The organism is Hydrogenophaga sp. NH-16, assembly GCF_004006415.1.
In the GTDB taxonomy this organism is placed as follows: domain Bacteria; phylum Pseudomonadota; class Gammaproteobacteria; order Burkholderiales; family Burkholderiaceae_C; genus Hydrogenophaga; species Hydrogenophaga pseudoflava.
This window is the reverse complement of sequence record NZ_CP029344.1, coordinates 3981068-4435829: the sequence shown is the minus strand read 5'-3', so window position 1 is coordinate 4435829 and position 454762 is coordinate 3981068. Positions and strand designations below refer to the sequence as shown.

Sequence of the window (454762 nt, the reverse complement as noted above, 5' to 3'; positions counted from 1 at the left end):
TGAGTTGCATGAACACCGTCGCTGACAACCCCCTGCTCGATTTCTCCGCACTGCCCCTGTTCGATGCCATCGCCCCTTCCCACGTAGCGCCCGCCATTGTTGCCCTGTTGAAAGAAGCCGATGCCGCCCTGGAGAACGTCACGGCGCCGGAGTTTCCTGCGGACTGGAGCGCCTTGTCTGCCCGGCTCGACGTGTCCACCGAGCGACTGTCGCGCGCCTGGGGTGCAGTCGGACACCTCAACAGCGTGGCCGACACACCCGAGTTGCGGGCTGCCTACAACGAAGCGCTGCCCCGCGTGACGGAATTCTGGACGCGGCTGGGTGCCGACGAGCGTCTGTATGCCAAGTACAAGGCCATGGACGTCTCCCTGTTGAACCCTGAGCAGGCACAGGCCCACCGCAACGCCATGCGTGGATTCGTTCTGGGCGGTGCCGAGTTGCAAGGAGAGGCCAAGCAGCGGTTCGCCTGGCTGCAGGAACGACAGGCCGAACTCGCCCAGAAGTTCAGCGAAAACGCACTGGACGCCACCGACTCGTTTAGTCTGTACGTGTCACCGGAAGACCTCGAAGGGGTGCCGGCGGATGTGCAGCAGGCCACGCGCGCGGCAGCCCAGGCAGACGGCCAGGCCGGTCACAAACTCACCCTCAAGATGCCCTGCTACCTGCCTGTGATGCAGTTTGCCCGCAGCAGCGCTTTGCGGGAAAAGCTCTACCGCGCCTACGTGACGCGCGCCAGCGATCAGGCCGAGGGCGACGCCACCCGCTTCGACAACACGACCATCATGGCCGAGCTGCTGGCGCTGCGCCACGAGGAGGCCCAGTTGCTGGGACATCGCCACTTCGCCGATGTCTCACTGGTGCCTAAGATGGCGGAATCGCCCGAACAGGTGATCGGTTTCCTGCGCGACCTGGCCCGCAAGGCCCGCCCGTACGCCGAGCAGGATGTGAAGGATTTGCGGGAGTTCGCCGCCCAGGAACTGGGGATCAGCGATCCGCAGCCCTGGGACTGGCCCTACATCGGCGAAAAGCTCAAGGAAGCCCGTTACGCCTTCAGCGACCAGGAGATCAAGCCCTACTTCACCGCGCCCAAGGTGCTGGCGGGCCTTTTCCAGATCGTCGAAACCTTGTTCGAGGTGAGCATCCGCCGGGACATCGCCCCGGTCTGGCACCCGCTGGTGGAGTTCTACCGCATCGAACGCCGGACTGCGACCGGACCCGAACTTGTCGGCCAGTTCTACCTCGACCCCGCGGCCCGCAACGGCAAACGCGGTGGCGCCTGGATGGACGATGTGCGGGCCCGCTGGTTGCGGCCCGACGACGGCAGCGTGCAGACGCCCGTGGCGCACCTGGTCTGCAACTTCGCCGAGGGCGTCGAGGTCAATGGAGTCCGGCAGCCCCCCCTGCTCACGCACGACGACGTGATCACCTTGTTCCACGAGTTCGGTCACGGCCTTCACCACATGCTCACGCGTGTCAACGAACGCGACGTGTCTGGCATCAGCGGTGTCGAATGGGACGCGGTCGAACTGCCCAGCCAGTTCATGGAGAATTTCTGCTGGGAATGGGACGTTCTCAAGCACATGACGTCGCACGTGGACACCGGTGCACCCCTTCCGCGCGAGCTGTTCGACAAGATGCTAGCGGCCAAAAACTTCCAGAGCGGGCTGCAGACGCTGCGCCAAGTCGAGTTCTCCCTGTTCGACATGCTGCTGCACAGCCAGCCTGCCCCCGTGTCAAGCGGCGAGGACATCCTGGCGCTGCTGTCGCAGGTCCGCGATGAGGTCGCGGTGCTGCAGCCACCGCCCTACAGCCGCACGCCGCACACCTTCAGCCACATCTTTGCAGGCGGCTATTCCGCTGGGTACTACAGCTACAAGTGGGCGGAGGTGCTCTCGGCCGACGCCTACGCGGCCTTCGAGGAAGCTGCGCGCGCCAGTGGTCACAGCACGCTGGACGTAGCCACGGGCCGCCGCTACCGTGAAACCATTCTCGAGGCGGGAGGAAGCCGCCCGGCCATGGAGTCGTTCAAGGCCTTCCGCGGCCGCGAACCCGGCCTGGATGCGCTGCTGCGCCACCAGGGCATGGCCTGACCCGCCTTCATCCGATCTCTTCCGAGGACAAACGACATGCGCTCCTTCTGCCGCCACTCGATCTTCTCTGTATCGAAGCTCGCTCCTGCAGTCGCACTCGCAGGCATGCTGGTCGCTCCGCCTGCTTCTGCCCAAGGCGTCTACCGGATCGTGGGGCCTGATGGCAAAGTCACCTATTCCGACCAGCCACCACCGGCTGCGACCAACGCCCGTCCAGTCGACGGGGCCAGCTCAGCGGGATCGGCCGCACCCACGCTGCCGGCTGAGGTTCGTCAGGCAGCGAGCCGCTATCCCGTGACCCTCTACACCGGCGCCGACTGCTCGCCCTGCGACAGTGGCCGCAACTTCCTGAGCACGCGGGGCATTCCCTTTGCTGAAAAAACCGTCAACAGCAGCGACGACGTGGCCGCCTTCAAGCGACTGAGCGGCGCCACCAGCCTGCCGCTGCTGACCGTCGGAGGACAACAGCTCAAGGGCTATTCGGCCACCGAGTGGGGCCAGTACCTGGATGCGGCCGGCTACCCGAAAAAGTCGGTGCTGCCCCCCAGCTACCGTCGCGAAGCAGCCACCCCGCTGGTCGAGGCCAAACCGGCTGCGGCGCCCGCCACCAGAACGCCCGCCGGTCAACCCGCTGCCGATACACCCGCGGAAGTCCCGGTGACGCCTCCAGCCAGCAATCCCAGCGGCATCCGCTTCTGAGAAACCGGGGACAGTCGCCCTCCGGCCCCTCTGATCAGAACGTCAGCGTGCGCACCCCGCCCGGGGTACCGAGCAGGCACACGCTGGCTTTCTGGTGGGCAAACACCCCCACGGTCACGACGCCAGGCCACTGGTTGACCTCGCTCTCGAAAGCCAGCGGATCGCTGATCTTCAAACCGGTGACATCCAGGATGTGCTGACCGTTGTCGGTCACCAGGGGCTGGCCATCCTTGATGCGCAGCCTGGCGGAACCGCCCAGCCCGTCAAACTGGCGAGCCAGACGGGCAGCCGCCATCGGAATCACCTCGACCGGCAGCGGGAAAGCCCCCAGCACCGGCACCATCTTGGACTCGTCGGCGATGCAGACGAAACGCCTGGACATGGCGGCCACGATCTTCTCGCGCGTCAGTGCGGCGCCGCCGCCCTTGACCATGTAGCCTCTTGCATCGATCTCGTCGGCACCATCGATGTAGACCGAAAGCCCCTCGACTGCGGACGCCTCCAGCACAGGAATGCCCAGCGCCTTGAGGCGGGCGGTCGAAGCTTCCGAACTGGACACTGCCCCGGGAATGTTGTCTTTGATGGCGGCCAGGGCATCAATGAACTTATTGACGGTGGAGCCGGTGCCGACACCCACCACTTCGCCCGGGGTCACGTACTGAAGGGCTGCCTGGCCGACCAGGGCTTTGAGTTCGTCTTGGGTCATTTGAGAGAATCAGGGTTTACGCGAATTTGTTGATTATCCGATGTCACTTCTGCCCTACGCGCTCACCCGCCCGCTTCTCTTCGGTCTGGACCCTGAAACTGCGCACGAGTTGACACTCGACAACATCGCGCGCTTCCAGCACTCGCCCCTGAGCTGCCTCTGGAGCGAGTCGCGCATTGACGACCCGGTGATGGTGGCCGGCCTGAGGTTCCCGAACCGTGTGGGTCTGGCCGCCGGGCTGGACAAGAACGCACGCTGCATCGACGGGCTGTCGGCCATGGGCTTCGGCTTTGTGGAGGTCGGCACCGTCACCCCCAAGGGCCAGCCGGGCAACCCCAGGCCGCGCTTGTTCCGCATCCCCGAACGCAACGCGCTGATCAACCGGCTGGGCTTCAACAACGAAGGACTGATTGCCTTTGTGACCAATGTGCAGAAAGCGCGGTTTCGCAGCAAGGGCGGCCCATCGCCCATGCTGCTGGGCCTGAACATTGGCAAGAACGCCGCCACCCCCATCGAGCAGGCCACCAGCGACTACCTGACCTGCCTCGATGGCGTGTACCCGCACGCCGATTACGTGACGGTCAACATCTCCAGCCCCAACACCAAGAACCTGCGCAGCCTGCAAAGCGACGAAGCCCTGGATGCCTTGCTGGGCGCGGTCATGGAACGGCGCGAGCTGCTCGCACAGCGCTACGGCAAACAGGCACCGGTTTTCCTGAAGATTGCGCCCGATCTGGACGAAACGCAGATCGGGGTGATCGCAGCCACCCTTCTGCGCTATGGCAGCGACACCGCAGGTCAGCCCAACCAGCGGCTGGGCGTGATCGCGACCAACACCACGCTCAGCCGCGATGCGGTGGCGGGATTGGCCCATGCCGAAGAGGCTGGCGGGCTCTCGGGAGCGCCGGTGCTGGCGGCCAGCAACAGGGTCATCCGGTTGCTGCGCGGTTCGCTGGGCAAGGGGTTTCCCATCATCGGTGTGGGCGGCGTGCTCAGCGGCGACGATGCCGTCAGCAAGGTGCGGGCGGGCGCGGATCTGGTGCAGATCTACACCGGTCTGATCTACAAGGGGTCTGCCCTGGTGCGCGAGGCCGCGCAAGCCCTCAAGGAAGCCCGCTGATCAGCGCAACAGGCTGACCACCCGCTCGGCAATCGCCAGGCAGCTGGTCAGGCCCGGCGACTCGATACCGAACAGGTTGACCAGGCCGGGCAGGCCATGCACAGCCGACCCGTCGATGCGGAAATCGGCCGCCGGCTCGTCGGGTCCGCTGATCTTGGGGCGCATGCCCGCGTAGCCCGGCTGGAGGACACCGTCCGGCAGTTCGGGCCAGTATTTGCGCACCTCGGCATAAAAGGCATCGCCTCGCGCCGGGTCCACCACCAGATCCTCAGGATCGTCGGTCCACTGAACGTCGGGACCGAACTTCGCCTGCCCGCCCAGGTCGATGGTGAGGTGGACGCCCAGCCCGGCCAGGTGTTGCGCCGGCTCGGGCGCCGGGTAGATCAATCGCTCGAACGGTGAACGCCCGGCCGCGAGCGTGAAGTAGTTGCCTTTGGCGTACCTCGCGCGAGGCACATGCACGCGGTCCAGCCCGGTCGTCCGCGACGCCACGGCACAGGCGTCGAGACCAGCGGCATTCACCACCGTTGTCGCCTGAAGTTCTGTGCCATCGGCGGTCCGGACCACGAACTGCCCACCGGTCGCAGCGACTTCGTCAACGACGCAGTGACAGACCACCATACCACCCGCATTTTCCAGATCGCCTTGCAGCGCGAGCATCAACCCGTGGCTGTCGACAATGCCCGTAGAGGGCGACAGCAAGGCCGCCGCACAGTGCAGGCGACTCTCCAGCGCGCGGGCTTCGTCGGCGCCGAGCAACACAAGATCGTCCACACCGTTGGCGCGCGCCCTGGCCATGATGTCCGGCAAACCGGCGACCTGAGAAGGCGTATGGGCAACGATCAGCTTGCCGCAACGGCGATGGGCAATGCCTCGCTCCAAGCTGTATGCGTACAGCTGCGCACGTCCCCGCACGCACAGTTGCGCCTTGAGCGAGCCTGTCGGGTAGTAGATCCCGGCATGGATGACTTCGCTGTTGCGAGAGCTTGTGCCCATGCCGATACCCGCTTCACGCTCGAGCACCAGCACCTCGCGCCCGGACAGCGCCAGCGCCCGGGCCACCGCCAGCCCAACCACGCCAGCGCCGATCACCAACACATCCACCTGGTCCATGGCCCGTCTCCATCGGCTGCCAAAAAGAAAAAGCCCCGAGCGTTCGCTCGGGGCTTTGACTGGTGGGCGGTGCAGGGTTCGAACCTGCGACCCCTGCCGTGTGAAGGCAGTGCTCTACCACTGAGCTAACCGCCCGAAAATCTTGCCTGACTTGTCATCAGATCCGATTGTTCGGAAGCCTCGCATTATAGCCTGATATTTTCCCTTTTCCGACGACCGCCCAAAATCAGACAGCGGGAGCGAGTTGGCGCCACAGGGTTTTGCCTTTGCAGGCCTTGTCGATATCCGCGAGCACGGCGTCATGGGCAGCCGCTTCCTGCTCGTTGGCGGTCAGCACCGGCAGCTCCAAGCGGCTCAGGTCGACCTGCACCAGCTCTTCCCCAAGGCTCACCTCGGTCGGAATGCCCTCTTCAACAATCAGGGCATCCTGGCCCCGAGTCATGTTGATGTAGACATCGGCCAGCAGTTCGGCATCGAGCAAGGCCCCGTGCAGCGTGCGGCTGGAGTTGTCCACGCCCAGGCGGTCGCACAACGCATCCAGGCCATTGCGCTTGCCCGGAAACATCTCCTTGGCCATCACCAGGGTGTCGATCACCCCGTCGATGTAGGCCTTGATCGGCTTGCGGCCCAGCCGCTCCAGCTCCTTGTTGAGGAAGGAGATGTCGAACGGCGCGTTGTGGATGATCAGCTCGGCGCCAGAGAGGTAGTCCAGGATCTCGTCGGCCAGTTGCGCGAACTTGGGCTTGTCACGCAAAAACTCGTTGCTGATGCCGTGCACCTTGAGCGCGTCCTCGTGGCTGTCGCGCTCGGGGTTGATGTAGTGGTGCAGGTTGTTGCCGGTGAGTTTGCGATTGAGCAGCTCGACACAGCCGATCTCGATGATGCGATCACCGTTCTCCGCCGACAGGCCGGTGGTTTCGGTGTCGAGAACGATCTGTCTCATCAGTGGTTCTCTTTGGCGTGGTTGATCGAGTACTTCGGAATCTCGATCGTCACATCCTGCTGCGCCAGGATGGCCTGGCAGGACAGGCGGGAGTTGGGCTCCAGACCCCAGGCGCGGTCGAGCAGATCTTCTTCGGCTTCATCGAGCTCGCCCAGGCTGTTGAAGCCTTCGCGCACCACCACGTGGCAGGTGGTGCAAGCGCAGCTCATGTCGCAGGCGTGCTCGATCTTGATGTCGTTGTCCAGCAGCGCTTCGCAGATCGACGTGCCGGGGGGCGCGCTGACGCTGGCGCCCTGCGGGCAGTACTCGGGGTGCGGGAGGATCTTGATCGTGGGCATGGGTTCAGACTTCTTCGACTTTGCGGCCGGCCAGCGCTTGCTGGATGCCTCGGTTCATGCGCTGGGCCGCAAAGGCTTCGGTGCCCTTGGCCAGCGCCTGCGTGGCGGCTTCGATGTCGGCGGCGCTGCCGTCGGCCGAAACTGCCGCCAGCGTATTGATCAGGGTGTCGATGGCATCGCGTTCAGCCACGTCCAGCAGGTCGCCATCGGCGGCGAGCGCGCTGCGGGTGGCGGCGATCATGCGGTCGGCATCCACGCGCGCCTCAACCAGCGCCCGCGCAGCCATGTCCTGTTGGGCGGTGTTGAAGCTGTCCTGCAGCATGGCAGCGATCTGTTCGTCCGACAGGCCGTAGGCCGGCTTGACGTCGATCTTCGCCTCGACACCACTGCCCTGCTCTTTCGCACTGACCGACAGCAGGCCATCGGCATCGACGGTGAAGGTCACGCGGATGCGCGCCGCACCGGCCGCCATGGGCGGGATGCCGCGCAGCGTGAAGCGCGCCAGGCTTCGGCAGTCGGCCACCAGATCGCGCTCGCCCTGCACCACGTGCAGCGCCAGCGCGGTCTGACCATCCTGGTAGGTGGTGAAGTCCTGGGCACGGGCGGTGGGAATGGTGCTGTTGCGCGGCACGATGCGTTCGACCAGCCCACCCATGGTCTCGATGCCCAGCGACAGCGGGATCACATCCAGCAGCAGCAGGTCACCGTCCTGGCTGTTGCCGGCCAGCGCGTTGGCCTGGATGGCGGCACCCAGCGCCACCACCTCGTCCGGGTTGAGGTTGGTCAGCGGCTCGCGGCCGAAGAACTCGCCCACAGCGCGGCGGATCACCGGCATGCGGGTCGAGCCGCCGACCATGACCACGCCCTGCACCTCGTCCCGGGTCACGCCCGCGTCGCGAAGCACCTTGCGCACAGCGGTCATGGTGCGGGCCGTCAGCTCTGCGGTGCAGGCTTCGAAATCTTCTTGCCGCACGGCCTGTTCGACAGCGATCCCTTCAATCTCGGCGCGGAAGATCACTTCGGCATGCGCCGAGAGCTGCTCCTTCACGCGCCGAGCCTCGCGATGCAATGCGGCGCGTTCGGCCGCATCCGCCACGGGGCCGAGGCCGGCCTGCTGCAGCACCCAGGAGGCCAGCGCCTGGTCATAGTCGTCACCACCGAGAGCCGAATCACCACCGGTGGCCATGACCTCGAACACGCCGCGTGTCAGTCGCAAGATGGAGATGTCAAAGGTGCCGCCACCCAGGTCGTAGATGGCGTAGACGCCCTCGCTGCCGTTGTCCAGTCCGTAAGCAATGGCGGCAGCGGTCGGTTCGTTGATCAGCCGCAGCACATTGATGCCGGCGAGCTGGGCCGCGTCCTTGGTGGCCTGGCGTTGGGCGTCGTCGAAGTACGCCGGCACGGTGATCACCGCGCCGAACAGTTCGTCGTCGAAGCTGTCCTCGGCGCGGAACCGCAGCGTGGCGAGGATCTCCGCGCTCACCTCCATCGGGGTCTTGCGCCCGGCCACGGTCTCGACCACGGCCATGCCGTTGTCGTCGACCACGGCGTAGGACAGCTTGTCCACGTCGACCACCTGATCGCGGCGACGGCCCATCAGTCGCTTGACCGAACTGACCGTGTTGGCCGGATCACCAATTTGCGCGGCCAGCGCATCAAACCCGATCTGACGCCCTGCACCTCCGGTTTGAGGGTCGAGGTAGCGCACCACGCTGGGCAGGATGACTCGGCCATCCAGCGCGGGCAGGCATTCGGCCACGCCATGCCGGACCGCTGCGACCAGCGAGTGTGTGGTGCCCAGGTCAATGCCCACCGCCACACGTCGCTGGTGCGGGTCGAGGGACTGACCGGGCTCGGAGATCTGCAGGAGTGCCATGGACGGAAGAGAAAAAACGGGAATGAAACCAGCGCAACCCGCTATTGTCCCAGCTGTTCGAGACGGCTCTCGACGTCGCGCGCAAAACGCTCAATGAACATGAGGGCTCTGACCTGCCCGGCCAGTGCGGGCCAGTCGTGCTGCACGTCGGCGGTCTGCTGCAGTTGCGCCAGCATGCGCTTTCGTGCAGAGGCCACCTCATCGGCGAGATCCTCGACCACAGCGGCAGAAGCCGCCTCTTCCAGCGCTTCACGCCATTCCATCTGCTGCATGAGAAAGGCAGGAGGCATGGCGGTGTTGTTCTCCGCCTGGACGGGAGCCCCGTGCAACTCGCACAGGTAGGCCGCGCGCTGCAGCGGGTCCTTCAGGCGCTGGTAAGCCTCGTTGATGCGCACAGACCACTGCATCGCCTGCCGCTGGGTCTGGGCGTCGGCCGCAGCGTGCCGGTCGGGGTGCACCTCGCGCTGCAAGGCCTTCCAGCGTTCGTCCAGAACGGCGCGGTCCAGTGAGTAGGCCGGTGGAAGCTCAAAGAGTTCGAAGTCGTTGGATTGCAGGTTCATTTCCGGGACTAGACCCGGAAACTTTCACCGCAGCCGCAGCGGTCGCGCTCGTTCGGGTTGTGGAACTTGAAGCCTTCGTTCAGGCCCTCGCGCACGAAGTCCAGCTGCGTGCCATCAATGTAAGGCATGCTCTTGGGGTCCACCAGCACCTTGACGCCGTTTTCCTCGAACACCACGTCCTCTGGAGCGATCTCGTCGGCGTACTCCAGCTTGTAGGCCAGGCCAGAACAACCGGTGGTCTTGACGCCCAGGCGCACGCCCACGCCCTTGCCCCGTTTGGCGAGGTAACGGGTGACGTGACGGGCCGCGGCTTCAGAAATCGTGACGGACATGGCGGGACTCAGTTCGCGTGCTTCTTGCGGTAGTCGTCCACCGCGGCCTTGATGGCGTCTTCGGCCAGGATGGAGCAGTGGATCTTGACCGGCGGCAGGGCCAGTTCTTCGGCGATTTCGCTGTTCTTCAGCGCAGCCGCCTCGTCCAGCGTCTTGCCCTTGACCCACTCCGTCACCAGAGAACTCGACGCGATGGCCGAACCGCAGCCGTAGGTCTTGAAGCGTGCGTCTTCGATCACGCCCGTCTGCGGGTTCACCTTGATCTGCAGCTTCATCACGTCGCCGCAGGCAGGTGCGCCCACCATGCCGGTACCGACGGATTCATCACCCTTGTCGAAAGAGCCGACGTTGCGGGGGTTTTCGTAGTGGTCAACGACTTTTTCAGAATAGGCCATGGTTGTTCTCCTTCAGTGCGCTGCCCACTGGATGGTGGACAGATCGACGCCATCCTTGAACATTTCCCAAAGGGGGGAGAGTTCACGGAGCTTGGCGACGTTTTCCTTGATGGTGGCGATCGCGTAGTCGATCTCTTCTTCGGTGGTCCAGCGGCCAATGGTCATGCGCAGGCTGCTGTGGGCCAGCTCGTCGCTGCGGCCCAGGGCCCGCAGCACGTAGCTGGGCTCCAGGCTGGCCGAGGTGCAGGCCGAACCCGACGACACCGCCAGACCCTTGATACCCATGATCAGCGATTCGCCCTCGACGTAGTTGAAGCTCATGTTCAGGTTGTGGGGCACGCGCTGCGTCTCGTGGCCATTGATGAACACCTCCTCGATGTCCTTCAGGCCGGCGACCATGCGGTCGTGCAGCGCGCGGATGCGCACGCTCTCGGCGTGCATCTCTTCTTTGGCAATGCGGTAGGCCTCGCCCATGCCCACGCACTGGTGGGTGGGCAAGGTGCCCGAGCGCATGCCGCGCTCGTGGCCACCACCGTGCATCTGCGCCTCGATGCGGATGCGCGGCTTGCGCCGCACGTACAGCGCGCCAATGCCCTTGGGACCGTAGGTCTTGTGGCTGGTCAGGCTCATCAGGTCCACCGGCAGAGTCTGCAGGTCAATGTCCACCCGGCCGGTGGCCTGCGCCGCGTCCACGTGAAAGATCACGCCCTTCTCGCGGCAGATGGTGCCGATGGCGGCGATGTCCTGGATCACTCCGATTTCGTTGTTCACGAACATGACCGAGGCCAGGATGGTGTCCGGGCGGATTGCGGCCTTGAAGGCCTCCAGGTCCAGCAGGCCATCGGCCTGGACATCCATGTAGGTCACCTCGAAGCCTTGGCGCTCCAGCTCGCGGCAGGTGTCCAGCACGGCCTTGTGCTCGGTTTTGACCGTGATCAGGTGCTTGCCCTTGGTCTTGTAGAAGTGCGCGGCGCCTTTGAGGGCGAGGTTGTTGGACTCGGTGGCGCCCGAAGTCCAGACGATCTCGCGCGGATCGGCGTTGATCAGCGCCGCCACCTGCTCGCGGGCGGTTTCGACAGCCTTTTCGGCTTCCCAGCCCCAGGCGTGGCTGCGTGAGGCCGGGTTGCCGAAGTGCTCGCGCAACCAGGGAATCATCGCGTCCACCACCCGAGGGTCGCAGGGGTTGGTGGCGCTGTAGTCCATGTAGATCGGGAAATGCGGCGTGCTCATGGCGGCAGATTTTCAGTAATTTGGAATTGTGGGACCAGAAGGATGCCCGCCCCGAATGGGTGGGCATGCCAAAGGCGAGGCCGGTGCAAGCACCAGCCGTGCTCGTCATTTGGAGAGTGCGGCGCCTCCGAGCGCGAACACCGAGTTCGGCGCGTTGACGCGAATCGGCTTGACCACCGGGGCGCTGGAAATCGCGCGCTTGATCATGGGGGCATTCTCGACCACCACGCCCTTGGCGATCTGTTCGTCCACAAGCGACTGCAGCGAGACCGAATCGAGGAAGTCGACCATTCTGGCGTTCAGCTGAGCCCACAGCTCGTGCGTCATGCAGCGGTTGCCCTCACCCAGGCAGTTTTCCTTGCCACCGCACTGGGTGGCGTCGATGGGTTCGTCCACCGACACGATGATGTCGGCGACCGTGATCTCTGCTGCCTTCCGGCCCAGCGTGTAGCCGCCGCCAGGGCCGCGGGTGGACTCCACCAGCTCGTGGCGGCGCAGTTTGCCAAACAACTGCTCGAGGTAGGACAGCGAAATCTGCTGGCGCTGGCTGATGGCGGCCAGCGTGACGGGGCCATTGTTCTGGCGCAGGGCCAGGTCGATCATGGCGGTGACCGCGAAGCGGCCTTTGGTCGTGAGGCGCATGGGGTGCTCCTGAATCGTGAGGTTTGGCTGCCGTTGTAGAACCGGGCGGACGTCTTGAGACACCCACTCGACCGCTTCTCCACCCACCCCAGCCACCCGGGGTGGCTGCAACGTCAACTTGGTATCCGACTGTTTTTATCGAGTATACACCAATAGCCAAGTGTTTCTCTCGGGTTACCCGCTGCCCGCCGGGTCGTGCCGCTGCAGAGGGAAGAGGAAGCGCACGCACGTCCCGGGCGCGACCTCCTCAAACGACACCAGCACACCGAGTTCGGCCGCTCGCAGCCGGATGTTGCCCATCCCGCGCCCGCCCCCGCCAGACAAACCGCCGTCAAGGCTGCCCAGTCCAACGCCATCGTCGGACACACACAGCTCGACCTGCCCGCCCAGGTCCCGTGTGCTCACCGTGACCCGCCCGGCCTGCGCGTGCTTGAGCACGTTCGCAAAAACCTCCTGCAGACAACGGAACACATGCAACACGCCCCGGGCCTCCAGCCCTGGAATCGGTGACACCTCCTGCACCTGCCAGACCAACTCCACCCCGGCCGCCACCATCGCCGGCGCAATGCGCTGGCGCAAGGTGCCCAGGATGGTGGGTAGGTCGCCGTCCATGGGTTCGAGGGAATCCAGGGTCATGCGCAGATCTTCCAGCGCATGGTGGAGCATGGCCGCCATCGCCGCGGTGTCGACCTGGGGTCCGCCGCCACGGACCACGTTGAGCGCCTGCACCAGTTGGCTGCCCAGGCCATCGTGCATGTCGCGCGTGAGGCGGCGGCGCTCGGCCTCCAGCACACGCTGGCTCTCCACGTGGCGCAAACGCTCGAACAGCCGCTGCAACTCGACCTCTCTCTCCCCCACCTTGCGCGAGAGTTCGGTGTTGAGCAGCCGAACCTGCTCCATGGCCGCCGACACCCGGCGCACCATCACCCAGCCCAGGGCGTACATCAGCATCAGCGACCCCACCGTCATCCAGCGGATGTCGGCATCGCCAGGAAAACCCATGTTCACAACGGCAAAGTCGCGCACGCCAGTGGCCATGGTGGCAGCACCAAACACGATGGTGAGCCGCTGGTTGGCATCGAGCCCCCAGCGCGCCCGGTGGAACAGCTTCACGAGGGCCACCGCCGAGGTCAGTGTGATCACAGCCATCCAGATCCAGTACATGGCGTAGCTGTCGACGTACACCGTGACCGCCAGCCAGAACGGGCCGAGCCACAACAGTCCATTGACAAAGCTGCGGATCAGCCCCTGCCGGTAGTCGAACAGGTCCCACATGAAGAGATACAAAAACCCGCAGTAGGCCGTGAACGAGAGCTTCTGCACGTAGTACCAGACCTCGAAGGACATCGGCGGCGTTTCCAGCGGCGACAGCCCCAGCCGCACCGCCCATGCGAAGGTGGCCGCCGCCAGCAGGCCAAACAGCCGTTCGCGGGTGTTCAGCCACAGGAGCAGCGCCATCAGGCCGAGCATCAGCGACACGGCGGCCACCATCCAGGTCACGTACACCTGCCACCACATCAGGTCAGCATGGCGCTGGACCAGCGCATCGGCCCGGCCGATCTGCACCTGCGACAGCCCGCTCTTGCGCAGCGGCTGGCCTCGCACCTCGATTTCGATGTGGTTGTCGACGGGTTCGGCCGCCAGCCAGGCGCGCGGCAGATGCACGATCTGGGGCACGAGGGACGTGTCCACAAAACCCTCGTACGACCAGAAACGGTCGGCCACCTCCTGCCCGTTGAGCCAGACCCGGTACCGGGCCCCGACCCGCGGCAGCAGCATGGCCAACGGAGCCTGGTCGCCTCCGCTGTAGGACAAGCCGGCAGGCCACGGCAACCGGTACCGCGCTTCGCCTTCCCAGCGGGGCAACTGGTCATCCCAGACATGGGGCAGCGCCACCTCCGACACCTGCAACACGCCGGCCTGCCGGTGCTCCACCAGGGCCTGCCGGACCACCAGGGCGCCCTCCACCGGGGTGGTGCGCGACACCCAGGCCAGACCGGCAATGCCCACCGCCAGCAGCATGCCCGCCCACCAGTAGGCCGGCGTCGCCAGCAGCCGCCGGGTCAGCGCCCCCGCCCAGCTCACAGCAGACCTCGTTCCTGCGCGGCGCGGACCACCTGGACCCGGCTGTGAACCGCCAGCTTGCGGTAGAGGTTCTTGATGTGCGAGCCCACCGTGGCGGGCGATATGAACAGCCGCTGGGCGATTTCCTTGTTGACGTAGCCCTGTGCGACCAGCCGGAGCACCTCGGTCTCCCGGTCCGAGAGCAGAACTTCCTGCAACTCCTGGGCCGCGGTCGGCATCTCTTGCACCCAGCGGAACTGACGCAGCAGCATGCGCGCCAGCAAGGGCGAGATCGGCGCACCGCCGGCCCGGATCTGTTCGATGGCGGTGACCAGTTCCTCTGGTGTGCAGCCTTTGAGCACATAGCCGGTCGCCCCGGCCTGCAGCGCGGCCACGAGGCGGGACTCATCGCCAAACACGGTGAATACCAGCAGTTCGGCGTCAGGATGTTCGACGGCGAGCCAGTGCAGCAGATCCTCACCCCGCCCATCGGGCAGGCCAAGATCGACCAGAAACACATTGGCGTTGGCATGCAGCGCGTGTTCCAGCGCGTGGCGGCGGCTCACCGACACGCCAACCAGTTGCCACTGTGGCCGGGACAACAAGGCCTGCTGGACGAAGTGCTGGATGGCGGGATCGTCTTCGATCAGGTAAATGCGCGTTTCATCGTCCATCTGTGCGGACTGCTGCGACCCTCGCGATGCGGTGTTCATGCGTGAACGAAAGGTGTTGTTGTGAGCGCCCCCCGGCATCTGCATGCCGCCCCCTTCGCGGCGCCCCGGCCGGTATTGTGCGGCAGCTGCTCAGGCGACCTTGTCCTGTCCGGAAGCGCCGAACAGACGCTCCTTGAGCCGGGTCAACTGGTCTCGCACAGACGCCGCCTTCTCGAACTCCAGGTTGCGCGCGTGCTCCAGCATCTGCTTTTCCAGCCGCTTGATTTCCCGCGCAGCGTCCTTTTCGTCCAGTGCCTCCAGGTCGGCCTTCTGCGCGCTGGCCGCCGCCAGGCGGTCCGCCTCCCGTCCCGCCTTCTCGCTGTAGACGCCGTCGATCAGGTCCTTGATGCGTTTGACCACACCCTTGGGCGTGATGCCGTTCGCCTCGTTGAACGCGATCTGCTTGGCACGCCGCCGCTCGGTCTCGTCCATCGCCCTCTTCATCGAGTCGGTGATGCGGTCGGCATACAGAATGGCCTTGCCGTTGAGGTTGCGTGCCGCGCGGCCGATGGTCTGGATCAGCGAGCGCTCGGCACGCAGGAAGCCTTCCTTGTCGGCATCCAGAATGGCCACCAGCGACACCTCGGGAATGTCCAATCCCTCGCGCAGCAGGTTGATGCCCACCAGCACATCAAAGGCCCCCAGCCGCAGGTCGCGGATGATCTCGACCCGCTCGACCGTGTCCACGTCGCTGTGCAGGTAGCGCACCTTGACCCCGTTTTCGGTCAGGTAGTCGGTCAGTTGCTCGGCCATGCGTTTGGTCAGCGTGGTGATGAGCACCCGCTCACCCTGCTCCACCCGGATGCGGATCTCCTGCAGCACATCGTCCACCTGGTGGGTGGCCGGCCGCACCTCGACCACGGGGTCGACCAGGCCTGTGGGACGCACCACCTGCTCCACCACCTTGCCGGCGTGCGTCTTCTCGTAGTCGGCCGGCGTGGCCGAGACGAAGATGCACTGGCGCATGCGCTGCTCGAACTCCTCGAACTTCAGCGGCCGGTTGTCCAACGCGCTGGGCAGCCGGAACCCGTATTCCACCAGCGTGGTCTTGCGCTGGCGGTCGCCGTTGTACATGGCGTTGAGCTGGCCGATCATCTGGTGGCTCTCGTCCAGGAACATGATGGCGTCGCGCGGCAGGTAGTCGGTCAGCGTGGCTGGCGGGTCGCCCGGCGCACTGCCGGCCAGGTGGCGCGAATAGTTCTCGATGCCCTTGCAGTGGCCGACCTCGCTGAGCATCTCGATGTCGAAGCGCGTGCGCTGCTCCAGCCGCTGGGCTTCGACCAGTTTGCCCATGCCCACCAGCTGCGCCAGCCGCTCGCGCAGCTCTTCCTTGATGGCCTCGACGGCGCTGAGCACCTGCTCGCGCGGCGTCACGTAGTGGCTGCTGGGGTAGACGGTGAAGCGCGGGATCTTCTGCCGCACCTTGCCCGTGAGCGGGTCGAACAGCTGGAGACTCTCGACCTCGTCGTCGAACAGCTCGATGCGGATCGCCATCTCCGAGTGTTCGGCCGGGAACACGTCGATGGTGTCGCCGCGCACGCGAAACTTGCCTCGGGAAAAGTCTTGCTCGTTGCGGCTGTACTGCATGCGCACCAGCTGTGCGATCAGGTCGCGCTGGCCGGCCTTGTCGCCCACGCGCAGCGTCATCACCATCTGGTGGTAGCTCTCGGGCTTGCCAATGCCATAGATGGCCGAGACGGTGGCCACGATCACCACGTCGCGCCGCTCCAGGATGCTCTTGGTGCAACTCAGCCGCATCTGCTCGATGTGCTCGTTGATCGCACTGTCCTTCTCGATGAACAGATCGCGCTGCGGCACATAGGCCTCGGGCTGGTAGTAGTCGTAATAGCTGACGAAGTACTCGACCGCGTTCTTGGGGAAGAACTCGCGGAATTCGGAGTACAGCTGCGCAGCCAGCGTCTTGTTGGGCGCGAACACGATGGCCGGGCGCCCGATGCGGGCGATCACGTTGGCCATGGTGAAGGTCTTGCCCGAGCCGGTCACGCCCAGCAGGGTCTGGAACACCTCGCCGTCCTCGATGCCTTCGACCAGTCCGGCGATCGCTGTGGGCTGGTCGCCGGCCGGCGGGTAAGGCTGGAACAGCTCGAACGGGGAATCGGGGAAGCGGACGAAGGTGCCGTCCTGCTTTTCCGTGATGACTTCAGAGAGATCCGGCATGGGCGCAGTCAACGAGTGGTGGGGAGCGGCCGTTAAAATTGGCCGAACCCGGCACACTACACCACGCCCGGACTCTTCGCTACTGACAACCTTTCAAGGATTTTCATGTCCCTGTTTTCCGCCGTCGAAATGGCCCCCCGCGACCCCATCCTGGGTCTGAACGAACAATTCGCTGCCGACACCAACCCCAGCAAGGTCAACCTGGGCGTGGGCGTGTACTTCGACGACAACGGCAAGCTGCCGCTGCTGCAGTGCGTGCAGGCCGCGGAGAAGGCGATGATGGACAAACCCGCCGCCCGCGGCTACCTGCCCATCGACGGCATCGTTGCCTACGACAACGCCGTCAAGGCCCTGGTGTTCGGCGCCGAATCCGACGTCGTGAAGTCCGGCCGAGTTTCCACCGTGCAGGCCATCGGCGGCACCGGAGGCCTGAAGATCGGCGCCGACTTCCTGAAAAAGGTCAGCCCGGACGCCAAGGTGCTGATTTCCGACCCGAGCTGGGAAAACCACCGCGCCATCTTCCAGAACGCCGGTTTCGAGGTGGGCAGCTACCGCTACTACGACGCCGCCACCCGCTCGGTGAACTTCGAGGGCATGCTGGCCGACCTGAACGCCGCCGCCCCCGGCACCATCGTCGTGCTGCATGCCTGCTGCCACAACCCCACCGGCTACGACATCACCGCAGCCCAATGGGACCAGGTGATCGCCGCCGTCAAGGCCCGTAATCTGACCGCCTTCCTGGACATGGCCTACCAGGGCTTCGGCCACGGCATCGCCGAAGACGGCGCCGTGATCGGCAAGTTCGTGGCCGCCGGCCTGAACATCTTCGTCTCCACCAGCTTCTCCAAGAGCTTCAGCCTGTACGGCGAGCGCGTCGGGGCCCTGTCGGTGGTGGCATCGGACAAGGACGAGGCCGCGCGCGTGCTGAGCCAGCTCAAGATCGTCATCCGCACCAACTACTCCAACCCGCCGACCCACGGTGGCGCGGTGGTAGCCGCGGTGCTGAACAACCCCGAGCTGCGCGCCCTGTGGGAAAAGGAACTGGGTGAAATGCGCGTGCGCATCAAGGAAATGCGCCAGAAACTGGTGGATGGACTGAAGGCCGCGGGCGTGAAGCAGGACATGAGCTTCATCACCACCCAGATCGGCATGTTCAGCTACTCCGGCCTGTCCAAGGACCAGATGGTGCGCCTGCGCAACGAGTTCGGGGTGTATGGCACGGACACCGGCCGCATGTGCGTGGCCGCCCTGAACAGCAAGAACATCGACTACGTCTGTCAGGCCATTGCCAAGGTCGTTTGATTTTTCTCATGCCCGTCTGCCAAAAGCCGCTCACCGAGCGGCTTTTTTTGTGTCCATTCGCGCTGTTTGCCCGATCTGGCCGGTCAAAACCACGTTTTCCCGACGGCTGATTCCTTTCGCCAAGGTGACACTACGGGGCTGCGAATTAGGTGTTTTTCCCCTCTGGACAGGGGTGCCCTGCTGTTATATTGCACTGCAACATAACCTTTTCAACAGCCATGCTCTACCAGATCTACGAAACCCAGCGCTCGATCATGGAACCCTTCGCCGACCTGGCCGAAGTCACCGCGAAGCTGTTCAGCAACCCGATGTCCCCCCTCGGCCAGTTGCCGATGGCACAACGGATCTCTGCGGGCTACGACCTGCTGCACCGGCTTGGAAAGGATTACGAAAAACCCACTTTCGGCATTCCCACGGTGAACGTGGACGGTGTCGAGGTTGCCATCTACGAGCGCGTGGAAATCGACAAGCCGTTCTGTGAGCTGCGCCGCTTCAAGCGTTTCTCCGACGACACCGCCACCCTGGCCAAGCTCAAGTCCCAACCGGTCGTGCTGATCGTGGCGCCGCTCTCGGGCCACTACGCCACGCTGCTGCGCGACACGGTCAAGACCATGCTCAAGGACCACAAGGTCTACATCACCGACTGGAAGAACGCCCGCCTGGTGCCGCTGTCGGAAGGTGAGTTCCACCTGGACGACTACATCAACTACGTGCAGGAATTCATCCGCTACCTGCAGAAGAACTACGGCAACTGCCACGTGATGAGCGTGTGCCAGCCGACCGTGCCGGTGCTGGCCGCCGTGTCGCTGATGGCCTCGCGCGGCGAGACCACGCCGCTGTCGATGACCATGATGGGCGGACCGATCGACGCCACCAAGTCGCCCACCGCGGTGAACAACCTGGCCACTCAGCGCAGCCACAGCTGGTTCGAGAACAACGTCATCTACCGGGTGCCCGACAAGTTTCCGGGCGCCGGCCGTCGCGTGTATCCGGGTTTCCTGCAGCACACCGGTTTTGTGGCCATGAACCCCGACCGCCACGCCAGCAGCCACTACGACTACTTCCGCGACCTGATCAAGGGCGACAACGAAAGTGCCGAAGCACACCGCAAGTTCTACGACGAGTACAACGCCGTGCTCGACATGGATGCAGACTACTACCTGGAAACCATCAACACGGTGTTCCAGGAGTTCAAGCTGGTCAACGGCACCTGGGATGTGAAGGGCGCGAATGGCAAGACCGAACGCGTGAAACCTCAGGACATCAAGACCTCCGGCCTGCTGACTGTCGAGGGCGAGCTCGACGACATCTCCGGCTCGGGCCAGACCGCCGCCGCCCACGAACTGTGCACCGGCATCCCCAAGACCCACCAGATGCACTACGAAGCCAAGGGCGCGGGCCACTACGGCATCTTCAGCGGCCGCCGCTGGCGCGAAATGGTCTACCCGGTGGTCAAGAGCTTCATCCTGGCCCACCAGCCTGCCAAGGCCACCGATGCGGCCACCACCAGCCCGGCGCCGGTCGCCAGCCCCGCAAAGCCGGCCCCTGCCAAAACCGCGCGGGCGAAAAAGGCCGTTCCCGCCCCGGTTGCCGCGGCGCCCGCCGCCAAGCGTCCTGTGGCCAAGAAGGCCGCGCGCAAGACCTCCTGACAGCGCCCCGGGGCCCCGGGGCCCCGGGTGCCCCGGGTACACTCGCGCCCCATGAACGAACTGGCCCGGCGCATCGATGCCGCACTGCCCCAGACGCAGTGCACCCGCTGCGGCTACCCCGACTGCGCGAGCTACGCGCAGGCCGTCGCTGCGGGCGAGGCCGGCATCAACCAGTGCCCCCCGGGTGGGCGCGAGGGCATCGAGCGGCTGGCGGCGATCACCGGACAGACGGCCAGCGACCTCAACCCCGCCAACGGCATCGAAGGACCGCTGACTCTGGCGGTGATCGACGAAGACTGGTGCATCGGCTGCACCCTGTGCATCAAGGCCTGCCCGACCGACGCCATCGTCGGCAGCAACAAGCGCATGCACACCGTCATCGAGCCCTACTGCACGGGCTGTGAACTCTGCATCCCGGTCTGTCCGGTCGACTGCATCTCGCTGGAGGTGGTCAGTGGCGAGCGCACCGGATGGGGCGCCTGGACTCCCGCCCAGGCGGAGCAGGCCCGCGAGCGCTACACCCGGCGCTCGATCCGGCTGGTGCGGGAGAAGCAGGAGCACGAGGCGCGCCTGGAGGCCAAGGCCCGCATGAAGCTGGCCGACCTGTCGGCGCACTCGCAACACACCGATCCGGTCGTGCTCGACAAGAAGCGGGCCGTGATCGAGGCGGCGCTGGCCCGCGCCCGCGAGCGCCGCGGGCAGGGCTGACTCAGGCCGACACCGTCAGCGACTTGTAGACACCACAACCGACGTACAGATCGTCGACCTTGGTGACGTAGGACATCTTGGTCTGCACCACACCGGTCTGCGGGTTGGTGATGTCGTACTCCACCCAGCCCGGTTCCAGTTCGGCCTGTGCCACGATGGCTTCGAACAGCGAAGCGCCGTCCACACCGGGAATGTCCTGCACGCGGCCGCCAACCTTCTCAGGGTGACCGCCAAACGCGCGATAGGCCCCGCTGCTGTCGAGCGCGAAGACGTACATGTCGCGGTCGTGGAAGTTCTGCGCCGGATCGGTGATCTGGTTCAGGAAGCCATCGCGACTGCTGCGGGCACGCAGTTCAAGTGCCCGCTGGACCAGCGCCATCGCCTCCTCGGCCGCACCCTGCTGGAGCTGGAAGGACGACACCGCCTGGGCCAGCGTGGCAGCCCGACCTTCCAGCTGTGTGGCCTGCTGGACCGCGCGCTCGACCATGCGGGCGTTGCGCTGCGTGATTTCATCGAGCTGCCCCACCGCGGACGAGATTTCGCTGAGGCCACCGCTCTGCTCGGCGCTGGCCGCCGAAATCAGTGACATGTTGGCGGCCACGCCGCGCACGCCGTTGACGATCTCGGTCATGCCCGTGCCGGCGGCCCGGATCTGGGCCACGCTGGTGGAGACCTGCTGCCCGGAAGCCTGGATCAGTTCCCGGATCTCCCGCGACGACGCCGCCGAGCGCTGAGCCAGGCTCCGCACCTCGGCCGCCACCACGGCGAAACCACGGCCCTGTTCGCCGGCGCGCGCAGCTTCGACGGCGGCATTCAGCGCCAGGATGTTGGTCTGGAACGCCAGGCTGTCGATCACGCCGATGATCTCGTTCATTTGCTGGGCACTTTTCTGGATGCCCTCGACCGATTCGACCGCACGCACCATGGCCTGTGCGCCGCTCTCGGCGATGTCGCGGACCCGGGAGGCCTGCGCATCCGAGTCGCCCGCAGTCTGGGCATTGCGCTGCACCGTGCTGGAGAGCTCCTGCACGCTGGCGGCGGTCTGTTCCAGGTTGGCCGCCTGCTGCTCGGTGCGGTCGGCCAGTTCGCGGTTGCCGGTGGCCAGGCTCTTGCCGGCATAGGCGACCAGCGCGGAGTTGCTGCGCACCTCGGCCACCATGGCCGACAGGTTGCCGATCATGTCCTGCAGCTGGGACGCCAGATCGGCCAGTTCGTCGGTGCCACGCACCGTCACGCGGGTGCGCAGGTTGCCCTTGGCGGTCTCGGCCATCACATGGCTGACATGCCGGAAGTCGATCACAAAGCTGAAATAAAACGACGTGAGCAGGTAGCCCATGGCCGCCATGCCCAGAACGGCGGCGCCGATCGCCACCCACCGCTGGAGTTCCGCGGCCGCTTTGCGCTCTTCCAGCAGTTGCGTCAGTCGCGCAAGCACGGCGCCTTGGTAGGCCTGTGCCGCGTTGATGGCCGTGGTGCCTGCGGCGAAATACTCCGTGGGCGCCACGCTGCCGGAGCCATTGGCGGCACCCAGCGCAAGCGCCACGAACGATTCCGAGGCCTTGATGGCCTCTTCGGCTGGCAGGCCGGTCTGTCCGTAGCGCTGGGCGAACGCGGTGGCGAAGCGGAAGTCGTCGGTTTCACCTGCCAACAACTGCAGCTGGGAGCGAAGGCCCGCAGCGGCGTCGCCCATGCCTTCAGGCCGGCTGAGCAACCCGGCGCCCTCTCCCCTGAGACGGGCCATGCGCTCGGTCCATGGCACGGTGCGGGAGACCACGATGTCCATGAGGAAGTAGCTCGCAGGATCGGGATCGAACAGCAGGTGCGAGCGTTCGCCGGTGGTGTACATGAGCCGCTTGATGTCGGCGATCAGGGCGGTGTGGGTGTCGAACGCCTGCTCGCGCGATAGCTTTTCGGTGTCTGCCAGCCGCTGCACGCGGGCTTCCAGGTCGCGCCAGACCTGTGTGAGGCCCATTTCTTCGCGCGCCGCAGTCAGCGCCGCGCCTGCGGTGGTCAGTGTGGTGGGCAGGGACTCTCGGGTCTTGTCGAGGGAGGAACGCGCGGCCGCTTCGCCTGCCAGCAGCATGTTTGTCTGCCCCCGGTGGGTCTGCAGGACTGTCACCAGACGGCCCAGGGCAGAGATGCCCTGAACGCCCTGCGCCTCACCTTCCAGGAGGTGGATTTCGTCCGAGATGCGCTGCACCAGCGATACGCAGACCACCAGCATCGGAACAACGATCGCCATCGCGAGAATCCCCAGCTTGACGGGGAGTCTCATTTTGCGCATCAGCCATACGCCGGGCATGAACGGTTGGACTCGTGACATGGCTCATCAGCTCCTTCTCTCTGATCAGACTTCTATCGGCAGTTCGCTGGTCTTGTTGAATTGGGATAGACCCGCAAGCGACGTCTGTCAGTGAAACTGGGGCAGTCCGAGGGCCTTGGTGCCCGCAGTCGTCGCCTTGCGACATCCGGGAAACCCCGTGAGGGGTGGCATGGTTCTGGTTGGGGTGTTCGTGGGTGCCCATGGCGGACTCCTCGGAATGCGGACGGTGAGGTGAGCCCCAGCGTAGGACAAGTGCCTGCCGCGCAATGCGCTGAAGAGCGCCTGTCTTCCATGCCTGTTCCAACCGCAGCCAGGCGACGGCACAATCCGCGCATGACCGCGACCGCCCATCTCCTCAAACTGACCGCGCGCCCCGAGGGCACCCCGTCCGTCGACCACCCGCGCCCGGAGCGGCTGTTGCGCGGAAACCCCATGCGGGAAACCTGGAACCTGGTCGACGAGGGTTTGCCGGCCGGGCAGGTGTATTGCGGCGTCTGGCGCTGCGAGCCGGGGCACTGGCGGATCGCCATGGGGCCGACCGAGCGCGAACTGTTCACCGTGCTCGAAGGCCGCTGCCGGGTGCACGATGCGACGGGCGGCTTCGAGGAGGCCGGACCGGGAGAAGGCATCTACATTCCGCCCGGCTTCGAAGGGGCGTTCGAGGTACTGGAGCCGCTGACCAAGACCTACATGATCTGCGAGTGAACGCTGAATAAAAATGCCCCGCCAGGCGTGCACCCGGCGGGGCTGTCTCCTCGGCTTCTCTGGTTCAACCGGGTTGTTTGTCCAGGGCAGCGAATGCGTTGACCACCTCGGGCGGGGCCTGCACCAGCTCGATCAGCACGCCCTCACCCGCGATCGGGAACTGCTCGTTCGCCTTGGGGTGCAGGAAGGTGATGTCAAAACCCGCCGCGCCCTTGCGGATGCCGCCCGGCGCAAAGCGCACGCCCTGGGCCGTGAGCCACTCCACCGCCACCGGCAGGTTGTCGATCCACAGGCCGATGTGGTTGAGCGGCGTCGTGTGGACCGCCGGCTTCTTCTCCGGGTCCATGGGCTGCATCAGGTCGACCTCGACCTTGAACGGGCCGCTGCCGATGGCGCAGATGTCTTCGTCCACGTTCTCGCGCTCGCTCTGGAAGGTGCCGGTCTTCTCCAGCCCCAGCATGTCCACCCACAGCGTCTGCAGGCGCAGCTTGTCCGGACCGCCGATGGCAATCTGCTGGACACCCAGCACCTTGAAAGGCCTTGGGGTCCCCTTCATTTCTCGAACTCCACGATGGGCTGGTCGACCACCAGGGATTCGCCCTTGGACGCGAGCACCTTGGCCACCACGCCATCGGCCGCGGCGAACAGCACGTTCTCCATCTTCATGGCCTCGATCACGGCCACGCGCTCACCGGCCTGCACCTTCTGGCCGACCTGCACCGCCACATCCACCAGCAGGCCCGGCATGGGCGACAGCACGTATTTGCTCATGTCCGGAGGGGCCTTGAACGGCATGAGCTGGTGCAGCTCGGCCATGCGCGGCGACACCACCATGGTCTCCAGCTTGGTGCCGTTGTGCTGCACCACCAGCGCCAGCGGGTTCTTGGCCGAACCGCGTTCCATCTGCGCGGTGAAAGGCTGACCGTTGCACTCGCCCGTGATGACGATGTCGTTCAGGCGCGAGGGCGAGCTGATCTTGAAGCGCTTCTCGCCCACGGTGACGGAGGCGTAGCCGGTTTCGCCAACGAACTCGTCCACGTGCACCGGGGTGTAGCGGTGCTGACCATCTGCGCCGAGGCTGATGACGGTGTAGTCCTTGCCCACCTTGACGCCATAACCCGGCAGCTGGCCGGAGATGCCGGTGGCACGCTCACGGCTCTTGCGGCGCACGAAGGCGGCCAGCGCCACCAGGAAGTCCGGGTCGTCGTGCGGCACGTCCTCGGCGCGGAAGCCGCTGGCGTAGTGCTGGGCGATGAAGCCGGTATTGAAGTTGCCCGAGACGAAATCCGGGTGGGCCAGCAGTGCCGCCTGGAACGGGATGTTGCTGTTGATGCCGCGAATGACAAATCCGTTGAGCGCCTCGCGCATCTTGGCGATGGCGTCGTTGCGGTCCTTGCCGTGCACGATGAGCTTGGCGATCATCGAGTCGTAGTGCATCGGGATCTCACCGCCCTCGAACACGCCGGTGTCCACCCGCACGCCGTGCTTGTGCGCCGTGTCGGCCTGCCACATGCTTTCCGTCGGCGGCGTGAAACGCACCAGTCGGCCGGTGGACGGCAGGAAGTTGCGGAACGGGTCTTCGGCGTTGATGCGGCACTCCATGGCCCAGCCATCGCGCTTCACATCGGCCTGGGTGAAGGCCAGCTTCTCGCCCGCGGCCACGCGGATCATCTGCTCCACCAGGTCCAGGCCGGTGATGCACTCGGTGACCGGGTGCTCCACCTGCAGCCGGGTGTTCATCTCCAGGAAGTAGAAGTCCTGGTCCTTGCCGACCACGAACTCCACCGTGCCCGCGCTCTGGTACTTCACCGCCTTGGCCAGGGCCACGGCCTGCTCGCCCATGGCCTTGCGCGTGGCGTCGGAAATGAAGGGCGACGGTGCTTCCTCGATCACCTTCTGGTGGCGGCGCTGGATCGAGCACTCGCGCTCGTTGAGATACAGCACGTTGCCGTGGCTGTCGCCCAGGATCTGGATCTCGATGTGGCGCGGCTGCTCGACGAACTTCTCGATGAAGATGCGGTCGTCGCCGAAGCTGTTGCGGGCCTCGTTCTGGCAGGCGGTAAAGCCTTCCAGCGCCTCCTTGTCGTTGAAGGCCACACGCAGGCCCTTGCCACCGCCACCGGCCGAAGCCTTGATCATCACCGGGTAGCCGATGCCGTTGGCGATCTCCACCGCGCGCTCGGCCGACGGAATGGGGTCGTTGTAGCCGGGGATGGTGTTGACCTTGGCCTCGTTGGCCAGCTTCTTGGACGCGATCTTGTCGCCCATGGCCGCAATCGAATGGGCCTTGGGCCCGATGAAGGCGATGCCTTCCTTCTCGCAGCGTTCGGCAAAGGCCTCGTTCTCCGACAGGAAGCCGTAGCCAGGGTGGATGGCCTCGGCGCCGGTCTGCTTGGCGGCGGCAATGATCTTGTCGGCCACCAGGTAGGACTCACGCGAGGGCGCCGGGCCCAGCAGCACGGCCTCGTCGGCCAGGCGCACGTGGCGCGCCTCCTTGTCGGCCTCGGAGTACACGGCCACGGTGGCGATGCCCATCTTGCGGGCGGTGGCGATGACGCGGCAGGCAATCTCGCCGCGGTTGGCAATCAGGATCTTCTTGAACATGTTGTTTTCTCCTCGGGCAATCAGAGGGGGATGTTCCCGTGCTTGCGCCACGGGTTTTCGATCTTCTTGTCCTTCAACATGACAAGGCTGCGGCAGATGCGCTTGCGGGTTTCGGAAGGCAGGATCACGTCGTCGATGAAGCCGCGCGCGCCGGCAACGAAGGGGTTGGCAAAGCGCGCCTTGTATTCGGCCTCGCGCTCGGCCAGCTTGGCCGGGTCCTTCTTCTCTTCGCGGAAGATGATTTCCACCGCGCCCTTGGCGCCCATCACCGCGATCTCGGCATTGGGCCAGGCGAAGTTGACGTCGCCTCGCAGGTGCTTGGAGGCCATCACGTCGTAGGCGCCGCCATAGGCCTTGCGCGTGATGACGGTGATCTTGGGCACGGTGCACTCCGCATACGCGTACAGGAGCTTGGCACCGTGCTTGATGATGCCGCCGTACTCTTGAGAAGTGCCGGGCATGAAGCCGGGCACGTCCACGAAGGTCACGACCGGGATGTTGAAGGCGTCGCAGAAGCGCACGAAGCGCGCCGCCTTGATCGAGCTCTTGATGTCCAGGCAACCGGCCAGCACCAGCGGCTGGTTGGCCACGATGCCCACCGTCTGACCGTCCATGCGGGCGAAGCCGACGATGATGTTCTTGGCGTAGTCGGGCTGGATCTCGAAGAAGTCGCCGTCGTCGACCGTCTTGAGGATCAGCTCCTTCATGTCGTAGGGCTTGTTCGGGTTGTCCGGCACCAGCGTGTCCAGGCTCTTGTCCATGCGGTCGATCGGATCACCGCTGGGGCGCACCGGCGCCTTTTCCCGGTTGTTGAGCGGCAGGTAGTTGTAGAGGCGGCGCAGCATCAACAGCGCTTCCACATCGTTCTCGAACGCGCCGTCGGCTACGCCGCTCTTGGTGTTGTGCGTCACCGCGCCGCCCAGCTCCTCGGCGGTCACTTCCTCGTGCGTCACCGTCTTCACCACCTCGGGGCCGGTCACGAACATGTAGGAGCTGTCCTTGACCATGAAGATGAAGTCGGTCATGGCGGGCGAGTACACGGCGCCACCGGCCGAGGGGCCCATGATCATGCTGATCTGCGGGATCACGCCGCTGGCCATCACGTTGCGCTGGAACACCTCGGCGTAACCGCCAAGCGAGGCCACACCTTCCTGGATACGAGCGCCGCCCGAATCGTTCAGGCCGATCACCGGGGCACCGACCTTCATGGCCTGGTCCATGATCTTGCAGATCTTCTCGGCGTGCGCTTCGGACAGCGCGCCGCCGAACACCGTGAAGTCCTGGCTGAAGACGAACACCAGGCGGCCGTTGATCATGCCGTAGCCGGTCACGACGCCGTCGCCGGGGATCTTCTGGTCCTGCATGCCGAAGTCCACGCAGCGGTGCTCCACGAACATGTCCCACTCTTCGAAGGTGCCTTCGTCGAGCAGCACTTCCAGGCGCTCACGCGCCGTCAGCTTGCCCTTGCTGTGCTGGGCGGCGATGCGCTTCTCGCCGCCGCCCAGGCGCGCCGCGGCGCGCTTCTTTTCCAGTTGGTCCAGGATGTCTTGCATGGTGGTCTCTCCGGTGAAATCGTTGTGATCGGGTGGACGTCAGTCGAACCGTTCGAGCAATTGGCGTGCGGCGGTGGAGGCGGCGAGCTCGCCAGCCTGCACCTGCCGCGTGAAAAGGTCCAGCGCCTCGCGCACCCGCGGGTGCTCACGAAAGCGCTGCTTGAGGCCGGCGTCGATGCGCTCCCACATCCAGGCCGAGGCCTGGTGCTGGCGGCGCGTGGCCAGGCGCCCGTTGGCGGTCTGCAGCCGCTTGAACTCGCTCACGGCGGTCCAGAACGTGTCCACGCCCTGCCCGTGCAGCGCACTGATCTGGATCACCTGCGGGTGCCAGACTTTCTGATCGTGATGGACGTGTTCAGGGTTGCCGTGCAGGCCCAGCAGCCGCAGCGACGAGGTAATCTGCGCGCGGGCGCGGGTGGCGGCATCGGGGTCGATGTCGGCCTTGTTGATGACCACGAGGTCCGCCAGTTCCATCACACCCTTCTTGATCGCCTGCAGGTCGTCGCCCGCGTTGGGCAGCTGCAGCAGGCAGAACATGTCGGTCATGCCGTGCACCGCGGTCTCGCTCTGGCCCACGCCCACGGTCTCGACGATCACCACGTCGTAGCCCGCCGCCTCGCAGACCAGCATGGCCTCGCGCGTCTTCTCGGCCACGCCACCCAGTGTGCCGCTGCTCGGGCTCGGCCGGATGTAGGCCTTCTCGTGGACCGAGAGATGCTCCATGCGCGTCTTGTCGCCCAGGATGGAACCGCCCGAGACCGACGACGAAGGGTCGACCGCCAGCACCGCCACCCGGTGACCGAGACCGATCAGATAGAGCCCAAGCGCCTCGATGAAGGTGCTCTTGCCCACGCCTGGCACGCCGCTGATGCCCAAACGGAACGCGCCGCCAGAGTGCGGCAGCAACCCGGTCAGCAGCTCATCGGCCTGCTGGCGGTGGTCGGCGCGGGTGGACTCCAGCAGCGTGATGGCCTTGGCCATGGCGCGGCGCTGGACGGCCGGCGCACCGCCAACGATGCCCGCCTGGATCTGGTCAGGGGTCACGGATGCGTCCGGACGGTCAGGCTGCGCCCACCGCTTTGCGAATCTGTTCCAGCACGTCCTTCGCACTGGCCGGGATCGGGGTGCCGGGGCCGTAGACGCCCTTGACGCCCGCCTCGTACAGAAAGTCGTAGTCCTGGCGCGGGATCACGCCGCCCACGAACACCACGATGTCGTCGGCGCCCTGGTCTTTCAGGGCCTTGATGATGGCCGGCACCAGGGTCTTGTGGCCGGCGGCCAGGGTTGAGACGCCGACCGCGTGCACGTCGTTCTCGATGGCCTGGCGAGCGCACTCTTCCGGGGTCTGGAACAGCGGGCCCATGTCCACGTCGAAGCCCAGGTCGGCGAACGCAGTGGCGACGACCTTGGCGCCGCGGTCGTGGCCGTCCTGGCCCAGCTTGGCGATCATCACGCGCGGGCGGCGTCCCTGCGCGGTGGCAAAGTCGGCGATTTCGGTCTTGAGCTGTTCCCAGCCCTCGGCAGAGTCGTAAGCAGCGGCGTACACCCCGGTCACCTTCTGTGTGTCGGCGCGGTGGCGCCCGTAGATCTTCTCCAGCGCGTCGGACACTTCGCCGACGGTGGCGCGCAGGCGGATGGCCTTGATCGCCAAGTCCAGCAGATTGCCCTGATCCGACTCGGCGGCGGCGGTGAGCGCGTCCAGCGCGGCCTGCACCGCGGCATTGTCGCGGCTGGCCTTGATGGTCTTCAGGCGGGCGATCTGGCTTTCGCGCACCTTGACGTTGTCCACCTCCAGGATGTCGATGGCGTCTTCCTGCTTGAGCTTGTACTTGTTGACGCCAACGATCACGTCCTTGCCGGAGTCGATGCGCGCCTGCTTCTCGGCCGCGGCGGCCTCGATCTTCAGCTTGGCCCAGCCGCTGTCCACCGCCTTGGTCATGCCGCCCATGGCGTCGACCTCTTCGATGATCTTCCAGGCCTCGTCGGCCATCTGCTGGGTCAGCGACTCCATCATGTAGCTGCCGGCCCAGGGGTCGACCACGTTGGTGATGTGCGTTTCTTCCTGGATGATGAGCTGCGTGTTGCGCGCGATGCGGGCGCTGAACTCGGTCGGCAGCGCGATGGCCTCGTCGAACGAGTTGGTGTGCAGCGACTGGGTGCCACCGAACACGGCCGCCATGGCTTCGATGGTGGTGCGCACCACGTTGTTGTACGGGTCCTGCTCGGTCAGCGACCAGCCCGAGGTCTGGCTGTGCGTGCGCAGCATCAGGCTCTTGGGGTTCTTGGCGTTGAAGCCCTTCATGATGCGGCACCACAGCAGGCGGGCCGCGCGCATCTTGGCAATCTCCAAGTAGAAGTTCATGCCCACCGCCCAGAAGAAGCTCAGGCGGCCGGCGAACTCGTCCACGTCCATGCCCTTGGCGATGGCGGTCTTCACGTACTCCTTGCCGTCGGCCAGGGTGAAGGCCATCTCCAGCGCCTGGTTGGCGCCGGCTTCCTGCATGTGGTAGCCCGAAATCGAGATCGAGTTGAACTTCGGCATGTTCTTGGCCGTGTACTCGATGATGTCGCCGATGATCTTCATCGACGGCTCGGGCGGGTAGATGTACGTGTTGCGGACCATGAACTCCTTGAGGATGTCGTTCTGGATGGTTCCGCTCAGCTTGTCCTGGCTCACGCCCTGCTCTTCCGCCGCCACCACGTAGCCGGCCAGGATGGGCAGCACCGCGCCGTTCATGGTCATCGAGACGCTGACCTTGTCCAGCGGGATCTCGTTGAACAGGATCTTCATGTCCTCGACGGAGTCGATCGCCACCCCGGCCTTGCCGACGTCGCCGGTGACGCGCGGGTGGTCGGAGTCGTAGCCGCGGTGGGTGGCCAGATCAAAGGCCACCGACACGCCCTGCCCGCCGGCGGCCAGCGCCTTGCGGTAGAAGGCGTTGGACTCTTCGGCGGTCGAAAAGCCGGCGTACTGGCGGATGGTCCAGGGGCGCACCGCGTACATGGTGGCCTGCGGGCCGCGGATGTAGGGTTCAAACCCCGGCAGGGTGTTGGTGTACGGCAGGTCCTTGGTGTCTTCAGCCGTGTACAGCGGCTTGACGCTGATGCCGTCGGGCGTGACCCAGTTGAGCGCGTTCACGTCGCCACCGGGTGCGGATTTCTGGGCGGCCTTGGCCCAGGCTTCGAGGTTGGCGGGGGCGAATTCGTTGGGTTTCTGGCTCATGGCAAGGGCTCGCTCTGGCGGACGGACAGCGGTGTGGGATCTGCAACAGATCCGGCTGCGGAGTTTACATCATTCATAATTATTGATGCAAAATATTCCAGCGGGCTTACAATGCCGCCGCTGTCACCCGACCCATCCCTGCATGTCCGCCCTCTCCCTCGCCCCCCGCGCCCTGTACGAAGAAGTCGCCGAGTTGCTGCGCCAGCGCATCTTCAAGCGCGAACTTGAGCCCGGCAGCTGGATCGACGAACTCAAGCTGGCCGAGGAATACGGCATCAGCCGCACCCCGCTGCGCGAGGCGCTGAAGGTGTTGGCGGCCGAGGGCCTGGTGACCATGAAGGTGCGCCGCGGCGCCTACGTGACGGAAGTGTCAGAGAAAGACCTGGCCGACGTCTACCACCTGCTGTCGCTGCTCGAATCCGATGCCGCCGGCGTGGTGGCCGAACGCGCCACCGACGCCCAGCGCACCGAACTGCAGACCCTGCACGCCGAGCTGGAGGCCGCCATCACCAACCGCGACCGCTTCTTCGCCGTCAACGAGCAGTTCCACATGCGTCTGCTGGAGATGGCCGACAACCGCTGGCGCCAGCAAATGGTGGCCGATCTGCGCAAGGTCATGAAGCTCAACCGCCACAGCTCGCTGTTCAAGTCCGGCCGCATCGAGGAATCGCTGGCCGAGCACCGAGCGGTCATGGCCGCCCTGCTCGCGCGCGACGCCGACCTCACCCGACAGCGCATGCAAGAGCACTTCCGAAACGGGCTCGAAGCGGCGACCTGAGCCGATAATCCCGGGCATGCGCATTGCCCACCTCGCCCAACCCGGCATCCTCGAACCCATTCCCGCCCACGGGCGCTACCTCACCTGCCAGCTGCGGGTCGGCGTCGACCCGCGCGTGGTGCTCAAACGGCTGGCCAGCCGGGCCGATGGCCTGGCCACCGTGGTGGGCATCGGCGCCTCGCTGGTGCGCGAACTGGGCACCGAGGTGCCCGGCCTGAAAACCTTCTGCGGCATCGACGGTGCCCGCATCAAGCTGCCCGCAACTCCCACCGATCTGCTGGTCTGGCTGCGCGGCACCGACCGCGGCGACCTGCTGATCCGCAGCCGCCACTTGGAAACCCTGCTGGCCCCCGCCTTCGACGTGACCGGCATCACCGACGCCTTCAACCACAACCACGGCCGGGACCTCACGGGCTACGAGGACGGCACCGAGAACCCCCAGGGAGACGAGGCACTGGCCGTGGCCCTGTTGCCCGAAGAAGCAGGCGATCTGGCCGGCAGCAGTTTTGTGGCGGTGCAGCGCTGGCACCACCACATGAGCCGCTTCGAAGCCATGCCCAAGCACCAGCAGGACCACACCATCGGCCGCGAGCGCGAAAGCAACGAGGAGCTGGAAGACGCGCCCGAGTCGGCCCACGTCAAGCGCACCGCACAGGAGAGCTTCGACCCCGAGGCCTTCGTGCTGCGCCGCTCCATGCCCTGGGCGGAAGGCAACAACGGCGGCCTGGTGTTCGCCGCCTTCGGCCACTCCTTCGACGCTTTCGAAGCCCAGCTGCGGCGCATGTCGGGTGCCGAGGACGGCATCACCGATGCGCTGTTCAGCTTCTCGGAACCCCAGACTGGCGCCTATTTCTGGTGCCCGCCCGTCCGCGACGGGCTGATCGACCTGCGCGCGCTGGGCCTCTGACCGGCCATCGCCGGCCGGGTTTTCCCTCGGTCCGGGCTTGACTTTTCTCAAGTCATATACCCCCAGGGGCATACATGATCAGGTCTTCAAGATCCACCTCTGGAGACCCCCATGGCACGCATCGTCATTCTGGGCGCCGGCATCGGCGGCATGCCCATGGCCTACGAGATGAAGGCCCTCGCCCGCCCGGGCGACACCGTGACCGTCATCAGCGAAGCCCCCAAGTTCCACTTCGTGCCGTCCAACCCCTGGGTGGCCGTCGACTGGCGCCAGCGCAAGGACATTGAGGTGGACATCGCGCCGGCACTCAAGCGCAAGGGCATCGAATCCATCATCCAGCGCGCCAGGCGGGTCCACCCCGAAACCAACCAGGTCGAACTGGACGACGGCGGCCGGGTGGACTACGACTACCTGGTCATCGCCACTGGGCCCAAGCTGGCGTTCGACGAGATCGAAGGTCTGGGTCCGCACGGCGGTCACACGCAGTCGGTCTGCCACGTGAGCCACGCCGAAGCCAGCAAGCTCGCCTGGGACGAGTTCGTGAAGGCCCCCGGCCCCATCGTGGTGGGCGCGGTGCAGGGCGCATCCTGCTTCGGCCCCGCCTACGAGTTCGCGATGATCATGGACACCGACCTGCGCCGCCGCAAGATCCGCGACAAGGTGCCCATGACCTTCGTGACCTCCGAGCCCTACATCGGCCACCTCGGTCTGGGCGGTGTGGGCGACTCCAAGGGCATGCTCGAATCGGCCTTCCGCCAGCGCCACATCAAGTGGATCTGCAACGCCAAGACCACCAAGGTGGAAGCGGGCCAGATGTTCGTGACCGAACACAACGACCAGGGCCAGCCCATCAAGGAGCATGTGCTGCCCTTCCAGCACAGCATGATGCTGCCCGCCTTCAAGGGCGTGGACGCGGTGTTCGGCATCGAGGGGCTGACCAACCCGCGCGGCTTCATCACCATCGACGAGCACCAGCGCAACCCGAAATTCCGGAACATATTCAGCGTCGGTGTCTGCGTGGCCATCCCGCCGGTGGAAGCCACGCCCATCCCTTGCGGCACGCCCAAGACCGGCTACATGATCGAGTCGATGGTCACGGCCACCGCGCACAACATCCGCGAACTGCTGGACGGCCAGGAGCCAACCCACAAGGCCACCTGGAACACCGTCTGTCTGGCCGACTTCGGTCACACCGGCGCCGCCTTCGTGGCCCTGCCACAGATCCCGCCGCGCAACGTGAGCTGGTTCAGCGAGGGCAAATGGGTTCACCTGGCCAAGGTGGCCTTCGAGAAGTACTTCATGCGCAAGATGGAGAAAGGCACGTCCGAGCCGATCTACGAGAAGATCATCATGGACTTCATCGGCATCACCAAACTCAAGGCCAAGCTCACCGGCAAGTGAGCCTGGCGGCCGGCCTCACTTGCCGGCGATGCCCAGCAGTTCCACTTCGAACAGCAGCGTGGCATTGGGCGGGATCACGCCGCCCGCACCACGCTCGCCGTAGGCGATCTGGCTCGGGCAGGTGAGCTTGGCCTTGCCGCCCACCTTCATGCGCTGCACGCCTTCGGTCCAGCAGGGAATCACGCGGCCCAGCGGAAACTCGATCGGCGTGCCGCGCGCGTAGGAGCTGTCGAACTCCTTGCCATCGGGGAAGGTGCCCTTGTAGTGCACCTTGACCGTGTCGGCCGCCGTGGGGCTGGTGCCGCTGCCGTCCTTGAGCGAACGGTAGACCAGGCCGGTCTTGGTGACCACGGCGCCGGCTTCCTTGGCAGCGGCTTCGGTGACGGCGTTCTGGGCCGAGGCGTTCAGGGACAGCAGGCCGGCAGACAGTGCGACGGCGCAGATCAGCAAACGGGACATGGCGGGTGTTCTTTCAGTGGGTGGAGACAGAGGGTTCGAACGGAGTTTCGTCGCGCGGCGCGCCGACATGGGCCTGGGCCATTGCCCAGACCTCGCGCGGCGGCAGGGGTTTGAGGCGGTGGTCGCTCCAGACCTGGCGCCACTTGCGCGCGCCGTGCAGGCCGTGGCGCAGACCGAGCATGTGGCTGGCGATCGAATACCAGTTCACGCCGTCCTGTGCGTGGGCGCGTTCCATGTAATCGATCATGGCCAGCTCGACCGCTTCGCGGGTCGGCACCGGACGTGAGGCATCGCCATAGAAGCGCTCGTCCCAGCCCGCCATCAGCCAGGGGTTGTGGTACGCCTCGCGGCCGACCATGACACCGTCGACATGTTCAAGGTGCGTGGCGATCTGGTCGTCGGTCGTGATGCCGCCGTTGACCGAAATGGTCAGCCCGGGGAAGTCCTGCTTCAGCCGGTAGGCCAGCTCGTAGCGCAGCGGCGGAATCTCGCGGTTTTCCTTGGGCGACAGGCCCTTGAGCCAGGCGTTACGGGCATGGACCAGAAAGACCTGGCAACCGCCCTCGGCCACCGTGCCGACGAAGTCGCGCACGAAGTCGTAGCTCTCGACCTTGTCGATGCCGATGCGGTGCTTGACCGTCACCGGCACGTCCACTACATCGACCATCGCCTTCACGCAGTCGCGCACCAGCGCGGCCTCGCCCATCAGACAGGCTCCGAAGGCGCCGCGCAGCACGCGCTCGCTCGGGCAGCCACAGTTGAGGTTGATCTCGTCGTAGCCGCGGTCCTGCCCCAGCTTCGCGCACACCGCCAGATCGGCCGGTTCGCTGCCACCGAGCTGCAGCGCCACCGGATGCTCCTCTTCATTGAAGAACAGATGCTGGGCGGCATTGCCGTGGATCAGCGCCCCCGTGGTCACCATCTCGGTGTACAGCAGGGTGTGGCGGGTGAGCAGGCGGTGGAAGTATCGGCAGTGGCGGTCGGTCCAGCCCATCATGGGTGCGACCGACAGGCGCCAGGGAGAAACGGAAGCAGACATGGGGCCGGATTATCCCTGTGGGCAACAAAAAACCCGCCGAAGCGGGTTTCATGTTTGTGCCATGGGCACCATCACCCCATATGGAGACCACCATTGACCGAGAAGTCCGCGCCGGTGGCGTAACCGCCCTCTTCGCTGGCCAGCCAGGCGATGATGGACGCGATTTCCGACGGCTCGCCCAGGCGCTTGACCGGCACCGTGGCGACGATCTTCTCCAGCACGTCGGGGCGGATGGCCTTGACCATGTCGGTGCCGATGTAGCCCGGGCTCACGGTGTTGACCGTCACACCCTTGGTCGCCAGCTCCTGCGCCAGCGCCATCGAGAAGCCGTGCATGCCGGCCTTGGCGGCCGAGTAGTTGGTCTGACCAGCCTGGCCCTTCTCACCGTTGACCGACGAGATGTTGATGATGCGGCCCCAGCCCTTTTCCACCATGTCCGGCACGACCTGCTTGGTCACGTTGAACATGGAGTCGAGGTTGGTGTTCATCACCGCGTCCCAGTCCTCCTTGGACATCTTCAGGAACATGCGGTCCTTGGTGATGCCGGCGTTGTTGACCAGCACGTCGATGCTGCCGTGTTCGGCCTTGGCCTTGGTGAAGGCCTCGACGGTGGAATCCCAGTCACCCACGTTGCCGACCGAGGCGTAGAAGGTGTAGCCCAGCGCCTTCTGCTCGTCCAGCCACTTGTTGTAGTCGCGGGTGGGGCCGCAGCCGGCGATGACCTTGAAGCCGTCCTTGTGCAGGCGCTGGCAGATTGCGGTACCGATGCCCCCCATGCCGCCGGTGACGTATGCGACTTTTTGACTCATGTGTGTGCTCCTCTAGGTGGTGCCGTGTGGCGAAAAAGTAGTGGGTATCAGGCGCGTTCAACAGCAAGGGAAACGCCCATGCCGCCGCCGATGCACAGCGCGGCCAGTCCCTTTTTGGCGCCGCTGCGCTGCATCTCGTGCAGCAGCGTCACCAGGATGCGGCAGCCGGACGCACCGATGGGGTGGCCGATCGCGATGGCACCACCGTTGACGTTGACCTTGGCCGGATCGATGTCCAGCGCCTTGTTGACCGCGCAGGCCTGGGCGGCAAAGGCCTCGTTGAGTTCGAACAGGTCCACGTCGGACGCCTTCCAGCCGGCGCGGGCCAGGGCCTTTTGCGAAGCCGGCACCGGTCCCATGCCCATGGTGGCGGGGTCCAGGCCGCTGGTGCCGAAGGCGGCGATGCGCGCCAGCGGCGTCAGGCCCAGGGCGGCGGCCTTTTTGGCGCTCATCACCATCACGGCGGCGGCGCCGTCGTTGATGCCGGAGGCGTTGCCAGCGGTCACCGAGCCCGCCTTGTCGAAGGCAGGGCGCAGACCGGCCAGCGCTTCGGCGTTGGTCTTCTTGTTGATGAACTCGTCGCTGTTGAACACCAGCGGATCGCCCTTGCGCTGCGGGATCAGCACGTCAACGATCTCATCCTTGAACTTGCCGGCGTCCTGCGCGGCGGACGCTTTCTGCTGGCTGCCCAGCGCCAGGGCGTCCTGCATCTCGCGGGTGATGCCGTGGGCCTTGGCCACGTTTTCGGCGGTGATGCCCATGTGGTACTGGTTGTAGACGTCCCACAGGCCGTCGACGATCATGGTGTCGACCATCTTCCAGTCGCCCATGCGCTGGCCGTCGCGGCTGCCATTGAGCACGTGCGGGCTGGCACTCATGTTTTCCTGACCACCGGCGATCACGATCTCGCTGTCGCCCCAGGCCACGGCCTGAGCGGCCAGCATCACGGCCTTCAGGCCCGAGCCGCAGACGGCGTTGATGGTCAGCGCCGGCGTTTCCCTGGCCAGACCGGCCTTCATCATGGCTTGGCGGGCTGGGTTCTGGCCACAGCCAGCGGCCAGCACCTGGCCCATGATGACTTCGCCGATGACATCGGTGGGCAGACCAGTGCGTGCCAGCAGCCCCTTGATGACGATGCTGCCGAGCTCGGTGGCCGGCGTCTTGGCCAGCGATCCGCCGAACTTGCCGACGGCGGTGCGGGCGGCGGAAACGATGACGATGTCTTCCATGTGGTTCTCCTTGAAGGGTGGGTGCAGCAAAGTTGGGGGTTTGCGTTCAGCCATGAACGCAAACGGTCAGGACGTTCAGGCCTTGGCCTTCACATAGCGGCCAGGCGCCGGCTCGATGGCCGCATACGCCTTGCCTCTGCCATAGGTCTTGGGCGCAGCAATTTGCTTGCCAGCCAGGGGTTTGAGCCAGGCGGCCCAGTCGGTCCACCAGCTGCCCTTGTGTTCGGTGGCGCCGTCGATCCACTCGTTCACGTCGGCCGGGAACTGGCCAGCCGGTCCGGTCCAGTGGCTGCGTTTGCCGGCGGCGGGCGGGTTGATCACACCGGCGATGTGACCCGAAGCACCCATGACGAAGCGCTTCTTGCCGGGGAACACCTGGGTGCTGGCATAGGCGCCACCGATCGGAACGATGTGGTCCTCGCGCGAGCCGTAGATGTAGACCGGCAGCTTGACCTTGCGGAAGTCCACCTTCTGCCCGCAGACCGTGGTCTTGCCGGGCTTGACGAGGTTGTTCTCCAGGTACATGTTGCGCAGGTACCAGGCGTAGTACGGGCCGGGCAGGTTGGTCGCGTCGGAGTTCCAGTACAGCAAATCGAACGGCGGCGGCGACTCGCCCTTGAGGTAGTTGCCGACGACGTAGTTCCAGACCAGGTCGTTCGGTCGCAGGAAGCTGAACGTGGTGGCCAGGTCGCGGCCCGGCATCAGCCCACCCTGGGCAAACTGCATCTCGCGCATCTTGACGAACGGCTCGTCGATGAACACGTCCAGGATGCCCGTGTCGGTGAAGTCCACCAGTGTGGTCAGGAAGGTGGCGCTGTGCACCCGCTCCTCGCCGCGCGCAGCCAGAACGGCCAGCGCATTGCTCAGCATGGTGCCGCCCACACAGAAGCCCAAGGCATTGATCTGCTCGGCGCCGGTGATGTCCTGCGTGGTGGTGATCGCCTTGATGACGGCGTCTTCGATGTAGTCGTCCCAGGTCTTGTGGCCGAGCGAGGCGTCCGGGTTGCGCCAGCTCACCACGAAGGTGCGGTTGCCCTGCTCGACGCAGTAGCGGATGAATGAGTTGGTCGGCTGCAGGTCGAGGATGTAGAACTTGTTGATGCAGGGTGGCACCAGCAGGAACGGACGCTCGTAGACCTTGGCCGTCAGCGGCTTGTATTCGATGAGCTGAAACAGCTCGTTCTCGAACACAACGGCGCCTTCGGTGGTGGCGACGTTCTTGCCCACCTCGAACACGCTCTCGTCGGTCATCGACACGTGGCCCTGCTTGATGTCGTGCAGCAGGTTGGCCACGCCCTTGGCAATGCTCTCGCCCTGGGTCTCGATGGCCTTCTTCTGCGCCTCGGCGTTGAAGGCCAGGAAGTTGCTCGGCGCGCTGGCGTCGATCCACTGCTGGACCGCAAAGCGCACCCGCGTGCGGGTCTTGGCATCGCCCTCCACTGCATCGGCCAGGGCCATCAGCGTGCGGGCGTTGAGCAGGTACACAGCTGCCGTGTAGGCAGCCACGGGGTTGCTGCCCCAGGATTCGTCTGCGAAGCGCCGGTCCCCTTTGGGCTGGACCGCCCCTCCCTGGTTCCACAGACCGGCCACGTCCTTGAGGTACTGGTTCTGGATCTCGAGCAGCTTGGCCGGATCAAAACGGACCTGGTGTCCGGTGGCCTGGGCCAGCAGATCACCCATGCCGGGCAACTGCCCCATCTGCGGCATCGGCATGCCAAACGGATGGGCCGCGCCGGTCTGCGGCATGAAGGCCTTGAAGGCTGCCAAGGGATCAGGGGAAGTGGTGGCGCCCTGCGCCGCCCCAGGAAAGGCCTGTGCGGCCTGGGTCCACTGCTGGATGAGCTGATTCTGGAACTGCTCAGCCGCCTGCAGCCAGTCGGGCTGCGGTGTCTTACCAGATGTCATGCAAGTCTCCGATGTTTGTCCTGCGGCTTATTATCAAGCCCTCATGGGCTTGAGGCCGGGTTTTCCCTAGTGTCGGTCTGCTCACTTCCAACAAACTGACAACAAACTTCCCGGTCGCAGGTCGCTATGTATCTGGTTGTGATCGCTTGGCTCTATGTGGTGCTGATGATGTCGGTGGCCGAAGCCACTGGCACCAACGGCTCTTTTCTTGGAGCCATTGTGACCTTTTTTCTTTACGGTTTAGTGCCGCTTTCATTGGTGGTTTACCTGATGCTCACGCCGCAACGGCGCAAGGGCATCCGGGAGCGCGAGGCGGCCGAGGAAGCACGGCGCCAACAGGCGGCTTCAGACCTTCCAGATGCTAGCGGCCATGCGGCCGGTGCTGCCGAGCCGGGCGGCGTCCCGGCGGTGGGAAAAGAACCGTGACGACTGGGTAACGGTGCACCAGGCATCGCCGCCGTCGTTGCCGAACACCTGGGTCACCCCCATCGCGCCCAGACGCAGGCGCGCCAGGGCCGGCAGGTCGGCCAGATACTTGCCTTCGGCGGGCAATGCCTCAAAACACCGCACGGCATCGTGGTCGACCGTCACGAACGCCTCGCGCACCTCTGCACCGACTTCGAAAGCCTTGGGACCAATACAAGGCCCCAGCCACACCAGCGGTGACGCCGTCGTTGCAGACAAGGCCCGCAAGGCCCGAAAAGTGGCCTCCAGAATGCCGTGGCCGTCCTGGCCCGCGAGTCCGCGCCAGCCGGCATGAGACGCGGCCACCGCCGATCCGTCGGGCAGGCACCAGAGCACCGGCAGGCAGTCGGCCACCATCACGGTACAGGCCACGCCAGCGTGTTCGGTCAGGCAGGCATCGGCCTCGGTGCCATCGGGGGTGGTGCCATGGAGCGCGGAGACCTCCACGCCATGGATCTGGGACAGGAAGACGGGGCGCGCTCCCATGGCTTCCCGCAGGCGATGGCGGTTGGTGGCCACCGCCGCCGGGTCGTCCCGCACGTGGTCACCGAGGTTGAAACTGTCGAAGGGCGGTGTCGAAACCCCACCGGCCCGCGTCGTGAACAGCGCGCGGATGCCTGCGGGCGCCGGCCAGTCGGGCACCAGCCATTCGGAAGGCCATTCCATCAGGGTTCGTTGTCCGGGCAGGCCGAAGGCTGGGCCTGCTGGAACGCGGGCAGCGCCATGCAGGCCTCGAACGCCGCCATGGTGCGCGGCAGACCGTCCATGGGCGTGTTGAAACGCTGTCCATTGAAGATCTGCGGCACCAGGCAGCAGTCGGCCAGGGTCGGCGTGTCGCCATAGCAGTAGCGGCCTGCGGGCAGTTGGTTCAGCTGGCGCTCGAAGGCCTCCAGACCGGTGCGCACCCAGTGGCGGTACCAGGTGTTCTTGGCTTCTTCATCGACCTTGAGCGTGCCCGCGAGGTACTTGAGCACACGCAGGTTGTTGATCGGGTGGATCTCGCAGGCGATCGACTGCGCCAGCGCGCGCACCCGGGCGCGACCGATGGCATCGCCGGGCACCAGTGCCGGCTCGGGATGGGTCTCGTCGAGGTACTCGATGATGGCCATGGACTGCGACAGGCGCGTGCCGTCGTCCAGCTCCAGCAGAGGCACCAGACCGTCGGCGGCGATGTCGGCGTACGCAGACTTTTTGTGTTCACCCTTGGCCAGGTGCACCGGCACATAGTCATAGGCAATGCCTTTGAGCGCCAGCGCGATGCGCACGCGGAAGGACGCAGAGGAGCGGAAGTAGTTGTAGAGCTTCATGGTGCAAGCATAAGGGGATGTCAGAGGCCGAGCAGCCGTGCGGCCACGGCCGGAACGATGCTCACGGCGTTGCTGGGATGAGGGATGCAGTCGGTGCTCCAGAGGCGGTCCACGCCTGCTTCCCGGATCAGCGCCACAGCGCCTTCGGCAAACAGCGCGTGCGTCACCGCCACGTCGACCGACGCCGCACCGGCCTCGCGCAGCAGCGCGGCCGCGCGCGCCAGCGTGTGGCCCGAACTGGCCACATCGTCCATCAGCACCACCGCCCTGCCCCGAACCGCCAGCGCGGGCAGCTCGATGTCGACCTCGCGGTCGCCGTGGCGGGTCTTGCGGCACACGCCGTGCTCCCAGCCGTGGCGCCGGGCCGCCTGCGCCACCCATTGCAGCGACTCCTCATCGGGCCCGATCAACAGCACATCGGCGGTGCACTGGGTGGCGATGTGGTCCGACAGCAGCGGCGCACCGTCGAGCACCATGGCGTCCCGCACGGGAATCGCCTCCTGCAGCGTGGCCACACGGTGCAGGTGCGGATCGACCGTGATCACCGCATCGAACAGGTCCGCCAGAAACGCCCCGACGATGCGCTGGCTCACCGCCTCGCCCGGGTTGAATGCGATGTCCTGCCGCATGTACGCCAGATAGGGTGCCACCAGGGTCAGGTGTTGCGCGCCGAGCGTTCGTGCCGCGTGGGCCACCAGCATCAGCTCCACCAGCTTTTCGTTGGGCTGGTGCAGGCCGCGCCAGACCACCACGCGCGGCGGCAGCACCGCGGGCAGACGCACCTTCACCTCGCCATCGGGGAAGCGGTGCCGCACCACGACCGCGAGCGCCAGGCCCGTCTGGTTGGCGCAGGCCTGCGCCACCGTGCGCTCGTCGTCGAAACACAGCAGCACGCCCGACAAAGGAACAGAAGACATCAGGACTCCACAAAAACCTGGGGAATCTGGGCGGCCGTGCCCAGCGAGATACCACAGTGCCGGTCGACCGCGTGGCGTGCGAAGTGCAGGTCGGAAGGGTAGTCGGCGTGGATGCGGTAGAGCACCTGGCCGGCACGCACCGTGTCTCCGAGCCGGCACATCAGGTCCACACCCGCGCCCTTGACCTTGGGCGCGCCGGCGAGTCGCGCGATCTGGGCGATCTGCAGGTTGTCGATGCCGATCACGACGCCGTCGGTGGCCGCGGGCACCTCCAGGGTCAGCGCCCCGAGCGCGGGATGGTGGTGGTCGAAACCGTGCGAGCCCTGCGCCGCGATGATGGCCTGCATGCGGCTGAGCGCCCGGCCCGACTCCAGGATGTCGCGCGCAATCGCATAGCCCTGCCCTCCGCGCACGTCCGGGCTGCATTCGATGAGGCGACCCGCCAGTCGCAGCGACTTCTGCCGCAGGTCGGCGGGCGCCTCGGGGTCGTTTTCGAGCACGCGCATCACGTCCCGCGCCTCCAGCGCCGGCCCGATGCCGCGGCCCACCGGCTGGCGGCCATCGGTGATGACCACATCCAGCGAGAGGTGTAGGCGCTGCGCCACGTACTCGAACAGGCGGCGCAGCTTCTGCGCCTCGGGCATGGAGCGCACCTTGGCGGTGGGCCCGATGGGAATGTCCAGCACCAAGTGCGTCGCACCCGCCGCCATCTTCTTGGACAGGATGGAGGCCACCATCTGCCCGGGCGAATCGAGCGCCAGCGGCCGCTCGACCGAGATCAGCACATCGTCGGCGGGCGACAGGTCGGCCGTGCCGCCCCAGGCCAGACAGCCCCGGTGGTCGCGCACGATGTCGGTCAGCCGGTCGAATGGCAGCTCCACGTTGGCCAGCACCTCCATGGTGTCGGCCGTACCGGCCGGCGAGGTGATGGCGCGCGAGGAGGTCTTGGGAAAAACCAGGCCGTAGGCCGCGACAATAGGCACCACCAACATCGAGGTACGGTTGCCCGGAATGCCGCCGATGCAGTGCTTGTCCACCACCAGCGGCTCGCGCCAGTCCAGCCGCCGGCCACTGGACACCATGGCCTCGGTCAGGAACGAGACCTCCTCCCGGTCCAGCTCGCTGCGGTTGCAGGCCACGACAAAAGCGGTGAGCTCGATCTTGGAATAGCGGTGGCTGGCGATGTCGCCGACGATGGCGTGGAAGTCGTCGCGGCTGAGCCGCTCGCCGTTGATCTTGCGGAACAGCGCCGGAATCGAGGCCGGAGGCTCGGCCTGCGTCACCGACGCCGGATGGCCCTCGGGCACCTCCAGCTGCGCAAATGCGTCCTCGGACACGCCGATCTGCTGGCAGCCCACCAGCGCAGGGTCATCGACCACGTTGAGCGTGGCCAGGATGCTGCGCCCGTTGGCGCGCACCTCGACCTTGGACAGGGCCTGGAAGCCCTCGGCCCGCACCACCGCGCAGTCCCGGTGCAGATAGGCCACGTTTTCGCGCCAGGTGTCAATCGCCACGCGGCGCAGCGTCAGCCCGGCGCCTGCGCCGGGAGTGGTTGTCTCTGGTGTCTCCATGGCTCCACGATACACCGCCCCGGGCCGCTTGCAGGCGACAGAAATCGGTTAATGTTTTGCCACCCCATGCAGGAGACACGCCCATGAAAGCAGAACAGAACCAGCGCCTGACCCAGGTCGGCCCCGGCACCCCCGGTGGCGAACTGTTGCGTCGCTACTGGCAACCCGTGGCCATGCTGGACGAGTTCGATCCTGCGCTGGACCCTCCGATGGCGGTCCGCCCGGTCAAGGCGGTGCGGCTGCTGGGTCAGGACTTCGTGCTGTTCAAGGACGCCCAGGGGCGCTTCGGCATGCTGGACCGCGACTGCCCGCACCGCGGTGCCGACCTGGCCTATGGCCGCAACGAGGGCGATGGCCTGCGCTGCCCCTTCCATGGCTGGAAGTTCGACGTGAGCGGCCAGTGCACCGAAACCCCGGCGGAACCTGCCGGCAGCACGCTCTGCCAGCGCATCCGCCAGCGCAGCTACCCGCTGGTCGAAAAGGCGGGCGCATTGTTTGCCTGGCTCGGCCCGGAGGGTCAGACGCCACCGCCCTTCCCTGCGCTGGACTGCTTCGTCGCCCCTGCTTCGCACAGCTTCGTATTCAAGGGCCTGTGGCACTGCAACTGGCTGCAGGCGTTCGAGGTCGGCATCGACCCGGCCCACGCCTCCTACCTGCACCGCTTCTTCAACGATGCCCCGCTGGAAGGCAGCTACGGCAAGCAGTTCCGCGGCGCCAGCGCGGGCGACATCGGTGGCGAACGCTGGCCGATGACACGCGTCATGCGCGAGTTCGACCAGCCCGAGATTTCGTTCACCCAGCAGCCCTGGGGCTTGCAGCTCACCGCGCTGCGCCGGCTGAATGAGGCGCTGACCCATGTGCGGGTGACCAACGACGTGTTCCCGCAAACCTTCGTGATCCCGCTGTCGGAGACCATGACGATCACGCAGATGCATGTGCCGGTGGACGACACCCGCAACTACTGGTACGCCTTCTTCACCAGCTTCGACGCACCGGTGGACAAGACCACCATGCGCCAGCAGCGGCTGAAAGCAGTGACGCTGCCCGACTACATCCCCAAGGCCGGGCGCTGGAACCAGTGGGGCTTCAACCCCGAGGAGCAAATGACCCGCACCTTCCTGGGCATGGGCGAGGACGACATCAACGTGCACGACCAGTGGGCCTGCGAGAGCATGGGCCCGATCCAGGACCGCACGCGCGAACACCTGGGCACCACCGACAAGGTCATCATGGCCCACCGCCGCCTGCTGCTGCAGGCCATGGACACCGTGGCGCAGGGCGGTACGGCGCCAGGCATCGGCGATGCGGCACAGGCTGCTGGCATCACCGGACCCGACACGGTCGACGGCATCGCACCGGCCCAGGGCTGGCAGGACTGGTGGCAACGCGCGGTGCGCGACAAGCGCGAGGGTGCGCCGTGGTCAAGCGCCACCGAACCGGCACAGACGCTGCTGGCGGCTGCCAAATGACGTCGTTCGCCGAACGCTGCGGCCTGCACGACACCCACCGGGAGGCGGCCTGCCTGCGCGCCGCCGAGCTGATCGAGTCCAGCGGCGTCCAGCGCGTGCGCATGGGCTGGTGCGATGTGCACGGACAGTTGCGCGGCAAGACCCTGATGGCACACGCCGCGGTCAAGGCCTTGCGCGACGGCGTCGGCATGGTCGGCACCATGATGCTCAAGGACACCTCGGACCACACCGCCTGGAAGGTGTTCGAGGCCGGGGGCACCGAAGGCCTGACCGGGTTCGCCGGCGCCTCCAACCTGATGCTGCTGCCCGACCCCGAGAGCTTCACCCTGCTGCCCTGGAGCGCGGGCACGGGCTGGTTGCGCTGCCAGCCCTGGCACAGCAACGGAACGCCGGTGGCGCTGGACAGCCGGCACGTGCTGGAGCAGGCGCTGTCCAGGCTCGCGATGGCGGGCTTCGGCTTCAAGACCGGCCTGGAGGTCGAATTTCACATCTACCGCATCACCGACGAAGCACCTCAGCTCAACCCCGAACTCACAGGCTGGCCGGGATTGCCGCCAGCGGTGCAGATGATCCATCCCGGCTACAACCTGCAGGCCGAGGCCATGATGGACATGGCAGACGAGCCGCTGAGCATCGTGATGCAGACCGCCCAGGCGCTGGGCCTGCCACTGCAGTCGCTGGAGATTGAGCTGGGCCCGAGCCAGGTGGAGGCGGTGTTCGACGCCACCGATGCGCTGACCGCCGCCGACCAGATGGTGCTGTTCCGCAACGGCGTGCGGCAGGCGCTGCGCCGCGCCGGCTACCTGGCCACCTTCATGTGCCGCCCGCCCTTCCCCAACATCATGTCCAGCGGCTGGCACCTGCACCAGTCACTGGTTGAACGCGATGGCGGCCGCAACGGCTGTGCGCGCGCCGCTCCCGCCGAGGACAGCACGGTGCGCGACGCCCGCCACACCCTCTCGGACGCCGGTGCCCACTGGCTGGCCGGCCTGCTGGCGCATGCGCCGGGCATGACCGCGCTGTGTACCCCCACCATCAACGGCTTCGGCCGCTTCCGGCCCAACGCCCTGGCGCCGCAGCACATCATCTGGGGCCAGGACAACCGAGGCGCGATGTTGCGCGTGGTGGGCGCCGCGGGCGACCCCGCCACCCGGATTGAAAACCGCATCGGCGAGCCCGCGGCCAATCCCTACCTCTACATGGCGTCCCAAATCCATGCCGGCCTGGACGGCCTGCTGCGCGGCCTGGAACCTCCGCCCGCCACCGACAATCCCTATGCCACCGGCCACGCTCGCCTGCCGGACAACCTGGGCGATGCCCTGGCCGCCCTGCGGGGCGACGAGGCACTGATGAACGGACTGGGCGCTGCGGTGGTCGAACACTTTTGCCGCATCAAGCAGTCTGAAATCAACCGCCACGCCGACGCCCAGGACAAGGCAGACTTTGAACGGCGCGAATACTTCAGCCGCTACTGATTCACTTCTTTCACATGAGCACCATCCACATCCGTTTCGTCCACGCCGACCAGACCGAAGAAACCATCACCGCCGCCACCGGCCAGAGCCTGATGAAGGCCGCTGTCGACGCCGATATCCATGGCATCGAGGCCGATTGCGGCGGCGTTCTCACCTGCGCCACCTGCCACGTCATGATCGACAGCCCCTGGGCCGAGAAGCTGCCCAAGCCGGTGGCCGACGAAACCGACATGCTCGATTTCGCGGCCAGTCCGGTCGAGGCCGGCAGCCGGCTGAGCTGCCAGGTTCGGCTGACACCCGAGCTCGATGGGCTGGTGGTCCGCCTGCCCGCCTCGCAACACTGACCCACCTCCCCGAGTCCTGAAAGGTCACCGATGAGCTACACCTTCGCCCCGCCCGCCGTCGTCTCCGTGCCCGTGGTGGGGCGCGCCGAACGCTTTCCCGTCCACCGCATCTACTGCGTGGGCCGCAACTACGAAGAACACGCCAAGGAAATGGGCTTCACCGGCCGCGAGCCGCCTTTCTTCTTCCTCAAACCTGCCGACGCCATCGTGGTGGCCGAGGCCGGACAGACCGCCACCATTCCCTACCCGTCGCTCACCGGCAACCTGCACCACGAGATCGAGCTGGTCGTCGCCATCGGCCGGGGTGGACGGAACATCAAGGCAGTCGATGCCGCCAGCCACATCTACGGCTACGCCGTGGGGCTGGACATGACCCGCAGGGATCTCCAGAACGACATGAAAAAACAGGGCCGCCCCTGGTGCATCGGCAAGGCCTTCGACCAGTCGGCGCCCATCGGCCCCATCACACCCGCCGCTGAAGCCGGCGACATCGCCAACGCCGCGATCTGGGTCCAGGTGAACGGCACCGACCGTCAGCGCAGCAATGTCTCGAAGCTCATCTGGAACATCGCCGAAACCATCGAGCACCTGTCGGCGGCCTGGGAACTGCAACCCGGCGACCTCATCTACACCGGCACACCCGAAGGCGTGGCTGCGGTGGTCAGCGGCGACACCATGAGCGGTGGTGTCGACGGACTCACCAGCATTGCTGTGCACGTGGGGTGACCCGGCAAGGGTAAACCCCCAGAGGCCGCTCCCTAGAATGGAACGCCTCTGATCCGCTGTTCCCCTAACTACAGGAGCCATCACATGATCCAGCGCAGAACCCTGCTCCAGTCCGGTGCCGCCGTTGCCTTCGGTGCCCCCGCCCTCGTCGGCCTTGCCCAGCAAAGCGTGACCCTCAAGTTCCACACTTTCATGGCGCCGCAATCCAACGTGTGGCTGAACATGCACAAGGCCTGGATGGACAAAGTCACCAAGGACTCCGAAGGTCGCATCAAGTTCGAGGCCTATCCCGCCATGCAATTGGGCGGCTCGCCCGTGCAGCTGTACGACCAGGCCAAGGACGGTGTGGTCGACATCGTGTGGACCCTGCCGGGCAACACCCCGGGCCGTTTCCCACGCATCGAGGTGTTCGAACTGCCGTTCATGATGAACAACGCCGAAGCGACCTCTCGCGCCTACTGGGAATACGTGCAGACCGCGGCCACGGACGAGTTCAAGGAAGTTCACCCGATCGCGCTGCAGGTGCACGGCCCCGGCATGTTCCACATGCGCGACAAACTGGTGAAGACCGCGGCCGACCTGCAAGGCTCCAAGGTGCGCGGCCCCACCCGGCAGATCACCAAGATGCTGGGCTACCTGGGCGCCACACCGGTCGGCATGCCGCTGCCGCAGATCCCTGACGCACTGTCCAAGGGCGTGATCAACGGCTGCGTGATTCCCTGGGAAGTGGTTCCCTCGGTCAAGGTGCACGAGCTCACCAAGTTCCACAGCGAATTTGACCCTGCTGGCGGCGCGTTGTACACCACCACCTTCATCATGGCGATGAACAAGGCCAAGTACGCCTCGCTGCCGCCCGACCTCAAGGCCATCATCGACAAGAACTCGGGCATCGAAACCTCGGGCTGGCTGGGCAAGGTGCAGCAGGGCGGGGATGTTCCCGGTCGCGAGGCGGCGGTCAAGCAGGGCAACACCATCCACACCATCCCTGCGACCGAAGCCCAGGAGTTCAAGCGCAAGGCGCGACTGGTCGAGGTCGAGTGGATGCAGGACATGGACAAGCGCGGTTTCAACGGCAAGCAACTGCTGGACACCGCCAAGGCGCTGATCGAGAAGCACGGTAAGGTCACCACGAAGAAGGCCTGACAGCCGTCGGCTTCACAAGGGCTCCCAAGCAGTCCGTGTCAGAACACTAACAAGACGCTGAAGAGCTGTGCACAATGCCTCGCAACGTGAGTTGCGGGGCATTGCTTTCTGAAGCAAAAAACGCCTTGGGTTGCACCAAGGCGTCTCTTGTGTGCCCCCGCTCATCCGTTTTGACACGGACTGCTTGCGGCGCCTTTTTGCTGACCTGTCCCCGCTGCGGGTGGCGCGTGATCAACCGCAACAGGTCAGGGACTGCCGACGTCCTGGCCGCTCAGTGGCACCCTGCGCGCGCCATTGAACCGTGTCCGCCAGTAAGCCACACGCATGTCTTCCACGCGCACGGCACCTCCGGCGCGAGGGGCGTGGATGAACTTGCCTTCGCCCAGGTAGATGCCCACATGGCTGAACGCACGTCTCATGGTGTTGAAGAAAACGAGGTCGCCGGGCTTGAGGTCGCTGCGGTCAATGACCTCCGTGGCAGCCGCCTGCTGGTCGGCCCGGCGGGGAAGGATCTTGCCGAAGGATTGTTCATAGACCGCCCGGACAAGGCCGCTGCAGTCAAAGCCGGTGTCCACGCTGTTGCCGCCGTAGCGGTAGGGCACGCCCAGGAACCCCATGGCGCGCACCACCAGATCGGATGCACGTTCTCCCATGTCGCTTCTGGCCTGCTGGAGCTGTGAGCCCAGCCGGGCCATCACTCCGCGTTCCTCCAGCACTCGCACCATCTCGTCGGGCTCCTGGTCGTTGGGGGCGGCCTGGCACAAGGCACATCCCAGAAGAAGAGCGGCGACACAGATAACACGCATCGGGGCAGCTTAAGCGAAGCACTGCTCCGAAGTCAAGCGAGGTTCTGTTGCCAATCCCTTTGATTCTGTTGAAGTTTTCGACGGTCAGGAACCGGGCGTTGTTGGCATTTGGATGGAATGACTCACTTGGTGTTCAACCAGAAAACCAAGGGGAGAACTGCTGGAATGGTTTTGTTCTAACAAATCACCAACAAACAGAAAATCTTGATTTAATTAAATGAACCGCGTTCATATAATCAAACAAGCACCAAGGAAATAGACAATCGAGTCATGTCAGTCAAATTCGATGCCATCACCCCGGTCCTGACGCCGGAACAGCTTCGCCAGCAACAGCAGCGCATGGCCGACCGACAGGCGCGGCAGCAGCGTTTTGGTGACGAGCGGCGGCAACAGCTGCTGGATGTGGCCTGGTCGCTGTGGCAGGAGGCCGGGGGGCAGGGCTTCAACATGCGGCAGCTGGCACAGCGTGCGGGCTACACCGCCGGTGCGCTTTACGCCTACTTCCCGGGGCGGGAGGCGATCCTGTCCGCGTTGCAGCAACGCGTCGTGCAGGAACTGGCCGACCTGGTGTCTGGCATCAGGGCGCCGCGCGGTGACCGCACAGTCCGGCCGCGCAGGGACGGCAGTCCGGTATCTTCTGCGCAGGCGGCGCTGGCGCGAACCTTGTTCATCGAGCGCTCGGTGGCCTGGTGGGCGTGGCTGGCGGGTGACGCCCAGCGGTTGGAGCTGGTCCTGCACGGCGGACACGGTGTGCAGGAGGCTGCTGGCGAGGCGGGTGTATCGGCGTCGGTGCTGCAGGGGCGCCTGGCGGACGCGCTGCAGCCCTGCCTGGAAACCCTCCAGACCTGCGGACTGACGCCGGATGCCGCCCAGCAGTTGCACGACGAGGTGCTGGCCTACGGGCTGGGACTGCTGGTGTTGCAGGGGCCTCAAAGGGGTGAGGGGCGGGCGCTGATGGAATCGCGGTTTGTGCAGAGCCTCCAGCAATGGATGGACCAGGCCCTGGCCGCTACGCAGCAGGACGCCGACGGGGCGGGGCAGGGTGACCTCTTCTCCATGTGATCGCGCTGCACCTGTTTGTCACAATCGCCCCTCGGTTCGTGCAGTCCGCACGAACAGTTTCAGGATTTTTTCATGCTGCTCGAAGCTTCCGACTCCCAACTTGTTCTGGTCGACTATCAAGAGCGCCTGATGGCGGCGCTGCCGGAACGTGAGCCTGTGCTGGCCAACGCGCGCCAGCTGGCCCAGGCGGCCCGTCGCCTGCGCGTGCCGGTGTGGGGAACCGAGCAGAACCCCGCCAAGCTGGGGCCCAACGACCCGGGCCTGCGCGACCTTTGCCAGCGCACGCTCGCCAAGATGCACTTCAGTGCCGTTCCCGATGGCCTGCTGGAATGTCTGCGCCCCGCGACCAAAGGTGGCAACGCCCGCAGCCTGCCCAAACATCTGCAGAAGCCGGCTGCAGCGGCCCATCCGCGGAACACCGTGGTCCTGGCCGGATGTGAGGCGCATGTCTGCCTGCTCCAGACGGCGCTGGATCTGGTGGAGGAGGAAATGGATGTGTGGGTGGTCACCGATGCCTGCGCCTCGCGCACCGAGCGCAACCGGGATGCGGCGTTCGACCGCCTGGCGGGCACGGGATGCGAGTTGGTGACCACCGAGATGGTGTTGTTCGAGTGGCTGCGTTCGGCCGACCACCCGGATTTCCGCGAGATTCACGCGCTGATCAAGTAAGTTCGGAAGGTGGCGGGCGAAGATGTCCTGCCATCGTCGTGTCAGACTCCAGAAAGTCTGGGATTCATAATTATGAATTCAGTTTGATCCACCACCCAGGAGACTTACATGGGCAACCCGCAGGGCTTCGAGGCCTTTCATCAGCGCTCGATCACCGACCGCGACGCTTTCTGGGCCGAGCAGGCGCAGCTGGTGGATTGGCACAGACCGTTTGACCGGGTTTGCAACTACGACAACCCGCCGTTCGCACGCTGGTTCGAGGGCGGTCTGACCAACCTCTGCCACAACGCGGTGGACCGCCACCTCAGGGACCGGCCGGACCAGAATGCACTGATCTTTGTCTCAACCGAAACCGACACCGAGAAGACCTACAGCTTCCGCGAGCTGCACACCGAGGTGCAGCGCATGGCCGCCATCCTGAAGGCGCAGGGCGTGAAGAAGGGTGACCGCGTCCTGATTTACATGCCGATGATTCCCGAGGCGGCGTTTGCCATGTTGGCTTGTGTGCGCATCGGTGCGATCCACTCGGTGGTGTTTGGCGGCTTCGCCAGCCACTCGCTGGCCAGCCGAATCGAGGACGCCTCGCCGGTGGCCATCGTGAGCGCGGACGCCGGCTCGCGCGGCGGCAAGGTGGTCGAGTACAAGCCGCTCCTGGACGAGGCCATCCGGCTGTCGTCGCACAAGCCGGGCAAGGTCGTGATGGTCAACCGGGGTCTTGCCGCATTCACGGCAGTGGAGGGGCGCGATGTCGACTATGCGACCGAGCGCGCCAAGGTGATGGATGTCGTCGTGCCCTGCGAATGGGTCGACGCCACGCACCCGAGCTACACCCTCTACACCAGTGGCACCACCGGCAAGCCCAAGGGCGTGCAGCGCGACACCGGCGGCTACGCCGTGGCCTTGGCCGCATCCATGAAGCACATCTACATGGGCGAGCCCGGCGAGACCTATTTCTCCACCAGCGACATCGGCTGGGTGGTCGGCCACAGCTACATCATCTACGGCCCGCTGATCGGTGGCATGGCGACCATCATGTACGAAGGTCTGCCGATCCGTCCGGACGCCGGTATCTGGTGGAGCCTGGTCGAGAAGTACAAGGTGTCGGTGATGTTCAGCGCACCGACGGCGGTGCGCGTGCTCAAAAAGTACGACTCCTCGTTCATCAAGAAGTACGACCTGTCTTCGCTCAAAGCGCTGTTCCTGGCCGGCGAGCCGCTGGACGAACCGACCGCCAAGTGGATCTCTGACGAGCTGGGCAAGCCCATCGTCGACAACTATTGGCAGACTGAGACCGGGTGGCCGATCCTGGCGATCTGCAACGGGGTGGAAAAGGCGCCGAGCAAGTTCGGCTCGCCTGGCAAGGCGGTTTACGGATACAACGTCAAGTTGCTGGACGACCAGACCGGCGAAGAGCTGCACGGTAGCGACGTCAAAGGCGTGGTCGCAGTCGAAGGCCCGCTGCCGCCCGGCTGCATGCAGACCATCTGGGGCGACGACGCGCGCTTCGTCAAGACCTACTGGTCCAGCGTACCGGGGCGGCAGGTCTACAGCACCTTTGACTGGGGCATCCGCGACAAGGACGGCTACTACTTCATCCTCGGGCGCACCGACGACGTGATCAACGTCGCTGGCCACCGCCTGGGTACCCGCGAAATCGAAGAGAGCATTTCCAGCCACCCAAAGATCGCCGAAGTGGCGGTGGTGGGGGTTGCTGACCAGCTCAAGGGCCAGGTGGCCATGGCGTTCGCCGTGCTCAAGGACACCGCGCTTCTGGGCGACGAGGCGGCACTGCTCAAGCTTGAGGGGGAGGTCATGAAGCTGGTGGACGAGCAGCTCGGGGCGGTGGCGCGCCCGGCCCGTGTGCGCTTCGTGGGTGTGCTGCCCAAGACCCGCAGCGGCAAGCTGCTGCGCCGCGCGATTCAGGCGGTATGCGAGGGGCGCGATCCGGGGGATCTCACCACCATGGATGACCCGGCGGCCCTGCAGCAGATCAGGGACATGCAGTCCTGAGAGCTGCGCGGCTGATCGACGGCGCCTGGGGGCGCCGTTTTTTTTGAACCCCCTGATGTATGAGGGCATTGGGTTTGATGGGTCTTGTCAGTATCATGCATGCTTATATTGACAACCTCGCGGAAAGCCATGGAACAAATGATCGGGACGGATGCCCAAACCGAGAAAGTCCGGGTGTTCGAACTGGCCGCCGAATTGTTCGGTGTGCTGGCCACGCCGATGCGGTTGCGCATCCTCAGCGCGCTGTGCGACAAGGAAAAATCGGTCTCGCAGTTGTTGCAGGAAATCCAGACCACTCAGCCCAACCTGTCCCAGCACCTGAATCTGCTGTACCGCGCCGGCGTCCTGGCCAAGCGCAAGGAGGGCACGCAGGTGATCTACCGGGTTCAGAGCGAGAAGGCGGTGACCCTGTGCCGCACGGTGTGCACCCAGATCGCCATCGAGATGGACGAACCCAGCGCTGTGCCCGCGTCCGAGCGTTTGTCCCCGCGTGTGGGATCCTGAAGCCCGCGTTCACAACAGACGCGCTCTTCGCCGGCAAGCAACACAGCATGCCGTTTTCCTGAGCTGCTGCGAACATCCCCGGCATTCCATTTGCCGGCAGGTGCTCGCGGTGGCACAATCGCAGGCTGCAGTCAGGTCCTTCCAAAGTCACTGTCGCATCCGCCAACCGGTTCAGCCGTGTCGCGGAAGGTTGTTTTAACCAGCTAATGTTTCCCAGAGGGAAACGGAGGTCAGCGGATCAATGAGCGAGACGAACGTCTACGTTGCCTACAAGGGCAACTCGTATCTCTTCGGGGGCAATGCCCCTTACGTCGAAGAGATGTACGAAAAATACCTGGAGAACCCGGGCAGCGTGCCAGACAACTGGCGCGGCTACTTCGATGCCCTGCAGCACGTCCCTGCCGTTGACGGCACCGACGCTCGCGACGTTCCCCACCAGCCCGTCATCAACGCATTTGCCGAGCGCGCCAAGCAGGGCGGAACCAAGGTGGTCATGGCCGCCGGTGCCGACTCCGACCTGGGTCGCAAGCGCGTGGCTGTGCAGCAACTCATTGCCGCCTACCGCAACGTCGGCTGCCGCTGGGCCGACCTTGATCCGCTCAAGCGCACCGAGCGCGAAAACATCCCCGAGCTCGATCCTTCGTTCTACGGTTTCACAGACGCGGATTTCGAGACCGTCTTCAACACCAGTAACACCTATTTCGGCAAGGAAGTCATGTCCTTGCGCGACCTCATCAACGCGCTGCGCGAAACCTACTGCAGCAGCGTCGGTGCGGAATACATGTTCATCAGTGACCAGGCGCAGAAGCGCTGGTGGCAGGAAAAGCTGGAGTCCATCCGCTCCAAGCCGTCCTTCAACGCCGAGAAGAAGAAGCACATCCTCGACCGCCTGACAGCGGCCGAAGGGCTGGAGCGTTTCCTGCACACCAAGTACGTCGGCCAGAAGCGTTTCTCGCTCGAAGGTGGTGAGAGCTTCATCGCCGCCATGGACGAACTGATCCAGCAGGCCGGTGCACAGGGTGTGCAGGAAATCGTGATCGGCATGGCCCACCGCGGTCGCCTGAACGTGCTGGTCAACACCCTGGGCAAGATGCCCAAGGACCTGTTCGCCGAGTTCGACCACACCGCCCCCGAGGACTTGCCCGCTGGCGACGTGAAGTACCACCAGGGCTTCAGCTCCGACGTGACCACCCCCGGCGGTCCGGTCCACCTCTCTCTGGCCTTCAACCCCTCCCATCTGGAAATCGTCAACCCGGTGGTCGAGGGCTCGGTGCGCGCGCGCATGGACCGCCGAGGCGATCCGCTGGGCAAGCAGGTGCTGCCGGTGCTGGTGCACGGCGATGCCGCTTTTGCCGGCCAGGGTGTGAACCAGGAAACCCTGGCGCTGGCCGCGACCCGTGGCTACACCACCGGCGGCACGGTGCACCTGATCATCAACAACCAGATCGGTTTCACCACCTCCGACCCGCGCGACCTGCGCTCCACGCTGTACTGCACCGACATCGTCAAGGGTGTCGAGTCGCCGGTGCTGCACGTCAATGGTGACGATCCGGAAGCTGTCGTGCTGGCTACCCAGCTGGCGCTGGAATACCGCATGACCTTCCGCAAGGATGTGGTGGTGGACATCATCTGCTTCCGCAAGCTGGGTCACAACGAACAGGACACCCCGAGCCTGACCCAGCCGCTGATGTACAAGAAGATCGCTCAGCACCCCGGCACGCGCAAGCTGTACGCCGACAAGCTGGCCGCCCAAGGTCTGGGCGAGGCCCTCGGTGACGACATGGTCAAGGCCTACCGCGCCGCCATGGACGCCGGCAAGCACACGGTCGATCCGGTGCTGACCAACTTCAAGAGCAAGTACTCGGTCGACTGGTCGCCGTTCCTGGGCAAGAAGTGGACCGACCAGGCCGACACTGCGATTCCGCTGGCCGAGTGGAAGCGCCTGGCCGAAAAGATCACGACCATTCCCGCCACGGTGACCCCGCACCAGCTGGTCAAGAAGGTGTACGACGACCGCGCGGCCATGGGCCGTGGCGAAATCAACGTGGACTGGGGCATGGGTGAGCACATGGCCTTTGCATCGCTGGTCGCTTCGGGCTATCCGGTGCGCCTGTCGGGCGAGGACTGCGGTCGCGGCACCTTCACGCACCGCCACGCCGTGATCCACGACCAGAACCGCGAGAAGTGGAACGAAGGCACCTATGTGCCGCTGCAGAACGTGGGTGAGGGCCAGGCCCCGTTCGTTGTCATCGACTCCATCCTCTCTGAAGAGGCTGTGTTGGGCTTCGAGTACGGTTACGCCGGCTCCGACCCGAACACGCTGGTGGTCTGGGAGGCCCAGTTCGGTGACTTTGCCAACGGCGCCCAAGTGGTGATCGACCAGTTCATCGCTTCTGGCGAAGTGAAGTGGGGCCGTGCCAACGGCCTGACGCTGATGCTGCCGCACGGCTACGAAGGCCAGGGACCCGAGCACAGTTCGGCCCGCGTCGAGCGCTTCATGCAACTGGCTGCCGACACCAACATGCAGATTTGCCAGCCCACCACGGCCAGCCAGATCTTCCACCTGCTGCGTCGCCAGATGGTGCGCAACCTGCGCAAGCCGCTGGTGATCTTCACGCCCAAGTCCCTGCTGCGCAACAAGGACGCGACCTCCCCGCTGTCCGAGTTCACCAAGGGTGGTTTCCAGACCGTGATCCCGGAGCAGAACGAGGCGGTGATCAAGAAGGCCGACAAGGTCAAGCGCGTGATCTGCTGCTCGGGCAAGGTCTATTACGACCTGGTCAAGAAGCGCGAGGAGAAGGGTGCAGACGACGTGGCCATCATCCGTGTCGAGCAGCTCTATCCGTTCCCGCACAAGGTCTTCGGCGCCGAACTCAAGCGTTTCCCGAACGCCACCGACATCGTGTGGTGCCAGGACGAGCCGCAGAACCAGGGCGCCTGGTTCTTCGTGCAGCACCAGGTGCACGAGAACATGCTCGAAGGCCAGAAGCTGGGTTACGCTGGCCGTGCGGCCTCGGCCTCGCCGGCAGTGGGGTATGCCCACCTGCACCAGGACCAGCAGAAGGCCCTCATCGAGGCCGCTTTCGCCAAGCTCAAGGGCTTCATCCTCACCAAATAAACGTTCCGGCGTTGTGAGCCTCGCGCCCCGGCCCCGTGCCGGGGCAGCCTCTGGGCCACGCCCCTCGAAACATTCCAGGTAGAACAAACATGGCAATCGTAGAAGTCAAGGTTCCGCAGCTCTCCGAATCCGTGGCCGAAGCCACCCTGCTGCAGTGGAAGAAAAAGGCCGGTGAAGCTGTCGCCGCCGATGAGATATTGATCGAGATCGAGACCGACAAGGTCGTGCTCGAGTGCCCGGCGCCCGCCGGTGGCGTGCTGGTCGAGATCGTGCAAGGCGACGGTGCCACCGTGGCCGCCGACCAGGTCATCGCCAGGATCGACACCGCCGCTGTGGCCGGCGCCGCTGCTCCGGCAGCCGCCCTCGCACCGGCTGCGGCTGCTCCCGCACCAGCCGCCGCGGCCCCTGTGGCCGCTGCTTCTGCCAGCATGGCCGGTGTGGCCATGCCCGCCGCCGCCAAGCTGATGGCCGACAACGGCATGGCCCCTGGCTCCGTGGCCGGCACAGGCAAGGACGGTCGCGTCACCAAGGGCGACGTGCTGGCCGCCGCCAGCGCTCCCAAGGCCGTGGTTGCTGCTCCTGCCGCCATTCCTACCGGCGCGCCCACCAAGGTGCTGCCGCAGGTGGCGGTGGTCGCGCCCGACCTGGGTGACCGTCCGGAAGAGCGCGTGCCGATGACCCGTCTGCGGGCCCGCGTGGCCGAGCGCTTGCTGCAGTCGCAGTCGACCAACGCCATCCTGACCACCTTCAACGAAATCAACATGGCCCCGGTCATGGAGATGCGCAAGAAGTTCCAGGAGAAGTTCGAGAAGGAACACGGCGTCAAGCTCGGCTTCATGAGCTTCTTCGTCAAGGCGGCCGTGCACGCCCTCAAGAAGTTCCCGATCCTCAACGCCTCGGTGGACGGCAACGACATCGTCTACCACGGCTACTTCGATATCGGTATCGCCGTCGGTTCGCCACGCGGTCTGGTGGTGCCCATCCTGCGCAACGCCGACCAGATGAGCTTCGCCGACATCGAGAAGAAGATCGCCGAGTTCGGCCAGAAGGCCAAGGACGGCAAGTTGGGCATCGACGACATGACCGGTGGTACGTTCTCCATTTCCAACGGCGGCACCTTCGGCTCAATGATGTCCACTCCCATCATCAACCCGCCGCAGTCGGCGATCCTGGGCGTGCACGCCACCAAGGACCGCGCCATGGTCGAAAACGGCCAGGTCGTGGTGCGCCCGATGAACTACTTCGCTATGTCCTACGACCACCGCATCATCGACGGCCGCGAAGCCGTGCTGGGTCTGGTGGCCATGAAGGAAGCGCTGGAAGATCCGGCCCGCCTGCTCTTCGACATCTGATCGAACCGTGACTTTGCAGACGCCCCTTCGGGGGCGTTTGTCCAACCCCATTCAGGAACAAACATGTCTCAAGCATTTGACGTCGTCGTGATCGGCGCCGGCCCCGGCGGCTACATCGCGGCCATCCGCGCCGCCCAGCTGGGCTTCAAGGTCGCGTGCATAGACGAGTGGAAAAACGCTGCCGGCGGTCCCGCGCCCGGTGGCACCTGCACCAATGTCGGCTGCATTCCCTCCAAGGCTCTGCTGCAATCTTCCGAGCATTTCGAGCACGCCAACCACCACTTTGCCGACCACGGCATCAGCACCGGCAAGGTGACGATGGACGTGGCGAAGATGGTCGGCCGCAAGGACACGGTCGTGAAGCAGAACAACGACGGCATCCTCTACCTGTTCAAGAAGAACAAGGTCACTTTCTTCCACGGTCGCGGCTCTTTCGTGGCCGCCGCCGATGGTGCCTACCAGATCAAGGTGGCGGGTGCCGCCGAAGAGGTGATCACTGGCAAGCAGGTTGTGGTGGCTACCGGCTCCAACGCCCGTGCCTTGCCAGGCGTGCCGTTCGATGAAGAGCTCATTCTTTCCAACGACGGTGCGCTGCGCATCGGTGCCGTGCCCAAGAAGCTGGCGCTGATCGGCTCCGGCGTGATCGGCCTGGAAATGGGCTCGGTCTGGCGCCGCCTGGGGGCGGAGGTCACCATCCTCGAAGGTTTGCCGACCTTCCTGGGCGCGGTGGACGAGCAGATCGCCAAGGAAGCGAAGAAGGCCTTCGACAAGCAGGGCCTGAAGATCGAACTCGGCGTGAAGGTCGGCGAGATCAAGACCGGCAAGAAGGGCGTGAATGTGGCCTACACCAACGCCAAGGGCGAAGCGGTGTCGCTGGACGCCGACAAGCTCATCGTCTCCATCGGCCGCGTGCCCAACACCATTGGCTTGAACGCTGAAGGAGTGGGCCTGCAGCTGGACGAGCGCGGCGCCATCGTGGTCGACGGCGACTGCAAAACCAACCTGCCGGGCGTCTGGGCGGTGGGCGATGTGGTGCGCGGCCCGATGCTGGCGCACAAGGCGGAAGAAGAGGGCGTGGCGGTGGCCGAGCGCATCGCCGGCCAGCACGGTCACGTCAACTTCAACACCATCCCCTGGGTCATCTACACCAGCCCGGAAATCGCCTGGGTCGGCCGCACAGAGCAGCAGCTCAAGGCCGATGGTGTGGCGTACAAGGCCGGCACGTTCCCGTTCCTGGCCAACGGTCGTGCGCGCGCACTGGGCGACACGACCGGCATGGTCAAGTTCCTGGCCGACGCCAAGACGGATGAAATCCTGGGCGTGCACATCGTGGGCCCGATGGCTTCCGAGCTGATCTCCGAAGCCGTGGTTGCCATGGAGTTCAAGGCCAGCGCCGAAGACATCGCCCGCATCTGCCACGCGCACCCCTCGCTGTCGGAAGCGACCAAGGAAGCGGCTCTGGCTGTGGACAAGCGCACCCTGAACTTCTGACACAGGTTCGCCCTTGTCGGTCCGCGCCACCTACGAAGCCGAGCTGAAGCAGCGCGGCTACACCACCGACCCCGCCCAGCAGCGTGCCATTGACGCGCTGGAGCGGTGTGCCGCCGAATGGACGACGTACAAGCAGCGCCGTTCCAATGCGCTGAAGAAGATGTTCGTCAAACCGGAGATTCCGCGCGGGGTCTACATGTTCGGTGGGGTGGGGCGCGGCAAGAGCTTCCTGATGGACTGCTTTTTCAATGCAGTCCCGATCAGGCGCAAGACGCGGCTGCATTTCCATGAGTTCATGCGGGAAGTGCACCGCGAGCTGCGCGACCTGCAGGGAACGGTCAATCCGTTGGACGAGCTCGGGCGTCGCATCGCCGAGCGCTACAAGCTGATCTGCTTCGACGAGTTCCACGTGGCGGATGTGACCGACGCCATGATCCTGCATCGCCTGCTGGACGCGCTGTTCAAGGCGGGAGTGGGCTTTGTTACCACATCCAACTTCCATCCCGATGGCCTGTACCCCAATGGCCTGCACCGCGACCGCATCCTGCCGGCCATCGAGCTGCTCAAGCAGAAGCTGGAAGTGATCAATGTCGACAACGGAACCGACTACCGCCAGCGCACGCTGACGCATATCGAGCTCTACCACTGCCCACTGGGCGAGGCAGCCGATGCTGCGATGGACAAAACCTTTGGCGAACTGGCCGAGGCGCACGACGAGGACCCGGTGATGCACATCGAGTCGCGCGAGATCCATTCCAGGCGCCGGGCGGGTGGCGTGATCTGGTTCGACTTCCAGACGCTCTGTGGTGGTCCACGTTCGCAGAACGACTACCTGGAAATCGCCTCACAGTTTCATACGCTGCTGCTGTCCAATGTGCCGCAGATGGCGGTGCGCCAAGCATCGGAAGCGCGCCGTTTCACCTGGCTGATCGATGTGCTTTACGACCGCCGTGTCAAGCTGGTGATGTCGGCTGCGGTGTCGCCTGAGCAGCTCTACACCGATGGCCCGATGGCACACGAATTCCCCAGGACAGTTTCGCGCCTGGGAGAGATGCAGTCAGCCGAATATCTGGCGCTGGCGCACCGGACCGTCGATACCGGGCTGACGTGATCAGCCCGTTCAGGCTCCAGGTGTTGCGCCGATCAGGTCAGCGGATCGAGTTTGACGATGGTCAGCGACAGGTTGTCACCAGAGCCCTTGGCCCGGGAGCGGGCTTTCTGGATCAGGAACTCGCAGGCCTCGCGGGGCGAGAGCATGGCCACTGTGCTGGCGAGCTCGTCCGGCGTGAAGTAGTGCCACACGCCGTCGCTGCAGGCCATGATCGCGTCGCCGGGCCCCAGTTGCGGGATCACATGCAGGTCCACAGGGGGATCGCTGTCGGTACCCAGACAACCCATCAGGATGTTGGAGTGCGGATGGTCCAGTGCCTCTTCCTCGGTGATCTCTCCCTGGTTGACCAGCGACTGCACGTAGGAGTGGTCCATGGTGCGGAACACCATCTTGCCGTTGCGGAAGTGGTAGATCCGTGAGTCGCCAGCATGCACCCATTGGCTGCTGCCACCGGGGGTGAGCAGGAACGCGGCAATCGTGCTGTGGGGCTCCTGCTCGGCCGACACGGCGGTGAGCTTGATCACAAGGTGCGATTCTTCAACAACTTGCCGCAGCATGGCCGCAGGATCGTCGGTGTCCGGGTCGTAGCGCTCGAACAGCTGGCGCGAGGTCAGCATCACCTGGTCCGACGCTTTTCTGCCGCCGCTTCGGCCACCCATGCCATCCGCCACCACCGCCAGCAGGCAGCCGCTTTCGCGGGGATGGTGCAGCAGGCAGACCTGATCCTGCTGGTAGTCGCGGTCACCCCGATGGATGCCGGTTGACGCATGGATGCGATAGCCTTTGGTCATGGGAGAACGTCTTTTTGAGCGGGCGGGCTGCCCACACTGGTCCGCATGGTAACCACTAATTTTTCAGCCTACTGCTGCTGGCAGCGTGGCGTCACCAGAGCTTCCACCACGGCTTGCCGCCGATGCTCTGCGTGCGACCGAGGTAGGCGCTGTTCGGGAAGCTGGATTGAAGCACCCGTCTGGCGTCGTCACGCAACTGGGTCATTCCGAGTGCGTCGTAGCTGCTCACGAGAATGGCCAGGGCTTCTTCCAGGGCCGGTGCCTTGGGGTAGTCGGTGATGGCGGTTTGCGCGCGGTTGATGGCCGCGAGGTACGCACCACGGCTCATGTAATAGCGGGCCACATGCACTTCCGACTGTGCCAGCGAGTTGACAATGTGGGTCATGCGCGCTCGGGCATCCGGTGCATAGCGCGAGTCAGGGAAACGGGTGACCACCTCGCGCAGCGCCTCGAACGACTCCTTGGCCGCTTTCTGGTCGCGTTCGGAGAGGTCCTGCTGGACGAGCGAGCCAAGAAGACCGAGGTTTTCGTTGAACGTCACCAAGCCCTTGAGGTAGAGCGCATAGTCCAGCGCAGGGCTGGCCGGATGCAGACGCAGAAAGCGCTCGATGGTGGCCAATGCCTGGGCCTGCTCGCCAGCCTTGTACTGCGTGTAGGCCTTTTCGAGCTGGGCCTGCTGGGCCAGAGGCGTGCCGGCCGCGCGTCCTTCGAGCTTCTCGTACAGGCCGATGGCCTTTTCGTAGTTGCCCGCGTTGCGCTCGTCCATCGCCTCGCTGTGGATCTTGTTGGGGCTCCAGTCCTTGGTCGGGTCCACGGGAGTGGAGCTGCAGCCCGAGAAGCTCAGCGCGGCGGCAACGGCACACAGGGGCACGACCGATAATCTCGAACGAGGAATCACACGCTTACCTTCACAACTGGAACACCGGATTGGCTGCAGAAATTATATCGACGGGGGGGGTGAACGGACCCGGCGCGACCGAGGTTGAAGTCGACGCCGCCGATGTGCTGGCGGACACCGAGGTGCGCGACCTCCCTGTGCCTGCAGACATGCACGGTTGGCGCATCGACAAGGCGCTGGCCACCCTGGTGCCCGAGCTTTCGAGGTCGTACCTCCAGCAGCTGATGGCGGAGGGTGCGGTGTCGCTGGATGGCCGGCTGGCCGCCAAGCCCTCGGCGCGATTGGTGGCTGGCGGTCGGCTCCGGGTCGAATTGCGACCCACGCAGCAGGCCATGGCCTTTGTGGCACAGTCCATGGCGCTGGACATCGTCTACGAGGACGAGGACCTGATGGTGATCTGCAAGCCGGTGGGGCTGGTGGTTCATCCTGCGGCCGGCAACTGGACCGGTACGCTGCTCAACGGGCTGCTGGCCCACCACCCCGGCGCCGCCAGCTTGCCGCGCGCCGGCATCGTGCATCGGCTGGACAAGGACACCTCCGGCCTGATGCTCGTGGGCAAGAGTCGTCGTGCGGTAGATGGTCTGGTGCGGGCGATCGCTGCGCGCGGGGTTCAGCGCGAGTACCTGGCCATCGGTCATGGCCGTTGGCGGCGAGACGAGCTGTGTGAGGTCGACCAGCCGGTAGGGCGCGACCCGGCCAACCGTTTGCGGATGGCCGTTCTGCGCCAAGACAGTACCGCAGGCAAGCCGGCTCGCACGACGTTCAGGGTGATGGATACCGTCGATCAGGCGTGCCTGGTGGCTTGCAAGCTTCACACCGGCCGAACGCACCAGATTCGGGTGCACATGGCCTGGCTTGGTCATCCGCTTGTGGGCGATGCGCTGTATGGTGGTCGCGTGGCGTGGGGCATGCAGCGGCAGGCGTTGCACGCAGCGCGCTTGCGTCTGAGCCATCCGGTGTCGGGTGCCGAGCTGGGCTTTTCCAGCGCAGTACCAGCCGATTTCCGGGCCGCCTTGGACGCCGCGGGGCTCCGTTACAATGAAGGCGATCTGTAGACCCGGTTTCAACAGCCCTCAGGGCCTTTGAAGCGTCGCGTCCATCCCCGATTCCTGTAGCACTCGGTCAGTCCTGCGCGACGCCCGCTGCCGCTGTTGCGGCTTTGTCAGGACCCCCATTATTCATTTTCAGGCACCACCGATGAACACTTCGGATGCCCGGCGCGTCGTCGAGACGGCCCTGATCTGTGCGCCCCAACCCTTGTCCATCAGGGAGCTGGGCGTGCTGTTCGATGGAGAGGTGTCGGCCGACACACTCAAAACCCTGTTGACGGACCTGCAGGCCGAATGGACTGGTCGAGGCGTGGAGTTGGTCCAGGTGGCTTCCGGTTGGCGCTTCCAGAGCCGTCCTGAGTTGCGACCTTTCCTGGACCGGCTGCACCCTGAGAAGCCACCCAAGTACACGCGGGCGGCCATGGAAACACTGGCGATCATTGCCTACCGACAACCCGTGACGCGGGGCGACATGGAGGACATTCGGGGCGTGACCATCAACTCCCTGATCCTCAAGCAGCTGGAAGACCGGGGCTGGATCGAGGTCATCGGCCACCGGGAAACCGTCGGGCGGCCCGCGCTGTTTGCCACGACGCGCCAGTTTCTGGACGACCTCGGCCTGTCGTCGCTTGATCAGCTGCCGCCGCTGGACAGCAGCGAGGTTCAGGAGTCCGCTCTGGGGCGGCTGGACTTTGACGCCTTGGGCGGCAGCACCCCGGAGCAGGCGGGAGAGCCCGTTGAATCCCAGACATCCGAACTTTTTCAGGAACAGCATGAACATGGTGCCCCCCCGACAGCCGAATGAAACCGCTCTGGACGAAGGTCAGGCTGCATCGCCTGCCGGGTCCGTGCCCGCGTCTGCGCCCGCCGCGGCCCCGGTTTCCGGCAGTATGGCCTTTGATGATGTGGTCAGCGGGGCATTTGATGCCGTGCAGGAGCAGGACCTGCCTCTCCCTTCCAAGCGCGTGCTGCAGCCCGAGGCCGACTCCCCCAAGCTCCACAAAGTGCTGGCCCAGGCGGGGCTGGGTTCGCGGCTGGAGATGGAGCAGCTGATTCTGGAGGGGCGCATTTCCGTCAATGGTGAACCGGCGCACATCGGTCAGCGCATCCAGTACGGGGACACCATCAAGGTCAATGGCAAGCCGGTGCGTGTTCGCATCGCGCCACCTCCGCCGCGGGTACTCGCTTATCACAAGCCCGCTGGCGAGGTGGTGACACACGACGACCCGCAGAACCGGCCCACGGTATTCCGCCGCCTGCCCCGTCTGCAGACCGGCAAGTGGCAGTCCGTGGGACGCCTGGACCTCAACACGGAGGGGTTGCTGCTGCTCACGAACTCCGGCGAGCTGGCCAACCGGCTGATGCATCCCCGGTTCGGATTGCAGCGGGAATACGCCGTGCGCGTGCTGGGCGCGTTGTCCTCTGAAGAAAAGCAGCGCCTTCTCGATGGGGTGAGGCTCGATGACGGGATGGCCCAGTTTGCGTCCATCGAGGAGGGGGGCGGTGAAGGGGCCAATTGCTGGTACCGGGTGACCATCGCCGAGGGTCGCAACCGCGAGGTGCGTCGCATGTTCGAGGCGGTGGGTCACGCCGTCAGCCGCCTGATTCGCATCCGCTATGGCGCCATGATGCTTCCGCGGGGGCTCAAACGAGGAGTCTGGCTTGAACTGGATCATCGGGACATTGAGCGACTGACCACCGCGGCCGGTATGCCGCAAAGCGGCGAGGGCCCGGCTTCTGTTCGTGACACCGGTGGGCGTGGCAGGCACTTTGGAAAGGGGCCCCGACCCGACGGGAAAGGCGGCGGAGCGCGCGCCGGAGCGTCCTTTGCCAAGGACGGCAAGCCTGCCGGGGCTGGTGCGAGGGGCTTTGGAAAGAGTCCTGGCAAGGCACCCGCCAAGGGTGCCGGGGCGGGCGGACAGCCGGACCCCATGAAAACCTCGTATGGATACATCGGGCAGGACTCGCTGCAACGGCGCAGGGAGCGCGACGCTGCACGCGACAAGATGCCGCAGAAGGGCCGGAAGCCAGGGCGGTCCGGAGGGCGCTGAGCCCGGCGTGCCCCTGAGGGCATCAGGTGTGTTGACATGGGCGCGATGTAGAATCAAGGGCTTTGCCGCAAGGCGCACGATTTCTATTTCATAACCTGCTCCAAGGACCATCATGGCCATCGAACGCACCCTCTCCATCATCAAGCCCGACGCTGTTGCCAAGAACGTCATCGGCCAGATCTACGCCCGTTTCGAAGCAGCCGGCCTGAAGGTTGTGGCCGCCCGGATGGCCCACCTGTCGCAGCGCGAAGCCGAGCAGTTCTACGCCGTGCACAAGGAGCGTCCGTTCTTCAAGGATCTGGTGAGCTTCATGATCTCCGGCCCCGTGATGATCCAGGTCCTGGAAGGCGAAGGCGCCATTCTCAAGAACCGTGACCTGATGGGCGCCACCGATCCCAAGAAGGCCGCCGCCGGCACCATCCGCGCCGACTTCGCCGACAGCATCGACGCCAACGCCGTGCACGGCTCCGACGCCCCCGAAACCGCTGCCGTGGAAGTGGCTTTCTTCTTCCCCGGCATGAACGTCTACTCGCGCTGATTGCGGGCTGACCATGCCATCATGACGGTCAACCTGCTCGACTTCGATCTCGAGGGCCTGACCGCCTTTTGCGAACAGCTGGGCGAAAAGCGCTTCCGCGCCGTCCAGCTGTTTCGCTGGATTCATCAGAAGGGTGCTTCGCGGTTCGACGAGATGAGTGATCTCGCCAAGAGCCTGCGTGAAAAGCTCCCATCGGTCTGCTCCATCACCGGCCTGCCGGTGCTTTCGCGCCAGGATTCGGCCGACGGCACCATCAAGTGGCTGTTCGATGTGGGCGACGGCAACGCCGTCGAAACCGTGTTCATCCCAGAAGACGACCGTGGCACGCTGTGCGTGTCTTCGCAGGCGGGCTGTGCCGTGGGCTGCCGCTTCTGCTCCACCGGGCATCAGGGCTTCTCCCGCAATCTGACGACCGGAGAAATCCTGGCCCAGCTCTGGCACGCAGAGCACTTCCTGCGCCAGCACCTGAAGTCGTCCGAGCGTGTGGTCACCAACGTTGTGATGATGGGCATGGGTGAGCCCTTGCAGAATTACAGCGCCCTGGTGCCAGCGCTGAGAGTGATGCTGGACGACCATGGCTACGGGCTCTCAAGGCGGCGCGTCACGGTGTCGACCTCGGGCGTGGTGCCCATGATCGACCGCCTCGCCAAGGACTGCCCGGTGGCGCTGGCCGTTTCCCTTCACGCACCCAATGACCAGTTGCGCGATGTTCTGGTGCCCATCAACCGCAAGTACCCGATTGCCGAGCTGTTGGACGCCTGCCTGCGCTATCTGCCGGCCGCGCCGCGCGACTTCATCACGTTCGAGTACTGCATGCTGGACGGGGTCAATGACCAGCCTGAGCACGCCGCGCAGTTGCTGGAGCTGGTGCGGCATCACGATGGTCGGGGTGTTCCGTGCAAATTCAACCTGATACCCTTCAACCCGTTTCCCGACTCCGGCCTGAAGTGTTCGCCGCGTCCTGTGGTGCAGGCGTTCGCCAGGATCCTCAGCGAGGCTGGCATCGTGACCACCGTGCGAAAGACGCGTGGTGACGACATCGATGCAGCCTGCGGCCAACTGGCTGGAGACGTGATGGACCGAACCCAGGTCGCCAGGCGGATCGCTGCGGCCCAACCCATCCGATTTGTGCACCCAGCCAAGGAATGACAGGCATGAACGATTTCAGCGCGCGATCAGAAACTCTGCCCGGATCGGCCCCGCAGGTCGGTCGGTCTGCATGGCTGGTTCGTGCTCTGGGGATGCTGCTGCTGCTGGGGGTCATGTTGGGGCTGGGTGGCTGTGCTGCCACGTCCGTTGGCACCAGTGCCAACGCCAGCGCGGGTACGGGCACGGAGCCCATCACCGAATCGGATGAGCCCGAAGGACGCAAGCGGGCAAGGCTCCGGCTGGAGCTCGCGGCGGGCTACTTCGAGCAGGGACAGACGTCGGTGGCCCTCGATCAGATCAAGCAGTCCCTGGCGGCCGACGCCAGCTTCGGGCCCGCCTATTCGCTGCGTGGACTGGTGTACATGCGGCTGAACGAGCCGGTGCTCGCTGAAGAGAGCTTCCGCCGTGCGCTCCAGATCAATCCCCGCGACGCCGACGCCATGCACAACTACGGCGTGTTTCTCTGTCAGCGGCAGCGGTACGCCGAGGGCGTGGCACTGTTCCGCAGCGCGCTGTCCAATCCCTTGTACGTCAACCAGGCCAAGACCCTGATGATGCTGGGCACCTGCCAGTTGCGCATGGGGCAGGCCGCCGAGGCGGAGGCCAGCTTCGCGCGGTCGTACGAACTCGATCCGGCCAACCCCTTCGTGGGATACAACCTTGCGAATCTGGAATACCTCAGGGGCGAATTCACCAAGGCGCAGTTTGTGATCCGTCGCATCAACAACTCCGAGCAGGCCAACTCCGAGACCCTCTGGCTCGGCATCAAGATCGAGCGCAGGCTCAACAACGTCCAGGTGGTCGAGCAATTGGCCCAGCAACTGCAGCGCCGGTTCCCCCGTTCCAAGGAATGGGCGTCTTACCAGCGGGGGGCTTTCAATGAGTGAGGCGACCATGTCCCAGGATATGGCCTGGATGCGGCCGGTGCTGCTGCAGCAGTCGAGAGAGGCGGCCGGCCTGCACATTGCTGCGCTGGCGGCAGCGCTCAAGGTGCCTGTCAAGAAACTGGAGGCGCTGGAGGCTGGCCGCTATGAGGAGCTGCCCGATCTGACATTTGCCAGGGCGCTTGCCTCCAGCGCCTGCCGGCATCTGAAGATCGACCCGGGGCCCGTGCTGGAGCAGATTCCTTTCGGTCGCACACCCGCGCTGGGCGATACGCCGAACACCATCAACGCACCCTTCAAACCTGCCCAGGAGAGAGCAACCACGTCCGCCGTCGAATGGCTGCGGCGGCCTGCCGTGCTGGCGTCGCTCCTGCTGGTGCTGGCCGCTGCGGGCCTGTTGTTGGCTCCTGACTGGGGGCCAACGATCGACCAGCTCCGGCAAGCGGCACCGTCTGCAGCGGTCGACGCTTCGGAGCGGGTGGAGCCCGGACCAGAGGTGTCGTTGCCCCCTCCCGCGGCAGCGACTGCCGAAACCTCTTCGGGCGAATCGCAGACTGTTGTCACACCGACCGAACCGGCGACAGGAGCAAACCCTGCTGCGGCACCGGCGCCGGCGCCGGTGCCCGCTGCAGCGGCCGCCCCCGCGGATGTTGCAGACGTTGCGCTCTTGCGCATCCAGGCTGTCGGTGCTTCATGGGTCGAGGTGGTGGATGGCAAGGGCGTATCCCAGGTGCAGCGCATGCTCAAACCAGGCGATTCGCTTGACTTTTCCGCTTCACCGCCGTACTCGGTGGTGGTCGGCCGGGCCGACGCGGTCCAGGTGACGGTGCGAGGCCAGAGCTTTGATGTGATGCCGCTCGCACGCAACAGCGTGGCGCGCTTCCAGGTGAAATGACCATGCTCACAGCAACACTTCCTGATCGAGTAAGTCCTGCCGAGCCGCAGCCCATCGCCGTCAGCGCACCGCGTGTGCGGCGCAGCCGTCCCGGCGTGGTGAGGTGGGGTGACCACGAGGTCACCGTTGGCGGCGGTGCACCGGTGCGCGTGCAGTCCATGACCAACACCGACACCGCCGATGCCATCGGGACCGCCATTCAGGTCAAGGAGCTGGCACTGGCCGGTTCCGAGCTGGTGCGGATCACGGTGAACAACGATGAGGCGGCGCAGGCCGTGCCGCACATCCGGGAACAGCTTGACCGGATGGGCATTCATGTGCCGCTGATCGGTGACTTTCATTACAACGGCCACCGCCTGCTGACCGACCACCCCGCCTGCGCCGAGGCGCTGTCCAAATACCGGATCAATCCGGGCAACGTGGGGCGCGGCGACAAGGGCGACCGGCAGTTCGCACAGATGGTCGAGATTGCCGCCCGCCACGACAAGGCGATCCGCATCGGCGTCAACTGGGGCAGCCTGGACCAGGACCTGCTGGCTCGGCTGATGGACGACAACGCCCAGCGGGCCGAACCCTGGGATGCGCGCCAGGTCATGTACGAGGCGCTGATCACTTCGGCACTGGACTCCGCTCGCCGTGCCGAAGAGATCGGCCTGAATCCCGCCAACATCATGCTGTCCTGCAAGGTGTCGGGGGTCCAGGACCTGATCGCGGTCTACCAGGAGCTGGCGCGCCGCACCGACCATGTGCTGCACCTCGGCCTGACCGAGGCGGGCATGGGGGCGAAAGGCACGGTGGCTTCCACCGCGGCGCTGTCGGTGCTGCTGCAGCAGGGCATCGGCGACACCATCCGTGTGTCGCTCACTCCGCAGCCCGGTGAGGCACGGACCCAGGAGGTCGTGGTGGCCTCCGAGATTCTTCAGGCGCTGGGCCTGCGCACGTTCGTGCCCAGTGTCACTGCCTGTCCTGGTTGCGGCCGCACCACCAGCACCACCTTCCAGGAGCTGGCCAAACAGATCGACGATTTCCTGCGGGCTTCGATGCCGGTATGGCGCGCACGTTACCCGGGCGTGGAAAGCATGAAGGTCGCGGTGATGGGCTGCATCGTCAACGGCCCGGGCGAGAGCAAGCACGCCGACATCGGCATCAGCCTGCCGGGAACCGGTGAGGCGCCTGCGGCGCCGGTGTTCATCGACGGCCAGAAGGCGATGACCTTGCGCGGTGAGGCCATCGCCACCGAGTTCCAGCAGATCGTCGAAAACTACATCCAGAAGCGGTTCGGCGCCGCAGCCTGAGCCGACGGCTGCACTTGCCGCCCAACATTGCTGAGAGATTCATGGCAGAGAAACTGAGCGCCGTCAAAGGCATGAACGACATTGCACCTCCCGTGTCCGCGCACTGGGAGTGGCTGGAAGACACGCTGCGGTCGCTGATGCGCCGCTACGGCTACCGCAACGTGCGCACCCCCATCGTGGAACCGACCGCCCTGTTCATCCGGGGTCTGGGGGAAGTGACCGACATCGTCGAGAAGGAGATGTACTCCTTCGAAGACCGCCTCAACGGTGAGCAGCTGACCCTGCGCCCGGAGAACACGGCAGGTGTGGTGCGCGCCGCGGTCGAGCACTCGATGCTCTACGACGGTGGCAAGCGCCTCTACTACATGGGGCCCATGTTCCGCCACGAGCGCCCGCAGCGCGGTCGTTACCGCCAGTTCCACCAGTTTGGCGCCGAAGCGCTCGGGTTTGCCGGGCCCGATGTGGACGTGGAACTGATCGTGATGGCCTGCGACCTGTGGGCTGAGCTGGGCCTGGAGGGCATCGAGCTGGAGATCAACAGCCTCGGGCAGCCGGCCGAACGCCTGGCCCACCGGCAGGCGCTTATCAGCTACCTGGAAGAACACGCCGACCTGCTCGACGAGGATGCGCGCCGCCGCCTGCACAGCAATCCGCTGCGCATCCTGGACACCAAAAACCCGTCCATGCAGGCCATGGTGAACGGGGCTCCGCACCTCATGGCTTTTCTGGGCGCCGAGTCGCTGGAGCATTTCAACCGCCTTCGGGCGCTGCTGGATGCCCAGGGCATCGCCTACCGGATCAACCCGCGCCTGGTGCGCGGCATGGACTACTACAACCTCTCGGTGTTTGAGTTCGTGACCACCCAGCTCGGCTCGCAGGGCACGGTGTGTGCCGGCGGACGCTACGACGGGCTGTTCGAGCAGATAGGTGGCAAACCGGCGCCTGCCGTCGGTTGGGCGCTGGGCATGGAACGCATTCTCGAACTGCTGAAGGAGCAGGGGCGGCTGCCCGAGCCTGTGGCGCCGGATGCCTACGCGGTGATTCCGGATGCTTCTGCCCTGTCGGTCGCGATGCCGCTGCTCCGCCAGCTGCGCGCCCAGGGCGTGTCGGTCGCGATGCACGCCGGTGGCGCCGAGGGCATGGGCAGCATGAAGTCCCAGTTCAAGAAGGCCGATGCGAGCGGCGCGCGCTATGCACTGGTGTTCGGCGCCCAGGAGCTGGAGCAGGGCATGGTGGCGGTCAAACCCCTGCGTGGCGACCGGGCCGCCGACACCGGGCAGCAACTGCAGCCGCTGGCGGAAGTTGCCGCCTGGGGGGTGGGACTGCGCGGCTTCTGACACGCGTCTGGCACGCCACCCCACCACCTACAATCCGACGACTTCAACCAAACAACAGCCATGGCCACTCATTTAGACCTCGAAGAGCAGGAACAGATCGACCAGCTCAAGCACTTCTGGGCGCAGTACGGCAATCTGATCACCTGGGCACTGATCGTGGTGCTCGGCGGGTTCGCTGCCTGGAATGGCTGGAACTGGTGGCAGCGCAGCCAGTCGATCAAGGCGGCGGCGCTGTACGACGAAATTGAACGTGCCGCCGATGCGCGCGACGCCGACAAGATCGAACGTGCGCTCGCGGATATGAAGGACAAGTTCGGCGGAACCAGTTTCGCAGCGCAAGGGGCGATGCTCGCTGCTCAGAGCCTGTTCGAGGCCGGCAAGTCCGACGGGGCGAAAGCGGCGTTGTCCTGGGTCGCCGACAGCGGCTCCGATGATTCCTACAAGGCTGTGGCCCGTTTGCGGCTGGCTGGTGTGCACCTGCAAGCACAGGCCTACGACGAGGCGCTGAAGGTGCTGGAGGCGCCGATGCCCGAGGCCTACGCAGCGCTCGCCGCCGACCGCCGGGGCGATGTGCTGATGGCGCAGGGCAAGGCCGACGAAGCCAAGGCCCAGTACCAGAAGGCGTGGGACACCATGAACGAGCGCACCGAGTATCGGCAGCTGGTGCAGGTCAAGTTGGCGGCGCTGGGCGTGAACGTGGCGCCGTCCCCGACAGGTGGGGTGGCGCAGTGAAGCCGGCGGCCCAGGGTTCTGCCCTCATGGTGAAGCGCTTGGCGGCGGCAGCTGCTGTGGTGGTGCTTGCGGCATGCTCATCGGGGCCGTCCAAGGTCAAGCCTGCGGAGCTGCCGCCACCAGCGAACCGGGCATCGGCACAGCTGATCTGGTCCACCCAGGTCGGTGCATCGGCACTCACGCTGGCGCCGTTCGCCCATCAGGGGCGGGTCTACCTGGCGGGTGGTTCCGGCACGGTGGCGGTGGTCGATGCCACATCCGGTCGGGACGTCTGGAGAGTGAACCTCAACACGCCGTTGTCGACGGGCGCTGGCAGTGATGGGGATGTGGCCGCCGTGGTGACCCAGGGACACCAGCTCGTGGCCATGGCGGAGGGGCGGGAGCTCTGGCGGGCGCAGCTTCCCGCAGCCTCTTACACGTCACCGCTGGTCGCGGGCCAGCGGGTGTTTGTTCTGACGGCCGACCGCAGTGTGCTGGCGTTCGATGGCCGTACCGGTGCGAAGTTGTGGACGCAGACCCGACCAGGCGAGCCTCTGGTGCTGCGGCAGGGCGGGGTCCTGCTGGCTGTCGGAGACACCCTGGTCGCCGGGCTGTCAGGTCGACTGGTGGGTTTGAATCCTGACAACGGGACGCCCCGGTGGGACGTGCCGGTTGCCAACTCCCGCGGTACCAATGAGGTAGAGCGTCTCGTGGACCTCGTCGGACCTGTGAGTCGCCAGGGTGCCAGCGTCTGTGCGCGTGCGTACAACTCGGCGGTGTCCTGCGTGGACACAGACACCGGTCGCTCCGTCTGGAACAAGGCAGCACAAGGTGTAGTGGGCGTGGATGGCGACGCGCAGTGGGTCGCGGGAACCGAAACGGATGATCGGGTGCTGGTCTGGCAACGGGCCAGTGGTGAGAAGGTCTGGGAACTGGACCGACTGAAGTTCCGGGATCTGACGGCCCCGCTGGTTCTGGGCAGGCTGCTGGCGGTGGGAGACCAGTCCGGGCAGGTGCACCTGCTGTCGACGGCGGATGGCAGTGAGCTCACCCGTCTCAGCACCGATGGGTCGGCCGTGCTTGCCCAGCCGGTGCTGTCTGGTCCTGCGCTGGTGGTCCAGACGCGCAACGGCGGCGTGTTTGCCTGGCGCTCGCAGTAAATTTTCCATTCGCCCTCAGGGCGAGCTGATCGAAAGCACCTGTTCGTGAAACCCGTGATCGCCCTGGTGGGGCGGCCCAATGTCGGCAAATCCACCCTGTTCAACCGGTTGACCGGTACCCGCGACGCCATCGTGGCCGACTTTGCGGGGCTGACACGCGACCGCCACTACGGCAACGGGCATCTGGGCAAGCGCGAGTACATCGTGATCGATACCGGAGGTTTCGAGCCCGAAGCCAGCGAGGGCATCTACCGCGAGATGGCCAAGCAGACGCGGCAAGCGGTGGCAGAGTCCGACGTGGTGCTGTTCGTGGTCGACGCGCGCGCCGGACTGAGCGCGCAGGATCATGACATCGCACAGTACCTGCGCCGCCTGGGCAAGCCCACCATTCTGGTGGCAAACAAGGCCGAAGGCATGACGCAGGGCGTGCAGCTGGCCGAGTTCTTCGAGCTCGGGCTGGGTGAGGTGCTGCCAGTTTCGAGTGCTCACGGGCAGGGTGTACGAGGAATGCTGGAAAAGGCGTTGGATGCCATCCAGGGGTTTTCGGAGGACGACGAGGAGGCTGCAGAACCGGTGGAGGGGGTGATCCGGCTTGCGGTGGCCGGGCGGCCCAATGTCGGCAAGTCGACCCTGATCAATGTCTGGCTGGGCGAAGAGCGTCTTGTGGCTTTCGATCTTCCGGGAACCACGCGCGATGCGATTTCCGTTCCGTTCGAGCGCGATGGGAAGAAGTTCGAACTGATCGATACCGCGGGGCTGCGCCGCAAGGGCAAAGTGTTTGAGGCGATCGAGAAGTTCTCCGTCGTCAAGACCTTGCAGGCCATCGAAAGCGCCCATGTGGTGCTGCTGCTTCTAGACGCCACGCAGGGGGTGACCGATCAGGACGCCCACATTGCCGGGTACATCCTCGAAAGCGGGCGTGCGGTGGTGCTCGCGATCAACAAATGGGATGCGGTGGACAGCTACCAGCGCGAACAAATCGAACGGCAAATTGAAACGCGGCTGGCGTTCCTTAAATTTGCGTCTCTGCACCTGATCTCGGCGCGAAAGCGCCAGGGGCTTGGTCCGGTCTGGAAATCCATCGTGCAGGCTCAGGCCTCCGCCATGCGCAAGATGCCAACGCCCATGCTGACCCGCCTGCTGCAGGAGGCGGTTGCCTTTCAGGCGCCTCAGAAGGTAGGCATGTACCGGCCTAAAATGCGCTACGCCCACCAGGGCGGCATGAACCCGCCGGTGATCGTGATCCACGGCAACTCGCTGGAACACGTGCCTGACGCCTACAAGCGTTTTCTGGAAGGCCGTTTCCGCAAGGCGTTCGATCTGGTCGGAACGCCCCTGAGGATCGAGTTCAAGACCTCCGACAATCCCTATAAGGAATAGGTCCGCACGGGCGTCTTCCTGCGCTCGCCATCGGTGTGGTATGGTGCGTTCCCTTATCCACTTCATTTTTGAACACGGAGCATATCGTGAGCAATAACAAAGGCCAGCTCTTGCAAGACCCCTTTCTGAACCAGTTGCGTCGGGAGCATGTGCCCGTTTCCATCTACCTGGTGAACGGGATCAAACTGCAGGGCCAGATTGAATCGTTCGACCAATACGTCGTTCTGCTTCGCAACACTGTGACCCAGATGGTGTACAAGCACGCGATCTCCACCATCGTTCCGGGTCGCCCGGTCCAGTTCTCCGCCGTCGGTGCGGACGAATCTTCCGGCTCTTGATCCCCTCAGGTACCTCCGCACCGGCGCATCCGTCGGTTGTTCTTGTGGGGGTGGACTTCGGTCTACCCCATTTCGATCACTCGCTCGAAGAACTTGGCCTGTTGGCGAAGACGGCCGGTTTTGCTGTGGCTGATCGCGTCACCTGCAAGCGCAAGGCACCCGATCCTGCGTTGTTTGTCGGTTCGGGCAAAGCGGAAGAAATCAGGATGCTGGCGCAGGCCACTGGTGCCAGCGAGGTGCTGTTCGACCAGGCCCTGAGCCCGGCCCAGCAGCGCAACCTCGAGCGTGCGCTGGGTTTACCGGTCAATGACCGGACCCTGCTGATCCTTCAGATTTTTGCGCAGCGCGCCCGCAGCCACGAAGGCAAGCTCCAGGTGGAGTTGGCGCGCCTTCAGTACCTCTCGACACGTCTGGTCCGGCGCTGGACCCACCTGGAACGCCAGAGCGGGGGGATTGGCATGCGCGGTGGTCCGGGTGAGACGCAGATCGAACTGGACCGCCGGATGATCGCCGAGGCCATCAAGCGGACCAAGGACCGGCTGGAGAAAGTCAAGAAGCAGCGCGCGACCCAGCGCCGGCAGCGAGAGCGACGTGATGCGTTTGCGATCTCGCTGGTGGGTTACACCAACGCTGGCAAGTCTTCGCTGTTCAATGCGCTGGTGAAGGCGCGCGCATATGCCGCCGACCAGCTGTTCGCCACGCTGGACACCACCACCCGGCAGCTGTATCTCGGTGAAGCGGGGCGGTCGGTGTCGCTATCGGACACGGTGGGGTTCATTCGCGACCTTCCGCACGGACTGGTGGATGCCTTTGCTGCAACGCTGCAGGAAGCGGCCGACGCCGATCTGTTGCTGCATGTGGTCGATGCATCCAACCCATCGCACCTGGAACAGATCGCGTCGGTGCAGGGTGTCCTGCAGGAGATCGGGGCGAACCAGGTGCCACAGATACTGGTCTTCAACAAGCTTGATGCCATGGATCCAGCCAGTGCACCCCGTGTGCTGCAGGACGCCATGGAACTCGACGGCCAAAGCGTGCCTCGTATCTTCGTGAGTGCGCTGGCGGGCACCGGCCTGCCAGAGTTGAGGGCCTTGCTGGCGTCGATCGTGCTGGAGCGTGTCGCTGGCGGTGAGCCATTTGGGGCAGATGCCCCCTCCGATGATCCGGCGCCCTGATTGGGCACAATGTGGTTTTGATCCGAAACAAGAGTTGACCATCCATGAATGTGAATATGGAATCCCTCTCCGGCGGTCCTGGTGCCGGGGTCCGTCCGGGTTGGCGGGCGAGGCTGCTGGGTGTGTTCAACCTGAACGACCCCCGCTGGGGGAGAGGCGAAGAGCCCCAGCGCGGCGACTCCGACCCCAAACCGGGTGAAAAAGACGACCTTCAGCCCCGGGGGCAGCGTCCCCAAGGCCCCAACCAGGGGCCGCCGGACCTGGACGAACTCTGGCGCGACTTCAACCGCAAGCTGGGTGGTTTGCTGGGTGGAAAAAGCGGCGGGAATCGCGGTGGCAATGGTGGAGGTACACCGGGCTTCAACCCCAGCCCCAAATCGGCGGGTATCGGTGCTGGCCTGATCGGTCTGGTGGCGCTGCTGATATGGCTGGGGACGGGCTTCTTCATCGTGCAGGAAGGCCAACAGGCGGTCATCACGCGTTTCGGCAAGTACAGCAACACGGTGGGGGCAGGTATCAGCTGGCGCATGCCGTACCCGATCGAGCGCCATGAGACTGTGGCGGTGACCCAGTTGCGTTCGGTGGACGTGGGGCGTGACGCCATCGTGCCCGCCACCGGGCTGCGTGAGTCGTCCATGCTGACCGCAGACGAGAACATCGTCGACATCAAGCTGGTCGTGCAGTTCCGCCTCAGCGATGCCCGGGCTTACCTGTTCGAAAGTCGCGATCCTGAGTCTGCTGTGGTGAAGGCTGCCGAAACCGCGGTTCGCGAGGTGGTCGGCAAGATGAAGATGGATGCCGCCCTGGTGGAGGAGCGCGACCAGATCGCTCCGAGGGTGCGGGCGCTGATGCAGACCATCCTGGATCGCTACAAGGTGGGCGTTGTGGTCGAAGGCGTCAACCTGACGCATGTGCGGCCGCCCGAGCAGGTGCAGGCGGCGTTTGACGACGTGCTCAAGGCCAGTCAGGAGCGCGACCGCGCCAAAAACGAGGCCCAGGCCTATGCCAACGACGTGGTGCCGAGGGCGCGCGGCGCGGCCTCTCGCCTGGCTGCCGAGGCGGAGGGTTACCGCGCGCGCATCGTCGGCCAGGCCGATGGTGATGCCCAGCGTTTCCGTGCGGTGCTGACCGAATACCAGAAGGCGCCACAGGTGACCCGCGACCGCATGTACTTGGACGCCATGTCCGACATTTATTCGAACGTCACCAAGGTGATGGTCGACAGCAAGGCTGGCTCGAACCTGTTGTATCTGCCGCTGGACAAGTTGATGCAGCAGGTCACTCAGTCGCCTTCGGCATCTGCTGCGGTGACGCCTCCCGTGACCAGCTCGCAGGTCCCGGCGCCTGCCACCACGAACAGCAGCAATGCCCGCTCGCGCGAGCGTGAGAGCCGCTGAAGCAAGACGTCCGGAGATTTCGAGACATGAACAAGCTTGGATTTATCGTCACCTCTTTCCTGGTGGCTCTGGCGTTTCTCAGCGCCACGTTCTTCGTGGTCGACCAGCGCCAGTTTGGCGTGGTGTTTCAGCTGGGGGAAATCAAGAAGGTCGTGACCGAGCCTGGGCTGGGCTGGAAGATTCCGCTGGTCCAGAATGTGTCCTACATAGACAAGCGGCTGCTGACACTGGAGAGCAGCGATACGGAGCCGACGCTGACGGCGGAAAAGCAGCGCGTGGTGATCGACTGGTATGTGCGCTGGCGCATCAGCGAGCCTCAGCAGTACATCCGCAACGTCGGTCTGAATGAAAGCGCCGGCGCGCTGCAGCTGAACCGGGTGGTGCGCAACTCCTTCCAGCAAGAGGTCAACAAGCGCACGCTCAACGAACTGCTGTCCAGCCGTCGCGAAGAGCTGATGGAGGACGTCAAGCGCGAGGTGCTGCGCGCAGTGGCCGGTGCTGAAAAGCCCTGGGGCATGGATGTGGTCGATGTGCGCATCACGCGCGTGGACTATGCAGAGAGCATCACGGCATCGGTCTATCAGCGCATGGAAACCGAGCGCAAACGGGTGGCCAATGAACTGCGTTCCACCGGCTTTGCCGAGGGAGAGAAGATTCGCGCCGATGCCGACCGCCAGCGCGAGGTGATTCTGGCCGATGCCTATAAGCAGGCGCAGGCGGTGAAAGGTGAGGGCGATGCCAAGGCCGCTGCGCTGTATGGTGAGGCGTTTGGCAAAGACCCGGCGTTCGCTCAGTTCTATCGCAGCCTGGAAGCGTACAAGGCCAGCTTCACCGGTAAGTCGGATGTGATGGTGCTGGACCCGTCTTCGGAGTTCTTCAAGGCCATGCGCGGCGCTCCGGCAGCCCGCTGAGTGACGACTGCGCTTTACGACCTGTTCTGGCCCACGCTGGCGCTGGTCCTCATCTTCGAAGGGCTGATGCCCTTTGTGGCGCCCAGAGTCTGGCGCCGCGTGTTTTCCGAAATGCTGCGCATGCGCGATGGCCAGATCCGTTTTTTCGGTCTGATCTGCCTTCTCTGCGGTCTGACGCTCTGGTGGTGGGTCGCCTGAGCAGCAACAGCCAAACCGAGGCGCAGCTCCCGGTAAAATCACGTTTTTAACAGCCCCCTTCATTTCACATGTCTGCCTGGGTCCTCCCGGATCACATTGCCGATGTCCTGCCGTCCGAGGCACGGCACATCGAAGAGCTTCGCAGGGGTTTGCTGGACACCGCACGCGGCTACGGCTACGAGTTGGTGATGCCGCCGATGGTCGAGCATCTGGACTCGTTGCTCACGGGTACCGGTGAAGCGCTGGACCTGATGACCTTCAAACTGGTTGATCAGCTGTCCGGCCGCTCGCTGGGGCTTCGTGCCGACAGCACGCCGCAAGTCGCGCGAATCGATGCCCATCTGCTCAACCGGCGGGGTGTGGCCCGCCTGAGTTACTGCGGGCCAGTGGTTCACACCCGGGTCGACCGTCCCCTGGCCAGTCGGGAGCCCTTGCAGTTTGGCGCCGAAATCTATGGGCATGCCGGCCTGGAGGCAGATCTGGAGGTGCTGGAGCTGGCTCAGGCCTGTCTTCGTCATGCCGGCGTTAGGCGGCTGCAGCTTGATCTCGCGGATGTGCGTGTGATCGACGCCGTCCTTTCGCCGGTGCCGCTGCCGGCCGACACGGTGCGCGCCATCCATGTTGCTCTCGCAGGCAAGGATGTGCCAGGGCTGTCCGAGCTGACCAAAGGCCTTCCTGACGCGGTGTGCAACGACCTGATGTCGCTACCAGGACTGTTTGGTGACGCCTCTGTTATTTCCAGGGCGCGATCCCTGCTGACCCCTTCCGCTGCTTTGACGCTGGCGCTGGACGACCTCCAATGGTTGGCCGACCACGCTGCGGGTGATGACGTTGTTGTCTCCGTCGACTTGGCGGATCTGCGCGGATACGCCTACTACACCGGCATGCGCTTTGCCGTGTTTGCTCAAGGGCCGCAAGGTGCTGCGATGGAGCTGGCGCGCGGAGGCCGGTACGACGAGGTGGGGGCGGTCTTCGGGCGCAAACGCCCTGCGGTTGGCTTCAGCCTGGACCTCAAGGAACTGGTTGGTGCGGTGGAGCCTCGTCCTCTGGTGGCGGCCATCCGTTCGCCCTGGGGCATGGAGCCTGGCTTGCGAGAAACCGTCGCCGAGCTGCGGGCCCAGGGCCATACCGTCGTCTGTGCCCTGCCGGGTCACGACCATGAAGTCAACGAGTTCCATTGCGACCGCGAACTGGTGCCCGATCCGGCGCGCGCGGGTGCCTGGACAGTGAAATCCCTTTAACCGGAATCAAGCAATGAGCAAGAACAGCAGCGCCGCTTCTGCGGGACGCAACGTGGTGGTCGTGGGTACGCAGTGGGGCGATGAAGGCAAAGGCAAGCTCGTTGACTGGCTGACCGAGTCCGCGCAGGGGGTCGTGCGTTTTCAGGGTGGTCACAACGCTGGACACACGCTGGTGATCAACGGGGTCAAAACTGCTCTGCACCTGATTCCCAGCGGCATCATGCGTCCCGGCGTGAAGTGCTACATCGGCAATGGCGTGGTGCTCTCGGTGGGCAAGCTTTTTGAAGAGATCGTGGGTCTGGAAAAGGCCGGTGTGGAAGTGCGCTCGCGTCTGCGGGTGAGTGAGGGGTGCCCTCTGATCCTGCCGTTCCACGCCGCGATCGACGTTGCCCGCGAGGCCGCCAAGGTCAAGGCCGGCAACGAGAAGATCGGCACCACGGGCCGCGGCATCGGTCCGGCCTATGAGGACAAGATCGCCCGCCGCGCATTGCGCGTGATGGACCTCAAGTATCCCGAGCGCTTCGCGACCAAGCTGCGCGAGTTGCTGGCGCTGCACAACCACGTGCTCAAGACCTTCCTCCACTCCGCCGAACTGGCGTGGGACGAGAAGATCGCGGGTTACATGAAGGACGGCGAGATCCAGTTTGATGCGGTCTATGACGAGGCCATGCACCAGGCCGAACTGATCAAGCCCATGATCGCCGACGTGTCCCGTGAGCTCAACGAGGCCCACAAGGCGGGTGCCAACCTGCTGTTCGAAGGCGCCCAGGGCACGCTGCTGGACATCGACCACGGTACCTACCCGTTCGTGACCTCGAGCAACTGTGTGGCCGGCAATGCAGCCGCCGGGTCCGGCGTCGGGCCGCAGATGCTGCACTACATGCTGGGCATCACCAAGGCCTATTGCACACGGGTGGGTGGCGGTCCCTTCCCGACCGAGCTGGACTGGGAGGTGCCTGGCACACCCGGGTACCACATGAGCACCGTGGGTGCTGAAAAAGGTGTGACCACGGGGCGCTCGCGCCGCTGCGGCTGGTTCGACGCCGCGCTGCTCAAGCGCTCGGCCCAGGTGAATGGGCTCACCGGCCTGTGCATCACCAAGCTCGACGTGCTTGACGGTCTGTCCGAGCTCAAGCTGTGCACCGGCTACGAGCTGGACGGCGAGATCATCGACATACTGCCCGCCGGCGCCGATGAAATCTCTCGCTGCAAGCCGATTTACGAAACACTGCCAGGCTGGACCGAGAGCTCGGTCGGCAAGACGCGTTATGAGGACTTGCCGGTCAACGCGCAGCGCTACCTGGACCGCATCCAGGAGACCACTGGCGTGCCGATCCACGTGGTGTCGACCAGTCCGGACCGCGACCACACCATCCTGCTTCACCATCCGTTCAGTGCCTGAGCCTCGTTGCTCTGGTGCAGAATGAATCCACCCGCGACCACGAACGGAAGACACGCATGCTGACCGAAGACGGCAAACACCTCTACGTCTCGTACGACGAATACCACAACCTGATCGAGAAGCTGGCGCTCAAGGTCTACCAGTCAGGATGGGAGTTCGACACCATTCTGTGCCTTGCGCGCGGTGGCATGCGGCCCGGGGACATCCTGTCGCGCATCTTTGACGTGCCGCTGGCGATCATGTCCACCAGTTCCTACCGCGCCAACGCCGGGACCGAGCAGGGCAACCTCGACATCGCGCGCTACATCACCACGCCCAGAGGCGAGATTGCCGGCAAGGTGCTGCTGGTCGATGACCTAGCCGACTCCGGCCACACGCTCAGGGCCGTGATCGACACCCTCAAGAATCACTACAAGCCGATCAGCGAACTGCGCAGCGCCGTGATCTGGACCAAGGCGGTGTCGGTGTTCACGCCCGACTACTCGGTCGAGTTCCTGCCGACCAACCCCTGGATCCATCAACCCTTCGAGAGCTACGACAGCATGCGACCGGCGCAGTTGCTCGAAAAGTGGAAGCTCTGAACTCAATGTCAGACCTGTCCACCCGACTGATCCATCATCCATACCGCCCTCCCGAGGGCTTTGACGCCGTTGCGCCCGGCGTGCACAAGGCGTCCACCGTCCTGTTCAAGGACGTGCATGCCCTTCGCACGCAGGAGTGGGCCGACAAGAGCGGCTACACCTACGGCCTGCACGGCACGCCGACCACCTTCACGCTGGAAGAGCGTATCGCCACCATTGAGGGCGGCCAGTATTGCGTGCTGGCACCCAGCGGCCTGTCGGCGCTGACCTTGGTCGACATGAGCTTCCTGCGCCAGGGCGATGAGGTGCTGCTGCCCGACAACGCCTATGGTCCGGGCAAGGCGTTCGCAGCTGGTGAGCTCGCGCACTGGGGCATCACCCACCGCTACTACGACCCGCTGGATCCTGCGGATCTGGTCAGCCGTCTGTCACCCGCCACGCGCCTGGTGTGGATCGAGGCACCGGGTTCGATCACGCTGGAGTTTCCGGACATTCCCGCGCTGGTGGCGGCGGTGCGTCAGGCGAACGACGGCAGAGCGCCCGAACGCCGCATCCTGACCGCGCTGGACAACACCTGGGGCGCCGGCATCGCCTTTCGCCCGTTCGACCTGGGGGTCGACATCTCGATGCAGGCGCTGACCAAGTACCCCAGCGGGGGCGCCGATGTGCTGATGGGCTCCGTGGTGACGCGCGACCACGCACTGCACCACCAGCTACTGATGTGTCACATGCGTCTGGGTCTTGGTGTCAGCGGCAACGACACCGAGCTGGTGCTGCGGGGCCTGGCCTCCATGCCCTTGCGCTACCAGACGCAGGATGCGACCACAAGGGCGCTGGCCACCTGGATGCAGGACCAGCCGGGCGTCGTGCGTGTTCTGCATCCGGCGCTGGCGGGCTCTCCGGGGCATGAAGCATGGGCACGCGAAGCGACTGCGGCGGCCTGTCTGTTCAGCGCCGTGTTCGACGAGCGCTTCTCCCAGTCCCAGATCGACGCCTTCTGTGACCGCCTGCGGCTGTTCAGGCCAGGCTGGAGCTGGGCGGGACCGATCAGTCTCTGCGCGCCGTACAACGTGCCGGCGATCCGCACCCGGCCCTGGGCGCACAAAGGTGGGCTGGTGCGGTTTGCCATCGGCCTGGAAAGCGCCGATGATCTCAGGGCCGACCTGGCCCAAGCCCTTGCGGCCCTTCACACCTGACCAATTCACCACATCAACCTCGGAAACACCCCCTTGGCCACACCCAACTACGGATACGAAAAACGCCAACGCGAGCTCGCCAAGAAGCAGAAGAAAGAGGAAAAGCTGCGCAACAAGGCCGAGCGCAAGTCGCACGGAGACGGCAGCCCTGATGAGCAGGACGCCGGCCAAAAGCCGGATGCCGGCGACAGCTCAGACGCGAGCCCCACGTCCGCCGGCTGATTGGCTAACTTTCGTCGGGTAGGAGCTGCGAGCCCGCCGGGCTCAGCAGCGAGCGAGCGGCCACGCGCATCGATTGATCTGAGCCAGAGCCCAGGCTGCAGGGGAGCGCTTGGGCATGGAGCGCAAAGTTGCGCTCTATGGATGCCGCATACGTCGGGTCGTAGTGCTGCCTGAGCAGGTCCAGCACCACTTCCTTGGTGCGGCCGGCGCGCACTTTTTCGATCCACTCGCCCACCACCGCCTTGCCGCGCAACTCGGTCAGCGCTTCCAGCCGCCGACAGAAGTGCTCGCTGTCCTTCACGAAAAAGTCGTAGTCTTCCATCAGCAGGGCCACGCGCTCTTCATCGGGCAGTCGCAGGTCGATGCAGGGGCTGGCGCGCATGGCGTCGATCAGTGCATCGGGCACACGGAGGTTGCCCACCTTCTTGCTCTCGCTTTCGACGAACACAGGGCGCGCCGGGTCGAAGGCCTGCAGGGCCTCCCAAACGAGGCTGTCGAATCGCTTCTGGCTGGGCTGTTCGACCCCAGGGATGTGCCCGAGCACCGAGCTGCGGTGGCGGGCCAGGCCTTCAAGGTCCAGCACCTGAGCGCCCTCGGCCGCCAGCGCGTGCAGCAGGCGTGTCTTGCCGCTGCCGGTGGGGCCGCAGACCACGCGGTAGTGCAGGCGCTGCGCCTGTGCAGACAGGTCGTTCACGAGGGCGGCGCGCCAGGCCTTGTAGCCTCCCTCGATCAGCGTGACCTGGAACCCGATCGCGCCCAGGATGGTGGCCAGTGCACCGCTGCGGTTGCCGCCGCGCCAGCAATAGACCAGCGGTTTCCAGCCTTTGGGCTTGTCCAGCACTTCCCGTTCAATGTGTGCGGCGATGTTGCGCGCGGCCAGCGCTGCGCCGCGCTTCTTGGCCTCGAAGGCGTCGACCTGCTTGTACATGGTGCCGATCAGGATGCGTTCGGCATTGTTCAGGCTGGGCCAGTTCAGCGCACCGGGCACGTGGTCGAGCGCATGTTCGTCTTCGGAACGGGCGTCGATGACGGCGTCAAATTCGCCAAGGCGGTGCAGCACCTCGGTGGCGGGCAGGGTACGGACAGGCATCCGCCGATTATCGTTTCGGCAGCAGGGGCGCGAGCACCGGCCAGACGTTGTTGGCGATCGTGGCCTGGGCGGCCTCGTTGGGGTGGATGCGGTCGTCCTGGAACAGCAGGGTCGGGTCGGGCAGGTCGGCCACGCCCTTGAGCAGGAAGGGCACCAGGGCGGCCTTTTCCGCGCTGGCCACCTGCTGGAAGAGGTCACGGAAGTCTCGGGTGTACTGGCTGCCGTAGTTGGGCGGCACCTGCATACCGACGAGGACCACCTTGGCACCGGCCACCTTCGAGGCCCTCGTCATGGCGGTCAGGTTGTCGCGCGTCATGTTCAGCGGCAGGCCGCGCAGCGCGTCGTTGGCGCCAAGCTCGATGATCACCACCGCCGGCTTGTGCAGCCTGAGCAGCGCCGGAAGGCGGGACCGGCCACCTGAGGTGGTGTCGGCACTGATGCCGGCGTTGACCATGCGCGCCGGAATGCCCTCCTTGATCATGCGTTCCTGCAGGATCTGCACCCAGCCGCTGCCGCGCCGCAGGCCGTATTCGGCACTGAGCGAGTCGCCGACCACCAGCACGTTGGCCGCTGTGGCGGCCGTTTGTGCGAAGACCGGCGCGATTGACCCCGCGCCGGCGGCGGCGCAGAGCAGGGCGTTAAAGTGGCGTCGTTTCAACTGTCGGGCCTTTCAGGGCGGACTACATGGCTCAGGAAATGATTGTGGTGCAGCATGTGTTCAAGTCGGTCACCGACTCCACGGGCACGCTGACGATTTTGCGCGATATCGATTTCTCCCTGTGCCAAGGGGAAACCGCTGCCATCGTCGGTGCCTCGGGTTCGGGCAAGAGCACCTTGCTGTCCATCATCGCCGGGCTGGACACGCCGACCCGCGGCACCGTGTTCATCGATGGCGTGGACCTGTTCGCCCGCGACGAGGACCAGCGCGCGGCGCTGCGTGCCCAGAAGCTCGGCTTCGTGTTCCAGAGCTTCCAGCTGCTGGGCAATCTGACGGCGCTGGAGAACGTGATGCTGCCGCTGGAACTGGCCGGCCGGCGCGATGCCCGCAGCGCCGCCACTGCCATGCTGCAGCGCGTCGGCCTGGGCGAGCGCCTTGGCCACTACCCGAAGGTGCTGTCGGGAGGCGAACAGCAGCGCGTGGCGCTGGCGCGGGCCTTCGTGGTGCAGCCGGCGGTGCTGCTGGCGGACGAACCCACCGGTAGCCTGGACTTTGCGACCGGCGAGAAGGTCATGGAGCTGATGTTCGAGCTCAACCGCGAGCAGGGCACCACCCTGGTGCTGGTGACGCACGACCGGGGCATCGCCCAGCGCTGCGAGCGGCGCATCACCATCGAGGCCGGTCAGGCCAGCGAGCCGGAGGCAGCGGCGGCCTGAACCGATCGGAAGCGGCGCGTGGGGGCTTGATAATCGGGGCATGTCCTCCCCCAAAGTCCTGTTCGGCTTCCACGCCGTGGGCGTGCGCCTGAAAACCGCGCCCCAATCCATCATCGAGATCTACTTCGAGCCGACGCGGCGCGACCAGCGCATGCGGCAGTTCATCGAGCGCGCCAAGGAGGCGGGCGTGCGCCTGATCGAGGCCGATGGCCTGCGCCTGGCCAAACTCGCGGGCAGCCACGGCCACCAGGGCGTCGCGGCCCGGGTCAACGCGCTGGAGCAGGCCCATTCGCTGGACGAACTGCTGGAAAAGCTGGAGGCCGATGGCATCGCGCCGCTGCTTCTGGTGCTCGACGGCGTGACCGACCCCCACAACCTGGGCGCCTGCCTGCGGGTGGCCGACGGCGCGGGTGCCCATGCGGTGATTGCGCCCAAGGACCACGCTGTCGGCATCAATGCCACGGTGGCCAAGGTGGCCAGCGGTGCGGCTGAGACCATGCCGTATTTCATGGTGACCAACCTGGCGCGCACCCTGAACGAACTCAAGGAACGCAACATCTGGGTCATCGGCACCAGCGACGATGCGCCCAAGACGCTGTACCAGGTCGATCTCAAGGGGCCGGTGGCCCTGGTGCTCGGCGCCGAAGGCGACGGCATGCGCCAGCTAACGCGCAAGACCTGCGACGAGCTGGTGGGCATCCCCATGAAGGGCGGCGTCGAAAGCCTGAACGTGTCGGTGGCCAGCGGCGTGTGCCTGTACGAGGCCTTGCGCCAGCGCGGCTGATCTTTTTCAAGGGAGGCTCGCATGAAACCCATGCCGTCTGCATTCGCCTGTGTTCTGGGGTTGGTCTTGCTCGCCGGGTGCACGCAGGAACAGCAGAACAAGATCAGCCGCGACATCCAGAACTGGACCGGCACCAACGGCGTGCTCGAAATCTACGCCGGCGACAAACTGGCCCGGCGCTTTTTGTCCATCGACAAGATGAGCACGGCCCTGGGCACCGACGACGGCAAGCCGCGTGCCTACCGCTACGGGTATGGCGTGCTCGACGAGAACCAGAACATGGTGGCCGACCCGGGCGAAAAGAAGGTCTATTTCGAGATCAGCGACTACACCAACGCGGTGTTCTTCGAAAGCCCACGCTGAAAGGTGGCCCGCTGCGGCGGATGGCGGTATGGTTCGCGCTGCCGGACCGTTTTCTTGTGTCTGCAACCCCGAGGAGGAATTCATGAACCTGGTTGAACGCGTGCAAGCCATTCTGCTCAAGCCCAAGGCCACCTGGCCGATCATCGAGGGCGAGCCGGACGACATTGCCGGTCTCTACAAGAACTACCTGGTCTACCTGGCCGGCGTGTCGTCGTTGGCGGCTTTCATCGGCTTCAGCCTGATCGGCACGGGCATGATGGGCATCCATTTCCGGGTGCCCATCCTGGCGGGGCTGGCCAACATGGTGGTCGGTTTCGTGCTGACCCTGGTGATGATCTATGTGCTGGCCCTGGTGGCCAATGCGCTGGCCCCGAGCTTCGGCGGCCAGAAGGACATGGGCAAGGCCTTCAAGCTGGTCGCCTACGGCGCCACCGCCGGTCTGCTGGGCGGGGTGTTCAACCTGCTGCCGGCGCTGTCCATGCTGGGCCTGCTGGCCGCGCTCTACTCGATCTATCTGCTCTACACCGGTGTGCCGGTGATGATGAAGGTGCCCGAGGGCAAGGCGCTGGGTTTCACCGCCGTGCTGATCGTCTGCGGCATCGTGGCCAGCATCGTGGTGATGACCGTGGGCAGCCTGTTCAGCGGCGGCGCCGGCATGATGATGGGCGGCGCCAGCGCCCCCGCGGGGGACGTGAGCATCAAGGTGCCGGGCTCTGAGGTCACCATCAACACCGCGCAGCTGGAAGAGGCGGCCAAGAAGATGGAAGAGGCCAGCAAGCAGATGGAGGCGGCCCAGGCCAAGGGCGACTCGGAGGCCGCGGGCAAGGCGCTGGGCGAGATGATGGGGGCGGCCATGGGCAGCGGTCAGGGTGGCCAGCCGTTCGCACCCGATGCACTGCAGGCCTATGTGCCGGCCAAGCTCGCCGGCATGGAACGCACCGCCATCGAGGCCCGTTCGGATTCGGCGATGGGGATGACCTTCTCCAGTGTCACCTCAGAGTTCCGCAACGATGCGGGCCGTGTCGAGGTCAAGGTGCAGGACATCGGCGCCATGCCGGCGCTGATGATGGCCATGGGAGCCTGGGCGCAGAGCACGGTCAGTCGCGAGACCCAGGACGAGGTCGAGAAGGTCTACAAGAAAGACGGCGTGGCCTTCAAGGAGGAGTACCGCAAGGACGGTTCGAGCGCCGAGATGTCGATGATGCTGGCCAACGGCGTGCTGATCGAAGTCAGCGGCGACAACGTGAACATCGACGGCGTGCGCGCCGCGATGAACGCGCTGGACGTCAAGGGCCTGTCCGGTCTGCAGCGCCAGAAGTAAGCCGGGTCAGGCCTGTCAGACCCAGCCCAGGGCGCCGGCCAGAGCGCCCGCGCCGATCATCCAGAGCAGGTGCAGCCGGGTGCGCCAGACCAGCAGCGCGGCGCAGACGGTCAGCAGCCACAGGGGCCAGTCGCGTGCCGGGACGTTGTGGGACGCGCTCAGCAGCCAGCCGGTTGCGATCAGCAGGGCGATCACGATGGGGGCCATGCCGGTTTTGAAGGCCCGCACCGCGCGCAGCTCGCGGTTGCGGTGGCCCCACTGGGTGGCGGTGTAGGTGAGGATGGAAGAGGGCAGCATGATGGCCACCAGCGTCACCGCCACGCCCAGCAACGCCAGCGCCCAGGCCAGCCAGCCCGCGGAGGGGCCTCCGCCCGCATTCAGACCCACGTTCCAGCCCAGCAGGGCGACGAACAGCACGTTCGGGCCCGGGGCGGCCTGCGAGAGGGCGATGGACGAGTTGAACTGCGCGTCGCTCAGCCAGTGCTGCTCGCCCACCAGGTAGCGGTGCATGTCGGGCGCGGTGGTGATGGCGCCGCCCACCGCCAGCAGCGACAGCGACGCAAAGTGCAGGAACAGATCCAGCCAGTTGGCAAATGTGGGCGCCATGCTCATGCTTGGGCCTCCTTGCCGGCGCGGCCCAGCACCCGGTAGGCCCAGAGGCAGGCGCCGCCGCCGATGACCAGCAGCACCCAGGCCAGCGGCAGGCGCAGCAGGGCGATGGCGACGAAGGTGAGGGCGGCCAGGCCGATGCAGACCCACAGGCCCATGGCGTTCTTGTCCAGCGCGCCGATCAGCTTGATGCCGGTGGCGGTGATCAGTCCGGCGGCCACGGCGCCCATGCCGCGCAGCGCGCCCTGCGCCGCAGCGCTGTCGGCCACGCTGCCGTACAGCGCGGCCAGCAGCATCACGAGGACCAAGGGTGCCGCGAGCATGCCCGCGAGCGCGGCCAGCGCGCCGGGCAGGCCGAAGTAACGGCCTCCGATCATCAGCGAGAGGTTGACCACGTTGGGGCCGGGCATGATCTGCGCCACGGCCCAGTCCTCGACGAACTGTTCACGGGTCATCCAGCGCTTCTTCTCCACCAGCTCGCGCTGCACCACGGCCAGCACCCCGCCGAAGCCCTGCAGGGCCAGCCAGGTGAAGGACAGAAAGAGGTCGGTGCGCGAGCGCGGGCGGTTGGGGGCGGCGTCGGTGGATGGTGTGTTTTCGGGCATGTCCGGATTATCCCGGGCGCCCGAAGGTCACACCGACATGCCGCCGGAAACCTCGATGACAGCCCCGTTGATGTAGCTGGCCTCGTCGCTGGCCAGGAAGGCGTAGACGTTGGCAATTTCTTCCGGCTGGCCCAGGCGCTTGAGCGGCACGCGGTGCTCCATCTCCTGGATCACCTTGTCGGGGATGGTGCTCAGGATGGGCGTGCTGATGAAGCCGGGGGCGACCGCGTTGACGCGCACGCCCTTGGGGCCGAGTTCGCGGCTCCAGGTCTTGGTGAAACCGATCACGCCGAACTTGGTGGCGGCGTAGTTGGTCTGGCCGAAGTTGCCGTAGATGCCGACCACCGACGAGGCGTTGAGGATCACGCCGCTGCCCTGGGCGGTCATGGTGTCGGCCACGGCCTGCGCGCAGTGGAAGACACCGCGCAGGTTGACATCGATCACCTTGTCGAACTGCTCCAGTGTCATCTTCTGCAGGCGCGCGTCCTGCGTGATGCCGGCGTTGTTCACCAGCACGTCGATGCGGCCGAAGCGCTCCTTCACCTGGGCCACCACGGCGTCGACCATGTCGCGCTGGGTCACGTCCATCACGAAGCCCGTGGCTGTGGCTCCTTCGGCCTGGCATTGCTTCACGGCCTCGTCGACCGCGGCCTGCCTGACGTCGCAGACGACGACGGTGGCGCCTTCGCGGGCGAACTTCAGGGCCGTGGCCAGGCCGATGCCTTGTGCGGCGCCCGTGATGAGGGCGATTTTTCCTTCGAGTCGTTTCATGAATCAGTACTGGGGTTGGTGTTGACGCAGCGCGGCTTTCACCGCGTCCGCGAGTATGAAGCCGCTGCCGTGGCGGGCGGCCAGCTCGGCGCAGCGCCGCTCGAAAGCGTCGACGCCCATGCCGTAGATAAACTGCAGCGCGCCGCCTGTCCAGGCCGGGAAGCCGATGCCGAAGATAGAGCCGATGTTGCCGTCGTGCACACTGGTGAGCACGCCTTCGGCCAGACAGCGCGCGGTTTCCACCGCCTGGCGGTAGAGCAGGCGGTCTTTCACGTCCTGCAGGTTCCAGTCGACGCTCGGCTTTTCGTAGAGCGCCTTGAGCTGCGGCCAGAGGTGCTTCCGGCCGTCCTTTGGGTAGTCGTAGAAGCCACCGCCGGCCGCGCGGCCCGGGCGCTTGTGCTGCTTGACCATCTGCTCGACCAGTGTCTCGCCGGGCGTGGCGACGTATTGCTTGCCTTCCTTCTGGAAGTCGAGGCGGGTCTGTTCCAGCACATGCACCGACAGGCTGAGCGCGGTCTCGTCCAACACGGCCAGCGGGCCGACCGGCATGCCGGCCTGCATGGCGGCGTTTTCGATCACGGGCGCCGGGATGCCTTCGCCCAGCATGGCGGCGCCTTCCATCACGAAGGTGCCGAAGGTGCGGCTGGTGTAGAAGCCGCGCGAATCGTTGACGACGATGGGCAGCTTGCCCAGGGCCTGCACGTAGTCATAGGCGCGCGCGATGGTCTCGTCGTCGGTGTCCTTGCCGCGGATGATCTCGACCAGCTTCATCTTGTCCACCGGGCTGAAGAAGTGGATGCCGACGAACTTGGCCGGCTTCGCACTGGCCTGGGCCAGACCGGAGATGGGCAGGGTGGAGGTGTTGCTGGCGAAGAAACCGCCCTCGGCAAGCATGGGCTCGGCTTCCTTGGTCACCATAGCCTTGAGTTCGCGCTGTTCGAACACGGCCTCGATGATCAGGTCGCAACCCTGAAGGTCGGCGGCGCTGGCGGTGGGCGTGATGAGGTTCAGGATGCCCTGCTGTTTCTCGGCGCTCATCTGGCCTTTGTCGACCCGCTTCTGCGTGAGCTTGGTGGTGTACGACTTGCCTTTCTCGGCGGCTTCGACGCTCACGTCCTTGAGCACGGTGGCGATGCCACGCGTGGCCTGCGCGTAGGCGATGCCCGAACCCATCATGCCGGCGCCCAGCACGCCCACCTTCTTCGGCTGGTAGCGCGGCACGTCCTTCGGCCTCGACTGACCGCTCTTGATCGCGTTCATGTTGAAGAAGAAGGTGTTGATCATGTTGCGCGCCACGCCGCCGGTCATCAGTCCGGCCAGGTAGCGGCTTTCCACGCGCATGGCGGTGTCGAAGTCGACCATCGCGCCTTCGACCATGGCCGCCAGCGCCGCCTCGGGCGCGGGGTAGAGGCCGCGCGTCTTCTGCTTGAGCACGGCCGGCGCCACCGTCAGCATGCCGGCGATCTTGGGGTTGCTAGGCGTGCCGCCGGGCATCCTGTAATCCTTGCGGTCCCAGACGTGGGTGCAGGCCTCGGGCTTGCCCTGCGCCGATTCGATGAAGGCGAGCGCGCGCGGCAGCAGCTCCTCGGGTGTGGCGACCAGTTCGTGCACCACGCCAATCTTCAGCGCCTCCTCGGGGCCGAACAGCTTGCTCTCCAACACGTAGGGCTGCGCGGCCATCAGGCCCAGCAACCGCGTCATCTTGGTGATGCCGCCGCCACCGGGAATCAGGCCCAGCGTGATCTCGGGCAGGCCGAACTGGATCTTGGGGTTGTTGACCGCGATGCGGTGGTGACCGACCAGCGCCACCTCCCAGCCACCGCCGAGCGCCGCACCGTTGAGGCAACTCACCACCGGCACGCCCTGCGTTTCGAGGATGCGGAAGTTCTTCTTGATGCGTTCGATCTCGCGGAACACGCGCGGGCCGTCGGCCTCGGTCGAGCGCATCACGCCCTTGAGATCCGCACCCGCAAAGAAGGTGCTCTTGGCCGAGGCCAGCACGATGCCTTTGAGCTGGGCCTTGTCCTGGGCCACCTGCGCCGCGATGGCGTCCAGGTCGTCCTGCCACTGCAGGCACATGGTGTTGACGGGGGAGCCCTGCTCGTCGAAGGTGATGGTGGCAATGCCGTTGGCGAGTTCGTAGCGGATGGTCTTGGTGATCATGTTCAGGGTCTCCGCTGGTTCAGACGCGTTCAACAATCGTCGCGATGCCCATGCCGCCGCCGACGCAGAGGGTGGCCAAACCGTGGCGTTTTCCGGTCCGGTGCAGCTCGTCGATCAGCGTGTTCAGGATCATCGCGCCGGTGGCGCCCAGGGGGTGGCCCAGGGCGATGGCGCCGCCATTGACGTTGACCTTCTCGTGCGGCACACCCATCTCCTGCATGAACTTCATGGGCACGGCAGCGAAGGCTTCGTTGACCTCGAACAGGTCGATCTGGTCGATGGACAGGCCCGCCTTGGCCAGCGCCTTGCGGGCGGCGGGCATGGGGCCGGTGAGCATGATGGTCGGGTCGGCGCCCGAGAGCGCGACCGAGACGATGCGGGCGCGCGGCGTGAAGCCGTGGGTCTTGCCCGCGGCCTCGCTGCCGATCAGGATGGCCGCGGCGCCGTCCACGATGCCCGAGGAGTTGCCCGCGTGGTGCACGTGGTGGATGCGTTCGACCTGCGGGTAGCGTTGCAGGGCCACGGCGTCGAAGCCCATGGCGCCGAGCTGCTCGAACGCGGGCTTGAGCCCGGCCAGGCCTTCCATCGTCGTGCCCGGCTTGATGAATTCGTCTTTCTCCAGGATGGTCAGCCCCATCTTGTCCTTCACCGGCACGACCGAGCGGTCGAAGTGCCCGGCGGCGCGGGCGGCGGCGGCCCGCTTCTGCGATTCCAGCGCGAAGGCATCCACGTCCTGGCGGGAGAATCCGTTGAGCGTGGCGATCAGGTCGGCGCCGATGCCCTGCGGCACGAACAGGGTGGCGCTGTTGGTCTCGGGGTCCTGCGCCCAGGCGCCGCCGTCGGAGCCGATGGGCACGCGGCTCATGCTTTCCACGCCACCGGCCACCACCAGGTCTTCCCAGCCGCTTTTCACCTTCATCGCGGCCATATTCACCGCCTCCAGTCCCGAGGCGCAGAAGCGGTTGAGCTGAACCCCCGCGCAGCGCCAGTCCCAGCCGGCCTTGAGCGCGGCCACCTTGGGAATCACCGACCCCTGTTCACCGATGGGCGAGACCACGCCCATGACCACATCGTCCACCGCGGTGGTGTCCAGGTCGTTGCGGCGCTGCAGTTCGCTCAGCAGGCCAGCCAGCAGGTTGACCGGCTTGACCTCGTGCAGGCTGCCGTCCTTCTTGCCCTTGCCGCGCGGTGTGCGGATGGCGTCGTAGACGAAGGCTTCGCTCATGGTGTCTCCTGGGGGATGGGTCCGGATAGTCCGGACGATCGGATCAGTATAGACTTTTGCCAAGCAAATGCTTTGTATAAATCAACCCACCTAGTCCGAAAGGTGACAGCCATGATCGACCGCACGCTTTTCAACACCGACCACGAGGCCTTCCGCGACAGCTTCCGCCGCTTCGTCGAGAAGGAAATCACCCCGCTCCACGACAGCTGGGAGGATCAGGGCTACGTGGACCGCGAAGTCTGGCGGGCGGCTGGCGCTAACGGCTTCCTGTGCATGACCATGCCCGAGGAGTACGGCGGTGCGGGCGCCGACCGGCTGTACTCGGTGGCGCAGATGGAGGAGATCGCTCGGGCGGGCGTCAGCGGCATCGGCTTCGGCCTGCACAGCGAGATCGTGGCGCCTTATGTCCTGCACTACGGCACCGAGGCGCAGAAGAAGCACTACCTGCCGTTGCTCGCGACCGGCGAGATGGTGGGTGCCATCGCCATGAGCGAACCCGCCGCTGGCAGCGACCTCCAAGGCGTGAAGACCACGGCCATCAAGAGCGCCGATGGCTCGCACTACCTGCTCAACGGTAGCAAGACCTTCATCACCAACGGCTGGCACGCCGACCTGGTGATCGTGGTCGCCAAGACCGACCCGGCCGCGGGCGCCAAGGGCACCAGCCTGTTCCTGGTCGAACGCGGCATGGAAGGGTTCAGCAAGGGCAAACGCCTGAAGAAACTGGGCATGAAGGCGCAGGACACCTCGGAGCTGTTCTTCGACAACGTGAAGGTGCCGGCGCAGAACCTGCTGGGTGGCGCGGCATTCGAGGGTCGTGGCTTCATCTGCCTGATGGAGCAATTGCCCTGGGAGCGGCTGCAGATCGCGATTGGCGCGGTGGCTTCGGCGCAGGCTGCGATCGACTGGACGGTCGAGTATGTGAAAGACCGCAAGGTCTTCGGCCAGGCGGTGGCCAGCTACCAGAACACCCGCTACACCCTGGCCGAACTTCAGACCGAGGTGCAGGTGGCGCGCGTCTTCGTGGACAAGTGCTGCGAATTGGTGTGCGAGAACAGGCTGGACACCGCGACCGCGAGCATGGCCAAGTACTGGTGCTCCGACCTGCAGTGCAAGGTGATGGACGAGTGCCTGCAGCTGCACGGCGGCTACGGCTACATGTGGGAATACCCCATCACCCGGGCCTATGCCGATGCGCGCGTGCAGCGCATCTACGGCGGCACCAACGAGATCATGAAAGAGGTGATCTCGCGCTCGATGGGGCTGGGCGGGCGCTGACGGGCGCGCCAGGCTTCAGCCCAGATCGATTCGCTGGGCGATGGCCAGGTCGGCGGGCGCCTCGTAGTCCGCCAGCAGCACCAGCCTGTCGGTGGCCTGGGACTGTTCCCGCAGCCAGTCGCTGAGGTAGCGGATCGAGGCCAGGTCCAGCGCCGCGAACGGCTGGTCGAGCAAGGTCAGCGGTGGTTGCAGGGCCATGGCGGCGGCCAGGCCCACCTTGCGGCGCCCGCCGGCCGAGAGCATGTAGAAGCCCTTGTGCAGGTGCTCGCCCAGCGACAGGCCATCGATGTGCTCGTCCAGCCGGTCGCGCGCCGGTCCCTCGGGCACCTGAGTGCGCAGCCAGTCGGCCACCACCACCGTGTCCAGGTCCGGGCGGGTCATGTCGGGCCGCAGGCCCGCCAGCGCGCCGCCGATGTCCTGCCCGGCCAGTTGCATCGCCCCGGCTTGTGGGCGGATCTCGGCGGCCAGCAGCCGCAGCAGGGTGGTCTTGCCACGCTGTTCGTCGCCGCTGAGCAGGGCCAGGCCAGGTGTCAGCGAGGCGTTCAGGTGGGTGAACAGCGGCGCCTGTCCGGGCCAGGCGAAGCCCAGGCCCCGGATCTCCAGGAACGCGTTCACTGGCACTGGTAGTCGACCACGTCCGCACTCTGGCGGAACGGGTCGGTCAGGTCCGAGGAGTACTGGCCCATCAGCAGGCGCTGCTTGGGCAGGAAGTTCTGGCGGAAGTAGCGGCTGGCGGCGGCCAGGCGCTGGCCCTTGTCGGTCAGCTTGACGCAGCCGTTCTGGATCTCGATGGTGCCCGATTCGAGCTGTTCGGTCAGGCGCACATCGACCAGCCGGTGTTCCTTGAGGTATTCCTGCGTGAACACGTCGGCAAAACGGCTCTGCTGGATGCCGCCGCCGCGCTGCTGGATCTTCTCCAGAATGTAGAACGACAGCGAGCGGTCGATGACGGTCGGCACCGAAATGGCGAAGCAGTAGCCCGAGAGCAGCCAGATCACCACCAGTTGCAGCTTCTCGAAGCCGTTGAAGGTGCGGCTGGTCGAGATGATCAGCCCCGTGAGCAGGGCGGCGATCACGCCGTCGGCGATGGCGGCGTAGAACACCACGTTGACCGCAAAGAAACGGATGTGCAGGTAGTAAACCGCCAGCAGCAGGACGACGAACAGGGCGGTGGCAGCGAGCGCGCGAAAGAGCTTCATGAGGGTTTGAACACGAGGAACTTGTTGCCGAGGTAGCTGAGCGAGACCTGCAGGCCGGTGGCCAGCAGGAAGCCGGCGCGGTAGTCCAGGCCGAGGCGGTCGGTCCAGAGCCACAGCACAAGGCCATGCAGCAGCGCGATGGCGCCATAGAGGCCGCTGAATTTCAGCAGCTGGGGCAACCAGGGCTGTTGCGCGGAACGGGCGAACACGTAGAAGCGGCTGCCCAGGAAGGAACTGGTGATGCCGACGACCGCTGCGCACAGGTTGGCCAGCCCGGCGGAACCGAAGCCCAGCACCTGGAGGTTGAAGGTCAGCACCGCGTAGTGGACCGCGGTGGCCACCAGGCCATTGACCACAAACCGGAACAGTTCCTGGCGCGGGTGGGAGGCGGCCACACCGTTCATGGTCGGGTCTCGATGACCTCGGCGATGAACTCGCGGTGGGCAACAGCGGTGACCACGCTGCCGCTGCGCATGACGCCGGTGAGCATGAGGGTCATCAGCGCCAGGGCGCCGGTTTGCAGGAACAGCAGCACGAAGATGCCCAGGACCAGCGAGAACCAGCCGGGGGTGGAATAGCCCAGCAGCTTGAGCACCACCGCGCAGGTCGATCCCACCACCGACATCGCGGCGATCACCGCGCTGAAGATGCCCACCCGCACCAGCACATCCTCGGCGAACACCATCAGGGCTTTGAAGCCGTGCAGCGCCAGACCCACGAAGTTCATCTTGGACTGACCGGCGTAGCGCGGGCCGCGGTCCAGCGGGCAGACGCGGGTGCGCAGCTTAGAGGCCAGCACGGCCGCAGCCACATGAATCGGCAGTTCCTGCATCGCCACCAGGCGCTGCACGGCGGCCGGCTTGAGCGCCATGAAGTTGCCAAAGCTGATGGGACGCCCGGTCATCACCTTGAAGAAGCGTTTGTAGACTTGGTAGAAGGCCTTGAACTTGAGCGTCTCCACCCGGCTCTTGCGCTGCGCGACCACCACGTCCACGTCGGCCTGGTCCAGCGGTTGCAGCAGCTCGGGGATGGTCGAGGGCAGGTCCTCGCCATCCGAATCCATCAGCACCACCCTCTGGTGGGGTGCCAGGTGCTCGGCCGCATAGCTCAGCCCGATCGCAATGGCGCGCTGGTGGCCCACGTTGCGGCGCAGCTTGAGCACCACCCCGGCCACACCTGCGTCTTCGAGGCTGGTGATGGTCAGGGGCTGACGCACCGATCCGTCGTCCACCGCGACCACAAACACCCGCTGGCCGAACTCCTTGGCCAGTTCCTTGAACAGTCGACCGCTGGCCTCCAGGTCTTCGTAGACCGGGGTGACGATCACGATCTCGTGCTGCGCGAAGCTCATGATTGCAGGAAGCGGCGGAAGTAGGCGATGGTCTTGTCCAGGCCCTCTTCGAGCTGGACCTGCGGCTGCCAGCCGAGCACGGCCTTGGCCTGCTCGATGTTGGGCTGGCGCTGCTTGGGGTCGTCCGAGGGCAGGGGCTTGCAGACCAGCCGGGACTGGCCACCGACCTTGGCCAGCACTGCCTCGGCCAGCTGGCGGATGGTGAATTCGTTGGGGTTGCCCAGGTTGATGGGGCCGGTCACGCCGTCGGGGCTGGCCATCAGGCGCACGAAGCCCTCGATCAGGTCGTCCACGTAGCAGAAGCTGCGGGTCTGCGAGCCGTCGCCGTAGATGGTGATGTTCTCACCGCGCAGGGCTTGCACGATGAAGTTGCTGACCACGCGCCCGTCGTTGGGGTGCATGCGCGGGCCATAGGTGTTGAAGATGCGGGCGACCTTGATGTCCACCTGGTGCTGGCGGTGGTAGTCGAAGAACAGGGTTTCGGCGCAGCGCTTGCCTTCGTCGTAGCAGGAGCGGATGCCGATGGGGTTGACCTTGCCCCAGTAGCTCTCGGGCTGGGGGTGCACCTCGGGATCGCCGTAGACCTCGCTGGTGGAGGCCTGGAAGATCCTGGCCTTGGTGCGCTTGGCCAGGCCCAGCATGTTGATGGCGCCGTGCACGCTGGTCTTGGTGGTCTGCACCGGGTCCCACTGGTAGTGCACGGGCGAGGCGGGGCAGGCCAGGTTGTAGATCTCGTCGACCTCCACATACAGCGGGAAGGTCACGTCGTGGCGCATCAGCTCGAAGTGCGGGTTGCCCATCAGGTGGGCCACGTTGTCCTTGGTGCCGCTGTAGAAGTTGTCGGCGCACAGGATGTCGTTGCCTTCGGCCAGCAGCCGCTCGCACAGGTGCGAGCCCAGAAAGCCGGCTCCCCCGGTGATCAGGATTCTTTTTCTGTTGGAAATGCGCATGCGGGGCTCCGTTCGCGTACAGGTCAATGCCGGGAATTGTCACCTGCTTTTGGGACACGCCTCCTTTGCCAGCGGGCAACGGCGTTGAGAGCTGGCCGTTCCACGAGGTAATAGCTGAGCATTGCAAGGAGAGTGGTGACCACAAGGCAGATCAGCAGCGCCAAAAGACTTCCTTCCACGGTTTTCCATGGGCCGGGAACCGTCCGGGGCAGCAGTCTGAGCACCGGGAAGTGCCAGAGATAGATGCCATAGCTCCAGGTGCCCATCAACAGAAGCGGCTTGCAGCCCAGCCACCGGGCAGGCACAGACGGCTGCACCACCAAGTACACGATGCCTGCTATCAGAATGCCCATCAAGGGTTCCCAGAAATAGGCCACCCACAAGGCATCGCTCAGTGCCCGGGGTTGCTGCGAAAGCACATACAGCCAGCCCAAGTAGAGGAGTGCAACGGCGCAAAGCAGCAGACCGGGTAAAGGGAGCCTTCCCGGATTGCGCCAATGGTTCAGTGCCATACCCACGAGGAACAGGCTCAGGGAGCCAGGCAATTGCCGCAGCGTGCCGATGTCCAGGCCCAGTCCTTCGCTGGCTCTCCATTGCGCAATGCCATAGCGCCATCCGATGCTGACGGTGAACCCGAGAATCAGCAGCGACCACACCCCGGTGTTGCGGTACCAGACCAAGCACAGTGGCACCACCAAGTAAAAGCCCAGTTCGATCGGTAGAGTCCACCACACGCCGTTGTAAGGTGCGCTGCCACCTGGCATCGGGTGCAACCACAGCAAGGCGTTGTTGAGCATTCTCAGTGGGTCGAGGTCTTTCAGCAGGAAGGTGTAAGAGGTCAGCAGGGACATCAGCAGCAACTGGAACCACAGGCCGGGGTAGATGCGTGTGAACCGGCGTTGCCAGAAATCCATCGCATTGCGGCCGTTGAGAGGCTTGTTCCAGAGCACGCCGCCCAGAAGGTATCCCGAGAGAACAAAGAACCACTGCACGCCGACCCATCCATAGTCGATCAGGAACATGAGGTTCCATTGATGGCCCAACGCTTCGACCTTCGACGCCGCATTGCCGAAGGCTGGGAAATTGGTCCGCCAATGAAAGAGCAGCACGATCAGTGCAGCCAGTCCGCGCAGTCCGTGCAATTCGGGAAGAAAGTTGATCGATCCGGGTCTTTGGGCGGAGCTGACCGGCGAGCTTTCAACAGTGCGGGCTTCGAATGAGCCTGGTTTGGGTGCGGTTGCCGTCATGTGAATGGATGGAAGGCGCAGGTTGCTGTGCCTGTTGTTGACTGTGTCGAGGGCGGAACCGCAATCAGGGTGATTCGAGTTGCACACTCGAACGCTCCGGTCGAGCCAGTGCTGTGGCTCCACCGAGAAGGATGGCGGTTGATCAGAAGTTCACGTTGAACCGGGTTCCGTTGTGATTGAAAACGGCGCTGCGTGGCGTGATGATCTCAAGGACCAGTCCTGGAGAAACAGTCTGCCCCTCGCGCACCACATTGCCGTTGACGATGAGCATGCGATGTGCCGGATTGCTCGAGTAGGTGGAGCCGCTGATACTGACTGGTGGATGTTGTCCGCTGGATTGAGGCGCCGTCCCCATCGCGCCAGGCTCCTTGGCTGCTGCGGCCGTCGGCGGCGCGGCAGTGGGTGGTGGAGGCGAGCGCTCGCCGATGGAGGCGGATCTTGCTGAAGAAGGCGCGACGGCGACGGGTGCGGGCGGTGGCGCCAGGATGGGCAAGGCAGGGGGCGGTGGAGCAGGCGCAGCCACTGTAGCTACCTCGGAAGTCACAGGCTTTTCCTGGGCGCTGGCCGGCGCTTGCATGGTGGCGACCGCGGGCTTGTGTTCACTGGGGGCTCGCCACCACCAGAGGGCCGCAGCGGCTGCCACCAGCAGGGCGATGGTCCCCACCATCAAGGGCACGCCGGGTCGTCGGGGTCTGGCGGCGCCCGCAGCGGGGGCCGGCGTGCCCTGGCTGTGCAGGCCGGGCACGTGGCCCCGCTCACGTTCGGCGTCGGCCCGTTTGAGTGCATCAAGGATGTAGGACATGGCGCGGCGGCGTTCAGGGCTTGCTCAGGCGCGGTTCGTCCACACCCGCGGCCAGGTTGACCTGCATGAAGGTCATGGACCCGGCCACACCGTCGGCCTCCAGGCCTTGTGTCTGCTGGAAGGCCTTCAGGCGGGTGGCGAAGGTGCTGGCCTCGGCGGGAATCAGGCCCTTGGCCTGGAGGCTGATGAGCTCTCCCGAAAGCCAGTCGCCGGCCACACCCTGGGGGTTCTGTGTGATCCTGCCCCGCGTGCCCTCGGGCTGGCGCCAGAGGGTCGCATAGTCGCCGCGCCAGATGTCGGCGAGTGCGGTCAGCGGCATCAGCCAGCGCTGGCCATTGGCCTGCAGCGTGGCGGTTTCTGCGGTCATGGCGGTGACGAGGGCGCGCCGCGGTTCCTCACTGCCAAGGCGCAGCAACAGGATGCCCGGGCGGTTCAGCTGGCGCAGGCCGTGCAGCGTCATGCGCTGCGTGCTGAAGCACTGCAGTTGCTGCTTCAAGGCCGCGGTGCAGGGATCGTTCCCGGTGAGGGACTGGCCCCAGAGTGCGCCGAGCTCACGCCATGCGGTGACCTCGGAGCCCAGCAGGTCTGCGGCCACTGGCGGCTTGACGAGGGGGGCAGGGGCGCTTGCGTGAAGTGGGTCGGCAGGTGCCTCGACGGCCGCGGTGGACAGGGGCTGAGCTGGCGCGGGTGTCGGCGCCACCGGAGCCGGACCCGTGGTGGGACTGGCGGTGGGGCTGGATGGATGGGGAAGAGGTGTTTGCGACGGTGCGCGCTGCTGCCAGAGGACAGCGGCCACGCCGGCGGCCAGCACGGCGCCGCCCAGTGCACCCAGCGCCAGCGTCTGCCAGGAGCGGCTGGCCAGTGCCTTGACCGGCGGTGGCACGGACCGGGTGGCGGGCATGTCGAACACCTCGCTGGCCGCCTTGTCCACCATCGCGGGACCGATTTGCCGGCTGTCGGTGGCGTAGGCGCCCAGCAGTGCGCGGTCGCACAGCAGGTTGATGCGTCGGGGCACTCCCCGGGTGATCGCGTGGACGCGCGCGAGCGCTTCCGCGCTGAACGGCAGAGGTCCCTTGAGGCCCGCCACCTCCATGCGATGGCGCACGTACTGCCGGGTTTCGGCCTCGCTGAGGGCGCCGAGGTGGAACCGCGCGATCACCCGCTGCGCCAGCTGTTCCAGCTCGGGTTGGGCGAGCACGGCGCGCAGCTCGGGCTGGCCGATCAGCACAATCTGCAACAGCTTGCGTTCGTTGGTTTCAAGATTGGTCAGCAGCCGCAGCTGTTCCAGCACATGGGGCGTGAGGTTCTGCGCCTCGTCGATGATCAGCACGTTGCGCTGACCGGCAGCGTGGCTGCGCAGCAGGTACTCGTTCAGCGGATCAAGATAGTCCTTGATCGTGGCCGGCCCGATGCCTTCGTGCCGCACCTCCAGCTGGAACTCGTGGCAGATGGTCTTGAGCAGGTCGCCGACGGTGAGCTTGGGGTTGAAGATGTAGGCGACCCGGCAGTTCTCGGGGATCTGTTCGAGGAAGCAGCGGCAGACCGTGGTCTTGCCAGCGCCGATCTCACCGGTGAGCAGGACGAAGCCGCCGCCGCCCTGCACCCCGTACAGAAGCAGCGCCAGCGCCTCCCGGTGCCGCTCGCTCATCAGGAGGTAGCGGGGGTCGGGGGCGATGGAAAAGGGAGTCTGCTGGAGACCGAAATAGCCGGCGTACATGCCCAGAGGATAGCGGGGCCGCCGGGGCAGGCGCAAATGAACACCGCCCGCAGAAGCGGGCGGTGTGGTTCAGAGCGTGGTGATGCTCAGGCGGCGAGTGCCATGGAGGGCTTGGCCGCAGAGGAGGATGACTTGGCGCTGCCGGCCACCGAGCATTCGATGTCGCCCGAGAGCTGGCCACCTTCCTCGATCACCACCTTGCCGTAGCGGATCTTGCCGGTGACCTTGCCGGTGGCGTAGATCACGAGTTTCTGGCGCACGGTGAGGTTGCCGTCGAACACGCCGTGGATCTCGGCAATGTCGATCTCGGCCGAACCCTTGAAGGCGCCTTGCTGGGCGATCTGGATCACGCGCGAGTCCATCGTCGCTTCGACCAGACCTTCCACCACCAGCGTGTCGCAGTCGGTGATCTCCACGCCCTTGAGCTTGATGTTCGGGCCGACCGTGAGCTTGCTGCCGCCTTCAGGCACGGTGGTGCTGGCAGATGCCGCAGCCGATGCCGGCTGGCGGCTCTCCGGCTGATTGCTGGAGGAGGGCGTGTTCATGCTGCTGGCGCCGTAACGGGGGGAGTTGAGCCCTTGGTTGAGGGTGTTGGTGGGTTCGTTGTCGCGTTTTCCGAAATGCAGTGCCATGCGAGCTCCTTCTGAAAGTGAAGCGCTCATGCTAAGGACCATGCGGCTTACATTCGGAACGCTGCCGTAAGAGGGGTAACGAGATGAACCGTACGTCTGGTTGCGCCTGTTGCGTAACACGCGCTTGCTATTTGCGCGCGTCCATTTCCCGGATCAGTGCGCGTGCTTCATCGCCTTCGGGGATGGGCCGGCCGCTGTCGCGCCACTGCACCGCGGCCTTGAAGCCCTGTTCCTGGGCGTACCGGCGGAACCACAGGCCTTCGGGGTTGTGGCGCGTGATGCCGTCGAACACGGTGGCGAACATCTGGGTCTGCTCCAGACCCATGCTGAGCATGGCCTGGTTGACCACCAGCTTGTGCATCGCCAGGTGCGACGAGGGCACGCCCGCGATGCGCCCGGCCAGCCGCATCACCGCGTCCTCCAGCTGTTCCGCCGGCACGGCTTCGTTGGCCAGCCCCCAGTCGGCGGCGGTGCGGCCGTCGATCACGTCGCCGGTGAACATCATCTGCTTGGCGCGCAGCGCCCCGAGCCGGTAGGTCCACATGGCCGTGGTCGGGCAGCCCCAGACGCGGGTGGGCATGTAGCCGATGCGCGCGTCCTCGGCCATCACCAGCAGGTCGCAGCACATCGCGATGTCGCTGCCGCCGGCCACCGCGGCGCCGTGCACTTTGGCGATGGTCGGCTTGGATGAGCGCCACAGGCTCATGAAGTCCTCGGTGTTGCGCTTCATGACGGCGTAGTCGGCCATCGGGTCCCAGGGGGGGGCTTCCTGCTGGCAGGGGTGTTCGATCCGCTGCTCGGCATAACCGGCGAGGTCGTAGCCGCCACAGAAGCCCTTGCCCGCCCCTTCGACCACGATGACGTGGATTTCCGGCTCGGCGTTGGCCCATTCCACCGCGGCGCGGATCTCGCCGGGCATGGCGTCGTTGATGGCGTTGTACTGCTCTGGGCGATTGAGCAGCAGGCGGGCGATGCGCGGCTGTTGCGGGTCGGGGGTGATGCGCAGGGTGCTGAATTCGGGCATGTCGGCTCCTCGATGACGATCCCGCATGCTAGGAGCGCTGCGCAACGCCAGGCCGTCGCCTGCGCTACAGTGCCTCGCATGTCCATCCCGTCGCGACGCCACTGGGTGCTGGGCTCTCGCCAGCCGCCTGCGCTGGACCTGCCGCTGGCGCAGGCCAGCGCGCTGCTGACCCACCTGGGCCAGGGCGCCAGGGACGCGGTGGCCGAAGACCTGTTGCGGCTGGTGGGCGCACACGCGCCACTGGCCCAGTGCACCATTTTTTCCTTCGAGCCCGGGCGCAGGCCCACCGTGGTGGCGGTGGGTGATCGTTCGCGCACCAAAGAACTACCCCACATCGCCGAGGCCTATGTCAACCGCTACCACCGGCTCGATGGGCTGGCCGCCGTGATGCAGGCCGAGTGGACTGCCGCGCAAAAGGCGGGCACCGAGCAGCCGCGCATCCTGCTGCACCGCCAGACCGGCGCCGACATCGCCCATGCCCCGTATCGCCAGACCTGCTACACGCTGCCGCAGGTGGCCGAGCGGCTGGCGGTGCTGGCGCTGTATGAGGGGCGGCGCTGGATGTCGGTGCACCTGTACCGTGGCACCGAACACGGTCCGTTCGACGACGCTGCGGTCGCCGTGGTCGAGGCCTTTGCGCCGCTGATCGTGCAGGCCGTGCGCCTGCACCACACCGGTCTGGCCGTCCACCAGGACCTGGGCGGGCTGCTGCTGGCGCGCGCCGTGCGGCGCTGGCCGCAGCTCACCCGGCGCGACCAGGACGTGCTGCAGGCGCTCATGGACGGCCTGGACACCAACACTCTTGCTGAACGCCTGGGCCTGACGCCTTCCAGCGCCCAGACCTACTGCCAGCGGGTCTACCGCAAGCTGGGTGTGGCCGGGCAGCGTGAACTGTTCGCCGCGCTGCTGGCGTCGACCTGATCACTTGTCCCGGATGTCCTGAAAAGAGGACATTGATCGGCCCGTCGCTGCCTACACTGCGGCGCATTACAGGAGACACGCATGCACCAGCCCCACGCCGAGCCGCGGCGCTCGATCTACTACGACTACCAGGTCTTTGATGCCTGGGTGCCATCGCAGCACCCGGCGCAGCAGCACGCCCCGGTGGTCGTCGCCGGGGCTGGCCCCATTGGCTTGGTGACCGCGCTGGCGCTGGCGCAGCAGGGCGTGCGCTGCGTGGTGCTCGAAGCCGAGCGGCAGGTGTCCGAGGGCAGCCGGGCCATCGCGTTCACGCGGCGCTCGATGGAGATCCTGCAGCAGGTGGGGGTGGCACACCGCGTCACCGAGAACGGCCTGCCGTGGAACTGTGGCAACTCCTTCTACCGGGGCCAGCGCGTGTTCCGGATGGAGAACCCGCACGACCCCGACGACCGCTTCGCCCCGCTGATCAACATCCAGCAGCAGTACCTCGAGCAGTACCTGGTGGAGGCCTGCGACGCCCATTCGCTGGTGGAGCTGCGCTGGGGCAACAAGCTGGTGTCGTTCGGGCAGGACGCCTCCGGTGCCACGTTGCAGGTCGACACCGCCGAAGGCCCGTACACGCTGAAAACCGACTGGCTGGTGGCCGCCGACGGTGCACGTTCGGCGATCCGCGCCCTCATGGACCTCAAGCTCGAAGGGGCGTCCTACGAGGGCAAGTTCGTCATCGCCGACATCCGCGTGGACCTGCCGCTGCCCACCGAGCGCCTGGCCTTCTTCGACCCCGACTGGAACCCGGGCAACACCATCCTCATGCACCGCGAGCCGCATGGCCTGTGGCGGCTGGACTACCAGCTGCCACCCGGCGAGACGCCCGAGGACGCGCTCCAGCCCGAATCGCTCAAGGCCCGCATCAATGCCCAGCTGGCCATGATCGGCCACGCCGGCGTGCCATGGGAAATGGACTGGTGCTCGGTCTATTCGGCGCGCGCGCTCACGCTGCCCGACTACGTGCATGGCCGCGTGCTGTTTGTCGGCGACGCTGCGCACCTGCTGCCCATCTTCGGGGTGCGCGGCGCCAACACCGGTTTCCAGGACGCGCAGGCCCTGGCCTGGCGGCTGGCGCTGGTGGCCCGGGGCGTGGCACCCGCGTCGCTGCTGCGGAGCTACAGCAGCGAGCGCGTGGGCGCGGCGCGCGAAATCATCGACGAAGCGGGCAAGAGCACCCGTTTCATGACACCGCCCACACGCGGTTTCCGGCTGCTGCGCGACGCCGTGCTCTCGCTCTCACTGACCCAGCCCTTCGTCGGGCCGCTCTACCACTGGCGCACCTCCCGACCGCACGAGTACACCCGCTCGCCGCTCAACGCGGTGAGCGACGACAACGCCGCGTTCGAGAGAGGGCCAGGCCACGGGGCACCGCCGCGCAACATCCGCCTGGGCGACGACCGCTTCCTGCTCGATCACCTCGACCACCGCTTCACCCTGCTGTGGGCAGCCTCCGACGGGGCCGGCCTTCCCGCCGATGTGGGGGCGGTGGTCGACGGCGCACGCGCCAAGGGGCTTCCGCTGCAGGTGATCGCCGTCGGGGCGCGCCAGCCGGTTGCCGGTGCCGACCGGACCTTGCCCGACGCGGACGGCCACCTGCGCCGGCGCCACGGCCTGCGCTCAGGTGGTGCCTACCTGCTGCGGCCCGACCAGCACGTCTGCGCCCGATGGGCCGCGCTGGACGCCAGCCGGCTGCGCGCCGCCCTCCACACCGCCATCGGATTGAACACAGGAGCCTCATCATGAGCAGCCAGCATGTCCCTCTGCAGACCCTGACGATCCCGGGCCTGGAGCAGGTCTACGACCAGCTCGCGACCGCCATCGATGCCATCGACCCCGCGAAAACCGAGTTGTTCCTCGTAAAGCTCGCGCTGATGAACGCCAACGCGCTGGCCGACCCGACCTTGTTCCAGGCGCAAATCGATGCAGCGATCAAAGACCTGTGAACGGAAAAGGCTTCGTCTGAGGCGCTGCAAGGCACGTGGATTTGCCTTATAAAGCCGCGCATGAATCCACTGTTCGATCCGGGCTACCGGCCTGAAGACCTCGAAGTGCAGGTGTCCGAGCTGCTGGTGGCCACCGCAGACGAGTCCGATGAACTGATCGACCGGTCCATCTCCGATGTTCTGCGGCTGCTGCGCGACCGCATGAAGATGGACGTGGTGTTCGTGTCCCAGTTCGCCGAGGGCCAGCGGGTCATCCGGTATGTGGACACCGATCCCGGGAATCCTCTGTTGTCGGTCGGCGACGCTGATCCGCTGGAAGTGTCGTGGTGCCAGCGGGTGGTCGACGGGCGCCTGCCCGAGTTCATCCCCGATGCCCGGCGGCTGCCGGCCTCGGCTGCCCTGCTCAAGGATGTCCCCTTTTCCATCGGCACCCACATCAGCACGCCCATCGTGCTGGCGAGTGGCGAGGTCTATGGAACGCTGTGCACCTTCAGCCAGGCGCCCCAGGGCGATCCCGACCCCAACGACTTGAAGGTGTTGCGCTACACCGCGAAGCTGGCGGCAGGGAAGATCGAAGGCCGGCGAGCGCGGGAACGGCAGGGCGCAGGTGTGCCGGAACTGTCGCTGGTGCCGCTGGAGCGCAAGCGCTCCCTGTAGGGCGCCGTCAGTCTGGCGGGAGGCCCCAGGCCCACGCAGGGCAGGCTGGGACCCCTACACTTACGGGTTCCCCCGAAAGTCTCCAGAACGGCCCCATGAACGCGCCCATCGACGTCTCCTTTTTCGCGCGCAACGCCAAGCCGCTGACCAGTTACCGCCCGTACTGGGCCAAGCGCTTCGGCACTGCGCCCTTCCTGCCCATGAGCCGGGCGGAAATGGAGCAGCTCGGCTGGGACTCTTGCGACATCGTGCTGGTGACGGGCGACGCCTATGTGGACCACCCCAGTTTCGGCATGGCCGTGATCGGCCGGGTGCTGGAGGCGCAGGGTTTTCGCGTCGGCATCATCGCCCAGCCCGACTGGCAAAGTGCCGAGCCCTTCAAGGTGCTGGGCAAGCCCAACCTGTTCTGGGGCGTGACCGCGGGCAACATGGATTCCATGATCAACCGGTACACCGCCGACCGGAAGATTCGCAGCGACGACGCCTACACCCCCGGCGACGTGGGCGGCAAGCGGCCCGACCGCGCCGCCATCGTCTACAGCCAGCGCTGCCGTGAAGCCTACAAGGACGTGCCCATCGTCCTGGGCGGCATCGAAGGCAGCCTCCGCCGCATCGCCCATTACGACTACTGGAGCGACAAGGTGCGCCGCTCCATCGTGGTGGACGCCAAGTGCGACCTGCTGCTCTACGGCAACGCCGAGCGTGCGCTGGTCGAGGTGGCGCACCGCATCGCCGCGCGCGAATCCGTCGAACAGATCACCGACGTGCGCGGCACTGCCTTCGTGCGCCGTCCGGGCGACCCGACCGCCGATGGCTGGATTGAGCTGGATTCAACCGAGGTCGACACGCCGGGCCACGTTGAAGACCACATCAATCCTTACCAGACCACCAGCGAACAGGCGCAGGCGCGAGGCCAGAGCTGTTCCAAGGAAGAGGGCGCCACTCCAGCGAGCGACCCACAGGTCAGACCCATCACCATCCACCGGCCGCAGGGCTCGGGTGGTGTGGCCAAGCTGCCGCGCGAGCGCACCGTCATTCGCCTGCCCAGCTACGAGCAGGTCAGGAGCGACGCCGTGCTTTACGCCCACGCCAACCGCGTGCTGCATCTGGAAACCAACCCGGGCAATGCGCGCGCACTGGTGCAGGCGCACGGCGAAGGCACCACGGCGCGCGACGTCTGGATCAACCCGCCGCCCATCCCGCTGACCACGGCCGAGATGGATTACGTGTTCGACCTGCCGTACGCCCGCGGGCCGCATCCGGCCTATGCTGACGAGCACGGCCGCCACGACGGCGCGACCAAGATCCCGGCCTGGGAGATGATCCGCTTCTCGGTGAACATCATGCGCGGCTGCTTTGGCGGCTGCACCTTCTGCTCCATCACCGAGCATGAAGGCCGCATCATCCAGAGCCGCTCGGAAGATTCGATCATCCGGGAAGTCGAGGAGATGCGCGACAAGGTGGTGGGTTTCACCGGCGTGGTCAGCGACCTCGGCGGTCCCACCGCCAACATGTACCGCCTGGGCTGCCGCAGCCCGGCGATCGAAGCCGCCTGCCGCAAGCCCAGTTGCGTCTACCCAGGCATCTGCCAGAACCTCACCACCAACCACGATCCGCTGATCAGGATCTACCGCCGGGCGCGCGCGCTCAAGGGCATCAAGAAGATCCTGATCGGGTCCGGTCTGCGCTACGACCTGGCGGTCAAGAGCCCGGAATACGTCAAGGAACTGGTGCAGCACCACGTGGGCGGCTACCTGAAGATCGCGCCCGAGCACACCGAAAGCGGGCCGCTGTCGAAGATGATGAAGCCCGGCATCGGTAGCTACGACCGCTTCAAGGCCATGTTCGAGAAGTACAGCGAAGAGGCGGGCAAGAAGCAGTTCCTCATTCCGTACTTCATCGCCGCGCACCCTGGCACCAGCGACGAAGACATGATGAATCTCGCGCTCTGGCTGAAGAAGAACGGTTTCCGCGCCGACCAGGTGCAGACCTTCTACCCCAGCCCCATGGCCACCGCCACGGCCATGTACCACACCAGCCTGAACCCGCTCAAGGGTGTGCACCGCGACGAGCGGGCCGAGCGCGTGGACATCGTGCGCGGTGAGAAGCGTCGGCGGCTGCACAAGGCTTTCCTGCGCTACCACGACCCCAACAACTGGCCACTGCTGCGCGAAGCGCTCAAGACCATGGGCCGCGCCGATTTGATCGGCAATGGCAAGCACCATCTCATCCCGACATTTCAGCCGGTGACCGATGGCGGCTATCAGAGTGCTCGGAAGAAAAATTCGACGCCGAGTGGAAGGGCGTTACCTGCCGTCGGCAAGACAGAGAAGGCCCCGGTGAAGGGGCGCATCTTGACGCAGCACACCGGCTTGCCGCCAAGGCCCGGCACGAAGGGCAGGTAGCGCCAGCCCAACGCAGATTCATCCATGTTCTGCTGAGCCAGCTTGGGCTCAAAAAAACACCCGCTGGACGTGAAGTCCAGCGGGTGTGGTCGCAAGCGCTATCTGTCTATCAGTAGTAGAACGGTCCCACCCAATCAGCCGGCAGCAGCTGGTACGAGTTACCGAACTGGTTGATGTTGGGCACGCCGCCATCGGCGCGGGTATTGCCGCGCGACGACATGCGGCGTCCCATCAGGATGAACTCGGTGTTCGTGTTCGGGCCGCGGTGGAACACGTTGTTCTCCAGTACCACGTCTTCCAGACCCTGCCGGCTGTCGGGGCCGTTGTTCTCGGGAGCCGCACCACCGGTGAACGAGTTGTTGTCCGTGGCGTCTCCCAGACGGTTGTTGGCGATGACGATCTGCCTCGATGCCCAGGTTGAACCCGAAATGCCATAGTTGTCGTTGTAGGCACCCAGTCCTCCAGAATGGATCTTCAAGGCATGGCGGATGCCGTCGGAGGAGCGTCCCCGCAGTGCGTTGTGCGCGATGAAGCCTTTGTTGATGCCATAGATGCGCAGGGTGTGCTGCTGGGCGGTGCCCATGTCGTTGCCCATGATGACGAACTGGCTTCCAACGCCAACCATGTTAATGATTGGGTTCGTTGTGCTTCCCCTCAACTGGTTCTCCACCACAAACAACTCGCGGGGCTGGATGTACTGACTGGGCGCCAGCGTGTGGTGTTCGACGACGTATTGCAGCGCACTTGCGAGGTTGATTTGCCCGACGGCCAGCTCCCCGGTAGGAGCGTCAAACGTGTTGCGATAGAGAAGCAGGCGAGACATGGTGGCGTACTGCTCGAAGCGATGCAGGAAGTTGAGGTCCATGATCGAGATGTCGCGCGGGAACGACGACGAGTTGGGTGCCAGCGAGCCCACGTCGATACTGCTGATTCTCGGTTTCGCCCCGGATCCAAAGGCGCCAATCTGAACATTCTGGCTTCCGTGAGGAATGCTGATCGAAGAGAACGTCTCTCCACGGCGAAGCAGCACGCGACGGTTGTTGAAGCTTGCAGAGCCCGGCATGGCGGTCATCTGGGAAGCGCCTGCGGGACAACCAGCGAAGTTGGCCACCGCGGACACACAGATGGTCTGGGTGCCGGCAAACACGGCATTGGGGTCTTGAACCTCGATCGTTACCGTCCTGTCCGAGTAGCCGCCGGAGGGGTCGGTGGCGCGGACACGCACCTGGTAGGTGCCGGGTTGGTCGAATACGTGAGCGGCCAGCGGACCACCGGTCTGCACATTTTTCGGAAGACCAGAGATCGACCAGGTTTGACCCCGGTCGTCCCCGAAATTGAATGCGTAGCGCACATGGTGGAACGGGTGTTGGCCGGTTGCGCTGTAGGTTGTGCCTGTCGCATCGAATTGAACCGCCAGCGGTGCAGGGCCTGTCAGCCGGGTGGCTTCCAGTCGGGCAACGACCGACGTCGAAGGCTGTCCTTCGGGTGCGGGTGCTGGAGCCGGTGCGGGAGCGGGAGCGGGAGCGGGAGCGGGTGCGGGTGCGGGAGCGGGTGCGGGTGCGGGTGCGGGAGCCGGTGCAGTGGCCGTCATCATGTAGCAGGCTTTGGCCACGCCCGACAAAGGATCTCCAAAAGTGGTGTTGTTGCAAGCCACTCCGCCGGTGAACGTGCGGGGAGCGGTCCAGGCGGTGCGGGCACCGTACACCACACTGGCGGAGCCGGTGAACCGACACTGATTCCATTCAGCCGCGCACAAGGTATAGCCTGCCGGCACACTCGAGGGAGCAGGAGCAGGAGCAGGAGCAGGAGCAGGAGCAGGAGCAGGAGCAGGAGCAGGAGCAGTGGCTGTTTGCAGATAGCAGGCTTTGGCCACTCCTGGCAAAGGATCCCCAAAAGTGGTGTTGGAACAAGCCACGCCGCCGGTGAAACTGCGCGGGGAAGTCCAGGTGGTGCGGGCTCCGTACACCACGTTGGCGGTGCCGCTGAACCGGCATTGGTTCCATTCGGAGGCGCACAGCACATAGCCTTGCGGCGGCGTGTTTGTCGTTTGAGCGGGAGCGTCGGCGACAGCCAGAAGCAAAGCCCCCCCCATCAGTGCTTGCAATGTTGACTTTGCAGGAAAGACAGGCATCATAGGCAACAGGGAAAAAGTTCGCGAAAACATACAATCCTTTAAAACGTTCGACTTCGCGTTTTCGGCCTTGTGGGGTTAGGAGTAAACTCCAATAGTTACAAGGCTGTAGTAGCTCAGCAATCAATTCAACGCCCCACGGCTGCCGGATCTCCGGTGAGTCATGGGAATCTGCTAACAACATAGCCACCTGAAGAGCTTGGGGTGACTTGTCACGCCGTGCTTGTCTCTCGGGCCACAGCAAAATTCTCGCCTTCGACACTCATTTTCAGTGGGTGCCTGAGACTGTTGTCGTTCGAGTTTCGGTGAACTGAATGACCAAAAGCCTAACCGTTTCACAGAGTTACGATCACGCTCATCACGTTACCGGCCTGTTGTTTCAGGGCTTCAGCATAGGATGTAGACGCGTACGTTCAGCCTCCAACGTAGCCCTTTCGTCGTTTGGCCGTTGCGTGAGGTGATTTGGTTGGCGTTTCGTGAGGCGCAAGCTGTGAGCTTGCCGCGCGCTTATAGCTCGCGATCTGTGAAAAGACGCTCAATAGCACTGACATCCAGGCCGTGCAAATCTCAGTTGTGGACCGCTAGGACACAGACATGAATGTCAGAGACCTTTGATTCGTGATCTTCATCCCTGAGACGGGGAATAACTGAGCGCTTGTTCCAAGCCTCTTTAAATTTAACCACGAATAGCAACATTTGGCGAGCTGGTACCCATGTTTGTGTACTTCGTTCATAGGCCAGATGTCGTTTTGTTGATACTCGGCGGCTACTTCAAGCTTGGTGGTTGCGGAGCAATCCGTTGATGTCACCCATCTCTCCTTTTTGGCTCTGGCTTGCAAAGTGTGTGGTGGTTGACGCCCCTTGAAAACCTGACGTTCCCCCGGAAACCGGACAGTTCTGAACTACAGGCTGGCCGCTTAGTTGGGTTGAACTGACCTGCTGTTGACAAACTCGCTCGGGGTCGCCAATCAAGCCACTGCAGTAGTGGCCTTGAAGTCCCCTTGAAAACCTGAACCACCCGGAAGTAGAGAATTCCCCAAGACGGAGTCTCTACATGAAGAAATCCAGAGAAACCCAAGCATCGCTTGCTTTCTTGTTTGCTTTGCTGCGATCAGCGAAGCCTTGCAGTATACACCAGTTTTTGACTTCGTGTCAAAAATTTTAGGGTTAACCCGATATTTTTTGACCGATCGATGCAACCACTGGCACATCCTCTTCACCAACCTTGCCGACTGCGTCGTGCAGCTCAGTGATCAGCGAAGCCTTGCAGTATACGACAGTTTTCCAGACGTTGTCAAAAGCCGCGAAAAATTCTTGCAGATGAGGTTGGCCAGCAACTTGAGCCAAGGCCTGTCCTGGGCACTCAGGCAGCCCGGCCTATAGGCGCTGACGATAATCCCCTGCCCAGCCCCCACTGCCCCCTCTATCCCCCACTGCCCCCCTCTATTTATATGGCGCTCATTACTCTGCAGGATGCCCAACTGGCCTACGGCCATGTGGCCCTGCTCGATCACACCGACTTTGCACTGGAGAGCCAGGAGCGGGTCGGACTCATCGGCCGCAACGGCACAGGCAAGTCGTCCCTCTTGAAGATACTGGGGGGACTGGAGAGGCCCGACGACGGCACGCTGCAGGTGCAAACGGGGCTGCGAGTCGCCTATGTCCCGCAAGAGCCGGATCTGGACCCGTCGGCGTCAGTGTTCGAGGCGGCCAGCCTGGGTCTGGCTGAAGCCCGCCAAGCCAGGGACCTCTACCTCAGCGGCGCGGAAGGACTGGACCTGGACTTGCTCCAGGGCAGGATTGAAGCGCTTGACGCATGGAACTGGGAACAGCGGGTTGAGGAGACGTTGCAAAGGCTCCATCTTGATGGCAACCACACTGTGGGTCAGCTCTCTGGAGGCAACCGCAAGCGGGTGGCACTGGCTCAGGCCCTGGTGAGCCGCCCCGATGTGCTGCTGCTGGACGAACCGACCAACCACCTGGACATGGACAGCATCACCTGGCTGGAGGACCTGTTGCTGGAGTACCGCGGCAGCGTGGTCACCATCAGCCACGACCGCGCCTTTCTCGACCGGGTGGTCACCCGCATGGTCGAGCTGGACCGGGGGCGGCTGCTGAGCTACCCGGGCAACTTCGCCCAGTACCAGGCGCTCAAGGAAGAGCAACTGGCCCAGGAGGCCGTCATCAACGCACGTGCCGACAAGCTGCTGGCCCAGGAGGAGGTGTGGATCCGAAAGGGCGTGGAAGCCCGCCGCACCCGTGCACAGGGACGCATCACGCGGCTGGAACGCCTGCGCGAGCAGCGCGCCCAGCGGCGCGACGCCGTGGGTCGGGTGCGGCTGGAGGTAGCCAGCGGGGGTGCCAGCGGCAAGATCGTCGCGGAACTGGACCGGGTGTCCAAGTCCTTCCCTTCCGCCGATGGAGGCATCCGCACCGTGGTGCGCGACTTCAGCGCCACCATCCTGCGCGGAGACAAGGTTGGCCTGATCGGCCCCAACGGCGCCGGCAAGACCACGCTGCTCAAGCTGATCCTGGGCGAACTCTCACCCGACAGCGGCACCGTGCGGCAGGGCAGCCAGATCAGCGTGGCCTATTTCGACCAGTTGCGCGACCAGGTGAACCTGGACGCCACGCTGGAGGACTTCATCAGCCCGGGCAGCGAGTGGATCGAGATCGGCAATCGCCGCACCCACGTCAAGAGCTACCTGAACGACTTTCTGTTCTCGCCCGCCCGGGCCAACGCACCGGTGCGCACGCTCTCTGGAGGAGAGCGCAACCGCCTGCTGCTGGCGCGCCTGTTCGCCCGGCCGGCCAACGTGCTGGTGCTGGACGAGCCGACCAACGACCTGGACATCGACACCCTGGAACTGCTGGAAGACCTGCTGCAGCAGTACGAAGGCACGGTGTTCCTGGTCAGCCACGACCGGCGGTTTCTGGACAACGTGGTCACCAGCACCATCGTCAGCGAAGGCGATGGGGTCTGGCGCGAGTATGTCGGCGACGTGGAGGACTGGCTGACCCAGTCGGCGCGTGCGCAGGAGCTGCAGCGCCAGCGCGCACCGGAACCGGCCAAGCCACTGGAGGCAGCCGCACCGGCGCCAGCACCGGCCAGCCCCCCTGCCGCGGGCAAACGCAAGCTCAGCTACAAGGAGCAACGCGAGTTCGATGAGCTGCCCGCGAAGATCAAGGCGCTGGAGGACGAGCAGGCTGCGATCGACAGTGCCCTGGCCGACGGGCAGCTGTTTGCCACCGATGCCTCCCGGGCGACTCAACTCAGCGCCCGCCATGCGGAAATAGAAGAAGAATGGATGCAGGCCCTGGAGCGCTGGCAGGCGCTGGGCGGCACGTGAGCCCCAAGCGACCGGCCGCTGCCCCTGACCACGCCCGCCGAACCGCACGGGTGGCGCAGGCGGATGGCCGCCCCCCAGGCCCTCGCGGCGCTGCTCAGCTCGCCAGCAGGCGCCTGAACACCTTCCAGAACGCCGCGTCCTGGGTGGTCGCGAAGTTGATGCGCATCAGCGTGCTGGGCGCGCGCGCCGCATGGAACAGCGCCCCGGGCGCGATCAGGTAGTCCTCGTCCAGCATGCGCTGGGCCAGCGCCTCGGTGTCCACGCCCGTGTCGACCCAGCCGAACAGGCCCGAAGGCTCGGCCACGAAGCGACAGCCCGCCGCCTGTGCCAGCTTCACGCTGCGACTGCGCGCGGCGTCCAGCCGGGTGCGGATGCGCTCGGCGTGGCGGCGCAGCTGACCGCTCTCGATGCAGTGCGCCAGCGCGCGCTCCAGCAGGCTAGGCGTGGTCAGCGTCGCCAGCAGCTTGGTGTCCAGCAGTCGCTCGGTCAGCTCCGGCGGCGCCACCAGGTAACCCACGCGCCAGTTGGGCGCCAGGATCTTGGCAAAGCCGCTGACGTAGATGGTGCGCCGCAGACCGTCGAGCACGCTCATGCGGGTGGCGTGTTCGGGCGCAATGTGGCTGTAGGTGTCGTCCTCGACGATGTGGAAGTCGTGCTGCTGCGCCAGCTGCAGCGCGCGGTGCGCGCTGGCGGGCGAGAGGCAGTAGCCCGTGGGGTTGTGCAGCACGCTGACGCTCACGAACAGCTTGGGTGCGTGTGCCTCGCAGTAGCGCGCCATCACCGCCAGGTCGGGGCCGGCCGGCCCGCGCGGCACCGGCAGGATGCGCATGCCCAGCGCATCGAGCCGCGCGAACTCCACCGCCCAGCCAGGCTCCTCGACCATCACGGCGTCGCCGGGTTTGAGCAGGGTGCGGCTGACGATGTCCAGCGCGTGCGTGGCCCCCACCGTGGTGATGATCTGCGTCGGGTCGGCCGGCAGACCCAAGCCCTGCAGCCGCGCCGCCAGCACGCGGCGCAGATGGCCGTCGCCCATGGGCTCGCCGTAGCGCAGCGAACTCTCGGCCAGGGCCTTCTGGCCGCTGACCTTGCGCACCGCGGCGGGCATGAAGCTCGATTCGAGCCACTCGGGCGGCAGCACCCCCATGCCGGGCTGGGGCAGGCTGCCGCTGGGGTGGAACATGCCGCGGATCAGCGTGGCGGCCGACAGCGGCGCGGCCCTGCGCAGTGCGGCGGGCGCTGCGGCCGGCGCCGCCGCATCGGCGTCGCGCAGCGGCGCCCGCTCGCGCACGAAGAAGCCCCGGTGGGGCCGCGCCTCCACCAGGCCCTGGGCCAGCAGCAGGTCGTACGCCGCCACCACGGTGGACGGGTTCAGGCCGTGCTGGGCCGCGCACTGGCGCACGCTGGGCAGGCGCGCGCCCGGGGCCAGCAGGCGGTCGCGGATGCGGGCGGCAAAACGTTCGGCCAGTTGTTCGGTGAGTGTCTGGGCGGCGGTCCGGGTCAGCGCAGCGACCGCCGTGGCCTCCGGCGCGGCGTCTCTGGAATCCTTGCTATGGAACATGCGGTGTATGGCCTTCATGAACCACACAGATTCACTCCGTGACCCGGCCATCTGTATGGTTTGTGTATGGCCCACAAGGATAAAGTGCATTGCATGTCCCCACAAGTCCTCTCGGCGCAGCCATGACCGCCAGCGAGTTCAGCGCCCTGCTGGTGCTGGCCACGGCCACCAGCTTCACGCCCGGCCCCAACACCACGCTGTCCACGGCGCTGGCGGCCAACGGCGGCCTGCCGCGCGCGCTGCGCTTCATTGCTGCGGTGCCAGTGGGCTGGGGCCTGCTGTTCACTTTGTGCGCGGCCGGCGTCGGCTCGCTCGTGGTGGCGGTGCCGGCGCTGCGCTGGGCCATTCTGGTGGGTGGCACGGCTTACCTGCTGTGGCTGGCGCGGCGGCTGTGGGGCAGCCGCTCGCTCAGCTCGGTGGACAACTCGCGGCTGAACGTGGGCTTCTGGCAGGGCGTGGGCCTGCAGTTCCTCAACATCAAGGCCTGGATGCTGGCGCTGTCCATCGTCGCGGGCTGGATCGCCGGCCAGGCCGACGCCCCCCAGCGCTTCGTCTCGGTGCTGCCGGTGCTGCTGGCCTTCGCCTTCGTCAGCAACCTCAGCTACGCGCTGGTCGGCTCGCTGCTGCGCCACTGGCTGGCCGGGCCGGTGGTGAACGGCCAGCCCAGCGGCGCGCGCCTGCTGGTGTTCAACCGGCTGATGGCGCTGGCCCTGGTGCTGACCGCGGCCTGGATGCTGCTGGGTGGCGCGGGACTTCAAGGCAACGCAATATGAACCACAGCACGGCACTGCCTTCTGCCCGCATGAGCGACGCCACCCTCGGCCTCTGGCTGGGCCTGGTCGGCGTGGTGGTGTTCGCGCTCACCCTGCCGATGACGCGCCTGGCCACCGGCACCGCCGACGCGCCTCAGCTCTCGCCCTGGTTCGTGACCTGGGCACGTGCCGCGCTGGCGGGCGGCCTGTCGGCCGTCTACCTGCTGGCCACGCGTTCGCGCCTGCCGACGGCGGCCGAACGCGGGCCGCTGCTGCTCTCGCTGGCGGGCAACGCCATCGGCTACCCGCTGCTGCTGGGCTGGGCGCTGCGCCACGTCACGGCCAGCCACGCCGCCGTCATCACCGCCCTGCTGCCGCTGGCCACCGCCGCCGTGGCCGCCTGGCTGATGCACCAGCGCGCGCGCCTGGGTTTCTGGCTGTTTGCGGTGCTGGGCAGCGCGCTGGTGGCGGCCTACAGCCTGATCCGCGCCGCGCAGGCCGGTCACGGCTTCGGACTCACCTGGGCCGATGCGCTGCTGGTCGGCGCGGTGGCGGCCGCGGCACTGGGCTATGTGGGCGGCGCCAAGGTGACGCCCACGCTGGGCGCCGAGCGCGTGATCAGCTGGGTCTGCGTGATGGCCCTGCCGCTGACGGTGCCGGGCGCGCTGCTGACCTGGCCCGAACAGCCGATCGCCCTGTCGGCCTGGCTGGCGCTGGGTTATGTGGGCGTGTTTTCCATGTGGGCCGGCTTCTTCGCCTGGTTCCGCGGCCTGGCCCTGGGCGGCGCGCTGCGCGTGAGCCAGACCCAGCTGCTGCAACCCTTCGTCAGCATCCTGGCGGCCGTGCCACTGCTGGGAGAATCGCTGGACGCCATCACGCTGGGCTTTGCCCTGGCCGTGGTCGCCACCGTCTTCATGGGCCGGCGCATGGCCGCCCCCATACCCCGACAACCACCATCCCACCCGGAGAACCGCCCATGAGCGCCCACTGGACCCTCGCAAAACGCGCCCACAAGATGAACCCCTCGGTGATCCGCGAAATCCTCAAGGTCACCGAGAAGCCCGGCATCATCAGCTTTGCCGGCGGCCTGCCCTCGCCCAGGACCTTCCCGGTCCAGGCCTTCGCCTCCGCCTGCGACGCCGTGCTGAAAACCGACGGCGCCGCCGCGCTGCAGTACGCCGCCAGCGAGGGCCTGCCGGCTCTGCGCGAGTGGATCGCCGGCCAGCTGCCCTGGGACGTGAGCCCGGACCAGGTGCTCATCACCACCGGCAGCCAGCAGGGCCTGGACCTGGTGGCCAAGGTGCTGATCGACGAGGGCAGCACGGTGCTGGTCGAGACGCCCACCTACCTGGGCGCGCTGCAGGCCTTCACGCCGATGGAGCCCAAGATCGTCAGTGTGGACAGCGACGACGAGGGCATTGATGTGGCCGACCTGGCGAAGAAGGCGCCGGGCGCGCGCTTCCTCTACGTGCTGCCCAACTTCCAGAACCCCACCGGCCGCACCATGAGCGAGGCGCGCCGCCAGGCCCTGGTGGACGCCGCACAGGCCGCCGGCCTGCCGGTCATCGAAGACAACCCCTACGGCGACCTGTGGTTCGACCAGCCGCCCCCGAAGCCGCTGACCGCACGGAACCCCGAAGGCTGCATCTACCTGGGCTCGTTCTCGAAGGTGCTGGCCCCCGGCCTGCGCCTGGGCTACGTGGTGGCGCCCAAGGCCATCATGCCCAAGCTGCTGCAGGCCAAGCAGGCGGCCGACCTGCACAGCCCGACCTTCAACCAGCGCATGGTGGCCGAGGTGCTGAAGGACGGCTTCATCGACCGCCACGTGCCCACCATCCGTGCGCTCTACAAGCACCAGTGCGAGGTGATGCTGGACGCCCTGAAGAAGGACATGGCCGGGCTGGACGTGCAGTGGAACTCGCCCGTGGGCGGCATGTTCCTCTGGGCGCGGCTGCCCGAAGGTGTGGACGCGGTGGACCTGCTGCCCAAGGCCGTGGACAAGGGCGTGGCCTTCGTGCCCGGCGCCGCGTTCTACGCCGACCAGGGCGACCCGCGCACCATGCGCCTGTCCTTCGTGACGGCGAGCGAGGAGCAGATCCGCATCGGCATCCAGGCGCTGGCCGACGCCATCCGCGAAGCCGTCAAGGGCTGAAATGACCCCCACGCTCGCCACTTCGTGTGCTTCGCTGCCCCCCGAGGGGGCGTCAGTCGCCTTGGGGCGGCCCGGCGGAGACTGAGACATGCTGCGCATCTGGGGCCGGCTGAGTTCGATCAATGTGCGCAAGGTGGTGCTGTGCGCCCAGGTACTGGGCGTGCCATTCGAGCGCATTGATGCGGGGCTGAGCTACGGCGTGGTGAACACGCCGGACTACCGCGCCAAGAACCCCAACGGCCTGGTGCCGCTGCTGGAAGATGGTGACTTCACGCTCTGGGAATCGAACGCCATCGTGCGCTACCTGTTCGCCCGTGAGGCTTCGCCGCTCTACCCTCAGGACCTGCAGCGCCGCGCCGACGCCGAGCGCTGGATGGACTGGCAGCAGACCACGCTCAACCCGGCCGGCAGCCCCGGCTTCAAGCAGCTGATCCGCACGCCCGAGGCGCAGCGCGACCCGGCCGTGATCGCTGCGTCGGTGGCGGCCACCGAGCCGCTGTTCGCACAGCTGGACGAGCACCTGGCGCGCCAGCCCTTCATGGCCGGCGACGCGCTGACCATGGCCGACATCCCCATCGCCTGCGAGGTGCACCGCTGGTGGGGCCTGCCGCTGCCGCGCCCGGCCTGGCCGCACCTGGAGCGCTGGTACGCGCAGTGGCTGGCGCTGCCCGCCAGCCGCGGCGTGCTCGACCTGCCCCTGTCCTGATCCCGGAGAGCCTTCATGCAGCAACGCCCGTTCAAACAAGTCGACGTCTTCACCACCACGCCCTACCGCGGCAACCCGCTGGCCGTGGTGCTGGACGGCAGCGGCCTGTCGACCGAGCAGATGCAGCACTTCACGAACTGGACCAACCTGTCGGAGTGCACCTTCCTGCTGCCGCCCACGCCCGAAGGGGCCGCCGCCGGCGCCGACTACCGCGTGCGCATCTTCTGTCCGGGCCGTGAACTGCCGTTTGCCGGCCACCCCACGCTGGGCAGCTGCCACGCCTGGCTGGAAGCGGGCGGTGTGCCGCGCGGCGAGCACGTGGTGCAGGAATGTGGGGTGGGGCTGGTGAAGCTGCGCCGCGACGGAAACCGTCTGGCGTTTGCCGCACCGCCGCTGATCAAGAGCGGCCCGCTGGACGAGGCCGACGTGACGCTCATCGCCCGCGGCCTGGGCGTGGCGCGCGAGGACATCACCGCGCACGCCTGGTGTGACAACGGCCCCAACTGGCGCGGCGTGATGCTGCGCAGCGCCGAGCAGGTCCTGGCGCTCAAACCCGACACCACCGTGCTGGCCGGGCTGGACATCGGCGTCGTAGGCCCGCGCGGCAAGGTCGGCGTGGTCGGCCCGCAGGACGCGGGTGACACGCAGTTCGAGGTGCGCGCCTTCTTCCCGGGCAACAACGGCCTGGCCGAAGACCCGGTGACCGGCAGCCTGAACGCGGCCCTGGCGCAGTGGCTGATCGGCGCCGGCCTGGCCCCGGATCGCTACGTGGCGGCCCAGGGCACGGCGCTGGCGCGCGAAGGCCGCGTGCACATCAAACGCGCCGCGGACGGCACGGTCTGGGTCGGCGGCGCCAGCGTCACCTGCATCGCCGGCACGGTGCAGCTGTGAACCAGGCCAGCAGGGCCGGCATCGACCACCTGGTGGTGGCCGCGCCGTCGCTGGCCGAGGGCGTGGCCTGGTGCGAAGCGACGCTGGGCTTGACGCCCGGACCCGGCGGCGCCCACGCGCTGTTCGGCACGCACAACCGGCTGCTGCGCCTGCACAGCACGGTGCACCCCAAGGCCTATCTCGAAATCATCGCCATCGATCCGGCGGCCACACCCACCCGGCCGCCCCCGCTGCGGCGCTGGTTCGACCTCGACGACCCGGCCCTGCGCGAGCGCCTGCGGCGCGAGGGGCCGCAGCTGATCCACTGGGTGGCCAGCGTGCCCGACATCGATGCCGCCTGTGCGCGGCTGCGCGCCCTGGGCATCGAGCGCGGCCCCGTCATCGACGCCTCGCGCCCCACGCCGCAGGGACTGCTGCGCTGGCGCATCACCGTGCGCGACGACGGCCAGCGCCTGTTCGGCGGTGCGCTGCCCACGCTGATCCAGTGGGGCGACACGCACCCGGCCGACGGCATGACCGGCGCCGACCTGGGGCTGCAGGGTCTGACGCTGCAGCACCCCGACGCCGGGCGCCTGACCGCTGCACTGACTGCCATCGGGCTGGACGGCGTGGCCGTGCACACTGGCCCGGCCGGTCTGCGGGCCGACCTCACCACCGCCGATGACCAACCCCTGGTCCTGAACCCGAGCACACCCGCATGAACCTGCCCACCCTCACCGACATCGAAGCCGCCGCCCAGGTGGTCTACCGCAGCTTCCCGCCCACGCCGCAATACCGCTGGGGCCTGCTGAGCGAACGGCTGGGCACCGGCTGCTGGCTCAAGCACGAGAACCACACACCGGTGGGCGCGTTCAAGATCCGGGGCGGACTGACCTACTTCGACCAGCTGCAACAGCGCGGCGAACGGCCGCGCGAAGTGATCAGCGCCACGCGCGGCAACCATGGCCAGAGCATCGGCTGGGCGGCGCGCGAACATGGTGTGGCCTGCACCATCGTCGTGCCGCACGGCAACTCGGTGGAGAAGAACGCGGCCATGCGCGCGCTGGGCGTGCAGCTGGTCGAACACGGCAGCGACTTCCAGGAAAGCCGCGAGCACGCCATGCGGCTGGCGGCCGAGCGCGGCGCGCACATGGTGCCCAGCTTCCACCGCGACCTGCTGCGCGGCGTGAGCACCTACTGGTGGGAATTCTTCAAGGCCGTGCCGCAGCTCGACGTGGTCTATGTGCCCATCGGCCAGGGCTCGGGCGCGTGTTCGGCCATTGCGGCGAAACAGGCGCTGGGCCACCGCGCGCGCATCGTCGGCGTGGTCAGCGCGCACGCCACCACCTACGCCGACTCGATCGCGGCCGGCCGGGTGGTGGAAGCGCCGGTGACGACGCAGCTGGCCGACGGCATGGCCTGCCGCGTGGCCGACGCCGAGGCGCTGGCCGTCCTCGCGCCGGCGCTGGACCACATCGTGCAGGTGACGGACGACGAAGTGGCCCAGGCCATGCGCGCGGTCTTCGCCGACACCCACAACGTCGCCGAAGGCGCGGGCGCCGCCGCGCTGGCCGCGGCCCTGCAGGAAAAAGAAACGCTGAGCGGCCTGAACGTCGGCCTCAGCCTCAGCGGCGGCAACGTCGACAGCGCCATCTTCGCCAAAGTCCTGTCCGGCGCAAGTGCCTGATGCAAGGATGCGGTGGAACCGGCTCCGCCGGGCCGCTGCTGTTGCCCCCTGGGGGGTGACCCGCCGTCAGGCGGGGCGCGGGGGGGACACGAGCCGTGCCACAACCTCGCAGAAGGCCTCCACCGCGTCGGTCTTGAACACCACTTCGGTCACGCCGGCCGCCGCCGCTTCGGCCTGCAACTCGTCGCTGATGTAGCCCGATGCCACCGCCACCGGCAGTTCAGGATTGATCGCCAGCACCTCGCGCGCCACATCGACGCCCGACATGCCCGGCATGTTGTAGTCCGTCATCAGCAGCTGGAAGCCCTGCGGCTGGGCCCGCACCGCGTCGATCGCCTCCTGCTGGTCGCAGACCGCCGTGACCTTGTAGCCCCGGCGCTCCAGCAGCCGGCGCACCAGGAACACCAGGGTGTCGTCGTCGTCCAGGTAGAGGATGTGGGCAGGTGCGGCGCTGGGGTCGTCGGACATGGCTGGGGGCTCCACTGAAAAGGGTGCGGGCGGAGACGGCTCGCCGCCGGGGATGGGAGCCATTGTGCCGCCATCCGCGAAGACCACTTCCGGTACCGATTCGGGGGCCGGCGGCTTGTCGGCGGTGGCCGGGAAATACAGGGTGAAGGTGGAGCCCTCGCCCGCCCGGCTCTCGACCGTGATCGCACCGCCGTGGGCCTCGACAATGCCCAGCACCATCGGCAGCCCCAGCCCCGTGCCCTGGCCCACGCGCTTGGTGGTGAAGAAGGGCTCGAAGATGCGCGCGCGCGTGGCGTCGTCCATGCCGCAGCCGTTGTCGCTCACGGCGATGCGGACCGCACCCAAGCCACTGCGCCGGCACGGCTCCAGCAAAGCTGGCGGCAGCGCCGGGTCGTCCGGCCCGACGGTGTCGATCCGGAACCCGATCCGGCCCGGCTGCCCTTGCAGCGCATGCACCGCGTTGGTCCCCAGGTTGAGCAGCACCTGCCCCAGCCGGGTCGCGTCGGCGAGGATGGCCGGGCCGTTCGGCGCCACCTCCTTGACCAGCTGGACGTTGGAGCCGATGGCGGTGCGCAGCAGGCTGCAGGTTTCGGTGACGATGGCGTCGGGACAGACCGGTGTGCGCGCCAGCGGCTGCTGGCGGCTGAAAGCCAGGATCTGGCGCACCAGTTCGCGCCCGCGCCGCGCCGCACTGCTGATTTCGTGCAGGCTCTGCCGCGCCGGATGGCCCGTTGGTAGATCCTGGCGTGCCAGGTCGGCGTTGCCCAGGATGGCGGCCAGGATGTTGTTGAAGTCGTGCGCCACGCCACCGGCCAGCGTGCCCAGCGCCTCCATCTTCTGCGACTGCGCCAGCTGCTGCTCCAGGGCCCGCTGCTGCTGCTGCATCTGGCGCAGCGCCGTGATGTCGACGAAGGTGAAGACCACGTGGCGCAGGCCGCCCAGCACGTCGTTCTCCGGGTAGGCGTTGCACAGCGCCCAGCGGATTTCGCCTGCGATGTGGATGCCCACCACCACATCAGACACGGACTGCCCGGTCGCCAGCACGCGCTCGAACGGCATTTCGTGTCGTGGCAGTCGCTGCCCGTCGGGGCCCAGCAGGGGCCAGACACCGGTCGCAGGCGGTTGCCCGCCCTCCGGCCAGTCCAGGAAGCGACGGGTCGCGGCATTGATCCGGGCCACGGACCGATCAGGTCTCAGCACCAGCACCCCGGCGCCCAGGTTGTCGACCAGCGCACGCGACTCGGCATCCCGTTCGGCTATGGTCTGCCGGGCACTCTGCGCCTCCTGACGCATGCGCAGCGACACCAGCGCGCCGTAGATCATCACGCGCACCAGCTTGGTCATCAGAAACAGCATGAGGAACGTCGGCCCCACCTGGTCGAGCGGACTCAGGTGGGCGGCCATCCACAACAGCATGGACACCAGCACCAGGGCCTCGAAGGCGGAGAGCGCCGTCAGCGCCCGGAACTCCGGCGGCGCCCGCCGCAGCCCCACGCGCACCAGGTCGCGCAGCGACAGCAGGCTCAGCATCAGGCCGGAGCCGACATAGAGCATCTGCAGCAAGGCCGCCGGCTGTGGGCGGAAGGATGCGGCCAGCAGCGCGACCAGCAGCCCCGCGGAAGACACGCCGACGAACTTCAGCGGCAGATCCCAGCGCAGGTAGCTGCGCAGACCGACCCAGGCGAAAGCGTTGGCAACGAACATCAGCAGCCCTGCCATCGCGCCCATCTGGGGCGACATGCCACCGGCGCGCGCCATCAGCGCCAGCGAGCCTGCAATCGACACCACCGAGCCCAGGGACCACCAGCCCGGGCCGCCCATGGCCGGGTAGCGCCGCATGAGCGCCCAGAACGCAAACGCGATCAGCACCTCCAGCAGGAGGCGCATCAGCAGCAGGGTTGCGAGATCAGGCGTCATGCGCCGGGTCGGAAACTGGCATCGGCCCATTGGATCACGGCGCCGCACGGCCGGGTCCGGGCAAAACGCACAAAAAAGGCCGCCATTTAAGGGTTGTGCCGACCGGCGTGGCGCCTGCGCGACCCGCAGTCGCTGCGGGGACAAAGTCCGGGAGCGGGCTGCGCCCAGAATCCCGCCCCATGGGAACCCTCTACCTCGTGCGCCACGGCCAGGCCTCCTTCGGAGCCGCCGACTACGACCAGCTCAGCGACCTGGGCCAGCGCCAGAGCGAGCGCCTGGGCCGCTACTGGGCCGAGCGCGGGCTGCGCTTCGACGCCGTCATCACCGGCACGCTGCGCCGCCACGCCCAGACCTGGGCCGGCATCGCGCGCGGCGCCGGGCTCGACCTGCCGCCCACCGAATGGCCGGGGCTCAACGAGTACGACAGCGGCGCGGTGATCCGCGCCATCCTGCCGCGCGGACAGGACCAGGCGCTGGGCGATCCGCACAGCCCCGAGGGCTACAAGGCGCATTTCCGGCTGCTGCGCGACGGCCTGCGCCAGTGGATGGCCGGCACCATCAGCCCCGAGGGCATGCCCGCCTACACCGATTTCGTGCACGGCGTCACCAGCGCGCTGGAGCATGTGCGCGCGCACCACGCGGGGCAGAACGTGCTGCTGGTCTCCAGCGGCGGACCGATTGCGACCGCCGTGGGCCATGTGCTGGGCCTGAGCCCGGACGCCACCATCGACCTGAACATGCGCATCCGCAACAGCGCGGTGACCGAGTTCCAGTTCAACCCCAAGCGCCACCACCTGCTGACCTACAACACGCTGCCGCACCTGGACAGCCTGGCCTACAAGGACTGGATTTCCTACGCCTGATCAGGCGAACGCGGTCTGCTCGCGCAGGGTGTCGGGCGGCAGTTGGTCGATCTCCGCCAGCGCCTGGGCCAGCGCCCGGCCGGCCGCGTCCAGCAGCGCGCGGCCCTTCTCGGCCGTGGCCGCCGCCGCATTGCCCACGGCGCCCTGCGGGTTGTAGTCCTGCATCATCCAGCCGAGCTTGGCGCTGCGGCCGTTGCCCAGCGTGGCGAACCGCTCGGCCCGGTCCTGGGAGGTTGAACGAAAGTACTCGGCCTTGTCCATGCGCACGAGGTCCGGCCGCAGCGCCAGCATCATCGAGGTCTCGATCTCGCCGGCGTGGATGCCGAAGCGGTGTTCGTCGGCGCTGAACAGCGCATTCACGTCGTTGCCGGCCGCGTCGTGCAGCGGCAGGTTGAACCAGCTGATGCTGTAGACCAGCATGCCCAGCCGCGCGCGCAGGTCGCGCGCCACCAGGTCCAGCGCGCCCACCTGGCCACCGTGGCTGTTGAGCAGCACCAGCTTCTTCACGCCGCTGGCGGCCACCGCCTCGCCGATCTCGGTCCAGACACGCACCAGGGTGTCGGCCTTGAGTGTCAGCGTGCCGGCAAAGCGCGTGTGTTCGGGCGAGAAGCCGATGGCCTGGGTCGGCAGGAACAGCGCCGGCAGATCGGCCGGCAGGTGCGGCAGCGCCGCCGCCACCACGCCGTCCACGATGTCCGTGTCCACCGACAGCGGCAGGTGCGGCCCGTGCTGCTCGGTGGCGGCCACCGGCAGCACCGCGATGGCGCGCTCGCGGTTCAGCGCGGCGAAGTCGGCGGTGGACAGGTCGGACCAGTGGCGGATCGGGGCGTTCATGTGCCGGAGTGTAGGCCCGCGGATTTCAGGGGTACATCCAGCGCCGCGACCAGGGCAGGCCCTGCGCCGACTGGCCCGCCGGCCGGCACAGCACTTGGTAGAGCGCGACCTCGTCGTGCTCGAAGGCCCAGGCGCAGCCGGCCAGGTAGATGCGCCAGATGCGCCAGCGCGTCTCGTCCACCAGCGGCCGGACCTGCGCCGCGTGCGCTTCGAAGGCCTCGCTCCACAGCTGCGTGGTGCGCTGGTAGTGGCGGCGCAGGTTCTCCACGTCCAGCGCCTCCAGCCCGCCTTCCTGCAGGGTGCGCAGCACGGTGCCGATGTGCGGCAGCTCGCCGCGCGGGAACACGTAGCGGTGGATGAACTGGCCGCCGCCGTGACGCGTCTCGCCGTCGTGCGCGTCGGTGCTGGTGATGCCGTGGTTCATGGCCCAGCCGTCGGGTTTGAGCAGTTCGCGGATGCGGCCGAAGTACGCGGCCAGATGGTCCAGCCCCACGTGCTCGAACATGCCCACGCTGGTGATGCGGTCGAACGGCCCGTCGGCCACGTCGCGGTAGTCCTGCAGCCGGATCTCGACCCGGTCCTGCAGCCCGGCGGCGCGCACCCGCTCGGTCGCCAGGTCGAACTGGTTCTGCGACAGCGTCACGCCCACGCAGCGCGCACCGAAGCGCTGCGCCGCCCGCAGCACCAGCGCACCCCAGCCGCAGCCGATGTCCAGCAGGCGCTGGCCCGGCGCCAGCCGGATCTTGCGCAGGATGTGGTCGATCTTCTTCTCCTGCGCCTGCTCCAGCGTCTCGTCGCCCTGCTCGAAGTAGGCGCACGAATAGACCATGCCCTCGCCCAGCCAGGGGCGGTAGAAGTCGTTGGACACGTCGTAGTGGTACTGGATCGCCTCGCTGTCGCTCTCGCGCGTGTGGCCGAAGCGGCGGCGGATGCGGCCGAGCAGGCCGGTGGTGGGCTGGGCGCTGGCCGCCAGCCCATGGGCCACCTCGACAATGTCTGACAAGCGCCCGTCCACATCGACCAGGCCTTCGACATAGGCCTGGCCCAGGGTGTCCAGCCCGGGCTCGATCAGCAGCGGCCAGGCCGCCGCCCCGCGCACCCGGACCTCGACCGTCGGCGCCTCGCCCAGCGCGACCGCCGACGCACCGTCCGCCCCCCAGCGCAGGCGCACCGGCACGTTGGCCTCGCGCCGCACCCGCTCGGCCCAGCTCTGCAGTGCCCGCTCCATCATCGAACCCATGGCGCATCTCCCGTGAGAACAACGCCCGGGTTGTAACATTTGCCGGCCGCTGCCGCACCCCTTTGAGGAACTTGGCGCGCCCGGCGCCCTCCTACCTCGGCGCCCTTCCACCCCACTCCCCATGCGTTCACTGCCTGCTGTCCTCGCCCTCCTGCTGCTGCCCCTGGCGGGCTTCGCCCAGAACCTGCTCGGCGGCGACGCCACCGTGGTCAAGACCGACCAGGTGCGCGCCGAGCTGCTGGCCCACGCGCCCGAAGGCGCCGCGCCGGGCGCCAAGGTCTGGGTCGGCCTGCAGCTTACCCACGCGCCCGAGTGGCACACCTACTGGAAGAACTCCGGCGATTCCGGCCTGCCGACCGAGCTGCAGTGGACCCTGCCGCCTGGCGTGACCGCGGGTGAGATTGCCTGGCCGACGCCGCGCAAGTTCCCCATCGGCCCGCTGGCCAACTACGGCTACAACGGCACGGTGCTGCTGCCGGTGCCGCTGACCGTCTCGCCCGACTTCCAGGGCCAGCAGCTGGACGTGAAGCTGCAGGCGGCGTGGCTGGTCTGCCGCAAGGAGTGCATCCCCGAAGAAGGCCAGTTCTCGCTGCGCATCCCGGTGATGGGCTCGACCGGGCTGAACGGCGCCGCTTTCGACGCCGCCTTCAACGCCGCGCCCAGAGACCAGGCCGCCGCCACCAGCGCGCTGGCGCCAGAAGCCGGCTTCCTGAACGTCTCGCTCGACACCCTGCCCGCCGCCTGGAAAGGCCAGAAGCTGGAGTTCTACCCAGAGCCCACCGGCCTGATCGACCCCGGTGCGCCCTGGACCCAGGCCTGGGACGGCGCGCGCTGGACCGCGAAGCTGCCGCTTTCGGCCCAGCGCGGCGACAGCCCGTCCGAAGTCGCCCTGGTGGTGGCGCAGGCCGACGCGCCCGGCGAAGGCCCGGGCCTGGCCGGCGTGCGCATGACGGTGCCGGTGCAGGGCGCCTGGCCGCCGGTGGCGGCCCTGCCGGCGGCCGGCGTCTCGCCCGCATTGCAGGCCGCGCTGGACGCCAACTCCGCCCGCGCCGCCGCACCGGCGTCCGGCGCCTCCGTGCTCACGCTGGGCGCCGCGCTGCTGGGCGCGCTGATCGGCGGCTTGATCCTCAACCTCATGCCCTGCGTGTTCCCGGTGCTGGCGATCAAGGTGCTGGCATTCGCCAAACACGCCGACGACCGGGCCGCCCACCGCCGCTCCGGCCTGGCCTACACCGCCGGCGTGGTGGTCTCCTTCCTCGCGCTGGGCGGCCTGCTGCTGGCGCTGCGCGCGGCCGGCGAACAGCTGGGCTGGGGCTTCCAGCTGCAGAGCCCGGCCGTGGTGGCGGGGCTGGCGGTGCTGTTCACGCTGATCGGCCTGAACCTGGCCGGCCTGTTCGAATTCGGCAGCGTGCTGCCCTCCGGCCTGGCCAGCCTGCAAGCGAAGAACCCGACCGCCGACGCCTTCCTGACCGGCGTGCTGGCCGTCGCCGTGGCCTCGCCCTGCACCGCACCGTTCATGGGCGCCTCGCTCGGCCTGGCCGCCACGCTGCCCGCCGCGCAGGCGCTGGCGGTGTTCGGCGTGCTCGGCCTGGGCATGGCCCTGCCCTACCTGGCCGCGAGCTGGTGGCCCGCCATCGCACGCGCGCTGCCCCGCCCCGGCGCCTGGATGGAGCGTTTCCGCCAGTTCATGGCCTTCCCGATGTTCGCCACCGTGGTCTGGCTGCTCTGGGTGCTGGGCCAGCAGAGCGGCATCGACGGCGCGGCCGCGCTGCTGATGCTGCTGCTGGCGCTGGCGCTGCTGGTCTGGTCGCTCGGGCTGTCGGGCAGGGGGCGTGTGGTGCTGGGTGGCCTGTCGGCCGCGGCCCTGGTCTGGATGGGCGTGGCCGTCGGCCCGAACGTGACCCGGCTGCAGGACAGTGGCCCGGCCGCCGTGGCCGAGACCGGCGTGCAGGGCGTGAGCTGGCAGCCCTGGAGCCCCGAGAAGCTGACCGCGCTGCAGGCCGAGGGCCGGCCGGTGTTCGTCGACTTCACCGCCGCCTGGTGCGTCACCTGCCAGTTCAACAAGCGCAACGCCCTGGCCGACGAGGGCCTGCTGCAGGACATGGCCGCAAAGAACGTCGCCCTGCTGCGCGCCGACTGGACGCGGCGCGACCCGGCCGTGACCGCCGCGCTGGCGCAGCTGGGCCGCAACGGCGTGCCGGTGTACGCGATCTACAAGAACGGCCAGCCACCCGTGGTGCTGACCGAGGTGCTGAGCGTGGGGGAGGTTCGAACCGTGCTGCAGGGGCTCTGACCCCGCAGCGTCGCCGTTTCAATCACCGACCGGAGATTCACGATGCAACGACGCCCCTTCATCACCAGCCTCGCCGCCCTGGGCTCCGCCGCCCTGCTGCCCCGTCTGGCCCAGGCCGCCGCCGCGGTGGGCCAGCCGGCGCCCGATTTCCGCCTCGCCGACACCGCCGGCCAGGCCGTCAGCCTGTCGCAGTTCAAGGGCAAGCTGGTGGTGCTCGAATGGAACAACCCGGGCTGCCCCTTCGTGCGCAAGCACTACAACGGCAACATGCAGTCGCTGCAGAAGGACTTCACCCAGAAGGGCGTGGTCTGGCTGGCGGTCAACTCGACCGAAACCCAGAGCGGCGACTACCTCGAACCCGAGCAGCTGGCGCGCTGGATGCGCAACAAGGGCGCCAGCCCCACGGCCACGCTGATGGACCCGGACGGCAAGGCCGGCGCCGCCTTCGGCGCCCGCGTCACGCCGCACATGTACATCGTTAATGCGCAGGGCCTGCTGGTCTACGCGGGCGGCATCGACAGCATCCCGTCGGCGCGCGAGTCCGACATCCAGAAGGCCACCAACCACGTGCGCCAGGGCCTGACCGAGCTGCTCGCGGGCCAGCCGGTCAGCGTCGCCTCCAGCCAGGCCTACGGCTGCAGCATCAAGTACAAGAGCGGCGCGGCCTGAGCCCCGCCCGCGGCGCTCACTTCTTCCCGCGGGCGCCGCGCTCGTACTTGCGCCAGTAGGCGAACTCGTCCTCGTGGACCTCCAGGTCCAGCTCGGACACGCGCTGCTGCAGCCGCTCCTGCACGTCGGCCACGGCCTTGTTGTAGACCACCGGGCCGATCTCTTCGAGAAAGAAACCCAGCAGGCCACCGGCGGCGATGTTGCCGATGGGCTCGTCCATGTGTTCGCGGAAGTAGCGCTCGATGGACTGGATGGCCTGGGTGCGCTGGTCCTTGGGCAGTTCGATGGGCATCGGTCTCTTTCAGTCGCGGGCGCCCGCCGCACCGCACCATTGGCTGAACGGGTGGGTGGCCAGGTTGGAGTTGAAATAGCGGTGATCGTGCGTCACCTCCTCGCCCACCCAGGGCGGCAGGTCGACGGCCTGGTCCTCGCTCGCCAGCTCCACCTCGGCCACCACCAGCCCCGCGTTGTCGCCCAGGAACTCGTCCACCTCCCACAGCAGGCCGCCGAAGGCCACGCGGTGGCGGACCTTGTCGATCAGCGGCCCGTCGCACAGGCCCAGCAGGGCCTCGGCGTCGGCCAGTGGGACCGGGTACTCGAACTCGGCGCGACTGGCCCCGGTCGTCGCACCCTTGATGGTCAGGAACGACTGCGGCCCGGCGATGCGCACCCGCACCGTGCGCGCCTTGTCGCGGTTGAGGTAGCCCTGCACGATGCGCCGGCCGTCGGGGCTGCGCCAGGCGGTGCCGGTGACGAGGAATTTGCGTTCGATTTCGGTGGGCATGGACGTATTCGGGGGTTACTTCTTCTGGGCCAGGTGCCAGGCCACCAGCGCGTTGGCGTGCCCATGGCCCATGGCGTGATCGGCCTTGAGCAGCGCCACCAGCTCCATGTGCTTGCGATCCCCCGCCTGGGCGAGGATTTTCATCCAGTGTTCGACGGGCTGGCCGTACTTCTTCTCGATGGAAGGAAAGTACGAGGCCGGGCCCTTGACGCTTGCTTCGTTGGCCATCGCTTGCTCCTGTGGGTGGTTGTCAGACACGACGAACGGTGCGCCCTCTTTTCGACAACGTTCTAGAACCCGCACGCCAGGCACTCCCACAGGCCGGGCGCCACCTCGCAGCGGTACTCGGCCTTCCAGAGGTGCGGATCGTTGGTCTTCTCGAACCGCACCCCCGGCACCAACGGGTACCTGCGCTGGAACGGCCGGTCCAGCAGCACCAACATGCTGCAATGCGGAGGCCATTCGGACGCATCACGGACCTGGTTGCCGCGGGCCAGCTCGGCCTGGAGGATCAGCTGCAGCGGGCTGGAGAAGTGCACAGTCGGCTTCTTCATGGCCGCATCATGCCCGACGCCCCCCAGTCGCAGACGGTGCTTTCGGTCACCCGCCGGTACCATCAGGCGCAGGTCGGTTGCCACCCACCCGAAAGGACAGGAATGAACCCGTGCGTGCCGGAACCAGCTGCTGACGCCACTTTCGACGTAGCAGAACTCTTCGTCGGCGACGACGACGGCCTGCTCTGGCTCACCCTGGGCTTCGCATCCCCCGCTGAGCCGCTCGACGTGCTGCACATCGTGTGCGGGAAAACCGCCACCGGCCTCGCCGACGAAGACGCGCTGTACCTGGAGCGCACCGACCAGGACCTGGCCTGCAGCGGGCAGGTGCTGGCCCTGACGGCCTGCATTGCCGTGCACGAGACGGATGGAGACCCTGCATGACCCAGGCGTGCAGCAACTGGACCGAGTTTCTGGCGACGACGCGTTTCGAGTCGCTCGTGCGCGACCTGTCACGGCAGACCCTCGCCGCCGCCAGCGACGCCTGGCCCGACCGAACGCCCTGGGCCGGCTTCGCCTTCAACTGCAGTTCCGCCTGGGGCTTCCTGAGCGTCAGCCTCACCCGCAGCCCGGCGCGTGCCGCCATGCAGCCGCCCGACTGGGAGCACGAGGCCGCGGAGTCCGAACTTGCACCGATGGCAGCCCTGTGGTGCGAGCGCTATGAACCGGTTCGCCTGTGCTACGAGCAGAACCGCGCGACCCAGGCCGATTTCCCGCCTGCCTTCCTGCACAGTCTGCGCTGCGTGATGGTGCAGCTGGAGAGCGAGGGACTCTTCATGCCCTTCCCCGGCATCCGCCTGCTGGTGACCGAGGTCGACGCCGACACCGAAGCGGAAGACGCGGCGCTGGCCCAGGTGCGGCGCGAACTGGACTCTGGCTGCTGACCGGCCTTGGCAGCACCGTGAATGCCAGCCCCTGTGATCTTGAGAGCACTCGCATCGCCCCGCTCAATGGGCAAAGCGCCTCATCTCTCAACGTCGTAATAGAACCCGTCCGCGGCCGAGCGATCCCTGCCTTGCAACAGCGCATGAACCAATCGCGGATTGCGAAACAGGTACCAGTCGCCAAACATATCGAACTTCCGGCACGAGGTGATGATTCCGTCCCGCCAGAGAGTGCCGTGGCGCAGGCCTTTTGTCTGGCCATGCCGCTTGAGATGGCTCCCGGTTTGACGCGACTGTCGGCATCCACCGTGATGACGTAGGGCGCGGTCGACGCCCGTACGGCAGCGTTCCTTACGGAGGCAATGCACTTGGCGTCTTCGACCACGCAGCGCGCACCAAGGCGCTCGGCAATGTCGCGCGTACGGTCTGTGCATCTGTTCAGCACCACAACCACCTCGATCGAGGTGGCAGCACGGCGAGCAGCGTCCTGACCGCTCTGGATGCACGCACCGAGGAACTTCTCTTCGTCGTGCGCAGAAATCGCGACAGAAATGGTGGGCAACATGATGTTCATCGTCGGAGCTGAACCGACCACGCGGGCAAACCGCACCAGAAAACGGCTGGCTGCAAACGCGGTTTGGTTCGAGGCGGGGGTGGGAAATTCGAGGGTACTTCCATCGAGACGTCCGGTTGGGAGCAGGTCAATCTCGCCAGCTTGAGCCCTTCGATTTACTTGCACGGCAAAAGATGAGGACACCCCCATTTTTGAACGCCATTTCGCCCTTTTGAGTCGCGCAGATGTGCCGAAGATGCAGGTGTGCCTTTGCAGAGCGGCCGAGGGCATCGAGACCGGATCAAAGCAGTTCTGGTTCAGCGATTGGACATAGTCGCTCGGAAGTGGAGTACGTCATGATGACTCAACTCAACACCCAGGCGCATCAGCTGCGGTTTGCCTCGCTCTTCGACCCTGGTCGCGGGATCACCATCCCGTGCGACGCCAGCGGCGAAGTGCAGATGGACGACCTGTCTGACCGTATGCGGAATGCCTACCTCGGCGCACGCGCGCTGGTCGGACGGGAGTACGCGTATCCCGTAGTCGAGACGCTGCACTGACCAGGTCTTTGCCGACGACAGCGTGGGCGGGCCAACCAGGCTCATCCCACAACGCGTTACGCCGATAGCTCTTCCGGCAGCTGGCCTGCCGCTCGCAGCGTGTAGCGATGCGGTGACATAGATTCTTGTGGCGCCACGGACCACCAACGAGTCCACAACAGATGCCGGATATCCGACTGCAGATGCTTTTCCCCAAGGTCTCCAATCGGTCAGGCTCTTGCCGTTTAGGGGGAGTCCAAATATAAAAAGTTAGGCCTCACCGGGCAGCGGCACAAACATGTTCTTCTTGGCGTCCCATGCAAACGACGTTCCAGAAGGTGAGTCCAAGAGATGGACGAACGAGTCGTCGTGTGAGAGCACAAGGCCGATCGAAACATATGCGATGTTGTCGGTGTTTTCCATGTACTCGTCGGATTCATCATTCGCGGTGAACCGCCAGCCGCTATCGCGTTCTTCGTCCGGCTCTTCGCGATACAAGTAGCCGACCTTTGCTTCGTCTCGAAGAATCCGGTTCGTTACGAAGCAGCGTTTCCCGTAGCGTTCGACGAGGTTGTCGTCGTCATCGTGCTCGGTGTTAATGATGTGGGACGCGTTGAACGAAATCGGGTCGTCGAGCTTTAGGTCCTTGATCCAACGTGGCTCGTTGTTCAGCCGACCTTTGAACGTACCGTCTGGTCCGACAGAGTCGACCAGAACCCACATTCGCTCACCTCCCGGGGCATCCGGGTCTTCGCTGTCGAACTTGAAGATCAGCTTGACCACCTCTCCAGACTGGACCTTGGCGATCAGTTCACGTGGAGGCTTGTAGAAGGTGTACTTGTGCGCGGCAGCAAGTGCATCGGCGTCTTCCAGGTGCCAGGTGGGCATAGAGCAATGCTGTGTTCGTGAGGCCTAACGAATGAAAGGGACTTCCCCGTCCCGGGTGATCCGCGCAGTTGCGGGGTACGGCATCCAAGTGCCCCGATGGGAAGTACGAACTCTCATCAACTCACTCGTTTGTTGGAAGGGGAAGTCCATAGCCATCGTATCCGTTGGCATCGATCTGGCAAAGAACGACGCGGCGGGTGGCGCAAACCGGGCGCCAGGCCCACGCGGGATAATCCCCGCTTCCTCCTGAAGCCCCGCACCGGACACCCCCATGAGCTTTGCCCCCCTGCAGAACGACACCTTTTTGCGCGCCTGCCTGCGCCGATCGACCGACCACACGCCGGTGTGGCTGATGCGCCAGGCCGGGCGCTACCTGCCCGAGTACTGCGCCACGCGCGCCAAGGCGGGTTCGTTCATGGGGCTGGCCACCAACGTGGACTACGCGACCGAGGTGACGCTGCAGCCGCTGGAGCGCTACGCGCTGGACGCGGCCATCCTGTTTTCCGACATCCTCACCGTGCCGGACGCGATGGGCCTGGGCCTGTCGTTCGCGCAGGGCGAGGGCCCGAAGTTCGCGCGCAACGTGCGCACCGAGGCCGACGTGGACACGCTGGCCGTGCCGGATATGGACAAGCTGCGCTATGTGTTCGACGCGGTCACCAGCATCCGCAAGGCGCTGAACGGCCGGGTGCCGCTGATCGGCTTTTCGGGCAGCCCCTGGACGCTGGCCTGCTACATGGTCGAGGGTGGCGGTTCGGACGACTACCGCGCGGTCAAGAGCCTGATGTACAGCCGCCCGGACCTGATGCACCGCATCCTGGCGATCAACGCCGATTCGGTGGCGGCCTACCTGAACGCGCAGATCGACGCCGGCGCGCAGGCGGTGATGATCTTTGACAGCTGGGGTGGTGTGCTGGCCGACGGCAAGTTCCAGGACTTTTCGCTGGCCTACACGAAGCGCGTGCTGGCGCAGCTCAAGCGCACCGACGCCGCCGGCACCGTCATTCCGCGCATCGTCTTCACCAAGGGCGGCGGCCTGTGGCTGGACGACATGAAGGGTCTGGACTGCGAGGCGCTGGGCCTGGACTGGACGGTGAACCTGGCCAAGGCACGCGCCGCGGTGGGCGACAGCAAGGCGCTGCAGGGCAACATCGACCCCAACGTGCTGTTCGCCCCGCCCGAGGCGATCGAGCGCGAAGTGGCGGCGGTGCTGGAGAGCTTCGGCACGCCGCACCAGGGCGCCGGCACGGGCCCGACGCACATCTTCAACCTGGGCCACGGCATCAGCCAGTTCACCCCGCCGGAGCATGTGAAGGTGCTGGTGGACGCGGTGCACGCGCATTCGAAGCGCCTGCGCGCGCGGTCTTAAGACTCCATCGGCCCGGAAGCCGCGCCGGGCCTAGCGGAGCGCCACCGCCACCCCGTGTCAAGCCACCCGGCGCAAATTTTTCTCAGAAACAGCGCTTGACAGGCCTTGGTTATGCACAAATTTTTTGCTGCGGTGCAGAAGGTACATTGCATCACCATTGCCCACTACCCCGGAGGGGTTGGTTTTGCAAGTTATTGATTTCATTGAGCTTTGTGGTTTGCCATTTTTACGGGCAGTTTAAGAAAGCCCTTGATTTACAAGGGTTCCCGCGCCTGCAAACACATCTATCAACAAAGTTATCCACAGAAAATCTGGACAGCTGTGGAAGCCTTGACAAATCAATGACTTACCCGGCTTTTCGACAGTTCAACTGAGGAAAAAGCGCCAAATATGCCTACTTGGTCCAGCGTGGTCGTTGCGACCCCTGCCCACAGCGGTCTGGGGCCGGCGCTGAGTTACCGAAGTGAGTTGTCGCTCGCGCCGGGAACGCTGGTGCGTGTGCCGCTGGGCGCGCGCGAGGTGCTGGGTGTGGTGTGGAACGGGCCGGACGGGCCGCCGCCGGGGCTGGACCCGGCGCAGGCAAAGTCGGTGATCGGGGCGCTGGAAGGGCTGCCGCCGCTGAGCGCCGCTTGGCAACAATTGGTTGCATTTTCGGCGCGCTACTACCAGCGCAGCCTGGGCGAGGTGGCGCTGGCGGCGCTGCCGCCGCAACTGCGCGAGCTGGACGCGGTGCAGCTGGCGCGGCGGCTCAAGCGCCGGGCCAACACCGCGGCCCCGGCCGACCGGGTCGGTGGCGCCGCGGCGGCGGTGCCGCCTTCCAGCGAGGAACAGGCTGCGGTACTGGCGGCGCTGCCGACGGCGACCGAGCCGGTGCTGCTCTACGGAGCCACCGGCAGCGGCAAGACCGAGGTCTACCTGCGCGCGACCGAAGACGCGCTGGCGCAGGCCGCGCCCGACGGCGAACCGCCGACCCAGGTGCTGGTGATGGTGCCGGAGATCAACCTCACGCCGCAGCTTGAAGCCCGCTTCCGCGAACGTTTTGCCCCGCTCTATGGCGAGGGTGCGGTGGTGTCCATGCACAGCGGCATGACGCCGGCGCAGCGGCTGGCGAGCTGGCTGGCGGCGCACAGCGGGCAGGCGCGCATCGTGCTGGGCACGCGCATGGCGGTGTTCGCCTCCATGCCCGGGCTGCGCCTGATCGTGGTCGACGAAGAACACGACCCGAGCTACAAGAGCCAGGACGGCGCGCGCTATTCGGCGCGCGACCTGGCGGTGTACCGCGCCAAGGTGGAGAGCGAGGCGCTGGCGGCCAAAGGCCAGCGCTGCCAGGTGATCCTGGGTTCGGCCACACCCTCTCTGGAGAGCTGGCACGCCGCGGACCAGGGGCGCTACAAGCGGCTGGAGATGCCGGCGCGCATCGGCGGCGGCGCCCTGCCCCGGCTGCGGCTGGTGGACATGAACCACCAGCCCAAGGGGGCCAGCATCGCGCCGCCGCTGCTGGCGGCGATGGAAGCGCGCATCGCGCGCGGCGAGCAGTGCCTGGTGCTGCTCAACCGCCGCGGCTACGCGCCGGTGCTCTCGTGCGACGCCTGCGCCTGGAAAAGCCAGTGCCCGCACTGCAGCGCCTTCCGCGTGTTCCACAAGCTCGACCGCACGCTGCGCTGCCACCACTGCGGCTTCAGTTCGCGCGTGCCGCGGTCCTGCCCCGATTGCGGCAACCTGGACATCGCGCCGGTGGGCCGCGGCACGGAACAGATCGAGGAACAGCTGGCCGGTCTGCTCTCGGACGTGAAGCGCCCCGACGGCCAGATGGCGAAGGTGGCGCGCATGGACGCCGACACGACGCGGCTCAAGGGCAGCCTGGAGCAGCAGCTGGCCGCCCTGCACAGCGGCGAGGTGGACGTGCTGGTGGGCACGCAGATGGTGGCCAAGGGCCACGACTTCCGGCGCATCACCCTGGTGGCCAGCATCAACGCCGACGCGGCCCTGTTCGCCAGCGACTACCGCGCGCCCGAGCGGCTGTTTGCGCTGCTGATGCAGGCGGCGGGGCGGGCCGGGCGCGACGCGGCGCAGTCCGGCGCCAGCGAGATGTGGGTGCAGACCTGGCACCCGGAGCACGCGCTGTTCGCATCGCTGCGCAAATACGACTTCCCCGGCTTTGCGGCCACCCAGCTGGCCGAGCGCGAGGCCGCGGGCATGCCGCCCTTCGGCGCCCAGGCGCTGCTGCGCGCCGATGCGCGCACGCAGGAGGCGGCCCAGGCCTTCCTCAACGCCGCCGCCGAGGCCGCCGAGGGCCTGCCGCACCGAGACGAGGTGACGCTCTACCCCGCGGTGCCGCTGACCATCCAGCGTGTGGCGAACGTCGAGCGCGCGCAGCTGCTGGTGGAAAGCGCCTCGCGCGCGGCGCTGCAGCGCTTCCTCGCGGCCTGGCAGCCGCTGCTGCTGGACGGCCGCAGCGTGCCGGGTGCGCGCGGGCTGCTGCGCTTCGCGGTGGACGTGGACCCGCTGGTGATATGAAGCCCCCGCGCTGCGTGCCTCAGCCGGGCACCGTGGCCGCGGCCAGCAAAGCCTCCACCGTGGCGATCAGATCGCGGATCTTGAACGGCTTGAGCAGCAGGCGCCGGATGCGCAGTTCCTTGAGCCGTGCGGCCATGGTGGCGTCGATGCCGGACGCTGTCATGGCCACCGGCATGTCGGCCGAGCAGACGAACGATCCCTCACGCAGACGGGTGAGCAGGTCAAGGCCCGACCCGCAGTCCGACAGCGACACGATGCTGGCCTGCAGCGAATCGTCCACCAGGAGCTTCGTCGCCAGGTCGCAGCTGCCCGCCTGAATGACGTGGGCCAGCTGAAGTTCGCGGCAGACGGACGCCACCGTCCCCCGGACCAGACCGTCCGGCTCGACCAGCAGGATGCGTGGCAACCGGCGGACGCCGATCAGGGTTGGCATGGTGCGGCCTCCTGGCGGAGCATTTCTTCCACCACGAGGTCGCGCAGGGACCCCAGAATGGACTGGTCCACCGGGTCCATCTGGCGCGGCCGGGTGTCCATCACGCACAGGGTGCCGAGCGCCACGCCATAGGGCATGCGCAGCACCGCCCCGGCGTAGAAGCGGATCCAGGGCTTGTTGACCACCAGCGGGTTGTCGTGGAAGCGCTCGTCCTTCAGCGCATCCGGCACCACCAGGATGTTGCGCTCCAGGATGGCGTGGCCGCAGAAGGAGATGTCCCTGGGCGTTTCCCGGTCCTCGATGCCGAAGTTCGACTTGAACCACTGCCGGTCCCGGTCCACCAGGGACACCAGGGCCATGGGCATGTCGAACTCCCGCATGGCGAACTGCGTGATGCGGTCGAACCGCTCCTCCGAGGGCGTGTCCAGGATGAGCAGCTTGCGCAGCGCCTTCAGTCGCTGGCTGTCGTACTCGGGAATGGGGGCCAGGATCATGGTTTTCTCCCAGGGCAGATGTACGCCCTTTGTGTTGCATCTCGGCAGACACGGCAGAAAACTTGAATCACAACCACCGCCGGGTGGTCGTGATCCTGGTCCACGGGTCCTGGTGGCCCCGTCCCTAGCGCGTGAAGGTCTGCGGCGCCGCGGCCCCCATGTCGCCGCCCGGCAGCGCGAGCGTGCTCAGCGGCTTGAGATCGGCCGCGTCGTACACCGCGAGGTTGTTCCAGGTGCCGCCCAGGTACACCTTGCTGCCGTCCCGGTTCATCGAGACGGTGTAGTGCGAGTGCGGAATCTCGGCAGCCTTGAGCAGCTTCTTCTGCCGGATGTCGTACTTGGCGAGCCGGTTGAGCACGCCGTACATCAGGTTCGGGTCCTTGGGCGAGCGCACGCCGGTGAAGTAGATCTCGGTGAAGGGCCCGAAGTCGCGCGTCTCGGTCTGGCCGGTCTTGAGGTTGACGTTGAAGTAGCCGTAGATCCAGTCGGCCGTGGCCGGGTCGTCGGTCTTGCCCTTGAACTTCGCCGTGGTGTAGAGGATGGTGAAGTCGTCGTTGGCGTTGCGCAGCGGCCAGACGCTCAACACGTCGGGCTGGGCGTAGCGTGCGCGCTTCCAGTTGCGCGACGGGATGGCGACGGTGTGCTGGCCGGTCTGTGGGTCGAACTTGTAGATGTCCGGCCCGACCATGTAGAGCGAACCGTCGTGGCCGGTGGCCATCACGGTCACCTGGCGCGGCGCCGGCATGGTGCGCAGCGGTTGGGCGCCCTCGCCGGCCAGCGCGTCGTAGACCGCCAGCCGCGGCTGGCCGACGCGGTAGTGGTCGGGATGGAGCGTGGTCGGCGTCTGGATGACGTAGAGCTGCTTGCTGTCGTTGCTCAGCGAGAGCGCGAACAGCGCCTTGGCGCGCTCGTCGGCCTTCTGCGACATCCTGGCGCGGAACACCAGCTTGCAGCTGTCGAGCGCGATGCCGTGCACCTCGTCGAAGCGGTTGGTGATGAGGTAGGCCGTGGCCCGGTCGGGCGACATGACCAGGGTGGCGGGGCCGACCGAGCCGGGCACGGCGCAGGTCTTGTAGAGGCTGTCGGTCTTGAGGTCGACGACGTGCAGGTTGTCGGGGTAGTTGCCGACCACCAGGTACTCGTCGCCCGGAACCAGGGGCTTGTCGGTGTTGAGCGGCGCGGCGTGCACGGCGGCGGGCAAAGCGGCGGCCAGCGCGAGGGCCTGCCACGCGGGGGCAAAGGTCTTGTTCATGCGGGTTCTCCGGTGGCGGGTCACTCGTTGGGGAAGACGGAGCCGAGATTGCGCCAGTCGTCCTTGGTGCTGGCGGTCTGCTTGCCCCAGTCCGGGTAGGTGTTCATGGTGTCCGGCACCTGGGCCGGCCACCAGCAGGGATCGGCGCAGCCGTAGAGGTCGGCCTCCATGGGCTGGCACAGCGAGGCGACGCCGCCGAAGGCGTCGACCTCCCAGCCGGGGTCGAAGGTGGCGGTGCAGCCGGCCACGCTCTGCATGGCGACCACGTCCTCGACCTGGTTCTGTTCGGCCGCCTGGTCCAGCAGCTGGGCCTTCTGGTTGATGGCTTGGAGGTGTTTCATGTCAGTGCACCTTTCGCGGTGAGATGAAGCGGTCGATGAAGGACGGGTTCTTGGCCATGATTTCGCTGTAGACGCCGATGCCGAAGTCCACCCAGTCGCGCATGAGTTCGCAGTAGTGGTAGGTCGGGTGCACCGGGTCCTGGTAGCGGGCGTAGCTCTCGTGGTAGCAGCCGCCGGCGCAGAAGTTGCGGATGCGGCAGGTCTCGCAGCCGGTGCCGCTGCGGTCCAGCCGCTGGTCGAGGAAGGCGCCCAGGGCCTGCTTCTCGATGCCGGTCTTGACGTCGCCGAAGGTCGGCAGCGAGGAGCCGGTGAAGCGGTGGCAGAGGTTGAGGCCGCCTTCGTGGTCCACCGCCAGCATCTTCAGTCCTGCGCCGCAGGGCAGCGCCTTGCGCTGGCCTTCGTGCAGGTCGGTGATGAGCTGGTGCAGGTTGGAGAAGCCCGTGGTGCGGCCCTGCAGCGCTTCGGCGAGATACCGTTCGCCCAGCCGCTTGAAGCCGGCGAAGACCTCGTGCAACTCGTCGACCGAGAGGTTGAAGGTGTCGATGTCGCCCGAGGTGACGGGCGCAAAACCGACCTCCGCGAAACCCAGCTCGTTGAACAGGTGGTCCCAGATGCGCTCGACCTCGGTCGTGCCGTGCGTGAGCGTGACGCGGGCGCCGACGGGCCGCGCCTGGTAGCGGGCCAGCAGCTTGCGCGCCTTCTCGCTCACCGTGCGGTAGGTGCCCTTGCCGCCCACGGTGCGCCGGTTGCGGTCGTGGATCGCCTCGGGGCCGTCCATGCTGATCGAGAGGCCGAAGCGGTGCTCGTCCAGCCAGTCGACGATCTCGTCGGTCAGCAGCGTGGCGTTGGTGGTCATGACGAAGTCCACCTGCTTGCCCAGCTGGGCGAAGCGCGTCTCGCAGTAGTCCACCACCGCGCGGATCAGCTTGAGGTTGGACAGCGGCTCGCCGCCGAAGAACACCACACTGAAGCGTTTCTCGTGGGGCGACTCGGACAGCATCAGCTCGATCGACTGCTTCGCGGTTTCCAGCGACATGCGCCGGCCCTTGTCGGGCGTGTCGAGGTCTTCCTTGTAGCAGTAGGTGCAGCTGAGGTTGCAGCCGGTGTTGACGTTCAGCACCACGGTGTTGATCGCCAGGTTGCCCAGCGTGGTGACCGGTTTGGCCGCGGGCTTGGGGCGGCCGTCGCTCAGCAGGTCCAGCGTCAGCAGCTCGCCGACGGTCTCGCGCAGGTCCTGCTCGTCGAAGCGGCCGCGCAGTTGCTGCACCAGCTGGTCGGCCGAGAGGGATTCGGCGCGCACCCGTTCCAGCACGGTGTCGGTCATCTCGTCGATGCCGTACAGCGCGTTGGTCGGGATGTGCAGCATCATGGTGCGCTCGCCCACCCGCACCTTGTGCAGGTTGTGTTCGCGCAGGCTCAGGATCTCACTCATGTCGTGCTCCTTGTGGTGTGCGCTCAGGGCAGCGGCGGGTTGTTCCAGCGCTGCACGGTGACGATGAAGTGGCCCTTGCCGGTCAGCGTCTTCTTGCCTTCGGTCACCGTCGCCACCGCGTTCAGGTTGCCGGCGTTGTTGGTGCTCATGCGGCGCTTCGGGTTGGGGCCGGCGCCGGCCGGCGTGAAGATGCCGGTGTCGGCGTCCATCAGGCCGGCGAACTCGGCGTCGCGGTCTTCCTTGGCCACCTCGTTGAAGGGCTCGACCGACCACTTGGCGGGCACCGGACCGATGGCCCAGTCGTCCTTGGTGCCCTTCTTGCCGTCGCGCCCCACCGAGTGGGCGATGGCTTCGAAACGGCCCTGCACCACCGGCGTCGAACCACCGTTGCCACCGATGCGGCCGACCGCGTACTCGGGCGCCACCTTCACATAGTCGATGCGGTCGAACACCGCCAGCGGACTGCTCGCCGCGCCGACCTGGAGCTTCTTCACCCCCTTGGCCGCCGACTTCGCGGCCGCGACCTTGAGCACCAGCTGGTTCGCATCGCGCGAGATGGTCTCGGCCACGCTCAGGCCCTTGGGCAACTGGATGTCACCGTCGAGCCCGGTGCCGACGATGCGCAGCGTGGCGGTCTCACCCGCCCGGATGAGGGCCGGCTGCACCGCCAGCACCACCGCGCCCTTGCCCTGCCGGGCCGCGTTCAGGTCGCCGCCGCTGGCGTCCTGCTCACGCTCGTACATGCGGCCGCTGGCGCGGTCGCCGTCCAGCGCCAGCACCTGGCGCATCTTCACGCCACCCACGTCGAGGTCGGCGCGCCACTCGTAGCCGGTGTAGACCAGGGCCGTGCCGCTGCCCTTGAGCGAACTGCCGTCGGCCCAGCTGCCGTCCAGCTCGACCGCATAGCGGTCGGCCGCGCTGCCCGCCGCCACCGTCATCACACCCGCGTAGTCGCCCTTGCCGGGCCAGCGGCCGGCCACCGTCCAGCGGCCCACCGGGCTCACCGGCGCCTTGGCCTTCCAGTCGTCCCAGGCCTTGGACTCGTAGGGGTAGGTCTTGGCCAGGTAGGGCACCATCTCTTTCAGGGCGATGCCCAGCCAGTCGCGGTCGCGGCCGCCGGCCTGGTACTCGGTGGTCGGGAACTGGCCCAGGTGGAAGTGCACCAGGTGCTCCCACTCGGCCATCGGCCGGCGCTGCAGCTCGACCCGCGCACCGGAGTGGCAGCGCGCGCACATCTGGCCGAACAGCTCGTTCTTGTGCTGTTCGATGGTGTTCAGGCGCCGCTCCATCGCAAAGCGCGCGCCCTGGGTTTCGGACGGCGCCAGGCCCTGGGTGTCGGCCAGGTGCTTCACCACGGTGCGCACCTCCTCGGGCGAGAGCTGCGCGCCGTGCATGGTGCGCATGCGGGTCACCGTCATCAGCCAGCTCTCGGGCGACTTACGCTGCTGCAGGCGGTTGACCTGGTCGCCCACCTTGGTGTGGCAGGTGACGCACTTGCTGTTGATGATCTCCTGCGCGGTGGCGGCGCCCGCGGCCGGCGTTGCCGCCAGCCACGCCAGCGCCGCACCCAGCGGCAGCAGCGACCTGAGTGTCTGTTTCCAGTTCATGGGGGTTCTCTCCTCGCAAAGTCACCGCCTTCGTGGCGGCGTGCGATTCACTTTAGGGAGATTCCCGATGGCGCCGTATCCACTTTTGGCAAACGCTTGCGGACCTGCCCGGCGGCATGTTTTTTGCACCGCAGCACAGGCGCGCACCACCCGTGTGCAGATCCCGCCCCACGAATTGCGAGTCGCCCCATGAACCGGTTCCTTGGCCCCACCACCCCGCGCAACGCCACCCCCGACGTGGTGGACGTGCGCGTGAGCGACACGCACGACGCCGACGAGCAGGCCGCCTGCCTGACCGACTGGGGCCAGTGCTACGAGCAGATGAGCAGCGGCAGCTTCGACGGCCACTTCGAGAGCTACCGCTTCGACGGCATCGAGTTGTTTCGCGAGGAGATCAACCAGGTGGTGCAGCAGTACGGCCAGCCGCAGGCGGGCACCATGACGCTGGCCGCGCTGCTGGACACCTGCGACGACGGGCGCTTCTGCGGCACCCCGGTCACCCCCGACCATTACTTCTTCCTGCGCGGCGGCCGGGAGTTCCACTTCCGCACCCCGCCGCGTGTGACGATGGTCGCGGTGACGGTGGACATGGAGCGTTTTGCCGACTACTGCCGGCGCGTGGGCGAGCTGCCGCCGCCCGGCACCTGCGTGGACAACGGCCTGATCCACAAGGGCGAGCAGGACGAGCTGGGGGGCGTGCTCACCAGCCTGATGCAGAGCCTGCGCCACTCGCCCGACATGCTGCGCCACGACACCCTGCGCCGCTGCCTGGCCGAAGGCATCCACAGCACGGTGCTGGGCCTGTGTGGCCCGACCGAGAACACCGTCAAGGACCTGACGGCCTGCACGCGGCAGTACGTGGTGAACAAGGCGCGCGACTACATGCGCGAGCATGTGGACGAGCCCATCACCGTGAGCGACCTGTGTGCGCACATCCGCGTCTCGCGCCGCACGCTGCAGTACTCGTTCCAGGATGTTCTGGGCACCAATCCGGCGCGCTACCTGCGCAACATGCGCCTGAACGGCGCGCGGCGCGAGATCCGCCGCCAGACCGACGAGCGCGCGCCGGTGGCCGACATCGCGGCGCGCTGGGGCTTCTGGCACCCCTCGCGGTTTGCGTCGGAATACAAATCGCTGTTCGGCGAGCTGCCCTCGGCCACGCTCAAGGCCGCGGTGAAACACTGAGCGGCCGCGGCCGGCGGCTACCGCCCGCCCTGCGCGCGCAGCCAGCGCAGCGCCGCCTGCGCCCGCCCGGTGTCTCCGCCCAGCAGCGGCACCAGCGCCTCCACCTCGCGCCCCGGCGCGGCCTGCGCGGCGCGCCACAGCGGCGCCACCTCGACCCCGTCCACATGCCAGATGCCCAGCGGCTGCCCGGCCGTGACCAGCACCTCGGCCAGGCGGATGCGGTCGCGATCGACCACCGGCCGCTGTTCGATGTGCGGCGGTGCGTCGCCTTCTGCGCCGTGGGCGGGCAGCGCATCGGGCCAGGCGCGGCGGGCGGACCAGAAGGGTTGATCGGCCCAGCGCTGCTCTTGGGCATAGAAGTCACGGCCGATGCGCGCGAAGCGCTGGAACAGGCCCTGCACCCGCTCGGTGTGGAAGCGCCGCGCGTGCGGCGCGTCGCCCGGATGGTTCAGCAGGGTGTGCACCACCATCGGCGCCTGCAGCGCCGACGAGAGCGACTGGAAGATGCCGTTGCCCGAGAGCGGATCGGCCGCCATCGCGGCGTCGCCGACGCGCAGCCAGCGGTCACCGCAGACCTCGGGCGCGAGCACGGCGCCGCTGGTGCGTGCCAGCGCGTGCACCTCGGTGGCCGCGGTATCCAGAAATGGCAAGGCCGCCTCGACCGTGGACAGCCGTTCGCGGATGAAGGCGCCGAGCTGCGCGCGCGGCGGCAAGGTGATGGACGACGGATCGACCGTGAGCTGCAGCGCCACCGCACCGCCCGGCAGCCGCGCGCACCAGGCCCAGCCGCCCGGCAGGCTTTCCACCGCCGACCCCGCCTCGCCGCCCGGTGCCCCCTGCCCGCGCCAGAGCAGCGCCACGGTCTCCGGCCCGCGGGTCACGCCCTGCGGCGGGTGCGGCGCGAGGCGGCCGCGCGCCTCGACCACGAAGCGCACGCGCAGGGTCCGAGGCTGCGTGTCGTCGGGACGCTGGATCTGCAGCGCGTGGCCGCTTTCGCCGTGCTCACCGGGCGCCCAGCGCATCACCCGCGCGGCGATGCATTCGATGCCGTGGTCCTGCAGTTCCTGCCAGAGCAGGCGGTCGAAGGCGGTGCGGTCGACCAGGCGCTCGCTGTTGAGCGCGGTGGTCTGCCCGGCCCAGGTGGCGCGGCGCGGCGAGGGCTCGGCGATGGCGGCCAGCGCAGCCTCGATGCCGACCCCGCGCAGGCCGGCGACCACGCGGTCCGACACGCCCTCGATGGCGTCGAAGGCGCGCGGCACGCCGACCACCGTCACCGTGTGCCCCAGCCGGCGCAGGCCCAGCGCCACCGCAGCGCCGGCCGGACCAGCGCCGAGCACCACGACAGGGCGCTCAAAGTCCGATGTCACCGGGTTCTCCGCTCGGGGCCTTGAAAGGCGGCGCTGTGAACCAGCGCCTGCCAGACCGCATCGCTTGTGGGCGCCACGCCCGCGGCCAGCAGCGCCGCCACGCGCCCGCTCAGGTGCGCGCAGCCCAGGCTGGCGCCCGCGTGGGTGCGGTCGCCGTCGGGCGGCAGCACGCAGGCGCCGAAGTCGGCGTGGGGCAACAACAGCGCCGAGTGCTGACCGGGTGCGCAGCGCGCGTCGCCCATGGCGCGGATCGCACCCGGGTAGGCGCCGGGGAACACCGGTTCGCCGCGCGCGGGCGTGGACGCGACCAGCAGACAGCCGCTCGCCACGGCGCGCTCGCAGGCGGCGCGCAGCGGCGGGTGGTCCTGCCGCACGCCCAGGCTCAGGTTGATCACGGTGGCACCCTCGTCCACCAGCCAGTCCACCGCGCGCGCCAGCGTGGCCATGTCGGTCCGCAGCGCCTCGCCGAACACCTGCGCCACCACGAAGCGGGCGTCGGGCGCCAGCGCGGCCATGGCCTGCAGGGTCCGCGTGCCGTGGCCCAGGCGGTCCTGCGCGTCGCCCCTTTCGATCACGAAGCTGCGCGCGGCGAGCACCCGGTCCTGCAGCGCCAGCGGCCAGCCGCTGTCGACCACGCCCACGTGCACCGGCTCAGCCATGGGTGGCCTCCGGTCGCAGCGCGTCCAGGCGACCGCAGCTCAGGTGCAGCCGCATCGAGCAGCCCGCCCAGGCGCTGGGCCGGTGGCTGACGATGAGCCGCGTGCGGCCCGCGAAACAGGTGTCGATCTGCGCCAGGATCTGCGCCTCCATCGCCTCGTCCACAGCGGACGTCGCTTCGTCGAGCACCAGCACGGCCGGGTTCTGCAGCAGCGCGCGCGCGATGGCGATGCGCTGGCGCTGGCCGCCCGAGAGCGTCTGGCCGCGCTCGCCGACCGTGGTGTGCAGGCCCTCGGGCAGCGAGGCGATCCAGTCCGACAGGCCGGCGCGCTGCGCCGCCTGCGCCACCGCCGCATCGTCCGCGTCGGGACAGGCGTAGCGCAGGTTCTCCAGCAGCGGCGCTCGGAACAGCACGATGTCCTGGCTCACCACCGCCACCGCGCGGCGCAGGTCGGCCAGGGCGAGCCGCCGCAGGTCCACGCCGTCGAGCGTCACCGCGCCGGCCTGCGGGTCGTGGTGGCGCAGCAGCAGGTCGATCAGCGTGCTCTTGCCCGCGCCCGAGGCGCCGGTCAGGGCCACGCAGGCGCCGGCGGGGATGAGTGCGCTCGCGCCGGCCAGCACCGGCTCGCCACCGCCCGCGTGCGCGAACACCACCGCCTCCAGCCGCAATTCGCCCCGCAGTGGCGCTGGCAGCGGCACCGGCTCAAGCGGGTCGCTCACGGCCACCGGCTCGTCGCGCAGCTCGGCCACGCGCTCCAGGCTCACCCGCACCTTCTGCAGCCCCACGTACCAGCCCAGCAGGCTGTTCACCGGGCCGCTGGCCATGCCGAGGTAGGTGGAGAACGCGACCAGCGAGCCCAGCGCCCACTGGCCGTCGATGACCCAGGCACCACCGATCAGGAAGGCCAGCGCGCGGGTCCAGGCGGTGAGCTGGCCGGGCACGGCGTGGGTGGCGAACTCGATGATCTGCAGCCGCAGCAGCGACGAGAGGTAGCCCGCGTGCAGCCCGTCCAGCCGCTGCGCCTCGCGCGCCTCCTGCCGGCTGGCCTGCACGAACTTGAGCGCGGGCAGCACCTCGACGAAGAAGCTGGACACGTCGCCCGAGCGCTCGCGCAGCGCGCGCGTGCCCTCGGCCACGCGCGGGCGCATGCGCCGCAGCCACCACCACTCCAGCGGCAGCAGCAGCGCCACCAGCAGCGTCAGCTGCCACGACAGCCAGAGCATCCAGCCCACCGCGCCCAGCAGACCCAGCAGGTTGGACAGCACGGCGAACAGGCTGTCGACCGCGAAGCGCTGGATCTCGGCCATGTCGCCGTCCAGCCGCGACATCACGTCCCCCGTGCGGCGCCGCGCCCAGAACGACGGCGAGAGCCGCTGCAGGTGCGCGAACAGGTCGTGCCGCAGGTCGAACAGCACCGCGGCCGAGAGCCTGGTGTGCAGGTAGCGGTTGAGGCCGGCCAGCAGCGTCGCCGCCAGCCCGGCCAGCAGCATGAAGAGCGCGGTGGTCCACAGCACCTCGTGGCTGCGCGCGATCAGGCCGTCGTCGATCAGCCGCTTGACCAGCAGCGGCTGCAGCAGCACCAGGGCCGAGGCGATGACCGAAAGCGCCATCACGCCCGCCATGGCGCGCGCGCGCGGGCGCACGAAACCAAGCAGCCACGCCCAGTGCCGGCGCTCGCCCTCCGGGCGCCGCCGAGCCAGCAAGGGAACGAGCAGGCCGAACATGCGGGCATGGTGGCACAGCGCCGCGACGCGCCCAAGGACCCTGTGGCGGGCAGGCCGCAGGCCGCTACGATTGCCAAAAGTGGCTACCGGAAAGCGCGGCTTGTCGGCCAAGGTCAAGCAACAGGCGACGCGCCCGGACGACAAGGCCGCCCTGCCTTCCATCACAACAAAGGAGACCCCATGAGCGCTGTCCGCGACTTTCTGGCCGCACGCGACTTCCTGCTGCAGCACCGCAGCGACTACGCCACCGCGTACCGCGATTTCCGCTGGCCCCGGCTGGAGCACTTCAACTGGGCGCTGGACTATTTCGACGCCATGGCCGAGGGCAATCACCACCCCGCGCTCTGGATCGTCGAGGAAGACGGCCGCGAGGCCAAGCTGTCCTTCGCCCAGCTCTCGGCCCGCTCCAGCCGCGTGGCCAACTGGCTGCGCGAACAGGGGGTCCGGCGCGGCGACCGCATCCTTCTCATGCTCGGCAACGAGGTGCCGCTGTGGGAGACGATGCTCGCCGCGTTCAAGCTGGGCGCGGTGGTGATCCCGGCGACCACGCTGCTGACCGCGGACGACCTGGTGGACCGGCTCGACCGCGGCCAGGTCCGGCACGTGGTCGTCGGTGCGGCCCACACCGCCAAGTTCGACCCGCTGCCGGGCGACTTCGGCCGCATCGCCGTGGGGGGCGCCCCCGCAGGCTGGAAGGCCTTCGAGGACGCCGCTGCGGCGTCCGAGCGCTTCACCCCGGACGGCGCGACGCACGTCGACGACCCGTTGCTGCTGTACTTCACCTCCGGCACCACCTCCAAGCCCAAGCTGGTGCTGCACACCCACCAGTCCTACCCGGTGGGCCACCTGTCGACCATGTACTGGATCGGCCTGCAGCCCGGCGACCGCCACATGAACATCTCGTCGCCGGGCTGGGCCAAGCACGCCTGGAGCTGCTTCTTCGCGCCCTGGAACGCCGGCGCCTGCGTGTTCCTCTACAACTACAGCCGCTTCAACGCGGCCGCCCTGCTCGATGTGCTGGTGAAGTACGAGGTGACCACCCTGTGCGCGCCGCCGACGGTGTGGCGCATGCTGATCCAGCAGGACCTGGCCGCGGTCAAGACCCGGCTGCGCGAGCTGATCGGCGCCGGCGAGCCGCTGAACCCGGAGGTGATCGACCAGGTGCAGAAGGCCTGGGGCATCACCATCCGCGACGGTTTCGGCCAGACCGAGACCACCGCGCAGATCGGCAACCCGCCCGGCCAGCCGGTCAAGCCCGGCTCCATGGGCCGCCCGCTACCGGGCTACACCGTGGCGCTGCTCGACGTCGACGACCGGCCCGCGCGCGAGGGCGAGGTGGCGCTGGTGCTGGGCGAGCAGCGGCCCCTGGGCCTGATGGTCGGCTACGCCGGCGACGCCGGCAAGACCGCCGAGGCCACCCGCGCCGGCCACTACCGCACCGGCGATGTCGCCAGCGTCGACGACGAGGGCTACATCACCTACGTCGGTCGCGCCGACGACGTGTTCAAGTCCTCCGACTACCGCATCAGCCCCTTCGAGCTGGAGAGCGTGCTGATCGAACACCCGGCGGTGGCGGAAGCGGCGGTGGTGCCCAGCCCCGACCCGGTGCGCCTGGCGGTGCCCAAGGCCTTCGTCGTCCTCGTCGTCGGCCAGCAGCCGGGCCCGGAACTGGCGCGCGACATCTTCGCCTTCACCCGCGAACGGCTGGCGCCGTACAAGCGCATCCGCCGCCTGTCCTTCGCCGACCTGCCCAAGACCATTTCGGGCAAGATCCGCCGCGTCGAGCTGCGCCGGGCCGAACAGGCGCGCGGCGTGGACGAGCGCCTGCCGGACGAGTTCTTCGACCGCGACTTCCCCGAGCTCAAGGACTGACCTCCAAAAAGAAGCCCCCGGGGTCCTGGGCGGACACCGGGGGCCCGGGCAGCACGCGCGCCCGTTCAGGGTCTTACTTCTTCAGGTCGAAGCGGTCCAGGTTCATCACCTTGTTCCAGGCGGCCACGAAGTCCTTGACGAACTTCGTGCCGTTGTCGCTCTGGGCATAGACCTCGGCGATCGCGCGGAGCTGCGAGTTGGAACCGAAGGCCAGGTCGACGCGGGTGGCGGTCCACTTCACGGCGCCGCTCTTGCGGTCGCGGCCCTCGTAGGCGTTGTCACCGATCGGCTTCCAGGCGGTGGACATGTCCACCAGGTTGACGAAGAAGTCGTTGGTCAGCTGGCCCGGGCGCTGGGTGAACACGCCGTGCTTCGAACCGCCGTGGTTGGCGCCGAGCACGCGCAGGCCACCGACCAGCACCGTCATCTCCGGCGCGCTGAGCGTGAGCAGCTGCGCCTTGTCGAGCAGCATCTCCTCGGGCGAGACGCGGAAGGCCTGCTTGCGGTAGTTGCGGAAGCCGTCGGCCACCGGCTCCAGCACCGCGAAGGACTCCACATCGGTCTGCTCGGCCGTGGCGTCGGTGCGGCCGGGGGTGAAAGGCACCTCGACCGGGTGGCCAGCAGCCTTCGCAGCAGCCTCGACACCCGCGTTGCCGGCCAGCACGATCAGGTCGGCCAGAGAGACTTTCTTGCTGCCCGCGGCGCCGGCGTTGAAGCCGCGCCGGATCTCTTCCAGCACCGCCAGCACCTTGGCCAGCTGGGCCGGCTGGTTGGCCTCCCAGTCCTTCTGTGGCGCCAGGCGGATGCGGGCACCGTTGGCTCCGCCGCGCATGTCGGAGCCGCGGTAGGTCGAGGCCGATGCCCAGGCGGTCGAAACCAGCTCGCTCACGGAGAGGCCGCTGGCCAGCACGCGGGCCTTGAGCTCCTTGGCGTCGGCGGCGTCGATCAGGGGATGGTCGACAGCGGGCACCGGGTCCTGCCAGATCAGGTCTTCGGCCGGCACTTCGGGGCCGAGGTAGCGGGCCTTGGGGCCCATGTCGCGGTGGGTCAGCTTGAACCAGGCGCGGGCGTAGGCGTCGGCGAACTCGTCGGGGTTCGCGGCGAAGTGGCGCGAGATCTTTTCGTAGGCCGGGTCGAAGCGCAGCGAGAGGTCGGCCGTGGTCATCACCGGCGGGTGTGTCTTGCTCGGGTCGTGGGCGTCGACCACCATGTCCTCGGGCTCGACGTTCTTGGCGCGCCACTGGATGGCGCCGGCCGCGGTGGTCATCTGTTCCCACTCATATTTGAAGAGCACCTTGAAGTAGCCCATGTCCCATTGCGTGGGGTTGGGTTTCCAGGCGCCTTCGAAGCCGCTGGTGGTGGTGTCGCCACCCTTGCCCGTGCCGTGCGCGTTCTTCCAGCCCAGGCCCATTTCCTCGATGGGCGCGGCCTCGGGTTCGGGCCCGACCAGGGCCGCGTCACCGGCGCCGTGCATCTTGCCGAAGGTGTGGCCGCCGGCCACCAGGGCCACGGTCTCGTAGTCGTTCATGGCCATGCGGGCGAAGGTCTCGCGCACGTCCTTGCCCGAGGCGACCGGGTCGGGCTTGCCGTCCGGGCCCTGTGGGTTCACGTAAATCAGCCCCATCTGCACGGCGGCCAGCGGGTTTTCCAGGTCGCGCTCGCCGCTGTAGCGACTGTTCGGCTTGTCGCTGGTGGCCAGCCATTCCTTCTCGGCGCCCCAGTAGATGTCCTCTTCGGGCGCCCAGATGTCGGGGCGGCCACCGGCGAAGCCGAAGGTCTTGAAGCCCATGGTTTCCATCGCCACGTTGCCGGCCAGGATGAAGAGGTCGGCCCACGAAATGGCGTTGCCGTACTTCTGCTTGATCGGCCACAGCAGGCGGCGGCCCTTGTCGAGGTTGCCGTTGTCGGGCCAGGAGTTCAGCGGCGCGAAGCGCTGGTTGCCGGTGTTGGCGCCGCCGCGGCCGTCTGCTGTGCGGTAGGTGCCGGCGGCGTGCCAGGCCAGGCGGATCATCAGGCCGCCGTAGTGGCCGTAGTCGGCGGGCCACCAGTCCTGGCTCTGGGTCATCAGGTCGGCCAGGTCCTTCTTGAGGGCCTTGAAGTCCAGTTTCTTGAACGCCTCGGCGTAGTCGAAGTCCGGGTCCATCGGGTTGGACACCGGCTGGTGCTGGTGAAGGATGGAGAGGTTCAGCTGGTTCGGCCACCAGTCGGCGTTGGACTGGGCGCCGTGCGTGGCGCGGGCGCCGCCGGCGGCGTGGAAGGGACACTTGGCTTCGGTGTTCGGGTTGCTCATGGTGATCTCCTGAGGGGGGTGGGCCGGAAACGGACTCAGTGCGAAGCGGCCAGGGCCGCCAGCGCCTCGATCCAGTCGCTGTGAACGGTGGGGGACGATGAGGACGGCTTCATGACAGGCTCCGGTGTCTGGTTGATGAGCCCTGACTTTAGAAGTTCACTATCAAAAAGTCCAACCAATTGCTTTCATCAATTTCATAGCCATTGCCAATGCGGCGGCGCAACACGCCCTACTGGCAAGCCCTGCAAGGGGGATGGAGGCTGGGCGCCCGGCCATGCTCCAATGCGCGCCTGGGTGAAATCAACCGGGGAGGAAAGAAGATGAAGACGATTCAACGGTTCCAGCATCTGTGGCGCCGCTGGCTGGCGCTGAGCATGCTGGTGGTGCTGGCGGGCTGTGCGACGGGGCCGAAGATGGTCTCGCATGCGTTCAGCTTTGATGGCAACTACGACAAGTGGGCGGACAAGGTTGACCTGCTGGCGTACAGCTATGGCGACCAGTACCAAATGGTTCGCAACGATGTCGCCAATCCGAGGAGCCCGGTTTTCGCTGGACTGACAAAGCTGCCCCCCGGAACTGGCGTCAACGGACCCATGCCGGTAGGAGACTTCCTCCAGGTTAAGTGGCGACTGCAGTCCACGGGCGAGGTACTTGAAGAACGAGTGAATTTGCAAGGACGGTTGCCCGAGGACATGACCGATCACGAACTCACCTTTGTGATCGACGGCCGGCAGCTGTACGTTTTCGTTGTTACGCCTCGCCGCAAAAAATCGTCTGACGAGCCACCTGTTCTCAAGACATGGAGGTCCCAATACTCGTACGCATACGAGATCTTCCCAACGCTTCGTAAACCTTGACGGTAGACGACATGGGCACTTCTGACGTACGACGCCTCAGTGACGAGGAAATGGCTCAATTGCCGCAGGCCAAGGCAGTCATGGGTGATGCGGGCAAGCAGGGCACATCCACCCGCTTCAACTTTTTCGCCGCGTTCGACGGCACCTACAACCACAAAGAGAAACTGGATCTATCTGGCGACCCGCATCAAACCAATGTGGGCAATCTGTTTGATCAAGCAGAAAAGAACAGAGGCCCAACGTTTCGGTCCAGCTACTACCCTGGCGTCGGTACCGGCGATGACCAAGGCAACGCCATCAACGCAGGCCCGCACCCCACTCCTGCCATCGACGCTGCCGCAGAAAAAGCCTACAGAGACTTTAGCGACGCCGCGCAGACTTACCTGAAGCAGAACCCCGGTGCCACCCCCGCCGACCTCGGCGCCTCTGTCACCGGCTTCAGCCGGGGCTGCGCCGCCGCCGTGCGCTTCGCCCAGTTGGTCAACGACCGGGGCCTGGTCGCGCCCGACGGCACCGTGGTGGCCCCGCCCGGCAGCGTTCCCATCACCGGTATGGCCCTGATGGACCCGGTGGCCACCGGCGTCCAGGGCGAAACGGGCATCCCGGCCAACGTCAAGGGCCAGGTGCTGGTGGTGCAGGCCGAGCACGAAAACCGCAGCTGGTTCCGGCCTGTGGACTACAGCGACGACCCGCGTGTGACCACGGTGAAACACCCGGGCAACCACGTTGGTGTGGGCGGCGGTTACGACCGCAACGGCACGGCGGCCAACGTGCTTGAGGGCGTGACGGGCTATTTTCAGAATCGCGGCGTGCCGCTGGCGGACGTGCCGCACGAGCAGCGCTACCACCCTCACGAGCGGGCCATGATCCGCACGGAGAATTACCAGACCGCGCGCAACGGCGACGTGCTTCCAGACGCAGAAGGGAAGCCTCAGCCGCGTTGGCCCCTGGACGACGAGACCAAACCCCGCATCACGGTCAAGCCACGAATCTCCGAGCAGACCAAGGCGCAGCTGCGCCAGTCCTACACCGAGCTGGCGCCCGGACTGAAGGCGCGGGGACTGGACGGCGAACAGTGTCTGCAGGTCAGCGCGGCCTGTGTGGCCAAGGCGGCCGAGCACCCGGACTGGGGCGACCCGAAGCGCTATCTGCTCAGCAAGAACGGGGAACAGGTGGCGGTGCAGCACCAGAACGGGCGTTTCAACGAGGTCCGTGTGGACGAGGCGCTCCAGAGCAGCACCACCGCGCACCTGGACCGGGTACAGGATCTGCAGCAGGCGCAGGCCACACCGGCCGCGCAACCCGAGCGCGCCGCGCCCGTGCAGACCGAACCGGCCCTGACGCGCTGAGCCCACGGGCTCAGGTCAGCAGCGACACCGCGCCCGAGAAGGTGATGAAGGCGGCGACGGTGGTCACCAGGATGATGCGGGCGATGCGCCCGTTGTCCGCGCCCAGTCGCTCGGCCAGCAGCGAGACGTTGCTGGCGCTCGGCAGCGCGGCCACCAGCACGATGACCGTGAGCGCGAAGCCGTCCAGCGGCACGCCCAGTTGGCGCATCGCCAGGCCCACCGCCAGCACCAGCAACGGGTGCAGCACCAGCTTCATGACCGCCACCGGCAGGTAGTCGCTCACCGGCATCGGGTGGCTGGACTGGATCTGCGAACGCGCCAGCACCGCGCCGATGGTGAACAGCGCCACGGGCGACGCCGCGTCGGCCAGCAGCCAGGCGGTCTTCTCGACCGGGCCGGGCAGGCTGAACTGCGCGTACGACGCCAGGGCACCGAGCAGGATGGCCCAGGGCATGGGGTTGGCGGCCACCCCCTTGAGCGCCTTCTTGCCCGCGTCGATCATGGCCTCGCGCCCATGACCCTCGCCTTCGTCCAGGCGCGAGAGCGCCACGCACAGCGAGCTGGTGACGACCATGTCCACCAGCATGGTCAGGATGGCCGGCCCCGCCGCCGCGGGCCCCAGCAGCGCCACCAGCAGCGGCACGCCCATGAAACCCGAGTTGGGAAACGCCGCCACCAGCGCGCCCAGCGAGGCGTCGTTCCAGCGGATGCGGCGGTCCATGGTCCAGACGATGGCGAACGCCACCATCACCAGGGCACAGAGCAGGTAGACGCCCGCCACGGTGACATTGAGCAGCTGCGCGATCGGCGTGGTCGAGCCGAAGCGGTAGAGCATGCAGGGCAGCGCAAAGTACAGCACGAAGCCGTTGAGCCCCGGGATCGCCTCCAGCGGCAGCATGCGCCGGTGGGCGGCGACAAAGCCCGCGGCCACGAGCGCGAAGAAGGGGAAGGTGACGATCAGGATGTTGAGCACAGGGGGCGATTGTCTCAGGGCGCACGTTTCGGCCGGTGCATCGGGTGTCGCGCCGGCGCGGCAGACACCCCCCGGTATCATTCGCCGCTCCGCCCTGCCCCCTCTCCCGCCCTCATGTCCTCCCCCGGCCCCGGCCTCAACCTTGCCCAGCTCGACGCTGTGAACCACCTGGGCGGCCCCAGCCTGGTGCTGGCGGGCGCCGGTTCGGGCAAGACGCGGGTGATCACGCACAAGATCGGCCGGCTGATCCAGGCCGGGCTGGCGGCCGACCGCATCGCGGCCATCACCTTCACCAACAAGGCCGCCGCCGAGATGCGCGAACGCGCTGGCCACCTGGTGGGGCGCGACGCGCGCAAGGTGCTGATCTGCACCTTCCACGCACTGGGCGTGCGGCTGCTGCGCGAAGACGGCCAGGTGCTGGGCCTCAAGCCACAGTTCTCCATCCTCGACACCGACGACATCACCAGCCTGCTCAAGGACTGTGGCGGCACCACCGACGCCAACACCGCGCGCGGCTGGCAGTGGACCATCAGCAGCTGGAAGGGTGAAGGCATGACCGCGGCCGATGCCCTCAAGCGCGCCAAGGACGAGAACGAGCGCGTGACCGCGACCATCATGGCCCGCTACGAGGAACGGCTGACCGCCTACCAGAGCGTGGACTTCGACGACCTGATCCGCCTGCCGCTCAAGCTGCTGGGCGAACACCCCGAGGTGCGCGAGAAGTGGCAGAAGAAGCTGGGCCACGTGCTGGTGGACGAGTACCAGGACACCAACGCCACGCAGTACGAGCTGCTCAAGCTGCTGGTGGGCGAACGCGCGCGCTTCACCGCCGTGGGCGACGACGACCAGTCCATCTACGGCTGGCGCGGCGCCACGCTGGACAACCTCAAGAAGCTGCCCATCGATTTCCCGCAGCTGCGCGTGATCAAGCTGGAGCAGAACTACCGTTCCACCAGCGCCATCCTGCGCGCGGCCAACCACGTGATCGGCCCCAACCCCAAGCTGTTCCCCAAGACGCTGTGGAGCGACCTGGGCGAAGGCGAACCGGTGCGCGTGGTCGACGCCGACAACGAAGAGCACGAGGCCGAGCGCGCGGTGGCGCGCATCCAGAGCCTGCGCGCGAACTCGCAGTACAAGGAGTGGCGCGACTTCGCCATCCTCTACCGCGCCAACCACATGGCGCGCTCGTTCGAACAGGCGCTGCGCCGTGCGCAGATTCCCTACAAGGTCTCGGGCGGGCAGAGCTTTTTCGACAAGGCCGAGATCCGAGACCTGTGCGCCTGGCTGCGCCTGATCACCAACAACAACGACGACCCGGCTTTCCTGCGCGCGGCCACCACACCCAAACGCGGCATCGGCCACACCACGCTGGGGCAGCTGGGCACCTTTGCCACGCAGTACAAGCTCAGCCTGTTCGAGGCGCTGTTCTCGCATTCGCTACCCAGCGCGGTGAACAGCCGCGCCATCACCGCGCTGCACGAGTTCGGCCGGCAGGTGAACGACCTCGAATACCGCGCCCGCCACACCGTCGGCCACGAGGCTGCGCTCGCCTTTTTGCTGCAGTGGCTCAAGGACATCGGCTACGAACAGCACCTGTACGACAGCGAAGAGAACGAAAAGATCGCGGCCGCGCGCTGGACCAATGTGATGGACTTCGTGGACTGGGTGGCCGGGCGCTGCGGCGGCAAGATGGAAGACGATGGCGCGGGCGTGCAGGTCGAAACCGAGCGCAAGAGCCTGCTCGAAGTCGTTCAGACCATCGCACTGATATCCACGCTCTCCGACCGCGAACAGGACCAGAACGTGGTCACCCTGTCCACCCTGCACGCGTCCAAGGGACTGGAGTGGCCGCACGTGATGCTGGTGGGCGTAAACGAAGGCCTGCTGCCCTTCAAGACCGACGACGCCGACAGCGACCTCAGCGCCGAACTGCTGGCGCTGCGCGTGCAGGAAGAGCGGCGCCTGATGTACGTGGGCATCACGCGCGCCCAACGCACGCTGGCGGTGAGCTGGCTCAAGCGCCGCAAGAAGGGCCGCGAGAGTGTGCCCGGCACACCCAGCCGCTTCATCAAGGAAATGGCGCTGGACCAGGCCACGGTGAAGGAAGACCCGCGCGAGAAGCTGCGCGCGCTGCGGGCCGAGTTCGCGCAGCGCGCGGCCGCCGCGCCCAAGCCGGAGGCGATGTGAGGCGGCCCGCACCTTCCGTGCTTGCCCTGGCGCTGACCAGTCTGGCGCTGCTGGGCCTGACGGCCACTGCCCGCGCCCAGTCGCCGCAGGCCCCGCGTGCAGCCTCCTGCCCCACCGCGACCGAGCTCAGGGCCCAGGACCTGCACGGTCTCTGGCGCCTGGTCCTCTGGCCCGAAGGCGGCAGCGAATCGGCACCCGCCTCCACCGGCGCCATGCTGTTCGGGCCCCATCCCGAATACCCCGGCAGCGTGCGCGGGCGGCTGCGGCGCTCCGGCCCGGGGGCCGACCTCGAAGCCGAGGTGGCGGGGGACGTGGGCGACGACGGCGAGTTCAACCTCGACGAATCGGCCGACGGCCGGTCCATGGACGCGGTGTGGACCGGCCAGCCCTCGGACTGCGGCCGGACCATCCGGGGCCAGCGCCGCCCCGCCGAAGGCCGGTCCGACGCCGGCCCGGCGCTGCAGTTCCTGTTGCAGCGGGCGCCCGCGGGACACTGAGCCGCCGGCCCTCAGGGCTGCGTGTCGTCCAGCAGCCCCGCGCCCAGTTCGCGAATGCGCTGGTCCTCGTAGTAGCCGCCGTATTCGGTGTAGCGCAGGAAGGGACGCGCGCAGGCCCTGCAGACCCACACATCGCACCGGTTGTAGGGAAAGAAGGCTGGGGCGATGGGCGCATCGGGCGACCAGGCGTGCGTGCCGCGCGGATGGTGTTCCAGCAGCGTGGGCTCGTCGATATGCCCGTCGCGCAGCGTGCCGACGCACCGCAGAGCGGACAGGTCGAAGGTGGCCGGCACCGAGTCCCAGCCGGCGCCCACCAGCGGCGCACAGGCCGAGCAGCGCCCCGGCTGTCGTGCCGCTGCCAGCGCACGCAGGTCGTCGGCCAGCAGGCGCGGCAAATGCTCAGCGGTCATGACCCGTGCCTCCCGTCTGGCGCTTCGCTCCGTAAGGGCAGTGGTTTGGCCGCGGCCCCACCTGCGGGTGCTTGCGGCAGGTGTCGGGCCGCTGCTCGTAGACGGTGCAGCGGCGCGTCTTCGCGTCCAGGAAGTGGCAGTCACCGCTGGCCCGCCGCGCGATGGTGAAGACCTCGTGCTTGAAGTTGAAGTGGTCGATCAGACCGGCTTTCTCCAGCCGTCGGGCGATCTGCTTGGGTGCCTCGTGCTCGACCTCGAAGACGTCCACGATGCCCAGCCGCACAAGATCGGGCAGCCGCACTTCCAGCGGCATGGTGCAGCAGTTGGCCTGGCAGCTGTCGCACATGCCGGCGCGGTAACGCGTCCAGGTCTCGGTGCGGTCGACGTCGACGATGTGGATCGAGGATCTCATGGAGGAGACAGCCACAAAGCAAAACGCCCAGCGGGTGCTGGGCGTTCTGGAATTTGGTGGCCTGGGGCGGAATCGAACCACCGACACGCGGATTTTCAATCCGCTGCTCTACCAACTGAGCTACCGGGCCAAGAGCTCTCGATTATAGCAGTACTTTTGCGCGAGGCCGATCAAAGTGCATTGCGCTTGCTGCGCGCCAGATCCACCCCCAGCTGCTTGAGCTTGCGGTAGAGGTGGGTGCGCTCCAGGCCGGTCTTCTCCGCCACGCGGGTCATCGAACCGGACTCCTTGGCCAGGTGGTATTCGAAATAGGCCTTCTCGAACTCGTCCCGCGCCTCGCGCAGCGGGCCGTCGAGGTTGAAGGACTGATGAGACTGCGGCCCGATGTCCAGCACCATCTCGGGCAGGGTGCCGCCGGTCATGGCCGCCTCGACCGTGAGGTCGGCGGGTGCCATCTGCAACCCGGGCTTTTGCATCACCGGGGCCATCGGCTTGTGCATGGACTTGTTCAGACCAATATCCACTGCCTTGAGCAGCTTCTGAAGCGTGATGGGTTTTTCAAGAAAGGCGGTGGCGCCGATGCGCGTGGCCTCGACCGCCGTGTCGATGGTGGCGTGGCCACTCATCATGATCACCGGCATGGTCAGCATGCCGGAGCTGGCCCATTCCTTGAGCAGTGTCACGCCGTCGGTATCGGGCATCCAGATGTCCAGCAGCACGAGATCGGGTCTGAGCTGGGTGCGCACACTGCGCGCCTGGGCGGCGTTCTCCGCCAGTTCGACGGTGTGCCCTTCGTCGTTGAGGATCTCGGAGAGCAGGTCGCGGATGCCCAGCTCGTCGTCTACTACCAGAATAGTTGCCATGGTCCCGAAAGTGTCCCTCGTTCGATGTTGTCAATTCGCAACTGCGAATGATAACGACACTTGCGCCCCCGTCACTTTGTTCTCCGTCATGCGGTTGCCAATGTCGACCCGGCCGCCGTGCTCCTCCATGATTTTCTTGACCACCGCCAACCCCAGTCCGGTGCCCTTGGACTTGGTGGTCACATAGGGCTCGAAGGCGCGCTTGAGGATGTGTTCGGCAAACCCGGGCCCCTGATCGATCACCGCCAGCCGGACCCAGGGCCCGCTGTCGGAACGGCGCGTGCGCAGCAGCACAAAGGCGTCGGTCTGACCGGCCATGGCGTCCTGCGCGTTCTGGACCAGGTTGTGCACGATCTGGCGCACCTGCTGCGGGTCGGCCATCACGGGCGGCAGTTGTTCGGCCAGCTCGGTCCGCACCGGGATCGCCGCGTGGTCGTAGAGCACCAGAATGTCCTTGATCAGGGCATTGAGGTCGGTGGGCGCCAGGTGCGCCGCCGGCAGGCGGGCGTAGTCGCGAAATTCGTTGACCAGCCGCTTCATCGCATCCACCTGGTCGACGATGGTGCGCACCGACTTGTTGAGGATGGCCTGTTCGGAGGGCTGCACCTTGCCTTCGAGCTTCATCGCCAGCCGCTCGGCCGAGAGCTGGATCGGCGTCAGCGGGTTCTTGATTTCGTGCGCCAGACGCCGTGCCACGTCGCCCCAGGCCTGTGCGCGCTGGGCCGACACCATCTCGGAGACGTCATCGAACACCAGCAGCCGCTCGTTGTTGGGCAGCAGCGCGCCGCGGGCGATCAGGGTGATGCTGCCTTCGACCGGCAGGCGGTCGTGCTCCCCGAGCTCGAACGACTGCTGCCAGTGACCACCGCCATGCGGCGTGTCGTCCGACAGGAAGCGCTCGAACTGCTGCATCACCCCCTGTCCGAAGGCTTCCAGCCCCGGCAGCTCGGTCAGCGGCTGGCCCAGGTGCAGGGCCAGCGGTGTGCGCAGGATGCGCGAGGCGCCGGGGTTGACGCTGCGCAGCCGCCCCTGCTCGTCCAGCACCGCCACGCCTGCGGTGAGGTTGTCCAGGATCGTCTGCAGGTTGTCGCGTGCCGCGTCCACCTGCTGCATGCTGCGCTGCACCGTCTCTCGTGCATCGGCCAGTTCCTGGGTCATGCGGGCAAAGGTGCGCGTGAGCCCGGCCAGTTCGTCGCGCGAGGCCATGGCCGCCTTGGGCGAGAGGTCGCCTTGCGCCACCTCTCGCATGCCCTCGGCCAGCACCAGCAGCGGCCGCACCATCTGGTTGCCCAGCACCACGGCCAGCAGCACGGCGCCGAACACGGACAGGAACAGCGCCAGGGTCAGGGTGCCGATGTACATCCGCCGCAGGCCTTCGCGACCCAGGGCACGCTCCTGGTATTCGCGGTTGGCCACCTGGACCGCCAGCGCGTCGGTGACCAGCGCCTCGGACAGCGGCACCACCACCTGCAGGTAGCGCGGTTCATCGTCCAGATCGAAGCCCGGCGCGCTGACCAGTGCCAGCACCTTGATGCGGGCCTGGCCGAGCGCCAGCCCCTCGATGTCGCTGTCTCCGGCGTCCCGTTCCTCCAGTCCTTCGACCTGCGCCACCACCCGCTTGGCGCGCACGGTGCGCAGCACCGCCAGCGGCGGCCGGTTGGGTGTGAAGTCGAAGCGGGATGCGCCCGCCGTGGCCAGCGCCTGCCCGGACGCGCTCCAGAGCACCATGTCGCTGGCCCCCAGCCGCGTGCGCAGGCGTTCCATGGCCAGCAGCGCCGACGAGCGGGGCTGGCGCGCCAGCTCCTCCGCCACCATGCGGGTTTTTTCCCCCAGGTCCGCACTCATGGTGTCCAGGGTGGTGCGCCCGAGGTTCAGGCCGGCGGCCAGGGCCGACTCGACGCGCACGTCGAACCAGCTTTCGATGGAACGCGACACGAACTGGTAGGACACGGTGTAGATGAGCACCCCCGGCAGCACGCCCACCAGCCCGATGATGGCGGCCAGCTTGAGCAGCAGCCGGCTGCCGAAGCGCCCGAGCCGGAACCGCATGTAGAGACGCACGGCCAGCCACACGATGATCAGCGCCAGCAGCACCGCCACCGCCACGTTCACCATCGCCAGCCAGCCGAAGTTCTGTTCGTAGAAGGCGCGGTTGCGGGTGGCCAGCGTGAGCAGGAACATCAGCACCAGGCCCAGACCGGCCATGAACACCAGCGCCACCAGCAGCGCCCAGCGCCGCCGCCGGGAGGCCTTGGGGTCGAGCTTGGGGTCGTCCCGTTTCACCTGGTTCACCTCCACCGCGGGGTCAGCGGGTGTCTCCCGTGGCAGTTGCGGGCGCGCCCTCGCCATCGTTGCGGGTCGGCAGGTCGAAGCTGCGCTGCACCTCGATCAGCCACTCGGGCTGGTTGGCCATGCCGATCTGGAAGGGTCGCGGCAGCAGCGACAGGTCCAGCCGGAAGCGCCACTGGGCGCGGTAGTCCACCCCCTCCTCCAGGCGTCCGGGCTCCACGATGGTCCAGCCCGCCACCCGGCTGACGGAGGCCAGCGCCTCGTCCAGATCGTCGAAGTTCTGGTGCAGTGCGTACTGCAGCCCCGCGGCGTTCGGGGCGCCGTCGGTGGAAACACTGACGCGCCAGCGTCGGGTCAGCGGCTGGTAGGCCAGACGCACCGTGCGAGAGGCCGAACCCATGCGCTTGTCGGTCCAGTACCAGCGCTCCCGGACCACGTCGGCCTGCCAGACAAAATAGAGCGGCACACCCTTGAGCAGGGCGTCTTCCACCGGGGGAGAGGCTTCCAGGGCCAGCCGCACCGACAGCTTGGCGCCATCGGCGCTGCGCTGGACCGTGCTCTGCAGCACCTCCGGTTCGCGGGCCATGGCCGGCGCCGCCAGCATCAGGCACCACAGCAGCACGCCGGCCAGCAGACAGGTCCACACCCGTCGCCACGGCCGGACTGTCGGTCCGGGCGTCACGGGATCAAGGCCTCGCCTTGTCCATGCGGGCGTAGAAAAATCCGTCGTATCCACCCGGATCATTGTCGTTGAACTCCCCGTTGACGATGACAGTTCCGGGTCGCAAATGCCCTGGGGAAGGGAGCGCAAGGGCGTCGGTGTGGCGCTCAAGGAACGCATCGACCTGTTCCTGCCCCTCGGCACGAAAGACCGAACAGGTGCAATAGACCAGGCGCCCGCCTGGCTTGAGCAGCGGCCAGAGGGTGTCCAGCAGCCGGCGCTGGATCGCCACCAGCTGCCCGACATCGCCCGGGCGGCGCAGCCAGCGCACGTCCGGGTGGCGGCGCACGATGCCCGACGCGGTGCATGGCGCATCCAGCAGGATGGCATCGAAGGGGCGGCCGTCCCACCAGCCCGAGGGCTCCCCAGCGTCGGCGGCCCGCACCTCGGCCTGCAGGCCCAGCCGTTGCAGGTTCTGGTGGATGCGCTCGCAGCGGCGCGGATCGACGTCCAGCGCCAGCAGGCCCAGGTCGGCGCGCTCCAGCAGATGGGCCGTCTTGCCACCCGGCGCCGCGCAGGCATCCAGCACCCGGTCACCCCGGCGCCAGTCGCGGCCCTCCAGCAGCAGGCCGGCCGCCAGCTGGGCCGCGCCGTCCTGCACGGAACACAAGCCCTGGTCAAAACCGGGCAGCCTTTCCACGGGTTGCGGCGAGGCCAGCAACAGCCCGTCGTCGCCAAGCGGCGATGCGCCGATGCCCTGTTCGGCCAGCTGCGCCGCGTACGCCTCGCGCGTCACGCGGCGGCGGTTCACGCGCAGCACCATGGGGCCGGGCTGGTTGCTCGCCGCCAGGATGGCCTCCCAGTGGGCGGGATGGTCGCGCCGCACGCGCTCGACCCACCAGGCCGGGTGGTTCCAGAGGGCAGACGGGTCCTGCCGGGCCTGCGCCAGCAGTGCCGACGATTCGCGCAGGTAGCGCCGCAGGCAGGCGTTGAGAAAGCCGGACTGCATGCGCGTGTCGCGCCCGCGCTTGGCGGCGTCGACCGCCTGGTCGACCAGGGTGTGGGGCGGGTAGGAGGCGCCCTGCCCGTCGCCGATCAGCAGGGCCAGCGCGGTGTGCAGCAGCGCCAGCGCCGCGGGGGCCGGCGGGCGCCGGGCCAGCAGCCGCGCCACGGCGCGGGCCGTGCCCAGGTGACGGAGCACCTGAAAGGTCAGGGACTGCACGCCGGGGCGCAGGCCCGACGGCACCTGGGGCAGGACCTCGGTCAGCGAGCGCCCCTGTTCGACCGCGAACACGCAGCGCGCCACTTCGTGCAACTGGTCGCTCAGGCGGGGCACCTGGCGCGGAGAAAGAGCGTCGTTCAAAGGATCAGGCCTGGTTCAAGGGCAAAGGCGCCATGCGCCGTCCGTAAATGCGGCGCACACGTTCTTCGAGAGAGGGATGGGAGTCGAACCAGTGTGCCATGCGCCCCTCTTCGGTACCGACCAGCAGCATGTGCTGCACCATGGAGCCGATGCGACGCGACTGCACACCCTCGTTCTGCTGGCTCATCACCTTGCGCAGCACGCCGCCGATACCGTCGCGGCTGCGCGTCCACTGCACCGAGCGGGCATCGGCCAGGAACTCGCGCTGGCGCGAGACCGCGGCCTGCAACGCGTGGCCCGTCATCCAGCCCAGCCAGCCAGCGCCCATCAACGCCAGCCCGAGCAGGGTCGCAAGGGTGCGGTGTTCGCGGATGTCGGGTTCGGCCAGGTCCTGGCCCATACGAAACAGCATCTCCAGCCCGAACACCATGCCCACCAGCCGCATGTTAAGGCGGGTGTCGCCCTCGCGAATGTGGCTGAATTCGTGCGCCACCAGCCCCTGCAGTTCCTCGCGGCTCAGGTGTTCCAGCGCGCCGCTGGTCACCGCCACCACCGCGTCGTCCTCGTCCCAGCCGGCGGCGAAGGCGTTGATGCCCTCGTCTCGCGCCAGCACCATCGCCACCGGTCGTTTCATGCCCGACGAGATCGCCATCTCGTCGACGATGTTGGCAAAGCGCTGCTCGGCGAAGTCGCTGGACTGCGCCAGCCGGGCGCCCATCTGTTCTGCCAGCACCCGGCCGCCACGCGACAGGCGGGACGTCTCCAGCCACCAGCCCCCCAGCACGAACAGCAGGGTCACGGCGGTGTTGACCTCGAAGAAATAGTGTGGATACCCCGCGCCGGGCACCCAGAAGCTCCAGGTGAGCCCCCAGGCGAGGGCCAGCGCGGCATTGACCAGCACGACCAGCAGCAGCACCGCTACACCAAAGGCCAGCAGCAGCCGCAGCGTGCGGACGCGCGCTTCTCGCTGCGATTCGAAGATCAGCACGGGCCGGGGACAGCGCCGTTCAGAAAGACACCTTGACCGGCTGGCGCTCGGCCTCGCTGGTGGTCGAGGCCAGCATGGACTGGGTCTGGAAGTTGAACAGGCGCGCGATGATCAGGGTCGGGAACTGCGCCGCCGCGTCGTTGAATTCCAGCACGTGGTCGTTGTAGGCCTGGCGCGCGAAGCCGATGCGGTTCTCGGTGCTGGCCAGTTCCTCGCTGAGCTCGCGCATGGTCTGGTCGGCCTTGAGTTCCGGGTACGCCTCGGCCACCGCCATCAGGCGCCCGAGCGCACCGCCGAGCACCTGCTCGGCCCCGGCCAGCGCGCCGATGGCGCCAGCGTTCAGCGGACTGGCCGCGGCCGACTGCTCGGCGCTGCGGGCCTGGTTGCGCGCCGCAATCACAGCCTCCAGCGTCTGCGCTTCGTGGGCCAGGTACTTGCGTGCGACTTCGACCAGGTTGGGAATCAGGTCGTAGCGGCGCTTGAGCTGCACGTCGATCTGACCAAAGGCGTTGGCGATCGCGTTCTTCAGACGGGTCAGGCGGTTGAAGGCTCCGACGGCCCAGAACACCACCAGCAGAGCGGCAGCCAGCAGGATCCATGACACAGGCGACATCTCGAACGCTCCTTCGTGAGGCGCCGGGACCGCCCCGGCGGGCGTGCGCAATATAGCCCAAGCCCCTGACCACCCCGGTGTGGAGCGCCCATGAAAAACGCCCCCGGCCTGACGACCGGGGGCGTTGAAGGATCGGACGGCGGTTCCGTCCTGGTGCCGGCTTATTCCGACGCTTCGCCGGAACCGGCGGCTTCGGCCTGGTCCGCGGCCAGCGACAGCGCGTCGGCCTCGGCGATGGCGCGGCGCTCCTCGTCGTCCATCTTTTCCTTGACCTTGCGGGCTTCGTGATAGGCCATGCCGGTGCCCGCGGGGATCAGGCGGCCGACGATGACGTTTTCCTTCAGGCCGCGCAGCTCGTCCTTCTTGCCCATGATCGCGGCTTCGGTGAGCACGCGGGTCGTTTCCTGGAAGGACGCGGCCGAGATGAACGAGTCGGTCGACAGCGAGGCCTTGGTGATGCCCAGCAGCACGTTGGAGTAGGTCGCGGGGATCTTGCCTTCGGCGCGCAGGGCGTCGTTGGTGTTGAGGATCTCCGAACGCTCGACCTGCTCGCCGGCGATGTAGGACGAATCGCCCGGGTTCTCGACCACGACGCGGCGCAGCATCTGGCGAACGATCACCTCGATGTGCTTGTCGTTGATCTTCACACCCTGCAGACGGTAGACGTCCTGCACCTCGTCGACGATGTAGCGCGAGAGCTCTTCAATGCCCAGCAGGCGCAGGATGTCCTGCGGATCGGCCGGACCGTCCACCACGCTCTCGCCCTTGTTGACCACCTGGCCTTCGTGCACCAGGATGTTCTTTTCCTTGGGGATGAGCTCGTCCCAGACCTTGCCTTCCGGATCGGTGATCTGCAGGCGGACCTTGCCCTTGGTTTCCTTGCCGAACGACACGGTACCGGTCATCTCGGCCAGCATGCCCTTGTCCTTCGGGCTGCGGGCTTCGAAGAGCTCGGCCACCCGTGGCAGACCGCCGGTGATGTCGCGGGTCTTCTGGCCTTCGACCGGGATGCGCGCCAGCACGTGGCCGGGGCCGACGTCCTGACCGTCGCGCACTTCCAGCAGCGCGCCGATCTGGAAGCCCACCGTCACCGAGTGATCGGTGCCGGGGATCTTCACTTCCTGGCCTTGCGCGTCCAGCAGCTTGACCAGCGGACGCACCACCTTGGCCGAACCGCGGTGCTTCGGATCGATCACCACCAGCGAGGACAGACCAGTCACGTCGTTGACCTGCTTGGCCACCGTCAGACCTTCTTCCACGTTCTCGAACTTCACCGTACCGGCGAATTCCGTGATGATGGGTCGGGTCAGCGGGTCCCAGTTGGCGAGGATGGCGCCGGCCTTGATCTGCTGGTCGGCCTTGACCGACAGCGTGGCGCCGTAGGGCACCTTGTGGCGCTCGCGCTCACGGCCGTGTTCGTCGTGGATGATGATTTCGCCGGAACGCGCAATCACCACCAGCTCACCCTTGGTGTTGGTCACGTAGCGCATCGTGGCGTTGAAGCCGATCACGCCCGAGGACTTGGCTTCCACGCTGGAGGCCACGGCCGCACGCGACGCGGCACCACCGATGTGGAAGGTGCGCATGGTCAGCTGCGTGCCGGGCTCACCGATGGACTGGGCAGCGATCACGCCGACCGCTTCGCCGATGTTCACCAGACCGCCACGACCCAGGTCGCGGCCATAGCACTTGGCGCAGATGCCGAAGCGGGTCTCGCAGGTCAGGGCCGTGCGGACCTTCACTTCGTCCACGCCAGCGGCCTCAAGGTCGTCGAGCATGTCTTCGTCCAGCAGCACGCCGGCGCCCAGCAACACCTTGCGGGTTTCGGGGTGGATCACTTCCTCGGCCGTGGTGCGGCCCAGGATGCGGTCGCGCAGCGACTCGATCACTTCACCGCCCTCGACGATGGCGCGCATCAGCGTGCCATTGGTCGTGCCGCAGTCTTCCTGGTTCACCACCAGGTCTTGCGTCACGTCCACCAGACGGCGTGTCAGGTAACCGGAGTTCGCCGTCTTCAGCGCCGTGTCGGCCAGACCCTTACGGGCGCCGTGCGTGGAGATGAAGTACTGCAGCACGTTCAGACCTTCACGGAAGTTCGCCGTGATGGGGGTTTCGATGATGGAGCCGTCCGGCTTGGCCATCAGGCCGCGCATGCCGGCCAGCTGGCGGATCTGGGCCGCGGAACCGCGGGCGCCCGAGTCGGCCATCATGTAAATCGAGTTGAACGATTCCTGGTCGACTTCCTTGCCCGACGCGTCAATGGTCTTCTGCTTGGCCAGCTGGGCCATCATGACCTTGGAGATCTCGTCACCGGCCTTGCCCCAGATGTCCACCACCTTGTTGTAGCGCTCGCCGGCGGTCACCAGACCGGAGGCGTACTGCTGGGCGATTTCCTTCACCTCGGCTTCGGCGCGCTCGATCACGCCGGCCTTCTCCTTGGGCACCAGCATGTCGTCCACACAGATCGAGATGCCGGCGCGGGTGGCCAGACGGAAACCGTTCTGCAGCAGCTTGTCGGCGAAGACCACGGTCTCCTTCAGACCGCACTTGCGGAAGGAAGCGTTGATCAGCTTGGAGATTTCCTTCTTCTTCAGCGCCTTGTTCAGCACCTCGAAGGCCAGGCCCTTGGGCAGGATTTCCGACAGCAGGGCACGGCCCACGGTCGTGTCCACCAGCTTGGTGGAGGGCACGAACTCGCCGGTTTCCTTGTTCTTGGTCCACTCGGTCAGACGCACGCTGATCTTGGCGGTGATCTCGACCACGCCGTTGTCCAGCGCACGCTGCAGCTCGGCCAGGTCGGCGAAGACCATGCCTTCGCCCTTGCCGTTGATGCGCTCGCGGGTCGCGTAGTACAGACCCAGCACCACGTCCTGCGAGGGCACGATGGAAGGTTCGCCGTTGGCGGGGAACAGCACGTTGTTGGAGGCCAGCATCAGGGTGCGGGCTTCCAGCTGGGCTTCCACCGACAGCGGCACGTGCACGGCCATCTGGTCACCGTCGAAGTCGGCGTTGAACGCCGCGCAGACGAGCGGGTGCAGCTGGATGGCCTTGCCTTCGATCAGGATGGGCTCGAAAGCCTGGATGCCCAGACGGTGCAGCGTGGGTGCACGGTTCAGCAGAACCGGGTGCTCCTTGATGACCTCTTCCAGGATGTCCCACACCACCGGCGTGCCGGATTCGACTTCCTTCTTCGCCGCCTTGATGGTGGTGGCGATGCCCATGGCTTCCAGGCGCGAGAAGATGAAGGGCTTGAACAGCTCCAGGGCCATCAGCTTGGGCAGACCGCACTGGTGCAGCTTCAGGGTCGGGCCCACGGTGATGACGGAACGGCCCGAGTAGTCGACGCGCTTGCCCAGCAGGTTCTGGCGGAAACGGCCGCTCTTGCCCTTGATCATGTCGGCCAGCGACTTCAGGGCGCGCTTGTTGGCGCCCGTCATGGCCTTGCCACGGCGGCCGTTGTCCAGCAGCGAGTCCACGGCTTCCTGCAGCATCCGCTTTTCGTTGCGGGCGATGATTTCAGGAGCCTTGAGTTCCAGCAGGCGGCGCAGACGGCTGTTGCGGTTGATGACGCGGCGGTACAGGTCGTTCAGGTCGGAGGTCGCGAAGCGGCCGCCGTCCAGCGGCACCAGCGGACGCAGGTCCGGCGGCAGCACGGGCAGCACGTCCAGCACCATCCACTCGGGCTTGATGCCGGATTTCTTGAAGGCTTCCAGCACCTTCAGGCGCTTGGCGTTCTTCTTGATCTTCAGCTCGGAGCCGGTCAGGTCGTTGCGCAGCTTCTCGATCTCGATGTCGAGGTCGATGGCCTGCAGCAGTTCCTTGATGCCCTCGGCGCCCATCTTGGCGATGAACTCGTCGCCGTATTCCTTGCGCTTGGCGTCGTAGTCGTCCTCCGACATGATCGCGAACTTCTTCAGCGGGGTCATGCCCGGGTCGACGATCACATAGGCTTCGAAGTACAGCACGCGCTCGATGTCGCGCAGCGTCATGTCCAGGATCAGGCCCAGACGCGAAGGCAGCGACTTCAGGAACCAGATGTGGGCGCAGGGCGCGGCCAGGTCGATGTGACCCATGCGCTCGCGGCGCACCTTGGTCTGCGTGACTTCAACGCCGCACTTCTCGCAGATCACGCCGCGGTGCTTGAGGCGCTTGTACTTGCCGCACAGGCACTCGTAGTCCTTGATGGGGCCGAAGATTTTGGCGCAGAACAGACCGTCGCGCTCGGGCTTGAACGTGCGGTAGTTGATGGTCTCGGGCTTCTTGACTTCACCGAAGGACCAGGAGCGGATTTTTTCCGGCGAGGCCAGACCGATGCGGATCGCATCGAAGTGTTCGTCGGGCGTGAACTGCTTGAACAGGTCGAGCAAGGATTTCATGAATTGCTTTCCTTTTCTTCAGTGAATCAGGAGCGGTCCAGCTCGATGTCGATACCGAGCGAACGGATTTCCTTGACCAGCACGTTGAACGACTCGGGCATGCCCGCGTCGATCGAGTGCTCGCCTTTGACGATGGACTCGTACACCTTGGTGCGGCCCTGCACGTCGTCGGACTTGACGGTGAGCATTTCCTGCAGGATGTAGGAAGCGCCATAGGCCTCCAGCGCCCACACTTCCATCTCACCGAAACGCTGGCCACCGAACTGGGCCTTGCCGCCCAGCGGCTGCTGGGTGACCAGGGAGTACGGGCCGGTGGAACGGGCGTGCATCTTGTCGTCGACCAGGTGGTGCAGCTTGAGGTAGTGCATGTAGCCCACGGTGGTCTTGCGCTCGAAGGCTTCGCCGGTGCGACCGTCGTAGAGCTGCGCCTGGGTGCGGGTCTCGGTCAGGCCCTTGGCCTTGGCGACGTCGTCCGGATAGGCCAGCTTGAGCATGTCCATGATCTCCTGTTCGGACGCGCCGTCGAACACGGGCGAAGCGAACGGGACCCCGTTGGTCAACTCCTGCGCCATCACGCGCAGCTCGTCGTCGGACAGCTCGGACAGGTCTTCCTTGCGGCCAGTGGCGTTGTAGATCTGCTCCAGGAAACCGCGCACTTCGGTCATCGCGGCTTCGCGCTGCAGCATGTCGCCGATGCGCTGGCCCAGGCCCTTGCCGGCCCAGCCGAGGTGGACTTCCAGCACCTGACCGATGTTCATGCGCGAGGGCACGCCCAGCGGGTTCAGCACGATGTCGACCGGCGTACCGTCGGCCAGGTGGGGCATGTCTTCCACCGGGGTGATCTTGGACACCACACCCTTGTTGCCGTGGCGGCCGGCCATCTTGTCGCCGGGTTGCAGGCGGCGCTTGACGGCCAGGTACACCTTGACCATCTTGAGCACGCCAGCCGGCAGCTCGTCACCCTGGGTGAGCTTCTTGCGCTTCTCTTCGAAGGCCAGGTCGAAGCTGTGGCGGGTCTGCTCCATGGAGTTCTTGATCGACTCCAGCTGGGCGGCCACGTCGTCTTCCGCCGGGCGGATGTCGAACCAGTGGTACTTCTCAACCTCGTCCAGGTAGGCCTTGTCGATCTTGGTGCCCTTGGCCAGCTTCTTCGGACCGCCGTTGGCGACCTTGCCGGTCAGCAGCTTCTCGATACGGTCGAAGGCGTCGGCCTCGACGATGCGCAGCTGGTCGTTCAGGTCCAGGCGGAAGCGCTTGAGCTCGTCGTCGATGATCTGCTGGGCGCGCTTGTCGCGCTGGATGCCTTCGCGGGTGAAGACCTGCACATCGATCACGGTGCCCTGCGAGCCCTGGTCCACGCGCAGCGAGGTGTCCTTCACGTCGGAGGCCTTCTCGCCGAAGATCGCGCGCAGCAGCTTCTCTTCCGGCGTCAGCGTGGTCTCGCCCTTGGGCGTGACCTTGCCCACCAGCACGTCGCCAGGCTGCACTTCGGCGCCCACGTAGATGATGCCGGAGTCGTCCAGGCGGTTGAGCTGCTGCTCGGCCAGGTTCGGGATGTCGCGGGTGATTTCTTCGGCGCCCAGCTTGGTGTCGCGCGCCATCACCACCAGTTCCTCGATGTGGATGCTGGTGTAGCGGTCGTCGGCCACCACGCGCTCGCTGATCAGGATCGAGTCCTCAAAGTTGTAGCCGTTCCAGGGCATGAAGGCGATCAGCATGTTCTGGCCGATCGAGATCTCGCCCAGGTCCGTCGACGCACCGTCGGCGATCACATCGCCCTTGGCCAGCTTGTCGCCGCGCTTGACGATGGGGCGCTGGTGGATGTTGGTGTTCTGGTTGGAACGCTGGTACTTGATCAGGTTGTAGATGTCCACACCCACTTCGCCAGCCACGGCCTCGGCGTCGTTGACCCGGATCACGATGCGGGTGGCGTCCACGTAGTCCACCACGCCGCCGCGGCGGGCGGTCACCACGGTGCCGGAGTCGATCGCGGCCACGCGCTCGATGCCGGTGCCGACCAGCGGCTTTTCCGGACGCAGTGTGGGCACGGCCTGACGCGACATGTTGGCGCCCATCAGTGCGCGGTTGGCGTCGTCGTGCTCCAGGAAGGGCACCAGCGAAGCGGCCACCGACACGATCTGCGCCGGCGACACGTCCATGTACTGGATGGTGTCGGCCGGTGTCAGGATGGATTCACCCTTCTCACGGGCAGAGATCAGGTCACCGGTCAGGCGACCTTCGGCGTCCAGCGTCGCGTTCGCTTGGGCGATGACGTACTTGCCTTCCTCGATGGCCGACAGGTAGTCGATCTGGTTCGTCACCTTACCGTCCACCACGCGGCGGTACGGGGTCTCGATGAAACCGTACTCGTTCAGGCGGGCGTACAGGGCCAGCGAGTTGATCAGGCCGATGTTCGGACCTTCCGGCGTTTCGATCGGGCAGACGCGGCCGTAGTGGGTCACGTGCACGTCGCGCACCTCGAAGCCGGCGCGTTCGCGGGTCAGACCGCCCGGGCCCAGGGCCGACACGCGGCGCTTGTGGGTGATCTCGGCCAGCGGGTTGGTCTGGTCCATGAACTGCGACAGCTGGGACGCGCCGAAGAACTCCTTCAGGGCCGCGGAAATCGGCTTGGAGTTGATCAGGTCGTGCGGCATCAGCGGCTCTTGCTCGGCCTGACCCAGACGCTCCTTCACGGCCTTCTCGATACGCGCCAGACCGGTGCGGTACTGGTTCTCGGCCAGTTCGCCGACGCAGCGCACGCGGCGGTTGCCCAGGTGGTCGATGTCGTCGACTTCACCGCGGCCATTGCGCAGGTCCACCAGGATCTTGACCACGGCAAGGATGTCGTCGTTGGACAGCACCATCGGACCAGTGGCTTCGTCGCGGCCCACGCGGGCGTTGAACTTCATGCGGCCCACGCGCGACAGGTCGTAGGTGTCCGGGTTGTAGAACAGGCGGTGGAACAGGGCCTGCACCGCGTCTTCGGTCGGCGGCTCGCCGGGGCGCATCATGCGGTAGATGGCCACGCGGGCAGCGAACTCGTCGACGGTTTCGTCGGTGCGCAGGGTCTGGCTGATGTAGGCGCCCTGGTCCAGTTCGTTGGTGTAGATGCAGGGCAGTTCCTGCACGCCGGCCGAGCGCAGCTTCTTCAGCAGGGCTTCGGTCAGCTCGTCGTTGGCTTTGGCGATGATCTCGCCGGTGTCCGGATCGACGATGTTCTTGGCCACCACGCGGCCGATCAGGAAATCTTCCGGCACGCTGATGTGCGTGGTGCCCGACTGCTCCAGCTCACGGGTGTGGCGCGCGGTGATGCGCTTGTCCTTGGCCACCACCACCTTGCCCGACTTGTCGGTGATGTCGAAACGGGCCACCTCGCCGCGCAGGCGCTCGGAAACGAAGGCCATCTGGGCGCCGCTGTCCATCAGGCGGAAGTGGTCGTTGACGAAGAAGTTCGCCAGGATGGTTTCCGGCGTCAGGCCGATGGCCTTGAGCAGGATGGTGACCGGCATCTTGCGGCGGCGGTCGACACGGAAGAACAGGATGTCCTTGGGGTCGAACTCGAAGTCCAGCCAGGAGCCGCGGTAGGGAATGATGCGGGCCGAGAACAGCAGCTTGCCCGAGCTGTGCGTCTTGCCCTTGTCGTGCTCAAAGAACACACCCGGCGAGCGGTGCAACTGCGACACGATGACACGCTCGGTGCCGTTGATGATGAAGGAGCCCTTGTCGGTCATCAGGGGCACTTCGCCCATGTAGACCTCTTGCTCTTTCACTTCCTTGACCACCTTGGACTGGGCGGTCGAGGACTCGCGGTCATAGATGATCAGCTGCACGCGCGCGCGCACGGCGGAAGCGAAGGTCAGACCGCGGGTCTGGCACTCGCGCACGTCGAACGCCGGCTTGGCCAGGTTGTATTCGACGAACTTCATCTCGACAAAACCGTTGTGCGAGACGATGGGGAAGGCGGCTTCGAAGGCGGCCTGCAGCCCCTCGGGGGTGCGCTTCTTGGGCGCGGTGTCGGCCTGCAGGAACGCGGTGTAGGCGTCTTTCTGCATCTGCAGCAGGTAGGGAATCGCGAGCACGTTCTCGCGGCTGCCAAAGCTCTTGCGGATGCGCTTGCGTTCGGTGTAGGAATATTTCGATGCGGATGCCATGAGATCTCCGGGCTTGAGGTCTGCGGCGACTGATCAGCCAAACCGTCGCTCTCAAGGCGGCGGGTGACGGGCTTGGCGGCAGGCCACTACCTGCCGTTGGCGGACGACCTGCGCGTTGCACGCAGGCCCGGACCAAGTGGTCTTCTGCAGTCGGGGTCAGAAGACACGGATAAGAAGACTCTGCGAATCTGCTTATCGGTGTTCTGAAAGCACCAAAGGCTGGAGGCCCTTTCGAGCACTCCAGCCCCTGACCAGAACCGAATTACTTGAGTTCGGCCTTGGCGCCGGCTTCCACCAGCTTCTTGACGGCGGCTTCGGCGTCGGCCTTGGCAACGCCTTCCTTGACGTTCTTCGGAGCGCCGTCGACCAGATCCTTGGCTTCCTTCAGACCCAGACCGGTGATTTCGCGCACGGCCTTGATGACGGACACCTTGTTGGCGCCGGCTTCGGTCAGCACGACGTTGAACTCGGTCTTCTCTTCAGCGGCTGCGGCAGCGGCACCGCCACCACCAGCGGCCGGAGCAGCCATGGCTGCGGCGGACACGCCGAACTTCTCTTCAATGGCCTTGACCAGGTCATTGAGTTCCATGACGGTCATGCTGTCCAGCGCCGTCAGAAATGCGTCTTTATCGAATGCCATTTTGATTTCCTAACAATTGGTTAAACGAACTCACTGCGCCGATCAGGCTGCAGCAGCTTCTTCTGCCGGAGCGGCAGCGCCTTCGCCTTTTTTGGCCGCCAGGGCACCCAGCACCACGGCGGTGCGGGAGATCGGCGACTTCAGCAAGCCACACAGCTGGGCCAGCAGCACTTCCTTCGAAGGAATGCTGGCGAGCTGCTTCACGCCGTTCTGATCCAGGACTTTGCCGCCGTAAACGCCACCGCGGATGACCAGCTTGTCGTTGGTCTTCGCGAACTCGGCCACCACCTTGGCGGCGGCCACAGCGTCTTCGGAGAAGCCGTAGATCAGCGGACCGGTCATCTGGTCGCCGGCCACTTCGAACGGGCTTCCGGCCACAGCGCGGCGCGCCAGCGTGTTCTTCAGAACACTCAGGCTGACACCGCTGTTGCGTGCCTTCACGCGCAGTTGGTCCATGGCAGCAACCGTGATGCCGCGGTATTCCGCCATCACGAGCGTTTGAGCTTTTGCGGCGAGGCTGGTCACTTCGGAAATGACCGCTTCTTTCTCACTGCGATTCAGACTCAAGGTCTACTCCTTCAATGTGCTTGGGGCTTGCGCCCGTCCACACGCTTCATTGCAGCGACCAACTGTTGAGGGAAACGGGTTCCATCTGCAGCGGGATCGCCATCTGCGCTGGCTTTCTCCGATTAAGTCGTCGAATCCGGAGATCCGTTGACACCAGCGGTCTTGGATGGCCCCACCTGCTGACCTCGCGGCCGGCGGGCAGGCCCACCACACCCGGGACGCCGGAGCGCCTCGGGAATCTCTTGCAATTACGCCGAGATGGACTGGGTGTCCACGCGGACGCCCACACCCATGGTCGACGACACCGCCACCTTGCGCAGGTACACACCCTTGCTGGTGGCCGGCTTGGCCTTGTTCAGCGCGTCGATCAGGGCTGCCAGGTTGCCTTGCAGCTTGTCGGCGTCGAACGAGCGGCGGCCGATCGTGCCGTGCACGATGCCGGCCTTGTCCACGCGGAATTGCACCTGACCGGCCTTGGCGTTGCGCACAGCCTGGGCCACGTCGGGCGTCACTGTGCCAACCTTGGGGTTGGGCATCAGGCCACGGGGACCCAGCACTTGACCCAGGGTACCGACCACGCGCATCGCGTCGGGAGAGGCGATCACGACGTCGAAGTCCATCTTGCCGGACTTGACCTCTGCAGCCAGGTCGTCCATGCCGACGATGTCGGCGCCAGCGGCCTTGGCTTCTTCGGCTTTGGCCCCCTGGGCGAACACGGCCACGCGCTTGGTCTTGCCGGTGCCGTTGGGCATCACGACGGCACCGCGCACCACCTGGTCCGACTTCTTGGCGTCCACGCCGAGCTGGATGGCCACGTCGATGGATTCGTCGAACTTGGCGTTGGCGCACTCCTTGACGATCGCCAGAGCGTCGGTCAGGGCATACAGCTTGTTGCTGTCGACTTTGCCTTCAAAGGCTTTTTGCTTCTTGGTCAGCTTGGCCATGTCACACGCCCTCCACGATCACGCCCATCGAACGGGCAGAACCAGCGATGGTCTTGACGGCTGCGTCGATGTCGGCAGCGGTCATGTCCTTCATCTTGGTCTTGGCGATTTCTTCCAGCTGAGCGCGGGTGATCTTGCCGACCTTCTGCTTGTTGGGCACCGGAGAACCCTTGTCCAGCTTGATCGCCTTCTTGATCAGCGTCGTGGCCGGAGGGGTCTTGATGATGAAGGTGAAGCTCTTGTCCGCGAAGGCGGTGATCACCACCGGCAGCGGCAGACCGGGTTCGACGCCCTGGGTCTGGGCGTTGAACGCCTTGCAGAACTCCATGATGTTCAGACCGCGCTGACCCAGCGCCGGACCGATCGGGGGGGAGGGGTTGGCCTTACCAGCTGGCACTTGCAGCTTGATGAAGCCGACGATTTTCTTCGCCATGTTTTAGCTCCTGCGAGTGCAGACGGCTGTCATGAAGACAACCTCCTCGCGGTTGAAACCCGGAAAGGACGGAAGCCGCGGGCGCCGGGTGAAACCGCCTGCGGCCAAAAACATCAGGTCTTCTCGACCTGACTGAACTCGAGCTCGACCGGCGTGGCGCGACCGAAGATGGTCACCGAGACACGCAGCTTGTTCTTTTCGTAGTTGACCTCTTCGACGGTGCCATTGAAGTCGGTGAACGGGCCTTCCTTGACGCGCACGTACTCGCCCACCACGAACTCCACCTTGTGGCGCGGCTTGTCGGTACCTTCCTGCATCTGGCTGACGATCTTCTGCACATCCTCTTCAGAGATCGGCGCCGGCCGGTTCTTGGCACCACCGACGAAACCGGTCACCTTGTTGGTGTGTTTCACCAGGTGCCAGGTATCGTCATCCATCACCATTTCCACCAGCACGTAGCCAGGGAAGAACTTGCGCTCGGTGGTGCGTTTCTGGCCGTTCTTGACCTCAACCACCTCTTCGGTCGGCACCAGGATGCGACCGAACTTGTCCTGCATACCAGCCCGGTTGATGCGCTCGACGATGTTGCGCTCGGCAGCTTTTTCCATGCCGGAATAGGCATGCACCACATACCAGCGCATGCCTTCCGTCGGCGTCCCCAGCAGACTGTTGTTTTCGCTCATTATTTTCTCCACCCCAGAATCAGATCGTAGAACAGCCACTCCAGGGTCTTGTCGGTCAGCCAGAGGAAAAGCGCCATCACCACGACGAAGGCGAACACATAGGCCGTCATCTGGATCGCTTCTTTGCGGGCCGGCCAAACCACCTTCTTGGTTTCTCGCCAGGAATCGCGCCCGAACGCTACCAGCTGCTTGCCAGACTCGGACACACCGAACACCGCCACCGCAGCCAGAACGCCCACGATCAGGGCACCCCATTGCGCAATAGCGCCTTGCGCGGACAAAAGGTAGAACGCGACAAATGCACCCAGAAGCAAGGCGACGGCAACCGCCAGCTTGGCCTTGTCGGCACCTGTGTTGACGGTTTGTACTTCGGAAGTGGCCATGAGATACCAGAAGATGCTTGACTTGTGGGCGAGACCAGAACCCGAAAGCCCCAGACACGCAAGCCCACCAGAAGTCTGAAAGACTTCGGCGGGCCTGATGACACTCAACAGACAGGACCCAAGATCCTGAACGACTTACTCGTCCTGTTGGGTGGCAGGGGCAGAGGGAATCGAACCCCCAACCTTCGGTTTTGGAGACCGACGCTCTGCCAATTGAGCTATACCCCTACTTGGCTGAAATCCTGACGAGCAGGAAGATTACGCAATGATCTTGGCCACGACGCCGGCGCCGACGGTACGACCGCCTTCACGGATGGCAAAGCGCAGACCTTCTTCCATTTCTGAAGCAAAAAACGCCTTGGGTTGCACCAAGGCGTCTCTTGTGTGCCCCCGCTCATCCGTTTTGACACGGACTGCATTGGCTCCCTTTTTTGTTGTGCCGATCCTGACAGCAGGTATCAGGCGCTGAAACTGGACCCGCAGCCGCAGGTGGTGGTGGCATTCGGGTTGCGGATCACGAACTGGGCGCCTTCGAGATCTTCCTTGTAGTCGATCTCGGCACCCACCAGGTATTGATAGCTCATCGCGTCGATCAGCAGGGACACGCCGTTCTTGGTCATCTGCGTGTCATCTTCGTTGACCACTTCGTCGAAGGTGAACCCGTACTGGAAGCCGGAGCAGCCACCGCCCTGCACGAACACGCGCAGCTTGAGGTCCGGATTGCCCTCTTCAGCCACCAGATCGGCCACTTTGGCGGCGGCACTGTCGGTGAAGATCAGCGGGGCGGGCATTTCGGTCTGGGTGGTTTCGGCGACGGCGCTCATGGTGTTCCTCGGTACGGTGGGGCGATGGCGTGCAAGCCGGGCTCACACGTTCAAGCTCGAATGGTAGGGCAAATCACTCGGAATTGTGCTCAGGCGTTGTTTGCCGCCAGTTTCAGTGTGGGTTTGTCCTCGAGGTCGCCGGTCATGGGCTTGAGCTGGCCCGCAATGGTGGCGCCCTGGTGCATCTCCAGCGACTTGTAGGACACATCGCCCTCGATGCGGGCCTTGGGTTGCAGCTCCAGCAGTTCCAGTGCGAACACCGGTCCTTTGACCGTGCCGTTGATGATCACGTGATCGGCGTGGATCTGGCCCGTCACGCTGGCCAACTCGCTGATCACCAGGATGCTGGGCTGCTCGTCGCTGGCACGGATGTCGCCCACGACATCACCATCCACGCGAAGGCCATCGTGAAACAGCACGTTGCCCTCGATCCGGGTGCCCTGCGCGATCAGGCTTTTGATGGGAGGCTGTTTCTTCTTGTTGAACATGTCGTGCTCCGGTGTGGCGGAATCAGAGTTTGATGGTGTGAAGGGCCTTGACGGCTCCACCCTGGAGGATTCTGGCGGTCACGGTTTTTACCACGGCCCGCGAAGGAACGTCCACGAGCCCTTCCTGCCGCAGATAGCCCTTGATCAGGACCGCCTGCGGCGTCGCTGCATGCTGCGCCGACCACGGGTTGCCATCCAGCGTGCCAGCGAAACTGATCTCCATCTGCCCTTTGAAGTCAGGGGCATTCTTTTCGGCCTGGATCATCAGGACCTGCCATTTGAGCTGGGTTTCTGCGACCCGTTCGATCTGGAGGCCCCGGATGCTCGGCGCACCCGACCCGGTGCCTGGGATCAGGCGCTCGAAAAAGCCCAGATCGCTGCGCAGCGCCAGGTTGTCGGCCTGCAACTGCCGGATCTGCAGCAGCAGTTGCTCTTGCGCAGTCTTCTCGGTGGTCAGCAAGCTCTCAGAGGTGTTGGCCACCGATTGCGCCTTGCCCAGCGCCTCCCGCAGTTGGCTCACTTCCGTGCGCAACTGCTCCAGCTCCTGTTTGGCGTTGCGGTCCAGCCCCGCAATTTCCTTGCCGAACTCGAAAGCCCAGAGCGCCAGCGCCCCGGAGAACCCCAGCACGACCGCGGCCAGCAACCAACGCAGCGGCCAGGGCATGGTGCTGCGGATGGCCATGCGCGGTGCACTGACCGTCAACCGTCTGCGCAGCAGGCGCAATCTCATGGGACTGGTCCTTTCAGGACGCGGGTGGTCACAAAAAACAAAAACCGCCCCAAGACGAGCTTGAAGGCGGTTGTTGTGGCAGTGAGCGGCGTGTTAACGCTTGCTGAACTGCTTGGCGCGGCGCGCAGAACGCAGACCGACCTTCTTACGCTCGACCTCACGGGCATCGCGGGTCACGAAGCCGGCGTTGGACAGCTCGGACTTCAGTGCGGTGTCGTAGTCGATCAGGGCGCGGGTGATGCCATGGCGGACCGCGCCGGCCTGGCCGGATTCGCCACCACCGTGCACGTTCACCTGGATGTCGAACGTCTCGGCGTTGTTTGTCAGCAGCAGAGGCTGCTTGGCAATCATGATCGAGGTCTGGCGGCCGAAGTACTGTTCGATGTCCTTGCCGTTGACCGTGATCTTGCCGGTGCCTTTTTTCAGAAACACACGGGCGACGCTGGATTTGCGACGGCCGGTGCCATTGTTCCATTCACCAATCATCGTCGGCTCCTCAGATGTCCAGCACTTGCGGCTGTTGGGCGGTGTGCGGGTGCTCGGCGCCGCCGTACACCTTGAGCTTCTTGATCATGGCGTAGCCCAGAGGACCCTTGGGCAGCATGCCCTTGACGGCCTTCTCGAGCGCGCGGCCGGGGTGCTTGGCCTGCATGTCGCGGAAGCTGGTGGCGTAGATACCGCCCGGGAAGCCCGAGTGACGGTAGTACATCTTGTCGGTGTTCTTGGTACCGGTCACACGCAGCTTGGCTGCGTTGATGATGACGATGAAGTCACCGGTGTCGACGTGAGGCGTGTAGATGGCCTTGTGCTTGCCGCGCAGACGGAGGGCCACTTCACTGGCGACCCGTCCGAGAACCTTGTCGGTTGCGTCAATCACAAACCACTCGTGCTTCACGTCAGCGGGCTTGGCGCTGAACGTTTTGGTCATGAGTTTTCTCTTGCGAGTTGGTTTGGCGGACCCTTTTCCACGGTCGGTCGTTCTCTGACGGAACGCTCTTAGGTGGTGTTGATGGCTTCGTCGCGGGGCCACGAAATCGCTGCGAAGCCAAGCATTGTACGATTTTTCACCACCGGCTGGCAAATAGGGCCCGTAACAGGCCGGCCGGCGCTACCATCGCCCGATGTTCAGTTACCGCCACGCCTTCCACGCCGGCAACCATGCCGACGTGCTCAAACACATCACCCTGATGGCCACCCTGCGCCATCTGATGAAGAAGGAGGCGGGCATCACCCTGGTCGACACCCACGCCGGCGCCGGCTTGTACCGGCTGGACGGCGACTACGCCGAAAAAGGCGGGGAAGCCGCAGACGGTATCGTGAAGCTGATGGCGGCGATGCGGCCAGCCACCGGCACGCCGCCCGCGTCCACCGCGGCGCTTGATGACTACCTCGACCTGATCGCAGGCTTCAACCCGGACGGCCAGTTGCGCGTCTACCCGGGCTCGCCATTCGTGATGCAGGCTCTGATGCGCACCGAGGCACGCGACCGCCTCAAGCTGTTCGAACTGCACCCGACCGACAGCCGCACGCTGAACGCCAACATCGCCCAGCTCGAAGCCGGGCGCCAGATCGCGGTCGCGATGCAAGACGGATTCGAGGGCCTCAAACCCCTGCTGCCCCCGCCGCCATCGGTGTCGGGCTCCAAACGCGCGCTGGTGCTGATCGATCCGAGCTACGAGATCAAGAGCGACTACGCCAAAGTGAGTGCCTGCATACAGGAATGCCTCAAGCGCTTTCCAACCGGCACCTACCTGGTGTGGTACCCGATCATTCCCCGGGCCGAGGCGCACGACCTGCCGCGCAAGCTCAAGACCCTGTGCAACCACGCCAAACGCCCCTGGTTACATGCCACGCTGAACATCAGCCACGGCCCGCTGGCCCTCGGCGAGCGGCCGGGACTGACCGCCAGCGGCATGTTCGTGATCAACCCGCCGCACACACTGAAGGCCGAACTGCAGGCCACGCTGCCGCTGCTGGTGACGCTGCTGGGACGTGGCCGCGGCCAGGCGCAGTCCGTGGAAGCGGGCGGCGCCTGAAGCCGGGAAACGGGCCACGGGTAATTCCCGATCCGCGCCTTGCGAATTAACCAACCGATCGGTCGGCTATTTCCCTATACTGCGCATCCACCCCGCTTGGCGGGTGCAGGAGACGCGCATGTACACCCAATCATTTTCCGTCGCTGATGGCGAAGCCAAGGGCGCGCCCAAGGCCGGCGCGACGCCCATCCGCGCCGAGGACGCCGCGCTGCAGGCGCATTTCGACACCGTGATCGACGCCGACGGCAAGATCGAGCCGCGCGACTGGATGCCCGAGGCCTATCGCAAGACCCTGGTGCGCCAGATCAGCCAGCACGCGCACAGCGAGATCGTCGGCATGCTGCCCGAAGGCAACTGGATCAGCCGCGCGCCCAGCCTCAAGCGCAAGGCCATCCTGATCGCCAAGGTGCAGGACGAAGGCGGCCACGGTCTCTATCTGTATTCGGCGGCAGAGACCCTGGGCACCAGCCGCGACCAGATGCTGGACGCGCTGCACAGTGGCAAAGCCAAGTACAGCTCCATCTTCAACTACCCGACGCTCAACTGGGCGGATGTGGGTGTGATCGGCTGGCTGGTGGACGGCGCGGCGATCATGAACCAGATTCCGCTGTGCCGCTGCAGCTACGGCCCTTATGCCCGCGCCATGATCCGCGTCTGCAAGGAAGAAAGCTTCCACCAGCGCCAGGGCTACGAGGCCCTGCTGGTGATGATGCAGGGCACGGCCGAGCAGAAGGCCATGGTGCAGGACGCTGTCAACCGCTACTGGTGGAAGTGCCTGGCCATGTTTGGCCCGCCGGACGACAACAGCCCCAACAGCGTGCAAGGCATGCGCTGGGGCATCAAGCGCATCAGCAACGACGACCTGCGCCAGAAGTTCGTGGACGCCACCGTGCCGCAGGCCGAGGTGCTGGGCGTGACCCTGCCCGACCCCGACCTGAAATGGAACGAGGCGCGCGGCCACTGGGACTACGGCCAGATCGACTGGGACGAGTTCTGGGCCACCGTCAATGGCCACGGCCCAATGAACAAGGAGCGCCTGGCCACCCGCGTGAAGGCGCACGAGCAAGGCGCCTGGGTGCGCGAGGCCGCGCTGGCCCATGCCCGCAAGCAGCAGCAACGTCAGCAGAAGGAGGCCGCATGAACAACGCAACACCGGCATTGAAGGAATGGCCCCTCTGGGAGGTCTTCGTCCGCAGCAAGCAGGGCCTGGAACACAAGCACTGCGGCAGCCTGCACGCCAGCGATGCGCGCCACGCGCTGCAGATGGCGCGCGACGTCTACACCCGCCGCCAGGAAGGCGTGAGCATCTGGGTCGTGCCGTCCACCGCCATCACGGCCAGCGAGCCTGACAGCAAGGACAGCTTCTTCGACCCGGCGGCCGACAAGGTCTACCGCCACCCGACCTTCTACGAGATCCCGGACCAAGTGGGGCACATGTGATGAAGGCGCCGGTCGACTACATCCTCCATCTGGCCGACAGCGCCCTGGTGCTGGGCCAGCGCAACGCCGAGTGGTGCGGTCACGGCCCCATCCTCGAAGAGGACCTGGCCCTGGCCAACAACAGCCTGGACCTGATCGGGCAGGCGCGACTGCTTTACCAGCACGCGGCCGACCTGATCAACGGCGACGGCGCACTGGCGCAGCGATTCGCCCACCTGCAGGGCGCGCGGCAGGACGGCCGTGTGACCGAGGACACCCTGGCCTACTTCCGCGACACCGCCGAGTTCCGCAACCACACGATCATGGAACTGCCGCACCACGGCCCGCTGGTCGGCTACGCCGTGGCTGAGCGCGACTACGCGACCACCATCGCGCGCAACTTCCTGGTCAGCGCGCTGATGGTGCTGGTGTGGGACCGCTTGCAGTCGTCGAAGGATGCGCAACTGGCCGGCATTGCCGCCAAGTCGCTCAAGGAGGTGCGCTACCACCTGCAGCACGCCAGCGACTGGCTGGTGCGTTTGGGCGACGGCACCGAAGAGTCGCACCGCCGCGCGCAGGACGCCATCGACCACCTGCTGCCTTTCTGCGAAGCCTTCTGGCAACCCGGCCCGACCGAGCTGGCAGCGGCGCAGGACGGCACGGGTGTGGACATCAACACCCTGCGCGAGCCCTGGAATCTGCTGGTCAACGAGACGCTGAGCGAGGCCACGCTGACCCGCCACGACCAGCCCCACCAAGGCTATGTGGCGCAGGGCCACGTGGGTGTGCATTCGGAGCACCTGGGCTTTCTCCTGGCCGAGATGCAAAGCCTGGCCCGCGCCCACCCGACCGCGGTCTGGTGAACACCATGGGCGCAACCACCGAGTCGTCGCTGCAGGCCCTCGAGCGGGCGCTGGCGCACCTGGCCGACCCCGAGATCCCGGTGGTCAGCCTGAGCGAGCTGGGCATCCTGCGTGAGGTGCGCGAGGGCAGCGACGGTGTGCCTGAGGTGGTCATCACCCCCACCTACAGCGGCTGCCCGGCCATGGGCCAGATCGAGGACGATATCGTCACCGTGCTGCGCGAGGCCGGCTTGCCCGGCCGCGTGGTGACCCAGCTCTCGCCGGCTTGGACCACCGACTGGATGAGCGATGCCGCCAAAGAGAAGCTTCGTGCCTACGGCATCACGCCGCCGCAATGCGGCAGCAGCCGAGCAGCGCCATCGGGCGTGCTCCAGTTCAGCCGCCATGCAGCGCGACCCGTGGACGTGCCCTGCCCTCAATGCGGATCGCACAACACGACGCAGACCGCCCCCTTTGGCTCCACGGCCTGCAAGGCGCTGTACCGCTGCCTGGACTGCCTGGAACCCTTCGACTACTTCAAGCCGTACTGAACCATGAGCACCGCCGCCGCCCGCTTCCACGACCTCACCGTCTCGCGCATCGACCCCGAGGCCGCCGGCGCCGTCGCCGTCTCGCTGGCCATCCCCGAAGCCTTGCGCGACACCTTTGCCTTCGAGCCCGGCCAGTTCCTCACCCTGCGCGCAACCATCGGAGGCCAGGACGTGCGGCGCAGCTACTCGATCAGCAGCCCGCGCAGCCGGCTGGCGACACACGGCGAAGTGACGCTGGGCATCCGGCCGGTGGAAGGCGGCGTGTTCTCCAACTGGGCGGCCACACAGCTGCGGTCAGGGGATACGCTGCGCGTGATGCCCCCCGACGGCCGCTTCACCATCCACAAGCCGCGCGCGATCCACCGCGTGGGCTTTGCGGCGGGCTCGGGCATCACGCCCATCCTGTCGATCATGGCCAGCACGCTGGAGGAGTCGCCCGACGCCAAGTTCACCCTGGTCTACGGCAACCGCCGCATGGCCAGCGTGATGTTCAACGAGGCGCTGCAGGACCTCAAGGACCGCCACCCTGACCGCCTGACTCTGATCCACGTGCTCTCGCGCCAGGCGCAGGAAGTGCCCCTGCTCGAAGGCCGCATCGACGGTGACAAGGTGCGCGAGATCATCGGCGCACTGCTGCCGGTCGGCAGCATGGACGAGGTGTTTGTGTGTGGCCCCGAGGCCATGATCGAAGCCACCGAGAAAGCGCTGCTGGACGCTGGCGTGCGACCCGACCGCATACACACCGAACGCTTCACGTCACCGACGCTGGAGGCGCTCCCGGCTGCGCAACGCCAGGCCACCGTGCTCGGTCATCCGGCCGTGCGCACCGAGGGGGAGGTGGCGCTGACCGTGGTGCTCGACGGCAAGCCGCACCAACTGCGCATGGGCAAGGACGAACACGTGTTGGACGTGGCGCTGAACGCCGGGCTGGACCTGCCCTGGTCGTGCCGGGGCGGTGTGTGCTGCACATGCCGCGCCAAGGTGATGGCGGGGGCGGTGACCATGGACAAAAACTTCACGCTCGAACCCTGGGAGACGGAAAAAGGCTTCGTGCTCAGCTGCCAGGCCCGGCCGACCACCGACACGTTGGTGGTGAGCTACGACGAGCGCTGAGCGCGGCGCCTGGCGCAAAGCCCGGCCACCCGACGCCAGCGGGCGTCAAGCGTTTGCGGGCGGGTCCGACGGGACCGTTGCAGCCCCGACGTCGCGCAGTTCTCGGCGCAGGATCTTGCCGATGTTGGTCTTGGGCAGCGGCTCGCTTCGAAACGCCACCACGCGCGGCATCTTGTAGCCTGTCAGGTGCTGCTTGCAGTGCGCGAGCACGTCGGCTTCGGTCAGGTCCGGGTCGCTGCGCACGACCACCACCTTGACCGCTTCGCCCGAACGCTCGTCGCGCACGCCGACCGCCGCGGCCTCCTGCACACCGGGGTGCAGGGTCAGCACGTCCTCGATCTCGTTGGGGAACACCTTGAACCCCGAGACCACGATCATGTCTTTCTTGCGGTCGGTGATGCGGATGCTGCCGCGCTCGTCCATCACCCCCATGTCGCCGGTGCGCAGCCAGCCATCGGCGATGAACGCCTTGGCCGTCTCTTCGGGGTGGTTCCAGTAGCCCTGCATCACCTGCGGGCCGCGCAGGCAGATTTCACCGACCTCGCCCATGCCCAGATGCGCGCCATCGTCGTCGAGGATGGCCGCCTCCGTGCTCGGCAGTGGGACGCCGATCTGCCCGCTCCACTCCGGGATGGTGACCGGGTTGGCGATCGCCACCGGCGCGCTTTCGGTGAGGCCGTAGCCTTCCACCAGCGGCACGCCGGCCCGCGCTTTCCAGCGATGGGCCACCACCTGCTGCACCGCCATGCCGCCAGCCACCGCCAGCTTCAGCGGGCGCAGGTCCACCCGGGCAAAACCGGGTGCATCGAGCAGGGCACGAAAGAGGGTGTTGACACCGATGATCGCGGTGAAGCGGGTCTCCCGCAGCACCTGCAGAAAGGCCGGCAGATCGCGCGGATTGGGAATCAGCACCGCCTGCGCACCCTTGCTGAAAAAGGACAGCGCACCGGTCAGCGCGAACACGTGGTACAGCGGCAGCGGCAGGATCAGCGTCTCCTCGCCATCGTTCAGGTTGGGCGACATCCAGGCACCCACCTGGAGCACGTTGGCCACCATGTTGCCGTGGCTGAGCATGGCCCCTTTGGCCACGCCGGTGGTGCCACCGGTGTACTGCAGGAAGGCGAGATCACCGTGCTGGAGCGGCACATCGTCCAGCGTCTGTGCACGGCCGGCGGCCAGTGCCCGTCGAAAGTCCACCGCACCCTTCAGCCGCCAGGGCGGCACCAGCTTCTTCACATGCTTGACCACGGCGTTCGTCAGCAGCCGCTTCACCGCAGGCAGCAAGTCCCCCACCTGCGTCGTCACCACTGTGCGCACGGGGGTCGATGCGATCACCTGTTCCAGCGTGTGCGCAAAGTTCTCCAGCACCACGATGGCCCGGACATCTGCGTCTTTCAACTGGTGCTCCAGCTCGCGCGGCGTGTAGAGCGGGTTGACATTCACCACCACCATGCCCGCGCGCAACACACCGAACAGCACCACCGGGTACTGCAACAGGTTGGGCATCATGAGGGCGACGCGGTCGCCACGCTGCAGACCCGCCACCTTCTGCAGCCAGGCCGCGAACGCGCGGCTGGCGTCGTCGAGCTGGCGAAAACTGATCGTCGCGCCCATTGAGCGGTAAGCCGGCCGGTCGGCAAAGCGCTCGCAACTCGATGCCAGCATGTCCTTGAGCGACGCAAACCGGTGAACGTCGATCTCTGCCGGTACCCCGGCCGGGTATTGACTGAGCCAGGGTCTGTCCATGTGTCCACCTCGTTCTTGCGACAAGCCGCCGCGCCACCGCGACCAGCAAGGGCCAATATGCCACGCGCACGCCGCTGGCGGCTGCGCGAGATCAAGGCCGGTGCAGCCCGGAGACAGAAAAGAACCCGCCAAAGCGGGTTTCACGGGCACGCGGGCGGTGGCTCACACCTTCGCCAGCGCCTGCTCCAGATCGGCCATCAGGTCGTCGATGTGCTCGATGCCGATGGACAGGCGAACCATGTCTGCGCTCACGCCGGCCTTCTTCATTTCGTCCGGGTTGAGCTGACGGTGCGTGGTCGAGGCCGGGTGGCAGGCCAGCGACTTGGCGTCGCCGATGTTGACCAGACGAGTGAAGAGTTGCAGCGCGTCCTGGAAACGCGTGCCCGCAGCGATGGCGTCATCCGATTTCAGGCCGAAGCTGATGATGCCGGAGGCTCGGCCGCCCATGTACTGCTGCACCAGCGCGTGGTCTTTGTGGCCGGGCAGGCCGGCGTAGTTGACCCAGGCCACCTTGGGGTGGTCCTGCAGGTGGTTGGCGATCCTGACGGCGTTGTCGCAGATGCGGTCCATGCGCAGCGCCAGGGTCTCGATGCCCTGCAGGATCTGGAAGGCGTTCATGGGCGAGAGCGCCGCGCCCATGTTGCGCAGTGGCACCACGCGGGCGCGGGCGATGTAGGCGGCCGGGCCCAGGGCCTCGGTGTAGACCACGCCGTGGTAGCTCACGTCGGGTTCGTTCAGTCGCTTGAAGCGCGCCTTGTGCTCGGCCCAGGGGAACTTGCCGCTGTCGACGATCGCACCACCGATGCTGGTGCCGTGGCCGCCCAGGTACTTGGTCAGCGAGTGCACCACGATGTCGGCGCCGTGCTCGAACGGACGGCACAGGTAGGGGCTGGTCACGGTGTTGTCCACGATCAGCGGCACGCCGGCCGCGTGCGCCACCTTCGCAAGCGCGCCAATGTCGGTCACGTTGCCCAGCGGGTTGCCCACCGATTCGCAGTAGATGGCCTTGGTGCGCTCGTCGATCAGCGCGGCGAACGCGGCCAGATCACGCGGGTCGGCGAAACGCACCGTGATGCCCTGCTGCGGGAAGGTGTGCGCGAACAGGTTGTAGGTGCCGCCGTAGAGCGTCGAGGCCGAGACGATGTTGTCGCCCGCTTCGGCGATGGTCTGGATGGCGTAGGTGATGGCCGCCATGCCCGAGGCCACGGCCAGCGCACCGATGCCGCCTTCCAGCGCCGCGAGGCGTGCCTCCAGCACCCCGTTGGTGGGATTCATGATGCGGCTGTAGATGTTGCCCGCGACCTTGAGGTCGAACAGGTCGGCACCGTGCTGGGTGTTGTCGAAGGCGTACGCGACGGTCTGGTAGATCGGCACGGCGACGGCCTTGGTGGTGGGATCGGGCGTGTAGCCGCCGTGCACGGCGATGGTTTCGATTTTCATGCGGGTCTCCTTGGGGTGCTGGATGAACAACCGGTCATTCTGGCAGCAACTCGACCTGGGTCACGCCTCGGTCCTGCAGCCCCAGCGCGTTGAACGCGGCCTGGCTGAGGTCGATGACGCGCGAGCGCTTGAAGGGGCCGCGGTCGTTGATGCGGACCACCACCTCCTTGCCCGTGACCACGCTGCGCACGCGCACGCGGGTGCCGAAGGGCAGCGTCCTGTGCGCGGCGGTGAAGGCGTGGCGGTCGTAGCGCTCACCGCTGGCGGTGCGACGGCCGTGGAACTTGCTGCCATACCAGGACGCCAACCCCTTTTCGAGAACGCCTGCGGAGTCGCGGGACCCGTCCGGGCTGCGAGCCCCGTCAGCGGACCGTTCGGCGGCTGCGGACCCGGCGGGATCTGCCAGGATGTCGCTGTTGCGGGTCGGGGGAATGGCGGTGCCGGGGGGCACCACCGGCGCGACCGCCGGCAGCGGGTCGGTGGCGGCCCCGGCTGGAACCGGGCCGGCGAGCGGCGTGGCACAGCCCGCCAGCACCGCCATCAGCAAAGACGGCGCGAAGAGCCGTGCGCAGCGCTTCAAAAGCGCCAGTCCAGACGCAGGCTGACGCTCTGATCGGTCATTTTCCCGCGCAGGCTCAGGTCGTAGTGCACGCGCATTTCCATGGCATCGCCGACCTTGTGGGCCACACCCAGCCCCAGCTCGGCCAGGATGCGCCGCTGCTCCGATCCGGGGGTTGAAAACACCGGACCCCCCCCCACGAACTGGGCCGAGGTGCTGTCGCGACCGCCGGACAGGTCGTACCCGACGGCGGCCTGCGCGAGCAGATGGCTCTGCCCGCCCAGCGGATGGCGTGCCTCCACGCCCAGCTTGGCGACCAGTTCCTCTGCCTTCTGGGCTGCGACCCGCAGGTCAAGCGCCCCGGCACCTGTTTCGGTGTAGGCGTTGTTGCGCGCGCGGCGCCAGTCGAAACCCACCGAGGGCGTGACCGAGGTGGTGGCCAGGGTCATGGGGCGCCCCATGCTCAGCCCCAGGTGCGAGGCATGGCCGCGGTAGCTGGCCTTGGCCGACCGTCCGATGAAACCCAGGCTGCGCTCGGACTTGACCGAGCTGCGCGTGGCGTCGGCCTGCCATTGCAGGCGCCATGCCGAGAGGTCGTAGGAACCATAGCCCAGCACCTGGACACTTTCCAGATCGCTGCGGTGCCCCAGCGCGAAGTCACGACCGTCCACACGGCCATCCAGGTAAGCCAGTCCGAAGCCCAGGGTGCTGCCGGACACCATGGACGCCTGGTAACCACCCGCCAGACCTTGTGTGCGCACCCGGTAACCGCTGGCCTGGCGGTAGCGGTCCTGATCCACCCGGTGGTTCAGCGGCTGGACCCAGAGTCCCGTGCCGGGCTTCGCGTCGGCGCCGTCCGGACCACCCACGGCCTGCTGCCCGAGCACGGCCGAACCAGTGCTCGAGACATGTGCCAGCAGGGCCTGGGCCGCGTTGCCATGCATCGAGGGCATGGCCTGCCCGACGGCCCTCGCCACCGACGCGTCGTCGGGCAGACGCCCCAGGGCCGTCACCACGACATCCCAGTCCGTGCCTGTGCGCCCGCCGCGGATGTAGCCATCCAGCACCTGGGCGGTCGGTACACCGTTGATCAATCCCGCCTGGATGGTCGCCGGCACGATGCCCTGCCCAGAGGTCGGCTCTGGCGCGGGCGCGGAACCACCACCATGGCTGCTGCCACCACCGCCCCCGGGCTCCGGCACCGAGCCTGTCCCGGCCGCCTCCACCCGCAGGTCGACCTGGTTGCCGTTGGTCTGCGACTGGAAGTTGAACAGGGCGCTGTTGTCAGACACATTCGTGGCCGGAGCTTCGTTGTTCAGGGTGCCCCCCCCCGTGGCGGTCACCACGCCCGCCAGCGTGTCGCCTGCGGCCAGGGAGGTGCCGCTGACCTCCACATAGAACGTGGCGCTGGGCTGCAGGTTCACATTGCCAGACACCGTCAGGCGCCCGAAACTGGAAGAACTGCTGGCCCCCAGGCTCAAGGCTCCGGACTGCGTGTAGTTGCCCGTGATCTGGGCGTTGATGCCCTCGGGAACGTGCAGGGTGCCGGCGTTGCGGAAAGCGTCCGGCGTGAGGGATTCGGCCACGATGACATGCGGGGTCGCCCCCACCACCAGACGCGCACCCGACTGGATGCGGAACAGGCTGGATTCGAAGGTGTTTTCGGTGGTGAAGACGGCGCCGGACAAGACGTTGACGGAACCGCCCGTGTTGCTAACCGCCCCAGTGATGCTTGCCGAAGTACCGCTCAGGTTGATGATGGTGTTGTAGGTCAGGATCCCGCCCTGGATGCGGCCCGAGTTGTTGAGTGTGCTGAGCGTGCGGGCAGGCTCGGACACAATAGCATTCGCGCTGCTTGTACCCGCCTGTATCACGGCACCCGACTCGTTGTTCAGGACATTGATCGTGCCGTCGTTGTACACGCCCAAAGCGAACGGGCCACCTTCAATGCGTCCGTAGTTCGTGATCTGGGTGATCGAGCCCTCGTTCAAGATACCGTCGGTCTGGCTGCTCACGATACGGCCACTGTTGGTGATCTGAACGCCGGTGCTCGTGCCCGGAACCCGCACCCCCGCCTCCAAACCACCTACACCGGTGATGCTGCCCAAGGGGGCGGTCACCGACAGCGCATCACCGGTTTGCAACTGGCATTCACCGATGCGGGCATCCGCAACCGAAATCGCACCCGACCCGACACACGAGCCAGTTCCGGCCATGGCGCTCGGGACCTGTCCCCCCACAGCCAGAACGGACGCCGTTGCGAGTCCGGTGGCCGCCTGCCGAAGATCGCGGCGCTTGATCCGCTGACTACCTGACCTGGGAGAGTATGCTGGCTGCTTCGTCATGAATTCCACCTGGATGAAGTCTGGACAGAAGGCGGGCGGCATCCCACCCTTCTAGCAAAAGTAGTATTTTCTTACATCTTGTCGCATTTCAGCCGAATCCAGGCGGAAGGTTGTTGCAGAAATCACTACTTCGGCGATGAACCCGCCAGCCGCCGCACGATCTCCAGCGTCGCCACGCTCTGGTTCATGGTGTAGAAGTGCAGCGCGGGCGCACCGGCACTGCGCAGCCGATCACACAGATCGGTCACCACATCCAGCCCGAAAGCCTTGATGGACTCGGTGTCGTCGCCGAAGGCCTGCAGGCGCAGCCGGATCCAGCGCGGGATCTCGGCGCCGCAGGCGTCCGAGAACCGCAGCAGCTGCGAGGAACTGGTGATCGGCATGATCCCGGGCACCACCGGCACATCGGCCCCGTGCCGGCGTGCCTCGTCCACGAAACGGAAATAGGCGTCGGCGCTGTAGAAGTACTGCGTGATGGCCGAGTCGGCGCCCGCCTTCACCTTGGTCACATAGGCCTGCAGGTCCGCCTCGGGTGATTTGGCCTGCGGGTGGATCTCCGGGTAGGCGGCCACCTCGATGTGGAAGTCGCGCCCGGTCTCCTCGCGGATGAAGGTCACCAGATCACTCGCATGCTGGAACTCGCCGCCCAGGCCGTAGCCACTGGGCAGGTCGCCGCGCAGCGCCACCAGGCGCCGCACGCCCATGGCCTTGAGCGTGGCCAGCTGCTCGCGCACGCCGGCCTTGGTGGCGCCGATGCACGAGAAGTGCGAGGCCGCGTCCACGCCGTCGGCGAGGATCGCCTGCACGGTGTCGAAGGTGCCCTTCTGGGTGGAGCCACCGGCGCCATAGGTCACCGAGCAGAACTCGGGCTTCAGGGCATACAGCTTCTGGCGCACCACGCGCAGCTTCTCGGCACCCTCGGGCGTCTTGGGCGGAAAGAATTCAAAACTCAGGGGCAGGCCCATACGAAGAACTCCCGGTTGCCATCACCGCCGGTGATGGCGCTTTCAAAATAGTCCCGCAGTCGCAGGCCGTTGTCGTCGCAGGCCTGTGCGATGCGTTGTTGCACGAGCGCGTGGCTCGCGGTGTCTTTCACCAGCCCGCCTTTGCCGATGTGTTCGGGCTGCAGTTCGAACTGCGGCTTGACCAGCATCAGCAAGCTGGCGCCCGGCTTGAGCAGCGGCACGAGGGCCGGCCACACCAGGGTCTGCGAGATGAAGGACAGATCGCCCACCACCAGGTCGAAGGGCGCGGCCGCCGTGTCTCCACCCAGCGCCGCCAGTTGCGCCGCCGTCAGCTCGCGCGCGTTGCACTTCTCGATGCAGACCACGCGCTTGTCGGCGCGCAGCTTAGGATGCAGCTGGCCTTGGCCAACGTCCACGCCCACCACCTGCGCCGCGCCGCGCTGCAGCAGGCAGTCGGTGAAGCCGCCGCTGCTCTGTCCCACGTCGAGGCAGCGCAGGCCGGTCACGTCGATCCCGCAGTGCGCCAGTGCGCCGTCGAGCTTGAGCCCGCCGCGCGAGACGAAGCGCGACTCCGCCGTGTCCAGCAGTTGCAGTTCCGCCGTCTCGCGCAGCTCTTCGCCGTTCTTGGCCACGGCCTTCCAGTCGCCGCCAGGCAGGCGCCAGCGCACGCCCGCGGCGATCAGCCGCTGGGCCTGCGAGCGCGACGCGGCCAGCCCCCGATCAACGAGCAACTGGTCAGCGCGCATCGGTGATCAATACCGGTACGTATCGGGCTTGTACGGACCCTGCTTCGGCACGCCGATGTAGGCCGCCTGCTCGTCGCTCAGCTCGGTCAGCATCGCGCCGACCTTCTTCAGGTGCAGGCGCGCGACCTTCTCGTCCAGGTGCTTGGGCAGCACATAGACCTTGCCCACGTCGTAGCCCTCGGGGTGGGTGAACAGCTCGATCTGCGCGATGGTCTGGTTGGCAAACGAGTTGGACATCACGAAGCTGGGGTGGCCCGTGCCGCAGCCCAGGTTCACCAGACGGCCCTTGGCCAGCAGGATGATGCGCTTGCCGTCCGGGAAGATCACGTGGTCCACCTGGGGCTTGATCTCTTCCCACTGGCACTTCTCTTCCAGCCTGGCGACCTGGATCTCGTTGTCGAAGTGGCCGATGTTGCAGACGATGGACTGGTCCTTCATCGCGGCCATGTGTTCGTAGGTGATCACGTCGCGGTTGCCGGTGGTGGTCACGAAGATGTCGGCCTTGTCGGCCGCCCATTCCATGGTCACGACCTTGAAGCCTTCCATCGCGGCCTGCAGGGCGTTGATGGGATCGATTTCGGTCACCCACACCTGGGCGCTGAGGGCACGCAGGGCCTGGGCCGAGCCCTTGCCCACGTCGCCATAGCCCGCCACCACGGCCACCTTGCCGGCGATCATCACGTCGGTGGCGCGCTTGATGCCGTCGACCAGCGATTCGCGGCAGCCGTAGAGGTTGTCGAACTTGCTCTTGGTGACCGAGTCGTTGACGTTGATGGCGCGGAACATCAGCGTGCCCTTGGCCGACATTTCCTTGAGGCGGTGCACGCCGGTGGTGGTCTCTTCGGTCACACCGATGATCTGGGCGCTCTTGCGGCTGTACCAGGTGCTGTCTTCGGCCAGCTTGGCCTTGATCGCGGCGAACAGGATGCGCTCTTCCTCGCTGCCCGGGTTGGCCAGCACCGACAGGTCCTTCTCGGCGCGCTTGCCCAGGTGCATCAGCAGCGTGGCGTCGCCGCCGTCGTCCAGGATCATGTTCGGGCCTTCGCCTTCGCTGCCCTTGGGGCCGAAGTCGAAGATGCGGTGGGTGTAGTCCCAGTAGTCGACCAGGGTCTCGCCCTTGACGGCGAACACCGGCGTGCCGGCGGCGGCGATGGCGGCGGCGGCGTGGTCCTGCGTCGAGAAGATGTTGCACGAGGCCCAGCGCACGTCGGCGCCCAGGGCCTTGAGGGTCTCGATCAGCACGGCCGTCTGGATGGTCATGTGCAGCGAGCCGGTGATGCGCGCGCCCTTCAGGGGCTGCTTGACCGCGAACTCTTCGCGGATGGCCATCAGGCCGGGCATCTCGGTCTCGGCGATCTTGATTTCTTTGCGGCCCCAGTCGGCCAGGCCGATGTCGGCGATGACGCAGTCGGTGGCGACGGCGGGAATGCGTGCGTTCATGGTTCGCTCCATTGAAGGTTGATGAACCACTTCACGGGCGAGAGGGGGACAAAAAAAAGCCCATCGCACAGAGAAGTGGATGAGCGTCGTTGCATGGATGTCCGAGCCTCACGAACCGCGCCGACCGGGGGGTCGGGGGTGCGCTGCAACGCTCCTCGGATGGCCGCGATTCTACCGCAGGCGCCGATTCTGGGCATCTGCGAAACTGGCGGGCCTTTATGACCCATTCCCTGCTTTCCGACTGGCCGCTGGCCGAGCGCGCGCGCATCCACGGCGTGCTCACCGACATCGACGACACCCTGACCACCGACGGCGCCATCACGCCCGACGCGCTGGCGGCGCTGCACGCCTTGCGCGCCGCGGGCCTGCCGGTGTTCGCCATCACCGGCCGACCCGCGGGCTGGAGCGAGCCGTTTGCGCTGGCCTGGCCGGTGGACGCCATCGTGGCGGAGAACGGCGCGGTGGCGCTCTGGCGCGGCACCGACGGTTCGCTGCAGAAGGACTGGCTGCAGGACGAAGCCACCCGCAGCGCCAACTTCGCCCGCCTGCAGGCGGTGGCGCAGCGGGTGCTGGCCGAGCTGCCGCACACCCGCCTGTCGCAGGACAGCCCGGGGCGCGAGACCGACATCGCCATCGACCACAGCGAGTTCGCCCACCTGCACGAGGCCGATATCCAGCGCGTGGTGGCGCTGATGCGCGAAGGCGGGCTCAACGCCACCGTCAGCTCCATCCACATCAACGGCTGGATCGGCGAACACCACAAGCTCGAAGGTGCGCGCTGGATCGTGCGCCAGCGGCTGGGCCGCGACCTCGACGCCGAGCTCGACCGCTGGGTCTACGTGGGTGACTCGACCAACGACGCGCTCATGTTCGGTCACTTCCCGCACAGCGTGGGCGTGGCCAACATCGCCCGCTTCTGGAACCAGCTGGCGCAGCGTCCGCGCTACGTGACTCGGGGAGAACGTGGCGCCGGGTTTGCCGAGGTGGCGCAAGCCGTGCTGGCCGCGCGCCCGGCCGGAGCCGGCGCATGAGCGGCCCGCTGCGGCCTCCACTGGCCACCCCCGCCCCGGCGGCGGCGCCTGCGCTGGCCCGCCGGGGCCTGTGGGCCATCTTCGTCGCCACCTTCTGCGAGCTGGTCGGCTACTTCATGCTCATGCCCTGGCTGCTGCTGCAGCTCAAGGACGGCGGCGAGTCCACCGCGCTGGCGGGGCTGTTCGCGGCCAGCGGCTGGGTCGGCGTGTTCTTCATGACACCCTTCGCCTCGGCCATCACCCAGCGCCTGGGCCGGCGGCCCACGCTGTGGCTGTCGGCGCTCATCCCCGTGGTCTCCACCACCGGCTTCCTGCTCACCGAAGCCCTGCCCGTCTGGTTCGCCTGCGAGTTCATCGCCGGCGCCGCCTCCGGCCTGCGCTGGGTGCTGGCCGAGGCGGTGGTGGCCGAGTTCGCGCCGCCCCACCAGCGCGGGCGCATGGTGGGCCTCTTCGAAACCATGGTCGGCACCACCTTCGTGATCGGCCCGGCCCTGCTGGCGCTGGTGGGCCCCACCAGCCCGGTGGCGCTGTGGATCGTGCTGGGCTTTCTGGTGCTGGGCCTGCTGGGCAGCCTGTGGATTCCGCGCCTGCCGGCCGCCGCCGACGCGCACGAGGCGCGCGTGGGCCTGCACGGCGTCTGGCACGCGCTGCGCGCGCACCCGCTGATCATGACGGTCGGCTTCGTCGGCGGCTTCTTTGAAAGCGGCCTGACCTCCATCCTGCCGCTCTACGGTCTGGCGCTGGGCATGGGGGCCGCCGCAGCGGCGCTGCTGGTGTCGGCCAGCGGCCTGGGCAGCGCGCTGATGATGCTGCCCGCCGGCATGGCGGCGGACCGGCCCTCGCTGCAGCAGCGCCACGGCGGCGAACACGGCGCCCGGGTGCTGATCCTGCACGCCTGCGCCCTGATCACCCTGCTGGCGACGGTGCTGATTCCCTTCGTGGCCGGCGCCCCCTGGCTGGCGGCGGCGGTGGCCTTCGTCTGGGGCGGCGCGGGCGGCAGTCTGTACACGCTCGCCATGATCGACATCGGCTCGCGGGAGGAAGGCATCACCCTGGTCAACAGCACGGCGGTGCTGGTGCTCTCGTACACGCTGGGCGGCGTGCTGGCGCCGGCGCTGGGCGCCGCCATGCTGGACTGGGCGCCGGTGATCGGCTTTCCGGCGCTGCTGCTGGCCGTGGCCGGGCCGGGCTGGTGGCTGCTGCGGCGCGAGCACCGCCGCCTGCGTTCAGGGCGCCGCGGCCGCGCCTGATGCCGCACCGGCCGGCTCGGCCGGCCGGGGACGGTCCAGCACCCGGTCGGCCAGGCCGCCGCCGACCCACATGCCCGCCAGCGTGAGCCAGGCGGTGACGGCGAAGATGGCGCCGCCGGTCATGCCAGCCCCCACCGCGCAGCCGCCGGCCAGCATGGAGCCGAAGCCCATGAGGATGGCGCCGATGATGTAGCGCGGCATGGTGTAGCCGCCGCCGAAACCTTCGAGCTTCCAGTCGCCCCTCACCAGCGCGCCGATGAGCGAACCCAGGAACACGCCCGGCATCAGGCCCAAGTCGAAGTTCCAGGGCTCGTCCGGGTTGCTCAGCACGCGCATCAGCCACTCGGCCGAGGGTCCGCTGAAGGTCATGCCCTGCACCTGGACCGGCTCGAAGGAGTGCGCCAGCACCTGGTAGGTGAACAGCCAGGCCAGGGCCACCGCCAGGCCGGTGCCGATGCCGCCCAGCCATTTCCAGACGCCCCAGCCGCTGTAGTAGGCGAAGAAGCCCGCGGTCACCATCCACACCGCGCCGAAGGCCAGACCGTCGTTCGGACCCACGCCGACCAGGGCCAGCAGGCTGCGCGCCGGTCCGCCGTCCACCACCCACAGCCCGGCGATGGCCTCGCGCCAGGGTGCCAGCACGCCGGCCAGCGAGGCCTGCGCCGTGACCGCGAAGATCAGCCCCGAGAGCAGCGCGCGCAGGTTGCCGTTGGCCGAGAGCACCAGCAGGCGGCTGGCACAGCCGCGCGTCATGACCATGCCGACGCCGAAGATCAGACCACCGATCAGCGCGCCCGACAGACTGCCTTTGGAAGCGAGCTGCCGCGCCGTGCTGACGTCCAGCAGCCCGGACACCACGAACAGCTGCACCGCCACCACCGCGGTGGAGAACGCCAGCAGCCACACTGCGAGCTTCTCGCCGAACCGGCCGTGCCAGAACTCGATGACCGCCGCGCGCAGGCAGAACTTCGAGCGCTGCGCAAAAAAGCCGAACAGCAGCCCGCTGAGCAGGCCGCCCACCAGCAGCACCCGGGGCTCTCCGTAGTGTTCGATCCAGGCGGTCCAGTCCATGCGATCCTCATTTATCAAAACATGCGAATTTACGGATGTTATGCCTGTTATCGCCCATTTTTCTTGACGCGGCGCAACATGTGACGGGACGCTAAGCTCCCTGGCGGGCAGTGCCCCCACATGAAAGGACTCCCATGCCCATCCCCTGGCTGACCGCACTGAAGGTGATTCCCTGGGGCGACGTGATCGAACACGCGCCCAAGGTGCTCAAGGGCGCGCGCGACCTGCTGAACCAGCAGCGCCAGCGGCGCCGCGAGGCCGCCGAGCCCGCCCCCGCCCCGGACGCCGCCGTCATCGAGGCGCCCAGCCCCACGCCGCCCGAGCTGCGCGAACTCCAGCAACAGCTGGCCACGGCGCGCGAGGACCTCACCCGGCTGCAGCAGACGCAGGACCAGATCACCCAGACCGTGGCCGAACTGGCCGAACAGAACACCCGGCTGGTGGCCGCGGTGGAGCTGCTGCGCACGCGCACGCGGCTGCTGATGGGGGCGGTGGTGGTGCTGGCGGTGGTGCTGGCCGCCTGGTATTTCAGCGCCGCTTGAAGGGCACCTGGTAGAGCCAGACCGGCTTGCCCTGGACGGTTTCGAGCCGGGCTTTCGGTGTGAAACCGGCGGCCTCGAACTCCAGGCTGGCCAGCCAGGCGCCGGGTGCCAGCTCGGCGGCGGCCTTCTCCATCGCGCGCGGCATGCTCTCGGGCCGCTGGAACAGATAGACCATGTGGTAGCCCGACCAGTCTTCGGCCCATATGTCGGCGCGGCGCACCGTTGCGAAGCGGCAGCGCAGCCGGCACAGCAGGGCCAGCGGCCAGCTCCACTCCAGGCCGTGGACCTGCGCCCGCGGGTACTGGCGGCGCAACGCGATCAGGCCGGCGCCGAGCCCGCAGCCGGCATCCACCACCGCCGCGCCATCGGGCAGCGGCGCCTTCTGCGCCAGCCCGTCCAGTGCGTTCCCCGGCGTGGGGAACAGCGGCGCGTCACCCCAGCTGCCCAGCGGGTACAGGGCCAGCAGCAGTGCCAGCGGCAGCAGCCAGACCCAGCCCGGCACGGCAGCGGCCGCGCCGCTGGCCAGCAGCGAAAGCGGAAAACCGGCGAGCATGAACAGGCGCCGCCAGGGTGTGCGGCCGGTCCAGGCGGCCAGGCCGGCGGCCAGCAGAGCGGGCACAAAGGCCGCCACCGGCCCCAGACCCACCGCCTGAAGGCCCATGAACAAGCCCCAGGCCAGTGCCCAGGTCAGCAGCGCGGGAAGCGGCCAGATCAGCATGCGGGCATTGTCATCGTTCGCGGCGCGGCCACAGCGCAGTCACCGGCGTCGCCAAGGCGATGGTGGCGGCTTGCCTCGGCGGCACGGCGTGTCTATGGTGCGTCTTCCACCACAACATTCAGGAGACACCCCAATGGCCCTCGCCCCCCGCTTTTCCGTGCTCGTCTCAGGCTACACCTTCTTCGAAAGCCCGCGCTGGCGCGACGACCACCTGTGGCTGTCGGACTTCTACACCCACCAGATCATCCGCGTCGACCGGCAGGGCCGGGTGGAAAAAATCGCCGACGTGCCGCAACAGCCCTCGGGCATGGGCTGGCTGCCCGACGGCCGCCTGCTGGTGGTCTCGATGCGCGACCGCAAGGTGTTGCGCCGCGAGGCCGACGGCCGCCTCGTCACGCACGCCGATCTGTCGTCCGTCGCGAACGGTCATGTCAACGACATGGTGGTGGACGCGCAAGGCCGTGCCTACGTGGGCAACTTCGGTTTCGACCTGATGGGCGGCGGCGCGCCACACACCGCCACGCTGGCGCGCGTCGACCCCGACGGCTCGGTGCACGCGGCGGCCGAAGGCCTGTACTTCCCCAACGGCAGCATGATCACGCCCGACGGCCAGACCCTGATCGTCGCGGAAACCATGGGCAACCGCATCTCGGCCTTCGACATCCAGCCCGACGGCCAGCTGGGGCCGCGCCGCGACTGGGCCGCCTGGGGTCCGTTGCCGGCCATGACCGACGTGCCGAGCGTGCTGGGCGCGCTCAAGGCTGCACCCGACGGCGCCACGCTGGACGCCGAGGGCGCGGTGTGGTTCGCCGACGCCGTGGGCCACCGCGTGGTGCGCATGGCCCCGGGCGGCGAGATCCTGGAGAGCATTTCCACCGGGGACCAGGGCGCCTTCGCCTGCACACTCGGCGGCCCCGATGGCCGCACCCTGTTCATCTGCGTGGCGCCGGACTTCCTGGAGCACGCGCGCCAAGCCGCGCGCGAGGCGGCCATCTGGACCACCACCGTGAACGTGCCAGGCGCCGGACGGCCCTGAACCCCGCCGCCCGCCCGACGGGCGGGCCGTTCAGCGCGCCAACACCGGCGCGAGCACCTGGCCGGTGTGCGTGCCCAGCCGCACCACGTCTTCCGGTGTCGCGGCCGCCACGATGCGACCGCCGCCCGAGCCGCCCTCCGGCCCCAGGTCGACGATCCAGTCGGCCTCGGCCATCACGTCCAGGTCGTGTTCGATCACGACCACGCTGTGGCCCCCGTCCACCAGCCGGTGCAGCACACGGATGAGCTTTTCCACGTCGGCCATGTGCAGGCCCACGGTGGGTTCGTCCAGCACGTAAAGCGTGTGCGGTGCCTTCTGGCCGCGGCGGCCGATGTCGTCGCGCACCTTGCTCAGTTCGGTCACCAGCTTGATGCGCTGCGCCTCGCCGCCGCTGAGCGTGGGTGAGGGCTGGCCCAGCGTGAGGTAGCCCAGGCCCACGTCCTTGAGCAGTTGCAGCGGGTGGCTGATGGCGGGCATGCTGGCGAAGAACTCCACCGCCTCGTCCACCGCCATCTGCAGCACATCGCCGATGTTCTTGCCTTTCCAGGTGACGGCCAGCGTCTCGGGGTTGAAGCGCGCGCCGTGGCAGACCTCGCAGGGGACTTTCACATCGGGCAGGAAGCTCATCTCGATGGTGCGCAGGCCCTGCCCTTCGCAGGCCGGACAGCGGCCTTCACCGGTGTTGAAGCTGAAGCGCCCCGGCCCGTAGCCGCGCGCCTTGGCTTCCAGCGTGTCGGCGAACAGCTTGCGCACCGTGTCCCAGAAACCGATGTAGGTGGCCGGGCAGCTGCGCGGCGTCTTGCCGATGGGCGTCTGGTCGACTTCGAGCACGCGGTCCACCGTCTCGCTGCCCAGCAGCTTGCTGCACCCGGTCCAGACCGGACGCGCGCCCTCGTTGTCCCAGGCCTGGCGGCCGGCGAAGGTGCTGCGCTGGGACACCGCCTCGGCCACGTTGGTCAGCAGCACGTCGCGCGCCAGGGTGGACTTGCCGGAACCGCTGACGCCGGTCACGACCACCAGGCGTTTGAGCGGCACGGCCACGTCCACCTGCTGCAGGTTGTGCATGGTGGCGCCGCGCAGTTCGAGCTGCTCACCGTCGGCGGTGACGGCGCGCCGCGGCTGCAGCGGGTGCTTCATCGCGTGCAGCAGGTAGCGGCCGGTCAGCGACTCTTCGCTGGCCGACAGGTCGGCCACCGTGCCCTGCGCCACCACGCGGCCGCCGCGTTTGCCGGCGCTGGGGCCAATGTCGATGATGTGGTCGGCACGGCGGATGGTGTCCTCGTCGTGCTCCACCACCACCAGGGTGTTGCCCATGTCGCCCAGCTTGTGCAGCGCGTCCAGCAGGATCTGGTTGTCGCGCGGGTGCAGGCCGATGGTCGGCTCGTCCAGCACGTAACACACGCCCTGCAGGTTGCTGCCGAGTTGGGCGGCCAGGCGGATGCGCTGCGCCTCGCCGCCGCTGAGCGTGGGGGCGCCACGGTCGAGCGTCAGGTAGGAGAGGCCCACTTCTTCGAGGAAGGCCAGGCGGCTTTCAATTTCCGGCAGCAGGTCGCGCGCGATGTCGGCCTCGCGGGGGCTCAGCCCCCCGTCGGCCATCATGCCGCGCACCCACCGGCGCACGTCGCTGACGGACAGCCGAGCGATCTCGGTGATGCCCACACCCCCGAACTTCACCGCCCGCGCCTGCGCATTCAGTCGCGTGCCTTCGCAGCCCGGGCAGGCCTCGTCGGTCAGGTCGTCCACCTCGGGCTCGGCGAAGCTCTGCTCGCGGCCCTTCTGGTCGTCGTCGCGCACCGAGTCGTCCAGCGCCTTGCGCTGCTCCCGCGAGAGCTTGACGCCCGTGCCCACACAGTCGGGGCACCAGCCGTGTTTGCTGTTGTAGGAGAACAGGCGCGGGTCCAGTTCGGGGTAGCTGGTGCCGCAGGTCGGGCAGGCGCGCGTGGTGGAGAACACCTCCAGTTTTCCCAGGCCGGCGGTGGAACGCCCCTCGGCCAGCGCGGGTGCGAGGCCGTCCAGATCGGTCAGCAGGTGCAGCGTGCCCTTGCCGAGTTCGAGCGCCCTGGCCAGCTGCGTGCGCAGCCAGGCTTCGTTCGCCGGGTCCACCACGCCGTCGGCCACCGGCAGTTCGATGGTGTGTTCCTTGAAGCGGTCGATGCGCGGGAAGCCGGTGGTGGGCAGGAACTCGCCGTCCACCCGCAGGTGGGTGTAGCCGCGCGGGCGCGCCCAGTCCGCCAGCTCGGTGTAGACGCCCTTGCGGTTGACCACCAGCGGCGCCAGCAGGCCGATGTGGCGGCCGCGGTAGCGCGTGAGGATGGCGGCGGCGATGCTCTCGGGGCTTTGCGGCATCACGGCCGCGCCGTCGTGCACGCAGTGCTGCGTGCCCAGCTTCACGTAGAGCAGGCGCAGGAAGTGCCAGACCTCGGTGGTGGTACCGACGGTGGACTTGCGGCCGCCGCGGCTGAGGCGCTGCTCGATCGCCACCGTGGGCGGGATGCCGTAGACCGCGTCCACCTCGGGCCGGCCCGCGGGCTGCACGATGCTGCGTGCGTAGGCGTTGAGCGATTCGAGGTAGCGCCGCTGGCCTTCGTTGAACAGGATGTCAAACGCCAGCGTGGACTTGCCCGAGCCGCTGACGCCGGAGATGACGTTGAACTTGCCGCGCGGGATGTCCACGCTCAGGTTCTTGAGGTTGTGTTCCTTGGCGTTGACGATGCGCACCGCGTCGCCGCCGACCTGCGCGCGCCGCTTCTTCACCGCGTACGGCGCCACCCGGTCGCTGACCGTGTGCACCTTGTCCATGGACAGGGCGTAGTCGCGCAGGGCCTTGGCGGTGTGGCTGGTGCGGTGTTCACGCACCTCCTCGGGCGGGCCTTCGGCCACCACCAGGCCACCACCCGAACCACCTTCGGGGCCGAGGTCGATCAGCCAGTCGGCGCTGCGGATCACGTCCAGGTTGTGCTCGATCACGATCAGCGAGTGGCCCGCTTCGAGCAGCTTGCGCAGCGAGCGCATCAGCTTGGCGATGTCGTCGAAGTGCAGGCCGGTGGTCGGCTCGTCGAACAGGAACAGCGTGCCCTTGCGGGCCAGCGCCTGGCGGCTGGCCGCGCTGTTCTTCGCGGCCTCGGCCAGGAAGCCCGCGAGCTTGAGGCGCTGCGCCTCACCGCCCGAGAGCGTGGGCACGGGCTGGCCCAGCTTCACGTACTCCAGCCCCACGTCCACGATGGGCTGCAGCACGCGGATGACCTCGCGGTCGGCCTTGAACAGGTCCGCCGCTTCACTGACGGTGAGTTCGAGCACATCGGCCACGTTGATGAGGCGCCCGCCGCGTTCGATGCGCACCTCCAGCACCTCGGGCCGGTAGCGCTGGCCGTCGCAGTCCGGGCAGCGCAGGTAGACGTCGGAGAGGAACTGCATCTCCACGTGCTCGAAGCCCGAGCCGCCGCAGGTGGGGCAGCGGCCATCGCCGCTGTTGAAGCTGAACTTGGCCGCGGTGTAGCTGCGCTGGCGCGACAGCGGCGCGTCGGCGAACAGGGCGCGGATGGCGTCCCAGGCGCCGACGTAGCTGACCGGGTTGGAACGCGCGGTCTTGCCGATGGGCGACTGGTCGACATAGACCACCTCGCTCAGGAAGTCGGCACCGAGCAGGCGGTCGTGCGCGCCCGGCGTTTCGGTGGCCTTGCCGAAATGGCGCAGCAGCGCGGGCGCGAGTACGTCCTGGATCAGCGTGGACTTGCCCGAGCCGGAGACGCCGGTGACCACGGTCAGGCGCTGCAGCGGGAACTCGACGTAGAGGTTCTGCAGGTTGTGCTCGCGCGCGCCTTCGAGGATCAGGCGCGGCGTGCTGTCGGTGACCATGCGCTTGAAGCCCATGCCCACGGTCTTGCGCGCGCCCAGGTAGGCCCCCGTGAGCGTGTCGGCGCTGCGGATGGCCTCGGGCGTGCCATCGAACACGATCTGCCCGCCACGCTCGCCCGGGCCGGGGCCCATGTCGATCAGCCGGTCGGCCGCCAGCATCACGGCCGGGTCGTGCTCCACCACCACCAGGGTGTTGCCGGCGTCGCGCAGGCGCAGCATGGCGTCGTTGATGCGCGCCATGTCGCGCGGGTGCAGGCCGATGCTGGGCTCGTCCAGCACGAACAGCGTGTTGACCAGCGAGGTGCCGAGTGCGGTGGTGAGATTGATGCGCTGCACCTCGCCACCGCTGAGCGTGCGGCTCTGCCGGTCCAGCGTGAGGTAGCCGATGCCGACTTCGCAGAGGTAGCGCAACCGCGTGTTGATCTCGTCAAACAGCAGCTTCAAAGCCTGCTGTTCGCCGCCCTCGCCTCCGCTGCCCGCCAGCGTGGCGGCCAGGTCGTCGAAGAAGCGCCGCAGGTCCGTCAGCGGCATCAGCATCAGGTCGTGCAGGCACAGGCCGGGCAGGGCTTCAAGCTGCGCGCGCGACCACTTCACCCCGGTCGGCAGGTAGCGCCTGCCGACCGGCAGCACCGCGTCGGCCTGCGCCTTCGTGCCGATGCGCCACAGCAGGCTGTCGGTCTTCAGGCGCGCGCCGCCACAGCTGGGGCATTCGGTGTAGCTGCGGTACTTGGACAGCAGCACCCGGATGTGCATCTTGTAGGCCTTGCTCTCCAGGTACTCGAAGAAGCGCGCCACGCCGTACCACTGCTTGCCCCACTGGCCGTCCTTGTAGCTCGGCGTGCCGCCGATGACCCACTGCTTCTGCTCGGGCGTGAGCTTGTTCCAGGGCGTGTCGCGCGGGATGCCCGACGCCTCGGCGTGGCGCATCAGGTCGTCCTGGCATTCCTTCCAGGCGGGGGTCTGGAACACCTTGACCGCGCCGTTGCGCAGCGTGAGCTTTTCGTCGGGGATCACCAGGCCGTAGTCCACGCCGATGACGCGGCCGAAACCGCGGCAGGCTTCGCAGGCGCCCACGGCCGAGTTGAAGGAGAAGGCCGAGGGCGTGGGTTCGGTGTAGCGGATGTCGCTCTCGGGGCAGTGCAGACCGGTGCTGAAGCGCCAGATATCGGGGTCGCCTTCCTCATGCAGCACATAGACCATCAGCTTGCCGGCGCCGCGCTTGAGCCCGGCCTCGATGGCTTCCATCACCCGCGCCGGTTCGGCGTTGCCCAGGCGGAAACGGTCGGCCACCACGTCCAGCAGCTTGACGGCCTCGATCACCGGCCTGGCCTTCTTGCCCTTGGCGGGCGCCTCTTCCTTGGCTTCGCGCTGCACGGTGCGCTCGGCCTGCACCCGCGTGTAGCCACTGGCCGAGAGCCACTGCTCGACTTCCTCTGGCGTGGTGGACGCCGGCAGCTCGACCGGGAAGGTCACGACCAGCCGCGGATCGCCCTGCTCGGCGGAACGCCTTTGCAGTTCCGCGTAAATCGACTCCGGCGAATCGTGCCGCACCGGCAGCGCCGTCTCGCGGTCAAACAACTGCGCCCCGCGCGCAAAGAGCAGCTTGAGGTGGTCGTTCAGCTCCGTCATGGTGCCGACCGTGGAGCGCGACGAGCGCACCGGGTTGGTCTGGTCGATGGCGATGGCCGGGGGCACGCCCTCGACCTTGTCCACCGCCGGCTTGTCCATGCGGTCCAGGAACTGGCGCGCGTAGGCGCTGAAGGTCTCGACGTAGCGCCGCTGGCCTTCGGCGAACAGGGTGTCGAACACCAGGCTGGACTTGCCCGACCCGCTGGGGCCGGTGACCACCGTGAGTTCGCCGGTGCGGATGTCCAGATCGAGGTTCTTGAGGTTGTGCTGGCGGGCACCGCGGATGCGGATCGTGCCGCCGCCGTCTGCGGGCGCCTCGGCAGGGGACAGGGGTTCGTCGGCGGGGCGGAGATCGTCGGACATGCAGGCCTTCCTGAGAGGGAGCCGAACATTCTAGGAGCCGCACGTCGGGCTGTCCGGGGGCTACGTCATTCCCCCGATGCCGCAGCCCCCTCCGCTGCCTAGACTGGCGCTCCCAAAGGAGACAGACGAATGACAAACACAACAAGCGTGCGCCGGACCCTCGGCGCCATGGGGCTGGCCGCTGCGCTGGCCTGGCCCGCAGCCGCCTGGTCGCAGATCCGCATCGGCCAGACCGCCGGCTTCAGCGGACCGGTGGCCGCCGGGGTGAAAGAAACCACCGACGGCGCCAGGCTGTACTTCGACGCCATCAACGCCAAAGGCGGGGTGAACGGAGAGAAGATCGACCTGGTGTCGCTGGACGACAAGTTCGACCCCAAGCTGGCGGCCGAAAACGCCCGGAAGCTGGCCGACGACAAGGAGGTGGTCAGCCTGTTCCTGAACCGCGGCACCCCGCACACGCAGGCCATCCTGCCGGTGCTGGCGGACGCCAAGCTGCCCCTGGTGGGCCCGTCCACCGGCGCCATGGTGCTGCACCGACCCGTCAACCCGTGGGTGTTCAACGTGCGCGCCACCTACCAGCGCGAGGCCGAGCGCGCGGTGCAGCACCTGAGCCTGATCGGCATGGACCGCATCGGCGTGCTGCACGTGGAGGACAGCTTCGGCGCCGACCTGCTCGAAGGCGCCCAGAAGGGCTTTTCGTCGGTGGGCAAGAGCCCGCTGTTCATCGAGAAGTTCGACCGCGCCCAATGGGACTTCAGCGCGATCGCCCCCCGCATCGCCAGCTCGGGCGCGCAGGCGGTGCTGTTCATCGGCTCGGGCGTGGCGGTGGCCGATGGCGTGGCCGCGATCCGCAAGGCCGGCTCGCGCGCCCAGATCATCACCAACTCCAACAACGCCTCCGGCGGCTTCGTGAAGTCCCTGGGCACCCACGCCTCGGGCACCATCGTCACCCAGGTCTTCCCGTACGAGCGCTCGCTCTCAGTGGCCATGGTGAAGGAGGCGATGGACCTGGCCAAGGCCAAGGGGCTGGAGGGCGTGAGCCCGGCGATGCTGGAGGGCTTCGCGGCGGCCAAGGTGCTGGTGGCGGGCCTGCAGCGCGCCGGCGCCAACCCGACACGGGCCAAGCTGCGCGACGCGCTGGAAGGGCTGTCCAAGCTGGACATCGGCGGCCTTGAGGTGGGCTTCGGGCCGAACGACCACACCGGCCTGGAGTTTGTCGACCTGTCCATCATCGACAGCGGCGGCAAGTTCCGCCGCTGAGCAGCGCTCAGTCCTTGACGATCAGCACCGGCAGGCGGGTGTGCGTGAGCACCTTCTGCGCCACGCTGCCCAGCACCAGCGCCTTGACGCCCTGGCGGCCGTGCGAGGCCATCACGATCAGGTCGCAGCCTTCGGCCTGCGCCGTTTCGATCACCCCTTCGTAGACCACGTTGCGCTCGATGGTGTCGCCGGCAAACGGCACGCCTTCGGCCGCGAAGACCTTGCCCAGCTCATCCAGCGCCTGCCCGGCCACGCTGCGCGATTCGGCCAGGTAGGCCTGCAGGCCGGCGGCCGATGCGTCCCCGATGCCGATGTAGGGGAACGGGTCGATGACGTAGACGCCGATCACCTGGGCGCCGTGCGCCTTGGCCAGCTGCACCGCGGTGGAGGCCGCACGCAGGGCCAGCGCGGAACCGTCGGTGGGGACGAGGATTTTCTTGAACATGTCGTATCTCCTTGTGGGTGAGCGCATTTCTCAGAGCGCCCGGGCGCCGGGACAGGCCCAGGACACAGTCATATTAGTGGCATCCTGAGCCAGCGGCTCTGCGCGAGATCAATGAGGCCGCTTCAGGCCTTGCGCTGCACGCCCACGGGCAGACGGTGCGCCGCCTCCCAGTCGCCGCACTGGAACCACGCCGCGCCGTCCAGGCTTTCGCGCAGCATCGGCAGCGCGTCCAGCCCCCAGAACACCCGCCCACCCGCGACCATGGACGGCACACCGAACAGGCCCAGCGCCAGCGCCTGCCCGGTGTTGTCGCGCAGCCGCTGCTTCACCACCTCGCTGTCGGGTTCGTTCCAGGGTTTGTCGCGCTGCCGCATGTGGTCCTGCAGCTGCGATTGCAGGGCCTGCAGACGCACGGGGTCGAGCGGGTCTGCGCCGCCGTGCCAGACGTGGTGGAACAACTGCTCGGTCACATACCGGTTGGTCTGGCCGGGCGCGTCGTCGGTGGAGGCGCACAGCCCCAGACGCAGCAGCGGCAGCGGGTTGAAGGGGTGCATCGCCGGCAGGTCCAGGCGCACGCCGTGCTGCTGCGCCAGCCAGAGCACCTGGCGGTAGGTCCAGTCGCGCTTGGCCGGGATCTCGGCCGGGCCGAGCTGCCCATGCGCCTTGAGCAGCGCCGCGAACAGCACCGGCCGGTAGTGCACCAGCACGCTCAGGCCTTCGAGGGCCAGGGGCAACCGTTCGAAGGCCAGGTGGGCGTAAGGCGAGATCGGGTCGTAGAAAAAGTCGATCTCGTGCAGGGTGGCGGACATGGCGGCGGAGGGCATCAGGTGATGGTGCGCGGCACCTGGCGCGCTTCGATGCGCTCCCAGATCGCCAGCCGCTGGGCCTCGCCGGCCTGGCCCCAGCCGGCGATTTCGTCCACCGTGCGGTAGCAGCCGCTGCACAGACCGGTGGTCGGGTTCATCTGGCAGACCGAGATGCAGGGCGAGGGCACCTCGGGGTCGAGGTGGCGCGCACGCGCGTCTTCCAGGTTGATCAGGGGTTTGGGGCGCGGCGGCGGCGGGGCCTCGCGGCGTCCGAAGAGTTTCTTGAACATCTTGAAAGCTTCAGGAGGAAGGGGGCGCGGTCACGTCGTGCACCGGCGCGCCGGTGAGCCGCGTCAGGTCGTCGGGGGTCAGGCGGAACACGCCATGCGGGTGACCGGCCGCGGCCCAGATGATGTCGAAGCGGAACAGCTGCTGGTCGATCAGCGTGACCGGCGGCTCGGCGTGCGCCAGCGGCGAGACACCACCGATGGAAAAACCGGTCTTGGCCTTGACGAAATCGGCATCGGCACGGCCGAGCTTGCCGCCCTCGGCGCAGACGATGGCCTGGACCTTCTTTTCGTCGACGCGCAGGTCGCCCGAGGTGATGACCAGCACGGCCGCGTCGTCGGACTTGCGGCGGAAGATGATGCTCTTGGCGATCTGGCCCAGGGCCACGCCCAGCACATCGGCGGCCTGCTGCGCGGTGCGCGCCGCGTCGTCGAGCATCACCGGCGCATGCGGATGGCCCAGCGCGGCCAGCACCTCGGTCACGCGCAGCACGCCGGGTGGAAGGGGTACGGAAGCAGAGAGGTTCATGGCCCGCGATGGTAGCGGGCTCAGCCGCCCTTGCGCACCAGCAGCAGGCTGGCCCCCATGGCCATCAGCACGCCGCCGAACACGCGGTTCTGCGCGCGCCGCGCCTTCGCCGTGGCCAGCCAGCGCTGCGCGCGCGAGGCCAGGAAAGCGTAGCCGTGCATCACGATCAGGTCCACACCCACCGAGGTGGCGAGCAGGATCAGCAGCTGCAGCCACAGCGGCCGCTGCGGGTCGATGAACTGCGGCAGCACCGCCACCATGAACACGATGCCCTTGGGGTTGGTCACATTGGTCATGAAGCCGGTCAGCACCCGCTCGCGCACCGATGGCAGGCCGGGGTGCTTCACCAGCGCCTCGCCGGCGGCGGGTGCCTGCTGCGAGACCGGCGCACGCCACTGCTTCACGCCCAGGTACAGCAGGTAGGCCGCGCCCACCACCTTGACCACGGTGAACGCGGTGGCCGAGGCCAGCAGCAGCGCGCCCACGCCCACCCCGGCGATCAGCAGGATCACCGCCAGGCCCAGCTGCAGGCCGGCGATGGTGGCGCTGGTCTGGCGCACGCCGTAGGCCAGGCCGTGGCTCATCGACAGCACCGCGCCGGAGCCCGGCGAAATGGCGATCACCCAGGACGCAGCGAAAAAAGCCAGCCAGACGCTGAACTCCATGGCGATCACCCTGCCCGCTTTGCCAGCAACGCCCGCGCCACGCGCGAGCCGCTGGGGCGGCCCAGGTGCTCGCTGATGAACTGGCCGGCGTCGACCAGCGCGTCGAGGTCGATGCCCGTCTCGATGCCCATGCCGTGCAGCAGGTAGACCACGTCTTCGGTGGCCACGTTGCCGGTGGCGCCCTTGGCGTAGGGGCAGCCGCCCAGCCCCGCCACGGACGACTGGAAGTTCCAGACGCCCAGTTCCAGCGCCGCCAGCGTGTTGGACAGCGCCTGGCCGTAGGTGTCGTGGAAATGGCCGCTGATGTGGTCGATGCCGAAGTGCCGCAGCGTCGCCTCGATGGCGGCCTGCACCTTGCGCGGCGTGCCCACGCCGATGGTGTCGGCCACGTCCACGCGCTCGACGCCGATGCCTTTCATCAGCCCCGCGAGGTATTCAACGCGCGACGGTGCAATGTCGCCTTCATACGGGCAGCCCACGGTGCAGCTCATCGCGCCGCGCACCGCGATGCCGGCGGCCTTGGCGGCCGCGACCACGGGCGCGAAGCGCTCGATGCTTTCGGCGATGGAGCAGTTGATGTTCTTCTGGCTGAAAGCCTCGCTGGCCGCGCCGAACACCACGATCTCGTCGGGTTGGTCCAGCACCGCCGCCTCGTAGCCCTTGAGGTTGGGGGTGAGCACCGAGTAGCGCACGCCGGCCTGGCGCGTCATGCCCGCCATGACCTCGTGGTTGTCGGCCATCTGCGGCACCCACTTCGGACTGACGTAACTGGTGACCTCGATCTCCTTCAGGCCCGCAGCCTGCAGGCGGTGCACGAGCTCGATCTTGACCGCCGCCGGCACCGGCTGCTTCTCGTTCTGCAGGCCGTCGCGCGGGCCGACGTCGATGAGGCGGACTTTGTTGGGGATGTTCATGGCTGACTTTCAATAACCCCGGACGGGGTCGACCACACCGGCAATCGACTGGCCGGCTTCGAGCGCGCGGATCTTGCCGGCGATCTGGGCGATGCTCTCGTCGCGCAGCGTGCGCGCCGAGGTGTGGGGTGTGACCGTGATCTTCGGATGGGTCCAGAACGGGTGGCCGGCGGGCAGCGGCTCGGTGCGGAACACGTCCAGCGTGGCGCCGGCCATGTGGCCGCTGTCCAGCAGGGCCAGCAGGTCGTCTTCCACCAGGTGGGCGCCGCGCGCCACGTTGATCAGGTAGCCGCCCGGCTTGAGCCGGCCCAGCGACTTGCGGTTGAGGATGTCGCGTGTGTCCGGCGTGAGCGGCAGCAGGTTCACCAGCACCCGGCTGTTGCCGAGGAAGGTGTCCAAGCCGACCTCGCCGCTGTGGGTCACCACACCTTCGATGGCCTTGGGGCTGCGGCTCCAGCCGAAGACCGGAAACTCGAACACCCGCAGCGCCTTCGCCACGCGCTCACCGAGCACGCCCAGCCCCATCACGCCGACCGGGAAGTCCTTGCGCTCGCGCGGTTTGCGGTACGACCATTTGCCGGCCTTCACGTCGGCCTCGTAGCCGTCGAACTCGCGGAAGTGGCGGATCACGGCGTGGCACACGTACTCGGCCATCTGCACCGACATGCCCGCATCATCCAGACGCACGACCTTCACACCTGGCGGCAGACGCAGCTTCAGCAGCGCATCGACGCCGGCACCGATGTTGAACAGGCCCTTGAGCGCGGGCTGTTCGTCCAGAAACTGTTGGGGCGGCGCCCAGACCACGGCGTGGTCGGCCTGGGGCGCGCCGGCTTGCCAGACGGTGACGGTGGCGCCGGGCAGCGCCGCGCGCAGGCCCTCCAGCCAGGGCTCGGCCTTGGTGTCGGTGCAGCAGAAGGTGATGTTCATGCGCCGAGCTTAGCGGGCCCGGAGCCGCCGGGCCGCCCCAAGGCGACGAGCGCCCCCTTGGGGGGGCAGCGCCGGACACGCAGTGCCGAGCGTGGGGGCACCCATTCTTACCCTTGGGTTCACGCGGTGGCGACCGCCAGCTTCAACAGTTCCGCGCCCTCGGCCACCTGGTCACCGGGTGCGAACAGCAGCTCGGCCACCGTGCCGTCGGCCGGCGCGGCGATGGTGTGCTCCATCTTCATGGCTTCCATCACCGCCAGGGGCTGGCCCTTGCGGACGGTGTCGCCGGCCTTGACGGCAAAGCTCACCACCTTGCCCGGCATGGGCGCGGTCAGGCGCCCGCCTTCGGCCGCGGTCTCGCCGGCGTGGGCCAGCGCGTCCAGCTCGGTGATCACGGTCGCGCCGCGGTCGCAGAACAGGTGCACGCTCTCGCCGAGCTGCCAGCACTGCACCGTCTGGCGCTGGCCGTTGTACTGCAGGTCCACCACCGTGCCGCTGTCGGCCGGCTGGGCCTGGAAGCTCAGCACGGCGTCGGCATCGCCCACCGCCAGCTGCAGCGCACCGCCGTGCCCATAGGTCAGCTGCGCCGTCAGCGCGTCGCCCTGGTATTCGAAGTCGAAGCGGCGCTGGGTCAGACCGAAGGGCCGCCAGCCGTCGGTGCGCGAGAACGGGTCTGCGCCCTCGCCGGCCTTCTCGTGCACCAGGGTCTGGGCCACGGCCGCGGCCACGGCCAGCGTGCGGCCCACCGGGTCCTGGTTGAACAGCGCCTCGGCTTCGCGCGGGATCAGGGCCGTATCGAGCCTGGCGGACGAGAAGGCGCCGCTGCGCACCACGTGGCGCAGGAACTGCACATTGGTCGCCAGGCCCACGATGCGGGTCTGCGCCAGCGCCGCGTCCAGCCTGGCCAGCGCCTCGGCGCGCGTGGCGCCATGCACGATCAGCTTGGCGACCATGGAGTCGTAGAACGGGCTGATCACATCGCCCTCGCGCACGCCATCGTCGAAACGGATGGCGCCGCGCTCAAACGCCACGTGCGCCGGCTTGCGGTACACGTCCAGGCGGCCGGTGGCGGGCAGGAAGTTGTTGTCCGGGTTCTCGGCGCAGATGCGCGCCTCGATGGCGTGACCCTGGATCCTGAGCTGTTCCTGCTGCAGCGGCAGCTTCTCGCCAGCCGCGACGCGCAGCTGCCACTCGACCAGATCGAGGCCGGTGATGGCTTCGGTCACCGGGTGCTCCACCTGCAGGCGCGTGTTCATCTCCATGAAATAGAAGCGCATCTGCTCGGGGTGCTCGTAACCGCCGGGCTGCTCGACGATGAACTCCACCGTACCGGCGCCCACGTAGTTCACCGCCTTGGCCGCTGCCACCGCGGCCTCGCCCATCTGCTGGCGCAGCGCGGGCGTCATGCCCGGCGCGGGCGCTTCCTCCAGCACCTTCTGGTGGCGCCGCTGCACCGAGCAGTCGCGCTCGAACAGGTAGACGCAGTTGCCGTGCGCGTCACCGAACACCTGGATCTCGATGTGGCGCGGGCGCTGCACGTACTTCTCGATCAGCACCGCATCGCTGCCGAAACTGTTGATGGCTTCGCGCTTGCAGGAGGCCAGCGCCGCCGCGAAGTCCTCGGCCTTCTCAACCGCACGCATGCCCTTGCCGCCGCCGCCCGCGCTGGCCTTGATCAGCACCGGGTAGCCGATGCGGTCGGCCTCGCGCTGCAGCAGCGCAGGGTCCTGGTCTTCGCCGTGGTAGCCCGGCACCAGCGGCACGCCGGCCTGCTCCATCAGGCGCTTGGACTCGGCCTTCAGGCCCATGGCCTGGATCGCCGACGAGGGCGGGCCAATGAAGACCAGACCCGCTTTCGCGCAGGCGTCGGCAAAGGCCTCGTTCTCGCTCAGGAAGCCGTAGCCCGGGTGGATGGCCTGCGCGCCCGTGGCCCGGGCGGCGTCGATGATGCGTTCCCACTGCAGGTAGCTCTGCTTGGGCGCGCTGCCGCCGATGTGCACCGACTCGTCGCAGGCGGCCACGTGCTTGGCGTTCGCATCGGCGTCGGAGTACACGGCCACGGTGCGCACGCCCAGGCGGCGGGCGGTGGCGGCGACACGGCAGGCGATTTCGCCGCGGTTGGCGATCAGGATCTTGGAGAACATGCGGCTTTTCCTATGCGGGAGCGGAGTCGGGGGAGAACAGGTTGCGCAGACGGCGGAACGCCGCACGCAGGAACTTGAACAGCATCCAGGTGACGATCCACATCAGCACCAGCGCGATCAGCAGCAGGATGCCGAAGACCACCGGGTGGCTGGTCGCCAGCCAGACGGCGCCGATCACCAGGCCGTCCTCGACCAGGCTCATGGCGACGTTGGAGAAGGGCTCGGGCGAGGTGTTGATGGCCGCGCGCGTGCTGGTCTTGGCCGCCTGGCTGCTGGCGGCCAGCGTGCCGCCCAGCAGCGCCGCGACCACGGCCATGGTGGCGTTGTCGGCGCCGAACACGCCGGCGGCCAGCGCGGCGCCGGCCGGCACACGGACCACGCTGTTGACGATGTCCCAGAGCGAGTCCAGGCCCGGGATCTTGTCGGCAAAAAACTCGACGAACAGCAGCGCGCCGCTGGCCGCGAGCACCGCCGGGTGCTGCAGCACCTGCAGACCCTCGGGCAGCGGCAGCCAGCCCACCAGCCCCATGGAACCGACGAGGAAGACCACCGCGTAGAGGCGGAAACCGCTGGCCCAGCCGAGCGCCGCAGCGAGCGCGAGCAGGCTGGTCATGTCCAGCTGGCTGGCGGCCGCGCCCACACCCTCGGCGACCTGGCCGCCGATCTGCGCGCCGGCCTCGGCCGCCTGCTGTCCGGCCTGGGCGCCGAAGCCCCTGAGCCATTCCACGAAGCTGTTCCAGATCGCGTCCATGCCGTGTCCTCCTGAAGGGAAAGGACCAGATTACCCCGCCAGCCAGGCGGGTTTGCGCTTCTGCAGAAAAGACGCCACACCTTCGCGGCCTTCGTCACTCGCGCGGATGTCGGCGATGCCTTCCACCGTCGCGGCAATCAGCGCGTCGTCGATGGTGCGTTCGGCCACGTCCTGCACCAGCCGCTTGCAGGCACGCACGGCGGCCGGGCTGGCACTGACCAGCGCCTGAGCCAGTTCGGCCACCTTGGTCTCCAGCGCATCGGCGTCCACGAGTTCGTGCACGAAGCCGATGCGGTGCGCCTCCTCGGCGGAGAAACGCTCGGCGGTGAGGAAGTAGCGGTGCGCGGCGCGCGCGCCCATGGCTCGGATCACGTAGGGGCTGATGGTGGCCGGGATCAGGCCCAGTTTCACCTCGGACAGGCAGTAGGTCGCGGTGCGCACGCTGACCGCCATGTCGCAGGCCGCGACCAGGCCCATGCCACCGGCGAACACGTCGCCCTGCACGGCGGCGATGGTCGGCTTGGGGCACTCGTAGATGGCCTTGAGCATGGCGGCGAGCTGGCCGGCGTCGGCGATGTTCTCGTCGCGCGTGTAGTCGGCCATGCGGCGCATCCAGTTCAGGTCGGCGCCGGCGCAGAAGGCCGGGCCCTCGGCCGCCAGCACCACGGCGCGCACGTCGTCGCGCGCACCCACGCTTTCAAACGCGGCCTTGAGCTGCTGGATCACTTCGTCGTTGAAGGCATTGCGCACTTCGGGGCGGGTGAGCGTGATGCGGGCGGTGCGGTCCTGCACCTTGACGGTCAGGGCCATGGTCGTGGGGGTCGTCATTTCGAGGCTTCCTCTTGCAGCAGGTACACCAGGTCCAGCTCCGGGCTGGCGTGACCCAGCGCGGTCAGCGCCGCTGTGATCTGGCCGCGGTGGTGCGTGCCGTGGTTGAACACGTGGGCCAGCGTAGGCGCAAAGGGCAGGCTCATCACCTGGCCGCGCATGTTGGTGTAGTTCAGGGCCCCGTCGAAGCGCTCGGCGGGCCAGCCCTCGATCAGAGGCAGCCAGTTGGCCGCGCCGCCCTTGAGCGCCTGGCCCAGCCGGTCGCGGTCGGGCTCGACCTCGGCGTTCAGCTCCACCTTGGGCGAGACGCCCCGGGCAAAACGCGGATACCACAGCATGTGCTCGCCCACCAGCAGGTGGTTCAGCGTGCCGTGGATGCTCTTGAAGAACAGGCCCACGTCCTTGCGGTAGTCGGCCTCGGACACATTCGCCACCGCGTCGAGCAGGCGGCGTGTGGCCCACACGTTGTAGCGGGCGAGCTGCAGGAAGTGGGCGCGGGCGTCCATGCCGACCTCACATGCGGAACAGGCCGAACTTGGTGTCCGGGATCGGCGCGTTCAGCGAGGCGGAGAGGCCCAGGGCCAGCACGCGGCGCGTGTCGGCCGGGTCGATCACGCCGTCGTCCCACAGGCGCGCGGTGGCGTAGTACGGGTGGCCCTGCACCTCGTACTGCTCCTTGATGGGAGCCTTGAAGGCCGCCTCTTCTTCAGCGCTCCAGCTGCCGCCCTTGGACTCGATGCCGTCGCGCTTGACGGTGGCCAGCACGCTCGCGGCCTGCTCACCACCCATCACGCTGATGCGCGCGTTCGGCCACATCCACAGGAAGCGCGGGCTGTAGGCCCGGCCGCACATGCCGTAGTTGCCGGCACCGAAGCTGCCGCCGATGATGACCGTGAATTTCGGCACCTGGGCGGTGGCCACGGCCGTGACCATCTTGGCGCCGTTGCGGGCGATGCCTTCGTTCTCGTACTTGCGGCCGACCATGAAGCCGGTGATGTTCTGCAGGAAGACCAGCGGCGTCTTGCGCTGGCAGCACAGTTCGATGAAGTGCGCGCCCTTGAGCGCCGACTCGGAAAACAGGATGCCGTTGTTGGCGATGATGCCGACCGGCATGCCTTCGATGCGAGCAAAGCCGCAGACCAGGGTGGTGCCGAAGCGCGCCTTGAATTCGTCGAACTCGGAACCGTCGACGATGCGGGCGATGATCTCGCGCACATCGAACGGTTTGCGGGTGTCGGTCGGGATCACACCGTACAGCTCCTCGGCCGGGTACAGCGGTGCGACCGGGTCGATGGTGGTGATGGGCGGGACCTTGCGGGCGTTGAGGTTCTTCACCGCCTGGCGCGCCAGCGCGATGGCGTGCAGGTCGTTCTGCGCCAGGTGGTCGGCCACGCCCGACAGGCGCGTGTGCACGTCGCCACCGCCCAGGTCCTCGGCGCTCACCACCTCCCCGGTGGCGGCCTTCACCAGTGGCGGGCCGCCCAGGAAAATGGTGCCCTGGTTCTTGACGATGATGGTCTCGTCGCTCATGGCCGGCACGTAGGCACCGCCGGCCGTGCACGAACCCATGACCACCGCGATCTGCGCAATGCCTTGCGCGCTCATATTGGCCTGGTTGAAGAAGATGCGGCCGAAGTGGTCGCGATCCGGGAAGACCTCGTCCTGGTTCGGCAGGTTGGCGCCGCCCGAGTCCACCAGGTAGATGCAGGGCAGGCGGTTCTGCTGCGCCACCTCTTGCGCCCGCAGGTGCTTCTTGACGGTCAGCGGGTAGTAGGTGCCGCCCTTCACCGTCGCGTCGTTGCAGACGATCATGCAGTCCACGCCACTCACGCGGCCGATGCCGGCGATGACACCCGCGCAGGGCGCGCTGTCGCTGCCGTCGCGGTCTGGGTACATGCCCATCGCGGCCAGCGGGCTCAGTTCCAGGAAGGGCGTACCCGGGTCCAGCAGCATCTGCACCCGGTCGCGCGGCAGCAGCTTGCCGCGTGCGGTGTGTTTGGCGCGGGCGGCCTCGCCACCGCCGAGCGTGGCCTTCTGGATCTGCGCCTTCAGGTCGTCGACCACCGCGCGCATGGCGGCGGCGTTGGCCTGGAAGTCGGCGGAGCGGGCGTTGAGTTTGGTGTCGAGTGCGGGCATGGTGTGCTCTGGTTCAGGCAGTCTTGGCTTCGGCCAGCCCCAGCTGGTCCTTCATGGCGTCGCGGATCTTGAACTTCTGGATCTTGCCGGTCACCGTCATCGGGAAGGCGTCGACGAAGCGGATGTAGCGGGGCACCTTGTAGTGCGCGATCTGGCCCTTGCAGAAGGCGCGCACGGCGTCCTCGTCCAGGCTCTGGCCGGGCTTGACGATGACCCAGGCGCACAGCTCCTCGCCGTACTTCTGGTCGGGCACGCCGACCACCTGCACATCCTGCACCTGCGGCATGCGGTAGAGGAATTCTTCGATCTCGCGCGGGTAGATGTTTTCGCCACCGCGGATCACCATGTCCTTGATGCGGCCGACGATGTTGACGTAGCCCTCGTCGTCCATGGTGGCGAGGTCGCCGGTGTGCATCCAGCCGTCAGCGTCGATGGCTTCCTGCGTCTTGGCCGGGTCGCCCCAGTAGCCGTGCATCACCGAATAGCCCTTGGTGCAGAACTCGCCGCGCTCGCCGCGTGGCACGGTAGCACCGGTTTCGGGGTTGACGATCTTCACTTCCAGGTGCGGCTGCACCAGGCCCACGGTGGACACACGCTTGTCCAGCGGGGTGTCGGTGCTGCTCTGGCAGCTCACCGGGCTGGTCTCGGTCATGCCGTAGGCAATCGTCACCTCGCCCATGTGCATGTCGGCCTGCACCCGCTTCATCACTTCCACCGGGCAGGGCGAGCCGGCCATGATGCCGGTGCGCAGGGTGTGCAGGTCGAACTCCTTGAAGCGCGGGTGGTCCAGCTCGGCGATGAACATGGTGGGCACGCCGTGCAGGCCGGTGCACTTTTCGGCCTGCACCGTCTGCAGCACGGCCAGCGGGTCGAAGGCGTCGCTGGGGTAGACGATGGTGCTGCCGTGCGTGAAGCAGGCCAGGTTGCCCAGCACCATGCCGAAGCAGTGGTACAGCGGCACGGGGATGCACAGGCGGTCGTCCGGCGTGAGCTTCATGCACTCGCCGATGAAGAAACCGTTGTTCAGGATGTTGCGGTGGGTCAGCGTGGCGCCCTTGGGAAAGCCCGTGGTGCCGCTGGTGAACTGGATGTTGATCGGGTCGTTCGCTGTCAGGCCCGCGGCGGCCTGCGCCACGCGCGGGTCGCCCACCTGGCCGCTGGCCAGCAGCGCGGAGAAGCGTTGCATACCCGGCTGCTCGGTGCCCTCGCCCGCCACGTCGATCCAGGCCACCGTGCGCAGCGCCGGCAGGCGCGCCGATTGCAGCGCGCCGGGCGCGCAGGTGGCCACTTCGGGCGCCAGCTCGCGCAGCATGCCCAGGTAGTCGCTGGTCTTGAACGTCGCCATCGACACCAGCGCCTTGCAGCCCACCTTGTTGAGCGCGTATTCCAGCTCGGCGGTGCGGTAGGCGGGGTTGATGTTCACCAGCACCAGGCCGACCTTGGCGGTCGCCAGCTGCATCAGCACCCATTCCACGTTGTTGTGCGACCAGATACCGATGCGGTCGCCCGGCTGCAGGCCCAGGCCCAGCAGCGCGCTGGCCAGCCGGTCCACCTCGGCCGCCAGCGCGGCGTAGGTGTAGCGCCGGCCCTGGTGCACGCTCACCAGCGCCTCGCGCTGCGGGTGGCGCGCGGCCATGGCGTCGAAGAAGGCGCCGATGGTCTGTTCGATCAGGGGCACATCGGTGCGGCCCGCGGCGTGGCTCAGCGTCAGGTCCATGGGGTTTGTCTCCTCTGGCGTACAGGCGAAATCCGGTCACCAGCATAGCGGCCTGCCCCGGTTTCGGGGCGGGCAAACAGGTTACAAATCGCGCCATACGTGGCAGACTCCGGCCATGCCCGCCCCGCGCCCGAACGCCCACGCTCGCAGCACTGTCGTCGCGGCCACCCCGATGGCCTTTGTGCAGGCGATTGCACGCGCCTATGCGCTGCGGCAGCTGGCGCCCGACGCCGCGCTCGCCGCCGCACAAATCGCGCCAGCCGATCTGGACCGGCCCGGCGCCCGCATCACCGCCCTGCAGATGGAGTGGCTCTCGGCCGCCGCCATGCAGGAGCTCGACGACGAAGGTCTGGGCTGGTTCGCCCGCCCCCTGCCCTGGGGCAGCTACGGGATGCTCGCCCGCGCCTCGCTGTCGGCACCGACGCTGGGCGTGGCGCTCAAGCGCTGGTGCCGCCACCACGGCCTGCTCACGCGCGACATCACGCTCGCCGTCCAGACCGAGGGCGACGAGGCCCGCATCGTGCTCGGCGAACACCGCCCGCCCGGCGGCGACGGCTCGCTGCGCGAGTTCTGCTTCGTCTCGGTGCTGCGCAACATCCACGGCCTGGCCTGCTGGCTCGTGGACTCGCGCATCCCGCTGCTGGGCGCCAGCTTCCCCTTTGCCGCGCCGCCGCACGCCGAGGCCTACCGCGTGCTGTTCGACGGCCCGACGCGCTTTGACGCGGACGACGCCGCGATCCGCTTCGACGCGCGCTACCTGGCCCTGCCCATCAAGCGCGACGAGGCCGCGATGAACCAGATGCTGCAGCGCGCGCTGCCCATCCAGGTCCGCCCCTACCGGCGCGACCGCCTGCTGGTGCAGCGGGTGCGGCAGGTGCTGCTGAGTCAGCCCCAGGACGCCCACAACGCCGACGACCTGGCCGCCCTGCTCCACACCTCGGCGCGCACCCTGCACCGGCAACTGAAGGAAGAAGGCGCCACGCTGCAGGCCCTGAAAGACGAGGTGCGGCGCGAGCGCGCGATGGCGCTGCTGCAGCGCACGAATCGCCCCATCAAGCAGATTGCCGCGGCGACCGGCTTCCTGAACGAAAAGAGCTTCATCCGCGCGTTCAAAACCTGGACCGGGATGGCTCCGGGCGAGTGGAGGGCCATGCGGTGAAGCGCGACCGTGGCAGGCGCCACAGCGGCTCAGACGCGATCCGCAGCGAATGCACTCCGTGCCGACCTACAGGTGGTAGTGGCCCGCAGCCTCCGGCTGATACAGCACCTTGCCAATGCGGATGTGGCAAGTCCGGTTCGGCATCCGCCAATTGAAGGCATCGCCTTCCTTGTAGCCCAGGATCGCGGTGCCGATACCGGAGAACACCGACAGCTTCCCTGCGTGATCGTCTGCATCTTCCGGGTATACCAGCACAACCTCCCGCTCTTCGTCATCCACCTTCAGCAAGGCCCTTGAGTTCATCGTGACAACGTCCTCCGCCACCTCCCTGGGATCGACGACGACGGCGCGCTCGATTTCGTGCTCCAGCTCGAAAATCTCCGACCCCGGCTCGAGGTCGACCAAGCTCCTGAGACGGGCCTTGTCGACCTCGGTGATGTGAATGTCGGCGACATGAACCGCAGGACTTTCCCGCAACAGTCTGAGATAGCGCGCCGATTCCATGACCAGCGACTTGATCGTTGGCGTTTCGCTGTGCAGCACGAAGCCACTTCGCAGGAAAGCGTTCAATGATCTGACGTTGTCCGGGTGGATGTTGGCGATGAGCCTCTCGGCCCGCATCTCGAAGAAGGCGAGCTTCATGCCTTCTCGGATCGCGCTCGCGCCAAGCTTGCGCCCCCAGTTGTCGCGGTTCCCAATGACCAGGACCATCTCGCAGTTCGACCCCGTCTTGACCAGACGCACAAAGCCCACCGGCACGTCGTGCTGGTCGCAGGCCATGAAGAACCGCCCGCCCTGGTTGAACAAATGGGTCAGGATGGGCAACTGAACCCGACCGAGAACCTGCTCGATCATTCGGGAGACGTTGCGCGAATCGCTCAAGTAGCGAGTGACCGCCTCATCCTCCAGCCAGTCCGTCAGCGTCAGCGCGTTGGAGCGCGTGATCTCGGGGCAAAGGGCAATGAAAGGTGTGTTCATCTCGACAGCGCCTGCGAGCACCCTGCTGTGGCAGTTGGCGTTGTCGGGCGGCGGCCAAAGACTGTGGTGGTGAACATTCATAAAACTCCTGTTTGACAAAGATGGTTCAGCACCGAACGTCAAGGAACGGGCATCAAGGAACCACGGAGGGGCGAGCAAGCGTCGTCACGTGCAAGAACACAACGTGCTGAGAAAGCACGCTACGACGCGAAGAGGGAAAGCGCGAGATCTGAATGTGCGGGACCGCATGCGGTCGACCACTGTCTCGCTTCAGATGAGCCCGGCGATAGGGATGATGCGCTGCGAGGGACGCGTATCGCCGGGCTTAGGAGTCTGCGGCCGTCAAGCAGACTCTGGGCCGTTCCGGGTGGAACAGCGCTGCACCACCCCGCTTCGACGCCACACAGGGTGCGAATGTCATTGGAATGGAGTGCGACAACAACGCCATGGCTCGACTATAGGGCGATGCCAGGAAGCCTGTCAAACCCGGCCCGCCCCCGCTGCCGCCGAATGGGTTCAGCTGAGGGCTCCCGTTCAGATCATCAGCCGACGAGGTTGACACCCCGGGGCTACGCACACCCCCCGGCGCGGGGGATCCTGCGCAACACCGTGGATCGGTCACCGCTTTGGCCACCGAAAGGCGAGCCTGTGCGCTCTGACATCACGTCCAATAGCCACGCGCCACAATAGGCGACGCCTCACCCGGAGACCCTGATGGCACTGCTCAAATGGACCTTGTGCGCCTTGCTGGTAGCGGTCACCACTCTTGTGCTGGCCGGACAGCTCGGGCTGCTCGGCGGTCGCATGCCTGACGACCTCGGTGTGAAAGACGGCCGGCTCAAACCACCCTCTGCCACTGAAAACAGCGTCAGCAGCCAGGCCGGCCTCTACCCCGACCACCCCATGCGCGCCTACGCCGAGATTGCGCCGCTGCCGCTCCAAGGCGACGGCCCCGCCACCCTGGCCCGCCTCCGGCAGCTGCTGCAGGACATGCCGGGCGTGACGATCGTTGAGGACGGAGGCGACGGCTACCTCTACGCCCAGTGCACCACGCGCTGGATGAAATTCGTCGACGACCTCGAACTCTGGGTCGACCCGGTCCAGCAGGTGGTGCAGGTGCGCTCGGCCTCGCGCGTGGGGCGCAAGGACTTCGGGGTGAACCGGGAGCGGGTGGAGACGTTGCGGGCGGGGTTGGCCGCATTGAACTGAGAGCCCCGGCACCACCGGCTGCCGACCTTCAGAGTCTTTTCAAAGCGAATCGCAATTCAGCGCGGTCGACTTTCCCTCACCCTCGATCGGAAGCAACCGATTCCAGTTTTTTGACCGAATACACTGCACGCGCGCAACCAATCGAATGGGCGTGCACCTTCCCTATTCACAAGCCATCGCAACAAAAATTCAATGAAGATTACATCTATCGCTGTCATCGCCGCCGCCCTGCTCATGTCCGGATGCGCATCCGTGAACATGGCATCCAAGGAACAATCGGCGAAGGCCAAGGAGTTCAATCCGCCCAGCCCTGGGAATGCTGGCCTCTACATCTACAGAAACAGCTACATGGGCCGGGCACTCAAAAAGGACATCTGGGTGGACGACAAATGCATCGGAGAAAGCGCGCCAGACGTTTTCTTCTACACCGAGGTTGAGGGCGGTAAAACCCACCGAATCGACACGGAATCCGAGTTTTCTCCAAACAGCCTGGAACTCCTTTTTGAGTCAGGCAAGAACTACTTCATCAAGCAGTTCATCAAGATGGGCGCATTTGTTGGCGGAGCGGGGCTTGTGCAGGTTCAGGAAAGGCAAGGCATGACCGATGTGGTGGAACTGGACATGGCTCTTCCCGGAAACTGCAGCTCAACCAAATAGGTTGATCACCCACATCTGAACTCTAGGACATGGATTCCGCGCAGCGTCAGCGTCCCGCTGGCGCCCCATCCGCCGACGGCCCTGGAATCCCCCGCCCCTCCACCGTCGTCGGCGCCACCGGATGGGCGCTTGCCGACGGCCTGGCGGGCTGTACCGTCGGCGCCGCCGGAGCCGGAGCGGGTGGTGCGAGCGGCGAAGCCGTTGGCGCCGCAGCGGGTGCCGGCGCAGGCACCACCGCCTTGCCCAGCCCCAGCTGGCTCACCAGGCTCTGCAGCGCCGCGTCCACCTGCACTTTCAGCGATTCGCGCGCCGCAGCCGCCACGTCTTCATTGAGCCGCGGGCCGGTCAGCAGGGCCGGTGCGGGCACTCGCTGGGCGGTGTTCACCGTGGCCTCACCGAGCACCGCGCCGAAGGTGCTGGGCACCAGCAGGTCGGCGCGCAACGAGACGTGCGCGGCGGATTCGGTGTTCACCCGCACAATGCTGCGCTGGGCAATGCCCAGACCGTTGAACCCCTCCCGGGTGCCCCAGAGGCTGTCGCCCGAGGGTGCGGCCGAGAGCAGCAGCACGTGGTCGGTGGGGGTCTTGAGTTCCTTCAGCTCCTTGAGCGCTTCCTCGCGGCGGGTCGAAGTGATGGTGACGCGCTGCACGCTGGAGAAGCGCCCCGAGGCCTTGAGCAGTTCGACCGTGCTGTTCTCCAGCTGCTCCTTGAGGCCCCAGCCGGGCACGAAGGCTTCGCCGAATTCGTTGTTGAACGGCGTGGTGCCGCGCCAGGACAGGCGCAGCGTGGTGCCCACGGTGCTGATGACGGTGATGGAGCGGCCCTGCAGCCGCGCCTGCACGCTGGGTTTGTCGACGGTGGCGCAACCCGCCAGGCCCAGGCTGGCCAGCGGCAGGACGGAAGAACAGAGCAGGAGCTGTCGGCGGGTGATCGGCATGGCCTGTTTTTACCGCAGCGGGGCGAGGTGTTGCACCAGTTCGCCCATGTGCTGCATCACCCGTGCCACCGGCAGGCCGCCGAAGGCGCGGCCGTCGCCGTGCGGGCAGTAGCCCCAGACGGTGGCGCCCGCGGCGAGGCCCGCCTGCGCGCCGGTGGCGGTGTCTTCGATCACCAGGCAGCGCGCGGGGTCCACGCCCAGGTGCGCGGCCGCGGCGAGGTAGACGTCAGGGTGCGGCTTGGAGCGCGGCAGGTCGTGGCCGCTGAAGATGCGCTCCCCGAAGTACGGCGCCATGCCGGCCATGCCGATCTGCATCACCACCTTGGGCCGGTCGGCACCCGAAGCGCAGGCGATGCGGCCCGCCGTGTGGCCGTGCGCGGCGATGACCGCGTCCAGCGCGCCGGCGACGGCCTGCAACTCGGCCACCAGGCGCTCATTGCGGCGCGCGTAGAAGGCGCGCATCCACTCTTCGGTGAGCGGCTTTCCAGTCTCGGCTTCGATGAGCGCGCGCTGGTCGCGCACCGCGCGGCCGATGAAATGGTGTTCGCACTCGGCGGGTGTGAGCGCCCAGCCCGCCTCGTTGAGCATCTGGCGCAGCACGCCGTTGGTGATGGGCTCGCTGTCCACCAGCACGCCATCGCAGTCGAACAGGACCGCGTCAAACCGTTCCATCAATGCATGTCTCCGTCAACGTAGTACCAGCGCCCGCCCTCGCGCACGAAGCGGCTGGTTTCGTGCAGGCGCACGCCGCGCCCGCCCAGGCGCGAACGGGCGACGAACTCGACCTCGGCGTGCTCGGCATCGATCACGCGGTGCCGCTTCACCTCCAGCCCCAGCCATTTCTGCCCCGGCTCCAGCGTGAGCCCGGCGGGCCGGGTGCTGGCGTGCCAGCTGGCTTCCAGATAGCCCACCCGGCCGAGCACGAAGGCGCTGTAGCGCGAGCGCATCAGGCACTCGGCGTCGGGCGCAGGGGTGTCGTGGTCGAGGTAGCGGCCGCAGCATGCTTCGTAGGCCGTCGCGCGGCCGCGCGCATCGGTGCGGCCACAGGGGCATGCGGTGCCAACGCTCATCCGCGCGCCGCCTTGCTGGCCGCCTTGTGCGCTTCCAGTGTTTCCGTGGGCGCGCCCGCCTTCACCCAGGCGGTGAAGCCGCCGTCGATGTGCGCCACGTTGGTCATGCCCATGTCCTTGAGCGCCTTGGTGGCCAGCGCGCTGCGCCAGCCGGCGCCGCAGAACAGCACGAACTCCTTGCCCTCGTCGCCGAACACCGGCTTGAAATAGGGCGAGTCGGGGTCGACCCAGAACTCCAGCATGCCGCGCGGCGCGTGCACGCAGCCGGGCACCGTGCCTTCGCGCTCCAGCTCGCGCGGGTCGCGGATGTCGACGATCTGCAGCGTCGGGTCGCTGCCCATGCGGGCGCGCACCTGTTCGACGCTGTAGGTGGTGATCTGCGCGTTGGCTTCGTCGACGAGGGCGCGGAACCCTTTGGTGATCGGCATGGTGGTGTCTCCTGTCCGGTGGGTGGGCGAAAAGGCCATCGTAGCGCGCCCTGCAGGGCCGGCGCCAAGCTGCTAGGGTACGGGCCGCAAAGGAGATTGACATGACCGACCTGTCCGCTTTTCCCGTCACCCGCAAGTGGCCCGCAGAGCACCCCGACCGCCTGCAGCTCTACAGCCTGCCCACGCCCAACGGCGTGAAGGTCTCGATCATGCTGGAGGAATGTGGCCTGCCCTACGAGGTGCACCGCGTGAGCTTCGACACCAACGACCAGTTCACACCCGAGTTCCTGTCGCTCAACCCGAACAACAAGATCCCGGCGATCCTGGACCCGAACGGCCCCGGTGGCCAGCCGCTGGCGCTATGGGAGTCGGGCGCGATCCTGGTCTACCTGGCCGAGAAGACAGGCAAGTTCCTGCCCGCCGACCCGGCGCGCCGCTACGAAACCCTGCAGTGGCTGATGTTCCAGATGGGCGGCGTCGGCCCGATGTTCGGCCAGGTGGGCTTCTTCACCGTCTTCGGTGGCAAGGACTACGAAGACAAGCGCCCGCGCGACCGCTACACCGGCGAATCGAAGCGCCTGCTGGGCGTGCTGAACCAGCGCCTGAAGGGCCGCAGCTGGATCATGGGCGACGAGTACACGGTTGCCGACATCGCCATCCTGCCCTGGGTGCGCAACCTGGTCGAGCGCTACAAGGCGGGCGACTTGGTGGGCTATAGCGAATTCACCGAGGTGCAGCGCGTGCTGGCTGCCTTCGTGGCCCGTCCCGCGGTGGAAAAAGGCCTGGCCATCCCCGCCGCACCGAACTGAGCGCCCGCGTTGAGGCCGGCTGCGCCCGGTTTCAACGCCTCCAGAACGCGCCTGTGAAGAGCACGAGGAACGACAGCAGCTCCAGCCGCCCGAGCACCATCGCAAAGCTCAGCATGTTCAGCTGCAGGTCGCCCAGCACGCCGAAGTTGCTGGCCGGGCCGACCTGGCCCAGCCCCGGACCGATGTTGTTGACCGTGGCCACCACCGCGCTGAACGCGGTGACGATGTCCAGCCCTGTGAACAGCATCAGGAAGGTCAGGCCCATGGTGGCGGCACCGTAGATCAGCATGTAGCCCAACACGGACGTCATCACCGGCAGAGGCACCACCTGCCCGCCCAGCGTGACCGGGTTGACCACCCGCGGGTGGATGATGCGCACCAGCTCGCGCCGCGCCTGCTTGATCAGCAGGATCATGCGGACCATCTTGATTCCGCCGCCGGTGGAGCCGGCGCACGAGACGAAGGTGCCCAGGAAGATCAGCAGCACCGGCGCGAACACCGGCCACTGGGAAAAGTCGGTGGTGGCGTAGCCGGTGGTGGTGGCCATCGACACCACGTGGAAGGCGCTGTCGCGCAGCGCGTCCTCGAAACGGGTGTGCACGCCGTGCACCATCAGCAGCAGCGCCACCAGCAGGATGGCCACCAGCAGCACCGCCACGTAGGTGCGGATCTCGCGGTCGTGCGTCAGCGGGGTCAGCCTGCGGGTGCGCAGCACCACGAAGTAGCGCACGAAGCTGATGCCCGAGATGGCCATGAAGAAGGTCGCCACCAGCTCCACCCGCAGCGAGTCGAAGTGGCCCAGGCTCGCGTCGTAAGACGAAAACCCGCCCAGACCCATGGTGGTGCACATGTGCATGAAGGCGTCGGCCCAGCCCATACCGGCCCAGCGGTAGGCCAGCAGGCAGGCGCCCGAGAACAGGAAGTACACGCCCCAGAGGCCGCGCGCCGTTTCGGCGATGCGCGGGGTGAACTTGGTGTCCTTCATCGGGCCGGGCGTCTCCGCCTTGTAGAGCTGCATGCCGCCCAGGCCCAGCATGGGCAGCACCGCCACCACCAGCAGCATGATGCCCAGGCCGCCGATGAGCTGCAGGAAGCAGCGCCAGACATTGACCGACACCGGCAGCGCGTCCAGCCCCGACAACGCGGTGGCACCGGTGGCGGTCAGCGCGCTCATGGCTTCGAAGTAGGCCTTGCTCCAGCTGATGTCGGGCACGGTGAACATCAGCGGCACCGCCGAGAAAGCGGGCAGCAGCAGCCAGACCATGTTGACGAGCAGAAAGCCGTCGCGCGCCTGCAGTTCGCGCCGGTGGCTGCGCGTCAGGACCCAGAGCAGCCAGCCGCTGGCGGCGGCCAGCGCGAACGAACCCTCCCAGACGTAGCGGTACTGCTCGTGGTCCTCGCTCCAGGCCCAGGCCAGCGGCACCAGGAAGGCGAAGGCGAACGCCACCAGCACGCGCGAGAACACGTTGAGCGCGGGAAACAGCATGCGCATGGAATCAGCCGAAGAAGGTGGCGCCGACCTGGAACAGCTTCTCCACCTCGCGCACCAGGCGCTTGTGGGGAATGAAGATGATCACGTGGTCGCCGTCCTCGATGACGGTGTCGTGGTGCGGCATCAGCACCTCGGAGTCGCGGCCATCGCCGCGCACGATGGCGCCGAAGCGGGCGCCCTGCGGCAGCCGGATTTCGTCGATCCGGCGGCCCACCAGCTTCGAGGTCTTGATGTCGCCGCGCGCCACGCCTTCGAGCGCCTCGGCCGCACCGCGGCGCAGGCTGTGCACCGCCGCCACGTCGCCGCGCCGCAGGTGCGCCAGCAGCTCGCCGATTACCGTCTGCGAGGGCGAGATCGCGATGTCGATGGTGCTGCCCTGCATCATGTCGGCGTAGGCACGGCGGTTGATCAGCGACAGCACGCGGTTGGCGCCCAGCCGCTTGGCCAGCATGGCCGACATGATGTTGTCCTCGTCGTCGCTGGTCAGGGCCAGGAACATGTCCATGTCGCCGACATTTTCTTCCTCCAGCAGGTCCTCGTCGGCCGCATCCCCGTTGAGGACCAGCATGTTCGACGGCAACTGGCTGGCCAGGTACTCGCAGCGCTTGCGGTCGCTCTCGATGAGCTTGACCTCGCACTGCCCGACCAGGCTGCGCGCCAGCCGCAGCCCCACCTTGCCGCCGCCTGCGATCATCACGCGCTGCACCGGTTTGTCGATGTTGTGGATGGCGGCGAGCACCATCCGGATCTCGCGCACGTCGGCCAGCACGAAGACCTCGTCGCCCGGCAGGATGCGGGTCGAGGGCGTGGCCTCCATCTCGGTGTCCAGGCGGTAGAGCGCGACGATGCGCATCTCCACATGAGGAATGCGGTTGCGCATCTCGGCGATGGTGTGCCCCACCACCGCACCACCGGCCGCCGCGCGCACCACCACCAGGGCTGCGCGGTTCTGCGAGAACTTGACCACCTGCAGCGCCTCGGGGTAGCTGATGAGCAGGTGGATGTAGCGCATGACCGACTCTTCGGGGCAGATCACGTTGTCCACCGCGAAACCGCCCTTGCCCAGCAGCTCGTCGCCCTCGATGAATTCGGGCGAACGCAGACGGGCGATGGTGGTGGGCACGTTGAACACGTCGTGCGCCACCTTGCAGACCACGAGGTTGGACTCGTCGGCCGCCGCGCAGGCGATCACCATGTCGGCGTCGCGCGCGCCGGCCTCGGCCAGCACCGAAGGCTGGATACCGTTGCCCACCACGCCGCGCAGGTCCAGCTTCTCTTCCAGCAGCCGCAACCGGGCGGGGTCCTGGTCGATGACGGTGATGTCGTTCTGCTCGGACACCAGGCTCTCGGCCACGCTTTCGCCAACCCGGCCGGCGCCCAAAATGATGATCTTCATAGGGCTGGATCGTACCCCCGCACCGGGGGCTGCCAGCACCTACAGTGCTCGCTGAATGATGATCTTCTGCACGTCGCTTGTGCCTTCGTAGATCTGGCAGACGCGCACGTCGCGCCAGATGCGCTCGACCGGGAAATCGTTCACATAGCCGTAGCCACCCAGCGTCTGGATCGCCGCGGAACACACCTGTTCGGCGGTCTCGCTGGCGAACAGCTTGGCCATGGCGGCTTCCTTCAGGCAGGGCCGGCCGGCGTCGCGCAGGGCGGCGGCGTGCCAGATCAGCTGGCGCGCGGCTTCGAGCTTCGTGGCGCACTCGGCGAGCCGGAAACCCACGGCCTGGTGGTTGAAGATGGCCGTGCCGAAGCTCTGGCGCTCCTTGGCGTAGGCGATGGCCACGTCCAATGCGCTGCGCGCCATGCCTACGCTCTGTGCCGCGATGCCGATGCGCCCGCCTTCGAGCGCGCTCAGGGCGATCTTGTAGCCCTCGCCTTCCTGGCCGATCAGGTTCTCGGCCGGAATGCGGCAGTTGTCGAAGTTGATCTGCGCGGTGTCGCTGCTGTGCTGGCCGACCTTGTCTTCCAGCCGCGCCACCACGTAGCCCGGGTTGTCGGTCGGCACCATGAAGGCGCTCATGCCCTTCTTGCCCGCGCCCTTGTCGGTCACGGCGATGACCACCGCCGCCTGGCCATTCTTCCCGGAGGTGATGAACTGCTTGACGCCGTTGATCACGTACTCGTCGCCCTCGCGCACCGCCGTGGTCCGCAGGCCGGAGGCGTCCGACCCCACGTGAGGCTCGGTCAGGCAGAAGGCGCCGAGGATGTCGCCGCGCGCCGCGGGCACCAGCCACTGCTGCTGCTGCGCGGGCGTGCCGTACTTCATCAGGATGGCGTTGTAGGGGCAGTTGGTCACGCTGATGGCGGTGCTGGTGCCGCCGTCGCCGGCCGCGATCTCTTCCAGCACCAGCGCGAGTGTCAGGTAGTCCAGCCCCGCGCCGCCCAGTTCCTCGGGCACACAGATGCCGTAGGCGCCGAGTTCGGCCAGGCCCTGGTGCACGTGTTTCGGGAAGTGGTGTTCCTTGTCCCACCGCGCGGCGTTGGGCCACAGCTCTTCCTGCGCAAAGCTGCGCACGGCGTCGCGGATCATTTCCTGGTCTTGGGTCAGCAGCATGTCTTGTCTCTTTGTGTGTTTCGGTTCACCACGAGCTGGCGCGGCGGCCGTCGTGATGGATGAGTTGTCCGTTGTCGTCCGGCGTCAGGCTGGCCAGCACGGTGCGCAGGCCGCGCACGCTGGCCTCGGCGCTCAGCGGCGCCGCACCGCCGCCCATGTCGGTCTGCACCCAACCCGGGTCCAGTGCCACCAGGGTCGCCTTGGGGTAGTCGAAGCGCGCGCTGCTCACCGCCATGTTCAGCGCCGCCTTGCTCACGCGGTAGAGCCAGGCGCCGCTGCCGCTCACCGGACCGATCTGCGCCATGCGGCTGGACAGCGCGCCGAACACGCCGCCCGCCGCCTCCACCATGGGCATGACCTGCGGCAGCACCTGCATCAGGCCCAGCACATTGGTGTGCATGAGGTGGTCGAAGGCCTGCTGCGTGGGCGGCGTGGTGGCGTTGCCGCGGTCGATGACGCCGGCCACATAGAGCGCGACATCGATCTCCTCGCCATCGAGCTGCCACGACAGGCCGCTGACGCTGGCAGGGTCGGCCACGTCCACGCGCAGCGGTTCGGCGCCCAGACCGCGCAGGCGCGCCAGGCCCTCATCGTCGCGCGCCGTGGCGATCACGCGGTCACCCGCCGCACGGTACTGCCGCACGAATTCCAGGCCGAGGCCGCGCGAGGCGCCGATGACGAGAACGGTGGCCATCAGATCAGTTCAACGGCCATGGCGGTGGCTTCACCGCCGCCGATGCACAGCGTGGCGATGCCCTTCTTCTTGCCCTGCGCCTGCAGGGCGTGCAGCAGCGTGACCAGGATGCGCGCGCCCGAGGCGCCGATGGGGTGGCCCAGCGCGCAGGCGCCGCCGTTGACGTTCACCTTCTCGTGCGGAATGTCCAGCTCGGTCATCAGCGCCATCGGCACCACGGCGAAGGCTTCGTTGATCTCCCACAGGTCCACGTCGCCCACGGACCAGCCGGTCTTGGCCAGCAGCTTCTGCGTCGCGCCCACCGGCGCGGTGGCGAACCAGTTGGGCTCCTGCGCGTGGGTGGCGTGGGCCACGATGCGTGCCAGCGGCTTGAGGCCCTGTGCCTGGGCGGTGGACTGGCGCATCAGCACCAGCGCGGCGGCGCCGTCGTTGATGGACGAGCTGGAGGCGGCGGTGATGGTGCCGTCCTTCTTGAACGCGGGCTTGAGCGAGGTGACCTTGTCGAGCTTGACCTTGCCCGGGCCTTCGTCCACCGACACCACGCGCTCGCCGCTGCGGTCCTTGACCGTCACGGGAGCGATTTCCTTGGCGAAAGCGCCGCTCTCGGTGGCGGCCTTGGCGCGCGTCACCGAGGCGATGGCGAAGGCGTCCTGCTGCTCTCGCGTGAAGCTGTACTTGGCGGCACAGTCTTCGCCGAAGGTGCCCATGCTGCGACCGGGTTCGTAGGCGTCTTCCAAGCCGTCGAGCATCATGTGGTCGTAGATCTTGTCGTGGCCCATGCGGTAGCCGCCGCGGCCCTTGAGCATCAGGTAGGGCGCGTTGGTCATGCTCTCCATGCCGCCCGAGACCATCACGGTGGCGCTGCCGGCCAGCAGCATGTCGTGCGCCAGCATGGTGGCCTTCATGCCCGAGCCGCACATCTTGGACAGCGTGACGGCGCCGGCCGACAGCGGCAGCCCGCCCTTGAGCGCGGCCTGGCGGGCGGGCGCCTGGCCCTGGCCGGCCATCAGGCAGTTGCCGAACAGCACCTCGTCGACCAGCTCGGCCTTGACGCCAGCGCGCTCGACGGCGGCCTTGATGGCGACGCCGCCCAGGTCGTGGGCGGAGAGGCTGGCGAAGTCGCTCTGGAACGAGCCCATGGGGGTGCGGGCGGCGCCGACGATGACAACGGGATCGGTGGTGTGGCTCATGGGAATCTCCTTTGAAAAGTCAGTCTAGAAGTTCTTTGTGCGCCTGCGCGCGGAAGCGCCGGGCACGTTCGTAGGGAAACACGTCGTACACATGTCCGGCGGCGATGCGTTCCTTGTGCGCCTGCCAGAACGCCGCGTCCAGCAGATCGGCGTGGTGCTTCATGAAGTCTTCGCGCACCATCGGGTTGCCCAGCAGGAAGGGCTCGAATGTCTCGGGGAAGACATCGTGCGGGCCGACCGAGTACCAGACCTCGCCGGACATCTCGTCCTCTTCGTTGCGCGGCGGGGGCACGCGGCGGAAGTTGCAGTCCGTGATGTATTCGATCTCGTCGTAGTCGTAGAACACCACCTTGCCGTGGCGCGTGATGCCGAAGTTCTTCCACAGCATGTCGCCCGGGAAGATGTTGGCCGCCACCAAGTCCTTGATGGCGTTGCCGTACTCGACCACGGCTTTGGTGATCTGTCCGCGCGCGCGCCGCAGCGATGTGTCGTCCACATCGGGCGTCTGCAGGGTGTCGAAGGCCTCCTGCAGGTAGATGTTCAGCGGGATCATGCGCCGCTCGATGTAGCAGTGCTTGAGGATGACCTCGGTGGTGCCGTCGCCGTCGCGGTCGCTGATCTCCAGCTGGCTGGGCGCGAATTTCTGGATCTCGGCGATCAGCTCGTCGGTGAAGCGGGCACGCGGAAATCCCACCTCGGAGAACTCCAGCGTGTCAGCCATGCGGCCCACGCGGTCGTGCTGTTTCACCAGCAGGTACTTGCCGCGGATCTGTTCGCGCGTTGTGTCCTTGGGCGCGGGGTAGAAGTCCTTGATGAGTTTGAACACGAAGGGGAAGCTCGGCAGGTCGAACACCAGCATCACCATGCCCTTGATGCCGGGCGCGATGCGGAACTTGTCCGTGCTGTGCCGCATGTGCGCCAGGAAGTCGCGGTAGAACAGGGTCTTGCCCTGCTTGGCCAGGCCCAGGGCGTTGTAGAACTCGGCGCGCGGCTTGCGTGGCATCAGGCTGCGCAGGAACTGCACGTAGGCGCTGGGCACCTCCATGTCGACCATGAAGTAGGCGCGCGCAAAGCTGAACAGCATCAGCAGGTCGTCCTCGCCGAACAGCGCGGCGTCGATCACCAGGCGGCCGTTCTCGTTGTGCAGGATGGGCAGTGCGAACGGCACTTCCTGGAAGCCGTTGATGATCTTGCCGACCACGTAGGCGCCCTTGTTCCGGTAGAACAGCCCGGACAGCGCCTGGATCTGGAAGTTGGCGCGCAGCTTGTGGTGATCGAAGCGCTGGCGCATGGCTTCGAGCACCAGTCCGGCGTCGCGCCCCAGGTCGTCAAAGGGCACGCGCAGGTCGAAGTCCTCGACCATGCGGCGCACCTCGGCGCGCATGGTCTCGTGCGTCGGGTAGTAGCTGCGGTAGGTCGGCAGCGCCCTGGGTTCGTCGTTCTCGATGTACTCGGTGGACACCGCCGGCCGCACGAAGATGAAGTCGTTCTGGAAGTAGGCCCGCTTGAGGATCTTGGTGGTGACCGAGTTGAAGAAGGTCTCTGCCAGCTCGGGCTGGTGGTGGTTCACCAGCAGCCCGATGTAATGCAGCTTGACCTGCTCCCACACCGCCATGGGCTGCTGGTCGGCCTTGAACTCCTTGACCAGGCGCTGCAGACACTCGCGCACGCGCAGGTCGTAGAACTCGATGCGCTCGCGCTGGGCGCGTTGCTGGGCCGGCCAGTCGCGCGATTCGAAGCGGTGCTTGGCGCGGGCGGATTCGGCGCGGAACAGGCGGTAGTGGCGGTTGAACCCGTCCATCATCGCTTTCGCGATGTCATAGGCCACGGTCGAATCCAGCCGCTGGGGGAACATGGCCTGCGGGTGCCTCAGGTCTCGGCGCGCGGGTAGCGCTTGAGCGCCGAGCGGAAGATGGGCATGACCTCGTCGCGGTGGCTCATGCTCACGCCCAGGTCCTTGACCAGCCCGTCCTTGAGGCCATAGCACCAGCCGTGCACCGACACGTTCTGGCCGCGCGCCCAGGCGTCCTGCAGCACGTTGGTCAGCGCCACGTTGCCGACCTGCTCGATCACGTTCATCTCGCACAGCACGTCTTCCTGCACCGCCATGGGCAGATGGTCCAGGCGCTTGCGGTGGCGCATCTTCACGTCGTGCACATGGCGCAGCCAGTTGTCGGCCAGGCCCACGCGCGCGCCCTTGAGCGTGGCCAGCACGCCGCCGCAGCCGTAGTGGCCCACGACCAGGATGTGCTCGACCTTCAGGAACTCGACCGCGAACTGGATCACCGACAGCGCGTTCAGGTCCGAATGCACCACCACGTTGGCCACGTTGCGGTGCACGAAGACCTCGCCCGGCTCCAGACCCGTGATCTGGTTGGCCGGCACGCGGCTGTCGGAACAGCCGATCCACAGGTACTTGGGGTTTTGCTGCTGCGCCAGCTTCTGGAAATAGCCGGGGCGCTCCAGTTCGGTCTGGGCGGCCCAGCGGCGGTTGTTCTCGATGAGGGTCTGGATGGATGTGCTCATGCGGCGATGTTACCTAGGCGACACGCGCAGCGGCAAAGCGTGGGGCCACATTCACATGGTCTCGGCGAACAGCTCGCGGCCGATCAGCATGCGGCGGATCTCGCTGGTGCCGGCGCCAATCTCGTACAGCTTGGCATCGCGCCACAGGCGGCCCAGCGGGTATTCGTTGATGTAGCCGTTGCCGCCGTAGATCTGCACGCCCTCGCCGGCCATCCAGGTGGCCTTCTCGGCGGTCCACAGGATGACCGAGGCGCAGTCCTTGCGCACCTGGCGCACGTGCTCGGTGCCCAGCAGGTCGAGGTTCTTGGCGACCGTGTAGGCGAAGCTGCGCGCAGCCTGCAGCACGGTGTACATGTCGGCCACCTTGCCCTGGATCAGCTGGAACTCGCCGATGCTCTGGCCGAACTGCTTGCGGTCGTGGATGTAGGGGATCACGTTGTCCATGACCGCCTGCATGATGCCCAGCGGCCCGCCGGTCAGCACGGCGCGCTCGTAGTCCAGGCCGCTCATCAGCACCTTGGCGCCCATGTTCAGGCCACCCAGGATGTTCTCGGCTGGCACCTCGACGTCCTGGAACACCAGCTCGCCGGTGTGGCTGCCGCGCATGCCCAGCTTGTCGAGCTTCTGCGCGATGGAAAAGCCCTTCATGCCCTTCTCGATCAGGAAGGCGGTCACACCGCGCGCGCCCATCTCGGGCTCGGTCTTGGCGTAGACCACCAGCGTGTCGGCGTCGGGGCCGTTGGTGATCCACATCTTGCTGCCGTTGAGCAGGTAGTAGCCGCCCTTGTCCTCGGCCTTGAGCTTCATGCTGATCACGTCCGAGCCGGCGCCCGGCTCGCTCATGGCCAGCGCACCCACGTGTTCGCCGCTGATCAGCTTGGGCAGGTACTTGGCCTTCTGCGCGTCGCTGCCGTTGCGGTTGATCTGGTTCACGCACAGGTTGCTGTGCGCGCCGTAGGACAGGCCCACCGAGGCGCTGGCGCGGCTGATTTCTTCCATGGCCACCATGTGGGCCAGGTAGCCCATGTTGGCGCCACCGTACTGCTCGGGCACGGTGATGCCCAGCACGCCCAGCTCGCCCATCTTGCGCCAGCAGTCCATGGGGAACTGGTCGCTGCGGTCGATCTCGGCGGCACGCGGGGCAATCTCGGCCTGCGCGAAGTCGCGCACCGCGTCGCGCAGGGCGTCGATGTCTTCACCGAGCTGGAAGTTGAGGCCGGGCAGGTTGGTCATGAGGGTCTCCGTGGGACGTTGAATGCGTTGAAGGGTCAGTAGGTCTTGGGCACCGGCACCAGGGTCTGCTGCATCACGGCGCAGTCGGTCCGCTGACCGTCGGGGGCCACGTGCACCACCTCGGCGGTGGTGACGATGATGCGTTTGCCGCCGCGCACGACGCGGCCGGTGGCCTGCAGCTCGCCGCCCTGGAAGGCCGCGAGGAAGTTGATCTTGTATTCGACGGTGGTGACTTCCATGCCCTCGGGCGCCACGGTCAGCGCGGCATAGCCACCGGCGATGTCGGCCAGCGCGCCCATGGCGCCGCCGTGGAAACCGCCCTGCTGCTGCGTCACGCGGTCGGAGTACGGCAGGGCCAGCGTCACCATGCCCGGCGCCACGGCCAGCAGCCGGACGCCCAGCTGCCGCATCATGCCCTGGCGGTCCAGGCTGGTCTGCACGCGCTGGCGCAGGGCGTCGTGGTCGGGTGTTGTCTCGCTCATGTTTTGATTTACGTTTACGTAAACGTCAATTATGACCGACACCACTGGAAGGCGGCAAGCCCGCAGGTACCCGTGTGGGCGGGGCAACCGCTTTTTGGGACCGGCGATCAGCCCCGGGCCAGGCCGGTGAAGAGCCGCCGGAATGCCTCGCGGTACGGGCCGGGGGCTTCACCCTGTGCCATGGCCAGCGCCGCGCGGTCGAAGGCGGCGGAGAGCAGCACGGTCAGCTCGTGCAGCGGCACCGGCTCACGGGCCGGGCCGAGCAGGTGGGCCAGACCTTCCTTCAGCGCCTGAGAGCCGGCCCGCTCGCTCAGCGCCATCAGCTGCGCGAGCGACAGCACGGAGGGCGCTTCCAGCAAGAGCAGCCGGGCGCGACCCGGTTGACCCATCGAGGAAAAATAGGCCTCCGCCCCCGCCAGCAGCGCGTCGATGGGGCGGTCGTGGTGGGCCGAGCCCCGGGCCACGTCGTCGGCGACCTCTTGCGCCAGCTGCTCGGCGACCGCGAGGAACAGCGCCGTCTTGTCGGCAAAGTGGTGGTACAGCGCCCCCCGGGTGAGCCCGGCGGCGGCCACGATCTCCGGTGTGCCCGTGGCGGCGTAGCCGCGGCCCAGGAACAGCTCGCGCGCCGCGGCCACCAGGGCCGCACGGGTGGTGTCGGTGCGCTCGGCCTGCGAGCGACGAACGGCGGCGGTTTTTTGCATACATGCAGCCTGTATGTTAAATTGAAGATGCATGCAGATTGTATGTATCCAACCGGAGCCCCGACATGAAGATCACCCAGTACTACCCCGTCCTCATGACCGATCGCGTCGAACCGACCGCACAGTTCTATGAACGGCACTTCCGTTTTGTGCGCCAGTTCAGCAGCGACTGGTACGTGCACCTGCAGTCGACCGACGACCCCGCAGTCAATCTCGCCATCCTCGACGGCGACCACGGCAGCATCCCGGCGGGCGCGCGGGGCGGGCGGGCCGGCGGGCTGCTGCTGAACTTCGAGGTGGCCGATGTCGATGCCGAATACGCCCGCGTGCAGTCCGAAGGCCTGGACGTCCAGCTGGGCCTGCGGGACGAGGCCTTCGGACAGCGGCACTTCATCGTGCGCGACCCCAATGGGGTGTTGATCGACGTGATCCAGCCCATCCCGCCGAGCGCGGAGTTCCTGGCGCAGTACGCCGACGGCGCTGCGGCGGCCCCGCAGGTGTCCGCCCTCAGCGGCTGAACCAGAGCGCCAGCAGGCCTAGCGCCGCCGGCACGGCCTGGACGAACAGGATCTTGCGGCTGGAGGTGGCGGCGCCGTACAGGCCGGCCACCAGGATGCAGGCGAGGAAGAAGACCTTCACGCCGAAACCCTCGTCGCCCAGCCACAGCCCCCAGAACAGGCCGGCGGCCAGAAAGCCGTTGTACAGGCCCTGGTTGGCCGCCAGCACCTTGCTCGCGGCCGAGAACTCCGGCGTCAGGCCAAAGGCCTTGCGGCCCTTGGGCGTGTCCCAGAGGAACATCTCCAGCACCAGGATGTAGACGTGGATCAGCGCCAGCAGGGCGACGATGGTGGTGGCGACAAGGCTCATGGAGCGGCTCCGGCAGCAGAAGGAGCCGCCGAGTCTAGGCCTTGTCGGCCTTTTCCACCTTGGCCAGCAGCGCCCGCGCCTCCTTCTCGTGCACCTTGACCTCGTCGAGGTTGGCCATCAGATCGGCCAGCTGCTCTTCGAGCTGGCGCTTGTGGTCGGCCAGCACGGCGAGGAACTTGCGCAGCTGCGGCCCGGTGTCGCGCGGGCTGTCGTACATGTCGATGATGTCCTTCGCCTCGGTCAGGGACAGGCCCAGGCGCTTGGCGCGCAGCGTGAGCTTCAGCCGCGTGCGGTCGCGCGAGCTGTACACGCGGTTGCGCCCACCCGGCCCTTCGCGCTGCGGCTGGATCAATCCCATGTCCTCGTAAAAGCGGATGGCGCGCGTGGTCAGATCGAACTCGCGCGCGAGGTCGCTGATGGAATAGGTCGGGTTGGTCGCCATGGTGCTCACAGGGGGTGTCGGCTTTCGGACAGCGGCGACGGGGATCGCTCCCTAGAATGCGTCGCATCTTGACGTTTACGTCAACGTCAGTTTAACGGAAGCTTTTCAGGAAACACCCGTGACCCCACCCTCCAGGGACGCGCTCGAAGCCCGTCTGCACTACCCGCTGGGCGATGCCCTGCCCCCGTCCGGCGGCGCCATCGGCGTGGCGCCCGGCGTGAAGTGGGTCCGCATGACCCTGCCCTTTGCGCTGGACCACATCAACCTCTGGCTGCTGCGCGACCGGCTGGACGGCCGCGAGGGCTGGACGGTGGTGGACACCTGCATCGCACGCGACGAGGCGAAGGCGCAGTGGGAGCAGATCTTCGAGCACGAGCTCGACGGCCTGCCGGTGCTGCGCGTGATCGTCACCCACATGCACCCGGACCACATCGGGCTGGCGCAGTGGCTGTGCGAGCGCTGGAGCACCGCCGAGCACGACTGCCGTTTGTGGATCAGCGGCATGGACTACCACATGGCCCGCATCGGCTCGCGCAGCACCACCGGCTTCGGCGGCGACGGCGCCGCCGCCTTCTTTCGCGCCAACGGCCTGCTCGACGCCGACGCCCTGGAGAAGATCCGCGCCCGCGCCGGCTACTACCCCGGCCTGGTGCCCGGCGTGCCCGCGCAGTTCCGGCGCCTGATGGACGGGCAGGTGGTGAACATCGGCGGTCACGGCTGGCGCTGCATCGCCGGCTACGGCCACGCGCCCGAACACATGGCGCTGCACTGCGAGGCGCTTGGCGTGCTGATCAGCGGCGACATGGTGCTGCCGCGCATCAGCACCAACGTCAGCGTCTACGACGTGGAACCCGAAAGCGACCCGCTGGCGCTGTTCCTCGACTCGCTGCAGCGCTACCTGCCCCTGCCCCACGACACGCTGGTGCTGCCCTCGCACGGCAAACCCTTCACCGGTCTGCACGAGCGCATCCGGCAGCTGCAGGAGCACCACGACGAGCGGCTGGTCGAGGTGATGGCCGCCTGCACCGAACGCCCGCACAGCGCCTGGGAGATGATCCCGGTGCTGTTCCCCCGGCCGCTGGACCTGCACCAGAGCACCTTTGCGCTGGGCGAATCGGTGGCCCACCTGCACCGGCTGTGGTTCCAGGGACGGCTGCAACGCCGCACCGGCGACGACGGCGTACACCGCTTCCAGCCACGGGATTGACCGGGGCATGCCCGCGGCGCCTGGCCCGGTTCCTACAATGACGCCCCCTGTCATGAGAACCGTCCCGTGCACCCCCTCCTGTCCCGGCTCCGATCCCTTGTCCCTGCTCCGCTGACTGTTGGCCGACGCGAGATGCTGCTGGGCTGCCTGGGGGCTGGCCTGGGCCTGTGCGTCACCGAATGGCTCAGCCTGCACACCCTGGGCACCACCGATCCCTGGTTTCTCGCCCCCATGGGGGCCTCGGCCGTGCTGCTGTTCGCGGTGCCCGCCAGCCCGCTGGCACAGCCCTGGTCCATCCTCGGCGGCAACACCGTCTCCGCTCTGGTGGGCGTGAGCTGCGCCCTGCTGCTGGGCCACACCGGGCTGGCCGCCAGCGCGGCGGGGGCGCTGGCCATCGCGGCCATGTTCGCGCTGCGCTGCCTGCACCCGCCGGGCGGCGCGGTGGCAGTGACGGCCGTGCTGGGCGGGCAGGCGGTGACGCACCTGGGCTACCAGTTCGCGCTTTCGCCGGTGGCACTCAACTCGGGCCTGCTGATGCTGGCGGCCCTGCTGTTCAACCACTTCACGCACCGGCGCCATCCTCACCCAGCCCCGGGCCCCTCCCACCACACCCGCGACCCGCTGCCCAGCCGCCGGCTGGGCTTCACCCACGACGACCTGACCCGCGCGCTGGCCAGCCAGGGCGAGCTGCTGGACATCCGGCCGGAGGACCTGGAAGACATCCTGGTGCAGGCCCAGCTGCTCGCAAGCCAGCGCCAGTGGGGCGAGGTGCGGTGCCGCGACATCATGTCCCGCGACGTGGTGCACATCGGCCCGCGCGACTCGGTGGACGAGGCCTGGGCCCGGCTGGCGTACCACAAGATCAAGGCACTGCCGGTGGTCGAGGCGGACGGCACGCTGTGCGGCATCGTCTCGCTGCACGACTTCTTCATCGGCCACAGCGCGCCCGACCCGCGCCGCCAGCCGGTCATGAGCACCGCCCGCTACGTCGAGGAGATCATGACCCGCACGGTGCGCTCGGCGCGGCCGGAACAGCCCATCGGCGACCTGGCCGGTCTGTTCTCCGACGGCGGCCTGCACCACATGCCGGTGGTCGATGACGCACAGCGGGTGATCGGCATGATCACGCAGTCCGACGTGGTGGCCGCGCTGTTCCGCAGCCGCCCCGGCGCCGCCACCTGATCGGCGTTCTCAGTCGCCCAGCGGCACCGCCACCCGCCTGAGCGCCTGGCGCCGGTCCAGGTGGTCGGGCATCACGCTGGCCACCACGTCCCAGAACTGGGGGCTGTGGTCCATGTGGCGCAGGTGGCTCAGCTCGTGCACCACCACGTAGTCGATCATCTCGGGCTTGAGGTGGATCAGCCGCCAGTTCAGGCGGATGGTGCCGTCGGCGCTGGCGCTGCCCCAGCGGGTGCCGGCGCTGGACAGCCGCAGCTTGCTGTACGACACACCCAGTTGCGGCGCGAAGCGCTGCAGGCTTTCGCTGAACACCTGCTGCGCCTGCCGCATCAGCCAGGCCTGTGCGGCGTCCCGGATCTGGACTTCGGTCGCGGTGCGGGCCAGCCCCAGGCGCAGAACCGGCAGGGCGTCCCCGTCGCCCGGCTCCAGCGCCGCACCGGCGGAAGCGAACACATGGGCCGAGTCCAGCACCAGGCGCACGCGCTGCCCCAGGAAGTCGAACTCCGCGCCGTCGGACCAGACCGTCCTCGCGCGCTCCAGCGCCCCGGCGCGCTCGTGCGAGGCGCGCAGCTTGTCGAGCACCCAGCCCGATTTTTCCTGGATGAAGGCCTCGACCTCACCGACCGTGGTCCAGCGCGGCGCCCGCACGCTCAGCCCCTCCGGCCCGACCGACAGGCCGATGGTGCGGCGCTTGCCGCGCTTGAATTCGTAGCCCACCTCGCAACCGGCGAGCCGCACGCGGCGGTTGGCGCGCGGGTGCTGCCAGGTCCCGGGCTGGAACACCGACGACATGGGCTCGGCCGGCGACGCGTCGTCGCGCGGCGACGGTGCCATCGTTTGCGGCGGCGGGACCACCGGATCGGGTCCGGTCAGGAAATCAAGCGCCAGCTGGACGAAGCGCTGCATGTCCCGTATCAGCCCTTGGCGTAGGCTTCAGGGTCGAGACGGTGCATCTCCGCCTCGATCCAGTTTTCCACTTCCAGCATCAGCTCGTCGGCCTCGCGGCCCTGGCTGGGGATCGGCTTGCCGATCGAGAACTCCACCGTGCCCGGCTTCTTGATGAAGGCCTTGCGCGGCCAGCACTTGGCCGAGGTCACGGCGATCGGGATCACCGGCGCACCGGTGCGGATCGCCAGCCGCGTGCCACCGGTCTTGTAGACCCCTTTTTCGCCACGGGCGATGCGGGTGCCCTCGGGGAACATGATCACCCAGGTGCCCTGGTCCAGCAGGCGCTGGCCTTGCTGCACCACCTTGACAAAGGCGCGTGCGCCGTCGGCGCGGTCGATGTGGATCATGTCCATGCGCGCCATGGCCCAGCCGAAGAAGGGCACCTTCAGCAGCTCCTTCTTGAACACGAAGGCCAGCGGGTGCGGCATCAGCGCCGCCATGCTGAAGGTCTCCCACAGCGACTGGTGCTTGACCAGCAGCACCGCTGGTGCCGTCGTGCCCACGGGCAGGTTCTCGTAGCCGATCACCTGGTTGCGGATGCCCAGGATCACCGTGCCCCCATCGACCGCCAGCTTGAGCCAGCGCGCGCACATCCAGTAGATCTGCGTGCTGTTGAGAAACGGGGCCGCGATGACCACCGCCAGCGCCCACGGCACCACGGTCACCACCATGAACAGCATGTGCAGCACCGAGCGCAGGAAATTGATCAGGATCATGTAGCAACCAAAGTCATGAAGTGGCCACCGGCTGCGCCAGCAGCCAGTCGGCAAAGGCACCCAGGTCGTCGTGCAGCAGGGTGCCGGAGGGCAGCCCCGGCACCAGCGCCGAGTCGGGCACACCGGCTTCCCGGCGCAGATGCCCCGACTGGCCGGTCATCAGCAAGTGGGTCGGACAGCCCGCAGCGGCACCGGCCTGCACGTGGCGCAGCGCGTTGCCCGCCACCGGCACCTCGGCGGGTGGAATGCCGAAGCGCTCCGCCACCTGCTCGAACAGGCCGGGCTCGGGCTTGCGGCAGTGGCAGGCGTCTTCGGGCGCGTGGGGGCAGAAGAAGATCGCCTCGACCCGCGCCCCCACCGCGGCCAGCGCGCGGTGCATCTTGGCGTGGATGGCGTTGAGCGAGGCCATGTCGAACAGGCCGCGGCCAATGCCCGACTGGTTGGTCGCCAGCACGACGCGCCAGCCCCCCTGGTTCAGCCGCGCCACGGCTTCAAGCGCGCCAGGCAGCGCCTCCCACTCGTCGGGCGAGGCCACGTGGTCGTCGCGGCTGCGGTTGAGCGTGCCGTCGCGGTCGAGGATCAGCAGTTTCATGCGAGCTTCCTTCGGTGTTCCGGGACGGCCAGATCGTACGGGTTACGCGGCAAGTCGGGACAGATCGGCGACGCGGTTCATGGCCTCGTGCAGCGACTTCAGCAGCCCCAGGCGGTTGGCCTTGAGCGCTGCGTCGTCGGCGTTCACCATCACGCCGTCGAAGAAGGCGTCCACCGGCGTGCGCAGCGCGGCCAGCGCCTGCAGACTGGCGGTGTGGTCGCCCGCGTCGAACTTGGCGTTGGCGGCGGGCACGGTGGCCTGCATGGCGGCGTAAAGGTCTTTTTCAGCGGGCTCCACGAACAGCGCCGTGTTGACCGCAGCGCCCTCGCCTTCGGACTTCTTGAGGATGTTGCCAATGCGCTTGTTGGCCGCGGCCAGGGCTGGTGCCTCGGGCAGTGCAGCAAAGGCGCGCACGGCCTGCAGGCGCTGGGCCACGTCGGCCAGGCGCTGCGGACGCAGGGCCAGCACGGCGTCGACTTCCTGTGCGCTGGCGCCCTGCTCACGCAGGCCACCGGCGAGTCGGTCGTAGATGAAGTCGGCCAGGGCTGGGGTGGCGTCGCCGATCTTGTCGCCGAAGGCCGGCACCGCCGCCGACAGCAGCGCGGTCAGCTCCAGCGGCAGGTCCTTCTCGACCAGCATGCGGATCACACCCAGCGCATGGCGGCGCAGCGCGAACGGGTCCTTGTCGCCGGTCGGCAGGTTGCCGATGCCGAACATGCCGACCAGGGTTTCCAGCTTGTCGGCCAGCGCCACCACCACGCCGGTCTGGTTGCGCGGCAGCTCGTCACCGGCGAAGCGCGGGCGGTAGTGGTCTTCGATGGCAAAGGCAATGTCGTCGCTCAGGCCATCGTGGCGCGCGTAGTAGCCACCCATGATGCCCTGCAGCTCGGGGAACTCGCCCACCATGTCGGTCACGAGGTCGGTCTTGGCCAGGCGCGCGGCCAGCAGCGAGCGCGCCGCCAGTTCGGGGCCGCCCAGCTTCAGGCCGATGGTTTCGGCGATGGCACAGACACGTTCCATGCGCTCGCCCTGTGTGCCCAGCTTGTTGTGGTAGACCACCTTGGCCAGGGCCGGCACGCGGCTCTCCAGCGTCTTCTTGCGGTCCTGGTCGAAGAAGAACTTGGCGTCGGCCAGGCGCGGGCGCACCACGCGCTCGTTGCCGCCGATTACCGCGCTCGCGTCGTCGGGGCGGATGTTGCTGACCACGAGGAACCGGTTGGTCAGCTTGCCCTGCGCGTCCAGCAGCGGGAAGTACTTCTGGTTGGCCTTCATCGTGAGGATCAGGCACTCCTGCGGCACGTCGAGGAATTCGGTCTCGAACTGGCAGGTCAGCACATTCGGGCGCTCGACCAGCGCCGTCACTTCGTCCAGCAGCGCGTCGTCGTCGATCGGCTGGCATCCGCCGCCGACCTTGGCGGCCGCAGCGGCCAGCTGTTTCTTGATTTCGGCCTTGCGCTCGGCGAACGAGGCGATCACCGCGCCGTCCCTGGCCAGCGTCGCGGCGTAGGCGTCGGCATCGGCCAGCGGCACCGGATCGATGGCTGCTTCAAAGCGGTGGCCGTGCGTGCTGTTGCCCGCCGTCAGGCCCAGGGCCTTGACCGGCACCACGTCGGCGCCGTGCAGCGCCACCAGACCGTGCGCCGGGCGCACGAAGTTCACGCTGGACCAGCCGGGCAGTTCGCAATCCGTTTCGAGCTGGTAGCTCATGACCTTGGGAATCGGCAGCTTGGCGATGGCCTCGTGGAGCGCCTTCTGCAGGCCCTCGGCGAGCTCGACGCCGGGCTGCACGCTGTCGAAGAACAGGGCTTCGGCCTTGCCATCGGGTGCGCGCTTGAGGCCGGCCACGGCGGAGGCATCAGCCCCCAGACCAGCCAGCCGCTTGAGCAGGGCGGGCGTGGGCGCACCGCTGGCGTCCAGGCCGACGCTGACCGGCATCAGCTTCTGCGACACGGCCTTGTCGGCCGCTTTGGCGGCGACGCCGGTCACGTGCGCGGCCAGTCGGCGCGGCGAGGCGAACGGCGTGACCACCGCGTCGGCGGCGGTCAGGCCCTGGGCCTTGAGTTGGTCGGCCAGCACGCCGGCGAAAGCATCACCCAGCTTATTGAGCGCCTTGGGCGGCAGCTCTTCCACGAACAGTTCGACGAGGAGGTTCTTCGTTGTCATTCTTGTTGCTCCGGCTCAGGCGGCTTTCTTCTCGATCTGCGCCACCCACTCGCGCGGCGCCATGGGGAAGCCCAGGCGCTCGCGGCTCTCGTAGTAGCTCTGCGCCACGCTGCGCGCGAGGTTGCGGATGCGGCCGATGTAGGCGGCGCGCTCGGTCACGCTGATGGCGCCGCGCGCGTCCAGCAGGTTGAAGCTGTGCGCGCACTTGAGCACCTGCTCATACGCGGGCAAGGCGAGCTGCTGCTCCATCAGGTGCTTGGCCTGCTTCTCGTGCGCGTTGAAGGCGGTGAACAGGAAGTCGGCGTCGCTGTGCTCGAAGTTGTAGGCCGACTGCTCCTTCTCGTTCTGCAGGTAGACGTCGCCATAGCTCATGGTCTCGGTCCACTTCAGGTTGTAGACGTTGTCCACACCCTGCAGGTACATGGCCAGGCGCTCCAGGCCGTAGGTGATTTCGCCGGTGGCGGGTTTGCAGTCGATGCCGCCGACCTGCTGGAAGTAGGTGAACTGGGTGACTTCCATGCCGTTGAGCCAGACCTCCCAGCCCAGGCCCCAGGCGCCCAGCGTGGGGTTCTCCCAGTCGTCCTCTACGAAACGAATGTCGTTCTTCTTCAGGTCGAAACCCAGCGCTTCGAGCGAGCCGAGGTACAGCTCCAGGATGTTGGCCGGCGCGGGCTTGAGCACCACCTGGTACTGGTAGTAGTGCTGCAGGCGGTTGGGGTTCTCGCCATAGCGGCCGTCCTTGGGGCGGCGGCTGGGCTGCACGTAGGCGGCCTTCCAGGGCTCGGGGCCGATGGCGCGCAGGAAGGTGGCGGTGTGGCTGGTGCCGGCGCCGACCTCCATGTCGTAGGGCTGGAGCAGGGCGCAGCCTTGCTTGTCCCAGTAGGACTGCAGGGTCAGGATGATTTGCTGGAAGGTCAACATGGTCGGGTGCCGACGGCGGGTCGGTCGGCAAGGTGATGCGGTGTGTGGCGCGGCGGCCGCCCCAACGACGGGCCGCGCGAAACCCTGGATTTTACGGGCCGGCCTGCGCGTCGCCGCCGCCCGCGCGCACCGGCCGGCGCGTCCCCACGCGGCGCACCAGCAGTGCGAGCGCCACCACCGCTAGGCACAGCGCCCAGACCGGCCCCTGCCCCCAGCGCGAGGCCCAGGCGGCGTAGGGCGTGAGGCCCGTGCGGCCCTGCACCGAGACCTCCAGCCGGTCGCGCACCAGCCGCGGCAGTCGCTGCGTCACCACGCCACGGTGGTCGATGGCGGCGGTGGCGCCGGTGTTGGTGGCGCGCAGCATGGGGCGGCCCAGCTCCATCGCCCGCAGGCGCGAGATCTGCAGGTGCTGGTCGATCGCCACGGTGTCGCCGAACCAGCCGATATTGCTCAGGTTGACCAGCACCGTGGGCGCCACGGCCGGATCGGCGAACGAGGCCGCCAGCTCTTCGCCGAACAGGTCCTCGTAGCAGATGTTGGGTGCCACGCGCTGGCCCGCCCAGTTCCAGCCCGGCTGCGCCAGCTCGCCGCGCGCGAAGTCGCCCAGCGGGATGTGCATGAGGTCGGTGAACCAGCGGAACAGCGGCGGAATGAACTCGCCGAAGGGCACCAGGTGGTGTTTGCTGTAGCGGTAGAAGCGATCGCCCGGGAAGCCCCCGTCGCGCCCCTTGAGCATGTCGGCCGACAGCCCCCAGGCCGAGTTGGTGTAGCCCGACTCCATGGACCCCAGCGGAATGCCGACCATCACGCCCAGGCCCGGCGACCCCACCGGGGCCGACGACTCGATCACGCCGAACAGCGGCTCCCAGAACTCCGGCCCCAGCTGCTGCGGCAGCACCGGCACGGCCGTCTCGGGCGCCACCACCAGGTCCGGGCCGGCGCCGGCCAGCTTCGCGCGCGCCGCGTCGGCGATCTGCGCCGGGTACCAGGTCAGCGCCGTGGCGACACCGGTACCGGTCTCGAACTTCTCGTTCTGCGGGATGTTGCCCTGCAGCAGCCAGACGCGCAGCGGCCCCGCGTCGCCCGTTCCGCGCAGGCCGGCGTCGCGCCAGCGCTCACCCAGCACCACACTCAGCAACAAGGCCAGGGCGACGGCGCCCGCTGCCACCTGGCCCAGGGTCGTGGTCCAGTGACGCACCGGCGCCTGCAGACGACCGCCGATCCGGCGCACGTTGGGAAACAGCCGCAGCAGCAGCCCACCCCACACCGCAGGCACCAGCAGTGCCAGCGCGTAGGCCAGCAGCGCCGCGATCAGCCCCATGCCGTAGACCCCGACCCAGGGCGCCCAGGCGGCCATCAGGTCCGCCTGCGCATAACCGCCGGCCCCCCAGGGCAGACCGGTGAGCCAGCGGCCACGCACCAGCTCGGCCAGGGTCCACAGGGCAGCAAACAGCAGCGCCTGCAGCCAGCGGGGCCGCGGCGCCCAGGCGCACAGCGCCCACGCCGCCAGCCCGTAGAACAGGGCCAGCGCGCCGGACAGCGCCGCCACGGCGAGCACCGCCATCCACGAGGCCAGGCCGCCGTAGGTGTGCATCGAGACATACAGCCACCAGAGGCTGCCGGCCAGCCAGACCCAGGCGAACACCCAGCCGCGCCAGAAGCCTTGGCCGTTGCGGTGGGCGTGGCGCAGCGCAAACACCAGCAGGGCCAGCGAGACGATCTGCAGCCAGCCCGACGGCGCCCCGGCCACGACACCGGGCGGCGCCCAGGCTGGCCAGGGCCAGGCGAGCGAGGCGGCCTGCAAGGCACCGCCCAGCACACAGACCAGGAACCAGAACACACCCGAGCCCAGCGCCGGGCGGCGGCCGGGCGGCAGGCCCGTCAACGGGGACAGACTGGAGGGCGTGTGCAGGTTGCCGAACAGGCTGCGCATGGGCCGGGGGGTCAGGCGCCGGTGGGCACGGGCATCACCTTGAACCACTTCACCGCGCCGCCCTTGGTGTGCAGCACGACAAAGCGCAGACTGTCGAGCTCGTGCATCTCGCCGCGCTTGGGCACGTGGCCCATGGTGTGGGCGATCAGGCCGCCGATGGTGTCGAAGCCGTCATCGGCCAGCTTCAGGCCGAAGGACTCGTTGATGCGTTCGATGGCGGTGTCGCCGCTGACGCGCCAGGTGCCGTCCGCCAGGGCGAAGATGTCGCCGTCATCTTCGGCCACATCAAACTCGTCCTCGATCTCGCCGACGATCTCCTCGAGCACGTCCTCGATGGTGATGAGTCCGGCCACGCGGCCGAACTCGTCGATGACGATGGCCAGGTGGTTGCGGTTGCCGCGGAATTCGCGCAGCAGGTCGTTGAGCCCCTTGCTCTCGGGCACGAAGGTGGCCGGGCGCAGCAGGGCGCGGATGTTGAGCTCGGGCGCCCGCTGCAGCTTGAGCAGGTCCTTGGCCAGCAGGATGCCGATGATGTTCTCGCGCTCGCCCTCGTAGACCGGGAAGCGCGAGTGCGCGGTGCCGATGACCAGGTGCAGCAGCTCGTCGAACGGTGCGTCGATGTCGAGCACGTCCATGCGCGGTGCCGCCACCATCACGTCGCCCGCACTCATGTCGGCGATGCGGATCACGCCTTCGAGCATGACGCGCGATTCGGCGTTGATGATGTCGTTGTCCTCGGCCTCGGCGAGCGTCTCGATCAGCTCGTCCTTGGAGTCGGGCCCGGGGTGGATGAATTCCGCGAGCTTCTGCAGGAATCCACGTTTGTCTTCATGCCGCAGGCTGCGCTGCGGCCCCGTACTGGGGGGGTTGTCGGCCACTGGGGAGAGGGGGTGGTTGAAACAGCGGCAAAGGATACCGCAAGGCCGTGACACCGGCCAGACGCCGCGTCAGCGGCGCAGGGGGGGTCACTTCATCCGGTCGCGCGAATCGCGCACGCCCTGCCGGATTTCCTGCAGCAGCGCCAGCGCGTCCCAGAAGTTCTTGGCCTGGGCCTTGAGCTGGTAGTTGGTCAGGGCCAGCTGCTCATCGATGAGCTCGGTGACGCGGGAGTCGAAATCGGCCGGCGGCAGGCGCAGGTGCGCCTCGGCCTCGGGACCTTCGCGCTCGATCGACGCGCCCGCCTTGCGGGCGATGCGCAGCATCGCAGTGTTTTCGGACAACGCGTGGATGAACAGCTGGCTCACGCCTTCATTGCGCGCATGCATCACAGCCCGCTCGAACAGGCGGCTGCCATAGCCCCGGCCGCGAGCCGACTTCGACACCGACACACCGAACTCCGCGCAGCTGGCGCAGCTCGGGTCGATCGAGTAGGCCAGGTGCGCCATGGCGATCAGTTCCAGCTTGCGGTTGAAGATGCCGAACAGTTCGTCGCGCCCGAAGTTGAGCTTGTCCACGTAACGGGCGATCTGCTCGTCGTTGGCGGCGTAGCCGAAGCGGAGGTAGCGGTCGTGGGGCGTCAGCGCCAGCAGGTGCGCCTGGATGCTCGCCGCGTGGGAGCGGCCAATAGAACGGATCGGCACCGCAGCGCTGGCGGCCGTGGGCGTGCGTTCCGGTGCGGGGGTGGCGGTGGCCTCGTTCGACATGGCGTGAATGTAAGGGTTTTCCCTATATCGACAAGGTCGTATGGCTCTAAATCCGGAAATGCCCGATGAACGGCGTCAGACCGGCAAGGCGGTGGTGCTCTTGACCCGGTCCATCACGAAACTGGTCTTGCAGTCCTGCACCGAGGGATGACGCAGCAGCACATCCATCATGAAGCGCGAGTAGGCGGCCATGTCGGCCACCACCAGGCGCAACAGGAAGTCCATCTCGCCGGTCAGCGCGGCGCATTCCACCACCTCGGGCCAGCCCATCACGCTGGCGCGGAACTCGTCCATCGGGTTGCGCTTGGCCGCACCGCTGTGTTTTTCCAGCCGAACGTTCACCCAGGCGGTCAGGCCCAGGCCCACGGCCTCCGGTTTGACCAGCGCGACGTAGCGGGCGATCACCCCGGTCTCTTCGAGCCGGCGGACCCGGCGCAACACCGCGCTGGGCGAGAGCCCCACCGCCTCGGCGATCTGGTCGTAGGTGGCGCGCCCGTCGGCCTGAAGGCTGCGCAGGATGTGGCGGTCGAGCTTGTCCAGTGCTTGCATACGCATCATTCTGCAGGAATCATGCAATCCGGACCAGTGGCGCGCCCCATTTCGCAGCGATCGTGCGACCCTGCGCTTCTACAGTGGCGCATTCAGCCCGATCACAAAGGAGACCACCATGAACGCCAGCCTGCCCGCTTCCGCAACGACCGCCCTGAGCACCTGGGACAACCCCATGGGCACCGACGGTTTTGAGTTCATCGAGTACGCCGCGCCGGACCCGGCGGCCATGGGTGCGCTGTTCGAGCGCATGGGCTTCAAGCCGATCGCGAAACACCGCCACAAGAACGTGACGCTGTACCGCCAGGGCGGCATCAACTTCATCATCAACGCCGAGCCCGACAGCTTCGCGCAGCGCTTCGCGCGCCTGCACGGCCCCAGCGTCTGCGCCATCGCCTTCCGCGTGCAGGACGCCAAAGCCGCCTACGAGCGCGCCATCGGCCTGGGCGCCTGGGGCTACGCCAACGCCGCCGGCCCCGGCGAGCTGAACATTCCGGCCATCAAGGGCATCGGCGACTCGATCATCTATTTCATCGACCGCTGGCGCGGCAAGAACGGCGCCCAGGACGGAGACATCGGCAACATCGGCTTCTACGACGTGGATTTCTACCCCCTGCCCGGCGCCGAGCTGAACCCGGTCGGCCACGGCCTGACGGTCATCGACCACCTGACGCACAACGTGCACCGTGGCCGCATGGCCGAGTGGGCCGGCTTCTACGAGCGCCTGTTCAACTTCCGCGAGGTGCGCTACTTCGACCTGGAAGGCCAGCAGACCGGCATCAAGAGCAAGGCGATGACCAGCCCCTGCGGCAAGATCCGCATCCCCATCAACGAGGAAGGCAACGACAAGGCCGGCCAGATCCAGGAGTACCTGGACCGCTACCAGGGAGAGGGCATCCAGCACATCGCGCTGGCCTCGACCAACCTCTACGACACGGTGGACGCGCTGCAGATGGAAGGTCTGAAGCTGCTGAACACCAGCGAAACCTACTACGAGCTGCTGCCCAAGCGCATCCCGAACCACGGCGAGGACATCGAGGCGCTCAAGGCCCGCAACATCCTGGTCGACGGCGCACCGGGCGAGCTGCTGCTGCAGATCTTCAGCGAAAACCAGCTCGGCCCCATCTTCTTCGAGTTCATCCAGCGCAAGGGCAACCAGGGCTTCGGCGAGGGCAACTTCAAGGCGCTGTTCGAGACCATGGAGCTCGACCAGATGCGCCGCGGCGTGCTCAAGGGCTGAGCCTTCCCTGGAGCGCCGGAAGGGACAGCGTCCCTTCCATCACCTCGTCCGCGAAGGCCATGGCGACATGCGGCTGGCCGTGGACGAAGCGGTTGTCGGCCCCGGGCAGTGTGGCCGTCGAGGCGGGGAACACGATGTTGTCGGCACTGGAGTACCAGCAGGTGAACGGCGCGTAGGTGCCCGTGGGCCAGCGCAGCTCCTCGTGCTGCCGCAGCGCCCGCAACCAGGGGCCGTCCTGCCGCATCTGCCGCCCGTTCGGCAAGTGGCTGAACTGCGCCAGCCAGGTGCCGTGGTGCGGCGAACCGATGGTGACGATGTGGCGCACCAAGTTGTCGGCATCGGGCGTCGCGGCGCGCCAGGCGCGCACCGCCAGCCCGCCCATGCTGTGGCACACCAGCACAGGCGCCACGCCGGTCAGCGCATGGGCGCGCCGCACGGCCTCATCGATCAGCGGGATGTAGTCGTCGATCGACCCAAAGACCGGCTCCAGGTTGACGCTGGTGTACCGCAGTCCGCGCGAGCGCAGCCTCTGCATCCACGGCAACCAGAAGCCGCGGTTGCAGACGAAGCCGTGCACGAAGACCACGGCCGGCTGACCCGTTGCCCCGGCGGCGTGATCGTCCGGCAGACACCACCATCGAAACGGCTGGCGCCAGGAAAACACCCGCGGCGCCGCCTGCACTTCGCGCCACCAGGCTTTCACGAGGATGCGGGCGGTCGCCTGGGGCGCAGGATCGTGGCGGTTCACATGGGCGACGGCGAAGAACTCCAGCCCCAGCACCAGCGCATAGCCGAACAGCAGCAGCACGCCTCCGACGGCCACCGCCCAGCCCGGTCGCCCCCAACTCCAGGCCATCCACCCGGCGACCAGTCCCACGGTGGCGAACACGATGAGTTGCTGCAAGCGGGCCAATGTCGAGCTTGCGGGCGTCGCCGCCATGCCGTGAGGGTGTGGGTGCTGCATGGACAGCACTATGTCATGGCCGCCATCCGAGCGATCCCCATCGCACTAGAGACCGGTGACTAGGGTGCCATGCACGGCGGCGATAGACTCAGACGACCATGCCTCAAGCTTCCGCCGCCGACCGCATCCGGGCCCATCTCGCCACCGTCGACGCGCTGCGCACGCAAGCCCGCAGCGACGGAATCAACGCCGCGGTGTCTGCGATCAAACGTCTCCAGGCTCAGCGTTTTCAAGGCACCTACGCCGATGTGCTCGCACACCGGGTGCAGGGCGCCGCGGCTCGCTTCTTCCTCGACGAGCTGTACGGCGACCACGACTTCTGCCAGCGCGATGCCCAGTTCGGGCGGATTGCCGGGGCCATCGAGCGCCTGTTCCCGGAAGCGGTGTCCGAGTTGTCCGTGGACCTGGCCGAGATGCACGCACTGACCGAGACCCTTGATCACACTATGGCGATGCACTGGCTGGCGCAGGATCCGAAGGAGTCCCCCGCGAAGCGTTACGTGCAAGCCTGGCGGGCGACCGGGCGGCGAGAGGCCCGTGAGCGGCAGCTGGGTGTTGTCGGGCACATGGGACTTGAACTGCAACGGCTGACGCGCAGCAAATCCTTGCTGATGTTGCTCAAGATGATGCGGCGCCCTGCTCAGGCGGCCGGGCTGTCCGATCTGCAGCATTTTCTCGAAGCTGGCTTCGCCGCATTTGCCGAGTTGGGGGACGCCCGCCCCTTCCTCTCGATCATTGCAGCGCGCGAACGGCGCTGGATCGATGCGCTGTTCAGCGATGACCTCACGGTTTGCGCTGCCGCGCTCGGCGCTGAGCTTTGTGCGACAGGGCCCTAGGGCTGGCCCTGAGGCTGGGCGGGAGCGGGACCATCAGAATCGCTGCATGGACCTCGCTACCCCGGAAACCATCTCGCGCCCCTGGCTGGCCCACTATCCAGACGGTGTGCCGCACGACATCGATCCCTCACAGTACCGGTCTCTGGCCGCACTGCTCGAAGAGTCTCTGAAGAAGAACGCCCGGCGACCAGTCACTGTCTGCATGGAGCGCTGGATGACGTACGGAGAGCTCGATGAGCACAGCGCTGCTCTGGGCGCATGGCTGCAGGCCCGAGGCCTTCCGGCCGATGCGCGCGTCGCGGTCATGTTGCCCAACATTCCGCAGTTCCTCGTCGCGATGACCGCCATCATCCGCGCTGGGTTCACGGTGGTGAACGTCAATCCGCTCTACACGGCGCGCGAACTGGAGCACCAACTCCGGGACTCGGGCGCCGAGGCCATCGTGATCCTTGAGAACTTTGCAGCAACGCTGGAAGAGGTGATCGAGCACCCCCCCATCCGCCACGTGGTCGTTGCCAGCATGGGGGACATGCTGGGCTTCTGGTACGGGCGCTGGATCACCTTCGCCGTGCGGCACTTGTCGAAAATGGTCAAGCCATATCGGCTGGCACTGACCGGTGCGACCGGCCCACGCACCATCGTCAGCTTCCGCCAGGCCCTGGACGAGGGCAGCAGGCTGTCGTTTCGCGCGAGCCAATCCTGCCACGACAACACCGCCTTCCTGCAATACACAGGCGGCACCACGGGGCTGTCCAAGGGAGCGGAGCTGACGCATCGCAATATCATCGCCGCCACTTTGCAAGCCGAAGCCTGGTTCCGCCCGGCGCTTGGACGAATCGGCGATGTGCGCAACATCAACGGCATTGCCGCCTTGCCGCTCTATCACATCTTCGCTCTGACCCTGTCACTTCTGGCGATCCGTTGGGGCGCCCACATGACCCTGGTTCCCAATCCGCGCGATGTGTCCAGGTTCGTCGAAACCCTGTCGAAGCGACCTTTTCATCTGCTTCCGGCGGTCAACACACTGTTCAATGCGCTGCTGCAGAACCCGCGCTTCAGGCAGCTGGATTTTTCTTCTCTGCTGATGTCGCAGGCTGGTGGGATGGCTGCCTCCGAAGGCACAGCTCGGCACTGGATGGCCGTCACGGGCTGCGCGATGGTTGAAGGCTGGGGCATGAGCGAGACCTGCGCCATTGGCACCAACAACCCGGTAACCAGCCGGCAGTTCAGCGGAACGATCGGCCTGCCCTTGCCCGGCATTGACATCGCCATCAAGGACGAGGCCGGTGCCAGCCTCCCTGTCGGCGAGTCCGGAGAGATCTGCATCCGGGGCCCCAACGTCATGCGCGGCTACTACCGACAACCTGAAGAAACCGAACGCGCGTTCACGGCAGATGGGTTCATGCGAACCGGCGACATCGGCGTGATGGACGAACGCGGTTACACCCGCATCGTCGATCGCAAGAAGGACATGATTCTGGTGTCCGGGTTCAATGTCTTTCCCAGCGAACTCGAGAATGTGATTTCGTTGTGCCCGGGCGTGCTTGAATGCGCCGCGGTTGGTGTCGAGGACGCCAAACAAGGCGAGGCGGTCAAGGTCTTCGTGGTTCGTAGCGACCCCACACTCCGGGAGGAGGATGTGGCCAGGTTCTGCCACGACAACCTCACCGGGTACAAGCGGCCCAAATACATCGAGTTTCGCGATGAGCTCCCCAAGAGCAATGTGGGCAAGATCCTCCGCCGCGCCCTGCGCACCTGACCTCAGGGCGTCCACTCGTGCTTTCTTCAACTGCCCGTGAGCGCCTCACCCGCATTGGTGCAACGCTGTTTGAACGTGGATGGCTTTCGTCTAACAACATCCTGATCACAGGTTCCAGCGGAGCCTCGGCGCTCATCGACTCCGGCTACTGCACCCACGCCGACCAGACCGTGGACCTAGTGGAAAAAGGGCTTGGAGGAAGGCGCCTCGGTTTGCTCCTGAATACACATCTTCACAGCGATCACTGCGGAGGCAATGCCGCACTGCAGCGCCGTCACCCCGCTCTGCAAACGCTGATTCCTTCAGGGTCGGCAGAGGCGGTTCGGCTGTGGGACACCGAAGCGCTCAGCTATGCCAGCACGGGACAGCAGTGCCCTCGCTTTTCATTCGATGGCGTTGTTCGCCCGGGAGAGAAGCTGCGGCTCGGGGACTGGACGTGGGAAGTCCACGGTGCCAAGGGACACGATCCACACGCGATTGTTCTTTTTCAACCCGACAACAGTGTTCTTCTTTCTGCTGACGCGCTCTGGCAAAACGGCTTTGGCGTGGTGTTTCCGGAACTCGAAGGTCTATCCGCCTTTGACGAAGTCGGAGAGACCTTGGATTGCATCGAGTCGCTTTCGCCAGCAGTCATCATTCCGGGACATGGTGGTGCGTTCGACGACCTTCAATTGGCGCTGGAGCGAGCGAGAAGCCGCCTGCGGCGTTTCATGGAATTCCCTGAACAGCACCTGAGGCACGCACACAAGGTGCTTATCAAGTTCAAGCTGCTCGAATGCAAGAGCATCAACTTTCAGCACCTGCTTCGATGGGTTGAGCAGACCCCGTATCTCGCCAAGGCCGCATCGTCTAAAGAACCAGCACGCACACAATGGCTCGAAGAGCTGATTTTTGACCTAGAGCGCAGTCAAGCCATCAAGCGCGAAGGCGACTTGATTCTCGATCTCTAGAACACCAAGCTCTGTTTTTTATGCTCAAAAAGCAAAAGGCCCCAAGTATCTCTACTTGGGGCCTTTCTCAATAATAGCCTGACGATGACCTACTTTCACACGGGAACCCGCACTATCATCGGCGCAAAGTCGTTTCACTGTAGCAATGCCCCGCAACTCACGTTGCGAGGCATTGTGCACAGCTCTTCAGCGTCTTGTTAGTGTTCTGACACGGACTGAAGAGGGCCCTTTCTTTCGGGAAGGGTCAAAGACCCGGGCCGTCAGCCGCCCTTCTTCGAACGCTTGCCGGGGTTCTTCTTGCTGCGAGTGGCGACACCACGCTCCAGGCTCACGCGCTGGCCGCGGCCGGGGGTGGGCAGCACCAGACCATTGGCGGCGGTGGGACGGGGAGTGGCTTTGCGGTCGGCTTCGGTGACGATTTTGTTGCCCATGTCGGTCTCAAGGGAAAGTTGGTTGGAAACCCCGTATTGGACCACATGACCACGTCCCCCATGGGGCGCCTGGCCGGAGCGCTAAGCTCACACGATGTTTGCGCTGCTCAAGACCTACTCCTGGCAGGAACTGCACCACCACCCATGGCGCACGGCCGCTGCCGTGGTGGCGGTGATGCTGGGCGTGGCCCTGGCGCTGGCGGTGCAGCTGATCAATGCGTCGGCGCTGGCGGAGTTTTCCGGGGCGGTGAGCGCGGTGAACGGTCAGCCCGACCTGTCGCTGCGCGCGCGCCAGGGTGGGCTGGACGACGCGCTGCTGGAGCCGGTGGCGCAGGCACCCGGTGTGGCCGCCGCCAGCCCGGTGCTGGAAGTGTCCACTTCGGTGCTTCTCGCCAATGCCCGGCGCCAGGGCGTGCGGCTGGTCGGCGTGGATGCCCTGTCGGTGGCCGCCGTCTCACCCGCGCTGATGCCGAGGCCCACGCCGCGCGACGATCCGGCGGGCCGGGGACGCTTCGAGCTGTTTGCCCCCGATGCGGTGTTCCTCAACCCGGCGGCGAGCCAGGCGCTGGCACCCTCGGGCGATCTGCCGGCCACGCTGCAGGTGCAGAGTGGCCTGGAGCGCGCGACCCTGCGGGTGGCCGGCAGCGTCAACGCACCCGGCGCGCCCTTGCTGGTAATGGACATCGCGGCGGCGCAGGCGCTGATGGGGCGCGTCGGAGAAGTCAGCCGCATCGACCTGCGCCTGGCACCAGGCACCGACACCCAGGCGCTGCTGCGTGGGCTGGCCCTGCCGCCGAACGTGGTCGCACAGCCCCCCGGCCAAGCGGGGGAACGCGCCGACAACCTCTCGCGCGCCTACCGGGTCAATCTGACCGTGCTGGCGCTGGTGGCCCTGTTCACGGGCGGCTTCCTGGTGTTCTCGGTGTTGTCGCTGTCGGTCGCGCGGCGCCAGCAGCAGATTGCGCTGCTGGGCGTGCTGGGCCTGTCGGCGCCGGAGCGGCTGCGTCTGGTGCTGGCCGAGTCGGCGGTGCTGGGCCTGATCGGCAGCGCGCTGGGCGTGGCGCTGGGCACCGGCCTGGCTGTGGCCGCGCTGCGGCTGCTGGGAGGCGACCTGGGTGGCGGCTACTTTTCGGGCGTCGCACCCTCGCTGCACTGGAGCACGCCCGCCGCCCTGGTCTACGGCGCACTGGGCGTGGTCGCCGCCCTGGTCGGCGGCTGGTGGCCGGCGCGCGCCGCCGCCGCCATGGCGCCGGCCCTGGCGCTGAAGGGGCTGGGGGCATCCGGCCCGGTGTCCCGGCGAAGCCACCGGCTCGCTCTGGGGCTGATGGTCCTGGCCGCGGCCCTGGCCTGGGCTCCGCCGGTCGCGGGCATTCCGCTGGCCGCCTATGTGTCGGTGGGGCTGCTGCTGGTGGGCGGCATCGCGGCGCTGCCGCTGGCGGTGGGCGCTCTGCTGGACCGCGTGGCGCCCCGTGTGGCCAGGCTGGCCCTGCCCCTGCTGGCGGTCGAACGCTCGCGGCGCCTGCGCGAGACCGCCGCCGTGGCCACCAGCGGCGTGGTCGCGAGCCTGGCGCTGTCGGTCGCGCTGACGGTGATGGTCGCCAGCTTCCGCGACTCGGTGGCGCAGTGGCTCGACGGCGTGCTGCCGGCGCAGCTGTATGTGCGCAGTGCGGGCAGTGGCGCGCAAGGGCAGGCCCTGCCGCCGGACTTCGTGGCCGCGGTGCGCGCGGTGCCGGGCGTCGACCGCGTTGACCCGCTGCGCGCCACCGAGGTGCTGGTCGACCCGGCCCGGCCGGCGGTGACCCTGCTGGCGCGGCCACTGGTGCACGACGACACCGGCGTGCCCGGCCAGCGCCTGCCCCTGGTCGGCGACGCGGTGATCCCGCCGGTGGGCGCGGTCGCGGTGTACGTGAGCGAGGCCATGGTGGACCTGCACAGCGCGCGCCCGGGCGGCGCGCTGGACGCGCTCGCCCCGGCGTTCCCGACCCTGCCGGCGGGCACCCGCTTCTTCGTGGCCGGCGTGTGGCGCGACTACGCGCGCCAGCACGGCAGCGTGGTCATCGACCTGGCCGACTACCAGCGGCTCTCGGGCGACCGCCGCGTCAACGACCTCGCCCTGCACCTGTCGCCCGATACCGACGAAGATGCGGTGCGCGAGGCGGTCCGTGCGCTGGCGCAGTCCGCGGGCGCACAGGACCTGATCGAGTTCGCCTCGGCGGGCCAGATCCGCGCCACCTCGCTGCGCATCTTCGACCGCAGCTTCGCCGTCACCTACTGGCTGCAGGCGGTGGCGATCGGTATCGGCCTGTTCGGCGTGGCGGCCAGCTTCAGCGCCCAGGTGCTGGCGCGGCGCAAGGAGTTCGGGCTGCTGGCCCACCTGGGGCTGACGCGCCAGCAGATCCTCGGCGTGGTGGCGCTCGAAGGCCTGTCGTGGACCGCCCTGGGGGCGCTCGCCGGCTTGGCGCTCGGGCTGGCGGTGAGCGTGGTGCTGGTGCACGTGGTCAACCCGCAGAGCTTTCACTGGACCATGGAGCTGTCGCTGCCCTGGTGGCGCCTGCTGGCGCTGTGCGCCGCCGTGGTCGCCGCCGGCACGGTCACGGCCTGGCTGGCCGGGCGCGCCGCCGCCGGCCGCGATGCGGTCCAGGCGGTCAAGGAGGACTGGTGATGGACGGTCTCACGCGCCGCGCGCTGATCGCCGCCGGGCTGGCGGCGCCGCTGCCTGCGCTTTCACGCGATCTGGTGCCGCGCCCGCTGGTGTTCCCGCGCGACCACGGCACCCACAACGACACGCGCACCGAGTGGTGGTACCTGACCGGCCACGCGAAAGACGCCAGCGGTCGCGAGTTTGGCTTCCAGATCACCTTCTTCCGCAGCCGCGTCGATGGCACCGAGGCCCTGCCTGGCCGTCTCGCCGCGCGCCAGCTGCTGTTCGCGCACGCCGCCATCACCGACGTGCAAAGCGGCCGGCTTCTGCACGACCAGCGCATCGCGCGCTGGAACGGCGAACCGCCGGCGCGCACCAAGCGCGCGGCGTTCGCCAGCGCCGAAGACACCCATGTGGCGATCCGCGACTGGTTCCTGCGCCGCGAGAACGACGGCCGCTACACCACCCGCGCCCCGGGCGACGAGCTGCAGATCGACCTGGAGGTCACGCCCACACAGGCCTGGCTTCTGCAGGGCGACCAAGGCTTCTCGCGCAAGGGCCCCGAGCCATCCCAGGCCAGCTTCTACGTCAGCCACCCGCAGCTGGCGGTGCGTGGCACGCTGGACCTCAAAGGACAGCAGTTCGAGGTCCAGGGCACGGCCTGGCTGGACCACGAGTGGAGCGAGGCGCTGATGCACCCCGATGCGGTGGGCTGGGACTGGTTCGGCATGAACCTGGAGGGAGGCCACAGCATCACAGCCTTCCAGCTGCGGCGCGCAGACGGCAGCAAGCTCTGGGCGGGTGGGTCCTTCCGCGCCGCGGGCAGCGCCCAGAGCCCCACCGACATTTATCGCTTCCGGCCCGGGGAACTGGACTGGGTGCCGCAGCGCCACTGGACCAGCCCGCGCACCCGTGCGCGCTATCCGGTGGAGTGGATGGTGCGCACACCGGGCGACTTCTACACCGTCAAGGCGGTGATCGACCCACAGGAACTGGACGCCCGGGGCAGCACCGGCACCGTGTACTGGGAAGGTTTGTCCAACCTGTTCGACAGCAATGGAAAACGCGTCGGCCGCGGCTACCTGGAGATGACCGGCTACGCGAAACGCCTGGTGCTCTGAGCACACAAAGGCGGCGGGCGGTCTCAAAAAGGGAGAAACCCCTAAAACGCGCTCACTCGTTGCAACCCATAACGGTTTTACCCATAATGTTGCGCTGCACCATGGGTACCACCACTGCTCCCCTGCAAGTTGGCCTTGAGGACCTCCTCGGCGACATGCAACACGCCCGCCGCACCGGCGACATGGGCCGCCTGGCCCTGTTGGCCTACTGCGAGGTGCGCCGCTGGGCCCGCCAGGCCGGCGAGCCCGAATTGGCTGATCGCTCGACCGCACTGATCACCCGCCACCCCTATGCCAGCCGCGACCAGTTCATGGCACAGATCGACGACCTGATCGGTGAACTGGAACGCGCCCACTCCCGGGTCATCGGTCGCCACGCATCGCTGTAAGCGAAGCCGCCGTCGAGCCGGCACACTTGGGGCATGAGCACCCCCTCGCCGGCAGACCGCCCCCGCGCCACCACCCCCACATCCCTGAGCGGCCTGCTGCCGTTCCTGCGGCCCTACCGCTGTCAGATCGCTGGCGCCCTGCTGTTCCTGACGCTGGCCGCTGTGGCCACGCTGCTGTTTCCGCTGGCGCTGCGCCAGCTGATCGACGGCGGGCTGGTGTCGGCCGACCGCGGCGACCAGACCATGGCCCTGCGCGGCCACTTCCTGCAGTTGTTCGGCGTGGCGGTGCTGCTGGGCCTGTCGTCGGCGGTGCGTTTCTACTTCGTCAGCTGGATCGGCGAGCGCGTCACGGCCGACCTGCGCAATGCCGTCTACAGCCATGTGCTGCGCCAGAGCCCGCAGTTTTTCGAGACCACGCAGACCGGCGAGGTGCTCTCGCGCCTGACCACCGACACCACCCTGGTGCAGACCGTGGTCGGCTCGTCGATGTCGATGGGCCTGCGCAACGCGGTCACCGGCATCGGCGCGCTGGGCATGCTGATCTGGACCAACCCGTACGTGATGACGCAGGTGCTGCTGATCCTGCTGCTGGTGGTGGCGCCCAGCATGTGGTTCGGCCGGCGCGTGCGCAAGCTCTCGCGCGCCAGCCAGGACCGCGTGGCCGATTCCAGCGCCATTGCGGCCGAGGTGCTCAACGCGATTCCGGTGGTGCAGAGCTACGCGGCCGAAGACCGCGAGGCGCAGCGCTTCTCGGCCTCGACCGACAGCGCCTTCCTCACCGCTGTGCGGCGCAGCCGCGCCCGCGCCGCGCTGATCGCCTTCATCATCATCAGCACCGCGGCCCTGCTGCTGTGGGGCCTGTACCAGGGTACGCAGGCGGTGATCGCGGGGCAGATCAGCGCCGGCCACCTGGGCCAGACCGTGGTCTACATCATCATCCTGGCGGGCGCGGTGGCGGTGCTGGGCGAGGTCTACGGCGACCTGCTGCGCGCGGCCGGCGCGAGCGAGCGCCTGATGGAGCTGCTGGCGCTGCGCTCGCCGGTCCAGTCGCCGGCGCAACCCGTGTCGGTGCCCTGGCCGCAGGGCGGCAGCGCGGTGCGCTTTGACAGCATCACCTTCCACTACCCTTCGCGCCCGGACCAGGCCGCCCTGTCGGACCTGACGCTGGACGTGGCACCGGGCCAGACCGTGGCCCTGGTCGGTCCCAGCGGCGCCGGCAAGACCACGGTGTTCGGACTGCTGCTGCGCTGGTACGACCCGGCCGCGGGCACCATCACGCTGGACGGCACACCGATCCAGCGCATGGACCTGCAGGCGCTGCGCGGGCGCATCGGCATCGTGCCGCAGGACCCGGTGATCTTCTCGAGCAGCGCGATGGAGAACATCCGCTACGGCAAGCCCGGCGCGAGCGACGAGGAGGTGCGTGCCGCCGCAAAGGCGGCGTTTGCCGACGAGTTCATCACGCGCCTGCCCGAGGGCTACGACACCTTCCTGGGCGAGCGCGGCGTGCGGCTTTCGGGCGGCCAGCGCCAGCGCATTGCGATCGCGCGCGCCATGCTCAAGAACCCGCCGCTGCTGTTGCTGGACGAGGCGACGAGTGCGCTGGACGCGCAGAGCGAGCGCATGGTGCAGGCGGCGCTGGAGTCGGCGATGAAGGACCGCACGACACTGGTCATCGCGCACCGCCTGGCCACGGTGCAGCAGGCCGACCGCATCCTGGTGCTGGACCACGGCCGGCTCGTGGAGCAAGGCACGCACGCCGAGCTGGTGGCGCTCGGTGGGGTGTATGCGCGGCTGGCTGCTCTGCAGTTTTCTTCCTGAGTTCTTGTTGGTTTGATCGCCTGCACCTCGCGCAGGGTGATGGCGGCAGCCCCGTGCTCCGGCCCACGCTCGCCGTCGGAGGAACGGGTTCGCAACCGCTGCTGCGTCAACACCGGTACCGCTCGCACACTCTGTGGCAACGGCGAATGGGGCCTGCGCCCGGGGCTGCCGCCATCACCCTGAACCAACGCACGAGCGCACCACGGACAACGCAAGCTCAAACCTCACTCGGGGCAGGTGGTGCGGGTGGACGGGCGCAGTCCCCATTCGCGGTTGCCCACGCGCTGGATCACCACAGAGTCGTTGACGAAGTGCCGCAGGCACACCCGCGCAGACCCCCGCGAGGTGGGACGGAGAACGACCACCCGCACCACCTGCCCTTGCCAGCAAAGCCAGAGCGCCGAAGGAAAAACGTCAGAGCAAGAAGTCAGACGTGGTGACAAGCCACCAGCCGCCCTTCAACTTCGCGCAACAGCGGCAACTCGGAAGAACAACGCGCATCCGCCCGAGGACAGCGCTTGTGAAAAGCACAGCCAGAGGGCGGATTCAGCGGACTCGGCAGCTCGCCCGTGATCGGGATTTTCTTCTGCCGCTGCGCCGGATCGATCGACGGCGTCGCGGACAGCAGCGCCTGCGTGTATGGATGCAGTGCACCCGCAAACAGCTCGGCCTTCGGCGCCGACTCCACCACCCGCCCCAGGTACATCACCATCACATGGTCCGCGATGTGCTCCACCACCGCGAGGTTGTGCGAGATGAACACATAGGCCGTCTGCAGCTGCTCCTGCAGGTCCATGAACAGGTTCAGCACCTGCGCCTGGATCGACACGTCCAGCGCCGAAGTCGGCTCGTCCGCCACCAGGATCTTGGGCTGCAGCACCATCGCGCGCGCAATCGCGATGCGCTGGCGCTGGCCGCCGGAGAACATGTGGGCGTAGCGGTCGGCGTGTTCGGGCCTCAAGCCCACGCGCTGCAGGATCTCCTGCACTTTCTGTCGGCGTTCGTCCGCACCCAATGAGGTGTTGAGCAGCAGCGGCTCGGCAATCTGGGTGCCGATCTTCTGGCGTGGATTGAGCGAGGCATACGGGTTCTGGAACACCATCTGCACCTGGCTGCGCAGCCGCTTGTACTGCGCGCGGTCCCCCGGCACGACCCATTCACCGCCGACCTGCAGCCGGCCCTCGGTCGGCTCCTCGATCAGCGTGAGCTGGCGCGCCAGCGTGCTCTTGCCGCAGCCCGATTCGCCCACCACCGCCAGCGTCTGGCCGGCGGCAAGCGAGAAGGACACATCGACCAGGGCCTTGACGGTCAGCTTCGGTTTGAACGCGCCCTGCGACACACCGTAGTGGCGCGTCAGCGACTCGGCCTGCATCACGGGTGCAGCGGACGGACTCATCAGTGATTGGTTTGGATTGTTCATCACACCACCTCCTCGGCCACAAGGGGGAAGAAGCAGCGCACCTGGGTGCCCTCATGGGCGAGCAGTCCGGGGCGTTCGATCTGGCAGCGTTCCTGCACCTTCGGGCAGCGCGGTGACAGCAGGCAGCCGGCCGGCCGGTCGTGCTGCCCGGGCACGATGCCCGGCAGCGTGTGCAGGCGGCGCGCGCCGCGGCTGTGCTCGGGCACGCTCTGCAACAGCGCCGCGGTGTAGGGGTGCGAAGGCGTGGCAAACAGCCGGTCCACCGGGCCTTGCTCGACCACCTGGCCCGCGTACATCACGGCCACGCGCTGCGCCACTTCGGCCACCACCGCCAGGTCGTGCGTGATCAGGATCAGCGCCATGTGATGCGCCTGCTGCAGCTGCACCAGCAGCTCCATGATCTGCGCCTGGATGGTCACGTCCAGCGCCGTCGTCGGCTCGTCGGCGATCAGCAGCTTGGGGTTGCAGGCGATCGCCATGGCGATCATCACGCGCTGCGCCATGCCGCCGGAGAACTGGTGCGGGTAGCTGTCGAGCCGGCTTTGCGCGCCCGGGATCTCGACCATCTGCAGCAGTTCCAGCGCCCGCGCGCGTGCCGCCGCGCCGCGCAGGCCCATGTGCTCGCGCAGCACCTCTTCGAGCTGGTAGCCGACGGTGAAGCAGGGATTCAGCGAAGTCATAGGGTCCTGGAAGATCATGGCCATGTCCTTGCCCAGGATCTTGCGCCGCTGCCGGTCGCTGATGGTGAGCAGGTCCTGGCCGTCGAAGTGCAGGCGCTGGGCGGTGACCCGGCCCTGCCCCGCGAGCAGGCCCATCATCGCCATCATCGAGACCGACTTGCCCGAACCCGACTCGCCGACGATGCCCAGCACGTCGCCCTGGTTCAGCTGCAGGTCGAGGGAATCGACCGCGCGAAAACCGCGGCCCTTGGCGCCGAACTCGACGCCCAGTTGTTGAATGTCCAGAAGGCTCATGTTGGTGTTCCTTGCCCGTTCATGAGGCCGACTTGAGTTTGGGGTCGAGCGCGTCGCGCAGACCATCGCCCACCAGGTTGATCGCCAGCACCGACAGCAGGATCGTCAGGCCCGGCAGTGTCACCACCCACCAGGCGCTCTCGATGTAGTCGCGCGCCGAGGCGAGCATGGTGCCCCACTCGGGCAGCGGCGGCTGCACGCCCAGGCCGAGGAAGCCCAGCGCTGCGATTTCGAGGATCGCGGCCGAGAAGCTCATGGTGGCGTGCACGATCAGTGGCGCCGTGCAGTTGGGCAGCACGGTCACGAACATCAGGCGCAGCGTGCGCGCGCCCGACAGCCGTGCGGCCGTGACGTAGTCGCGCCTGAGCTCGCTCATCGCCGAGGCGCGCACCAGGCGCACATAGGCCGGCAGCGACACCAGCGCGATCGCAATCATGGCGTTGACCAGACCCGGACCAAGGATGGCCATGATCGCCACCGCCATCAGCAACGAAGGCAGTGCCATCACGATGTCCATCACGCGCATGATGGTCGAATCGACCCACTTGCCGGCGAAAGCCGCCACCAGACCGAGGATCACGCCCGGCACCAGTGCCATCAGCACCGACACCAGACCCACCAGCAGCGACAGCCGCGCACCGTGGATCAGCCGCGAGAGCAGGTCGCGGCCGAGCTCGTCGGTGCCCAGCAGGAACTGCGAGCTGCCGCCGGCCCAGACGGGGGCCTGCAGGAAGTGGTCGCGGTACTGTTCGATCGGGCTGTGCGGTGCGACCAGCGGCGCGAACAGCGCCAGCAGCACCACCACGGCCATGAACAGCAGACCGGCCACGGCCCCTTTGTTGAGCGAAAACGCCCGCCAGAATTCTCTGAAATTCATGAGGTCACCCGGATGCGAGGGTTGGCCACACCGTAGAGCAGATCGACGGTGAAGTTGGTCAGGATCACGAGGGTGGCGACCAGCAGGATGCCGTTCTGCACCACGGGGTAGTCCCGCCGTCCGATCGCTTCGATCAGCCACTTGCCGATGCCCGGCCAGGAGAAGATGGTCTCGGTCAGCACCGCGCCGCCCATCAGCGTGCCGACCTGCAGGCCGACCACGGTGAGCACCGGAATCAGCGCGTTGCGCAGCGTGTGCACGAACACCACGCGCGTGGGCGACAGGCCCTTGGCGCGTGCGGTGCGCACATAGTCCTCGCGCAGCACTTCCAGCATGGACGAGCGCGTCATGCGCGCGATCACCGCCAGCGGAATGGTGCCCAGCACGATGGCCGGGAGGATCAGATGGCGCACCGCGTCCCACCAGGCCCCCGCGTTGAGCTCGGGATCGGCCTGCTCGGCCAGCCAGGCGTCGATCAGCATGAAGCCCGTCTGCGGCGGCACATCGAACATCAGGTCGAGCCGCCCGGACACCGGCGTCCAGCCCAGCCCGACCGAGAAGATCAGGATCAGCAGCAGGCCCCACCAGAAAATCGGCATCGAATAACCGGTCAGCGCACCCGTCATCACCGTGTGGTCCAGCCAGGTGCCGCGCTTGACGGCCGCGAGCACGCCTGCGATCACGCCGAACACCAGCGCGATCAGCAGCGCGCACAGCGCGAGTTCCAGCGTGGCCGGGAACAGCGACTTGAACTCGGTCCAGACGCTGGCCTGGGTCTTGAGCGACTGGCCCAGGTTGCCCTGTGCCAGATCGGCCAGGTAGCGGCCGTACTGCACGTACAGCGGCTGGTCCAGCCCGAGCTTCTTGAGCGCGGCGGCGTGCATTTCGGGGTCGAGCGTGCGCTCGCCCATCATGACCTCCACCGGATCACCCGGGATCATCCGGATGAGCGAGAAGGTCAGCAACGTGATGCCCAGAAAGGTGGGTATGAGCACCAGCAGTCTTTGGAGAAGGTATCTCAGCATGAGAGAACACTCCTTGTTGTTATGCAAATACAAAAAAAGCAGGCGTCAAACCTGACGCCTGCCATGTGAGCCAAAGCGAAGACTTTACTTCACGCCCACGCCTTCGAAGTTGTAGTCGCCGAAGGGGCTGATGACGAAGCCGGACACGTTCTTGCGCATCGGCTGGTTGACCGTCGAGTGGGCGATGGTCGTCCAGGGCAGGTCCTTCTTGAAGACTTCCTGCGCCTTCATGTACAGCTCTGTGCGCTCTTTCTGGTTGGTGCTGTTGCGGGCCTTGAGGGTGTAGCCATCAAATTCCTTGCTGCAGTAACGCGCGTAGTTGGAACCACCCACGGCCTCGCAGGTCAGCAGCACGCCCAGGAAGTTGTCGGGCGAAGCGTAGTCGCCGGTCCAGCCGATCAGGCCGGTGTCGTGCTCGCCGTTCTTCATGCGCTTGAGGTACTCACCCCATTCGTACTGGGTGATCTTGGCCTTGATGCCCACCTTGGCCCAGTCGGCCTGGATCATTTCGGACATCAGCTTGGCGTTGGGGTTGTACGGGCGCTGCACCGGCATGGCCCAGAGGGTGATCTCGGTGCCTTCGGCCACGCCGGCCTTCTTCAGCAGCTCCTTGGCCTTCTCGGGGTTGTAGGAGGCGTTCTTCAGGTTCTTGTTGTAGGACCACAGCGAAGCCGGGAACGGGTTCGCAGCTTCCTGGCCCTGGCCCTGGTAGACCGCGTCGATGATGGCCTTGCGGTTGATCGCCATGTCCAGCGCCTGGCGCACTTCCAGCTTGTTCATCGGGGCCTTCTCGGTGTTGTACGAGAGGTAGCCGATGTTGAAGCCCGGGGCGGTGTCGACCTTCAGGTTGGGGTCGGTCTTCATCGCGGCAATGTCCTGCGGCTTGGGGAAGGACATGATGTGGCACTCGCCGGCCTTGAGCTTCTGGAAACGCACCGACGCGTCGGTGGTGATCGCGAAGATCAGGTTGTCCACCAGCACGTTCTTGGCGTTCCAGTAGTCCTTGTGCTTGGCGTAGCGAATCTGCGCGTCCTTCTCGTAGCGGCGCAGCACGAACGGTCCGGTGCCCACGGGCTGCTGGTTGATCATGCTGGCCTTGCCTTCGGCCAGCAGCTTGTCGGCGTACTCCTTGGACAGCACGGAGGCGAACGGCATGGCCAGTTTGACCAGCAGGTCGGGATCCGGCTTCTTGAGCTTCACGACCACGGTCAGCGGATCGGTCTTGGTGACCGACTCGGTATTGCTCTCCAGACCCACGTCGGATGCATAGGGGAACTGCGCCGGGTAGGCCTTGTTGAAGGCATGCTCCTTGTTGACCATGCGCTCGATGGTGAAGATCACGTCATCCGCGGTCAGGTCACGACCGGGCTTGAAGTAGTCGGTGGTGTGGAACTTGACGCCCTTGCGCAACTTGAAGGTGTAGGTCAGGCCATCGGCGGAAATGGCCCAGGACTCGGCCAGGCTGGGTTCGACGTCGGTGCCGCCCTTCTTGAACTGGGTCAGGCGGTTGAAGAGCGCGTGTCCGGCGGCATCGAAGGTGGTGCCGGCCGTGTATTGCGCGGTGTCGAAGCCTTCCGGACTGCCTTCGGAACAGTAGATCAGCGTACCTGCGGCATGCGACGCAGCGGCAACAGCCGTCAGGCTCAGCGCCAGCGCCAGTTTCTTCACTTCAAACATAGGGTCTTCCTCAAGTTATGCGGGCGCAGCGAAGTGCTCGCCCGTCGGGTGAAAAATGATTATCAAGACAAATGCCTGTGCCGCTGTCACCTGCGTTGGTGCCACTGGTGTCGAACCACAGGTCCACTTGACCCGCATCAAGAACTGCAAAATCGGTGCCATCTCGCGCCGCCTCGCTGAAAGCGCCACCACCACCAAGGAACTCCATGATTCGCTGGGAAGCCCACACCTGCCTGCCCCTGCACCCCGACGCCAGCTTTGCACCACTGGAGCACTACCGCACCGCGGGCGTGCACTACGTGAGCATCAATGTGGGCATGGACATGAACCCGCTGTCGCAGATCCTGCCGGTGATCGCGGCGTTTCGCGCCCGGCTGCTTGCCGCACCTGATCGATACCTCCTGCCTGACACGGTAGCCGACATCGAACGCGCGCGTCACGAGGGAAAACTCGCGGTCGGCTTCGACCTCGAAGGCGCACTGCCGCTGCTGGAACGGCCGGAGATGGTGGCGCTTTACCGCGACCTCGGCGTGCGCCAGATCCACTTCGCCTACAACCGCAACAACAGCGTGGCCGGCGGCTGCCACGACGAGCCGCAGGGCCTGACGGCGCTGGGACGCCGGATGGTCGAGGCGTTGAACGCAGCGGGCGTGATCATCGACTGCTCGCACACCGAGCGCCAGACCACGCTGGACATCATGGCCCACTCGACCCAGCCGGTCGTGTTCAGCCATGCCAATCCGCTGGCCCTGGTCGAACATGGTCGCAACATCACCGACGAACAGATCCGCGCCTGCGCCGCCACCGGCGGCGTGGTGTGCATCTCCAGTGTGTCCCGTTTTCTCGGCGTCGAATCGCCCGCCGCGAGCGACATCGTGCGCCACCTGCTGCACGTCGCCGAGCTCGTCGGGACCCGGCACGTCGGCCTGGGACTGGACATCGGCTTCGGAGAACCCGGCCTCGACGACGACCCGCCCCCACCCTTTGATCCGGAGTACTGGTGGCCCGCTGGCGCGGGTTACGGCCGCGGCATCCGGCAGATGCGGTACGCGCCGGTCGACACCTGGAAGCAGCTGCCCGAAGCCCTGCGCGCGGCGGGCATGGACGACAACGACATCGACGGCATCCTCGGTGGAAACATGGCACGGGTGGCCCGGCAGGTCTGGGAACGACCACCCGCCTGACACCCAGGGTTATGCAGCAAACGCATAACGGAATGGCAACTCGGCCTTGGACAGTGGTGGTACCCGGTCCTTACAGTCCCGGCCATCGGCTCCACCGTGGAACGATGAGACAACCCACAAGGACACCTCGCAAATGTCACAAGCACCGCACCCGGCCGGCGCCGCGGCCAACAGCCCGGCAGCCTTCACCAACGCCCTGCCGTCCTATCTGGACCCCAACAACCTCGGCCCCTGGGGCATCTATCTGCAACAGGTTGACCGCGTCGCGCCCTACCTGGGCAACCTCGCCCGCTGGGTCGACACCCTCAAGCGCCCCAAGCGCACCCTGATCGTCGACGTGCCAATCCACCTCGACGATGGCACCGTGGCCCACTTCGAGGGCTACCGCGTGCAGCACAACACCAGCCGCGGCCCCGGCAAAGGCGGCGTGCGCTTCCACCAGAACGTGACCCTGTCCGAGGTGATGGCGCTGTCGGCCTGGATGTCCATCAAGAACGCGGCGGTCAACGTGCCCTACGGCGGCGCCAAGGGCGGCATCCGCGTCGACCCACGCCAACTGTCGATCGGTGAACTTGAGCGCGTGACGCGTCGATACACCAGTGAGATCGGCATCATCATCGGCCCGACCAAGGACATCCCCGCCCCCGACGTCAACACCAACGAACAGGTGATGGCCTGGATGATGGACACCTACTCGATGAACGAAGGCGCCACGGCCACCGGCGTCGTCACCGGCAAACCGGTCGACCTCGGCGGTTCGCTGGGCCGCCGCGAAGCCACCGGCCGCGGTGTGTTCACGGTGGGCGTCGAAGCCGCCAAGCACACCGGCATGGACATTTCCAAGGCCCGCGTGGCGGTGCAGGGCTTCGGCAATGTCGGCGGCGTCGCAGGCAAGCTGTTTGCGGAAGCCGGCGCCAAGGTGGTGGCGGTGCAGGACCACGGCGGCACCGTCTACCGCGAGTCCGGCCTGGACGTGCCCGCCCTGCTCGCCCACGTGGCCCGCGTGGGCTCGGTCGCCGGGTTCACCGGTGGCGAAGTGATCGACAACGACGCCTTCTGGGGCGTGCCTTGCGACATCCTGATCCCGGCTGCGCTGGAACAGCAGATCACCGAAGCCAACGCCGGCCGCATCCAGGCCAAGATGATCATCGAAGGCGCCAACGGTCCGACCACGCCCCAGGCCGACGACATCCTGCACGACCGCGGCATCCTGGTGTTGCCCGACGTGATCGCCAACGCTGGCGGCGTGACGGTGAGCTACTTCGAGTGGGTGCAGGACTTCTCCAGCTTCTTCTGGAGCGAGGACGAGATCAACGAGCGCCTGGTGCGCATCATGAAAGGCGCGTTTGCTGCCGTCTGGCAGGTGGCCGAGGAGAACAAGGTCAGCCTGCGCACTGCGACATTCATCGTGGCCTGCAAGCGCATCCTGCACGCACGCGACCTGCGCGGTTTGTATCCCTGATGGGCCGAGCATGAAGAAGCCCCGCATCGCGGGGCTTTTTTCATTGCAGTGTTTCTTTCAGGGCCGGCAAGGCCGGCAGGGGCATCACGTCGATACCCTCCTCGATCAGTTCCATCGCCACCTCGGGTGTGGTGCGGCCGCGGATGTTGCGCTGTGCCAGCTCGCCGTGGTGCATGGCCCGCGCCTGGTCGGCAAAGCGTTCGCCCACGTCTTCGGTCTGGCTCATCAGCTCGCGCACGGCGCGCAACAGGCGCCCCTGCAGTTCGGACCCCGGCGCAGTCCGGCCCAACTCCACCAGGCCCTCGTCGATGCCGGCACGCGCCACCGGTTCCTCGCTTGTGCGACCCAGGTTCAACCGCGGCGCCGACAGCATCTTGCGCACCTGCGCGTCGCCACACAGCGGGCAGCTCAGCAGGCCACGCTCCAGTTGCTGATGGAAATCGTCTTCCGACGCGAACCAGCCCTCGAAGTCGTGCTGGTGCGAACACTGCAGGTTGAGAACCTTCATGACTGAATTATCGTGCGACGTCGGCGGGCATGGCGCCGGACCAGTCCAGTGACCACACGCCCGACAGCACGTTCTGCAACCAGAGGGCACCGACCAGGGTCTTGCAGTCAATGATGCTGCCGTCGCGACACCAGCCATTCACTTCGTCGGGCGTGGCGTTGAACACGTCCAGGAATTCGCCCTCATCCAGCCGGCGTTCGCCCTGCGACAGCCCCCGGGCGAACCAGATGTCGATGATTTCGTCGGAGTAGGCGATGGTCGGTGCCAACCTGCCCGCAAACGCCCATTCCGTGGCCCTGTATCCCGTCTCTTCCGCCAGCTCGCGCCGGGCGCAGGCCAGGCTGCCCTCGCCGGCGTCTAGCTTGCCCGCCGGAAACTCCACGATGACGCTGCGCATGGGATGCCGGAACTGGCGCTCCATGACCACACGACCGTCGTCCAGCAGACCGATCACCATCACCGCCCCCGGGTGCAGCACATATTCACGTGTCGCCTCTTGCCCAGAAGGCAGGCGTACGGTGTCCCGCACGACATGAAGGAAGTGACCCTTGAGCAACTCGGTGCGGGCGACGGGCTCTTCAAGCAGGTGGGCATCCTGGCTCATGGCGCGTCCTCAGCCGTGGCGCTTGTACAGGTAGCGGTAGACAAAGCCCGGGAAGGCCAGCGTGAGGAACAGTGCGCCAGTGGTGGCGTAGAACTCCCAGCCCTGGGGGTAGATCTGGCCGTCGGCCTTTTCAAGCGCCAAGCCGAGCGCCCCCACAAGGCCATAGCAGATCACCAGCTCCAGCAGATGAATGCCCAGGGACTTGGGCGCCGAACGCGGCACCACCCCCAGCCAGCGCTGGTTGATAAACGGCAGGTTGGCGGCCAGTACGGCTGCCAGCAGCACCAGCCAGACAGAAACCGACGCGCTCACGCGAGAAGTGAGGCGATGGCCTGCGCGCACAGGGCCATCAGCCCACCCGGGACCACGCCAAGCACCAAAACCAGCGCACCGTTGACCGACAGCACCGAGCGCACGTCCATGCCGGCGGTGATGCCAGCGGTCTGCGTGGGCGCATCGAAGTACATGACCTTGACCAGGCGCAGGTAGTAGAAGGCGCCGATGAGCGACATCACGACGGCGAACACCGCCAGACCGATGTAGACCGGCTGCGACGAGGCCAGCAGGGCCTGCAGCACCGACAGTTTGGCGTAGAAGCCCACCAGCGGCGGCACACCAGCCAGAGAGAACATGCACACGGCCATCACACCCGCATAGAGCGGGCTGCGCTGGTTCAGGCCGGCCAGATCGGCGATCTCATCGGACTCGAAGCCGTCGCGAGAAAGCAGCAGGATGACGCCGAAGGTGCCCAGGGTGGTCAGCACGTAGGTGATGACATAGAACATCGTGGCGCTGTAGGCATTGACCATGTTGCCCGTGTCCAACCCCTTGTCCCCATGCACCACACCGGCCAGCAGGCCCAGCAGCATGAAGCCCATCTGGGCGATCGTGGAGAACGCCAGCATGCGCTTGAGGTTGGTCTGGGCGATGGCCGCCAGGTTGCCGATAAGCAGAGAAGCCACGGCGAGCACCGCCAGCATCTGCTGCCAGTCCACTGCCAGCGGTGCCAAGCCTTCGACCAGCAGGCGGATCACGATGGCAAAGGCGGCCAGCTTCGGCGCACCACCCACCATCAGCGTGATCGCGGTGGGAGCGCCGTGGTACACGTCCGGCACCCACATGTGGAAGGGCACCACACCCAGCTTGAACGCCAGACCTGCGACCACGAACACCAGGCCCAGCATCAGCACCTGCGGTGAACCTTTGAGGGTTTCAGGGCCACCGGCAATGGCCTTCATCACCTCGGCCACATCCAGCGAGGCGGTGGCGCCGTAGACCAGCGACAAGCCATACAGCAGGAAACCGCTGGCCAGCGCACCCAGCACGAAGTACTTCATGGCCGCTTCGATGGCCTTGCCATCGTCTCGGCGCAGGGCCACCAGGGCATAGCTCGACAGGGTCAACAGCTCCAGGCCCAGATAGATCACCAGGAAGTTGTGGCCGGAGATCATCACGAACATGCCCAGCAGCGCGTACAGCGACAGCGTGAACAGGTCGCCCGCACGCAGCATGTCGCGGCTGGAGGCGTAGTCGCGGCCATAGACCAGCGTCACGAACATGGCGATGGCGGCAAAACACTTGAGCCACAGGCCCATCGGATCGCTCACGATCATGCCGCCGAAACCGCTGATCGAGTGGCCGGCCAAGGCATTCTTGCCCTGCAGGAAGGCCACACAGGCCAGCGTGAGCAGGGTGAGCAGATAGGTGGGGCGACGGGTCGGCGACTTGACGGTCAGGTCGACCAGCGAAATCACGCAGGTCATCACCAGCAAGAAAATCTCGGGGTAGACCGCCACCAAGCTGAGTTGATCAATCATGTGAAGACTCGTTCGTGTGTTTGCTCAGGCAGCGTTCAGGGCAGCTTGGAGATGGCGACATGGCGCAGCAGCTCGGCCACGGACGCATCCATCACGTCGGTGAACGGCTTCGGATGCACGCCCATGTACAGCACAGCGATGGCCAGCAGCGCCATGATCAGGAACTCGCGGCGACCGATGTCGGTGAGTTCCTTGACATGGTGGTTGCCCACCGAACCCAGGTACACGCGCTTGTACATCCAGAGCGAGTAGGCTGCGCCGAAGATCAAGGCCGATGCCGCGGCGGCACCGATCCAGAAGTTGGCCTTCACCGCCGCCAGAATCACCATCCACTCGCCCACGAAGCCCGCGGTGCCCGGAAGACCGCAATTGGCCATGGTGAACAACAGCGCGAACGCGGCGAAGTTGGGCATGGTGTTGACCACACCGCCGTAGTCGGCGATGTTGCGCGAGTGCACGCGGTCGTACAGCACACCGATCGACAGGAACATGGCGGCCGAGACGAAGCCGTGGGCAATCATCTGAACGATGGCGCCGGACACGCCCATGTCGCTGAAGACGAAGAAGCCCAGCGTCACGAAGCCCATGTGGGCCACCGACGAGTAGGCCACCAGCTTCTTCATGTCCTTCTGCACCATGGCCACCAGGCCAACGTAAATCACGGCCACCAGCGACAGGGTGATGATCAGCCAGGCCCACTGGTGGGAGGCATCGGGCAGGATGGGCAGGGAAAACCGCAGGAAGCCGTAGGCACCCAGCTTGAGCATGATGGCGGCCAGCACGGCCGAGCCACCGGTGGGCGCCTCGACGTGCACGTCGGGCAGCCAGGTGTGCACCGGCCACATCGGCACCTTTACCGCGAAGGCGGCAAAGAAGGCGAAGAACAGGAGGGTCTGGGCGGTACTGCCCAGCGGCAGCTTGTGCCAGGCCGCGAGATCGAAACTGCCACCCGACTGGTTGTACAGGTAAATCAGGGCCACCAGCATCAGCAGCGAACCCATCAGCGTGTACAGGAAGAACTTGAAGGCGGCGTAGATCTTGTTGGGACCGCCCCAGATGCCGATGATCAGGTACATCGGGATGAGTGTGGCCTCGAAGAACACATAGAACAGCATGCCGTCCAGCGCTGAGAACACGCCGATCATCAGACCTGAGAGGATCAGGAACGCGCCCATGTACTGGTTCACGCGCTCGGTGATCACCTCCCAGCCGGCCAACACCACGATCACCGTGATGAACGCGGTCAGAAGCACCAGCCAAAGGGAGATGCCGTCCACGCCCAGGTGGTAGTGGATGTTGAAGCGCTCAATCCAGGGCATCTTCTCCACGAACTGCATCGCAGCCGTACCCAGCTCGAAGCCGGTGTAGAGAGGAATCGTCACCGCCAGCGAGACCAGCGCCCCCAGCAGCGCGATCCAGCGGACCACATTGGCCTGGTCATCCCGACCAAGTGCCAGCAACACGACACCAAAAAGGATTGGTGCCCAGATCGCGAGGCTCAGCAAACCCATCTTCTTGTTCTCCTTATTTGGCGAGCCACACGAAATACGTCATGAACAGAAACACGCCCACGATCATCAACAGCGCATAGTGGTAGAGGTAACCGCTCTGAAAGCCACGGACCACCGACGAGAAGCCGCCCACAATCTTCCAACTGGCGTTGACCACACCGGTCTCGATCACACCCTGGTCGCCGCCCTTCCAGAGACCCGTGCCCAGTGCACGCGCACCACGGGCCAGCACGTTTTCGTTGAACCAGTCCATGTAGTACTTGTTCTCCAGAATGGTGATGATCGGTTTGAGCGCACGACCGATGGCGGCAGGAACCGCGGGGTTGACCAGGTACATGTACCAAGCCGTCACGGCTCCTGCGAGCGCCAGCCAGAACGGTGCGGTGGAGAAGGCGTGCAGGGCCATGGCCAGAGGTCCGTGGAACTCTTCGGCGAACTTCGCCACCGCCGGGTGAGCGGCCGAGTTGATCGTGATGGCGTCCTTGAGGAAGTCACCAAACAGCATCGGCTGGATGGTCATGAAACCGATCACCACAGAAGGAATGGCCAGCAGCAACAGCGGCACCGTCACCACCCACGGGGTTTCGTGCGGCTTGCCATCGCCATGGTGACCATGGTCGTCGTGGTGGTCGTCGTGCCCATGGTGGGCGTCCGGATTCTGGTCGTAGCGCTCCTTGCCGTGGAACACCAGGAAGTACAGACGGAACGAGTAGAACGAGGTCACGAACACACCTGCCAGCACGGCAAAGTGTGCGAAACCAGCGGCCGGCAGGTTGCTGAAATGCACCGCCTCGATGATCGCGTCCTTCGAGTAGAAGCCGGCGAACAACGGTGTGCCGATCAGGGCCAGGGTACCCAGCAGCGAGGTGATCCAGGTGATGGGCATGTACTTGCGCACGCCGCCCATCCAGCGAATGTCCTGGTTGTGGTGCAGCCCCATGATCACCGAACCGGCCGCAAGGAACAGCAGGGCCTTGAAGAAGGCGTGGGTCATCAGGTGGAACACGGCCACCGAGTAAGCCGAGGCACCGAGCGCCACGGTCATGTAACCCAGCTGCGAGAGTGTGGAGTAGGCCACGACTCGCTTGATGTCGTTCTGGATGATGCCCAGGAAACCCATGAACAGCGCCGTGATGGCGCCGATCACCATGATGAAGTTCAGCGCAGTGTCCGACAGCTCGAACAGGGGCGACATGCGCGAGACCATGAAGATGCCGGCCGTCACCATGGTGGCGGCGTGGATCAGCGCGGAAATGGGCGTCGGGCCTTCCATCGAGTCCGGCAGCCAGACGTGCAGCGGAAACTGGGCCGACTTGCCCATGGCGCCTATGAACAGGCAGATGCAAATCACGGTGATCAGCATCCAGTCAGTGCCGGGAAAGCCGATCTGACCCAGTGCGCCGGCCTTGGCAAACACCTCGGTGTAGTTCAACGTGCCGGCGTAGGCCACGATCAGGCCGATGCCCAGGATGAAGCCGAAGTCGCCGACCCGATTGACCAGGAAGGCCTTCATGTTGGCGAAGATGGCCGTGGGCTTGTTGAACCAGAAACCGATCAGCAAATAAGAGACCAGACCCACCGCTTCCCAGCCGAAGAAGAGTTGCAGCAGGTTGTTGCTCATCACCAGCATCAGCATGGAGAAGGTAAAGAGCGAGATGTAGGCGAAGAAGCGGTTGTAGCCAGCATCCTCTTCCATGTAGCCGATGGTGTAGAGATGGACCATCAGCGAGACGAAGGTCACCACACACATCATCATGGCGGTCAGGCCGTCGACGAGAAAACCGATCTCCATCTTGAGGCCACCGACCACCATCCATTCGTAGATGGTTGCGTTGAAGCGGGCGCCGTCCAGCGCCACGCTCTTGAGTGTCATGGCCGAAATGATGAATGCCACCAGCACACCCAGAATCGTCAGAGAGTGCGAGGCGCGGCGGCCGATCAGGTTGCCGCCAAACGTGGTGCCCAGAATGCCAGCGAGGGCCGAGCCGACCAGCGGCGCCAGTGGCACGGCCAGCAGGGTCGTTGCGGAAAGGGTGGTGCTCATGTTCTTAACCCTTGAGGGTGTTGAGTTCTTCGGCGCTGACGGTGGACTTGCTGCGGAACAACAGCACCAGAATGGCCAGGCCAATGGCCGACTCGGCGGCGGCCACCGTCAGGATGAAGAACACAAACACCTGCCCGTGGAGATCTCCAAGGTAGTGGGAGAAGGCTACAAAGTTCATGTTGACCGCCAGCAACATCAGCTCAATGGCCATCAACAACACGATGATGTTCTTGCGGTTCAGGAAGATGCCGATGACGGACAACGCGAACAGGATCGCACCCACCGAAAGAAAGTGACCGAGTGACAGACTGGTGAAGCTCATGCTTTGCCCTCCTCCGCGGCAACTGCGCTGGCGGCAGCATGTGTTTTGGTTGCGGCCATTGGCACGACCACCAGACGGTCTGAAGCCCGCACGCGAACCTGCAGTCCCGGATCAATGGCCTTGCTGTCCTTGCGCTTGCGCAGCGTGAGCGCGATGGCCGCGAACATGGCCACCAGCAATATCACCGCGGCAATCTCGACCGGATACAGGTATTCGGTGTACATCAGCGTGCCAAGGGCCTTCGTGTTCGACACCTCGGCAGCCTGTACCGCCACCGGTGCCACCATGTTCGGAAAACCGACCCACAGCACGGCAATCAGCTCGGCGGCCACCAGTGCCCCCAGCGTGGCCGCCAAGGGGAAGTTCTGCCAGAAGCCCCAACGGTCTCCGTCGAGCTTGATGTCCAGCATCATGACGACGAACAGGAACAGCACCATGACCGCGCCCAGGTACACGAGCACCAGTGTCAGCCCGAGGAACTCGGCCTTGAGCAGCAGCCACAGGCCAGAGGCCTGGGAGAACGCCAGCATCAGGAACAGCACGGCGTGCACTGGGTTGCGCGCCGTGATGACACGGTAGGCGGCGAAGAGCATCACCGCCGCGAACAAATAGAAAAAGCCGGTCTGGTAGTCCATGGTCTTGTCTTTCGCCGGCTCAGCGGTACTTGGCGTCCGCGGCCTTGGCTGCGGCGATCTCGGGCTCGTAGCGGTCTCCGACAGCCAGCAGCATTTCTTTGGTGAAGTACAGGTCACCGCGTTTTTCGCCGTGGTACTCAAGAATCTGGGTCTCGACGATGGCATCGACCGGACAGGCCTCTTCGCAGAAACCGCAGAAAATGCACTTGGTCAGATCAATGTCGTACCGGGTGGTGCGGCGGGTCCCGTCTTCGCGTTCACCCGCTTCGATGGTGATGGCCATGGCGGGGCAGACGGCCTCGCACAGCTTGCAGGCGATGCAGCGCTCTTCGCCGTTCTCGTAACGGCGCTGGGCATGGAGACCGCGGAAACGAGGAGACAGCGGAGTTTTCTCTTCGGGGAACTGGACCGTGACCTTGCGACGCAGGGCGTAGCGGCCCGTCAGGGCCATGCCCTTGAAGAGCTCCAGCAACATGAAGCTCTTGAAAAAGTCGCTCAGCGAAAAGGGGGCAACGGCGGAGGTGGACATGATCGATCGCCTTGCTTATTTCCAGAGATTCCACGAGGTCTGCATCAGGCCGCCGACGAGCAGCAGCCAGACCAGCGTGACGGGAATGAAAATCTTCCAGCCCAGACGCATGATCTGGTCGTAGCGGAAACGGGGGAAAGTGGCGCGGATCCAGATGAACAGGGACACCACGAAGAAGGTCTTGGCACCCAGCCAGATCCAGCCTGGAATCCAGTTGAACAGGGCGCTGTCGATCGGGGGCAGCCAGCCGCCGAGGAACATCACCACCGCCAGGATGGACACCAGCCACATGCTGGCGTACTCGGCCAGGAAGAAGATCGCAAAGCCCATGCCTGAGTACTCGACCATGTGGCCGGCCACGATTTCTGCTTCGCCCTCGACCACGTCAAACGGGTGCCGGTTGGTTTCGGCCACGCCCGAAATCAGGTAGACCATAAAAATGGGCAGCAGCGGGAGCCAGTTCCAAGACAGGAAGTCCAGCCCCATGTTCACACCGTGGCCCTTGGCCTGCGACGCAACGATGTCGCCCAGGTTCAAGCTGCCCGCGGTCATCACGACCACCAGGAAGCAGAAGCCGATGGCGATTTCATAGCTCACCATCTGGGCAGAGGCGCGCAGCGCGCCCAGGAAGGCGTACTTGGAGTTCGAGGCCCAGCCGGCAATGATCACGCCGTACACCTCGATCGAGGTGATGGCCAGGATGACCAGCAGGCCGGCGTTGATGTTGGCGATCACTGCCTCGGGACCGAATGGCACCACCACCCACGCGGCGAGCGCCGGCATGATGGCCATGAGGGGACCCAGGCGAAACAGCCCGTTGCTGGCGGCGGTGGGGCTGATCAACTCCTTGGTGAGCAGCTTGACCGCATCGGCGATCGGCTGAAGCAGCCCGGCAGGGCCGACGCGGTTCGGGCCAAAGCGAACCTGCATGAAACCCAGCAGCTTGCGCTCCCACAGGGTCAGGTAAGCCACGGCCCCCATCAGCGGGGCGACGACAGCAACGATCTTGAGCAGGCTCCAGATGACCGGCCAGGCCGCCGTGGTCCACCAGGAGGCGTTGATGAGGCCAAGGCCTCCGTTGTACATCGCGTCGATCATGCGCGGGCTCCTCGGGCGTCGCTCGTGAGTTGCAGCGAGGTGGCGCGGCGCACCAGCCCGTCGAGCTGGTAGATCGGCGCCACACAGGGGGACGTCTGGGCTGGCGACTGGTCGGCAGCGGCGGGCCCCACACCGACATCGGCGTTGTTGAGACGGGAAGCATCCAGCAACGATCCGCCCGCGACACCCGGCAAGGCGGCGGCCAGCACCGCCAGGGAGGTGTCGGCATCGAACCCGGGCAAACCCAGCAGATTGCCCAGCACGCGAAGCACCTTCCATGCCGGGCGCGTGTCGCCCAGCGGACGCACCACCGCGTGGAAACTCTGCAACCGGCCTTCGGCGTTGACGAAGGACCCGGAGGTCTCCGTGAAAGGCGCAATGGGCAGCAACACGTCGCTGATGTCCATGTTGGCTTTGAAAGGGCTGAGCGTGACCACCATGTCGGCGGACTTCAGTCCTTCGGCACCCTTGGCGCTGTCAAAGGCCGGCTCCGTGTTCAGGAGAATGGCGGCCTTTAGCTGGCCACCGAGCATCTGCGTGGCGTTGAGGCCACCCTGCCCTGGCACGGCGCGCACCAGCTGCGCACCGACGGTGTTGGCAGCTTCGGTGAGGTAGCCCACCGAGGCGCCCGTTTGCTGACCAATCCAGTTGGCGAGTGCCAGCAGGCTGGAGGCCTTTTCGTGGTGAGCCGCGGCGTTGCCCAGAAGGATGGCCTTCTGCTCGCCCCCCAGCAGGGACTTCGCCACTGCGCGGGCCTCGTCGGTGATGCTGCCGGCGACCGGCGGCTGCACACCGGCTTCCGCAGCAACAGCGGCAGCAACTCCGGCCAGAGCACTGACCCAGACACTGCTGTCGGCGAGCAGCACGTTCTTCAGCGGCATGGCCCAGTCAGGGGCCTGTGCCGCCAGCACATTGACCTGACATCCCTTGCGGGCCGCCTGGCGGATGCGCTGTGCAAACAGCGGATGGTCCTTGCGCAGGTTGGAGCCCACGACCAGCACGCGCTGCAACTGCGACAGCTCGGCAATCGGACGCCCGAGCCAGCGGGCCTGACCGGCCGGCGCAGCATGGCCGAAATCGGCATGGCGCAGACGGCTGTCGATGTTTTCGCTGCCCAGGCCACGCACCAGGGCACCGGCCAGAGACAGTTCTTCAACCGTGCTGTGCGGACTGGCCAGCAGACCGATCGCTGCAGCGCCATGCTTGTCCTTGACGCACTTGAGACCGTTGGCCACATACTCCAGCGCGGTTTGCCAGTCCACGGTCTGCCATTCGCCACCTTGCTTGAGCATGGGCTGGGTCAGGCGGTCTTCACCATTGAGGGCCTCGTACGAGAAGCGGTCGCGATCGGCGATCCAGCATTCGTTGACGGCGTCGTTCTCCAGCGGGACCACGCGCATCACCTGGTGGTTCTTCACCTGAACGATCAGGTTGGCACCCGTCGAGTCGTGCGGGCTCACGCTCTTGCGCCGCGAGAGCTCCCAGGTGCGTGCGCTGTAGCGGAATGGCTTGCTGGTGAGCGCACCAACCGGGCAGATGTCGATCATGTTGCCCGAGAGTTCAGAATCCACCGACTGGCCAACAAACGTCTCGATCTCGGCGTGCTCTCCGCGGTTGGACATGCCCAGCTCCATCACGCCGGCAATCTCCTGGCCGAAACGCACGCAGCGGGTGCAGTGGATGCAGCGGCTCATCTCCTCCATGGAGATCAGCGGACCGACGTTCTTGTGGAACACCACGCGCTTCTCTTCTTCGTAGCGCGAGGCACCACCACCGTAGCCCACGGCCAGGTCCTGCAACTGGCACTCGCCGCCCTGATCGCAGATCGGGCAATCCAGCGGGTGGTTGATCAGCAGGAACTCCATCACCGACTTCTGGGCCTTGATGGCCTTGTCGGACTTGGTGCGCACGATCATGCCCATGGTCACCGGCGTGGCGCAGGCGGGCATGGGTTTGGGAGCCTTCTCCACTTCTACCAGACACATGCGGCAACTGGCGGCGATGGAGAGCTTCTTGTGGTAGCAGAAGTGCGGGATGTAGGTGCCTGCCTTCTCGGCCGCATGCATGACCATGCTGCCCGGGGGCACTTCGACCTTCTGGCCGTCGAGTTCGATTTCAACCATGTTGTGTTCCGGATCAGGCAGAGGTCGCGGTGTCGGCCTTGATCATGGCCGCGAACTCGTGACGGAAGTGTTTGAGCATGGCGCGCACCGGCATGGCCGCTGCATCACCCAGTGCACAGATCGTGCGGCCCATGATGTTCTCGGCCACGTTGTCCAGCAGGTCCATGTCGGCCGGCTTGGCGTCACCGCGCTGGATCTTGTCGACCAGGCGCCAGAGCCAGCCCGTGCCTTCGCGGCAGGGTGTGCACTGACCGCAGGACTCGTGCATGTAGAAGTAGGACAGGCGCTTGAGCGACTCGACCATGCAGCGGGTGTCGTCCATCACGATCACGGCACCCGACCCCAGCATGGAACCGGCCTTGCTGATGGAGTCGTAGTCCATCGTGCAGTCCATGATGATGTGGGCCGGCAGCACGGGCGAAGACGAACCGCCAGGAATCACCGCCTTGAGCTGGCGGCCAGTGCGCACACCACCGGCCAGCTCCAGCAGCTTCGAGAACGGCGTGCCCATCGGGATTTCGTAGTTACCCGGCAGGTTCACGTCACCGCTGACCGAGAAGATCTTGGTACCGCCGTTGTTCGGCTTGCCGCATTCGAGGTAGGACTGGCCACCATTGCGGATGATCCAGGGCACCGCCGCGAAGGTCTCGGTGTTGTTGATGGTGGTCGGCTTGCCGTAGAGACCAAAGCTGGCCGGGAACGGCGGCTTGAAGCGGGGCTGACCCTTCTTGCCTTCCAGCGATTCGAGCAGCGCGGTTTCTTCACCGCAGATGTAAGCACCGAAACCATGGTGGGCATGGAGCTGGAACGAGTAGTTCGAGCCCATGATGTTGTTGCCCAGGTAACCGGCGGCACGGGCTTCTTCCAGGGCGGCTTCGAAACGCTCATACACCTCGAAGATTTCGCCGTGGATGTAGTTGTAGCCCACGCTGATGCCCATGGCGTACGCCGCGATCGCCATGCCTTCGATGACGATGTGCGGGTTGTACATGAGGATGTCGCGGTCCTTGCAGGTGCCCGGCTCGCCCTCGTCCGAGTTGCACACGAGGTACTTCTGCCCGGGGAACTGGCGGGGCATGAAACTCCACTTCAGGCCCGAGGGGAAACCGGCGCCCCCGCGGCCGCGCAGCGCGGACTCCTTGACGGTCGCGATCACCTGGTCCTGCGTCATGCCCACGGCACCGGTCTCGGGATTCGGCGCGGAACCATCCATGCCCAGCACCTTGCGCAGGGCCTGGTAGCCACCGCGCGCCTCGTAGTCCTTGAGCGACCAGTTGCTGCCGTTCAGGTCCTTGTAGATCTGAGGCTCAATGTGGCGACCGTGGAAACAGGTCTGCACGCCCGTGGCAGCGAACTGAGCAAGCACTTGCTGGGCGTTCATTGTTTGCCCTCCGCGGCCCTGAGACCATCGATCAGCTGATCGAGCTTCTCATTGCTCATGAAGCTGCACATGTGGCGGTCGTTCACCAGCATCACCGGCGAATCGGCACAGGCGCCCAAGCATTCACTCTGCTGGAGCGTGAACAGGCCGTCCGCCGTGGTCTCGCCCATGGCGATGCCCAGCTTCTTTTCCAGGTGGTGCAGCGCGGTGTACCCCTCGCGCAGCTGGCACGGCAGGTTGGTGCAAACGTTGAGCTTGTACTTGCCCACCGGCCGCTGGTTGTACATGTTGTAGAAGGTCGTCACCTCGTGGACGGCCATCACCGGCATGCCCAGGTAGTCGGCAATCGCCTGCTCGGCAGCGTGGCTGACGTAGCCTTGCTCCTGCTGCACGATCGACAGACACGCCATCACGGCAGATTGGGCCTGCTCCGTGGGGTACTTGGCCACTTCGCGGGCGAAGCGGGCCTTGGTGGCCTCGGACAGTTCCATGGCCGTCACAGGGCCTTGGTTAGCGGGGGTCGAGATCATCGGTCAATCTCTCCAAAAACGATGTCCATCGTGCCGATGATGGCCACCGCATCGGCCAGCATGTGGCCCTTGGCCATTTCGTCCAGCGTGGACAGGTGCGTGAAACCAGGGGCGCGGATCTTCAGCCGGTACGGCTTGTTGGCGCCATCACTCACCAGGTAGATGCCGAACTCACCCTTGGGGTGCTCGACGGCGGCATAGGCCTCACCTTCGGGCACGTGGAAGCCTTCGGTGAAGAGCTTGAAGTGGTGGATCAGCTCTTCCATGCTCGACTTCATCGCTTCGCGCGAGGGAGGCGCCACCTTGTGGTTGTCGGTGATGACCGGGCCCGGATTGGCGCGCAACCAGTCCACGCACTGCTTGATGATGCGGTTGGACTGCTTCATCTCTTCCATTCGGACGAGGTAGCGGTCGTAGGTGTCACCGGTCTTGCCAACCGGGATGTCGAACTCGACCCGGTCGTACACGTCGTACGGTTGCTTCTTGCGCAGATCCCAGGCGATGCCGGAACCGCGGAGCATGGGACCGGTCATGCCCAGGTTGAGAGCACGCTCCGGACTGACAACACCGATGCCAACCGTGCGCTGCTTCCAGATCCGGTTGTCGGTCAGCAGAGTGTGGTACTCCGCCAGGTAGGTCGGAAACCGCTGCGTAAAGTCGTCGATGAAGTCGAGCAACGAGCCTTGGCGGTTCTGGTTCAACTCAGCCATCGCCTTGGCGTTGCGGATCTTGCTGTGCCTGTACTGCGGCATGGTGTCCGGCAGATCGCGATAGACACCACCCGGGCGGAAGTAGGCCGCGTGCATGCGCGCACCCGACACCGCTTCGTACATGTCGAACAGGTCTTCCCGCTCGCGGAACGCGTAGATCAGGATGGTCGAACTGCCGCAGTCATTGCCGTGCGAACCGAGCCACATCAGGTGGTTCAGCAGACGTGTAATCTCGCTGAACATCACCCGGATGTACTGCGCACGGATCGGCACTTCAATACCCAGCAGCTTCTCGATGGCCAGGCAATAGGCATGTTCGTTGCACATCATGGACACGTAGTCGAGACGGTCCATGTAAGGCAGCGACTGGATGAAGGTCTTGTGCTCGGCCAGTTTCTCAGTGGCGCGGTGCAGCAATCCGATGTGCGGATCGGCACGCTGCACCACCTCACCGTCGAGCTCCAGCACCAGACGCAGCACGCCGTGTGCTGCAGGGTGCTGCGGACCGAAGTTCAGTGTGTAGTTCTTGATTTCAGCCATGATCAGTGCAGCCCGCCGTAGTTGTCTTCACGGATCACGCGGGGTGTGATTTCGCGAGGCTCGATCGTCACCGGCTCGTAGACCACTCGCTGACGTTCGGCGTCGTAGCGCATCTCGACATGACCCGACAGCGGAAAGTCCTTGCGGAAGGGGTGACCGATGAAGCCATAGTCGGTCAGGATGCGGCGCAGGTCGTTGTGGCCTTCGAACACGATGCCGTACAGGTCGAAGGCCTCACGCTCGTACCAGTTGGCCGCCGACCAGAGACCGGACACCGACGCCACCACCGGAAAATCGTCTTCCGAGCAGAACACACGCACGCGCAGCCTCTGGTTGAGACTCACCGACAGGAGATGGACGACCACTGCAAAGCGGGGCCCCTCCCACCGGCCGTCGCCGTAGGTGGAGTAATCGATGCCGCACAGATCAATGAGTTGCTCGAAACGAGCTTGTGACGCATCACGCAAGGTCTGCATGACCTCAAGGTAGTCGGATGCAGCCACCACAAGGGTGACCTCACCGCGGTCGGTTGTGACAGACCGCGCGCGTTCGCCAAGCAGTTGCGCCACCTGGGCAGCAATGGTCTCGGCAGGGATGGAGAAAGCTGTGTCGCTCATGGGCCGTCTTTCTGACTCAGTCCAGGCACCGGTCAGGCGCGGGCAATCGTGTTGGTGCGACGGATCTTCTGCTGCAGCTGGATGATCCCGTAGATCAGCGCTTCGGCCGTCGGTGGGCAGCCTGGCACATAGACATCCACCGGCACGATGCGGTCACAGCCACGCACCACGGAATAGCTGTAGTGGTAGTAGCCACCACCATTGGCACAAGACCCCATGGACAACACCCAGCGAGGCTCGGCCATCTGGTCGTACACCTTGCGCAGAGCAGGCGCCATCTTGTTGCACAGGGTGCCGGCCACGATCATCAGATCGGACTGACGGGGGCTGGCCCGGAACACCTCTGCACCAAAGCGACCGATGTCATATCGCGCTGCGGCGGCATGCATCATCTCCACGGCGCAACAGGCCAGACCAAAGGTCATAGGCCAGAGAGATCCAGTCTTGGCCCAATTCACCACCGAGTCGTAGCTCGTGGTGATGAAGCCTTCTTTCAGGACACCTTCAATCATGTGTGCTCCACAGCGCCCGCAGGCGCATCATTCCCAGTCCAGGGCGCCGATCTTCCAGGCGTAGACAAACCCGACCAGCAGATCGATCAGGAAGATGACGCCCACCCAGAAGCCGGTCGAACCGATGTCCGTCAGCGCCACCGCCCAGGGAATCAGGAACGCGATTTCAAGATCAAAGAGAATGAAGAGGATGGCCACCAGGTAATAGCGGACATCGAACTTCATGCGCGCATCTTCGAAGGCCTCGAAGCCGCATTCGTAGGGGGAATTCTTCTCGGGATCGGGCCGATTCGGCCCCAGGATGTAGCCCAAGGCCTGGGGGATCACGCCGACGGCAAGACCGACCAGGATGAACAAGAGCACGGGGAGATATTGTTCGAGACTCATCGTGGGTCGGTTCCATGCGCAGGGCCTGATGGCCCTGCCTGCCTTTGTCTGGTGCCGACGGCGAGACTCGAACTCGCACAGCTTTCGCCACTACCCCCTCAAGATAGCGTGTCTACCAATTTCACCACGTCGGCTGGGTCTGCATTGTCTGGCTCACGAGGGCTGGTGTGAGCGTTCTCGACAACCCATAGAGTTTACCCTGAAACGATCCGGGTTTTCGATAATTCCCGGGCTTTTTCGGGGCGGCCGCCATGCACTCTCCAGAGCGGCCGCACACACCTGTCAGCAGTTACTTGCCAGGGATCTGCGCTGCGCCGGTGGCCGGTGCAGCCGGGGTCTCTGCCGGCGCGGCGGAAGAACCGGCCGGAGCAGTTGAATCTGCCGGGATCTGCGTCGCGGGAACGACGCTCTCCAACACGCTCCCAGAGCGCGCCGTCGTCGGAACAAGGTTGCCGAAGTAGGCCAGGCCCAAGGTGCAGGTCAGGAAGACGCCTGCGAGCACGGCAGTGGTGCGCGAGAGGAAGTTGGCACCTCCGGAGGCCCCAAACAAGCTCGCCGAACCCGCGCCACCGCCGAAGGCGGCACCGGCATCGGCGCCTTTGCCATGCTGCATGAGGATCAGGCCGATCATGCCGATGGCGGCAAGGATCTGGACAGCCTGGAGGATGGTCATCAAAACGTTCATGTCTGCTCCGAAAATGCGTGAGGGGGATGATCGTCAGCCGGCCGCGGCGACGATTTGCAGGAAGTCTGCAGCCTTGAGCGATGCACCACCGATCAGGCCACCATCAATATCGGGCTGAGCCAGCAGGCTTGCCGCGTTGGCCGCATTCATGCTGCCGCCGTAGAGAATGTGCACCCGCTTGGGGTTCGTGGTCGCGGCGGCCAGTTGGGCCCGCAAGACGGCGTGCACAGACTGCGCCATTTCCGGTGTGGCCGTCTTTCCGGTGCCGATGGCCCACACGGGCTCGTAGGCCACCACGATTTCGGTGATGCAATGACCCACGGTGTGGATCACCGCAGCCAGCTGGCGCTTGACCACCGACTCCGTCTCGTTCGCCTCCCGCTCGGCCAGGGTTTCACCGACACACACAATGGGCGTGATGCCAGACGACAGGGCGCGTTGCGCCTTGGCAGCCACGATCTCGTCGGTCTCACCGTGGTATTGGCGGCGCTCGCTGTGGCCGACGATGGCGTAGCGACACCCAAAGTCCTTGAGCATGGCCACGCTGATCTCGCCGGTGTATGCCCCCTGTTCGTGAGCAGACACGTCCTGCGAACCCCAGGCAATCGGGCTGCCCTGCAGCAGCGCCTGCAACTGGGCCAGGTAGGGTGCCGGTGCGCACAGTGCGACCTCGGCCGGCGGCTGACCGATGCCCGCCAGCATGGCCTGAACCAATGCCTCGTTGGCTGCCAGACTGCCGTTCATCTTCCAGTTGCCGGCGATCAGTTTCTTGCTCATCTCAGTCTCCGAAAGGGGATCAGGCCCAGGTCAGCACAATCTTCCCGATGTGCTGATTGGACTCCATCAATGCGTGGGCCTCAGCGGCGCGAGCCGCTGGGAAGGTGCTGTGGATCACGGGTTGGACCCGGCCCTGCTCCAGCAGCGGCCACACCTTGTCACGCAGCGATGCGGCGATGGCGGCCTTGAACGCCACCGGGCGCGGCCGCAGCGTGGAACCGGTGATCACCAGCCGGCGACGCAGCACCAGACCGGCGTTGAATCCGGCCTTGACGCCACCCTGCACCGCGATGATGACCAGGCGGCCGTCTTCGGCCAGGCACTCGACTTCACGAGCCACATAGTCGCCTGCGACCATGTCGAGGACCACGTTGACGCCCTGCCCGCCCGTCAGCTCCTTGGCCACGGCCGAGAAGTCCTGCGTGCGGTAGTTGATGGCGTGGTCGGCACCCAGGTTCTGGCAGGCGGCGCACTTCTCGTCGCTGCCGGCCGTGGCGATCACGTTGGCGCCAAAGGCCTTGGCCAGCTGGATCGCGGTCACACCGATGCCGCTGGTCCCACCCTGCACCAGCAGGGTTTCGCCTGCCAGCAGGCGGCCACGGTCGAACACGTTGCTCCAGACGGTGAAGAAGGTCTCGGGCAGCGCCGCGGCCTGCACGTCGTCGAACCCAGCCGGGACCGGCAAGCACTGGCCGACCGGTGCAACGCAGTGCTGGGCATAGCCACCGCCGGCCACCAGCGCGCAGACGCGATCGCCCAGCCTGAATCCCGCTTGCGCCATCGCATCGGCATCACCCGACTCGATGACCCCGGCCACCTCCAGACCTGGCAGGTCGGAAGCGCCCGGCGGCGGCGGATAGGAGCCGCTGCGCTGCAGCACGTCAGGGCGGTTCACGCCCGAGGCGCGCACGCGAATCAGCACCTCGCCCGCGCCCGCAACCGGCGCCGGACGCTCCGTCAGGCGCAGGACCTCGGGCGCACCGAAGCCGCTGATCTCGACCGCTTCCATGCCTTGGCCCCAGCGACTTACTGTTGCTGTTGCTGGGCCTGCTCGCCGCCGCCATTGCGGTCCAGCAGCGCCTTCATGGACAGCTTGACGCGGCCCTTCTCGTCGGTCTCGAGCACCTTGACCTTCACGATCTGGCCTTCCTTGAGGTAGTCCGTGACCTTCTCGACGCGCTCGTGGGCGATCTGGCTGATGTGCAGCAAGCCGTCCTTGCCGGGCAGCAGGTTGACCAGGGCACCGAAGTCCAGGATCTTGGTGATCGGGCCTTCATAGACCTTGCCCACTTCCACTTCGGCCGTGATCTCGGCGATGCGGCGCTTGGCCTCCTCGGCCTTGGCACCGTCGGTGGACGCTATGGTGATCGTGCCGTCTTCGCCGATGTCGATCTGGGTACCGGTCTCTTCGGTCAGCGCACGGATGGTGGCGCCGCCCTTGCCGATCACGTCGCGGATCTTCTCCGGGTTGATCTTCATGGTGTACAGGCGCGGCGCGAAGTTGGAAATTTCCGTCTTCGCTTCGCCCATGGCTTCCTGCATCTTGCCCAGGATGTGCATGCGTGCTTCCTTGGCCTGAGCCAGGGCGACCTGCATGATTTCCTTGGTGATGCCCTGGATCTTGATGTCCATCTGCAGGGCGGTGATGCCGTTGGTCGTGCCGGCCACCTTGAAGTCCATGTCGCCGAGGTGGTCCTCGTCCCCCAGGATGTCGGTCAGCACCGCGAAGCGGTTGCCTTCCTTGATCAGGCCCATGGCGATGCCGGCCACGTGCGCCTTCATCGGCACGCCGGCGTCCATCAGCGCCAGGCAGCCGCCGCAGACGGAGGCCATCGACGAAGAACCGTTGGACTCGGTGATTTCGGACACCACACGGATGGTGTAGGGGAAGTCTTCCTTGGTCGGAAGCGCGGCAATCAGCGCGCGCTTGGCCAGGCGGCCGTGGCCGATTTCGCGGCGCTTGGGGCTGCCCACGCGACCGGTTTCGCCGGTGGCGAACGGAGGCATGTTGTAGTGCAGCATGAAGCGGTCTTCGAAGTCGCCGGACAGCGCGTCGATGCGCTGCGCGTCGCGGTCGGTGCCCAGCGTGGCGATCACAAGAGCCTGGGTTTCACCGCGGGTGAACAGAGCCGAGCCGTGGGTGCGCGGCAGCACGCTGTTGCGGATCTCGATGGCGCGCACGGTGCGCGTGTCGCGGCCGTCGATGCGCGGCTCGCCAGCCAGGATCTGGCCACGCACGATGGCGGCTTCTATGTTGAACAGCAGACCTTCGACGGCCACGCTGTCGAACTCCACGCCCTCGGCCTTCAGACCGTCCATCACGGCGGCATAGGCCTCGCGGCAGGCCTGGGTGCGGGCCTGCTTGTTGCGGATCTGGTAAGCGGCTTCGAGCTTGGCCTTGCCCAGGGCTTCGACTTTGGCGATCAGCGGCTCGTTCTTGGCCGGCGGCTGCCAGTCCCACTCGGGCTTACCGGCGTCGCGCACCAGCTCGTTGATGGCGGCGATGGCGATGTTGCCCTGCTCGTGGCCGAACACCACGGCGCCCAGCATGATTTCTTCGGACAGTTGCTCGGCTTCGGACTCGACCATCAGCACGGCGGCCTCGGTGCCGGCCACCACCAGATCCATCTGGCTGTTCTGGCGCTCGGTCTGGCCGGGGTTCAGCACGTACTGGCCGTTGATGTAGCCCACGCGCGCAGCACCGATCGGGCCGTTGAACGGGATGCCGGAAATCGACAGGGCAGCCGAGGTGGCGATCATGGCGGCGATGTCGGCGTCCACTTCCGGGTTCAGCGACACGGTGTGGATGACCACCTGGACTTCGTTGAAGAAACCGTCCGGGAACAGCGGGCGGATCGGGCGGTCGATCAGACGGCTGGTCAGGGTTTCAAACTCGGAAGGGCGGCCTTCGCGCTTGAAGAAGCTGCCCGGAATCTTGCCGGCGGCGTAGGACTTTTCGAGGTAGTCGACGGTCAGGGGGAAAAAGTCCTGGCCGGCCTTGGCGTCCTTCTTGGCCACGACGGTGGCCAGCACCACGGTGCCTTCCATGTCGAGCAGCACGGCGCCGCTGGACTGGCGGGCGATTTCGCCGGTTTCCATGCGGACCGTGTGCTGGCCCCACTGGAAGGTCTTGGTGACTTTGTTGAACATGGTCATGTGTCTCTCCTGTTGGATGGGCGTCTGTGGCGCCGCCCGCGGCCCGGAGCCGGAAACCTGCAGAACACGATGCCATTCCAGCGGGCCTGCGCCGTTGCAGGCCCCTTGGAATGACACAGCTTCGCTCTGCTCGTCCCCTTATCCGAAAATTTTCTGAAAAATCAAAGTGAAAAACGCCCGAGCCGGCGAGCCAACTCAGGCGTTTTCGCGTGTCACGGCAAGCTCAAGATTACTTGCGCAGACCCAGCTTGGCGATCAAGGCAATGTAGCGGTCGGCATCCTTGGACTTGAGGTAGTCCAGCAGCTTGCGGCGGCGGCTGACCATGCGCAGCAGACCGCGGCGACCGTGGTGGTCCTTGGCGTGCTGCTTGAAGTGGGGGGTCAGTTCGTTGATGCGTGCGGTCAGGATGGCGACCTGCACTTCGGGGCTGCCGGTGTCGTTGGCAGCACGGGCGTTGTCGGCCACCACAGCGGCCTTGACGGTTTTTTCGATCATGGTGATTCCAGTCTGGTTACGTGCGACCCGCCGCAGCCGGCCGACCTTTCCCTGGAGAAATCCGGCCGCCACAACGGGCGTGAAGATGCCACCCGGATCGGGCGACAACCGCGCATTATAGACCAGTGGGTCAGGCTGCAGTGCGCAGCCAGTGGCGCAGGCGCTCGGCGCCCTGGGCCAGGCGCTGCGGGTCGCGGCTGGCAAAACACCAGCGAAGCCAGCCCGCGGCTTCCGGCCCGAAGGCGCTGCCCGGGGCCAGCCCCAGCCCCGCCTCCCGCACCAGGCGCTTGGCGGTGGCGAGACAGTCGTCCTGGCCTTCGAGGCGGAAAAAGGCGTACATGCCGCCCTTGGGCTCGGCCAGCTGCACGCACGGGATCTCGCGCAGCAGGGGCACCAGGGTGTCCCGGCAGCGTTGGAGATGCTTCACCAACCCGGGTGTCACCTCGTCACCGCGCTGCAGCGCCACCGTGGCGGCGCGCTGCACGAACACGGGGGCACAGGAGGTGTTGAATTCGATCAGCTTGCCGACCGGGTGCGTCAGCGCCTTGGGCAGCAGCAGCCAGCCCAGGCGCCAGCCGGTCATCAGGAAGCTCTTGGAAAAGCTGTGGGCGACGATCAGCCGGTCATCGGGCTCGGCCACGTCCAGGAAGCTCGGCGCCGCACCGTTGGCCGTGTCGCCGGCGAAGTACAGGCGTTCGTAGACCTCGTCGGCCAGGACCCAAGTGCCGGTGCGGCGGCAATGCGCCAGGATCGCGGCCTGCTCGTCGCGGGTCAGCGTCCAGCCGGTCGGGTTGTTGGGCGCGTTGAGGATCAACAGCTTCGTGGCCGGTGTCACCGACGCCAGGAGGGCGTCCAGATCCATCACCCAGGCGCCATCGGCGGCCACCGTCAGCGGCACGGTGCGCACCCGGGCGCCCATGATCTGCGGCTGCGCCACGAGGTTGGGCCAGGCCGGCGTGACCACCACCACCTCGTCGCCCGCCTCCACCAGCGCCTGGGACGCGAGCATCAGGCCATTGACGCCGCCCGAGGTGACGGCGATGCGGTCGAACCAGTGGTCGGTGGCCAGTTGCGGGTGCAGGGTGTGGGTGTAACCGGCGATGGCGTGGCGCAGTTCGGGCAGGCCGAGGTTGTGGGCGTAGAAGGTTTCGCCCACGTTCAGCGAGGCAATCGCCGCCTCGCGGATGAAGTCGGGCGTGACCTCGTCGCTCTCGCCAAACCAGAACTTGAGCACGCCATCCAGGCCCATGCCCGCATTGGCCACTTCGCGAATGCGCGACTCTTCCAGACTCTCCACCACCGGCCGCATGAACGCTCCAATCAATCAGGGACGTGCCATGTTACAGCTGTGCGGCATCTCGGCCTGCTGGGGCGTGAGCTGGCGGATGACGCGGAAGCCGTAGCCCGAGCCCTCGACATCGAACTTCACACCCGGCGCGCCTTGGCGGTCCATCACGGCCACGGCCAGCGGCTGCTGGAACTGGTGGTCGGCCGCGCGCATGCGGGCGGTCTGGCCCGCCAGCGTGACCTGGGCCTTCTCCAGCTGGGCAGCGATGTCGGCCGCCTTCACCGAGCCGGCCTTCTCAATGGCCTGCGCCAGCGCTTCGATCATCAGCTGCATGCGCATGTGCACGTAGTCGTCGGCCGGGCTGGGAAAACGCTGGCGGAACGACTGGTAGAACGCTTCGGACTCGCGCGTGGGCACATTGGGAAACCAGTCGGCCACGGCCACCACCTTGCCGATGCCGGCGTCGCCCATGGCCGCCGGGGCGCCCAGTGCGTTGCCGTAGAAGGTGTAGAAGCTGCCTTCGAAACCGACCTCGCGGGCGGCCTTGACCAGCAGGGTCAGGTCGTTGCCCCAGTTGCCGGTGAGCACGGCCTGCGCGCCGCTGGCCTTGATCTTGGCGGCGTAGGGCGCGAAGTCCTTGATGCGGGCCATGGGGTGCAGCTCGTCGCCGACGATCTTCACGTCCGGCCGCTGGGCCGCCAGTTGTTGGCGCGCCTCGGCGAGCACCGCCTGGCCGAAGGAATAGTCCTGGCCGATCAGGTAGATGCCTTTCAGCGCCTTGTCTTCCCTGAGCACGCTCATCAGCGCGCCCATGCGCATGTCGGCGTGGGCATCGAAGCGGAAGTGCCAGTAGCTGCACTTGGCGTTGGTCAGCAGCGGGTCGACCGCCGAGTAGTTGAGGAACACCACCTGGCGCGCGGTGTCGCGCTCGTTGTGCTTGTTGATGGCGTCGATCAGACCGGCCGCTGCGGCCGACGAATTGCCCTGCGCGACGATGGTGATGCCTTTGTCGACGGCCGAGCGCAGGCCCGAGAGCGCCTCTTCGGTCTGGCCCTTGCTGTCGAAGCGAACCACCTCCAGAGGCCGGCTGCCCCCTTGCGAGGCCGGCAGCTTCACGCCGCCGCGCGCATTGACGCGCTCGGTGGCCCAGACCAGGTTGCGGTACACCGCCTCGCCGGCGTTGCCCACCGGGCCCGAGAGGCCTTCGATCATGCCGATGCGGATGGGCTCGGCCGCAGGCTGCGCCCAGGCGCTGGTGCATGACAGGGACGCCGCGAACAGGGCGGCCAGGGCGCCGCGGCGCGAGAAGTGTTCAGTGAATTGCATATTGGTGGGCTCCGTGGTTCACCGCCGCAAGGAGTCACCTACGCGACAGATTGATCGCAGTCTAATTCATAATTACAGAGGCCACCCCACCCGGGTATGGCACGGGTTCGGGCGGAAGGATCAGACGGCGGTGTCGGCCGACAACTCGGCCAGTGGCCAGCGTGGGCGCACGTCGAAGTGGTAGCCCCCCGGCGCCAGATCCGCCAGACCGGCCTGCACGCGCAGGCCTGCGGCCAGGGCGATCATGGCGCCGTTGTCGGTGCACAGGTGCAGCTCGGGGTAGTGCACGCGGACCTTGCGCCGGGCGCAGGCGGCGTTGAGCTGCTCGCGCAGCCGGCTGTTGGCGCCCACGCCACCAGCGACCACGAGGCGCTGCAGGCGGGTCTGGTCGAGCGCCGCGAGCGACTTCTTCACCAGCACGTCCACGATGGCGGCCTGCGCGCTGGCGGCCACGTCGGCCTTCTGCTGCGCCGTCAGTGGGTCGGCCAGGTGGCTGGTGGCCGGGCCATCCGGGTGCGCCTGGGCCAGGCGCTTGACCTGGGTGAGCACCGCCGTCTTGAGGCCGGCAAAGGAAAAGTCCAGATCGCCGCTGTGCAGCAGCGGCCGTGGCAGCTTGTAGGCCGCCGGATCGCCCTGCTGCGCCAGCTTCGACAGCGCCGGCCCGCCCGGGTAGCCCAGGCCCAGCAGCTTGGCCGACTTGTCAAACGCCTCGCCAGCGGCGTCGTCGATGGTTTCGCCCAGCAGCTCGTAACGCCCCACCCCGTCCACCCGCATCAGCTGGGTGTGGCCGCCGGAGACCAGCAGCGCGACGAAGGGAAACTGCGGCGGATCGGCGCTCAGGAAGGGCGAGAGCAGGTGGCCTTCGAGGTGGTGCACGCCGATCACCGGCTTGCCCAGGGCCATGCCCAGGGCGCAGGCCACGCCCGAGCCCACCAGCAGCGCTCCAGCCAGGCCGGGGCCGCGGGTGTGGGCGATCGCGTCCACCGCCGACAGCGGCAGGCCGGCCTGGGCCATGACCGCGTCGGTCAGCGGCAGCACGCGGCGGATGTGGTCGCGACTGGCCAGCTCGGGCACCACGCCGCCGTAGGCCTGGTGCATCTCGATCTGGCTGTGCAGCGCGTGACCCAGCAGGCGCGGCGTGGCGTCGCCACTGGCGTCGACCAGGGCGACACCGGTTTCGTCGCAGGAAGACTCGAATCCGAGAATCAACATAGGGCGACGAGTGTACGGGCCACCTTCACTGCAAGGGGTAGCGGCTCAAGCGCTGGGTGTCCAGCAACCGGATCTCGCGCTTGTCGACCGCGATCAGGCCCTGGTCTTCCAGTTCGCGCAGTACCTTGGAGAAGTACTCCGGCGTCATCGACAGGCGCGAGGCGATGGAGGCCTTGCTCACCGGCAGCAGCACGCTGGCCGCGGCCTCGCCGCCCTCTTCGGGCAGGTCGCGCATCAGGTAGCCGATCACGCGCTCAACACCGCTGTGCAGCGAATAGGCCTGCACGTCGTTGACCAGGCCGTGCAGGCGGCGCGAGAGGCCCGCGAGCATGCGCATGCAGAACTGCGCGTCGCCCTGGATCTCGTGCATCACCGCCGCGCGCGACACGCTCAGCAGCAGGGTGTCGGTCAGGGCCTGGGCGTTGATGATGTAGGGCCGCTGCATGAACATCAGCGCCTCGGCGAAGCTGTTGCCCGGCCCGACGAGCTCGATGATCTTTTCCTGCCCGGCCGGCGAGATGGCGAACAGCTTGACCTGGCCCGCCACGGTGACATGGAACTCGTCGCAGGGGTCGCCGATGCGGAAGATGTCGGCGCCACGCGCGAACTCGCGCAACTGGGCGCCCTGGGCCAGGCGCTGCAGCTCGGGCGCCTGCATCTCCTGGAACAGGGGCAGCATCGAGAGGTAGCGCGGCAGGTCGAAGCGGGACAGGTCCATGGAAACAGGCGGTCGGGTCGGTGGAGCCACCGACTGTAGCCGCGAACCGCGACCAGAACCGGACAGCCCTTCAGGCGGCACGGGCCATGAAGCGCTGGTGGACCGCCGACAGCTTGTTGACCAGTTCCTGCGGACGCCGCACCAGCGCGTAGCCCTGGTCGCCGAACAGCGCGGGCAGGTAGTCGTGGGCGGTCTCGTCGATGGTGATGCAGAACGGCAGCAGACCGGCCGTGCGCGCGGCCTGCACCGCGTGGCGCGTGTCCTCCAGGCCGTAGCGGCCTTCGTACACGTCCAGGTCGTTGGGCTTGCCGTCGGTCAGCAACAGCAGCAGGCGCTGGCGTTCGGGCCGCTCGGCCAGCCTCGCGGTGGCGTGGCGGATGGCCGCGCCCATGCGGGTGTAGTAGCCGGGCTTGATGGCCCCCACGCGGTCGCGGGGCCGTGACCCCCAGGCCTCATCGAAGCCCTTGAGCTGGTGGATGCGCACGTTCTGCCGCCGCACCGAAGAAAAGCCCAGCATCTCGAACGGGTCGCCGCTGGCGGAGAGCGCCTCGCCGAACACATAGAGCGCGTCGCGGATCACATCGATCACGCGCGCGGTCTGCGTGGCGTAGGCGTCCGTGGACAGGGAGAGGTCGGCCAGCAGCAGCGTGGCCAGGCTGCGCTCGCTGCGCACCCGACGACTGAACACCGCGGGCGACTCGCTGCGCGGTGCGGCCGCCGCTTCCACGGCGTGGCGCACCCAGGCGTCCAGATCGAGCTCGTCGCCTTCGGGCTGGGCGTGCAGACGGCCCATGCCGCCGCGCAGCACCTCCATGCGGCGGCGCACGCGGCGGGCCGTGACCTTCAGGGCCGGCGGTGGCGAAAAAACCGGTGGCTCGGCCGTCACCAGGGTCTGCAGCGCGCAGTGGTCTTCGATCAGCTGCCCGCGACGCCCGTCCCACTCGGGCAGGCGGATGCCAGGGCCCAGCGGCCGGTCGTCGGCGGCGGCACTGGGCAGGTCGAGGTCGAACTTCACGCGCGAGGCCGTGGTCTGTCCGTCGGGCGCGATGGCGAGCACATCCATGTCGTTGGCCGCGGCCAGCGCGTTGCCGTCGTCGTCATCGTCGCTGGCGCGGTTGACCTTGACGAACTCGCCCCAGGACAGGATGGATTCGGCGCGGAAGAACATCATCAGCGGCGCCTTGTCGCGTTCGTCGGCCACCGTCTGCGCACGGCGGCGGCGCGCGTCCTGGGTGGTGGCTGGGCGCTCGGCGCCCGATGCCTCGGGTTCCTGGTCGCGCGCCACCGGCGCGGCGGCGGCTGCGGCCGTGGTGTCCAGCCAGAGCCAGACCGGCGCCACCTCGTCGGGCCGAACATCGCCGACCGGATGACCGCCCACGGGTTCATCGTCCTGCCCGGCCAGCGCCTGCTGCACCCGGCGCTCGGCCTCGGCGGCTCGGCCGCGCAGGCGCGAGGGGGCTGGCCGCAGTGCGGTTTCGGCAGCCAGCAGCTGGGTGTGGCGTTCGGCCAGACCGGGGAAGGTGGCCAGCGCACGCTGCGTGGCGCGCCGGTTGTCGGCGATCCAGTCACCGGTGGGTTCGATGTGGGCGGCCAGCGCGGCCAGCCACAGGTAGAGCGCGCGGTTGAGCGCCGGGTCGGCGTGCACGGCGATCACCGGCGGCAGCGACAGCGCTTCGGGTTCCAGCCGGCCGGTGGCAGCGTGGGTGCCGGTGCCGGCCACGCGCTGCAGCCAGTCGCGGGCGCCGCCCACGCGGGTCTCGGCCGCGGGCGCCACCCGCACCGCCGGTGCGCCGCCTGCGGCGCGGAACATCAGGTGCAGCGTGCGCTGCATGTCGCCGAGGGTGACCGCGGCCGCATCGTGCTGGCGGTGGGCCGCGCGGCGGATGAAGCGGTCCCACTGTTTGCCGACCCACTCTTCCATCAGACGTTCCTTTCGAGGACGGCGGCCGCCTCGCGCTCGGCCTTGCGTTGGCGCAATGTTTCGCGCACCGCGTCGGCGCCGACCTTCCATTCCAGCAGCGGCTCGCTCTTTTGAGCGGTCCGCGTTTCTTCACACGAATCCAGGCACTGGCCGCACTGCACGCACGAGAACATCATGCGTTTGATGTTGCGCGGGTGCAGGCGCATGGGACAGCCGTTGTCGCAGGCCGAACCCTGCGGGTAGGTGGCGGTGGTGCAGGTGCGGCAGTCGCGGGCGTTGTCGCGGTCAAACGCCACCACCATGCCCTTGGGGTTGGCCATCCAGACCAGGCTCTGGAACAGGCCCACCGCGCAGCCGAAGCGGCAGAACAGGTGGCGGGCGAAGGCGAATTCCAGCGTGAAGATGAGCGAGCCCGCGCCCAGGAAACGCGCCTGGTTGGGCGTGAGCGTGCCGCTGAACAGACCACCCCAGATTTCGGCCGGTGGCAGCAGGTAGGTCAGCAGCGTGATGGCCCAGAGGAAGCCGAACACGGCGCAGAGCGTGAAGAACACCGGCCACCAGCGGGCCGAGGGCTGGACGCCTGCGCGCCGGGTGCGGTGTTTGTCCCAGATGCTGAGCTTGCCGCAGGCGCGGTGCAGCGCGGTGTTGAGCGTTTCCACCAGCGTGAAGTGCGGGCAGAGCCAGCCGCAGTAGAGGCGGCCGTACTTCCAGGCCACGCCCAGGAAGGCGACGATCAGCACGATGGCGGGCAGGAAGGCCCTGACGAAGATCTGGATGGCGGCCTGGTTGGCGCTGATCTCGCCGGCGCGGAAGGCGTCGATGCCCAGACTCCAGCGCTGGCCCAAGACCCAGAGCTGGGCCTCGTGCAGGTCGAAGCGCAGCAGGTTCAGTGCGGGGGCCAGCAGGAACAGGGCGAAGAAGCCGAGCTGGAAGAAGAGGCGGCGGCGCTGCATGTTTGTGTGGCAAACGAGGAGGAAGGCGCAGCGCCGCCGCTGCAAACGGAATTCAGGTGCGGGTTCCGAGGATGGCGACCACCACCTCGTCGAGCGCGGCGGCGGTCTCGAAGTCGTCGGTCAGCGCGTCGACGATGGCCGAACGGCAGGCCACGTGCAGCGTCAGGCCGCTGGCGACCAGGCGCGCCGCCATCACCAGCAGGCGCGTGCTCACGGTTTCTTCGAGGTCGTGGTCGGTCAGGCGCCGCAGCGCCTGCGCCAGCGTCACCAGGCGCTCGGCCAGCGCGGGTTCGACACCCGCCTCGGCCACCACGATGCCGCGCTCCACGTCGGGCGCGGGGTAGCCGAAGGTCAGCGCCACGAAGCGCTGGCGCGTGCTGGGCTTGAGGCTCTTGAGCAGGTTCTGGTAGCCGGGGTTGTAGCTGACCACCAGCATGAAGCCCGGTGGCGCCACCAGTTGTTCGCCGGTGCGTTCGATGGGCAGCACGCGGCGGTCGTCGGCCAGCGGGTGCAGCACCACGGTGGTGTCCTTGCGGGCTTCCACCACCTCGTCGAGGTAGCAGATGGCGCCGCTGCGCACCGCGCGGGCCAGCGGGCCGTCGGCCCAGACCGTGCCCTGCTCGCCGATCAGGTGGCGGCCGACCAGGTCGGCCGCGCTCAGGTCGTCGTGGCAGCTCACGGTGATGAGCGGGCGCCCCAGGCGCGCGGCCATGTGCTCCACGAAGCGGGTCTTGCCGCAGCCGGTGGGGCCCTTGATCAGCACCGGCAGGCGCTGGCGGAAGGCGTGCTCGAAGAGCGCGACCTCGCCGGCCTGTTCGGCGTAGAACGGGGCATTCACCAGATGCTGCTGTTCACTGTGGTCCATGACCGTGTCCTCGTTCCATCAGGCGCGTTGTGCGGGACGGGCACCGAGCACGCCACCACCTGCGCTGGTCTTCACGGTGTCGGCGCGCACCGGCTCGCCACCGATGAAGAAGCTGGCGAAGTACAGCAACTGGCCGAGCAGGAAGATCACACCCCCGGCGACGCGGGTCCAGTAGAAGAAGGCCAGCTGGTCCTGCGTGGCCATGAAGCCCATGGCGCCTTCGGTGGGCATGCGCTGCAGCCAGACCTGGAGGATGCCGGCGCCGGTCAGGGCCAGCACCATCACGGACATGCCGATGGTCATGACCCAGAAGCTCCACATCTCGGCGGACTGGGCCTTCTGGCTGTTGGCGATGCGGCCGCGCAGCGTGGGCATGGCGTAGCTGATCAGCGTGATGACCACCAGCACATAGGCACCGTAGAAGGCCAGGTGACCGTGGGCGGCGGTGATCTGCGAGCCGTGGGTGTAGTAGTTGACCGGGCTGAGCGTGTGGATGAAGCCCCACAGGCCGGCGCCCAGGAAGCCCATGACCGAGGTCCCCACGGCCCACAGCACGGCGGCCTGGTTCGGGTGTTCGCGGCGGCGGCGCTGCACCATGTTGAAGGCGAACACCGTCATCATGAAGAACGGAATGGGTTCCATGGCCGAGAAGATCGAGCCGATCCACTGCCAGTAGCCGGGCAGGCCGATGAAGAAGAAGTGGTGGCCCGTTCCCAGGATGCCGGTCATCAGCGCGAAGGCGATGATCACGTACAGCCACTTGTCGATCACCTCACGGTCCACACCGGTGGTCTTGACCAGCACATAGGCCAGCAGCGCGCCCAGGATCAGCTCCCACACGCCTTCCACCCAGAGGTGGACGACGAACCACCAGTACATCTTGTCGCGCACCAGGTTGTGCGGGTTGACGAAGCTGAACAGGAAGAAGATCGCCAGGCCCCACAGGCCCATCAGCAGCACCACCGTGATGGCGGTCTTGCGGCCCTTGAGCACGGTCATGGTGATGTTGAACAGGAAGGCCAGCGCCACGATCACGATGCCGATCTTGGTCGGCAGCGGCTGTTCCAGGAACTCGCGGCCCATGGTCTCCAGCAACTGGTTGCCGGTGAGTTCGGCCAGCTTGGCGTAGGGCAGCGTGAGGTAGCCGACGATGGTCAGCGCTCCGGCCGCCAGGAAGACCCAGAACAGGATCTTCGCCAGCAAGGGCGAATACAGCTCGGTTTCGGATTCCTCCGGCACCATGTAGTAGGCCGCGCCCATGAAGCCGAACAGCAGCCACACGATGAGCAGGTTGGTGTGGACCATGCGGGCCACGTTGAAGGGGATGTAGGGGAAGAACAGGTCCCCGATCACGTACTGCAGGCCGAGGGTGATGCCGAAGATCACCTGTCCGGCGAACAGCACCATGGCGGCGATGAAGTAGTTCCTGGAGACCGACTGGCTCTGGTACTTGAGTGTTGCGATGGTCATGGTGCTTCTCCGGTCAGCCTTCGATGTTGGGCGGCCACTTCTCGGTGTTGATCTCGCCGGTCCACTTGAGGAACTCGACCAGATCGTTGAGCTGCTGCTCGTTCAGGTCGAACTGCGGCATCTGGCGGCGGTGCGGCGCCCCCGTGGGCATGGCCTTCATCCAGCCCTTGATGAAGTCGCCACCACGGCGCTTGTAGACGTTGCCCAGTTCGGGGGCGAAGTAGGCGCCCTCGCCCAGCAGCGTGTGGCAGCCGATGCAGTTGCGCGTCTCCCAGATCTTCTTGCCCGCCACGACGGCGGGTGTGATCGCCTGCGCGTTGGAGCGCTCGGGGATGCGTTTCTCGGTGTCGAACACGATCACCGCGAAAAGCAGCGCGAAAAACACGCTGCCACCATAGAACATGTTGCGGGCGGTCTGTTTGGTAAACCCGCTTTGCGTCTGGCTCATGGAAGCCCTCCATCACTGGTTGATGGCGCGTATCCTCCTGTTTTGCTCGGGTATCGTCCTTGAACTGGTTCAAGGATGGGGTCACAAGGCCCGTTCACAGTGAGGTTCCATGGACACAAAGACCGATACGAACGCACCGGGCGCCGACCTGCACAGCACCGTCATGGCCGCCCTGGCCACCGTGGACGACCCCGAAATGGGCGAGAACCTGGTGGACCTGGGTGTGGTCGGTGAGGTGCGCATCGACGGCGCCTCGGTCGCCGTCACGCTCATTCCCACCAGCGCCACCTGCCCCATGGCCGATGTGATGGTGGACGACGCCCTGACCGCCGTGCAGCGTGTCTGCCCGCCCGGCACCACGGTGGACGTGCAGATGGACTGGGACACCGAGTGGTCGCCCGAGCGGCTGGCGCCGGCGCTGCGGGCGCGCTTCGGATGGTGAACCCGCCCTCCAGGCCACCCCGCCCTGCGCGCCCGGCCGAACCGCCCCCCCTGCCCCGCTGGGCCGTCGGCCTGGCCGCGCTCATGGCCATCACCAACCTGCTGGGCGCCGTGGGTGGCGGCCTGGTGCGCCTGGGCAGCCTGCCCGCGCAGGGCTTCGGCCCCACCGGCGCCCACGCCATCACGGCCCACGGCGCGGTGATGATGGCCGGCTTCTTCGGCGCCCTGATCGCGCTCGAACGCGTGGTCGCGCTGCGGCGCGGCCTGTGGGTGCCGGTGCTGGCGGCCCTGGGCGGCTGGCTGGCCTGGGGCGTGGGCCAATGGACCGCTGCGGGCGTGCTGTGGGTGGCCTCGGCCGCCGGGCTGGTGTGGCTCTACGCCTGGGCCGGATCGAACCGCGCCATGTCGCTGCCGCTGGCGGTGGAGGCCTCGGGTGCGCTGGCCCTGCTGGTGGCCAACGCCGCCTTCGCGATGGGCCAGATGGACGCCGCCCGCATCGGCTGGAGCGCCTTCCTGGTGCTGACCATCGCCGGCGAACGGCGCGAACTGACGCGGCTGGTGAAGCTGCCCGGGTGGGCCTCGAAAGCCTTCCTGCTGGTCTGGGCCGGTGCGGTGGCCGCGGTGCTGCTGGCGCTGTGGCAACCCGGTGTGGCCACGGTGCTGTGGTGGACCACCATGGCCCTGCTGGCCGCCTGGCTGCTGCGCTGGGACGTGGCCACGCGCCAGTGGCGCGCCAAAGGCTGGGCCGGCCACACTGCGATCTGCCTTGTGGTCGGCTACGTCTGGCTGGCGACGGGGTCGGTGCTGGGGCTGATGGGCCAGACCGTCGCCTGGCACGCGCTCTGGCTGGGTTTCGTCATGGCCATGGTCTTCGGCCACGCCCCCATCATGCTGCCGGCCCTGGCCGGCTGGCGGCCCGAACCCACGCGCTGGGCGCTGCTGCCGCTGGCGGTGCTGGGGGTGAGCCTGGCGCTGCGGGTGGGGGCATCGGTCACGGGCTGGGCGGATGGACTGGCGGCGGCAGGCGCGGGCCACGCGCTGGCGTTTGTGCTGTTCGGGGCGGTGATGGTGCGGGCGGTGCGGCGGGGGCGCTGATCAGCCGCGCAGCCCCACGCTGAACAGCACGATCAGCCCCAGCACCACCACCAGCCAGCCCATCACCAAGCGCCGCCACAGCGCGGGGGCGCTCCGCAGTTCCATGTAGTCCAGCGCGATCAGCGCACCCTTGAAGGCCGAGAGTGCGAGCACGGCGAGTGTCGCCACCGTGCCCAGGTGCTGGCCGCTGACGGCCGCGCCCTCCCCCAGCCACCAGCTGGCCAGGGTGGCGAGCGCGAGCAGCGCGAAGATGGTGTCGGCTTTGTTCAGTCGCATGTTCTTCACAGCCTTCAGCGGATGACGTAGACCAGCGGGAACAGCACCATCCACAGCAGGTCGACCATGTGCCAGAACACCGCGCCCGAGGCCGGGCCCATGTGGTTGGCCCGCCCGTAGGCGCCGGCGCGGGCCTTGAACCAGAGCACGGCGAACACGATGGCGCCCACCAGCACGTGCAGGTAGTGGAAGCCGGTGAGCAGGGTGTAGAGCAGCGTGAACGAATCGGTGGCCCAGTCGAACCCTTGCTGCACCTTGCCCGCGAACTCGTGGGTCTTGACGACCAGGAAGCCGATGGCGCCCGCCAGCGCGGCCAGCAGCCAGTGCGCGCCCGCCCGGCCCTGGTCTGCTTCAAAGCAGCGCACCGCGCGCACGGCGGCCCAGCTGGCCGCCACCAGCAGCAGGGTGTTGAGCGCACCGGTGTGCAGGCTCAGCGCGGCCTGGCCGGGGCCGAACACCTCGGGTTGCAGGTGGCGGGTGACCGCGAACGAGACGAAGAGCAGACCGAAGGTCAGCAGCTCGGCCAGCACCAGCAGCCAGACCACACCGTCGCCGGCCAGGCGCGGCTCATGATGAACAGCCGACATCAGTGGGACGTTCCCTCGGAGCGCGTGATCTTGTTCCATACGTTGTACTTGCCCACCGGCTTGCTCATGGGCAGGCGCTTGAATTCCTTGAAGGTGGCGGCGTCGTAGACGATCAGCGCGCCGTCCATTTCCCAGACGCTGGCCAGTGCGTACTTGCCGTCCTTGGTGAACTCGATGTGGGCCAGGGTCTTGCCGGGTTCCTTCACCGTGGCCACGGGCTGCAGCGTGGTCTTGTCGATGAGGGTCATGGTGTCCTTGGCGGTCGGGCTCATCATCGAGTCGGTCCAGGCGTAGCGACTGTTCTCGTGGCTGCGCATGAAAAAGCCCGGACCGGGCGTGGGGATGGTGGCGACCGGCTTCCAGGTCTTCATGTCGATCACGTCGATGGCGCCGCCTTTCAAGTTCGGAGAGGCCAGCACGGTGCTGCCGTTCCAGGCGAAGGTGATGCCCGAGCCCAGGTGCGGCATGCCGGCGATGGGCAGGTCGGCGATCTTGCGGCGCACGTCGAGGTTGACCACCTGCGCGGTGGCCGCGCCGTCGCCGGTTTTCGGCCCGGATGTGGAGACGTCCTTCGGCCGTGTGGCCCCCAGCACATGGCGGTAGCTCTGGTCGAAGAAGAAGTCGTCCAGCGGCTCCTCCAGCGGCGTGCGGCGCACACCCAGGAAGCCGGGTTTGGCAATCGCCTCGCCCATCTTGTAGTCGTGCACCAGGCCGTCGTAGATCGGCGCGGCCTTCGGGTCGTAGGAAATCTCCCAGAGCTCGGGAATGTCCTTGAGCGCGACAACGAAGCTGTTGCGTGGCGTGGCGTCGTACACGGCCGACACGCGCGAAGTGGCCTTGCCGTCCAGCGTGGCGGCGGCGTAGGTCTGCCGGAGGTTCAGGTCGGCGTCGAACAGCACCACGCTGTGCGGCAGGTAGTTGGCGGCCATGACCCATTGGCCGTCGCCGCTCACGGCCACGTTGCGCATGTTCAGGCCGGCGCGCACCTCGGCCACCACGCGCAGGCGCCAGAGGTCGTACTTGGTGATCCAGCCGTCGCGCGATCCGAAGAACACGTAGCGGCCGTCGGGTGTGAACTTGGGGCCGCCGTGCAGCGCGAAGCGGCTGGCAAAGCGGGTGATGACCTCGAACTTGTCGCCGTCGAGCAGGCTGATGTGGTGGTCGCCACCCTCGACGACCACGAACAGGTTCATCGGGTCGGCGGACCACAGCGGCTTCGCCGGCTCGCCCTTGGGCACTTCGTTGAAGGTGCGCGAGGCGCGGATGTCGGCCTCGGTCCAGCGCGGTGCGGGCAGCACCGGGGTGCGGATGTGGGCCGCCAGCGCGCTGATTTCCTCGGCGCTGAGCTGCTGGGTGAAGCCCGGCATCTGCGTCGCGGGGCGGCCGTGCTGGATGACCTTCAGCGCCTCGGCCGGGCGCAGGCGCTCCAGGCTTTCGGGCAGCAGGGCCGGACCCATGGCGCCGGTGCGCTGCTCGCCGTGGCAGGCGGCGCAGTTCTGCTGGTACAGGGCCTTGGCGTCGATGGTCTGCGCGCCGGCCATGTCCACGCCCATCCAGCACAGGCCCAGCACCAGCGCGGCGCGGGCGGTATTGGCCAGACGTTCGGTCCAGCGGTTCGCGGGTTCAGACATGGTCCACCTCCTTCAGCAGGATGGTCGTGCGGCGGGTGGACGCCGTGGCGTCACCGGCCGGCAGACCGATCTCTTCGTCGCTCAGGTAACAGCCCGGGTCCTCGGCCCAGGCGTTGCCTGTCAGCTGCTGCGCCCGCGTGCGGGTGTTGCCGCCGCAGATGGCGAAGTGCTGGCACTGCGCGCAGCGGCCTTCGACCGGGCGCGGGCTGGTCTTGAGACCTGCCATCAGCGGGTCGGTCGTGTCCATCCAGATCTGCGAGAACGGCCGCTGGCGCACATTGCCCAGGGCGTGGTGCCACCACATGGTGTCGGGGTGGACCTCGCCGAGGTTGTCGATGTTGGCCACGTTCACGCCGCTGGCGTTGCCGCCCCAGGCCACCAGGCGCTCGCGCAGGGCCTCGGTCCAGCGCGGGAAACGCTGCGCCACCCACTGCAGCAGGTAGGGGCCGTCGGCGTCGTTGTTGCCGGTCACGTACTCCTCGTCCAGCCCGTCGCGCGCGGCCTGCCAGGCGCGGTCGTACAGCTGGTCCAGCGCGTCGCGGGTGGACTGGAACTGCGCGTCCTTGCCGCGGTGGATGTTGCCGCGGCCCGCGTAGTTCAGGTGCGAGAAATAGAACTTGTTGACCCGCTCGGCGCGCATCAGGTCGAGCAGCGGCGCGAAGTCGTGAGCGTTCATCGCGGTCATGGTGTAGCGCAGGCCGACCTTGACGCCGCGCTCGCGCAGCAGGCGCACCGCCGCCAGGCTGCGGTCGAAGGCGCCTTCGAGTCGGCGGAACCTGTCGTGCGTCTCGCGCAGGCCGTCCAGGCTGATGCCCACGTAGTCGAAACCCTGCGCCGCGATGCGGTCGGCCATGGGCGCGTCGATCAGCGTGCCGTTGGTGGACAGGCCGGTGTAGAAGCCCATGCGTTTGGCGCGCTCGGCGATCTCGAAGAGGTCCGGCCGCATCAGCGGCTCGCCACCCGAGAGGATGAGCACCGGCACGCGAAACGCCTTGAGGTCGTCCATCACCGTGGCCACCTCGTCGCCGCTCAGTTCACCCGTGTAGTCGTGGTCGGCCGAGAGTGCGTAGCAGTGTTTGCAGGTGAGGTTGCAGCGTCTGATGAGGTTCCAGATCACGACGGGTCCGGGCGGCGTGCCCGACCCGCGGCGGCTGGCGGCGGGCCACTGCCCGGTCTGTTCGGCTTGCGCGAGTTCGCGCATGTACTGGCTGATGCGGAACATGGTTCTCAGCTTTCGGAAATCCGCAATCCTGTCTTCTTGAGGATGGCGGTGGAATAGAGGATGTCGTGCGCGCGGCAGGCGTCGCCGAGCAGCGCCGCGACCTGCTGCGCCTGGGCCTCGACCTCGTCGCGCGAGCGGCCGTGCAGCATGGCGAACAGGTTGTACGGCCAGACCGGCGGCTTTCTCGGGCGGCGGTAGCAGTGGCTCACGAAGGGCAGCTGGCCGATGCGTTCGCCGAGTTCGTCGACGCGTTCGTCGGCCACGTCCCACACGCTCATGCCGTTGGCGGTGAAGCCCAGGCGGTAGTGGTTGGGCACGGCGCCAATGCGGCGGACCAGGCCTTCTTCCAGCATGGCCTGCAGGCGCTCGCGCACCTGTTCGCCGCTGATGCCCAGCGCCGCGCCCACGGCCTCGTAGGGGCGGGGCACCAGCGGCAGGCCCGACTGGGTGGCGCGGATGATGCGGCGGTCCAGTTCATCCAGGGACATGGTGGCCTCCGGGCAGCAGGGGCAGGCGCAGTTCGACAAAGAACTCGCGCTCCTTGGGAAAGGCGTAGACCGGCAGGCCGGTCATGGCCTCGATGTCCTGGGTCACGCGGTCCACCTGGTCGGCGTGTTCGACCGCGATCACGAACCACATGTTCAGCGGCGTGGCGCCGGGCTGGTCGGGGTGGGCCGACTCGCGGCGGTAGTTGTGGGCGATCTCGGGCATGGCACCCAGCTGCGCGGCCACGGTCTCGAAGCGTTGCTCAGGCACGGCCATGGCGGCCAGCACGAAGCGGCCACCGGCGCGTTCGATCTGGAACAGCGGGCCGAAGCGCGTGAGGTCGCCATGCGCCAGCAGGCGCTGCAGACGGTCGATCAGCATGTCCTCGGTGCAGCCCAGTGTGGCGGCGACCTCGGCAAAGGGCCGGTCGCAGAGCGGAAAGCCTCCGTGCAGGCGGTCGATCAGGCGCAGGTCATCGGGCGAAGCCATGGGGCACCTCCGGCAAAGGGGCTGCGGCGGGCGCGACGCTCCAGCCGCGGAAGCGGCGTGCGCCGGTCTGCTTGAAGCGGCGGGTGGAGAACAGCACCTCGCGCGGATGGCTCGCCAGACCGGCGGCGTGGGTCACACGCTCGATCACGGCCATGACCGCCTCGCGGTTCGTGCCGTGCACCATCGCGTAGAGGTTGTAGGGCCAGCCCTCGGCGCGCGTGCGGCGGTAGGCCAGGGTCACGCCCGCCTGTTCGGCCAGCGCCTGGCCGCAGGCGTCCACGCGCTCGTCGGGCACGTCGAACACCGTCATGGCGTTGGCTGAAAAACCCAGTTCGTGGTGGCGTACCACGACACCGAAGCGCTTGAGCCGGCCCTCGGCCAGCCACTGCCCGATGCGCTCGGTCACACCGTCCTCGTCGCCACCGAGTTCGTCGGCCCACTGGGCATAGGGGCGCTCCACCAGCGGCAGGCCGGCCTCGACGCGGCGCGCGAGCGGCCACTGGCTGGAGGGCAACGGCGCGAGTGAGGCCACGGCGGCGGTGGCGCGCATGGGCTGGTGCGCGGTGTCGCCGCACAGATCGAAGCCCAGGTCGATGCGGTAGGGCCGGACCATGCGCAGCCGCAGGGCGGGCAGCCCGGTGGCGTGCTCCAGCGCGCTCACGCCCATCTCGACGGCGTGCCGGTCGGCGCCGGTCATCACGAACCAGAGGTTGTGGTGATGTTCGCGCAGGTAGTTGTGGTTCACGCCCGGATGGGCCGAGACGGCGGCGGCCACGGCCTCGATGCGGTGCGGCGGCACGGCCATGGCGGCCAGCACCGCATCACCACCGCTGCCGTGGGCGAACACGCCGCCGATGCGGCTGATGCGGCCATCGTCCTGCGCGGCCTGCAACTGCGCCAGCACCTCTTCCCGGTCCAGTCCGGTCTGCGCTGCGAGCACACCGAAGGGATCGCGGCACAGCGGGAAGCCGTGCTGCCAGTCGTTGAGCAGGCGCAGGTCGGCGTTCATCGCGGCGTCCACGGCTCAGAACCCCATGCGCGCGGCGCGCGAGGTGAAGAAGATGCCACTGGGCGCGGGCACGTCAAGCCGCGCGCGGGTGGCGAAGGTCTGCGTGTCGATCACGCTCACGCGGTTCTCGTCGCGGCTGCTGATCCACACGGTGTCGCCGCGCGGCGTGAACTCCATGTGCAGCACGGCCTTGCCCGGCTCCAGGGTCTGCACGATCTGCTGGCGCTGGGTGTCGATGACCTGCACGCGGTGGTAATCGGGCACCGAGAAGTTGACCCAGACCTGGCGGCCGTCGGGCCGCGCCATCACGAACACCGGCTGGCCGGCGACCGGGATGCGGCCGACTTCCTGCCAGTTGTCGGTGTCGACCACCAGCACCTCGTGCCGGCCGATGGCGGGCAGGTAGGCGCGGCGCCCGGCCACGGCCCAGCCGCGCAGGTGCGGCATCTTGTAGACCGGCAGCGGCTCCTGGCCCTTGCCGTAACCGCCGAGGATGCGGCGCACCTGGGGCTGGTCGGCCCAGAGGTCGACCATGGCCAGACCGTCTTCGCCGAACAGGCCGGCGATGTAGTGACGGCCATCGGGCGTGACCAGCGCGTCGTAGGGCTGGCGGCCGATGCCGTCGAATTTCTGTGTGGTGACCTTCTTCGGGTCCGAACAGTCGGTGACCCAGATCGCGTCGGCGTCGAACAGGCTGTAGGCGAAACGCCGGCCCGGCAGGTCGACGAGGCCGACCACGCGGGACAGCTTGCCGGGCGCGTATTCGGCCGGAATGTCGGCGACAAGTTCCAGTGTGCGCGCGTCGAACACCTTCACGCCGCCGGGCGTGTAGTTCTGCGCCGCCACCAGCGTGCCGTCGGCGCTGATGGCGCCACCGATGGAGTTGCCGGCCTGCATCACGCGCTTGGCAATCCGCTGAGTGAGCAGATCGACCATGGTGAGCGCGCCGTCGCGCCCGAACACATAGGCAAAGCGCCCGTCTCGCGAGAACACCACCGAGGCGTGCGAGAGGTCGCCCAGGCCGGGCACCTCGCCAATCAGCGCGCGGGTGGAGGTGTCCACCAGATACAGCGTGCCGTTGGCGCGGCCGATGACCACGCCCAGGTCGCCGGTGCCGCGCAGCACGGGCGCGGCGCAACCGGTGAGGCCGCCCACGGCGGCGATGGACGAGAGGGTGGCCGCAGCGGCCAGCCATTCACGGCGCTTCATGGCGTTTTCACCACTTCTTCAGGAAAGCCCTGCTGCAGGCGCAGCGCGATCCAGCGCGCCTCGGGCTCGCTGAGCATCGCCTTCCAGGGCGGCATGGGGGTGCCCGGCCGGCCGTGGAAGATCACGGCGGCCAGGCTGTCGAGGGGAAAGTCGGCCAGGGCCTCGCGCGTCAGCGCCGGGCCGAGGCCGCCGGTCAGGCGCATGCCGTGGCACGAGCCGCAGTCCTGCCGCACCATGCGCACCAGCTCCCGCGAACGCGATGCATCGGGCGAAGGCTCCGACTGCGCGAAGGCCAGCACAGGCCCCAGCAACAGCGCGGACAGGATGGAAGCGGTACGCAGCACGGCAGGCCTCCCGGATCAGGACTTCAGGATCACCGCGATGGCGTCCTTGAGGTCGGGGTCGGCGATCTTGTCGGGCCCGTTGGGCGACATGGGGATGGGGCCGAACACGCCGGACCCGCCCTTGCGCACCTTGTCGAACAGCTTGGCCGTGACATCCTGGCCCTTGTACTTGGCCGCAATGTCCTTGAACGAAGGCCCGACCAGCTTCTTGTCCTTGGCATGGCAGGCCATGCACCCGGCCTTGTTCATGGCCGCCTCGCCGTCGGCGAAGGCAGCGCCGGAACCCAGCGCAAGCACAGCAGCCGCTACAGCAGAAACAAACACTCTCATGAAGTTCTCCAGAAGAAAAACAACGAAAACGAAGTGACTTCACCCAGGGCGCGGTGGAACTGGCTTTGCCAGGCCACTCGCGCCGTCCCCCCTCCGGGGGGAAGCCGCGAAGCGGCGCAGGGGGGCGTCACTTCCTTCGGCGCAGGGGGGAGTCAATAGACATCATGTTGGGTGTTGTGCACGTTGAAGTGCCCCGTCGGCGTGATCAGGCGCGGGTCCTTGATCACAGCCTTGAGCTTGAGCGTTTTGTCGTCCACGATCACCAGCGCGCTCTCCTTGTTCTTGGCGCTCCACACCGAGAACCAGACCTCGTCGCCGGCCCGGTTGAACTCGGGCTGCACGACGCGCTTGGCGCCGTCGTCCTTGATGCCCGCCCAATCGGCGATCGGCAGCACGGTGTAGCCCTTCTCCAGGTTGTCGATGTCGTACACCGCGACCGATTGCGAGATCTTCGGATCGGGGTTGAGCGGGGTGTCCGAGTACAGGTGCCTGCTCTTCGGGTGGCTCTTGATGAACAGCGCGCCGCCGCCCTGGCCCTTGAGGGTCTGCACCACCTTCCAGGCATTCTTGGGGTGCTTGACCGGGTCGGTGCCGATCAGCGAGATGGTCTCGTCGCCCAGGTGGCCGGTGGACCACACGGGCCCGTAGGTCGGGTGCACGAAGTTGGCGCCACGGCCCGGGTGCGGGATCTTGCCCACGTCGATCAGCTTGGTCAGCTTGCCCTCTTTCAGGTCCACCGCCGCGATCTTGTTGCTGTTGTTGGCCGCCACCATGAAGTAGCGCTTGGTCGAGTCCAGGCCGCCGTCGTGCAGGAAGCGCGCGGTGCCGATGGTGGTGACCTTGAGCGCATCGATGTTGGAGTAGTCCACCAGCAGGGTCTGCCCGGTTTCCTTCACGTTCACCACGAACTCGGGCTTGTAGTGGCTGCCCACGATGGAGGCCACGCGCGGCTCGGGGTGGTACTCCTGCGTGTCGACCGTGTTGCCTCGGGTGGCCACGATCTTCAGCGGCTCCAGCGTGTCGCCGTTCATGATCACGAACTGGGGCGGCCAGTACGAACCGGCGATCGCGTACTTGTCTTCAAAGCCCTTGAACTTGCTGGTTTCGACCGAGCGCGCTTCCAGGCCGGTGCGGATCTCGGCCACGTTGTCGGGCTTCTCCATCCACAGGTCGATCATGTTGATCTTGGCGTCGCGGCCGATCACGAACAGGTAGCGACCCGAGGCCGACAGGCGCGAGATGTGCACCGCGTAGCCGGTCTTGACGATGTTGATGATCTGCTTGGTGTCGCCATCGATCAGCGCCACCTCACCCGTGTCCCGCAGCGTGGTGCTGAAGATGTTGGTGATGTTGTAGTTGTTCATCTTCTTCGTCGGCCGCTTCTCGGGCGGGACGATCACCTTCCAGGTGGCCTTCATGTCGGCCAGGCTGTATTCGGGCGGCGTGGGCGCGTCGTGCTGGATGTAGCGCGCCATCAGGTCCACTTCCTTCTCGCTCATCTCGCCGCTGGTCTGCCAGTTGGGCATGCCGGCCGGGGAGCCGTAGGCGATGAACACCTTGAGGTAGTCCGTGCCCTTGCCGATGGTGATGTCGGGTGTCAGCGGTTTGCCGGTGGCGCCCTTGCGCAGCACGCCGTGGCAGCCGGCGCAGCGCTCGAAGTAAATCTTGCGTGCGGTGTCGAACTCGGCCTGCGTCATCGGCGGCGCCTTGGGATTGGTCGCCTGGTACATCGGCTCGTTGACCAGCGGCGATCCGCCGGCCTGGTAGTTGGCTTCCGCCGGGCTGAGCTTCTTGTCTGCAGCCGCCTGCGCGAACGCGCCGGTGCCGATCAGTGCCGCCATCGCCAGCATCGTCAGGCGAATCGTGGTGCGGGATCTCATGATGTTCTCTCTCCGTCGTGGAGCAGCGTTTGAAGTGGCCGTCCCTGGTGGGGCGCTGTGCCCGCTCGCCCGGCTGCTGTCCATGGCCGATGCGAGCAGGCACATGCTCTGCCCGGTCACAGGCGTTGTCCTTGAACTGGTTCAAGGACGGTCCTCCGTCGCGTCCGAACAATGGGCCTCACAACAACGGACGTCCCGGCGATGCAGCCGGGCCGCCATCCCACGACGGAGCGAGTCATGAACCTGGTCAACCTGATCACCCCCGCGCGGACCGCCGATGCCGATGGCTGCGCAGCGCCTCCGGGCACGGTGACGCTGGTGGGCGCGGGCCCGGGCGACCCGGATCTGCTGACGGTGAAGGCGGTGAAGGCCCTGCAGGCGGCGCGGCTGGTGCTGTACGACCACCTGGTCAGCCCGGCGGTGCTGGAACACCTGAGCCCCGACGCCGAGCGCATCTATGTCGGCAAGGAAAGCTCGCGCCACACCCTGCCCCAGGCCTCGATCATCGAACTCATGGTGCAACTGGCGCGCAGCGGCCGCTCACTGTTGCGGCTCAAGGGCGGCGACGGCTACATCTTCGGCCGCGGCGGCGAAGAGGCCCAGGCCCTGGCGGCCGAGGGCATTCCGTTCACCGTGGTCCCCGGCCTCACGGCCGCTCAGGGTGCTGCGGCCTCGGTCGGCATTCCGCTGACCCACCGCGACCACGCCTGTTCCCTCGTGCTGGCCACCGGCCACCTGCGCGACGGCCAGGGCCTGGACATGGACTGGGCCATGCTCGCGCGCCCGCGCCAGACCGTGGTGCTCTACATGGGCGTGAACAACCTGCCCGAGATCTGCCGCCAGCTGATCGCCCACGGCCTGTCGCCGCAGACGCCAGCCGCACTGGTCGAGAAGGCCACCCTGCCCGACGAACGCTGCATCACCGGCACGCTGGCCGAGCTGCCCGCGCTGGCGCTGCGCCACCAGGTGCGCCCGCCGGCGCTGATCATGGTCGGCGGGGTGGTGTCGGTGCGCGCGCAGCTGGTGCCCTCAGCGCCCCCGGTCGCAGCGGCGGCCGCGCCGGTCCATGCCGTGGCCTGATAACAGAAAGAACGCGCGGACACGGGTCAGACGAGAGTGGCTTTGATACGCTGGCGGGCTCCGCCCACGAGCCCTTTGCCGCCATGCCGACCACTTCCCTGACCCTGATCTCTTCCATGGCCACCAAGGCCCTGCTGGCCGACCTGGTGGCCGCGTATTCGGCGCAACAGCCGGACACCATGGTCGCCGTCACTTCGGTCGGCGGCGTCGACGCGGCCAAACGCGTCGTGGCCGGCGAGGCCTTCGACATCGTGGCCCTGGCCTCGGACGCGATCGAGAAGCTGGCCGCCAGCGGCCACGTGGCGGCCGACAGCCGCACCGACATGGTCCGCTCGGCCGTGGCCGTGGCCGTGCCGGCCGGCACCCCGCACCCGGACATCGCCACCGAAGCCGCGCTCAAGGCCGCGGTGCTGGCCGCGCCCACGCTCGGCTACTCCACCGGTCCCAGCGGTGTGCAACTGGCGAAGCTGTTCGAGCGCTGGGGCATTGCGCAGCAGATCGCACCGCGCATCGTCACGCCGCCGCCAGGCACCTCGGTGGGTTCGCTGGTTGCCAAAGGCGAAGTCGCACTGGGCTTCCAGCAGCTCAGCGAGATGACGGGTGTGGTCGGCATCGACGTGATCGGCGGCCTGCCCGAAGCCGTACAGATCGTCACCACCTTCTCGGCGGCCCGCGCCACCGTGAGCACGCAGCCGGATGCCGTACAAAAGTTCCTGGCATTTCTTGCGAGCTCGGAAACCGCCGATCTCAAACGCCGGCACGGCATGACACCTGCCTGAAACTGTCGGGCCCCCACGCTCCAGGCGGCACGAATGTTGCTGCCGCCCCAGGGCATGAAATCGGCCTTCTGTTTCCTCATTGCCGCCAAGCGCTGCGAAATCGCCGGCCTGCAACAGCTGGCGCTGACCAGCGCCCTGGTCAACGCCACCGGCCGCTTCATCCATGCGCTGCAGCGCGAGCGCGGCCTGTCCAACCTCTACCTCGCCTCGCAAGGCCAGCACTGGGCCGATGAGCGCCTGGCCCAGGTGGCGTGCTGCGACGAGCTGCAGGCCGAGGTGCGCGCCGCCTTCGACACCCTGGACACCGAGACCCCGCGCGCCGGCAACGGCGCCCGCCTGTTCAGCCGCATCGCCTATGTGCTGCAGGGCCTGGACGCCCTACCCCTGCTGCGCCTGCGTGTGCAGACACAGGTCTGGAGCGCCGCACGCGCCACCGCCGGCTACATCCGCCTGATCAACGGCCTGCTGGCGGTGGTGTTCGAGGCCGCCGACAGCGCCTCCGACCCCGACATCTCGCGCCGCCTGGTGGCCCTGTTCAACTTCATCCAGGGCAAGGAATTCGCCGGCCAGGAACGCGCCACCGGCTCGGCCCTGTTTGCGGCGGGCTGCGCGCAGGCCGACGGCCAGCAGCGCCTGCTGCACCTGATCGACTCGCAGGAACGCTGCCTGCAGGTGTTCGCCGACTTCGCCAGCGAGCCGCTGCGCGAGGCCTGGGCCGCCGTGCAGCGGCACGACACGCAGGCCTCGCTGGAGCGGCTGCGCCGCATCCTGGCCACCTCGCTGCCCGGCGGCCCGCTGGACACCGGCCTGAGCCAGATCTGGTTCGACGCCTGCACCGCCCGCATGGACACCATGAAGACGGTGGAGGACGCGCTGGCCGCCGAGCTGGAGGCCCTGTGCCACCAGCGCCTGGCGGCCGCCACCCGCGACCTGGCCGACTTCCAGAAGTGGCAGCGCGCCGAGTCGCTGGGCGAGGACCTGCCCGAGCACGGCGACTTCTTCGACGAAGGCCAGGCCGCCCCCGCGCCGCCGGTGAACCTGGGGCACCCGGTGCAGGCCTACGGCCCGCAGGTGGAACGCTCGATCCTCGAACTGGTGCACGAACAGGCGCAGCGCCTGCAGCAGATGGGTGACGAGCTGGACATGGTCCGTGCCAGCCTGAACGAACGCAAGATCGTCGAACGCGCCAAGGGCCTGCTGATGGCACACCGCCAGCTCAGCGAGCACGAGGCGCACAAGACGCTGCGCCAGATGGCGATGAACCAGAACCGGCGCCTGGTGGACGTGGCGCAGGCGGTGCTGGCCATGGCCGAGATCCTGCCGCCGGGCCTGCGCTGAGCCCACCTGTTGCGGCGCACAAAAGCTGTGCCGCCGCACGGCCGCGCACCAGTTTGAAGCCGCCCTGACACCCCGTTCAGCGGCTGCCCCTGCACCGCCTTCTTCGAAAAACCCAGCCAATTCAAAGAGTTACGCTTTCAACGGAGCCAACCAGCACAAGCTGGCACGGTCCGTGCTCAAGGATGGTCAACGGGACGTGCCAATGGCGGCACACCCTCCCGACGGTCTCAGGACACTCAGGACAACGGCGTCCATTTCTCGCCCCCGACAGGGGGGCCTGGAATGGGCGCCGTTTTGTTTTTCCGGTTTCAGTTTTCGGTTTTTTCTTCACAGGAGTTGAGCATGAACGACCACCGCGCCACGACACCCGAGACCGCCGCCGCGCCCGCCGCCGACAGCGGCTCGCGCCGCGACTTCATCAAGAAGGGCGCGGCCGCCGCCACCTTCTTCTCCACCCTGGGCCACAGCGGCGTCTGGGCCGCCGGCTCCGACGCGCCGGAAAAGACCGAGGTCAAGATCGGTTTCATCCCCCTGACCGACTGCGCCAGCGTGGTGATGGCCAGCGTGCTGGGTTTCGACAAGAAGTACGGCGTGACCATCGTGCCCACCAAGGAGGCGAGCTGGGCCGGCGTGCGCGACAAGCTGGTCAACGGCGAACTGGACTTCGCCCACGTGCTCTACGGCCTGGTCTACGGCGTGCACATGGGCACGGCCGGCCCCAAGAAAGACATGGCCGTGCTGATGAGCCTGAACAACAACGGCCAGGCGATCACGCTGTCCAAGGCGCTGGCCGACAAGGGCGCGGTGGACGGCCCGTCCCTGGCCAGGTTCATGGCCGCAAACAAGCGCGAGTACACCTTCGCGGGCACCTTCCCGACCGGCACCCACGCGATGTGGATGCACTACTGGCTGGCCGCCGCGGGCATCAACCCGCTGTCGGGCGCCAAGCTGATCACCGTGCCGCCGCCGCAGATGGTGGCCAACATGCGCGTGGGCAACATGGACGGCTTCTGCGTCGGCGAACCCTGGAACCACCGCGCCATCATGGACGGCATCGGTGTGACGGCCAACACCACCCAGGACCTCTGGAAAGACCACCCCGAGAAGGTGCTGGGCACGACCGCCGACTTCGTCAGGAAGTACCCCAACACCACGCGCGCCGTGATGATGGCCGTGCTCGAAGCCAGCCGCTGGATCGACGCCGGCCTGCAGAACAAGCTGAAGATGGCCGAGACCGTGGCGCAGAAGGCCTACATCAACACCGGTGTCGACGCGATCAACCAGCGCATCCTGGGCCGTTATCAGAACGGCATGGGCAAGACCTGGGACGACCCCAACCACATGAAGTTCTTCAACGACGGCAAGGTCAACTTCCCCTACCTGTCCGACGGCATGTGGTTCCTCACCCAGCACAAGCGCTGGGGCTTGATCAAGAGCCACCCCGACTACCTCGGCATCGCGAAGCAGATCAACCAGATCGAGCTCTACAAGTCCGTCGCAGGCGCCATGGGCATCAGCGTGCCCAAGGACCCGATGCGCAGCAGCAAGCTGATGGACGGCGTGGTGTGGGACGGCAAGGACCCCGCCAAGTACGCCGACGGCTTCGCCATCAAGGCCTGACCCTTCACAAGGAGCACCACCATGGTTGCCGCTGTTTTTCACATGCCGCTGGAGGCTTCGGCCCCGCCCGCCGCCAGCCCCACCACCTCGCCCATCGCCAAAGCCATGACCGCCTCGCAAGCCAGGCCCGCCGCAGCGCCCCCTGCTCCGAAAAAGCCTGCGATCGATCTGCGCAGCTTCTGGATGGCCGTGCTGCCGCCGGTGCTGGGCCTGGCGGTGCTCGTGCTGGTCTGGCAGGCCATCGCGTCCACCTCCAACAGCGGCATACCCAAACCGGCCGAGACCTGGGCGCAGGCGGTGCAGGTGTTCTCCGACCCCTTCTACAGCAACGGCCCCAACGATCAGGGCGTGGGCTGGAACGTGCTGGCCTCCCTGCAGCGTGTGGCCATCGGCTTCGGCATGGCGGCGCTGGTCGGCATTCCGGCGGGCTTTGCGATTGGCCGCTCGGTGTTCCTCTCGCGCATGTTCAACCCGCTCATCAGCCTGCTGCGCCCGGTGTCGCCGCTGGCCTGGCTGCCCATCGGTCTGCTGGTGTTCAAGGGCGCCAACCCGGCCGCCATCTGGACCATCTTCATCTGCTCGATCTGGCCCATGGTCATCAACACCGCGGTGGGCGTGCAGCGCGTGCCGCAGGACTACATGAACGTGGCCCGCGTGCTCAACCTCAGCGAGTGGAAGATCTTCACCAAGATCCTGTTCCCCGCCGTGCTGCCCTACCTGCTGACCGGCGTGCGCCTGGCGGTGGGCACCGCCTGGCTGGTGATCGTGGCCGCCGAGATGCTGACCGGCGGCGTGGGCATCGGCTTCTGGGTCTGGGACGAGTGGAACAACCTCAACGTCTCCAGCATCATCATCGCCATCTTCGTGATCGGCATCGTCGGCCTGCTGCTGGAGTTCGCGCTCATCAAGCTGGCCTCTATCTTCACCTATGAGGAAGTGAAAGCATGAACACGAAGTACATCGACATCCAGGGCGTCGAGCAGACCTTCAAGACCAGAAAGGGCCTGTTCCCCGCGCTCAAGGACATCAACCTCTCCGTCGCCAAAGGCGAGTTCGTCGCGCTGATCGGCCACTCGGGCTGCGGCAAGTCCACGCTGCTGAACCTGATCGCCGGACTGACCACGCCCACCGGTGGCGTGCTGCTGTGCGCCGACAAGGAAATCGCAGGCCCTGGCCCCGAGCGCGCCGTGGTGTTCCAGAACCATTCGCTGCTGCCCTGGCTGACCTGCTACGAGAACATCTTCCTGGCTGTGGAGCGGGTGTTCGGCCGCACCGAAACCCGCATCCAGCTGAAGGTGCGCACCGATGCGGCGCTGGAACTGGTGGGCCTGAAGGCCGCCGCGCAAAAGCGCCCCGGCGAAATCTCGGGCGGCATGAAGCAGCGCGTGGGCATTGCCCGTGCGCTGTCGATGGAGCCCAAGGTGCTGCTGATGGACGAACCCTTCGGCGCCCTGGACGCGCTGACCCGCGCCAAGCTGCAGGACGAGCTGCTGGAGATCGTCGCCAAGACCCAGGCCACCGTGGTCATGGTCACGCACGACGTGGACGAGGCGGTGCTGCTGTCCGACAAGATCGTGATGATGACCAACGGGCCGGCCGCCACCATCGGCGAGGTGCTTGCGGTCGACCTGCCGCGCCCGCGCCACCGCGTCGCCCTGGCCGACGACCCGCAGTACCAGCACTACCGCAAGGCGGTCATCGACTTCCTCTACACGCGCCAGGCACACGTCGAAAAGGCGGCCTGACCCCCGCAGCGGCCCAAGCACCCGCACCCCAAGCTGGTGCATCCCGCCCGTGATTCGACGGGCACGAAGCTTGCAAGAAATCGGGCGAAGGCTGACGAAGGCCTTCCCCCTCTGCGCCACGCCGCGTTCGCGGTGTTCCAGCGCCTCCGCGACCGCAGCGCCCGCCCGGGTGGCCTGCGGTCGTGGTGCATCCTCCCCCGCCCCACTCCACAGACCACGACCATGGCCGGATTACGCTCGTTCCTCCAAAGTGGCCACACGCCCACGCTGTTCGCCGCCTTCTTCTACCTGATGTTCTCCTTTGTCATCTGGGTGATGAACGGCGCCATGGCCCCCTTCATCAGCGAGGAGTTCAACCTCACGCCCGCACAGAAGGGCCTGCTGCTGTCCATCCCCATCGTGGCCGGCGCGATCATGCGCTTCCCCCTGGGTCTGCTGGCGCAATATGTGGGCCGCAAGACCGCGACACTGGTCGAGCTGAGCCTGATCACGCTGACCATGGCCTTCGGCTACTTCTTCGTTCACAGCTACGACGACCTGCTCAAGCTGGCCCTGCTGCTGGGCGTGGCCGGCGCCAGCTTCGGCGTCGCCATGTCGCTCGGCTCGGGCTGGTACCCGCCCAAGTACAAGGGCCTGGCCATGGGCCTGGTGGGCGCAGGCAACGTGGGCACCGCCGTGGCCGCCCTGCTCGCACCACCGCTGGCACAGAGGTTCGGCTGGCAGACGGTGTACGGCTTTGCCGCCCTCGCCTCCTTCGTGCCCATGCTGGTGGTGGCCTTCATGGCCAAGGAACCGCCCGACCGCGACGAACACGCCAACCTCAGGGACCACCTGGCCTGCCTGCTGGAGAAGGACGGCTGGGTCTTCAGCCTGATCTACGTCGTCACCTTCGGCGGCTTTATCGGCATCACCACCTTCCTGCCCACCTACTACCACGACCAGTTCGGCGTGAGCAAGGTGCAGGCCGGCCAGCTCACCATGCTCGCCGCCTTCATGGGCGCCGCAGTGCGCGTCTTCGGCGGCTGGATTTCGGACCACTGGGGCGGCGTGAACACGCTGACCGTGGTGCTGGTGGTCGTCGCGGCGGCGCTGGTGGGCGTGGGACTGTCCTCGCAGTCCATCGCGCTGACCACGCTGCTGCTCATCGTCTGCTTCGCTGCGCTGGGCGCGGGCAACGGCGCGCTGTTCCAGCTGGTGCCGCTGCGCTGGCCCACGTCCACCGCGGTCGCTGGTTCGATGATCGGCGAGATCGGCGCCCTCGGCGGTGGCCTGGTGCCCATGCTCATGGGCCAGTCCAAGCAGAACACCGACAGCTTCCTCACCGGCTTCATCGTGCTGGCCGTGTTCTCGCTGCTGATGCTGGGCGTGATGCGCAAGATGCAGGTGCGCTGGACGCGGACCTGGGCCGAGAAGGGTGGGCGGGCGCGGACCGAGTGAAGGGCCTACCCGCAACCGGCTGAGGGATATGAGCTGCGAAAAGGGCGCCAGCGAAAGAAGTGACTACATTCATCAGCCATGAACGCAAGCACCACGCCGTCCCAAGCCATCCCGCCTCGCCCGAAAACCTCGACCGACAAAAGCAAGATCCGCTTCCTGCTGCTGGAAGGCGTTCACCCCTCGGCCGTCGAGGTGTTGCGCGCGGCGGGCTACAGCCAGATCGAGAGCCTTCCAGGGGCCCTGCCAGACGATGAACTCAAGTCCAAGATCGCCGACGTGCACTTTCTGGGCATCCGCTCGCGCACTCAGCTCACCGCCGAGGTGCTGAGCCACGCCCACCGCCTGGCCGCCGTTGGCTGCTTCTGCATCGGCACCAACCAGGTGGACCTGGCCGCCGCGCGCGAACGCGGCATCGCGGTGTTCAACGCCCCCTTCTCCAACACCCGCTCGGTGGCCGAACTGGTGCTGGCCGAAGCCATCCTGCTGATGCGCGGAGTCCCCGAAAAGAACGCCGTGGCGCACCGCGGCGGCTGGCTGAAGTCGGCGAGCAACTCGTTCGAGATTCGCGGCAAGACACTGGGCATCGTGGGCTATGGCGCCATCGGCACGCAACTCTCGGTGCTGGCCGAAGCGCTGGGCATGCAGGTGGTGTTTTTTGACGTCGCGACCAAGCTGCCACTGGGCAACGCCAGACCGCTCACCAGCCTGGACGAGCTGATGGCCACCGCCGACGTGGTGAGCCTGCACGTGCCCGAAACGCCCGCCACGCAATGGATGATCGGCGCCGCTCAGATCGCGCGCATGAAGCCCAGCGCCGTGCTGATCAACGCCTCGCGCGGCACCGTGGTGCAGGTGGACGCGCTGGCGGGCGCGCTGCGAAACCAGGCCCTGCTCGGAGCCGCCATCGACGTGTTCCCTGAAGAGCCGCACAGCAACAAGGACATGTTCGAATCGCCCCTGCGCGGCCTGGACAACGTGATCCTCACGCCGCACATCGGCGGCTCCACGCTGGAGGCGCAGGAGAACATCGGCATCGAGGTGGCGGAAAAACTGGTCAAGTACAGCGACAACGGCACCACCACCTCGGCCGTCAACTTTCCCGAGGTGGCTCTTCCCGCACACCCCGGCAAACACCGCCTGCTGCACATCCACCGCAATGTGCCTGGCGTGCTCTCCGGCATCAACCGCATTTTTTCGGACCACCAGATCAACATCTCTGCGCAGTACCTGCAGACGCGCGAAGACGTGGGCTACGTGGTGGTGGACATCGACGCTGCGCACTCCGAGCTGGCGCTGGCCGAGCTGGCACGCGTGCCGGGCACCCTGCGCAGCCGCGTGCTGTTCTGAGGGCTGGCGCCGCACCTGCTGGCCGCCAGCCAGTCGCAGGATGCGCAAGAAGCGTCAGTGCACTGGCAGGCTTGTGCGGACACCATAAAACGGCACAATGCCGTGAAATGGCCAGCGACCTCTCCCCCGGCCAGGCTGCACAGCTCACTCACTCACCATCCATTCGGAAGACCAGATGCGCCACCTGGTGGATCACGCGGACCGCTTCCAGTCCGAGCAGGCTGGCTGAGGGAACGGCTCATGCGGGTCTTCAACATCTACCGCTACGACCCGGACAAGGATGTAGCGCCGCGCATGCAGCGCTACCAGATCGACGTGCACCCGGGCGACCGGATGTTGCTGGATGTCCTGATCCGACTCAAGGCCATGGACCCGACACTGAGCTTCCGCCGGTCCTGCCGCGAGGGTGTCTGTGGTTCAGACGCCATGAACATCAATGGCAAGAACGGGCTGGCCTGCCTCACCAACATGACGACCTTGCCGCAGACCGTGACCCTCAAGCCACTGCCTGGGCTGCCGGTGGTGCGCGACCTGTTCGTCGACATGACCGGATTTTTCAAGCAGTACCACTCGGTCAAGCCGTGGCTCATGACCGAGTCGCCGCCACCAGCCCGGGAGCGACTGCAGTCCAGCCAAGCCCGTGAAGAACTCAACGGCCTGTACGAATGCATTCTGTGCGCCTGCTGTTCGAGCGCGTGCCCGAGCTTCTGGTGGAACCCGGACAAGTACGTTGGCCCTGCTGGCCTGCTGCAGGCCTACCGATTTCTCGTGGACAGTCGCGATGAGGCCACCGGAGAAAGGCTGGACGACCTGCACGACCCCTATCGCCTGTTCCGCTGTCGGACCATCCTGAACTGCACCGATGTGTGCCCCAAGGGTCTGAACCCGGCTCTGGCCATCGGCAAGATCAAGGAAATGATGGTGCGGCGCGCTGCCTGACTCAGTCAGTCAGGGGCAACCCCCAGCACCGCAAACGCCGCCTGCAAGCGCGCCTCGTACCGCAGCCTGAACGCGGCCACTTCGTCGGGCGCCCACTCCTCAAACCCCGCGCCGCTCTTCATGCCGGTGCGACCCTGCTTCACCAGATCGGCCACGCAGGCCGGCGGGGTGCTGATGTTCGACAGGCTGGGGTAGACCGACGCGCCGGAGGCGACGTGCGTGTCCCATCCGGACATTTCTTTCTGCGCCATGGGGCCAAGCGCGGCGAAGCGGAAACCGAAGCCGAAGCGCACCGCGTCGTCGATGTCCTGCGGGGTGACCAGCCCACGATCCACCAGCGAGAGGGCTTCGCGCATCAGCGCGTGCTGCAGGCGCGTGATGAGCAGGCCGGGGATGTACTGCCTGATCAGCGTGGTCTTCTTGCCGGTGGCCTGGATGAGGCGGCACACGCCTTCGGCCAGCGGCAGGCTCGTCCTGGAACCCAGCGCCACCTCCACCATGGGCACGATGTGCGCGGGCATGGAGTAGTGGACGTTGAGCATGCGATCGGTGGTGCCCAGACCCTCGGTCATCTCGTCGATGCCGTGGCCCGAGCTGTTGCTGCCGATGGGAATGTGCGGCGGCACGCAGCGGTCCAGAGCGGCGAACAGGGCGCGTTTGGCGGCCAGGTCCTCGCTGATGGTTTCGATGACCAGGGCCACGCCGCCCCAGTCGTTCCATTGGTTCAGGTCGGCGGCCAACAAGGGACCGGGTGGATGCACCGGCTGCAGCGTCGCGGCCAGTGCGCCGATGGCGGGCAGCCGGGCCTGCAATCGGGCCACATCGCGGCCGAGCAGCACGACCGGGTGGCCCGCGGCGCTGAAGATGGCGGCGATGCCGGCGCCCATGTGGCCGGAGCCGATGATCACGAGGGTGTGGTTCACGAGCCGTTCCTTGTCAGGTCTTGTCTGGCACAAACACGGCATTCGGCACGAGGAGCGCCTTGGTCATTCTCGACGCCTGGCACTCAGATCGACAGCCAGGTCGCACCGGCAAAAGCCAGCAGGAAAAGCATGGCAAACGTACGACGAATGCCTGCGGACCAACGGTCCACCCGGTTCTTGAGCAGCCTGTAGAGGCGGATGTCGACCTCCCCCACCAACGCGGAAACCAGGAACGTCAGGCCGACGGCGGACCAGAAAAGCGTCATCGGCGTGGCGTCCGTCCACACGGCATAGAGCGTGCGCACGACCGGCACATGGCAAAGGTAGATGGCATAGCTGTAGCCTCCCAGGCGGTCTCCCACGGCATCCACCACAGGCTGTGTCCAGGTGGGAACGTGGTGCGTCAGGCTGTGCACCAGCAGTGCCGCCCCGACACCCATGCACCACCTCACCTGCATGACACCGAGCGACGACCCGACGTAGAACAAGGTCACCGCGAGCACGGACGCCAGCACAGGATGAACCGACCGGTCCCTCCACACCAGGGGAATCAGCATGCCCATCGCAAAGCCGACGTTGACCGTCACAAATGGCAGCAGGAAGGGGTGGTAGACATTGACCTGCGGGTTGTCCGGCGAAGGATGTTGTTCAGCAGGATCAGCGCCAGCCATCCCACCAGGAAAGACACCGCGCTGCCTGTCCTCCGGAACCAGATCAGCAAGGCGACAAAGACATAGAAAGCGATCTCGAAAACCAGCGTCCATTCGACCCCCAGCGGATAGGTCGTCCCTCCGTACGGAAACAGGGACAGCGCACGCCAGTCAAAGGGTGGCTTGATCGGAGACGCCAGGGACGCCAGAAACACCAGCGCCACCACGATGTAGTAAATCGGGTAGATGCGCACCACCCGGTGCATCAGGAAGGTGGGCGCGTCGCTGCGCATCATCAGCATGGCCATCAGGTTGCCGGACAGCGCAAAAAAAAGCGTGACCCCCACGCCGCCAAACCACATGGGCACGAAGCCGACATGCCCGCCCTTTTTCATCATCGTCAGGTACACCGCCGCGTGGTAGAGCACCACCATGGACGCAGCAACGAAGCGCAGCCACTGAAGGCTGACGATCTTGCCCATGGGCTGACTGGGGGACGGAGGGAGGGTCATGGAGGGTCCAGGTGCAGGTCGCGGGATTCTAGAGAACACGGCTTGCACACCCTGAGGGAACCTGGAACGCATACAAAAGCATGCTTTCGAATCCGAAAAAAACCCGATACGGGGCTCGGATAGTCAGTTTTTCTGTTTCTTCAGGGAGTGATTCGACATGATACGAACGAGCATCGTCAGTGCTCTGTGCGTCTGCGCGCTGCTGAGCGCTTGCGGAGGCGGGAGCGAACAAGACCAACCACAGGCGCAGGAACCACGCAGCGACACGGCGTTGGCAGACACCACAACCGCCGGTCGCCCTGCTGAGGCCCCTGGAGCCACAGCAGTAGACAACGAGGCCTGGGCCGGATCGGCGGCCCTGAATCAGGCCGAGGTCCAGCAGGTTCGAGAGGCAGAAAACATCGAACAAGCCGCGTCGAGCGCCGCCCGAAAAGCAGTGACGGCGCCCGCAGCCCCTATCTACCGCTTCTTCAACAACCAGACAGGCGCCCGCCTGCTGACCAAGTCCATCGCAGAACGGGACGCCATCCTCAACACCTTGTCCCAGTTCCGCTACGAGGGCCCGGTCTTTGCCGCCTGGCAGACCACCGATACAGGCCTCGCGCCCGTGTACCGGTTCGCCAACACCCGGAATGGCACACATGTCTTCACCATCAGTGAAACCGAGCGGAACCACATCCTGGCCACCATGCCCTGGATGGCACTAGAGGGCGCCGCCTACTACGCGGCCAGAACCGCGCTGCCCGGCACCACTGCGCTCTACCGCTTCTATCACCTGCAACGCGGTTTCCACTTCTACACCGCCAGCGTCGGCGAACGCGACCACCTGATCGCCAATCTGGCCAGCACTTACCGCTATGAGGGTGTCGCGTACTACGTCAATGCAACCGTGGGTAGCTACAGCAAGGCTCTGGCTTCGTTCGCCGGCAAGGTGAATGCGTACGGAAACGTCAACGCCGCCGGAGAGAGTGCAAGGTTCGGTGGGCTGCGTGGCTTGGTCTTTGATCCGGCGGGGACGTTGTACGCCGTCGACAGCAAACAGACCTCAGCTGACTATCTCGGATACCCCGAGATAAGGAAGGTGTCACCCAACGGAACGGTCAGCAGCTTCGTTGGCTCCTGGAACAGCCCGGTCGCCTACCGAGATGGCGTCGGCAGCGGAGCCGCGCTGTTCGGTATGCAGGCCATCACGTTCGACGCAAATGGAATGGGGTACACCGGCGACAACCACACTGTAAGAACCATCAATCCGACTGGGGTCGTCACCACCATCGCGGGAGATCTCAGGAATTCAGGGTATGTCAATGGACAGGCGCAGGCAGCCCGTTTCCTAGGCATCCGGGGCATCGCACGTGATTCCAGCGGCAATATTTTCGTGAGCGAGTGCTATACCGGTGCCGTCTTCCCCAGCTCGCGGATCAGGAAGGTCACACCGGCCGGCGTTGTCAGCACCTTTGCTGGCGCTCCAACCCAGTACAGCAACTTTGGCTATGCCGACGGTCAGGGAACCGATGCGCGCTTCAGGTGCCCTGGACAGATTGCCGTGGATGCGAGCGACAACCTCTACGTCGCTGACGAGGGAAATCACCGCATCCGAAAAATCACACCGTCGGGCTTGGTGACCACACTCGCAGGACAAGGCGCCTATGGCGTTGTGGACGGCGAGGGTACTGCGGCGCGTTTCGACAACCCTTATGCCCTCACGGTGGACATGGCCACGGGCAACGTGTACACGGCTGACTGGGATGGCTACACCGTCAGGAGAATCACGCCATCCGGCACGGTCACAACCATTGTTGGCTCACCGTACGCGCGTGGTGTGTTTTTCGGCGCCCTACCCGCAGGTCTGGCAGAAGTTGGCGGCCTGGCGATCCGCAATGGTCGCCTCTACATCGCCTCTCTGAACGGCATCTACTGGACCAACCTTTGACACCACCAGTGGTCCACTAAAATCGCGGGTTACCCGGGCGCCGTTCGGCGCCCGTTTCCTTTTCCGGACCTTCCTCATGACCACCTCGCGCATCGACGGCGTTGCCGTCACCACCCAGGCCAATGTCTACTTCGACGGCAAGTGCGTCAGCCATGGCATCACCTTCCCCGACGGCACCAAAAAGTCGGTCGGCGTGGTGCTGCCCGCCACCCTGACCTTCAACACCGGCGCGCCCGAGATCATGGAATGCGTGGCCGGCGGCTGCGAATACAAGCTGGCCGGCACCGACGCCTGGATCAAGTCCGGCCCGGGCGACAAGTTCAGCGTGCCCGGCAACAGCAGCTTCGACATCCGCGTGACCGAGGCCTACCACTACATCTGCCATTTCGGTTGATCCGCAGCCGATCCCAAAGAGAGCACACACATGGCCACCATTCTTCAGAACCTGCCCGCCCAGCAGAAAGTCGGCATCGCCTTCTCCGGCGGCCTGGACACCTCCGCCGCCCTGCTGTGGATGAAGCAGAAGGGCGCCCTGCCCTACGCCTACACCGCCAACCTCGGCCAGCCCGACGAGAGCGACTACGAAGAAATCCCGCGCAAGGCCATGGCCTACGGCGCTGAAAAAGCCCGCCTGGTGGACTGCCGCCTGCAGCTGGCGCACGAAGGTATTGCCGCCATCCAGTGCGGCGCCTTCCACATCAGCACCGGTGGCATCACCTACTTCAACACCACCCCGCTGGGCCGCGCGGTGACCGGCACCATGCTGGTGGCCGCCATGAAGGAAGACGACGTCCACATCTGGGGCGACGGCTCGACCTTCAAAGGCAACGACATCGAGCGCTTCTACCGCTACGGCCTGCTAACCAACCCCAGCCTCAAGATCTACAAGCCCTGGCTGGACCAGCGCTTCATCGACGAGCTGGGCGGTCGCAAGGAAATGAGCGAGTTCCTGATCGCCAACGGCTTCGACTACAAGATGTCGGTCGAGAAGGCCTACAGCACCGACAGCAACATGCTGGGCGCCACGCACGAGGCCAAGGACCTGGAAGAACTGTCGTCGGGCATCCGCATCGTCAACCCCATCATGGGCGTGGCGTTCTGGAAGCCGGAAGTCGAGGTCAAGGCCGAGGAAGTCACGATCCGCTTCGAGGAAGGCCAGCCGGTCGCCCTCAACGGCCAGACCTTCGCCTCGCCGGTCGAGCTGTTCCTCAAGGCCAACGAGATCGGCGGCCGCCACGGCCTGGGCATGAGCGACCAGATCGAGAACCGCATCATCGAAGCCAAGAGCCGCGGCATCTACGAAGCCCCCGGCATGGCGCTGCTGCACATCGCCTATGAGCGACTGGTCACCGGCATCCACAACGAAGACACGATCGAGCAGTACCGCATCAACGGCCTCAAACTCGGTCGCCTGCTCTACCAGGGCCGCTGGTTCGACCCGCAGTCCATCATGCTGCGCGAAACTGCCCAGCGCTGGGTGGCACGCGCCGTGACCGGCGAAGTGACGCTGGAACTGCGCCGCGGCAACGACTATTCGATCCTCAACACCGAGTCGCCCAACCTGACCTATGCGCCCGAGCGCCTGTCGATGGAGAAGGTGGAGGACGCCCCGTTCAGCCCGCTGGACCGCATCGGCCAGCTGACCATGCGCAACCTCGACATCACCGACACGCGCGCCAAGCTGGGCATCTACGCCCACACCGGCCTGCTGTCGATGGGCGATGGCACGTCGGAGATCTTCAAGCTCGAAGGCGGGAAGTGATCTGACTTCGTGGAGCGGGCGGTGCCGGGGTGCGGCGCTGCGCCGCTCATGCCCCCCGGCGGCCTGCGGCCGCCTCCTCCTTTACTTCGCTTTGCAGCACCCCACCCCGGCACCGCCGTGGGCACGCAAAGAATCGAAGACTTCAGATGACGACTGGTTCCGGCTCCAGCCGGATGCCAAAGCGCTCGTAGACGCTGGTCTGGATCGCCTTGGCCAGGGTCATCACCTCGCCGCCGGTGCACGGATGCTCGGCGTCGCCCTTGTTGACCAGCACCAGCGCCTGCTTGTCGTACACGCCCGCATGGCCCATGGTCTTTCCCTTCCAGCCGCAGGCGTCGATGAGCCAGCCGGCGGCCAGCTTGATGCTGCCATCGTCCATCGGGTAGTGCACCACCTTCGGGTCGCGCGCGATGATGTCGGCGCACTGCTCGGGCGTCACCGTCGGGTTCTTGAAGAAGCTGCCGGCGTTGCCGATGACGGCCGGGTCGGGCAGTTTGGCGCGGCGGATCGCGACCACCCAATCGAAGATCTGGCGCGCATCGGGCTGGCGGATGCCCGTCTCGTCCATCTTGCGCTCCAGGTCCAGATAGCCCAGCACCGGTTTCCAGGGCTTGGGCAGCCAGAAGCGCACCCGCGTGATGAGTGCACGACCTTTCAGGCCAAAACTGCGCTCGTCCGAGGGCGCGTGCTTGAACACCGAATCGCGGTAGCCAAAGCCGCACTGGGCCGCATCCAGCGAAAACACCCGCCCGGTCTCCAGGTCCATCGCATCCAGCGAGTGGAACCGGTCCTGCAGCTCGACGCCATAGGCGCCAATGTTCTGCACCGGCGCCGCCCCCACCGTGCCCGGGATCAGCGCCATGTTCTCCAGCCCCGGCCAGCCCTGCTCCAGCGTCCAGTGCACGAAGTCGTGCCAGCCCTCTCCGCCGCCGGCCTCCACCAGCCAGCCCTTGTCCGTTTCTTCGACCAGCCGCCGCCCGGCGATCTCCACCTTGAGCACCAGGGCCTTGAGGTCTCCCGTCAGCACCAGGTTGCTCCCGCCGCCCAGCACGAACACCGGGTGTTCCGCCGACGGCTGCCGCCAGTCGGGGCTGGCCATCAGGCCGAGCAGATCATCGACGGAGCGCAGACGAACGAGGCGTTGCGCACGCGCGGCGATACCGAAGGTGTTCATCGGCTGGAGGGCGACATTGTTCTCGACTAACATCCATGGATTGTCTCATTCACGCATCCGGGAGTACCACTCATGCCCTCTTTCGACACCGTTCTTGAAGCCGATTTCGTGGAAGTGAAAAACGCGGTCGACCAGGTGGCCAAGGAGATCGGCACGCGCTTCGATTTCAAGGGCACCAGCGCCGGCATCGAGCTCAAGGAAAAAGACAAGGAAATCACCCTGTTCGGCGACGCCGACTTCCAGCTCCAGCAGGTCGAGGACATCCTGCGCAACAAGATGACCAAGCGCAACGTCGACGTGCGCTTCCTGGACATCGGCAAGGTCGAGAAGATCGGCGGCGACAAGGTCAAGCAGGTGGTCAAGGTGCGCAATGGCATCGCCAGTGAAGACGCCAAGAAGATCCAGCAGACCATCAAGAACAGCAAGATGAAGGTGCAGGCCGCGATCCAGGGCGACGCGGTGCGCGTGACCGGCGCCAAGCGCGACGACCTGCAGGCGGCGATGGCCCTGATCCGCAGCGAACTCAAGGAACTGCCGCTGGGCTTCAACAACTTCCGCGACTGAGCGGCACCGGCTCCCTCGCCTCATGCGCAGCCCCTTCCGTCCTGTCCCGGCGCTGGTCCTGGCAATACCGCTGATGCTCGGCGGGCCGGCTCTCGCCGCTGTCTTCAAGTGCAAGGCCCCGGATGGCGCCACCATCTTCCAGGACAGCGAATGTGGTCCCGGAAGCCAGCCGCTGCAGGCGCCGAAAGCTGGCAACAGCCCCCCGGTCGATCTGACCCAGCCTCTGGACAAACGATTCAAGACACCCGAAGAAAGGGACCGGCTGATGGCGGCCCTCAAGATCGCAGGGCTTGATCTGGGCATGCGCAAAGGCATCGAGTTCTGCAAGACCCACGCGGCCGCGCATGTGGCCGGCATCGAGCAGGTCTACAGCGGGTGGCGCCAGCAGCACGCCGTCGCAATCGGCACCGCCGACCGGCTGATCGAGAAGTACACCACCACGCGCGAGCGTGCCGATGGTGTCAGCGACATCGTCGCCCTGCTGGAGCAGTCCCTTCAAACGCGGGCCGGCAACGATGCGGCGCGCAACACGGACAACTGCAAGAGCGCGCCGGTCAAGCTGCGCTCCTTCCTGGACAACCGCCACACCGATATCTATTCGGCGGTCGGCAGCGGCCGCTGATACTCACCACGTGGGGATGCATGTCGACGAAGCCCGTCTTTCACGCCGTGTCGACCGCCCTGCTCCTGGCCCTGCTCGCGGGTCAGGCGGCCGCCCAGACCTCACCACAGGTGGCACTGTCCGGCGTGTCTGGGCAGAAGGCCTTGCTCGTGGTCGACGGCGCTGCACCAAAGTTCCTGGTCGCCGGACAGACACACCAGGGAGTGAAGCTCCTGTCGGTGGATGGTGACTCGGCCACCGTGGACATCCAGGGCCAGCGACACGTGTTGCAGGTGGGCGCGGCGCCGGTGAGCGTCGGCAACGGGCGTTCGGACGGGGGAGGACAGCGCATCGTGCTGACCGCCGACCCCAGCGGCCACTTCCTGCCCGATGGCCAGATCAACGGCAAGTCGGTGAAGTTTCTGGTGGACACCGGCGCCACCACCGTCGCCCTCGGGGCGGCCGAAGCCCGGCGCATCAACCTGAAGTACGACCACGGGCGCCGCATCCAGATGAGCACCGCCAATGGCCTGTCCACTGGCTACCTGATCCGTCTGGCGTCGGTGCGGGTGGGCGATGTCGTGGCCTACGACGTGGACGCCGTGGTCTCGCCACAGCCCATGCCCTTCGTGCTGCTGGGCAACAGCTTCCTCAACCGCTTCCAGATGCAGAAGAACAACGACCAGCTGACGCTGGAGAAACGTTTCTAGACCTGCGCCGCGGTCACGACGATCTCGATCTTCCACACCGGGTCGGCCAGCGCGGCCTGCACCGTCGCCCGGGGCGGCGCGGTGCCCGGCACCACCCAGGCGTCCCAGACCTCGTTCATGGCCCCGATCTCGCGGATGTCGGTCAGGTAGATCTGCGTGCGCAGGATGCGCGACTTGTCGCTGCCCGCGTCCTTCAGCCGTTGTTCGACCTGGGCCAGCACGTCGGCGGTCTGGCTGCGGATGTCGGTGGCCTCGCATTCCGGCACCATGCCGGCGAGGTAGACCACGCCGTTGAACACGGCGGCTTCGCTGTAGCGCGCGGCCATGCCGTGGCGCTGAATCTCTCGGGTGGTGTCGTGGCTCATGACTTCTTCGCTCCCAGCTTGCTTTCCTTGCCTGCGAGCAGGCGGTTGATGTTTTCCGCATGCCGCCAGATCAGCAGCAGGGCCATGAGCGCCAGCGCCAGCACCTGGGTCGACGGTGCGGTCCAGGCCACGTGGTTGCCGAACAGGAAGAACGTGGGCGCGAAGATGGCCGTGACCATGGACGCCAGCGACGAATAGCGGAACGCGTAGGCCACGATCACCCAGGTCAGCAGCGAGGCCAGCCCCAGCCAGGGGTTGAAGCCGATGATCACGCCCGCCGCGGTGGCCACGCCCTTGCCGCCCTCGAATCGGAAAAACACCGGCCAGAGGTGACCCAGGAAGGCCGCCAGCCCGACCAGGGCCACCGAGCCATCGCCCAGGCCCCAGGCCTCGCCCCACCATTTCACGGCCACCACCGGCACCCAGCCCTTGAGCGCGTCCAGCAGCAGCGTGAGGATGGCCGCCTTCTTGCTGCCCGAGCGCAGCACGTTGGTGGCGCCCGGGTTCTTGCTGCCGTAGGTGCGGGGGTCCTGCAGCCCCATGAGGCGGCTGACGACCACGGCAAACGACAGCGATCCGATCAGGTAGGCCACGACGGTGGCGATGGCGGGGGTCAGGAATTCCACGTTCGACGTCCTTGTTGACGCCGCACGGCGGCGGCGCGGGCAACTATTCTGCCAGCGCGCACTGCACCGGCTTCGCGCCCAGCGGCCCCACGAGCACGGCGGAATCGATGCCGACCAGAAAGCCGCGGCGCCCGCCGTTGATCCAGATCTTCGGCAATTCGAGCACGGTCGACTCCACGTAGACCGGCATGTCGCGCTTCAGGCCGAACGGCGAGGTGCCGCCCACCAGATAGCCGCTGTGGCGGTTGGCCACCTCGGGCTTGCAGGGCTCGACCGACTTGGCGCCGATCTGCCGGGCGAGGTTCTTGGTGGAGACGGTGCGGTTGCCATGCATCAGGATGGCCAGCGGCTTCGCCGTCTCGTCCTGCATGATCAGCGTCTTGACCACCGCGAACGGGTCGAAGCCCAGCACCGCCGCGCTGTGCTGAGCACCACCGTGCTCCAGGTACTCGTAGGGGTGCTCGGTGAACACCACACCGTGCGCCTTGAGCCAGGCAGTGGCGGGTGTTTCACTGACGTGGGGCTTCTTCGCCATCACTGGGCCGGGTCGCGCAGCTCCCAGCGGATCGTGTCGATGGCCTTGAGCAGCTCGGGCGAGAGCGTGGTGTCCCACGCGTCCAGGCACTGCTCCAGTTGTGTCACCGAGGTCACGCCGATGATGGTGCTGGCCACCTTGGGGTGGTGGTAGCAGAAGGCCAGCGCCAGCTGGGCCGGCGTCAGGCCGTGTTCACGCGCCAGCGCGTTGTAGCGTTTCGCGGCGGCCAGCGCCTCGGGCCGGCCCCAGCGCTGCGCCTTCATGCTGTCGTACAGCGCCATGCGGCCATGCGTGCCCACCAGACCGGTCTCGTCGTACTTGCCGGTCAGCAGGCCGAAGCCCAGCGGCGAATAGGCCAGCAGCGACACGCCCAGTCGGTGGCAGGTTTCGTCCAGGCCGTTCTCGTAGGCGCGGTTGATCAGGCAGTACGGGTTCTGCACCGTGGCCACGCGCGGCAGGCCCAACTGGTCGGCGATGCGCACGAACTCGTGCACGCCGTAAGGCGACTCGTTGGACAGGCCGATGGCGCGCACCTTGCCGGCCTTGACCAGCTCGGCCATGGCTTCGAGCTGCACCTCGATGGACGGCATGGGCCGGTCCTTGGCCGGATCGAAGTAGATCGCGCCAAACGCTGGCACGTTGCGCGCTGGCCAGTGGATCTGGTAGAGGTCGATGACGTCCGTCTGCAGGCGCTTGAGGCTGCCTTCGCAGGCCTCGATGATTCCGGCCCTGCTGACTTCGCCGCGAATCCAGGGCATGCCGCGCGCCGGACCAGCGACCTTGGTCGCCAGCACCACCTTCTGCCGCACGCCGGGGTTCTTCGCAAACCAGTTCCCGATGATGGTTTCGGTGGCGCCGCAGGTCTCGGCCCTGGCCGGCACCGAATACATCTCGGCGGCGTCGATGAAGTTGACGCCGCGCGCCAGCGAGCGGTCGAGGATGGCGTGGGCGTCGGCCTCGTTCACCTGCTCGCCAAAGGTCATGGTGCCCAGGCAGATGGGGGTGACGGACAGGCCGCTCTGGCCGAGGGTGACGTGGTTCATGGGTGGTTCTGGAAAGGATGGACACGCGAGACAGCCGGCGAGTTTAGAAGCGAATCAAAGCCCACGCTGTCCTGCACGTTCCCGCGCCCGCTCCTCCTCCTGCAGGCGCAGCACGCGCCGCTGCACCTTGCCGGTGGTGGTCATGGGCAGGGCGTCGACGAATTCGATCTCCTTTGGGTACTCGTAGGGCGCGAGCTTGCCCTTGACGTGGGCCTGCAGGCTGGCGACCAGCGCCTCGTTGCCGGTGGTGCCCGGGGTCAGCACCACATAGGCCTTGACCACCGCGCCGCGTTCGGGGTCGGGCTTGGGCACCACCGCGGCGTTGGCCACCGCAGGGTGCTTGACCAGGCAGTTCTCGATCTCGCTGGGCCCGATGCGGTAGCCGGCGGCCTTGAACACGTCGTCGCTGCGGCCCTGGTACCAGAGGTAGCCGTCGGCGTCGCGCACCGCGAGGTCGCCGGTGCGGCACCAGCTGTCCGCCATGTCACCGGTGAACTTGGCCTTTGTGGCGGACTCGTTCTTCCAGTAGCCCAGGAAGAAGATCGGGTCCGGGTCGCCGTGGATGTCGAGCCGGTGCACCGCCACGTCGCCCGGCACGCCGACCGGGCACTCGTGGCCTTCCTCGTCGATCACCGCCACGCGGTGGCCCGGGTAGCCCTTGCCCATTGATCCCGGCTTCGCGGGGTAGAGCCGCGCGCAGTTGCCGACGATGTAGTTGATCTCGGTCTGACCGAACATCTCGTTGACGGTCACACCCAGCTGCTCGCGGCAGTAGGCGAACACCGCGTCGCCCACCGCCTCGCCCGCACTCATGATGGCTTCGAGCTTCAGCGTGAACTGTCCGCGCGGCGTCGGGAAGGCTTTCATCATGGCCTTGAGCGCGGTGGGGAACAGGAAGGTGTGGGTGACGCCGTGGCGCTGCATCAGCTCGAACGCGGTCTGTGGCGCGAAGCGGCCGTTGAAGCCAACGATGGGGCGGCCGAAATACAGCGTGGGCAGCAGCGCGTCCATCAGGCCACCGGTCCAGGCCCAGTCGGCCGGCGACCAGAACACCGCCTGCGAGGGCACCGACGCATCGAACGGGTCAAAACCGAACCAGTTCTGGCTGCAGACGAATCCGGTGAGGTTGCCGATCAGCGCTCGGTGCGGAATCAGCGCGCCCTTGGGGTTGCCGGTGGTGCCGCTGGTGTAGATCAGCACCGCCGCCTCGTCCGCCAGCGTGTTCACCAGATCGAAATGGGCCGGCTCCTGCGCCAGAACCGCCGACCAGTCGAGCACCCCGGGCGCACCGGCCTCCACCGCGATCACGCTGTGCAGCAGCGGGCAGTGCGCGGTCACCGACATCAGCGCCGGCAGGGTGCTCGCGTCGCAGATGGCCACCACCGCCTCGCTGTCGTGAAGGCGGAACTCCAGTGCCTCGGGCCCGAACAGCTGCGACAGCGGCATGCCGACCGCGCCCATCTGCAGCACCGCCATGTAGGCCACGGCGGTCTCGAAGCGTTGCGGCAGCACGATGGCCACGCGGTCGCCGCGCCGCACGCCCAGCGCCGCCAGCGCATTCGACAGCCGGTTGGCCTGCGCCTGCAGCTCGGCATAGCCGTGGTAACGGTCCTCACGGTCGGGCGAACAGGCGATGACCGCCGTCTGCGAGGCCGTGGCCGGGTCAGCCGCCCAGCGGCGCGAACAGACCTCGGCCATGTTGAAGTGCCTCGGCACCTTCCAGCCGAAACGCCGGTGCAAATCGGCGTAGCCATCGGCCTGCGGGCGGGGTTTGTGGGTGTCGCTGTGTTGACGCTGGCGCATCGCTTGTCTCCGTCTCGTTCCTTATGATGGATCGAATGTATCAAGCCCTGAACGCCTCCCGCAGCCGCTTCGTGCCCGTGCGCCACCTGTCCTACCACGTGCGCGAATGGGGCACACCGGTGGCCGGTGAACCGCCGCTGGTGCTGGTGCATGGCTGGATGGACGTCGCGGCCTCGTGGCAGTTCATGGTGGACGCGCTGCGCACACCGCGCTGGATCGTGGCGCCCGACTGGCGCGGCTACGGCCTCACGAAATCGGGCATCGGCGACGGACCTCCGGCCGACAACTTCTGGTTCCCCGACTACCTGGCCGATCTGGACTTCCTGCTCGACGCGATCGCGCCCGGCCAGGCGGTGGATCTGGTCGGTCACAGCATGGGCGGCAACGTCGCCATGATGTACGCGGGCGTGCGGCCCGAGCGCATCCGCCGCCTGATCAACCTCGAAGGCTTCGGCATGCCCGAAACGCGCCCGGCGCAGGCACCGAGCCGCTACGCGCAGTGGATCGACGAGCTCAAGGCACTGCACCGCGGCGAGATGGACCTCAAGTCCTACGACAGCGCCGAAGGCGTGGCGCGGCGGCTGATGAAGACCAACCCGCGCCTGACGCAAGACAAGGCGGACTGGCTGGCCCGCCAGTGGGCCGCGCCGGACGCCCAGGGCCGCTGGACCATCCTCGGCGACGCGGCGCACAAAGTGGTCAACGCCCACCTCTACCAGGTGCCCGAGGCGCTGGCCCTGTACGAGCGGATCAGCGCGCCGGTGCTCTCGGTGACGGCCAGCGACGACAGCCTGGGCCAGTGGTGGAAGGGCCGCTTCACGCTGGAGCAGTACCGCGAGCGCCTGCGCCATGTGCCCCGGCTCACCGAGGCGCACATCGACAACGCGGGCCACATGCTGCACCACGACCAGCCGGAAGAACTGGCACAGCTGATCGAAAACTTCCTGGCGTGAGAAAATCGCGGGTTTCGCGGGGCTGCCCCGCGCCACCGACAGCGAGAACACACCATGGAAGCCGAACGCACCAACGCCATCCGCAATCAACTGGCCGACCTCAGCGCACGCGTGGTCGAGCTCCGGAGGTATCTTTGACTACGATGCCAAGGCATTGAAGTTGTCGGAGGTCACCAGCGCGCTGGAAGACCCCACCGTCTGGGACAACCCCAAACGCGCCCAGGAGCTGGGCAAGGAAAAGAAATCGCTGGAAGACGTGGTGGTCGTGCTTGACCGCCTCTCCAGCGAGCTGGCCGACAACAGCGAACTGTTCGAGATGTCCGAGGCCGAGGGTGACGACACCGGGCTGGAGACCATCGAAGGCGAGGCGAAGAACGTGCAGGCCGAGGTCGAGAAGCTCGAGTTCCGCCGCATGTTCAACAACCCGGCCGACCCGCTGAACTGCTTTGTGGACATCCAGGCCGGCGCGGGCGGCACCGAAGCCTGCGACTGGGCCAGCATGCTGCTGCGCCAGTACCTCAAATACGCCGAACGCAAGGGCTTCAAGACCACGGTCGAGGACGAGACCCCGGGCGACACCGCCGGCATCAAGAGCGCCACCATCAAGGTCGAGGGCGAATACGCCTACGGCCTGCTGCGCACCGAGACCGGCGTGCACCGCCTGGTGCGCAAGAGCCCGTTCGACAGCTCGGGCGGCCGCCACACCTCGTTCGCCTCGCTGTTCGTCTACCCCGAGATCGACGACTCGATCCAGATCGATATCAACCCCGCCGACGTGCGGGTGGACACCTTCCGCGCCTCCGGCGCCGGCGGCCAGCACATCAACAAGACCGACTCGGCCGTGCGCCTGACGCACATTCCGACCGGCATCGTGGTGCAGTGCCAGGACGGCCGCAGCCAGCACAGCAACCGCGACGTCGCCTGGCAGCGCCTGCGCTCGCGCCTGTACGACCACGAGATGCGCAAGCGCCAGGAAGAGCAGCAGAAGCTGGAAGACACCAAGACCGACGTGGGCTGGGGCCACCAGATCCGCAGCTACGTGCTGGACAACAGCCGCATCAAGGACCTGCGCACCAACGTCGAAATCTCGGCCACGCAGAAGGTGCTCGACGGCGACCTGGACCCGTTCATCGAAGCCTCGCTCAAGCAGGGCGTGTGATGGTCGGCGCGCTGATCTTCGACATGGACGGCACGATGATCGATTCGATGCCGTGGCACCAGAAGAGCTGGGTCGCGTTCTGCGAACGCCGCGGCCTGGACATCGACGTGCCCGACCTGATGCGCCGCACCACCGGCCGCACCGGCATCGAATGCATGGTCGAGCTGTTCGGCGGCCTGCCGACCGAACAGGCGCAGGCCTATGTCGACGAGAAAGAAGGCATCTACCGCGAGCTGTTCGCCCCCGTGTTCGCCGAGATCGCCGGCTTCAAGGCCTTCCTCGGCCAGGCGCAGTCGCGCGGTCTGGCGGTGGGTGTGGGAACGGCCGGCGACCGCCACAACCAGGCCTTCGCCTACCGGCACCTGGCGCTGGGCCAAACCCTGCCCACCGTGGGCGGTGACGAAGGCCTGCCCGGCAAGCCCGAACCCGCGATCTTCCTGGAGGTGGCGCGCCGGCTCGGCGTGCAGCCCGAACACTGCATCGTCTTTGAAGATGCACCACTGGGCATCGAGGCCGCGCGCCGCGCCGGCATGCGCGCCGTGGGCATCTGCAGCTCGCACGCCGCCGACGAACTCGTCGGGCCCCATGTGCTGGCCCGTGTTCCCGACTACCAGACCCTGATCCACAACCGTTTTCTGGAGACCGTCCATGCAACTGCGTGAGGCCACCGGCCCTGCGATGGTGATCCGTCGCGAAGACTACACCCCGCCCCCGTTCTGGATCGACCGCATCGAGCTCAGCTTCGACCTCGACCCGGTCAAGACCCGTGTGCTCAACAAGATGGTCCTGCGCCGCAACACCGAGGTGCCGGCGCAACCCCTGCGCCTGGATGGCGAGGACCTGAACCTCGCCCGTGTGGTGCTCAATGGCGGCGGCTGCTCGTTCAAGATGGACGGCGACGCCCTGGTGCTGGGCAGCCTGCCCGAAGGGCCGGAGCCCTTTGAGCTGGAGATCTTCACCACCTGCTCGCCCGAGAAGAACACCCAGCTCTCGGGCCTGTACCTCAGCCAGGGCGACTTCTTCACCCAGTGCGAGGCCGAGGGCTTCCGCCGCATCACCTACTTCCTGGACCGTCCCGACGTGATGGCCAGCTACACCGTGACGCTGCGCGCCGACAAGGACAAATACCCCGTCCTGCTGTCCAACGGCAACCTGGTCGAGCAGGGTGAACTGCCCGACAACCGCCACTTCGCGAAGTGGGTCGACCCGCACCGCAAGCCGTCCTACCTGTTTGCGCTGGTGGCCGGCCGCCTGATCTCGCGCGAGCAGCGCATCGTCACCCGCGCCGGCAAGGAACATCTGCTGCAGGTCTACGTGCGCCCCGGCGACATGGACAAGACCGAGCACGCCATGAACTCGCTGATCTCCAGCGTGATCTGGGACGAGGCCCGCTTCGGCCTGCCGCTGGACCTGGAGCGCTTCATGATCGTCGCCACCAGCGACTTCAACATGGGCGCGATGGAGAACAAGGGCCTGAACATCTTCAACACGAAGTACGTCCTGGCCAACAGCGCCACCGCCACCGACACCGACTTCGCCAACATCGAATCGGTGGTCGGCCACGAGTACTTCCACAACTGGACCGGCAACCGCATCACCTGCCGCGACTGGTTCCAGCTCTCGCTCAAGGAAGGCCTGACCGTCTTCCGCGACCAGGAGTTCAGCATGGATCTGTGCGCCGAGCCTTCGGCGCGCGCGGTCAAGCGCATCGAGGACGTGCGCGTGCTGCGCACCATGCAGTTCCCCGAGGACGCCGGTCCGATGGCCCACCCGGTGCGGCCCGACCAGTACGTGGAGATCAACAACTTCTACACCGTCACGGTGTACGAAAAGGGTGCCGAGGTCGTGCGCATGATGCAGACCCTGGTGGGGCGCGACGGTTTCCGCAAGGGCATGGACCTGTACTTCCAGCGCCACGACGGCCAGGCCGTCACCTGCGACGACTTCGCCCAGGCGATTGCCGACGCCAACCCCGACAGCGAACTGGCGCGCCAGCTCGTGCCGTTCAAGCGCTGGTACAGCCAGTCGGGCACGCCGCGGCTGCAGGCCAGCGGCCACTACGACGCAGCCGAGCGCCGCTACACCCTCACGCTCAGCCAGAGCTGCCCGGCCACACCGGGCCAGAGCGAGAAACAGCCCTTCGTGATCCCGGTCGCGCTCGGCCTGATCGACGCCCAGGGCCAGGACCTGGCGCTGCGGCTGCAGGGCGAATCGCAGGCCACCGGCGGCACCCGCCTGCTGGTGCTCACCCAGGCCAGCGAAAGCTTCGTCTTCGAGGACATCGACGCCGAGCCGGTGCCGTCCCTGCTGCGCGGCTTCTCTGCGCCGGTGATCGTCGACAACGGTCTGACCGACGACCAGCTGCTGCACCTGCTGGCCCACGACAGCGACGCCTTCAACCGCTGGGAAGCCGGCCAGCAGCTGGCCTTGCGCCGCGCGGTGCAGGCGGTGCGCGCCGAGGGCCCGGTGAGTCCCGCCCCGCTGGACGAGGCCTTCGTCGACGCGATGCGCGCCGTGCTGCGCCACCCCACGCTGGACGCCGCGCTCAAGGAGCTCGTGCTGACCCTGCCGGCCGAAACCTACATCGCCGAGCAGCTGGACGTGGTCGATCCGCAGCGCATCCACGCGGTGCGCGAAACCATGCGCGAGCAGCTGGCCCAAGCGCTGCAGGCCGACTGGGCCTGGGCCTATGAACAGCACAAGGACAACGGCGCCTACCGGCCCGACCCGCTCAGCAGCGGCCGCCGCGCCCTGGCGGGCATGGCGCTGACCATGCTCTGCATCGCAGCGCGCGAGACCGGCGACACCGTCTGGCCCGGCAAGGCCTACCAGCGCTTCAAGGACGCGGGCAACATGACCGACCGCTTCAACGCGCTGTCGGCCCTGGTGGTCAGCGGCCAGCCGCTGGCGCAGGAGGCGCTGGCGCGCTTCCACGCGATGTTCAAGGACGAGGCCCTGGTGATCGACAAGTGGTTCGCGCTGCAGGCCGGCGCCCCCGACCGCGGCGGCAACGTGCTGCCCGCTGTGCGCCAGCTGATGAACCACCCCGACTTCAACCTGAAGAACCCCAACCGCGCGCGCAGCGTGATCTTCAGCTTCTGCAGTGCCAATCCGGCCGGCTTCCACCGCAGCGACGCGGCGGGTTACGTGTTCTGGAGCGAGCGCGTGCTCGAACTCGACGCCATCAACCCGCAGGTCGCCGCCCGCCTGGCGCGCGCGCTGGACCGCTGGAAGAAGCTGGCCGAACCCTACCGCAGCGCCGCCCGCGAGGCCATCGCCCGCGTGGCCGCCAAGTCCGACCTGAGCGCCGACGTGCGCGAAGTCGTCACCCGCGCCTTGGCCGAATAGAAAACTCTGGAGCTCCCATGAAACGCATTTCCCTCACCCGCTACCTCGTCGAGCAGCAGCGCGTCGACGGCCACATCCCCGGCGACCTGCGCCTGCTGCTGGAAGTGGTCGCGCGCGCCTGCAAGCGCATCAGCCAGGCCGTCAACAAGGGCGACCTCGGCGAGGTCATGGGCACGGCCGACACCGAGAACGTGCAGGGCGAGGTCCAGAAGAAGCTGGACATCATCGCCAACGAGGTGCTGATCGAGGCCAACGAATGGGGCGGCCACCTGGCGGCCATGGCCAGCGAGGAAATGGACAGCATCTACCTGGTGCCCAACCGCTACCCGCAGGGCGAGTACCTGCTGATGTTCGACCCGTTGGACGGCTCGTCCAACATCGATGTCAACGTCTCCATCGGCACCATCTTCAGCGTGATGAAGAAGCCCGAGGGCAGCCCGGGCGTCAGCGAGGCCGACTTCATGCAGCCGGGCAGCCAGCAGGTGGCCGCCGGTTACTGCGTCTACGGCCCGCAGACCACGCTGGTGCTGACCGTGGGCGACGGCGTGGTCATGTTCACGCTGGACCGCGAGCAGGGCTCGTTCGTGCTGACCAAGGAAAACGTGACGATCCCGGCCGACACCAAGGAGTTCGCGATCAACATGAGCAACATGCGCCACTGGGCGCCGCCGGTGAAGCGCTATGTGGACGAATGCCTGGCCGGCAAGGAGGGCCCGCGCGGCAAGGACTTCAACATGCGCTGGGTGGCCTCGATGGTGGCCGATGTGCACCGCATCCTCACCCGCGGCGGCGTCTTCATGTACCCCTGGGACAAGCGCGACCCGGACAAGCCGGGCAAGCTGCGCCTGCTGTACGAGGCCAACCCCATGGGCTGGCTCGTGGAACAGGCCGGTGGCGCCGCCACCAACGGCCACGGTCGCATCCTGGACATCACCCCGACCAAGCTGCACGAGCGCGTGAGCGTGATCCTGGGTTCCAAGAACGAGGTCGAGCGCATCACGGCCTACCACCTCGAGGCCGAAGCGGCCAAATGAGTTTTTGCTAGAATCTCGGGCTTCGCCGGTGTAGCTCAGTTGGTAGAGCAGCTCATTCGTAATGAGAAGGTCGGGGGTTCGACTCCTCTCTCCGGCACCAAGACCTAAAAGAGAACCCCGCTATCACATCGGTAGCGGGGTTTTTCTTTGGGTGTTGTTTGTAGGCTATCTGTAGGCAAGACAACCAAAAAAAAGCATGACTGAACTGCCCAGATTTCACATACTCACAAGCACGTAGAGGGGGCTAGACACCATCCGAAGAAAGGGAGAGCACTTGTCACAAGAGCAAAAGAGACAACCTTCGCTACCACGGATACGCCAAACGGGTCGCATTCTTACTCTTGCAGTGGCCGCGCTGACTTCAACAGTCGTCCAAGCGGGCAACTTCGCAAGCTGCATCCTTGAAAAGATGCCTGGGTCCAGCAACGCCGCCACCAACGCTGCAGTATTTCAGTCTTGCAGCGCTGAAAACCCATCTCTTTACCGTGGCGTCAAGATGGGGTCCGGTCGAGGGCTTTTTGGCTACAAGGATGGCAACGCGTGCATCATCAAGTTAGCTGCATCTACACAGTTTCAGCCGGCTGCGGCCTCAATAGCGGCAGCTTGTCGGTGCCTGTACAACAAGCCGCCGTTCGACGGCGCCACCTGCGCCGACGCATTTGGCCAACAGTGACTTCATTTGAGAGTCCCTTGGGCCAAGACCCTTTCAAATTCTGCAACTCTCGGGTCGGGTGCGGCCAACAGCACGGCCAGTTCGGCATCAGAGAATAGACGACGGTCCTCCTTGTTTTGAGTGGCTTCGAGCCGCGTCACGCGCCGTCCAAGTTGTGCCACGCGTAGGATCTACTTTCACAGTGGGGAGCACTTTGTTAGCGACCGGCCAAAACCAGTACAGCCACGTCCCTGACAGTTCCGCCCTTTCACAGTAACAGTAGGCGAGGTTTTTATGGCTGAAGAGTTGTTGGGCAATTGCGATTGCGGCTTCACTGGCTCGGCCATCCTAGGTGGAGTGCGAACCAACTACCTGACGGAGTTGCCTGTCCCGCACAGGTGTCTGGCCTGCAAGGCGTTTGTGACAGTCAATGTGTGGGGCGAATTGGTCTGTCCGGAATGCTCGTCCACACAAGTGGAAAGCTATGCCACCGCGACCAAACAGCTACCCAATGACTGGCTGACACGCTTGCAATATGGCAAGCTCAAGGACTCCGAGCTTTTCGAAAAAGGCTTTCATCGAAACAGTCGCGTGCTTGCCGAAGATGGCACTGTCACCATTCTCGATAGATGGCATACCTGTCCCCGATGCGAGAAGCGGACATTCCGGCTTTCGCTGGGAGATCACTACGATTGAGTCATCAAAAACTGAAGTCGTAATGCTCCTACCTACGACATGCGACCAATTCGGACGGCCTACTGCTTAGTCTTACGAAGCCGATCCTCTATGGAGCCAAGCTGTCTTTTCCACCCACTCAATGCAGCATTCGTGCTGTTTGTGTGCTCCAGCACTAAACGCAGGTAGGTCTTCAAGTGCATTCCTTTCGGGCGTTCGCTGGGCATGTTCAAGATGCCGCGGACCCAACCCAAGCGGTCCCGAATTTTGTTCGCACGTCGTGCGGCCCGATCACTCGCTGATTCCCGTTGACTGCAGTAGGCCAAGCCAAGGCAGTGCTGAAGTCTCCTCGAATTCCTGAGCCAGTCAGAAGTAGAGGTTGGGGAACAGTTTGACACGGTACTCGACCGGTGGGACTTGCGCTCGATCAGCGCGATGTAGTGCATCCAGTCGTAGAGCGTCTGGTCCCGCTCGAAGCTGCGCTGCAGGCGCAACCGGCAGCTGGCCTCGTTTGCCTACTCCATTTCGCACGACCTGCGCACGCCCCTGCGGCACATGATGGGCTACGGCGAGCTGATGCTCGGACTGGACAGCGTCGGCCAGGACCCCGAAGCCCGAAGCTGTGTCGAGGCCGTGCTGCAGGCGGGGTCGAAGATGGCGGTCATGATGGAGGCGCTGCTCGACTACTCGAGCAACCGCCAGGCCGAGCCCCGTTGCCAGTGGGTCGACCTGCCGGTGCTGCTCGCGGACATCGCCGCCCAGCTGGTGGGCGGCGCCGACCGGCCGCCGCGGCTGGAGTGGCCTGACGAGGCGAGGGTGTGGGCCGATCCGGCGCTCATCCGCATCGTGTTCCAGAACCTGCTGGGCAACGCGATCAAGTACAGCAGCAAGCACCCCAGCCCGCGGGTTTCGGTCACCTGCAGCGCGGGCATCGACATGGACGAGATCGCGGTCGAGGACAACGGCATCGGGTTCGACATGAAGCACGCCGACCGTCTGTTCGGCGTGTTCCAGCGGCTGCATGCCGAGAGCGACTACCCCGGGCACGGCATTGGTCTGGCGAACGCCCTGGGCATCGTCCGGCGGCACGGCGGGCAGATCGGCTTCCACGCCCGCCCCAACGAGGGTGCGCGGTTCGTGGTGTCGCTGCCCAGACCGCCGCAGACCCGGGGCTGAGCCGCCTGTGCCGACCCGGGTGACAGAGGGGTTTCGGCACAATCGCGCCATGGACACCGCCCAACCCCTGCTGCCGATCAACGACCCCCTGCGCGAGATGCTGCACAACGAGGTGCACGCCCGCCCGCCGGCGCGCATCCGGCTGCCGGCGCTGGTGGTGTTCATCGCCGTGACCAACGACGGCGTGAGCCGTGAGCAGGAGCTGGCGCACCTGCGCCGCCTGCCGGGCCAGCAGGACCTGCAGGCCGAGCAGCTCAGTGGCAGCTTTCTGCGCCTGCGGCTGCCGGGCTACACGCTCAAGTGGGAACGCCACACCGAATTCACCCGCTATTCGCTGGTGCAGCCGCTGCCCGAAGGCGCGCAGCTGGGCGCCCGCGACCCTGAGCTGCTCTCGCACATCGTGCTGCCGGCCGACTGGCTGGCCGGCATCCCTGGGCGCACGATCGCCGCCATCAAGCTGGTGATGCTGCACGGCGACCTGGCGGACCCGCACGAGGCCCTGGCGCAGGGCCGCACCTGGCTGGGCGAGCACACGGTGGTGGCCTCGCTCATGGGCAACCAGTCCCACTCCATGGTGATCACCGACCTGATGCTGCGCGAGTCGGGCTACGAACGCATCCTGGTGGTGGCGCCGCCCGACACCACCGAAACCCGGGCCGGCCGCATCTCGCAGCGCCTGCTGGAGATCGAGACCTACCGCCTGCTGGCGCTGCGCGGCCTGCCGGTGGCCAAGCAGCTCGGCCCGTTTCTCTCGCGCTGCGAGGCGCAGTTGGCCGACATCACCGCCCACCTGGAGAGCAAGAGCGCCACCGACCAGAGCCTGCTCGACACCCTGGTGTCGCTGGCCGCGGGTGTGGAGCGCGCCATCGCGGAGCACGCCTACCGCTTCTCGGCCACGCGGGCCTACGACGGCCTGGTGGCGCAGCGCATCGCCGAACTGCGCGAGCAGCCGGTGCCGGGCACCCAGACGATTGGCGAGTTCATGCAGCGCCGGCTGTCACCGGCCATGGCCACGGTGCAGGCCACCGCGCAGCGCCTGGCCTCGCTGTCCGAGCGCATCACCCGCACCAGCGCCCTGCTGCGCACGCGGGTGGACATCGCCACCGAGGTGCAGAACCAGCAGCTGCTGGCCAAGCTGACCCGGGGCCAGGAACTGCAGCTGCGCCTGCAGAGCACGGTGGAAGGTCTGTCGATCGCGGCCATCTCGTACTACGTGATCAGCCTGATCCTCTACCTGGGCAAGGCGGGCAAGGAAATGGGCCTGCCGGTCAAGCCGGAGCTGCTGGCCGGCGCGGCGATTCCGGTGGTGCTGTGGTCGGTCTGGTGGACGACGAAGAAGATCCACGAGAAGTTGCACGCGGATCATTGAGGCCACTGTGGTCTGAGCCAACGACCGCTCGCCGGTTCTAGCCTGGCGCCCATCGTCGCATCTATCTGCAGTGGGCAACCGCGCTCTGCGTGGGCACGCCTTTGGTGGTCAATTTCGCGCCCGGGCAACGTGCAAAGCCACGGGCAAGCTGGCGTTGGAATGGGGGGATGGCCGCTGGAAGAACGGCTTGCTCAGCCACGGCTCTGCCTTCGAATGCGCGGGGCGGGTATTAGGAGAAAGCCGGCACCCACCAAACTGGAGATGCGGCGTTACCAGCTTCTGGCCGACAACCGTCTGGACCTTGGCCGTCGCGGCGCCGTGTGAGGTCGATGGGAAAATGCTTCCAAAGGGGGCGCACCGCAATTCTCTGATGCGTCAGCCCAGCCGTCTTTCCCTCTTGCGGTCAGCATGAATCCAAAATCACAAACGATTGGATACCTTTCCTTAAAGATCCTGTTGATGTCGTGCCTGGTGGTGTCGTTGTCGTTCGCCTGGCAGGGACACAAGGGGTTCAGCCTTTGGGATGAAGGGTTTCTTTGGTACGGCGTCCAGCGGGTGTCGCTGGGCGAAGTACCCATCCGTGACTTCATGGCCTACGATCCTGGTCGCTACTACTGGTCAGCGGCTTTTCTGGCTGTGACGGGCGACAACGGCATCATGGGCGTGCGGGCGGCTGTTGCCGTGTTTCAGGTGCTGGGGCTGTTCACCGGCATGTGGCTGGTGGTGCGGTCCGGGAACCGTGAACGCAAGGACCGGCTGTTTTTTTGGGCGGTGTCGGCCGTCATCCTTGTGCTCTGGATGTTTCCGAGACACAAGCTGTTTGACATCTCGTTGTCGATCATGCTGATGGGAGTCCTGACCGGTCTCGTTGGGCGTCCCACGCTCCAGAACCACTTGATCGCTGGTGTTTGTCTCGGTGTGGTCGCCGTTTTCGGGCGCAACCATGGCGTGTACGGTGCCGTCGCAGGCCTGGGGGTCATCGTCTGGTTGTCCTTGAACAGAAGCATGGAGACGCCCTTCTTGAAGAGGCTCGCGCTGTGGGTGGTTGGGATCCTGATCGGTTATCTCCCGATTGTTTTCATGGCACTCCTGGTCCCGGACTTCGCCGGTGCCTTCTGGAGCAGCGTGCGTCTTCTATTTGAGCAAAAGGCCACGAATTTGCCATTGCCTGTGCCTTGGCCGTGGACAGTGACGTTCTCCACGGTCTCCGCTGGCGAGGCGGTTCGTGGCGTGCTGACCGGACTGTTCTTTATGGGCGTGCTGGCGCTTGGTGGAATGTCCGTGGTGTGGGTGGTGTACCGCCAACTGAAAGGCCTACAGGTCGCTCCGGCGCTGGTGGCGTCCGCATTCCTGGCGCTACCCTACGCGCACTATGCTTTTTCGCGCGCCGATCCCGGGCATCTCGCACAAGGCATCTTCCCGCTGCTGATCGGAAGCTTGGTGATGTTGTCAACGGCGCGGGCCTGGGTCCAATGGCCCATTGCCCTCACCCTTTGCGCCGCCAGCTGGGGCGTGGCGCATCCGTCTCATCCAGGTTGGCAATGTCTCGAACCCGCGGCGTGTGTCGACATCGACATTGCCGGGGACACACTCCAGATCGATCCCGGTACGGCGAATGAAGTGGCCATGCTTCGTCAACTGTCCGAGCAATTTGCCCCCGATGGACAGCCATTTCTTGTGGTCCCGTTCTGGCCAGGTGCGTATGCGTTGCTAGAGCGTCCTTCTCCGATGTGGGAAATCTATGCGCTCTTTCCCCGTTCTGCGGACTTCGAAAAAAAGGAAATAGAACGCATCCGGAAATCGAATCCGAGATTTGCGGTAGTGGTGGATACTCCCCTGGATGGTCGTCAGGATTTGCGATTCCAGAAGACGCACCCATTGATCTATGAATATATTTTGAGCAATTTTGAATCGATGCCGCGTGTTGGCAATCCAATTTGTCAAGTATACAGAGCGAAAGGTGCGGGAAAATGAAAAAGGTTGCCATCCTTCAGTCCAACTACATTCCGTGGAAGGGCTACTTTGACATGATTGCCGCCGTGGATGAATTCATCCTCTACGACGACATGCAGTACACGCGACGCGACTGGCGCAACCGAAACCAGATCAAGACCCCGCAAGGCGTTCAATGGCTGACGGTTCCCGTGCTGGTGAAGGGAAAATACCATCAAAAAATCCGCGACACGGAGATAGACGGTGTTGACTGGGCGGCGGCGCATTGGAAGGCGCTGGAGCAGAACTATCGTCGTGCGCCCCATTTTTCGGACATTGCTGAATGGCTGAAACCCATCTATTTCGAGGAGACCTTCACCCATCTGTCGCGAATGAATCACCGTTTCATCGAAGCCGTCTGCCGCTATCTGGGAATCAGGACGGCGATCACACATTCGTGGGATTACACGATGGTCGATGGAAAAACCGAACGCCTTGCGGATCTCTGCATGCAGGCCGGTGCGACCGAGTACATTTCGGGCCCTGCGGCCAAAGACTATGTGGACGAAACGATCTTTTCGAATCTGGGGATCCGGCTCACATGGTTCGACTACGCAGGCTATCCCGAGTACCCACAATTGTGGGGCGATTTTTCACATGGCGTCACTGTCCTGGACCTGTTGTTCAATTGCGGCAAGGACGCACCTCGTTATATGAGGTATGTCGCATGAAGCTTTCGATTGTTGCCACCCTGTATCAGTCCGCTGCGTACGTCGATGAGTTCTATCGGAGAGCCAGTGCGGCGGCGCGGCATCTGGTGGGGGAAGACCATGAAATCGTTTTCGTCAACGATGGCTCACCCGACACGAGTTTGGAGCAGGTGATTCGGCTGGCCGAAAGCGACGCCCATGTTGTTGTGGTCGACCTGTCACGCAATTTCGGCCACCACAAAGCCATGATGACGGGTTTGGCCCATGCGAAAGGTGCACGCGTCTTTCTGATCGACAGCGACCTCGAAGAAGAGCCCGAGTGGCTGCTGAACTTCGACGCGCAGATGAGCCGGGAGGGCTGCGATGTGGTGTACGGCGTCCAGGAGTCCCGAAAGGGAGACTGGTTCGAGCGCTGGAGTGGCCGCTGGTTCTATCGCTTTTTCAAGGCGCTGACGGGTTTGGCATTGCCAGAAAACATCGTCACCGCCCGGTTGATGACCCGCCGGTATGTGGATGCGCTTTTGCGTCACGAAGAACGTGAGGTGTTCATGGCGGGGCTGTGGCATACCACCGGGTTTGACCAGCGTCCTCACCCCATCAAAAAACACAAATCCAGCGAAACCACGTACACCTTCCGTCGAAAAATGGCCTTGCTGGTCAATTCGGTGACCTCATTCAGCAATGCCCCATTGGTGGGCATATTTTACATCGGGGTTTCAATTTCGTTGTTTGCTTTGATGTACATCGCTTACCTTGTCATGCATTGGCTTGTCCTTGCAAGGCCATTGAGCGGGTGGACCTCGGTGATGGCCTCCATCTGGCTCCTTGGGGGTATGGTGATATCCTTTATCGGGGTGGTGGGCATTTACCTGTCGAAAATATTCTCGGAAACCAAGCAGCGGCCGTACACCATCGTAAGGAAGATTTATGCCAAGCAACCAGACTGAGCTGCTCGATGAGGTGGCCAGTTACTATTCCGACAAACTTGCGGAATATGGCGATACCCCCCGAGGGGTGGACTGGAATGGTGAAGAAAGCCAGTTCGTCCGGTTTGAGCAGCTGTGCAAGATCATTGCACCTGATGCATCCGGCTTTTCTCTGAACGATCTGGGCTGTGGTTATGGTGCGCTGTTTGACTTTCTCTCGAAACGGTACCCCGCGTGTTCATACCTCGGGGTGGATGTCTCGGCGCAGATGACACAGGCCGCAGAGGCCCGGCATCCATCACCCGGCCGCGCCCGATTCATCACGGCGGCAGCACCCGATGTGATCGGTGATTATGGTGTGGCCAGCGGAATTTTCAATGTGCGTCTGAAGCGGACGGATGCTGAGTGGTTTGACTATCTTCAATCCACCCTGGATGTTCTGGACCGAACCAGCCGTATGGGGTTCGCCTTCAATTGTCTGACTTCCTATTCCGATGAGAACAAGAAGCGCGATTATCTGTATTACGCCGATCCGTGTCGAATTTTTGATTTATGCAAGCGCCGCTATTCTCGTCAGGTGGCCCTGCTTCACGACTACGGGTTGTATGAGTTTTCGATCCTGGTGAGGAAAGTACAATGAAAAAGCCCTTGGTGATATTCGGTGCGGGCGATATTGCCCAGCTGGCGCATTACTATTTTCATTCCGACACGGAGCATGAGGTCGCTGCATTCACCGTGGATGCGAGCCACATTCAGGCGAATGAGTTCTGTGGCTTGCCTGTGGTGGCCTTTGAAGAGGTGGCGGACCTGTATCCCCCTGATCGATACGATTTTTTCGTGGCACTGAGTTATTCGAAACTCAATGCTGTCCGGAAAGCCAAATTTCTGGCTGCAAAAGAAAAGGGCTACCAGCTTGTCAGCTACATCAGCTCTCGCGCAACGGTGCTCAACAACGGGCTCATCGGAGACAACTGTTTCATTCTGGAAGACAACACGATCCAACCGTTTGTCAGCATCGGCCACAACGTCACTCTATGGAGCGGCAACCACATTGGGCACCACTCGGTCATTCATGACCACACTTTCATGGCGTCCCATGTCGTCGTGTCCGGAGGGGTGGACATCGGCGAGCAATGTTTTGTCGGGGTGAACGCGACGCTGCGCGATCACATCAAGGTCGGGGACCGGTGTGTGGTGGGGGCTGGCGCTCTGTTGCTGGCGGACGCAGCGGCCGAGGGTGTCTATATCGGGGCTGCCACGGAGCGCTCAAAGGTGTCCAGCAGCCGGCTGAGGGGCATATGAGCACCGGCTGGAGAAAACTGGGTCGGCTGTACGTGCCTGCCGACAGCGGCAGACACCCCAAGCTGGCCACCCACGCCGCGAACCCCTTGCCTGTGCACCTGCAGGGGGACGTCTATCGGGTGTTTTACAGCGGGCGCGACGAGGCCAACCGCTCGTCCGTGGGCGCGGTCGATATCGACATCGTTCGACGCGAAGTGGTCACGGATCACCATCGTCCCTTCTTTGAGCATGGGCCGGCCGGGAGTTTTTTCGCTGACGGCGTCAGCATCGGCAATTGCTACGAAGCGGGCGGTGTCCGGTACATGCTGTTCATGGGGTGGCAGGCACCCGCCGGCGGTCATTGGCGCGGGGACATCGGTCGTCTGATTGTGGACCCCGACCTCACGCTCCGGCTGGATGGCGCCGAGCCCTTCATGGGCGGCGACGCTGTCGATCCGATCAGTTTGTCGTATCCCTGGGTGCTTCGCGGCGCAGCGGGCGGCTTCGATATGTGGTACGGCTCCACGCGCACGTGGGACGCGGGCAACGGGGAGATGCTGCACATCCTTCGGCATGCCCGTTCCGACGACGGTCATCGGTGGACGCGGACAGGTGAGGGGGTGCCCTACGCGCTCGGGCATGCGCAGGCTTTTTCACGGCCGACCGTGGTGCGGAACGGGCGCGGAGATCTTGACATGTGGTTTTCCTATCGCAGCGGTTCTGGCGAAAGCTACCGAATCGGGTACGCCAGAAGTGATGACGGTATTCATTGGACGCTCGATGTCCAGCGTGCAGGCATCTCCGTTTCGGATAGTGGCTGGGATGCTGAGATGATTGAATACCCCTATGTTTTTGACCACAAAGATCAACGGTACATGCTCTACAACGGCAATGGTTATGGCCGAACGGGTTTTGGATTGGCGGTTCTGAATGCCTGATGTGCGCCAACAGACGGAGCGAAGCGCTGTCTTTCGGCAGATGTTCCGTTATGCAATGGTTGGCCTGTTCACCAATCTGCTCGGCTATTTGATCTACCTTCTTTTGACGTATCTTTGGGACGCGCCCAAGTTGACCATGACCGCGCTCTATTCCATCGGGGCCGTGACTGGCTTCTTCGCCAATCGGCGTTTGACTTTTCACCACCAAGGCCAGATAGGCGCGGCGGGGCTGCGCTACCTGCTTGCGCAACTGTCGGGCTATCTCCTGAATCTGTTGTTGCTGGTGCTGTTTGTTGACTGGTTGGGCTTTCCCCACCAGATCGTCCAGGCGGTGGCCATTGTGGTTGTGGCGCTGGTGCTGTTTGCCTTGTCTCGCTATTTCGTGTTTTCGCCCCCTGCAGCCGACCAGGGAGTCATTCGGTCATGAAAGCCTGCCGTCGATGTGATCATGTTTTTTCGTCGGACGGCTGGACGTGCCCTGCGTGCGGGTACGGGCCCGCAAGGCTGGATGGTATTGACGCCCATGCTGCTGAAGTGGCCCACGAGGGTGGGGGATTCAAGCCCGAGTACTTTGCTGAACTGGCCCGCTCGGAGGCCGCGAATTTCTGGTTCAAGGCGCGCAACGCATTGATTCTGTGGGCGCTGCGTCGCTACAGCCCCGATGCCCAACATTTTCTCGAGGTTGGCTGCGGCACGGGTTTTGTACTGTCAGGGATTGCCGGGGCGCTTCCCGGGATGGCCCTGAGCGGCAGCGAGATTTTTCTAGCCGGCTTGTCTCACGCGGCCCAGCGGGTGCCCTCTGCGCGGTTCATGCAGATGGACGCGCGCCATGTTCCGTTCGTGGAGGAGTTTGACGCGGTGGGGGCCTTTGATGTGCTTGAGCACATTGCGGAGGATGAGGCGGTTCTGGCTCAGCTCCACAAGGCATTGAAGCCGGGCGGGGTCTTGCTGCTCTCCGTGCCCCAGCACCCCTGGCTGTGGAGCGCGTCCGATGAGTACGCCTGCCATGTGCGCAGATACACCCGTCTCGACATTGAAACCAAGGTTCGGGCAGCGGGCTTTTCGCTCCTGAGGAGCACCTCCTTCGTCACCTCGCTGCTGCCCGCCATGGTGCTGTCGCGAGCGCTACAGAAGCGCCGACCATCGACGTTTGATCCCGCCGCTGAGCTGAATGTCCATGTGGTCCTCAACCAGATTTTCTACGCCGCCATGAAGATCGAGTTGGCGGGCATCCGGTGGGGCCTGAATTATCCAGTGGGGGGGTCCAGACTGATCGTTGCTGAAAAGCGATAGGTCGGCCCCTTGCATGCGCTTGATGGATTCCTACAAGAACGCGTTGATTGGCTACGTGGCGGTCATTGCGATTCTGTTTTCGGGGTTCTGGTCTTTTGTTGTGGCGCCGCACCGACAGGGCCTGGAGATGGGTGGAGGCCACTCCCGCGTCTGTCCTTCTGCCTCTCGAAAACAGGAAATTCAGTGATTATTCGAACGCCTACATTCCTGAAATCACCGAGCACTTGACGGCCGCCCGATCGGGATGGCTGGCTTTGTGGACGAAAAACACCGAGCTCGGACGGCCCATCTACCAGATCTCGGGCTTTGGTTCGGCCTACCCTCCTTCCTGGATCATCGGCAAACTGGTCGATCAACCGTGGCGGTTCTTGACCACGGTATCGCTGAGTTTCTGTTTCATGGCCGGGTTGTTTGTCCTGTTGTTTGCGAGGGAGAGGGGGCTGGCCCCTGTCGCAGGACTGGTGGCTGGCACAAGCCTGGCCACCTCTCCGCTTCTCATGTACTGGCTGACGTTTCCCATGTTCCCGGCGGTGTGGTGCTGGTCGGCCGGGGCGCTGTGGGCGGTCACCCGTTTGGCCAGACGCCCGGACCTCGTGGGCTGGGGCGCGCTGGCCTTCAGCGGCTACAGCCTGTTGATGACGGCTTACCCTCAACCCGTGGTCTTTCATGCCTATCTGCTGGGGGGGTACGGCGTTTACCTGGTGCACCGGCAGGTCCGCAACGGTCGGGGGGCGGTGCTGACGTTTGTGGCGTTGGCCAGCTCTGCCTTGTTGGTCGGGGCTGCGTTGACTTTTCCCGTGTATCGGGATCTGGCCCTTCTGGCCTCTGAATCGGCGCGGGTCGCTCCCGATCCGGCATTCTTCACTGTCGTTTTGCCCACGCTCAACGACCTCGCCGAACTGATGCGTCTGGTGGTGTTGGGCACCGTCCCTGAGATATTCGGTCACCCGGTGACACCGTCGTTTCCCTTGGCCTACGCTGGACTCAGCGTGACCCTGGTGGTGGTCTTCTTTGGTGCCGTAGCGCTTCTGACAAGACTCAGGACCACCTGGGGCTGGTGGCTGGCCATTGTGATTCTGTGCCTGCTGGCGTTCGTTCACCCGCTCTACGCGTTCGGCGTACAGCACCTGGGGTTCCATCTGTCGCGCAGCACTCCGCTGGGGAGCATCCTGCTGCCATTGACCGTGATCACCGCGTACGGGGTGGACGCGATGGTCAAACGGCCCCCTCATGAGCCCCGCTCGCGCGCCGCCCTGGTGGCGGGTGCCCTGACACTGGCCGTGATCTCGTTTGGTGTGGCCTATGCTGCTGCGCAGCAGCTCTCCATCCGTTGGGGTGTGGTGACCGGCATGCTGGCTGTTGCTGCCTTGCTGGTCTCGCTGTACCTTAGATTTCGTCCCATCTTGGTGATGTTGGCCTTGGCCTCCGTCATCGCCATGACCTCCTATCCATTGATGCTGAAGCAAGACGCGGCACAGATCGTCACGTCCTCCCCGCTGGTAGACAAGGTTCGAGACCACCTGCCGCCCGGTTCGCGCTATGCGGTCGTGGAGCCTGGGGTGTCGGTGCTGCCTCCCAACCTGAATGCCTCAGTGGGGCTGGCGTCGGTGCACAGTTACAACAGCCTGTCACCCACCCGCTATCACGCCCTCATCCGGGCACTGGGTGGTCAGGTTCAAACCTATGGGCGCTCAAACACAGCCATCGCACCCGATTACAGCGCCGCCATGTTCTGGATGAGCAATATCGGCCTGATCCTGTCGCCCCGCCAACTGGTGCATGACAATCTCGCGCCGCTGGGTGAGTCCTCTGGCGTCCGTCTCTACCAGGTCGTTTCTCGCATGGGTGAGGCCTTGCAGGTGTTTCCTCCGCGGCTGGATGGGGAGGCGAACGCGTGGCGCATCCCCGATCCGCGAAGCCTGCCGCGCCATGCACCCAACAAGCTGCTGGATCGGGGCGACGTTCTTGAGTTCGAAGTCACGCCGTCGGTACCCTCCGTTCTGCTGTTGAGTCAGAAATTCCATCGCGACTGGCATGCACGCGTGTACAACCGCGGAGGGTGGCGTTCGGCTCAAACGGCGGAAATCAACGGCATATTCCAGGGAGTGATATTGCCCTCGGAGACGTTTCGCGTGCGGCTGGATTTCAAGCCTTTTGCACGCCATGCGTGGCTGGCGCACGCATTCTGGTTTTATTGCTCCTGCTGGCGGGCTTCAGGTTCTGGCAGGCATATCGACAACAAGCTGTGGAAAGCGCATGAAAAAGGTGAACCCCACCATCCCATTCAATTGGCCTCACATGACAGGCAAAGAGCTCTATTACATTGCCGAGGCCCATTTCAATGGCAGTCTGGCCGGTGATGGGCCGTTCACCAAGCGCTGTCATGGCTGGCTGGAGCAGCGGACCGGATGTCATAAGGGGTTGCTCACCCATTCATGCACCGCGGCGCTGGAAATGGCGGCCTTGTTGCTGGATATTCAGCCTGGCGACGAGGTCATCATGCCGTCCTACACCTTCGTCTCCACGGCCAATGCGTTTGTGTTGCGTGGCGGTGTCCCGGTGTTTGTCGATATCCGGGAAGACACGCTGAATCTGGACGAGACGCAGGTGGAATCGGCCATCACGCCGCGCACACGGGCGATTGTTCCGGTGCATTACGCAGGGGTGGCTTGCGAAATGGACGCCATCCTGGATGTGGCCAGGCGCCACGATGTGAGGATCGTCGAGGACGCCGCCCAGGGCGTCATGTCCACCTACAAGGGCCGCGCGTTGGGCAGCATCGGCGATCTGGGAGCCTTCAGCTTTCATGAAACGAAAAACGTGATCTCCGGCGAGGGGGGGGCTTTGCTGGTCAATGATCCAGCTTTGGCATTGCGTGCAGAGGTCGTACGCGAGAAGGGGACCGATCGCAGCCGCTTTTTCCGGGGAGAAGTGGACAAATACACTTGGCAGGAAGTGGGTTCATCGTTCCTTCCCGGAGAGTTGATTGCGGCCTTTCTGTGGGCGCAGCTCGAAGAGGCGGATCGCATCACCCAACAGCGGCTGGCAAGTTGGCAGCGCTACCACGATCTTCTTGCGCCACTCGAAGCCAGGGGTGTTTTGCGGCGCCCCATCGTGCCCGCCGAATGTCGCCACAACGCCCACATGTACTACGTGCTGCTGGCGCCGGATGTGGACCGGCAGGCCGTACTTCAGCAGTTCAAGCAAAACGGCATTTCCTCCGTGTTTCACTATGTTCCGCTGCACGCATCGCCAGCCGGCCGGCACTACGGGCGCGTGCATGGCGTTCTGGACGTCACCGAACGGCAATCCGAGCGGCTGGTTCGTTTGCCGCTGTGGGTTGGTTTGCCTGAGGCGCAACAAGACCGGGTGGTGGCGGTCCTGCAGGGCGTGGCCGATGGATTGGCCCGGGATCGTTCGAGCTAAGAACAGGTCCGTTGCTCTACCAGAGTCCACACCCGGTCACGGTCAAACTGGCGGTTCGAGGAGGGCGGCGGTTCAGCTGCACCCGTTGTGCAGCTTCCATTGCGCCTCATGACCAATCGCCTTGGCGAAAGCCGGCACCTGGCATCGTTCGGCGTCGGCCTCCGCGCTGACCCCCGGGGTGGGCTTGAGTCCCATCTCCTCCAGCGTGGCCATGTCGTCGAACCCCTGCAGCGGGCCGGTGCGGTCGACCCAGCCCTTGGCCGCCACGAGCACGGCGGCGAAGGCCAGCAGCACGGCCGCCTGCGGCAGCGGCAGGCCCCAGCCCTTCTTCTGCGCCGGCAGCTCGCACACCCCGCCCGGGCACAGCTGGGCCTGCTCCTTGTGGAACAGGTTGTAGAGCTTGCAGCCCAGGCAGATGCCGAAGGCGGTCTCGAAGAACATCAGCAGCAGGCAGCTGCCGCAGATGAGCATGTTCAGCGGCCCCATGTAGCGGTTGAACACCATCAGGTACAGCATGGCCAGGCCCAGCAGCAGGCCCAGGCCCCAGGCGAAGCGCTTCTGCGGCGCGCCCACCCATTCCGGTGCCTGGTGGCGCACGATCCAGCCGCCGGCGATCATGCTCGGTGCCCAGCGCGGGTTGAGCATGCGCAGTGTCATGTCGACCAGGAACACGATGATGAACAGGCGCGTGTACTGGAAGTTGCCCAGCAGGAAGGAGTGCATGAACGACACCACGGCCGGGAAGAACAGCAGGCCGGCGGCGGCGCGGACCATGCGCTCGTTGACGACGCGGACCGGGTAGCCCTCGACCTGCTCACCGAAGGCGAACAGGCTGTTTTCAAGTTTTTTCATGCATGCATCCTGATATTTGAATGGATGCCTGGAACTCTAGACCGATCAGGACGTTCCCGCCACCGGGTTTCTGGCGGGGGGCCGGCGCGGGTTGGCCGTGGTGGTACGCACCCCCGCCCCACGAACCTCGATGCGCACCCGGTCCAGCACCTCGCCGCGGGCGTTGAGCAGTTCGATCTGGTGTTTGCCCGGCCAGGGCATCCACGCCACTTCTTGGCCCTTGCCCAGCGGCTGACCGTCGATGCGCCATCGCACGTGGCCGGCCTCGGCCCGGAGCGTCAGGCGCTGGTGGGCCGGCGGGATGTCGGGGTCGAGGGCGAGGATGGTGCCGGTGGCCGGGCTGAGGATGCGCGGGCGCAGTGCCGGCGCGCCGCTGTCGCTGTCCGTGCCCAGGGCGAACAGCGGCTGTTCGGTGCCGGCGATGAACCACTCGCGCCGCGCGGGTTCGAGCTGCTGGCCGAAGCGCACGGCCAGCGCCACCACGCCGGCCGGCGGTGACGGCGCGCGGCTGGGCTGGCGCTCGTGCAGCCAGCGCATCAGGCCGGCCCAGACCGGCGCCGCGCCAGTGGTGCCGCTGACCTCGCCCATGGGCGCGCCGCTGGCGTTGCCGACCCAGACGCCCACCGTGTAGCGCTGCGACCAGCCCAGGGCCCAGTTGTCGCGCATGTCCTTGCTGGTGCCGGTTTTCACGGCGGTCCAGACGCGGGTGGCCAGCAGGCTGTCGGTGCCGAAGGTGGCGGCCCGCGCATTCGCGTCGGACAGGATGTCGCCCACGATGAAGGCAGCGCCGGGGTCGAGCACCGCCTCGCTGCGCACCGCCAGGCGCGGGCCGGCCAGCAGCGGCGCGACCGGTGCGTGGCGGCCCTGGTTGGCCAGCGTGCGGTAGGCGTTGGCCAGCGAGAGCAGGCTCACCTCGGGGCTGCCCAGCGCGAGGCCGAGGCCGTAGTAGTCGCCGCTTTCGCGCAGCGGCAGGCCCAGGCGCAGCAGCTGCACTGCGAAGTCCTCGGGCGAGACCATGGCCAGCGTGCGCACGGCCGGGATGTTCAGCGAGGAGGCGAGCGCGGTGCGCACCGAGACCCAGCCGCGGAAGTGCCGGTCGTAGTTCTGCGGGATGTAGAGGCCGCCCGCGGTCGGGATGTGCGTCGGCGCGTCCTCGATCAGCGAGGCCGCGCTCAGGCGCTTCTCGGCGAGAGCCTGGACATAGAGAAAAGGCTTGAGCGTGGAGCCGGGCTGGCGCAGCGCGGTCACGCCGTCGACCTCGGCCGCCTGGCTCAGCAGGCCCGACGAACCGACCCAGGCCAGCACCTCGCCGCTGGTGTTGTCGAGCACCACCACCGCGCCGTCTTCGACGCGCCGCCCCAGCAGCGCGCGCAGCTGGCGCTGCAGCAGGGTCTGCGCCTCGCGCTGCAGCGGCGCCCAGAGCGTGGTGCGGACCTGTGCCGGCACCGCGCGCGTGCCGGCCTGCTGGCGCCATTCCGCCAGCGCACGCCGCGCCGCGTGCGGGGCGTCGCCCTCGCTGGCGGCCCAGCGGCGGTCGCGCAGCACGCTGCCGGCCAGCAGCCGCACCGACAGGCAGTCGGCCTTCGCACCCTGGGCACGCGCCATGGCCTGCTGCACCTCGCAGGCGCGTGCGGCCACGCGCTCGGGCGCGGCGTTGGGCGCGCGCACCAGGGCGGCGGTGATCGCCGCTTCGTCCGCGTTCAGCCCGTGCGGCGCCTTGGCGAACAGGCTGCGCGCGAGCGCGTCGACGCCGACGATCTCGCCGCGGAAGGGCACGCGGTTGAGGTAGGCCTCCAGGATCTGGTCCTTGCGCCAGCGCGTCTCCAGCCCCTGCGCCCACACCGCCTGGCCCGCCTTCTGCGTCCAGCTCCGCCCCCGGCCGCCGGCCTGGAGGTCGCTGTCCAGCAGGCCGGCCAGCTGCATGGTGAGGGTGGAGGCGCCGCGCGTGCGCGTGTTCCAGAGGTTGCCCCAGGCGGCGGCCGCGACGGCCTGCCAGTCGACCCCGCTGTGTTCGTAGAAGCGCCGGTCCTCGCTGTAGACCAGGGCACCGCGCAGCGCGGGCGAGACCTCGGGCAGCGCGACCCAGGCGCCCTGGCGCACCGTCGGGTCGGTGCGCTGGCGCTGCAGCAGCTCGCCGTGGCGGTCGAGGAAACGGGTCTCGGAGGTCGGGTGCGCGGCCTTCACCTCGGCGAAGCTGGGCAGAGCCGCCGCCGGCAGCGCGCAGCCCCCGGTCAGCAACACCACCAGCAGCGCCCGGCGTCTCACTTGGCCTCTACCTTCATGGGCGCGTTGGGCAGCTCGCCGAACGTCTCGGGCGCGTACATCGCCTCGATGCGCGTGGGCGGCAGCGCGAATGTGCCCACGTTGTTGAGCCGCACCGTGTACTCGGTCTTGAAGCGCCCGGCCGGCAGGTGGTCGTAGTAGCTGCGGAAGGCCTCGAAGCTGCGCTCCTCGAACACCGGCCAGCCGCTGCCCGAGCGCTTCTCGCCCGCGGTCGCGATGGCCGAGTCGCGGCCCAGGCCGCTGCCCAGCAGGGTGGCTCCGCCCGGGATCGGGTCGCTGAGCACGACCCAGGTCATGTCGGTGCTGGCGTTGACTTCGATCGTGACGCGCAGCACGTCGCCCCGGCTGTAGCGGCCGGCCACGGCCTGCTCGACCGGTGTGATGGTCTTGGTCACCGTGTAGCCGGCCGAGACCGGCGCCTTCAGCGGCGTGGCCGCCAGTGCCTGCAGCGTGACCCAGGGCTTGCCATTGCCCTGGTGCTGCACCACCAGGGACGCGGCGCCGTCCTTGGGCCAGGCGAGGGTGGCGGCGTTGTTCCGCCACGGGCCGGTGGGTGCGTTGGGGTCGGCCTTGAAGGGGCCGACGGTGGCAAAGCCCGCGGCCACCGGCGCCTTGGGATCGGCGCGCGAAACCTTGCTCCAGTCGACCGCGGCGCTGGCGGCGTCCAGCGCGGCGCGGGTGCTGCCGGTCACCGGCACTGCCTCGAACCGCGCCGAGAACTTCTGCAGCGCCAGCCCGCCCCAGAGGTTGGCGGTCGTCGTCGACCAGGCGCCGCGCTGCTGGCGGCCGATGAAGCCGCTGGCGATGCGGCCCATGTCGTCTTTCCAGGCCGGGTCGTCCATCACGGCGAGCAGTAGGCGCGCGGTGTTGACGTCACCGTTCTGCATCAGCCACCACCAGCGGTCTTCGGCCTCGGTGCTGAAGACCAGCTTGGTGCCCTGGTACGACAGCCGCGCGCGCAGGATGTTGTTCGCCTCGGCCAGCTTCTCGTCGCGTTTGGGAATGTCGTTCACGCGGCGCAGCACGTTGAGCCAGTCGATCACCGCGTGCGTGGGCCACTGGTTGGGCGCGATCTCCACGCTCTGCAGCAGGCGCGCATTGGCCCGGCCGTGGCGCGAGAGCGCTTCCACCGCGGCGAGCTTGCGCAGGTTCAGGTCCTGGCGCGGGCTCCAGAAGCCGCGCTCGATCTTGCCGGTGACGAAGTTCTCAAGCCCGCGCAGCATGGCCGCGCGCGCCGTGTCGGGCAGGGTCCAGGCCGGGTCGAGCGCCGCCGCCTCGTGCGTGGCCGACAGGAGGTAGGCGGTCAGGGTGTCGCTGCCCGAGGGGCGATCACCATCGCGCGGCGGGAAGTAGTTCGCCAGGCCGTCGCTGTCCAGGTAGGTCGGCAGCTGCGCCAGCACGGTCTGCCAGAGCCTGGCGTCGCGCAGGCCGATGGCCTTGGAGGCCTTCTGCTCCAGGCAGGCAAACGGGTAGTTGGTGAACCACTCGCGCACCGCCGGCAGGCCTTCGGCCAGCGTGGGCTGCAGGCTCATGCGCAGGCCGCCGCGCAGCGCGCCCTGGGCGTCGGTCAGCGCGTCCGCCGGATTGGCCACCGGCACGGTCAGCGGGCCGTCGAGCTGGGCCAGCGTGGCCTGCCGCACCGTCAGCGGCACCGCCGGCAGCACGCGCTGGCTGAACTTGGCCGCGTCGCGCGCCCGGCCGTTCTGGTCCTGCGCCGTGACTTCCCACAGCAGCGCCTCGAAGCGGCCCAGGCCCAGCGGCACCGGGGCCGTCACGTCCCAGGCCAGCTCGCGGGTTTCGCCGGCGGGGATATCGACCGTCTGCGCGGGCGTCTCGACCAGAGTCGCGCGCGCGCTCACATTCACCTTCATCGGCCGCGCCGTGGTGTTGCGCAGGCTGAACTGCGCCATGAAACGATCGCCCTCGCGCACCAGCGGCGGCAGGCCGCTGATGATCTGCAGGTCCTGGGTGGCGCGGAACTTGGCCTGGCCGGTGCCGAACAGGCCCGGGCCCGAATCGGCGATGGCCACCACCTGGAAGCTGCTGATCGCGTCGTTCAGCGGCACGCTCACCGTGGCGCGGCCCTGGGCATCGAGCACCACCGACGGCTTCCACAGCAGCAGGGTGTCGAACAGCTCGCGCGTCGGGCTGTGGCCGCCGCCGCCGCCGGCCGAGATCGCCTTGCGGCCGTAGTGGCGCCGGCCGATGATTTCCATCTGCGCGGTCGCTGTCTCGACGCTCCAGTTCCGCCGCTGCCACAGGCCGGCCAGCAGGTCCCAGCTGTCGTTGGGGCCGAGTTCGAGCAGGGCCTGGTCGACCACCGCCAGCGCCACCTCGGCGTTGGCCGCGGGCTGGCCGTTGGGCAGCTTGGCCTGGATGCTCACCTGCGCGGTGCCGCGCACCGGGTAGGCCTCGCGGTCGGTGGCGACGCTGACTTTGATCTCGTGCGCCGCCGTGCCGACCTTCAGCTCAGCCACGCCCAGCCGGTAGGCCGGCTTGCTCAGGTCGACCAGCGCGGTCGGCGCCACGTATTCCTTGCCCTCGTACCAGAACGCGGTCCACCACTCGCGCGGCGCCTGGTAGCCCCAGGTGAAGAAGCTGTACCAGGGCACCTCGCGCAGCCGGCCGCGCAGCGCCATCACGCTCACGTACACGTTCGGTCCCCAGCCGGGCTCGACCTTCAGGTCGATGGTCGGGTCCTCGCCGTTGAGCTGCACCACCTTGGTGTCGATGACGCCCTCGCGCTCGATGCTCACCAGCGCGGTCGCGAAGCGGAACGGCATGCGCACCTGCAGCCGCGCGGTCTCGCCGGGCTCGTAGCGCTTCTTCTCGGGCACCACGTCCATGCGGTCGTGGTCCTCGCCGCCGAACCAGAGCTCGCCCTGGCGCGTGACGTAGACCGAGGCGGCGCTCTGGTGCGTGTGGCCTTCGCGGTCCTTGGCGACCACGGTCAGCTCGACCTCGCCGGCGTCGTCGAGTTCGGCTTCGCACAGCAGCAGGCCGCGCGCGTCGCTCTGGCCCGAGCAGACGCGGCCCAGGTCCTTCGAGGTGGTCTTGTTGTCGTAGGTGTAGAAGCCGCCGACCATGCGCTTGCGCGTGGTGGTCGTGGTCCTGACCGAGGCGCGCACCTCCAGCGGCACCTTGGCCGCGGGTTTGCCGTCCAGCGTGAGCGCCAGCGCCTGGAAGCGCGCCTGCCGCCGGGTGGAGACCCAGCCTTCGGTCTTGATGCCGGCGACCACGGCGGCGGGCCAGAGCGTGGTGACGTGGCGCAGGGTCTGGGTCTCGCCGTTGGGGTCGGCGTAGCTGGCCTCGATCAGCAGCTGCTGCGGCGATGTGACCGCCGGCAGGTCCTTGATATCGGTGCGGCCGCGGCCGTTCCTGTCCAGCGTCAGCGGCAGCTTGTCCGCCACCAACTTCTGCGCCGCGTCGGCGCCGTCCTCGCCATCGTCCGGGCTGCCCTGCGCGCGGCTGGCGGTGCGCGGCGGGTCGAAGCTGAAGCCCTCGTAACCCGGGAACGACAGCGGCTTGCGGCGCATCAGCGCCGACATCTGGGTCGCGAGGTTGCCCGCGCCGCCACCCGAGAGGTAGCTCACCTGCAGGTCCACCGGCGTGCTGGTGGCCGCCACCAGCGGCTTCTGGTCGTTGGCGCTGAGCTGGCCCTGCAGGACGGGCAGCCGGAACTCCTCGACGCGGAACTGCGCGCTGTCCAGGATCTCGGTGCCCTGGCGGCCCAGCGACTGCGCGAGCTGCACCGTGTAGACGCCCAGCCGCGCCGAGGGCGGGATCGCGAACTCGCTGGTCGCGCTCAGGCCGCCGGTCGGCGTCTTGCGCCAGGCCACGGGCTGGCGGAACTCCTGGCCGCTGCCCTGGTGGGTGATGATGAGTTCGCCGCTTTTCAAATCGGGGACATGGAAGCCCTTCATGTCTTCCGTGCGCAGGAAGTGCTTCATCGACAGCGTCTCGCCCGCGCGCAGCAGGGCGCGGTCGAGCACGGTGTGGGCGCGCTGCGTGGCGCTGGCGAGGTCGCCGGTCGGCAGGTCGAAGCGCCAGGACTCGATGCCGCGGTTCCAGTCGCTCCAGGTGAAGGCCAGGTCGTCCACGCCGTCGGCCGATTTCGCGCGTGCACTGACGAACCAGGCGCCGCCGTAGTCGCCTTCGTCCGCCTCGCCGTTCTGGCACACCGGCGCACGGCCCGGGATGCCGTCGAGCTTCACCACGCCCTGCGCGTCGGTCTGGCCCTTGGCGACCGGCTTGCCGCGGCAGTCGGAGACCTGCACCGCCGCGCCCGCGACCGGTTGGCCCTTGTCCAGCGTGGTGACCCAGGCCAGCGCGTTCTCGCGCCCGAGCTTGAAGTGCACGCCCAGGTTGGTCACCAGCGCCGAGCTGCGCACGTACATCGTGCGGCCCTCGCCGTGGCGCTCGTCGAGCAGCGAGCGGCCCAGCCGCGGCGAGGCGATCTCGACCACGTGGAAGCCCGGCTGCAGCGGAATGCCCACCACCTCCATCGGGCGCGGATCGCCCGCGGCCGCCTGGGGCAGATCCAGCGGCTTCACGTTCGGCAGGCCCTGCAACAGGCCGAGCATGCGCGACTCGACCCAGTCCCCGTTGTCCTTGTCGATCACCTTGGGCAGCGGCGTCTTCGTCCATTGGGCTGCGAGCTTGCGCTCGACCGTGCCTTCGTGAAAGCTGGCGACCCGCTGGTACCAGGCAATGATCTCGGCGTCGCTGGAGAGCCGGAGGTCGCTGACCTTGCTGCCGCTGACCGACAGGCCCAGGGCCTTGAGCTCGGGCTCGACGTTGCGCACGGTGATGGGCAGCAGCGCCGCACCGCCGGGTTCGGCCAGCCGCTCGACCACGCCGAAGGGCGCGGCCGCGAACTTCACCAGCGGTGGCATCAGGCCGGTCGACACCTTGAGCGGGAACTGGTTCGCGTTGGCGGGCGCGCGGCCCGAGGCGTCGACCAGACCCTGGGGCAGCTCGACCGTGTAGCTGGCCTTCTCGGTCAGCGTGGGCGCGAAGTCCACGCCGTCGACCGCGTCGTCGCCCTGCGCGCCGTCTTCCAGCTTGGGTTGCCGCGCCTCGCCGCCAGCGGCGGGCCGCAGCCGAATGTCCAGCGCCTGCTGGGCGGTGACCGGGGCGTTGAAGCGCAGCGACATGCCGCGCAGCGGCAGGCAGGGCGACTGCGCGTTTTCGCGCTCGCAGCTGAACGTGACCTTGAAGGGCTCGCGCACGGTGAAGTTCAGGCGCTGGTCCTGCCGGGTCGCGACCCCGTTCGGCGTGGCGACGCCTTTGCCCAGCACCAGCTTCACCTTGGCCGCGGGCGTGAGCTGGCGCTGGCAGGCCAGGGCCACCACCTGGTCGGCGGGCACGTCCTGGCGGTTCCAGCCGCGCGCCTTCACCAGTTGCTCGCGCTCGGCGCCGGTGATCAGCTTCACCGCTATGCGCTCGCCCAGCCCGTCCATGCCGCACGAGGCGTGGGCCTGCACGCTCTCGGGCGACACCGCGCCGTTGAAGCGCAGCAGGAAGTACTGGCCTTCTTCGATGGTCTGACCGTCGGACGGGACGCTCTGGCGCACCACCGGACCGCCGGTCTCGAAGGCAAAGCTCTGTTGGCCGGCCAGTGGTTTGCCATCCAGCGCCACGAAGCCCGGCGCCACCTGCAGCGTGCACTTCACGCCCGGCGGGAGCATCTGCTGGAAGTCGTACACCCAGCGGCGGTCGTTGACCCAACGGCCGGTGCCCGCCGAGGCCTGGGGCTCGTTGCAGCTGAGCTGCAGCGGCGCGGCCGCGTTCGGGTTGCCGAAGGCCACCGCGGGCGCGTCGAAATTCGCCACCACCTGCCGCACCCGGGCCACCTCGCCCTGCGGGCTCAGGCCGGTGATCTGCACCGCCCACGCACCACCGGCCGCCGCCAGACCACCCACGATTCCCACCAGCGCACTGCGCACACGGAACACCATGCTGCCACCCCGACCCTTGTTGGAATGGGTGGGAGCCTAACGCAGATGCCCCGGCGTGGGCAGTCTCGATGGACCACCCTCGGCGCTCATTCCAGGGACTTGAGCTTGCGGTAGAGCGAGCGTTCGCTGATGCCCAGCTTGGCGGCCAGCGCGGCGCGGTTGCCCCGGTGCTCGGCGACGATGGCGCGCAGCGTCTCGCGGCTGGCGGCGCGCACCGTGTCGCCGGCCGTGGCCGGTGCGGGCGATCCTGCGGCGGCGCGGCCCGGCCGCCGGCCGGTCGCGATGGCCTCCTCGACATGCGCCGCCTCGATCAGCTCGCCGTCGCACAGCAGGGCGGTGCGCTCCAGCAGGTTGCGCAGCTCGCGCACGTTGCCGGGAAATGGCTGTGCTTCCAGCAGCCGCAGGGCGGCCGGCGCGAGGCGCAGGCGGCGCGGCGCCGCCACCCGCTCCAGCAGCGCCTCGGCCAGCAGGGCCAGGTCGCCCGCGCGCTCGCGCAGCGGCGGCAGCGGAATCGGGAAGGTCGAGAGCCGGTAGTACAGGTCTTCGCGGAAGCGCCCCTCGGCCATCATGCGGTCGAGGTCGCGGTGGGTGGCCGAGACCACGCGGATGTCGGCGTGGCGCGGCTCGGTGCTGCCCACGCGCCGGTACATGCCGGTCTCCAGCAGACGCAGCAGCTTGACCTGCATGGCCAGCGGGATGTCGCCCACCTCGTCGAGGAACAGCGTGCCGCCGCTGGCCGCCTCGACCAGGCCGCCCTTGGCGGTGGCCGCGCCGGTGAAGGCGCCGCGCTCGTGGCCGAACAGCTCGGACTCGAACAGCGTCTCGGGCAGGCTGGAGCAGTCCACCGGCACCAGCGGTTTGCTGGCGCGCGGGCTGGCCTCGTGGATGGCGCGCGCCACCAGCTCCTTGCCGGTGCCCGATTCGCCCAGCAGCAGCACGGTGGCCGGCGCCGGCGCCACCCGCGCGACCAGGCCGAGCATGCGCTGGAAGGCCGGCGAGCGGCCGATCAGGCCCTGCGCCGCCGGCTGGCCCTGGGCCACGCGCAGCGGCTCCATCTTCTCCACGTAGAAGGCCGGCTGCCCGTCCGCGCCCGGCAGGGGCGAGAGTTCGATGTTCACGTACTCCTCGCCGCGGCGCGTGTGGTGCAGGTGCAGCACGCGCTCGCGCTGGCCCGAGATCCGGGATTGCGCCAGCGGGCAGGACTCGCCGGCCTGGTCGCAGGGCACGGCGAAATGGTGCGAGACCTCGTAGCAGTGCCGGCCGACCACGCTGCGCTCGGGGCTGAACTGGCGCCGGTAGGCGGCGTTGGCCGCCAGGATGCGGTACTGCGCGTCGAACAGGATGTGCGGCTCGGGCAGGCCTTCGAGGAAGGCGGTGAGTTCGGGCAGGGGTTTCATGGATGGACCCGCTGGGGTGGGGGGTATCCGGGATTGTCTGCCAGATCTGGCAGACAAGGCAGCCCCGGCGGCGCGGCGCCGGACCCGCAGTGGCGTGCAAGTGCTTGTTGGCAAAGGCGTTGGCGGGCCGGACGCGGCTGGCATGGATCTTGGAACGCTCGGTGCTCCGGACCCGACCCGACCCTATGAGTCTGCGCATCCTCTACGACGAACACAGCGGCGCACTGAGCTACCTGCTGGCCGACGAAGCGGCGCACGAAGCCGCCCTGGTCGACCCGCGCAGCGGCGACCGGCCGGTGCTGATGGCGCTGCTGGACGAGGCCGGCCTGCGCCTGCGCTGGGTGTTGCGCACCCACGAGCACGACGGCCACGATGACCAGCCGCCCGGCGAGTTGGATCGCCTGCTGCGGCTGGGGGCGCCGGTGGTGCAGGGTGCCTGGTGCGAGGGCGCCCGCAACGTGGCGGACGGCGAGCGTCTGCCGCTGGGCGCGGGCTTCGTGCAGGTGCTGCACACGCCGGGACACACCGCCCATTGCCAGAGCTACCTCTGGCAGGACCGCGTGTTCTGCGGCGACCTGCTGACCGTCGACGCCTGTCCGTGGCAACCCGGGCCGGCCCAGCCGCCAGCGCAGTGGGACAGCGTGCAGCGCATCTTCACCCTGCCCGACGAGACCCTGCTGTACGCGGGCCACGCGCGGCGGGCGAGGGTGGTGAGCACGGTGCTGGAGCAGCGGCGCTGGAACCCCCATTTCGCCGGCCTCACCCGCGACGGGTTTTTCGCCCGCATGGGCTCCATGGTCGTCCAGAGATGACACCGGCCACTTCCAGAATATGAACCGCGTTCCCCAATCTCCGCACGGCAGGACATGACCACCACCGACCACTTCCCGCTGCTCGACAACGAGCTGGACCTGCTGACCGATCTGGTGCCGCTGGCGGGCCAGCGCATCATCGAACTGGGTTGCGGCAACGCGCGGCTGGCGCGCGGGCTGCTGGAGCGCCATGCGGACAGCGAGGTGGTGGGTCTGGAGGTCGATGCGGTCCAGCACGCGAAGAACCTGTCGCAGCCCCGGGAGCGGCTGCAGTTCCTGTCCGCCAGCGCCGAGGCCGTGCCCTTTGCGCGCCAGAGCTTCGACGGCGCGCTCATGCTCAAGTCGCTGCACCACGTGCCCATTCCCGCCATGGACCGCGCGCTGGCCGAGGTGGCGCGGGTGCTGCGGCCGGGCGGCTGGTTCTATGTGAGCGAGCCGGTCTACGGCGGCGCCCTCAATGAGATCGTGCGCCTCTACAACGACGAGGGCGTGGTGCGGGCCGCCGCACAGGCCGCGCTGGACCGCGCGCTGGCCGGCGGTGGCCAGTGGGAGGCGGTGGCCGAGCGCCGCTTCGCACAGCCGGTGCACTACCCCGACTGGCCCGCCTTCGCCCAGCGCATGCTCTACCCCAGCTTTGCCGACCACCAGATCACGCCGGCGATCGAAGCCCGCGTGCGCCGCGCTTTTGAGCCGCACCTCGGCGCGGACGGCGCCCGCTTCGTGCGCCCTATGCACGTGCGCCTGCTGCGCCGCAGGCGCTGAGGCAGCGGTCGCTCAGATCTGGGCCGCGGGGTCCAGCGCCGGCTCGTCCAGCGCGCTGATGGCCTGGTGGTGCGTGAGGAACACCCGTCCCGAGAGCCGCTCCAGGAAGTCGCTGCGGTGCAGGCGGTCCATCACCGGCCCCTTCACCTCGCTCAGGTGCAGCCGGATGCCGGCGTCCTGCAGCGTGCGGTGGATGCTGCGCAGGCTCTCCAGCGCGCTGGCGTCGATGTCGTTCACCGCGGTGCACTGCAGCACCACGTGGCGCACGCCGGGGTGGGCGGCCAGCTCGGCGGTGATGCGGTCCTCCAGGTGGCGCGCATTGGCAAAGAACAGGCTTTCGTCCACCCGCAGGCCCAGGATGTGCGGGCGCGTCACCACCTGATGGCGCAGCACGTTGCGGTAGTGCTCGGTGCCGGGCACGTTGCCCACCACGGCGATGTGCGGGCGGCTGCTGCGCCAGATGTGCAGCGCCAGCGAGGCGATCACGCCCACGGTCAGGCCCGTGACCAGGTCGACCAGCAGCGTGACGGAGAAGGTCAGGGCCTGGGCCGCGAAGTCGGCGCGCGCGTAGCGCCAGTTCAGCGGGAAGCTGCGGAAGTCGATCAGCGAGCCCAGCGAGATCAGGATGGTCGCGGCCAGCACGGCCATGGGCAGGTCGTGCAGCCAGGGCGTGAGGAACAGGGCCGTGAAGGCCAGCAGCACCGCGGTGATGATGCCGGCCGCGGGCGTGCGGCCACCGCTTTCGGCCACCACCGAGGTGCGCGAGAAGCTCGCGCCGACGGCGAAGGCGCCGGTCAGGCCGGCCGCCAGGTTGGCGCCGCCCATGGCCCGCATCTCGGCGTTCACGTCGATGCGCTCGCGCCGCTTGGCGGCCATGCCCTGGGCGATGGAAATCTGTTCGATGAAGGTCATCACCGCGATCAGCAGGGCCGGCACCATCAGCGCCCGCACGGTGGAGCCCGGCAGTTCCAGCAGCGGTGCCACCACCAGGCTGGGCAGGCCCTGCGGAATCTCGCCCACCACCGCCAGGCCCTGCTGCGGCCAGCCCAGGGCCGTGGTCAGCGCGATGGACAGCAGGATCACCAGCAGCGGCGAGGCCTTGCCCGCCAGGTCCGCCGCCACCGCCGGCACGCCGAGGCGGCACAGCAGGGGCTTGAGCCAGCGCCGGGTCGCCCACAGCGCCGCCAGTGCGCCCAGGCCCACGGCCAGGGTCAGGCCATGGACCTCGCCGAAATGGGCGGCCAGGCTGCGGGCGAAGCCGGGCACATCGTCGCCGCTCAGGGGCACGCCCAGCACGTGCTTGAGCTGGCTCATGCCGATCAGCAGGCCCGAGGCGGTGATGAAGCCTGAGAGCACCGGCTGGCTCAGGAAGCTGGCCATGAAGCCCATGCGCAGCGCGCCCATCACCAGCAGCGCCACGCCCACCATCACCGCCAGCACCGCGCTCGCGGCGATGAAGTCGGCCCCGCCGGCGCTCACCACCGTGCCCACCGTCGCGAACGACATGATCGAGCGCAGCGCCGAGGGGCCGGGGCCCAGCACCGTGCTGCTGCCCATGAGTGCGTAGACCACCATGGGCACGATGCTGGCGTACAGCCCGGTGACCGGCGGCATGCCGGCCAGCATGGCGTAGGCCAGGCTCTGCGGGATCAGCAGCAGCGTGACCACGGCCGAGGCCGTGAGGTCGGCGGCCAGCAGCGGGCGGTTGTAGGTCCGGCCCCAGCGGAGGATGGGGAACCAGTCGGTGAGGGTGGAGCGCATGCGGGCAGGCGGAGCGGGTGGTGGTGGCGGTATTTTCAGGGACGGCCGATAAACTGGCGGCCACCCCGAACCCCGCGCCGCCCCGGCGGGCGAACCACCACCACAGGCCTCCCCATGGAACTGCGTCAGCTGCGCTACTTCGTGCGCATCGTCGAGCTGGGCTCGATGAGCCGCGCCGCGACCGACCTGGACCTGGTGCAGTCGGCCCTGAGCCAGCAGATCACGCGACTGGAAAGCGAACTCGCCACCCGACTGCTCCACCGCACGCCGCGCGGCGTGGCGCCCACCGAGGCGGGCGTGGCCTTCTTCCGCGAGGCCCAGCTGACCCTGCGCCACGCCGAGCAGGCCACGCGGGCCGCGCAGCAGGCGCGCCTGTCGGGCTCGGTGTCGGTGGGGCTGGCGCCCACCACCTCGGCGGTGCTGGGCCTGCCGCTGATGCAGGCCATGCGCGAGCGCTACCCCGACGTGCGCCTGCACATGGTCGAAAGCATGTCGGGCCACCTCACGGCCATGCTGAACGCGCGCCAGCTCGACCTCGCAGTGCTGTTCGACACCCGCCTGCACCAGACCCGGCAGGATGGCGGCGGTCGCGGCTGGAGCGTGATGCCGCTGCTGGAGGAAGACCTGTTCCTGGTGCAGCGCGCGGGCGCGCCGCACCTGCCGGCCGAGATCGCCATCGCCGACCTGGCCGGGGTGCCGCTGATCCTGCCCACCGGGCCGCACGGCCTGCGCAGCACGCTGGACACGGCCTTCGCGGGTGCCGGCATTGCGCCCAGCGTGGTGCTGGAGGTCGATTCGCTGGCCATGGTCATGGCCGCGGTGGACGCGGGCCTGGGCGCCACGCTGCAGCCCTGGGCGGCGCTGGGGCGTTACCCGGACGCGGCGCAGCGCTTCCAGTGCGCGCGCATCAGCGACGCTCCCGCGCGCCGCGTGAACCTGCTGTGCAGCCTGTCCGACGACGAGCTGTCGCCGGCCGCGCTGGCCGCGCGCGTGGTGCTCAAGGACTGCGTGCGCACCCTGCTGGGCGAGGGCCGCTGGTCCGGCGCCACCGCGCTCGCAGCACTGCCCGACACCCATCACATCCCGTGATACCCCCATGACGGGGGCCCGCTGCACAGCGGGCGACGGTCTTCCTACAGTTCTTCACGCGTCGGATCGGCTCCGGCGCTCCCCGAGAGAACACGAAGGAAACCCATGTCAAAGGACCCCGATGTCCTGGTGATCGGCGGCGGCAATGCCGCCCTGTGCGCCGCGCTGATGGCGCGCGAAGCCGGGGCCAGTGTGCTGCTGCTCGAAGCTGCGCCGCGCGCATGGCGCGGCGGCAATTCCGCCCACACCCGCAACCTGCGCTGCATGCACGACGCGCCGCAGGACGTGCTGGTCGACGCCTACCCCGAAGAGGAGTTCTGGCAGGACCTGCTCAAGGTCACCGGCGGCAAGACCGACGAGGCCCTGGCCCGGCTGGTGATCCGCGCCTCGGCCACCTGCCGGCCCTGGATGGTGCGCCACGGCGTGCGCTTCCAGCCCTCGCTCTCGGGCGCGCTGCACACGGCGCGCACCAACGCCTTCTTCATGGGCGGTGGCAAGGCCCTGGTCAACGCCTACTTCCGCAGCGCCGAGCGCCTTGGTGTGCAGGTGCGCTACGAATCGCCGGTGGACCGCATCGAGCTGGACGGCGACCGTTTCGTGGCCGCCTGGGTGAAGGGCGAGCGCATCACCGCGCGCAGCTGCGTGCTGGCGGCCGGCGGGTTCGAGTCGAACCGCGACTGGCTGCGCGAGGCCTGGGGCCAGAACGCCCGCGGCGAATGGCCCTCGGACAACTTTCTGATCCGCGGCACGCGCTTCAACCAGGGCGTGCTGCTCAAGCAGCTGCTGGCCCTCGGCGCCGAAGCCATCGGCGACCCGACGCAGGCCCACATGGTGGCCATCGACGCGCGCGCGCCGCTCTACGACGGCGGCATCTGCACCCGCATCGACTGCGTGTCGCTGGGCGTGGTGGTCAACCGTGAGGCGCGCCGCTTCTACGACGAGGGCGAGGACTTCTGGCCCAAGCGCTACGCCATCTGGGGCCGCCTGGTGGCGCAGCAGCCCGGCCAGGTGGGCTTTTCCATCATCGACACCAAGGCCATCGGCCGCTTCATGCCGCCGGTGTTCGACGGCGTCAAGGCCGACACCCTGCCCGAGCTGGCGCAGAAACTCGGCCTTGATCAGGCCACCTTCATGCAGACCCTGAACGACTACAACGCCGCCTGCCGCGTCGGCACCTTCGACCACACCGCGCTGGATGACTGCCACACCGAAGGTGTGACCCCCGCCAAGACGCACTGGGCCCGGCCCATCGACACCGCGCCCTTCTACGGCTACATGCTCAAGCCCGGCGTCACCTTCACCTACCTCGGGCTCAAGACCGACGAGACCGCGGCGGTGCACTTCGGCGGCCATGCCAGCCCCAACCTGTTCGTGGCCGGCGAGATGATGGCCGGCAACGTGCTGGGCCAGGGCTACACCGCGGGCGTGGGCATGAGCATCGGCACGGCCTTCGGCCGCATCGCCGGCACCCAGGCCGCGCAGGCCGTGTTGAAAGGAGCGCGCCATGCACACGCTTGAAGCCCTGGCCCGCGACGCGAGCGCACTGGCCAATGGCGAGGTCGTGCTGTCCGCGCCCGAAACCGAGGTCGCGCGCCAGCTGCAGATCTGCAACGCCTGCCGCTACTGCGAAGGCTTCTGCGCCGTGTTCCCGGCCATGACGCGCCGGCTCGCATTTGGCAAGGCCGACATCCACTTCCTGGCCAACCTCTGCCACAACTGCGGCGCCTGCCTGCACGCCTGCCAGTACGCGCCGCCGCACGAGTTCGCGGTGAACGTGCCGCAGGCCATGGCGCAGGTGCGCGGCCAGACCTATGTGGACTACGCCTGGCCGCCCGTCCTGGGCCGGCTCTACCAGCGCCAGGGGCTCACGCTGTCGCTGGCACTGGCCGCCGGGCTGGCGCTGTTCCTGGTGCTGGCCGTGGTGCTGCAGGGGCAGGGTCTGGGCGCGCTGTGGGGCGCGCCGGGCAGCGACTTCTACGGCCTGTTCCCGCACAACCTGCTGGTGGGCCTGTTCGCGCCGGTGTTCCTGTTCGCCGCGCTGGCGCTGGGCCTGGGCGTGCGCCGCTTCTGGCGCGAGGTCACGCCCGCCACCAGCGGCGCGCCGCTGTCGGCCCCCGCCACCGCCGAGGCGACCGGCGCCGTGCTGCGCCTGAAGTACCTGGACGGCGGCCATGGCGACGGCTGCCACAACGAGGACGACGCCCACACGCTGGCGCGCCGCCGCTTCCACCACTTCACCTTCTACGGCTTCCTGCTGTGCTTCGCCGCCACCAGCGTGGGCACGCTCTACCACTATCTGCTGGACCTGCCCGCCCCCTACGACCTGCCCAGCCCGCCCAAGCTGCTGGGCGCCGTGGGCGGCCTGAGCCTGGCCATCGGCACGGCGGGCCTGTGGCGGCTGAACCTGCGCCGCCACCCGCTGCACGGCGACGCCGCGCAGAAGCCCATGGACCGCGGCTTCATCGCCCTGCTGTTCCTCACCGCCACCAGCGGCCTGGCCCTGTGGGCCGCGCGCGGCACCCCCGCCCTGGCGCTGACGCTGTGCCTGCACCTGGGCGCGGTGATGGCCCTGTTCGCCACCATGCCCTACGGCAAGTTCGGCCACGGCATCTTCCGCACCGCCGCGCTGCTGCGCCACGCGGTCGAGAAGCGCCAGCCCAACCCCGTGGGTCTGGGCGCCGACTGAACCGGCGCCTCGTTCCCTCTCTGCGGCGGGTCCGCCGCGGCCACCCACCCTTTTCCCCCACCCCACGAACCTCACCGAGGAGACCTTGCCATGCACAAACGAGCCTTCCTGCGCGCCACCGCGCTCGCCCTGTCCACCCTGTCGCTGGCGGGCCTTGCCCAGGCGCAGGACTTCCCGCCCAAGAAGCCGGTCACGCTGGTGGTGGGGTTTGCGGCCGGTGGCGCGGCCGATGCCGCCGCGCGCCTGATCGCCAAGAAGCTGGGCGAGAACATCGGCCAGTCGGTGATCGTGGAGAACAAGGGCGGTGCGGGCGGCAACATCGCGCACCAGTACGTGGCCAAGGCGGCGACCGACGGCTCGGTGCTGCTGTTCGGCTCGGTCGGTCCGCTGACCATCGCTCCCCACCTGATGAAGCTGGCCTACGACCCCTTCACCGACCTGGCCCCTATTTCGGGCGGCGTGAACTTCCCCAACGTGCTGGTCGTGCACAAGGGCGTGGGCGTGAAGACCCTGGCCGAGTTCGTGCAGCTGGAAAAGAAGAAACCCGGCAGCGTGGACTACGCCTCCACCGGTCCCGGCTCGGCCTCGCACCTGGCGGGTGAGCTGTTCAACCAGCGCGCCGCCATCGACATGGTCCACGTGCCCTACAAGGGCGGCGCGCCCGCGCTGCAGGACCTGCTGGGCGGCCGCATCGCCGCCTACTTCTCGGCGCCGCCCACGGCCATGCCGCACATCGAGAGCGGCAAGCTGGTGCCCCTGGCCACCACCGGCCTCACGCGCCCGGCCTATCTGCCCAACATCCCCACCGTGGCCGAGGCCGGCTACCCGGGTTTCGAGGCGCTGAACTGGTACGCCTTCGTGGCTCCGGGCAAGACGCCGGTGCCGCTGCTGGACCGCTGGAACCAGGAAATCGTGAAGGTGCTGAACGACCCGGGCGTGAAAGAGGCCCTGATGCACCACGGGCTGACGCCCCAGCCCACCACGCGCGCCGACTTCGCGGCCTTCATGAAGAAGGAATCGGCCCAGTGGGCCGCCACCATCCAGGCGCGCAAGATCACCGCGGACTGAGTCGACCCGAAGGCCACCCGCCTCAGGGAGCGTTCGCGGCCTCGGTGTGGATCACGCCGCCGCCCAGGCAGACCTCGCCGTCGTACAGCACGGCGCTCTGGCCGGGCGTCACCGCCCACTGCGGCTCGGCAAAGCGCAGCGTGAAACCGGTGTCGTCCACGGCCAGCGTGCAGGGCGCGTCGCTCTGGCGGTAGCGTGTCTTGGCGGCGATGGCCGTGATCGCCGGCGCCTCGCCCGCCACCCAGCTCACATCCTCGGCGCGCAGGCTGGGCGCCAGCAGCCAGGGGTGGTCGTGTCCCTGCACCACCCACAGGATGTTCTTCTCGACGTCCTTGCGCGCGACGAACCAGGGCTCGTGCTCGTTGCCGCCCTTCTGCGCGCCCTTCTCGCGGATGCCGCCGATGCCCAGGCCCTGGCGCTGGCCCAGCGTGTAGAAACTCAGGCCCACGTGCTGGCCGATGGTGCGGCCACCCGGGTCCTTGATGGGGCCCGGCTCCTTGGCGATGTAGCGGTTGAGGAAGTCGCGGAACGGCCGCTCGCCGATGAAGCAGATGCCGGTGCTGTCCTTCTTCTTCGCGTTGGGCAGGCCGATCTCGGCCGCGATGCGGCGCACCTCGGTCTTGGGCAGCTCGCCCACCGGGAACAGGGTCTTCGAAAGCTGCGCCTGGTTCAGCCGGTGCAGGAAGTAGCTCTGGTCCTTCAGCGGGTCCAGGCCCTTGAGCAGTTCGTGTTTTCCCGTCGCGTCGTTGAGGCGCACGCGGGCGTAGTGGCCGGTGGCGATCTTCTCGGCACCCAGGCGCATGGCGTGGTCCAGGAAGGCCTTGAACTTGATTTCGGCGTTGCAGAGGATGTCGGGGTTGGGCGTGCGGCCGGCCGAGTACTCGCGCAGGAACTCGGCGAACACGCGGTCCTTGTACTCGGCCGCGAAGTTGACGTGTTCGATCTCGATGCCCAGCACGTCGGCCACCGAGGCGGCGTCCACGAAGTCGATGTTGGACGAACAGTATTCGCTGTTGTCGTCGTCCTCCCAGTTCTTCATGAAGATGCCGATGACCTCGTAGCCCTGCTCCTTGAGCAGGTGCGCGCTCACCGCGGAGTCCACGCCCCCGCTCAATCCGACCACCACACGTTGCTTGTTTGCCATGGGGGCGATTATCCCAGTCGGTGTTCCGGCCGACCCCGGCTTCAAAAAATTGGAACGTGACCGGCGAGGGCATCGAACGATGGCGGCCATTCGCAGACCTACAGTGATTCCCATGCCGGCGCACCGGCGCCGCCCACCAGGAATCCACCATGCCCACCCGCCTGCCCACGCTCTTCATCTCCCACGGCTCGCCCACCTTCGCCATCGACCCCGGCCAGGCCGGCCCGGCCCTGACCGCGCTGGGCAAGACCCTGCCCCGGCCCAGGGCCATCCTCATCGTCTCGCCGCACTGGACCACGCGCGAGCCTCGCGTGGCCACCACGCCGCGGCCGCAGACCATCCACGACTTCGGCGGCTTTCCGCCCGCGCTCTACCAGCTGGACTACCCCGCGCCCGGCGCACCCGACGTGGCGCAGCGCGCCATCGAGCTGCTGCGCGCCGCCGGGCACAAAGCCGAGGCCGACCCGCAGTGGGGCCTGGACCACGGTGCCTGGGTGCCGCTGATGCACCTGTTGCCCGATGCCGACGTGCCGGTGTTCCAGGTCTCGCTGCCCGCGCGGCTGGACGGCGAGCGCGCCTACGCCTACGGCCAGGCGCTGGCACCGCTGGCCGAGGAGGGCGTGCTGGTGATCGGCTCCGGCAGCCTGACACACAACCTCTACGAGGTGCGCTTCGACGCGCCCGATGCGAACGCCGAGACCTACGCGCTCGAGTTTGCGCACTGGATCAATGGCGTGGTGACCGGCCGCGACCACGCGCGCCTGCAGCAGACCATGGCCATCGCTCCGCACGCCCAGCGCGCCCATCCGACGGCCGAACACCTGTGGCCGCTGATGGTGGCCGCCGGTGCGGCGGGCGCCGAGGTGCCGGCCACGCGCATCGAAGGCGGCATCACGCACGGGGTGCTGTCGATGGACGCGTTCCGCTTCGGCGACATCCCTGCCGAAACGCCCGACGCGGTGGAGGCCTGAACATGGACACGCGAACCGAAGCGCCCACGGGCGACCTCGTCCTGCACCGCCCCTCGGCGCCCGCGCGCCAGTTGGTGCTGCTGTTCCACGGCGTGGGTGCGAGCCCCGAAGGCTTCGAGCCCCTGGGACCCGCGCTGGCGCGCGACGACCGCTGGGTGGTGGCGGTGCGTTCGCCGTTCGCGTCCGACCTGGGCGGCGGCTGGCAGTGGTTTTCGGTGCAGGGCGTGACCGAGGCCAACCGCGCCGAGCGCATCGCGGCGGTCATGCCGCGCTTTGCCGAGACCGTGCGGCGCTGGCAGGTCCACACCGGGCTGGGCGCGGCGCAGACCGTGCTCGCAGGCTTCTCTCAGGGCGCGATCATGTCGCTCGAATCGACGCAGGCGGGCGAGCCGCTGGCCGCGCGGGTGGTGGCGATGTCGGGGCGCTTCGCGGTGCCGCCGCAGACCGCACCGGCGGGCGTGGCTTTCCGTTTCATCCACGGCACACAGGACCCGGTGATCCCGGCGGCGTTCAGTTCGCAGGGCGCGCAGCAGCTGCAGGCCCTGGGCGCCGATGCCCGGGCCGACCTGCTGCCCGGGCTCGCGCACGGCATCGACCAGCGCGCCCTGGCGCTGCTGGTCCGCGCGCTGGACGAGGCGGCGCCGTGAACACCGCCGACACCAGTCCGCGGCTCGCGCTGGACATCGGGGCGCACGAGACCATGATCACCGCCGCCGCCGGCACCACCTGGACCCTGCCCGTGGGCACGGGCTCGCTGTGGCCGTTGTCGGGGAACGGGCCCTCGGCGCTGGCGGTGGAAAACGGCATCCAGACCGTGGAAGACGCGATCGAGCGTGTCGCGGCCCAGGTGCCGTGCGGTGCGCGCATGGTGTTGAGCGCACGCAGTTTGGCGCCGCTGCAACGCGGCGGTGCCATTACCGCTCTGGCGCAGGGGTCCATTGGGCTGGAGGACATCGAGCGCGAGTACCAGTGGCTGGCCGCGCGCGCGGTCGGCGCACCCTCGGCGCACGGCACCGGTTTCGACGATGCGGCAGGAGACGCGGTGCTGCTGATCCTGCGCGAACTGATGCACCACCTGGGGGTGCGGTCGCTGCACGGGCCGGACTGAATCCGCGCGCGCCGTGGCGCGCTGTCACGGGACTTTCACGTGCTTGACATACGCTGGGCTTTGCCGGATTCTGCGTTGCGCCGTTTCCGCCACGTCGGCCGCAATCCCGCGGCGGCGGTTCATGTTTTCGTCATCCACACTGAAAGCACACCCATGAAGAACAAGATCTCCCGCGTGGCCCTGGCCGCGCTGCTGCTGACCGTTGGCGCTGCCCATGCCCAGGACAAGACCCTTCGCCTGATCACCTGGGCCGACTACGTGCCCAAGGACGTGATGGAGCAGTTCACCAAGGAGACCGGCATCAAGGTCGAGGTGACGCTCTCGAACAACGAGGAAATGATTTCCAAGCTGCGCGCCACCGCCGGCGCCGGCTTCGACCTGGCCCAGCCCAGCCAGGACCGCATCGCCGGCCCGCAGGCCGAGTTCGGCATCTACAAGCCGATGGACCTGTCCAAGATCAAGTCCGAGCAGTTCATTCCCTCGATGCTCGAAGCCACCCGCCTGAACACCACCGTGGGCGGCAAGGTCTACGCCGTGCCGCACATCTGGGGCACCGATGGTCTGGTGGTCAATACCAAGACCTCCAAGGCCGCCGACTACACCGACCTGTGCGCGGCCGAGAACGCCGGCAAGGTCAGCATGCGCCTGAAGCGCCCAACCCTGATCGCCTTCGCCTTCTCCATGGGCAAGAACCCGTTCGCGCTGTACAGCGACGCCAAGGCCTACGGCGCGCTGATGGACGACGTGGGCAAGGCACTGACCGAGTGCAAGAAGAACGTGAAGTTCTACTGGGACGGCAAGGACCAGCTGCTGGCGGGCATGCGCTCGGGCGAGCTGACCACGGCCATGATGTGGGACACCGGCGGCTGGGGTCTGAACAAGACCAACCCGGACATCAAGTTCGTCGCGCCCAAGTCCGGCGCGCTGGGCTGGGTCGACACCTTCGCCCTGCCGGCCAAGGGCAAGAACGACGAGGCCGCCTACGCCTGGATCAACTTCAACATGCGCCCCGACATTGCCGCCAAGGTCGCCACCTCGGCCGGCAACTTCACCGCTGCCAAGGGCGGTGACGCCGGCATGGACCCGGTGCTCAAGAAACAGTTCGCCGACAGCTTCCCCGAGGCCGCGCTTAAGAACATCAAGTGGTACCCGGCCGTGCCCGCCGGCATCGAGGACATCGAAGGCCGCGTGCTCGACCGCATCAAGGCCGCCAAGTAAGCCGATGGCCATCGCTCCCGCCGTGACCGCTGCCGCCGCAGCGGACCGCGCGGGCGCCTACGACCTCCAGATCCAGACCGTCCGCAAGCGCTATGGCGCGTTTGCGGCGGTCGACGACCTGAGCTTCGGCGTCCGTTCCGGTTCCTTCTTCTCCATCCTCGGGCCCTCGGGTTGTGGCAAGACCACGCTGCTGCGCATGATCGCGGGCTTCATCGCGCCCGACGCCGGCGACATCGTGATCAAGGGCCAGTCCATGCAGGGCGTGCCGCCCAACCGGCGGCCGGTGAACATGGTGTTCCAGCACCTGGCGCTGTTCCCGATGATGACGGTGGGCGAGAACATCGCCTACGGGCTGGAGCGGCGAGGTGTGAAGGGTTCGACGGCCAAGGCCAAGGTGACGGACATGCTGCGGCGCGTCGGCCTGCCGGGCAGCGAGGGCAAGCGCATCGACCAGCTCTCGGGCGGGCAGAAGCAGCGCGTGGCGATCGCGCGCTCGCTCGTGCTCGAACCCGCGCTGCTGCTGCTGGACGAGCCGCTGGGCGCACTCGACCTCAAGCTGCGCGAGCACATGAAGGTCGAGTTGAAGCAGCTGCAGGCCGAGGTGGGCACCACCTTCGTCTACATCACGCACGACCAGTCGGAAGCGCTGGTCATGTCCGACCAGGTCGCGGTGATGAACCACGGGCGCTTCGAGCAGCTCGGTTCGCCGCAGGACCTGTATTACCAGCCGCAGACCGCCTTCGTCGCCGGTTTTGTCGGCCACAACAACCGCATCGAAGGCCAGGTCGAGACCCGCAACGGCGACCAGGTGCTGCTGCGCACCGGCGGCGGCCTGGGCCTGTGGGCGCAGCGCGTCGGCGCGGTGGACCAGGGGCAGACCGCCAGCCTGTTCATCCGGCCCGAAGCCATCGAGATCGGGCGCAGCCCGCGCGAGCTGCCGGCGGGTGAGCCGGCCTGGAGCGCGACGGTGCAGGCCGTGCTGTTCGACGGCGGCAACTCCACCGTGCAGGTGCAGGAAGCGCGCACCGGTACGCCGCTGCAGATCGCGCTGCCGCTGACCGGCCGCCTGGCCGACCTGCGGGCCGGCGAGACAGTTCATTTCTCGTACCAGCCGTCGCAGGCCTGGTGCTTCGCGGCCTGAACAGCATGGACGTCGCGACCCACCGCCGCTGGATGCTGCTTTTCCTGCTTGCGCCGGCCCTGCTCTGGCTGGGCGGGCTGGTGGTGCTGCCGCACGTCGAACTGGCCCTGCTGTCGCTGCAGGCCCGCGTGGGGCCGGGCCAGTACGCGGCCAGCCTGGACCAGTACCGCACCTTCGTCGACGAGCCGCTGTACTGGAACACCTTCGTGCGCACGGCCGTGATGTCGGTGCTGGCGACGCTGTTCACGCTGCTGCTGGCCTTTCCCGCCGCCTGGTACATCGCCAAGGTCGCCCAGGGGCGGCTGAAGATGGTGCTGCTGGTGCTGTGCCTGCTGCCCTTCTGGGTGAGCGAGATGGTGCGCACCCTGGGCTGGCTGATTCTGCTGCGCGAGACCGGCGTGGTCTCGGGCCTGCTGCAGGCCACGGGCCTGGCGGACCAGCCGGTCGAGCTGCTGTACCACGACGCCACCATCCTGGTCGGCCTGGTCTACGCCTCGCTGCTGTTCATGGTGATCCCGCTGGTCAACAGCCTGGAGAGCCTGGACGACAGCCTGATCGAGGCGGCCTACGACCTCGGCGGCAGCACGGCCAACATCGTGCGCCGCATCGTCATTCCGCATGCCGCCCCGGGCATCGCCGCCGGCTCCATCGTGGTCTTCATGCTCTGCCTGGGCAACTACCTCACCCCCACGCTGCTGGGTGGCAAGGACTCGCTCTGGTTCACCGAGCAGATCTACACCCAGTTCATCACCCGCTTCAACTGGAACCAGGGCGCGGCCTTCGGCTTCCTGCTGCTGTTCCTCTCCAGCCTGCTGGTGTGGGCGGGTCTCAAACTCACCGGTCAGCGGTTTGGCGCCGTGATGAAAGCATCATGATCCCGAGCCTTCCGCGTCCTGCGATCCAGCGATACGGCCTCGCCGCCTTCGTCGGCGCGTTTTTTGTCTTCCTGTTCGTGCCGCTGCTGGTGGTCGCGGTGTTCGCGTTCAACAACGCCGACTACCCGACGCCGCCCTGGATGGGCTTCACGCTCGACTGGTTCTTCGCCGACAGCGACAGCCGCACCGGTCTGCTGCACGACGCAGAACTGCTCAAGGCCATCGGCGTGAGCGCCTGGGTGGCGCTGTGGGTGACACTGCTGTCGGTGGTGGTGGGCACCTGCAACGCCTTCCTGCTGGAACGCTTCGAGTTCCCGGGCAAGAGTGCGGTGGCGCTGCTGTCCATGGTGCCGCTGGTGATCCCGGGCGTGATCCTGGGCATCTCCATCCTGGCCTTTGCCAGCCGCATCGCCAACTTCGCCGACGCCACCTGGGGGCTCGAACTGGAGTTCCTGCGGCCCGGTCTGCCGCTGGTGATCCTGGGCCAGTTCAGCTACATCGTGACCATCGCCACGCTGACCATCTCGGCCAGCCTGCGCCGCTTCGACCGCACGCTCGAAGAAGCTGCGTTCAACCTGGGCGCCAGCCGTGCGGCCGTGCTGTGGACCATCACGCTGCCCTACCTGCGGCCCAGCATGATCGGTGCGGCGGCCATGGCCTTCCTGATGTCGTTCGAGAACTTCAACACCACGCTGATGCTGGTGGGCTCGGACGCGCCGCTGACCGTGCTGATGTACGGCCGCATGCGCGAGGGCGCGACGCCGGTGCTCAACGCCGTCAGCCTGTTCCTGATGGTGGCCTCGGCGCTGCTGGCGGTGCTGCTGATGTGGCGCAGCGGGCGTGCGCCGCGCCCCGAAGTCGCCTGAGGCGCGGCGGCGGCCGCACTCAAGAACCGTCGTACAGACGGTCACACAATCACACAGCTTAATTAAGGTCGGGCTAATCCGGCACCGTTTCAATGCCCGCACCAGCACGTGCTGGGGTGCTATTGAAAAGGATGTTTCCGATGAAATCGATTGCTGTCGCCGCCCTCATGGTCGCCGTTTCCGGTGTCGCTCTGGCCGGTCCCAAGTGCGAGCAGCCCAAGGAAAAGTGGATGCCCGAAGCCCAGTTCAAGAAGGGCCTGGAAGACAAGGGCTACCAGATCAAGACCTTCAAGGTTTCCAAGGGCGAGTGCTACGAGATCTATGGCTTTGACAAGGCCGGCAAGAAGGTCGAGATCTACTTCGACCCTGTGACCGCCGCCGTGCTCGAAACCAAGTGATTCGAGTGACGCGATGAAGACCCCTGCGCTCTCCGAGCCCAGCCGCCCTGTATGGGACCTGTTTGTTCGGGTCTTTCACTGGACCCTGGTCGGCACCGTGCTGCTCAACCAGTTCGTGCTCGAAGAGGGCGAAACGCCCCACGAGTGGGCCGGCTACCTGGCCGCCGCACTCGTGGTCGCGCGCATCGTCTGGGGCTTCATCGGTTCGCGCCATGCGCGTTTCTCCGACTTTTTTCCGACGCCGTCCCGGCTGCTGCGGCATGTCCAGGCGATGCGTGCGGGCCACCCCGAACACCACTGGGGCCACAACCCGCTGGGCGCCCTGATGATGTTCCTGCTCATGGGCCTCGTGCTGGCCCTGGGCGTCACCGGCTGGATGCAGGGCACCGATGCCTGGTTCGGTGAAGAGTGGCTGCAGGAGCTGCACGAGGTGCTGGCCCACGCGCTGCTGATCTCGGCCGGCCTGCACGCTGCCTCCGCCATCTTGATGGGGCGCATCGAGCGCACCCGTCTGGTCAAGGCGATGGTCACCGGCACCAAAGAGCGGTATTGACCTGCGGCGTGGCACACTGCCGCGCACCATGCTGCGCATCGATCCTTCCGAAGTCGAGTTCACCGCCATCCGTGCCCAGGGCGCGGGCGGGCAGAACGTCAACAAGGTTTCCAACGCCGTGCACCTGCGCTTCGACGTGGCCGCATCCTCGCTGCCCGAGGCGGTGAAGGCACGGTTGCTCGCGCACGGCGACCAGCGCATCAGCGAGCAGGGCGTGATCGTCATCAAGGCCCAGACCAGCCGCAGCCTGGAGCAGAACAAGGCCGACGCGCTGGCGCGGCTGCAGGCGCTGGTGAACGCCGCCGCCCACGTGCCCAAGGCGCGCAAGCCGACGCGGCCCACGCTGGCCTCGAAGCAGCGCCGCCTGGCGGGCAAGGCCAGCCGGGCGCAGATCAAGCAGGGGCGCGGCCGGGTGCGCGGTTCTGAGTGAATCGGTTCGCTTAAGGTGTTTTTAGGGTTTTCTTAAGTGCTATTTAGCAGCGCATCCGGCCACTGATTTTTAGACTTTCTTCCCATGGCAGGCAACGCATGGGGCGCTGTCGCCAGGCAGCAAAAGCGGACCTGGTCCGCACAAGGAAGTCATCATGAAATTCACCCAACAGGAAATGAAACAGCTGGCCGAAGCCAGCCAGGCCGCCGGTCGCGAGGACCTGTACGCCGGCATCCACAAGGCGCTGCGCGCCGTCATGGCCGAGTGCCTGCTGGCGGTCGGCCGCGCCGACCCGACGGACCCGCAGGACGTGACCGACGCCGGGGCCCGTGTCTGCGCGCTCATGGACCTGTGCGTGTCCCACGTGCACCACGAGAACAACTTCGTGCACCCCGCCATCGAGGCGCGCACACCCGGCCTCAGCGCCGACGTGGCGCACGAGCACCTCGGCCACCTGGAGCAGATCGCCCGCCTGCGCGCGGCGGCGCGGCAGCTGGACACACTGCAGGGCGCGGCGCTGACCAGCGCCCTGCACACGCTGTACCTGGACCTGTCGCTGTTCGTGGCCGAGAACCTGCGGCACATGCACGTGGAAGAAACCGAACACAACGCGGCCCTGTGGTGCGCCTACACCGACGACGAGCTGCGCGCGATCCACGGCGCGCTGGTGGCGACCATCCCGCCGGGCGAGATGATGCTGGTGATGCGCTGGATGCTGCCGCAGATGAACGCGCCCGAGCGGCTGGCGGTGCTGGGCGGCATGCGCCAGGAAGCGCCGGAGCCGGTGTTCCGCGCGGTGCTCGATGTCGTGCAGCCGCACCTGTCGCCGCGCGACTGGGCCAAGCTGAGCGGTGGGCTGGGCCTGCCCGCCGTGCCAGGGCTGGTGGACGCGGTGTGAGGCGCCGGTCGACCCTCAGGCCTGCACGGTCTGGAGGTCGACCGCGGCGCCCACCCGCAGGCGGAAGCGCCCGCGGCCCGTCTTCTCGATGCGCAGCGCCGGGCACTGCTCCTGCAGGCGGCGCGCAAGCAGCAGCAGCCGCGCCTCCAGGTTGTCCACCACATCGGGCAGGCCCAGCCCGGGGTCGAGCCGCAGTTCGCGGTTGCAGAACTCCTGGCGGCCCTCGCGGCGGTGCACCTGCAGCAGCTTCCAGAGGATGGCGCCGGCCACGCCCTTGATGAGGTAGGCGTTGTTGATGAAGACGCTGTGGTTGGCCGGGTAGTAGCGCACCTGCAGGGCCGGTCCCCGCGGTGGCGCCACGGCCGGTTCCGGGGCGACACCCTCGGGGGGCTCGCCCGCTTCCGGCGTTTCCTGCAGCCGGTCGATGGCCGCGGCCAGCTGGCCCGCCAGCGTGACCAGCAGGTCTTCGTCCTCGAAGCTGAAGCGCAGGTCCTGCGGGCTCTCGACGAACAGCACGCCCAGCACCCGGTCGCCCGCGCGCAGCGGCACCGCCAGCTGGCTGTGGGGCTCGGGCAGCCCGGGGTAGGGGATCTCGGTCATGTCCTCCGGCGCCAGGCCCCGGTCTTCGAGACCGCTGCGCACCGCCTGGCTGTAGAGGTAGGCGCTGGTCATGTGCATGATGCGCACCGGCGTGCCCTCGCGCGCGGCCACGCCGATCACCCCGTCGCCCAGCGCGATCTCCGAGCCCACGCCGGAGGTGGCGTAGCCGCGGCTGGCCACGGTGTAGAGGCGCAGCGTGGCGGGGTCGGCGATCAGCACCATCGAATGGGCGATGTCCATGTCGTGTTCCAGCGTCTGCAGCGTGGCCTCCAGCGCCTCGTCCAGCGTGGTGGCGCGGGCCAGCCGCTCGCTGCCGCGGCGCAGCGCGCCCAGCAGGCTGCAGCGCGGCGCGCCGCCGGGCAATGGTTCACCGGGCACCCGTTCGATGTCGAGCACCTCGTAGATGTCGGAGCCGCGCAGCACGAAGACGCTGGCCATGCCGCTGTGCGAGGCGATGCCGGCGAGCTGGGCCTTCATGCTCTCGAACACCGGGCCGCCGGTTTCGGTGCGCAGGTAGCGCAGGTGCAGCCGGTAGAACTGCGCCGTCACCGGGTGCAACAAGAGCACGGTGGCGCGCGGGTGCTCCAGGATGTTGCGGCGCGTCTTGTTGAAGAACTGGAACGACAGCGCCACATGCCGCTCGTCCACATGGAACACCTGCGAGATGTAGGCCACGTTGGGCGTGCCGTCGGCCGCCGTGGTGGCCATGATGGCCGGGATGGCCCCTTCGAAACAGGGGCGCACCTCGCCCAGCGTGACCGTGCTGTTCATGCCAGCCCCCGCAGCGGCTGGCCCGCCCGGGGGCCTGGGGTCTGGTCGAAGGCCTGCTCGGGTGCGAAGGTGACGGCGCTCAGGTCCTCCAGGCGGTGCGCCAGCATGGCGGCGGCGAAGTCGGGGGCGAAGCCGATGCGGCCCAGCTCGCCCTGCATGGCCAGCAGGTAGCGCTGCAGCGCGGGCACATCGTCGGGCGTGACCTCGCGCAGGCGCGCACTGTTCGATTTGAGCTGCACCGTGCGGTGGCTGTGGGGCTCGCTGAACACCACCGCGACGCGACCGGTGCGGGCCACGTCGCGCAGCAGCTGCACCGACTGCCCGCGGTTGAGGAACACCGTGACCTGTTCGCCCTGCGGTCCCACCTGGCTGCCCACCGCTCGCATCAGGCTGGGCGTCAGGTCCGGCCCGCACGAGCTCACGATGACCGACACGCCGCGCGCCATCATGGCCAGCAGTTCCGGGGGCAGCAGCGGGGGAGTGCCTGGGGTTTCCAAGGTGGGCAGCGCCTGTGTTGGGAAAACCGTGGGTAGGAGCCGCTGATGATAGTGAGCCGCCCGTGCGCGGCCAAGTGCGGGCCGCGGCGGACGATGGTTTGCTCAGTTGCGTGGCGCAGTTTCCACGAAGCTGCGCAGCGACCACACGAGCGAGGGTTCGAGCACGCCGTCCCAGGGCGGCATGTGCACGATGCCGAACTTCTGTTTGCCGTAGCGGACCGATTTGACGAAGAAGTGGTCGGCGTCCGACAGGCAACGCTGGCGCAAGGCAGGGTCCTTCACGCGCTGGCAGGCCATGCCGATGCGGCGCAGGTCGGGGGCAGGTGAGCGCATGCCGTTGGCGTTCTCGCCGTGGCAGCGGGCGCAGGTCTGGTTGAAGATGGTGCCACCGATGCGGGCTGCGTCGGCGTTGCCGCGCAGGGGGTTGAGGTCGGCCCAGCCGGGTGCGATGGCCGGCAAGGCGGCGGTGTCCACGTCCGGGCGCTTGACGTCGGCGTCGGCCCGTGCCGTCAGGACGGTGAGGGACAGACCCAGCAGGCACAGGGCCCGCGATGCGCTGAGGGGGTGCGTCATGGTCAGTCCCAGCCCTTCGGACAGCCCTGGCAGTCCACCATGTTGGACGATGGGAAGACCGAATAGAGCATGACGTTGCCGTCGAACACCGCGCCCTGCAGGTTGACCTGGTTGAACTTCGCCTCCTGCAGGTTGTTGCCGATGAAGCGGGTGCCCAGGAACCAGGATTTGTCGAGCCGCGCGATCTCCAAGCTGGCGCCGTTGAATTCTGCCCCCGAGAAGTCCGAGCGCAGCAGGCGTGCGCCTTCGAGGTCGGTGCCGTAGAAGCGCACCCTCTTCAGGTTGGCGTTGGACACGGTGGCCTTGGACAGCCTGGCGCCGGTGAGGTTCGCACCTTCCAGATCGGCCACGGCCAGGTTGGCACCGCGCAGGTCGGCCCGGGTCAGGTCGGCCCCGCGGAAGTCGGCACCGGCCAGGTTGCGGCCCACCAGGTTGGCATGGCGAAGGTCGGCGCCGGGGCAGCGGGTGTAGGGCCAGATGGGACAGCCGTTGATGACCAGCGGCTGGTCGGCGTCGGTCGGGGCTTCGGTGCCAGGCGCCTGTGCGCCGGCGCCGGCGCACAGGGCTCCCAGCACCGCGGGCGCCAAGCGCCGGATGAGTGGCGTGAACATAGTGGGTGAAAGAAAAAAAGACCTGACCCGCCCAGAGGATCGGAGAGGGCGTGCCAGGTCAACGCAAAGGGTGAATCAGCGCGAAGCCACCTGTTTGGGCAGCTTGAAGACCCACATCGATCCCCCTTGGGACACCTGCTTGGTCAGCTCGGCCATGTCGCCGCCCCACAGCGGCACCGCGCCGCCGTAGCCCGACTGGATGCCGATGTACTGCTCGCCGTCCATCTCCCAGGTGACGGGGATGGAGACAATGCCCGAGCCGGTCTGGAACTTCCACAGCTCCTTGCCGGTTTTCTGGTCGAAGGCCTTGATGTAGCCGTCGGACGTGCCGGTGAACAGCAGGCCGCCGGCGGTGGTCAGCGTGCCGGCCCAGAGCGGGAACTGCTCCTTGTGCTCCCAGGCAATCTTGCCGCTCACCGGGTCGATGGCGCGCAGCACGCCCACGTGGTCGTTGAACAGCTTCTTGATGCGGAAGCCCTGGCCCAGGTAGGCCGCACCCGGCTTGTAGGTGATCTTCTCCGCCCAGTAGTCCATGGCCCAGTGGTTGCCCGGGATGTAGAACAGGCCGGAGTCCGGGCTGTAGCTCATCGGCATCCAGTTCGTGCCGCCCAGGAAAGGCGGCGAGACGAAGATGCTCTCACCCTTGTCCTGGCCGTCTTTGGGCTGCGGCGGGTACTGTGCGTCGACCACCTGGGGCATGCCGGTTTTCAGGTCGAAGCCCTTGGTCCAGGTGATGCCGTCCACGAAAGGCCAGGCGTTGATGATGGCGTTCTGCTTCCAGGGGTGGCCGCCGCCGGCCTTGGCGAGTTTTTCGCGGTCGGTCACGAAGAAGTAGCCGTTGCGGTCGGCGTGGGCCGAGGCCTTGACCACCTTGCCAGTCTTGGGGTCCTTGTAGTCGAACAGCAGCACCGAGTTGTTGCCCGAGAAGTCCCAGGCGTCGTTGGGTGTGTGCGAGAAGAAGCCTTTGAGCTCGCCGGTGGTCGGGTCCACGTAGGCCTGGCCCGAGGTGTACAGGCTGGGCCAGTTGATCGGCTTGTCGCCAGGGGCGGTGCGCTTCCAGGTGTTCCACGGCGCGGGGTTGCCGGTGCCCACGACGATGGTGTTGGTCTCGACGTCGAAGGACGCCGTCTGCCAGGGAGCGCCGCCGCCGTGGCTCCAGGCCTCGACCTTGCCGGTGGGCGAGTTCGGGTCGTTGGGCCACGTTGGGGCCTTGGGGTCGCCGGTCGGGGTGCTGGGCTGGCCGTTGAGGCGACCCACGTGGCCCTCGACAAAGGGCCGGGCCCAGAGCTCCTTGCCGGTGTCCACGTCGCGGGCGTAGAGGAAACCGACGACGCCGAACTCGTCGCCCGAGGAACCGTGCACCAGCATCACCTTGCCGGTCTTCTGGTCCTTCACGATGAAGGGTGCGCCTGTCATGGTGTAGCCCACGGCGTGGTCGGCAAACTTCTCTTTCCACACCACCTTGCCGGTGGCCCGGTCCAGCGCCACGATGGACGCGTCCAGCGTTCCGAAGAACACCTTGTCGCCGTAGATGGCCGGGCCGCGGTTGACCACGTCGCAGCAGGGGCGGATGTCTTCGGGCAGGCGGTGTTCGTAGCTCCACAGGCGCTTGCCGGTGCGCGCCTCAATGGCGACGAAGCGCGAGTACGACGCGGTGGCGTAGATCACGCCGTCGTGCACCAGCACCTGGCCTTCCTGGCCGCGCTGTTTCTCTCCGCCGAACGAGTAGCTCCACACCGGCAGCAGCCCGGCGACGTTCTGGGTGTTGATGGTCTTGGCCGGGCTGTAGCGCTGGGCGGTCAGGCCCAGGCCGTAACTCAGCACATCGCCGGTGGTCTTGTGGTCGTTCGCGATGTCTTCCCAGGTCACCGGCTTGGCGGCATGGGCGGTCGCGGTCAGCAGGGTGGCCAGTGCGAGCGCAATGTGGCTCGGCCGCGGGGTGAACGCAGGGCGTGCGGTCATGGTGGGTCTCCTCGGTGTGGGTGGTGGCTGCCGGGTCGCAGCGGAACTGCAGAGCGCCGCCAGTATCGGCAGCGCCCGGATCACCGTCGCGGGAGCGCCGCCCCCTCAACCCGGGAAAAATGCCCGACAGGCCCGGGAAAGCCGGACAGGGTGGCATGTGGATTGCGAAGCACGGGTTCCCTGTCGCCTGGAGCAACCCATGGACCTCAGACACCGATTGCTGGCTTGCCTGTCGGCGGGCTTCGCGGCCCTGCTGGTGGCGGGCGCGCTGCTGGTGGCGACGAGCCTGCGGGACGACGTGCAGGACGAGCTGGAAGGCACGGCGCGGCTGGTGGCGCTGGTCCTGCAGGCGGCCCAGGCCTCTCCCCAGGGCAGCGAGGCCGCGCACCGCGCGGTGGACAGCCTGCTGGCCCGCGGCGGGCTGCGCCATGTCCGCGTGGAGTGGGTGCGTTCAGCCGCGGAGCAGCCACTGCTCCATTCCGCAACAACCCGGGACGAGGACGCCGGCTGGGCGGAGCGACTGGCCGGCCTGCAGGATTGGGATTTACCCGAATACCGGCTCGCGGTGGGACCGAACGAACAACTGCTGATCCGCATGGACCCGCGCAGCGAGGTCGACGAGGTGCTGGAGGATGCGGCGGCGATGCTGGCGGTGTTCCTGCTGTTTGCGGGTGTGTCCCTGGCGGCCGCCTGGTGGGCCGCCGATCGGGCCTTGCGCCCGGTGCGCGAACTGGAGGAGGGCCTGGCGCGCATCGGTCGCGGAGAGCTGGACCGGCCGATGCCCCCCATGGCCTTGCGCGAGTACCAGCGGGTGGCCCATGCCATCAATCGACTGGAGCAGACCCTGGCGCAGGCGCACGAGAGCGAGCGCCGTCTGGGACAGCGGTTGATGGCGATGCAGGAGAGCGAACGGGAGGAACTCGCGCGCGAGCTGCACGACGAGTTCGGCCAGGGCCTTGCGGCCATGGGCGCGGCGGCCGCCTTTGTCGAACGGCACGCCGACTCCGCGCGTCCCGACACCCTGGTCGAATGCGCGCGGGACATCCGCACCGCATCGACCCGCATGACCCTGCAGGTGCGAAGCCGGCTGCGACAGCTGCGGCCGCACGGCCTGGAGGCCATGAACCTTCGCGAGGCCATCACTGAGCTGGTGTATGGCAGTCGCCTGCGGGCCGAGGGCGTTGCCATCGAGACCCAGGTGCCGGACGTGCTGCCCAGGTTGTCGGCGGAGGCGGGTCTGGCGCTGTACCGGACGGTCCAGGAGGCGTTGACCAACGTGTTGCGCCACGCCCATGCCGCGCGCGTGCGCCTGGTCATTGCCCTGGGTGCGCAGGGTTTGCAGATGACGCTGGACGACGATGGTGCGGGGCGTGCGAACGACGTGTTGCGGGCAGCCCGGGCCGGCGTGATGGGCATGCGCGAGCGGGCCGCCATGGCGGGCGGTCGCTTCGAATTGGGCACCGCCCCGCTGGGGGGGCTGCGCGTGATGCTGTGGCTGCCGCTGGCAACCCAGGGACAAGGAGACTTCGATGGTGAATGTGCTTTTGCTGGATGACCATGCCGTGGTGCGCACCGGCTACCGCCGGCTGATCGACGCGGAGCCGGACCTGCGCGTGGTGGCCGAGGCCAGCACGGCGGATGAGGCCTATGCCCACCTCCAGCTGGGCGGCATCGACGTGGCGGTGGTGGACCTGAGCCTGCGGGGTGCCAGCGGCGTCGAGGCGATCCGGCGCCTGGTCGCCCGGGACCCTCAGCTGCGTGTGATGGTCTTGTCCATGCACGACAGCCCCGGGTACGTGACGCAGGCCATGCGCGCCGGTGCGCTGGGCTACCTGAGCAAGAGCAGCGAGCCGGGTGACATGCTCGACGGCATCCGGGCGGTGGCGCGCGGCCGACGGGTGCTGGCGCCCGATGTCGCCCGGTCGCTGGCCGACGCCTCGCTGGACGGTGACGGCCTGCTCAACCGGTTGACGCCGCGGGAGTTCGAGGTGTTGCGGCTGGCCGCCACCGGCGAAGCCACGCACCGGATCGCCAGCCAGATGCACCTGAGCCCGAAGACGGTGCTGAACCACCTGTCCATGGTGCGGCAGAAGCTGGGCGCCGACAGCGACTTCAAGCTGCTGCGCCTGGCGGTTCGCCACGGACTGGTGGACCTGACCGGTGAAGCCGCTTGCTGAGGTCGGAACCCTCAACGCGCCACGAACACCGACAGATCCGTCTGCACCGTGTCGAGCGCAAAACGCCGCCCGGCCAGGTGGTCCTCGATGCAGCGCAGCACCAGCGGGCTGCGATGGCGATCGGCGCTGGCGCGCACCTCGTCGGGCGTCATCCACAGGGTGCGCACGATGCCGGTGTCGAGCGAGCGGTGCGCATCGAACTCGCCCAGCTCGCCGCAGTAGGCGAAGCGCAGGTAGGTGATGTCCTCGCCCGTGCGCTCGCGCTGGAAGCGCGAGAGGTAGATGCCCACCAGCGCGGTCGGGCGGAAGGCAAAGGCGGTTTCTTCCAGTGCCTCGCGCGCCACGCCCTGTTCGGGGCTCTCACCCGGGTCCAGGTGCCCGGCCGGGTTGTTCAGGCGCAGGCCCTCGGGCGTCTCTTCCTCCACCAGCAGGTAGCGGCCCTCGCGCTCGATGATCGCGGCCACGGTGGCACTGGGTTTCCATCGGGTGTTCATGGCGCCATTATCCCGACCGACCGTTCGGGTGTTCCTTTGAACGGGACATCCTGCCGCATCATGAAATTCGGCAGGGATGCGATGGGTCTGGGGGCATCCGGTGCTTGGTACAAACCCTTGTGCGACAAGGGCTTGCGGCTGGTGAAGGCCTGAAGGGCGTCGGTTAAGCTGGCGCGCTGCCAACGGCGCTCCCGGGCGGGCGCTCGCGCCGACCAGGGACGGCGTCCGTTAGGCGCGAGAGACAACACGGGGCGGAGGGCCCCGGCGCACATGATTGGAAAAAGACGAATGTCCAGAAGGATGTGGAAGGCGGCGGTCTGCGGCTGGATGCTCTGGGGAGCGGTGACCAGCCACGCGGCCGAGTTCTCGGTCGGGCGGGTGGACATCCGGTTCGCTGACGAGGGCTGGAAGGAAGTGCCCCTGCCGGATGCGGCGCAAGCCTACGGGGGCGACCGGTCGGGCGCGCTGGCGGTCCAGGAGAAGCTGTTTGTCCGGGATGGAGGCGCCAGCGAAACGCCGGTGCTGATCCTGGTGAGCGCCAATTCGGAGGGGCTGGGCGGTGGCCGGGGCGGCCACATGACGTACTCGGTCGAGTGCAAGTCCGATGAACACAACTACCGCGAAGGCAACGAGGGCTTCAGGGCCAGTTTCGCCCAGTGCCTGACGATGACACCCCTGTACGACGGCCCCGGCGTGATCAAGGCCCTGGCACCCCAGCTGGAAGGGGCTCTCAAGACCGAGGGCACCGAGATGCCGCCGTTCTACACCGTGTGGAGCCGTCACGCGATCTCCACGGGTTCGTTCGTGGACGTGCGTGTCTTCACCGTGTTTCCGATCAGCGCCGAAGGCGCCGCTGCTGCAGACGCACTGCCCAAGAACGTGCCACCTGCCCATGTGGTGTGGGGACGCCAGCTCAAGGACGCGGTCAAGAGCAGTGTCTATTCGCTCTCTGGCCGTCTGGACATGCCGCCCATCCGGCTGGTCGCGCCGCCGCAGCCTGCCGCGGCCGGCGGCGGCTGACCGCACGCCCTGTACTGTTTTTTGAACTTCCAGCAATGAGGATCTGCCCATGACTTCTGGCGCCCCGACCGACACCGCCGCTGCCACCCCGCAGCGCATCGGCATCCCCCGTGAAATCTTTCCCGGCGAAAAGCGCGTGGCCACCGTGCCCGACGTCGTCACCAAGCTCGCCAAACTGGGCTTTGGCGTGGTGGTGGAAACCGGTGCCGGCGAGCTGGCGGATCTCTCCGACGAGGCCTACCGCGAGGCCGGTGCCAGCATCGCGGGCTCGACCGCCGAGCTCTGGAACACCGCTGACATCGTCTTCAAGGTGCGCCCGCCCACCGCCGACGAGGTGGCGCTGATGCACGCCGGGCAGACGCTGATCGGCTTCGTCTGGCCGGCGCAGAACCCCGACCTGATGCAGCAGCTGGCGGCGAAGAAGGTCACGGTGCTGGCGATCGACTGCCTGCCGCGCACGCTCAGCCGCGCGCAGAAGATGGACGCGCTGACCTCCATGGCCGGCGTCAGCGGCTACCGCGCCGTGGTCGAGGCGGCCAACGCCTTCGGCCGCTTCTTCAACGGCCAGATCACCGCCGCGGGCAAGGTGCCGCCGGCCAAGGTGTTCATCGCCGGTGCCGGTGTGGCGGGTCTCGCCGCCATCGGCGCGGCCGCCAGCCTGGGCGCCATCGTGCGCGCCAACGACACGCGCGCCGAGGTGGCCGACCAGGTCGTCTCTCTCGGCGGCGAGTTCGTCAAGGTGGACTACGAGGAAGAGGGCTCGGGCGGCGGCGGTTACGCCAAGGTCATGAGCGAGGGCTTCCAGGCCGCGCAGCGCGAGATGTACGCGAAGCAGGCGCGCGAGGTCGACATCATCATCACCACCGCGCTGATCCCGGGCAAGCCGGCGCCCAAGCTCATCACCGCCGAGATGGTGCGCAGCATGAAGCCCGGCAGCGTGATCGTCGACATGGCGGCCGAGCAGGGCGGCAACTGCGAACTCACCGAACCCGGCAAGTCGGTCGTGAAGCACGGCGTGACCATCGTCGGCTACACCGATCTGGCCTCGCGCATGGCGCGCCAGTCGTCCACGCTGTACGGCACCAACCTGTTCCGCCTGACGGAAGAGCTGTGCAAGACCAAGGACGGCGTCATCAACGTCAACATGGCCGACGACGCCATTCGCGGCCTGACCGTCATCAAGGACGGCGAGGTCACCTGGCCCGCACCACCCATCGCGGCTGCACCCAAGCCGCCGGCCAAACCCGCTGTGGCCGCGCCCAAAGCGCCGGCCCACGGCCACGGCCCGGGCGAGCCCATGTCGGCCAAGACCCTGGCCATCGTGTTCGGTGTCGGCGCGCTGCTGTTCGCGCTGGTCGGCCTCTACGCACCGGCCTCCTTCCTGTCGCACTTCACCGTGTTCGTGCTGGCCTGCTTCGTGGGCTACATGGTGGTGTGGAACGTCACGCCCAGTCTGCACACGCCGCTGATGAGCGTGACCAACGCGATCAGCTCGATCATCGCCATCGGCGCGCTGATCCAGGTCGCGCCGCCGCTGGACGCGGCCGGGGCCGCCGACCGGCCCAACGCCCTGATCCTGGGCTGCGCGGTGGTCGCGCTGGTGCTGACCGCCATCAACATGTTCGGCGGCTTCGCCGTCACGCGCCGCATGCTGGCGATGTTCCGCAAGTAAGAAGAAGAGGACGACACCCATGACCTCCAGTCTGGCCACCATGGCCTACATCGGCGCCACCATCCTGTTCATCCTCAGCCTGGGCGGCCTCTCCAACCCCGAAACCGCCCGCCGCGGCAACCTGTTCGGCATGGTCGGCATGGCCATCGCCGTGCTGGCCACCGTGCTCGGCCCGCGCGTCACCGCGGCCGGCATCCCCTACATCGTCGGCGCGTTGGTCGTTGGCGGCGCCATCGGCCTCTTCGCTGCCAAGAAAGTGCAGATGACGCAGATGCCCGAGCTGGTCGCGCTCATGCACAGCCTGGTGGGCCTGGCGGCCTGCCTGGTGGGCTTCGCCAGCTACGTGGACACCTCCACCGTCTTCGCCACACCGGCCGAGAAGGCCATCCACGAGATGGAGATCTACATCGGCATCCTGATTGGCGCGGTCACCTTCTCGGGCTCGCTCATCGCGTTTGGCAAGCTGTCTGGCCGAATCGGCGGCAAGCCGCTGCTGCTGCCCGCCCGCCACTTCCTGAACCTGGCCGGTCTGCTGGTCGTGATCTGGTTCGGTCGCGCCTTCCTCAATGCACACGACATCCAGTCCGGCATGACGCCGCTGATCGTGATGACCGTGATCGCGCTGCTGTTCGGCATCCACATGGTGATGGCCATCGGCGGCGCCGACATGCCGGTGGTGGTGTCGATGCTCAACAGCTATTCGGGCTGGGCGGCCGCGGCCACCGGCTTCATGCTCAGCAACGACCTGCTGATCGTGGTCGGTGCGCTGGTGGGCTCCTCGGGTGCGATCCTGAGCTACATCATGTGCCGTGCGATGAACCGCAACTTCATCAGCGTGATCGCCGGCGGCTTCGGCGGCGGCGCGCCCGCACCCAAGGCCGCCGTGGGCGCCGCGGCCGAGCCGCAGGGCGAGGTGACGCCGGTCAGCGCCACGGAAACCGCCGAGATGCTGCGCGAAGCCAAGAACGTGATCATCGTGCCCGGTTACGGCATGGCCGTGGCGCAGGCCCAGCACACGGTGTTCGAGATCACCAGACTGCTGCGCGAGAAGGGCGTGAACGTGCGCTTCGGCATCCACCCGGTGGCCGGCCGCATGCCGGGTCACATGAACGTGCTGCTGGCCGAGGCCAAGGTGCCTTACGACATCGTGCTGGAAATGGATGAGATCAACGAGGACTTCCCGGACACCGACGTGACCATGGTGATCGGCGCCAACGACATCGTGAACCCGGCCGCGCAGGACGACCCCACCAGCCCGATCGCCGGCATGCCGGTGCTCGAAGTCTGGAAGGCGCGCACCAGCATCGTCATGAAGCGCTCCATGGCCAGCGGCTACGCCGGCGTGGACAACCCGCTCTTCTACAAGGACAACAACCGCATGCTGTTCGGCGACGCCAAGAAGATGCTCGACGAGGTGCTGGCGGCGCTGCGGGGCTGATCCCGGTCGCCCTGCCAAGGCCCGGCGAGTCCGGGCCTTGTTCTTTTTGTGGGCGGCCTGGCAGACGTTCACTTTTTGTAGCGGGAAAGGTTCAAGGATTGCCGCCCGTGGGCGATGCGTCAGAATCGCGTCAGGGAAAACACGCGCTCGGGGTTCCGGGCCTGAACGGGAAAATGCATGCTGAACGACAACATCGACCCTGGAGACCCTCTCATGACTGAACCGACGCAGGCGTCCGCCGCCCGCCCCTGGCTGGGTGCGTATCCGGACGGTGTGCCGGCCGACATCGACGTCGAGCAATACCCCTCGCTGGTGCACCTGCTGGAAGAGAGCTTCCAGAAGCACGCCGCCAGCACCGCCTACAGTTTCATGGGCAAGGACGTGGGCTATGCGCAGGTCGACAGCCTGTCCCAGGCGTTCGCGGCCTATCTGCAGGGCCTCGGGCTGGTCAAGGGCGATCGCGTCGCGATCATGATGCCCAACGTGCCGCAGTACCCGGTGGCGGTGGCCGGCATCCTGCGCGCCGGCTTCGTGGTGGTCAACGTCAACCCGCTCTACACCGCGCGCGAGCTGGAGCACCAGCTCAAGGACTCGGGCGCCAAGGCCATCGTCATCATCGAGAACTTCGCCGCCACGCTGGAGCAGTGCATCGCGGCGACGCCGGTCAAGCACGTGGTGCTGGCCGCCATGGGCGACCTGCTGGGCCTGATCAAGGGCGGCATCGTCAACTACGTGGTGCGCAACGTGAAGAAGATGGTGCCGGCCTTCGACCTGCCGCAGGCGGTGCGCTTCAACGAGGCCATTGCGCGCGGCACGCGCGGCACGCTCAAGCGCCCGGACATCCGGCCCGACGATGTGGCGGTGCTGCAGTACACCGGCGGCACCACCGGTGTCTCCAAGGGCGCGGTGCTGCTGCACCGCAACGTGCTGGCCAACGTGCTGCAGTCTGAGGCCTGGAACGCGCCGGTCATGAGCAAGGTGCCGGCCGGCGAGCAGACCACCAGCGTCTGCGCCCTGCCGCTGTACCACATCTTCGCTTTCACGGTGAACATGATGCTGGGCATGCGCACCGGCGGCAAAGTGATCCTGATCCCCAACCCGCGCGACCTGCCGGCGGTGCTCAAGGAGCTGAGCAAGCACACCTTCCACAGCTTCCCGGCGGTCAACACGCTGTTCAACGGCCTGGCCAACCACCCCGACTTCCACACCGTCAACTGGCGCAACCTCAAGGTGTCCGTGGGCGGCGGCATGGCGGTGCAGGGCGCGGTCGCCAAGCTGTGGCTGGAGAAGACCGGCTGCCCGATCTGCGAGGGCTACGGCCTGTCCGAGACCAGCCCGTCGGCCACCTGCAACCCGGTGACCAACACCGAGTTCACCGGAACCATCGGCGTGCCCCTGCCGAACACGTGGCTCAAGTGCCTGGACGACGAGGGCAACGAAGTGCCGCAGGGCCAGCCGGGCGAGATCGCGATCAAGGGACCGCAGGTCATGGCGGGTTACTGGCAACGGCCCGACGAAACCGCCAAGGTCATGACCGCCGACGGCTTCTTCAAGACCGGCGACGTGGGCATCATGGACGCGCGCGGCTACTTCAAGATCGTGGACCGCAAGAAGGACATGGTGCTGGTCAGCGGCTTCAACGTCTATCCCAACGAGGTCGAGGACGTGGTGGCCCAGCTGCCGGGCGTGATGGAGTGCGCCGTGGTCGGCGTGCCCGACGAGAAGTCGGGCGAGGCGGTCAAGCTGGTGATCGTCAAGAAAGACCCGGCGCTGACCGAAGCCCAGGTGCGCGAGTTCTGCAAGGCCAACCTCACCGGCTACAAGCAGCCCAAGGTGGTCGAGTTCCGTGAGGAGATGCCCAAGACGCCGGTGGGCAAGATTCTCCGGCGCGAACTCAGAGACAAGAAGTGACGCAGCGCCTGCGACACAATGACAGGGCGGCTTCGGCCGCCTTTGTCATTTCCGGAGCCGTTGCATGACCCGAACCGCCATCGTCGCCGCGCTGCACGACGAACTCGCCAGCGTGCTGGCGCTGATACCCGACGAGCAGAAAGAGGTGGTGGGCGGGCGCGAGTTCTGGGTCGGTCATCTGCACGGGCAGGACGTGGTGGCGGTGCTGTCGGGCATCGGCAAGGTGTCGGCCGCCACGACCGCGACCCTGCTGATCGACCGCTTCAAGGTGCAGCGCATCGTGTTCACCGGCGTGGCCGGCGGACTGGGCCCGGGCGTGAAGGTGGGAGACGTGGTGCTGGCGCGCTCGTTCCTGCAGCACGACATGGACGCCTCGCCGCTGTTTCCCCGCCACGAGGTGCCGCTGTACGGCCGTGCCCGCTTCGAGGCCGACGCGGCCCTGGCCGACGCGCTGGAGCTGGCCTGCGAGCGCATGCTGCACAGCCTGCCGCAGCAGCTCGGCACCTCGACGGTGGACGCCTTCGGCCTGCAGGCGCCGCGCCTGCACCAGGGCCTGCTGATCAGCGGCGACCGCTTCGTCGCCACCACCGCCGAGAGCGTTGCGCTGCAGCGCGGGCTGCCGGACGCCCTGGCGGTGGAGATGGAAGGCGCGGCCTTCGCCCAGGTCTGCCACGACTTCGGCGTGCCGCTGGCGGTGGTGCGCACCATCTCCGACCGCGCCGACGACGCGGCGCACGTGGACTTCCCGCGCTTCCTGCGCGAGGTGGCCAGCCGCTACAGCGGCGCGCTGATCGACACCCTGCTGCGGACATGAACACCCCGCCTCTACTGATCGCCGGCTCCGGCAAGCTGGCGCGCGAACTGCTCGCGGGCCTGGCGCCCGACGCCCGGCCCTGGCGCGACCGGACGGATGCGGTGCGGGCCGTGGTGCACGCCGGCTCCGGGCGCGAGCTGCCGGAGATCCTTCGCTTCTGCCGCGAACGCGCGCTGCCGCTGATCGAGCTGTCCACCGGCACCGGCATTGCGGACCTGGCCGATGGCGTGCCGGTGGTGGTCTGCGCCAACGCCAACCTGCTGATGCTCAAGTTCATGGCCATGCTCGCGCGTTGCGGGCCGTGGTTCCGCGGTGAGCCCATGCGCCTGACCGAGTCGCACCAGGCCGGCAAGACCTCGGTGCCGGGCACGGCGGTGGCCCTGGCGGCGTCGCTGGGCCTGTCGCCCGAGGCCATCGTCTCGGTGCGCGATCCGGCGCAGCAGTCGGGCGGGCTGGGCATCCCGGCCACCGACCTGGGGCGCCACGCCTTCCACCGCATCGAGATCGGCGAGGGCGACTGCCGGCTGCGCCTGGAGACCCTGGTGACGGGCGGCGCGCCCTATGCCGAGGGTGTGCGGCGCATCGTTGGCGCGGCGCTGGCCCATCCGCTGGAGCCGCGCTGCCACGACGTGGTCGAGTTCATAGACAAGGGCTGGCTCTGACCGGCCCCGGCCTCACGGCCCTGCATCACTTGAGCCAGCCGCGCTTGCGGAAGTACAGCATCGGCACCACGGCCGACAGCACCATCAGCCCCAGCGCGAACGGGTAGCCCCACTTCTGGCTCAGCTCGGGCATGTACTGGAAGTTCATGCCGTACAGGCTGGCGATCAGCGTCGGTGGCAGCAGCGCGACGCTGGCCACCGAGAAGATCTTGATGATCTTGTTCTGGTTGATGTTGATGAAACCGACGGTCGCATCCATCAGGAAGTTGATCTTGTCGAACAGGAAGGCGGTGTGGCCGTCCAGCGAGTCGAGGTCGCGCAGGATCTGGCGCGCGTCCTCGAACTGCTCGGCGTTCAGCATGCGGCTGCGCATCAGGAAGCTCACCGCGCGGCGCGTGTCCATCACGTTGCGGCGGATGCGGCCGCTCATGTCCTCGTGGCGCGCAATGGCGGCCAGCACCTCGCCGGCCTTGTTGTCGGTCACGTCGCCCGCGAGCACCTGGCGGCTGACGGTTTCGAGGTCGTCGTAGATGTCTTCCAGCGTGTCGGCGCAGTATTCGGCATCGGCGTCGAACAGCATCAGCAGCACGTCCTTGGCGTCCTCGATCAGGCCGGGCATGCGGCGTGCGCGCATGCGCAGCAGGCGGAACACCGGCACGTCCTCGTCGTGGATCGAGAACAGCACGCCCTGGCTCTTGAGCTCGGCGTTGTGCTGGTTGAGGATGAAGGCCACGCGGATGGCGCGCGGGTTCTCCTCGTCGTCGATCAGGAAGTCCGAGCGGATGTGCAGTTCGCCGTTGTCTTCCTCGAAGAAGCGGGCCGACTCCTCGATGTCGTCGTCCATCGCGTCTTCGGGGATGGACAGGCCGAAGTGCTGCTTGACCCAGCGCCGCTCTTCGGGCGTGGGGTTCTCCAGGTCGACCCAGATGGGCTTGAATCGGGTCAGCGCTTCGAGCGACTCGATTTCTTCCTGGAACAGGCGGCCATTGGCCAGGGTGAAGACGTTGAGCATGGGGGCTCCCGGGCGGGTGGTCTGGCGAAACCGGGCGGGGGGGCGCGCCGGTGGGCGGTTCGGGCGGCGCTTTCAGCCGGCCGGCCGCCTGCGCATCAGACGGTCGCGGGGAGGGCTGAAAGCACACAACTGGGAGGTGTGCTTTCCATGAGGCTCTTTCGGGAACGGGAAGACCGGATTATGGCATCGCCACACCGGGCGAAGAGGCGGCGAGAGGCGCGAAAAAGGCCTTGATTTCGGCCTGGCGGCGCCAGGCGTCGTGTTCGCCCAGCTCCATCAGCGCGTTGACGAAGGGCGGCTCGAACATCAGGTAGCTGGCCAGCGAGGCCGCGCTGCCGGCTGCGCCCCGCCCGGTGTCCAGGGCCCCCAGTCCTATCAGTGTGTTGCGGGTGGCCGCGGGCAGGCTGGCGATGTGTTTGTGGGTCAGTTCGTCCAGAGAGAAGCTGGGCTGCAGGGCCAACACCCGCACCGGGTGGTAAGGCAGGGCGGCGGCCAGTCCCTGGGGCAGCTGCGCGATGGTCTGGCTCACGCGCTGGGCCTGCTCGACATCGGCCTGCAACGTGTCGTGGAACACGCTGGCCATGGCGTGGCCGGCGATGGTGCCCGCGGTGGGCTCGTCGGCCACGCGGACCGCCAGTCCCGAGCGCTGGGGCTGGCCGGCGCCGATGGCCAGGATGCGCCGAGCGCCGAAATGGATGGCGGGCGACAGCGGCGAGAGCTGGCGCATCGAGCCATCCCCGAAATGCTCCCGGTGGCCGTCGACCCACAGCGGCACGGCCGGAAACAGGAAGGGGATGGCGCTGGAGGCCATCAGGTGCTCGACCGTGATGGGCTGGAAGTCGGCGCGCCGGCCCGGCCGGTGCCAGGGCTGCACCGGGTGTTTCGGCCGGGTCTGGCAGAAAGTCCAGTGTTCGCCGGTGGAATAGCTGGAGGCGGTCACGCCCAGAGCCTCCAGATGGCCATCGGCCAGCCCGAGTTCCAGACTGCGCAGATCGATGGCCCGGTGCAGGGTGTCCACCAGCGGGAGCGTGTCGAGCAGAGCGCGGTGGCGGCGCACCTGGCGCGCCAGCGTGAGCCCGGCGACGACGCGGTTGGCGCGCACCCAGGTCGGCGCTTCCAGCCGGTAGACACGTTCCGACCGCAGGGCGCTCCAGAACGAGGCCAGTTCGTGAAAGGCTTGCAGATCCAGCGCCGCACGGCTGGCCAGAAAGGTGGCGTTGAGCGCGCCGGCCGAGGTGCCGAAAAGCCAGCGGAAGGGAAACCCGCGGTCGGCCACCGATCCGTCGCTGCGCCAGTGGCCGTGCATCACGGCGATGGCCTTGAGCACGCCCGCCTGGTAGGCGGTGCGCGCGCCGCCCCCCATGAGGACCAGCGCGCAGGCGCCGTCGTCCGCCGGTGCAGGGGCGGGGCTCAGCAGGTTGTGGGTGATCAGCGTATCGAGGGACACAGAAGAGGGCCTGCGCGTACAGTGGCGGGCTGTTCTGAAAATCATGACACAACATTCCCTCGCTCCCGGCCGCGAGCGCTGGCTGCTGCTGACCATTGCCGGCATCCAGTTCACGCACATCCTCGATTTCATGATCATGATGCCGCTGGGACCGCAGTTCACGCGGCTGTTCGGCATCAGCGATGCGCAGTTTGGTCTGCTGGTATCGGCCTACACCTTCGCGGCGGGCTTCTCAGGACTCGCTGCGGCGACCTATGTCGACCGTTTCGACCGCAAACGGCTGCTGCTGGTGCTGTACGGGCTGTTCGCGCTGGCCACACTGGCCTGTGGTCTGGCGCCCGGCTATGGCTTCCTGATGGCGGCGCGCGTCGCTGCCGGGTTGTTCGGTGGTGTGCTGTCGGCGCTGTCGCAGACCATCGTGGCCGACGTGGTGCCGTTCGAGCGGCGCGGGCGCGCCATGGGCATCGTGATGTCCTCGTTTTCGTTCTCCACGGTGGCCGGTGTGCCGATCGGCCTGTTCCTGGCCTCCCGCTGGGGTTGGCAACTGCCCTTCCTGGCCATTGCCGGTCTCAGCGGTGTGCTGGCGGTCGCGGCGGCGCTCACGCTGCCGGCCCTGCGCGGCCATCTGCAGGCCCATGGCCAGTCCTCGGCCTGGCGCGCCATCGGCCGCGTGCTGGTCAATCGCAACCACCTGCGGGCATTCTGCTTTTCCGCGCTGCTGGTGTTCGCCGGGTTCTGCGTGATCCCGTTCATCACCATCTACCTGCAGTCCAACGCCGGCGTTCTGCCGGAGCAGGTGCCCTACATCTACCTGGTCGGCGGTGTCACGACGCTGATCACGGCCCGATGGATCGGGCGCCTGACCGATCGCCGGGGCAAGGTGGCCGTGTTCAGCGCGCTGGCGGTGATCGTCACCGTGCCGATCCTGACCATGACGCTGCTGCCGCCCTGGCCGCTGCCGGTCATCCTGGTGGCCACCACGGCCCTGTTCGTGTTTCTCAGCGGGCGCATGATCCCCGGCATGGCCCTCATCACCGGTGCCGCCGATCCGTCCCTGCGTGGCACCTTCATGGCGCTCAACGGGGCGGTGCAATCGGCTTCGATGGGGTTCGCCTCGTTTCTGTCCGGCCTGATCATCGGTCGCGATGCCGCGGGACAGGTGCAGAACTACTGGATGGCGGGAGTGATTGGCGTCGGTGCCAGCCTGGCGTCCATCGCGCTGGCGCGCCGCCTGGTCATCCATTCGGCCGCACCCGCCGGACGGGCATGAATGCCAAGGTTTTCTTTGATGTCCTTTGTTGCGCTGCGGGCTTGCGCCCTGGCGCAATCGTGGGCATAGTGGGTTCAAGACATCCCCGAGGCCGCAGGGGGGTCCGCCCCACCGGCGGCTTGTGTCAACCCGGAGCATTAGGAGGCTCTTGTATGAACCTGACGATCAGCGGTCACCACCTCGAAGTCACCCCCGCCCTGCGCGGTTACGTCACTTCCAAACTGGAACGCATCTCCCGACACTTCGACCAGGTGGTCGACATCAAGGTGCTGCTGACGGTGGACAACCTCAAGGAGAAAGACCAACGGCAGAAGGCCGAATGCAACATCCATGTCAAGGGGAAAGACCTGTTTGCCGAATCGGCTCACGCCGATCTGTACGCCGCTGTCGATGAACTGGCCGACAAGTTGGACCGTCAGGTGCTGCGCTACAAGGACAAGGCGCAGGATCACCACCACGATTCGGCCAAACGGCTGATGTGAGTCCCCGCTGCGGCCGGCCGCCTTGGCGCCGCGCGTGCTGCAATGCAACAAGCCGCTTGGAAAGTCAAGCGGCTTTTTTGTACCTGCTGTCTAGGCAAGCATCCTCAACTCGGCATAATTTGCGCTCCGAAGAGGCCCCAATGAACCGTCTATCCGTGATCCTGCCTGCCACCCAAGTGCTCGTTGGTGTGGACGCCACCAGCAAGAAGCGTGCTTTTGAAGAGGCGGGCCTTCTGTTTGAAACCCTGCATGGTCTCAACCGTGCGCTGATCACCGACAGCCTGTTCGCCCGGGAGCGCCTGGGCTCCACCGGGCTGGGTCATGGCGTGGCCATTCCCCATGGTCGCATCAAGGGCCTCAAGCAGCCGCTGGCCGCCGTGTTCCAGCTGGGCAACCCGATCGGCTTCGACGCGCCCGACGAACAGCCGGTGCAGCTGATGATCTTCCTGCTGGTGCCGGAAGCCGCCACGCAGAAGCATCTGGAAATCCTCTCCGAGATCGCCGAACTGCTCAGCGACAGCCCGCTGCGCGAGCAGATGAAGAACTCGACCGACGCGGCCGCCCTGCACGCGCTCATCACCGGTTGGCAGTCGGCCCACGCGGCCGCATAAGACTTGCCTGCCCCCACGCTCCACCGCTGCGCGGGTCGCTGCCCCCCGAGGGGGCTGGTCTTGCCTTGGGGTGGCCTGGTGGCAGGCCCTTCCAACGTCGTTTCATGAAGCCCACCGTTGTCAGTGCCGACGTTCTTTTCGAAGACCACCGCGATGCGCTGAAATGGCAATGGGTCGCCGGGCTCGGAGCGTCCGAGCGCCGGTTTGACGAGGTTGCGGTGCGCGAAGCCCGCTCGGGCGCCGACCTGGTTGGCTACCTCAACTACATCCATCCGTACCGTGTCCAGGTGTTCGGTGAGAGGGAGATGGCCTACCTCACCAGCCCCAGCGACGACGACAACCGGCGCCGCATCGCGCGCATCGTGACCCTGGAGCCGCCGGTGCTGATCGTGGCCGACGGCCAGGCGGTGCCTGATCCGCTGATGGCGATGGCCGAACGTGCACAGATCCCGATGTTCGCGACGCCCGAGCCGGCCGCGTTCGTGATCGACGTGTTGCGGGCCTACCTCTCCCGGCACTTCGCCGACCGGTCGTCCATGCACGGCGTGTTCATGGACATCCTGGGCATGGGCGTCATGATCACCGGCGAGTCGGGCCTGGGCAAGAGCGAACTGGGGCTGGAGCTCATCTCCCGCGGTCACGGCCTGGTGGCCGACGACGCGGTGGATCTCTACCGCATCAACCAGACCAGCGTGGAGGGCCGCTGCCCCGAGTTGCTGCAAAACCTGCTGGAGGTGCGCGGCATCGGCCTGCTGGACATCAAGGCCATCTTTGGCGAGACCGCGGTGCGCCGCAAGATGAGGCTGCAGCTCATCGTGCACCTGGTTCGAAAAGAAACCATGGAGCGGGACTACGACCGGATGCCGCACGAGCCCCTGTACCAGGATGTGCTGGGCGTACCGGTGAGAAAGGCCGTGATCCAGGTGGTGGCCGGCCGCAACATCGCCGTGTTGGTGGAGGCCGCGGTGCGCAACACCATCCTGCAGTTCCGCGGCATCGACACCTACCAGGAATTCGTCTCACGGCACCGCGCGGCCATGATGCGCAGCGAGTGAATCAGGGACCGCGACGGGTCAGCGGTGATCCGCCGGTGTGGCGCGGTGCGGGCAATCCGCCTTGCTGCACGTGGCGTACAGCGAGAGGGCGTGTTCCTGGAGCACAAACCCCCGGGTTTTGGCAATCATCTGCTGGCGCTTTTCGATTTCCGGATCGAAGAACTCTTCGACCCGACCACAGTCCAGGCACACCAGGTGGTCGTGGTGCTGGCCCTCGTTGAGTTCGTAGACGGCCTTGCCCGACTCAAAGTTGCTGCGCGAGAGCAGGCCGGCCTGCTCGAACTGCATCAGCACGCGGTAGACCGTGGCGAGGCCAATGTCGGAGTGCTCTTCGAGCAGGATGCGGTAGACGTCCTCCGCCGTCATGTGGCGGCGCTTGGCGTTTTGAAAGACTTCGAGAATCTTCAGCCGCGGCAGGGTGGCCTTCAGGCCCGTGCTCTTGAGTTCTTCGATGTTGGACATGGCGGCAGAAGCGGGTGGCAATTGAATGGCCGCCGGATCCTGTCTGGACCCCGGGGCTACAATGGCCGGATCATATCGTCAGCGCGCGGCGGTGGTGCCAATGACCCGGGGATCCCCGCGGTCGAGCGCTTTATCTGAGAGTCGCACATGCGCCTGTCTATCCTGAATCCCCTGATGCAGCCGCAGGCCCGTATCCGCAGTGGCGCATGGCCACGCTCCGCACTGGTGCTGGCGGCCTGCATGGCCCTCGGGGCCTGTTCCAGCGTGGGTGAGAAGATGCCTTCCGCCTCCAGCGTGGCGGGTTTCGTGACGCCCTACAAGGTGGACGTTCTTCAGGGCAACGTGGTGACCCGCGAGCAGGCCCAGGCGCTGCAGCCGGGTATGGCGCGCGACCAGGTGCGTGGCGTGCTGGGCTCGCCGCTGCTGGCCAGTGTCTTTCATGCCGACCGCTGGGACTATGTGTTCACCCTCAAGCGCCAGGGACAGCCGCCGCAGCAGCGCCGGTTGACCGTGTTCTTCAAGGGCGACGTCATGGACCGCATCGAGGCGGACGAACTCCCCAGCGAAACCGAGTTCGTGTCGTCCCTGGATTCCCGCCGCAAGACCGAGAAGGTGCCGCCACTGGAGGCCACCGAAGAGCAGCTCAAGGCCTTCCAGGCGCGCAATGCAGGGTCTGCGCCCGCCCCGGCGCCGGCGACCCCAGCCGCGCCCTCCACTTCTTACCCACCGCTGGAAACCTCAGGGGCACCACGATGAGCCTGGCGACCGACTCCCTGCACCGGGTGTGCATCGCCGGTGCCAGTGGCCGCATGGGCCAGATGCTGGTCGACGCGGTGCGTGGCAGCGGTGACTGCACGCTGACCGGCGCGCTGGATGTGGCGACGAGCACCGCCATCGGCCTCGATGCAGGCGCGTTCTCCGGCAGGTCCACGGGGGTGGTGATCACCACCGACCTCGCCGCAGGACTGGCGGGCAGCCAGGTGCTGATCGACTTCACCCGGCCCGAAGGCACGATGGCGCACCTCAAGGCCTGCGTGGCCCAACGGGTCAACCTGGTGATCGGCACCACAGGCTTCAGCGATGAGCAGAAGGCGCAGATCGCGGAGGCTGCGAAATCGATTGCCATCGTCATGGCGCCCAACATGAGCGTGGGCGTGAACGTCACGCTCAAGCTGCTGGAGATGGCAGCCAAGGCCCTGTCGACCGGGTACGACATCGAGATCATCGAAGCCCACCACCGCCACAAGGTCGATGCCCCCAGCGGCACTGCCCTGAAGATGGGGGAGGTGATCGCCGACGCTCTTGGCCGCAATCTCAAGGACTGCGCGGTCTATGGCCGCGAGGGGGTGACCGGCGAACGCGACCCGTCGACCATCGGTTTTGCAACCGTGCGCGGCGGCGACATCGTGGGCGACCACACCGTGCTGTTCGCTGGCACCGGCGAGCGCATCGAGATCACCCACAAATCCAGCAGCCGTGCCACCTATGCCCAGGGCAGTCTGCGCGCGGTGCGGTTCCTGGCTGGCCGGTCGTCCGGCCTGTACGACATGTTTGACGTGCTCGGCCTGCGCTGAGCGAGACCGGACAAGGGAGAACGATTCATGGGTGGCGTCTGGCAAACCATCTGGCAGGGCGATGCGGTCAGCCGCGGTGTGGCCCTGCTGCTGCTGGCCATGTCGGTCGCGAGCTGGGTCGTGATTCTCTGGAAGGGCTGGCTGCTGCGCCGGGCGGTGCGCGACGTGCAGACCTCGACCGCGGCCTTCTGGCAGGCCGGTTACCTCGACGAGGCGCAGCAGCGGCTCAAGACCTTTGATCCCCGCCGTCTTGTGCTGCCCCTGCTGGAGGCCGCCAGGACCATCGAACAGGCTGCACCGCAGACGCTGGCCGCCGCGGGCGACCGCTCGCAGCAGCTCACACGCGTGCTGCGCGATGCGCTGCACCGGGTGCTGCACCGCCTGCAGTTCGGTCAGGTGCTGCTGGCCACGGTGGGTTCCACTGCGCCTTTCGTGGGCCTGCTGGGCACGGTGTGGGGCATCTACCACGCGCTCACCGAGATCGGCATTGACGGCAAGTTCCGCATCGAACAGGTGTCTGGCCCCGTGGGCGAGGCGCTGGTCATGACAGCGGCCGGACTGGCCGTCGCCATCCCGGCGGTGCTGGCCTACAACGTGCTGGGCCGTCAGATCGCCCGCATCGAGGCCGACCTCGAGGGCTTCGCGCGCGACCTGCGCGAGCTGCTGGTGCACCACCAGGAGCGTGCGCAGTGAGCTTCGGACGACTGGAAAAACCGGGCGGCAACCAGCCGATCAGCGACATCAACGTCACGCCGCTGGTGGACGTGATGCTGGTGCTGCTGGTGATCTTCATCATCACCGCGCCGCTGATGTCCAGCCGGCTGGAGCTGGAGCTTCCCAAGACCGAAGACAAGGCCGCCCAGGTCGAGGAGCCCGAGGCCTTCGTGTCGATCAGCGTCGATGCACAGGGTCAGGTCTACTGGGACGAGCAGCCGGTGGATGCGGCCGCGCTCCAGAAGCGCCTGGAAGAGATCGCCAGGCGCGACCCGGAAACCGAGCTGCAGCTGCGCGCCGACACCGCGGTGCCCTACGGGCGCATGGTGCAGCTGATCGGGATGGCGCAGTCCGTCGGCCTTTCACGCATCGGTTTTGTGGCCGATCCGGCCACGGGCGCACCCTCCGCGCCGGTGCCGGGCCGCTGAACCGCAAGCCCTAAAATCAGGGGCGACGCAGTCCGCTGCCCCTTCCGAACGCCGGCCCAGCCCGGCCCCAGCCCCATGCAAGACAAATACGCCCACCAGGACGTCGAGCGCGCAGCGCACGCCCACTGGACCGCCACCGACGCCTACCGCGTGACCGAAGACGCCGGCAAGAAGAAGTTCTATGCCTGCTCCATGCTGCCCTATCCCAGCGGCAAGCTGCACATGGGCCACGTGCGCAACTACACCATCAACGACATGCTCACGCGCTACCTGCGCATGAACGGTCACAACGTGCTCATGCCCATGGGCTGGGACGCCTTCGGCCTGCCGGCCGAGAACGCGGCACTCAAGAACGGCGTGCCGCCGGCCAAGTGGACCTACGAAAACATCGCCTACATGAAGCAGCAGATGCAGGCGATGGGCTTGGCCATCGACTGGTCGCGCGAGGTCGCCACCTGTTCTCCGGACTACTACAAGTGGAACCAGTGGCTGTTCCTGAAGATGCTGGACAAAGGCATCGCCTACCGCAAGACCCAGGTCGTCAACTGGGACCCGGTGGACCAGACCGTGCTGGCCAACGAGCAGGTGATCGACGGCCGCGGCTGGCGCACCGGCGCGTTGGTCGAAAAGCGTGAGATTCCCGGGTATTACCTGAACATCACGTCCTATGCCGACGAACTGCTCAACCACGTGCAGCTGGGCAATGAGAAGGCTACGCTCAACGGCTGGCCCGACAAGGTCCGCCTGATGCAGGAAAACTGGATCGGCAAGAGCGAGGGTGTGCGCTTTGCCTTCACGCACGACATCCAGGGTACCGACGGCGCGCTGATCGGCGACGGCAAGATGTACGTGTTCACCACGCGCGCCGACACCATCATGGGTGTGACGTTCTGCGCGGTGGCCGCCGAGCACCCGCTGGCACACCACGCCGCCTCGGCGCAGCCCGCGCTGGCCGCCTTCATCAACGAGTGCAAGACCGGCGGCACGACCGAGGCCGAGCTGGCCACGCAGGAAAAGAAGGGCATGGCCACAGGCCTGTTCGTCACCCACCCGCTGACCGGCGCACAGATTGAGGTCTGGGTCGGCAACTACGTGCTCATGAGCTACGGCGACGGCGCTGTCATGGGTGTGCCGGCGCACGACGAGCGCGATTTCGCGTTCGCGCTCAAGTACCAGTTGCCGATCAAGCAGGTCGTGGCGGTCGAAGGCGAGACCTTCTCCACCGACGCCTGGGCCGAGTGGTATGGCGACAAACAGAAGTGCGTGTGCGTGAACTCCGGCGAACTCGACGGCCTGGGCCACAAGGCCGCGGTGGACAAGGTCGCCGAGCTGCTGGCCGCCAGGGGTCTGGGCGAGAAGAAGACCACGTTCCGCCTGCGCGACTGGGGCATCAGCCGCCAGCGCTACTGGGGCACGCCGATCCCGATCATCCACTGCGAGTCCTGCGGCCCGGTGCCGGTGCCCGAGAAGGACTTGCCGGTGCGCCTGCCCGAGGACCTGGTGCCGGACGGCAGCGGCAACCCGCTGAACAAGTGCGAGGCCTTCCTGAAGGTGGACTGCCCCTGCTGCGGCAAACCCGCGCGGCGCGAGACCGACACCATGGACACCTTCGTGGATTCGTCCTGGTACTTCATGCGCTATTGCGACCCGACCAATTCTGAAAAGATGGTCGCGGGCGGCGCCGACTACTGGATGCCGATGGACCAGTACATCGGTGGCATTGAGCACGCCATCCTGCATCTGCTGTACGCGCGTTTCTGGACCAAGGTCATGCGCGACCTGGGCCTGGTGAAGGTGGACGAGCCCTTCACCAAGCTGCTGACGCAGGGCATGGTGCTCAACCACATCTACTCGCGCCGCACCGAGAAGGGCGGCAAGGAGTATTTCTGGCCGCACGACGTGGAGCATGTGCTCGACGAAGGCGGCAAGATCGTCGGCGCGAAGCTGAAGAACGCGGTGGGTGACCTGCCGGTGGGCACGGCCATCGACTACGAGGGCGTGGGCACCATGTCCAAGTCCAAGAACAACGGCGTCGACCCGCAGGACCTGATCGAGAAGTACGGCGCCGACACCGCGCGCCTGTACACCATGTTCACCGCGCCGCCCGAGGCCACACTGGAGTGGAACGACGCGGCCGTGGAGGGCAGCTACCGCTTCCTGCGCCGCGTCTGGGGGTTCGGCCACAAGCTCAGTGCCGTGGGCGGCCTGGGTGCGCTGGCGGCCGGCGTGTCGGGCCAGAGCCTGTCCAAGGCTGCCAAGGCGCTGCGTCTGGAGATCCACACCGTGCTCAAGCAGGTGGACTACGACTACCAGCGCATGCAATACAACACCGTGGTCTCGGGCGCGATGAAGATGCTCAACGCGCTGGAAGACTTCAAGGGCGATGGCGGCGAGGGCGACAACGCCGCGCTGGCAGAGGGCTTCGGCATCCTGCTGCGCGCGCTGTATCCCGCCACCCCGCACATCGCACACACGCTCTGGAGCGGGCTGGGCTATGCCGCCGTGTCGGGCGACCTGCTGGATGCGCCCTGGCCCAAGGCCGATGAATCGGCCCTGCAGCGCGACGAGATCGAGCTGGTCCTCCAGGTCAACGGCAAGCTCCGTGGCAGCGTGACCGTGCCGGCCGGCGCCGACAAGGCCGCCATCGAGGCCGCTGCGCTGGCCAGCGAGGCGTTCCAGAAAGCCGCCAACGGCGCTGCGCCCAAGAAGGTCGTGGTGGTGCCCGGCCGTCTGGTGAACGTGGTGGTATAAAACTTCGATTCCCGTCGCATGTCCCCTTTCAACCGAGCGAGAACCCAAGCCATGGCCCCTGCTGTCCTGAAATCACCGGCCCGTCGGGCCGCCCTGCGGGGTCTGGCAGCGGCCGGTTCGGCAGGTCTTCTGGCCGGTCTGACGGGCTGCGGTTTTGCGCTGCGCCAGGCGCCCAAGTTCGCGTTCGAGTCGGTGCAGGTGGCGGGCTTTGAAAACACCTCGGTGTCCCGGTCGCTGCAGCAGGCGCTGGTGTCGTCGGGGCTGCGCGTGGTCAATTCGTCGGCTGGCGCCCGGGCGCCGGTGGATCCCGCGCAGGCCGCGGTGCCGCCGCAGGTGGTGCTCATCGTCACACTGGACCGCCATGAGCGCGTGGTGTCCGGCCAGACCGACACCGGCCAGGTGCGGGAACTGACCCTGCGCGCCCGGTTCCGTTTCCGGCTGGTGACCCCGGCGGGAAAGATCCTGATCGAAGACACCGAGCTGCTGCTGGAGCGCGACATCAGCTTCAGCGAAACGGCGGCCCTGGCCAAGGCCGCCGAAGAGAACCTGATGTTCCGCGACATGGACGGCGACATCGTGCAGCAGGTGCTGCGCCGGCTCGCCGCTGTGAAGACCCTCTGATCCCATGCAGCTTGCCGCCCCGCAGCTGGCCGGGCATCTGCAAAAGGGACTGCGCTCCCTCTACACGCTGCACGGTGATGAGCCGCTGCTGATCCAGGAGGCGGCGGATGCGATCCGTGCCACCGCGCGCGCCCAGGGCTACACCGAGCGCACCGTGCACACCGTGGCCGGTGCCCACTACGACTGGAGCGAGGTGCTGGCCAGCGGCGGTTCGATGAGCCTGTTTGCCGACCGGCAGCTGATCGAGATCCAGATCCCGTCGGGCAAACCGGGCAAGGACGGCTCGCAGGTGCTGCAGCAAGTGGCCGAGGCCGCGCGGGACAACGACTCGACCCTCACGCTGGTGCTGCTGCCGCGGCTGGACATGGCCACGCAGAAGGGCGCCTGGTTTGGCGCTCTGGACAGTTTTGGGGTCACCGTCCGGGTGGACCCGGTCGAGCGGCAGGCGCTGCCCGCCTGGATCGCCCAGCGCCTTCAGGCCCAGGGGCAGCGGGTGTCGGCCGGAGAAGCAGGGCAGCGCACGCTGCAGTTTTTTGCCGACCGGGTCGAGGGCAACCTGCTGGCGGCGCACCAGGAAATCCAGAAGCTGGGTCTGCTGTATCCGGCTGGCGAACTGAGTTTCGAGCAGATCGAGAACGCGGTGCTGAACGTGGCCCGCTACACGCCGTTCAAGCTGGCCGAGGCGGTGCTGGGCGGCCAGGTGCTGCGGGTGCAGCGCATGCTCGATGGCCTGCAGGCCGAGGGGGAGGCTGCGGTGCTGGTGCACTTCGCGCTGTCCGAGGACATCCGCACGCTGCACCGGGTGCGCGCCGCGATGGACGCCGGCCGGCCGCTGCCCATGGCACTGCGCGAGAACCGGGTCTGGGGTGTCAAGGAAAAGCTGATGGAGCGCGCGCTGCCGTTGATCCGGCCCGCACAGCTGGCGCAGTGGCTGCAGGACGCGCACACGGTGGACGGCATCGTCAAGGGGCTCAAGCAGCCCGACTGGCCGGCCGATCCGTGGGACGCCCTGCACCGCATGGCACTGAGGGTGGCCAATGCCTGTGCGCTGAAGTAGGCACTCTGCGAAAATCGCGTGATGAACGCGATTTCCACTTCCGAACTGATGAACACCCTGGGCAGCCAGGCCAAGGCCGCTTCGGCGCTGATGGCCAAGGCCGGTGCCGCGACCAAGATCAAGGCGCTGCGCGAGCTGGCGCGCCTGCTTCGCGAGAACGTCGCCCCGCTGCAGGTGGAGAACGCGAAAGACCTGGAGCGGGCCCGCGCCGCCGGTCTGGCCGAGCCCATGGTGGACCGGCTCAAGCTGACGCCCAAGGTGCTGGAGACCTGCGCCGAGGGCTGTGAGCAGCTGGCGGCCATGCCGGACATCATCGGCGAGATCTCGGGCATGAAGCAGATGCCCAGCGGCATCCGCGTGGGCCAGATGCGGGTGCCCATCGGCGTGTTCGGCATGATCTACGAGAGCCGCCCGAACGTGACCATCGAGGCCGCCAGCCTGAGCATCAAGAGTGGCAACGCCTGCATCCTGCGCGGCGGTTCCGAGGCCATCGATTCCAACCGGGCGCTCGCCGCGCTGGTGCAGCAGGCCCTGGTGGCCGCGGGTCTGCCGGCCGACGCGGTGCAGCTGGTGCCCACCACCGACCGCGCCGCCGTGGGCCAGCTGATCGCCATGCCGCAGTACGTGGACGTGATCATCCCGCGCGGTGGCAAGGGCCTGATCGAGCGCATCAGCGCCGAGGCCAAGGTGCCGGTCATCAAGCACCTGGACGGCAACTGCCACACCTACGTGGACGACCCCTGCGACATCGCCATGGCGGTGAAGGTGGCCGACAACGCCAAGACCCAGAAGTACAGCCCCTGCAACGCCACCGAAAGCCTGCTGGTGGCGCGCGGCGTGGCGGCTGAGTTCCTGCCAAAGATCGGCGCCGTCTACGCCGCCAAGGGTGTGGAGATGCGCGGCTGCCCCGAGGCCCTGGCCATCCTGGCCGCCGTGCCCGGTGCCCATGTGACGACCGCCAGCGAACAGGACTGGAGCGAGGAATACCTCGCGCCCGTCGTCAGCGTGAAGCTGGTGGACGGCGTGGACGAGGCCATCGCCCACATCAACCGCTATTCCAGCCACCACACCGACGCCATCCTCACCACCGACCACGTGCACGCCCAGCGCTTTCTGCGCGAGGTCGATTCGGCAAGTGTCATGGTGAATGCGAGCACCCGCTTCGCAGACGGTTTCGAGTACGGGCTGGGCGCCGAAATCGGTATCAGCACCGACAAGTTCCACGCCCGCGGGCCGGTCGGCGTCGAAGGCCTGACCTCGCTGAAGTACGTGGTGCTGGGCGAAGGCGAAATCCGCACCTGAGCGGGGCTTGCAAGCCGGGCCGCCGCCCCCATTTCCGACCTTTGGCTGTCTTGGCCGGTCCCTACAATGGGGCGGTCGTCTTATTCTTCGCGCAAAGGTTGTCCCATGGTTCCGCACCTCGTCACGGCATTGACCGGTCCGATCAACGAGCTGGAGCAGCGGATCCTCGAGTCCACGCCGGTGATCGAGCGCTGGTTCCGTCTGGAATGGATGGAGCACACCCCGCCGTTCTACACCTCGGTGGACGTGCGCAACGCCGGCTTCAAGCTGGCACCGGTCGACACCAACCTCTACCCCGGCGCCTGGAACCACCTGACGCCCGAGATGATGCCGCTGGCGGTGCAGGCGGCAATGGCGGCGATCGAGAAGATCTGCCCCGAGGCCAAGAACCTGCTGCTGGTGCCGGAAAACCGCACCGACTCCTTCTACCTGGCCAACCTGGCGCAGCTGCAGCGCATCTTCTACCAGGCCGGCCTGAACGTGCGCCTGGGCTCGCTGTCCAACGACATCAAGGCACCGACCACCTTCGACCTGCCCGGCGGCGAGTCGGTCACGCTCGAACCGCTGATCCGCAGCAAGCGCCGCCTGGGCCTCAAGCACTTCGACCCCTGCACCATCCTGCTCAACAACGACCTGGCCGCCGGTGCGCCGGGCATCCTGGAAGACCTGCACGAGCAGTACCTGCTGCCGCCGCTGCACGCCGGCTGGGGCATCCGCCGCAAGAGCAACCACTTCAAGGCCTATGAAGAGGTGGCCAAGCGTTTCGGCAAACTGCTGGGCATGGACCCCTGGCTGATCACGCCCATGTTCAACCAGTGCGGCGCGGTGAACTTCGCCGAGCAGAGCGGGCTGGAGTGCCTGCGCAGCAACACCGACGCGCTGCTGGCGCGCGTGCGGCGCAAGTACAAGGAATACGGCATCAACGAGAAGCCCTTTGTCGTCATCAAGGCCGACAACAGCCATGCGGCGCTGGGCCAGCTGACGGTGCGCGACGCCAAGGAGCTGGACGATGCCTGGTTCCAGGCGCGCGCCAAGGCCACTGCGGGGCACGCGATCGGCGAAGTGATCATCCAGGAAGGCGTGCTCACCAACGAGCGCATCAACGCCGCCGTGGCCGAGCCGGTGGTCTACATGATGGACCGCTACGTGGTGGGGGGCTTCTACCGCGTGCACGCCGACCGCAGCACCGACGAGAGCCTGTCGGCCCCGGGCGCGAGCTTCGTGCCCCTGGCCTTCGAGCAGAGCGCCCAGCTGCCGCAGCCGGGTGCCAAACCCGGGGCCAGCGTGCCCAACCGCTTCTACATGTACGGGGTGATCGGCCGGCTGGCCATGCTGTCGGCCGCCTACGAACTCGAAGCCACCGACCCCGAGGCCGAAACCTACGACTGACGCCGGACGGTTGTTGCGCCGCAACATCCGGCGCCCGGCCGTCCGTTTGAGGCCATCTCCCGGCTGACAGCCAGGTGGGCGCGGGCGCAGAATCGCGGTCTTCCAGACAACGGGTCTGGCCCGCCCGGGCCGGACGGTTTTGTGTCCTCGAACAAGTCGTCGCTTGCTGCGCTCACCCTGGGCGCCATCGGTGTGGTCTACGGCGATATCGGCACCTCGGTGCTGTACGCCATCAAGGAAATTTTCGGGTCGGGCCATGTGCCCTTCACCCACGCCAACGTCTACGGCGTGCTCTCCATCGTCTTCTGGACGCTGACGGTCATCGTCTCCCTCAAGTACGTCACCCTCGTGCTGCGCGCTGACAACGGCGGCGAAGGCGGCCTGATCGCGATGCTGGCGCTGGCCTCGCAGGCGGTGAAAGACAAGCCCGAACTGCGCAAGTGGCTGCTGGCCATCGGCATCTTCGGCACCTCGCTGTTCTACGGCGACGGCGTCATCACACCGGCCATCTCGGTGCTGTCCGCGGTGGAGGGTCTGGAGGTGGTGTCGCCCCACTTCAGGAAATACGTGGTGCCCATCACGCTGCTGGTGCTGTTCGCGCTGTTCTTCGTGCAAAAGCGCGGCACGGGTGGCATCGGCCGGTTCTTCGGACCGATCACCGTGCTGTGGTTCCTGTCCATCGCCCTGCTGGCGGTCCCACACATCGTCGGCCACCCCGAGATCCTGGGGGCGCTCAGCCCGCACCATGCGCTGCGCTTCATGTGGGAGCAGCCGGGCACGACTTTCATCATCCTGGGCGCGGTGGTGCTGTGCGTCACCGGTGGCGAGGCGCTGTACGCCGACATGGGCCATTTCGGCAAGAAGCCGATCCGCCTGGCCTGGTTTTCCATCGTCATGCCCTGCCTCACCATCAACTACTTCGGCCAGGGCGCGCTGCTGCTGGAAGACCCGGAGGCGGTGAAGAACCCCTTCTTCAACATGGCGCCCGACTGGGCCCTGCTGCCCCTGGTGGGCCTGGCCACCATGGCCACGGTGATCGCCTCGCAGGCGCTGATCTCCGGCGCCTTCAGCGTGACCAAGCAGGCCATCCAGCTGGGCTACCTGCCGCGCCTGAACATCCGCCACACCAGCGTCAGCGACACCGGGCAGATCTACATCCCCTTCGTCAACTGGGGCCTGTTCACCGCCATCGTGCTGGCGGTGGTGATGTTCAAGTCCTCGTCCAACCTGGCGGCTGCCTACGGCATCGCGGTCACGCTGGACATGCTCATCACCACGGTGCTGACCTTCTTCGTCATCCGCTACGGCTGGAAGTACCCGCTGGCCCTGTGCGTGGCCGCCACCGGCTGGTTCTTCATCGTCGACCTGGCCTTCTTCAGCTCCAACCTGCTCAAGCTGTTTGCGGGCGGCTGGTTCCCGCTGCTGATCGGTGGCGTGGTGTTCACGCTGATGATGACCTGGAAACAGGGTCGGGCCCTGATGGCCCGGGCGCAGCAGGCCGAGGCGATCGAGCTGGACAGCTTCCTCGAAGCCGTGTTCATGGACCCGCCCACGCGGGTGGCCGGCACGGCCGTGTTCCTGACCGCGGACACCGGCACCGTGCCCAACGCGCTGCTGCACAACCTCAAGCACAACAAGGTGCTGCACGAACAGAACCTGTTCGTCACCGTGCGCAGCCACGAACGCCCCTGGATCGGCCTGGACAAGCGACTGGAAGTGGAGCCGCTGGGCCACGACTGCTGGCAAGTCGTCATCCACTACGGCTTCAAGAACGACCCGGACGTGCCCAAGGCGCTGGAACTGATGCGCGGTCGCGGCTGCGACCTGGAGCCCATGCTGACCAGCTACTTCCTCTCGCGCGACCTGGTGGTGCCCACGCTGGGCGAGGGCATGGCGCTGTGGCGCGAGAAGCTGTTCGCGCAGATGCACCACAACGCGGGTGCGGCGGCCGAGTTCCTGAACCTGCCGGCCAACGCCGTCATTGAACTGGGCTCCAAGCTGGAGATCTGACGCCCGGCACAATCGCCGGATGTCTTTTTTCCGTGACCTGAACCTCTCTGCCGCCACGGCCGGTTTCGTGGCGGTGCTGGTGGGCTTCACCAGCTCGGTCGCCATCGTCTTCCAGGCCGCGCAGGCCTTCGGCGCCACGCCCGAGCTCATCACCTCGTGGATGTGGGCGCTGGGCCTGGGCATGGGCCTTTGTTCGGCCATCCCCTCGCTGATCCTGAAGAAGCCCGTGATGGTGGCCTGGAGCACGCCGGGTGCCGCGGTGCTGGCCACGGCCGGCCTGGCCGGCGGCTTCACGATGGCGCAGGCGGTGGGCGCCTTCATGGCCTGCGCCGTGCTCATCATCCTCTCGGGCGCGACCGGCCTGTTCGAGCGGGTGATGAACCGCATTCCCATGGCGATTGCGTCGGCGCTGCTGGCAGGCGTGCTGGCGCGCTTCGGCCTGCAGGCCTTCGCCGCGGCGCAGACCGCGCTGCCGCTGGTGGTGCTGATGCTGCTGGCCTACCTTCTGGGGCGGCGCTTCCTGCCGCGCTACGCCGTGCCGCTGACGCTGCTGGTGGCGGTGGTGACCGTGGTGGCCAACGGGCAGTTCAACGCCGGTGCGCTCACGCTGCAGTGGGCGGTGCCGGTGTTCACCGCGCCCGAGTTCACCTTCGGTGCCTTCGTCAGCCTGGCGCTGCCGCTGTTCATCGTGACCATGGCCTCGCAGAACCTGCCGGGTGTGGCGGCGATCCGCGCCGCGGGCTACCACATGCCGATCTCCAGGATCATCACCATGACCGGTGTCGCCACCCTGGTGCTCGCACCCTTCGGCGGCTACGCGCTCAACCTCAGCGCCATCACCGCCGCCATCTGCATGGGCGAAGAGGCGCACGCCGACAAGGACAAGCGCTACACCGCGGCCGTGGCCTGCGGGCTGATCTACATCGCCATCGGCCTGGTGGGCGCGGCGGTCACCGGCCTGCTGCTGGCCTTCCCCAAGGAACTGGTGCTGGCGATCGCCGGACTGGCGCTGCTGGGCAGCATCGGCAGCGGCCTGCACGCCGCGCTCAAGGACGACGCCCACCGCGAAGCCGCGCTCATCACCTTCCTGGTCACGCTCAGCGGCGTGGTGATTGCCGGCATCGGCTCGGCGTTTTGGGGTGTGGTCGCCGGCGCGCTGGCGCTGTTTGTGCAACAGTACGGAGCCCGAAAGCACACACCATGAACATCCTCTTCGTTGCCGATCCGCTGGAGTCCTTCAAAACCTACAAGGACACCACTTTTTCCATGATGCGCGAGCTGCAGCAACGCGGCCACGCCATCGCCGCCACCGAGCCACGCCACATGGGCTGGCGCAGCGGTGGCACCGTCAACGCCACGGTGCGCCGCATCCGCCTGACCGGCGACGCGCACGACTGGTTCGCAGTCACCGGCGAGGCGGTCGAATCGCTGAAAGACTTCGACGCCGTGGTCATGCGCAAGGACCCGCCGTTCGACAGCGAGTTCTTCTACTGCACCCACCTGCTGGAGCAGGCGCAGCGCGAAGGCGCGCGCGTGTTCAACCGGCCCTCCGCTCTGCGCGAGCACCCGGAAAAACTGGCGCTGATGGAGTTTGCCGAGTTCGCGCCGCCCACGCTGGTGACGCGCTCGCCCGAGGCCATCCGCGCCTTCCACGCCGAACACCGGGACATCATCCTCAAGCCGCTGGACGGCATGGGCGGCATGGGCATCTTCCGAGTCGGCACCGACGGCATGAACCTCGGCTCCATCATCGAGACGCTCAACCAGGGCGGCGCCACCAGCGTGATGGTGCAGCGCTACCTGCCCGAGATCGTGGACGGCGACAAGCGCCTGCTGCTGATCGGCGGGAAGGTCGCGCCCTATGTGCTGGCGCGCATCCCGCAGGGCAACGAGGTGCGCGGCAACCTGGCGGCGGGTGGCAAGGGCGTGGCCCAGCCGCTGTCCGACGAGAACCGCGCCGTGGCCGAGGCCATCGCGCCGGTGCTGGCGGCGCGCGGCCTGCTGCTGGTGGGGCTGGACATGATCGGCAACAAGGTCACCGAGATCAACGTCACCAGCCCGACCTGCTTCCAGGAGATTCACGACCAGACCGGCTTCGATGTGCCGGCCATGTTCGCTGACGCCTTGCTCGATGCGCTGGGCCGCTGAGCCCTTGCACCCAAATCGCTAGCGCCAAATGCATGCCGGCCGCCGTCGGTCATGCATCAAGAACCCTTGGTCCCGAAGTCGGCCGATCGTGACAAATTCGATCGGTAGAAAGTACGCATACAAGGGTTAACCCGGTCTTGCTTGGCTTGCGAGGGTGTGGGTGCTGCATTACAAATACGCGGGCCAGGGGAGAGTAAGCATCCGAACAGCACACCATGCCCGAGAACATCGATACGAAGCGCACCATTTTTGCCAAGACCGCCTTGGGCCAGCAGCAGATCCAGACGCGCGACCTGGGACTTTCACCGATCGTGCGCCGCGCCCTGGTGCTGGTGGATGGCAAACGCACCGCCGACGAGCTGTCGGTCTTCCTCGTGGGCAAGGGCGACATCGCAGAGGTGCTGGAGCAGCTTCTGCAGCTGGGTTGCATTGAAGCCGTCGGTCAGGCCCCCGCCGCAACAACGTCCAGGGCGGCCGCGTCCCATGAGCGGATGGCGGCGGCTCACACCGCAGGCGAGCCGGACGACACCGGGGCAGACCTGGCGGGGCTTCCGCCGGCGGACAGCCGCAGCGCCCAGGACAACGAGATGGCGCGCAACTTCATGATCAATTCGATCAACGCCATCATCGGGCAGAACATGCGCGTCACCCTGGTCACCAACATCTTCCAGGCGCAGGGATCGGAAGGCCTGCGCAAGGTTTACCGCGACTGGGAAACCAGCATGGCGGGGCACAGCGCCGGTGCCCGCAGACTGCCAGAGCTGCGCGAGAAGCTGTTCAAGATTCTGTGAGCGACCCGCCGCCCTGAGGCAGGCCGTCAACGAACACCTTGAGTTCCCCGGGCTCGAACGCGGTCCATTGCTCGTCGCTGGTCAGCGGTGTGGTGACGATCACGGCCGCGCGGTCGCCGGGCTGGTTGACCTCGGCGAAGTTGACCGTCCAGTCGTGGTCCATCAGCGTGGCCTTGGAGAACGGGTACTGGCGCACCAGATAGTGGAGTTTCGTGCTGCAGTGCGCCCACATCGCCTCGCCGTTGGACAGCAGGAAGTTGAAGGTGCCGAAGCGGGTGACCTGCGGGATCAGTTCGCGCAGGGTGTGCGTCAGCTCCTCGACGCTGGGCAGGCTGGCGTGCGACTTGGCCAGTTCCTGCATCAGCCAGCAGAAGGCGCGCTCGCTGTCGGTGGTGCCGACCGGGCGGAACGCGCTGTGCAGCTTGGGGAAATAGTCCTTGAGGTCGCCATTGTGGGCGAACACCCAGTGCCGGCCCCAGAGCTCGCGCGTGAAGGGATGGGCGTTCTCCAGGCTCACCTCGCCGATGGTGGCCTTGCGCACGTGGGCGACGATGTTCCTGCTCTTGAGCGGGTAGCTGCGCAGGAACTCCGCCATGCGCGAGTTGGCCGCGCTCTCGTGGTCGATGAACAGCCGCAGGCCCCGGCCCTCGAAGAAGGCGATGCCCCAGCCGTCCGCATGGTGGTCGGTGGCACCACCGCGCCGGCAGAAGCCGGTGAAGCTGAAGGATGCGTCGGTCGGGGTGGCGCAGTTGAGGGCGAGCAGCTGGCACATCCAGCTATTGTCCGGCAGCCTTCCCGGTTTTTGCGCGCATTTTCACGGCGGCCCCGATGGCCAGCGCACAAATGGCTGCAACCATGAAAAACGTCTCGTTGAATGGCGCGAGGTGGCCAGGCGCGGTGTTGCCCGGGACCAGCTTGAGGCCGTGCGCCGCGGTTCGCCACTCCAGCACGATGCCGCACAGGCTCACCCCCGCGGCGCCACCCAGCATGCGCAGGAAGTTGATGGCGCTGGCGCCCTGCGGGATCTGTGCACGTGCCAGACCGCGCATCGCCCCGACGTTCAGCGAGGGCAGGATGAAGCCAAGACCGAGCCGGCCCAGGATGGCCCAGGCCACCAGCAGGGTGAGGGTCTGGGCGCGGTGGTCGGTGTCGATGGTCGGCATCAGCGCGAACGAGCAGGCCAGCAACAGCAGGCCGATGCTCACCAGGCGGTGGGCCGGCTGGCGGTCCGAGATCCGGCCCACGACGGCGATGGTCACGGCCAGCACCAGGCCGGCGGGCAGCAGGATGGTGCCGACGAACGACGCCGACAGGCCCAGGCCCATCTGCATGTAGACCGGCAGCAGGTAGGTCGAGCCGAACAGCGCCACGCCGTAGATGAAGGCCACGATGCTCCCCATGGCGAAGCGCCGGTCGCGGAACAGCGAGAGGTTCAGCAGCGGGTCCACTCCCTGGTCGGGGTGGCGGGTGCGCGCCAGCAGCATGCGCCGCTGCAGTGCCACGAAGACCAGCAGCGCCAGCGCGGCCCCGCCCAGCAACCCGGCCGCCGCGAGGGGCGTGCCGCCCTTGAGCTCCACCAGGCCGTTGAGCAGGCACAGTGTGCCGGCCGTGGCCAGCAGCAGGCCGCGCCAGTCCAGCGCGGCGCCCTGCGGATTGGGGGCGGCACCGCCGGGGGCGGTGGTCGGCACGAAGCGCCGCGCCATCCACAGCGAGGCCAGGCAGAACGGCACCACCAGGAAGAAGATGGAGCGCCAGCCGAAGGCGTCGACCAGCAGGCCACCGATGGACGGGCCCAGCGCCGGCGCCAGCACCACGCCCATGCCGAAGATGCCGCTGGCGCGGCCCTGTTCCTGGGAGTCGAAGGCGCGCAGGATGATGATGGCGGGGATCGGCTGCACCACGCCCGCGGCCAGTCCTTCGGCCACGCGCGCGGCCAGCACCAGCGGGTAGTGCTGTGCGAAGCCGCCCACCAGGCCGCCGACCAGCAGCAGCCACATGCAGCCGGTGTAGGTGCGGCGGTAGCCATAGCGCGTCAGCAGCCAGGGCGTGGTGAGCATGGACACCGTCATCGCCGCCATGAAGCCCGAGGAGGCCCACTGCGCGCGCTCCTGGCCGAGTGCGAAGTGGTGGCTCATGTCGGGGATGGCCACGTTGACGATGGTCGAGGACATGACCGAGGCCATGGTGCCGACCATCACCGAGAGCAGCAGCAGCCAGCGGTAGCGCGGCCCGTGGCGTTCGCGCAGGGCGGCGATGGAATGAGGGTCGGGTGGTGTGTTCATGCGGGCGGGTCCAGGCGGCAGCTTATCGGGTTTGCTGGTGCCCGGCGTCGCCGGGGACATGCCGCGCATGCATGCCGCGTAACATTGCCGGCACCCGCGCGCGGCACTCAGGCCGGCGCGGTTTGCAATGCGCCTCTTGCTGGTGGAAGACGACTCGATGATCGGCGAATCGGTGCTCGACCTGTTGCGCGCCGAGCAGTACGCCGTGGACTGGGTGCGCGACGGCGACGCCGCCGACACGGCCCTGCGCACCCAGGACTACGACCTGGTGCTGCTCGACCTCGGCCTGCCGCGGCAGGACGGCCTATCGGTGCTGCGCCGGCTGCGCGCACGCCGTTCCCGCGTGCCGGTGCTGATCGCCACCGCCCGCGACGCCCTGGCGCAGCGGGTCGAGGGGCTGGACGCCGGGGCCGACGACTACGTGGTCAAACCCTACGAGATGGACGAGCTGCTGGCGCGCATCCGCGCCCTGCTGCGCCGCGCCTCGGGCCGGGCGGAGCCGGTCTACGAGCACCAGGGCGTGTGCATCAACCCGGCCACGCGCGAGGTCACGGTGAATGGCGAACCGGTGGTGCTCTCGGGGCGCGAGTGGGCGGTGCTGGAGCCGCTGCTGGCGCGGCCGGGGCTCGTGCTCTCGCGCGCGCAGCTGGAAGAAAAACTCTACGACTGGAAGCACGAGATCAGCTCCAACGCGGTCGAGGTCTACATCCACGGCCTGCGCAAGAAGCTGGGCGCCGACCTGATCCAGAACGTGCGCGGCGTCGGCTACCTGGTGCCCAAGGCATGACGCTGCGCTGGCCGACTTCCCTGCGCGCCCGCCTGCTGGTGTTCGTGCTACTGGCCATTCTGGCGACCGCGCTGCTGCAGGCCGCCCTGGCCTGGCGAGCGGCGCGCGGCGAGGCCGACGCCCTGTTCGACTACCAGATGCGCCAGACCGCCCAGACCCTGCGCGCCGGTCTGCCCGAGGGCCTGGCCACCGGCGTGCTGCCGGTGCCGCCGTCGCAGCAGGACTTCGACTTCGTGCTGCAGATCTGGTCGGTCGACGGCTCGCTGCTGCTGCGCTCGGCCGACCGGCCCGAACTGCCCGCGCGCGCGGTGCTGGGCTTCGCCGACGTGGTGGCCCACGGCACCACCTACCGCGTCTATTCGGTGATCACCGGCGGCCTGGTGATCCAGGTGGCGCAGGACATGGCGGTGCGCCGGCGCATGGCCGGCGACCTGGCGCTGCGCACGGCCGCACCGGTGCTGTGGCTGGCGCCGGTCCTGATGTTGGCCGTGGGCTGGCTGGTGCGCCGCACCCTGGCCCCGGTGGCGCGGGTGCGCGAGCAGGTGGCCGCGCGCAGTGCCGACGACCTGGCGCCGCTGGCCGGGCAGGACCTGCCCGACGAGATCCGCCCGCTGGTGCAGGAATTCAACGGCCTGCTGCAGCGCCTGGGCCAGGCCTTCGAGGTGCAGCAGCGCTTCGTGGCCGACGCGGCCCACGAGCTGCGCTCGCCGCTGGCGGCGCTCAAGCTGCAGGTGCAGGGCCTGCGCCGCGCCGAGGGCGTCGAGACCCGCGAGCGCGCATTGCAGCGGCTGGACGCCGGCATCGACCGCGCCACACGGCTGGTCGGCCAGCTGATGGAGCTGGCGCGCCAGCAGGCGCGGCAGGCCGAGGGCGCCCCGGCCGCGCCGCTGAACCTGGCGGCGCTGGCGAGGTCGGTGATCGGCGAGGCGGTGGCCGATGCCCAGGCCCGCTCGCAGGCGCTGGGGCTGTCGGGCCTGGAGACGGCGATGGTGACGGGCCATGCCGACGCGCTGCGCCTGCTGCTGCGCAACCTGATCGAAAACGCCATCAAGTACGCGCCGGCCGCTGGCCGCATCGAGGTCGGTGTGCTGGCCGGCGAAGCAGCGGGCAGGGTGGCGCTGGTGGTGGAGGACAGCGGCCCGGGCATTCCCGAGGCCGAGCGCACGCGCGTGCTCGACCGCTTCTACCGCCTGCCCGACGCGCCTTCCACCGGCAGCGGCCTGGGGCTGGCCATCGCGCAGTCGGTGGCGCAGATGCACGGCGGCGCGCTGCGGCTGGACGCCTCGCCCACGCTGGGCGGCCTGCGCGTGCGGCTGGAGCTGCCGGCGGCCTGATCAGGCCAGTGCGCTGGCCAGCACATTCACCGCCAGCGCCAGCACGGTGAGGTTGAAGGCGAACGAGAGCAGGCCATGCCCCGTGGCCAGCCGGCGCAGCGAGCGCTCGGTGATGGCGACGTCCGAGACCTGCGAGGTCATGCCGATCACCGCGCTGAAGTAGAAGAAGTCCAGGTAGTCGGGCGCCTCGCCGCCCGGAAACGCCAGGCCGCCCACGTGCGGGCGGTCATGCCCGTCCGGCCGGTAGTAGCGCCGCGCGTAGTGCAGCGCGAACACGCTCTGGATCAGCAGCCAGGCGCCCATCAGCGACAGCACCATCAGCGCCAGGTGGGCCATGCGCGGCGCGCCGCGCAGGTGGGCGCCGGCGTCGGCGGCGATGGCCACGGCCACCAGGCAGGCCAGCCCCGCCAGCGTGACCAGCATGAACAGCATGGCCGCGCCCGGGTCCTCCCACTGCGCGCGGCGCCGGGTGTCCGCGGCGTTGAGGCGGTGGGCCAGGTGGGCCATCAGCCCCAGGTAGGTGGTGCAGTACGCGACCCAGCCGCAGAGCAGGGCGGTGCCGGCCGGCGCCGCCACCAGCCGCGCCACCGCCAGGCCGGTCAGCACCCCGGGCAGCAGCGCCAGCGCCTGGCGTTCCAGGGCGCTGAAACGGGCCGACCAGTGCAAGCCGTGCAGGGGGTGCGATCTCATGCGGCCAGTGTGCCACCGCGGGCGGATTAAGCCCCGTCTAAGTGAACGCGCCCACATTCTTGGCCAGTCCAACCCATTTCACAGGAGCGATCATGCAACTCAACACCCTCACCCCCACCCGTCTGGTGCTGGCCCTGGCGGCCGCCGGTGCGATCGGCGGTGCCGGCGCCACCTGGCTGCACGGTTCGCACGCCAGTGCCGCTGCGCCTTCGCCGTCCGCCTTGGTGGCGGCGGCGGCGCCCGCCACCAGCCCGGGACAGGCCGACTTCGCGGGCATCGCCGAGCGCCACGGCGCGGCGGTGGTCAACATCAGCGTCAGCGGCATGAAGAAGGTGTCCGACGAGGAGCGGGCCGGCGTGCCCGGCCTCGACCCGCGCGACCCGTTCTACGACTTCTTCCGCAGCTTCCCGGGCTTCGCCGGCCCGCGCGGCGGGCCCTCGGAGCAGCCGGTGCGCGGCCAGGGCTCGGGCTTCATCGTCAGCAGCGACGGTCTGATCCTCACCAACGCCCACGTGGTGCAGGACGCCAGCGAGGTCACGGTCAAGCTCACCGACCGGCGCGAGTTCCAGGCCAAGGTGCTCGGGAGCGACCCGCGCACCGACGTGGCGGTGCTGCGCATCGACGCGAAGAACCTGCCCGTGGTGCCGCTGGGCAGCTCCAAGTCGATGCGGCCCGGCGAATGGGTGCTGGCCATTGGCGCGCCCTACGGCTTCGAGAACAGCGTGACCGTCGGCGTGGTCAGCGCCAAGGGCCGCTCGCTGCCCGACGACAGCCTGGTGCCCTTCATCCAGACCGACGTGGCCATCAACCCCGGCAACTCGGGCGGGCCGCTGTTCAATGCGCGCGGCGAGGTGGTGGGCATCAACTCGCAGATTTACAGCCGCTCGGGCGGTTACCAGGGCCTGTCCTTTGCCATTCCGATCGAGGTGGCCAGCAAGGTGCGCGACCAGATCGTCGCCACCGGCAAGGCCAGCCATGCGCGGCTGGGCGTGACGGTGCAGGAGGTGAACCAGGCGCTGGCCGACTCCTTCAAGCTCGACAAGCCCGAGGGCGCCCTGGTCTCGGGTGTCGAACCCGGCGGCCCGGCGGCGCAGGCCGGGCTGAAGACCGGCGACGTGATCCTGAGCGTCAACGGCCAGCCCATCGTCTCGTCGGCCGACCTGCCGGCCTACATTGGCCAGGCCAGCCCGGGCGAGAAGGTCACGCTCGAACTCGCACGCCAGGGGAAACGCGAAACCCTCAGCGCGCAGCTGGGCGATGCGGGCGACAAGAAGGCCGAGGTGGCCCAGGCCGACAAGGCCGCGAGCCAGGGGCGCCTGGGGCTGGCGCTGCGGCCGCTGCAGCCGCAGGAAAAGCGCGAGGCGGGCGTGGACGGTGGCCTGGTGATCGAGGACGTGGCCGGTGCCTCGGCGCGCGCCGGTGTGCAGCCGGGCGACCTGCTGGTGGCGGTCAACGGCACGCCGGTGACCAGCGTCGACCAGGTGCGTGCGGCGGTGGCCAAGGCCCAGAAGTCGGTGGCGCTGCTGATCCAGCGCGACGGCGACCGCATCTTCGTGCCGGTGAAACTGGGCTGATGGTGCCCGGCACCGCGGGCGCGCGGTGTGCCGGATTCAGGGCCCGAGACCTTCACCGGCGAAGCGCGCCACACAGGCGGCACAGATGCAGGCCTTGCCTTCGGCTTCCGCGGGCAGCTGCGCCAGCAGGCCGGGCGGGAACGCGGTATCGACGCACCAGCAGGGCGGCTGGGGCTGGCCGGTCGCGCGCTCAAGCTCCATCGCGCAGCGGTTGTCGCCGCCGCAGAGCGGGCAGCGGGTGGGGTCGGAGGTGGGTGTGGTCTGCATGGAAAAGGCCGGTTCTGATCAGTGTAGTCATCCACGCCCTGTGGTACTTTTTGCACTACTCTGTCCAAGGTCTTCCGTGCTGCCCCTGTCACCCTTTCCCCTTCTTGTGTCGTTCGTGCTTGCACTCGCCGTTGGCGGCGCGGCGGCGGCCGATCCGCGCACCGTTCCCCACTCCATGGACCAGCGCGTCCAGGCCTGCACCCTCTGCCACGGCAAAGAAGGCCGCGCCACGCCGGGAGGCTTCTTCCCGCGCATCGCGGGCAAGCCGGCCGACTACCTCTACCACCAGCTGCTGAACTTCCGCGACGGCCGGCGCAATAACGACGGCATGCGCTACCTGCTGGACCACCTGAGCGACGACTACCTGCGCCTGATCGCGCAGCACTTTGCATCGCTGGACCTGCCCTACCCGCCACCGCTGCCGCCGCAGGGCAGCGCCGCCGATCTGGCCCGCGGCGAGGCGCTGGTGCGCCGCGGCGACCCGGCGCGTGATCTGCCGGCCTGCACCGCCTGCCACGGCGCGGCCATGACCGGTGTGCGGCCCGCCGTGCCCGGCCTGCTGGGCCTGCCGCGCGACTACCTGATCGGCCAGCTCGGCGCCTGGCAGACCGGTTTGCGCAAGGCCTTTGCGCCCGACTGCATGGCCCATGTGGCGCAGCGTCTCTCGCCCACCGATGTGGCGGCCGTGGCCAGCTGGCTCGCCGCGCAGCCGCTGCCGGCCGACACCCACCCGGCCGCATCCACCACCGAGCCACTGCCGCTGCGCTGCGGGCTGACGCCGCCCGCGCCGGGAGCTGCGAAATGAGCCGCCGCCCCCTGCGCTGGATCGCCGCCGTCTTCGTCGCAGGCCTGGCCCTGCTGGGCGCCGTGGTCGGCGTGGAAATGCACGCCCCCGCGCTGCCACCGTCGACAGAGGCCGTGCCCGCCGACCCCACGCTGCTCGCACGCGGCGCCGAACTGGCGCGCGCCGGCAACTGCATGGCCTGCCACACCGAGCGCGGGGGCGCACCCTATGCGGGCGGTCGCCGCATCAGCACGCCCTTCGGCGACCTGTTCGCCGGCAACCTCACGCCCGACGCCGAGACCGGTCTGGGCGCCTGGTCGCAGCAGGCCTTCCAGCGCGCGCTGCACGAAGGCCGCTCGCGCGACGGCCGGCTGCTCTACCCGGCTTTTCCCTACGCGCACTTCACACGCCTGACCGATGATGACGTGGCCGCGCTCTGGGCCCACCTGCGCAGCCTGGCGCCGGTGCGCCAGCCCAACACGCCGCATGCGCTGCGCTTCCCCTACGGCACCCAGCCCGCGCTCGCGGTCTGGCGCGTGCTGTTCTTCGAACCCGGGCGCTTCCGGCCCGACGCCGCGCAGAGCGCCGAATGGAACCGCGGCGCCTATCTGGTCAACGGCGTCGCCCACTGCGCCGCCTGCCACGGCACGCGCAACGCCTGGGGTGCGACCACCGAGGCCTTCGGGGGCGAGCGCCTGCCCGATGGCCGCTGGTTCGCACCCTCGCTGCTCGACCCGCGCCAGGCGGGCGTGCAGGATTGGCCGGTGGAGCGCGTGGCGGCGCTGCTGAAAAACGGCAGCGTCGACGGCGCGAGCGTGGCCGGGCCGATGGCCGAGGTGGTGTTCCACGGCACCCAATACCTGCCCGAGGCCGATGTGAATGCGATGGCGGGCTACCTGAAGAGCCTGCCGGTGCAAGGCCGCGAGCCACCGGCCTTCAAGCGCGCCGACGGCTCGCTGCTGGAGGCCGGCGGACGCCTGTACCGGCAGCACTGCGCCGACTGCCACGGCGAGCAGGGCGAGGGCCGCCAGGGCATGTACCCGCCGCTGGCCGGCAACCGCGTGGTCACCATGGACGACCCGACCAACGCGCTGCAGGCCATCGTCGGTGGCGGTTTTGCGCCGTCCACGCCGGGCCACCCGCATCCCTACGGCATGCCGCCGTTCCGCACCCTGCTGCAGGACGCCGAGATCGCGGCGGTGGCAAGCTTCCTGCGCCAGAGCTGGGGCCACCAGGCGAACCCGGTGAACCCGCTGGACGTGCAGCGCGTGCGCTGAGGGGGATCAGCCGATGCGGAACTGGCCCACGGTGCGGGCCAGGCGCTCAGCCTGATCCTGCAGACCGCTGGCCGCAGCGGCGCTTTCCTCGACCAGCGCGGCGTTCTGCTGGGTCATCTGGTCCAGGTTGCCGATGGCCATGCCCACCTGCTCGATGCCCGATCGCTGTTGGGACGAGGCGGTGGCGATCTCCTGCATCATCTGCGAGACGCGCCGCACGTTCTGCACGATCTCCTGCATCACCTCGCCGGTGCGCCCCACCAGGGCCGAGCCGGCCTCGACGCTTTCGACCGAGCGACCGATCAGCTGCTTGATCTCCTTGGCCGCTTCGGCGCTGCGCTGCGCCAGGTTGCGCACCTCGCCGGCCACCACGGCGAATCCCCGGCCCTGTTCGCCGGCGCGGGCCGCTTCCACCGCCGCATTCAGCGCCAGGATGTTGGTCTGGAAGGCGATGCCATCGATCACCGAGATGATGTCGTTGATCTTGCGCGAGCTGTGGGTGATGGCTTCCATGCTGGCCACCACCTGGCCCACCACTTCGCCACCCTTTTCGGCCGAGGCGGCCGCGCCGCCGGCAATCTGGTTGGCCTCCTGGGCCGACTGTGCCGACTGTGCGACTGCCGAGGTCATTTCCTCCATGGTGGCCGAGGTCTGCTGCAGGCTGGAGGCGGCCGACTCCGTGCGCGACGACAGGTCGTGGTTGCCGCTGGCGATTTCGCGTGACGCTTCATGCACGGCGTCGCTGGTGGCGCGGATGTCGCGCAGCGTGGCCTGGATCTTGTCGACAAAGGCGTTGAAGCCCTGGGCAATGCGCGCCAGCTCGTCGTGCCCGCTCGCGTCCAGCCGCTTGGTCAGGTCACCGTCGCCCGAGGCCACGTCCTGCATGGCCGCCTGCAGGCGGTCCAGGCGCTGGAGCGAACGCGCGACCACCACACCCGCCAGCAGCACGGCCGCCACGGTCACCACCACAGCCCCGATCAGGGACTGCAGCAGGAAGTTCGACACCGAGGCCAGCGCTTCGCCCTTGTGCAGCGAGATCACCAGCTTCCAGTTGGTGCCCGCCACCGGCACCGCGGTCAACAGGCGGGCGGTGCCGCCGATGTCCACCTCGGTCAGGTCGGCGCCCAGCGCCGCCACCGCCGCCGGGGTCAGCGCAGGGCTCAGGCTGGACGCCTCCTTGAGCACCAGATCCAGGTTGCTGTGCACCATCACCTTGCCTTCGGCCGACAGCACGAAGGCATCGCTCGACGGCGTGGGTTTGATGGCGGTCACGGCCGCGGCCACCACGTCCATGAACACGTCGCCGGCGGCCACCGCCCGCGTGTCGCTGCCGTTGCGGTCGGCCACCGCGAAGGTCATGACCAGCTTCTTGCTGCCCGCATCCACATAGGGTTCGGTCAGCACCACGCCCTGGCCATTGGCCGCCTGCAGGTACCAGGGCCGTCCGGTCGGGTCCCAGTCGGGCGGTAGGTTCTGCGGGCTCGAGAAGATCGCCCTTTTTTCCTGGTAGCCGATGTAGGTGGTGTCGAAGAACCCGCTCCTGACCGCCTGGGTGAGCGCCGGCATGGGGTCTTCCACCTGGGTGGCGGGCAACAGCGCACCCACCACGGCCGACTTGCTGGCGACCCATTGGCCGATGCCCTCGGCGCGCGCCAGGGCCAGACTTTGCGCCGAGGCGTTCACCGATGCCCGGGTGGTCGAGCGCAGGCTCAGGAAGTTGAAGGTGCTGACGACGACCAGGCTGACCACCACCAGCACGGCGACCGTCAGGACCAGGCGGGCCTTGATCGACAGACGAAGAAAATTTGACGAAGCTGGGACCACGTTGACCTCATTGGACGGAAACACCGCATCTGATGAATGCGTTGGACGGTCTGGCCTGGTAGGCGAGACCTCGGGGTTGTTCATGATCGGCCAAAGTCGAACGGCACTTGAGCCCGAACAGACGGGCGGATTCCCTCCTTTTCGCCGCGCCGGCGCCACTTCGTGCAGCGTGTGGTGCCGGCCGGTGTTCAAAGGCCGCTGAAGTCGGCCACCAGGGCCTCGCCCCAGTCCCAGGGCCCGGTCAGCGTCAGCCGGACCTCGGTCCAGCCGCCGTCGTCGTGCACCTGGGTGTCGGCGTCCCAGGCGCCACCCTCGTCCAGCGGACCGCGCGGTCCGGGTGCTTCGCGCTGTGCGAGCGCCAGCACGGCCTCCACCTCGGCCATCACCGCCGGCAGGTCGGCGCGGCGCACGCTGGCGACGGCCTCCCAGCTGCCGGTGCCTTCGCCATCGTCGGCGGCGTCGAAGATCAGGTAGTTCAGGGACATGGGTGGTTCCGGGTTCAGCGCATGGCGTCCAGCGTGCGCGCGATCTCGCCGCCGCAGGCCGTGCGGTTGCGCGCGTACTCCTCGGGCGTGTCGATCTCGCGGTGGCGCTGCAGCGTGTGCTTCATCTGCGCATCGACCCAGGGCAGCCACTGCTCGCGGATGTGGCGGGTCAGGCGCTCCTGCAGCTCCTTGGGTTCGCCGTAGTAGATCTTGTTGCCGAAGGACTGCCGCATGCCCTCGCGCATGCGCTCGGCCGCTGCCGATAGCGTGAGCTGGTTGACCTGCACGTGGCGCATCTCGTGGGCCAGGATGTGGCGGTGCGCGCAGCTGCCTTCCTCGAACTCGCTGGCCACCGACACCACGTGCGGGTCCAGGCTGAGCGTGACGGTGATGGCCGGGCGCATGCACACCAGGCGCTCGCGCGGGTGGCTCAGCGTCGGGCTGCGGAAGGCGATGCGCGTGCCCAGCTGCAGCTCGGTCAGGCCCAGGGTGAAGGCGTTGTCCTGCGGCAGGCGCTGGACCTGCATCAGGTCGGCGATGCTGCGGTCGTTGCGGTGGCGCACGGGGGCCGGTTCGGCGTTCACCTCGATCACCGTGGGCGGCAGCTGCGCCTCACACTGGGCCTGCCACCGGACGGACGGCTGCTGGGCCAGCGCCGGAGCGGGCAGCAGGGCGAGGGTGAACAGCAGGGCGAAGGGCAGGCGCATGGCTGGATCAACCCGCGGAAGCCGCCAGCACCGGCACCAGCAGGCCCTGCTGCACCAGCGGCACGCCGCGCTCGCGAGCTGCCGCCGACAGGCTGCCCAGCGCGGCCACGCGGGCGAACAGTTTGAGGTCGTCGAAGGCGAGAGCGTCCATGCGGCGATGGTAGTGCGCGCCAATGCTCGGGGCCTTGCGCGGAATGCAAAACCGTTTTGAGCCGCCCGCCGTTTCGCGATGACGGGCGCTTGCTTGGAGTCGCTGCACCCCTTCATTTCATGCCGACAGGAGCACGCCATGCGCCCCGAGGTGTAGGCCCCAAAGAAAACGGCGCCCCGAACAGTCCGTGTCAGAACACTAACAAGACGCTGAAGAGCTGTGCACAATGCCTCGCAACGTGAGTTGCGGGGCATTGCTGCAGGTGCTTTACCCCACGGTCCCCAATCGGTCAGGCTCTTGCTGTTGAGGGGGAGTCCATATATGAATTGTTAGGCGCGGCTGCGACTGCTGTCATTGCCATGGTGAGTTGATTTCATCCGATGCCCCAAGTGCATCAGAAAGCGAATCAATCCATTTGAGAAGGTCATTGGCCTTGTGCGGAATATGTGCAAAGAGATCATTGGAGTGCTCTAGATTTGCTGACTCAATCAGTCTTTTCTCGTTGCATATCCACTGTCCGCGCTCACACAAAATTGCGTGGGATTCCTGCATGACTGCCGCAGAAGCCTGTCCAACAGCGCCAGCGTAATTGCCACGCCGAGCGTGAGCCCGCGCGTAGTCAAGACTGAATGACCGGCAGAAACGCCATATTGGAGGTGCCGCAGCACGAAGTTTCTGGGGGAATGCGGGAGCGGGAATTTTGCCGTAGAGCGAATGGCAGGACGCGAGCTCTGCACTGAGCAGGTATGTGGGCACGCCCGCAAGATAGCCAAGCAAGGCGTCGCGCTCGAATTCACCTTCTTCCGCGCGTGCGCCCCAATAATCGACAGTATTGAGGTCGCGCAGGAGGACATCTATTTTTTCATTTCCGTGGTGCAACCAAGCGCCACCATTCATCAGTCGCCCCCAAGAGCCCGGAGGGAATACATCTCCGTAGGCGGAAAGGGCTGTCAGATCTACGGTGCCACGGTAATACAGGCCGAGATCCCAATCGCTTCCTGTATCGTTGTTTCCAAGCGCCCGTGAGCCGCCCAATGCCACTACGACCGTCCCTGGAATGGACGCGAGGGTGTCAACGATTTCAGCGACTGGTTTCGGTAGGTCAATCATGGAATTCCTTGACGCTCACATGAGCGCCTAACGCCTGAATTAAGCCGCGCCGCTGCGGCAGGGTAGCCGCAGCTGGAACGGACGGATGCGAGGACGTTACCACGACGCGCTGAAGCTGGCTGTATGCCCGATGCCGAGGGTGTGAAAGATTGCCAGGAGCTAAGAGATCTGACACCGCGCGGAGGTGTATCAGGTCCGAGATATGCCGGAGCGCGGGCGAGAGTGGATCAGGGAAGCTCTTGTGGCGTTTGTCCAAGAAGCTCTTTGCTGAAATCTGCTTCTTCTGCGCGCTAACGCATAGTTGAGCGGCGGGCGCAGCCCGTCCGCTTGAACGCCGAGTTAGGCATCAGATGCCCTCGGCGCGGGTCGATGCACTTTTCGCACATGCCGCTCAACGCAAGATTCTCTCAATCGTTGCTTTGGCATATCGAACGAACGCGGCCGTCTCTTCGACGCGCATTGCTAGGTCGTCGTCCTCGCTACCCAGGTACGCCGCGCGTGCCTTGCAGATGAGGGGCCGATGCTCGGCAGGCAAACGCTCCGATACCCATGCGGCAGCAACGTCCTTAGGAGCAATGAGACCAGTTGAAGCGCTGTACCAAATGCGAGCAAGAGCAAGAACGACGTTCCGCTCGTCACCCTTCCAATCCGACTCTGCATTCCACTGGGCAATAGTGTCGAAAAGCGCCTTGGAGAAATGCTCCTTCGGCACCGGCTCGAAAAACGTGGCTGCGGATGGGCCTAGAAGCGCAAGGCTGTGTTGCCTCGCCTTGGTCAGCAAAATCGCAAGATCGTGATCCAGAACGGCAGGCTCGAACGTTCCGGAAAGGATGTCGTGGCGGAGCCACTCACCGAACTGAAGCTCACGCCGCGCCGGATAGCGCCAAGGCACTACTTCGCTTCGAGCGACAACAGTTAGCTCCAGCGGTCGCCATGTTCCGCCATCGCCCGGCGGTGATGAGACTTTCAGCAAATCGAGCATTAGCGCCTGCCGGAGCGAATCGTTAGGTGCGGCGCTGACGGTCACGAGCAAGTCTATGTCGCTGTCCGGCTTCAGCCCTCCATCGATCGCAGATCCGAACAGGTGGATTGTGTCCAGTGTCGCAGCCAGATGGCGCTCGATCACCGCGCGAGCGTGGGACAGCTGCTTGAAAACTTGTGCAGGGAAAAATTCACCCATGATGCCTAACTTTGTTTTAGGGCGACTGCCCTGCTGCGTAACATCGTTGCTGCTCCATAACACTGTCGCGTGCACGGGCATGGTGGCTGAAGGACCAGGCCGAGGGCCGCAGCGGCGTTGCGCTTCCCGACGCCCTTGAGCGGAAGTATCCGCGCGCCGGGCATTCTTGGCCGTGGTTCTGGGTTTTTGCGCAGCACACGCATTCGACCGATCCACGGAGCGGTGTCGTGCGTCGCCATCACATGTATGACCAGACCTTTCAGCGCGCCTTCAAACGTGCCGTAGAAGGCACTGTTGCAAAGTTAGCGATGAGGCAGCCTTTTGTCTTATTCAAAGGCCTTACATTTCAAAAACTCTGCTTACCAGGCGCATTTCGCCCAGGGGATCACCATAATAAAATGCTGAGGCCTGGCCTTTGCGTAGTGCACGCATCACCTCAATACCTTTGATGGTGGCGTAAGCCGTCTTCATGGATTTAAATCCCAGCGTGGCGCCGATTATCCGTTTCAGTTTGCCATGATCGCATTCAATCACGTTGTTCCGGTACTTAATCTGTCGGTGTTCAACGTCAGACGGGCACCGGCCTTCGCGTTTGAGCAGAGCAAGCGCGCGACCATAGGCGGGCGCTTTATCCGTGTTGATGAATCGCGGGATCTGCCACTTCTTCACGTTGTTGAGGATTTTACCCAGAAACCGGTATGCAGCTTTGCTGTTACGACGGGAGGAGAGATAAAAATCGACAGTGCGGCCCCGGCTGTCGACGGCCCGGTACAGATACGCCCAGCGGCCATTGACCTTCACGTAGGTTTCATCCATGTGCCACGGGCAAAGATCGGAAGGGTTACGCCAGTACCAGCGCAGCCGTTTTTCCATTTCAGGCGCATAACGCTGAACCCAGCGGTAAATCGTGGAGTGATCGACATTCACTCCGCGTTCAGCCAGCATCTCCTGCATCAGCAATCATATTTTTAAATTATATAACTCCCAACTGAGCTTTTGCTCCAACGATAAGGCTTTCATTTTGAGTTTCTAAGGCAAATAAACCATACATCAAAGGAGAGGCCGCTGCTCTTTCTAAAGTCTGTTCATATAGTTTATTCCAAACTTTACCCCCTAGTTTTTCATACTCGATGATTAGAGTTTTGAGGCTTTCTTCTCCAAACAAAGTTACATGCCCAGCAAAATCAATCGCTGGGTCATCTATATGGGCTGTTGACCAATCAATAACGCCTGAAACAGCTCCATCCTTTGAAGCTAGTACATGCCCAGCATATAAATCGCCATGTATAAATTGGGTGAAATCTGCCCATAGAACATCATTATCCAACCATTTTCTGTAGCGGGTTTCCAATTGCTCACTTATACCAATTTCAGATTTTACTAACTGCAAATTGTTTGCTATTTCAGGTCTTAAATCTGAAGGTTTCATAATTTTCAAATCATTTTCCCGAACTTCTTTTTCAGGAATACTATGGATTTCAAATAAGGTTTTTGCCAAAGATGTTATGTATTTCGGGCTATCTTTGTCCATATTCCAAATTATTTCATAGGTTTCAGCATCCAAATTTAAAACAGGATTATCTTTAAGTATGGGATAAGCCACTAATTCTGTAGATGAAATTCTCCAATCAGGAACCTCTACAGAAAGATGTTTTTTTACCAATTCTAAAATGCGTTTTTCTTTCTTGATTTGTTCCCTCATGCCATCACGACGAGGAATACGCAGCAACCATTGTTGCCCCTTTGTATCAAGAGCAAAAACGACCTTAAAATCAATGCCCATTTCATTGAAATTCATTTTGTCCGTAAGCAACAAGCCGTGTGCTTCAGCAAGTGATTGAATATCTTGAATTGTCATTTTTAATTTCCTTTAAAGAGTTCAATAATTAATGTTCGGATTAGATTGGCTATCATTAACAATCTCTCTCAAAAGTCTTGATGATTTTGTGGTCTTTGATCTCGTAGATAATGTCAGCAATATTATCGACCAATTGCTTGTCATGAGATACGAAGATAATAGTTCCTGCATAGGACTTCATCATTGTTTCTAATGCGGCAATACTTTTTAGGTCAAGATAGTTTCCTGGTTCATCCATAAGCAAAATATTATATTTTCCTAAAAGCATTTTGGATAAAAGCAGTTTGATGATTTCACCTCCCGATAAGTCGGATAAGTTTTTTTGAATATCATTCGCTCCGATCCCCATTGAAGCCAATACTGCACGAATTTCCGCAACTGTGTACTCGCACTCTTCCTGCATAAAGGAGAGCACAGATTTATGCGTGTTAAATTTATATCCTGTTTGTGTAAAGTAGCCAATTTCAGCTTTTGGAGATATGGTTAATCCATCAGCACGTTCTGATATCATTTTTAACAAGGACGTTTTCCCTGTTCCATTCGATCCAGTTATAGCGACTTTAGCGCCAAGCGGTATTATAAAGTTAGCGTCATCAAAGATAGTACGGCTACCAAATTTTAAGCTCAGACCATCTGCCGTAATCGGGAACTTATTGTGCAGTTCTAGGGCTGAACTTTGACGAAAACGAATAGAACGCAAATGCTCTGGTGCTTGAATATCTTCTAATGCAGCCAAACGCTTTTCCATACTCTTAGCTGCCTGATACAGTTTTCTTTGCTTGGTGCCAGTCATTTTTGCATGCCCAAGTCGTCCAGCACTTTCGGTAGAGTTTTTGGATTTTTCTCCTTTTTTCTTATTGTCTAATCGATTAGCTTGCTGGCGTTTTTCTTGCACAGCAGATTCTAATCGCTCCCGTTCCTTCATCATCAGCTCATATTCTACGGCTTGGTGTTGTCGCTCTTCTTCTTTTTGACGCAAGTAATCCGAGTAACCACCCCAATATTCCGTAATTTTACCGTCTTTTAACTCCCATATCTTGTCTACAACCATATCAAGAAAATATCGGTCATGACTGATAACAAGTAATGCTCCATCAAATGCTTTAAGTTGACCAATAAGTAGATCTATTCCATTGAGATCAAGGTGGCTGGTTGGTTCATCCGCTAGAATGCCATGTACTTGTTGGGAAAATGCGGCAGCAATTTTTGCACGAGTTTCCTCTCCGCCACTCATTGTGTCGTTTTGTACATTGGAAACACCAAGGCGAGATAACATTGCCCGGTCTTCGACCGTTTCTATTTCGATTCCGCCCAGTTGGCTGATATGTGCAAAATCACCAAAACGCTGTAATGTCGCTTCGGCTAAAACAATTTCGCCATTAAGTACTTTGAGTAAACTACTCTTTCCTGCTCCGTTATCACCCACAAGACCAATACGGTCATAAGAGTGAATTTCCAATTCATCAATATCCAAAACATCACGCCCAGCATAATCCAAGCGTATGTTTCTCGCTTTAATAATTAAACTCATTTTTATTTACTCCTGTTTAGCTCTTGAAATTTTTTATGCAGCAAACAGGATTTAGGTGAAAACAAAAGCTAGCATCACAGTGTCCTCCCAAAAAAAAAGCTATTCATCCACAGGGTGGACAAATAGCTAGTCAATTAAGTTATAACTGGAAACTATGCACTAAAAGCATACTTATAAATTAAGCATACTTTTACTTTATATATCCGCATATATTCTTAAAGACACAACAAAAGCCCACCATTATAAAATAGTGTCACTATGCAAATAGTTGTGTCTTAACGAATGCGGATAGAATGCATAAACTTACCTAAAAAATAAAATTCAGTTTTATGATAACTTTACTGTTAAAAGAAGTCTAGACAACCTTGTTTTATGCTTGGATATAAGGCTTATTTTAGGCACTGTTGCAAAGTTAGCGATGAGGCAGCCTTTTGTCTTATTCAAAGGCCTTACATTTCAAAAACTCTGCTTACCAGGCGCATTTCGCCCAGGGGATCACCATAATAAAATGCTGAGGCCTGGCCTTTGCGTAGTGCACGCATCACCTCAATACCTTTGATGGTGGCGTAAGCCGTCTTCATGGATTTAAATCCCAGCGTGGCGCCGATTATCCGTTTCAGTTTGCCATGATCGCATTCAATCACGTTGTTCCGGTACTTAATCTGTCGGTGTTCAACGTCAGACGGGCACCGGCCTTCGCGTTTGAGCAGAGCAAGCGCGCGACCATAGGCGGGCGCTTTATCCGTGTTGATGAATCGCGGGATCTGCCACTTCTTCACGTTGTTGAGGATTTTACCCAGAAACCGGTATGCAGCTTTGCTGTTACGACGGGAGGAGAGATAAAAATCGACAGTGCGGCCCCGGCTGTCGACGGCCCGGTACAGATACGCCCAGCGGCCATTGACCTTCACGTAGGTTTCATCCATGTGCCACGGGCAAAGATCGGAAGGGTTACGCCAGTACCAGCGCAGCCGTTTTTCCATTTCAGGCGCATAACGCTGAACCCAGCGGTAAATCGTGGAGTGATCGACATTCACTCCGCGTTCAGCCAGCATCTCCTGCACACTCAACTGCATCGCCTCGCACTGCTGGCCAGCGGCCACCAGCTCCGGTGCCGGAAAGCGGTCGTACCAGCTGATCCGGAAATCCGCCGTTACCAGTTCCTCACAAGCCCGCAGGAAGCGCCCGCCCTCGATGGCGTAGTCGGCCATGCAATCGCCGGTCCGTTGGCCACCAGGCTTGCCGGTGGAGGAGGGCATCAGACCGATGGCCTCCATCTTCTCGGCCCACTGGCCGTTGTGGTACCTGCCGCGACCAGGCTTGCCGAAGTGAGCCTGCCACAGGTGGACCATTTCATGGACCAGGGTCTGCATGGTTTCGACCAGAGGGACCACGGCAAAGTAGGCCGGATTGAGCGCGATCTCGTCCGTGGTGCGGCCGTCCAGATCCGCAAAGCGCTGGTGCGAGAAGTAGCCGCAGGTGCGTTTCTCCCGCTGCAGCGTGATCAGGCACGCCGGCAGCGCACCTTCGAACAGCGCCTGGTTGAAGTGGTCGTAGGCCCGCTGCAGCTCGGTGTAGTTCTGTGCGGTGGGGGTAGCGTCAGGTCGGACCATCGATTTGTATTGTGCAAAACATATTGAGTGATTCGATTTTAATCACTATGATTGATTCTGATCGACAATACTGCGGGTCCCGGCAACGGAGCCCTTGACAGGAGAAACCATATGACAGCAGCTACCAGGGTGCTGACCGCACATGTGCCGCTTCCACTGGCAGATAAGGTGGATCAAATGGCATCCCGTCTTGAACGCTCTCGCGGCTGGGTGATGAAGCAGGCGCTTTCAGCCTGGATCGCCCAGGAAGAGGAGCGCGACAGGCTGACCCAGGAAGCGATGGCGGACGTGGACGCCGGTCATGTTTTCGACCACCAGGCGGTGCAAGCATGGGCGCAGAGCCTTGGATCTGACCAGCCGTTGCCGGTGCCGCGCTGATGGAGTTGAAGTGGACCAGCAAGGCGCTTTCCGACTTGGTACGCCTGTATGAATTCCTGGCTCCGGTGAACAAGCCAGCGGCCGCGCGTGCGGTGCAGGCACTGACCAAGGCCCCGACTGTTCTGTTGACCAACCCGCGTATTGGCGAGCAGCTTTTCCAATTTGAGCCGCGCGAGGTCCGGCGAATCTTGGTCAAGGACTACGAGATTCGCTACGAGATTCAGGGGGCGATCATCTACGTGCTGCGGTTGTGGCACACCCGGGAAGATCGCTGAGATGTCTGGCAACGACGGTCGCTGCGGATGCTTGGAGCACTGTACCCGGGGACCGATCTGCCGTTGAAAGGAGAGGGGAGATGAGCACAGAGAACGCCGAGACAGCCACCGTGAGGATCGACTCACTGCTGGCACCGGTTGGCCAGGAAGCCGTGCCGACGGAGTGTGACGACGCCGGCATGGCCTGGTGGAACGACTTGTCCGAGGCCGACCGGCGCTACTGGTGCCTGGCAGCGATGACGGCCGTTCCTGCGCAGGCGTGGAAGTATTTTCGTTTGGTGACGGCGCCGCGCCGTTCGGTGAAGATCAACCTCTGCGATTGACGCGTGCCGACGTAGGTTGCGCACTGGGACCGACTCGACGAAAATCCCCTTCAAACCCCAAGGGAGAACAACATGACTGCAAAGCTTTTTTATCGCCTGGTCGATGCGGCAGCCGAGAAGGTCTACCGCGCTGCGACGACGCTCGGGCCAGCGGTTGGTGGTGCGGTGTTTGATGGCATGGCTCGCGCGAGTAGAAACGCAAATCCACATTCGGAAACTGATTGTTTGGTGGCAGCCAATACGGGTCACTTTCCGAACGGTGAATCTGCCTACTCGGATGTACGTTGCCTGAAGTACATGGACGAATAGTTATCGGCCCCTCGTGCTTGAAGATCCAATTTGACTGGATGTCTTGCTCGCAGAGTCCAAGACCGAAGATAGTTGATTGCCCATTGCGAAGCCGATCCAAGCCATCATCCCCGTCCAAAGCAGCGGCAACCCGATAAACATCCCCAGCATCAGCAGGTTCAGCAGCATCCGCTTGTGACCCTGCATGGCCGACCCGAAGATATCGGTGAGCGTGAAGCTGCCGACCGGGTACATGGCCCGAATCAGGTGGGCATCCACCCACGCCGTGATGGCCCACAGGGCTCCCCAGAACTTCACCGTGAAGACGCCGATGGCGCCGTAGAGCATCACCTTGAGGTTGTAGCCGGAGAAGAAGGTCACCAGGGGCAGGAACATGTACATGCCCATGAGAATCAGGGCCTGCATCATCAGCAGCCCGTTCTTCAGCGGCCCCGAAGTGATGTAGCTCAGCAGCGAGACGATGCCCAGGCCGACGTTGGAGAGCACGCCTCCGGCCGTCCTGGCCACGCCATCGGCGATGCCGGCGGGGTCGCTGATGCGGGCGTTCTGGTACCAGCGGTCGCCCAACGCCTGGGTCGGATCGACGAACATCGGGTTGGCCTTGACCTGGGCCAGGCGGGCCAACTCGTCCTTGGTCCGGTCCTCGCTGGAAAACAGCGTGCGCGCCCGCCCCCACAAGGCCTGCCAGTCGGAAGAATGGGTGATCATGGCCTCGCGCAGGCCGATGCGCGTGTCCTCCCACCACTCGCGGCAGGTCGGGCGTCCCCAGTCGGGATTGGCGAAGCCCTCGAACGGCAAGGGCTCGCCCGATGATGCGTTGTAGTAGTCGACGTCGCGGGAGAAGTCCACGGCGAAGCCGGTGACCGGGTTGACCGATCGCATGTCGGTGTAGAAGCCCGGCTCGGTGCGGAACAGCTGCGAGCCCATCCAGCCGGTGTCGTCCGGGCCGTATTCCGTGTTGGTGGTGGCGATGATGGCGCGGCCAGCCGCCGTGAGGTCCGCAGGGTCCATCTGGATGAACCGGCTTTGCGCCGGCACGAAGCACTCGCTGTAGAAGCGCTGGATGTTGTGCAACAGGCGCGGGTCTTCAATGGTGGCGATGCGCGCCAGTTCTTCGACCGCGCGCAACTCGCTCTGGCTGGCGTTCAGGCCCGCCTTGATCGAGTGGTTCATGCCTGAGGAGATCGCCATCACCGTCATCCACCAGGCTGGCACGTGGGCCAGCGATCCGCTGACGTTGCTCATGCTCCCGTCGATGGCATCGACCAGCGCGGCGTCGTAGGTTGAACCCGTCCCGCTGTCGCGCGAGACCTCAGGCGGGTTGGGCTCCAGCGCCGTGGGCGGCGGCTGGTAGCGCAGGTTGATCGAATGCAGCGAAGTGAGCGGGCTGGTCGCAAAGCTGGTCATGAAGACGAACAGGCCCACGATAAGCTGGGTGCCGATGCTGTCAACCAGGCCGAACACACCGATCTGCTCGGCGCCCTGTTCCTTGGCCTGGCGCCAGGCGTTGAAGGCCATGACCATGAACGGCAGCACAACAAGGCCGGTGCCGGTCAGGGCCTCGCCAATGATGTTGGCGAACGCCCAGCCGTACATGGTGGTGAAGATTTCCAGGTAGGAGTCGAGTTGCATGGTGCGATCCTTCCTTTCTCAGCCGCCGAACACCCGCAGCAAGGTCGCGGGTCCGACCGGGATCAAGAGCCAGTAGACCAGCAGCATCAGCATGACCTTGCCGCGCGCGGCCAGGACTTGCTTGTACTCCCAGTCCAGCACGATGCCCCGTCGCCGCCCCCAGTTGACCACCTGCGTCCAGCGCAAGCCGATCAGCACGATCAGACCACCCTGGATCGCGATGCCCCAGGGCTTGAAGACACGGACCGTGTCGAGCTGGGCCTCCAGCTGGACGCCCAGGGTGAGGAAGATGGCGACGATTACGCCGATGAGCAGCACCAGCGCCAGCAGGCTCAGCGCAGGCAGCAGCTTTCGCAACCAGCGGCGCATGCGGCTCGGCGGCGACATGGGTTGATGGGGAAGGGGGGTAGTCATGGGGACCTCGGCTCAAGGGGTGGATCGCACGCGGCCGGCATCGAGCGGCGCGGGATCGGCACGGCCCGCGGGCGGCACGCGGGTGGCCTGACCATCGCGCTGGGTGCCCGATTCGAGGATGGCCAGGGCGTTGTTGGCGGTGATCTCCTTGCGGATGCGGTGCTCGAACATCAGGTCCTCGATGTGCTGCGTCATGCGCGCCACCTTGGCCTGCATGTCCTGCGAGACCTTGCCCGCTGCCGTGACCTCGGGCAGGCTCATGCCGGTGATCAGCGCGTTGCGCGCGATCAGGGCCTTGTCCACCACCCGCTGCATGCCCAGCTCGTGGGCCAGGCGGCTGGTGGCCAGGGTCCGGTTTTCTGCGGGCATGTTGCGCAGGGCCTGCACGACCTGGGCGTTGACGGTGATGCCGGGAGCGCCGATTTCGGCGAGGGCCGCGCTGGTGGGGATGGTGGTCCCGTTGACGATGGCCTCCAGGCGTGGGCGCACCAGGGCGATCTCTTCCTCCAGCAAGGGTCCCAGACCCGTGGCGGTCGAGGTGGAGGTAGCTGCCGGGCAGTTGGCGATGCCCTCGCACAGGTAGATCTGCTGGTCGCCCAACACCTTGGTGGTGAACACGGCCAGAGCGTCCGAGGTGGGGAACGCGGCCACCATCCGGGCGTCTGCAGGGCCTCCACCGGAGGAACCAGGCTGGCGGTTGAGCGTGACGTTGTAGCCCGCAACCGAGAGGTCGCGCACCGGCCGCAGCGGCTGGGTGCCCACACCACCAGCCCGTTGTCCAAAAATCCAGCTCACGCCGTTGCGGTGGCCTTCCTCCTGTTCGTTGATGGCCCGTTTGGCCTCCACCACGTCTCCGTTGAGCGAAGCGCGCATGCGCCAGGACTCGCCCTTGGCGATGCCCGCCCACTCCTCGTAGGGGTTGTCGCCCTGCTTGATGGCGGCTTCCATCTCCTCGCAGGTCTTCAGTGCGGCGGCGATCATGGCGTCGGCCTTGAGCGAGTAGGTCTGGAACAGCTGGTAGAGACCGGGCTGCGCACGCTCGAAGATGTACATGGGCAGCGCAGCGATGCCGGCGCGGATGGCGTTGGAGAGCGTGTCGCCGAACTGCTCGATGTTGTTCATCAGCGTCTGCCAGGACAGGCCGATGTCGAACTTGCCGCAGGAGTAGTTCAGCCGCAGGTTGGCCGCGAGGCTGAGCTGCAGCGGGATCTGAGAGCGGTAGTTGGCGTTGCCACCGGGCGAGTTGCCGCCGAGCTGGTAGTACAGCGCGCCGCGCGAAGCCTGCGCGCTGGCGGGCGCCGACCAGGTCAGGGCCACCAGGCCGGCCAGAGCAACGCCGGCCAGCAGGGGCCGCACACGAAAACGGAGTCGGTTATGGGTCATGGTGGTTCCAGGAAGAAGTGGGTTCGCGCTTCAGGGGACCGCGAACAGGAAGATTTCGGTGCGGCGCCGGCAGCACTCGTAGCGGGTCCAGAGGTTCCAGACGAAGCTGTTGTTGGGCGTGTTGCGGTAGTCGCCGTATCCGAGCAAGGCCACCGAGTCGTTGGCGCCGAAGGTGTGGCAGCCCGAGGGGTAGGGGTGCACCATGGACCACTTGGGGTCGGCCACTTGGGCAAACCACACGTAGGAGTGCGGGCTCTTGGGTCGCAGGTGCGCATAGATGTGCGGCTGCGAAGGCTTGAGGATGATCTGGGCCGAGCGCTCGGCCAGCACGGCCGAGGCCTTGACCGGGTGCTGCTGGACCAGCTCGCCGATGCGCGGGTACTTGCTGCCCCAGGTGTTGACCAGAGGAAGGTGGGACACTTCCTTGTAGCCTGGGAACCAGGAGCCGACGTAGAGCAGTTCCAGCGGGATCATGCTGCGCCAGAACAGGGAGTCGACGTCGGAGCTGAAGTACACGCCGAAGGCATCGGCCGAGCTGGGACACAGGAAGTCGTTGCCGCCGCCAGCGTCGGCCGCGCCATCGAGCATGCCGCGTAGCTGGCCCAGTTGCTCCTGAAACCCGCCCTGACTGGCCGAGTCCATGCCACCGGAGGCCGCTGGCCCCATGCTGCTCATGTCGGTGCCCAGTCCGCCCATGAGGTTGCCGGCGCCCGTCACGGTGTTCATCAGGGCGCCCGGGTTCGTCAACAGATTGAGCACGCCCTCACCCACCTGCTGCATCAGGCCCACGGGCGCCACCGCCCACTCGGCCAGGATGTCGGGCAGCGTGGAGGGGAAGCTCATCAGCTCGGTGATGCCGGGCACCACCATGCGCGTGCCAGAGTTGTTGATGAGCACGGCCGGATTGCCGATCGCGTCGACTGTTTTCATGGTCACGGGTTCGGCCGCGCCGCGCCGCTTGGCCGACGTGTTGGCAGTTGCATCCAAAGGCCTCCCCAGGATCGAGGCGCCGATGCGGTCGCCGATCCCGGAGACGGCACCGCCCACGTCGCGCCAGGGGTGGATGTACTGGTCGTTGTAAGTGCTGACCACCACATCGGGCATGTAGTGGCTCACGCGGATCGAGGTCTCGACGGTGCAGCCAAAGGGCGTGCAGCGCAGGAAGAAGCACACCCCGGTGACCATGTAGGAGATGCAGCTGGGTGCAGACGCAGCCGTCGCGGCCAGGACCCCCAGCGTGTTGGTGCTCGGTGGCGGCGCGGGCGACTGGGCCCACGCCGGCCGCACCAGCACCAGGGCACACACCAGGCCAGACAGCAGCGCCAGGGCGCCGCGTGTGAGTGGATCAAGCCATCGGGTCAAGGTGGATCTCCCTTCAGCGCTTGGCGGCAGAGGCCCGATGCTGCTGGACCAGTGCCAGGGCCTGCGGCACGTCCGGCACCCCGTAGATCACGTTGGCGCCGTCCACGACGATGGCGGGCAGGCGGTCGATCTTGTAGTGCCTGGCCAGGGCAATGCCGTTGGCGGCGCTTAGCACATGCGGCGTGATCTGTTTCTTGATTTCGGCCTGGTTGGCCTGGAAGTACGCGCGCGCGGCCGCTTCGGTCTTGGGCAGGCGCTGGTTGATCGCCGCTTCGACATTCTTGAGCGCATCGAGCCGGTAGATGACCAGCTGGTAGCGCTGGGATTCACCCCCGGTGATGACCATGGCCGAGTTGGCAAACACCTCGACCTTGGTGATGCCCCGGTAGAGATCGTTGTTGGCGCTCTGTGCCTGGGCAGTGGTGCCCAGCGCCGTGAATGTCACCAGTCCCAGCGCCAGACAGGCACCGACGAGCTTGCGATGCGTCATCTCAGCGCCCCCGGTAGTGCTTCTGGTAGGCCCGCAGCGCCTCGTGCAGCTCGTTCGAGTGGTCAAAGACCGCCACACCATTGATCACGAACGCGGGGTAGTCCAGCAGCTTGTAGCGGAACGTGAGTTCCTTGCCCTCCAGGTACATGGCCTTGAGGTCCTTGGACTCGGCCTCGATCTGGGCCTTGTTCGCTTCGATGTAGGCCGAGATGTTGTGCTGGATCTCGGTGCTCGATGCGCCCGGCGGCAGCTTGGGAATCCTGGGCATCAGGGTCTGCTCGATGTACTGCTGGTGGGCGTACAGACGATAGACCTTCACGGGCACCTTGGCGCCCTGGACATTGCGCACCGGGGTCGGGCGTGCCAGGAACAGCTCGATGCGCTCGACACCGCCGTACAGGTCGGCGACCGCTGCTCTGGACTGCGCCTGGACGATGCCGCTGCCAAGCGCCAGCATCACCAGCAGGATGCAAAGCAGGGCAGAGCGGAAGACACCCGCGCTGAGACCGAACGTGTTGCCCTCTTGATGAGTCATGTCAGTGTCCCCCGGTGTCAAATTCCTGAAGAGCCTTCTCGCGACCTTCCGGGTCCAGATAGTCCCAGCGGTAGGCCACTTCCAGCGCGGCCGCGTGATGCACCTCGGGAATCGCCCTGAGGCGTTCGTCCACCAGTTCGGAGAACAGGCGCTGATAGCGGTCATGAGCGCTGCCACAGTTGCGCGAGGCCTGCGCGGCCAACTGCACACACAGCTCGTTCCAGCGCGCCGCGTTGAAGTTGGTGATTTCCTGGTCCATGGTCCGTCCTTTTTCGATCAGCCGCGCTTGGCGGTCAGTTCGTCGGCCACCAACTGCGCGGCCTGCATCTCGGAGCAGCCGTGCTGATCCATCAGGCGGCGTCGATGGGCTTTTTCGTGGCCCTCGGTCATGGCCAGGGCAATCGGCAGGGCCGGTGGCACGTTGCGAAACAGCGCCTGGTCCGAGGCCGAGATGAGCACGCCCTCGGTGTACTTGGGCGGCTCCTTGCGGGCCGACTCCATGAGGGCGCGCTGTTCGGGGGTGAGACTGCGAAACCGCGCCACCTCCTCGATCTCGGAGCGGTCCATGGTCAGCAGCATCCAGTATTCGCACATCGACAGCACGCGGCTCATGCTGTCGGGGAAGTCCTTCAAGTTCTGCGTGGCCAGCCAGAACCAGATGTTGAGCTTGCGCCACATCTTGGTGCCCTTGGCGATCTTGGGACCCAGCAGCTCGTTGGTAGTGATCAGGTGCCCTTCGTCGGTGAGCATGATCAGGGGCCGGTCCTCGGCCTGCGCCCGCTCGCCGCGCGACTGCACCGAGTCGATCAGGCTGGTGTAGGCCACGGCCAGCGCATCGCTGTAGCCGTCCTGCGTCAGTGTGCCCATCTCCACCAGGGTCACATCGGCATCGGGCCAGTCCACGCCCTCGCGGTTGAACAGCTTGCCGCGCAGACCCTGGGTGAAGCTCATCATGGCCTGACCCATTTCTTCGGCGCGCGCCTGGCGCGCCGGGGAGAGCGTGGCATCGGCATGCATGCCCATGAGGGCGATGGCCACGTCGTGCGTCAGCGGGTGCTTGCGGCCCTCGGCTGCAGAGCGGGTGGCGGCGCGGATGATGGCGTTGGTGATCAGGTATCGGTCGGCGCGGGACATGCGCTCGACCTCCTGCTGCTCGCCACCCGTGATCATCATGATCGCGGCGATCAGCATTTCTCCCAGCAGATCGCGCTTGTCGGTGCCTTCGTCGTCGGCGTCGGCGTCATCACCACCCGCTGCCGAGGTGCCGCGCTCGATGTCGGTCGGCTTCTTGCCTTCGAGCAGGGCATCCAGGCTGGCATCGTCGGGCATGCCGGCGTTCTGGCGGGCCTGCTGCTCGGCCGCGCGGTAGGAGGACATCACGTCCTGGTCGCCCAGCAGCCGGTGAGCGTGGAAGAAGGGTGGAAGGGACACGTCCGCCTCGGTGGTCAGCGTCACGCTGTAGGTCGACAGACCCATGGTCTTGAAGTAGTCCATGAGCAGGGAGAACGACCGACCGGCGTCGGCAATGACCAGGCGAGGGCGGTGCACCGCCATGGTCAGCAAGGCGATGTAGTTCAAGGTCGCGCTCTTGCCCGCGCCTGTGGGTCCGAGCACCAGCATGTGGGCGTTCTTCTTGCGGTCGTGCCGGTTGAGCGGATCGACCCACAGGGGTTCACCGCCCCGGTTCCAGAACCACATGCCCGGGTGCGGCGTGCCGCGCGAGCGCCCGTAGACCGGCAGCAGGGCGGCGATCTGCGAGGCGAAGGTCAAGCGGGTGCGCCGCAGCTGCTTGGCATCGAACGCCGGATCGAAGGCGAAGGGCAGACCCCGGATGAAGCTGTCCAGAGCCACCAGGTCCTGTCGGGCGTCGATGAAGCGCAGGCCAGAAGGCACGAGCTGGGCATTGACCTGCGAGATCACGGCGCCCAGCTCCTCGCGGGTGGGCGCCGTGACGTACAGCGTCATGAGCATCGGATACAGCTTGTCGCCTTCGATCATCCGCTTGAGCACCTGCACGCACTCCTTGTGCGTCTCCATGGCCAGCGGCGTCTGGGCGCGCGAGGCGTCGCGGATGCGGGCGATGTGCTCGTCCAGCCTGTGCTGTGGCTCCACGGTCACGGTGATGGAGAGCATGCAGCCGGCCGGCAGCCGGTCGAAGCGCGCAAAGGCTTCCTTGCCCAGGCTGCGCTCGGCGGTGAAGTGGCCGATGTTCGGGTTGGTGCGCATGCCGTCCAGCGTGAGTGCCTTGACCGGCACGCCATCGAACTCGAACAGGCCCGCCACGGCATCCGAGACGGGTGGGCTCACGCTCAGCAGGTCGGCCATGTCCCACCCGAAAACCGGCGCCGCCTCGCGGCCGTCGGCATCGTGGGCGGGGGACTGATCGCCGGGGTAGGGCAGCTGCTCCAGCAGGTCACCGGTATGGCGGCTGGCCCAGGGCACCTTGCGATTGAAGAAGGGCAGCAGCCACTCGTAGAACTCGCGCGAGCTGCAGCGGCGGGCCTGAACACCGGCTTCCTGCAGCGTGGCCATCAGCGTGACCGAGACCGCCTCGATCTGCGCCTGGGCGGGCGAGGGGT

429 protein-coding genes, 5 tRNA genes, 4 pseudogenes and 1 riboswitch (1 of these 439 only partly in view) are annotated in these 454762 nt (G+C 66.6%); of the genes and pseudogenes, 195 read left to right on the top strand and 243 right to left on the bottom strand.

The features are described from left to right. Positions 1–8 precede the first annotated feature (8 nt). Both DD542_RS21380 and DD542_RS21375 read left to right on the top strand, forming a co-directional pair. Positions 9–2090, top strand: coding sequence for a M3 family metallopeptidase (locus tag DD542_RS21380; RefSeq protein WP_127806997.1), 2082 nt, complete (start codon positions 9–11; stop codon positions 2088–2090). Between the two features lie 36 nt (positions 2091–2126). Next, on the top strand, positions 2127–2789 hold the full coding sequence (locus DD542_RS21375; protein WP_206610698.1) for a glutaredoxin family protein: 663 nt from the start codon (positions 2127–2129) through the stop codon (positions 2787–2789). Between the two features lie 34 nt (positions 2790–2823). Here DD542_RS21375 and rpiA read toward each other — a convergent pair whose 3' ends face one another. Next, positions 2824–3495, bottom strand: a complete 672-nt coding sequence (rpiA, locus tag DD542_RS21370; protein ID WP_127806996.1) for a ribose-5-phosphate isomerase RpiA — start codon at positions 3493–3495, stop codon at positions 2824–2826. A gap of 40 nt (positions 3496–3535) precedes the next feature. On the opposite strand from rpiA, the gene DD542_RS21365 reads away from it, so the two are divergent. Beyond that, complete coding sequence (locus DD542_RS21365; protein WP_079365689.1) at positions 3536–4615, top strand: quinone-dependent dihydroorotate dehydrogenase; 1080 nt, start codon at positions 3536–3538, stop codon at positions 4613–4615. Here DD542_RS21365 and DD542_RS21360 read toward each other — a convergent pair whose 3' ends face one another. The 13 genes from DD542_RS21360 to uvrB all read right to left on the bottom strand — a co-directional run bounded on the left by DD542_RS21360 (position 4616) and on the right by uvrB (position 16999). Continuing rightward, positions 4616–5728: an NAD(P)/FAD-dependent oxidoreductase gene (locus DD542_RS21360; protein ID WP_127806995.1), complete on the bottom strand. Its 1113-nt coding sequence runs from the start codon at positions 5726–5728 to the stop codon at positions 4616–4618. A 60-nt stretch (positions 5729–5788) separates the two neighbouring features. Next, positions 5789–5863, bottom strand: a tRNA-Val gene (locus DD542_RS21355). 91 nt (positions 5864–5954) lie between these two features. Beyond that, positions 5955–6671, bottom strand: a complete 717-nt coding sequence (gene dnaQ, locus DD542_RS21350) for a DNA polymerase III subunit epsilon (protein WP_174545228.1) — start codon at positions 6669–6671, stop codon at positions 5955–5957. After that, a complete protein-coding gene (gene fdx / locus DD542_RS21345; protein WP_066151390.1) occupies positions 6671–7009 on the bottom strand; it encodes an ISC system 2Fe-2S type ferredoxin in 339 nt (112 codons plus the stop codon). Before fdx ends, dnaQ begins: the two co-directional genes overlap by 1 nt. A 4-nt stretch (positions 7010–7013) precedes the next feature. Then, positions 7014–8885 (bottom strand): Fe-S protein assembly chaperone HscA, encoded by a 1872-nt coding sequence (gene hscA, locus DD542_RS21340; protein ID WP_127806994.1) that lies wholly within the window; start codon positions 8883–8885, stop codon positions 7014–7016. 41 nt (positions 8886–8926) lie between these two features. Next, entirely contained in the window at positions 8927–9445 is a 519-nt protein-coding gene (gene hscB, locus DD542_RS21335) for a Fe-S protein assembly co-chaperone HscB (RefSeq protein ID WP_066151397.1), read from the bottom strand. 8 nt (positions 9446–9453) lie between these two features. After that, positions 9454–9777, bottom strand: a complete 324-nt coding sequence (gene iscA / locus DD542_RS21330; protein WP_066151399.1) for an iron-sulfur cluster assembly protein IscA — start codon at positions 9775–9777, stop codon at positions 9454–9456. An 8-nt stretch (positions 9778–9785) separates the two neighbouring features. Continuing rightward, the gene (gene iscU / locus DD542_RS21325; protein WP_066151401.1) at positions 9786–10172 is read right to left on the bottom strand and encodes a Fe-S cluster assembly scaffold IscU; all 387 of its coding nucleotides are present in this window, start codon (positions 10170–10172) and stop codon (positions 9786–9788) included. A 12-nt stretch (positions 10173–10184) separates the two neighbouring features. After that, positions 10185–11402, bottom strand: a complete 1218-nt coding sequence (locus tag DD542_RS21320) for an IscS subfamily cysteine desulfurase (RefSeq protein ID WP_127806993.1) — start codon at positions 11400–11402, stop codon at positions 10185–10187. A gap of 105 nt (positions 11403–11507) precedes the next feature. Next, positions 11508–12044 (bottom strand): Fe-S cluster assembly transcriptional regulator IscR, encoded by a 537-nt coding sequence (gene iscR / locus DD542_RS21315; RefSeq protein WP_066151405.1) that lies wholly within the window; start codon positions 12042–12044, stop codon positions 11508–11510. Between the two features lie 174 nt (positions 12045–12218). After that, the gene (locus tag DD542_RS21310; protein ID WP_127806992.1) at positions 12219–14129 is read right to left on the bottom strand and encodes an ATP-binding protein; all 1911 of its coding nucleotides are present in this window, start codon (positions 14127–14129) and stop codon (positions 12219–12221) included. Continuing rightward, on the bottom strand, positions 14126–14821 hold the full coding sequence (locus tag DD542_RS21305) for a response regulator transcription factor (RefSeq protein WP_164868451.1): 696 nt from the start codon (positions 14819–14821) through the stop codon (positions 14126–14128). The genes DD542_RS21310 and DD542_RS21305 overlap by 4 nt, the downstream gene beginning before the upstream one ends. A 90-nt stretch (positions 14822–14911) precedes the next feature. Further along, on the bottom strand, positions 14912–16999 hold the full coding sequence (gene uvrB / locus DD542_RS21300) for an excinuclease ABC subunit UvrB (RefSeq protein WP_066151411.1): 2088 nt from the start codon (positions 16997–16999) through the stop codon (positions 14912–14914). Between the two features lie 105 nt (positions 17000–17104). On the opposite strand from uvrB, the gene DD542_RS21295 reads away from it, so the two are divergent. The 3 genes from DD542_RS21295 to rsxB all read left to right on the top strand — a co-directional run bounded on the left by DD542_RS21295 (position 17105) and on the right by rsxB (position 20658). Further along, complete coding sequence (locus tag DD542_RS21295; RefSeq protein WP_066151413.1) at positions 17105–18301, top strand: amino acid aminotransferase; 1197 nt, start codon at positions 17105–17107, stop codon at positions 18299–18301. A gap of 218 nt (positions 18302–18519) precedes the next feature. Continuing rightward, positions 18520–19950 (top strand): polyhydroxyalkanoate depolymerase, encoded by a 1431-nt coding sequence (phaZ, locus tag DD542_RS21290; RefSeq protein ID WP_127806990.1) that lies wholly within the window; start codon positions 18520–18522, stop codon positions 19948–19950. A 51-nt stretch (positions 19951–20001) separates the two neighbouring features. Continuing rightward, entirely contained in the window at positions 20002–20658 is a 657-nt protein-coding gene (gene rsxB / locus DD542_RS21285; protein WP_066151417.1) for an electron transport complex subunit RsxB, read from the top strand. A 1-nt stretch (position 20659) separates the two neighbouring features. On the opposite strand, the gene DD542_RS24295 is transcribed toward rsxB, so the two are convergent. Beyond that, positions 20660–22933, bottom strand: coding sequence for a methyl-accepting chemotaxis protein (locus DD542_RS24295; RefSeq protein ID WP_347232060.1), 2274 nt, complete (start codon positions 22931–22933; stop codon positions 20660–20662). 381 nt (positions 22934–23314) lie between these two features. Here DD542_RS24295 and DD542_RS21275 point away from each other — a divergent pair, with 381 nt between their 5' ends. Continuing rightward, the gene (locus tag DD542_RS21275) at positions 23315–23686 is read left to right on the top strand and encodes a cupin domain-containing protein (RefSeq protein ID WP_127806989.1); all 372 of its coding nucleotides are present in this window, start codon (positions 23315–23317) and stop codon (positions 23684–23686) included. 64 nt (positions 23687–23750) lie between these two features. On the opposite strand, the gene DD542_RS21270 is transcribed toward DD542_RS21275, so the two are convergent. From DD542_RS21270 to scpA, 5 genes are read right to left on the bottom strand one after another with little or no spacing between them, the layout of a single operon-like run. Next, complete coding sequence (locus tag DD542_RS21270) at positions 23751–24242, bottom strand: VOC family protein (protein WP_127806988.1); 492 nt, start codon at positions 24240–24242, stop codon at positions 23751–23753. After that, positions 24239–26290 carry an acetyl-CoA carboxylase biotin carboxylase subunit gene (accC, locus tag DD542_RS21265; protein WP_127806987.1) on the bottom strand — a complete coding sequence of 684 codons (2052 nt, stop codon included), beginning with the start codon at positions 26288–26290 and terminating at the stop codon, positions 24239–24241. The genes DD542_RS21270 and accC overlap by 4 nt, the downstream gene beginning before the upstream one ends. Before the next feature lie 20 nt (positions 26291–26310). Continuing rightward, complete coding sequence (locus DD542_RS21260; protein WP_066151425.1) at positions 26311–27843, bottom strand: acyl-CoA carboxylase subunit beta; 1533 nt, start codon at positions 27841–27843, stop codon at positions 26311–26313. 39 nt (positions 27844–27882) lie between these two features. After that, positions 27883–28887 (bottom strand): methylmalonyl Co-A mutase-associated GTPase MeaB, encoded by a 1005-nt coding sequence (gene meaB / locus DD542_RS21255; protein WP_241559618.1) that lies wholly within the window; start codon positions 28885–28887, stop codon positions 27883–27885. A 16-nt stretch (positions 28888–28903) separates the two neighbouring features. Beyond that, a complete protein-coding gene (gene scpA, locus DD542_RS21250) occupies positions 28904–31066 on the bottom strand; it encodes a methylmalonyl-CoA mutase (protein WP_127806986.1) in 2163 nt (720 codons plus the stop codon). 142 nt (positions 31067–31208) lie between these two features. Here scpA and DD542_RS21245 point away from each other — a divergent pair, with 142 nt between their 5' ends. The 3 genes from DD542_RS21245 (at position 31209) to DD542_RS21235 (ending at position 34152) form a co-directional block, all read left to right on the top strand. Continuing rightward, positions 31209–31844, top strand: coding sequence for a GntR family transcriptional regulator (locus DD542_RS21245; RefSeq protein WP_127806985.1), 636 nt, complete (start codon positions 31209–31211; stop codon positions 31842–31844). A gap of 16 nt (positions 31845–31860) precedes the next feature. Further along, entirely contained in the window at positions 31861–32751 is an 891-nt protein-coding gene (locus DD542_RS21240) for a Dyp-type peroxidase (protein ID WP_127806984.1), read from the top strand. A 111-nt stretch (positions 32752–32862) separates the two neighbouring features. After that, positions 32863–34152, top strand: a complete 1290-nt coding sequence (locus DD542_RS21235; protein ID WP_127806983.1) for an FAD/NAD(P)-binding oxidoreductase — start codon at positions 32863–32865, stop codon at positions 34150–34152. A 15-nt stretch (positions 34153–34167) separates the two neighbouring features. Here DD542_RS21235 and DD542_RS21230 read toward each other — a convergent pair whose 3' ends face one another. From DD542_RS21230 to phaC, 5 genes are all read right to left on the bottom strand, one after another. Continuing rightward, positions 34168–34611: an FKBP-type peptidyl-prolyl cis-trans isomerase gene (locus DD542_RS21230; RefSeq protein WP_066151434.1), complete on the bottom strand. Its 444-nt coding sequence runs from the start codon at positions 34609–34611 to the stop codon at positions 34168–34170. A gap of 13 nt (positions 34612–34624) precedes the next feature. Further along, entirely contained in the window at positions 34625–35650 is a 1026-nt protein-coding gene (dusA, locus tag DD542_RS21225) for a tRNA dihydrouridine(20/20a) synthase DusA (RefSeq protein ID WP_066151436.1), read from the bottom strand. Between the two features lie 71 nt (positions 35651–35721). After that, the gene (gene phbB, locus DD542_RS21220) at positions 35722–36459 is read right to left on the bottom strand and encodes an acetoacetyl-CoA reductase (RefSeq protein ID WP_079365675.1); all 738 of its coding nucleotides are present in this window, start codon (positions 36457–36459) and stop codon (positions 35722–35724) included. A gap of 47 nt (positions 36460–36506) precedes the next feature. Next, on the bottom strand, positions 36507–37688 hold the full coding sequence (locus tag DD542_RS21215; protein WP_127806982.1) for an acetyl-CoA C-acetyltransferase: 1182 nt from the start codon (positions 37686–37688) through the stop codon (positions 36507–36509). A gap of 75 nt (positions 37689–37763) precedes the next feature. Then, positions 37764–39386, bottom strand: coding sequence for a class I poly(R)-hydroxyalkanoic acid synthase (gene phaC / locus DD542_RS21210; protein WP_241559821.1), 1623 nt, complete (start codon positions 39384–39386; stop codon positions 37764–37766). A gap of 333 nt (positions 39387–39719) precedes the next feature. On the opposite strand from phaC, the gene DD542_RS21205 reads away from it, so the two are divergent. Further along, positions 39720–40019 (top strand): hypothetical protein, encoded by a 300-nt coding sequence (locus DD542_RS21205; RefSeq protein ID WP_127806980.1) that lies wholly within the window; start codon positions 39720–39722, stop codon positions 40017–40019. Here the strand turns inward: DD542_RS21205 and pgeF are convergent. The 4 genes from pgeF to DD542_RS21185 are packed head-to-tail and all read right to left on the bottom strand — an operon-like array spanning position 39939 to position 43853. Next, complete coding sequence (gene pgeF, locus DD542_RS21200) at positions 39939–40724, bottom strand: peptidoglycan editing factor PgeF (protein WP_127806979.1); 786 nt, start codon at positions 40722–40724, stop codon at positions 39939–39941. The genes DD542_RS21205 and pgeF overlap by 81 nt on opposite strands. Then, on the bottom strand, positions 40724–41365 hold the full coding sequence (gene maiA, locus DD542_RS21195) for a maleylacetoacetate isomerase (RefSeq protein ID WP_066151446.1): 642 nt from the start codon (positions 41363–41365) through the stop codon (positions 40724–40726). The genes pgeF and maiA overlap by 1 nt, the downstream gene beginning before the upstream one ends. Positions 41366–41385: 20 nt before the next feature. Next, entirely contained in the window at positions 41386–42282 is an 897-nt protein-coding gene (locus DD542_RS21190; protein WP_127806978.1) for a ribose-phosphate diphosphokinase, read from the bottom strand. After that, complete coding sequence (locus DD542_RS21185; protein WP_127806977.1) at positions 42282–43853, bottom strand: thymidine phosphorylase family protein; 1572 nt, start codon at positions 43851–43853, stop codon at positions 42282–42284. The genes DD542_RS21190 and DD542_RS21185 overlap by 1 nt, the downstream gene beginning before the upstream one ends. A gap of 83 nt (positions 43854–43936) precedes the next feature. Between DD542_RS21185 and DD542_RS21180 the strand changes: the two genes are divergently transcribed. From DD542_RS21180 to DD542_RS21160, 5 genes are all read left to right on the top strand, one after another. Beyond that, positions 43937–45322 carry an aromatic ring-hydroxylating dioxygenase subunit alpha gene (locus DD542_RS21180; RefSeq protein WP_127806976.1) on the top strand — a complete coding sequence of 462 codons (1386 nt, stop codon included), beginning with the start codon at positions 43937–43939 and terminating at the stop codon, positions 45320–45322. After that, positions 45319–46797, top strand: a complete 1479-nt coding sequence (locus DD542_RS21175; RefSeq protein WP_127806975.1) for a glutamine synthetase family protein — start codon at positions 45319–45321, stop codon at positions 46795–46797. Before DD542_RS21180 ends, DD542_RS21175 begins: the two co-directional genes overlap by 4 nt. A gap of 14 nt (positions 46798–46811) precedes the next feature. After that, positions 46812–47141, top strand: a complete 330-nt coding sequence (locus DD542_RS21170; protein ID WP_079365665.1) for a 2Fe-2S iron-sulfur cluster-binding protein — start codon at positions 46812–46814, stop codon at positions 47139–47141. A 30-nt stretch (positions 47142–47171) separates the two neighbouring features. Further along, complete coding sequence (locus DD542_RS21165) at positions 47172–47867, top strand: fumarylacetoacetate hydrolase family protein (protein WP_127806974.1); 696 nt, start codon at positions 47172–47174, stop codon at positions 47865–47867. Between the two features lie 84 nt (positions 47868–47951). Further along, on the top strand, positions 47952–49010 hold the full coding sequence (locus DD542_RS21160; RefSeq protein WP_127806973.1) for a TRAP transporter substrate-binding protein: 1059 nt from the start codon (positions 47952–47954) through the stop codon (positions 49008–49010). Positions 49011–49255: 245 nt separating this feature from the next. Here DD542_RS21160 and DD542_RS21155 read toward each other — a convergent pair whose 3' ends face one another. Beyond that, on the bottom strand, positions 49256–49735 hold the full coding sequence (locus DD542_RS21155; protein WP_127807462.1) for a C40 family peptidase: 480 nt from the start codon (positions 49733–49735) through the stop codon (positions 49256–49258). A gap of 351 nt (positions 49736–50086) precedes the next feature. Here DD542_RS21155 and DD542_RS21150 point away from each other — a divergent pair, with 351 nt between their 5' ends. From DD542_RS21150 to zapE, 8 genes are all read left to right on the top strand, one after another. Next, entirely contained in the window at positions 50087–50878 is a 792-nt protein-coding gene (locus DD542_RS21150) for a TetR/AcrR family transcriptional regulator (RefSeq protein WP_127806972.1), read from the top strand. A gap of 72 nt (positions 50879–50950) precedes the next feature. Beyond that, positions 50951–51547: an isochorismatase family protein gene (locus DD542_RS21145; RefSeq protein WP_127806971.1), complete on the top strand. Its 597-nt coding sequence runs from the start codon at positions 50951–50953 to the stop codon at positions 51545–51547. Positions 51548–51655: 108 nt separating this feature from the next. Then, positions 51656–53557 carry a propionate--CoA ligase gene (locus DD542_RS21140; protein WP_127806970.1) on the top strand — a complete coding sequence of 634 codons (1902 nt, stop codon included), beginning with the start codon at positions 51656–51658 and terminating at the stop codon, positions 53555–53557. 129 nt (positions 53558–53686) lie between these two features. Further along, complete coding sequence (locus DD542_RS21135; RefSeq protein ID WP_066154234.1) at positions 53687–54061, top strand: metalloregulator ArsR/SmtB family transcription factor; 375 nt, start codon at positions 53687–53689, stop codon at positions 54059–54061. A gap of 241 nt (positions 54062–54302) precedes the next feature. Further along, positions 54303–57179 (top strand): 2-oxoglutarate dehydrogenase E1 component, encoded by a 2877-nt coding sequence (locus tag DD542_RS21130; protein ID WP_066154231.1) that lies wholly within the window; start codon positions 54303–54305, stop codon positions 57177–57179. Positions 57180–57268: 89 nt separating this feature from the next. Continuing rightward, a complete protein-coding gene (odhB, locus tag DD542_RS21125; protein ID WP_127806969.1) occupies positions 57269–58531 on the top strand; it encodes a 2-oxoglutarate dehydrogenase complex dihydrolipoyllysine-residue succinyltransferase in 1263 nt (420 codons plus the stop codon). Positions 58532–58594: 63 nt separating this feature from the next. Beyond that, positions 58595–60022 (top strand): dihydrolipoyl dehydrogenase, encoded by a 1428-nt coding sequence (gene lpdA, locus DD542_RS21120; protein ID WP_066154225.1) that lies wholly within the window; start codon positions 58595–58597, stop codon positions 60020–60022. Between the two features lie 13 nt (positions 60023–60035). Continuing rightward, the gene (gene zapE / locus DD542_RS21115; RefSeq protein WP_079366175.1) at positions 60036–61133 is read left to right on the top strand and encodes a cell division protein ZapE; all 1098 of its coding nucleotides are present in this window, start codon (positions 60036–60038) and stop codon (positions 61131–61133) included. 32 nt (positions 61134–61165) lie between these two features. Here zapE and DD542_RS21110 read toward each other — a convergent pair whose 3' ends face one another. Both DD542_RS21110 and DD542_RS21105 read right to left on the bottom strand, forming a co-directional pair. After that, entirely contained in the window at positions 61166–61924 is a 759-nt protein-coding gene (locus DD542_RS21110) for a protein phosphatase 2C domain-containing protein (RefSeq protein WP_066154221.1), read from the bottom strand. 91 nt (positions 61925–62015) lie between these two features. Beyond that, a complete protein-coding gene (locus tag DD542_RS21105; RefSeq protein ID WP_079366235.1) occupies positions 62016–62819 on the bottom strand; it encodes an outer membrane protein assembly factor BamD in 804 nt (267 codons plus the stop codon). Between the two features lie 62 nt (positions 62820–62881). Between DD542_RS21105 and DD542_RS21100 the strand changes: the two genes are divergently transcribed. From DD542_RS21100 to DD542_RS20995, 22 genes and pseudogenes are all read left to right on the top strand, one after another. Beyond that, a complete protein-coding gene (locus tag DD542_RS21100; protein ID WP_241559617.1) occupies positions 62882–63877 on the top strand; it encodes an RluA family pseudouridine synthase in 996 nt (331 codons plus the stop codon). Between the two features lie 142 nt (positions 63878–64019). Next, positions 64020–64529 (top strand): annotated as a pseudogene (scpB, locus tag DD542_RS21095) (SMC-Scp complex subunit ScpB); the annotation flags it as partial. A gap of 115 nt (positions 64530–64644) precedes the next feature. Continuing rightward, positions 64645–65922: a pseudouridine synthase gene (locus DD542_RS21090; RefSeq protein ID WP_079366177.1), complete on the top strand. Its 1278-nt coding sequence runs from the start codon at positions 64645–64647 to the stop codon at positions 65920–65922. A gap of 112 nt (positions 65923–66034) precedes the next feature. Next, complete coding sequence (gene ndk, locus DD542_RS21085) at positions 66035–66460, top strand: nucleoside-diphosphate kinase (protein WP_066154216.1); 426 nt, start codon at positions 66035–66037, stop codon at positions 66458–66460. Positions 66461–66481: 21 nt separating this feature from the next. After that, on the top strand, positions 66482–67609 hold the full coding sequence (gene rlmN / locus DD542_RS21080; protein ID WP_179130078.1) for a 23S rRNA (adenine(2503)-C(2))-methyltransferase RlmN: 1128 nt from the start codon (positions 66482–66484) through the stop codon (positions 67607–67609). 5 nt (positions 67610–67614) lie between these two features. Then, positions 67615–68496: a type IV pilus biogenesis/stability protein PilW gene (gene pilW / locus DD542_RS21075; protein ID WP_241559616.1), complete on the top strand. Its 882-nt coding sequence runs from the start codon at positions 67615–67617 to the stop codon at positions 68494–68496. Between the two features lie 7 nt (positions 68497–68503). Then, on the top strand, positions 68504–69388 hold the full coding sequence (locus DD542_RS21070) for a RodZ domain-containing protein (protein WP_164868450.1): 885 nt from the start codon (positions 68504–68506) through the stop codon (positions 69386–69388). A gap of 2 nt (positions 69389–69390) precedes the next feature. Beyond that, on the top strand, positions 69391–70683 hold the full coding sequence (gene ispG, locus DD542_RS21065; protein ID WP_127806968.1) for a flavodoxin-dependent (E)-4-hydroxy-3-methylbut-2-enyl-diphosphate synthase: 1293 nt from the start codon (positions 69391–69393) through the stop codon (positions 70681–70683). A 41-nt stretch (positions 70684–70724) separates the two neighbouring features. After that, entirely contained in the window at positions 70725–72020 is a 1296-nt protein-coding gene (hisS, locus tag DD542_RS21060) for a histidine--tRNA ligase (RefSeq protein WP_079366181.1), read from the top strand. 60 nt (positions 72021–72080) lie between these two features. After that, entirely contained in the window at positions 72081–72752 is a 672-nt protein-coding gene (locus DD542_RS21055; RefSeq protein ID WP_079366182.1) for a tetratricopeptide repeat protein, read from the top strand. A gap of 26 nt (positions 72753–72778) precedes the next feature. After that, positions 72779–73891: an outer membrane protein assembly factor BamB gene (bamB, locus tag DD542_RS21050; RefSeq protein ID WP_127806966.1), complete on the top strand. Its 1113-nt coding sequence runs from the start codon at positions 72779–72781 to the stop codon at positions 73889–73891. Between the two features lie 45 nt (positions 73892–73936). Beyond that, the gene (gene der, locus DD542_RS21045; RefSeq protein WP_066154198.1) at positions 73937–75271 is read left to right on the top strand and encodes a ribosome biogenesis GTPase Der; all 1335 of its coding nucleotides are present in this window, start codon (positions 73937–73939) and stop codon (positions 75269–75271) included. Positions 75272–75339: 68 nt separating this feature from the next. Further along, on the top strand, positions 75340–75609 hold the full coding sequence (hfq, locus tag DD542_RS21040) for an RNA chaperone Hfq (protein WP_079366183.1): 270 nt from the start codon (positions 75340–75342) through the stop codon (positions 75607–75609). Positions 75610–75653: 44 nt separating this feature from the next. Next, the gene (hflX, locus tag DD542_RS21035; RefSeq protein WP_079366184.1) at positions 75654–76784 is read left to right on the top strand and encodes a GTPase HflX; all 1131 of its coding nucleotides are present in this window, start codon (positions 75654–75656) and stop codon (positions 76782–76784) included. Positions 76785–76840: 56 nt separating this feature from the next. Then, positions 76841–78181, top strand: a complete 1341-nt coding sequence (hflK, locus tag DD542_RS21030) for an FtsH protease activity modulator HflK (RefSeq protein WP_241559615.1) — start codon at positions 76841–76843, stop codon at positions 78179–78181. Positions 78182–78207: 26 nt separating this feature from the next. Continuing rightward, positions 78208–79092 carry a protease modulator HflC gene (gene hflC / locus DD542_RS21025; RefSeq protein ID WP_066154188.1) on the top strand — a complete coding sequence of 295 codons (885 nt, stop codon included), beginning with the start codon at positions 78208–78210 and terminating at the stop codon, positions 79090–79092. Then, the gene (locus DD542_RS21020) at positions 79093–79290 is read left to right on the top strand and encodes a DUF2065 domain-containing protein (protein ID WP_066154185.1); all 198 of its coding nucleotides are present in this window, start codon (positions 79093–79095) and stop codon (positions 79288–79290) included. Between the two features lie 68 nt (positions 79291–79358). Next, a complete protein-coding gene (locus DD542_RS21015) occupies positions 79359–80531 on the top strand; it encodes an ATP phosphoribosyltransferase regulatory subunit (protein ID WP_066154182.1) in 1173 nt (390 codons plus the stop codon). Positions 80532–80544: 13 nt separating this feature from the next. Then, entirely contained in the window at positions 80545–81933 is a 1389-nt protein-coding gene (locus DD542_RS21010) for an adenylosuccinate synthase (protein ID WP_066154179.1), read from the top strand. Positions 81934–81989: 56 nt separating this feature from the next. Then, positions 81990–82514 (top strand): phosphoribosyltransferase, encoded by a 525-nt coding sequence (locus DD542_RS21005; RefSeq protein WP_066154176.1) that lies wholly within the window; start codon positions 81990–81992, stop codon positions 82512–82514. 5 nt (positions 82515–82519) lie between these two features. After that, positions 82520–83710 (top strand): PLP-dependent transferase, encoded by a 1191-nt coding sequence (locus DD542_RS21000; protein WP_127806963.1) that lies wholly within the window; start codon positions 82520–82522, stop codon positions 83708–83710. 33 nt (positions 83711–83743) lie between these two features. Next, on the top strand, positions 83744–83932 hold the full coding sequence (locus tag DD542_RS20995; RefSeq protein ID WP_066154170.1) for a hypothetical protein: 189 nt from the start codon (positions 83744–83746) through the stop codon (positions 83930–83932). Positions 83933–83936: 4 nt separating this feature from the next. Here DD542_RS20995 and mnmH read toward each other — a convergent pair whose 3' ends face one another. Both mnmH and DD542_RS20985 read right to left on the bottom strand, forming a co-directional pair. Further along, positions 83937–85022 (bottom strand): tRNA 2-selenouridine(34) synthase MnmH, encoded by a 1086-nt coding sequence (gene mnmH, locus DD542_RS20990; protein ID WP_127806962.1) that lies wholly within the window; start codon positions 85020–85022, stop codon positions 83937–83939. Positions 85023–85029: 7 nt separating this feature from the next. After that, positions 85030–85626, bottom strand: a complete 597-nt coding sequence (locus DD542_RS20985) for an arylesterase (protein WP_241559820.1) — start codon at positions 85624–85626, stop codon at positions 85030–85032. Between the two features lie 80 nt (positions 85627–85706). Here DD542_RS20985 and DD542_RS20980 point away from each other — a divergent pair, with 80 nt between their 5' ends. The 4 genes from DD542_RS20980 (at position 85707) to DD542_RS20965 (ending at position 88864) form a co-directional block, all read left to right on the top strand. Next, positions 85707–86396 (top strand): ABC transporter ATP-binding protein, encoded by a 690-nt coding sequence (locus tag DD542_RS20980; RefSeq protein ID WP_127806958.1) that lies wholly within the window; start codon positions 85707–85709, stop codon positions 86394–86396. A gap of 40 nt (positions 86397–86436) precedes the next feature. Further along, positions 86437–87180 (top strand): 23S rRNA (guanosine(2251)-2'-O)-methyltransferase RlmB, encoded by a 744-nt coding sequence (rlmB, locus tag DD542_RS20975; RefSeq protein WP_066154159.1) that lies wholly within the window; start codon positions 86437–86439, stop codon positions 87178–87180. A 30-nt stretch (positions 87181–87210) separates the two neighbouring features. Further along, complete coding sequence (locus DD542_RS20970) at positions 87211–87543, top strand: hypothetical protein (protein WP_164868449.1); 333 nt, start codon at positions 87211–87213, stop codon at positions 87541–87543. Positions 87544–87625: 82 nt separating this feature from the next. Next, complete coding sequence (locus DD542_RS20965) at positions 87626–88864, top strand: Yip1 family protein (RefSeq protein WP_066154152.1); 1239 nt, start codon at positions 87626–87628, stop codon at positions 88862–88864. A 15-nt stretch (positions 88865–88879) separates the two neighbouring features. On the opposite strand, the gene DD542_RS20960 is transcribed toward DD542_RS20965, so the two are convergent. From DD542_RS20960 to DD542_RS20940, 5 genes are read right to left on the bottom strand one after another with little or no spacing between them, the layout of a single operon-like run. Next, entirely contained in the window at positions 88880–89476 is a 597-nt protein-coding gene (locus DD542_RS20960; protein ID WP_127806956.1) for a chromate transporter, read from the bottom strand. Then, the gene (locus DD542_RS20955) at positions 89473–90078 is read right to left on the bottom strand and encodes a chromate transporter (protein WP_127806954.1); all 606 of its coding nucleotides are present in this window, start codon (positions 90076–90078) and stop codon (positions 89473–89475) included. Before DD542_RS20955 ends, DD542_RS20960 begins: the two co-directional genes overlap by 4 nt. A 27-nt stretch (positions 90079–90105) precedes the next feature. Beyond that, positions 90106–90849, bottom strand: coding sequence for a 3-oxoacyl-ACP reductase FabG (gene fabG, locus DD542_RS20950; protein WP_066154139.1), 744 nt, complete (start codon positions 90847–90849; stop codon positions 90106–90108). Between the two features lie 3 nt (positions 90850–90852). Beyond that, positions 90853–93012, bottom strand: coding sequence for a 3-hydroxyacyl-CoA dehydrogenase NAD-binding domain-containing protein (locus tag DD542_RS20945; protein ID WP_127806952.1), 2160 nt, complete (start codon positions 93010–93012; stop codon positions 90853–90855). A 19-nt stretch (positions 93013–93031) separates the two neighbouring features. Further along, positions 93032–94237, bottom strand: coding sequence for an acetyl-CoA C-acetyltransferase (locus DD542_RS20940; protein ID WP_127806950.1), 1206 nt, complete (start codon positions 94235–94237; stop codon positions 93032–93034). A 111-nt stretch (positions 94238–94348) separates the two neighbouring features. On the opposite strand from DD542_RS20940, the gene DD542_RS20935 reads away from it, so the two are divergent. Then, a complete protein-coding gene (locus tag DD542_RS20935) occupies positions 94349–95515 on the top strand; it encodes an acyl-CoA dehydrogenase family protein (RefSeq protein ID WP_127806948.1) in 1167 nt (388 codons plus the stop codon). Positions 95516–95530: 15 nt separating this feature from the next. Here DD542_RS20935 and DD542_RS20930 read toward each other — a convergent pair whose 3' ends face one another. From DD542_RS20930 to DD542_RS20885, 10 genes are all read right to left on the bottom strand, one after another. Further along, positions 95531–96130: an ATP-binding cassette domain-containing protein gene (locus tag DD542_RS20930; RefSeq protein ID WP_164868448.1), complete on the bottom strand. Its 600-nt coding sequence runs from the start codon at positions 96128–96130 to the stop codon at positions 95531–95533. Further along, positions 96127–96714, bottom strand: a complete 588-nt coding sequence (locus tag DD542_RS20925; RefSeq protein ID WP_066154123.1) for a hypothetical protein — start codon at positions 96712–96714, stop codon at positions 96127–96129. The genes DD542_RS20930 and DD542_RS20925 overlap by 4 nt, the downstream gene beginning before the upstream one ends. Continuing rightward, positions 96711–97118 (bottom strand): GtrA family protein, encoded by a 408-nt coding sequence (locus tag DD542_RS20920; protein WP_127806945.1) that lies wholly within the window; start codon positions 97116–97118, stop codon positions 96711–96713. Before DD542_RS20920 ends, DD542_RS20925 begins: the two co-directional genes overlap by 4 nt. After that, positions 97115–98065 carry a glycosyltransferase gene (locus tag DD542_RS20915; RefSeq protein ID WP_127806943.1) on the bottom strand — a complete coding sequence of 317 codons (951 nt, stop codon included), beginning with the start codon at positions 98063–98065 and terminating at the stop codon, positions 97115–97117. Before DD542_RS20915 ends, DD542_RS20920 begins: the two co-directional genes overlap by 4 nt. Beyond that, complete coding sequence (locus tag DD542_RS20910) at positions 98062–99015, bottom strand: UDP-glucuronic acid decarboxylase family protein (RefSeq protein ID WP_127806942.1); 954 nt, start codon at positions 99013–99015, stop codon at positions 98062–98064. The genes DD542_RS20915 and DD542_RS20910 overlap by 4 nt, the downstream gene beginning before the upstream one ends. A gap of 23 nt (positions 99016–99038) precedes the next feature. Then, a complete protein-coding gene (locus DD542_RS20905; protein ID WP_127806940.1) occupies positions 99039–100262 on the bottom strand; it encodes an acyltransferase in 1224 nt (407 codons plus the stop codon). 142 nt (positions 100263–100404) lie between these two features. Further along, on the bottom strand, positions 100405–101064 hold the full coding sequence (locus tag DD542_RS20900; protein ID WP_127806938.1) for a general secretion pathway protein GspB: 660 nt from the start codon (positions 101062–101064) through the stop codon (positions 100405–100407). Positions 101065–101077: 13 nt separating this feature from the next. Beyond that, on the bottom strand, positions 101078–102781 hold the full coding sequence (locus DD542_RS20895) for an AAA family ATPase (protein WP_127806936.1): 1704 nt from the start codon (positions 102779–102781) through the stop codon (positions 101078–101080). An 86-nt stretch (positions 102782–102867) separates the two neighbouring features. Continuing rightward, positions 102868–103413 (bottom strand): polymer-forming cytoskeletal protein, encoded by a 546-nt coding sequence (locus DD542_RS20890; protein ID WP_066154102.1) that lies wholly within the window; start codon positions 103411–103413, stop codon positions 102868–102870. A 127-nt stretch (positions 103414–103540) separates the two neighbouring features. Next, entirely contained in the window at positions 103541–104437 is an 897-nt protein-coding gene (locus tag DD542_RS20885; protein WP_127806933.1) for a crotonase/enoyl-CoA hydratase family protein, read from the bottom strand. 78 nt (positions 104438–104515) lie between these two features. Here DD542_RS20885 and DD542_RS20880 point away from each other — a divergent pair, with 78 nt between their 5' ends. The 5 genes from DD542_RS20880 to DD542_RS20860 all read left to right on the top strand — a co-directional run bounded on the left by DD542_RS20880 (position 104516) and on the right by DD542_RS20860 (position 110411). Beyond that, complete coding sequence (locus DD542_RS20880; RefSeq protein ID WP_127806931.1) at positions 104516–105358, top strand: helix-turn-helix transcriptional regulator; 843 nt, start codon at positions 104516–104518, stop codon at positions 105356–105358. Positions 105359–105439: 81 nt separating this feature from the next. Beyond that, a complete protein-coding gene (locus DD542_RS20875; protein ID WP_127806930.1) occupies positions 105440–107149 on the top strand; it encodes an FAD-dependent monooxygenase in 1710 nt (569 codons plus the stop codon). Next, on the top strand, positions 107146–107349 hold the full coding sequence (locus DD542_RS20870; RefSeq protein ID WP_127806929.1) for a DUF2783 domain-containing protein: 204 nt from the start codon (positions 107146–107148) through the stop codon (positions 107347–107349). Before DD542_RS20875 ends, DD542_RS20870 begins: the two co-directional genes overlap by 4 nt. A gap of 60 nt (positions 107350–107409) precedes the next feature. Further along, positions 107410–108006 (top strand): GAF domain-containing protein, encoded by a 597-nt coding sequence (locus DD542_RS20865; protein WP_127806928.1) that lies wholly within the window; start codon positions 107410–107412, stop codon positions 108004–108006. Positions 108007–108101: 95 nt separating this feature from the next. Further along, positions 108102–110411, top strand: a complete 2310-nt coding sequence (locus tag DD542_RS20860) for a YgiQ family radical SAM protein (RefSeq protein ID WP_127806927.1) — start codon at positions 108102–108104, stop codon at positions 110409–110411. A 109-nt stretch (positions 110412–110520) separates the two neighbouring features. On the opposite strand, the gene DD542_RS20855 is transcribed toward DD542_RS20860, so the two are convergent. Further along, positions 110521–112575, bottom strand: coding sequence for a PKD domain-containing protein (locus DD542_RS20855; RefSeq protein ID WP_164868447.1), 2055 nt, complete (start codon positions 112573–112575; stop codon positions 110521–110523). A gap of 1134 nt (positions 112576–113709) precedes the next feature. Further along, positions 113710–113889: a hypothetical protein gene (locus DD542_RS20845; protein WP_127806924.1), complete on the bottom strand. Its 180-nt coding sequence runs from the start codon at positions 113887–113889 to the stop codon at positions 113710–113712. Positions 113890–113993: 104 nt separating this feature from the next. Here DD542_RS20845 and DD542_RS20840 point away from each other — a divergent pair, with 104 nt between their 5' ends. After that, entirely contained in the window at positions 113994–115892 is a 1899-nt protein-coding gene (locus DD542_RS20840; RefSeq protein ID WP_127806923.1) for an ATP-binding cassette domain-containing protein, read from the top strand. A 94-nt stretch (positions 115893–115986) separates the two neighbouring features. Here the strand turns inward: DD542_RS20840 and DD542_RS20835 are convergent, their stop codons facing one another. After that, positions 115987–117450, bottom strand: a complete 1464-nt coding sequence (locus DD542_RS20835) for a PLP-dependent aminotransferase family protein (protein ID WP_127806922.1) — start codon at positions 117448–117450, stop codon at positions 115987–115989. Positions 117451–117572: 122 nt separating this feature from the next. On the opposite strand from DD542_RS20835, the gene DD542_RS20830 reads away from it, so the two are divergent. The 7 genes from DD542_RS20830 (at position 117573) to DD542_RS20795 (ending at position 123617) form a co-directional block, all read left to right on the top strand. After that, complete coding sequence (locus DD542_RS20830) at positions 117573–118223, top strand: LysE family transporter (RefSeq protein ID WP_127806921.1); 651 nt, start codon at positions 117573–117575, stop codon at positions 118221–118223. Continuing rightward, the gene (locus DD542_RS20825) at positions 118220–119182 is read left to right on the top strand and encodes a DMT family transporter (protein WP_066160411.1); all 963 of its coding nucleotides are present in this window, start codon (positions 118220–118222) and stop codon (positions 119180–119182) included. Before DD542_RS20830 ends, DD542_RS20825 begins: the two co-directional genes overlap by 4 nt. Continuing rightward, positions 119179–120354, top strand: coding sequence for a PLP-dependent aminotransferase family protein (locus tag DD542_RS20820; RefSeq protein WP_066160413.1), 1176 nt, complete (start codon positions 119179–119181; stop codon positions 120352–120354). Before DD542_RS20825 ends, DD542_RS20820 begins: the two co-directional genes overlap by 4 nt. Before the next feature lie 88 nt (positions 120355–120442). After that, positions 120443–121060: a glutathione S-transferase gene (locus tag DD542_RS20810; RefSeq protein ID WP_079365044.1), complete on the top strand. Its 618-nt coding sequence runs from the start codon at positions 120443–120445 to the stop codon at positions 121058–121060. Positions 121061–121075: 15 nt separating this feature from the next. After that, positions 121076–121951, top strand: a complete 876-nt coding sequence (locus DD542_RS20805; RefSeq protein WP_127806920.1) for a PhzF family phenazine biosynthesis protein — start codon at positions 121076–121078, stop codon at positions 121949–121951. Then, the gene (locus DD542_RS20800; protein ID WP_127806919.1) at positions 121948–122652 is read left to right on the top strand and encodes a VOC family protein; all 705 of its coding nucleotides are present in this window, start codon (positions 121948–121950) and stop codon (positions 122650–122652) included. Before DD542_RS20805 ends, DD542_RS20800 begins: the two co-directional genes overlap by 4 nt. After that, positions 122649–123617 (top strand): threonine dehydratase, encoded by a 969-nt coding sequence (locus DD542_RS20795; protein ID WP_127806918.1) that lies wholly within the window; start codon positions 122649–122651, stop codon positions 123615–123617. Before DD542_RS20800 ends, DD542_RS20795 begins: the two co-directional genes overlap by 4 nt. Positions 123618–123683: 66 nt before the next feature. On the opposite strand, the gene DD542_RS20790 is transcribed toward DD542_RS20795, so the two are convergent. Next, on the bottom strand, positions 123684–126002 hold the full coding sequence (locus DD542_RS20790) for an ATP-binding protein (RefSeq protein WP_127806917.1): 2319 nt from the start codon (positions 126000–126002) through the stop codon (positions 123684–123686). A 179-nt stretch (positions 126003–126181) separates the two neighbouring features. Between DD542_RS20790 and DD542_RS20785 the strand changes: the two genes are divergently transcribed. Next, on the top strand, positions 126182–126865 hold the full coding sequence (locus DD542_RS20785; RefSeq protein WP_066160436.1) for a histidine phosphatase family protein: 684 nt from the start codon (positions 126182–126184) through the stop codon (positions 126863–126865). Here DD542_RS20785 and DD542_RS20780 read toward each other — a convergent pair whose 3' ends face one another. Then, positions 126866–127699, bottom strand: coding sequence for a creatininase family protein (locus tag DD542_RS20780; RefSeq protein ID WP_127806916.1), 834 nt, complete (start codon positions 127697–127699; stop codon positions 126866–126868). 25 nt (positions 127700–127724) lie between these two features. Continuing rightward, a complete protein-coding gene (locus DD542_RS20775) occupies positions 127725–128939 on the bottom strand; it encodes a cyclopropane-fatty-acyl-phospholipid synthase family protein (RefSeq protein WP_127806915.1) in 1215 nt (404 codons plus the stop codon). Between the two features lie 121 nt (positions 128940–129060). Here DD542_RS20775 and DD542_RS20770 point away from each other — a divergent pair, with 121 nt between their 5' ends. Together DD542_RS20770 and DD542_RS20765 are read left to right on the top strand one after the other, a co-directional pair. Further along, positions 129061–131232: a thioredoxin family protein gene (locus DD542_RS20770; protein WP_127806914.1), complete on the top strand. Its 2172-nt coding sequence runs from the start codon at positions 129061–129063 to the stop codon at positions 131230–131232. A gap of 42 nt (positions 131233–131274) precedes the next feature. Next, positions 131275–131901, top strand: coding sequence for a thioredoxin family protein (locus DD542_RS20765; RefSeq protein ID WP_127806913.1), 627 nt, complete (start codon positions 131275–131277; stop codon positions 131899–131901). Positions 131902–131917: 16 nt separating this feature from the next. Here DD542_RS20765 and DD542_RS20760 read toward each other — a convergent pair whose 3' ends face one another. From DD542_RS20760 to DD542_RS20745, 4 genes are all read right to left on the bottom strand, one after another. Beyond that, complete coding sequence (locus DD542_RS20760; RefSeq protein ID WP_127806912.1) at positions 131918–132193, bottom strand: DUF2164 domain-containing protein; 276 nt, start codon at positions 132191–132193, stop codon at positions 131918–131920. 9 nt (positions 132194–132202) lie between these two features. Next, positions 132203–132685, bottom strand: a complete 483-nt coding sequence (locus DD542_RS20755) for a CYTH domain-containing protein (RefSeq protein ID WP_127806911.1) — start codon at positions 132683–132685, stop codon at positions 132203–132205. A gap of 15 nt (positions 132686–132700) precedes the next feature. Further along, a complete protein-coding gene (locus tag DD542_RS20750; RefSeq protein ID WP_127806910.1) occupies positions 132701–132913 on the bottom strand; it encodes a DUF4287 domain-containing protein in 213 nt (70 codons plus the stop codon). Positions 132914–132975: 62 nt separating this feature from the next. Continuing rightward, on the bottom strand, positions 132976–133239 hold the full coding sequence (locus tag DD542_RS20745; protein ID WP_127806909.1) for a hypothetical protein: 264 nt from the start codon (positions 133237–133239) through the stop codon (positions 132976–132978). Between the two features lie 114 nt (positions 133240–133353). Between DD542_RS20745 and DD542_RS20740 the strand changes: the two genes are divergently transcribed. From DD542_RS20740 to DD542_RS20725, 3 genes are all read left to right on the top strand, one after another. Beyond that, a complete protein-coding gene (locus DD542_RS20740; protein ID WP_127806908.1) occupies positions 133354–133623 on the top strand; it encodes a hypothetical protein in 270 nt (89 codons plus the stop codon). Next, positions 133620–134123 carry a hypothetical protein gene (locus tag DD542_RS20735; protein WP_127806907.1) on the top strand — a complete coding sequence of 168 codons (504 nt, stop codon included), beginning with the start codon at positions 133620–133622 and terminating at the stop codon, positions 134121–134123. Before DD542_RS20740 ends, DD542_RS20735 begins: the two co-directional genes overlap by 4 nt. A gap of 909 nt (positions 134124–135032) precedes the next feature. Continuing rightward, entirely contained in the window at positions 135033–135236 is a 204-nt protein-coding gene (locus tag DD542_RS20725; protein WP_127806905.1) for a hypothetical protein, read from the top strand. Positions 135237–135485: 249 nt separating this feature from the next. Here DD542_RS20725 and DD542_RS20720 read toward each other — a convergent pair whose 3' ends face one another. After that, positions 135486–136103, bottom strand: a complete 618-nt coding sequence (locus tag DD542_RS20720) for a DUF2185 domain-containing protein (RefSeq protein ID WP_127806904.1) — start codon at positions 136101–136103, stop codon at positions 135486–135488. A gap of 271 nt (positions 136104–136374) precedes the next feature. Between DD542_RS20720 and hemE the strand changes: the two genes are divergently transcribed. Together hemE and priA are read left to right on the top strand one after the other, a co-directional pair. Further along, on the top strand, positions 136375–137472 hold the full coding sequence (gene hemE / locus DD542_RS20715) for a uroporphyrinogen decarboxylase (RefSeq protein WP_127806903.1): 1098 nt from the start codon (positions 136375–136377) through the stop codon (positions 137470–137472). 390 nt (positions 137473–137862) lie between these two features. Then, positions 137863–139989 (top strand): primosomal protein N', encoded by a 2127-nt coding sequence (gene priA, locus DD542_RS20710; protein ID WP_127806902.1) that lies wholly within the window; start codon positions 137863–137865, stop codon positions 139987–139989. A gap of 19 nt (positions 139990–140008) precedes the next feature. On the opposite strand, the gene DD542_RS20705 is transcribed toward priA, so the two are convergent. The 6 genes from DD542_RS20705 to peaA form a co-directional block, all read right to left on the bottom strand. Beyond that, entirely contained in the window at positions 140009–140422 is a 414-nt protein-coding gene (locus tag DD542_RS20705) for a response regulator (protein WP_127806901.1), read from the bottom strand. Beyond that, positions 140410–140916 (bottom strand): GAF domain-containing protein, encoded by a 507-nt coding sequence (locus DD542_RS20700; protein ID WP_066160461.1) that lies wholly within the window; start codon positions 140914–140916, stop codon positions 140410–140412. The genes DD542_RS20705 and DD542_RS20700 overlap by 13 nt, the downstream gene beginning before the upstream one ends. A 124-nt stretch (positions 140917–141040) precedes the next feature. Beyond that, positions 141041–142168, bottom strand: a complete 1128-nt coding sequence (gene peaD / locus DD542_RS20695; RefSeq protein WP_127806900.1) for a quinohemoprotein amine dehydrogenase subunit beta — start codon at positions 142166–142168, stop codon at positions 141041–141043. Positions 142169–142188: 20 nt separating this feature from the next. Continuing rightward, on the bottom strand, positions 142189–142509 hold the full coding sequence (gene qhpC / locus DD542_RS20690; RefSeq protein WP_127806899.1) for a quinohemoprotein amine dehydrogenase subunit gamma: 321 nt from the start codon (positions 142507–142509) through the stop codon (positions 142189–142191). 1 nt (position 142510) lies between these two features. Then, positions 142511–143941 (bottom strand): quinohemoprotein amine dehydrogenase maturation protein, encoded by a 1431-nt coding sequence (gene peaB, locus DD542_RS20685; RefSeq protein WP_127806898.1) that lies wholly within the window; start codon positions 143939–143941, stop codon positions 142511–142513. A 23-nt stretch (positions 143942–143964) separates the two neighbouring features. After that, entirely contained in the window at positions 143965–145548 is a 1584-nt protein-coding gene (gene peaA, locus DD542_RS20680) for a quinohemoprotein amine dehydrogenase subunit alpha (RefSeq protein ID WP_127806897.1), read from the bottom strand. 189 nt (positions 145549–145737) lie between these two features. Here peaA and DD542_RS20675 point away from each other — a divergent pair, with 189 nt between their 5' ends. Then, the gene (locus tag DD542_RS20675) at positions 145738–146733 is read left to right on the top strand and encodes a helix-turn-helix domain-containing protein (protein ID WP_127806896.1); all 996 of its coding nucleotides are present in this window, start codon (positions 145738–145740) and stop codon (positions 146731–146733) included. A 17-nt stretch (positions 146734–146750) separates the two neighbouring features. Here DD542_RS20675 and DD542_RS20670 read toward each other — a convergent pair whose 3' ends face one another. The 3 genes from DD542_RS20670 to DD542_RS20660 are packed head-to-tail and all read right to left on the bottom strand — an operon-like array spanning position 146751 to position 150482. Continuing rightward, a complete protein-coding gene (locus DD542_RS20670; RefSeq protein WP_127806895.1) occupies positions 146751–148100 on the bottom strand; it encodes an FAD-dependent oxidoreductase in 1350 nt (449 codons plus the stop codon). Then, positions 148097–148759 carry a S8 family serine peptidase gene (locus DD542_RS20665; protein ID WP_127806894.1) on the bottom strand — a complete coding sequence of 221 codons (663 nt, stop codon included), beginning with the start codon at positions 148757–148759 and terminating at the stop codon, positions 148097–148099. Before DD542_RS20665 ends, DD542_RS20670 begins: the two co-directional genes overlap by 4 nt. After that, complete coding sequence (locus tag DD542_RS20660; protein ID WP_127806893.1) at positions 148752–150482, bottom strand: ABC transporter ATP-binding protein; 1731 nt, start codon at positions 150480–150482, stop codon at positions 148752–148754. The genes DD542_RS20665 and DD542_RS20660 overlap by 8 nt, the downstream gene beginning before the upstream one ends. Positions 150483–150662: 180 nt before the next feature. Between DD542_RS20660 and DD542_RS20655 the strand changes: the two genes are divergently transcribed. Further along, a complete protein-coding gene (locus tag DD542_RS20655) occupies positions 150663–152354 on the top strand; it encodes an AMP-binding protein (protein WP_127806892.1) in 1692 nt (563 codons plus the stop codon). Positions 152355–152427: 73 nt separating this feature from the next. Here DD542_RS20655 and katG read toward each other — a convergent pair whose 3' ends face one another. Next, positions 152428–154644, bottom strand: a complete 2217-nt coding sequence (gene katG, locus DD542_RS20650; RefSeq protein WP_127806891.1) for a catalase/peroxidase HPI — start codon at positions 154642–154644, stop codon at positions 152428–152430. Between the two features lie 320 nt (positions 154645–154964). On the opposite strand from katG, the gene DD542_RS20645 reads away from it, so the two are divergent. Together DD542_RS20645 and DD542_RS20640 are read left to right on the top strand one after the other, a co-directional pair. Continuing rightward, on the top strand, positions 154965–155501 hold the full coding sequence (locus tag DD542_RS20645; RefSeq protein ID WP_127806890.1) for a hypothetical protein: 537 nt from the start codon (positions 154965–154967) through the stop codon (positions 155499–155501). A gap of 11 nt (positions 155502–155512) precedes the next feature. Continuing rightward, complete coding sequence (locus DD542_RS20640) at positions 155513–156850, top strand: DUF2235 domain-containing protein (RefSeq protein ID WP_127806889.1); 1338 nt, start codon at positions 155513–155515, stop codon at positions 156848–156850. A 10-nt stretch (positions 156851–156860) separates the two neighbouring features. Here the strand turns inward: DD542_RS20640 and DD542_RS20635 are convergent, their stop codons facing one another. Beyond that, positions 156861–157823, bottom strand: a complete 963-nt coding sequence (locus DD542_RS20635) for an AEC family transporter (RefSeq protein WP_079365067.1) — start codon at positions 157821–157823, stop codon at positions 156861–156863. 114 nt (positions 157824–157937) lie between these two features. On the opposite strand from DD542_RS20635, the gene DD542_RS20630 reads away from it, so the two are divergent. Together DD542_RS20630 and DD542_RS20625 are read left to right on the top strand one after the other, a co-directional pair. Beyond that, a complete protein-coding gene (locus DD542_RS20630; protein ID WP_127806888.1) occupies positions 157938–160010 on the top strand; it encodes a UvrD-helicase domain-containing protein in 2073 nt (690 codons plus the stop codon). Positions 160011–160027: 17 nt separating this feature from the next. After that, positions 160028–160507 carry a hypothetical protein gene (locus tag DD542_RS20625; RefSeq protein WP_127806887.1) on the top strand — a complete coding sequence of 160 codons (480 nt, stop codon included), beginning with the start codon at positions 160028–160030 and terminating at the stop codon, positions 160505–160507. 11 nt (positions 160508–160518) lie between these two features. On the opposite strand, the gene DD542_RS20620 is transcribed toward DD542_RS20625, so the two are convergent. The 24 genes from DD542_RS20620 to rplM form a co-directional block, all read right to left on the bottom strand. Continuing rightward, on the bottom strand, positions 160519–160917 hold the full coding sequence (locus DD542_RS20620) for a hypothetical protein (protein WP_066160503.1): 399 nt from the start codon (positions 160915–160917) through the stop codon (positions 160519–160521). Next, complete coding sequence (locus DD542_RS20615; RefSeq protein WP_066160506.1) at positions 160907–161329, bottom strand: YkgJ family cysteine cluster protein; 423 nt, start codon at positions 161327–161329, stop codon at positions 160907–160909. Before DD542_RS20615 ends, DD542_RS20620 begins: the two co-directional genes overlap by 11 nt. Positions 161330–161383: 54 nt before the next feature. Next, positions 161384–161459: transfer RNA gene (locus tag DD542_RS20610), tRNA-Phe, on the bottom strand. Positions 161460–161499: 40 nt separating this feature from the next. Then, positions 161500–162192 carry a response regulator gene (locus tag DD542_RS20605; protein ID WP_127806886.1) on the bottom strand — a complete coding sequence of 231 codons (693 nt, stop codon included), beginning with the start codon at positions 162190–162192 and terminating at the stop codon, positions 161500–161502. Between the two features lie 30 nt (positions 162193–162222). After that, entirely contained in the window at positions 162223–164475 is a 2253-nt protein-coding gene (locus tag DD542_RS20600; protein WP_241559614.1) for an ATP-binding protein, read from the bottom strand. 22 nt (positions 164476–164497) lie between these two features. Beyond that, positions 164498–165127: a DUF4390 domain-containing protein gene (locus DD542_RS20595; RefSeq protein ID WP_066160512.1), complete on the bottom strand. Its 630-nt coding sequence runs from the start codon at positions 165125–165127 to the stop codon at positions 164498–164500. Positions 165128–165167: 40 nt separating this feature from the next. Beyond that, positions 165168–166505, bottom strand: coding sequence for a 16S rRNA (cytosine(967)-C(5))-methyltransferase RsmB (rsmB, locus tag DD542_RS20590; protein ID WP_127806885.1), 1338 nt, complete (start codon positions 166503–166505; stop codon positions 165168–165170). Between the two features lie 4 nt (positions 166506–166509). Continuing rightward, entirely contained in the window at positions 166510–167493 is a 984-nt protein-coding gene (locus tag DD542_RS20585; RefSeq protein WP_066160518.1) for a M48 family metalloprotease, read from the bottom strand. A gap of 19 nt (positions 167494–167512) precedes the next feature. Beyond that, the gene (locus DD542_RS20580) at positions 167513–168106 is read right to left on the bottom strand and encodes a LemA family protein (RefSeq protein ID WP_079365074.1); all 594 of its coding nucleotides are present in this window, start codon (positions 168104–168106) and stop codon (positions 167513–167515) included. A 161-nt stretch (positions 168107–168267) separates the two neighbouring features. Continuing rightward, positions 168268–172482 carry a DNA-directed RNA polymerase subunit beta' gene (gene rpoC, locus DD542_RS20575; RefSeq protein ID WP_066160524.1) on the bottom strand — a complete coding sequence of 1405 codons (4215 nt, stop codon included), beginning with the start codon at positions 172480–172482 and terminating at the stop codon, positions 168268–168270. Positions 172483–172508: 26 nt separating this feature from the next. After that, positions 172509–176633 carry a DNA-directed RNA polymerase subunit beta gene (gene rpoB / locus DD542_RS20570; protein ID WP_127806884.1) on the bottom strand — a complete coding sequence of 1375 codons (4125 nt, stop codon included), beginning with the start codon at positions 176631–176633 and terminating at the stop codon, positions 172509–172511. Positions 176634–176895: 262 nt separating this feature from the next. Beyond that, positions 176896–177273, bottom strand: a complete 378-nt coding sequence (gene rplL / locus DD542_RS20565) for a 50S ribosomal protein L7/L12 (RefSeq protein ID WP_066160529.1) — start codon at positions 177271–177273, stop codon at positions 176896–176898. Between the two features lie 42 nt (positions 177274–177315). Continuing rightward, positions 177316–177840, bottom strand: a complete 525-nt coding sequence (rplJ, locus tag DD542_RS20560; protein WP_127806883.1) for a 50S ribosomal protein L10 — start codon at positions 177838–177840, stop codon at positions 177316–177318. Between the two features lie 248 nt (positions 177841–178088). Then, entirely contained in the window at positions 178089–178784 is a 696-nt protein-coding gene (gene rplA / locus DD542_RS20555) for a 50S ribosomal protein L1 (RefSeq protein WP_066160536.1), read from the bottom strand. A 1-nt stretch (position 178785) separates the two neighbouring features. Continuing rightward, positions 178786–179217 (bottom strand): 50S ribosomal protein L11, encoded by a 432-nt coding sequence (gene rplK / locus DD542_RS20550; protein WP_066160539.1) that lies wholly within the window; start codon positions 179215–179217, stop codon positions 178786–178788. A 113-nt stretch (positions 179218–179330) separates the two neighbouring features. Then, positions 179331–179900 carry a transcription termination/antitermination protein NusG gene (gene nusG / locus DD542_RS20545; protein ID WP_066160542.1) on the bottom strand — a complete coding sequence of 190 codons (570 nt, stop codon included), beginning with the start codon at positions 179898–179900 and terminating at the stop codon, positions 179331–179333. Then, positions 179900–180283, bottom strand: coding sequence for a preprotein translocase subunit SecE (secE, locus tag DD542_RS20540; RefSeq protein ID WP_066160545.1), 384 nt, complete (start codon positions 180281–180283; stop codon positions 179900–179902). The genes nusG and secE overlap by 1 nt, the downstream gene beginning before the upstream one ends. 152 nt (positions 180284–180435) lie before the next feature. After that, a tRNA-Trp gene (locus DD542_RS20535) sits at positions 180436–180511 on the bottom strand. Positions 180512–180541: 30 nt separating this feature from the next. Further along, the gene (locus DD542_RS24230) at positions 180542–180727 is read right to left on the bottom strand and encodes a hypothetical protein (RefSeq protein WP_127806882.1); all 186 of its coding nucleotides are present in this window, start codon (positions 180725–180727) and stop codon (positions 180542–180544) included. 14 nt (positions 180728–180741) lie between these two features. Beyond that, a complete protein-coding gene (erpA, locus tag DD542_RS20525) occupies positions 180742–181107 on the bottom strand; it encodes an iron-sulfur cluster insertion protein ErpA (RefSeq protein ID WP_066155176.1) in 366 nt (121 codons plus the stop codon). Between the two features lie 89 nt (positions 181108–181196). After that, positions 181197–181595, bottom strand: coding sequence for a polymer-forming cytoskeletal protein (locus DD542_RS20520; RefSeq protein WP_066155179.1), 399 nt, complete (start codon positions 181593–181595; stop codon positions 181197–181199). Between the two features lie 22 nt (positions 181596–181617). Beyond that, the gene (locus DD542_RS20515; protein ID WP_066155182.1) at positions 181618–182325 is read right to left on the bottom strand and encodes a DUF6776 family protein; all 708 of its coding nucleotides are present in this window, start codon (positions 182323–182325) and stop codon (positions 181618–181620) included. Between the two features lie 93 nt (positions 182326–182418). Continuing rightward, positions 182419–182811, bottom strand: coding sequence for a 30S ribosomal protein S9 (rpsI, locus tag DD542_RS20510; protein WP_066155186.1), 393 nt, complete (start codon positions 182809–182811; stop codon positions 182419–182421). A 10-nt stretch (positions 182812–182821) separates the two neighbouring features. Continuing rightward, positions 182822–183253: a 50S ribosomal protein L13 gene (gene rplM / locus DD542_RS20505; RefSeq protein ID WP_066155189.1), complete on the bottom strand. Its 432-nt coding sequence runs from the start codon at positions 183251–183253 to the stop codon at positions 182822–182824. A 193-nt stretch (positions 183254–183446) separates the two neighbouring features. Here rplM and rlmJ point away from each other — a divergent pair, with 193 nt between their 5' ends. The 6 genes from rlmJ to DD542_RS20475 all read left to right on the top strand — a co-directional run bounded on the left by rlmJ (position 183447) and on the right by DD542_RS20475 (position 188286). Then, the gene (rlmJ, locus tag DD542_RS20500) at positions 183447–184361 is read left to right on the top strand and encodes a 23S rRNA (adenine(2030)-N(6))-methyltransferase RlmJ (protein ID WP_066155192.1); all 915 of its coding nucleotides are present in this window, start codon (positions 183447–183449) and stop codon (positions 184359–184361) included. A 118-nt stretch (positions 184362–184479) separates the two neighbouring features. Further along, positions 184480–185502, top strand: a complete 1023-nt coding sequence (gene paaA, locus DD542_RS20495; protein ID WP_066155195.1) for a 1,2-phenylacetyl-CoA epoxidase subunit PaaA — start codon at positions 184480–184482, stop codon at positions 185500–185502. Further along, positions 185499–185801 (top strand): 1,2-phenylacetyl-CoA epoxidase subunit PaaB, encoded by a 303-nt coding sequence (gene paaB / locus DD542_RS20490; protein ID WP_066155201.1) that lies wholly within the window; start codon positions 185499–185501, stop codon positions 185799–185801. The genes paaA and paaB overlap by 4 nt, the downstream gene beginning before the upstream one ends. Then, positions 185801–186643: a 1,2-phenylacetyl-CoA epoxidase subunit PaaC gene (paaC, locus tag DD542_RS20485; protein ID WP_127806881.1), complete on the top strand. Its 843-nt coding sequence runs from the start codon at positions 185801–185803 to the stop codon at positions 186641–186643. Before paaB ends, paaC begins: the two co-directional genes overlap by 1 nt. A gap of 5 nt (positions 186644–186648) precedes the next feature. Further along, positions 186649–187173 (top strand): 1,2-phenylacetyl-CoA epoxidase subunit PaaD, encoded by a 525-nt coding sequence (paaD, locus tag DD542_RS20480; RefSeq protein WP_127806880.1) that lies wholly within the window; start codon positions 186649–186651, stop codon positions 187171–187173. Positions 187174–187176: 3 nt separating this feature from the next. Continuing rightward, positions 187177–188286 (top strand): 2Fe-2S iron-sulfur cluster-binding protein, encoded by a 1110-nt coding sequence (locus DD542_RS20475; protein WP_127806879.1) that lies wholly within the window; start codon positions 187177–187179, stop codon positions 188284–188286. A 45-nt stretch (positions 188287–188331) separates the two neighbouring features. On the opposite strand, the gene DD542_RS20470 is transcribed toward DD542_RS20475, so the two are convergent. From DD542_RS20470 to ahcY, 7 genes are all read right to left on the bottom strand, one after another. Beyond that, the gene (locus DD542_RS20470) at positions 188332–190032 is read right to left on the bottom strand and encodes an AMP-binding protein (RefSeq protein ID WP_127806878.1); all 1701 of its coding nucleotides are present in this window, start codon (positions 190030–190032) and stop codon (positions 188332–188334) included. A gap of 162 nt (positions 190033–190194) precedes the next feature. After that, complete coding sequence (locus DD542_RS20465) at positions 190195–191472, bottom strand: aminotransferase class I/II-fold pyridoxal phosphate-dependent enzyme (protein ID WP_127806877.1); 1278 nt, start codon at positions 191470–191472, stop codon at positions 190195–190197. Between the two features lie 34 nt (positions 191473–191506). Then, positions 191507–192052, bottom strand: a complete 546-nt coding sequence (locus DD542_RS20460; protein ID WP_241559613.1) for a septal ring lytic transglycosylase RlpA family protein — start codon at positions 192050–192052, stop codon at positions 191507–191509. Next, positions 192049–194046 (bottom strand): autotransporter outer membrane beta-barrel domain-containing protein, encoded by a 1998-nt coding sequence (locus DD542_RS20455; RefSeq protein WP_164868446.1) that lies wholly within the window; start codon positions 194044–194046, stop codon positions 192049–192051. The genes DD542_RS20460 and DD542_RS20455 overlap by 4 nt, the downstream gene beginning before the upstream one ends. A 455-nt stretch (positions 194047–194501) precedes the next feature. After that, positions 194502–195341: a methylenetetrahydrofolate reductase [NAD(P)H] gene (gene metF, locus DD542_RS20450; protein WP_127806875.1), complete on the bottom strand. Its 840-nt coding sequence runs from the start codon at positions 195339–195341 to the stop codon at positions 194502–194504. Next, positions 195326–196087, bottom strand: coding sequence for a TlyA family RNA methyltransferase (locus DD542_RS20445; protein WP_066155221.1), 762 nt, complete (start codon positions 196085–196087; stop codon positions 195326–195328). Before DD542_RS20445 ends, metF begins: the two co-directional genes overlap by 16 nt. A gap of 6 nt (positions 196088–196093) precedes the next feature. Next, a complete protein-coding gene (gene ahcY / locus DD542_RS20440) occupies positions 196094–197527 on the bottom strand; it encodes an adenosylhomocysteinase (protein WP_127806874.1) in 1434 nt (477 codons plus the stop codon). Positions 197528–197601: 74 nt separating this feature from the next. Then, a riboswitch (S-adenosyl-L-homocysteine riboswitch) is annotated at positions 197602–197690 on the bottom strand. Positions 197691–197745: 55 nt separating this feature from the next. Between ahcY and DD542_RS20435 the strand changes: the two genes are divergently transcribed. Both DD542_RS20435 and DD542_RS20430 read left to right on the top strand, forming a co-directional pair. Further along, positions 197746–198558 carry an HAD-IIB family hydrolase gene (locus DD542_RS20435; protein WP_127806873.1) on the top strand — a complete coding sequence of 271 codons (813 nt, stop codon included), beginning with the start codon at positions 197746–197748 and terminating at the stop codon, positions 198556–198558. After that, positions 198555–199808 (top strand): MFS transporter, encoded by a 1254-nt coding sequence (locus DD542_RS20430; RefSeq protein ID WP_127806872.1) that lies wholly within the window; start codon positions 198555–198557, stop codon positions 199806–199808. The genes DD542_RS20435 and DD542_RS20430 overlap by 4 nt, the downstream gene beginning before the upstream one ends. Here DD542_RS20430 and DD542_RS20425 read toward each other — a convergent pair. Next, positions 199785–200879 carry a YeeE/YedE family protein gene (locus DD542_RS20425; RefSeq protein WP_127806871.1) on the bottom strand — a complete coding sequence of 365 codons (1095 nt, stop codon included), beginning with the start codon at positions 200877–200879 and terminating at the stop codon, positions 199785–199787. The genes DD542_RS20430 and DD542_RS20425 overlap by 24 nt on opposite strands. A 134-nt stretch (positions 200880–201013) precedes the next feature. Here DD542_RS20425 and DD542_RS20420 point away from each other — a divergent pair, with 134 nt between their 5' ends. After that, on the top strand, positions 201014–201421 hold the full coding sequence (locus DD542_RS20420) for a hypothetical protein (RefSeq protein ID WP_066155236.1): 408 nt from the start codon (positions 201014–201016) through the stop codon (positions 201419–201421). Here DD542_RS20420 and DD542_RS20415 read toward each other — a convergent pair. Further along, positions 201408–202139: a class I SAM-dependent methyltransferase gene (locus DD542_RS20415; protein WP_127806870.1), complete on the bottom strand. Its 732-nt coding sequence runs from the start codon at positions 202137–202139 to the stop codon at positions 201408–201410. The two genes, DD542_RS20420 and DD542_RS20415, sit on opposite strands and share 14 nt — an antisense overlap. A gap of 133 nt (positions 202140–202272) precedes the next feature. On the opposite strand from DD542_RS20415, the gene DD542_RS20410 reads away from it, so the two are divergent. Beyond that, entirely contained in the window at positions 202273–203175 is a 903-nt protein-coding gene (locus DD542_RS20410) for an SMP-30/gluconolactonase/LRE family protein (RefSeq protein WP_066155242.1), read from the top strand. A gap of 30 nt (positions 203176–203205) precedes the next feature. Here the strand turns inward: DD542_RS20410 and uvrA are convergent, their stop codons facing one another. Then, positions 203206–209022, bottom strand: a complete 5817-nt coding sequence (gene uvrA / locus DD542_RS20405; protein ID WP_127806869.1) for an excinuclease ABC subunit UvrA — start codon at positions 209020–209022, stop codon at positions 203206–203208. Between the two features lie 168 nt (positions 209023–209190). Between uvrA and DD542_RS20400 the strand changes: the two genes are divergently transcribed. Further along, positions 209191–210282 (top strand): ABC transporter substrate-binding protein, encoded by a 1092-nt coding sequence (locus tag DD542_RS20400; RefSeq protein WP_241559819.1) that lies wholly within the window; start codon positions 209191–209193, stop codon positions 210280–210282. Positions 210283–210289: 7 nt separating this feature from the next. On the opposite strand, the gene DD542_RS20395 is transcribed toward DD542_RS20400, so the two are convergent. From DD542_RS20395 to DD542_RS20335, 13 genes are all read right to left on the bottom strand, one after another. Next, positions 210290–210727 carry a universal stress protein gene (locus DD542_RS20395; RefSeq protein ID WP_066155259.1) on the bottom strand — a complete coding sequence of 146 codons (438 nt, stop codon included), beginning with the start codon at positions 210725–210727 and terminating at the stop codon, positions 210290–210292. Positions 210728–210849: 122 nt separating this feature from the next. Next, on the bottom strand, positions 210850–211551 hold the full coding sequence (locus DD542_RS20390; protein WP_347232059.1) for a DsbA family protein: 702 nt from the start codon (positions 211549–211551) through the stop codon (positions 210850–210852). Further along, positions 211551–211823 (bottom strand): DUF1289 domain-containing protein, encoded by a 273-nt coding sequence (locus tag DD542_RS24290; RefSeq protein ID WP_127806868.1) that lies wholly within the window; start codon positions 211821–211823, stop codon positions 211551–211553. Before DD542_RS24290 ends, DD542_RS20390 begins: the two co-directional genes overlap by 1 nt. Positions 211824–211833: 10 nt before the next feature. After that, positions 211834–212349: a YbaK/EbsC family protein gene (locus DD542_RS20380; protein WP_127806867.1), complete on the bottom strand. Its 516-nt coding sequence runs from the start codon at positions 212347–212349 to the stop codon at positions 211834–211836. A gap of 20 nt (positions 212350–212369) precedes the next feature. Then, on the bottom strand, positions 212370–213014 hold the full coding sequence (locus DD542_RS20375) for a LysE family transporter (RefSeq protein ID WP_127806866.1): 645 nt from the start codon (positions 213012–213014) through the stop codon (positions 212370–212372). Positions 213015–213019: 5 nt separating this feature from the next. Continuing rightward, the gene (locus DD542_RS20370; protein ID WP_127806865.1) at positions 213020–213928 is read right to left on the bottom strand and encodes a hydroxymethylglutaryl-CoA lyase; all 909 of its coding nucleotides are present in this window, start codon (positions 213926–213928) and stop codon (positions 213020–213022) included. A 9-nt stretch (positions 213929–213937) separates the two neighbouring features. Continuing rightward, the gene (locus DD542_RS20365) at positions 213938–214858 is read right to left on the bottom strand and encodes a glyoxylate/hydroxypyruvate reductase A (protein WP_127806864.1); all 921 of its coding nucleotides are present in this window, start codon (positions 214856–214858) and stop codon (positions 213938–213940) included. A 119-nt stretch (positions 214859–214977) separates the two neighbouring features. After that, positions 214978–217002 carry an acetyl/propionyl/methylcrotonyl-CoA carboxylase subunit alpha gene (locus DD542_RS20360; RefSeq protein WP_127806863.1) on the bottom strand — a complete coding sequence of 675 codons (2025 nt, stop codon included), beginning with the start codon at positions 217000–217002 and terminating at the stop codon, positions 214978–214980. A 10-nt stretch (positions 217003–217012) separates the two neighbouring features. Continuing rightward, positions 217013–217753 carry a DUF4126 domain-containing protein gene (locus tag DD542_RS20355; protein WP_066155285.1) on the bottom strand — a complete coding sequence of 247 codons (741 nt, stop codon included), beginning with the start codon at positions 217751–217753 and terminating at the stop codon, positions 217013–217015. 30 nt (positions 217754–217783) lie between these two features. Continuing rightward, positions 217784–218581 carry an enoyl-CoA hydratase/isomerase family protein gene (locus DD542_RS20350; RefSeq protein WP_241559612.1) on the bottom strand — a complete coding sequence of 266 codons (798 nt, stop codon included), beginning with the start codon at positions 218579–218581 and terminating at the stop codon, positions 217784–217786. Continuing rightward, a complete protein-coding gene (locus DD542_RS20345) occupies positions 218578–219087 on the bottom strand; it encodes a DinB family protein (protein WP_079366602.1) in 510 nt (169 codons plus the stop codon). The genes DD542_RS20350 and DD542_RS20345 overlap by 4 nt, the downstream gene beginning before the upstream one ends. A gap of 7 nt (positions 219088–219094) precedes the next feature. Beyond that, entirely contained in the window at positions 219095–220717 is a 1623-nt protein-coding gene (locus DD542_RS20340; RefSeq protein ID WP_127806862.1) for a carboxyl transferase domain-containing protein, read from the bottom strand. A gap of 13 nt (positions 220718–220730) precedes the next feature. Continuing rightward, positions 220731–222434 (bottom strand): AMP-binding protein, encoded by a 1704-nt coding sequence (locus tag DD542_RS20335; RefSeq protein ID WP_127806861.1) that lies wholly within the window; start codon positions 222432–222434, stop codon positions 220731–220733. 115 nt (positions 222435–222549) lie between these two features. Between DD542_RS20335 and DD542_RS20330 the strand changes: the two genes are divergently transcribed. After that, positions 222550–223593 carry an AraC family transcriptional regulator gene (locus tag DD542_RS20330; RefSeq protein WP_241559611.1) on the top strand — a complete coding sequence of 348 codons (1044 nt, stop codon included), beginning with the start codon at positions 222550–222552 and terminating at the stop codon, positions 223591–223593. A 66-nt stretch (positions 223594–223659) separates the two neighbouring features. On the opposite strand, the gene DD542_RS20325 is transcribed toward DD542_RS20330, so the two are convergent. Then, complete coding sequence (locus DD542_RS20325) at positions 223660–224571, bottom strand: GNAT family N-acetyltransferase (protein WP_066155443.1); 912 nt, start codon at positions 224569–224571, stop codon at positions 223660–223662. A 714-nt stretch (positions 224572–225285) separates the two neighbouring features. On the opposite strand from DD542_RS20325, the gene DD542_RS20320 reads away from it, so the two are divergent. Both DD542_RS20320 and DD542_RS20315 read left to right on the top strand, forming a co-directional pair. Beyond that, positions 225286–225780 (top strand): DUF1499 domain-containing protein, encoded by a 495-nt coding sequence (locus tag DD542_RS20320; protein ID WP_127806860.1) that lies wholly within the window; start codon positions 225286–225288, stop codon positions 225778–225780. A gap of 192 nt (positions 225781–225972) precedes the next feature. Further along, positions 225973–226437 (top strand): DUF2846 domain-containing protein, encoded by a 465-nt coding sequence (locus tag DD542_RS20315; RefSeq protein WP_066155301.1) that lies wholly within the window; start codon positions 225973–225975, stop codon positions 226435–226437. A 46-nt stretch (positions 226438–226483) separates the two neighbouring features. Here the strand turns inward: DD542_RS20315 and DD542_RS23730 are convergent, their stop codons facing one another. The 4 genes from DD542_RS23730 to DD542_RS20295 are packed head-to-tail and all read right to left on the bottom strand — an operon-like array spanning position 226484 to position 228872. Further along, entirely contained in the window at positions 226484–227374 is an 891-nt protein-coding gene (locus DD542_RS23730) for a hypothetical protein (RefSeq protein WP_206610697.1), read from the bottom strand. Between the two features lie 9 nt (positions 227375–227383). Further along, a complete protein-coding gene (locus tag DD542_RS20305; RefSeq protein WP_066155306.1) occupies positions 227384–228046 on the bottom strand; it encodes an HAD family phosphatase in 663 nt (220 codons plus the stop codon). Beyond that, positions 228046–228444: a YchJ family metal-binding protein gene (locus DD542_RS20300; RefSeq protein ID WP_066155308.1), complete on the bottom strand. Its 399-nt coding sequence runs from the start codon at positions 228442–228444 to the stop codon at positions 228046–228048. Before DD542_RS20300 ends, DD542_RS20305 begins: the two co-directional genes overlap by 1 nt. Next, entirely contained in the window at positions 228441–228872 is a 432-nt protein-coding gene (locus DD542_RS20295) for a rhodanese-like domain-containing protein (protein WP_066155311.1), read from the bottom strand. Before DD542_RS20295 ends, DD542_RS20300 begins: the two co-directional genes overlap by 4 nt. A 101-nt stretch (positions 228873–228973) precedes the next feature. On the opposite strand from DD542_RS20295, the gene DD542_RS20290 reads away from it, so the two are divergent. Continuing rightward, on the top strand, positions 228974–229681 hold the full coding sequence (locus DD542_RS20290) for a glutathione S-transferase N-terminal domain-containing protein (protein ID WP_079366596.1): 708 nt from the start codon (positions 228974–228976) through the stop codon (positions 229679–229681). Positions 229682–229712: 31 nt separating this feature from the next. Here the strand turns inward: DD542_RS20290 and DD542_RS20285 are convergent, their stop codons facing one another. From DD542_RS20285 to DD542_RS20240, 10 genes are all read right to left on the bottom strand, one after another. Beyond that, the gene (locus DD542_RS20285; RefSeq protein ID WP_079366595.1) at positions 229713–231173 is read right to left on the bottom strand and encodes a potassium transporter TrkG; all 1461 of its coding nucleotides are present in this window, start codon (positions 231171–231173) and stop codon (positions 229713–229715) included. Between the two features lie 4 nt (positions 231174–231177). Next, on the bottom strand, positions 231178–232569 hold the full coding sequence (trkA, locus tag DD542_RS20280) for a Trk system potassium transporter TrkA (protein ID WP_079366594.1): 1392 nt from the start codon (positions 232567–232569) through the stop codon (positions 231178–231180). A gap of 39 nt (positions 232570–232608) precedes the next feature. Continuing rightward, entirely contained in the window at positions 232609–233736 is a 1128-nt protein-coding gene (locus DD542_RS20275) for an acyl-CoA dehydrogenase family protein (protein WP_127806859.1), read from the bottom strand. Positions 233737–233761: 25 nt separating this feature from the next. Continuing rightward, positions 233762–234430, bottom strand: coding sequence for an SDR family oxidoreductase (locus DD542_RS20270; protein ID WP_127806858.1), 669 nt, complete (start codon positions 234428–234430; stop codon positions 233762–233764). After that, positions 234430–235620, bottom strand: a complete 1191-nt coding sequence (locus DD542_RS20265) for an acetyl-CoA C-acyltransferase (protein ID WP_127806857.1) — start codon at positions 235618–235620, stop codon at positions 234430–234432. Before DD542_RS20265 ends, DD542_RS20270 begins: the two co-directional genes overlap by 1 nt. Positions 235621–235639: 19 nt before the next feature. Beyond that, on the bottom strand, positions 235640–237475 hold the full coding sequence (gene aceK, locus DD542_RS20260) for a bifunctional isocitrate dehydrogenase kinase/phosphatase (protein ID WP_127806856.1): 1836 nt from the start codon (positions 237473–237475) through the stop codon (positions 235640–235642). A 14-nt stretch (positions 237476–237489) separates the two neighbouring features. Continuing rightward, positions 237490–238146, bottom strand: a complete 657-nt coding sequence (can, locus tag DD542_RS20255) for a carbonate dehydratase (RefSeq protein ID WP_066155334.1) — start codon at positions 238144–238146, stop codon at positions 237490–237492. A gap of 51 nt (positions 238147–238197) precedes the next feature. Then, positions 238198–239379, bottom strand: a complete 1182-nt coding sequence (locus tag DD542_RS20250; protein WP_066155337.1) for an isovaleryl-CoA dehydrogenase — start codon at positions 239377–239379, stop codon at positions 238198–238200. Between the two features lie 35 nt (positions 239380–239414). Further along, complete coding sequence (locus tag DD542_RS20245; protein ID WP_241559610.1) at positions 239415–239861, bottom strand: PaaI family thioesterase; 447 nt, start codon at positions 239859–239861, stop codon at positions 239415–239417. A gap of 107 nt (positions 239862–239968) precedes the next feature. Then, the gene (locus tag DD542_RS20240) at positions 239969–240562 is read right to left on the bottom strand and encodes a TetR/AcrR family transcriptional regulator (protein ID WP_206610696.1); all 594 of its coding nucleotides are present in this window, start codon (positions 240560–240562) and stop codon (positions 239969–239971) included. Between the two features lie 65 nt (positions 240563–240627). On the opposite strand from DD542_RS20240, the gene DD542_RS20235 reads away from it, so the two are divergent. Then, positions 240628–241080: a VOC family protein gene (locus DD542_RS20235; protein ID WP_127806854.1), complete on the top strand. Its 453-nt coding sequence runs from the start codon at positions 240628–240630 to the stop codon at positions 241078–241080. Here DD542_RS20235 and DD542_RS20230 read toward each other — a convergent pair. Then, entirely contained in the window at positions 241070–241429 is a 360-nt protein-coding gene (locus DD542_RS20230) for a DUF1304 domain-containing protein (protein WP_079366587.1), read from the bottom strand. The genes DD542_RS20235 and DD542_RS20230 overlap by 11 nt on opposite strands. A gap of 34 nt (positions 241430–241463) precedes the next feature. After that, positions 241464–241871 carry a MerR family DNA-binding transcriptional regulator gene (locus tag DD542_RS20225; protein ID WP_079366586.1) on the bottom strand — a complete coding sequence of 136 codons (408 nt, stop codon included), beginning with the start codon at positions 241869–241871 and terminating at the stop codon, positions 241464–241466. Positions 241872–241989: 118 nt separating this feature from the next. Between DD542_RS20225 and DD542_RS20220 the strand changes: the two genes are divergently transcribed. Next, positions 241990–243078 (top strand): MBL fold metallo-hydrolase, encoded by a 1089-nt coding sequence (locus DD542_RS20220; protein WP_127806853.1) that lies wholly within the window; start codon positions 241990–241992, stop codon positions 243076–243078. Between the two features lie 132 nt (positions 243079–243210). Continuing rightward, complete coding sequence (locus DD542_RS20215) at positions 243211–244260, top strand: HPP family protein (RefSeq protein WP_127807456.1); 1050 nt, start codon at positions 243211–243213, stop codon at positions 244258–244260. A 9-nt stretch (positions 244261–244269) separates the two neighbouring features. On the opposite strand, the gene DD542_RS20210 is transcribed toward DD542_RS20215, so the two are convergent. The 9 genes from DD542_RS20210 to DD542_RS20170 all read right to left on the bottom strand — a co-directional run bounded on the left by DD542_RS20210 (position 244270) and on the right by DD542_RS20170 (position 253722). After that, positions 244270–245163, bottom strand: coding sequence for a SprT family zinc-dependent metalloprotease (locus DD542_RS20210; protein WP_127806852.1), 894 nt, complete (start codon positions 245161–245163; stop codon positions 244270–244272). Positions 245164–245171: 8 nt separating this feature from the next. Further along, positions 245172–245912 (bottom strand): lysophospholipid acyltransferase family protein, encoded by a 741-nt coding sequence (locus DD542_RS20205; RefSeq protein ID WP_133158201.1) that lies wholly within the window; start codon positions 245910–245912, stop codon positions 245172–245174. A gap of 22 nt (positions 245913–245934) precedes the next feature. Next, positions 245935–246513, bottom strand: coding sequence for a D-glycero-beta-D-manno-heptose 1,7-bisphosphate 7-phosphatase (gene gmhB / locus DD542_RS20200; protein WP_066155362.1), 579 nt, complete (start codon positions 246511–246513; stop codon positions 245935–245937). 42 nt (positions 246514–246555) lie between these two features. Next, positions 246556–248676, bottom strand: coding sequence for a glycine--tRNA ligase subunit beta (gene glyS / locus DD542_RS20195; RefSeq protein WP_127806850.1), 2121 nt, complete (start codon positions 248674–248676; stop codon positions 246556–246558). Between the two features lie 15 nt (positions 248677–248691). Next, positions 248692–249597 (bottom strand): glycine--tRNA ligase subunit alpha, encoded by a 906-nt coding sequence (gene glyQ / locus DD542_RS20190; RefSeq protein ID WP_127806849.1) that lies wholly within the window; start codon positions 249595–249597, stop codon positions 248692–248694. 91 nt (positions 249598–249688) lie between these two features. Then, positions 249689–251530, bottom strand: coding sequence for an apolipoprotein N-acyltransferase (lnt, locus tag DD542_RS20185; RefSeq protein ID WP_127806848.1), 1842 nt, complete (start codon positions 251528–251530; stop codon positions 249689–249691). A gap of 11 nt (positions 251531–251541) precedes the next feature. Continuing rightward, a complete protein-coding gene (locus DD542_RS20180; RefSeq protein ID WP_164868445.1) occupies positions 251542–252408 on the bottom strand; it encodes a transporter associated domain-containing protein in 867 nt (288 codons plus the stop codon). A gap of 87 nt (positions 252409–252495) precedes the next feature. Beyond that, complete coding sequence (locus DD542_RS20175; protein ID WP_079366579.1) at positions 252496–253173, bottom strand: GNAT family N-acetyltransferase; 678 nt, start codon at positions 253171–253173, stop codon at positions 252496–252498. A 75-nt stretch (positions 253174–253248) separates the two neighbouring features. After that, the gene (locus tag DD542_RS20170; protein WP_066155377.1) at positions 253249–253722 is read right to left on the bottom strand and encodes an Lrp/AsnC family transcriptional regulator; all 474 of its coding nucleotides are present in this window, start codon (positions 253720–253722) and stop codon (positions 253249–253251) included. Positions 253723–253840: 118 nt separating this feature from the next. On the opposite strand from DD542_RS20170, the gene hppD reads away from it, so the two are divergent. Beyond that, positions 253841–254962, top strand: coding sequence for a 4-hydroxyphenylpyruvate dioxygenase (gene hppD, locus DD542_RS20165; protein WP_127806847.1), 1122 nt, complete (start codon positions 253841–253843; stop codon positions 254960–254962). Here the strand turns inward: hppD and DD542_RS20160 are convergent. Then, positions 254952–255926, bottom strand: coding sequence for an alpha/beta fold hydrolase (locus DD542_RS20160; protein WP_241559609.1), 975 nt, complete (start codon positions 255924–255926; stop codon positions 254952–254954). The two genes, hppD and DD542_RS20160, sit on opposite strands and share 11 nt — an antisense overlap. Positions 255927–256024: 98 nt before the next feature. Here DD542_RS20160 and DD542_RS20155 point away from each other — a divergent pair, with 98 nt between their 5' ends. The 3 genes from DD542_RS20155 (at position 256025) to DD542_RS20145 (ending at position 259471) form a co-directional block, all read left to right on the top strand. Then, positions 256025–256762, top strand: a complete 738-nt coding sequence (locus DD542_RS20155) for a hypothetical protein (RefSeq protein ID WP_127806846.1) — start codon at positions 256025–256027, stop codon at positions 256760–256762. Positions 256763–256832: 70 nt separating this feature from the next. Beyond that, positions 256833–258521, top strand: a complete 1689-nt coding sequence (locus DD542_RS20150) for an AMP-binding protein (RefSeq protein WP_127807453.1) — start codon at positions 256833–256835, stop codon at positions 258519–258521. A gap of 17 nt (positions 258522–258538) precedes the next feature. Continuing rightward, a complete protein-coding gene (locus tag DD542_RS20145; protein WP_241559608.1) occupies positions 258539–259471 on the top strand; it encodes an MBL fold metallo-hydrolase in 933 nt (310 codons plus the stop codon). A 260-nt stretch (positions 259472–259731) separates the two neighbouring features. Here DD542_RS20145 and DD542_RS23620 read toward each other — a convergent pair whose 3' ends face one another. Next, complete coding sequence (locus tag DD542_RS23620) at positions 259732–259902, bottom strand: hypothetical protein (protein ID WP_164868444.1); 171 nt, start codon at positions 259900–259902, stop codon at positions 259732–259734. Positions 259903–259996: 94 nt separating this feature from the next. On the opposite strand from DD542_RS23620, the gene DD542_RS20140 reads away from it, so the two are divergent. From DD542_RS20140 to DD542_RS20125, 4 genes are all read left to right on the top strand, one after another. Continuing rightward, positions 259997–262564, top strand: a complete 2568-nt coding sequence (locus tag DD542_RS20140; protein ID WP_127806845.1) for an FtsX-like permease family protein — start codon at positions 259997–259999, stop codon at positions 262562–262564. Continuing rightward, on the top strand, positions 262564–263664 hold the full coding sequence (locus DD542_RS20135; protein ID WP_127806844.1) for a carotenoid 1,2-hydratase: 1101 nt from the start codon (positions 262564–262566) through the stop codon (positions 263662–263664). Before DD542_RS20140 ends, DD542_RS20135 begins: the two co-directional genes overlap by 1 nt. Positions 263665–263819: 155 nt before the next feature. Further along, positions 263820–264053, top strand: a complete 234-nt coding sequence (locus DD542_RS20130; protein WP_079366922.1) for a hypothetical protein — start codon at positions 263820–263822, stop codon at positions 264051–264053. Positions 264054–264086: 33 nt separating this feature from the next. After that, positions 264087–265874 carry an ABC transporter transmembrane domain-containing protein gene (locus DD542_RS20125; protein ID WP_127806843.1) on the top strand — a complete coding sequence of 596 codons (1788 nt, stop codon included), beginning with the start codon at positions 264087–264089 and terminating at the stop codon, positions 265872–265874. A 224-nt stretch (positions 265875–266098) separates the two neighbouring features. On the opposite strand, the gene DD542_RS23615 is transcribed toward DD542_RS20125, so the two are convergent. From DD542_RS23615 to DD542_RS20095, 7 genes are all read right to left on the bottom strand, one after another. Continuing rightward, a complete protein-coding gene (locus DD542_RS23615; protein WP_164868443.1) occupies positions 266099–266239 on the bottom strand; it encodes a hypothetical protein in 141 nt (46 codons plus the stop codon). 62 nt (positions 266240–266301) lie between these two features. Next, on the bottom strand, positions 266302–267270 hold the full coding sequence (locus DD542_RS20120; RefSeq protein ID WP_127806842.1) for a dipeptide ABC transporter ATP-binding protein: 969 nt from the start codon (positions 267268–267270) through the stop codon (positions 266302–266304). Positions 267271–267293: 23 nt separating this feature from the next. Beyond that, complete coding sequence (locus tag DD542_RS20115; protein WP_127806841.1) at positions 267294–268268, bottom strand: oligopeptide/dipeptide ABC transporter ATP-binding protein; 975 nt, start codon at positions 268266–268268, stop codon at positions 267294–267296. Positions 268269–268287: 19 nt separating this feature from the next. Next, a complete protein-coding gene (locus tag DD542_RS20110) occupies positions 268288–269145 on the bottom strand; it encodes an ABC transporter permease subunit (RefSeq protein WP_127806840.1) in 858 nt (285 codons plus the stop codon). Further along, on the bottom strand, positions 269142–270170 hold the full coding sequence (locus tag DD542_RS20105) for an ABC transporter permease subunit (protein WP_127806839.1): 1029 nt from the start codon (positions 270168–270170) through the stop codon (positions 269142–269144). Before DD542_RS20105 ends, DD542_RS20110 begins: the two co-directional genes overlap by 4 nt. 84 nt (positions 270171–270254) lie before the next feature. Further along, the gene (locus DD542_RS20100; RefSeq protein WP_127806838.1) at positions 270255–271847 is read right to left on the bottom strand and encodes an ABC transporter substrate-binding protein; all 1593 of its coding nucleotides are present in this window, start codon (positions 271845–271847) and stop codon (positions 270255–270257) included. 10 nt (positions 271848–271857) lie between these two features. Then, positions 271858–272055 (bottom strand): hypothetical protein, encoded by a 198-nt coding sequence (locus DD542_RS20095; protein ID WP_127806837.1) that lies wholly within the window; start codon positions 272053–272055, stop codon positions 271858–271860. On the opposite strand from DD542_RS20095, the gene DD542_RS20090 reads away from it, so the two are divergent. Both DD542_RS20090 and DD542_RS20085 read left to right on the top strand, forming a co-directional pair. Next, the gene (locus tag DD542_RS20090) at positions 272054–273031 is read left to right on the top strand and encodes a membrane dipeptidase (protein ID WP_127806836.1); all 978 of its coding nucleotides are present in this window, start codon (positions 272054–272056) and stop codon (positions 273029–273031) included. The two genes, DD542_RS20095 and DD542_RS20090, sit on opposite strands and share 2 nt — an antisense overlap. Before the next feature lie 133 nt (positions 273032–273164). Further along, positions 273165–274493: a Glu/Leu/Phe/Val dehydrogenase gene (locus DD542_RS20085; RefSeq protein ID WP_127806835.1), complete on the top strand. Its 1329-nt coding sequence runs from the start codon at positions 273165–273167 to the stop codon at positions 274491–274493. A gap of 40 nt (positions 274494–274533) precedes the next feature. Here DD542_RS20085 and DD542_RS20080 read toward each other — a convergent pair whose 3' ends face one another. The 32 genes from DD542_RS20080 to DD542_RS19925 all read right to left on the bottom strand — a co-directional run bounded on the left by DD542_RS20080 (position 274534) and on the right by DD542_RS19925 (position 305676). Further along, positions 274534–275001, bottom strand: coding sequence for a DUF1178 family protein (locus DD542_RS20080; RefSeq protein WP_127806834.1), 468 nt, complete (start codon positions 274999–275001; stop codon positions 274534–274536). A 7-nt stretch (positions 275002–275008) separates the two neighbouring features. Continuing rightward, complete coding sequence (locus DD542_RS20075) at positions 275009–275605, bottom strand: NUDIX hydrolase (RefSeq protein WP_066150108.1); 597 nt, start codon at positions 275603–275605, stop codon at positions 275009–275011. Between the two features lie 9 nt (positions 275606–275614). Next, on the bottom strand, positions 275615–275917 hold the full coding sequence (locus DD542_RS20070) for a DUF2818 family protein (RefSeq protein WP_079366928.1): 303 nt from the start codon (positions 275915–275917) through the stop codon (positions 275615–275617). After that, entirely contained in the window at positions 275914–277422 is a 1509-nt protein-coding gene (nuoN, locus tag DD542_RS20065) for an NADH-quinone oxidoreductase subunit NuoN (protein WP_066150102.1), read from the bottom strand. The genes DD542_RS20070 and nuoN overlap by 4 nt, the downstream gene beginning before the upstream one ends. Before the next feature lie 35 nt (positions 277423–277457). Further along, on the bottom strand, positions 277458–278933 hold the full coding sequence (locus DD542_RS20060) for an NADH-quinone oxidoreductase subunit M (RefSeq protein WP_066150098.1): 1476 nt from the start codon (positions 278931–278933) through the stop codon (positions 277458–277460). A gap of 13 nt (positions 278934–278946) precedes the next feature. Then, on the bottom strand, positions 278947–280977 hold the full coding sequence (nuoL, locus tag DD542_RS20055; protein WP_127806833.1) for an NADH-quinone oxidoreductase subunit L: 2031 nt from the start codon (positions 280975–280977) through the stop codon (positions 278947–278949). Between the two features lie 4 nt (positions 280978–280981). Then, positions 280982–281299: an NADH-quinone oxidoreductase subunit NuoK gene (gene nuoK, locus DD542_RS20050; protein WP_066150092.1), complete on the bottom strand. Its 318-nt coding sequence runs from the start codon at positions 281297–281299 to the stop codon at positions 280982–280984. Continuing rightward, entirely contained in the window at positions 281296–281934 is a 639-nt protein-coding gene (locus DD542_RS20045; RefSeq protein ID WP_066150089.1) for an NADH-quinone oxidoreductase subunit J, read from the bottom strand. The genes nuoK and DD542_RS20045 overlap by 4 nt, the downstream gene beginning before the upstream one ends. Before the next feature lie 19 nt (positions 281935–281953). Next, positions 281954–282463 (bottom strand): NADH-quinone oxidoreductase subunit NuoI, encoded by a 510-nt coding sequence (gene nuoI / locus DD542_RS20040; protein WP_066150086.1) that lies wholly within the window; start codon positions 282461–282463, stop codon positions 281954–281956. A gap of 15 nt (positions 282464–282478) precedes the next feature. After that, complete coding sequence (gene nuoH, locus DD542_RS20035) at positions 282479–283561, bottom strand: NADH-quinone oxidoreductase subunit NuoH (RefSeq protein WP_079366931.1); 1083 nt, start codon at positions 283559–283561, stop codon at positions 282479–282481. Further along, entirely contained in the window at positions 283558–285684 is a 2127-nt protein-coding gene (gene nuoG / locus DD542_RS20030; RefSeq protein WP_127806832.1) for an NADH-quinone oxidoreductase subunit NuoG, read from the bottom strand. Before nuoG ends, nuoH begins: the two co-directional genes overlap by 4 nt. Before the next feature lie 13 nt (positions 285685–285697). Continuing rightward, positions 285698–287065, bottom strand: coding sequence for an NADH-quinone oxidoreductase subunit NuoF (gene nuoF, locus DD542_RS20025; RefSeq protein WP_066150077.1), 1368 nt, complete (start codon positions 287063–287065; stop codon positions 285698–285700). Continuing rightward, positions 287062–287556: an NADH-quinone oxidoreductase subunit NuoE gene (nuoE, locus tag DD542_RS20020; protein WP_066150074.1), complete on the bottom strand. Its 495-nt coding sequence runs from the start codon at positions 287554–287556 to the stop codon at positions 287062–287064. The genes nuoF and nuoE overlap by 4 nt, the downstream gene beginning before the upstream one ends. Positions 287557–287591: 35 nt before the next feature. Continuing rightward, positions 287592–288845 (bottom strand): NADH-quinone oxidoreductase subunit D, encoded by a 1254-nt coding sequence (locus tag DD542_RS20015; RefSeq protein WP_066150070.1) that lies wholly within the window; start codon positions 288843–288845, stop codon positions 287592–287594. A 2-nt stretch (positions 288846–288847) separates the two neighbouring features. After that, positions 288848–289462, bottom strand: a complete 615-nt coding sequence (locus tag DD542_RS20010; protein ID WP_079366933.1) for an NADH-quinone oxidoreductase subunit C — start codon at positions 289460–289462, stop codon at positions 288848–288850. 32 nt (positions 289463–289494) lie between these two features. After that, entirely contained in the window at positions 289495–289974 is a 480-nt protein-coding gene (locus DD542_RS20005) for an NADH-quinone oxidoreductase subunit B (protein WP_066150065.1), read from the bottom strand. Between the two features lie 27 nt (positions 289975–290001). Next, a complete protein-coding gene (locus DD542_RS20000) occupies positions 290002–290361 on the bottom strand; it encodes an NADH-quinone oxidoreductase subunit A (protein WP_066150062.1) in 360 nt (119 codons plus the stop codon). Positions 290362–290410: 49 nt separating this feature from the next. After that, positions 290411–290495 (bottom strand) — tRNA-Leu (locus DD542_RS19995). A 155-nt stretch (positions 290496–290650) separates the two neighbouring features. Then, a complete protein-coding gene (gene secG, locus DD542_RS19990) occupies positions 290651–291046 on the bottom strand; it encodes a preprotein translocase subunit SecG (protein WP_066150060.1) in 396 nt (131 codons plus the stop codon). Positions 291047–291079: 33 nt separating this feature from the next. Then, positions 291080–291823, bottom strand: a complete 744-nt coding sequence (tpiA, locus tag DD542_RS19985; protein WP_127806831.1) for a triose-phosphate isomerase — start codon at positions 291821–291823, stop codon at positions 291080–291082. Between the two features lie 19 nt (positions 291824–291842). Further along, entirely contained in the window at positions 291843–292832 is a 990-nt protein-coding gene (locus DD542_RS19980; RefSeq protein WP_127806830.1) for an NAD(P)H-quinone oxidoreductase, read from the bottom strand. 17 nt (positions 292833–292849) lie between these two features. After that, entirely contained in the window at positions 292850–294979 is a 2130-nt protein-coding gene (gene pnp, locus DD542_RS19975; protein ID WP_079366936.1) for a polyribonucleotide nucleotidyltransferase, read from the bottom strand. A gap of 229 nt (positions 294980–295208) precedes the next feature. Next, a complete protein-coding gene (rpsO, locus tag DD542_RS19970) occupies positions 295209–295475 on the bottom strand; it encodes a 30S ribosomal protein S15 (protein WP_066150048.1) in 267 nt (88 codons plus the stop codon). 130 nt (positions 295476–295605) lie between these two features. Beyond that, positions 295606–296784 carry a pyridoxal phosphate-dependent aminotransferase gene (locus DD542_RS19965; protein WP_079366937.1) on the bottom strand — a complete coding sequence of 393 codons (1179 nt, stop codon included), beginning with the start codon at positions 296782–296784 and terminating at the stop codon, positions 295606–295608. 15 nt (positions 296785–296799) lie between these two features. Beyond that, complete coding sequence (locus DD542_RS19960; RefSeq protein WP_127806829.1) at positions 296800–298089, bottom strand: branched-chain amino acid ABC transporter substrate-binding protein; 1290 nt, start codon at positions 298087–298089, stop codon at positions 296800–296802. Between the two features lie 120 nt (positions 298090–298209). Beyond that, positions 298210–299301 (bottom strand): tRNA (adenosine(37)-N6)-threonylcarbamoyltransferase complex transferase subunit TsaD, encoded by a 1092-nt coding sequence (gene tsaD, locus DD542_RS19955; RefSeq protein WP_127806828.1) that lies wholly within the window; start codon positions 299299–299301, stop codon positions 298210–298212. Between the two features lie 25 nt (positions 299302–299326). Then, the gene (locus DD542_RS19950) at positions 299327–300019 is read right to left on the bottom strand and encodes a Crp/Fnr family transcriptional regulator (protein WP_127806827.1); all 693 of its coding nucleotides are present in this window, start codon (positions 300017–300019) and stop codon (positions 299327–299329) included. A 70-nt stretch (positions 300020–300089) separates the two neighbouring features. Next, positions 300090–301940 carry a VWA domain-containing protein gene (locus tag DD542_RS19945; protein WP_127806826.1) on the bottom strand — a complete coding sequence of 617 codons (1851 nt, stop codon included), beginning with the start codon at positions 301938–301940 and terminating at the stop codon, positions 300090–300092. Beyond that, on the bottom strand, positions 301940–302893 hold the full coding sequence (locus DD542_RS19940; protein ID WP_079366941.1) for a 4Fe-4S binding protein: 954 nt from the start codon (positions 302891–302893) through the stop codon (positions 301940–301942). The genes DD542_RS19945 and DD542_RS19940 overlap by 1 nt, the downstream gene beginning before the upstream one ends. A gap of 52 nt (positions 302894–302945) precedes the next feature. Then, positions 302946–303758 carry a CbbQ/NirQ/NorQ/GpvN family protein gene (locus DD542_RS19935; protein ID WP_127806825.1) on the bottom strand — a complete coding sequence of 271 codons (813 nt, stop codon included), beginning with the start codon at positions 303756–303758 and terminating at the stop codon, positions 302946–302948. A gap of 18 nt (positions 303759–303776) precedes the next feature. Continuing rightward, a complete protein-coding gene (locus DD542_RS19930; RefSeq protein ID WP_066150024.1) occupies positions 303777–305228 on the bottom strand; it encodes a cbb3-type cytochrome c oxidase subunit I in 1452 nt (483 codons plus the stop codon). A gap of 13 nt (positions 305229–305241) precedes the next feature. After that, complete coding sequence (locus DD542_RS19925; protein ID WP_066150021.1) at positions 305242–305676, bottom strand: cytochrome c; 435 nt, start codon at positions 305674–305676, stop codon at positions 305242–305244. A 109-nt stretch (positions 305677–305785) separates the two neighbouring features. Between DD542_RS19925 and DD542_RS19920 the strand changes: the two genes are divergently transcribed. Continuing rightward, the gene (locus DD542_RS19920; protein ID WP_127806824.1) at positions 305786–306118 is read left to right on the top strand and encodes a metal-sulfur cluster assembly factor; all 333 of its coding nucleotides are present in this window, start codon (positions 305786–305788) and stop codon (positions 306116–306118) included. Positions 306119–306201: 83 nt separating this feature from the next. Beyond that, entirely contained in the window at positions 306202–307212 is a 1011-nt protein-coding gene (locus tag DD542_RS19915) for a hypothetical protein (protein WP_127806823.1), read from the top strand. On the opposite strand, the gene DD542_RS19910 is transcribed toward DD542_RS19915, so the two are convergent. The 11 genes from DD542_RS19910 to DD542_RS19860 all read right to left on the bottom strand — a co-directional run bounded on the left by DD542_RS19910 (position 307213) and on the right by DD542_RS19860 (position 316675). Continuing rightward, on the bottom strand, positions 307213–307488 hold the full coding sequence (locus DD542_RS19910) for a cytochrome C oxidase subunit IV family protein (RefSeq protein WP_127806822.1): 276 nt from the start codon (positions 307486–307488) through the stop codon (positions 307213–307215). Positions 307489–307502: 14 nt separating this feature from the next. Beyond that, entirely contained in the window at positions 307503–308075 is a 573-nt protein-coding gene (locus tag DD542_RS19905; RefSeq protein ID WP_127806821.1) for a cytochrome c oxidase subunit 3, read from the bottom strand. Continuing rightward, a complete protein-coding gene (locus DD542_RS19900; protein WP_241559817.1) occupies positions 308075–309628 on the bottom strand; it encodes a nitrite reductase in 1554 nt (517 codons plus the stop codon). The genes DD542_RS19905 and DD542_RS19900 overlap by 1 nt, the downstream gene beginning before the upstream one ends. A 70-nt stretch (positions 309629–309698) precedes the next feature. Then, positions 309699–310928 (bottom strand): heme d1 biosynthesis radical SAM protein NirJ, encoded by a 1230-nt coding sequence (nirJ, locus tag DD542_RS19895; protein ID WP_127806819.1) that lies wholly within the window; start codon positions 310926–310928, stop codon positions 309699–309701. Positions 310929–310933: 5 nt separating this feature from the next. Continuing rightward, positions 310934–311416, bottom strand: a complete 483-nt coding sequence (locus DD542_RS19890; protein WP_066149997.1) for an AsnC family transcriptional regulator — start codon at positions 311414–311416, stop codon at positions 310934–310936. After that, on the bottom strand, positions 311403–311903 hold the full coding sequence (locus DD542_RS19885; protein ID WP_127806818.1) for an Lrp/AsnC family transcriptional regulator: 501 nt from the start codon (positions 311901–311903) through the stop codon (positions 311403–311405). The genes DD542_RS19890 and DD542_RS19885 overlap by 14 nt, the downstream gene beginning before the upstream one ends. Then, entirely contained in the window at positions 311887–312912 is a 1026-nt protein-coding gene (locus DD542_RS19880; RefSeq protein ID WP_164868442.1) for an Lrp/AsnC family transcriptional regulator, read from the bottom strand. Before DD542_RS19880 ends, DD542_RS19885 begins: the two co-directional genes overlap by 17 nt. A 15-nt stretch (positions 312913–312927) precedes the next feature. Then, a complete protein-coding gene (locus DD542_RS19875; RefSeq protein WP_079366948.1) occupies positions 312928–314121 on the bottom strand; it encodes a cytochrome D1 domain-containing protein in 1194 nt (397 codons plus the stop codon). Then, on the bottom strand, positions 314118–314435 hold the full coding sequence (locus DD542_RS19870) for a cytochrome c (protein ID WP_241559816.1): 318 nt from the start codon (positions 314433–314435) through the stop codon (positions 314118–314120). The genes DD542_RS19875 and DD542_RS19870 overlap by 4 nt, the downstream gene beginning before the upstream one ends. A gap of 45 nt (positions 314436–314480) precedes the next feature. Then, on the bottom strand, positions 314481–314795 hold the full coding sequence (locus DD542_RS19865; protein ID WP_079366950.1) for a c-type cytochrome: 315 nt from the start codon (positions 314793–314795) through the stop codon (positions 314481–314483). Between the two features lie 152 nt (positions 314796–314947). Next, complete coding sequence (locus tag DD542_RS19860) at positions 314948–316675, bottom strand: nitrite reductase (RefSeq protein ID WP_079366951.1); 1728 nt, start codon at positions 316673–316675, stop codon at positions 314948–314950. 237 nt (positions 316676–316912) lie between these two features. On the opposite strand from DD542_RS19860, the gene cobA reads away from it, so the two are divergent. The 9 genes from cobA (at position 316913) to DD542_RS19815 (ending at position 326960) form a co-directional block, all read left to right on the top strand. Beyond that, a complete protein-coding gene (cobA, locus tag DD542_RS19855) occupies positions 316913–317755 on the top strand; it encodes a uroporphyrinogen-III C-methyltransferase (RefSeq protein WP_066149978.1) in 843 nt (280 codons plus the stop codon). Between the two features lie 83 nt (positions 317756–317838). Beyond that, positions 317839–318534: a substrate-binding domain-containing protein gene (locus tag DD542_RS19850; RefSeq protein ID WP_127806817.1), complete on the top strand. Its 696-nt coding sequence runs from the start codon at positions 317839–317841 to the stop codon at positions 318532–318534. 54 nt (positions 318535–318588) lie between these two features. Further along, positions 318589–319872: a nitrate regulatory protein gene (locus DD542_RS19845; protein ID WP_066149972.1), complete on the top strand. Its 1284-nt coding sequence runs from the start codon at positions 318589–318591 to the stop codon at positions 319870–319872. A 342-nt stretch (positions 319873–320214) separates the two neighbouring features. After that, positions 320215–321492, top strand: coding sequence for a CmpA/NrtA family ABC transporter substrate-binding protein (locus DD542_RS19840; RefSeq protein ID WP_127806816.1), 1278 nt, complete (start codon positions 320215–320217; stop codon positions 321490–321492). A gap of 21 nt (positions 321493–321513) precedes the next feature. Then, positions 321514–322440: a nitrate ABC transporter permease gene (gene ntrB, locus DD542_RS19835; protein WP_127806815.1), complete on the top strand. Its 927-nt coding sequence runs from the start codon at positions 321514–321516 to the stop codon at positions 322438–322440. Continuing rightward, entirely contained in the window at positions 322437–323237 is an 801-nt protein-coding gene (locus DD542_RS19830; RefSeq protein ID WP_127806814.1) for an ABC transporter ATP-binding protein, read from the top strand. Before ntrB ends, DD542_RS19830 begins: the two co-directional genes overlap by 4 nt. 222 nt (positions 323238–323459) lie before the next feature. Continuing rightward, positions 323460–324674 carry an MFS transporter gene (locus tag DD542_RS19825; protein WP_127806813.1) on the top strand — a complete coding sequence of 405 codons (1215 nt, stop codon included), beginning with the start codon at positions 323460–323462 and terminating at the stop codon, positions 324672–324674. Between the two features lie 78 nt (positions 324675–324752). After that, positions 324753–326021 carry a phosphoglycerate dehydrogenase gene (serA, locus tag DD542_RS19820; RefSeq protein ID WP_127806812.1) on the top strand — a complete coding sequence of 423 codons (1269 nt, stop codon included), beginning with the start codon at positions 324753–324755 and terminating at the stop codon, positions 326019–326021. 240 nt (positions 326022–326261) lie between these two features. After that, complete coding sequence (locus tag DD542_RS19815) at positions 326262–326960, top strand: succinate dehydrogenase iron-sulfur subunit (RefSeq protein WP_127806811.1); 699 nt, start codon at positions 326262–326264, stop codon at positions 326958–326960. 5 nt (positions 326961–326965) lie between these two features. Here the strand turns inward: DD542_RS19815 and DD542_RS19810 are convergent, their stop codons facing one another. The 3 genes from DD542_RS19810 to DD542_RS19800 form a co-directional block, all read right to left on the bottom strand. After that, positions 326966–327883, bottom strand: coding sequence for a 3-hydroxyacyl-CoA dehydrogenase NAD-binding domain-containing protein (locus tag DD542_RS19810; RefSeq protein ID WP_241559607.1), 918 nt, complete (start codon positions 327881–327883; stop codon positions 326966–326968). A gap of 83 nt (positions 327884–327966) precedes the next feature. Beyond that, entirely contained in the window at positions 327967–328554 is a 588-nt protein-coding gene (locus DD542_RS19805) for an acyltransferase family protein (RefSeq protein ID WP_164868441.1), read from the bottom strand. After that, complete coding sequence (locus DD542_RS19800; protein WP_164868440.1) at positions 328467–329015, bottom strand: acyltransferase family protein; 549 nt, start codon at positions 329013–329015, stop codon at positions 328467–328469. Before DD542_RS19800 ends, DD542_RS19805 begins: the two co-directional genes overlap by 88 nt. A 187-nt stretch (positions 329016–329202) precedes the next feature. Here DD542_RS19800 and DD542_RS19795 point away from each other — a divergent pair, with 187 nt between their 5' ends. The 3 genes from DD542_RS19795 (at position 329203) to argG (ending at position 332737) form a co-directional block, all read left to right on the top strand. Next, positions 329203–330975 carry a hypothetical protein gene (locus DD542_RS19795; protein ID WP_127806807.1) on the top strand — a complete coding sequence of 591 codons (1773 nt, stop codon included), beginning with the start codon at positions 329203–329205 and terminating at the stop codon, positions 330973–330975. Between the two features lie 76 nt (positions 330976–331051). Further along, on the top strand, positions 331052–331369 hold the full coding sequence (locus tag DD542_RS19790) for a pyrimidine/purine nucleoside phosphorylase (RefSeq protein ID WP_066149948.1): 318 nt from the start codon (positions 331052–331054) through the stop codon (positions 331367–331369). Positions 331370–331399: 30 nt separating this feature from the next. Next, the gene (gene argG / locus DD542_RS19785; protein ID WP_127806806.1) at positions 331400–332737 is read left to right on the top strand and encodes an argininosuccinate synthase; all 1338 of its coding nucleotides are present in this window, start codon (positions 331400–331402) and stop codon (positions 332735–332737) included. Between the two features lie 142 nt (positions 332738–332879). Here the strand turns inward: argG and murB are convergent, their stop codons facing one another. Next, the gene (gene murB, locus DD542_RS19780) at positions 332880–333944 is read right to left on the bottom strand and encodes a UDP-N-acetylmuramate dehydrogenase (RefSeq protein ID WP_127806805.1); all 1065 of its coding nucleotides are present in this window, start codon (positions 333942–333944) and stop codon (positions 332880–332882) included. Between the two features lie 39 nt (positions 333945–333983). On the opposite strand from murB, the gene DD542_RS19775 reads away from it, so the two are divergent. From DD542_RS19775 to DD542_RS19765, 3 genes are read left to right on the top strand one after another with little or no spacing between them, the layout of a single operon-like run. Further along, on the top strand, positions 333984–334475 hold the full coding sequence (locus DD542_RS19775; protein ID WP_079366963.1) for a YajQ family cyclic di-GMP-binding protein: 492 nt from the start codon (positions 333984–333986) through the stop codon (positions 334473–334475). Between the two features lie 22 nt (positions 334476–334497). Continuing rightward, positions 334498–335097, top strand: coding sequence for a hypothetical protein (locus tag DD542_RS19770; RefSeq protein WP_127806804.1), 600 nt, complete (start codon positions 334498–334500; stop codon positions 335095–335097). Between the two features lie 20 nt (positions 335098–335117). Continuing rightward, the gene (locus tag DD542_RS19765) at positions 335118–335786 is read left to right on the top strand and encodes a retropepsin-like aspartic protease (RefSeq protein ID WP_066149932.1); all 669 of its coding nucleotides are present in this window, start codon (positions 335118–335120) and stop codon (positions 335784–335786) included. Here the strand turns inward: DD542_RS19765 and DD542_RS19760 are convergent. Genes DD542_RS19760 through DD542_RS19740 form a run of 5 tightly spaced genes read right to left on the bottom strand, consistent with a single transcriptional unit; the run spans position 335783 to position 340158 of the window. After that, the gene (locus DD542_RS19760) at positions 335783–336151 is read right to left on the bottom strand and encodes a RidA family protein (RefSeq protein ID WP_127806803.1); all 369 of its coding nucleotides are present in this window, start codon (positions 336149–336151) and stop codon (positions 335783–335785) included. The two genes, DD542_RS19765 and DD542_RS19760, sit on opposite strands and share 4 nt — an antisense overlap. After that, a complete protein-coding gene (gene plsY, locus DD542_RS19755; RefSeq protein ID WP_066149927.1) occupies positions 336148–336777 on the bottom strand; it encodes a glycerol-3-phosphate 1-O-acyltransferase PlsY in 630 nt (209 codons plus the stop codon). Before plsY ends, DD542_RS19760 begins: the two co-directional genes overlap by 4 nt. 43 nt (positions 336778–336820) lie before the next feature. Further along, positions 336821–337312: an aminoacyl-tRNA deacylase gene (locus DD542_RS19750; protein ID WP_127806802.1), complete on the bottom strand. Its 492-nt coding sequence runs from the start codon at positions 337310–337312 to the stop codon at positions 336821–336823. Then, the gene (locus DD542_RS19745; RefSeq protein WP_127806801.1) at positions 337312–338355 is read right to left on the bottom strand and encodes an aldo/keto reductase; all 1044 of its coding nucleotides are present in this window, start codon (positions 338353–338355) and stop codon (positions 337312–337314) included. The genes DD542_RS19750 and DD542_RS19745 overlap by 1 nt, the downstream gene beginning before the upstream one ends. 54 nt (positions 338356–338409) lie before the next feature. Continuing rightward, positions 338410–340158 carry an AMP-binding protein gene (locus DD542_RS19740; RefSeq protein ID WP_127806800.1) on the bottom strand — a complete coding sequence of 583 codons (1749 nt, stop codon included), beginning with the start codon at positions 340156–340158 and terminating at the stop codon, positions 338410–338412. Between the two features lie 35 nt (positions 340159–340193). On the opposite strand from DD542_RS19740, the gene DD542_RS19735 reads away from it, so the two are divergent. The 20 genes from DD542_RS19735 (at position 340194) to rffA (ending at position 361030) form a co-directional block, all read left to right on the top strand. Next, positions 340194–341111 carry an alpha/beta hydrolase gene (locus DD542_RS19735; RefSeq protein WP_127806799.1) on the top strand — a complete coding sequence of 306 codons (918 nt, stop codon included), beginning with the start codon at positions 340194–340196 and terminating at the stop codon, positions 341109–341111. A gap of 54 nt (positions 341112–341165) precedes the next feature. Beyond that, positions 341166–342270, top strand: a protein-coding gene (gene prfB, locus DD542_RS19730) for a peptide chain release factor 2 (RefSeq protein WP_127806798.1) whose coding sequence is annotated in 2 segments (ribosomal slippage) — positions 341166–341246 and positions 341248–342270 — 1104 coding nt in all. Because the reading frame shifts where the segments join, the coding sequence is not laid out codon by codon here. Further along, a complete protein-coding gene (locus tag DD542_RS19725) occupies positions 342270–342932 on the top strand; it encodes an HAD family phosphatase (protein ID WP_127806797.1) in 663 nt (220 codons plus the stop codon). Before prfB ends, DD542_RS19725 begins: the two co-directional genes overlap by 1 nt. Next, complete coding sequence (pepN, locus tag DD542_RS19720) at positions 342919–345618, top strand: aminopeptidase N (RefSeq protein ID WP_127806796.1); 2700 nt, start codon at positions 342919–342921, stop codon at positions 345616–345618. The genes DD542_RS19725 and pepN overlap by 14 nt, the downstream gene beginning before the upstream one ends. Before the next feature lie 17 nt (positions 345619–345635). Beyond that, positions 345636–346652, top strand: coding sequence for a class 1 fructose-bisphosphatase (locus DD542_RS19715; protein ID WP_079366973.1), 1017 nt, complete (start codon positions 345636–345638; stop codon positions 346650–346652). Positions 346653–346676: 24 nt separating this feature from the next. Continuing rightward, positions 346677–346752, top strand: a tRNA-Thr gene (locus DD542_RS19710). Positions 346753–346998: 246 nt separating this feature from the next. Further along, positions 346999–347325: a hypothetical protein gene (locus tag DD542_RS19705; protein ID WP_127806795.1), complete on the top strand. Its 327-nt coding sequence runs from the start codon at positions 346999–347001 to the stop codon at positions 347323–347325. Between the two features lie 273 nt (positions 347326–347598). Next, positions 347599–348000: a hypothetical protein gene (locus tag DD542_RS19700; protein ID WP_127806794.1), complete on the top strand. Its 402-nt coding sequence runs from the start codon at positions 347599–347601 to the stop codon at positions 347998–348000. A gap of 456 nt (positions 348001–348456) precedes the next feature. Next, on the top strand, positions 348457–349155 hold the full coding sequence (locus DD542_RS19690) for a HAMP domain-containing sensor histidine kinase (RefSeq protein WP_347232079.1): 699 nt from the start codon (positions 348457–348459) through the stop codon (positions 349153–349155). 49 nt (positions 349156–349204) lie between these two features. Continuing rightward, positions 349205–350524: a DUF3422 domain-containing protein gene (locus tag DD542_RS19685; RefSeq protein ID WP_127806791.1), complete on the top strand. Its 1320-nt coding sequence runs from the start codon at positions 349205–349207 to the stop codon at positions 350522–350524. A gap of 408 nt (positions 350525–350932) precedes the next feature. Then, complete coding sequence (locus DD542_RS19680; RefSeq protein ID WP_127806790.1) at positions 350933–352498, top strand: hypothetical protein; 1566 nt, start codon at positions 350933–350935, stop codon at positions 352496–352498. Continuing rightward, the gene (locus tag DD542_RS19675) at positions 352495–353187 is read left to right on the top strand and encodes a WbqC family protein (protein WP_127806789.1); all 693 of its coding nucleotides are present in this window, start codon (positions 352495–352497) and stop codon (positions 353185–353187) included. The genes DD542_RS19680 and DD542_RS19675 overlap by 4 nt, the downstream gene beginning before the upstream one ends. Continuing rightward, positions 353184–354113 (top strand): glycosyltransferase family 2 protein, encoded by a 930-nt coding sequence (locus tag DD542_RS19670; protein ID WP_127806788.1) that lies wholly within the window; start codon positions 353184–353186, stop codon positions 354111–354113. The genes DD542_RS19675 and DD542_RS19670 overlap by 4 nt, the downstream gene beginning before the upstream one ends. Beyond that, on the top strand, positions 354094–354732 hold the full coding sequence (locus DD542_RS19665; RefSeq protein WP_127806787.1) for a class I SAM-dependent methyltransferase: 639 nt from the start codon (positions 354094–354096) through the stop codon (positions 354730–354732). The genes DD542_RS19670 and DD542_RS19665 overlap by 20 nt, the downstream gene beginning before the upstream one ends. Then, positions 354729–355394 (top strand): acetyltransferase, encoded by a 666-nt coding sequence (locus DD542_RS19660; RefSeq protein ID WP_127806786.1) that lies wholly within the window; start codon positions 354729–354731, stop codon positions 355392–355394. Before DD542_RS19665 ends, DD542_RS19660 begins: the two co-directional genes overlap by 4 nt. Then, positions 355391–356311: a hypothetical protein gene (locus tag DD542_RS19655; RefSeq protein ID WP_127806785.1), complete on the top strand. Its 921-nt coding sequence runs from the start codon at positions 355391–355393 to the stop codon at positions 356309–356311. The genes DD542_RS19660 and DD542_RS19655 overlap by 4 nt, the downstream gene beginning before the upstream one ends. Next, positions 356304–356738, top strand: coding sequence for a GtrA family protein (locus DD542_RS19650; protein WP_127806784.1), 435 nt, complete (start codon positions 356304–356306; stop codon positions 356736–356738). Before DD542_RS19655 ends, DD542_RS19650 begins: the two co-directional genes overlap by 8 nt. Continuing rightward, positions 356735–357604, top strand: coding sequence for a class I SAM-dependent methyltransferase (locus DD542_RS19645; RefSeq protein ID WP_127806783.1), 870 nt, complete (start codon positions 356735–356737; stop codon positions 357602–357604). Before DD542_RS19650 ends, DD542_RS19645 begins: the two co-directional genes overlap by 4 nt. Before the next feature lie 131 nt (positions 357605–357735). Then, positions 357736–359964, top strand: a complete 2229-nt coding sequence (locus DD542_RS19640) for a hypothetical protein (RefSeq protein WP_127806782.1) — start codon at positions 357736–357738, stop codon at positions 359962–359964. Further along, complete coding sequence (rffA, locus tag DD542_RS19635; RefSeq protein WP_241559606.1) at positions 359903–361030, top strand: dTDP-4-amino-4,6-dideoxygalactose transaminase; 1128 nt, start codon at positions 359903–359905, stop codon at positions 361028–361030. The genes DD542_RS19640 and rffA overlap by 62 nt, the downstream gene beginning before the upstream one ends. 72 nt (positions 361031–361102) lie before the next feature. On the opposite strand, the gene DD542_RS19630 is transcribed toward rffA, so the two are convergent. The 4 genes from DD542_RS19630 to DD542_RS19615 all read right to left on the bottom strand — a co-directional run bounded on the left by DD542_RS19630 (position 361103) and on the right by DD542_RS19615 (position 371522). Further along, positions 361103–361882 (bottom strand): DUF4395 domain-containing protein, encoded by a 780-nt coding sequence (locus DD542_RS19630; RefSeq protein ID WP_127806780.1) that lies wholly within the window; start codon positions 361880–361882, stop codon positions 361103–361105. Between the two features lie 45 nt (positions 361883–361927). Continuing rightward, positions 361928–364147: a penicillin-binding protein 1C gene (gene pbpC / locus DD542_RS19625; protein WP_127806779.1), complete on the bottom strand. Its 2220-nt coding sequence runs from the start codon at positions 364145–364147 to the stop codon at positions 361928–361930. Further along, positions 364144–370125: an MG2 domain-containing protein gene (locus DD542_RS19620; RefSeq protein WP_127806778.1), complete on the bottom strand. Its 5982-nt coding sequence runs from the start codon at positions 370123–370125 to the stop codon at positions 364144–364146. Before DD542_RS19620 ends, pbpC begins: the two co-directional genes overlap by 4 nt. Positions 370126–370211: 86 nt before the next feature. After that, on the bottom strand, positions 370212–371522 hold the full coding sequence (locus DD542_RS19615; protein ID WP_127806777.1) for a sigma 54-interacting transcriptional regulator: 1311 nt from the start codon (positions 371520–371522) through the stop codon (positions 370212–370214). Between the two features lie 185 nt (positions 371523–371707). Between DD542_RS19615 and DD542_RS19610 the strand changes: the two genes are divergently transcribed. Both DD542_RS19610 and DD542_RS19605 read left to right on the top strand, forming a co-directional pair. Further along, positions 371708–372334 carry an MBL fold metallo-hydrolase gene (locus DD542_RS19610; protein ID WP_127806776.1) on the top strand — a complete coding sequence of 209 codons (627 nt, stop codon included), beginning with the start codon at positions 371708–371710 and terminating at the stop codon, positions 372332–372334. Between the two features lie 54 nt (positions 372335–372388). After that, positions 372389–373096 (top strand): class I SAM-dependent methyltransferase, encoded by a 708-nt coding sequence (locus tag DD542_RS19605; protein WP_206610695.1) that lies wholly within the window; start codon positions 372389–372391, stop codon positions 373094–373096. A gap of 12 nt (positions 373097–373108) precedes the next feature. Here the strand turns inward: DD542_RS19605 and sulP are convergent, their stop codons facing one another. Further along, positions 373109–374857: a sulfate permease gene (gene sulP, locus DD542_RS19600; protein WP_127806775.1), complete on the bottom strand. Its 1749-nt coding sequence runs from the start codon at positions 374855–374857 to the stop codon at positions 373109–373111. Positions 374858–374971: 114 nt separating this feature from the next. Between sulP and DD542_RS19595 the strand changes: the two genes are divergently transcribed. The 4 genes from DD542_RS19595 (at position 374972) to DD542_RS19580 (ending at position 379700) form a co-directional block, all read left to right on the top strand. Beyond that, the gene (locus DD542_RS19595; RefSeq protein WP_127806774.1) at positions 374972–375946 is read left to right on the top strand and encodes a LysR substrate-binding domain-containing protein; all 975 of its coding nucleotides are present in this window, start codon (positions 374972–374974) and stop codon (positions 375944–375946) included. Positions 375947–376051: 105 nt separating this feature from the next. After that, on the top strand, positions 376052–377464 hold the full coding sequence (gene tcuA, locus DD542_RS19590; RefSeq protein WP_127806773.1) for an FAD-dependent tricarballylate dehydrogenase TcuA: 1413 nt from the start codon (positions 376052–376054) through the stop codon (positions 377462–377464). Next, positions 377451–378632: a tricarballylate utilization 4Fe-4S protein TcuB gene (gene tcuB / locus DD542_RS19585; protein WP_127806772.1), complete on the top strand. Its 1182-nt coding sequence runs from the start codon at positions 377451–377453 to the stop codon at positions 378630–378632. The genes tcuA and tcuB overlap by 14 nt, the downstream gene beginning before the upstream one ends. Before the next feature lie 90 nt (positions 378633–378722). Continuing rightward, positions 378723–379700, top strand: coding sequence for a tripartite tricarboxylate transporter substrate binding protein (locus DD542_RS19580; RefSeq protein ID WP_066156924.1), 978 nt, complete (start codon positions 378723–378725; stop codon positions 379698–379700). A gap of 22 nt (positions 379701–379722) precedes the next feature. Here DD542_RS19580 and mnmA read toward each other — a convergent pair whose 3' ends face one another. Further along, on the bottom strand, positions 379723–380844 hold the full coding sequence (gene mnmA / locus DD542_RS19575; protein WP_127806771.1) for a tRNA 2-thiouridine(34) synthase MnmA: 1122 nt from the start codon (positions 380842–380844) through the stop codon (positions 379723–379725). A 149-nt stretch (positions 380845–380993) separates the two neighbouring features. On the opposite strand from mnmA, the gene DD542_RS19570 reads away from it, so the two are divergent. From DD542_RS19570 to DD542_RS19520, 11 genes are all read left to right on the top strand, one after another. After that, positions 380994–381815 (top strand): class III extradiol ring-cleavage dioxygenase, encoded by an 822-nt coding sequence (locus tag DD542_RS19570; protein ID WP_127806770.1) that lies wholly within the window; start codon positions 380994–380996, stop codon positions 381813–381815. Between the two features lie 2 nt (positions 381816–381817). Next, on the top strand, positions 381818–382462 hold the full coding sequence (gene ypfH, locus DD542_RS19565) for an esterase (protein ID WP_127806769.1): 645 nt from the start codon (positions 381818–381820) through the stop codon (positions 382460–382462). Further along, on the top strand, positions 382459–382923 hold the full coding sequence (locus DD542_RS19560) for a hypothetical protein (RefSeq protein WP_127806768.1): 465 nt from the start codon (positions 382459–382461) through the stop codon (positions 382921–382923). Before ypfH ends, DD542_RS19560 begins: the two co-directional genes overlap by 4 nt. Positions 382924–383076: 153 nt before the next feature. After that, positions 383077–384141, top strand: coding sequence for an extracellular solute-binding protein (locus DD542_RS19555; protein ID WP_066156913.1), 1065 nt, complete (start codon positions 383077–383079; stop codon positions 384139–384141). A gap of 4 nt (positions 384142–384145) precedes the next feature. After that, positions 384146–385282: an ABC transporter ATP-binding protein gene (locus DD542_RS19550; RefSeq protein WP_127806767.1), complete on the top strand. Its 1137-nt coding sequence runs from the start codon at positions 384146–384148 to the stop codon at positions 385280–385282. Positions 385283–385287: 5 nt separating this feature from the next. Then, the gene (locus tag DD542_RS19545) at positions 385288–386157 is read left to right on the top strand and encodes an ABC transporter permease (RefSeq protein WP_066156907.1); all 870 of its coding nucleotides are present in this window, start codon (positions 385288–385290) and stop codon (positions 386155–386157) included. After that, positions 386154–387023 (top strand): ABC transporter permease, encoded by an 870-nt coding sequence (locus tag DD542_RS19540; RefSeq protein WP_127806766.1) that lies wholly within the window; start codon positions 386154–386156, stop codon positions 387021–387023. The genes DD542_RS19545 and DD542_RS19540 overlap by 4 nt, the downstream gene beginning before the upstream one ends. 140 nt (positions 387024–387163) lie before the next feature. Then, complete coding sequence (locus DD542_RS19535) at positions 387164–387421, top strand: PepSY domain-containing protein (protein ID WP_066157162.1); 258 nt, start codon at positions 387164–387166, stop codon at positions 387419–387421. A gap of 13 nt (positions 387422–387434) precedes the next feature. Next, positions 387435–387974: a cytochrome b/b6 domain-containing protein gene (locus tag DD542_RS19530; protein ID WP_127806765.1), complete on the top strand. Its 540-nt coding sequence runs from the start codon at positions 387435–387437 to the stop codon at positions 387972–387974. Between the two features lie 28 nt (positions 387975–388002). Continuing rightward, entirely contained in the window at positions 388003–388404 is a 402-nt protein-coding gene (gene arfB / locus DD542_RS19525; RefSeq protein WP_079367369.1) for an alternative ribosome rescue aminoacyl-tRNA hydrolase ArfB, read from the top strand. A 154-nt stretch (positions 388405–388558) separates the two neighbouring features. Next, positions 388559–389302, top strand: coding sequence for a hemerythrin domain-containing protein (locus DD542_RS19520; protein ID WP_066156897.1), 744 nt, complete (start codon positions 388559–388561; stop codon positions 389300–389302). Positions 389303–389317: 15 nt separating this feature from the next. On the opposite strand, the gene DD542_RS19515 is transcribed toward DD542_RS19520, so the two are convergent. From DD542_RS19515 to DD542_RS19495, 5 genes are all read right to left on the bottom strand, one after another. Further along, positions 389318–390673, bottom strand: a complete 1356-nt coding sequence (locus DD542_RS19515; RefSeq protein ID WP_127806764.1) for a GAF domain-containing protein — start codon at positions 390671–390673, stop codon at positions 389318–389320. Further along, complete coding sequence (locus DD542_RS19510; protein WP_241559605.1) at positions 390670–391170, bottom strand: hypothetical protein; 501 nt, start codon at positions 391168–391170, stop codon at positions 390670–390672. Before DD542_RS19510 ends, DD542_RS19515 begins: the two co-directional genes overlap by 4 nt. A 102-nt stretch (positions 391171–391272) precedes the next feature. Further along, positions 391273–391743, bottom strand: a complete 471-nt coding sequence (locus DD542_RS19505) for a c-type cytochrome (RefSeq protein WP_066156893.1) — start codon at positions 391741–391743, stop codon at positions 391273–391275. Between the two features lie 2 nt (positions 391744–391745). Beyond that, positions 391746–392354 (bottom strand): pentapeptide repeat-containing protein, encoded by a 609-nt coding sequence (locus DD542_RS19500; RefSeq protein WP_079367371.1) that lies wholly within the window; start codon positions 392352–392354, stop codon positions 391746–391748. Positions 392355–392429: 75 nt separating this feature from the next. Further along, a complete protein-coding gene (locus DD542_RS19495) occupies positions 392430–394316 on the bottom strand; it encodes a methanol/ethanol family PQQ-dependent dehydrogenase (RefSeq protein ID WP_066156890.1) in 1887 nt (628 codons plus the stop codon). 199 nt (positions 394317–394515) lie between these two features. Between DD542_RS19495 and DD542_RS19490 the strand changes: the two genes are divergently transcribed. Both DD542_RS19490 and DD542_RS19485 read left to right on the top strand, forming a co-directional pair. After that, positions 394516–395871, top strand: a complete 1356-nt coding sequence (locus DD542_RS19490) for a histidine kinase (RefSeq protein WP_066156888.1) — start codon at positions 394516–394518, stop codon at positions 395869–395871. After that, on the top strand, positions 395846–396493 hold the full coding sequence (locus tag DD542_RS19485; protein WP_066156883.1) for a response regulator transcription factor: 648 nt from the start codon (positions 395846–395848) through the stop codon (positions 396491–396493). Before DD542_RS19490 ends, DD542_RS19485 begins: the two co-directional genes overlap by 26 nt. Positions 396494–396504: 11 nt before the next feature. Here the strand turns inward: DD542_RS19485 and DD542_RS19480 are convergent, their stop codons facing one another. After that, positions 396505–396987: an NUDIX hydrolase gene (locus tag DD542_RS19480; RefSeq protein ID WP_079367373.1), complete on the bottom strand. Its 483-nt coding sequence runs from the start codon at positions 396985–396987 to the stop codon at positions 396505–396507. Between the two features lie 288 nt (positions 396988–397275). Between DD542_RS19480 and DD542_RS19475 the strand changes: the two genes are divergently transcribed. The 6 genes from DD542_RS19475 to DD542_RS19450 all read left to right on the top strand — a co-directional run bounded on the left by DD542_RS19475 (position 397276) and on the right by DD542_RS19450 (position 404504). Continuing rightward, a complete protein-coding gene (locus DD542_RS19475; RefSeq protein WP_127806763.1) occupies positions 397276–398007 on the top strand; it encodes a hypothetical protein in 732 nt (243 codons plus the stop codon). Between the two features lie 49 nt (positions 398008–398056). Then, positions 398057–399679: a Re/Si-specific NAD(P)(+) transhydrogenase subunit alpha gene (locus tag DD542_RS19470; RefSeq protein ID WP_127806762.1), complete on the top strand. Its 1623-nt coding sequence runs from the start codon at positions 398057–398059 to the stop codon at positions 399677–399679. A gap of 19 nt (positions 399680–399698) precedes the next feature. Continuing rightward, positions 399699–401117, top strand: a complete 1419-nt coding sequence (pntB, locus tag DD542_RS19465) for a Re/Si-specific NAD(P)(+) transhydrogenase subunit beta (RefSeq protein ID WP_079367376.1) — start codon at positions 399699–399701, stop codon at positions 401115–401117. 213 nt (positions 401118–401330) lie between these two features. Next, positions 401331–403028, top strand: a complete 1698-nt coding sequence (locus tag DD542_RS19460) for a long-chain-fatty-acid--CoA ligase (protein ID WP_127806761.1) — start codon at positions 401331–401333, stop codon at positions 403026–403028. Positions 403029–403092: 64 nt separating this feature from the next. Beyond that, the gene (locus tag DD542_RS19455) at positions 403093–403842 is read left to right on the top strand and encodes a 5'-methylthioadenosine/adenosylhomocysteine nucleosidase (protein WP_127806760.1); all 750 of its coding nucleotides are present in this window, start codon (positions 403093–403095) and stop codon (positions 403840–403842) included. Then, positions 403839–404504 (top strand): dihydrodipicolinate reductase, encoded by a 666-nt coding sequence (locus DD542_RS19450; RefSeq protein WP_127806759.1) that lies wholly within the window; start codon positions 403839–403841, stop codon positions 404502–404504. Before DD542_RS19455 ends, DD542_RS19450 begins: the two co-directional genes overlap by 4 nt. A 25-nt stretch (positions 404505–404529) precedes the next feature. On the opposite strand, the gene corA is transcribed toward DD542_RS19450, so the two are convergent. Together corA and DD542_RS19440 are read right to left on the bottom strand one after the other, a co-directional pair. Continuing rightward, positions 404530–405516 (bottom strand): magnesium/cobalt transporter CorA, encoded by a 987-nt coding sequence (gene corA / locus DD542_RS19445; protein WP_066156869.1) that lies wholly within the window; start codon positions 405514–405516, stop codon positions 404530–404532. A gap of 178 nt (positions 405517–405694) precedes the next feature. Beyond that, complete coding sequence (locus DD542_RS19440; protein ID WP_127806758.1) at positions 405695–406963, bottom strand: patatin-like phospholipase family protein; 1269 nt, start codon at positions 406961–406963, stop codon at positions 405695–405697. A gap of 43 nt (positions 406964–407006) precedes the next feature. Here DD542_RS19440 and DD542_RS19435 point away from each other — a divergent pair, with 43 nt between their 5' ends. The 4 genes from DD542_RS19435 (at position 407007) to hprK (ending at position 410381) form a co-directional block, all read left to right on the top strand. After that, the gene (locus tag DD542_RS19435) at positions 407007–408233 is read left to right on the top strand and encodes an MFS transporter (RefSeq protein WP_127806757.1); all 1227 of its coding nucleotides are present in this window, start codon (positions 407007–407009) and stop codon (positions 408231–408233) included. Between the two features lie 152 nt (positions 408234–408385). Next, a complete protein-coding gene (gene raiA / locus DD542_RS19430; protein WP_066156861.1) occupies positions 408386–408715 on the top strand; it encodes a ribosome-associated translation inhibitor RaiA in 330 nt (109 codons plus the stop codon). A gap of 140 nt (positions 408716–408855) precedes the next feature. Further along, positions 408856–409326 (top strand): PTS sugar transporter subunit IIA, encoded by a 471-nt coding sequence (locus DD542_RS19425; RefSeq protein ID WP_066156858.1) that lies wholly within the window; start codon positions 408856–408858, stop codon positions 409324–409326. A gap of 104 nt (positions 409327–409430) precedes the next feature. After that, on the top strand, positions 409431–410381 hold the full coding sequence (hprK, locus tag DD542_RS19420; protein WP_066156855.1) for an HPr(Ser) kinase/phosphatase: 951 nt from the start codon (positions 409431–409433) through the stop codon (positions 410379–410381). A gap of 18 nt (positions 410382–410399) precedes the next feature. On the opposite strand, the gene fur is transcribed toward hprK, so the two are convergent. After that, complete coding sequence (fur, locus tag DD542_RS19415) at positions 410400–410843, bottom strand: ferric iron uptake transcriptional regulator (protein ID WP_066156852.1); 444 nt, start codon at positions 410841–410843, stop codon at positions 410400–410402. Positions 410844–410990: 147 nt separating this feature from the next. Between fur and bamE the strand changes: the two genes are divergently transcribed. The 13 genes from bamE (at position 410991) to DD542_RS19350 (ending at position 425628) form a co-directional block, all read left to right on the top strand. Further along, positions 410991–411599, top strand: coding sequence for an outer membrane protein assembly factor BamE (gene bamE, locus DD542_RS19410; protein ID WP_241559604.1), 609 nt, complete (start codon positions 410991–410993; stop codon positions 411597–411599). After that, the gene (dapB, locus tag DD542_RS19405) at positions 411596–412417 is read left to right on the top strand and encodes a 4-hydroxy-tetrahydrodipicolinate reductase (RefSeq protein WP_127806756.1); all 822 of its coding nucleotides are present in this window, start codon (positions 411596–411598) and stop codon (positions 412415–412417) included. The genes bamE and dapB overlap by 4 nt, the downstream gene beginning before the upstream one ends. 27 nt (positions 412418–412444) lie before the next feature. After that, the gene (locus tag DD542_RS19400) at positions 412445–413110 is read left to right on the top strand and encodes a MotA/TolQ/ExbB proton channel family protein (RefSeq protein WP_127806755.1); all 666 of its coding nucleotides are present in this window, start codon (positions 412445–412447) and stop codon (positions 413108–413110) included. Next, the gene (locus DD542_RS19395) at positions 413107–413559 is read left to right on the top strand and encodes a biopolymer transporter ExbD (RefSeq protein ID WP_066156844.1); all 453 of its coding nucleotides are present in this window, start codon (positions 413107–413109) and stop codon (positions 413557–413559) included. The genes DD542_RS19400 and DD542_RS19395 overlap by 4 nt, the downstream gene beginning before the upstream one ends. A 75-nt stretch (positions 413560–413634) precedes the next feature. Further along, positions 413635–416310, top strand: a complete 2676-nt coding sequence (gene leuS / locus DD542_RS19390) for a leucine--tRNA ligase (RefSeq protein ID WP_127806754.1) — start codon at positions 413635–413637, stop codon at positions 416308–416310. A gap of 51 nt (positions 416311–416361) precedes the next feature. After that, positions 416362–416931 carry an LPS assembly lipoprotein LptE gene (gene lptE / locus DD542_RS19385; RefSeq protein ID WP_079367384.1) on the top strand — a complete coding sequence of 190 codons (570 nt, stop codon included), beginning with the start codon at positions 416362–416364 and terminating at the stop codon, positions 416929–416931. 4 nt (positions 416932–416935) lie between these two features. Continuing rightward, positions 416936–417988: a DNA polymerase III subunit delta gene (holA, locus tag DD542_RS19380; RefSeq protein ID WP_079367385.1), complete on the top strand. Its 1053-nt coding sequence runs from the start codon at positions 416936–416938 to the stop codon at positions 417986–417988. A gap of 21 nt (positions 417989–418009) precedes the next feature. Next, positions 418010–419290, top strand: a complete 1281-nt coding sequence (locus tag DD542_RS19375; protein ID WP_127806753.1) for a glutamate-5-semialdehyde dehydrogenase — start codon at positions 418010–418012, stop codon at positions 419288–419290. A gap of 105 nt (positions 419291–419395) precedes the next feature. Next, positions 419396–420679, top strand: a complete 1284-nt coding sequence (gshA, locus tag DD542_RS19370; protein WP_066156836.1) for a glutamate--cysteine ligase — start codon at positions 419396–419398, stop codon at positions 420677–420679. A 141-nt stretch (positions 420680–420820) separates the two neighbouring features. Next, positions 420821–422689 (top strand): potassium transporter Kup, encoded by a 1869-nt coding sequence (locus DD542_RS19365; protein WP_127806752.1) that lies wholly within the window; start codon positions 420821–420823, stop codon positions 422687–422689. 19 nt (positions 422690–422708) lie between these two features. Then, on the top strand, positions 422709–423893 hold the full coding sequence (locus DD542_RS19360) for a benzoate/H(+) symporter BenE family transporter (RefSeq protein WP_127806751.1): 1185 nt from the start codon (positions 422709–422711) through the stop codon (positions 423891–423893). After that, positions 423890–424837, top strand: coding sequence for a glutathione synthase (gshB, locus tag DD542_RS19355; RefSeq protein ID WP_127806750.1), 948 nt, complete (start codon positions 423890–423892; stop codon positions 424835–424837). Before DD542_RS19360 ends, gshB begins: the two co-directional genes overlap by 4 nt. Positions 424838–425052: 215 nt before the next feature. Next, positions 425053–425628, top strand: a complete 576-nt coding sequence (locus tag DD542_RS19350; RefSeq protein WP_066156825.1) for a hypothetical protein — start codon at positions 425053–425055, stop codon at positions 425626–425628. Here DD542_RS19350 and DD542_RS19345 read toward each other — a convergent pair. Together DD542_RS19345 and DD542_RS19340 are read right to left on the bottom strand one after the other, a co-directional pair. Beyond that, positions 425615–426400, bottom strand: coding sequence for a class II glutamine amidotransferase (locus DD542_RS19345; protein ID WP_066156823.1), 786 nt, complete (start codon positions 426398–426400; stop codon positions 425615–425617). The genes DD542_RS19350 and DD542_RS19345 overlap by 14 nt on opposite strands. A 4-nt stretch (positions 426401–426404) precedes the next feature. Then, positions 426405–427910, bottom strand: a complete 1506-nt coding sequence (locus DD542_RS19340) for an MFS transporter (RefSeq protein ID WP_127806749.1) — start codon at positions 427908–427910, stop codon at positions 426405–426407. A gap of 127 nt (positions 427911–428037) precedes the next feature. Between DD542_RS19340 and DD542_RS19335 the strand changes: the two genes are divergently transcribed. Together DD542_RS19335 and DD542_RS19330 are read left to right on the top strand one after the other, a co-directional pair. After that, positions 428038–428697: a response regulator transcription factor gene (locus DD542_RS19335; RefSeq protein WP_127806748.1), complete on the top strand. Its 660-nt coding sequence runs from the start codon at positions 428038–428040 to the stop codon at positions 428695–428697. After that, a complete protein-coding gene (locus DD542_RS19330; protein WP_127806747.1) occupies positions 428694–430031 on the top strand; it encodes an ATP-binding protein in 1338 nt (445 codons plus the stop codon). Before DD542_RS19335 ends, DD542_RS19330 begins: the two co-directional genes overlap by 4 nt. On the opposite strand, the gene DD542_RS19325 is transcribed toward DD542_RS19330, so the two are convergent. Then, positions 430032–430721, bottom strand: a complete 690-nt coding sequence (locus DD542_RS19325) for a DUF1345 domain-containing protein (RefSeq protein WP_164868438.1) — start codon at positions 430719–430721, stop codon at positions 430032–430034. 92 nt (positions 430722–430813) lie between these two features. Between DD542_RS19325 and DD542_RS19320 the strand changes: the two genes are divergently transcribed. Next, positions 430814–432295 (top strand): DegQ family serine endoprotease, encoded by a 1482-nt coding sequence (locus DD542_RS19320; protein ID WP_127806745.1) that lies wholly within the window; start codon positions 430814–430816, stop codon positions 432293–432295. A gap of 36 nt (positions 432296–432331) precedes the next feature. Here the strand turns inward: DD542_RS19320 and DD542_RS19315 are convergent, their stop codons facing one another. Then, a complete protein-coding gene (locus DD542_RS19315; RefSeq protein WP_079367392.1) occupies positions 432332–432562 on the bottom strand; it encodes a cysteine-rich CWC family protein in 231 nt (76 codons plus the stop codon). A gap of 175 nt (positions 432563–432737) precedes the next feature. Here DD542_RS19315 and DD542_RS19310 point away from each other — a divergent pair, with 175 nt between their 5' ends. Both DD542_RS19310 and DD542_RS19305 read left to right on the top strand, forming a co-directional pair. Next, complete coding sequence (locus DD542_RS19310) at positions 432738–433367, top strand: c-type cytochrome (RefSeq protein WP_241559814.1); 630 nt, start codon at positions 432738–432740, stop codon at positions 433365–433367. Beyond that, positions 433364–434623, top strand: coding sequence for a c-type cytochrome (locus DD542_RS19305; RefSeq protein ID WP_206610694.1), 1260 nt, complete (start codon positions 433364–433366; stop codon positions 434621–434623). The genes DD542_RS19310 and DD542_RS19305 overlap by 4 nt, the downstream gene beginning before the upstream one ends. A 6-nt stretch (positions 434624–434629) precedes the next feature. On the opposite strand, the gene DD542_RS19300 is transcribed toward DD542_RS19305, so the two are convergent. From DD542_RS19300 to DD542_RS19275, 6 genes are all read right to left on the bottom strand, one after another. Then, a complete protein-coding gene (locus tag DD542_RS19300) occupies positions 434630–436447 on the bottom strand; it encodes a methyl-accepting chemotaxis protein (RefSeq protein ID WP_241559603.1) in 1818 nt (605 codons plus the stop codon). 188 nt (positions 436448–436635) lie between these two features. Next, on the bottom strand, positions 436636–436932 hold the full coding sequence (locus DD542_RS19295) for a hypothetical protein (RefSeq protein ID WP_127806742.1): 297 nt from the start codon (positions 436930–436932) through the stop codon (positions 436636–436638). Positions 436933–436946: 14 nt separating this feature from the next. Next, positions 436947–437639: a hypothetical protein gene (locus tag DD542_RS19290; RefSeq protein ID WP_127806741.1), complete on the bottom strand. Its 693-nt coding sequence runs from the start codon at positions 437637–437639 to the stop codon at positions 436947–436949. Positions 437640–437646: 7 nt separating this feature from the next. Further along, the gene (locus DD542_RS19285) at positions 437647–437790 is read right to left on the bottom strand and encodes a hypothetical protein (RefSeq protein WP_179130120.1); all 144 of its coding nucleotides are present in this window, start codon (positions 437788–437790) and stop codon (positions 437647–437649) included. Positions 437791–438141: 351 nt separating this feature from the next. Then, positions 438142–438900: a nucleotidyltransferase domain-containing protein gene (locus DD542_RS19280; RefSeq protein WP_127806740.1), complete on the bottom strand. Its 759-nt coding sequence runs from the start codon at positions 438898–438900 to the stop codon at positions 438142–438144. Between the two features lie 391 nt (positions 438901–439291). Then, complete coding sequence (locus tag DD542_RS19275; RefSeq protein WP_000503573.1) at positions 439292–440080, bottom strand: ANT(3'')-Ia family aminoglycoside nucleotidyltransferase AadA5; 789 nt, start codon at positions 440078–440080, stop codon at positions 439292–439294. 62 nt (positions 440081–440142) lie between these two features. On the opposite strand from DD542_RS19275, the pseudogene DD542_RS23725 reads away from it, so the two are divergent. Next, positions 440143–440367, top strand: a pseudogene (locus DD542_RS23725) (integrase); the annotation flags it as partial. Between the two features lie 52 nt (positions 440368–440419). Here the strand turns inward: DD542_RS23725 and DD542_RS19265 are convergent. The 5 genes and pseudogenes from DD542_RS19265 to DD542_RS24035 all read right to left on the bottom strand — a co-directional run. Next, a pseudogene (locus DD542_RS19265) lies at positions 440420–441034 on the bottom strand (IS6-like element IS26 family transposase); the annotation flags it as partial. Positions 441035–441053: 19 nt separating this feature from the next. After that, a complete protein-coding gene (locus DD542_RS19260) occupies positions 441054–441938 on the bottom strand; it encodes an Mph(E) family macrolide 2'-phosphotransferase (RefSeq protein ID WP_000155092.1) in 885 nt (294 codons plus the stop codon). A 55-nt stretch (positions 441939–441993) separates the two neighbouring features. Continuing rightward, positions 441994–443469 carry an ABC-F type ribosomal protection protein Msr(E) gene (gene msr(E) / locus DD542_RS19255; RefSeq protein WP_000052512.1) on the bottom strand — a complete coding sequence of 492 codons (1476 nt, stop codon included), beginning with the start codon at positions 443467–443469 and terminating at the stop codon, positions 441994–441996. 449 nt (positions 443470–443918) lie between these two features. Beyond that, entirely contained in the window at positions 443919–444572 is a 654-nt protein-coding gene (locus DD542_RS24040; protein WP_241559813.1) for an IS6 family transposase, read from the bottom strand. Further along, positions 444558–445082, bottom strand: a pseudogene (locus DD542_RS24035) (SprT-like domain-containing protein); the annotation flags it as partial. The pseudogene DD542_RS24035 and the gene DD542_RS24040, both read right to left, overlap by 15 nt. A 111-nt stretch (positions 445083–445193) precedes the next feature. Here DD542_RS24035 and DD542_RS19245 point away from each other — a divergent pair. From DD542_RS19245 to DD542_RS19230, 4 genes are all read left to right on the top strand, one after another. Continuing rightward, complete coding sequence (locus tag DD542_RS19245) at positions 445194–445460, top strand: ribbon-helix-helix domain-containing protein (protein ID WP_127806738.1); 267 nt, start codon at positions 445194–445196, stop codon at positions 445458–445460. Further along, the gene (locus tag DD542_RS19240; RefSeq protein ID WP_127806737.1) at positions 445460–445735 is read left to right on the top strand and encodes a type II toxin-antitoxin system RelE/ParE family toxin; all 276 of its coding nucleotides are present in this window, start codon (positions 445460–445462) and stop codon (positions 445733–445735) included. The genes DD542_RS19245 and DD542_RS19240 overlap by 1 nt, the downstream gene beginning before the upstream one ends. An 80-nt stretch (positions 445736–445815) precedes the next feature. After that, positions 445816–446058: a hypothetical protein gene (locus DD542_RS19235; RefSeq protein WP_127806736.1), complete on the top strand. Its 243-nt coding sequence runs from the start codon at positions 445816–445818 to the stop codon at positions 446056–446058. Between the two features lie 72 nt (positions 446059–446130). After that, the gene (locus DD542_RS19230; protein WP_127806735.1) at positions 446131–446367 is read left to right on the top strand and encodes a hypothetical protein; all 237 of its coding nucleotides are present in this window, start codon (positions 446131–446133) and stop codon (positions 446365–446367) included. Here the strand turns inward: DD542_RS19230 and DD542_RS19225 are convergent, their stop codons facing one another. The 8 genes in view from DD542_RS19225 to DD542_RS19190 are tightly spaced (at most 39 nt apart) and all read right to left on the bottom strand, a layout consistent with a single transcriptional unit that may run on beyond the window. Further along, entirely contained in the window at positions 446368–447999 is a 1632-nt protein-coding gene (locus tag DD542_RS19225) for a conjugal transfer protein TraG N-terminal domain-containing protein (protein WP_127806734.1), read from the bottom strand. An 18-nt stretch (positions 448000–448017) separates the two neighbouring features. Then, the gene (locus tag DD542_RS19220; protein ID WP_127806733.1) at positions 448018–448386 is read right to left on the bottom strand and encodes a hypothetical protein; all 369 of its coding nucleotides are present in this window, start codon (positions 448384–448386) and stop codon (positions 448018–448020) included. 39 nt (positions 448387–448425) lie between these two features. Then, positions 448426–449796 carry an integrating conjugative element protein gene (locus tag DD542_RS19215; protein ID WP_127806732.1) on the bottom strand — a complete coding sequence of 457 codons (1371 nt, stop codon included), beginning with the start codon at positions 449794–449796 and terminating at the stop codon, positions 448426–448428. A gap of 30 nt (positions 449797–449826) precedes the next feature. Further along, the gene (locus DD542_RS19210; protein WP_127806731.1) at positions 449827–451158 is read right to left on the bottom strand and encodes a TraU family protein; all 1332 of its coding nucleotides are present in this window, start codon (positions 451156–451158) and stop codon (positions 449827–449829) included. Between the two features lie 13 nt (positions 451159–451171). Beyond that, positions 451172–451648: a TIGR03757 family integrating conjugative element protein gene (locus tag DD542_RS19205; RefSeq protein WP_164868437.1), complete on the bottom strand. Its 477-nt coding sequence runs from the start codon at positions 451646–451648 to the stop codon at positions 451172–451174. 1 nt (position 451649) lies between these two features. Beyond that, positions 451650–452183 carry a hypothetical protein gene (locus DD542_RS19200; RefSeq protein ID WP_127806729.1) on the bottom strand — a complete coding sequence of 178 codons (534 nt, stop codon included), beginning with the start codon at positions 452181–452183 and terminating at the stop codon, positions 451650–451652. 1 nt (position 452184) lies between these two features. Then, positions 452185–452442, bottom strand: a complete 258-nt coding sequence (locus DD542_RS19195) for a hypothetical protein (protein WP_127806728.1) — start codon at positions 452440–452442, stop codon at positions 452185–452187. A 17-nt stretch (positions 452443–452459) separates the two neighbouring features. Beyond that, positions 452460–454762 carry the 3' portion of a conjugative transfer ATPase gene (locus DD542_RS19190; RefSeq protein ID WP_241559602.1) on the bottom strand. The gene runs 682 nt beyond the window's last position, so the window shows 2303 of its 2985 coding nt (coding positions 683–2985); the start codon falls outside the window, past its right edge — the gene reads right to left on this strand; the stop codon is at positions 452460–452462.

Coding starts and splice junctions, on each gene's coding strand:
- rsxB (WP_066151417.1), top strand. CDS start 20,002: ATGAACGAACTGGCCCGGCGCATCGATGCCGCACTGCCCCAGACGCAG.
- DD542_RS20910 (WP_127806942.1), bottom strand. CDS start 99,015: ATGCGCATTTCCAACAGAAAAAGAATCCTGATCACCGGGGGAGCCGGC.
- dapB (WP_127806756.1), top strand. CDS start 411,596: ATGAGCCTGGCGACCGACTCCCTGCACCGGGTGTGCATCGCCGGTGCC.
- DD542_RS20000 (WP_066150062.1), bottom strand. CDS start 290,361: ATGAGTCTCGAACAATATCTCCCCGTGCTCTTGTTCATCCTGGTCGGT.
- DD542_RS20005 (WP_066150065.1), bottom strand. CDS start 289,974: ATGATTGAAGGTGTCCTGAAAGAAGGCTTCATCACCACGAGCTACGAC.
- DD542_RS20860 (WP_127806927.1), top strand. CDS start 108,102: ATGAACGCGCCCATCGACGTCTCCTTTTTCGCGCGCAACGCCAAGCCG.
- DD542_RS21305 (WP_164868451.1), bottom strand. CDS start 14,821: ATGAACACCGCATCGCGAGGGTCGCAGCAGTCCGCACAGATGGACGAT.
- DD542_RS19455 (WP_127806760.1), top strand. CDS start 403,093: ATGACCCGAACCGCCATCGTCGCCGCGCTGCACGACGAACTCGCCAGC.
- DD542_RS19570 (WP_127806770.1), top strand. CDS start 380,994: ATGCCCACCCGCCTGCCCACGCTCTTCATCTCCCACGGCTCGCCCACC.
- DD542_RS20045 (WP_066150089.1), bottom strand. CDS start 281,934: ATGGACTACCAGACCGGCTTTTTCTATTTGTTCGCGGCGGTGATGCTC.
- DD542_RS20820 (WP_066160413.1), top strand. CDS start 119,179: ATGAGCGCCCACTGGACCCTCGCAAAACGCGCCCACAAGATGAACCCC.
- DD542_RS19790 (WP_066149948.1), top strand. CDS start 331,052: ATGACCACCTCGCGCATCGACGGCGTTGCCGTCACCACCCAGGCCAAT.
- DD542_RS19290 (WP_127806741.1), bottom strand. CDS start 437,639: ATGCGCCTGCCCTTCGCCCTGCTGTTCACCCTCGCCCTGCTGCCCGCT.
- iscU (WP_066151401.1), bottom strand. CDS start 10,172: ATGGCCTATTCTGAAAAAGTCGTTGACCACTACGAAAACCCCCGCAAC.
- bamB (WP_127806966.1), top strand. CDS start 72,779: ATGGTGAAGCGCTTGGCGGCGGCAGCTGCTGTGGTGGTGCTTGCGGCA.
- DD542_RS21205 (WP_127806980.1), top strand. CDS start 39,720: ATGTATCTGGTTGTGATCGCTTGGCTCTATGTGGTGCTGATGATGTCG.
- tcuB (WP_127806772.1), top strand. CDS start 377,451: ATGCACACGCTTGAAGCCCTGGCCCGCGACGCGAGCGCACTGGCCAAT.
- DD542_RS20095 (WP_127806837.1), bottom strand. CDS start 272,055: ATGGAGTTCCTTGGTGGTGGTGGCGCTTTCAGCGAGGCGGCGCGAGAT.
- DD542_RS21090 (WP_079366177.1), top strand. CDS start 64,645: ATGAACATGGTGCCCCCCCGACAGCCGAATGAAACCGCTCTGGACGAA.
- DD542_RS19595 (WP_127806774.1), top strand. CDS start 374,972: ATGGAACTGCGTCAGCTGCGCTACTTCGTGCGCATCGTCGAGCTGGGC.
- DD542_RS20980 (WP_127806958.1), top strand. CDS start 85,707: ATGGCTCAGGAAATGATTGTGGTGCAGCATGTGTTCAAGTCGGTCACC.
- rpoC (WP_066160524.1), bottom strand. CDS start 172,482: ATGAAATCCTTGCTCGACCTGTTCAAGCAGTTCACGCCCGACGAACAC.
- fabG (WP_066154139.1), bottom strand. CDS start 90,849: ATGAAACGACTCGAAGGAAAAATCGCCCTCATCACGGGCGCCGCACAA.
- DD542_RS19605 (WP_206610695.1), top strand. CDS start 372,389: ATGACCACCACCGACCACTTCCCGCTGCTCGACAACGAGCTGGACCTG.
- DD542_RS20940 (WP_127806950.1), bottom strand. CDS start 94,237: ATGAGCGAAGCCTTCGTCTACGACGCCATCCGCACACCGCGCGGCAAG.
- DD542_RS19825 (WP_127806813.1), top strand. CDS start 323,460: ATGGCCGGATTACGCTCGTTCCTCCAAAGTGGCCACACGCCCACGCTG.
- DD542_RS19320 (WP_127806745.1), top strand. CDS start 430,814: ATGCAACTCAACACCCTCACCCCCACCCGTCTGGTGCTGGCCCTGGCG.
- DD542_RS19845 (WP_066149972.1), top strand. CDS start 318,589: ATGAAATCGGCCTTCTGTTTCCTCATTGCCGCCAAGCGCTGCGAAATC.
- DD542_RS20790 (WP_127806917.1), bottom strand. CDS start 126,002: ATGACGCCTGATCTCGCAACCCTGCTGCTGATGCGCCTCCTGCTGGAG.
- DD542_RS20765 (WP_127806913.1), top strand. CDS start 131,275: ATGCAACGACGCCCCTTCATCACCAGCCTCGCCGCCCTGGGCTCCGCC.
- DD542_RS20075 (WP_066150108.1), bottom strand. CDS start 275,605: ATGAGCCAGGATGCCCACCTGCTTGAAGAGCCCGTCGCCCGCACCGAG.
- nuoE (WP_066150074.1), bottom strand. CDS start 287,556: ATGGAACTGTCCGAGGCCACCAAGGCCCGCTTCGCCCGCGAAGTGGCC.
- DD542_RS21185 (WP_127806977.1), bottom strand. CDS start 43,853: ATGGAGACACCAGAGACAACCACTCCCGGCGCAGGCGCCGGGCTGACG.
- tpiA (WP_127806831.1), bottom strand. CDS start 291,823: ATGAGCAAGAAACTGATCGCCGGCAACTGGAAGATGAACGGCAGTCTG.
- nirJ (WP_127806819.1), bottom strand. CDS start 310,928: ATGTTCCGCATCAGCCAGTACATGCGCGAACTCGCGCAAGCCGAACAG.
- DD542_RS20645 (WP_127806890.1), top strand. CDS start 154,965: ATGAAGACGATTCAACGGTTCCAGCATCTGTGGCGCCGCTGGCTGGCG.
- DD542_RS19225 (WP_127806734.1), bottom strand. CDS start 447,999: ATGCAACTCGACTCCTACCTGGAAATCTTCACCACCATGTACGGCTGG.
- DD542_RS19400 (WP_127806755.1), top strand. CDS start 412,445: ATGGGTGGCGTCTGGCAAACCATCTGGCAGGGCGATGCGGTCAGCCGC.
- DD542_RS20805 (WP_127806920.1), top strand. CDS start 121,076: ATGCAGCAACGCCCGTTCAAACAAGTCGACGTCTTCACCACCACGCCC.
- DD542_RS19840 (WP_127806816.1), top strand. CDS start 320,215: ATGAACGACCACCGCGCCACGACACCCGAGACCGCCGCCGCGCCCGCC.
- DD542_RS19450 (WP_127806759.1), top strand. CDS start 403,839: ATGAACACCCCGCCTCTACTGATCGCCGGCTCCGGCAAGCTGGCGCGC.
- DD542_RS19655 (WP_127806785.1), top strand. CDS start 355,391: ATGAGCACCGGCTGGAGAAAACTGGGTCGGCTGTACGTGCCTGCCGAC.
- hflC (WP_066154188.1), top strand. CDS start 78,208: ATGAACAAGCTTGGATTTATCGTCACCTCTTTCCTGGTGGCTCTGGCG.
- DD542_RS20830 (WP_127806921.1), top strand. CDS start 117,573: ATGACCGCCAGCGAGTTCAGCGCCCTGCTGGTGCTGGCCACGGCCACC.
- phaC (WP_241559821.1), bottom strand. CDS start 39,386: ATGGGGCAGTTGCCCGGCATGGGTGATCTGCTGGCCCAGGCCACCGGA.
- maiA (WP_066151446.1), bottom strand. CDS start 41,365: ATGAAGCTCTACAACTACTTCCGCTCCTCTGCGTCCTTCCGCGTGCGC.
- rplK (WP_066160539.1), bottom strand. CDS start 179,217: ATGGCGAAGAAAATCGTCGGCTTCATCAAGCTGCAAGTGCCAGCTGGT.
- DD542_RS19345 (WP_066156823.1), bottom strand. CDS start 426,400: ATGTGCCAGCTGCTCGCCCTCAACTGCGCCACCCCGACCGACGCATCC.
- tsaD (WP_127806828.1), bottom strand. CDS start 299,301: ATGTTGATTCTCGGATTCGAGTCTTCCTGCGACGAAACCGGTGTCGCC.
- DD542_RS19615 (WP_127806777.1), bottom strand. CDS start 371,522: ATGAAACCCCTGCCCGAACTCACCGCCTTCCTCGAAGGCCTGCCCGAG.
- DD542_RS21110 (WP_066154221.1), bottom strand. CDS start 61,924: ATGACCAAAGGCTATCGCATCCATGCGTCAACCGGCATCCATCGGGGT.
- DD542_RS20945 (WP_127806952.1), bottom strand. CDS start 93,012: ATGATCACCAAGACCATCCGCTACGAACTCGCCAACGGCATTGCCACC.
- aceK (WP_127806856.1), bottom strand. CDS start 237,475: ATGTTCCCCCAGCGGCTGGATTCGACCGTGGCCTATGACATCGCGAAA.
- rpiA (WP_127806996.1), bottom strand. CDS start 3,495: ATGACCCAAGACGAACTCAAAGCCCTGGTCGGCCAGGCAGCCCTTCAG.
- DD542_RS19205 (WP_164868437.1), bottom strand. CDS start 451,648: ATGACGCATCGCAAGCTCGTCGGTGCCTGTCTGGCGCTGGGACTGGTG.
- can (WP_066155334.1), bottom strand. CDS start 238,146: ATGAGCACATCCATCCAGACCCTCATCGAGAACAACCGCCGCTGGGCC.
- DD542_RS19360 (WP_127806751.1), top strand. CDS start 422,709: ATGTCTTTTTTCCGTGACCTGAACCTCTCTGCCGCCACGGCCGGTTTC.
- DD542_RS19775 (WP_079366963.1), top strand. CDS start 333,984: ATGCCCTCTTTCGACACCGTTCTTGAAGCCGATTTCGTGGAAGTGAAA.
- DD542_RS20250 (WP_066155337.1), bottom strand. CDS start 239,379: ATGACCAACCTGCCCGGCCTCAACTTCCAGCTCGGTGAAGACATCGAC.
- DD542_RS20640 (WP_127806889.1), top strand. CDS start 155,513: ATGGGCACTTCTGACGTACGACGCCTCAGTGACGAGGAAATGGCTCAA.
- fur (WP_066156852.1), bottom strand. CDS start 410,843: ATGTCCAACATCGAAGAACTCAAGAGCACGGGCCTGAAGGCCACCCTG.
- pgeF (WP_127806979.1), bottom strand. CDS start 40,724: ATGGAATGGCCTTCCGAATGGCTGGTGCCCGACTGGCCGGCGCCCGCA.
- rpsO (WP_066150048.1), bottom strand. CDS start 295,475: ATGATCGAAAAAACCGTCAAGGCCGCTGTGGTGGCCGACAACGCCCGT.
- DD542_RS20835 (WP_127806922.1), bottom strand. CDS start 117,450: ATGTTCCATAGCAAGGATTCCAGAGACGCCGCGCCGGAGGCCACGGCG.
- DD542_RS19805 (WP_164868441.1), bottom strand. CDS start 328,554: ATGGCTGGCGCTGATCCTGCTGAACAACATCCTTCGCCGGACAACCCG.
- DD542_RS21155 (WP_127807462.1), bottom strand. CDS start 49,735: ATGGTGCGAGTGCTGGAGGAACGCGGAGTGATGGCCCGGCTGGGCTCA.
- DD542_RS19660 (WP_127806786.1), top strand. CDS start 354,729: ATGAAAAAGCCCTTGGTGATATTCGGTGCGGGCGATATTGCCCAGCTG.
- pnp (WP_079366936.1), bottom strand. CDS start 294,979: ATGACCATGTTCAACAAAGTCACCAAGACCTTCCAGTGGGGCCAGCAC.
- DD542_RS20295 (WP_066155311.1), bottom strand. CDS start 228,872: ATGCCGATCACCAAAGGGTTCCGCGCCCTCGTCGACGAAGCCAACGCG.
- gshA (WP_066156836.1), top strand. CDS start 419,396: ATGGTTCCGCACCTCGTCACGGCATTGACCGGTCCGATCAACGAGCTG.
- DD542_RS19505 (WP_066156893.1), bottom strand. CDS start 391,743: ATGACGCACCCCCTCAGCGCATCGCGGGCCCTGTGCCTGCTGGGTCTG.
- DD542_RS19960 (WP_127806829.1), bottom strand. CDS start 298,089: ATGCAATTCACTGAACACTTCTCGCGCCGCGGCGCCCTGGCCGCCCTG.
- DD542_RS19200 (WP_127806729.1), bottom strand. CDS start 452,183: ATGACTCATCAAGAGGGCAACACGTTCGGTCTCAGCGCGGGTGTCTTC.
- DD542_RS20900 (WP_127806938.1), bottom strand. CDS start 101,064: ATGTCCTACATCCTTGATGCACTCAAACGGGCCGACGCCGAACGTGAG.
- nuoK (WP_066150092.1), bottom strand. CDS start 281,299: ATGAGCTTCACCAGTCTGTCACTCGGTCACTTTCTTTCGGTGGGTGCG.
- peaD (WP_127806900.1), bottom strand. CDS start 142,168: ATGAACAAGACCTTTGCCCCCGCGTGGCAGGCCCTCGCGCTGGCCGCC.
- DD542_RS21140 (WP_127806970.1), top strand. CDS start 51,656: ATGGGCAACCCGCAGGGCTTCGAGGCCTTTCATCAGCGCTCGATCACC.
- rlmB (WP_066154159.1), top strand. CDS start 86,437: ATGTCCTCCCCCAAAGTCCTGTTCGGCTTCCACGCCGTGGGCGTGCGC.
- DD542_RS20285 (WP_079366595.1), bottom strand. CDS start 231,173: ATGCGCATGCTGTTTCCCGCGCTCAACGTGTTCTCGCGCGTGCTGGTG.
- DD542_RS20090 (WP_127806836.1), top strand. CDS start 272,054: ATGATTCGCTGGGAAGCCCACACCTGCCTGCCCCTGCACCCCGACGCC.
- DD542_RS20060 (WP_066150098.1), bottom strand. CDS start 278,933: ATGGGTTTGCTGAGCCTCGCGATCTGGGCACCAATCCTTTTTGGTGTC.
- DD542_RS20665 (WP_127806894.1), bottom strand. CDS start 148,759: ATGGCTGAGCCGGTGCACGTGGGCGTGGTCGACAGCGGCTGGCCGCTG.
- phbB (WP_079365675.1), bottom strand. CDS start 36,459: ATGAGTCAAAAAGTCGCATACGTCACCGGCGGCATGGGGGGCATCGGT.
- DD542_RS20605 (WP_127806886.1), bottom strand. CDS start 162,192: ATGGCAACTATTCTGGTAGTAGACGACGAGCTGGGCATCCGCGACCTG.
- DD542_RS19875 (WP_079366948.1), bottom strand. CDS start 314,121: ATGAAGCGCCGTGAATGGCTGGCCGCTGCGGCCACCCTCTCGTCCATC.
- DD542_RS20775 (WP_127806915.1), bottom strand. CDS start 128,939: ATGGGTTCGATGATGGAGCGGGCACTGCAGAGCTGGGCCGAGCGGGTG.
- cobA (WP_066149978.1), top strand. CDS start 316,913: ATGAACCTGGTCAACCTGATCACCCCCGCGCGGACCGCCGATGCCGAT.
- DD542_RS20325 (WP_066155443.1), bottom strand. CDS start 224,571: ATGAACACACCTTTCATTGCCCTTTGCCCCGAGATCACGCGCTCCAAC.
- hemE (WP_127806903.1), top strand. CDS start 136,375: ATGAGCTTTGCCCCCCTGCAGAACGACACCTTTTTGCGCGCCTGCCTG.
- DD542_RS20700 (WP_066160461.1), bottom strand. CDS start 140,916: ATGATCCTGGCCCCCATTCCCGAGTACGACAGCCAGCGACTGAAGGCG.
- gmhB (WP_066155362.1), bottom strand. CDS start 246,513: ATGAAACTGCTGATCCTCGACCGCGACGGCACGCTCAACCGCAGCCGC.
- DD542_RS19480 (WP_079367373.1), bottom strand. CDS start 396,987: ATGAACACCCGATGGAAACCCAGTGCCACCGTGGCCGCGATCATCGAG.
- DD542_RS20760 (WP_127806912.1), bottom strand. CDS start 132,193: ATGCCCATCGAACTGCCCAAGGACCAGCGCACCCAGGCCATCCAGTCC.
- murB (WP_127806805.1), bottom strand. CDS start 333,944: ATGTTAGTCGAGAACAATGTCGCCCTCCAGCCGATGAACACCTTCGGT.
- DD542_RS20515 (WP_066155182.1), bottom strand. CDS start 182,325: ATGAGATTGCGCCTGCTGCGCAGACGGTTGACGGTCAGTGCACCGCGC.
- DD542_RS20400 (WP_241559819.1), top strand. CDS start 209,191: ATGGGGCTGGCCGCTGCGCTGGCCTGGCCCGCAGCCGCCTGGTCGCAG.
- DD542_RS20915 (WP_127806943.1), bottom strand. CDS start 98,065: ATGAGCTTCGCGCAGCACGAGATCGTGATCGTCACCCCGGTCTACGAA.
- DD542_RS21190 (WP_127806978.1), bottom strand. CDS start 42,282: ATGTCTTCTGTTCCTTTGTCGGGCGTGCTGCTGTGTTTCGACGACGAG.
- DD542_RS20335 (WP_127806861.1), bottom strand. CDS start 222,434: ATGGACCTGACGCTGAGCCACGCCGCGGGCCGCACCGATGTGCCCCTG.
- arfB (WP_079367369.1), top strand. CDS start 388,003: ATGCTGCGCATCGATCCTTCCGAAGTCGAGTTCACCGCCATCCGTGCC.
- DD542_RS20080 (WP_127806834.1), bottom strand. CDS start 275,001: ATGAAGGTTCTCAACCTGCAGTGTTCGCACCAGCACGACTTCGAGGGC.
- uvrA (WP_127806869.1), bottom strand. CDS start 209,022: ATGTCCGACGATCTCCGCCCCGCCGACGAACCCCTGTCCCCTGCCGAG.
- DD542_RS20390 (WP_347232059.1), bottom strand. CDS start 211,551: ATGCCCTCCGCCGCCATGTCCGCCACCCTGCACGAGATCGACTTTTTC.
- glyQ (WP_127806849.1), bottom strand. CDS start 249,597: ATGTTGACCTTCCAGCAAATCATCCTGACCCTGCAGTCCTACTGGGAC.
- DD542_RS19890 (WP_066149997.1), bottom strand. CDS start 311,416: ATGTCCCTGGATGAACTGGACCGCCGCATCATCCGCGCCACCCAGTCG.
- sulP (WP_127806775.1), bottom strand. CDS start 374,857: ATGCGCTCCACCCTCACCGACTGGTTCCCCATCCTCCGCTGGGGCCGG.
- hscA (WP_127806994.1), bottom strand. CDS start 8,885: ATGGCACTCCTGCAGATCTCCGAGCCCGGTCAGTCCCTCGACCCGCAC.
- erpA (WP_066155176.1), bottom strand. CDS start 181,107: ATGAGCGCCGTCGCCGAAACCACCCAGACCGAAATGCCCGCCCCGCTG.
- DD542_RS20865 (WP_127806928.1), top strand. CDS start 107,410: ATGAATCCACTGTTCGATCCGGGCTACCGGCCTGAAGACCTCGAAGTG.
- DD542_RS20085 (WP_127806835.1), top strand. CDS start 273,165: ATGTCACAAGCACCGCACCCGGCCGGCGCCGCGGCCAACAGCCCGGCA.
- DD542_RS21005 (WP_066154176.1), top strand. CDS start 81,990: ATGCTGACCGAAGACGGCAAACACCTCTACGTCTCGTACGACGAATAC.
- DD542_RS20135 (WP_127806844.1), top strand. CDS start 262,564: ATGGACGGTCTCACGCGCCGCGCGCTGATCGCCGCCGGGCTGGCGGCG.
- DD542_RS19700 (WP_127806794.1), top strand. CDS start 347,599: ATGGCTGAAGAGTTGTTGGGCAATTGCGATTGCGGCTTCACTGGCTCG.
- DD542_RS20365 (WP_127806864.1), bottom strand. CDS start 214,858: ATGAACATCACCTTCTGCTGCACCGACACCAAGGCCGAGCCCTGGCTG.
- DD542_RS20825 (WP_066160411.1), top strand. CDS start 118,220: ATGAACCACAGCACGGCACTGCCTTCTGCCCGCATGAGCGACGCCACC.
- DD542_RS21070 (WP_164868450.1), top strand. CDS start 68,504: ATGTCCCAGGATATGGCCTGGATGCGGCCGGTGCTGCTGCAGCAGTCG.
- DD542_RS20875 (WP_127806930.1), top strand. CDS start 105,440: ATGCACCAGCCCCACGCCGAGCCGCGGCGCTCGATCTACTACGACTAC.
- DD542_RS19830 (WP_127806814.1), top strand. CDS start 322,437: ATGAACACGAAGTACATCGACATCCAGGGCGTCGAGCAGACCTTCAAG.
- DD542_RS20125 (WP_127806843.1), top strand. CDS start 264,087: ATGAGCACCCCCTCGCCGGCAGACCGCCCCCGCGCCACCACCCCCACA.
- DD542_RS21275 (WP_127806989.1), top strand. CDS start 23,315: ATGACCGCGACCGCCCATCTCCTCAAACTGACCGCGCGCCCCGAGGGC.
- DD542_RS19620 (WP_127806778.1), bottom strand. CDS start 370,125: ATGGTGTTCCGTGTGCGCAGTGCGCTGGTGGGAATCGTGGGTGGTCTG.
- DD542_RS19215 (WP_127806732.1), bottom strand. CDS start 449,796: ATGACCCATAACCGACTCCGTTTTCGTGTGCGGCCCCTGCTGGCCGGC.
- paaD (WP_127806880.1), top strand. CDS start 186,649: ATGGGCGCAACCACCGAGTCGTCGCTGCAGGCCCTCGAGCGGGCGCTG.
- corA (WP_066156869.1), bottom strand. CDS start 405,516: ATGCTCAACGTCTTCACCCTGGCCAATGGCCGCCTGTTCCAGGAAGAA.
- bamE (WP_241559604.1), top strand. CDS start 410,991: ATGCGCCTGTCTATCCTGAATCCCCTGATGCAGCCGCAGGCCCGTATC.
- DD542_RS19240 (WP_127806737.1), top strand. CDS start 445,460: ATGGAGTTGAAGTGGACCAGCAAGGCGCTTTCCGACTTGGTACGCCTG.
- hflK (WP_241559615.1), top strand. CDS start 76,841: ATGGAATCCCTCTCCGGCGGTCCTGGTGCCGGGGTCCGTCCGGGTTGG.
- DD542_RS20855 (WP_164868447.1), bottom strand. CDS start 112,575: ATGTTTTCGCGAACTTTTTCCCTGTTGCCTATGATGCCTGTCTTTCCT.
- DD542_RS20015 (WP_066150070.1), bottom strand. CDS start 288,845: ATGGCTGAAATCAAGAACTACACACTGAACTTCGGTCCGCAGCACCCT.
- DD542_RS19460 (WP_127806761.1), top strand. CDS start 401,331: ATGACTGAACCGACGCAGGCGTCCGCCGCCCGCCCCTGGCTGGGTGCG.
- pntB (WP_079367376.1), top strand. CDS start 399,699: ATGACCTCCAGTCTGGCCACCATGGCCTACATCGGCGCCACCATCCTG.
- DD542_RS20660 (WP_127806893.1), bottom strand. CDS start 150,482: ATGTTCGGCCTGCTCGTTCCCTTGCTGGCTCGGCGGCGCCCGGAGGGC.
- DD542_RS20615 (WP_066160506.1), bottom strand. CDS start 161,329: ATGAGATCCTCGATCCACATCGTCGACGTCGACCGCACCGAGACCTGG.
- secE (WP_066160545.1), bottom strand. CDS start 180,283: ATGGCCACTTCCGAAGTACAAACCGTCAACACAGGTGCCGACAAGGCC.
- dnaQ (WP_174545228.1), bottom strand. CDS start 6,671: ATGAGACAGATCGTTCTCGACACCGAAACCACCGGCCTGTCGGCGGAG.
- nuoN (WP_066150102.1), bottom strand. CDS start 277,422: ATGATTGATCAACTCAGCTTGGTGGCGGTCTACCCCGAGATTTTCTTG.
- DD542_RS20960 (WP_127806956.1), bottom strand. CDS start 89,476: ATGAGCATGGCGCCCACATTTGCCAACTGGCTGGATCTGTTCCTGCAC.
- gshB (WP_127806750.1), top strand. CDS start 423,890: ATGAACATCCTCTTCGTTGCCGATCCGCTGGAGTCCTTCAAAACCTAC.
- DD542_RS19680 (WP_127806790.1), top strand. CDS start 350,933: ATGAATCCAAAATCACAAACGATTGGATACCTTTCCTTAAAGATCCTG.
- rpoB (WP_127806884.1), bottom strand. CDS start 176,633: ATGGCATCCGCATCGAAATATTCCTACACCGAACGCAAGCGCATCCGC.
- DD542_RS20430 (WP_127806872.1), top strand. CDS start 198,555: ATGAGCGGCCCGCTGCGGCCTCCACTGGCCACCCCCGCCCCGGCGGCG.
- DD542_RS21135 (WP_066154234.1), top strand. CDS start 53,687: ATGGAACAAATGATCGGGACGGATGCCCAAACCGAGAAAGTCCGGGTG.
- DD542_RS20140 (WP_127806845.1), top strand. CDS start 259,997: ATGTTTGCGCTGCTCAAGACCTACTCCTGGCAGGAACTGCACCACCAC.
- raiA (WP_066156861.1), top strand. CDS start 408,386: ATGAACCTGACGATCAGCGGTCACCACCTCGAAGTCACCCCCGCCCTG.
- DD542_RS20925 (WP_066154123.1), bottom strand. CDS start 96,714: ATGAAGCTCTTTCGCGCGCTCGCTGCCACCGCCCTGTTCGTCGTCCTG.
- DD542_RS20725 (WP_127806905.1), top strand. CDS start 135,033: ATGATGACTCAACTCAACACCCAGGCGCATCAGCTGCGGTTTGCCTCG.
- DD542_RS19945 (WP_127806826.1), bottom strand. CDS start 301,940: ATGGAAGAGTGGGTCGGCAAACAGTGGGACCGCTTCATCCGCCGCGCG.
- lptE (WP_079367384.1), top strand. CDS start 416,362: ATGGCCCCTGCTGTCCTGAAATCACCGGCCCGTCGGGCCGCCCTGCGG.
- DD542_RS20745 (WP_127806909.1), bottom strand. CDS start 133,239: ATGAAGAAGCCGACTGTGCACTTCTCCAGCCCGCTGCAGCTGATCCTC.
- DD542_RS19580 (WP_066156924.1), top strand. CDS start 378,723: ATGCACAAACGAGCCTTCCTGCGCGCCACCGCGCTCGCCCTGTCCACC.
- argG (WP_127806806.1), top strand. CDS start 331,400: ATGGCCACCATTCTTCAGAACCTGCCCGCCCAGCAGAAAGTCGGCATC.
- DD542_RS20520 (WP_066155179.1), bottom strand. CDS start 181,595: ATGTTCAACAAGAAGAAACAGCCTCCCATCAAAAGCCTGATCGCGCAG.
- DD542_RS19795 (WP_127806807.1), top strand. CDS start 329,203: ATGATACGAACGAGCATCGTCAGTGCTCTGTGCGTCTGCGCGCTGCTG.
- DD542_RS19315 (WP_079367392.1), bottom strand. CDS start 432,562: ATGCAGACCACACCCACCTCCGACCCCACCCGCTGCCCGCTCTGCGGC.
- hprK (WP_066156855.1), top strand. CDS start 409,431: ATGAAGCCCACCGTTGTCAGTGCCGACGTTCTTTTCGAAGACCACCGC.
- DD542_RS19555 (WP_066156913.1), top strand. CDS start 383,077: ATGAAGAACAAGATCTCCCGCGTGGCCCTGGCCGCGCTGCTGCTGACC.
- DD542_RS19765 (WP_066149932.1), top strand. CDS start 335,118: ATGTCGACGAAGCCCGTCTTTCACGCCGTGTCGACCGCCCTGCTCCTG.
- DD542_RS20170 (WP_066155377.1), bottom strand. CDS start 253,722: ATGCAAGCACTGGACAAGCTCGACCGCCACATCCTGCGCAGCCTTCAG.
- DD542_RS19535 (WP_066157162.1), top strand. CDS start 387,164: ATGAAATCGATTGCTGTCGCCGCCCTCATGGTCGCCGTTTCCGGTGTC.
- DD542_RS20890 (WP_066154102.1), bottom strand. CDS start 103,413: ATGGCACTGCATTTCGGAAAACGCGACAACGAACCCACCAACACCCTC.
- DD542_RS19645 (WP_127806783.1), top strand. CDS start 356,735: ATGAAAGCCTGCCGTCGATGTGATCATGTTTTTTCGTCGGACGGCTGG.
- trkA (WP_079366594.1), bottom strand. CDS start 232,569: ATGAAGATCATCATTTTGGGCGCCGGCCGGGTTGGCGAAAGCGTGGCC.
- DD542_RS19910 (WP_127806822.1), bottom strand. CDS start 307,488: ATGCGACTGAACAAAGCCGACACCATCTTCGCGCTGCTCGCGCTCGCC.
- DD542_RS19920 (WP_127806824.1), top strand. CDS start 305,786: ATGGACACAAAGACCGATACGAACGCACCGGGCGCCGACCTGCACAGC.
- DD542_RS19435 (WP_127806757.1), top strand. CDS start 407,007: ATGACACAACATTCCCTCGCTCCCGGCCGCGAGCGCTGGCTGCTGCTG.
- DD542_RS21150 (WP_127806972.1), top strand. CDS start 50,087: ATGTCAGTCAAATTCGATGCCATCACCCCGGTCCTGACGCCGGAACAG.
- leuS (WP_127806754.1), top strand. CDS start 413,635: ATGCAAGACAAATACGCCCACCAGGACGTCGAGCGCGCAGCGCACGCC.
- DD542_RS21000 (WP_127806963.1), top strand. CDS start 82,520: ATGTCAGACCTGTCCACCCGACTGATCCATCATCCATACCGCCCTCCC.
- dusA (WP_066151436.1), bottom strand. CDS start 35,650: ATGTCTGCTTCCGTTTCTCCCTGGCGCCTGTCGGTCGCACCCATGATG.
- DD542_RS20580 (WP_079365074.1), bottom strand. CDS start 168,106: ATGTCGCCTGTGTCATGGATCCTGCTGGCTGCCGCTCTGCTGGTGGTG.
- DD542_RS19335 (WP_127806748.1), top strand. CDS start 428,038: ATGCGCCTCTTGCTGGTGGAAGACGACTCGATGATCGGCGAATCGGTG.
- DD542_RS21170 (WP_079365665.1), top strand. CDS start 46,812: ATGAGCACCATCCACATCCGTTTCGTCCACGCCGACCAGACCGAAGAA.
- DD542_RS19965 (WP_079366937.1), bottom strand. CDS start 296,784: ATGCGGCCGGTGGTGGAGAGTCTGGAAGAGTCGCGCATTCGCGAAGTG.
- DD542_RS20630 (WP_127806888.1), top strand. CDS start 157,938: ATGTCCTCCCCCGGCCCCGGCCTCAACCTTGCCCAGCTCGACGCTGTG.
- DD542_RS21130 (WP_066154231.1), top strand. CDS start 54,303: ATGAGCGAGACGAACGTCTACGTTGCCTACAAGGGCAACTCGTATCTC.
- DD542_RS20175 (WP_079366579.1), bottom strand. CDS start 253,173: ATGTCGAACGAGGCCACCGCCACCCCCGCACCGGAACGCACGCCCACG.
- DD542_RS19865 (WP_079366950.1), bottom strand. CDS start 314,795: ATGAGAGTGTTTGTTTCTGCTGTAGCGGCTGCTGTGCTTGCGCTGGGT.
- DD542_RS21260 (WP_066151425.1), bottom strand. CDS start 27,843: ATGCAAGACATCCTGGACCAACTGGAAAAGAAGCGCGCCGCGGCGCGC.
- rlmN (WP_179130078.1), top strand. CDS start 66,482: ATGACGGTCAACCTGCTCGACTTCGATCTCGAGGGCCTGACCGCCTTT.
- nuoL (WP_127806833.1), bottom strand. CDS start 280,977: ATGAGCACCACCCTTTCCGCAACGACCCTGCTGGCCGTGCCACTGGCG.
- DD542_RS20100 (WP_127806838.1), bottom strand. CDS start 271,847: ATGTTTGAAGTGAAGAAACTGGCGCTGGCGCTGAGCCTGACGGCTGTT.
- DD542_RS19715 (WP_079366973.1), top strand. CDS start 345,636: ATGAAACGCATTTCCCTCACCCGCTACCTCGTCGAGCAGCAGCGCGTC.
- DD542_RS19230 (WP_127806735.1), top strand. CDS start 446,131: ATGACTGCAAAGCTTTTTTATCGCCTGGTCGATGCGGCAGCCGAGAAG.
- DD542_RS19325 (WP_164868438.1), bottom strand. CDS start 430,721: ATGAGATCGCACCCCCTGCACGGCTTGCACTGGTCGGCCCGTTTCAGC.
- DD542_RS19520 (WP_066156897.1), top strand. CDS start 388,559: ATGAAATTCACCCAACAGGAAATGAAACAGCTGGCCGAAGCCAGCCAG.
- DD542_RS23620 (WP_164868444.1), bottom strand. CDS start 259,902: ATGGGCAACAAAATCGTCACCGAAGCCGACCGCAAAGCCACTCCCCGT.
- DD542_RS20245 (WP_241559610.1), bottom strand. CDS start 239,861: ATGAGCGAGACAACACCCGACCACGACGCCCTGCGCCAGCGCGTGCAG.
- DD542_RS19545 (WP_066156907.1), top strand. CDS start 385,288: ATGGACGTCGCGACCCACCGCCGCTGGATGCTGCTTTTCCTGCTTGCG.
- DD542_RS19665 (WP_127806787.1), top strand. CDS start 354,094: ATGCCAAGCAACCAGACTGAGCTGCTCGATGAGGTGGCCAGTTACTAT.
- DD542_RS19745 (WP_127806801.1), bottom strand. CDS start 338,355: ATGAACCACGTCACCCTCGGCCAGAGCGGCCTGTCCGTCACCCCCATC.
- DD542_RS20905 (WP_127806940.1), bottom strand. CDS start 100,262: ATGACGGCAACCGCACCCAAACCAGGCTCATTCGAAGCCCGCACTGTT.
- lpdA (WP_066154225.1), top strand. CDS start 58,595: ATGTCTCAAGCATTTGACGTCGTCGTGATCGGCGCCGGCCCCGGCGGC.
- lnt (WP_127806848.1), bottom strand. CDS start 251,530: ATGCGCAGCCTGTTCGGCAACCTGCACACGCCCTCCAGTCTGTCCCCG.
- DD542_RS20425 (WP_127806871.1), bottom strand. CDS start 200,879: ATGGACTGGACCGCCTGGATCGAACACTACGGAGAGCCCCGGGTGCTG.
- DD542_RS20810 (WP_079365044.1), top strand. CDS start 120,443: ATGCTGCGCATCTGGGGCCGGCTGAGTTCGATCAATGTGCGCAAGGTG.
- paaC (WP_127806881.1), top strand. CDS start 185,801: ATGAAGGCGCCGGTCGACTACATCCTCCATCTGGCCGACAGCGCCCTG.
- DD542_RS20270 (WP_127806858.1), bottom strand. CDS start 234,430: ATGGCCACCGTTCTCGTCATCGGCGCCTCGCGCGGCCTCGGCCTGGAA.
- DD542_RS20215 (WP_127807456.1), top strand. CDS start 243,211: ATGCTGCTGGGCTGCCTGGGGGCTGGCCTGGGCCTGTGCGTCACCGAA.
- rplL (WP_066160529.1), bottom strand. CDS start 177,273: ATGGCATTCGATAAAGACGCATTTCTGACGGCGCTGGACAGCATGACC.
- DD542_RS20235 (WP_127806854.1), top strand. CDS start 240,628: ATGAAGATCACCCAGTACTACCCCGTCCTCATGACCGATCGCGTCGAA.
- DD542_RS23730 (WP_206610697.1), bottom strand. CDS start 227,374: ATGCCGATCACCCGCCGACAGCTCCTGCTCTGTTCTTCCGTCCTGCCG.
- DD542_RS20315 (WP_066155301.1), top strand. CDS start 225,973: ATGAAGATTACATCTATCGCTGTCATCGCCGCCGCCCTGCTCATGTCC.
- DD542_RS20420 (WP_066155236.1), top strand. CDS start 201,014: ATGCCCATCCCCTGGCTGACCGCACTGAAGGTGATTCCCTGGGGCGAC.
- DD542_RS20275 (WP_127806859.1), bottom strand. CDS start 233,736: ATGCTGCTGACCCAAGACCAGGAAATGATCCGCGACGCCGTGCGCAGC.
- nuoI (WP_066150086.1), bottom strand. CDS start 282,463: ATGTCCACCTCCGCCGTTGCCCCCTTTTCGCTGAGCGACTTTTTCAAG.
- DD542_RS20380 (WP_127806867.1), bottom strand. CDS start 212,349: ATGAACCTCTCTGCTTCCGTACCCCTTCCACCCGGCGTGCTGCGCGTG.
- DD542_RS19860 (WP_079366951.1), bottom strand. CDS start 316,675: ATGAGATCCCGCACCACGATTCGCCTGACGATGCTGGCGATGGCGGCA.
- DD542_RS19925 (WP_066150021.1), bottom strand. CDS start 305,676: ATGAGCCAGACGCAAAGCGGGTTTACCAAACAGACCGCCCGCAACATG.
- DD542_RS21055 (WP_079366182.1), top strand. CDS start 72,081: ATGGCCACTCATTTAGACCTCGAAGAGCAGGAACAGATCGACCAGCTC.
- DD542_RS20240 (WP_206610696.1), bottom strand. CDS start 240,562: ATGCAAAAAACCGCCGCCGTTCGTCGCTCGCAGGCCGAGCGCACCGAC.
- DD542_RS19815 (WP_127806811.1), top strand. CDS start 326,262: ATGCGGGTCTTCAACATCTACCGCTACGACCCGGACAAGGATGTAGCG.
- DD542_RS20840 (WP_127806923.1), top strand. CDS start 113,994: ATGGCGCTCATTACTCTGCAGGATGCCCAACTGGCCTACGGCCATGTG.
- DD542_RS21360 (WP_127806995.1), bottom strand. CDS start 5,728: ATGGACCAGGTGGATGTGTTGGTGATCGGCGCTGGCGTGGTTGGGCTG.
- DD542_RS21270 (WP_127806988.1), bottom strand. CDS start 24,242: ATGAAGGGGACCCCAAGGCCTTTCAAGGTGCTGGGTGTCCAGCAGATT.
- hppD (WP_127806847.1), top strand. CDS start 253,841: ATGAACGCCAGCCTGCCCGCTTCCGCAACGACCGCCCTGAGCACCTGG.
- DD542_RS21230 (WP_066151434.1), bottom strand. CDS start 34,611: ATGTCCCGTTTGCTGATCTGCGCCGTCGCACTGTCTGCCGGCCTGCTG.
- iscR (WP_066151405.1), bottom strand. CDS start 12,044: ATGCGCCTCACGACCAAAGGCCGCTTCGCGGTCACCGCCATGATCGAC.
- DD542_RS19940 (WP_079366941.1), bottom strand. CDS start 302,893: ATGCAGCGCCGCCGCCTCTTCTTCCAGCTCGGCTTCTTCGCCCTGTTC.
- DD542_RS19515 (WP_127806764.1), bottom strand. CDS start 390,673: ATGAACAGCACGGTCACGCTGGGCGAGGTGCGCCCCTGTTTCGAAGGG.
- DD542_RS19375 (WP_127806753.1), top strand. CDS start 418,010: ATGAACGCGATTTCCACTTCCGAACTGATGAACACCCTGGGCAGCCAG.
- DD542_RS20115 (WP_127806841.1), bottom strand. CDS start 268,268: ATGAGCCTTCTGGACATTCAACAACTGGGCGTCGAGTTCGGCGCCAAG.
- DD542_RS19885 (WP_127806818.1), bottom strand. CDS start 311,903: ATGGCTTCGCCCGATGACCTGCGCCTGATCGACCGCCTGCACGGAGGC.
- DD542_RS20225 (WP_079366586.1), bottom strand. CDS start 241,871: ATGGCGACCAACCCGACCTATTCCATCAGCGACCTCGCGCGCGAGTTC.
- DD542_RS19425 (WP_066156858.1), top strand. CDS start 408,856: ATGAACCGTCTATCCGTGATCCTGCCTGCCACCCAAGTGCTCGTTGGT.
- DD542_RS20955 (WP_127806954.1), bottom strand. CDS start 90,078: ATGCCCGAAAACACACCATCCACCGACGCCGCCCCCAACCGCCCGCGC.
- DD542_RS20705 (WP_127806901.1), bottom strand. CDS start 140,422: ATGCCAACCCTGATCGGCGTCCGCCGGTTGCCACGCATCCTGCTGGTC.
- accC (WP_127806987.1), bottom strand. CDS start 26,290: ATGTTCAAGAAGATCCTGATTGCCAACCGCGGCGAGATTGCCTGCCGC.
- paaB (WP_066155201.1), top strand. CDS start 185,499: ATGAACAACGCAACACCGGCATTGAAGGAATGGCCCCTCTGGGAGGTC.
- DD542_RS19685 (WP_127806791.1), top strand. CDS start 349,205: ATGGACACCGCCCAACCCCTGCTGCCGATCAACGACCCCCTGCGCGAG.
- DD542_RS20345 (WP_079366602.1), bottom strand. CDS start 219,087: ATGGACGCCCGCGCCCACTTCCTGCAGCTCGCCCGCTACAACGTGTGG.
- rplM (WP_066155189.1), bottom strand. CDS start 183,253: ATGACCAAAACGTTCAGCGCCAAGCCCGCTGACGTGAAGCACGAGTGG.
- paaA (WP_066155195.1), top strand. CDS start 184,480: ATGTACACCCAATCATTTTCCGTCGCTGATGGCGAAGCCAAGGGCGCG.
- DD542_RS20655 (WP_127806892.1), top strand. CDS start 150,663: ATGAGCGCTGTCCGCGACTTTCTGGCCGCACGCGACTTCCTGCTGCAG.
- DD542_RS20160 (WP_241559609.1), bottom strand. CDS start 255,926: ATGCAGCACCCACACCCTCACGGCATGGCGGCGACGCCCGCAAGCTCG.
- DD542_RS20155 (WP_127806846.1), top strand. CDS start 256,025: ATGCCTCAAGCTTCCGCCGCCGACCGCATCCGGGCCCATCTCGCCACC.
- DD542_RS20895 (WP_127806936.1), bottom strand. CDS start 102,781: ATGTACGCCGGCTATTTCGGTCTCCAGCAGACTCCCTTTTCCATCGCC.
- DD542_RS20375 (WP_127806866.1), bottom strand. CDS start 213,014: ATGGAGTTCAGCGTCTGGCTGGCTTTTTTCGCTGCGTCCTGGGTGATC.
- DD542_RS21175 (WP_127806975.1), top strand. CDS start 45,319: ATGACGTCGTTCGCCGAACGCTGCGGCCTGCACGACACCCACCGGGAG.
- DD542_RS21160 (WP_127806973.1), top strand. CDS start 47,952: ATGATCCAGCGCAGAACCCTGCTCCAGTCCGGTGCCGCCGTTGCCTTC.
- DD542_RS19485 (WP_066156883.1), top strand. CDS start 395,846: ATGGTGAATGTGCTTTTGCTGGATGACCATGCCGTGGTGCGCACCGGC.
- DD542_RS19735 (WP_127806799.1), top strand. CDS start 340,194: ATGTATCAAGCCCTGAACGCCTCCCGCAGCCGCTTCGTGCCCGTGCGC.
- DD542_RS20620 (WP_066160503.1), bottom strand. CDS start 160,917: ATGACCGCTGAGCATTTGCCGCGCCTGCTGGCCGACGACCTGCGTGCG.
- DD542_RS19670 (WP_127806788.1), top strand. CDS start 353,184: ATGAAGCTTTCGATTGTTGCCACCCTGTATCAGTCCGCTGCGTACGTC.
- DD542_RS20410 (WP_066155242.1), top strand. CDS start 202,273: ATGGCCCTCGCCCCCCGCTTTTCCGTGCTCGTCTCAGGCTACACCTTC.
- DD542_RS20965 (WP_066154152.1), top strand. CDS start 87,626: ATGAACCTGGTTGAACGCGTGCAAGCCATTCTGCTCAAGCCCAAGGCC.
- DD542_RS19980 (WP_127806830.1), bottom strand. CDS start 292,832: ATGGAAGCGGTCGAGATCAGCGGCTTCGGTGCGCCCGAGGTCCTGCGC.
- DD542_RS19235 (WP_127806736.1), top strand. CDS start 445,816: ATGAGCACAGAGAACGCCGAGACAGCCACCGTGAGGATCGACTCACTG.
- DD542_RS20105 (WP_127806839.1), bottom strand. CDS start 270,170: ATGCTGAGATACCTTCTCCAAAGACTGCTGGTGCTCATACCCACCTTT.
- DD542_RS19740 (WP_127806800.1), bottom strand. CDS start 340,158: ATGCGCCAGCGTCAACACAGCGACACCCACAAACCCCGCCCGCAGGCC.
- DD542_RS19930 (WP_066150024.1), bottom strand. CDS start 305,228: ATGACCATCGCAACACTCAAGTACCAGAGCCAGTCGGTCTCCAGGAAC.
- DD542_RS20265 (WP_127806857.1), bottom strand. CDS start 235,620: ATGAGCCACACCACCGATCCCGTTGTCATCGTCGGCGCCGCCCGCACC.
- DD542_RS19550 (WP_127806767.1), top strand. CDS start 384,146: ATGGCCATCGCTCCCGCCGTGACCGCTGCCGCCGCAGCGGACCGCGCG.
- serA (WP_127806812.1), top strand. CDS start 324,753: ATGAACGCAAGCACCACGCCGTCCCAAGCCATCCCGCCTCGCCCGAAA.
- DD542_RS19950 (WP_127806827.1), bottom strand. CDS start 300,019: ATGGACCTGTCCCGCTTCGACCTGCCGCGCTACCTCTCGATGCTGCCC.
- DD542_RS19750 (WP_127806802.1), bottom strand. CDS start 337,312: ATGGCGAAGAAGCCCCACGTCAGTGAAACACCCGCCACTGCCTGGCTC.
- DD542_RS21215 (WP_127806982.1), bottom strand. CDS start 37,688: ATGGAAGACATCGTCATCGTTTCCGCCGCCCGCACCGCCGTCGGCAAG.
- DD542_RS19540 (WP_127806766.1), top strand. CDS start 386,154: ATGATCCCGAGCCTTCCGCGTCCTGCGATCCAGCGATACGGCCTCGCC.
- DD542_RS19330 (WP_127806747.1), top strand. CDS start 428,694: ATGACGCTGCGCTGGCCGACTTCCCTGCGCGCCCGCCTGCTGGTGTTC.
- DD542_RS20320 (WP_127806860.1), top strand. CDS start 225,286: ATGGCACTGCTCAAATGGACCTTGTGCGCCTTGCTGGTAGCGGTCACC.
- DD542_RS21375 (WP_206610698.1), top strand. CDS start 2,127: ATGCGCTCCTTCTGCCGCCACTCGATCTTCTCTGTATCGAAGCTCGCT.
- DD542_RS20870 (WP_127806929.1), top strand. CDS start 107,146: ATGAGCAGCCAGCATGTCCCTCTGCAGACCCTGACGATCCCGGGCCTG.
- DD542_RS19500 (WP_079367371.1), bottom strand. CDS start 392,354: ATGTTCACGCCACTCATCCGGCGCTTGGCGCCCGCGGTGCTGGGAGCC.
- peaB (WP_127806898.1), bottom strand. CDS start 143,941: ATGAGTGAGATCCTGAGCCTGCGCGAACACAACCTGCACAAGGTGCGG.
- DD542_RS20920 (WP_127806945.1), bottom strand. CDS start 97,118: ATGAACGGTGTGGCCGCCTCCCACCCGCGCCAGGAACTGTTCCGGTTT.
- katG (WP_127806891.1), bottom strand. CDS start 154,644: ATGAGCAACCCGAACACCGAAGCCAAGTGTCCCTTCCACGCCGCCGGC.
- DD542_RS19475 (WP_127806763.1), top strand. CDS start 397,276: ATGTCCAGAAGGATGTGGAAGGCGGCGGTCTGCGGCTGGATGCTCTGG.
- DD542_RS21380 (WP_127806997.1), top strand. CDS start 9: ATGAACACCGTCGCTGACAACCCCCTGCTCGATTTCTCCGCACTGCCC.
- DD542_RS20370 (WP_127806865.1), bottom strand. CDS start 213,928: ATGAACATCCCCAACAAAGTCCGCCTCATCGACGTCGGCCCGCGCGAC.
- DD542_RS19530 (WP_127806765.1), top strand. CDS start 387,435: ATGAAGACCCCTGCGCTCTCCGAGCCCAGCCGCCCTGTATGGGACCTG.
- hisS (WP_079366181.1), top strand. CDS start 70,725: ATGGCAGAGAAACTGAGCGCCGTCAAAGGCATGAACGACATTGCACCT.
- DD542_RS19915 (WP_127806823.1), top strand. CDS start 306,202: ATGGCCATCACCAACCTGCTGGGCGCCGTGGGTGGCGGCCTGGTGCGC.
- rffA (WP_241559606.1), top strand. CDS start 359,903: ATGACAGGCAAAGAGCTCTATTACATTGCCGAGGCCCATTTCAATGGC.
- DD542_RS24295 (WP_347232060.1), bottom strand. CDS start 22,933: ATGAGACTCCCCGTCAAGCTGGGGATTCTCGCGATGGCGATCGTTGTT.
- DD542_RS20350 (WP_241559612.1), bottom strand. CDS start 218,581: ATGACGACCCCCACGACCATGGCCCTGACCGTCAAGGTGCAGGACCGC.
- DD542_RS19340 (WP_127806749.1), bottom strand. CDS start 427,910: ATGAACACACCACCCGACCCTCATTCCATCGCCGCCCTGCGCGAACGC.
- nuoF (WP_066150077.1), bottom strand. CDS start 287,065: ATGAACGCCCAGCAAGTGCTTGCTCAGTTCGCTGCCACGGGCGTGCAG.
- ispG (WP_127806968.1), top strand. CDS start 69,391: ATGCTCACAGCAACACTTCCTGATCGAGTAAGTCCTGCCGAGCCGCAG.
- DD542_RS20880 (WP_127806931.1), top strand. CDS start 104,516: ATGTCCATCCCGTCGCGACGCCACTGGGTGCTGGGCTCTCGCCAGCCG.
- glyS (WP_127806850.1), bottom strand. CDS start 248,676: ATGACAACGAAGAACCTCCTCGTCGAACTGTTCGTGGAAGAGCTGCCG.
- holA (WP_079367385.1), top strand. CDS start 416,936: ATGCAGCTTGCCGCCCCGCAGCTGGCCGGGCATCTGCAAAAGGGACTG.
- DD542_RS20330 (WP_241559611.1), top strand. CDS start 222,550: ATGCCCGCCCCGCGCCCGAACGCCCACGCTCGCAGCACTGTCGTCGCG.
- DD542_RS19470 (WP_127806762.1), top strand. CDS start 398,057: ATGACTTCTGGCGCCCCGACCGACACCGCCGCTGCCACCCCGCAGCGC.
- DD542_RS19260 (WP_000155092.1), bottom strand. CDS start 441,938: ATGACAATTCAAGATATTCAATCACTTGCTGAAGCACACGGCTTGTTG.
- DD542_RS20355 (WP_066155285.1), bottom strand. CDS start 217,753: ATGGACGCGATCTGGAACAGCTTCGTGGAATGGCTCAGGGGCTTCGGC.
- DD542_RS20470 (WP_127806878.1), bottom strand. CDS start 190,032: ATGGACAGACCCTGGCTCAGTCAATACCCGGCCGGGGTACCGGCAGAG.
- DD542_RS20415 (WP_127806870.1), bottom strand. CDS start 202,139: ATGCTGATCTGGCCGCTTCCCGCGCTGCTGACCTGGGCACTGGCCTGG.
- priA (WP_127806902.1), top strand. CDS start 137,863: ATGCCTACTTGGTCCAGCGTGGTCGTTGCGACCCCTGCCCACAGCGGT.
- DD542_RS19850 (WP_127806817.1), top strand. CDS start 317,839: ATGCCGACCACTTCCCTGACCCTGATCTCTTCCATGGCCACCAAGGCC.
- DD542_RS21320 (WP_127806993.1), bottom strand. CDS start 11,402: ATGAGCACGCCGCATTTCCCGATCTACATGGACTACAGCGCCACCAAC.
- rpsI (WP_066155186.1), bottom strand. CDS start 182,811: ATGATTGGTGAATGGAACAATGGCACCGGCCGTCGCAAATCCAGCGTC.
- DD542_RS19650 (WP_127806784.1), top strand. CDS start 356,304: ATGCCTGATGTGCGCCAACAGACGGAGCGAAGCGCTGTCTTTCGGCAG.
- DD542_RS19900 (WP_241559817.1), bottom strand. CDS start 309,628: ATGGGCGTGGACATGGCCGGCGCGCAGACCATCGACGCCAAGGCCCTG.
- DD542_RS20935 (WP_127806948.1), top strand. CDS start 94,349: ATGATCGACCGCACGCTTTTCAACACCGACCACGAGGCCTTCCGCGAC.
- DD542_RS20305 (WP_066155306.1), bottom strand. CDS start 228,046: ATGGAACGGTTTGACGCGGTCCTGTTCGACTGCGATGGCGTGCTGGTG.
- DD542_RS21015 (WP_066154182.1), top strand. CDS start 79,359: ATGTCTGCCTGGGTCCTCCCGGATCACATTGCCGATGTCCTGCCGTCC.
- DD542_RS19295 (WP_127806742.1), bottom strand. CDS start 436,932: ATGTCCCTGAACTACCTGATCTTCGACGCCGCCGACGATGGCGAAGGC.
- DD542_RS20210 (WP_127806852.1), bottom strand. CDS start 245,163: ATGCAGCGCTTCGTCCAGCTGGCGCTTGATTTCCTGACCGGACCCGAT.
- DD542_RS19310 (WP_241559814.1), top strand. CDS start 432,738: ATGGACCAGCGCGTCCAGGCCTGCACCCTCTGCCACGGCAAAGAAGGC.
- DD542_RS20010 (WP_079366933.1), bottom strand. CDS start 289,462: ATGAGCGACACAGCTTTCTCCATCCCTGCCGAGACCATTGCTGCCCAG.
- DD542_RS20360 (WP_127806863.1), bottom strand. CDS start 217,002: ATGTTCTCCAAGATCCTGATCGCCAACCGCGGCGAAATCGCCTGCCGT.
- DD542_RS19245 (WP_127806738.1), top strand. CDS start 445,194: ATGACAGCAGCTACCAGGGTGCTGACCGCACATGTGCCGCTTCCACTG.
- nuoG (WP_127806832.1), bottom strand. CDS start 285,684: ATGGTTGAAATCGAACTCGACGGCCAGAAGGTCGAAGTGCCCCCGGGC.
- DD542_RS21145 (WP_127806971.1), top strand. CDS start 50,951: ATGCTGCTCGAAGCTTCCGACTCCCAACTTGTTCTGGTCGACTATCAA.
- DD542_RS20130 (WP_079366922.1), top strand. CDS start 263,820: ATGCAACACGCCCGCCGCACCGGCGACATGGGCCGCCTGGCCCTGTTG.
- scpA (WP_127806986.1), bottom strand. CDS start 31,066: ATGAGCCAGAAACCCAACGAATTCGCCCCCGCCAACCTCGAAGCCTGG.
- DD542_RS19275 (WP_000503573.1), bottom strand. CDS start 440,080: ATGGGTGAATTTTTCCCTGCACAAGTTTTCAAGCAGCTGTCCCACGCT.
- DD542_RS20770 (WP_127806914.1), top strand. CDS start 129,061: ATGCGTTCACTGCCTGCTGTCCTCGCCCTCCTGCTGCTGCCCCTGGCG.
- DD542_RS21365 (WP_079365689.1), top strand. CDS start 3,536: ATGTCACTTCTGCCCTACGCGCTCACCCGCCCGCTTCTCTTCGGTCTG.
- DD542_RS21245 (WP_127806985.1), top strand. CDS start 31,209: ATGTCCGCCCTCTCCCTCGCCCCCCGCGCCCTGTACGAAGAAGTCGCC.
- DD542_RS20445 (WP_066155221.1), bottom strand. CDS start 196,087: ATGCGCGCTGACCAGTTGCTCGTTGATCGGGGGCTGGCCGCGTCGCGC.
- DD542_RS20795 (WP_127806918.1), top strand. CDS start 122,649: ATGAACCTGCCCACCCTCACCGACATCGAAGCCGCCGCCCAGGTGGTC.
- DD542_RS20300 (WP_066155308.1), bottom strand. CDS start 228,444: ATGAGCGTTGGCACCGCATGCCCCTGTGGCCGCACCGATGCGCGCGGC.
- DD542_RS20750 (WP_127806910.1), bottom strand. CDS start 132,913: ATGGCCAACGAAGCAAGCGTCAAGGGCCCGGCCTCGTACTTTCCTTCC.
- DD542_RS19195 (WP_127806728.1), bottom strand. CDS start 452,442: ATGGACCAGGAAATCACCAACTTCAACGCGGCGCGCTGGAACGAGCTG.
- DD542_RS19800 (WP_164868440.1), bottom strand. CDS start 329,015: ATGGGCAAGATCGTCAGCCTTCAGTGGCTGCGCTTCGTTGCTGCGTCC.
- DD542_RS19760 (WP_127806803.1), bottom strand. CDS start 336,151: ATGAGCCACGACACCACCCGAGAGATTCAGCGCCACGGCATGGCCGCG.
- DD542_RS20780 (WP_127806916.1), bottom strand. CDS start 127,699: ATGAACGCCCCGATCCGCCACTGGTCCGACCTGTCCACCGCCGACTTC.
- DD542_RS19285 (WP_179130120.1), bottom strand. CDS start 437,790: ATGGACGCTCTCGCCTTCGACGACCTCAAACTGTTCGCCCGCGTGGCC.
- ndk (WP_066154216.1), top strand. CDS start 66,035: ATGGCCATCGAACGCACCCTCTCCATCATCAAGCCCGACGCTGTTGCC.
- DD542_RS21295 (WP_066151413.1), top strand. CDS start 17,105: ATGTCCCTGTTTTCCGCCGTCGAAATGGCCCCCCGCGACCCCATCCTG.
- DD542_RS19770 (WP_127806804.1), top strand. CDS start 334,498: ATGCGCAGCCCCTTCCGTCCTGTCCCGGCGCTGGTCCTGGCAATACCG.
- nuoH (WP_079366931.1), bottom strand. CDS start 283,561: ATGATCGACGCGATGTACAACGGAGGCCTTGGCCTCATCAACGCCTCC.
- pilW (WP_241559616.1), top strand. CDS start 67,615: ATGAACGATTTCAGCGCGCGATCAGAAACTCTGCCCGGATCGGCCCCG.
- DD542_RS19610 (WP_127806776.1), top strand. CDS start 371,708: ATGAGTCTGCGCATCCTCTACGACGAACACAGCGGCGCACTGAGCTAC.
- DD542_RS19280 (WP_127806740.1), bottom strand. CDS start 438,900: ATGATTGACCTACCGAAACCAGTCGCTGAAATCGTTGACACCCTCGCG.
- fdx (WP_066151390.1), bottom strand. CDS start 7,009: ATGCCCACGATCAAGATCCTCCCGCACCCCGAGTACTGCCCGCAGGGC.
- DD542_RS19880 (WP_164868442.1), bottom strand. CDS start 312,912: ATGAACGCCGACCTGCGCCTGCTCAACGACTGGCAGCACGGCTTCCCG.
- pepN (WP_127806796.1), top strand. CDS start 342,919: ATGCAACTGCGTGAGGCCACCGGCCCTGCGATGGTGATCCGTCGCGAA.
- tcuA (WP_127806773.1), top strand. CDS start 376,052: ATGTCAAAGGACCCCGATGTCCTGGTGATCGGCGGCGGCAATGCCGCC.
- DD542_RS20435 (WP_127806873.1), top strand. CDS start 197,746: ATGACCCATTCCCTGCTTTCCGACTGGCCGCTGGCCGAGCGCGCGCGC.
- DD542_RS20230 (WP_079366587.1), bottom strand. CDS start 241,429: ATGAGCCTTGTCGCCACCACCATCGTCGCCCTGCTGGCGCTGATCCAC.
- ahcY (WP_127806874.1), bottom strand. CDS start 197,527: ATGAACGCACGCATTCCCGCCGTCGCCACCGACTGCGTCATCGCCGAC.
- DD542_RS19305 (WP_206610694.1), top strand. CDS start 433,364: ATGAGCCGCCGCCCCCTGCGCTGGATCGCCGCCGTCTTCGTCGCAGGC.
- DD542_RS20395 (WP_066155259.1), bottom strand. CDS start 210,727: ATGTTCAAGAAAATCCTCGTCCCCACCGACGGTTCCGCGCTGGCCCTG.
- DD542_RS20290 (WP_079366596.1), top strand. CDS start 228,974: ATGACCGACCTGTCCGCTTTTCCCGTCACCCGCAAGTGGCCCGCAGAG.
- rplA (WP_066160536.1), bottom strand. CDS start 178,784: ATGGCCAAGCTGACCAAGAAGCAAAAAGCCTTTGAAGGCAAAGTCGAC.
- qhpC (WP_127806899.1), bottom strand. CDS start 142,509: ATGAAACACCTCCAAGCCATCAACCAGAAGGCCCAGCTGCTGGACCAG.
- mnmA (WP_127806771.1), bottom strand. CDS start 380,844: ATGGCAAACAAGCAACGTGTGGTGGTCGGATTGAGCGGGGGCGTGGAC.
- DD542_RS20785 (WP_066160436.1), top strand. CDS start 126,182: ATGGGAACCCTCTACCTCGTGCGCCACGGCCAGGCCTCCTTCGGAGCC.
- DD542_RS20675 (WP_127806896.1), top strand. CDS start 145,738: ATGAACCGGTTCCTTGGCCCCACCACCCCGCGCAACGCCACCCCCGAC.
- rlmJ (WP_066155192.1), top strand. CDS start 183,447: ATGTTCAGTTACCGCCACGCCTTCCACGCCGGCAACCATGCCGACGTG.
- peaA (WP_127806897.1), bottom strand. CDS start 145,548: ATGAACTGGAAACAGACACTCAGGTCGCTGCTGCCGCTGGGTGCGGCG.
- DD542_RS20120 (WP_127806842.1), bottom strand. CDS start 267,270: ATGAGTCCGTCCGCTGCACCCGTGATGCAGGCCGAGTCGCTGACGCGC.
- DD542_RS20465 (WP_127806877.1), bottom strand. CDS start 191,472: ATGAAAATCGAAACCATCGCCGTGCACGGCGGCTACACGCCCGATCCC.
- DD542_RS20720 (WP_127806904.1), bottom strand. CDS start 136,103: ATGCCCACCTGGCACCTGGAAGACGCCGATGCACTTGCTGCCGCGCAC.
- DD542_RS19675 (WP_127806789.1), top strand. CDS start 352,495: ATGAAAAAGGTTGCCATCCTTCAGTCCAACTACATTCCGTGGAAGGGC.
- ntrB (WP_127806815.1), top strand. CDS start 321,514: ATGGTTGCCGCTGTTTTTCACATGCCGCTGGAGGCTTCGGCCCCGCCC.
- DD542_RS20475 (WP_127806879.1), top strand. CDS start 187,177: ATGAGCACCGCCGCCGCCCGCTTCCACGACCTCACCGTCTCGCGCATC.
- DD542_RS21180 (WP_127806976.1), top strand. CDS start 43,937: ATGAAAGCAGAACAGAACCAGCGCCTGACCCAGGTCGGCCCCGGCACC.
- DD542_RS20755 (WP_127806911.1), bottom strand. CDS start 132,685: ATGCCCACCGAAATCGAACGCAAATTCCTCGTCACCGGCACCGCCTGG.
- DD542_RS20970 (WP_164868449.1), top strand. CDS start 87,211: ATGCCGTCTGCATTCGCCTGTGTTCTGGGGTTGGTCTTGCTCGCCGGG.
- ypfH (WP_127806769.1), top strand. CDS start 381,818: ATGGACACGCGAACCGAAGCGCCCACGGGCGACCTCGTCCTGCACCGC.
- DD542_RS19220 (WP_127806733.1), bottom strand. CDS start 448,386: ATGTCGCCGCCGAGCCGCATGCGCCGCTGGTTGCGAAAGCTGCTGCCT.
- DD542_RS21240 (WP_127806984.1), top strand. CDS start 31,861: ATGCGCATTGCCCACCTCGCCCAACCCGGCATCCTCGAACCCATTCCC.
- DD542_RS20885 (WP_127806933.1), bottom strand. CDS start 104,437: ATGCCCGAATTCAGCACCCTGCGCATCACCCCCGACCCGCAACAGCCG.
- hscB (WP_066151397.1), bottom strand. CDS start 9,445: ATGAACCTGCAATCCAACGACTTCGAACTCTTTGAGCTTCCACCGGCC.
- DD542_RS24290 (WP_127806868.1), bottom strand. CDS start 211,823: ATGTTCAAGAAACTCTTCGGACGCCGCGAGGCCCCGCCGCCGCCGCGC.
- secG (WP_066150060.1), bottom strand. CDS start 291,046: ATGAACGTTTTGATGACCATCCTCCAGGCTGTCCAGATCCTTGCCGCC.
- mnmH (WP_127806962.1), bottom strand. CDS start 85,022: ATGCCTGTCCGTACCCTGCCCGCCACCGAGGTGCTGCACCGCCTTGGC.
- phaZ (WP_127806990.1), top strand. CDS start 18,520: ATGCTCTACCAGATCTACGAAACCCAGCGCTCGATCATGGAACCCTTC.
- iscA (WP_066151399.1), bottom strand. CDS start 9,777: ATGTCCGTCACGATTTCTGAAGCCGCGGCCCGTCACGTCACCCGTTAC.
- uvrB (WP_066151411.1), bottom strand. CDS start 16,999: ATGCCGGATCTCTCTGAAGTCATCACGGAAAAGCAGGACGGCACCTTC.
- DD542_RS21165 (WP_127806974.1), top strand. CDS start 47,172: ATGAGCTACACCTTCGCCCCGCCCGCCGTCGTCTCCGTGCCCGTGGTG.
- DD542_RS19725 (WP_127806797.1), top strand. CDS start 342,270: ATGGTCGGCGCGCTGATCTTCGACATGGACGGCACGATGATCGATTCG.
- DD542_RS19935 (WP_127806825.1), bottom strand. CDS start 303,758: ATGGACCACAGTGAACAGCAGCATCTGGTGAATGCCCCGTTCTACGCC.
- DD542_RS19490 (WP_066156888.1), top strand. CDS start 394,516: ATGGACCTCAGACACCGATTGCTGGCTTGCCTGTCGGCGGGCTTCGCG.
- DD542_RS19905 (WP_127806821.1), bottom strand. CDS start 308,075: ATGTCGGCTGTTCATCATGAGCCGCGCCTGGCCGGCGACGGTGTGGTC.
- DD542_RS19630 (WP_127806780.1), bottom strand. CDS start 361,882: ATGAAAAAACTTGAAAACAGCCTGTTCGCCTTCGGTGAGCAGGTCGAG.
- DD542_RS19495 (WP_066156890.1), bottom strand. CDS start 394,316: ATGACCGCACGCCCTGCGTTCACCCCGCGGCCGAGCCACATTGCGCTC.
- DD542_RS20340 (WP_127806862.1), bottom strand. CDS start 220,717: ATGCCCGCACTCGACACCAAACTCAACGCCCGCTCCGCCGACTTCCAG.
- metF (WP_127806875.1), bottom strand. CDS start 195,341: ATGGGCCTGCCCCTGAGTTTTGAATTCTTTCCGCCCAAGACGCCCGAG.
- odhB (WP_127806969.1), top strand. CDS start 57,269: ATGGCAATCGTAGAAGTCAAGGTTCCGCAGCTCTCCGAATCCGTGGCC.
- DD542_RS19350 (WP_066156825.1), top strand. CDS start 425,053: ATGCCCGAGAACATCGATACGAAGCGCACCATTTTTGCCAAGACCGCC.
- nusG (WP_066160542.1), bottom strand. CDS start 179,900: ATGAGCGAAAACAACAGTCTGCTGGGGACGCCGACGGAAGGCATGCGC.
- DD542_RS20110 (WP_127806840.1), bottom strand. CDS start 269,145: ATGAATTTCAGAGAATTCTGGCGGGCGTTTTCGCTCAACAAAGGGGCC.
- DD542_RS21235 (WP_127806983.1), top strand. CDS start 32,863: ATGGCACGCATCGTCATTCTGGGCGCCGGCATCGGCGGCATGCCCATG.
- DD542_RS21010 (WP_066154179.1), top strand. CDS start 80,545: ATGAGCAAGAACAGCAGCGCCGCTTCTGCGGGACGCAACGTGGTGGTC.
- DD542_RS20735 (WP_127806907.1), top strand. CDS start 133,620: ATGACCCAGGCGTGCAGCAACTGGACCGAGTTTCTGGCGACGACGCGT.